Source organism: Isoptericola halotolerans (assembly GCF_013149785.1).
GTDB lineage: Bacteria > Actinomycetota > Actinomycetes > Actinomycetales > Cellulomonadaceae > Isoptericola > Isoptericola halotolerans.
Genome location: NZ_JABEZU010000003.1, coordinates 1 through 450,698, shown reverse-complemented (window position 1 = coordinate 450,698; position 450,698 = coordinate 1). Strand labels below are relative to the sequence as shown.

The following is a 450,698-nucleotide window of genomic DNA, read 5'->3' as shown; positions in this document are numbered from 1 at the left end:
GACGTGTCCGTCACAGGGTCGAGGTCGCCTTGATGATCTTGCGCCGCAGCCACACCCGGCGTTCGCCGCCCAGGTAGAGGCGGCTGCGGGCCAGCTCCCAGCGCCCGTACTCCGCCTCGTCGGTGAGCATCCGGCGTGCGTCCGGCACGGACGTGCCCCGGTCGATCGTGACCACGCGGTACTCGTACTGCCCGTGCTTGCGCCAGGTCGATGCCATGCCTTCGCCTCCCAGGTGACCGTCCGGCGATTTCGTGTGCCCATTGTGCCCCTCATGGCGCTACCGTCAGAGCATGACCGCAGACCCGCGTGCCGCGTTGGACCGCTTCGTCGCTGCTCTCGAAGGCCACTACCACGCGGTGTCCTCGCGCCGCGGCGACGAGGACCCCGCCGTCGACGACGCCTACGAGGTGCTCGCCGACGCCTTCGAGGTGTACGAGGACGCCCTGGCGCAGGTGTACACCGAGGTCACCCCCTTCTACCTCGACGAGGACGATGACGAGGACGACGACGACGAGAGCGACGACGACGAGAGCGACGACGACGAGAGCGACGACGACGAGGACGACGACGACGGACGCTGAGTCGCTCGGCTACCAGCGTTCGGGGTAGCCGGGTACCAGTGCCGAGACGTCGTCCAGTGCGGCGTGCACCTCGCCCGGCAGGCTCAGGTCGAGCGCTCCGATCGTCCCGGCGATCTGTTCGGGAGTGCGTGCCCCCACCACGGCGGAGGCGACGGTCGGGCGCGCCAGCAGCCATGCCAGGGCGACCTCCAGCGGTGACCGCCCCAGCCCTTCGGCAGCCGTGGCGACGGCCTCGACGACGGCCGCCGCGTCACCGTCCTCCAGGTACTGCCCGACGAACCCGGCGAGGTGGTCCGAGGCGGCCCGAGAGCCGACCGGGACCGCCCGCCGGTACTTGCCGGTCAGCACCCCGCGCCCGAGCGGCGACCAGGCGAGGAGCCCGAGACCCAGCGAGGCGGAGGCGGGGACGGTCTCGCGCTCCACGCCTCGTTGCAGCAGCGAGTACTCCATCTGCAGGGCGGTGAGGCCGATGCCTTCGGCCGCCTCCAGGAGGGTGGCGGCACGTGCCGCCGTCCACGCCGGGACGTTCGACAGGCCGACGTACCGGGTCCGGCCCGAGGTGACCGCGAGGCGCAGCGCCGAGATCGTCTCCTCCAGCGGCGTCGTCGGGTCGGGGCAGGCGACCAGGAAGAGGTCGACGTGGTCGACACCGAGACGCGCCAGCGAGCCGTCGAGGTCTGCGAGCAGACCGCCGCGGGACGCGTCGCGACGTGGTCCGTCGGGCCCGTGCCGCACGCCTCCCTTGGTGCACAGCACGAGCTCGTCGCGCGCCACGGTGCCGGCGAGCTGCTCGCCGAGGAGGCGCTCGGCGTCCCCGTCACCGTAGGAGGCCGCGGTGTCGACCAGCGTCCCGCCCGCGTCGACGAAGGACCGCAGGATGGCCGAGGCGTCGTCGACGGCCGTGTCCCGGCCCCAGGTCATGGTCCCGAGCCCCAGGGAGGAGACGCGCAGCCCCGAGGTGCCCACCTGCCGTCGTTCCATGCGCTGCACCTTACCGGCGCGCCCTGCGACCAGGAGCGTCCCGCGCCGGAACGGTCCTGGGCACGGGTAGTGTTGCCGCCCGTGAGTGCGTGGGAAGCGATCCTCCTCGGCCTGGTGCAGGGCTTCACAGAGTTCCTGCCCGTCTCGTCCAGTGCGCAGCTGCGCATCGTCGGCGAGCTGATCGGTGGCGCCGACCCCGGCGCGGTCTTCACGGCGGTGACGCAGATCGGCACTGAGATCGCCGTGCTGCTCTACTACCGGCGCAAGATCCGGGACATCTGCGTCGCCTGGTGGACGTCGCTGCGGGGCGACCACGGCCCAGACTGGCGTGCGCGCCTGGGAGCGCACGACCTCGACGCCCGGATGGCCTGGTTCATCGCGATCGGCTCGGTGCCGATCGTCGTGGCGGGCGTGCTGTTCGCCGACCACATCGAGACCACGATGCGCAACCTGTGGTTCACCGTCGCGAGCCTGGTCGTCTTCGGTGTCCTGCTGCAGATCGCCGACGCGTACTCCTCGCGTCGGCTCGAGCTCGACGACATGACGCCGCGGCGCGCTGCCGGCTTCGGGTTCTCGCAGGTCCTCGCGCTGATCCCGGGCGTCTCACGGTCGGGTGCCACGATCACCGCCGGCCTGGCGATGGGCTTCTCCCGCAAGTCTGCCGCGGACTACTCGTTCCTCCTCGCCATCCCGGCGGTGATGGGCTCGGGGGCCTACGAGCTGGCCCGTGCTGCCCGCGGGGTGGCCGCCCCGGGTACCGCGGGGGTCGCGATGACGCTCCTGGCCACCGTCATCGCGTTCGTCGTGGGGTACGTGGTGCTGATCGGCTTCCTCAAGATCGTGTCCAACTTCTCGTACAAGCCGTTCGTGTACTACCGCTACGCCCTGGCAGCACTCGTGGTCGTCCTGCTGCTGACCGGGGTGCTCGAACCAAACTCCGGTCACACCGCCTGACGCCGGTAGCCTGGCACCGTGCATCCCTGGCCCTCCCCACAGATCCCCGAGCTGCCCGCGCCGGCCGACGGCCGTCGCCCCGTGGTGCGTGTCCACGACTCGACCTCGGACGTCCTCGTCGACCCGGCTCCGGGCGACACGGCGCGTTCGTTCGTGTGCGGGGTGACGCCGTACGACGCCACCCACCTCGGGCACGCTGCCACCTACGTCGCCTTCGACCTGCTGCACAGGGCGTGGCTGGACGCCGGCAAGCGGGTGACCTACTGCTCGAACGTCACCGACGTCGACGACCCGCTGCTGGAGCGTGCGCAGGCGACGGGCGTCGACTGGCGCGACCTCGCGCGCGAGCAGACGGCGCTCTTCGCCGAGGACATGACGGCGCTCGGTGTCGTCCCGCCGCAGCCGTGGACCGGCGTGGTGGAGTACGTCGGGCCCATCGCCCGTGCGGTCGAGCAGATGCTCGCCGACGGGACCGCGTACCGGGTGCCGTTGGAGCCGGGTGCGGGCGGCGCGTCGCCCGAGCTCGGTGACGTGTACGCCGACCTCGCCGCGGACCCGGCGTTCGGCTCGGTCTCCGGCCTCGGAGCGACCGAGATGGCGGAGCTCTTCGCCGAGCGCGGCGGCGACCCCGGTCGCGAGGGCAAGAGAAGCCCTCTCGACCCGCTCCTGTGGCGCCGCGAGCGCAGCGGCGAGCCGGCGTGGGACGCCGGGGTGCTCGGGACCGGGCGGCCCGGTTGGCACGTCGAGTGCGCGGTCATCGCTCGTGACGGCCTCGGCCTGCCCTTCGACGTCCAGGGCGGGGGATCCGACCTGCTGTTCCCCCATCACGAGATGTCCGTCTCCCACGCCCGGATGCTCGCCGGGCCGCAGGCTGCGCCGACGGCGCACGTGCACGCCGGGCTGGTCGCCTACCAGGGGCACAAGATGAGCAAGTCGCGCGGCAACCTCGTGCTGGTGTCCGCGCTGCGCGCCGACGGCGTCGACCCGATGGCCGTCCGGCTCGGCATCCTCGCGCACCACTACCGCAGCGAGTGGGAGTGGACCGACATCATCCTCAAGGCGGGGTGCGAGCGGCTGGACCGCTGGCGCGCCGCCGTGTCGGGCAACGGCGCTCCGGCGGCGGACGCACTGCTCGCGCAGCTGCGGTCGGCGCTGGCCGACGACCTCGACGCCCCGCGGGCGCTCGCCGCGGTCGACGCGTGGGCGGACCACGCCCTGACACCGGGCCGTGACACCGCGGACGACGACGAGGGCGCGCCCGGGGTCGTGGCCCGTGCCGTGAACGCCCTGCTGGGCGTCCGGCTCTGACGAGGCCGTCCGCGGGTGCTCGCGGACGGGTCCCGGTTCAGCCCTTGTCGGGGCTGCCCCGGCCGGGCCCGTGGTCGCGACGGCGCAGGTATCTCTCGAACTCGCGGGCGATGGCGTCGCCCGACGCCTCGGGGAGCTCGGCGGTGTCCTTGGCCTCTTCGAGCTGCTGGACGTACTCGGAGATCTCCGCGTCCTCGCCGGCCAGCTCGTCGACGCCGTGCTGCCAGGCCTCGGCGTCCTCCGGCAGGTCCCCGAGCGGCACCGCCGCGGCGAGCAGCTCCTCGACCCGCGCCAGGATGGCGAGCGTCGCCTTCGGCGACGGCGGGTTCGCGACGTAGTGGGGGATGGCCGCCCACAGGGAGACGGACTGGAAGTCGCGTGCCGCCGCCTCGTGCTGCAGCACGCCGACGATGCCGGTCGGCCCCTCGTAGGTGCTCGGCTCGACGTCGAGGACCGCTTGCAGGCCGGGGCTCTCGGTGGTGGCGGTCAGAGGGATCGGCCGGGTATGGGGGACGTCGGCGAGCAGCGCTCCGAGCGTGACCACCGTCTGTACCTCGAGCTCCTCGGCGAGGTCCAGCAGCTCACGGCAGTAGGACCTCCAGCGGAACGACGGCTCGATGCCGTGGACCAGGACGACCCGCCGGTCGGGCAGGTCGGCGACGGACACGGTGGTGGTCGGCCAGGTGATGATGCGCCGTCCGTCCGGGGCGGTGGTCATGACCGGGCGGTTCACCTGGAAGTCGTGGTACTCCTCCGGGTCGAGCTCGCGCAGCAGTGACGATCCCCACACCTCCGAGAGGTGCTCGAGGGCGCCCGTCGCGGCACTGCCGGCGTCGTTCCAGCCCTCGAAGGCAGCGATCATGACGGTCTGACGTGCGGTGTGGCGGCCGACCGGCTGCTCCGTGCTCATCTGGCAAGCCTATACAGCCCGCGCGCCCCACCGGGGGCGGTCGCGGTCACCAGGCCGGGGGCTGGGTGGGGTGCCGGGCGACGGCTCCGTACGATGGTGCGGTGCCTGCCTCTGCCTCGCCGACCATGCTGCCCGCCGCCGTCCTGTGGGACATGGACGGCACCCTCGTCGACACCGAGCCGTACTGGATCGCCGCCGAGCACGAGCTCGTCGCCGCGCACGGGGGGACCTGGACGCACGCGCAGGCGCTCCAGCTCGTCGGCAACCCGCTGGAGGTCTCGGCTGCCGTGCTGCGGGACGCCGGGGTCGACCTCCCGGTGGCCGAGATCGTCACGTGGTTGCTGACCAGGGTGACCGCCCAGGTCAACGACGGCGTCCCGTGGCGCCCCGGTGCCCGCGAGCTGCTCGCCGCGCTCGACGAGGCGGGCGTGCCCTGCGCCCTGGTGACCATGAGCTACACCGTCCTGGCCGAGGCGGTGACCGCCCACGTGCCGGGTGCCTTCGCCACGCTCGTCACGGGCGACCAGGTCACGCGGGGCAAGCCCGACCCCGAGCCCTACCTGGTGGCGGCGCGCCGGCTCGGTGTCCGTCCCGAGGACTGTGTCGCCATCGAGGACTCGCCGGCCGGGATCGGCTCCGCGATGGCATCCGGTGCGCGCACCCTCGGGGTCGAGGCGGTGCTGCCGGTCGAGCCGCGCGAGGGGCTCAGCCGCGCCGCGAGCCTCGCCGACGTGGACCTCGTCGTGCTGCGCCGGCTGGCGGCCGGCGAGGTGCTCGAGCTGGTCTGAGGCCGGCCCGGCCGTCAGACGTCGAGGCCGAGCCGGGCGCGGAGCGCTCCCTCCGGGATGGGTGGGGTGGTGCCGCCGAACTCCGGGCAGCGCTCCTGGTGGGCGCACCAGCCGCACAGCTTGCTCGGCCGGGGCACGAACTCGCCGCGTCGCGCGGCGGTCGTGATCGCGTCCCACACGCCGCGGATCTTCGTCTCGGTCACCTCGAGCTCGCGTTCGCTCGGCTCGGCGCGCAGCACCTGGCCGTCACCGAGGTAGACGAGCTGCAGCATCTTGGGCAGCACGCCCCGCTCGCGCCAGACGACCAGTCCGTAGAACCGCATCTGGAACAGTGCCTTGCCCTCGAAGCCGGGGCGTGGCGAGCGGCCCGACTTGTAGTCCACGACCCGGATCGCGCCGTCGGGTGCCACGTCGAGCCGGTCGACGATCCCGCGCAGCAGGGGGCCGTCGTCCAGCTTGCTCTCGACGTACAGCTCGCGCGCCTCGGGCTCCAGCCGGTTCGGGTCCTCGAGCGTGAAGTAGGTGCCGAGCAGGCGTCCCGCCCCGTCCAGCCACGACCCGAGAGGCTGGTCCGCGGCGTCCCCGTCGGGCTGGAACAGCTGCGCGTAGCGCGGCTCGGCCTCGACCAGCCGGTCCCACTCGCCGGGCAGCAGGTCGAGGGCCGCCTCGCGGGTGCGCTCGCCCAGCGGTGCGTCGTAGAGGCGCTCGAGCACCGCGTGCACCAGGGTGCCGCGTGCCGCGGCCGACGACGGCGGCTCCGGCAGCCGGTCCACCGCCCGGAAGCGGAACAGCAGCGGGCACTGCAGGAAGTCCGACGCCCGGGACGGGGACAGCGCCGGAGGGCGCGAGGTGCGCAGCGGCGTCGGCTCGGCAGGGGAGTCCGCGGCGTCGTCGGCGAGGGCCGGGGGGAGAGCCGGGGTGGGGTCCGCCGTCGTGGTCATGCGCGCCACCCTACGGCGGGCCGCCCACACCGCCGTCGCGTCGTCCACAGGTCCGCACCGATAGCCTGGGTCCGTGCCTCCCCGTTCCTCCGGCTGGCGGATCGGCCGTGTCGCCGGCGCCCCCGTGCTGGTGACGCCGTCGTGGTTCCTCGCCGCCGTCGTCCTGACCGTCCTCTTCGCACCGACCGTGCGTGCCTTCGCCCCCGGCATGGACTCCACCGGCGTGATCGTCGTCTCGTTCGCGTTCGTGCTGCTGCTCTTCGCCTCGGTGTTCTGCCACGAGGTCGCGCACGCCCTGGTCGCGCGGTCGCGGGGGCACCGTGTCGACGAGCTCGCGCTGACGCTGTGGGGCGGCCACACCGCGTACTCCGGCGGTGGCGCCCGCCCGCTGGACAGTGCGCTGGTCGCCGTGGTGGGGCCGCTGACCAACCTCGCGCTCGCGGTGGCCTTCTGGATCGGGTTCCAGGCGCAGACCCAGGCGTCGGTCCCGGCGCTGCTGCTGTACGCGGGAGCCTTCTCGAACGCGTTCGTCGGGGCGTTCAACCTGCTCCCGGGGCTGCCGCTGGACGGCGGTCAGGTGCTGGAGTCCGCGGTGTGGGCGGCGACCGGGTCTCGCACCCGGGGCACCCTGGTCGCCGGCTGGGTCGGCCGCGTCGTGGGCGTCGGGGTGGTCGTCGGTGCGCTGGCGTGGCCGCTGGCGACCGGGCGGCAGCCGTCCTGGGTGACCGTCATGTGGGCGGCGCTGATCGGCGCGTTCCTCTGGTCGGGGGCCACGGAGGCGATGCGGGCCGGCCGGCGGCGCGAGCGGCTCGCGGGCGTCACCGTCCGCTCCCTGGCGGTGCCCGCCGCCGTCGTCAAGGACGGTGCACCCGCCGCGCAGGCCGCCCGTGCGGCGGTCGACGCCGAGGGGGACGTCGTCGTGGTGGTCGTCGACGACGCCGGAGCACCGGTCGGCTGGGTCGACCCGCGAGCCGTCGCCGCCATCCCGCCCGCGCAGGCGGCCGCGACGCCCGTCGGTGCGGTGATGGTGCCGTTCGCGCCGGGATCGGCCGTCGGCGCCGACGAGGGCGGACCGGATCTCCTGCGACACCTGGCCGGGACCTCGCAGGGTGCACGGCTGGTGCCGGTGCTCGATGACGGCCGGGTCTCCGGGGTGCTCGACGTCGCCCGGGTGGCGACGGCGGTGCGACCGCCGGGTGATCAGTAGACTCGACCCTCGTGACTTCTCCTGCCGCTACCGGCGCCGACGAACGCCGCGGACCGCTGCGCGTCGGCGACAAGGTCCAGCTCACCGACCCCAAGGGTCGGATGCACACCATCACGCTCGCCGAGGGAGCGACGTTCCACACCCACAAGGGCTACTTCCGTCACGAGGACCTCATCGGCCGGCCGGAAGGCTGGGTGGTGACGAACACCGCCGGGATCGAGTACCTCGCGCTGCGGCCGCTGCTCAGCGACTACGTGCTGTCGATGCCCCGCGGTGCCGCCGTCGTCTACCCCAAGGACGCCGGCCAGATCGTCCAGATGGCCGACATCTTCCCCGGCGCGCGGGTCGTCGAGGCGGGCGTCGGGTCCGGGGCGCTGACGCTGTCCCTGCTGCGTGCGGTCGGAGACACCGGCGAGCTGCACTCGATCGAGCGCCGCGAGGACTTCGCGGCGATCGCCCGAGGGAACGTCGAGTCGTTCTTCGGCACCGAGCACCCCGCCTGGCGCCTGCACGTCGGCGACTTCGCCGACCGCGTGGCCGACGTCGTCGAGCCGGGGACCGTCGACAGGATCGTGCTGGACATGCTCGCGCCATGGGAGAACGTCGACGCGGTCGCACGGACGCTCGCGCCCGGCGGCGTGCTGGTCTGCTACGTGGCGACGGCCACCCAGCTCTCGCGGACGGCGGAGGACCTGCGTGCCGACGGCCGGTTCGCCGAGCCGACGGCGTGGGAGTCGATGGTCCGCGGCTGGCACCTCGAAGGGCTGGCCGTGCGGCCGCAGCACCGGATGATCGGCCACACGGGCTTCCTCGTCACCGCGCGGCGGCTGGCGGACGGCGTCGCCCCGCCCGAGCGCAAGCGGCGCCCCGCGAAGGGCGCCTACCCGGGCACGACCGACGCCGAGTGGACCGAGGACGATCTCGGCGAGCGCCCGGTCTCGGACAAGAAGGTGCGCCGGGTCCGACGGGAGGTCGGTCAGGCGCCGCAGGACTGAGCGACGGCCTGCAGGTCACAAGCCGGTCACGGCGAGGTCTGGATCATGTGAACTCCGCGACCGAAACGTGAAATGACCGACGCGATCGGGGTGTTGACCCTTAGTGTGCTGTGTCTCGGGGGTTCCTCCTCGCCGGTGGAGGATGCCGCCCGGGCCGCACGAGAGGGGACGCGATGACCGACCACCCTGTCCGCCCGGAGCCGGTCCAGACCGCGCCGTCGGGCCGCGAGGCGCAGCTGGCGCTGCTCGCGGCGAAGAACGAGCGGCTCGCCGAGGCGCTGCGCGCCGCGCGGGACCAGATCGTCGAGCTCAAGAAGCAGATCGACGACCTGGCGAAGCCTCCCGGGACGTACGCCACGTTCCTGGCGGCGCACGACGACGGCTCCGTCGACGTGGTCTCGTCCGGTCGCAAGATGCACGTGCAGGCCAGCCCCGGGCTGGACCTCGACGCGCTGGCGCCGGGTCAGGAGGTCAAGCTGAACGAGGCGATGACCGTCGTCGCCGCGGGTGGCTACGAGCGCATCGGTGAGCTGGTGACCATCAAGGAGGTGCTCGACGCCGAGCGTGTCCTGGTCGTCGGTCGCGCGGACGAGGAGCGGGTCGTCCGCCTGGCGGGTTCGGTACTGGGCGCGCCGCTGCGGGTGGGCGACGCGCTGACCGTCGACATGCGCAGCGGGTTCGTGTTCGAGGTGGTGCCCAAGTCCGAGGTGGAGGAGCTCGTCCTCGAGGAGGTCCCGGACATCGCCTACGAGGACATCGGCGGGCTGGGGCCGCAGATCGAGCAGATCCGCGACGCCGTCGAGCTGCCCTTCTCCCACCCCGACCTCTACCGTGAGCACGGGCTGCGCCCGCCCAAGGGGGGTGCTCCTGTACGGGCCGCCGGGCTGCGGCAAGACACTCATCGCCAAGGCGGTGGCGGCGTCGCTGGCGAAGATGGTGGCGGAGAAGCGTGGCGGGGACCCGAGCGCGAAGAGCTTCTTCCTCAACGTCAAGGGGCCCGAGCTGCTGAACAAGTACGTCGGCGAGACCGAACGGCACATCCGGTTGATCTTCGCCCGGGCCCGGGAGAAGGCGACGCAGGGCATGCCGGTCGTGGTGTTCTTCGACGAGATGGAGTCGCTGTTCCGCACGCGCGGGACGGGGCTCTCCTCGGACGTGGAGACCACGATCGTGCCGCAGCTCCTCGCCGAGATCGACGGCGTCGAGCGGCTGGACAACGTCATCGTCATCGGGGCGTCGAACCGGGAGGACATGATCGACCCGGCGATCCTGCGTCCCGGTCGCCTGGACGTGAAGATCAAGATCGAACGGCCGGACGCCGAGGGCGCCACCGAGATCTTCGGCAAGTACCTCACGGCCGACCTGCCGATCAACGACGACGACGTCGCCGAGCACGGCGGCGATCGTGCCGAGGCGGTCCAGGCGATGATCCGCTCGGTCGTGGAGCGGATGTACGCCGAGGACGAGGAGAACCAGTTCCTCGAGGTGACCTACGCCAGCGGGGACAAGGAGACGCTGTACTTCAAGGACTTCAACTCCGGGGCGATGATCGAGAACGTCGTCGACCGCGCGAAGAAGTCGGCGATCAAGGACCTGCTGGCCACGGGCAAGCGCGGCATCCGGGTGGAGCACCTGCTCTCGGCGTGCGTGGACGAGTTCCACGAGAACGAGGACCTGCCCAACACCACGAACCCGGACGACTGGGCGCGCATCAGCGGCAAGAAGGGTGAGCGCATCGTCTTCATCCGCACGATCGTGACCAAGAAGGGCGAGAACGGCACCCCGCGCACGATCGACACGGTGAGCTCGACCGGCCAGTACCTGTAGGACGACGGCCGCGCGGTGCCGTCGCGCACCGCGCGGCGCCGCTCACGGCACCCGGTAGAGCACGAGGGCGACGTCGTCGCGGGCCTCCCCTGCCGGGACGTCGACCAGGAGCCGGTCGGGGATCTCCTGCAGGGTGGCCGTGCCGCAGGCCGCCGCGGCGGCGCGAGCCAGTCTCACCAGACCGGCGCCGAGGGTCTCGTCGCGGCGTTCGACGAGTCCGTCGGTGTAGAGGAGCACGGTGTCCCCGGGCTGCAGCTGCTCGGCATGCTCCGCGCGCCGCTCGCGCGAGACCGCCAGCGGCATGCCGCGTGCCTGGTCCAACCACCGGGTCGACCCGTCTGCCGCGACGACGAGGGCCGGGGGGTGCCCGGCGCTGGAGTACACCAGGACGCGGCGCACGGGGTCCACGACGCCGCAGAAGACGGTGGCGAACTCGGTGCCCGGATTGGTCCGGGCGAAGTCGTCCATCGTCTCCAGCGCCTGGGCGGGCCCTGCTCCGGCGAGCATCACGGCACGGCCCGCGCTGCTGAGTCGGCCCATGCACGCCGCGGCCTCCACCCCGTGGCCGACGCAGTCGCCCACCACCAGCCCGGACGTCCCGCCGGGCTGGTCCACGACGTCGAACCAGTCGCCTCCGACGTCCAGCGTGTCGTCGGCCGGTCGGTAGCGGGTGCACCAGCGGGGCGAGTCAGGTGGAGACGGCACCATGGCGCGCTGGAGCGCGTCGCTGACCGAGCGGGCCTCGGCGACCTCCCGACGGTGCTCCTCGGCCTCGAGGAGCGCCGTACCCGTCGTGCGGGTCAGGAGCTCGAGGAACGAGTGCTGGGCGTCGTCGAGCGGACGACGGCGGTTCCCGACGAGGACGAGCGCTCCGAGCGGGGGACGGCCCCGCCGTGCGCCGAGCGGCGCCACCAGGGTTCCCTCGCGCCAGGATCCCGGACCGCCGCCCAGGACGTCGTCGACGTCCGTGGGGCGGGCCGAGGGTCCGTCGCCGGTGGAGGAGACGAGCTCCGTCCCCAGGTAGAGGTGCGCCTGCTCGACGTCCGCGCTCGCCGCCAGTACCACAGTGGCGGCCTCGGCCACCTCCGCAGGGCTGTCGCGATGTCCGTGCAGCGCGGTCGAGAGCAGGCCGAGGGTGCCCAGGCGTCGCTGGTCGACCACCTGCTGCGTGGTCTCGGTGGCGATGTCCATCACGCCACGCACGACGCCGTCCGCGTCGCGCAGCGGGCTGTAGGAGAACGTGAACCGGGTCTCCTCGACATAGCCCGACCGGTTCATCCACAGCAGCATGTCTTCGTTCCAGGTCGGCTCGCCGCTCGTGAGCACCTCGTCGAACAACGGCCCGACGTCCTCCCATATCTGGCCCCACAGCTCGGCGGCCGGGCACCCCATCGCCCGTGGGTGGAGGTCCGAGCCCAGCATGCGGCGGTAGCCGTCGTTGTAGATCATGACCAGGTCCGGGCCCCAGGTCACCAGCGTCGGGAACAGGGTGCTGAAGCAGAGCTCGACGGCGGAGCGCAGGCCTTCCGGCCAGGCGCGGGGGTGGCCCAGGCTCGTCGAGCCCCAGTCGACGGCGCGCGCGGCCGCACCGCACCCGTCGTGCGGGACGGTGGCCTCGAACCAGTCGTTCACGGGCACAGCCTAGGGGCGACGGCGGGCGGACCCGTGGGTGTCGTCTCTCCCTGCGGGCGGGCGCCGTGCCCGGCACGGCCGGACGCATAGGGTGGCAACGTGACGGTGCGACGCGTGATGGGGATCGAGACGGAGTACGGCGTGCTGGCGCCGGGGCGGCCCACGGCCAACCCGATGCTCATGAGCTCGCAGGTGGTCACCACCTACCGCGCGTCGGTCCAGGGTGGACGGCCCGGGCACCCGCCGGCGCGCTGGGACTACGACGACGAGGACCCGCTGGCCGACGCGCGGGGGTTCCACCTGCAGCGCGCCTCCGCTCACCCGTCGTTGCTCACCGACGACCCCACGTCGCCCGCCCCCTCGGGACCGGTGGTGGACCGGCCCTCGGGCCCCGAACGGATCGAGCGTCCCGAGGCGGAGGAGTACGACGACCCGAGCGCCGCGAACTGCATCCTCACCAACGGGGCGCGGCTCTACGTGGACCACGCGCACCCGGAGTACTCCTCGCCCGAGGTGACGAACCCGCGCGACGGCGTGCTGTGGGACGTGGCCGGGGAGCGGGTGATGCTCGCGGCGACCCGCCGGCTCGCGCAGGTGCCCGGCTCGGAGGTCGTGCTGTACAAGAACAACGCCGACGGCAAGGGGGCCAGCTACGGCACCCACGAGAACTACCTCGTCGACCGGAGGCTCGAGTTCGGCACCATCGTCGAGCTGCTCACCCCGTTCCTGGTCACGCGCCAGGTCTTCACGGGCTCGGGGCGTGTCGGTCTCGGCCCGACGGGGGACGAGGCAGGGTTCCAGCTCTCCCAGCGAGCCGACTACATGGAGGCCGAGGTCGGGCTCGAGACCACGCTGCGCAGGCCGATCGTCAACACGCGCGACGAGCCCCACGCCGACCGGACCCGCTGGCGGCGGCTGCACCTCATCCTCGGCGACGCCAACCACCTCGAGGTGGCGACCTATCTCAAGCTCGGCACCACGTCGTTGGTGCTCTGGGTCGCCGAGCACCTCGGTGACCTCGCCGAGGCCGGGGTCCCGGCGCGCGCGGAGCTCGCGGCGCTCCGGCTCGCCGACCCCGTCGGCGACGTGCGCCGGGTCTCGCGCGACCTCGACCTGTCGGTGCCCCTGGAGCTCGCGGACGGGTCGACGGCGACGGCGCTGGAGATCCAGGCCCGCTACCTCGACGTGGCCGCCCGCTCGCTGGCGGCGCTCGGGACCGACGCCGAGTCCGACGCGGTGGTCGAGCGGTGGCGCTCGGTGATCGGACGCCTGGGCCAGGACCCGTCGTCCTGCGCCCGCGAGGTCGAGTGGGTCGCCAAGCTACGCCTGCTGGACCGGTTGCGTCGTCGTGACGGCCTGGCCTGGGACCATCCGCGGTTGCTCGCGATGGACCTGCAGTGGTCCGACGTCCGGCCCGAGCGTGGCGTCTACCACCGTCTCCTGGCGGCGGGAGCCGTCGAACGACTGGTGTCCGAGGACGACCTCGCCCGAGCGGTCCACCACCCGCCGCACGACACCCGGGCATGGTTCCGGGGGGAGGTCATGGAGCGTTTCCCGGACGAGATCTCCGCGGCGAGCTGGGACTCGGTGATCTTCGACGTCCCGGGCGCTGCGTCGCTGCAACGGGTGCCCATGCTGGACCCGCTGCGCGGTACCGCCGCGCACATCGGCGAGCTGCTGGACGCCAGCCCGGACGCGGCCGCGCTGCTGGCCGGTCTGCGCGGCGACACGTGAGCCGCCCGGCTCGCATCGTCCCCCGCACGGCATAGGCTGACCACACCTCGAAGCAACGACGAAGGAGGCGGACCCCATGGCTGGTCAGGAACGCGTCAACCCGCAGCGCGACGACCGGACGCCCGACGACGACGCGGAGGTGCCGGCACCGGTCGCCCCGCAGGTCTCCGAGTCCGACGCCGAGGTCGACTCGCTGCTGGAGGAGATCGACGAGGTCCTCGAGTCGAACGCCGAGTCGTTCGTGCGCGGCTTCGTGCAGAAGGGCGGGCAGTGAGTGTCGATGAGTCCTGCTGACGCCTCGGGCCGGCTGCCGGACGCGTTCCTGCGTCCGGGGTCGAGCTCCTTCGTGGACTTCCTGACGGCGCACGCACCGGAGCTGTTGCCCGGCAACCGTTCGACACCTGGCACGGCCACCCTTCCGAGCACCGCCGACCTGGCCCCGCACGCCACCACGATCGTCGCCCTGACGTTCGGCACCGACGGAGAGCGTGGCGTGGTGCTGGCCGGTGACCGTCGCGCCACGATGGGCAGCATGATCGCCAGCCGGGAGATCGAGAAGGTGTTCGCGGCGGACGAGTACTCGGCGGTGGGCATCGCCGGGTCGGCCGGCATCGCCGTGGAGCTCGTGAGGCTCTTCCAGCTCGAGCTCGAGCACTACGAGAAGATCGAGGGCTCGCTGCTGTCCCTCGACGGCAAGGCCAACCGGCTCGCGACGATGATCCGCGGCAACCTTCCCATGGCCCTGCAGGGGCTGGCGGTGGTCCCGCTGTTCGGCGGCTACGACCTGGATCGCGGGACGGGCCGGATCTTCAGCTTCGACGTCACCGGCGGGCGGTACGAGGAGCGTGAGCACCACTCGGTGGGCTCCGGCTCGGTCTTCGCCCGCGGTGCGCTGAAGAAGCTGTGGCGAGCCGGGCTGGACTCCGAGGGTGCCGTCTCGGTCGCCGTGGAGGCCCTCTACGACGCGGCCGACGACGACAGCGCGACCGGCGGGCCGGACACCGTGCGCAGGATCTGGCCGGTGGTCGCCACGGTGACGGCCGAGGGCTACCGCCGCGTCGACGACGAGACGCTCGCGGCGGTCGTCGGACGGATCGTCGCCGCACGCAGCGAGGGAGGCCAGCACGCATGAGCATGCCGTTCTACGTCTCGCCCGAGCAGCTGATGAAGGACCGGGCGGACTTCGCACGCAAGGGCATCGGACGCGGGCGGTCCGTCGTCGTGCTCGCCTATGCCGGAGGCATCGCGTTCGCGACCGAGAACCCGTCGCGTGCCCTGCACAAGATCTCCGAGATCTACGACCGCATCGCGTTCGCTGCGGTGGGCAAGTACAACGAGTTCGAGAACCTGCGGGTCGCCGGGGTGCGGTACGCGGACCTGCGCGGCTACTCCTACGACCGCACGGACGTCACGGCCCGCGGGCTGGCGAACGCCTACGCCCAGACGCTCGGCACGGTGTTCACCACCGAGTCCAAGCCGTTGGAGGTGGAGCTCGTCGTGGCCGAGGTCGGTGCCGCACCGGCGCAGGACCAGCTCTACCGGTTGAGCTACGACGGGTCCGTGGCCGACGAGCACGGCTTCGTGGTGATGGGCGGCCAGGCCGACCAGCTCACGGCGCGGGTGCGTGCCGCGTGGTCGGAGGGGATGGACCTGGGGGCCGTGCTCCGTGTCGCGGTGAGCGCGCTCGGCGCGGTGTCCCCGGACGGCACCGTCGCGGCCGAGGGCGCCGAGCGCCCCATCCCGGCGTCCGGTCTGGAGGTCGCGGTGCTCGAGCGCGACCGTCCGCGGCGTACGTTCCGCCGCCTGCACGGCGACGTGCTCGCGGGCCTGCTCGCCGGGAACGACTGAGGGGGAGACCATGGACCGACGGATCTTCGGGCTCGAGACGGAGTACGGCGTCACGTGCGCCGCCGACGACGGCCGCGGCCTGAGTGCCGACGAGGTGGCCCGCTACCTCTTCCGCAAGGTCGTGGCGTGGGGCCGGTCGTCCAACGTGTTCCTGCGCAACGGTTCGCGGCTCTACCTCGACGTCGGGTCGCACCCGGAGTACGCCACGGCCGAGTGCGACGACGTGCGCCAGCTCGTCGCCTACGACCGTGGTGGTGAGCGGATCCTCGAAGGTCTCGTCGCCGACGCCCAGCAACGCCTCGAGCACGAGGGCCTGCCGGGCAAGGTCCACCTGTTCAAGAACAACACCGACTCGGCCGGCAACTCCTACGGCTGCCACGAGAACTACCTGGTCCGGCGGCAGGGGGACTTCTCCCGCCTGAGCGACGTGCTTGTCCCGTTCCTCATCACGCGCCAGGTGCTCACCGGCGCGGGCAAGGTGCTGACGACGCCCCGGGGTGCCACCTACTGCCTGTCGCAGCGTGCGGACCACATCTGGGAGGCCGTCTCCAGCGCGACGACGCGGTCGCGCCCGATCATCAACACGCGTGACGAGCCGCACGCGGACGCCGAGCACTATCGCCGGCTGCACGTGATCGTCGGGGACTCGTCGATGTCGGAGACCACGACGATGCTGAAGGTCGGTGCCACCGACCTGGTGCTCCGCCTGGTCGAGGCGGGTATCCCGGTGCGCGACCTGACGCTGGAGAACCCGATCCGGGCGATCCGGGAGATCAGCCATGACTCGTCCGGGCTGGCTCCGGTCCAGCTGGCGAACGGGCGCACGGCCACGGCGGTCGACCTGCAGGGGGAGTACTACCAACGCGTCCGCGAGCACGTCGAGACCCACCTCGAGCTCACGCCGCAGGTCAAGCAGGTGCTGGACCTGTGGGAGCGAGGGCTCAGGGCCCTGGAGTCGGGCGACCTGACGCTCGTGGAGCGGGAGCTCGACTGGGTCATCAAGAAGCGTCTCATCGAGCGCTACCAGGCCAAGCACGGGCTCACCCTCGACGATGCGCGCGTCGCTCGTCTCGACCTGGCCTACCACGACATCTCGCGGACCGAAGGGCTGTACAACCTGCTCGCTGCACGGGGGATGGTCGATCGCGTCGTGACCGACCTCGAGGTCTTCGAGTCGACCGCGGTCCCGCCGCAGACGACACGCGCCAAGCTCCGCGGCGACTTCGTCCGTGCCGCCCAGGAGGCGCGACGGGACTACACCGTGGACTGGGTGCACCTGAAGCTGAACGACCAGGCGCAGCGCACCGTGCTGTGCAAGGACCCGTTCCGCAACGTCGACGAGAGGGTCGAGCGGCTCATCGAGTCGATGTGACGACTCGTGGCAGACTGTCCCGGTGCTGCCCCGTCGTCCCCGCCTGCTCGCTGCTGCTGTCGCCGGCTGGCTCGCGGTGGCGGCCGTCGGTGGCTGCTCGTCGCCCCTGCTGGAGGAGCTGACTCCGTCGTCGGTGCCGTCCCAGGTGCCGGTCGAGGTGAGCGGTGCCGAGGGTGAGCCGCCCGTGGTCGACTACCCGCAGCCGTACGAGGTCGTCCGGTCCGGTTCCCGCACCGTCCGGCCGGGCGCGGGGGAGCCGATCGAGGACGGCGGCCCGGTGCTGCTGCACATGTACGCGGAGGACGGCCGCGACGGCAGCGTGATCTCGTCGACCTACCTGGACGCCCCCGCCTGGTACACCTTCGAGCCCGAGTCGCTGGGCCAGAACCTGTACGACTCCCTGCGCGGCAAGCGTGTCGGGGCGCGTGTGCTGGTGGTGGAGAAGGACGGCGACGTCCCGGTGGTCCTCGTGGTGGACGTGCTGCCCACCCGGGCGTCGGGGACCACGGTCGAGGCTCCCGAGGGGTTGCCGCGGGTGGTGCGGGACCTGGACGGCTCGCCGTCCGTCCGGCTTCCTGACGCCGAGCCCCCCGACGAGCTGCTGGTGCAGCCGCTGGTGCGTGGTTCCGGGCCGCAGGTGGACATCGGTCAGGTGGTGACGGCCCGGTACGTGCTGGTGCGATGGAGCGACGGCGCGGTGGTCGACTCGAGCTGGGACCCCGACGTCGCCCCGCAGTCCGCGACGATCGGCATCGGCCGGCTCATCGAGGGTTGGGACCAAGGTCTTCTCGAGCAGTCCGTGGGTTCGCAGGTGATGCTCGTCGTGCCGCCGCAGCTCGGCTACGGTGGCACCGGCAGCGAGCTCGCGGACGAGACGCTCGTGTACGTCGTCGACATCCTGGACGCGCGGTACCAGGTCACCGAGGAGGCCTCCGAGGGCGGGGCCGGCGAGGACACGACCGACGAGATCGACGAACCCGTCGAGGAGGCCTCGCGGGCGGCGGCGCCCGACGACCCGACCACTGGAGGATGACCAGCACATGACTGTGGCCGTACGGGTGATCCCGTGCCTGGACGTCGACGCCGGCCGCGTCGTCAAGGGCGTGAACTTCACGAACCTGCGTGACGCGGGTGACCCTGTCGAGCTCGCCGACAGGTACGACACCGAGGGCGCCGACGAGGTGACCTTCCTCGACGTGTCCGCGTCGTCGGGCAACCGCGAGACGATGGTGGACGTCGTCCGACGGACCGCCGACCAGGTCTTCGTCCCGCTCACCGTCGGCGGCGGTGTCCGCACGACGGACGACGTCGACCGCCTGCTCCGTGCGGGGGCGGACAAGGTGGGCGTCAACACCGCGGCCATCGCCCGGCCGGAGCTGATCGCGGAGATCGCCGACCGGTTCGGCAACCAGGTGCTGACGCTGTCGGTGGACGCGCGCCGCGCGACCGGTGGCACGATCACGCCGTCGGGGTACGAGGTCACGACCCACGGCGGGCGGCGCGGCACGGGGATCGACGCCGTGGCGTGGGCCGAGCGTGCGGCCGGGCTGGGTGCGGGAGAGATCCTGCTGAACTCGATGGACGCGGACGGCACGACCGCCGGCTTCGACCTGGAGATGCTGGCTGCGGTGCGCGAGCGGGTGTCGGTGCCTCTCATCGCCTCCGGCGGTGCCGGGACGCCCGAGCACTTCGTCGAGGCCGCCCGGGCCGGCGCGGACGCGGTGCTGGCCGCCAGCGTCTTCCACTTCGGGACGTTGACGATCGGTCAGGTCAAGGACGCGATGCGCGCGGCGGGTGTCGACGTGCGCTGAGCCGTCCTGTCGAGGGGCCACCTGGACGGATGCCCGGGCGAACCAGCGTGCGCCAGGCGCTAGGATCGATTCGATCCCTGACGACTGCGAGGTCTGCTGTGCCCGAACCCGCTCGCCCGGCCGCACTGTCCGGCTCACGACTGCGCCGCGGGACGGTGCTCGTCTGGCGCGGCATGCGGACCGAACCCCGTCTCTACGTCCTCGCCGTCCTCGCCTCGGCCGTCTTCGGCGCCGCCACCGTGGCGGTCAGCCGGGCGGTCGGCTGGGCGACGGACGCCGTCGTCGTCCCCGCGCTCGCCGGCGACGAGGCGGCCCGTGCCGACATCTGGCTCGCCGGCGGGGTGCTGGCCACCGTCGCCCTGACCCTGGCGCTCTCGGTGGCCGGGCGACGCATCTGGGCAGGCTGGGGCGTGGTGGGCATCCAGGCGGACCACCGGCGAGGCGTCACCCGGCAGTACCTGCGCCTTCCCCTGTCGTGGCACCGTGCGCACCCCACCGGTCAGCTGCTGAGCAACGCGAGCGCCGACGTCGAGGCCGCCACCGGTGTGTTCAACCCCCTGCCGTTCGCGCTCGGCGTGGTCGTCATGATCCTGGTGGCCACCGGGATGCTGTTCAGCGTGGACCCGTGGTTGGCCCTGGCGGCGCTGGTCGTGATCCCGGCGGCGATCGCGGCGAACGTCGTGTTCCAGCGGTACATGTCCCCGGCCGTGACCCGGGCGCAGCAGCTGCGCGCCGAGGTGGCCGACGTCGCCCACGAGTCCTTCGAGGCCGCCCTGCTCGTCAAGTCGCTCGGGACGGCCGACCGGGAGGAGGCACGGTTCGCGCGCCGCACGGACGAGCTGCGCGCCGCCAACGTGCGTGCCGGTCGGATCCGGGCGGTCTTCGACCCGGTGATCGAGCTGCTGCCCAACCTCGGCACCCTGCTGGTCCTGGGAGTGGGTACCGTGCGCGCCGCCAGCGGCGCCGTCGAGGTCGGCGACGTCGTGACCGCCGCCTACCTCCTGACGATGATGGCCGTCCCCGTGCGTGCCTTCGGGTGGGTGCTGGGCGAGATCCCGCGGGCGCTGGTCGGGTACGACCGTATCTCGCGGGTGCTGGACGCGCAGGGAGAGATCGAGGTCGGCGACGGGGTCCTGCCTGCCGGCGGGACCGGGATCGGTGTCCGCCTCGAGGACGTCGGGGTGGACGTACCGTCCGCCGGTCGGACGGCGACGCTGCTCGACGGGATCGACGTCGAGGTGGCGCCGGGCGCCACCGTCGCCGTCGTCGGTCCCACCGGCGCCGGCAAGACGACCCTGGTCTCTCTCCTGAGCCGCCTGAGCGACCCCACGCGGGGGCGGGTGCTGCTCGACGGCGTCGACGTCCGGGACCTCGCGGCCGGTCAGGTGCCGGCGCAGGTCGCCTACGTGGCGCAGAACACGTTCGTCTTCGAGGACACGGTCCGGGCGAACGTGACGCTCGCGGACGAGGTCTCCGACGCCGTCGACGAAGGTGTGTGGGAGGCGTTGCGGCTGGCCCGGGTCGACGACGTCGTCCGGGCGCTCCCCGAGGGCCTGGACGCACCCCTGGGCGAGCGCGGCGCCAACCTCTCGGGCGGTCAGCGTCAGCGTCTGGCGATCGCCCGGGCGCTGGTGCGCCGCCCACGCCTGCTCGTGCTCGACGACGCCACCAGCGCCGTGGACCCGCGGGTCGAGCAGGAGATCCTCGCCGGGCTCGCCGCCGACGCGGTCGGTACGGGGCGTCCGGTCACGGTCGTCATGGTCGCCTACCGGATGAGCTCGGTGTCGATGTCTGACGTCGTCGTCCATCTCGAGGGCGGCCGGGTGGTCGACACGGGCCGCCACGACGAGCTGCTCGCGCGCGACGCGGGGTACCGGGACCTGGCGACCGCCTACGAGGTGGAGACCGCACGGCGCGAGCGAGAGCTCGTCGACGAGCGTGCGGCCGGCGAGGACGTCCACGAACCCTGGGACGACGACGAGGAGGGCGCACGATGAGCGACTCGCGCATCGCCACGACGAGCGACCTGGGGGTGCTGGCCACCCTGCGCCGCGGCGTGCAGATCTCGCCGCAGATCGTGCAGGGGCTGTGGCTGACGCTGGCCCTCGCGGTCCTGGCCGCCGCGGGCCGGGTCGTCGTGCCGCTGGCCGTGCAGCAGACGATCGACGAGGGCATCCTGGCCGACGGCGGTCCCGAGCCGACGAGGGTCGCGCTGCTCTCCACCGTGGCCGCCGGGGCGATCATCCTCGCCGGGCTGTGCACGGCCGTGGTGAACGTCCGTCTGTTCCGGTCCACCGAGGCCGGCCTGGCGGCCCTGCGGGTGAAGGCCTTCCGGCACGTGCACGACCTGTCGACGCTGTCGCAGGGCTCGGAGCGTCGAGGAGCCCTGGTCTCCCGGGTGACCAACGACGTCGACACGATCTCGATGTTCGTGCAGTGGGGCGGGATCATGCTCATGGTCTCCACGCTGCAGGTGGGCGTGGCGACGGTGCTCATGGCCGTGTACTCGCCGGCGCTGACGGTCGTGGTGTGGCTGTGCTTCGTCCCGCTGTTCCTCGTCATCCGTCTCGCGCAGCGCGCGGTGGGCCGCCGGTTCACCGTCGTGCGGGAGAAGGTCGGGGCCATGCTGGGCGCTGTCTCCGAGGCGGTGGTCGGCGCCGAGACGGTGCGCGCGTACGGCGTGGCGGACCGGACGGGACGACGCATCGACGGTGCGATCGAGGACACGCGCCGGGCCCAGGGCCGCGCGCAGGTGCTCGTGGGGGTCGTGTTCTCCTCGGGCACGCTGCTGGCCAACCTGGTGCTGGCGGTCGTCGTCGTGGTCGGGTCCTACCTGGGCATCGGCGGCGGGTTGACCGCCGGGCAGCTGGTGGCCTTCCTGTTCCTGGTCCAGCTGTTCACCGGTCCCGTCCAGATGGCCACGGAGATCCTCAACGAGCTGCAGAACGCGGTGGCCGGCTGGCGTCGTGTCATCGCCGTGGTGGACACACCCATCGACGTCGAGGACGCCGACGGGCGCTCGGGCGCCGCCGCCAGTCCTCGGGGAGACGCCCGCGTGACCCTGCGCGGTGTGCACTACTCCTATCCCGGGGGCCCCGAGGTGCTGCACGGCATCGACCTCGAGCTGCCCGCCCGCAAGAAGGTGGCGGTCGTCGGGCAGACGGGCTCGGGGAAGACGACGATCGCCAAGCTGGTGGCACGTCTGATGGACCCGAGCGCCGGGCGGGTGGAGCTGGACGGCGTCGACCTGCGCGACATCCCGCTGCGCCGGCTGCGGGAGCGGGTCGTGCTGGTGCCGCAGGAGGGCTTCCTCTTCGACGGCACCATCGCGTCCAACGTCGCGTACGGCCTGCGCGACCTGCCCGCCGAGGGCGCCGTCGACCACGAGGTGCGGGAGCGGGTGGCGGCGGCGTTCGCGGCGCTCGGCCTCACCGAGTGGGTGGCCGACCTGCCCGACGGGCTGGACACCGACGTCGGGCAGCGCGGTGAGGCGCTGAGCGCGGGGGAGCGCCAGCTCGTCGCGGTGGCGCGCGCCTACCTCGCCGCACCCGACCTGCTCGTCCTCGACGAGGCGACGTCCGCCGTCGACCCTGCCACCGAGGTGCGCATCGCCCGTGCGCTCGACGCGCTCACCTCGGGCCGCTCGACCATCACGATCGCGCACCGGCTGTCGACGGCCGAGGCGAGCGACCTGGTGGTCGTCGTCGACGACGGTCACGTGGTCGAGGCCGGCCCGCACCTCGAGCTCGCCGCGGCCGGCGGGGTGTATGCCCGGATGCACGCGAGCTGGGTGGCCCAGACACGGTGACGTCCCGGGCGTCCTCGATCCGGTCACCGACCCGGCGACCGGCCGGCGCGTGGGAAGATGCCGGGGTGGCTGACCTGAACGGCAACGGGCTGGATCCCGGCACTGCAGACCGTCTCAAGCGCGACGACCACGGCCTGGTCGCCGCCATCGTGCAGCAGCACGACACCGGAGACGTGCTCATGCTGGGCTGGATGGACGACGAGGCGCTGCGACGCACCCTGTCCGAGGGGCGCGTGACGTTCTGGAGCAGGTCGCGCAGCGAGTACTGGCGCAAGGGGGACACCTCCGGGCACTTCCAGTACGTGAAGAGCGTCGCGATCGACTGCGACGGCGACGCCCTGCTCGTGCAGGTCGACCAGGTCGGTGCCGCATGCCACACGGGTGCGCACACCTGTTTCGACGCCGGGGGAGCGCTGCCCGCCGTCGTCGGGTCACGCCCGCCCCAGGGCCCTGCCGAGCACACCGACGAGACCGAGGAGGCCCGGTGACCCCGACCGCCGGCACACCCGCCGCCCAGCCGCCCCAGGCCCCCGCCGTCGCACCGACGGCCGAGGACCTCACCTGGGGTGCGACGTGGCCGCGGCTGAGCACCTTCCGTGAGCTCGCACGCGACCGCCGTGTCATCCCGGTCGTACGACGTGTGCTGGCCGACGACGTCACCCCGGTCGGGCTGTACCGCTCGCTCGCCGGCGGCCGGCCCGGCACCTTCGTGCTGGAGTCCGCCGAGGCCGGACGCTCCTGGTCGCGGTGGTCCTTCGTCGGTGTCGAGGCCCGCGCCACGCTGCTCTCCGACGGCGGACGAGCCGTGTGGACCGGGGACGTCCCCGCCGGCATCCCCGTCGAGGGGGACGTGGTCGAGGTCCTGGAGTCCGCTCTCGAAGCCCTGCGCACCGTGCCCGTGGAGGGGCTTCCGCCGTTGACCGGAGGGTTCGTCGGAGCCATGGGCTGGGACGTCGTGCGCCACTGGGAACCCACCCTCCCGGCGAACGCTCCCGACGAGCTCGACGTGCCGGAGGTCGCACTGACCCTGGCCACCGACCTGGTGGCCGTCGACCACCTGACCGGGTCGGTCTGGCTCATCGCCAACGCGATCAACGCCGACGGGACGGACGACCGCGTCGACGAGGCGCACGCGGACGCCGTCACCCGGCTCGACGCGCTCGCGGACCGGCTCGCGACGTCGCACCGCGCCGAGCGCACCGTGCTGCGTGACGACGTGCCCGAGCCCGCGATCGAGTTCCGATCCACCCGCGCCGAGTACGAGGCCGCGGTCCTGGCGGGGCAGGAGGGTGTGCGTGACGGCGAGGTCTTCCAGGTCGTGCTGTCCCAGCGGCTCGACCTCGACTGCCCCGCCCCGCCGCTGGACGTCTACCGCGCGCTGCGCACGATCAACCCGAGCCAATACATGTACTACTTCCAGCTGGCCGACCATCGCGGACGCGACTTCGCCGTCGTCGGAGCCAGCCCGGAGACGCTGGTGAAGGTCGACGACGGGCACGTCACGACCTACCCCATCGCGGGGTCGCGGCCTCGCGGAGAGAAGGTCGAGGACGACGTCGAGCTCGCCGAGGAGCTGCTCGCCGACCCCAAGGAGCGTGCCGAGCACCTCATGCTGGTCGACCTGTCGCGCAACGACATGGTCAAGGTCTGCGAGCCGACCTCGGTGGAGGTCGTGGAGTACATGACGGTGCGGCGCTTCAGCCACATCATGCACCTGTGCTCGACCGTCGTCGGTCGCCTGAGACCGGGCGCGACGGCGCTGGACACGTTCCGTGCCACGTTCCCGGCAGGCACCCTGTCCGGCGCACCGAAGCCGCGGGCGATCGCCATGATCGACGAGCTCGAACCTGCCTCGCGGGGCATCTACGGGGGCACCTGCGGGTACTTCGACTTCGGTGGGAACATGGACATGGCGATCGCCATCCGCACCGCGTTGCTGCGTGACGGCCGGGCCTCGGTGCAGGCCGGCGGCGGGATCGTCGCCGACTCGGTGCCGGCGCTGGAGTACGAGGAGTCCCGCAACAAGGCGGCCGCGGCGGTCCGGGCCGTGCAGCTCGCGGCACGGTTCTCCGACCTGGGCACGGCGGGGGCGGGGACGGCCCCGTGATCCGTTCCCGGTCCCGCGCCGTCGTCCTGCTGCTGCTGCTCGGCGGTGCGGCGTTCGCCGTCACCGCGCCGGTGTGGCTGCGCACCACGGTGGCCACGGCGCTCGAGCCCGAGGTCGTGATCGAGGTGCCCGGGACGGCGGCGGCCCCGGCGGTGAGCGCGGCGGCGTTCGTCGTGCTGGCCGGTGCGCTCGCAGCCACGCTGGCGGGACGGGTCGCGCGGTGGATCGCGCTGACGGCGACCGGTCTCGCCGGCGCGACCGTGGCGAGCGGTGCCGTCGTGGTGCTCCTCGACGCCCGCGCCCCCGCGGTGTCCGCCGCGGCCGACGCCGCGGGGGTCACGACGCTGACCTCACCGGTGGAGGTGACGCCGTGGCCGTGGGTGACAGTGGCTGTGGGAGCCGCCGTCGTCGTGGTGGCCGTGCTGGCGGCTCTGGGGGTGCGTTCGTGGTCGGGCGGCGACGCGCGGCACGAGCGCGACGGTTCGCCCGGCGTCGCGTCGGACCGCGACGACCCGGACGACGCCGGACCGGACGCCCAGGCCGACTGGGACGCGCTCACGAGGGGCACGGACCCGTCTGCCGACCGGTAGTCTGAGTGCCAGCAGCACGCGACGAAAGGTATGCCTCGCCCATGACCGACAACACCACCGCCGAGCCGATCTACCTGCCCGACGCGGTCCCGCCCACGAACCACGGCCACACCGTCGCGGCCTGGACCGCCATGGTCGGCGTCATGACCGGCGCGCTCGTGTCCGCGGTCGGTTGCCTGCCCGGCGTGCCGTTCGCGATCTTCTGGGCGGGGCTGGTGATCGTCCTGCTCGCCTGCGTGGCAGGGCTCGTCCTGCGCAACATGGGCTACGGCCAGGCGAAGCCGGGAGTAGAGCCCCGTCGCTCGGCGAGCTCGCACTGAGCCCGGTCACCACTCGCGCGTCCCACGGCGCCCGCACCTCACGAGGTGCGGGCGCCGTGGCATGCACGCCCTGGGCGCGTCACGGGGTGATAACGATGTGCTCCGTCGGGTGCTGCGAACGGCGACGTCCCGCCGGGTGGAGCGTCTCGTCCCTCGGGCACTGGTCGGTGCGCCGGTGAGACGGGCCTACCATGGCAGCAAGACGACGAGGGAGGGAAGAGCATGACGGTCCTGGAGGACATCGTCGCAGGGGTCCGCGAGGATCTCGCCGTGCGGCAGGCCCGCACCTCGCTCGACGAGCTGAAGGAACGCTCCGCGAAGACACCGGGCGCGCTCGAGTGCTGCAGCCGTCTGCTGTCCGAGGACAAGGTCGCAGTCATCGCCGAGGTCAAGCGGTCCAGCCCGAGCAGGGGCGCCCTGGCGGAGATCACGGACCCGGCGGCCCTGGCGGTCGAGTACGCGGCAGGTGGGGCGAGCGTGATCTCGGTGCTCACCGAGCAGCGCCGGTTCGGCGGCAGCCTGGCCGACCTCGACGCCGTCCGCTCACGTGTCGACGTGCCGGTCCTGCGCAAGGACTTCGTCGTGACCCCGTACCAGGTGTGGGAGGCGCGGGCGCACGGAGCCGACGTGGTCCTGCTCATCGTCGCCGCGCTCGAGCAGACCGTGCTGACGTCGTTGGTCGAGCGGGTCCATTCCTTGGGCATGACGGCGCTGGTCGAGGCGCACACGGAGGACGAGGTGCGTCGTGCCCTCGACGCCGGGGCGCGGGTGGTGGGCGTCAACGCACGCAACCTCAAGACGCTCGAGGTCGACCGCGACACCTTCTCCCGGCTGGCCCCGTTGATCCCCGACGACGTGGTCAGGGTCGCGGAGTCGGGCGTGCGGGGACCGCACGACGTCATGGACTACGCTCGCGCCGGGGCTCATGCCGTGCTGGTCGGCGAGGCACTGGTGACCGACGGCGAGCCTCGACGGTCCGTCGCGGACCTCGTCGCGGCGGGGCAGCACCCCGCTCTGTGGTCCGTACGACCCGCCGCCCAGCCGTGACTCCCGAGGCGGCCGCCGCCCCGCCGAACTGACCCCCCACGCCATGAAGGAGCGCCCGTGCCCGAGCAGCCTGAGCAGCCCGTGCGAGACGCGCTGACCGAGACCCTGGCTCATCAGGTCGCCGAGAAGCTCGCCGACGTCCAGGGGCCCTACTTCGGGCAGTTCGGCGGTCGCTACGTCCCCGAAGCGCTCATCGCCGCGCTCGACGAGCTCGAGACCGAGTTCCGCAAGGCTCAGGGGGACCCGGCGTTCGCGGCCGAGCTGTCCCGGTTGCACCGCGACTACACGGGCAGGCCGTCACCGGTGACCGAGGTCCCTCGCTTCGCGGCGCACATCGCCGACGCGGACGGGGACGGCACCGCGCCCGTGCGCGTGTTCCTCAAGCGCGAGGACCTCAACCACACCGGCTCGCACAAGATCAACAACGTGCTGGGCCAGGCCCTGCTCGTCAAGCGGATGGGCAAGACGCGGGTCATCGCCGAGACCGGAGCGGGCCAGCACGGCGTGGCGACGGCGACGGCTGCGGCGCTCCTCGGCCTCGAGTGCGTGGTGTACATGGGCGAGGAGGACACTCGCCGGCAGGCACTCAACGTCGCGCGCATGGAACTGCTCGGAGCGACCGTCGTGCCCGTGTCGGTGGGCACCCGCACCCTCAAGGATGCGATCAACGAGGCGTTGCGGGACTGGGTGACGAACGTCGACCACACCCACTACCTGCTCGGCACGGTCACGGGACCGCACCCGTTCCCGGAGATGGTGCGCGAGTTCCACCGCATCATCGGCGAGGAGGCGCGCGAGCAGGTCATGGAGCGCGTCGGTCGTCTGCCCGACGCCGTCATGGCCTGCGTGGGTGGCGGCTCCAACGCGCTGGGACTGTTCAACGCCTTCCTCGACGACGCCGAGGTGTCCCTGTACGGCTTCGAGGCAGGGGGCGAGGGCATCGAGTCCGGGCGGCATGCCGCCCGGTTCTCGGGCGGTGCGCCCGGGGTCCTGCACGGGGCGCGTTCCTACCTCCTGCAGGACGACGACGGGCAGACGCGTCCGAGCCACTCGGTCTCCGCCGGCCTGGACTACCCGAGCGTCGGCCCCGCGCACTCCTGGCTCCACGACATCGGGCGCGCCACCTACGAGCCCGTCACCGACAGCGAGGCGATGGAGGCCTTCCGCCTGCTGTGCCGGACCGAGGGCATCATCCCTGCGATCGAGTCGGCGCACGCGCTGGCCGGTGCGCTGCGGCTGGGACGCCGCATGGTCGACGAGGGTCGCACGGACCAGGTGTTCCTGATCAACCTCTCGGGCCGGGGGGACAAGGACGTCGCGACGGCGGCGCGCTGGTTCGGCCTGCTCGACGAGGACACCACGGAGGGAGACCGGTGAGCGGGACGGTGACGACCTCGAGGACCGCCGCGCGGCTGGACGAGCTGGCTGCGGTCGGCCGCCCGGCGCTCGTGGGCTACCTGCCGGTGGGGTTCCCCGACGTGCCGCGCTCGATCGAGGCGGTGTCGATGATGGTCGACGCGGGCGTGGACGTCGTCGAGGTCGGGGTGCCGTACACCGACCCGGTGATGGACGGGCCCGTCATCCAGCGTGCGGCGGAGGCCGCCCTGGCCGGCGGGGCGCGCGTGCGGGACGTGCTCGCCGTCGTCGAGGCGGTCGCGGACCGTTCGGGCGGGAAGATCCCTGCGCTGGTGATGTCCTACTACAACCCGGTGCTGCGATACGGCGTGGAGGCGTTCGCACGCGACCTGGCCGCTGCCGGGGGAGCGGGGATGATCACCCCCGACCTCATCCCCGACGAGGCGCAGGAGTGGAGTGCTGCTGCCGACGAGCACGCGCTGGACAAGGTCTACCTGGTGGCCCCGAGCTCGACGCCGGACCGGTTGCGCCTCACCGCGCAGGCGTCCCGAGGGTTCGTCTACGCCGCCTCGACCATGGGCGTCACGGGCGCACGCGAGGCCGTCGGGCAGCGCGCCGAGGAGCTGGTCGCGCACACCCGCGCTGCAGGCGCCCGCCACGTGTGCGTCGGTCTGGGTGTCTCGACCGGCGCCCAGGCCGCGGAGGTCGGACGCTTCGCCGACGGCGTCATCGTCGGATCCGCGCTGGTCCGCACCTTGCTGACCGACGACCCGTGGGCCGACCGCCTGGACGCGCTGGGCAGGGTGACCGGCGAGCTCGCGGCCGGTGTCGCGCGCGCCCGCACCACCGGAGGAGACTCGTGACCGTCACCGGCCAGCTCGCAGCGTCGATCCCGAGCCCCGCACAGCACACGTGGTACCTCGGTCCGGTACCGGTCCGGGCCTACGCGCTCGCGATCCTGGCAGGCATCGTCGTCGCCGCGTGGATGACCATGCGGCGGTGGAAGGCCCGGGGCGGGGACCCCGACGACGTGCTCGAGATCGCGTTCTGGGCGGTGCCCTTCGGCATCGTCGGAGGCCGGCTCTACCACGTGTTCTCCACGCCCGAGCCCTACTGGGGCCCGAACGGCGACCCCGTCAGCGCCCTGTACATCTGGGAGGGCGGTCTCGGGATCTGGGGGGCGGTCGCCCTGGGTGCGGTGGGCGCGTGGATCGGGTGCCGCCGGCTCGGCGTGCGCCTGTCGTCCTTCGCGGACGCGCTCGCGCCCGGGCTCCTGGTGGCCCAGGCGATCGGCCGGCTGGGCAACTGGTTCAACCAGGAGCTGTTCGGCGCGCCGACGGACCTGCCCTGGGGGCTGCAGATCGACCCGGCCTACCTTCCGATCGACCCGGCGACGGGACTGCAGTACGCCGAGGGGACGCTGTTCCACCCCACGTTCCTGTACGAGATGCTCTGGAACCTCGCGGCGGCCGCACTTCTCGTGTGGCTCGACCGCCGGTACAGGCTCGGTCATGGGAGGGTATTCTGGGCCTACGTCGCGGTCTACACCCTGGGAAGGGTGTGGATCGAGATGCTCCGCATCGACACCGCCGAGATGGTGCTCGGGCTGCGGCTGAACGTGTGGACCTCGATCGTCGTGGGCCTCGGGGCCCTCGTCGCGTTCGTCGTCATCGGCCGGCTGCGTCCGGGTCGCGAGGACGGCGTCGCGCTGCCGGGTCGTCCCGACGACCCGGGGGTGCAGTCCGAGACCGACGGTGACCCCGACGCCACGGCCGAGGCCGTAGACGCCGAGGGCACCACCGACACGACCGACACGGAAGCGTCAGCCTCCGGACCCGACCAGGGCCCGGCAGCTCGCGCCTGAGGTGTCGCCGACCGGGTCACCACCCGGGAAGGCGGCACCTGACAAGTCCGACGGGCCGACGACGTCCCGAACCACCCTTGAAGCAGAGACGCGCCCGCACGCGGGCGCTCAGGAGGACGGTGTTGATGACCACGCCGCAGCACTGGGTCGCGCCACCCGAGGCGCAGGGCCTCTACGACCCGGCGACGGAGCACGACGCGTGCGGTGTCGCGTTCGTCGCGACCCTGCGTGGGACGCCCGGACGGGACATCGTCGACGCGGGCCTGACCGCGCTGCTCAACCTCGACCACCGCGGTGCGGTCGGTGCAGAGGAGAACAGCGGCGACGGGGCGGGGATCCTCACCCAGATCCCCGACGCGTTCGTCCGTGACGTCGTCGCGGTCGAGCTGCCGCCCGCCGGTCGGTACGCGATCGGCATGGCGTTCCTCCCGCAGGACGCTGCCGAGGCGGACGCCGTCGCGCGTCGCTTCGAGGCGATCGCCGTCGAGGAGAAGCTTGACGTGCTCGCCTGGCGCGAGGTGCCGGTGACCGCGGACCTCGTCGGTCCCACGGCCCGCGCCTCCATGCCTGTCTTCCGACAGGTCATCGTCGCGGACCCGGCACGCGAGCTCGCCGGCATCGACCTCGACCGGCGGGCCTACCGGCTGCGCAAGCGTGCCGAGAACGAGCTCGGGCTGTTCCTGGCCTCGCTGTCGGCTCGTACGCTCACGTACAAGGGCATGCTGACCACGGCCCAGCTCGAGCCGTTCTTCCCCGACCTCTCCGACGCGCGCTACGCGTCGGAGATCGCGCTGGTCCACTCCCGGTTCTCGACCAACACCTTCCCGTCGTGGCCGCTGGCCCAGCCGTTCCGGCTGATCGCCCACAACGGCGAGATCAACACGGTGCGGGGGAACCGCAACTGGATGGCGGCCCGTGAGGGGACCCTCGCCAGCGAGGCGCTCGGAGACCTGGCGCCGCTGCTGCCCGTGTGCACCGCCGGGTCGAGCGACTCGGCGAGCTTCGACGAGGTGCTCGAGCTGCTGCACCTGTCCGGGCGGTCGCTGCCCCACTCGGTGCTCATGATGATCCCGGAGGCCTGGGAGAACCATGCCGAGATGGACCCTGCGCGGCGGGCCTTCTACGAGTACCACGCCAACCTCATCGAACCGTGGGACGGTCCGGCCTGCCTGACCTTCACCGACGGGACGCTCATCGGCGCGGTGCTGGACCGCAACGGTCTGCGTCCGGGCCGCTACTGGGTCACCGAGGACGGGCTCGTCGTCCTCGGGTCCGAGGCCGGGGTGCTCGACCTCGACCCGGCGACCATCGTCCGCAAGGGGCGCCTCGAGCCCGGTCGCATGTTCCTGGTGGACACCGACCAGGGCCGGATCGTCGAGGACGACGAGGTCAAGTCTCAGCTCGCGGCGCAGCGCCCGTACGCGAAGTGGGTCGAGGAGAACTCGATCTCGCTGGAGTCGCTGCCTGAGCGTGAGCACGTCGCGCACTCGCCCGCGTCGGTCCAGCGTCGCCAGCGTGCCTTCGGGTACACCTCGGAAGAGCTCAAGATCATCCTGACCCCGATGGCGAACCAGGCCATGGAGCCCTTGGGCGCCATGGGGTCCGACACGCCCGTGGCGGTGCTCTCGAGCCGTCCCCGTCTGCTGTTCGACTACTTCACGCAGATGTTCGCCCAGGTGACCAACCCGCCGTTGGACGCGATCCGCGAAGAGCTGGTGACGTCGATCGGTGGCGCCATCGGCCCGGAGCCGAACCTGCTCGACGACACCGCCGCTCATGCGCGCAAGCTCCTGCTGCCCTTCCCGGTGCTCGACAACGACGAGCTCGCGAAGATCGTGCGGATCGAGCGAGACGCCCGGCTGGAGGGCGAGTTCCGGGCGGCGATCGTGCGAGGTCTGTACGACGTCTCCGGTGGCGGCCGTGCGCTGCACGCACGCCTGGAGGAGATCTTCGCCGAGATCGACGCGCAGATCGAGGCCGGCGCGACGCACATCGTGCTCTCGGACCGGGACTCGGACGCCGAGAAGGCGCCGATCCCGTCCCTGCTGCTCACCAGCGCGGTGCATCATCACCTGCTGCGCCGGCAGACCCGTACGCGGATCTCGCTGGTCGTGGAGGCCGGCGACGTCCGCGAGGTCCACCACGTCGCGCTCCTGATCGGCTACGGCGCGGCCGCCGTCAACCCGTACCTCGCGATGGAGACCGTCGAGGACCTCGCCGTGCGCGGCTACCTGGACGTCGCTCCCGACGAGGCCGTGCGCAACCTCATCAAGGCGCTCGGCAAGGGGGTGCTCAAGGTGATGTCCAAGATGGGCATCTCCACGATCATGTCCTACCGCGGCGCGCAGGTCTTCGAGGCGGTGGGTCTCTCCCACGAGCTCGTCGACGACTACTTCACCGGGACGACCAGCCGGCTCGCCGGCATCGGCCTCGACGTGATCGCGGCCGAGACGGCGGCACGTCACGCGGAGGCCTACCCGGCCTCGGGCAACCACGCGCCGCACGAACGGCTCACCACCGGGGGGGAGTACCAGTGGCGGCGGGACGGCGAGGAGCACCTCTTCGACCCGGAGACGGTCTTCCGGCTCCAGCACGCCACCCGGACGGGTCGCATGGAGATCTTCCGGCAGTACACCCGCCGTGTCGACGAGCAGTCCCAGCGACTGATGACCCTGCGGGGGCTGCTGCGGTTCGACCCTGACCGTGAGCCGATCCCGATCGACGAGGTCGAGCCCGTCAGCGAGATCGTCAAGCGGTTCAACACCGGTGCGATGTCCTACGGCGCGATCAGCCAGGAGATGCACGAGACGCTCGCCGTGGCGATGAACGAGATCGGGGGCCGCTCGAACTCCGGCGAGGGCGGTGAGGACCCGGAGCGCCTGTACGACCCGCGGCGGCGTTCGCGCGTCAAGCAGATCGCTTCCGGACGTTTCGGCGTCACGAGCGAGTACCTGACCCAGGCCGACGACATCCAGCTCAAGCTCGCGCAGGGTGCCAAGCCCGGCGAGGGCGGTCAGCTTCCTGGTCCCAAGGTGTACCCGTGGGTCGCGAAGACCCGGCACTCGACCCCCGGGGTCGGACTCATCTCGCCGCCGCCGCACCACGACATCTACTCGATCGAGGATCTCGCCCAGCTGATCCACGACGCCAAGAACGCGAACCCGAGCGCTCGGGTCCACGTCAAGCTCGTCTCCGAGTTCGGTGTGGGCACGGTCGCCACGGGGGTGTCCAAGGCGCATGCCGACGTGGTCCTCATCTCGGGCCACGACGGCGGGACGGGCGCCAGCCCGTTGACCTCCCTCAAGCACGCGGGGACGCCGTGGGAGATCGGCCTGGCCGAGACCCAGCAGACGCTCGTGCTCAACAACCTGCGAGACCGGATCACGGTGCAGGTCGACGGTCAGATGAAGACGGGCCGCGACGTCGTGGTGGCCGCGCTGCTGGGGGCCGAGGAGTTCGGCTTCGCGACCGCACCGATGGTGGTCTCGGGCTGCATCATGATGCGGGTCTGCCACCTGGACACGTGCCCGGTCGGCGTCGCGACCCAGAACCCGGAGCTGCGGCGCCGGTTCACCGGCAAGCCCGAGTTCGTGATCAACTTCTTCGAGTTCATCGCCACGGAGGTGCGTGAGCACCTCGCCTCCCTGGGCTTCCGTTCGGTCGAGGAGGCCGTCGGTCAGGTCCAGGCGCTGGACACGCGCAAGGCTGTCGACCACTGGAAGGCCGAGGGGCTCGACCTCGCCCCGGTCCTCGAGCGGGTCGAGCACCCGGCGGGCACCGCGCTCCACCGCACCCGGGACCAGGACCACGGCCTGGACAAGGCCCTCGACCAGCAGCTCATCGCCCAGGCGGCGCCGGCGCTCGAGGACGCCGTCCCGGTGTGCATCGAGGTGCCGGTGCGCAACGTCAACCGCACGGTCGGCACGATGCTCGGTCACGAGGTGACCAAGCGGTACCGCGGCGAGGGGCTTCCTGACGACACGATCGACGTGACCCTGACCGGTTCGGCGGGCCAGTCGTTCGGGGCGTTCGTCCCGCGCGGGGTGACCCTGCGGCTCTTCGGCGACGCGAACGACTACGTCGGCAAGGGCCTGTCGGGTGGCCGGATCGTCGTGCGGCCCGACCGGGCGGCGGTGCTCGACGGTGCCGCCAACGTCATCGCCGGCAACGTCATCGGCTACGGAGCGACGAGCGGCAAGATCCTCCTGCGGGGGCGTGTCGGCGAACGGTTCGCGGTCCGCAACTCGGGCGCGACCCTGGTCGTCGAGGGCGTGGGGGACCACGGCTGCGAGTACATGACCGGTGGTGAGGTCGTCGTGCTCGGACCGACCGGCCGCAACTTCGGCGCCGGGATGTCCGGCGGCGTGGCCTACGTGCTGAACCTGCGCGAGGGCGCGATGAACACGGCGTCGGTGGCGAACGGTGAGCTCGTCGTCGGCCCGCTGGAGGACGACGACTGGGCCCGGGTGCGTGAGCTGCTGGCCGAGCACCAGGAGGAGACCGGGTCGCCGGTCGCGGCCGAGCTGCTCGAGGACGCCGGCACGAGGGCACGGTTCTCCCGTGTCCTGCCTCCTGCCTGGGCGAACGTCCGTACGGCACTGGCCGAGGCGCAGTCCGCTGGTACGCCCTTGGGAGAGGGCGACGACTTCGACCCCTCCCTCTGGGAGCACATCATGGAGGTGGCACGTGGCTGATCCCCGTGGATTCCTGAAGGTACGGGAGCGCGAGCTCCCGCCGAGCCGCCCGGTCGAGGTGCGGCTGCGTGACTGGCGCGACACCCACGAGGTCCGTCAGGAGGGGCAGCCCTTCCTGAAGGAGCAGGCCGGCCGCTGCATGGACTGCGGCATCCCGTTCTGCCACCAAGGCTGCCCGCTCGGGAACCTCATCCCGGAGTGGAACGACCTGGTGCGGACGGGCCAGTGGGCCGACGCCATCGAACGGTTGCACGCCACCAACAACTTCCCCGAGTTCACCGGCCGGGTGTGCCCCGCGCCGTGCGAGACGAGCTGCGTGCTGGGCATCAACCAGCCGGCGGTCACGATCAAGAACATCGAGGTCTCGATCATCGACGAGGCCTTCGAGCGAGGTCTGGTGACGCCCCAGGTGCCTCAGCGCCTCACCGGCTCGACGGTGGCGGTCGTGGGATCGGGCCCCGCCGGGCTCGCGGTGGCGCAACAGCTGACCCGTGCCGGGCACACCGTCGTCGTCTACGAGCGGGACGACGCGATCGGCGGGCTGCTGCGCTACGGCATCCCCGACTTCAAGCTCGAGAAGTCGCACATCGAACGGCGACTGGCGCAGATGGAGGCTGAGGGCACGCGGTTCCGCACGAGCGTGGAGATCGGCAAGGACATCACCTGGGACGCGTTGCGCCGGCGCTTCGACGCCGTCGTGATCGCCACGGGTGCCACCGTCCCGCGCGAGCTCGCCGTCCCGGGCAACGACCTCGAGGGCGTGCACCCGGCGATGGAGTTCCTCACGCCGTCCAACAAGGCGGTGGCGGGCAGGCCGGTCGAGGGTGTGCCGGACGCCGAGGGCAAGCACGTCGTGGTCATCGGCGGTGGCGACACGGGCTCGGACTGCGTGGGCACGTCCCTGCGCCAGGGCGCTGCGAGCGTGACCACCCTCGCCATCGGCAAGAGGCCGCCGACCGAGCGCCCTGAGCACCAGCCGTGGCCCACCGACCCGATCGTCTTCGAGGTGTCGAGCTCTCACGAGGAGGGCGGGGAGCGGACGTTCCTCGCCTCGACGGTAGAGTTCGTCGGCGACGACAGCGGTGCGGTCCGAGCACTGAAGGTCGCCGAGACCGAGTACCTCGACGACGGTCGACGAGTTCCCCGGGCCGGTACCGAGCGAGAGATCCCCGCGGATCTCGTGCTCATCGCGATGGGATTCACAGGACCCGAGACCGAGGAGCTGGTCACCCAGACCGGCGCCGAGACCACCAGCCGCGGCCTGGTGCGCCGCGGCGACGACTACGCGACCACGCTGCCGGGCGTCTTCGTGGCCGGCGACGCCGGCCGCGGTCAGTCCCTCATCGTGTGGGCGATCGCCGAAGGTCGGGCGGCCGCGGCCGCCGTGGACAGGTTCCTCCAGGGCAGCACAGAGCTGCCGGCCCCGGTGGGCCCGCGCACGGTGGCCCTGAGAGGATGAGCACGAACCCGGGCGCCGTGTGGCGTCCGGGACGGCCCCGGTCGGTACCGGGGCAGTACGACGACGAGGCTGGAGACATGCGCAGAGCGAAGATCGTGTGCACCATCGGACCCGCGACAGCATCCCCGGAGAAGCTCCGGGAGCTGGTCGACGCGGGTATGGACGTGGCCCGGATCAACCGGAGCCACGGCGAGCAGTCGGAGCACGAGGCCGTCTATCACGGCGTGCGCACGGCGGCCCAGGAAGCTGGGCGAAACGTCGCCGTCCTGGTGGACCTGCAGGGGCCCAAGATCCGGCTGGGCCGGTTCGGGGGCGACGAGAAGCACCTCCTGCAGGTGGGTGACACCTTCACGATCACCACCGAGGACGTCGTGGGGACGCGTGAGCTGGTCTCCACCACCCACAAGGGTCTGGCACAGGACGCCCGGGTGGGTGACCCCCTGCTCATCGACGACGGCAAGGTGCGCGTGCGTGTCACCGCCGTGGAGGGGCCGCGCGTCGTCACGACCGTCGAGGTGCCCGGCCCGGTGTCGAACAACAAGGGCATCAACCTGCCCGGCGTCGCCGTCTCGGTGCCGGCGCTGAGCGAGAAGGACACGGACGACCTGCGCTGGGCGCTTCGGATGGGGGCGGACCTCATCGCCCTGTCGTTCGTGCGCAACGCCGAGGACTACCAGGACGTGCGGCGGATCATGGACGAGGAGGGGCGCGTCGTCCCGGTCATCGCCAAGATCGAGAAGCCGCAGGCGGTGGAGAACCTCGAGGAGGTCGTGGCGGCCTTTGACGGTTTCATGGTCGCTCGCGGTGACCTCGCGGTGGAGATGCCGCTGGAGCAGGTCCCGCTGGTCCAGAAGCGTATCGTGGAGCTGGCCCGCCAGAACGCGAAGCCGGTCATCGTGGCCACGCAGGTGCTGGAGTCCATGACGACCAGCCCGACGCCGACCCGCGCCGAGGCCTCGGACTGCGCCAACGCCGTGCTGGACGGCGCGGACGCCGTCATGCTCTCGGGCGAGACCAGCGTGGGTGACTACCCGATCATCACCGTGCAGACCATGGCGCGGATCATCGAGGCCACGGAGGAGATGGGCCGGGAGCGGATCGCCCCGCTGGGCTCGTCGCCGCACACCCGTGGCGGCATCATCACCCGGGCCGCGGCCGAGATCGGCAACTCCTTGGGGGTGAAGTACCTCGTCACCTTCACGCAGTCCGGGGACTCGGCCAAACGGATGTCGCGCCTGCGCTCGGGCATCCCGCTGCTCGCCTTCACCCCGGAGGAGTCGGTGCGCAACGTGCTGGCGCTCAGCTGGGGCACGACGACGTACACCGTGCCGGAGGTGGGATCGGTGGACGCCATGGTGGGTCAGGTCGACCAGACGCTGCAGGCCAACGGCCTGGCCGAGGTCGGCGACCGGGTGGTCATCGTCTCCGGTGCGCCGGTCGGCGTGCCGGGCACGACGAACTCGATCCTCGTGCACAAGGTCGGCAGCCACGGCGACGGGGGAGCCCTCGCCGGCTGACCGTCGGGCGCCGGTGAACCTGGCGCACCAGCGCACGAGAGCCCGGGCCGCTGCGGCGGCCCGGGCTCTCGTGCTGCGGTGCCCCGGGCGGGATTCGAACCCGCCCCTGCCAACCACCCATCGCCGCAGGTCAGGCCGCGAAACCGGCCCGATTTCGGACATTGCGGCCCTGGTGATTTGTAGGCGGATTTTCAACGGTTTCGATAGGCCTGATGTAGACACGCCTACACGGATTCGGCCGTCAGTCTCGATCTGGCGCCGCACGGCCTCGCCCAACTCCGGGTCCCGGCCGGGCCGTTCGGGCAGCCGGCCGACGACGGCGCGGTACTCCTCGTCGAGCTGCGCGAGGGCGAGCACGGTCAGCGGGTCCATCGCGCCAGGGTGTCCGACGGCGGGCCGGGGGAGCGGGCGGCGTGCACAGGGCTGTGGAAAAGGCTCCGACGTCTCACCCCTGATCCGTCGCAACCTTTGCTGACGGATCGGGCGCAGGCGTTGCAACGTTAGATCGGCTCGCAGCACTCCTGATCGACCCACGCGGTCCACTCGCCCCACCCGGGGTACTCCGCGGTGAACGCGAGCATGCCCCGTGCACGCGCCGTGACCGCGCCGTCGAGCGTCACGACGTCGCCGCCGTAGGTCCGCGCCGTGCAGCGGGCCGGCCGCGGTTCGTCGTACACCTCGTGCCCGGGCGGCCGGGCCGCCTGGTGCGCGATGAGGTGGCGGTGGTCGGGGATCGGCGGGCGCATGGGGCCAGTGTGCGTCCTGGGTACGACGAAACGGCCCCCGACCACCTCGGAGAGGCAGCCGGGGGCCGTCAGTGCACCTGAGTGCAGGTCAGTCGACGTGCAGTGAGCGGGTGTCGTCGTCGTGCTCGGGGTCGATCAGGCGGGCGGCAGCGTCACCACGTCGATCACGCCGGCGCTGCGGATGAGCACCTCGGGTGCGGCCGCGGCGCGCAGCAGGGCGTAGTGCCGCCCGGAGGCGAGCGCGACGGTGCCGGCGGGGTTGTCGATGGCGTCAGGTCCGGCGATGAGCAGGCTCACGGTCTCGCCGGACCGGTCCATGGTGTGCCAGTCGGTGCCGTCGAAGGTGGCCTCGATGTCGCCCGCGGGGGCGTGGCTGAGGTCCCACGAGACGGTCTCGCGGCCTCTGCGGTCGATGCGCACTGCTACCTCCGGGGGGTCGAGGTGATCAAGGGCCGTCCGGTCGGAGCGCCGGAGGCAAGGCTGGCGCCCGAGGGTGACCCGGCGCGCAGGGGTGCGCCGTACGGCCCGGACGAGAGGGCGAGCTCGCCACCGACGGCGGCCGGGTTGCGGCCTGACCCGGAGGCGGTCACGCGCACCGACGCGACGGACGCCCCGGAGCGACGGGCGACACCGGTGCCGGTCGCGGCCACGCCGATGGTGGCGACCGAGGATCCGCCCCGGGTGTGCACCGGTGAGCCTGAGCCGAGAGCCGTGACGCCGACCGTGGCGACGGACGACCCGCCTGTGGCCTTGGAGCCTGCGCCGGCCGGCGTGGTGGTGATGGTCGCGACGGCCGCCCCGGAGGCCCTGCGGCGGCCGGACCCTGTGGCCGTGACGCCGGCGGCCGCCGTGCTCGCACCGGTGGCCGTCTTCGATCCGGCGCCGGTGGTGCTCACGGATGCGCCGGTGATGCTCGACCCGGCGGCGACCTTGCGCCCGGTGCCCGACGACGTGACGGTCACGACGGCCACCGATGCGCCCGACGGCGCCGAGGACGGGTCGGGCACGGGGGTGTCCATCGCCTCCGCGATCGCCGCGGTGTTCAGTACCGAGTCGTACAGGCGCACGTCGTCCACGGTGCAGGTGCTCGGCACGCTGGGGTGGCCGCCGGCCGAGACGGTGACAGACCCTGCGTCCAGGGTGCCGCTGCCGGGCAGCACCCCGGTCCCGACCAGGGTGCCGTTGGCGTAGCACGACAGGGTGCGCGTGCCCGCGTCGTAGGTCATGGCCAGGTGGTACCAGGTGCCGGCCGACGCCGGGCCGACGCTGGCGGTCTGGATGACGTCGCTCGCCCCGCCGGAGCGGATGAACGCGGACACGTTCGCCGCGGCGGAGAGGTTGATCAGCGCGTAGGCGGTCGCCGAGACCTCGAGCATCACGGGCGTCGGGGCGGCGCCGGTCAGCGTGTCGAAGCGGACCCAGCACATCGCCGTCCAGCTGGGGGCCGACGCCGTGAAGGGCGCCCCGGAAGCGGCCCGGCCCCCGACGACACCGAGGCCGCCACCGGTATGACCGGCGACCCACGTCCCGGCGTCCAGGGTCAGGGGCGGCGCGGCGACCGTGCTGGCCGCGCTCGACCCTGACCCCTCGGAGAAGCCGTAGTCGGCGACGAGCACCGGTCAGTCCGCCGAGACGGTGAACCCGGTGTCGGCGCCGTGGAGGTCGTACTGCCCGGCGCCGGTGTAGGACTCCTCCGTCAGGTCGCTCCCGCCCCACGACGCGCCCGCCGTCGAGGCGTCGTAGGCACGCCATCCGCCGACCGTGGTCGCGGCCGGGACCTGGAAGGTCAGGTCGCCGCCCAGGCGGACGTCGGCGCCGTCGGCCGATGCCGTGGCGGGCAGGCGGGCGTAGTCCCCGCCCGTCAGCTCGGTCCCGGTCTCGTCGACCAGGCCGGCGTGGGTGATCGCCGCGGCCGCGGCCGTGGCCATCAGGTCGAGCAGTGCTGGTGATGCAGCCATCGTGACCTCCAGGTCAGTCGGTGAAGCCGGGACTCTCGTCGATCTCGGCGCACCGGCGTGCAGCCGCGGCCGAGGGGAACGGTGCGGTGCACGACGCGCACCGGTAGACGCCCGGGTCGCGCGCCTCGCAGTCCGCGGCGTCGCACGGGCCGTCGAGGTCGCAGGGCGGGCAGATCACCGGACGGGGTCCTCGAGCTCGTCCGGGGCGTCGTCGAGCCACGGCTCGGGCAGGTCCTCGGTGGTCACCTGCCCGTCGGGGCGGTAGACGACGCCGAGCCCGCCGGCGATCGTGGCCACGATGCCGGACACGGCGCCCGCGACGGCGGCGACCGTCTCGGCATGCTCGGGGGCGACGGCCGCGGTGATGGCCGCGGAGCCGGTGGCGAGCGCGCCGACGACGAGGGCGGTGTAGTAGGCGATCGTGCGGACCTTGGGCGGGATGGTGGGCTGGTAGGTGCTCATCGCTTGAAGCCTCGCTTCGAGTTGGTGACGCGCTGGAGGGATCGGATGGTGGACGACGGGTTCCACAGCTCGCCGTCGATCGCGCCGGAGTAGATCGCGTTGTCACGCAGCCAGCGCTGCAGTGCCTTGAAGGTCTCGGGTCCGACGAGGCCGTCCTGCTTGGCGCCGACGACGCCCTGCAGGGCGCGGATGGTGCGCGAGCCGGTGTAGCCGCGGCGCTTCCACTGCCAGCCGGAGCGCAGGCCGAGGTTCCGGTCGCGCCAGCGCCGGTTCTGGGAGTCGATCTGGCCATCGACGGCGCCCGAGTAGAGCCCGGCCTCCTTGAGGCGCCGCTGCAGGGCGCGGGTGGTGTCCGGGCCCCACTTGCCGTCGGTCGCGATACCCGTGGCGGGCGTGGGTGCGGGCTTGCTCGGCGCGGTGGGGCGCGAGGTGCCACCTCCGCCGAGGAGCGCGCCGCCGGCCGCGATGCGGGCGCGCTGGGCATACACGTACCGGCCCGGGCAGGCGGTGGAGGCGACATCGCGGTGTCCACGCACGGGCGCGGACCGGACCCACCACTTCCCACGGCCCTTGGCCACGATCGCGGCGGCCGTGGCCAGCGCGGCGGCGGTCGGCTCGCGGGTCTCGTAGTTGCCGGCGAAGCAGATCGCACGGGCCGTGCTGTTCCGGCCCCCGGTGTGCGCCCCGCGGCGGTTCCAAGACACGCCCTGGTAGGCACGGCCGGACGGGAAGACGATCGCGTTGTACGAGATGCCGATGCCGTAGCGGCCGAACCGGCGGTAACCGATGTCCTCGATCTTGCGCATCTCGGCCTGCTCCTGCGCCACGGTCGCGTTCGGCGACAGGTGCGTGGTCACGGTGTGATGCAGGAACACCTCGCGGGCGAGCCCTGTGAGCGTGACGTCGCCGTCGGGGCGGCGGGCGCCCCACGATCGGCGCGAGCGGATGGTGACCATGACGGGGTGCCTCCAGGGCATGCGAACGGGCCCACCGGCGGACGCGGGCGGGCTGCAGGTGGGTGGGTCAGAGGGTGAGGGCGCGCACGAGCTGGGCGAGGGGGATCGCGACGCCGACGGCGCCGATGATCGCTCCGACGACCCAGCGGCGGTCCTGCTTGCGGGCCTCGGCGGCCTTGGCGATCTCCGCGGCGCGCTGCTTGCGGTCGGCCTCGAGCTCCTTGAGGACCTGTGCGTCCGCGGCGCGCGCCTCGGCAGCGAAGCGCTCGTGGCGCTTCTCGGCGTCGGACTCGTGGTCGTGCAGGTCGCGGCGCAGGGTGGCGGTCTCGGCGTCGAGGCGTCGCACCTCGGCCTCGTGCTCGCGTCGGGTGACCATGGTGGACAGGTCGGTGCGCAGTGCACGGACGTCGTCGCGGGTCGCGTTGATCGCGTCGAGGGTGGGGTCGGTCATCGGACGGCGCCTACCGGAGCGAGAGGACTTCGTTGATGGAGACGTACCCGGGGTCGTTGTGCGAGATCGTGACCCTGCCGTCGTTGTAGAAGTACGCGTCGGCGCCCAGGGTGAAGCTGTTGACGCCAGCGGGCAGTCGCAGGAACGTGCTGAGGGTGTGGTGGTACCCCTCGGGGAGGGCGAACGCCGGCTGCGCGCCGGTGGACGAGGTGCCGACCGTCGTGAGCCGCGCCTGCACGTGGAGGTTCCCGGCCGAGTCGCGGCGGTACCGGCCGGTGCCGCCCCACCCGTTGGTGTAGGTCAGGTTGTGCCAGGGGTCCTCGGGCTGCCACACGGTCTTCCACGGAGGCGTCCCGACGCCGTCGTAGACCTGCAGCGCGGCAGGAGAGCCGACCCACGCCATCTGCCCGACGGTGGGCGAAGGCAGCTCGGCGTCGCGGGCGGCAGGGGAGGCATACCGGGGGACCGCGCGGTCGCCGAGGAAGTTGAACGCGCCCTGGAGGTGCGTCGGGATGTTCGAGACGTCGCCGTAGTCCGGCAGGCCGGTGAAGCCCTGCCACTGGTCGATGAGCATCAGATCTCCTCGGGGTCGTCGGGGACCTCGGGCTCCGGTTCGGGCTCGGGCTCCGGGTCGTGCTCGGTGGGCGGGTAGTCCGCGGCGATCGCCAGGCGGCCGGTGCGCGTGAGCACGACGGCCTGCACCTGGTCGGGGTCGAAGCCGAGGGCGCGCAAGACGGCGTCGTGGTCGGACACGTCGACCTCCACAGGTGGCTGGGGCGGCTGGGTGGTCTCGGGGGCCTCGTCGGTCACGGCGCTCACTCCCACAGGTCCGTCGGGGCGGTGTAGGTCACGACCAGGCGCGCGTTGAGCGCGAGCGCTGAACCCTCGGGCGAGGAGAAGAACCGGTCGGCCGTGCTCTCGGAGTAGAAGCCGATGCCCTCGATCGCGCTGGACGCGAGCGCTGTCGTCCACGCGGCGGGGAGCACCCAGCGGGCCGTCTGCCCGGACGAGAAGCCCGGCAGGCTCAGCGGCCCGAAGCCCGGCGTCGGCACGGGCTCCTGCCCGACGACAGGGGGGCTGCTCGCCGTGTACTGGTGGCCGTACATCCGCGGCGACGCCTGGACGGGTGTGGCGAGGTCGGTGCGGGTCATGACCAGCTCGACCAGGTGCACGGTGCCGGCGGCTGCCGCGATCGCGTCGAGCGCGGCGAGGTTGTGCAGCAGGATCGTGGCGTAGTCGACTGTCGGCAGGGCTGTCGGGGTGGGGGCGCCGGGCCCGCCCTCCTGGGGGCCCCAGCGGCCCTGCTCGACATACCCGCTGCTGCCGCGGTCGCTCTGGGATTGCCAAGGCGTCGGGGACGCGGACGAGTTCGATTTGTGCCAGTTGTGCTCCAGGAGCAAGTCCACGGTGCGGTAGTCGACGGCGCCGCTCGGGTCAGCGACGGCCCCGGCGTACACCCACCCGCCGTCGGCGGGCAGGATCAGGCAGTGCGACCCGACCGCCGGGAGCGGCAGGTGCGTGAGAACGAGCGGGCGGAAGGTCGCGCCGCCCTCGACGAACCGCACGGTGACGGACATCGGGGTGCCCGAGGTGGCCGCCGTCACGATGGCGATGCGGGGCAGCGGGGTCCGCCCGCGCCGGACCATCTCGAGGACCGCAGCAGGCGAGGTCATGCGGTCACCGCCCGCAGGTCGCGCGTCGTCACAGGGAAGTCGCCTCCAGCGGTCAGGGGGAGCGTGAAGCGGTCGATGACATGGCGGCGGACCGTGTGGGAGTACCCGGACGCCGAGGTCGGCACGACGACGTCGACGACGTCGCGCGCCTCCAGGGCGGCGTGCGGCACGGCGGACAGGTCCAGGCCGGCCGCGGCCCCCGTCCGCTTGGCGAGCTCGGCGCGCGCCACCGTGCGGCACTGCGCCAGGGACGTGAGGTTCGGCTGGGAGATGACGACCGACGCTCGACCCCAGGCGCCGGCGTCCGGGTCGCCCCAGCGCGTCGGCGACGTCGGGTCGTCGTCGATGGCCACGCCCACGATCGGGTCCGGGGCGCCGTCGGGCGTGCTGCCCTGCACCGCGACCCGGTTCACCACGTCGGCACGGGACTCGGCGCGCTGGGCGTCCACGAGCGTGCGGCCACCTCCTGGCGAGTAGCGCCCGCCGGGAGCGAAGGTCCACACCGGCTCGGTGTCGACCGTCGGGGAGTCGGCGATCACGAACTGCCCGAGCGGGTCGGCGTAGACCTGGGCCGCGATGGAGGTCGCCAGCGTGAGGATCAGGCCCCACCGGTCCGAGCCCTCCGTCATCTCTCGCACGGGCGCGTCGTGCGAGGCGACGTTGATCACGACGGCCTGGGGCAGCGACTCGCGGATCAGCTGGCCGATCAGCGCCGCCGCCGACGGGCCCTGCACGGTGCGCGGGCTGATGAAGACGTCGTCGGCCACGTGCGCCTCACGGCTGACTCCGCCCAGCGTCACCTCGGTGCGACCCAGGGCCGACCCGGACAGGTCGTCCACCCGGAACCGCCCGACAGGGATGGTCAGCGGCGTGCCGTCCGAGGTGATCAGCGAGTGCCGGACCCGCAGCTCATGGCCGCGGGTGGCCAGCCGCGGCGCCCCGTCCAGGGGGTCGGGCAGCGCCGGTGCCTGGGAGTAGGCCCCGGTCGGCAGGAACGGCGGCAGCGTCAGGCTGCAGGTGCGCCGGGTCGCGGAGGTGGCGTCCACCGTGATCGACCCCCCGACCACCGGCAGGCCCGAGTAGAGCCGCACCCCGGCCTTGAAGACGTCCACCGTCACGCTCAGGCCGTTGGAGGACCGGACGACGTCGTCGTAGGCCTCGGGGACCGGCCACATCAGAAGTTGCCCGTCGCGAGGTCGAGGTAGGAGACGTCCGCGTCGACGATGTCCTGGTACGTCGCGAACGCATCGGCCACGTCCCCGTAGGTCGCGCCGGACCAGCCGGTCGCCGGGCCCGCGGGAGTCGACACCTCGACCAGCGACAGCCGCGTGCGCCGCAGGGGCTGCAGGTCCGAGCGCATTCCCGCGGGGTTCGTCGTGCTCATCGACTGCACCTGGTAGTAGCCCGAGGGGATCTCCTCGGGCTGGCCGGACTGCAGCAGCACCACCTGACCCGGGGCCTGGCGCACAGCACGCTGCAGGGCCGACAGTTCGGCCGGGGAGTACGTCGTGACCTCCAGGTCCGGGATCATCAGCGCCCCCATGCCGGCGGACTGCGCCAGCGTGGGGCCCGACACTTCCTGGAATCCGGCCTGCGTCACCGCCCCTGTGATCTGCCAGTACCCGCCGAGCGTCTCGCGGGACTGCTCGGGCGCGAGGTTCACCTCGACGCGCGTCGTCAGCTCCGGGCGGCCCGGGACCTTGACCCATAGGCCCCACGCGGCGCCCATCATGGGGACGATCGCCTGGGCCGAGACGTGCGACCCGCCCGAGCTGTAGAAGCCCTCGGCGCGGTACCGAACCTCGACCCCCATCGGCGCCTCGTTGTCCGACCACACCAGCGTCCCGCCCGGCGCCAGCACGCGCTCCGCGCCGCGCACGGGCGTGGCGACCTGCGCCGGCGTCGAGCGCAGAATCGTCATCTCGACCGGCGACTCCGGAAAGAACCAGTTCTCGCCATGGACGACGAGGTTCACGAGGTTCCGCTGCGGGTCGAAGTTGGCCTCCATGACGCCGTCCGAGCTCGTGGGCATCAGCGCACTCCTGTCACGTAGCGGGACGCGTTGTCCTGGGCGGCCGTGGTCCCGGCCACGACACCGGCGGCCGTCCGGGCCTGGGCCGTGACGATGTACTCGCCGAGCTGGCGGATCTGCGCGTCGGACATGTGCGCGACGACGTTCCCGACGTCGACCTTCACCGGGTTGCGGTTGCCGACCGGCGTCGCATACACCGACGGCGAGACCGCCGACGGCAGCGCGACGAGGTTCGCCGCGGCCTTCGACACGCCAGCCTCGGAGTCCCGCAGGCCCAGCACCGCGCCGTCGCCGACGTGGTGCATCAGGTCGCGGAAGACGCGCGACGGGCTGTTGATCCCGAGCGCCCGCTTGAGGGCGTTCTCCATGCCCTTGGCGACCTTCTCGATCTGCGACTCGATCTTCTTCTGGTTCTTCTCCAGGCCCGCCACGAGGCCCTCGGCAGCCGACAGGCCGCCCTTGTAGAAACCCTCGGTCACGACCTGGCCCGAGCGACCCGCCCAGTACTCGATGTCCTTGTAGGCCGCGTTCATCTGCTTCGCGTCCGACTTCGACAGCTGCAGCAGGGCGTCAGCGGCCTCCTGGCCGCCCTCGACGCCCATGGAGGCGACCTCCTGCAGGACGGCGCCGGAGAAGCCCTGCTGCTCGAGCTTGCGCAGCGTCAAGGCGAACTTCTTCGCCCGGCCGGCGTAGGCCTTCGCCTTCGCCAGCATCGACTTCCCGGTCGGGGAGTCGTACCAGACCTCGCCGCGAGCGTTCGTGCGCTGCTGCGGGCTGGCGGCGTCGGCCAGCGAGAAGCCGCCGGTGATCGTGTTCGACACCTGCGAGGAAATCTGGCCCAGCTCCTGGACCCGGTCCCGGGCGTCGGCGAGCCGCTTCTCGATCTTCTCGGCCTGCGCGTAGAGCTTGCGCATCTCGCGCTCGGCCGACCGGGACGCGTCCGCCAGCCGGTTCGACTGCTTCTTCGTCAGGTCACCCGAGCGCGCCAGGCCCATCATGTCGTCGGCGACCGCGTAGGCCCCCGACAGCGACCCCGTGGCCTGGTCCTGGATGGCGCCGCGCCGGACGTCGGTCCGAAGCTCGCGCCGCTCCTCGCGCAGACGACCACGTCGGGCACGCTGGTCCTGCACCGCCTGACGACGCTCGTCCAGACGCTGCTCCGCCGTCGCGGTGCGCTTCTCAGCGTCCCGCACCCGCCGCTCCAGAGTCCGCACCCGCGAGTCCGGGGCGCCACCCTTCTGTGCATCCGACAGCGCCCGCTCGGCGTTGCGCTGTGCGGCACGCGCCGCCTGAGCACGCTCGCGCGCCCGGTCACGACGCTCCTGCGCGCGACCCAAAGCCCGGTCCGCCGACCCGACTGCGCCACCGGCGGCGAACGCCTCCACCTGTCCCAGCACGGCCCGGCGCATCGCCTCGATGGCGCCGTGACCGCCAGCCGCCTGGACCTCCTTGGCGGTCCACACGTGCTCGCCGTTCGACAGCAGCGCCGGGATCGAATCCGAGGTGCCGGTGCCGGGTCCGCGGACCCCGCCGCCGGCCGCCAGCGCCAGGTGCACGTGGTTGTTGTGCGTGCGGCGCGTGACGTCCGCGACGTCGTTGGTCCGTCGGCCGTTGCGGATGAAGCCGCGCGGCGTGTAGTACAACTCCTTCGCCTGCGAACCGAAGGCCTGCGCCAGCAGGTCGAACGTGCGCCCCATGTTCGGCGAGACGATATCGACGGCTCGGCCCATTCCGTGGTAGCTCGGACGGCCGGTCGCCGTGACTGCGCCCGGCCGGTAGCCCGACGTGATCTGCGCGCCCGGATCCAGGCTCTTGACGGCCTGTGTCATCTGGCCCACGCCGCGCGGAGTGGTCCCGGGCCAGCCGTGGCCCTCGCCGTCGCCGAATCCGTTGGCCTTGCCGTTGGCGGCGAAGTCGAAGACGACCTTGCCGTTGACGGTCGTCGTCATCGGCTTGGTGACCTCGGAGCGGAAGAGCTCCAGCGACTTGAGCGCGTTCGACGTGTCCGCGTCGACCTTGACCGACGCGCCCTGGTCGTCGATCCAGTCGGTCAGGCTGACGACGGTCGCCCGACCCTTGTCGTCCTTGCCGAGGATCGTCACGGTGCCGTCGGTCGCGTCGACGTCGGCCACGTAGTCACGCAGCGTCGCGACGGCCTCGCCGTCGGCGCCATAGATCGTGACCGTGCCCTCGGCCTCGTTGACCTCGGCCGTCAGCGAGCGCACCGCCTCGGATGCCCGAATTGTGTCGCCCTCGACTGAGAGGGTGCCCTCGGCCTTGCTGATCTCGTCCAGCAGGAGACCGAGATCCCTCTCAGCGATCGACCCGTCAGCCTCGATCTGGATGACCGGGTTCCGCTCCGACTCGACAGCCTCGACGATGTCGCCGCCGGTGCCGCGCCACGCCTCGACGAGGCGCTCACGCTGCTTCGGGCTCGCGTCGGCGAAGGTCTGCAGCGCCGCGGCGCCCGCAGGGCCCGCCTCGATGAGCTCGTCGACCATCGCGTGCGCGGCGGCCGCCATGTCGGCTGGCATCTGCTCGCGGATGTCACGCGTGACGCTGAGGATGTTGTCGCGCCAGTTCGCCTGCGCCGTGGCCTGCGCCTCCAGCTCGGCGATCCACTCCTTCATGCTGACGGTCGTGCCGTCGTAGAAGTCCTCCCACGACTTCTCGGCGTCGCCGGACGCGACGGCGGCCTCCTCGGCCATCTCGCGGTTCTTGTCGATGACCGACTGGAAGCCGTCCGTCAGGCCGATGAAGGACGCGTCCGCGCCCGCGACCATGTCGCGCCAGTCCTCGAGCGCCTTCTCCGCCGCCTCGAGCGCCTTCTGCTGCTCTTCCATGGCTGCGGTCGCGTCGTAGGCGGAGTCGGACATGCCGTCCTGAGCCGCGCCGAGGTCGTCCGCTGCACTGCCGGCGGCGCGAGCCTCCTCGGCTCCCAGGCCGAGCGACTTGCGCTGCTCGTCGAGCATGTCGGTGACAATCCGGCCGCGGTTGTAGAACTCGGTGTCGTTGACGTTCTTCTGGCTGGCGTCCCACTCCTCAGCAGCACGGGTAACGGCGGCGATGTCCTCCGGGACGCCCTGGATGTAGCCCGCGAGCTGCTCCACCGAGAGGCCGAGGTCGTCCGCGGCGGACTTGATCGAGTAGAAGTCGGCGCCCGCCAGGCGGTCGAGCCAGCCGCGCTGATCCTGCGTCAGGACCTCGGAGAGGCGTGTCATCGAGTCGGCGGTCGTGTTGCCGGCGTCGTCCAGGGTCGCCTTCCACGCCTCGGTCTCTGCGCGCGCCTCAGCGGCACTCGTAGCCCAGATACCGAAGGCCACGGCGGCGGCGCCCAGCACGGCGGGCAGCCCGACGGCGGCCGCCCGGACGCCCTTCACGGCCAGCGCCGCACCCTTGCCGCGCGTCGCGAAGTCGGTCAGGGCGGCGTTGGCTGCCACGATCCGCGGCGTCAGGAGGGCGAACCCGCCCCCGAGGACACCGACGGCGGCCGTGATGACAGCGAGCGCCGTAGCGGTGTTCTGGAGCGGCTCAGGCAGGCGCTCGAACGCTCGCATCATGTCGGCGGCCCAGTTGAGCAGGTCGACGAGCGCGCCGCCGCCTTCAGGGTCGACAAGGGGCTTGGCGAGCTCGGCGCCGAAGTCGCGCCACGCGGCCTTCACTCGATCCACGGCCCCCGCGAAGGTCTCCTTCACGCCGTCGGCCGCGCCCGCGAACTCCTCCTGCATGCCGTTGACGAGCGGGTCCCAGACCTGGGCGGCCGGAATGCCGCCCGGCTTGCTGGCCATGTCGCGGATCTCGGACGCCGTCTTGCCCATCTGGTCACCGATGAGCTGCGCGGCGTCGATGCCGTAGTACCCCAGCCGCTGCAGCGCATCACCGCTGAGGCGCGACTCGGAGTTGATCCGCGCCATGATCTCGGAGATGGCCGCGATCTGTTCGTTCGAGCCACCCATGGCTGCGACGGCGTCCTGAATCGCAGACAGGGCCGGGACGACCTTCTCGGCCTCGACACCGAAGCCGAGCATCTGCTGCTGCGCTTGGATGAAGACAGCCTTCGAGAACGGGCTGTTGCGCGCGAAGTCGTCGAGCCGGTCCATCTGGTCGGCGGCGGCCGAAGCCGAACCCAGCAGTGTCGTCAGCGCGGCGCGGGTCGTCTGCTGCAACTGGTTGTACTCGATGCCCGTCTTGAGCGCGGCCGCGCCGAGCGCTGCCGTCGCAGTGCCGACCGTCAGCAGCACCTTGCCGGTGGCGTCCCACGCCTGGCGGTTCTGCTCGGCCGACTTCACCATCCGCTGGAAGGCGGACTCGGTCTGCTTGCCACTGCGGTTGGCGTACTCGCCAACGGTGACGATGACACCCGACGCCTTGCGCGCCGAGCTCGAGACCTTCTCCGTCGACTCGCCGACCTTCTCGGTCGCCTTCGCGGCCTGGTCCATCGCCTGCTTGTACTGGCCGATCTCGGCCCGCATCACGACGCGGACAGTCCTGTCATCGGCCATCAGGCGACCTCCTCTCGGGCACCCTTGGCGGTGTTGCAGGTGAGGTGCGAGCACTGGGTGTTGGCGCGCGTGTGGGAGCCCCCGCGTGCGATCGGCACGACGCGATCCAGGCTCGGGCTCATCGGGTCAGGCCAGGCGATGCCTCGATCCACGGGCTCATCGCAGATGCCGCAGACCCAGCCGTCTCGCTCGAAGATCTCGACCCGGTCGAAGACCTCGAACTCTGCGCCCAGCACGCGGGCGCGGCGGGCGTCGAGATACTTCGTCACGCGGTCGCGCGGGTTCTTCCTCTTCCACTCCGCCGCGCGACGGTTGCTGCACTCTCGGCAGTACGGGCCTCGCAGCTCGACCACCGGGGTATCGACGCCGCACCTCGGGCACACCTTCCGACCGTCGACGACCTCGCCACGAGCTCGGGCCGTAGGGCTACCGTGGCGATGCCATCGCGTCCAGTGCCTGGTGCACCATCCGCGGGCCTGGACGACTCCCGAGCACCCGTCGATCGAGCACTTGCCGACGCCGACCACCTTGGTTCGCGGGGTGACGTACAGCGGGTCGCCGTGAGTCCGCCAACGCTGGTAGTGCATCCCGCACATGCCTCGGCCGCTTCCCGGCCGGAGGGCCCGGTCGCATCCGTCGATCCCGCAGGAGCGCTCATCAGCCACGAGATCACCCCCCGGTCGGTATGAAGTTCTGAGACGATGGGTCGATGACTGCCCAGGAGACGAAGACGTATGCGCCGTGGTGGAGGTCGGCGCCGATGTTCGTGATCCTCGGCGTCCTCGTGGTCGTGGGAGCGATCTACACGGCCGTCCAGGTGTACGAAGCGCGCGAGCAGGATCGGCGCACTGACGGCTACTACTGCACCTTCGAAGGCGTTGGGCCGCTCGATCGCGCCCCGCAGACGGGCGAGCGCTGCATCGACGTCAAGGAGCAGGGCTGGTGACCGAGGAGGCGCCCGAGGGGGCCAAGAAGGGCGGCAACGGCTGCCTTCTGTGGGGCTGTGCCGTACCGGCAGGGCTGGTGCTGCTGCTGATCGCCTCGTGCACGATCTCGTCGTTCAGCGGCGGCGAGTCCGCAGGAAGCCAGTGTCGGAGCCTTGCGAGTAGCACCTACGGCGGCGACAACCGCTTCACCGAGGTGACGTTCACCGACGGCGACTTCATCAAGGGCACGATCGGCCAGATCGTCGGTGGCGAGGAGCGCCCCTACGCGCACTGGGAGTGCAGCATGGAGTCCGGAGAGCCGGAGATCACCTTCTACTCCCCGGCCAACTGAGACCCCCGCGGCCCCTTGTCCTGCACGGTGATGCGCAGGCCGTGGGTGTCGGCGGTCGGGTTGCTCGCGTACTCGGCCTGCGTATCCTCGACGAGCGCCGCCGCATGGTCCACGACCTCGTCGACGTCGAAGATCCGGTCCGGGTCCTGAGCGACCCACGACGGGATGCCGTGCGCGTTCAGGGACTGCTCGAGGTAGACCAGCCCGCCAGCGAGCACCCGGTCACGGTTCGTCCACGGCCGGTTCGGCTTGCCGAGGCCGAGGTAGGCCTCCGGGCGCACAGACCACTTCTGCGCGACCCGGAGGGCGTGGGTCAGCCCCGGGAGCTCGTGGAGCGCCCGGGCGACGTAGGGACCGGCGGCTCGACCTCGTCCGAGGTCGCCGCGTCCACAGCGGTGTACAGCCGGTCGATCCACTGCTGGCCGTGCGGCTTGGACCGCAGCGCCTTGAGCTGCTCGACGGTCACGGAGCCGGTGGAGCCCGCCGGCGTCTCAATCCCGACGACGGCGTTGGCGACCAGCACGAGGTTGCGGTCCTCGTCGGCCTCGGCCTTCTTGCGGCCGTACTCCTCGACGCGCTCGTGCCACCGGTCCTTGATCGCCTGGGCCACGCCCTCCTTCGGCGGGACCGGCATCTTCGGCGCCGCGACGACGTCGAAGGAGGCCTTGATCTCGTCGTTCGACAGCGCCCGCACGGTCCAGGTCATCTTGGAGGCCTGCAGCCGCTCGAGCCACTGCTCGGCCTCCGCCTCGAGCTCGGCGCGGCGGGTCTCGTCGGACTCGGCGCCCAGGGGCGCGTCCTGCTTGCGGTCGTCGGGGCCGTCGTCGTCGAGCGCGTCGAGCGCGGCCTCGATCTCCTGGCAGCGGCGCGCGGCCTCGTGGTCGGTGTAGATCACGACCTCACGGGTCGCGATGGTGCCGGTCTCCACGAAGGCCAGCAGGTCGAAGTCCTCGGTGACGCCGGCGGCGTCCTTGGTCTGGTCCACAGGTCTCTCCTCACAGGTCCACAGGTCAGGTCACAGGTCAGGGGTGGTGCCCGGCCCGCGCGCACCTGTGAGACGCGCGGGCCGGGGGTCTGTCAGGGGCCAGCGACGATCGCGAACCGGCGCCGGGACTGGATGCCCAGCGGCACGATGTTCTTGACGTAGCCCGAGCGGTCGGAGGGCTCCTGCGGCTCGTCCGTCAGGGCCTCGTAGATCCAGCCCTCGTCGCCCTCGGCGAGCGCGACGGTGGCCTTCGGCCCGATCCGCTCGACGAAGTACGCCATCACGCCCTTCTCGCCGATCGCGGTGAAGAGGGTGTCCTCGGCGGCGTCGACGTGGCCGGTCTCGTCCAGCTCGCGCAGGACCGTGACCGTGCCCTCGTAGTTCGAGTTGCCGAACGTCGTCGCGTTCCCGGACCGGCACAGTGGCTGGTCCGGCACCGTGTCCGACGCGGACGCAGAGAGCCGGTAGTCCGGCTTGTTGATCTGGCACGTGGCGTCGATCAGGGCCGTGAGGTCCGTGAGCGTGAGCTCCAGGGGCTCGGCGAAGTCCCCCTCGTCGTAGCCCTCGGGCATGGTCAGCGTGACGTCGACCCGGGTACGGCCGTCAGCGAGCGTGAGCATGGCTCACTCCTTTCCTTCCCCGGCGACCGGGGTCTCGGTGGACTTGGCCGGCGCCGACGGCGCGGCCTTCTTGCCCGCGGCCTTCGACCGCGGAGTACGGGACAGGTGCGGGCCGACCACCGGGTGACCGATGGCCTTGGCGGGCACCCGGTTCGGGAGCTTCTTGCCGGTGCGGTTGTCGTAGGCGTCGACGAGCACGATGAGCCTCCTGGGGGCATGGCGAGAACCCCGCACGCTGGCGCGACGGGGTCGGGTGGGTAGGGGTCAGGCGGGCTGAGAGTCGAGCGAGTACGTCTCGACGCCGACGCCCGGATGGGTGTTCGAGGCCGGCATGGTCACGTCGCGGTCGACGAAGACGGCCTCGGATCGCTCGTAGTGGACCTGCAGTAGGCGCCCGGGCATTGGGACCGTGGTCCACTCGTGAGCCGGCGACCACAGCGCCCGGACCCGGCGCAGCGTGAGCAGCACGGAGTCCGGGTTCGCCCCGACGGCCTTCACGCGGAAGGTCGTGTGCAGGGAATGCGAGGTGCCACAGACCGGCATGTCGAGCACGCCGCCCCAGCCGGGCGCCTCGAGCACGAGGTACGGCAGGTCGGCCAGCGCGTCGTCCGGCGCGTAGATCCGGTGCACCGGGCGCCCCAGCGTCGCCAGGGACGCCTCCAGCGCCTGCAGGTGCGCGAGCATCAGAAGACGTCCGCCGCTTCGCGCGCCAGGTACTTCATGACCTCCGGCGCCTCGGCGTCCAGCGCGCCCTGCGGGTCCGGCAGCGTGCCGCCACCGCCGTGCACGCCACCGAAGTACGCGACGTGCGCGAGCTTGGCCTGCTCGTGGCGGGCGCGGTTCGGGCCGATCTCCGTGGAGAACGACGTGCCCTCCTCGCGGACCTTCTCGTAGTCGATCGTGTAGCCGAGCTTGAAGTACCGGCGGCTCTTCTCGGCCTCGGAGCGCATCTGGTCGCGGATGTTCTTCGCGCCTCGCCCCAGGATCGCGGGGACCTTCTTGGCGGCACTCTCGGGCGCCGCGGCCAGGTCTGCCGAGAGGGTGCGCAGCTCGGAGGTGTCGAACGAGATGCCGGTCATCACGCCTCCTCGACGGTCGTGAGCTCGTCGACGTAGTGCCGCTGCGCGGTCATCCACGTCTTGTCGAACGGGGCGGTGATGCGGAAGCGGCGGGAGCCGACCGAGACGACGTCACCTACGTGCACCGGGCCCGCGGTGACGGGTAGATGGATCGAGTACCGCTGCACCGTCGGCGAGGACGAGCCGGCCTCCGGGGTCTGCTCGTGTGGGGCGTAGGTCTGGATCTTGCAGGGGCCGGTGTAGACCTCGATCGCCGGCGTGGTCACGACGCCCGTCTCGGGGTCCATGACCGGCTCGCCGGGGCGGCCAACCGTGCAGAGGTCGACCATGAGGGACTCGGCCTGGCGTCGCATCGGACCGATGGCCGCAGCGATCGCGTCGAGCATGCTCATCGCACGACCGGGATCACGTAGGGCGCCAGGGCGCCAGTCCGACCAGCGATGCCCGCCAGCGCCGTCGTGGCGTTCGCGTAGGTCGTGGACGCGTCGTCGACCGACACGGTGCGCACGGACCGGTCGCGGCGCTCGGTGAGGGCAAGTTGCGCGATCAGCGGCAGAAGGTCCGGCGGGGTCTCGTCGTAGCCGTGGGTCATGTCGACCTCGACCGCCTCGTACCCTGCCGGCCAGTAGCCCCCAGTGCGGCGCACGAGCCCGGTCCTGCGCGAGGCCCGGTACCCGCCCGGCTCGATCGTGACCGGGTCGTCGCCTGTCGCGTCGCGGACGTCGGCGATCTCGTCGAGCTTGAGGGTGGGCAGCCGCAGCACCCGCTCCCGCATGCCCACGTCGAGGTAGACGGTCTCGCTAGGGCGCTTGGGGGCGATGTGCCACCCTGCCGTCTTGCGCATGGCGGCCACGGCGGCGTCGACCTCGGTCTCGGAGAACGGGGCGCCGGGTCGGTCGTCGAGGTCCTCAGGGCCGACCATGTCATTCGTCATGAGTCCCCCTTGACGATGTCGATCGAGCAGCGACAGTTGGCCGTTTCCTCGGCAGGGCCGCGGGCGCCGGGCTGGCGCAGCCCGTTGGAGAACGACTCCCGCATGGGCACGGTCTCGCCGGACAGTGCGGCGTGCGACTCGCGCGGGTTCGTCGAGTTGACGCGCCAGACCTTGAACTCGGCGTCGTTGGCCTCGCCGGCATCCTGCGCAGCGAAGCTGATCGAGGCCGTGACCATGTCACCAGCCAGGGCAGGCGCCTGCTTGGAGATGCGCACGACCAGTGCGTCCATCGCCGCGTCGGTCGCCTCGTCGGGGTTCTCGGCGAAGTAGCGCACGAGCCGTGCCCAGTACTCCGTTTCGCCGTCGGCGATGCTCGCGGCCGTCTTGCGCAGCCACGGTTGCATCACCTCGGGGTCCCACTTGCGGGCCCGCTCGTCACCGAGAGCCAGGGCGACGCGCTGGCCGGCCTCGTCCGCGGTGGTCGTCAGCTCGGCGTGGATGACGTCGCGCAGGTCTCGGCGCAGGGCGGCCGGGACGGTGATCCTCGCCCCGGTCGACAGGCGGGCGGCCAGGTCATCCGTGATCGCGTCGACCACCGGCACGAGAGCGGCTGTGGCGTCCCGCTCACGCCGGGCCCGCAGCAGCGGGTAGTGGGTGTCGACGCGGACCACGTCAGTCCTTGGCGGTCTCGGGTGCCTGGCGCTCGGCGGCGTTCTCCTTGGCCGGGGTGCGGCCGCGACCCTTGGGCTTGCGGCCGAGCATGGCGGCAGCCTTCTCGGCGGTCGCGCTGTCGCCCTGACGCTCGGCGCGGGCGAGCAGTCGCTCGGTGGCGGCCTTGCGGTCGGCGTCGTAGTCGCGTGTCGCCGGCGCACCGGCGCGGTTCTTGCTCAGAGCCATGGCTCGTCCTCTCGATGAGCGAGGGGCGCCCGACGTGCTGCCGGGCGCCCCTGCGTGGATCAGGCGTACGGGTCGACGAGCCCGGCGCCGGTGAGCTCCACGACCGACTGCGGGTAGCGGCCGGCGGTGAAGGCGAGGTAGCCGTACACCTGCAGGCGGACCGTGAGGGTGCCCGAGCCGACCGAGGGGTAGACGCGGGTGCGGATGCCGGACTCCCACAGGCGCAGGTCGTCGGCCTTCATCACGAGGATGACGTCCTCGTTGGACTCGGTGCCCAGCGTCGTGGGGATCGAGGCGTCCAGCACGACCGGCAGGCCGAGCAGAGTGCCGACGACACCCTCGGCCCCGAGGGAGCCGAACGACGCGAGCGAGTTCTGCGGGGCCTGCGCGCCCGGCACGACCAGGGGGCGGTCGTTCGAGTCGAGCTGGCCCAGCAGCCACGACCAGCGGCGCGGGTGCATGACGATCACCGTGGCCGGGCGGAACCGGCTCGTGTTGATCTGCGACGTGGCCTGGGCGATGCCTCCGTAGATGGCGGCGACCGTGGCCGCAGCGACCGCGACGGTCCCGATGCCGGCCGTGTTCCGGATGCCGACCACCTGGCCGTTCGACCCGGTTCCGGAGAGGACGCCCTGGTCGAGCTTGGTCGCGTAGTCACCCACCAGGTCACCGAAGATGACCTGGTCGAAGCTGACCGGAGACTGCTCGAGCAGCTGCACCGCGATGTCCTGCTGACCGGCGATGGTGCGCACGGGCGCCGGCACCGAGGTGTCGGTCAGGTCCGTCTCGGAGACGGCCGCGTTGTCCGCGGTCTGGATCGCCGTCGAGGTGCCGGTGGCGACCTTCGGGACGTTGATCGAGTCCGTGCCGGGCGGCAGGGGCTCGCCGGGCACGACGTTCGCCGTCGGGCGGCCGGCACGGGCCAGCTCCACCCACTGCGACATGAGCCACGCCGGCGGGACGAAGAATCCGCCCTCGCCGTCGGTGCGCGTCAGGTCGCGGTACTCGCCCTTGGCCTCCTTGACCTCCTGGGCGTGGCGGTCGAGGCGCTGCCGGGCACCGCCATCGCCGTCCATGTTGAGGCCGACCGAGACGATGTCCCGGAAGTAGGACGCGCGCCCGTCCTGGCGGTACGTGGCCTCCTCGGAGACGACCTCCGCGCGGCGGCGTGCGCGCTGCACGGCGCGAGCCCCGTCGGTGATGTTGGCCTCGCGCTCGGCCTCCTCGGACAGCTCGGAGATCCGCTCGTCGAAGCGGGCGATCTCGCCGTCCTTGTCCTTGATCTTGGCGGTGAGGCCGCGGAACTCCGTGTCCTCCTCCTCGGAGAGGTCCTCGCGGGCCTCGTCCTCAGCCACCTCGACGATGGCCTTGCGCTGGGCGAGCAGCTGCTCGCGCTCCTTCTGGGCTGCCTCGCGCTTGGCGATCAGCCGCTTGAGACGCTCGTCCATGACGGCATCTCCCTTCTCCCGGTGTCCGGGTAGTGGGTTGCGGGGGATCGCTCGGGTGGCACGGCGACGCGGCCCGGGTGCAGTGCTGCTGCGGCGCGGGGGCGTGGGGTGACGGCGCGAACGGGGTGTTGCGGGTGGCCTGAGGTCAGGCCAGGCCCTCGATGACCGCACGGGCGGCGGCGAGGGAAGTCGTGGTGCGTGCACCGCGCTGTGCGCGCAGGTACGCGTTGAGGTGGCGCTGGGCGGCCTCGGCCTCAGCGCGGTCGAGGCTGGAGCGCGCTGCGGCGAGTTCGGACTCGTCGGCCTCGGCCAGAGCGCGCACGGCGTCGACGAGCCCGACGGAGGTGGCCGAGTTCGCGCCGTAGTTCACGATCGAGACGTCACCCTTGTGGATCGACACCTCGGTCAGCCGACGCTCGGCCTTCTCGTCGTCCCACTGCTCGCGGATCGCGTAGAACGCGAAGCTCATCTCGTCCATGTCGCCGCGCTCGAGCTTGACCCCGAGGGACTGCACCTCGGGGTCGCGCCGGTCGAGCTCGGCACGCATCTTGAGGCCGTGCTTGTCGGTCGAGAGCTGCAGCGTGCCCGACTTGGTGCGCGCCAGAGGCATGCCGCCGTGGTTGAGCAGCAGGGGGACGTCCGCGTTCGACTTGAGCGTCTTGTCGAAGGCACGACGATCGATGATCTCGGTGAAACCGCCCTTGTCGGGTCCTCCCCAGATGTCGTAGGGCGACTCGAAGACGCTCGCGTACCCCTCGACGACGAGCGTGTCGTCGCCATCGGCGCGCACCTGCATGGGTGCGGTCATCAGGCGACGCTCACGCGTGCCGAGCAGGTCACTCCTGCGGTCCATCGGAACCTCCCTGGTCGCCGCCCTTGTCTGCGAGCGGGTCGGACCCGAGAGGGCCCATGTTGAGCGGCTGCAGGTACTCGTCGCCGCCCTCGACGGGGGCACGGTCCTCCAGCTCGCGGATCTCGTTGACGTTCAGCCAACCGGCATTGCGCGCCGAGACGTAGGCGTCGTAGCGGGCCTTGGTGTCGCCGCGCAGCAGCGCCTCGACGTTGAAGCGGACGAACTGCCCCCGGGGGAGCAGGTCAGAGATCGCCTGCTCGATGACGGTCAGCCACGGGCGCAGGTTGAACCGCACGAATCCGATGGACTGCTGTTCGATCCCGGAGCCCCATGACGTTGACCGCTCGGTGTCGCCGATCATGTGCGGCGGCACGCCGAAGAGTCGGGCGATCTCGCCGGTCTGGAAGCGGCGCGTCTCGAGGAACTGCGACTCCTCGGGCGTGATGGAGATGCGCCGGTACGTCAGGCCGCCGGACAGCATCGCGGGGTGGCGCTTGCCGCCGTGCGAGTCGATCCAGGCCTCCATGTTGCGGTCGGCCTGCTCCTGGGTCAGGTCGTCGGCCGACTCGAGCACCGATGACGGGTCCGCGGACTCGCCGAACCACTTCGCACCGTACTTGCGCGCTGCGAGGTCCAGGCCGATCGACTGCGCCGCCTCGCCGATGGGAGAGATGCCCAGCGCGGCGCCCGGGGCGCGCAGTCGCGGGATGTGCACCATGTCGGCGGCCGGGATGACCTCCCCACCGAAGCGGTACGTCACGGCGTAGGTGCGCTCGTCGATCTCGATCTGCACGTCGTCTGGATGGACCGGCAGCAGGCTCGATGGGTACTCCAGGGCGTCGCGCGCCTGGACGATCAGGTAGGCGTTGCCGCGCAGGGCGAGTGACGTCACGACCTGGCTGTAGAAGTCCACGTTGGTCATCGACGGGTTCGGGCGCCGGACGAGCGCTGGCGTTCGCGGCACCTCCTGGCGGATGCCGTCGACCTTGCGCAGGCAGTCCATCGGCAGCGTCGCGATGTTGTCGGCGAGCAGCTTCACGCAGGCGTACACGGCGACCGACCGCATGGCCGTGCGCTCGGATACGTGCTCGCCGGCGCTCGACAGGCCGGACTCGAAGTTGGTCGGCACCGACGGGGTGAACTCGCGGCGCTCGGGCGGCGCGGCCGTCGGAGGGGTCGGGATCAGCGCGGAGAGGCGAGACAGGAAGCCCACGGGCTCACCTCCCAGCGGTAGCAGGCCAGCGATGCACGGTCGGGGTCTTCGTCTTGAGCGGATGCAGTGCGTCCCAGGTAGCGAGGGTTGCGGCCTCCAGCAGACTGATATCGCCGGCGGACTTCCGGCGCCCCCATGCCCAGCGATCCTGGACCGGGCGCTTGACGGCGACGCGCACCGCGTCGTTGAGTTCGGCGTAGTCGGCATGTCGTAGCCGCTGGGTCATCACGAGCTGGTGGAACTCCGCGCAGGCGTCGAGGAACTCGGACGTCTTGAGGGTTCGCAGCGGCACGCCGGCGGCGTTCAGGTCTGGCACCAGCGAGGCGGCCGGGCCGCCACCGTCGACGACGACCGGCGTTCCGAGCTCGCGGGCAAGCTCGGCCGCAGCCTCGACGAGCCACCCCGTGCCGCGCTCGTAGCGCAGCGGGCGAACGTGCACAATCCCGTCCTCGTCGACCGCCGAGGCGAGGATCGCGCCCTGGGACTGGTCGGGGTCGCATGCGACCGCCAGGCGCACCGGCGGGACCGTCGGCGGCTCGCCCTTGCAGCGGGGCCAGGCGCCGGCGAACACGTCGAGCACGTCCTCGTCCCAGATGCCTAGCCGCTCCCGGGCGAACTGCTCGGGCGAGTACGTCTCGTACTCGCCTTGCACCACGTCGTGGTTGATCCGGCTGTTCCACGCTGGGTTCGCCTTCGCGCGCGTCTCCTCGAGCGCCGGGTCGTCGGCAGGGTCGGCGGACCACTCCAGATACGCCGACCGAGTGCTCGACCCGTCCATCGCCGAGTCGCGAGCGCGGGCGAATACGTCGCCGTCGTCCTCGGGGGTGGGCGGTGTGCCCAGGAGCCACACCTGCGGGTTCGGGCGGGCCGACATCGTCGAGTTGATCGACGCCCACGCTCGGGCGCTGAGGATCTGCGCTTCGTCGAGGAATAGCGCGTCGCACGAGAAGCCGCGACCACCGGGTGCCGACCGGGCCTTGAACTTGACGACCGAGCCGTTGGCGAACTTGATCTGTTCACGGTTGAACGCGTTCATGATGCCCGTGCGGATGCTGCCGCCGGACAGGCGAGCCTCGAGCGCAGGGTTGGCCTCGATCAGCTCCATGAATTTCATGAAGGTCTCGCGCGCCGTGTCCTGCTGGTGCGCCGACACGATGACCGTCTTCTCGCCGAACAACAGCGAGCCGGCCAGGGCGCGGGACACGATGAGCTGAGACTTCCCGTTCTGCCGCGGCACGGACAGGCCGACGCGGCTCGCAGTCCAGCGGCCGTCGGCACGCTCAGCCATCGCGCACTGCAGCACCAGCTCCTGCCACGGGTCGAGCGTCAGCCCGAACGCCGTCGACAGGTCAGCGACGTCCTCCCAGGAGTTAGCGCGACCCCCGGGCGGGGCGATCTTCACCCGAGGCGGTGCCTGCTCCACGAGCAGACCTGCGCTTGGCGAGCTCGTCAATCGGGTCACCCGCCTTCGCGTCCTGGTCGAGCGCTTCGATGTCCGCGAGGGTTGCCCGGAACTGGGCCGCGAGCGGGCCGCGCTTCTCCGGGTCCGCCTGGGCTATCGAGTCCTCGAGGGTGTCGGCCAGCGCCTTGAGGCGGTCGAGTCGATCGCTCACCCCGGACCCCCTCGCCGAACCTGAGAGCTCTGTGTGTGAAAGTCCATGCGCCCGGGGGTCGAGGCGGCCGGCCGGCCCAACTTCGGACCCACCCCTACCCCTTATGTCCTATTTCGCGAGCCGTCAGTCGAACCAGCCGCGTCGGACCATCTGCTGACGCTCCCGAGCGACTCGGTTGCCGTTGCGGCCGCCTGCTGAGCGGTTGCAGGAAGGGTGCTCGGGTCCGGTCCAGCCAGTGCGGTCGTCGGTGTGCCCGAGGTCCCACTGCTCACCGGGCAAGATCGGGCCGTGGCAGCGTGCGCAGCTCGCGAGGCCCTGGTCGACGGTGCGTTGCCACCTCGCGCGCTCTCGGCGGTGCGCTGCGCCGTAGCCTCGGGCCGCGGCGGTGCGCCTCACGGTGCGGACGGGCGGAGCGGGCGGCAGTGCGGCGGGCCCGAGCTGGTCCCATCCGGGGAAAGCCTGCACGCGGTCGTCGGTGTCGTGGGTTGCGTACCAGCGCAGCACGCCCTGGCACTCCCTCCTCCACCCGTCCCGCCCACGCCCCTTGACCCGGTGCATGGCCTCGGCCCGCCCGGGGTCCACCAGGTAGGTGTGGGTGGCGCCGATCAGGGCGGCAGCCTTGCGGCGGGCGGAGGTGGTGGCACCCGACCGGATGACCACGGCCCGTGCCCCCGGGTTGGTGCGTAGCAGGGCGATGGTGCGGGTGAAGTGGGACTCGGACTCCCATCGCGGGTCGTCCCGGTCGTACACCTCGAGGTCGGACTGGCGGGCAAGCGTGGTCTTGCCGGCGCCGGGTGGCCCGCACAGGAGGACGACGGTGCGCACGATGCACACCTCCCCGGGTACGCCGAAGGCCCCCCGCCTACGTGAGGTGGAGGGCCTTCGGGGCGCACTGGTTGCGCTGACAGTTGTCAGCATAGCCCGCGCCTATCGGTTGCGCTACTGACGCGCCGTGCGCCTATGGATGCTGGTCACAGCCTCCACGCCTCGTCGTAGTCCGGGTGGTCGGCATGGGGTAGCGCGAGCAGGCGGAGCGTGTCACAGTCGGGCCCGTCGCCGTGGCGCTCGTTCGCGTCCTGCGACCAGCTGCACCACGCCGCGTCGCCGCTGTGCAGCGCCACGATCCGCCGCTTCGCCTCGACCTCGATCAGCACACGCTGAGGCAGGTTGTACGCCATGAACCTCAGGCCTTCCGGGGTGCGAGGTAGCGGGACGCCCGCACCCATCAACTCACCAGCGAGCGGCGACCCGATGAGTGCTCGCGCCACCGCCTCGTCCTCGTCCAGGCGTGCGGTCAGGAACTCGACGATCGTCATGCGCCCACCCGCTCGATGCCCGGGCCGCGGTAGCCGTGGCCGGTCTGCTCGAACGTGAACCTCTGGCCGCCGATGGTGAGCCTGACGGTCGTCGCACCGGCGACGTAGCGAGGCGTGGCCTCGCAGGCCACCGAGTCCTCGACGGCTCCCGTGTCCCACTCGACGTGCGTCAGCGGGCCCTCGACCGCGCCGAGCCGGTGCGTGACACGGAACGCCTTGCCGATGTCCGCCGGCCCGATGTTCTCCAGGTCGATCATGCGCTCATCCTTCCACTCGTCTCCCCGCGGACGTCTTCCGCGTGGTACCTCACGTGTCGCCCGTCGCCCTGCCGCCGCCACTTCCCGCGCTTGGCACGCTGCCACACGGCCTGCTTGGTCGTGACGCCGAGGATGGTCATGGCCCGCTCGACGGTGATCCACTCGGACCTCGAGCCCCACCGCTCCCACACGTCCTTCTCGACGCGCATGCCGCAGCGGTCGCAGACGATGTAGCCGTCCACCTCCGGGCCGTCGATGGTCGCCACGAACTGGCCCGTGCACGCCACGTCCATGCACGCGCTCTCGGTGCGCACCTTCCGCGTCCCCCGCCGCGACAGCCGCCGCATCGTGACCAGGTGCTCGCGGGCGTCCTGCTGCAGCGCGTACCGCAGCATGATGTCCGGGTGGTTCTCGACGACCGTGGACCAGGTCGCGGCGAACCGCAGGCGTCCGGGCGTCGAGTCCGGCACGGGGCCGGCGAGCCCCTCGTCGAGCAGGACGTGGCCGACGAACTCGGCCCACTCGTCGAGCTCGTGGACGGCCCGCTCGTGCTCGTCGACGTCCAGCGTCTCGCTCATCCCGGGCGGCAGCTTCGATCCGGGCTTGCCGGTGCTGGCCCCGCCGATGCGCTCGACGACGGCAGGCAGGCTGGCCACGGTCTCGTAGGTGCTGGCGAGCTCGTCGAGCACCGTCCCCAGTGGCAGTTCGTCCAGGGTCATGACTTCTCCCATCGGGCGAGGTTGGCGAGGAAGACGAGCGCAGTCGCAGTGGCGGCGATCCACCGGGGGCACTGCTCGTCACGGGCGTCCTCGAGCGCGGACACACGTCGCTCGACGTCGTCTGTCGCCCGCTGCCAGGCGATGTGCGGGCTCATGGCTCCTCCGTCTCGATGGCGTTCCAGCGGGCGTGCCGTTCGGCGGCGTCCAGGTGCCACTCCTCGGCCTCCTCGACCGGCTCGACGCCGATCCCCGCGAGCGGGTCGAGGGCCTTGTCGACGCGCTCCAGCAGCGCCACCTCCTCCTCGGTCAGCTCGACGAAGGTGCTCTCGGCGTCGCAGTTGCACGAAGGCACCGTGACGACGTACCGCTTGCGGTCGCTCCCGGCGATCTGAGCCCCGTTCCCGCCCCCCGCGCCCTCGGCCCCGTCCGACCCGCTCCCCGCGTCCTGGGCGGGCGCGTGCGGCTCCTGCGGGTGCAGTGCGGCGCGGAGGTCCCGGACGCTCAGGGTCTCGTCGTCGGTGGGGCCGCCGTCCTCCAGCGGGAACACCAGCGCCTCCACCCGCTCCACGACGCCCTCAAGCATGTAGGCGTAGTCCCGGTCCGCTGCCGCCAGCGTGACGACCCGGTCCTGCTCCTCGGTCAGCTGCCGCACCTCGGCCAACACTCCGGTGGACTTCGGCTGCCCGAGCTGTCCCGGCCTGCCCAGCGATTCCCAGACGCTCTCCCAGCCGGACAGCACCTCGAGCGCTTCGGCCTTCCACTGCGTGAGGCGCCGCACCTCGGCAACGAGGGCGTCGGTGTCGATCGCTCCGCACAGGCGGCAGGCGTAGGTCTCGTCTGGCTCGTGGTCGCTGTACTCGCCGTGTCGGCTGATGCACGCGCTCATGTCGTGCTCCTCTCGATCTCGCCCTCGACCAGCGCGAGCAGGCACTCGGTGTGGAAGTCGTAGTGCCGCTTCTCCCACTCCTCCGCGCGGAGCGTCGTCTTGCCCACGTAGAAGTACCCGTAGCCCTTCTGGTCATGTCCGGCGGACCACTCCCAGCAGAAGCCGGTGATCTGCACCCTGGGCCAGAAGCGCTCCCCAATGCGCTCGGGCGTCGTCTCGATGCCGGGCGTCTCGGTCATCGGGTGCTCCGTCCATGGGTGCGGTCCTTGATTCCCGCGTGTTCCAGCGCGGCGAGGTCGGCATCGGTGATGCACCCCTGGGCCGCGATCCGGCACAGGACGTAGACGAGCTCGGGTTCGTGCAGCGCGCCGGAGGCTGCGAGCTTCGTCGTGGCGTCGAGAGCCTGGCGCTTCTCGTCGTCGGTCAGGCCGAGCACGTCGAGCTGCGAGAGCGCCTTGTCGAGGCGGTTCTGGCGGTCCACCAGGCTCGGTGCGATGGCGCACGCGAGCGCCTCTCGGAAGTCGGTCATCGGTCAGTCCTCCACGGCCTCGTAGGTGGCGGCGAAGATGTCGGGCTTGCAGGGGTAGAACTCGCCCTGCACGCCGCGGATGATCCAGTCGCCAGGCAGGGCGGTCATGGTTCCCTCGAGCGTCTCGATCTCGTAGAAGTCGTTCCGGTCGCTGTAGGTCCAGCCGTCCTGTTCCTCACCGATCCACTCGGCGACCTGCTGGGCGTTGGTGCCGTCGAACCGGACGGCCTCGATCTCGACGGGGAGCTTGCGGTACTTCGTGGGCTGGGTCATGAGTCCTCCAGGTCGTTCCCCGCGGCTCGGGCGGCGTCGGGGGTGGGTGCGGGGGTGGCGCAGTCGGGGCAGTCGGCCTGCGGGCGGCCGGTGTGGTCGCCGGCCTTGTGGTCGGCGGCATGCATGGGGCACGGGAGCCTGTGGTGGTGGGTGGCGCAGCGGGCTCGGTGGTCGGTGCTCATGCGGTCTTGCCTCCCTCGATGAGTCGCAGTGCCGGGATGAGTCCGTGGGTCTCGATGAGCTGCCGGTTGTGCCGCTCGGTTCGTTCGGCGTCGGTCAGGGTGGAATCGGGGTCTGCGTCGTCGTCCACAGCGGCAGGTGAGACGGGAACCTTGCTGGAGATATCTCCTCCCCGTGATTCCTGGTCTCTTCCTCCGTGGTTCCTAGGGGTCGCGTTTGTGGGACCCTTCCGGTCCGAACCTTCGGACCCTTCCGTCTCAAGGTTGGGACCCTTCCCGGTCCCAAGGTTCGGACGCTTCGCCTCGACCTCTTCGGCGGTCAGGACGAGCTTGTACACAGCCCGGTGACGGTTCCGGCCGGCGTCAATGACCTCGACCGCGCCCGCCTCGCGGAGCAGCGACAGTGCTCGGTAGGTGGCCGATCGAGAGCGCCCCGAGTACTCGCAGAGCGTGTCCTCGCCGCCGAAGAACACTCGCGCCGGCCGACCCTTGTCGCTCGGGTTGTCCAGTGCCACCAGGGCCATGCCGAGCAGCAGCACCTTCGGGGCGGGCGGCAGATCGGGCCAGAGCGTGAACACGGCCGAGACGTTGCGGGCGCCCATCACGAACCGCCCCAGCTGGGATCGCCAGGGAGGGGTCCCATGAACGCCTTCTCCCAGCCCTCCGGGCAGTAGCCGAGTTCGAGAAGATCGCCGAGCGTCTTGCGGATGAAGTGCGACGCGGCGGCGTCGCGCCCCAGCGGGACGAGGGGGTATGAGTTGGGGTCGAGGGCGCGACCGGCGGCCACATCCATGGCGACGCCGACCGTCGCCCAGATCGCCATGACGGCGGCCTCGGCGTCGGACTGGCCCTCGAAGCGCGGAACAGCCATCACCCCTCCTCTCGTGGTGGTGGGCAGCCGTGGACCTGCAGGTGCCACATCCGGGCCCAGACGGTCGTGCCGACGTAGCGGCGGCAGCGCGGGCAGGGCGTCACGAGGTCTTCACCCGCTCTCGGGTTGACGGTGTAGGTACACATGGTGTTAGGGTGTGGGTACACGCACCGCAGGGACCACCGAGGGAGTCACCATGAGCACCGTCACCAGCACCCAGGCAGGCCGCATCTCCGCCCGCACCGCCCAGGTCGTCGCCAACATGCGCGCCGAGGCTGACGCTCTCGAGGCGGCGGGCGCTCCCGACGACGTGATCTCGTTCGGCATGACGCGCGCCGAGGTCGTCCGCTCCCAGCGCGAGACCGCCGACTCCCGCGAGCGTGCGGGCGGTCGGGCCACGGTCGGCGCGCGCATCGGTCGGGCCTGACGTGGCGCGAGGAACCACGCTCCGCAACGTGCGCGTCTCGGACGAGGTGTGGACGGCGGCGCGCGAGCAGGCAGAGAAGAACGGCGAGACGGTGTCCGACGTCGTGCGGCGGGCTCTCGTCGAGTACGTCACGACGTCACCGCCTCAAGAGAGCGAACGGTGAGCATGTGCCCCAGTGCGGCCTCGGCCTGCTGGGGCACCACGCCGTTCCCGAGCGCCTTGAGCTGCTCGCTGCGGGAGAGCCCGACGTCGGTGACCCAGCCGTCGGGGAGGCCCATCATCCACTCGACGAACCGGGGGCTCAGGCGGTGCACTCCACCTTTTCCGGTGGGCTCGGTGGGCGCGGGGGCAGGACGTCCGACGACAGGCTCCCAGCGGGCGATGGCGTCGGCGTACTGGCCGAACGTCCGCTTGTCGACGAGGTCCGGGAGGGAGTCCGAGGACCCGTACTCCACCCGGGCACGCTCCGAGGTCTTGGCCCAGTGAGTCGCACGCGGCGTCGGCATGAGCCGGACTGCGCTCGGGAGCATGAGGTCGCCCGAGCTGCCGCGCTGGTTCGGTCCGCCCTTCGTGCCGTCTGTCGCGCGGGGCGTCGGCAGTAGCGCGCCCGGGAGGCACGTGTCGTCGCCCCGCTGGTTGCGCCCCTTGCCGTCGCGAGTTGTTGGCGTGGGCAGCAGGGTCACGTCGGGAGCAGGTGCTCCACCTCGTCGGCCAGCGTCGGCCCGTGACCGCCCGCCTTCCGCTTGTCCGGGTGCTGCGAGCCCCCGTTCACCGCGAGTTGCGCCGTAGGGGTCCGCAGCAGCGCCATGGTCTCGGTCGCCGAGCCCCCTCGGGTCGCTCTCGGCGTCGGCAGGCCAGGCGAGGACGAAGACCCGGAAGCGTCCGTGCGGGGCTCCCACGTCGGCAGCGCGTAGGCCACACCACGCCGCGTCGTACCCGAGCTCGGCCAGGTCTCCGAGAACACGTCCGAGTGCCCGCAGAGTGACACCGCTTCCGTCTCCCACACAGATCGGGCAGGGTTCCACCGCGCTATCGGCTCCGGCACTGAGTGCTCCTCTCACGTTCTCCCACACCACGAAGCGCGGGCGGATCGTTTCGATGGCGTCGCACATGGACGCCCACAGGCCGGACCGGGTGCCAGCCTTCATGCCCGCGCGCTTCCCGGCGTGGCTGAGGTCCTGGCAGGGTGAGCCGCCGGTGATGATGTCGACGGGCTCGACGGCGGACCAGTCGACCTTGGTGACGTCCCCGAGGTTCGGCGCGTCGGGGAACCGGTGCGCGAGGATGCGCGACGGTGCGGCGTCAAACTCGGACACCCACGCAGTGCGGGCGTCGAACACGCGCTCGGTGGCGATGTCGAGGCCGCCGTACCCGGCGAACAGAGCGCCGATCAGCACGGGACCACCTCCGGCCACTCGACCTTGGCCATGGCCGCCAGGTGCGCGGCGGGCAGGTCGTCGAGGACGTGGCGCCAGTTCTTGCGCTTCACGACCAAGGTGATCGCCTGGCGGGTCACTCGGTAGTCGGCGGCGATCGCTCGGTGCGCCTCGCCAGCCGCGGCTCGTCGGCGGATGTCGCGGACGCCGGCCTCGGTGAGCTTCGCCTGGCGAAGGCTCTCGCCATGGGCACGACGGTCGCGCTCGATGCAGTCGGCGACGTTCTCACGGACGGTGCCGAGCTGGAGGTGCGCCGGGTTGCAGCAGGGAGGGTTGTCGCAGCGATGGCGGACCACCATTCCGGGCGGCGGCCAGGAGCCATTCGCCAGGAGCCAGGCGACGCGGTGCACGCGGGTGGTCTTCCCGTTCACCTTGATGAACCCGTAGCCCTTGGCGTCGAGGCGACCCTCCCAAGGCCAGCAGGCATCTGGTGCGCCGGGGATGACCATGACGGCCCAGCGTCCCCAGAATCGTTGGGACAGGGCGCGAACGTCGGGCGTCATGCGTCGCTCCTTTCGGGCCACTGGACCTTGGTCATGGCGTCCAGATGGGACTTCGGAAGGTCGTCGATCGGGTGGCCCAGCCACCGCGCACCCATCGCGGCGAGGATGAGGCTGTCCGCCTCGTCGTTGCCGGTGACCTCGACGTCCGGGTAGCGCCGCACGACGGCGGCGAGCACGGCGTCCTTCGCCGCGTTGCCGGTGCCGGTGGCGTACTTCGCGCGCGAGGTCGGCGGGACCTCGGCGACCGGGTAGCCGTTCGCGATGAGGCGGTGGACGACGAGCCACCAGAGCCCGGCGCGCTCGGCGGCCTTGCCGCTCGTGGACGAGTAGGCGAGGCCTTCGATGACGACGAGGTCGGCCCCGTCGTGGACCCAGCCATGGACGGCGTCGACGATGATGGCGAGGCGCCGGTTACGGGCTTCGAGGGTGCTGCCGGACGGCTTGCTGGTGATGCGGTCGACGAAGGCGTAGGGGGCCGGGACCGTGTCGTCGTCGCAGATCGCAGCGACGCCGGTGCTGGTCAGGGAGAGGTCGAGTCCGACGATCTTCATGCGACCACCTGCAGCGTCTGGCCGTCCCGCACTGTCTGGGCGACGTCGTCGGCCGCCTGGCGCAGCGCCAGCAGCTCGACGCGCTCCTCGGGCGTGTAGCCGCCGTAGACGCCGTAGCGGCCCGTGGTGACGTCGCCCTCGACCCGCATCGCAGCCTCCAGGCACAGGCCGGCCACGGGGCACTCGGCGCACACGGCCTTGGCGCGCTGCTCGCGCATCCGCCGCATCGGGCCGCGCTCCTGCTCGGGGTGGAAGAACGGGTCCGCGTCCTCGTCCTGCGGGCCGATGGCGCGGCACCTCGCCTTGAGCGCCCAGTCGGTCGGGTAGGTGCGGGTGGCCCCGCCGTCCTGGACCAGTGGGCGGCCGACTGCCTTACCGGCCCGTCGCCCCCCGTCGGCAGCCCTGCGCCCTCGTCCGCCGGCGCCGTTGGGCGACAGGCCGAGTCGGCCGCGGACGTTGTAGACACCCTTGCCGGAGCAGCCCATCCGCTCGGCGATCTCCCGGTCGACGAGGCCCTCGGCGTGCAGCCGGGCGACCTCGGCGGGATCGATGCGGGTCCTCACGCCTGCTCACCCGCCTCAGAGGTCGCGGCGACCTCGGCGGCGTACTCAGCGTTCGCCTTCGCGGTGTCGATCAGCTGCGAGACCTCGGCCGCGGTCAGGTCCTTGCTCGTGGCGACCTCGCGGCCGACATGGTTGCTCATCCAGCGCAGCCGCTCGTCGCGGTCCTCGCTGATCCCGGCCTCGTTGAGCGTGGCCCACAGCGCCTTGACGGCCTGGGCCGATGGCGCGTCGGCGGATGGCTCCGGCTCTGCTGGTCGGTCGGCCTCGCTGGTTCCGAGCACGTCGGCGGCGGACTGGCGGCGGGCGCGCTGCGGCGGCGGGCTGTCCGCGTGCTGCAGCTCGTCGTCGGAGTACACCCCGGCGAGGTCCTGCGGGAAGGCCATGCGCCAGGCGGCAGCCTCGGCGCACTTCGCGATCTGGCCGGCGGGGCGCTGGGCCCACATCTGGGTCAGGCCGCCGTCGCGCTTCGTCTGCTTGTACTCGTCGAACATGGCCACGGCGGTGAACGGGTCGCCGTCGCGGGTGATGGTGACGCGGGCGGCGAGCGGGGTGCCCCACTCGCCGGACCAGACGTCGAGCCACTTCCCGTCGCGGGTGCACCACTGCGGCGCGGCGACCGAGACGCTGTCGCCGCTGCGGGCGGACGCCCGGCGGCCGATGAGACGGAAGCCGTCGATGCCGGTCTGGATCGTCTGCTTCGTCGTCCACTCGCCGGTGCGCTGGTCCTTCGTCTTGCGCCCGATCATGTAGATCTGGCGGGCGAACGGGTCCAGGCCGGTGCGCTGCACGACGTGGAAGAACACGGCCAGGTCGCCGGGAGAGGCGTCCTGCACGCCGATGTGCTGCAGCGCGGAGACCTGCATGTCGGTGAAGCCGGACTGCTGCGGGTCGATGGTGAGCGCGGTGGCTCCGGTGGTCGTCAGGTCGGTGTTCACTTGGCCATCTCCTTGCGGACACGCGCGATGAAGTCGACGACCTCGTCGTGCTTCACGTACTGGGTGTACTGCTCCTGCTGGCGCTCGTGGAGGTAGCGGCGCAGGGCGTCGATCGAGCCGGTCGAGAGGTCGTCGCGGCCGACGGACTCAAACGGCGAGGGGCAGGAGCACCCGGCGTCGTCGGCCCAGAACAGCGCGGTGCCGTCGGTCCAGACGACGCTCAGGTCGAACTCGTAGGAACCGGACGAGAAGTCCAGCTCGCCGAGGGTGCGCAGCCCGAACTTCTCGGGGTCGTAGTAGACGTTGCTCATGCGATCTCCAGTGCTCGTGCGCGCTTCGCGTAGTTCGGTGGCGCGATGGTGTGGATGCCTGCGGGGTAGGCCGGCCAGTCGTCGGTGGCCAGGCAGTGGGCGTAGGCGTCGGTGGCGAGGCGGACGTCGGCCGCGCCGTCGGCGAGGTACTCGTCATCGAGCTCGACGACGGACACGAAGTGCGGGGCGTCAACCTCGAGCACGACGTGGATGAAGCGGGGGCGCTCGCCCATGGCCCACTCGACGCCGGCCATGTAGTGCGCAGCCTGCTGGTGCCAGCCAAGGTCGTAGGAGAGGCGGTCGATGCGGCGCGGGTCCGCGGTGCGGCCGGTGGACTTGAGGTCGACGACGACGCCGGAGCAGTGCCAGTAGTCCAGGCGGCCCTTGCAGCGGACTCCGGTCTCCGGGTCGTCCCAGAACAGCGAGACCTCCGGTTCGCCCCCGGTCAGCAGCGGCCCGGCGTCGGGGTGCTCGCGCACCGCGGCGGCCATGACCTCGACCTGCTCCCACTCGTGGCGCAGGATCGGCGCGTGGCCCTCGGCCCGGGCCTCGTCGCGCTCCTCGCGGGCGGCCTTGGTCCGGTAGTCGGGGTGGTCGATCACGGCGACGTCGAGCCCGGCGCCGAGAATGACGGCGTGGACCACGTGGCCGAGGTCGAAGGCGCGCTTGTCGGTGCGGTGCGTCTGCTCCCACTGGTACCGGGCGGGGGAGTCCAGCAGGTGCTTGACCCCGGTGGACGACAGGCCGGGCGCCTGGCGGTACTCGGCATCGGGGAGGTCCAGGACGATCCCCTGCAGCTCGGTCGTGGCGGTCACAGGTCATCACCCGCCTCGTCGACGAGCTCGCAGTACGGGCGCAGTCGGTGGCCGATCTGCTCGACCGTGCGGACGGCGGCGACCCGGCGTGAGGCGTCGTGGACGAGCCCGCGCCACCCGCCGGCACCGGTGCTGTCGCTGGCGACGACCTGGCCCTGGGAGTCGGTGACCTCGTAGGCGTAGGACCAGCCATCTCGCCGGTAACTCCGACCGACGCCGCCGCGGGCGGGGAAGGATTCGACGACGACCCTCCGGCGGCCGACGATCTTCGCGCGGCTCACAGGTCCTCACCCCTCTGGATGCGCTCGGCGCGGTCGTAGAGGGTCCAGGAGTCCCCCTGGTCGTTGACGACCAAGGCTGCATCCCGCAGCGCCTCGGCCTTCACCCGGCTCTCCCATGCCGTGAGGTCGTACACCTCGCCGTCCTCGACGACGCCCTCGATCCGCTCCGTGGGGACCAGGCCCTCGCGGTGCAGCCAGTCGCACGCGTCCTGCAGGGTCAGCTCGGGCGTCGCGGGCTGGGATCGGCGGTCGGCCTCGGCGTGCTGGTGGGTGTCGTGGGCGGTCATGCGGCACCTCCGAAGTCGAGGACGCCCTGGGATCGCAGCGACTCGTCGTTGGCGAGCAGCGGCGCCACGAGGTCGTCGCGGCCGTGGCGGGTCAAGAACCGGCGCAGCACCGTCGGCGCCATGCCGACGCACGCGGCCAGACCGCGCATGCCTACGCCATGTTTCGCCGCGTCGTGCGCGTCGCCGAGCACCTGGTCGATGCGCTGGGGGTGGTCGTTGCGGGTCATGCGATCACCTCGACCGACAGCAGGCAGTAGCCCTCGGTGAGGCCGTCCGCCTGGGCGGCGGGCAGTACGTGGGTCACGCGGACATCGATCGGCGGCACCTCGACGTGCTGGTTCACGAACCGGCCGCGCTCGTCGCGCTCGACGAACCGGTAGGTCGGGTTGCCGTAGGAGCCGACCCGGACCAGCCGGAGCGCGTCGCCCACCTGGAAGTCGCGGTCGTGCTTGCGGACCTCCGCCCGCTTCTCGCCAGCGGCGACCCGGTCGAACCAGGTCTCGCGGATCTTGAGCTCGTGGATCATGGCTGCACCTCCGCCGCGATCGCGTCGCGGATGTTGCCGAGCAGCGCGGCGTAGGCCGGGTCGGTCTGGACGGCCATGCCCTCGAACCGCGCGACGATCCGCAGCGCGGCCGTCAGTCCGTCGCGGTGGCCCTGGGCGTGCCCGTCGTCGTAGGCGGCGAGCACGGGGCGGTCGGCGTGCTCCTCGGCACCCTCGCGGGCCTGGGCGAGCGCGCGGTCGAAGCCAGCGAGGTCGATCCCGGCGCCGGCCATGAGGTCGCGGGCGGCCTGCGGGGTCTCGACGAGCGGGATGTGCGCGGCGAGCCCACCCTGGGACGACGACGGCACCTCGGCGGGGTCCGGGCGGCGCGACCCCGCGGGCTGGCGGACCAGCGCGCCCGGGACGACGTCGATCACCTCGCCGACCGGGCGGTCCGGGTCGTCGGGGAGGCTGGCGGGGTCCGGCAGCCCGGACTCGGCCCGCAGCGCGTCGACGTAGGACGGGCCGGTGATCTGGACCATGCCACCGGTGCGCTCCGCCTCGACGAGTGCGGCGTGCAGGGAGGCCTGGGGTGCGCCCGGCCGGTCGAAGGTGTGGACGTCGTCGTGACGCGAGGTGGGGTTCATCGGGAAGTCTCCTCGGCGGTGAGGTAGGCGGTCGCCTCGAGGGCGAGCACGTCGGGGATGTGGGTGCCGGACTTGGCGGAGACGAGCAGCAGGTCGTGGTGCGCGATCTCCATGCCCTCGGCGTCGGCCTGCAGGGCGTGGATCTCGGCGAGCTCGTGCGCGAGTCGGCGGTGCACGCCGAGCGGCGTGGTGTCGGCCCAGGCGGGTCCGCGCTGGGTCATGACGCCCGTGGCGATCGCGACCCGCTCGACGTCGGACAGCGGGGCGGACGAGGTGCGGACCGCGCGCGGCGGGTGGTCGGGGCGGCCCTCCTCGACCAGGGCGGCGGCGAGGCGGCGCAGGAGGCGGCGGAGGATCATGCCGTCACCGCCTCGACGGCCGCGAACGCGGCCCGCTCGCGCTCACGGAGCGGCTCGAAGTCCTCGACGCCGAGCAGCGTGTGGGCCGTGGCCTCGTCGATCTCGAAGTTGTCGTCGATCGTGAACTGGTCGACCGGGTCGAGGACGTCGACGATGTAGCAGCGGCGGACGGTCGGGTCCTCGCAGTCGTGCTCCAGGCGCGGGATGCTGTCGATCGCGACCTGGCGGTCGTGCGCGCTGTCCCATCCGGCGCCGCCGAGCGTGAAGAACTGGTCCTCGTCGTGGTTCGCCTCGGTGATCTGGAGGCAGTAGGTCGCGCTCATGCCGTCACCGCCGTCGGGTCACCGAGCTGCGCCACGACGGCGTCCCACTCGGGCGTCGGCTCGGCGGCGACCTGGTCGGGGGAGACGCCCTCGGTCGCGGGGTCGGGGACGACGAGGGGCGGGAGATCCGAGTCAGCGGTGACGCGGGAGAGGGTGGTCATCGGGACTCACCCACGCTCGGGTCGATCATCTGGTCCAGCAGGTCGAGCGCGGACGCCTGCAACGTCTCCACGGTCGGGCGGACAGCGGCCCTGGCAGCGGCCCCGGCAGCGTCCCAGGCAGCGGCCCCGGCAGCGTCCCAGGCAGCGGCCCAGGCAGCGGCCCAGGCAGCGGCCCAGGCAGCGGCCCAGGCAGCGGCCCAGGCAGCGGCCCAGGCAGCGGCCCCGGCAGCGTCCCAGGCAGCGGCCCCGGCAGCGTCCCTGGCAGCGGCTGCCTTCTCTCGGCCCGCTCGCACGACCGGACCAGCCGCCTCCGCGGCCGTCAGGTCCGCGATGCGGCGCAGGTCCCGCAGTGCCGTCGCCTCCTCGGTCAGCCCGGCGAGGTCCAGCCACGCGGGGGTGTAGGTGCGGACCAGCCAGTCGAGCGCGAGGTAGGAGCGCGCTTCGTCCTGTCCGTCACCTGCGGTGCCGACCATGCGGGGCAGGAACGGGCGGAGCTTCTGCCGCTGCTCGGTGCCCCACTGGTCGTTCAGGCCGATGGTGAAGGCGCGCAGGACGGGTGATGCGCAGTCGGGGGCGTCGGTGTGCCCCTGGCCGGCGAGGTAGCTGACCCACTCCATCGCGCAGGCGCCCGACTCGAACGAGGCGTGCGACCCCTTCGCGAGGACTCCGCCGTCGAGCAGCTCCTGCACTCGGGACTCAATGATCTGAGCAGTCATCTGTCATGCCTCCGTAGCGGCGATGTCGTACCCGTCGCCCGCGCCTCGGAGCGCTTCGGCGTGGTCGAGGCCGCCGCGGTACGAGCCGCCCAGCTCGCCCCATGACGTGACCTGGTCGGTCTCGGGGTCGCCCGGGAAGATGTAGGTCTCGGGGCCGGAGAAGATGACCGCCGTGGCCGAGACGATCACGTGCTCGTACTCGACCGGCTCGTCGGTCGCGTAGTCGGTCGTGCGCAGGGGCGGGTCGAGCCGGTAGAGAGCGGCGTGGCCCGCGAAGTTCTTGCTGACGTCGCGGATGAGGGTTGCGGTTCCCATGAGGGATACTCCTTGTGTCGGTGCCCCGTGGTCTGCTTTCCGGTTGAGCCACGGGGCGCTGTGCTGTCAGGACGTGGTGCGGCGCGCGCGGGTGCGTGCCCACGGGTCGGCGTTCATCGCCTTGCGCGCCTGGCGGAACTTCTCGTAGTCCTCCGGTGCCACGCGCCACGGGCCTCGGGTGCCCTGTGTGCGGTAGCCGTCGAGCTCGTGGCGCTGGAGCCAGCCGCGCACGGTCTGCGTGGAGGTCTGCTCACGCTCCGCGACGTCGCGGACAGTGAGGGCGTTCATCGCGGACCTCCGGTTGGGTAGGTTGCGGGGATGGATGTCGCCGCCTTCGTGGTCTCTGTCGTCGCACTCGGAGTTGCCGCCTTTGCGCTGCGATATGCGCACGTGGAAGCCGATGCCGCGCGACGATCGGTGGAGCTCCAAGAGGAGGCCGCGGCCAGATATCGGGCACCTTGGGCTCTTCGCCTCCTGGCGGACGAGTCGTACGAGCTGGTCAACGACGGCGACGAGTCCGTGTTCGATGTCGAGATCACCCCGCCAGCGAGAGCTGTGGTGCACGGCCAGCGGACAGTCGACCGGCTCGCCCCTGGCTCGTCGATGTCGTTCTTCGTGGCGACATCGTTGGCGACTGACGGGCGCGTCATCTCGGCCACCTGGTCCCGTCGGCCCGGGGGCGATACGCACGAGTGGCAGCGGCAGCTTCCGACTGGATCCTGAGCTCCTCGACCTTCCGACGGAGCCTCGACGCCTCCCGCACAAGGCGGATCGACATGAGCGACACCACGATCGCGAGCGACGACAGGACGATGGCGAGGGTGTTCACGCCGCCACCTCCGCGCCGACGTACCGGTTGATGAAGTACGTCTGGCCCTTGCCGGTGACCTTCGGCGTCTTCGAGATGGTCACGTGGCCGTCGGAGTGGGTGACCGCGGTCTCCTTCACCCGGAACAGGCCGAGCTCCATGGAGCGCTGCGTGGGCATGTTCCGGTCGGTGCCCCGGCGCTTGATGAGGTAGCCGTCGCGGCGGAGCCACTCGAACAGCCGCGTGCCGCCGACCTCGACGCCGTTGCCCTTGAGGATCTTGGCGAGGTCGCCGACGAGGATGTCGGTGCGCGACGTGGCGACCGCGTCGGCGAAGATGACCTTCGGGGCGTCCTGCTCGACCTTCGCCTCGAGCTGCCTCACCTTGGCCGTCGTGATCTGCAGCGCCTGGGCGACGATCTGGTCCTCGGTGAGCGCCGGGGCGGCGCCGTACTGGCCGGTGCGGCGGATCGTCGGGAGCACCTCGTGGGTGACCCAGCGGCGGACCGGCTCGGCGGCGGGGGAGTCGCTGCGGAGGATGACCGTCCACATGCCGGCCTCGGTCACCATCGTGAGGTTCTGGGGGCCGCCGGGGGTGTCCGCCAGGCGTACACCCTTCTCGTCGTCGGCGAGCCGCTCGGCAACGGCGGCTGCTCGTCGGGTGAGGCCGAGGATCTTGCAGAGGTCGGTGAGCACGAACCACGGCTCGCCGTGCTCGTCGGTGATGACCCGGACGGCGGTGCCGTCGAAGTCGAATGGCTGGAGCTGGGTCATGCGATCCTTCTTCCTGTAGAGGAGCCCTCGCGTGTTGCCCTGGCCGGGACTGCGGGGGCTTCTTGCTGCCTTCGCCTGATGAAGGTGCTCGGCAGGGGTGATGTGTGACCGGCCCGCGCGGAACTGGGTCGGCCCGATCCGGTCAAGCAGCCACGAGACGCTTCGCGTTCCGCCGTGAATCGCTGGACGACCTGGACATGAAAAGGTCGTCCGTGCCCACCTGCAGGTACATCGCGATGCGCACGGCGGGCTCAAGGTCGAGCGTGTTGACCTCGCCTCGCAGCAGGCGGCCGAGGTACGAGTGCGACTTCCAGCCGGCAGCCTTCGCCAGCTCTCGCTGCGACACGTCCTGGATCACCATCAGCTTGGCGAGCTTCTTGCGGTCGGTGAGGACCATCCAGATTGCTCCCATCGGTGTCGGTGTTGGTGTCCTCACTGTATCCATCCCCTTGTCGTTGTGTCCAGCGTTCTGCGACAAACATACATACCCGGTGCCCACCCCGCAAGGCCCTGCCATGCCCGCAGGAGCCGCAGAAGTGCGCCGTTGGTACGCTGACCTGTGGCTGCGGCGCGCGTGATTTGGTGTCCAGACGTCCCGTGCGCCCGGTGCCCACCCCGCTGGACGGGATGCCCTGTCGGCCTGAACTGTGGTGCCCGTGAAGGAGGAACCGTGACTACGAGCAAGCTCTGGGCGCTGATCGAGGAGTGGCGCGACGCGCAGCTCTTCCCCGTGTCGCAGGCGGCGCTGGCGTCGAAGATCGGCGTCTCGCGCAGCGCGATGTCGCAGTGGAAGGCCGGGCAGGCGAAGCCCTCGCCGGAGAAGCTGCGGCAGATCGCCAGCGTGACCCGGATCCCGTACGAGCGGCTCCTCGAGGCTGTGGTCCACGACATGGGCTACCTGGGTAACGAGGAGGTGGTGGGCAATGCTGAGCATCCCGCCCCCATCAAGACGGCCGGCCACGAGCCGGCGCACGACCGCTACACACTCGACGGCGAGCGGATCGACCCCGACGACCACGTGCTCGCCGCGCGTGACGACGACGCCGACGACGAGGCCGAGGCGCAGCAGGAGGAGGCGTGACACGGCTCACGGATCGTGTGCATGGCTCACGGATTGCGCTACCGTCGAGACATGTCACGCCACACCCTCACACGCCGACCCTCGGTCGAGCGCGTTCTGGTGGGCCCGGATCGCGTCGGCAACGACGGGCTGACCGATCGCGAGCGCGCCCGGCTGGCGCGCGAGTACCGCGAGACGGCGATGCGCCCGCTGGCGGGCCAGGAGCGGCAGGACGTGGCCGCCTGGCTCCAGGCGAAGCGTGAGTCTCGCCTGGCGTGACGCCGGCAGGCGTGATCGGCGTGAACTGCAGTCGTTCATCTGCGCCGATCCGCCGGGCTACACCTACGACCCGCATCGCGGACGGCATCACCCCCAGCTCTACGCGCTCAGGGCTCAGGGTCTCGTTCGTGACCTGCGCCCTCCTGTCGACGACCCGGACGCCATCCTTGTCGGACACGATGACGACGGCCTCGCGGCGGTCGTAGCGTTCGGCTTCGACCCCAGCGACGAGCAGTTCGTCATCCAGGCGGTGGCGCGTGCCCAGCGGTGCACCCGCCGCGGGTACGGCCGCGCCGCGATCGAGCAGGCGCTAACCGTCCTCGCCGCACACAAGCTGCTCTACAGCCTTGACTGCGGCGTCTTCACGCGCATCCATCCAGACAACGCAGAGAGCAAGGCTGCATTCGGGTCGCTTCTGTTCGAGCCGCTCGGCGTGTACGAGGGGATGGAGACATGGGTCCGCGACATCTAGGACCCGCGGCACGCCGCCGTGCACTCGTCGCCTCGGGCATGTAGACCTGGACTGGTGACGCTCGAGGACCTGATCGCCGCTGCTGAGGAGCTCGGCGTCCACGTGAAGTGGATGGACCTCGGCCGGCGCGCGGGGGAGCTGCGGCGCTCCGGGCTCGTACTGCTCAACCACCGCAAGTCCGTCCTGACGCAGCGGTGCACCCTCGCCCACGAGATGGGCCACTGGACGCTCGGGCACGACTGGACGCTCTACCACGACGTCGAGCGCGACGAGCGGGAGGCTGACGCCTACGCGGCCCAGCTGCTCATCTCGCCTGTGGACTACGCGCTGGCCGAGCGCACGCACGGAGAGCACCCGGGAGCGATCGCCCGCGAGCTCGAGGTCACCCGGCGGCTCGTCGAGGTCTGGCAGACCGACGTGTGGCGCGGCGCGACGACACCGCCGGGCCGCTGGCGGTTGCGCGCGGTCTAGGCCTCAGCCTGGATCAGCGGTGATCAAGGCCCGAATGCCGGGGAATCCTGACCATCCCGGAGGTCGCCGGGATTTCCTGACGTCACCCCGCGATCTGCGGCACCACGGCCACGGGCAGCACGGCGCCCATCGCCAGTGCAACGGCGTCGGCGTCACCCTGCTGTGCGTCGGGGAGCAGGTGCCCGTAGGTCCCGATCGTCGTCGTGATCGACTCGTGACCGAGCCGCGCCTGGATGTACGGCAGCGGGCGCCCGGCGCCGATGAGCCACGAGGCGTGCGCGTGGCGCAAGTCGTGCACGCGGGGGCGCTTCCCGATGGGGGAGAGGCCAGCCTCCGCGCACCGCGCCGCGTCGTTGGCCCGGTCGAGCGCGCCCGACCACGCGTCGTACAGCGCGCCGGAGCGCACCCGCTCACCCTTGGTGTTGGTGAACACGAGCCGGTCGCCGCGGCCGGGCTTGCCGAGCTGAGCAACGAGGGAGTCCGGGACGGAGATCGTCCGCTCGCCGGCCTCGGTCTTCGGTGGGCCGAGGAACTCGCCGCCGCCCTTGGGCGGCTTCTGCCACGCCTTGGTCACGTGCGCGAGCATCGGGCGGGCGTCGCGGTCGATGTCGCCCCACGTGAGGGCCGTCGCCTCGCCGAAGCGCATGCCGGTCCCGGCCAGCCACATGATCAGCGGCCGGCGCGACGGCGTCAGGAAGTGCAGCAGCACTGCGAACTCCGACTGCGTCAGGATCACCATCCCGTCCTTGCGGCGGCGCGTGAACTTCGCGCCCCGGGCGGGGTTGCCCTTGCGCAGGCCTCGGGCCTCGGCGACGGCGAGCGCGCCGGACAGCAGCCCGTGCCGGTTCTTGATGGTCTTCGTCGCGACGTGACCGCCGTCCTTGCCGGACTGGTCCTCCATCCACGCGACCCACTTCGTGACGTCCTCGACGTCGAGGGAGTCGAGCGGGATCTCGCCGAGGCGGGGGGTGATCCACTCGGCGGCGATGCGCTGGTACTCGCTGCGGGTGCCGGGGGAGACCTTGAGCGCCCCGCTGGCCGGGTCGAGATACTTCGTCATCCACCCGGCGACGGTCATCGCTCCTCGAGCAGCTGCACCGGTGCGCTCGGTGCGGATCCGGGACGCCTCGGTGATGCCGACGCGGTCCACCAGCCGGGCGAAGTCGCGGGCCGCGCGCTCCACGGCCAGGGCGTCGTCGCCGTAGAACGTCTCCTGGCGCATCGTGCCGTGGCGGTCACGTGCCTGGACCCGCCAGGCGTAACCCCGCGCTCGCTTCGAGGGCGTCACAGATGCCATGTGGAACCTCACCACCGGTTGTCGTCGGGCGGTAGGCGCGACTGGTACTCGCCTACGATCTGACCATTGTAGGCAGGTTCCTGTAGGCGAGTGCTAGATATGCGGTTGGTGAGGCTGTGACCTGCGGGAATGCCGTGCCCCGGGCGGGATTCGAACCCGCACTGGATCGGGTTTGAGCCGATTGCCTCTGCCAGTTGGGCTACCGGGGCGCTGTCGGCAGCGGCCTTATCGAACCACACCGGGGGCCGTGGTGCGCAACCGCCCCACACCGAGGAACGGGGTGCGCACGGTCACACCGGCGCGCTGCGCCCAGGAGCACGCGACCGGTGCTCGCGGGGTCTACGATGGTCCCTGTGACCGACGAGAAGCTGCCGCTCGACCTGCCCCCGCTGATCGACGCCGACCCCGAGCCGGCGCCGCCCGCGACCTCTGCGAAGCCTGCCCGCCGCGCCGTGGTGGCGGAGGACGAGGCCCTCATCCGCATGGATGTCGTCGAGACGCTGCGCGAGGCAGGGTTCGACGTCGTCGGCGAGGCGGGCGACGGCGAGACGGCGGTCGCCCTGGCCACGGACCTCAAGCCGGACGTCGTGGTGATGGACGTCAAGATGCCCGAGCTGGACGGCATCTCCGCCGCCGAGCGGATCGGCAAGGCGCACGCCGCGCCGGTCGTGCTGCTCACCGCGTTCTCCCAGACCGAGCTGGTCGAGCGAGCACGGGACGCCGGGGCCATGGCGTACGTCGTCAAGCCCTTCACCCCTGCCGACCTGCTGCCGGCGGTCGAGATCGCGATCTCGCGCTACCAGCAGATCGGGGCGCTCGAGTCCGAGGTGGCCGACCTCCAGGAGCGCTTCGAGACTCGCAAGCGCGTCGACCGCGCCAAGGGTCTCCTCATGACGAAGATGGGTCTGAGCGAGCCGGAGTCCTTCCGTTGGATCCAGAAGACGTCGATGGACCGGCGACTGACCATGCGCGAGGTGGCTGACGCGGTCATCGATCAGGTGGGCGCCTGAGACACGTTGTGCGACTCCCTGGTGACGGCTATGGTCACCAGGGAGTCGTGATCTTTTCGTGACCTTCTGTGGTGAGGTCATCTGAAGCGTCGGAGGGAGTGTCGATGCGTGCAGCGGTCGTAGTGCGTTCCGCGAACCAGGACGACCTGTTCGAGGTCGCCGAGATGGCAGCGAAGTTCGCTCCGGACGGCTCGACGACGGCCGCCTCCGACCCCGGACGCCTGTGCGAGCACCTGAGCGTGCTCGTCGCAGCCGGGGGTGAGCTCCTGGTCGCCGTCGAGGAGGACGCGGTCGTGGGCTTCCTGCTGGCCCGGGTGCTCGAACCTCACTTCTACTCGTTGGTGCCGAGCCTCTACGTCGACGCGATCCTCGTGGCGCCCGCCGCACGACGCCACGGGGTCGGTCGGGCGCTCCTGGGCTCGGCGCTGGGGCTCGCGAGCGCCTCCGGCGCCGAGGCCGTCTACTGCGCGCCCGCGCCCGGTGCCCGTGAGATGCACCGGTTCCTGGCCCGGCTCGGCTTTGCGCCGGCGGCCGGGCACCGTGTCGTGGCGGTGCCGGTCCTGGAGCGGCGTCTCGCCCAGGACGGCGCGACGGGCGGGACCGTGGTGCGGCGACGTGACGGTGGACGTCGGCGACGGGACGCCACCCGAGCAGCCATCGAGGACCTGGTCGCCCGGCGCCGTCGGGCACGTGAGGCCGGTCTGCCCACCGGGCCGGTCGACCTGCGAGCCTTCCAGGCGGAGCACGCCGCCGAGGCGGAGCTTCGCGCGGAGCAGGCCACCAACGCTTCCTGACGCCGGCCGGGTACGTCAGCGTCCCGCGAGCACCATGCACGTCAGTCGGGCGGTGGCGACCCGCCGGTCGGCGTCGTCCGTTACGGTGATCTCGTAGGTGGCGGTGGAGCGACCGAGGTGGAGCGCCGTCGCGACCCCGTGGACCTGTCCCGATCGCACCCCGCGATGGTGCGTCACGTTCAGCTCGATCCCCACGGCCGCCCGTCCGGGGCCGGCGTGCTGCTGCGCGGCCACGGAGCCCAGTGTCTCGGCCAGCACCGCCGTCGCCCCGCCGTGCAGGAGACCTGCGGGCTGCGTGTTGCCGGCCACGGGCATGCGGCCTCGGGTGGTGCGCGCGCCCACCTCGGTCAGGACGATCCCGGTGCGTTCGATGAGGGTGCCGGTCGCGGCCTGCTCCCAACCGGCGGTGTCCTGCGGGAAGGCGTCGGTGTCGGTCATGGGAGATAGGTTGGCACCCGTGACGACCTCAGCGCGAACCGACGGCACCAGCAGTCCCGGCAGCACCGCCGCCGGCACCCGACCCCGACTGCTGCTCATCGACGGCCACTCGATGGCGTACCGGGCGTTCTTCGCCCTGCCCGACACCCTGGTGACCTCCTCGGGTCAGGTGACGAACGCGGTCTACGGCTTCTTCTCCATGCTCACCAACCTGCTCCGCGACGAGCAGCCCACGCACCTCGCCGTGGCGTTCGACGCGGGTCGGGTGACGTTCCGGACGGAACGGTTCGCCGCGTACAAGGGCAACCGCGACGCCACCCCCGAGGTCTTCCGTGGCCAGGTCCCGCTGATCAAGGAGGTGCTCGAGGCGCTGCGTGTCCCGGCGCTGCAGCGCGACGGCATCGAGGCCGACGACATCCTCGCCACCCTTGCCCGCCAGGGCACCGAGGCGGGCATGGACGTGCTGGTGTGCTCCGGCGACCGGGACTCCCTCCAGCTCGTCAACGACGACGTCACGGTCCTGTACCCGAAGAAGGGGGTCTCCGAGCTGGCGCGGATGACTCCCGAGGCGGTCGAGGCGAAGTACAAGGTCCGCCCCGAGCGCTACCCGGACCTCGCCGCGCTGGTGGGGGAGACGAGCGACAACCTGCCCGGGGTGCCGGGCGTCGGCCCGGGGGTGGCCGCCAAGTGGATCACCCAGTTCGGGGACCTGGACAGCCTGCTCGAGCGTCGGGCCGAGGTGACGGGCAAACGGGGCGAGGCCCTGCGCGAGCACGTCGACCAGGTGCGGCTCAACCGCGAGCTCAACGCTCTGCTCACGGACGTCGAGCTGCCTCTGGGGGTGCAGGACCTCGCTCTCGTCGGCTTCGACCGCGAGGCGGTGCACACCGTCTCCGACACGCTGCAGTTCGGTGCGCTCCGTGACCGGTTGCTCGCCGTCGACCCCGCGGCCTCCGACGCCGAGGAGGACGTGGTGAGCGCAGGGGTCGCGCTCGCGCTGCACCAGGGTGCGCTCGCCGACTTCTTCGCCGAGCACGCGGGACGGGTGCTCGGCCTGGACGTCTCCGGGACGGGCGGCCCCGGGCGGGCGGACGCCTGGCAGGTCGCCGTGGCGACCGACAGCGCCGACGGGTCGGCGAGCGCGGTGGTGGTCGACCTGACGACGGTCGCCACCGACGACGAGCGTGCCCTGGCGTCCTGGCTGGCCGACGACGCGTCGTCCAAGGTGGTGCACGGTGCGAAGGTCGCCTGGCACCTGCTCGCGGCCCGCGGGCTCGACCTGGACCTGGGCGGCGTCGTCTGCGACACGGGCCTGGCGGCATACCTGTGCTACCCCGACCAGCGTGGCTACGATCTTGCCGACCTGGTCGTGCGGCACCTGCACCGTGAGCTGACGGTCCAGGAAGCGTCCGCGCAGGGGTCGCTGGACCTCGAGCTCGCCGAGGGTCCGCCTGCCGGCACCGAGGCGGCCCACCGCGCGGTCGCGGTCGCCGATCTCGCCGAGGCTCTGGCCGGACGCCTCGACGACAGGGGCGCTCGTGGTCTGCTCGACGACGTCGAGATGCCGCTGGCCGGTGTGCTGGTGCGCATGGAGGACGCCGGGATCGCCGCGGACACGGGGTTCCTGACCGAGCTGGAGCGTGGTTTTGCCGACGCCGTGGCGGATTCGGCCGCCGAGGCCTACGCCGTCATCGGTCGCGAGGTCAACCTCGGTAGCCCCAAGCAGCTCCAGGAGGTGCTGTTCGAGCAGCTGGGGATGCCGAAGACCAAGAAGATCAAGACGGGGTACACCACCGACGCCGCCTCGCTGCAGGACCTGTTCACCAAGACCCAGCACCCGTTCCTGGCGCACCTGCTCGCGCACCGCGACGCCGCCAAGCTCCGCACGACCGTCGAGGGCCTGCTCAAGGCCGTCCAGCCCGACGGTCGCATCCACACGACCTTCCAGCAGACGATCGCCGCGACGGGTCGGCTCAGCTCGACCGACCCGAACCTGCAGAACATCCCGATCCGGACCGAGTCCGGCCGACGGATCCGGCGGGCCTTCCGCGTCGGTGCAGGGAACGAGACGCTGCTGACCGCCGACTACAGCCAGATCGAGATGCGCATCATGGCGCACCTGTCGGGCGACGAGGGCTTGATCGCCGCGTTCCGGTCGGGCGAGGACCTGCACCGCTACGTGGGCTCGCGGGTCTTCGACGTGGAGCCCGCCGAGGTCACCGCCGAGATGCGGGCCAAGGTCAAGGCGATGAGCTACGGGCTCGCGTACGGACTCAGCGCCTTCGGCCTGTCCCAGCAGCTCGGGATCGCCACGGGCGAGGCACAGGGACTGATGGACGACTACTTCACCCGGTTCGGTGGGGTGCGCGACTACCTCGCCGGCGTGGTCGAGGAGGCCCGGGCCACGGGGTACACCGCCACGATCCTGGGGCGCCGCCGGTACCTGCCCGACCTGACGAGCGACAACCGACAACGTCGCCAGATGGCGGAGCGGATGGCGCTCAACGCGCCGATCCAGGGCAGCGCGGCCGACATCATCAAGCTCGCCATGCTCGGGGTGCAGCGCGAGCTCGACGAGCGCGGGCTGGCATCGCGGCTGCTGCTGCAGGTCCACGACGAGCTCGTGGTCGAGGTCGCGCCGGGCGAGCGCGAGGCCGCCGAGGAGGTCCTGCGCACGAAGATGGGTGCGGCCTACGCGCTCGAGGTGCCGCTCGACGTCTCGGTCGGTGCGGGCGAGACCTGGCACGACGCCGGCCACTGAGCCCCCGGGCGGCGCGGCCGTCAGTCCTTGGTGGTGACGAAGACCGCCGTGCCGGGCAGGTACGCGCCGCGCACCGGACCCCAGCCACCCCAGGTCTGGGTGTTCCAGGACGGCCACTCGGGCTCGACGACGTCGCGCAGGCGGAGCCCGGCCGTCACGATGTCGCGCACGTGGTCGCCGACGGTCCGGTGGTGCTCGGCGTAGACGACGCGTCCCGACGCGTCCGCCTCGACGTAGGGGCGGCGGTCGAAGTACGAGCGGTGCGCCGTCAGCCCCTGCGTGGTGGGGTCGTCGGGAAAGGACCAGCGCACGGGGTGCGTCACGGAGAAGACCCAGCGCCCGCCGTCACGCAGGACCCGTGCCGCCTCGGCGTGCACGCGGTCCGCGTCGGGCACGAAGGGCACCGCCCCGAACGAGGTGAAGACGACGTCGAAGCTCCCCTCCTCGAAGGGCAGGGCGCGGGCGTCGGCCTCGACGAGGGGAACGGTGAGCCCGGTCCGTGCGTCGAGGCGTGCGGCGGCGTCGAGCATCGCGGGCGCGACGTCGGTGGCGACGACGGCCGCGCCGCGTGCGGCCAGCCACCGCGAGCAGTGCGCCGCACCGGCACCCACCTCGAGCACCCGGGCCCCTCGCACGTCGCCGAGCAGCCCCGCCTCGGCCTCCGTGAGGCCTTCGGGGCCCCACCGGAACCCGGCGTCCCCGAGGAAGTCGCCGTGGTCGGCGAGATACTCCTCGGCGTGGGCGTCCCACCAGCGGCGCGCGGCGCCGTCGTCGTCGGGTGTCTCGCGGTAGCCGAACCAGGTCGCAGTCACCGCCACATCGTGACACCCGACACCTGACGGACACATCCGCGCGGTAGCCTCCGGGTGCCTCATCACCGAGCTGGCTGGAGGAGCATCGTGCGTGTCGGGCTGTTGACCGGGGGTGGCGACGTCCCGGGACTGAACGCCGCCATCCGCGCCGTCGTGAAGCGGGGCGAGGGGGAGCACGGGCACTCGATGGTCGGCTTCCGGAACGGCTGGCGAGGTCTCGCCGACGGTGACGTGATGCCGCTGACCCGGTCCCACATCCGCAACGTGCTGCCCACCGGTGGCACCCTGCTCGGCACCGCCCGCTACCACCCCCACGCCGAGGACGGCGGCATGGACGCCGTGCTCGCCACTCTGGAGGCCGAACGGATCGAGGCTCTGATCTGCATCGGCGGTGACGGGACGCTGCACGCGGCGAGCAAGGTCGCCGAGGCGGGCGTCCGCATCGTCGCGATCCCGAAGACGATCGACAACGACGTGTGGGGAACCGACCGGTCGATCGGCTTCGACACGGCGGTGACCATCGCGACCGAGGCGGTCGACCGCATCCACACGACGGCCGAGAGCCACAACCGCGTGATGATCGTCGAGGTCATGGGGCGGCACGCGGGCTGGATCGCGGCGACGTCGGGCATCGCGGGAGGGGCGGAGCTGGTGCTCGCCCCCGAGGAGCCGTTCGACATCGACCGGGTGGTGAAGTTCCTGCGGCACCGGCACCGGGCGCACGCGAGCTTCTCGATCATCGTCGTCGCCGAGGGCGCCGTCCCGGCCGAGGGCACCTCGATGGACTACGAGACACGGCTCGGTCCGTTCGGCGAGATCGTCGCCGGCGCGATCGGGGAACGTCTCGGTGCTGAGCTCTCGGAACGCACGGGGTTCGACACCCGGGTGACCGTGCTCGGACACGTCCAGCGTGGCGGGACGCCCACGCCGTCGGACCGGATCCTCGGCTCGCGCTTCGGGGTGGCCGCCGTCGACGCGGTGACCGCCGGCTCCTCGGCGGTGATGACGGCTCTGCACGGGGACGATGTCGTGCTCGTCGACCTGGCGGAGGTCGCCGGGAAGATCAAGCAGGTCCCCGCGGACCTTCTCGGGGTGGCCGCGGCGCTCGCGTGACCGGGGTCTCAGGGCCGGCGTCGGCCGGAGGCGTCGGTGGCGTTGACCCCTCCAAACCGCACGGATAGGATGGTCCGCGGTGCAGTGCGCTTGCGCACCGGTTGTCCTGCGTACGCACGCACGAGACGCACGTTCGAGACACACGCACCACGACCCTGTCCGTACTATGCCCTGTCCGCATCGGAGCAACTACTCAATGACCATCTCCACCACGAAGTCCGCCCCGCAGGTCGCCGTCAACGACATCGGCACCGAGGAAGACTTCCTTGCCGCCGTCGACGCCACCATCAAGTACTTCAACGATGGTGACATCGTGGAAGGCACGATCGTCAAGGTCGACCGCGACGAGGTCCTCCTCGACATCGGTTACAAGACGGAGGGCGTGATCCCGTCCCGGGAGCTCTCCATCAAGCACGACGTGGACCCGGGCGAGGTCGTCACCGTCGGTGACGCCGTCGAGGCTCTCGTCCTCCAGAAGGAGGACAAGGAGGGCCGTCTGATCCTGTCCAAGAAGCGCGCACAGTACGAGCGCGCCTGGGGCACGATCGAGAAGATCAAGGAAGAGGACGGCGTCGTCACCGGCACCGTCATCGAGGTCGTCAAGGGCGGCCTCATCCTCGACATCGGCCTGCGCGGCTTCCTGCCCGCCTCCCTGGTGGAGATGCGTCGTGTCCGCGACCTCGCGCCGTACGTCGGCAAGGAGATCGAGGCCAAGATCATCGAGCTCGACAAGAACCGCAACAACGTGGTCCTGTCGCGCCGTGCCTGGCTCGAGCAGACGCAGTCCGAGGTCCGCTCCACCTTCCTGCAGACCCTGCAGAAGGGCCAGGTCCGCCCCGGTGTCGTGTCCTCGATCGTCAACTTCGGTGCGTTCGTCGACCTGGGCGGCGTGGACGGCCTCGTGCACGTCTCCGAGCTCTCCTGGAAGCACATCGACCACCCGTCCGAGGTCGTCGAGGTCGGTCAGGAGGTCACCGTCGAGGTTCTCGACGTCGACTTCGACCGCGAGCGCGTCTCCCTGTCGCTGAAGGCGACGCAGGAGGACCCGTGGCAGACCTTCGCCCGGACGCACGCCATCGGTCAGGTCGTGCCCGGCAAGGTCACCAAGCTGGTGCCGTTCGGTGCGTTCGTCCGTGTCGAGGACGGCATCGAGGGCCTCGTGCACATCTCGGAGCTGGCCGTGCGCCACGTCGAGCTGCCCGAGCAGGTCGTCCAGGTGGGTGCCGAGGTCTTCGTCAAGGTCATCGACATCGACCTCGAGCGTCGTCGGATCTCGCTGTCGCTCAAGCAGGCCAACGAGGGCATGGACCCGGAGTCCGAGGACTTCGACCCGGCGCTCTACGGCATGGCGGCCGACTACGACGAGAACGGCGAGTACAAGTACCCCGAGGGCTTCGACCCCGAGACCAACGAGTGGCTCGAGGGCTTCGAGACGCAGCGTGAGGCCTGGGAGGCGGAGTACGCCAAGGCGCACGCGCGTTGGGAGTCGCACCGCGAGCAGGTCCGTGCCGCGCTGTCGGCCGACGCCGACGCTGCGGCCGGGGACGTCGTCTCCAGCGGCTCGAGCAGCAGCGGTTCGTCGACTGCTTCCTCCTCGTCGTCCTACTCCTCGGCTGCCCCGGTGCAGCAGGAGGAGACCGGCGGCACCCTGGCTTCCGACGAGGCGCTCGCCGCGCTCCGTGAGAAGCTGACCGGCAACTGAGCCGACAGTCGACGGCCGTGAGCGGCCGCTGACGCGACGACGGCCCGTCACCCTTCGGGGTGGCGGGCCGTCGTCGTGCTACGAGGACGAGCTGTCGTCCAGGTCGAACTGCGTGCGGTAGAGCTCGGCGTAGAGGCCGCTCGAGGCCAGCAGCTCGGCGTGCGTACCCTGCTCGACGACCTCCCCGTCGTCGAGCACCACGATCGAGTCGGCCGCGCGCACGGTCGAGAGCCGGTGCGCGATGACCAGCGAGGTCCGCCCGCTGAGGGCCTCGTCGAGAGCGGCCTGCACTGCTGCCTCCGACTCGGAGTCCAGGTGGGCGGTGGCCTCGTCGAGGACGACGACGTCGGGCGCCTTGAGCAGGAGCCTGGCGATCGCCAGACGCTGGCGCTCGCCACCGGAGAGGCGGTAGCCACGGTCGCCGACGACGGTGTCGAGACCCTCAGGCATCCGTGCGACGAGGTCAGCGATCCGGGCCTGCCCCAGGGCGCGGTGCAGCTCTGCGTCCGTGGCGTCGGGTCGGGCGTACCGCAGGTTCTCCGCCACGGTGTCGTGGAAGAGGTGCGCCTCCTGGGACACGACGCCCACGGTCGCCCGCAGGGAGTCGGCGGTGACGTCGCGCAGGTCCTGGCCGGCGATGCGGACGGCGCCGGAGGTCGGGTCGTACAGGCGGACCACGAGCTGGGAGATGGTCGTCTTCCCGGCTCCGGACGGACCGACCAGGGCCACCATCGACCCTGCCGGCACGGAGAACGTGACGTCGCGCAGGGTGGTCGACGACGGATCCTCGCGGACCGTGGCGACCGATTCCAGCGAGGCCAGCGAGACCTCGTCGGCCCGTGGGTAGCGGAACGTCACGTGGTCGAGCTCGACGCCGGCGCCACGGTTCGTCACCGCGGCGCGCAGGTCGAGGGCGCCGGGCTTCTCGGCCACCGTCGGCTCGAGGTCGAGCACCTCCAGGACACGCTCGAAGCTGACGAGCGCGGTCATGATGTCGACCTGGACGTTCGACATCGCCGTCAGCGGGCCGTACAGGCGGCCCAGGTAGGCCGTCAGGGCCACGAGCGTGCCGACGGTGAGCTGGTCCGAGATCACCTGCAGTCCGCCGAGACCGTACACCAGAGCGATGGCGACCGACGCCAGCGTGGTCAGCCCGATGCGGAACCAGGTGGAGTACATGGCCCGCGAGACGCCGACGTCGCGCAGCGCGTGGGCCTGCTCCGCGTACCGGGCCGCCTCGCGGTCGGGGTCACCGAAGACCTTGGCGAGATGGGCGCCGGCGACGTTGAAGCGCTCGTTCATCAGCTGGCCGGCGTCGGCGTCCAGCTCGTAGCCGCGACGGGTCAGGGCCGCGATCCGCCGCCCGAACCAGCGAGCCGGCAGGACGAAGGCCGGGAGCAGCACCAGCGAGAGCAGCGTGAGGCTCCACGACATGGCGAACATCGCCCCGAGCGTGAAGACCACCGTCAGACCGTTCGAGACGACGGTCTGCAGCGTCGACGTGAAGGCCTGCTGCGCGCCCAGCACGTCGCCGTTGAGCCGCTGGACCAGCGCACCGGTGCGGGCCCGGGCGAAGAAGGCCAGCGGCATGCGCTGCACGTGGTCGAAGACGCTGGTGCGCAGGTCGACGATGAGCCCTTCGCCGACGACCGCCGACATCCAGCGCTCGGCGAGGGAGAGCAGGGCCGTCAGCAGCGCGATCCCGGCCGCGCATCCTGCCATGAGCAGGACGATGCCTCGGTCCCCGCCGCCGATGCCCTCGTCGATGAGCCGGCGGAACAGCAGGGGCACCGCCGCGCCGGCGGCGGCGCTGACCAGCAGGAGCCCCACGAACACGACGAGCTTGCCGCGGTAGGGCCGCGCGAAGGCCAGGATGCGGCGCAGCGTCTGGCGAGGCAGGCGGCGGCTGCGCACCGACCTGTCCTGGAGGTAGGAACGCATCGGTCCGCCCATCGCACCACCGACCGGTCGCCCACCCGATGCCTGCCCGCTCATGCTCATGGCGTGCAGCCTACGGCCGGGGCAGGATGGACCCATGTTCCGCATAGGTCTGACCGGTGGTATCGCAGCAGGCAAGTCCGCGGTGGCGCGGCGTCTCGGCGAGCGCGGTGCGGTCGTGATCGATCACGACGTGCTGGCCCGCGAGGCGGTGGCGCCCGGGTCGGTCGGGTTGGTCGAGGTGGCCGAGGAGTTCGGGCACGGGGTCCTGGCCGTCGACGGCTCGCTGGACCGTGCCGCCCTGGGACGGCTCGTCTTCGGCGACGGGGCCGCGCGGTCGCGGCTCGAGGACATCGTGCACCCGCAGGTGCGACGTCTGGCGGCGGAGCGTGAGGCGATGGCCGGCGCGGCGGACCCCCGGGCGGTCGTCGTGCACGACATCCCCCTGCTGGTGGAGACCGGCCAGGCGGACCGGTTCCACCTGCTCGTGGTCGTCCACGCCCCCGCCGAGCAGCGGGTGGAGCGGCTCGTCGCGGGACGTGCTCTGACCCCGGCCGAGGCGCGCTCGCGGGTCGAGGCCCAGGCGGACGACGCCGAACGACTGGCGCTCGCCGACGTCGTGCTGGACGGTACCGGGACGCTGCAGCAGCTGCAGGGTCAGGTCGACGAGCTCTGGGAGCGCGTGTCCGGCGAGGTCGCCGAGGAGCTGGACGCCGAGGACCTGGTGTGAGGGTCCTGGTCACCGGGTTCGAGCCGTTCGGCGGGGCGACGGTCAACGAGTCCTGGGAGGCGGTCCGGCTGGTGGCGGACGCGTGGGGCGCCGCGGGAGGCGACCACGAGCTCGTCACCGCCCGCCTGCCCGTGACGTTCGCAGGCGCTGCCCTGGCGGTGCGGCGCCTGCTCGTCGAGCACGAACCGGAGGTCGTGGTAAGTGTGGGCCTGGCGGCCGGCACGGGCACCGTGCGTCTCGAGCGGGTGGCGATCAACGTCGCGGACGCCCGTATCGCCGACAACGACGGTCGTCGCCCGATCGACGAACCGGTCGTGGTCGGTGGTCCGGCGGCCTATCTCACCTCGTTGCCGATCAAGGCGGCGCTGCGCGCGGTCGAGGAGCTGGGTGTGCCGGTCGGTGTGAGCAACAGCGCGGGGACGTACGTCTGCAACGCCACCTTCTACGCCCTGGCGCACGCGGTCGTCGGCAGGCCGGTCCGGGTGGGGTTCGTGCACGTGCCCTCCGGCGACGTCGTCCCTCCGGCCACGGCGGCCCGGGCGTTGTCCGCGGTGGTCCGGACCGCAGTCCGGCACCAGGTCGCGGGGACCGGCGACCTGCTGGTCGCGGCGGGCGCCGAGCACTGACCCGGGCACTGACCCGAGCATCGGTCCCGGCACTCGACCTCGGCACCTGCCTTCGTCCCGTGGGCCGGATGTCGGTGTCACGGCCTACCGTGGTGCCATGCGACCCGTGACCGACCTGCAGCGCACCGTGGCACCCTTCGAGGTGATCTCGGAGTTCGAACCGAGCGGTGACCAACCGGCCGCGATCGGCGACCTGGCGGGGAGGATCCAGGCAGGGGAGAAGGACGTCGTCCTGCTGGGGGCGACCGGCACGGGCAAGAGCGCGACGACGGCCTGGCTGATCGAGAAGCTGCAGCGTCCCACCCTGATCATGGCCCCGAACAAGACGCTCGCCGCGCAGCTCGCCACGGAGTTCCGCGAGCTCCTGCCGAACAACGCCGTCGAGTACTTCGTCTCCTACTACGACTACTACCAGCCCGAGGCGTACATCGCCCAGACGGACACCTACATCGAGAAGGACTCCTCGATCAACGACGAGGTCGAGCGGTTGCGACACTCGGCGACGTCGAACCTGTTGACGCGGCGCGACACCGTCGTGGTGGCGTCGGTGTCGTGCATCTACGGTCTCGGCACGCCGCAGGAGTACGTCGACCGGATGGTGCGTCTGGAGGTGGGCGACGTCGTCGACCGCGACGAGATGCTCCGCAGGTTCGTGCAGATGCAGTACACCCGCAACGACATGGCGTTCACCCGTGGGACGTTCCGGGTGCGCGGCGACACCGTGGAGATCATCCCGGTCTACGAGGAGCTCGCCGTCCGGATCGAGCTCTTCGGCGACGAGATCGAGTCGATCCAGACCCTGCACCCGTTGACCGGTGACGTGATCCGCAACGAGAGCAGCGTGTACCTGTTCCCGGCGACGCACTACGTCGCGGGGCCCGAGCGCATGGAGCGCGCGATCGGCGGCATCGAGGCCGAGCTCGAGGCGCGGCTGGCCGACCTGGAGAAGCAGGACAAGCTCCTCGAGGCACAGAGGCTGCGCATGCGGACCACCTACGACATCGAGATGATGCGCTCGATCGGCACCTGCAACGGCATCGAGAACTACTCGCGCCACATCGACGGCCGCGAGGGGGGCACGCCACCGAACACGTTGCTCGACTACTTCCCCGAGGACTTCCTGCTCGTCATCGACGAGTCGCACGTGACGGTGCCGCAGATCGGCGCCATGTTCGAAGGTGACATGTCCCGCAAGCGGGCGCTCGTGGACCACGGCTTCCGGCTCCCGAGCGCGATGGACAACCGGCCGCTGCGCTGGGAGGAGTTCGTCGAGAGGATCGGCCAGACGGTCTACCTGTCGGCCACGCCCGGCGACTACGAGCTGGCGATGTCCGACGGTGTCGTCGAGCAGATCATCCGGCCGACGGGCCTCGTCGACCCGGAGGTCGTGGTCAAGCCGACGACAGGCCAGATCGACGACCTCCTCGGCGAGATCCGCGACCGGGTGGACCGCAACGAGCGCGTCCTGGTGACGACGCTCACCAAGAAGATGGCCGAGGACCTCACCGACTACCTGCTCGGCAAGGACGTCCGGGTGCGCTACCTGCACTCCGAGGTGGACACGCTGCGGCGGGTCGAGCTGTTGCGCGAGCTGAGGATGGGCGAGTACGACGTGCTCGTGGGGATCAACCTGCTGCGCGAGGGCCTCGACCTGCCGGAGGTCTCGCTCGTGGCGATCCTCGACGCGGACAAGGAGGGCTTCCTGCGGTCGGAGCGCTCGTTGATCCAGACCATCGGACGAGCGGCGCGCAACGTCACGGGTCAGGTGCACATGTACGCCGACAAGGTGACCCCGGCGATGCGGTTCGCCCTGGACGAGACGAGCCGGCGACGGGAGAAGCAGCAGGCCTACAACGCGGAGCGAGGGATCGACCCGCAACCGCTGCGCAAGCGCATCGCGGACGTCACCGACATGCTCGCGCGCGAGGACATCGACACCGCAGAGCTGCTGGCCGGCGGTTACCGCAAGACGCCGGGCGACGGTCGCCCGAGGGCAGCCGTGCCCGGCACGCCGAAGGAGGCCGCGACGTCGGGCAACCGCCTGGCAGGGCTGGCCGCGGACGAGCTCGCCGAGCTCATCCAGGAGCTGAGCGACCAGATGCACGCCGCTGCTGCCGAGCTGCAGTTCGAGGTCGCCGCGAGGCTGCGGGACGAGATCGGGGGCCTGAAGAAGGAGCTGCGCCAGATGCGTGACGCGACCGGGTGACCCTCGCGGTGCCGTATGCTGACTGCTCGACGAGGGGGAGTACTCCACAACGTGCAGGGCCGTCATCACGTCGGGCGTCGTCGCCGGACCGGCCCTGTCGACCTGCTGGCGCGACCACAGGTGGAGGAGACCTTCGGTACTGACTCTGTGTACCGAAGGAGTACCCCATGGACGTGCCTGTCTGGGTATGGATCGCCACCGTCGGCGCGATCCTCGCCATGCTCGCCATCGACTACGTCGGCCACGTGCGCACGCCGCACGCCCCGACCCTGAAGGAGTCGACCTGGTGGTCACTGGCCTACGTCGCCGTCGCACTCCTCTTCGGGGTCGTCGTCCTCGTCGTCTGGGGGCCCACCTACGGTGGTGAGTACTTCGCCGGCTACGTCACCGAGAAGTCGCTGAGCGTCGACAACCTCTTCGTGTTCGTCCTGATCATGACGAGCTTCAGGGTGCCCCGAGAGCACCAGCAGCGGGTGCTGCTGATCGGGATCACCATCGCCCTGGTGCTGCGGACGATCTTCATCTTCACCGGTGCCGCGCTCATCGCGAACTTCGCGTGGATCTTCTACGTCTTCGGTGCGTTCCTCATCTGGACCGCCGTCGCTCAGGCCCGTGCCGGGACCGACCACGACGAGGAGTTCAGCGAGAACGCCGTGCTGCGGCTGACGCGGCGGGTCCTTCCGACCACCGACACCTACGTCGAGCACCGCCTGACGACGAGGATCGACGGCAGGCGGTACGTCACCCCGATGCTCATCGTGATGATCGCCATCGGCAGCGCCGACCTGCTCTTCGCCGTCGACTCGATCCCGGCGATCTTCGGCCTGACCCAGGAGACGTTCCTCGTCTTCACCGCCAACGCGTTCTCGCTGCTGGGACTGCGGCAGCTCTACTTCCTCGTGGACGGGTTGCTCGACCGGTTGGTCTTCCTCAACTACGGTCTCGCCGCGATCCTGGGGTTCATCGGCGTCAAGCTGGTCATCCACGCGCTGCACACCAACGAGCTGCCGTTCGTCAACGGTGGCGAGCCCGTGCACGCGATCCCGGAGATCCCGACGGCGGTCTCGTTGAGCTTCATCGTCGTCGTGCTGGCGATCACCACGATCTTCTCGCTGCTCGCCTCGCGCCGCCGCCAGAAGGTCCTGACGCGCGACAGCGCGGCGTAGCCGACCACGCGCGGGTCGGCCTCAGGTCGAGAAGCCGCCGATGACCGGCACCCACTCGCGCACCGTCAGCCGGTCCACGAGGCCCTCGAGACGGAAGGGGTCGCCGTCGAGCAGGGTCGTCGCGGCCTGCTCCGACGGGGCCGTCACCACGATCAGGGCGCCGTCGGGGTGCTCGTCGGTCGCAGGCAAGGGGCCCGACACGAGGACGGACCCTGCGGTGCGCAGTGTCCCGAGGAGCTCACGGTGGGCGGGACGCACCCGGTCGCGGGCGGCGGCGCTGCCGGGGGCGTAGTCATAGGTGACGGCGTAGGTCTTCATGTCGCCATCCAAGCATCTTCGACCCACCGGCGGTGCGATGCTCCGCCCTGCAGGAGTGCCGGGCGGTGACATGGAACACCTGTACGAATGCGGGTGGGTCGCCGTAGGATGCTGCGGTGAGCAATCGTCTCGTCGTCTCCGGTGCCCGTGAGCACAACCTGCGCAACGTCGACCTCGACCTGCCGCGGGACTCGCTCATCGTCTTCACCGGCCTGAGCGGTTCCGGCAAGTCCTCGCTGGCTTTCGACACGATCTTCGCCGAGGGACAGCGGCGCTACGTCGAGTCGCTGTCCGCCTACGCCCGGCAGTTCCTCGGCCAGATGGACAAGCCTGACGTCGACTTCATCGAAGGGCTGAGCCCGGCCGTCTCGATCGACCAGAAGTCGACCAACCGCAACCCCCGGTCGACCGTCGGGACCATCACCGAGGTGTACGACTACCTGCGGCTGCTGTTCTCCCGGGCCGGGACCCAGCACTGCCCGGTGTGCGACGAGCCGGTCCGGGCGCAGACGCCGCAGCAGATCGTCGACAAGATCCTCGAGCTGCCGGAGGGCACGCGGTACCAGGTCCTCGCGCCGGTCGTGCGCGGCCGCAAGGGGGAGTATCTCGACCTCTTCGCCGAGCTGCAGGCGCAGGGTTTCGCGCGGGCACGGGTCGACGGCGAGACCGTGCAGCTCAGCAGCCCGCCGGCGCTGGAGAAGAAGGTCAAGCACGACATCGAGGTCGTCGTGGACCGCCTGGTCGCTCGCGACGGCGTGCGACGGCGGCTCACCGACTCCGTCGAGACGGCCCTCGGGCTCGCCGGCGGCCTGGTCGTCGTCGACCTGGTCGACTCCTCGGGTGGCACAGGGGCAGACGCCGACGCTCCGCGCCAGCTCAAGTACTCCGAGAAGCGGGCGTGCCCCAACGACCATCCGCTGAGCCTCGACGAGATCGAGCCGCGGACCTTCTCGTTCAACGCCCCCTACGGAGCCTGCCCCGAGTGCACGGGGATCGGCTTCCGGCTGGAGGTCGACCCGGAGCTGGTCGTGCCCGACCACGAGCGCACGTTGCGCGAAGGGGCGGTCGCGCCCTGGGCGCAGACCTCCTCGGAGTACTTCGAACGTGTCCTGACGGCGCTCGCGGAGGAGATGAAGTTCTCCATGGACGTGCCGTGGCGTGCGCTGCCGCAGCGCGCCCGCGACGCCGTCCTGCACGGGCGCAACCACGAGGTGCACGTGAAGTACCGCAACCGGTGGGGGCGCGAGCGGCAGTACTCGACGGGCTTCGAGGGCGCCGTGACGTTCATCGAGCGTCGGCACACCGAGACGGAGTCGGACTGGTCCAAGGAGCGGTACGAGGCCTTCATGCGAGAGGTCCCGTGCCCGGAGTGCCGCGGCGCTCGCCTCAAGCCGGAGGTCCTCGCGGTCAAGGTCGGCTCGAAGTCCATCTGGGACGTGTGCCGGCTACCGATCGGCGACGCGAAGGAGTACCTCGACGCGCTCGAGCTCGGCACCCGGGAAGCGGCGATCGCCGGTGAGGTGCTCAAGGAGATCCACGCCCGCCTCGGCTTCCTGCTCGACGTCGGGCTGCACTACCTGACCCTGGAACGGGCGGCCGGGACCCTCTCGGGCGGTGAGGCGCAGCGCATCAGGTTGGCGACGCAGATCGGCTCCGGACTCGTCGGGGTGCTGTACGTGCTGGACGAGCCGAGCATCGGGTTGCACCAGCGGGACAACAGGCGTCTCATCGAGACGCTGACCCGGCTGCGCGACCTGGGCAACACCCTGATCGTGGTGGAGCACGACGAGGACACGGTCCGGGCGGCGGACTGGATCGTCGACGTGGGTCCCGGGGCGGGGGAGCACGGCGGCGCCGTGGTTCACTCGGGCGACCTCGCGGGGCTGCTCGAGGCCGAGGGGTCGATGACGGGCGCCTACCTGTCGGGTCGGCGCAGCATCGCGCTCCCGGCGACCCGCCGGGGCGTCGACCCGGAGCGTCGGGTCACCGTCGTGGGTGCCCGGGAGAACAACCTGCGTGACATCGACGTGTCGTTCCCCCTGGGAGTCCTCACCGCCGTCACCGGTGTCTCCGGGTCCGGGAAGTCGACGCTCGTGAACTCGATCCTGCACACGGTCCTGGCGAACGAGCTGAACGGCGCCCGGCAGGTGCCGGGCCGGCACACACGGGTGACCGGCATCGAGCACCTCGACAAGGTCGTGCACGTCGACCAGGGCCCCATCGGGCGCACACCGCGGTCGAACCCGGCCACCTACACGGGTGTCTGGGACCGCGTCCGCAAGATCTTCGCCGAGACGGAGGAGGCCAAGGTCCGCGGCTACGGTCCGGGCCGGTTCTCCTTCAACGTCAAGGGAGGGCGGTGCGAGGCCTGCTCGGGCGACGGGACGCTCAAGATCGAGATGAACTTCCTGCCTGACGTGTACGTCCCGTGCGAGGTCTGTCACGGGGCGCGCTACAACCGCGAGACCCTGGAGGTGCACTTCAAGGGCAAGACGGTCGCGGACGTGCTGGCGATGCCGATCGAGGAGGCTGCGGAGTTCTTCGCAGCGTTCCCCGCCATCTCGCGGCACCTCAGCACGCTCGTGGACGTCGGACTGGGCTACGTGCGGCTCGGGCAGCCGGCGCCGACCCTCTCCGGTGGTGAGGCGCAGCGGGTCAAGCTGGCCGCCGAGCTGCAGAAGCGCTCGACCGGCCGCACGGTCTACGTCCTCGACGAGCCGACGACCGGCCTGCACTTCGAGGACATCCGCAAGCTGCTGGGGGTCCTGCAGTCCTTGGCGGACAAGGGCAACACCGTGCTGGTCATCGAGCACAACCTGGACGTCGTCAAGAGCGCCGACTGGGTCGTGGACATGGGGCCGGAGGGCGGCTCGGGCGGCGGGACGGTCGTCGCCGAGGGGACGCCCGAGCAGGTCGCTGCGGTCGAGGCGAGCCACACGGGCCGCTACCTCGCCGAGACGCTCGCGACGCACGCGGACGTCCCGGTCGCCCCGGTCCGGCGTCCGACGACGCCGGAGGCGCCGGCACGGCGTCGCAGCGCGAAGAAGGCGCGGGCCACCAAGCGCGACGCCGCCTGAGCCTCTACGGTGTGGCCATGGGAGCCCACCACGAGTACTCGGTCGCCGTCACCTGGCCCGCCTCGGGCGTCGACCCGGGCAGCCCGGAGGCCGTGACGTCGTCGTACGTCGCCTACTCTCGCGACCACGACGTCGCCCTGCCCGGCCGTCCGGGGATCCCGGGTTCGGCGGACCCGGCCTTTCGTGGTGACCCCGCCCGGTACAGCCCCGAGGACCTGTTCGTGGCCAGCCTGTCGCAGTGCCACATGCTGTGGTTCCTGCACCTCTCCGCGGAGACCGGCCTGGCGGTGCGGCAGTACGTCGACGACGCGTCGGGCACGATGAGGGTCGAGTCGCGGGGCGAGGGGCAGTTCACGGACGTCACGCTGCGCCCGCGTGTGGTGGTGGAACCGGGTGAGCAGGCCACGGACGAGCACGTCGCGGGCCTGCACCGCCGTGCGCACGCGATGTGCTTCCTCGCGCGGAGCGTCAACTTCTCGGTCGTCGTCGAGCCTGCCCCGCTGCACCTGGCTGACGCGGCCGCCTGACGGTTTCCCGCCGTGTCGGTGTCCTGACCTAACCTGGGGCTCATGGCCGACCCTGCGACCTATCGTCCACGACCGGGGGAGATCCCCACCTCGCCGGGTGTCTACCGGTTCCGCGAGGCCCACGGTCGGGTGATCTACGTCGGCAAGGCGAAGAACCTGCGTCAACGGCTCTCGAGCTACTTCCAGGACGTCGCGAACCTCCACCACCGGACCCAGCAGATGGTGACGACGGCGGCGTCCGTCGAGTGGACCGTCGTCGGGACCGAGGTGGAGGCGCTGTCCCTGGAGTACTCCTGGATCAAGGAGTACGACCCGCGGTTCAACGTCAAGTACCGCGACGACAAGTCCTACCCCTACCTCGCGGTGACGATGGGGGACGAGATCCCCCGTGCGCAGGTGATGCGCGGGGTCAAGCGTCCGGGGACGCGCTACTTCGGTCCGTACGGGCACGCGTGGGCGATCCGCGAGACGCTCGACCTCCTGCTCCGCGTGTTCCCCGTGCGGACCTGCTCGGCCGGGGTGTACCGGCGTGCGGAGCAGTCCGGCCGGCCCTGCCTGCTCGGCTACATCGACAAGTGCGCGGCGCCGTGCGTCGGCAGGGTCAGCCCTGCCGATCACCGTGCCCTGGCGAGCGACCTGTGCGACTTCATGGCGGGCGACACCGGGCGGTTCGTCCGGCGGCTGGAGCAGGAGATGGCGGACGCGGCCGCGCACCAGGAGTACGAGCGCGCCGCCCGGGTGCGTGACGACCTGGCGGCGCTGCGGCGTGTGACGGAGAAGAACGCCGTCGTGCTCTCCGACGCGACCGATGCCGACGTCTTCGCCCTGGCAGGCGACGACCTGGAGGCTGCCGTCCAGGTGTTCCACGTGCGGGGCGGCCGGATCCGGGGCCAGCGCGGCTGGGTGGTCGAGAAGGTCGAGGACGTCACAGACGCCGAGCTCGTCGAGCACCTGCTGCAGCAGGTCTACGGGGCCGTCGCCGACGCCCGCGACCCGGCGGCGACCGACCGTGAGGCCCGTGCCGTCGCGCGGGACGCGGTGCCGCGCGAGGTCCTGGTGCCCGTCCTGCCGACCGACCTGGAGCAGGTCACCGCCTGGCTGACGGGGCTGCGCGGCGCACGGGTCGACGTTCGGGTCCCGCAGCGGGGGGACAAGCGGGAGCTGGCCGCGACCGTCCACGCGAACGCCGAGCAGGCTCTCGCGCTGCACCGCACGCGGCGCGCCGGGGACCTCACGACCCGCAGCCAGGCCCTCGCCGAGCTGCAGGAGGCGCTGGGCCTGGACGAGGCGCCTCTGCGGATCGAGTGCTACGACGTCTCGCACACCCAGGGCTCGTACCAGTCGGCGTCGATGGTCGTCTTCGAGGACGGCCTGCCGCGCAAGAGCGAGTACCGCTCCTTCTCGGTGCGCGGTCCGGACGGGGACGGTGCGGCCGACGACACCGCCGCGATGCACGAGGTGATCACCCGCCGGTTCCGCCGCTACCTGGACGACCGGCACGCGTCCGGAGAGCTGGGGACCACCGGTGAGGTCGGTCCTGACGCGGAGGAGGGGGACAGGCGACGGTTCGCCTATCCGCCGCAGCTCGTCGTCGTCGACGGCGGCCCTCCGCAGGTGGCCGCGGCCGCTCGTGCGCTGGCCGAGCTGGGGGTGACCGACGTCGCACTGTGCGGGCTGGCCAAGCGGCTGGAGGAGGTCTGGGTGCCCGGCGACGACTACCCCGTGATCCTGCAACGGGCGTCCCAGGGCCTGTACCTGCTGCAGCGCGTGCGCGACGAGGCGCACCGCTTCGCCATCGCCCAGCACCGTCGTCGGCGGAGCAAGGGCATGGTGTCCTCCGTCCTGGACGGCGTGCCGGGGCTGGGGCCGGCCCGCCAGCAGGCGTTGCTGGCGCGCTTCGGTTCGGTGAAGCGCCTGCGCGCGGCGAGCGTCGAGGAGGTCGCCGAGGTCAAGGGCGTGGGCGCCCGCACGGCGAGGGCGGTCGTCGACGCGCTGGCCGGCACCGGCGTGTCGGGCACGGCGAGCGCGGACGACGGCGACCGGACTGGCATGCTGGGCCCATGAGCGAACCGTCGCCCATCACCGTTCCCCAGGGCATCGCCGAGATCGAGGCCGCGACCCCGGCGCCACCGCGCTCCGACCCGGAGGTGCTGATCATCACCGGCATGTCCGGGGCGGGGCGTTCCCGCGCCGCCGGCGTGCTGGAGGACCTCGACTGGTTCGTGGTCGACAACCTCCCGCCGCTGATGATCGTGCCGCTCGTCGACCTGATGACCAGAGCGGGATCGTCGGTCGACCAGCTCGCCGTGGTGGTCGACGTCCGCGGTCGTGAGTACTTCCCGGAGCTGGCCGAGGCGCTCGGCCACCTGCGCGCCGGTGGCATCACCTACCGGATCCTGTTCCTGGACGCCTCGGACGAGGTGCTGGTGCGACGCTTCGAGAGCGTGCGGCGCCCGCACCCGCTGCAGGGTGACGGCCGGATCCTGGACGGCATCGCGGCGGAGCGGCGGGTGCTGGCGTCGATCGCCGAGCGGGCCGACGTCGTCGTCGACACCTCGGACCTCTCCGTGCACGACCTCGCCAAGGAGGTCCGGGACGCCGTGGCCGCCGGTGCCGTCGACGCGCTGCGCATCAACGTGCTGGCCTTCGGCTTCAAGTACGGCCTGCCCCTGGACGCGGATCACGTCGTGGACGTGCGCTTCCTCGCCAACCCCTACTGGATCTCGGAGCTGCGTCACCTGACCGGGCAGGACGACGCCGTGCGCCGCTACGTGCTCGAGCGCCCGGGTGCGACCGAGTTCGTCGAACGGTACGTCGCGGCCCTGGAGCCCGTGCTGGCCGGGTACCTCGCCGAGGAGAAGCGCTACGCCACGATCGCCGTGGGCTGCACCGGCGGGAAGCACCGATCGGTCGCGATCGCGGGGGAGATCGCCGACCGGCTGCGGGCCGCCGGGCAGAACGTGACCGTCACGGCCCGCGACCTCGGGAAGGAATAGCGCCCTGAACGCCACGCCATCCCGTGCCGACGCGGCACGGAGCGTTCCGGAGCCCCGCGACCTCGGCCGTCCGGAGGGGCCGACGACCGTGGCGCTCGGCGGAGGACACGGCCTGTCGGCGAGCCTGGGGGCGTTGCGGCTGCTGACCGAACGGCTCACGGCCGTCGTCACGGTGGCCGACGACGGTGGCTCGTCCGGCCGACTGCGCGACGAGCTCGACGTCCTGCCGCCGGGTGACCTGCGCATGGCGCTGGCGGCGCTGTGCGACGACACGGAGTGGGGGCGCACCTGGAGCGATCTGCTGCAGCACCGGTTCGCCACGGGCGGTGAGCTGGACGGGCACGCCATGGGCAACCTCCTCATCGTGTCTCTGTGGGAGCGGCTCGGCGACACCGTGGAGGGCCTGGACTGGGTGGGCCGGCTCCTGGGCGCGCGGGGCCGCGTGCTGCCGATGGCCTCGGTGCCCCTCGTCGTCGAGGCCGACGTCATGGACGGAGGGAAGGCCGGCACGGTGGTCGGACAGAGCAGCGTCGCGCGGTGCGGAGGACGGATCGACCAGCTGCGTCTTCGCCCTGCCGATCCACCGGCGTGCCCCGAGGCCGTGCGGGCCGTGCTCGACGCCGACTGGGTGGTCCTGGGTCCGGGGTCCTGGTACTCCTCGGTGCTCGTGCACCTCCTCGTCCCGGATCTGGCAGCGGCGCTGCACGCCACCTCGGCGCGGCGCTGCGTGACCTTGAACCTGAGCGCGGAACCGGGCGAGACGCACGGTCTGACGGCGGCGGAACATCTCGCCGCGCTGCACCGGCACGCACCCCGTCTCGCGATCGACGTGGTTCTCGCGGACCGGTCGGCCGCCGGTGACCTCGACGAGCTGAGCAGTGCCGCCGAGGCGCTCGGTGCGCGGCTCGTCCTGGCGCCTGTGGCGCGCGGCGACGGCACGCCCCGTCACGACCCGCTGCGCCTCGCCGCCGCCTACCGTGACGTCTTCGAGGGCACACCGGCCGGGTGAGGCCCCACGCCTGCCTCGACGGCGCAGGTCATGGGCGCGTGGCAGGATGACGCCATGGCGCTGACGGTAGAGGTGAAGGACGAGCTGGCACGGCACGTGGTGACTCGGACGTCGTGCCGCAAGGCCGAGGTGTCGGCGATGCTGCGGTTCTCGGGTGGTCTGCACATCATCTCGGGCCGCGTGGTGATCGAGGCCGAGCTCGACACGGAGTCCGCGGCCGGACGGCTGCGGCGGGCGATCTCCGATCTGTACGGGCACGCCAGCGAGCTGATCGTCGTCCGTGCCGGGGGGCTGCGCAAGAACGACCGGTACGTGGTCCGGGTCGTGCGCGACGGCGAGTCGCTGGCTCGCCAGACCGGCCTGCTGGACTCGCGAGGGCGACCGGTGCGGGGGCTGGCACCGGAGGTCGTCTCCGGTGGCGTGGACGCGGCAGAAGCGGCGTGGCGAGGGGCGTTCCTCGCGCACGGCTCGTTGACCGAGCCGGGCAGGTCCATGTCCCTGGAGGTCACCTGCCCCGGACCCGAGGCGGCGCTGGCACTGGTGGGAGCCGCGAGGCGCATCGGAGTCCAGGCGAAGTCGCGTGAGGTCCGCGGCATCGACCGGGTGGTGGTGCGTGACGGTGACGCCATCAGCGAGGCGCTGCGCCGGATGGGCGCAGTCACCACCCGTGCGACGTGGGAGGAGCGGCGGGCGCGGCGTGAGGTGCGCGGCACCGCGAACCGGTTGGCGAACTTCGACGACGCGAACCTCCGTCGCTCGGCGCGGGCGGCGGTCGCGGCCGGCGCCCGGGTTCAGCGCGCCTTCGAGATCCTCGGCGACGAGGTGCCGGAGCACCTGCGCGAGGCCGGGGAGCTGCGTCTGGCCCACAAGCAGGCCTCGTTGGAGGAGCTCGGCCAGCTCGCGTCCCCGCCGTTGTCGAAGGACGCGGTGGCGGGCCGGATCCGCAGGCTGCTCTCGACGGCGGACAAGCGGGCGATGGACCTGGGCATCCCCGACACCGAGGCGGGGCTCTCGCCCGACCTGCTGGACCTCTGAGAGCGCCGCCGACCACTGGTCGGACCACCTGTCTCACGGGCGACCGGAGTCAGCACCCGGCAACGGATGGGTATAGGCTCCGAGGTGTCAGGTGACGACGGTGTGACCCTGGGTTCGATGTCCCGGCCATGCGTCACGGGACCTCCGGGGTGGCTCCGTGTCTACCAGCGCGCCGAGTGCGCGCGAGAGTTGGCATCAACCGTGTGCGCCGGTTCGGATCCGGCGCGCCCTGAGGAGGGCTATCGTGACCATCCGCGTCGGCATCAACGGCTTCGGCCGCATCGGACGTAACTTCTACCGGGCTCTTGTCGAGTCGGGTGCGGACATCGAGGTCGTGGGCGTGAACGACCTGACCGACAACAAGACGCTCGCGCACCTGCTGAAGTACGACACCACCCTGGGTCGTTTCGGCAAGACCGTCGAGTTCGACGAGGACAACATCATCGTCGACGGCACCAAGATCCGTGCGCTCGCCGAGCGCGACCCGGCGAACCTGCCCTGGGGCGAGCTCGGTGCGGACATCGTCATCGAGTCCACCGGCTTCTTCACCGACGCCACGAAGGCGAAGGCGCACATCGACGCAGGCGCCAAGAAGGTCATCATCTCCGCTCCGGCGAAGAACGAGGACGCGACCTTCGTCATGGGTGTGAACAGCGACCAGTACGACTCGGCCGCGCACCACATCATCTCGAACGCCTCGTGCACCACGAACTGCCTCGCGCCGCTGGCCAAGGCGCTCAACGACTCGATCGGCATCGAGCGTGGCCTCATGACCACGATCCACGCCTACACGGGTGACCAGAACCTGCAGGACGGCCCGCACGGCGACCTGCGCCGTGCCCGCGCCGCCGCGCAGAACATCGTCCCGACGACGACCGGTGCCGCCAAGGCCGTTGCCCTGGTCCTGCCCGAGCTCAAGGGCAAGCTCGACGGCTACGCCCTGCGCGTGCCGGTGATCACCGGTTCGGCCACCGACCTGACGTTCGAGGCCTCCAAGGAGGTCACGGTCGAGGAGGTCAACGCCGCGGTCAAGGCTGCCGCCGAGGGGCCGCTGAAGGGTGTGCTGTCGTACGTCGAGGACGAGATCGTCTCCTCGGACATCGTGACCGACCCGCACCAGAGCATCTTCGACGCGAAGCTCACCAAGGTGATCGGCAACCAGGTCAAGGTCGTCTCCTGGTACGACAACGAGTGGGGCTACTCCAACTCCCTCGTGTCGCTCACGGAGCTCGTCGGCGCGAAGCTCTGACGAGCTGCCCGACCCGAGAGTGACCACGACGTCCGCGGGTGCGCGGGCCGCCCGTCCGTGCGACGAGCCGACCGCCGCACCCGCGGACGTCGTCGTGTCACCGGCACCTGCCACCCACCGACCTTTCTGCACGAGGTGAGCTCATGAAGACGATCGACACACTCGGAGACCTGCGCGGCAAGCGCGTGCTCGTCCGCTCCGACTTCAACGTGCCGCTGGACGGCACCACCATCACCGACGACGGCCGCATCCGTGCCGCCCTGCCCACCCTGCAGCGGCTGTCCGACGCCGGCGCGCGTGTCGTGGTGATGGCCCACCTGGGCCGGCCGAAGGGCTCACCGGACGCGAAGTACTCGCTCGCACCCGTCGCAGCACGTCTCGGCGAGCTGCTCGGGCAGGACGTACGGCTCGCGTCGGACCTCGTGGGGCCCTCCGCCCGCGCCGCCGTCGAGGGCCTGGCCGACGGCCAGGTGGCCCTGCTGGAGAACGTCCGCTTCGATGCCCGGGAGACCTCCAAGGTCGACGCCGAGCGCGCCGAGCTGGCGGCCGAGCTGGCCCGGCTGGCAGACGCGTTCGTGTCCGACGGCTTCGGTGTCGTGCACCGCAAGCAGGCGTCGGTCTACGACGTCGCGCAGATCCTGCCGGCCGGTGCGGGCGACCTCGTGCTCAAGGAGGTCGAGTCGCTCTCGCGGGCGACGACCGATCCGCAGCGCCCCTACGCGGTCGTGCTCGGCGGTTCCAAGGTGTCGGACAAGCTGGGCGTCATCGCCAACCTGCTGACCAAGGCCGACCGGCTGCTCATCGGTGGCGGGATGGTCTTCACGTTCCTGGCCGCCAAGGGCCACTCGGTCGGGGCCTCGCTGCTGGAGGCCGACCAGGTCGACACGGTGAAGGGCTACCTGGCGCAGGCCGAGGCCAACGGGGTCGAGATCGTGCTGCCGACCGACATCGTCGCGGCGGACTCGTTCGCGGCCGACGCGCCGCACACGACGGTCGCGGCCGACGCGATCCCTGACGGCAAGATGGGCCTGGACATCGGCCCCGACTCCGCGCGGCTCTTCGCCGCCAAGCTGGCCGACGCGCGCACCATCGCCTGGAACGGCCCGATGGGTGTGTTCGAGTTCGACGCCTTCGCCGGCGGCACCTGCGCCGTCGCCCAGGGCATCATCGAGGCGACCTCGGCCGGTGCGTTCTCCATCGTCGGGGGCGGCGACTCCGCCGCCGCCGTCCGCATCCTCGGGTTCGACGAGGAGGGCTTCAGCCACATCTCGACCGGTGGGGGAGCGAGCCTGGAGCTGCTCGAGGGCAAGGAGCTGCCAGGGCTGACCGTCCTGGCAGACTGACCTTCGCCTGCTCACGCGACCAACCATCCACGACACGAAGGACGAAGAAGTGGCTACGAAGCGCACGCCCCTCATGGCGGGCAACTGGAAGATGAACCTGGACCACGCCGAGGCGATCGCCGCGGTGCAGAAGCTGGCGTGGACCCTCAAGGACGCCGGGCACGACTACTCCGCGGTCGAGGTCGCGATCCTCGCCCCGTTCACCGACCTGCGGTCGGTCCAGACCCTGGTCGACGCGGACAAGCTCGAGGTCCGCTACGGCGCGCAGGACGTCTCGCAGCACGAGTCCGGTGCCTACACCGGTGAGGTCTCGGGCGCCATGATCGCCCGCCTGGGCTGCAGCTACGTCGCGGTCGGGCACTCCGAGCGCCGGGAGTACCACGCCGAGAGCGACGCCGTCGTCAACGCCAAGGTGAAGGCGGCGTTCTCGAAGGACGTGACGCCGATCCTGTGCGTGGGCGAAGGTCTCGACGTCCGCAAGGCGGGGGACCAGGTCTCCTACACGCTGGCTCAGCTCGACGGTGCGCTCGAGGGCGTCCCCGCCGAGCAGGCGAAGAGCATCGTCGTGGCCTACGAGCCGGTGTGGGCGATCGGGACGGGCGAGGTCGCCACGCCGGAGGACGCCCAGGAGGTCTGCGGGGCGGTGCGTGCTCGGCTCGCGGAGCTGTACGACGCCGAGCTGGCCGCCGGGGTGCGGGTCCTGTACGGCGGCTCGGTCAAGTCGGGCAACGTCGCCGAGATCATGGCGCAGCCCGACGTCGACGGCGCGCTGGTGGGCGGCGCCAGCCTCGACCCGGTGGAGTTCGCGAAGATCGTGCGGTACCAGTCGCACGTGGCCTGACGAGCCGGGACGAGGCGCGCCCGCGTGCCCGTCCGTCCAGGACGCCTCTTGTGGCGGTCAGCCCTTGGTCATGCCAGGGGTTCGCCACAAGAGGCGTTCGTCACCTACTCTTGAGCCCGCCGGGCAATCCCGGCGCCGTCAGCCCGCCGTGAGGCGGCCGAGAACCGAGGACACTCATGTTCGCCGCGTTGACCATCTTCCTGAACGTCGTGCTGGTGCTCACCAGCGCGTTCCTGATCCTGCTCATCCTGATGCACAAGGGCAAGGGCGGGGGCATGTCCGACATGTTCGGGGGCGGTATGTCCAGTGCGGCGGGCAGCTCTGGCGTGGCAGAGCGCAACCTCAACCGCATCACCGTGGGTATCGCCCTGGTGTGGGTCGTGGTCGTCGTCCTCCTCGGGCTCGCCACGAAGGTGAGCTGACGTTCCAACGAGCCGCACCGGGGGGCGCGGCGTCGGACGGCACGGGGGCGCGCCGTCGGGCACGAGGATCGTCCGTGGGCAACGCCCACTGAGTCGAAGGTGAGGACGACACGTGGCATCTGCTGGACACGCTATCCGTGGCTCGCGGGTCGGGGCCGGACCGATGGGAGAGCAGGAACGCGGCGAGGTCGCACCGCGGACCGTGGTCTCGTACTGGTGTCTCAACGGTCACGAGACGAGACCGAGCTTCGCCGTGGTGGAGGCGTTCGAGCCCCCTGAGCACTGGGACTGCCCGCGGTGCGGTTTTCCCGCGGGTCGGGACCGCGCGAACCCTCCGGCACCGCTGCGGAACGAGCCCTACAAGACTCATCTCGCGTACGTCAAGGAACGTCGGTCCGAGGCCGACGGCGCGGCCCTGCTGGACGAGGCGCTCGCCATGCTGCGCGACCGTCGTTCCGGAGGTGTGGCCGCCTCGCGCTGAGAACGACGTCGTCAGGGGGGCGATCCTGCCGCAGGATCGCCCCCCTCACGACGTTCGGCGTCGGCGGTGGCTGCTTGGCCGCGGGACGCGCTCAGCCACGCCCGGAGGCCGCAGCGGCATCCAGCAGCCACAGGGTCCGGTCGTGTCCGACAGCACGCACCGCGGGGACCTCGGTGACAGGTCCGTCCGACAGTGCGGCGGCGGCCTTCGCCGCCTTCTCCGCACCGGCCGCGACGACCCACACCTCCCGCGCGCTGCCGATGGCCGCGAACGTCAGGGACACCCGCTCCGCCGGCGGCTTGGGCGAGCCGTGCACGCCCACCACCGCGCCGACCGCGGCGAGCGCCGCGTGGTCCGGGAAGAGTGACGCGACATGTCCGTCGGGCCCCATACCGAGCAGCAGCACGTCGAACGACGGTACCTGACCGCCGGGCGACGCGAAGGCCGACAGCTCGGCGGCGTAGGCGGCCGCGGCCTCCTCCGGCGTCGCCGCCTCCCCGGGACCTTCCCCGGAGGGCGCCACCGCGTGGACGTTCGCCGTGGGGAGCCCCGAGGACCGCACGAGGTCGTCGACGAGCGCCGCGCGTGCCTGCGTCTCGTTGCGCTCCGGGTCGCCGGAGGGCAGGAACCTCTCGTCGCCCCACCACAGGTGGACGCCGGACCAGTCGACGGCGTCGCGCAACGGGCTCGCGGCCACGGCTGCGAGCGTCTTGATCCCGACGGTTCCGCCCGTGAGCACCAGGTGTACCGGGCTGCGGAGCGACTGGACGTCCAGGACGCGCGTCAGGAGCCGCGCGGCGGCCGCCTCGGCGAGGACGGTGGCGTCCGGGTGGACGACGACCAGGCGGGTGCTCACGAGGCATCCTCGACGGTCGCGATCCGGCCCAGGCCCTTGCCCAGCACCTGTCCGTAGATCTCGTCGGGGTCGAGCCGCCGCAGCTCTTCGATGAGCGCTTCCGACAGCGACCGGATCGGTAGCGACATGCGACGTTCGGGCTTGCCGGGCTGGTTGATCGTCACGACGCGGCCGTCCGGCCGGTCCAGGACGATGGGCCCGCTCTTGCGTTCGAGGGTGACACGGGTGATGGCGTCCGAGCCGGGCGTACGGACCACCGTCGCCGCACACTTCAGCTTCAGGCCCAGCCAGGCGGCGAGCAGGTCGAGCGAGGTGTGCTCCGCCTGTCCCTCGACACGGACGGAGGTCACCGGCTCGTAGGGTGGCTGGTCGATCGCAGCGGCGATCAGCCCGCGCCACAGGGTGACCCGAGCCCAGGCGAGGTCGGTGTCGCCCTCGGTGAACGACCTGGCGAGGCTTCCCAGCTTGGCGACGGGGTCGTCCGCGGTCGTCGTGTCGGTGATGCGGCGCTGCGCCATGGCGCCCAGGGGGTCGGCCGTCGGGTCGTCGGGGCCACCGGTGGGCCACCACACCACGATCGGCGCGTCGGACAGCAGCAACGGCATCACCAGGGTGTCGGGGTGGTCACCCAGGGGCTCGGCGCACCGCAGGACGATGACCTCCGAGGCGCCGGCGTCACCGCCGACGCGGATCTGGGCGTCCAGCCGTCCGGTCGCGGCGTGCGTGGCCAGCGGCGCGACGACCACGACCCGGCAGGGATGTTCGTGGCTGGCCTCGTTCGCGGCCGACACCGCCGCCTCGATGTCGACCTCGGCGGCGACCACGACGAGCGTCAGCACGCGGCCGAGGGCCACGGCACCACCCTCGTCGCGCAGTTGGTCGAGACGCTTGCTGACCGCGTTCGTCGTGGTGTCCGGCATGTCGATGATCATGGGAGTGCTCCTTGGTCGTGCCGGCGGATCAGGGACGGCGCCAGGTGCGTCCGTCGCGAGCCATCATGGCGTCGGCCGACGGGGGACCCCACGACCCGGCGGGGTAGGTCTCCGGACGGCCCCGTTGGGCCCAGTGCGCGATGACGGGGTCGAGGATCTTCCAGGACAGCTCGACCTCTTCGCGGGTGGGGAACAGCGGCGGGTCGCCGAGCAGCACGTCGAGGATGAGCCGCTCGTAGGCCTCGGGGGAGGACTCCGTGAAGGAGTGCCCGTACCCGAAGTCCATCGTCACGTCGCGGACCTCCATGGCCGTGCCGGGGACCTTGGCCCCGAACCGCAACGTGACGCCCTCGTCCGGCTGGACGCGGATCACCAGGGCGTTGCTGCCCAGGTCGGAGGTCAGCGAGCTCTCGAACGGGAGGTGCGGCGCCGTCTTGAAGACGACCGCGACTTCGGTCACCCGACGTCCGAGACGCTTGCCGCTGCGCAGGTAGAACGGGACGCCGGCCCACCGCCGGTTGTCGATGTCGAGACGCACGGCAGCGTAGGTCTCGGTGGTGGACTCCGGGTTGAAGCCCTCCTCCTCGAGGAAACCGACGACCTTCTCGCCGCCCTGCCACGCGGAGGCGTACTGTCCCCGGGCGGTGTGCCGGGAGAGGTCCCGGGGCAGCCGGACCGAGGACAACGCCTTGATCTTCTCGGCGCGCAGCGCGTCCGCGTCGAAGTTGACGGGCTCCTCCATCGCCACGAGCGCCAGCAGCTGCAGCAGGTGGTTCTGGATCACGTCCCGTGCCGCGCCGACCCCGTCGTAGTACCCCGCACGCCCACCGATGCCGATGTCCTCGGCCATCGTGATCTGGACGTGGTCGACGTAGTTGCTGTTCCACAGCGGCTCGAACATCTGGTTGGCGAAGCGCAGCGCCAGGATGTTCTGCACCGTCTCCTTGCCGAGGTAGTGGTCGATGCGGAACACCGACTCGGGCTCGAAGACCTTCGACACCACGGCGTCGAGCTCCTGGGCGGAGGCCAGGTCGTGCCCGAAGGGCTTCTCGATGACCACCCGGCGCCAGGCGTCCTCGGCGGACTCGGACAGGCCCGAGCGGGCGAGCTGCTCGCACACCAGGGGGAAGGCGCTCGGCGGCACCGACAGGTAGAAGGCGTGGTTGCCTCCGGTACCACGCTCGGCGTCCAGGTCCTCGACGGTCCTGCGCAGGCGCTCGAAGGCCTCGGGGTCGTCGAACGAACCCTGCACGAAACGGATGCCCTCGCTGAGCTGCTGCCAGGTCGCCTCGCGGAACGGGGTGCGCGCGTGCTCCTTGACCGCGTCGTGGACGATCTGCGCGAAGTCCTCGTCCTCCCAGTCGCGGCGGGCGAACCCGGTGAGGGCGAAGCCCGGCGGCAGCAGGCCACGGTTGGCGAGGTCGTAGACGGCCGGCATCAGCTTTTTGCGGGAAAGGTCGCCGGTGACACCGAAGATGACCAGTCCGGACGGACCGGCGATCCGGGGCAGGCGGAGGTCGAGCGGGTCGCGCAGCGGGTTCTGCTCAGCAGTGATCTTGGCCGGTCTCACGGTGCCCCGTCTCTGTCGTGGTGCGGTCGTCGGTGAAGCGTTCTGGCGTCGCGCGCTCAGGCGCCGGTGGCGTCGAGGCCGGTCTGGGTGGTGGCGAGCAGCTCGTCCCAGCTCTTCTCGAACTTGGACACGCCCTCGTCCTCGAGGCGCGCGGTCACCTCGTCCATCGAGATGCCGTGCGCCTCGACGGCGTGCAGCGTCGCGGTCGCCTCCTCGGCGGTGCCGGAGACCGTGTCGCCGGTGATCTCGCCGTGGTCCGCGACGGCGTCGAGCGTGGCCTGGGGCATGGTGTTGACCACGCCCGGCGCGACCAGCTCGGTGACGTACAGGGTGTCGGGGTAGGCGGGGTCCTTGACGCCCGTCGAGGCCCAGAGGGGACGCTGGGGGTGCGCCCCGGCGGACGCCAACGAGTGCCACCGCTCGGAGGAGAACACGTCCTCGTAGGCGGCGTACGCGAGCCGGGCGTTGGCGATCGCTGCCCGGCCCCGCAGGGCCAGGGCGGTGTCGGTGCCGACGTCGTTCAGCGCCGAGTCCACGGCAGCGTCGACCCGTGAGACGAAGAAGGAGGCCACCGACCCGATGGGGGCCAGGTCGTGCCCGTTGGCCCGTGCACGCTCCAGACCGGTCAGGAAGGCGTCCATCACGGCGCGGTAGCGGTCGATGGAGAAGATCAGGGTGACGTTGACGCTGATCCCGGCGGCGATGGTCTCCGTGATGGCGGGGAGGCCCTCGACCGTGGCCGGGATCTTGATCATGATGTTGGGACGGTCGACCGTGTGCCACAGCCGCCGCGCTGTCGCGACGGTGGCAGCGGTGTCCCGAGCGAGGCGCGGGTCGACCTCGATGGACACGCGGCCGTCGACGCCGTCGGTGGCGTCGTAGACGCCGCGCAGCACGTCGGCGGCCGCACGGACGTCGTCCGTGGTGATGGTCTCGACCGCGGCCTCGACGTCGGTCCCCGCCAGCTCGGTGAGCGCGCCGTCGTAGGCGTTGCCCGCCGCGAGCGCGCCGGCGAAGATCGTCGGGTTGGTGGTGACGCCGACGACGTCGTGGGACTCGATCAGGTCCGCGAGGTTTCCGGTGTCGAGCCGTTCGCGCGACAGGTCGTCCAGCCAGATGGACACGCCTGCCTCGGAGAGGTGCCGGGTGGGTCGGTTCGTCTCGGTCATGTCAGGTCTCCTGCCTCGCCGGCGGTGGCCGCACCACCGCGTCCGTCACATGGTGGACGACGACGGCGGCCGACGCTCGCCGGCCGCCGTCGTCGGTGCTACTCGCCGCGAACCGCCGCGAGGGACTCGCGGGCGGCGGTGGCCACGGCCTCGGCCGTGATGCCGAACTCGCGGTACAGCGTCTGGTGGTCGGCCGAGGCGCCGTAGTGCTCCAGCGACACGCTCCGGCCGGCGTCGCCGACGATGTCGCGCCAGCCCTGGGCCACGCCCGCCTCGACCGAGACCCGGGCCCTGACCGACGACGGCAGCACCGACTCGCGGTACTCGGCGTCCTGGCGGTCGAACCACTCCCGGCTCGGCAGGGACACCACACGCGCAGCCACGCCGTCGGCGGCGAGGAGCTCGCGCGCCTCCACCGCGAGCTGGACCTCGGAGCCGGTGCCGACCAGGATGACGTCCGGCGTGCCCTCGGTGTCCAGGAGCGTGTAGCCGCCACGAAGGGTGCCCTCGGCGCCCGCGAAGCCCTCCGTGCCGCGCGGGAACGTGGGCACCCCCTGGCGGGTCAGCACGAGACCGGCCGGGTGGTGGCGCTCCTCGAGGATGCCGCGCCAGGCCCAGGCGGTCTCGTTGGCGTCCGCGGGACGGACGATGTCCAGACCCGGGATGGCACGCAGCGCGGCCAGGTGCTCGACGGGCTGGTGCGTCGGACCGTCCTCGCCGAGCCCGATCGAGTCGTGCGTCCACACGAAGGTGGACGGGATCCCCATCAGCGCGGCGAGTCGCACGGACGCCCGCATGTAGTCGGAGAACTGCAGGAACGTGCCGCCGTACGGCCGGGTGAGGCCGTGCAGCACGATGCCGTTGAGGATCGATCCCATCGCGTGCTCGCGGATGCCGAAGTGCAGCGTGCGCCCGTACGGGTTGCCGGGGAACTTCTTGGTGGCGTGCTCCACCGGGACGAACGAGGCCGCGCCGTCCATCGTCGTGTTGTTGGATCCGGCCAGGTCGGCCGAGCCGCCCCAGAGCTCGGGAAGGGTGTCGGCGAGCGCCGAGAGAACCTTGCCCGAGGCCGCGCGGGTCGCGATGCCCTTCTCGGACGCCTCGAAGGTCGGCAGGGAGTCGACCCATCCCTCGGGCAGCTCGCCCGCGGTGAGTCGCTCCAGCAGCGCAGCCTTCTCGGGGCTCGCGGTCTTCCACGCCGCGAAGGCGGTGTCCCAGGCGGTGCGCTGCTCGGCCTGGCGCTCGGCGACGGCGCGGGTGTGCGTGAGCACCTCGTCGTCGATGTCGAAGGACTTCTCGGGATCGAGCCCGAGGACCGTCTTCATGCCCGCGATCTCGTCGGCGCCCATGGCCGAGCCGTGGATCCCGCCGGTGTTCTGCTTGGTGGGGGCGGGCCAGCCGATGATGGTGCGCAGCGCGATGATGGACGGCTTGCCGGTCTCGGCCTTGGCGGCGGCGAGCGCTGCGCCGAGCGCGTCGGTGTCCTCGGTGTAGCCGGTGCCGCCCTGGGTGAAGTCGACCCGCTGGGTGTGCCAGCCGTACGCCTCGTAGCGGGCCAGCACGTCCTCGGTGAACGCGATCTCGGTGTCGTCCTCGATGGAGATCTTGTTGTCGTCCCAGATCACGACGAGGTTGCCGAGCTGCTGGGTGCCGGCCAAGGAGGAGGCCTCGGAGGTGACGCCCTCCTGCAGGTCGCCGTCGGAGGCGATGACGTACACGTGGTGGTCGAACGGCGAGGTGCCGGGTGCGGCGTCGGGGTCCAGCAGGCCCCGCTCGCGACGCGACGCGTAGGCCATGCCGACGGCGGAGGCGAGCCCCTGGCCCAGCGGACCGGTGGTGATCTCGACGCCGGGGGTGTGGCCGTACTCCGGGTGGCCCGGCGTCTGGGAGTCCCAGGTGCGCAGCGCGGCGATGTCGTCCATCTCCATGCCGTACCCGGCCAGGAAGAGCTGGAGGTACAGCGTCAGGGACGAGTGCCCGGCCGACAGCACGAACCGGTCGCGGCCCACCCATGCCGGGTCGCTCGGGTCGTGCCGCATCGCCTTCTGGAAGAGCAGGTACGCGGCCGGCGCGAGCGAGATCGCCGTCCCGGGGTGGCCGGAGCCGCACTTCTCGACGGCGTCGGCGGCGAGCGCCTTGATGGACTTGACCGCGCGCGCGTCGAGTTCGTTCCACTCGAGCGGCGACAGTGCGGGGTCGAACGCGTTCACGTATGCCTCTTTCCTGCCCGAGGCGGTGCCCCGGGTGCTCTGCTGCGGTGGCCGGGCGCGGCAGGCCTCGCCGTGGCGGCGAGGACGGTCGCCGGACGCAGCGGACGAACCGGTGCGCACGACGGCACCAGTGCCCTGCGGTGTGCGTCTCCACACTAGCGGTGACGGCGGGCGGACGCGTCAACGCCTCGGAACCGTCCCACCATGTGGTCGCGGCCGGCGGTCCGGGCCGCTGATGTTTCTCACACCGCACTCCCGCCGTGCTGGTGCGAGACGTCGCGCACCCCGGCGTACGATGGACCCGCCCTGCCCGACCCCCTCGCGAACGGAAGCACCACGCGCGTGAGCACCCCGAGCCGCACGACGCCCGACCCGTCGACCTCGACCCGCGCCGCCGTGCGCCGCGACGTCGACGGCCGGAGCACCGGCTGGCGCAGCAGGGTGGGTGCCTACGTGGCTCTCACCAAGCCGCGCATCATCGAGCTGCTCCTGGTCACCACCGTCCCGACGATGATCCTGGCGCAGGGCGGGCTGCCCGACCTGTGGCTGGTGGTCAAGACGCTCGTCGGTGGTGCGCTCGCGGCCGGCTCCGCGAACGCCTTCAACTGCTACCTCGACCGCGACATCGACGAGGTGATGAACCGCACGAAGCGTCGGCCGCTGGTGACGGGCGAGATCGTGCCGCGTCACGCGCTGATCTTCGCCACGGCGCTCGGCGTGGTCTCGCTGCTGTGGTTCGCGTGGCTGGTCAACGTCCCCGCGGCGTGGCTGACCTTCGGGGCCATCGCGATCTACGTCGTCGGCTACACGATGATCCTCAAGCGCCGCACCTCCCAGAACATCGTCTGGGGCGGTATCGCCGGCTGCATGCCCGTCTTCATCGGCTGGGCGGCCGTCACCGAGTCGTTGAGCTGGGCCGCGCTGGCCCTCTTCGGCGTCATCTTCTTCTGGACGCCGCCGCACTACTGGCCCCTGTCGGTGAAGTTCAAGAAGGACTACGCCAACGCCGGCGTGCCGATGCTGCCCGTGGTCGCCTCCGACCGCCGGGTCGCGGCAGAGATGGTCGGGCACACCGTCGCGATGATCGCCTGCTCCCTGGCCCTGGTTCCCCTGGCCGGCATGACCTGGGTGTACACGGTCGTCGCCGCGGCCCTCGGCGGGTGGTTCCTGTGGCTGACCGTGGCGATGCTGCGCAAGGCGCACGGCCGGTCGCAGGGCCGGGAACGCAGCGGGCCCGGCGCCATGAAGGTGTTCCACGCCTCCATCACGTACCTGACGCTGCTGTTCGTCGCCGTCGCGGTGGACGTCTTCCTGCCGTGGTGACCTCCGGCCGACGCCGACGCGGCATGATGGGCGCGTGAGCGCACCGGCCGAACTGCTGCAACCCGCCCTCGAGAGGGCGCTGCGCGACTACCTCGCCCACCTGCGGGTCGAGCGAGGGCTGTCGGAGAACACCGTCGCGGCCTACCGGCGGGACCTGGGCCGCTACGCCGCCCACCTGTCCGGGGCCGGTCGCACCGGGCTGGACCAGGTCGACGAGCGTGACGTCACCGCCTTCCTGACGGCCGTGCGCGAGGGCGCCGACGGTGGTCGCCCGTTGTCCGCGTCGTCGTCGGCCCGAGCGCTCGCCGCGGTCCGTGGGTGGCACCGCTTCGCCCGGGCCGAGGGCTGGACGGCCGACGACCCGGCGGCCGAGGTGGCCGCACCCACCCAGACGCGCAGGCTCCCGCACGCCCTGAGCGTCGACGACGTCGCCCGCCTGCTCGGCGCGGCCTCGTCGGGAGACACTCCCGCAGGGCTCCGCGACCGGGCACTGCTGGAGCTGCTGTACTCCACCGGGGGGCGGATCAGCGAGGTGGTCGGACTCGACGTCGACGACGTCGGGGCCGAGGCGATGGTCCGGCTGTTCGGCAAGGGGAGCAAGGAACGTGTGGTCCCCGTCGGGTCGTACGCCCGGGACGCCGTGGACGCCTACCTCGTCCGGGGCCGGCCGGCGCTCGCGGTGGCCGGGTCGGCCCGGGCTCGCAGCACCCCCGCCCTCTTCCTGAACACGCGAGGCGCCCGGCTCTCGCGCCAGAGCGCCTGGGCGGTGCTGCAGGGCGCGGCCACGCGGGCGGGTCTGACCGAGCACGTCTCCCCGCACACGTTGCGGCACTCCTTCGCCACCCATCTGCTGGCCGGCGGGGCCGACGTCCGGGTGGTCCAGGAGCTGCTCGGGCACGCCTCGGTGACGACCACGCAGATCTACACCATGGTCACCCCGGAAGCCTTGCGAGAGGTCTACGCGGCCACGCATCCCCGTGCGCTCTAGGCTCCCGCCCGGCAGCGCCCGGCACCGGGCCGTCGATGTCCGCCGCGCCGCGCGCCGGACCGGTGCCCCGGACACCGCCGGTGTAGCGTGACGGGCGTGAGCGACGCACCCGGGGGGAGCGACACGATGACGCAGCCTGCGACGGCCGAGAGCACCTTGCCCGGGATCCCGGGCCACCAGACGACGGAGGACGACGCGCCCACCGACGTCGTCGGACGACCGATGCCCGATTTCGCGGTACCGCCCCCGCGCACCACCCACGGACCCGCCCGCATCGTGGCGATGTGCAACCAGAAGGGCGGGGTCGGCAAGACCACCACGACGATCAACCTCGGGGCGGCCCTGGCGGAGTACGGCCGCAGGGTGCTGCTCGTGGACTTCGACCCGCAGGGCGCCGCGTCGGTCGGGGTGGGGGTCAGTCCGCACGAGCTCGAGCTGAGCGTCTACAACCTGATCATGGACCGCGACGTCGAGCTGTCCGACGTGGTGCGACCCACCGCGATCGAGAACCTCGACGTGGTCCCGGCCAACATCGACCTGTCGGCCGCGGAGGTGCAGCTCGTCGGCGAGGTCGCGCGTGAGTCGATCCTGGCGCGCGCCCTGCGGCCCGCGCTGGCCGACTACGACGTGATCCTCGTCGACTGCCAGCCGTCCCTCGGCCTGCTCACGGTGAACGCCCTGACGGCGGCCCACGGCGTCCTGATCCCGCTGGAGTGCGAGTTCTTCGCGCTGCGCGGCGTCGCCCTGCTGGTCGAGACGATCGACAAGGTCAAGGACCGGCTCAACCCCGACCTCGAGGTCGACGGCATCCTGCCGACCATGTTCGACTCCAGGACCCTGCACTCGCGCGAGGTCGTCCAGCGCGTGCACGAGGCCTTCGGGGACACCCTGCTGCACACCGTCATCGGACGGACCGTCAAGTTCCCCGACGCCTCCGTGGCCGCTGAGCCGATCACCGCCTACGCGCCGTCGCACCGCGGCGCGGCGGCCTACCGCCAGCTCGCCCGCGAGCTCGTCGCCCGTGGCCGCACCGCCTGAGACCGGCCGTCGGGGGGAACCGGCACGGGCGGGCGCGTTCACCGTCCACCTCGACAACTTCGACGGACCGTTCGACCTGCTGCTGTCGCTCATCACCGGGCGGAAGCTGGACGTCACGGAGGTCGCGCTGGCCGCCGTGACCGACGACTTCGTGGCGCACATCCGGGCGGCCGAGACGGCCTCCCGGGAGGCCGCAGGACGCGGCGAGACGCACCCCTCCTGGGACCTGGGCGTGGCGAGCGAGTTCGTGGTGGTCGCCGCGACCCTGCTCGACCTGAAGGCTGCGAGGCTGCTGCCGGGGATCGTGGAGGAGGACGCGGAGGACCTCGAGCTGCTCGAGGCGCGCGACCTGCTCTTCGCCCGGCTGCTCCAGTACCGCGCCTACAAGGAGGTCTCGACGGTCCTGGCCGAGAGGTGGGCGACCGAGGGGCGCCGGGTCCCGCGCTCGGTGCCGATGGAGCACGAGGTGGCCGCTCTGCTGCCCGAGCTCGTCTGGACCCTGGACGCCGGGCGGATCGCCGAGCTGGCGGCGAAGGCGCTCGAGCCGCGACAACCACCGGTCGTCGGTCTGAGCCACCTGCACGCACCGGCGGTGAGCGTGCGCGAGCAGGCCACCGTCGTGGCGCGACGACTGCGACGCGACCACGTGGCGACCTTCCGCACACTCACGGCCGGCGAGGAACGGATCGTCGTGGTGGCGCGCTTCCTGGCTCTGCTGGAGCTCTTCCGGGCCGGTCAGGTGGCGTTCGACCAGGTCGCGCCGCTCGGCGAGCTCACGGTGCGGTGGACAGGTGACGACGGTGACGACGGTGACGAGATCGGCACGGAGATCGAGGAGTTCGAGGGCGCCGTGGAGGGAGCCGCATGACGCAGGACACGACCGCACGGGACGGCTCCGACCCGTCGGCCAGCGCGTCCGACGACCCGGCGCTCGACGTCGACGAGCTGCCCGGCGGGCTCGCCGCGGCGCTCGAGTCGATCCTCATGGTCGCCGAGACGCCGGTGCGGACCGAACGGCTCGCCGCGGCCGTGGCGCGCCCGACCGCCGAGGTCGCCGAGCTGCTCGCGACGCTGGCCGCGGAGTACCGCGGTGAGACGGGCGGGCGCCCACGGGGCTTCGAGCTGCGAGAGGGCGCGGAGGGCTGGCGCGTCTACTCCTCGCGCGAGCACGCCGACGTGGTGAGCCGGTTCGTGCTCGAGGGCCAGTCGTCGCGGCTCAGCCAGGCCGCCCTCGAGACGCTCGCGGTGGTGGCCTACCGCCAGCCGGTCACCCGCGGGCAGATCTCTGCGGTACGCGGTGTCAACGTCGACGGCGTGGTGCGCACCCTGCTCGCCCGCGGGCTGGTCGCCGAGGTCGGCCAGGACCCGCTGTCGGGGGCGGTGCTGTTCGGCACCACGGGGGAGTTCCTCGACCGGATGGGGTGGTCGTCGCTCGACGAGCTGCCACCGCTCGCGCCGCACCTGCCGGGCATCGAGGCCGTCGGCGACCTCACCGACCGAGTCCTGCGACAATAGGGCCATGCCCACCTCACGCCGCGGCGGCCGTCGTCGCCCTCAGCAGTCGCAGAACACCCAGACGCCAACGGTCGACGTGCACGTCGCCGACGGCGTGCGCCTGCAGAAGGTGCTCGCCCAGGCGGGCCTCGGGTCCCGTCGCAAGTGCGAGGAGCTCATCTCCGAGGCCCGGGTCGAGGTCGACGGACAGATCGTGACCGAGCTGGGTGTCCGGGTGGACCCGGGCAAGGCGGTCGTCCGGGTGGACGGCATGCGCGTGCAGCTCGACCCGTCGAAGATCACGGTCGCGGTCAACAAGCCGTTGGACATGATCTCGGCGATGAGCGACCCGGACGGGCGTCCGACCGTGGCAGAGCTCGTCAAGGACCGCCCGGAGCGGCTGTTCCACGTCGGTCGGCTCGACGCGGACTCCGAGGGGCTGCTGCTGCTCACCAACGACGGGGAGCTGGGCAACCGGCTCGCGCACCCGCGCTACGAGATCCCCAAGACCTACCTGGTCACCGTCGAGGGCGGCGAGGTCTATCCCCGGGTCATCAAGCAGCTCACCTCCGGCGTGGATCTCGACGACGGCACCGCGCGGATGGACAAGGTCCGTGTCGTGGACGCGGTCCCCGGTCGGACGATGCTCGAGGTCGTGCTGCACGAGGGTCGCAACCGCATCGTGCGCCGCATGTTCGACGCGGTGGGGTTCCCCGTCGCGCGCCTGGTCCGGACCCGCATCGGCCCGATCGTGCTCGGCGACCTCAAGACGGGTCGCACGCGTGTGCTGGGTCGCACGGAGCTCGGCACCCTCATGCGCGCGGTCGACCTGTAGATTTTCCCCCGCGCCCCACCCTTCAGCGAACGAGAGCGAGCACCTGTGGTCACCATCGCCGTCGACGGCCCGTCCGGGTCCGGCAAGTCCAGCGTCAGCAAGGCGGTCGCCGCCCGGCTCGGCCTGGCCTACCTCGACACCGGGGCGATGTACCGGGCCGCGACGCTGTGGTGCGTGCGCACGGGCGTCCCGCTCGAGGACGCCGCCGCGGTCGCGGCTGCCGTGAGGTCGATGCCGCTGGTGATGGGAGTGGACCCCGCCGCACCCGGGGTCACCCTGGACGGTGAGGACGTCGCCGCGGCGATCAGGACCACCGACGTGACCGCGGCGGTCTCGCAGGTCGCGACGAACCTCGAGGTGCGCGACGAGCTCCGGCGGCGTCAGCGCGAGATCATCGCGGGGGAGGGCGACAGCGGGTTCTCCGGCGGTCGCGGGATCGTCGCCGAGGGTCGGGACATCACGACGGTCGTCGCTCCGGACGCCGACGCCCGGGTGCTGCTCACGGCGAGCGAGGAGGCCCGCCTGCGTCGGCGCTCGCTCGAGGTGCACGGCACCGCCGACGCGACCTCGGTCGAGGCGACCCGCGACCAGGTGCTGCGCCGTGACCGCGACGACTCGACGGTCAGCACCTTCCACGTGGCGGCCGACGGCGTGGTGACCGTCGACTCCAGCGAGCTGGACCTGGAGCAGACGGTCGCCGCCGTGCTGACCGTCGTGGAGCGCGCGGCCGTCTGACGGTGCCCTGCCACCGCTCGGTGCGGGCGTGACGCGTGTCTCGTCGCCTCGTGGGGCCCGACGTGGTGCCCTCGTGCCGGCACCTGGGAGAATGACTGCCATGACCTCCCACGCCGACGGCCCCGAGAACACTCCCGCCGACGTCATCGACGGCCCGTTCGAGCCCGAGCCTGCGGCCGTCGACGAGTCCGTCGCCACCGAACCCGTCGCCCTCGACTCCCTCGACGACTTCGAGGACGACGAGGCGCGCGAGCGCGCCCTGCGCGCCGGCCTGGAGGACTTCGAGCTCGACGAGTCCGACCGGCAGCTGCTGTCCGACGAGTGGGACGACGAGGGCCTGAGCCCGGCCGAGCGTGCCCTGCCGGTACTCGCTGTCATCGGCCGTCCGAACGTGGGCAAGTCGACCCTCGTGAACCGGATACTGGGCCGTCGCGAGGCCGTCGTGGAGGACAAGCCGGGGGTGACGCGCGACCGGGTCAGCTACCCCGCGGAGTGGTCCGGCACGCACTTCACCCTGGTCGACACCGGCGGCTGGGAGGTCGACGTCGCCGGGATCGAGTCGAAGGTGGCCGAGCAGGCCGAGGTCGCGGTCTCGCTCGCGGATGCGGTCGTCTTCGTGGTGGACGCCCAGGTGGGGGCGACCGCGAGCGACGAGCGGGTCGTCGAGATGCTGCGGCGCTCGGGCAAGCCCGTGATCCTGTGCGCCAACAAGGTCGACGGGCCGGCAGGAGAGGCGGACGCCTCCTACCTGTGGGCGCTCGGGCTCGGCGAGCCGCGGCCGGTCTCGGCGCTGCACGGCCGGGGGACGGGCGACCTGCTCGACGCGGTCGTGGCCGCCCTGCCCGAGCACTCCGAGCACGGCACGCTGCGCCCCGAGGGGCCGCGTCGCGTCGCCCTGGTCGGACGGCCCAACGTCGGCAAGTCGTCGCTGCTGAACAAGATCGCCGGCGCCGAGCGGGTGGTGGTCGACGAGACCGCCGGCACGACGCGCGACCCCGTCGACGAGCTCGTGGAGATCAAGGGCATCCCGTACTGGTTCGTCGACACCGCCGGCATCCGGCGGCGTGTGCACCAGACCAGCGGCGCCGACTTCTACGCCTCGCTGCGGACGCAGGCCGCCATCGAGAAGGCGGAGGTCGCTGTCGTCCTGGTGGACGCGTCGGTGCCGCTCACCGAGCAGGACACCCGCGTCATCTCTCAGGCGGTGGACGCCGGCCGTGCCGTGGTCATCGCCTACAACAAGTGGGACCTCATGGACGAGGACCGCCGGCCCTTCCTGGAGCGCGAGATCGAGCGCGATCTCGTCCAGGTCACCTGGGCGCCGCGGGTCAACGTCTCGGCCCGGACGGGCTGGCACACGGACAAGCTGGTCAGGGCTCTGGAGACCGCCCTGGACTCGTGGGACACCCGCATCCCGACGGGCCGGCTCAACGGCTTCCTCGGTGAGCTGGTGGCCGCCCACCCGCACCCGGTACGCGGCGGGAAGCAGCCGCGCATCCTGTTCGCCACGCAGGCCTCCACCCGCCCGCCGCGGTTCGTGCTGTTCGCCACGGGGTTCATCGAGGCCGGCTACCGCCGGTTCATCGAGCGCCGTCTGCGCGAGGCCTTCGGGTTCGAGGGCTCGCCCATCTCGATCAGCGTGCGCGTGCGGGAGAAGCGCCGACGCCGCTGAGCCGTCGTGTGACGGGCCTCGCACCGCTGGCCCCGCGTGGTGCGGTATCGTCGCAGGACGAACGAGCAACAGCTCGCGTGCTCTGGGGTCGGTGAAAATCCGAGCCGGCGGTAACAGTCCGCGACCCGGTCACAGCCAGTGACCGGTTGACCAGGTGAAACTCCTGGACCGACGGTCAAAGTCCGGATGGGAAGACGCACGCGACGGTTTCGCCCGCTCACCGCCGGCGTGGAGTCCTCCACGTCGCGGAGCCCTCGGCTCCGAGCCCGGTGCGCGGCGACGACTCCGTGCACGCCCCAGCGGTCCGCGACCGGACGACAGGGGCAGCACATGACTTCCGCCACCACGGCGGCCGTGACACCGGCCGAGCACGAGGCGCTGCGCCGCGCGCTCGTGCTCGCCGCGACCGAGGGGTTCGACCTCGGGCCCAACCCCCGCGTCGGCTGCGTCCTGCTCGACGCCGACGGCGCCACGATCGCCGAGGGTCTCCACCGCGGCGCCGGGACGCCCCATGCCGAGGCCGCAGCCCTGGCGAACGCGCGTGACGCGGTCGGTCCGGACGCGCTGCGCGGTGCCACCGCCGTCGTCACCCTCGAGCCGTGCGCCCACACCGGTCGCACCGGTCCGTGCGCACAGGCGCTGCTCGACGCCGGGATCGCCCGCGTGGTGTACGCCCAGAGCGACCCCAACCCGGTAGCCACCGGCGGTGGTGAGCTGCTCCGCGCCGCAGGGGTCGACGTCGTCGGCGGGGTCCTCGTCGACGAGGCGCTCGCGCTGAACCCGGTCTGGTCGGCGGCGATGGAGCTCGGCAGGCCGTTCGTGACCTGGAAGTTCGCCGCGACGCTCGACGGGCGGACCGCCGCAGCCGACGGCACCTCACGATGGATCACCTCGACGGCGTCCCGCGCGGACGTGCACCGGCTGCGTGCCGAGGTCGACACCGTCCTGGTGGGTACCGGCACGGTGGCCGCCGACGACCCGTCGCTCACGGTCCGCGATGCACCGCTGCGCGGGCCCCAGCCGCTGCGTGCCGTGATGGGGCTGCGGGACGTCCCGACCGGGGCCCGGCTCGCGACGACCGGACCCGACGGCGCCGCCTCCCTGCACCTGCGCACCCGCGACCCTCGTGCGGCGCTGGCGACCCTGTGGGAGCACGACCGGCGCCACGTCCTGCTCGAGGGCGGTGCCACGCTCGCCGCCGCCTTCTGGCGCGCGGGCCTCGTCGACGAGGTCGTCGCCTATGTCGCACCCGTGCTCCTCGGTGCCGGCCCGGCCGTCGTCGGCGACCTCGGCGTCGACACCATCACCGGGGCGGTGCGCCTCGAGGTCGTCGACGTCACCGTCCTCACCCCTGACCCTGTCGACGGACCGGGTGACCCCGGGCCCGGCGAGACGAACGTGCGGCTGACTCTGCGGCCGCGGAAGGAGACCTGATGTTCACCGGAATCGTCACCGAGCTGGGCGCCGTACAAGCGCTGGAGTCCACCACCGACGCCGCTCGGCTGACCGTCGCGGCCACCGACGTGCTCGACGGCGTGCGGCTGGGCGACTCGATCGCCGTCAACGGCTGCTGCCTGACCGTCGCGGCCTTCGACGGCGACTCGTGGACCGCCGACCTCATGGCCGAGACGCTGAAGCGCACCTCGCTCGGCGCGCTCGTCGCCGGTGACCCCGTGAACCTCGAGCCCGCCCTGCCCGTCACCGGGCGCCTCGGAGGGCACATCGTGCAGGGGCACGTCGACGGCGTCGGCACCGTGCTGTCGCGCACCCCGGGCGAGCGGTGGGAGGTCGTGGAGATCTCTCTTCCTGCGGAGCTCGCCCGCTATGTCGTCACCAAGGGGTCGATCGCGGTGGACGGCGTGTCGCTCACCGTCGTCGACGCCGGGGCCGACCGTTTCGCCGTGAGCCTCATCCCGGAGACGCTCGCCCGGACCACCCTGGGGGCCCGGGCGGTGGGCGACCAGGTCAACCTGGAGACCGACGTGCTGGCCCGGCACGTCGAACGGCTGCTGGCGACGTCCGGAGCGACGTCATGAAGGGCGCCATGAACGGCGTCGTGCGCGGGACGGGTGCCGACGTCGACCTGGTGGAGCGGGTCGAGCGCGCCCTGGCCGCCGTGGCCGCCGGGCGGGCCGTCGTCGTGGTCGACGACGAGCACCGGGAGAACGAGGGCGACCTGATCTTCGCCGCCGAGGCCGCGACCCCCGAGCTCATGGGGTTCACCGTGCGGCACACCAGCGGCCTGATCTGTGTCGCCGCGGACGGCGCCACGCTCGACCGGCTCGCGCTGCCGCTCATGGTGACCGACAACCGCGACGCCTTCCGCACCGCGTACACGGTCACCGTCGACGCCGCCGAGGGCGTCTCGACCGGCATCTCGGGTGCGGACCGGGCGCGGACCGCGCGGGTCCTCGCCGACCCGACAGCGTCCCCCTCCGCACTGACGCGGCCCGGTCACGTGCTGCCGCTGCGCGCGCACGACGGCGGGGTGCTGGTGCGTCGCGGGCACACCGAGTCCGCCGTCGACCTGGCTCGCCTGGCGGGCCGGGGGAGCGCCGGGGTCCTGGCGGAGCTCACCCACGACGACGGCACCATGATGCGCAGGCCCGCCCTGCGCGACTTCGCGGCCGAGCACGGCCTCGAGCTGATCAGCGTCGCCGACCTGGCCGCCTACCGGCGGGCCACGGAGTCGCTCGTGGACCGCCTCGCGGTGACCCGGCTGCCCACCCGGCACGGCGAGCTCACGGCGGTCGGGTACCGCGACCGCGTCACCGGTGACGAGCACGTCGCGCTCGTGGCCGGGTCGCTCGCCGACCTGGACGCCGGGGACCCGGTGCTGACCCGGGTGCACTCGGAGTGCCTCACCGGCGACGCCTTCGGCTCGCTGCGCTGCGACTGCGGGCCCCAGCTCGACGCCTCGCTGCGGGCGGTCCAGGAGGCCGGTCGCGGCGTGGTGGTCTACCTGCGCGGGCACGAGGGCCGAGGGATCGGTCTGGTGGCCAAGCTCACCGCCTACAGCCTCCAGGACGGCGGGCACGACACCATCGACGCGAACCTCGCCCAGGGACTGCCCGTGGACTCGCGCGAGTACACCGCCGCCGCGCACGTGCTGCGTGATCTCGGCGTGTCCGACGTGCGGCTGCTGACCAACAACCCGGCCAAGGTCGACGGCCTGCGCGCCGGGGGAGTGGCGGTGACCGAGAGGGTCCCGCTGGCGATCCACCCCGTGCCGGACAATGTCGCGTACCTGCGCACCAAGCGTGACCGCATGGGGCACGACCTGCCCGACCTTGACCCTCAGGTCGAGCCTTCGATGCGGGCCGACCTTCACCCTCGAGTCCAACCTGAAGGAGAAGCCATGAACGAGATGACGACGGCATGCGAGGGTGCGCGATGAGCGGGGCGGGAGCACCGGCCACGCACGCCGTGGACAGCTCGGACCTGCGGGTGGCCGTGATCGCCGCCTCCTGGCACGAGACCGTGATGGACGGGCTGCTCGACGGCGCCCGGCGGGCCTGCGCGGACCACTCGGTCGAGCCCGAGGTGCTGCGGGTGCCGGGGTCGTTCGAGCTGCCCGTGGCCGCCCAGGCCGCGGCGGCGGCCGGCTTCGACGCCGTCGTGGCGCTCGGCGTCGTGATCCGTGGCGGCACGCCCCACTTCGAGTACGTCTGCGCCGCTGCCACCGACGGGCTGAACCGCGTGGCGCTCGACCACACGGTCCCCGTGGGGTTCGGTCTGCTCACGTGCGACGACGAGGCGCAGGCGCTGGACCGTGCAGGGCTGGCCGGGTCGCACGAGGACAAGGGCTACGAGGCGACGGCGGCGGCGCTCGCGACGGCGCACGTCGTGAGGTCGCTGCGCCCGGTCGCTGCGCGCCGAGCGACCTGAGCGGGCCCCGGCACGCGCCAGGTAGACGCTCCGCACGCAGGGGCCCGCGTGTCCCGCGCCAACGCTGCTCCGGTGGTGGTGCGGCACGGGCGGAGCGGCATCGTTCTCGGCCGCTCCGCCCGTGCGCTGGTCGGTGCAGAAGGTCTACTGACCCAGTTCGTTCTGCAGGTCGTTCTGTGCCTGATCGAGAGCGTCCTGCGCCGGCGTACCGCTCTCGTACACCTCGTTCAGGGTGACTGTGCGGAACCAGTTGTCGACCGCGGGCAGGTCCTCGTTGGCGAACGACTCGAAGTGGCCGATCCCGCCCTGCACCGAGTTCAGCACGTCGAACAGGTTCGTCTGGAAGTACTCGTTGAACTTGTTGTCCGGGTTGTGCGTGATCGCCTCGTCCTCCCACACCGTCATGTTCACCGGGTCGAAGCCGAGCACCTCCCACACCGCGATGTTGGCGTCGAGCGAGAGCTTGGCGTAGGCGAGGTAGTCGGTGGCCAGCTCTTCGTGCTCCGAGCCGACCGGGACCGAGGTGCCGGTGCCGCCGCCGCCGATCGTCAGGGTGGGCGAGCCCTCGGTCTGCGGTGCGGGGGCGATGGCGATCTTGCCGGCCAGGTCAGGCATGTAGTCGACGAAGCGGGAGGTGTACCACGCCGGGTAGACGATGGCCGCGTAGTCACCGTTGTTGATGGCGCCGAACGCCTCCTCGGAGTCGGGGCTTCCTCCGGGGATCGTGGAGAGCGCGCCGGCGTCCTTCATGTCCTGGAACATCTGCATCGCGGCCACGGTCTCGGGGTTGTTCACGTCGACGCCGCCGAGGCCACCGTCGTCGAAGAGCTGGCCACCGCGCTGGGCGATCGCCAGCGGCTCCGTGAAGAACACGCTGGTGCTCGCGACACTGAAGGCGTTGCCCGTCTCCTCGCTGTAGGTGGATCCGGCCGCGGCGAAGTCGTCCCACGTCTCGATCGTCGTGTAGTCGATCCCGGCGCCTTCCAGGAGCTCGGTGTTGTAGAACGCCACGAAGGCGCCGACGTGCGTCGGGTAGCCGTAGATCTGCCCGTCACGGCTGTAGAGATCGAGCCGTGCCGGCACGATGTCGTCGACGTACGGCTGCGCTGCCGCAGTCAGGTCGACGAGCGGCGGGTTGTCACCCTTGACGAAGCTGGAGAACTTGTTGACCTCGATGTCGACCAGGTCCGGCACGCCCTGTCCCGAGTTCACGGCGAGCAGGAGCTTGTCGTGCATGTCCTGGTAGGGGTAGACGGTGATGTTGAGGTCGATCGGTCGGTCAGGGTTGTCCTCGTTCCACCGGACTGCCATGTCGTCGTACACGGCGGCGTGAAGCTCGGCGAACACCCACATGTCGAGCGGGGTGGCGCCTTCGGGGGCTTCGGCACCCTCGATGACCTCGCCGTCCGACGTGCTGCTGCCACCGTCACCGTTGCTGCCGCAAGCGGCCAGCGCGGTGGCGGCCAGGCCCGCCACCATCGTGGTGGCCAAGGTCTTTCGGATGTGCATCGTCTTGCTCCTGTCTTGAGAGGTTCAGCGGTCAGGTCCACCAGGGAGCGGTCGTGTCAGCCCTTCACGGCGCCGGCGGTCATGCCGTCGATGAAGAACCGCTGGAACGCCAGGAAGAGGATCAGGATGGGGATCAGCGAGAAGAACGCGCCGATGATCAGCAGCTCGTAGTTGTTGCCGTGCGGCGTCAGGAGGGTGTTGAGACCGATCGGCAGGACGAACTTCTCGGGTGAGCGCAGCACCAGCAGCGGCCACAGGAAGTTGTTCCAGGTGATCATGCCGTTGAGGATCGCCATGGCGGCGAACGCAGGTTTGGCGATCGGCACCACGAGTCGGAAGAAGATGCCGAACTCGGTGACACCGTCCACACGACCTGCCTCGAGGACTTCCTTCGGCACGCCGAGGAAGTACTGCCGGAAGAAGAAGATCGTCACGGCCTGGGCCAGGAACGGCAGCACCACGATCCAGTACTGGTCCGCCGCACCGAAGTTGTTGACCTGGACGTAGAGCGGCAGCATCAGCATCTCGAACGGCACCGTCATGAGGATGAGCACCAGGATGAAGCCGAGCCTCTTCCCCTTGAACTCGTACATCGCGAACCCGTAGGCGACGAAAGAGCTCACGAGCAGGGTGCCGACCACCTGGACGATGGTGATGATCAGGCTGTTCCAGAACCACCGGAAGTACAGCCCTGAGTCCGTGAACAGCATCACGTAGTTGTCGAGGCTCAGCTCCGAGAAGTCGACCGAGAACGAGATCCCGTTGCGGATGATCACGTTGCCGTCCTGGAACGTGCCCAGGAATATCGCCAGGAGGGGAATCAGTGCGACGGCCGCGATCAGCACGAGGAAGGCAGCCTGGATCAGGGAGGCGCGCCGATGGGTCAGGCGGGGTTCTTCCGTGCGTCGGCCCTGCGTCGCGTCGGGTGGTGTGGTCGTCCGGAGTGTCATCGCACCGACTCCTTCTTGAAGGTTCCCGTCGCGGTCAGCTGCGTGAGGTTGATGGCCAGGATCAGCACGAGGAGCACCACACCGACGGCGGAGGCGAACCCGAGGTCGTTCTCCTGGATGCCCTTGCGATACAGGTAGCCGACGATCGTCAGGCCCTGGTTGTTGGGCGAGTTGTTGCCGGCGTACAGCATGAAGCTCTCGAGGAACATGGCCAGGCCGCCGTACACGCTGATCGTCGTGACGTACACCATGGTCGGCTTGAGGTTGGGCAGGGTGACGTGGAAGAACTGCTGGACCTTGCTCGCGCCGTCGAGCGATGCCGCCTCGTAGTAGTCGTGGGGGATGGCCTGCATCCCGGCGAGGAAGTACATCATGTTGACGCCGGCCCACCGCCAGACAGCGAGGGCGAGGAGTGCCACCAGGCCGGTGAGGTCTTCGCGCAGCCACCGCACGGGTCCGAACCCGAAGAATCCGACGACCTCGTTCATCAGTCCGGAGGGCGTCTCGGAGAACATGAGCCGGAACACGATGCCGGCGACGACGACCGAGGTCAGCGCCGGGACGAACAGGGACGCCTTGAAGATGTTCTTCAGGCGGCTGCTGCCCAATTTGGAGTTGACGATCGCCGCGAGCACCATCGGGATGGGGATCAGGAGGAGCAGCGTGAGCAGCATGTAGCGCATGCTGTTGTACACCGCTTTCCAGAAGATCGGGTCACGCCCCAGCCGCTCATAGTTGGCGGTCCCGATGAAGGTCGTCTGGCCGTACAGCACCTCCTGAAAGCTCATGACCACTGATCGGCCGACCGGAACGAGCCAGAAGACGAGCAAGGTCAGGACGAACGGGAGGATGAAGAAGTAGGGCGCGAGACGCTGGGAGTAGAGAACCTTCTTCATACGATGCTGATCCTTCGTGAGGGGAGGTGCTCGGTACGTGGACGGACCCGCTGCCGCTGACGACCGTGATGCCGGCCGATGAGTCGGTCCGATCTCTCGACGCGGGCTGTGGTCACCCGTCCGCACGTTCGGATGACGGAGCGGGCATCATGGTCGACGTGGTGACGATGAGCGATGTGGCCCGCGAGGCCGGAGTGTCCAAGATGACGGTCTCGAACGTCATCAACGGACGCCCTGGCGCCAGCGAGGAGACCCGCTCCCGGGTGATGGCCGCGGTGCAGCGGCTCGACTACCGCCTCAACGCAGCCGCCCGGCACTTCCGGGCCGGACGCAGCGGAGCGATCGGTCTGCTGGTCCCACATCTCGACGGCCCGTACTACTCGCACCTGGCGGTGCGGCTCGACACGATGGCCAGGGCTCGGGGGTACCACGTGATCGTCGAGCGCACGGGTGCCAGCCGCGAGGGTGAGCTGTTGGCGATCGCGTCCGATCGCGTGCGACCCTACGACGGCATCGTCTTCAGCCCGGTGCAGCTCGATACGTCCGACGTGCTGGCCGCCGGCATCGGCGTCCCGGTGGTCCTGCTGGGAGAGCGGCGGCTGGCGGGGCCGTTCGACCACGTCATGATGGACAACGTCGGCGGTGCGGAGCTGGCGGTCACCCACCTGATCCAGGGCGGGGCACGCAGGATCGCGCTGGTCGGCGGTCGCCCGGACCGCGGTGTCGACAGCATGGCCACGCTGCGTACCCGCGGCTACCACCAGGCGCATGCTCGCGCTGGTCTCGCCGTCGACGACCGACTCGTGATCGACGCCGCCCCGTTCACCACGGCCGACGGGTATGAGGCCGTGATGCGGCTGCACGGCCAAGGTGTGCCGTTCGACGGTGTCCTGGTCCTCACGGACGCCGCGGCCATGGGAGTGCTCCGGGCGCTCGCCGACCTGGGCCGACGCGTCCCGGACGAGGTGCAGGTGGTGGGCTTCGACAACGACGTCGAGGGCGAGTACCTGGTGCCTCGCCTGACCACCATCGATCCGGGCAACGAGTCGATGGCGGCGCACATCATGGAGCGGCTGCTGGGTCGGATCGAGGACGCGGTGTCCGGTGAGGACGCCGTCGAGGTGGTGACGACCGCTCGCCTCGTCGTGAGGGAGTCGACGCGTCGGGTTGACCACGCCTAGCTCTCGATCGGTCACAGTCGCTCATCCTTGAGTCGCTCCACAGCCCGGCGCTGTGTATCGGTAAAGTAAGGGTGGCCGGTCGAGGTTGTCAACGACTCCGCGCGCATCCGCGCCACCTGAGGGTGGGATGCCTGCCCGGGTGGGCTATGCCTGCCGGCGCCCGCATGAGTGAGGTCGAGCAGGTGCGCTGCGCGACGACGTCCGGTACTCCCGGGCCGCATGGCTCAGACCTGCGGCAGAAGTCGGTCATCGACCTCCTGCCCAGGCGCTTCACCGAGGGCACGGGCGCCTCGCCGCTCGCGACCGGGACCGACGGCGGGCTCGCCTCCGACCGGCTGGCCATCGGTCTCGGTGACCCCCGCCACACCCGTCGGACCGGGTGGACGAAGGCCGCCCGGTCTGGGGTAGTATTTCGGTCGGCCCTCCGGGGCCGGACCGGTCTGGATCCTGACGCCTCGGCGTGAGGGAGCGGGCCGGACGGGCTGTGGCGCAGCTTGGTAGCGCACTTGACTGGGGGTCAAGGGGTCGCAGGTTCAAATCCTGTCAGCCCGACAGTGTGACCAGGGCTCGAAGCCCAGGTCAGCAGGCCGAACGGCCCGCATCGAACACCCTTCGATGCGGGCCGTTCGTCTACCGTCGAGGACGGCCTCCGGGCGGGACGGGTCCGTGGCGCATCTTGCTCCATCCCCAGAGGAAGAACACGCCGGCAGCGAGGTTCAGCACGACCCCGAACCAGCGGGCGTGGTTGACCTGGCCGTCGTAGTAGCCGCCGAGCAAGGCCGCGAGCAGCCCGACCGAGGACGCGAGGCAGATCACCGCCATCAGGAGCACCCACCGCGTCTTGGCCGGGGCGGTGCGCAAGAGCTCCTGGTAGCGACGTTCCTCGTCGGACGGCGGCGTCGGTGGGTTCACCGTTCCCTGCCCAACGGGTCGGTGCGTGCGGGCGGGACAGGACCGTGGCGCATCTTGCTCCATCCCCACAGGAAGTACGCACCGGCCACGAGAAGCAGCACCACCCCGTACCAGCGGGCGTGGTTGACCTGGCCGTCGTAGTAGCCGCCGAGAAGGGCCGCGAGCGTGACGATCGAGAACCCGAGGCAGAGCACCGCCATCAGGAGCACCCACCGCGTCTTGGCCGGGGCGGTGCGCAAGAGCTCCTGGTAGCGACGTTCCTCGTGGGACAGCGGCGTCGGTGGGTCCATCGCGTCCTGCCCAGCGGGGTGGACGGCGCGGCGGCTCCGTCGTGGACGGCGGCCACGGGCATCGGCACGTGCGGGCTTCACGATCACTCCTGGGTCGATGGTGGACGGCGCGGAGTCGCCGGGCTACCGGGGGCGGCCGTCGGTCGCGTGCGGTCCGGTCCTGGTGTGCCGGGCCGCGGCCGATCGCCAGCGCTCGGGGAGGCGCAGATGATCGGCGCCCGCGGGCGTGGCGGTCAGGCGCCGGGCGGGCAGCGCGTGCGCCAGGACCTGCTCGACGTCGGCCACGTGCGCATCGTCCAGCGCGGCGGCCAGGGCGCGGACGACGGTCTCCTGACGGCGGGCGGAGCGTGCGGAGAACACCCACAGGTCGGCGCCGACGTCCTGTGATGTCGGGGCGTCGAGGGGGGCTTCGGCGAAGCGTCGGGCGGCGACCGTCGACGGACCGACGAACGTCACCGCCCGCCGCGACCACAGCACGGTGCGGCTCGACCGGGAGACACCACGGTCCGCCAGGAGCGCCCCGATCGCGCGGGTGCTGCCGACGACGGCGCGGACACTGGTGGCCTCGACGCAGGAGAACGGCACGACGAACGGGCGCAGGAACGGTGCGAAGGAGCCGACGACGACGCCCCGGTCGAGGACGAGCAGCTTCTCCGAGCCGAGGAACCACAGCACCAGGCCTGCGATGGCCACCCACACCGGCAGGAGCCACAGAGCCTCGGCCACCGAGGCGTTGCCGAGCAGCGGTCCGACGCTGAAGAGCAGCACGAGGGCCGCCGTCGTGGCCCAGGCGGGCGCGTTCGGCGTGGCCGCCTCGACATGGCGCAGGTTGCCGAGCGCCGCGCGGTGCTGTGCCGCGACCGCGCGCACCTTGCGCGTCGCGCGGTCCCCGGTGGGAGCCGCGGCGGCCTGGCTCGCCGCGTTCTCGTCGTGATGAAGGTGCACGGGGCATATCCTGCCCTACCGCGGCGGGATGAACCGCGCGGTGGTGGGACGATGCTCGGGTGACGACGCAGCGCCTCCGCCCCACGCTCCTGGACGTCGCCCGTGCCGCCGATGTCTCCCGCGCGACGGCGTCGCGCGTGCTCGCCGGTGCCGAGACCGTCCGCCCTGACCTCGCTCGGCGGGTGCTGGAGTCGGCGGAGGCGCTGGGCTACCGGACGAACACGGCGGCGCGCGCGCTGCGGAGCGGGTCGACAGGCTCGGTCGCGCTCGTGGCCCCGAGCAGCGAGCTGGACGGAGGCAGCGGGCCCTTCGTGGGCGCCCCCTTGCGCGGAGCGTCGTCGGTGCTCTTCGGGCGCTCGCTGCAGCCCGTGCTCCTCCTGGACGACGAGCGTGACCGGCAGCCGCTGGTGCGCTACCTGAGCGCCGGCCACGTCGACGCCGCCGTCGTCGTCCTGCAGCGCGAGTCCCTCCCCCTGTTCCGCGAGCTGGCCGAGCTCGATCTGCCGATGGTCTTCGTGGGACGGCCGACGACGGCGATGGACGCCGGGCTCAGCGTCGTCGACTGCGACAACTACGGCGGTGGTCGGCAGGCTGCCCGCGTCCTGCTCGAGGCCGGGCGACGCCGGCTGGCGACGATCACGGGGCCGGCCGGCTACGCACCGTCCGACGACCGCCTCCGGGGCTTCCAGGACGAGCTGGAGGACCGAGAGATCCGGCCGGCACTCGTGGTGGGTGGTGACTTCTCGTTGGAGTCAGGATCCGTGGCGGCGAGGGACGTCATGGCCCGGCGACCGGACCTCGACGGGCTCTTCGCGGGCTCCGACCTCATGGCCCTCGGTGCGATGCGGGTGCTGCACGACACCGGGCTGCGGGTGGCGCACGACGTCTCCGTGGTCGGTTTCGACGACACGGTGGTGGCCGAGTCGGCCTCTCCGCCGCTGACCACCGTGCGCCAGCCGCTGCGAGAGATGGGGGAGCGCGCCGCCGGGCTCGTGCTGGAGATGCTCGGCGCGCCGGGCTCTCCACCACGGCAAGAGTTCCTCCCGACGTCGGTCACGCGGCGACGGTCGGTCTGAACGCACGGCGGGTGGCGGGTTGCTGCCCGACGGCGCGGAAGGCTAGCCTGACCGCCGAGAGATCGATCTCTCGGCATCACGACTCGCTCAAGGAGGCGCACGTGGGACAGGTGCTCGTCGTCCGTGGCGGATGGGACGGCCATGCGCCCGTCGCCACCACGGACCTGTTCATCCCCGGCCTGGAGGCCGCGGGCCACACCGTCCGGGTGGAGGACACGCCGGAGGTGTACGCCCAGGACCGGATGTCCGACGTCGACCTCGTGGTGCAGTGCTTCACGATGGGGGAGATCTCCGGCGACGCCGTCGCAGGCCTTCGCCGGGCCGTCGCCGCCGGCACCGGTCTGGTCGGCTGGCACGGAGGGATCGCCGACTCGTTCCGCAGCAACGCGGAGTACCTCCAGCTCGTCGGTGGGCAGTTCGCCGCGCACCCCGGCAAGCACCCGGACGAGCGGGTCGGTGAGGCGGCCGACAACTACGTCCCGCACACGATCGACATCCTGCCCGGCGCGGCGGACCACCCCGTCGTCGCCGGCCTCGACTCCTTCGAGCTGACGACCGAGCAGTACTGGGTCCTGACCGACGACCTGTGCGACGTGCTCGCCACCACCACCGTGCCCGCGCCCTCCTGGGAGCCGTGGTCACGCCCCCTGGTCCGCCCCGCGGTCTGGACGCGCACGTGGGGCCAGGGGCGCGTCTGCGTGGTCACGCCCGGGCACGACGTCGAGACGGTCTCCCACCCGTCCGTGCGGACGATCATCGAGAGGGGCATGGCATGGGCGACCCGTTGAGGATCGGCGTCGTGGGCTGCGGCGTCATCAGCTCCACGTATCTCGAGACGGCCGGGCGGGTCCCCGACCTCGAGGTCGTGGCGGTCGCCGACGCGGACCCGGCCCGTGCGCGGCGTGCCGCCGAGACCCACGGGGTGCGTGCGGCGAGCCTGGACGACCTGTGGGCCGACGACGAGATCGAGTGGGTCCTCGACCTCACGACGCCCGGCGCCCACGCCGAGGTCGCCCTGACGGCGCTCGAGAACGGCTTCTCCGTCTACAACGAGAAGCCGCTGTGCGCCACGACGGCTGAGGCGCGCCAGGTCCTCGAGGCAGCCGCCGAGGCCGGACTGGCCGTCGGCAGCGCGCCGGACACCGTCCTGGGCACGGGGATCCAGACGGCGCGTGCCGCTGTCGAGGCGGGTGCGATCGGCCGACCCGTCTCGGCGACGGCGACCATGGCGTGCGCCGGCCACGAGCTCTGGCACCCGCAGCCCGACTTCTACTACGCCCCCGGTGGTGGCCCGCTCTTCGACATGGGTCCGTACTACCTCACCGCGCTCGTGCACCTGCTCGGGCCGGTCGAGTCCGTGCAGGCCGTGGCGCGCCGGCCGCGGGAGGTTCGGACCATCGCCAGCGGCCCGCGCGCCGGCGAGCAGGTCCCGGTCGCGGTGGCGACGCACGTCACCGCCCTCGCCGAGCACGCTTCAGGCGCCGTCTCCACCCTGGTCATGAGCTTCGACGCACCGGCTACCCGGGCCATGCCGATCGAGGTGCACGGCGACGAGGGATCCATGGTGGTGCCGGACCCGAACACGTTCGACGGTGCCGCTGAGGTTCGAGGGACGAGCGGAGACTGGGCGAGGCTGCCGGACGGTGCCGGGTACCGGGGTGCCGCCCGTGGGTTCGGTCTCGTGGACGTCTCCCGGAGCGCCGACCGGCGTACCGGCCGGGCCTCGGCCGAGGTGGCGCTGCACGTGCTGGACGTCATGGAGTCCGTGATCCGCGCCGCGGACGAGCAGCGGCGCGTCCCGGTGAGCAGCACCTGCGTCGTGCCACCCCTGGTCCCGCTGACCGGCTGAGCCGCAACGCGACTCCCTGGCTCAGCCCTTCAGGACGAGGGCGGCGACCGTCCTGTGCCCGATGCTCGCGTCCGGGACCACGCCCAGCCAGCGCTGGATCTGCTTCCAGCGCCTCAGGAAGACGGGCCCCGCCCGGCCGTCCACGTCCTGTCCGCGCAGGCCGGCGATCCGTTGAGCGATCTTCACGCGGGCACCCGTGCCCTGGTACCGCGCCCCCTGGACCGCCCGGTACCAGGTGCGCGGGCCGACCACGGCGTCGTCGTGCAGGCCGGCCCGCCGTTGCCACCGCCGGGTGGCGTCGGCGAGCGCCTCGCCGAAGACCGGTCCGGGGCGGCCACCGAAGTCACCCTCCGCCGTGAGGAACTCCTTCCACAACCGTGTCCAGGAGGACCGGGGGCAGCCCGGGCGGATCGTCGGCGGCCGTCGGGGTGCCCGCGTCCTGCGGGCGGTCGGCGCACGTCGGCGAGCCCCGACATCGGAGGTCGGGCTGTAGACCAGGTGCCACGGTTCCCTGACGCGACGGCCCTCCGTGTCCGTCCATCCGTGCCGCTGAAGGATCGGGAAGGCCCGGACGCGGCGGGCGTTTCCGAACTCGCCGACACCGCCGAAGTCGTTGACGTCGACCGCGAGGGCCCAGCCGTGGTTCGAGTAGCCCGGGACGGCTGCCGCCGCACCGCGCACCCGGCCGTAGGTGGATCCTCCGTACCGCCGGTAGTCACCGAAAGGGCTGTGCGCTCCCGGCCGGTAGCGTTCGAGGAAGAACCGTCGCTGCTCCGCGAGCGAGCGGTTCCACCCGCGAACGGTCAGGTCGAGGCCGGTACCGGACCGGACCTCGGCGACGGCGCGGTTCCAGGACGCTGCTGCGTCCCGGCGCAGATAGGCCCGCGACGTCCTGCTGACGCCGTGACGTCCGGAGGGAAGGACCTCGGCCAGCACGGCGGAGGGCACGCTGCCGTTGCTGTAGCTCTTCCCGGCGAACCTCATCCTGCTCATCGCTGCTCACCAGCCCGCGCCGACGGGAGCCGCTGCGGGGGCGGCACCGGGATCGCCACGGTGGGGTCGCCCAGGATGACCGTGCTCGCACGGTCGAGCGCGGTGACCCGGCTGTACACCATCATGTCGAGGCTGGGTGCGGCAGCCGCACCGAAGGTGCTCTGGTACTCCCGTCGCGCGGCGTGGTACCCCTGGAGAAGCCCGCCGACAGGCCGGTAGAAGGGCTCCATGGCGTACCCCACGGGCAGGCCCAGGAAGAGTCGTTCGTAGAGCGCCGTGCGGAGCTGGGAGGTGAGCTCCTGGGCGTTCGGTGGGAACTCGAGCGTCCAGTTGAACGTCGGCTCGACGTGTCCGACGAAGGCCCGCAGGGGCTTGTCGGCACCGAGCAGCGCACGCGGCAGCGGCGAGGTGACGGGGCCGAGGCGTGCGACGCCGTCGAGCGTCGCTGCCAGGTCGCCGTCGAAGAGTCCTTCGTAGGCCGACCGGCCGTCCGCCCCGGCGGAGCAGCAGGCCTGCGCGAACCAGATCGCCCCGTCGGGCTGCCAGGACCGCAACAGCTCCTGCGGGTCGAGCAGCGCGTGGTCGTGGTCGACGAGCTTGCCGAGGTCGGCGCGCATGGCCGCGAGGTCGTCGAGCGGGCCGGTCTGGCCATGGCTGCTGGTGACGACGACGGCGGGCCGGCCGGTGGCCAGGGCGTCCGTGAGAGAAGCCACCGTCGCGTCGGTGGACCGGCCGTCGACGAAGGTGGGCCGTAGCTCGTCGTCCTGCTGCATGTCGCCGTGCAGAGGTGCGGCGACGACGTCGCGCATGAGCGTCGTGATCTCGCCCGCCCGGTGGTCCACCGCCCACACGACCGGGGCCGACCACCGGGCGGCTGACTCGCTCCACTCGCCGAGCAGGGCGTCGACGTAGCGGGTCAACGCCACGCCCTCGAGGTCGAGCCGGCCGACGTGGCGCACGGGGTTGAGCATGAGCTGCACGCTCCAGGGCACCTGCGCCGGGTTGCCGTAGACGAGCAGGAACGCGGGGAGCGAGCCGGCCCCCGTCCCGGCCGGGACGGCCGGCAGGAACGGCTGGGCGTCGCCCTCGTGGTCGACGAGCGTCCACTGCGAGTACGTGCGTCCGGGCTGGTACCGGAACACCCTGCCGCCGCGCGCCGTCACCAGGCGCCGGATGTCCTCAGGGAGGTCGGCCATCGCCACGAGCTCGTCGCGGCCCGCCCCCTCGGGCTGGCGGGCGACAAGGCCCCAGCCGACGTCCGGGTGCCTCCAGTCCCAGGGGTCGGCGGGCGCTGGGCGTGCCGTCCGTTCGGCCGTGCTGAACTCACCGGCGAGCCAGGCCGACAGGTCCGGTGCGAAGGTGCCGGTGACCGGCTCCGTCCCGGACCACGCGTCGGTCATGACAGGGAAGGCCGGGTCGACCGCCGGGCCGCGCCTCATGGTTCCTCCGCGAGCTCTTCGGGGGTGACCCCGAGCAGCTCGGCGAGCTCCGCGACCCGCTCGACGGCCGCAGCCCGGAACGCCGTACCCTGCCCGGGCGGCAACGAGGTCAGCACGCTCTGCAGCGCGGCGACCTCCAGCCGCCACGCACGCTCGGCCCCCGGCTCGGAGGTCCCCGTGGTCACCTGGAGCTGGAACTCCTCCCAGCGCACGTAGAGGGCCGGCAGCGTCCACTCGCGGCTCTGGTCCTGGGCCTGCGTCGTGGTCAGCGTCGAGCCGCGGGCGACGTTGAACTCGGAGACGAGCCGGTGCCGTGCCGCGACGGCGAGAGCCGCCCAGTCCAGGGGGGTGGAGGTCGAGGTGGCTCGAGCGGTCCTCGAGGACAGCTCCTGGCGCAGGGCGCCGTACAGGCCCTGGGTCACCGCGTGCGCGACGGCACCGGTGATCGGCTCGCGCATCCCGATCACGGCCGGCGCCACCCCGGAGCTGACCAGGTCGCGTGCCAGGGACGTCAGACCCTCGCGTGACGGGGCGGCACCCTCGCAGCAGTTCAGCACGACGAGCCACGGGCCGCCGTCGGCGTCCCAGCGGAACTTCGCGAACTGCTCCCTCTGCAGAGCGAGTCCGATGCCCGGTTCGGCGGCGGACCAGTCCTGCTTCAGCGCGAGCCGCACGTGCGGGGCGGAGTCGGCCGAGCCGTGGCAGAACAGGTGCAGCACGTGCGGCCGGAACGCGTTGACGAGCTCGACGAGGTCGTGGTGGTCCGGGGGTACCAGGTGGACGCCGGCCACTCCCGGGGCCCGTCCGGCGTCGATGTCGTCCTGCAGGGCCGCCGCGAGGTCGGCCTCGCCGAGGACCACGAGCAGCTCGAACATCCCGTCGGACTCCTGCACGACGGCACGGAGCCGGGCGAGCTCACCGGCGGCGGTCAGTCCCAGGCACGACAGCAGCGCGACGACCCGCAGGGGCGGGACGAGCTGGTAGAGGGGGTGCGGAGGCGCCGTCGCGCGGACCACCCGGGCGAGGGCGTACTTGGGCTCCAGGGCGAGGTACGGCCCGTCCCCGGGGAACCTGAGGGTCTCCCAGGGCAGGGTGTCCGCACCGCTGCGCGGCAGGATCTCGGCGCACACCGCGAACCTCTCGTCGGTGCTGACCCGTGCCGCCCCCAGGTGGTCCAGCAGCGAGCGGTGCGTGGCGAGCGCCTGGTACAGCCGGTCGCCCGCCTGCGTGTTGACGTCTGCGCCCCGGGCGGTGACGGCGGGGCAGTCGAACTCCTCGTCGACCGCGTCGTCGTCGACCGGTTCGACGAGCCGCACGATGGGTCGCGTGGACCGTCGCTCCTGGTCACCCAGGGCCGAGAGCTGGAAGACCACGCGGCTCATCGGGGACCTCCCCCTGCCGCGCCGCCCGGGTCGTCGGGATAGGCGAGGTGTGCGTGCTGTTCGAGAAGGCCCGCCACGCGGTCCAGGGCCTCGACCGCGGCGCGGTCGACGGGCAGGTCGAGCGAGGGCGGCAGCCACGCCATCTGGAGCTGCTCGATGCTGCGCGACGCGGACGCCACCCACGACTCGGAGTCGACCTCTGCGGCGGACCGGCGCGTCGCGGGCTGCAGGAAGGACGACCGTCCGTCCTCGTCGAGCAGGAGCGTCGAGGTGAGCTCGCGCAGGGGACCGGCGACGTCGTCCGCGTAGGCCTCGAGGCCCCCGCGCCCCACGAACAGCGGATGCACCCAGGCAGCCATCGCCGGCAGCGGCGGGTGCTGGTCCTGCGAGGGTGCGAACACCATGCGCAGGGCGGCGCCGAGCTGGCGAGCCTCGGGGTCGTCGGCCAGGTCGTGCACGGCGGCGACACCCGGTCGGACGCGGGCGACGTCGTCGGCGAGCTCGCGCAGGCCGGCCGCGCTGCGGTTGCCCGGCGGCGAGGACAGGGCCAGCCCGAGAGCCCCCACACGGGTGAGCAGCTCGACGAGCTCGACAGCCTCGACGAACCTCGCGGGGGTCGTCCCGGGCTCGGTCCGGGGCGTCGTGGCGAGTGCCACCGAGCCGCGGCCCGACGACATCGATCCGTGCGCGACCAGGTGGACGACGTCGAGCCTGCCGCCGTCCACCCCGTCGCTGAGCCAGGTCAGCCACGGGTTGGTGATCGCGTGCGACCCGTGGGAGGACGACGGGTGGCGGGGCCGCCCCGGCGGCTCGTGCACGATCGGCGGCTCGAACGCCCCGAGGGTGTGGTCGTAGGACAGCATCGACTCCACCGCGGCCCGGGTCGCGGCGTGGTGGGCGGCGTCCGTGAACAGGTGCACGGTGACGTCTCGACCTGCGTGGCGCAGGTACTGCGCACTGAGGTGGGCGAGCACCTCGGCGGGGTCGAAGGCGGTGGTGCGGAACGGTGAGCTGGCGCAGATCGCGACGTCGAGCCGGGGGCCGGGCTTCTGGGGCCGCACCGGGTGGTAGGGCAGACGGAACAGCGGCCGCTCCAGCGACGCGAGGAGCCGCTCCCAGGGCAGGACGTGGACCAGGCCGCGCGGCGCCGGGAACTCCAGCCACAGTGCCTGGGCCGGGGGGAGGGGAGAGGTGCCGAGCTCGCGGGCGGCGCGATCCAGGCGCGCGACGACCTCCGCCGGGACGGTGAGTGCGGCGTCGGCCACCGGACCGTCGACCGAGCTCGGCAGCCCCAGGTCCCGCAGCGGGCACCGTGCCACCTCCTGCGGGCGTGCACGGTCGTGCGCCGTCGCGAAGACGGCGTCGGCCCTCGCGAGGTCCACGCTGATCCGCAGCGTGGGAAGCGCGATCTCGGTGCGCAGGTTCTTGGCCATCGTCGGGGTCTCAACCGGGGGCTCGCCCTGCGGCACGCACAAGACTCGCCAGCGCCCACGCGGTGGGGGCGGTCTCGACACCCCCGTGGCTGGGGATGCACCAGGTGCCGTCGACCGCCACGAGCCTCGGGGGCGCACCGGAGGCATGCTGGTCGAGGGGGTAGGGGTCGCCGACGTCCGGCATGCGAGCGAGCGAGAGGGTCTCGGCGTCGGCCCCCTGGGGACCGTAGCCACCGAGCGCCGCGAAGCGTGAGGTCGGCCCGCCCGCGATCTCGGCCTCACCGAGGTCGACCCGCCGTCGCAGGGCGAGGTGGAACACCCTGGTGAGCGGCAGGTCGTTCGCCGACCGCGTCGTGACGATCGGGCTGCGCACGCGGTCGAACGCGACGCGGTAGCCGCCGGGGCGACCTCCGACGTCCTCGGCGAAGGCGTACGCGGAGACCGCTGCCTGCAGGAGCAGGACCGAGTCCACGGGCCGGCTCGGGGCGGGACCGTGGCACAGTGCGGACAGGACGACCCGTGCCCCGTAGGAGTGCCCGACCAGGTGCAGCCTCGCAGGCGTCCGGGCGGCGATCGTGCGCAGCGCGGCGGCGACGCCGGAGCCTCCGACGCGACCGGCCCGGTCCTTCATCTGGCGGACCGTCGCCAGGCGCACCGCACCCCGGAGCATCCCCCACGGGTCGAGACCCGCCATCTGCGGGGTCGCAGGTCGGTCGTCGGCGATGATCCCCCCGGGCCGCGTCGGCCGGGAGCCGAGCCGCGAGAGCGTGTCCTGCCACACCGCGGCCAGGGCCGCACCGTCCTCCGCCGGGACCAGGGTGTGCGTCTCGTCCTCGCCCGCCGCCGGCAGGGCCGCGAGGAGGTCGGCCAGCCGGGCGAGTCCCTGCCGCCCCGCGTCCTGGTCGGTCAGGATGCTCTGCAGCCGTCCGGCGTGCTCCGAGCCGAGGTCTTCCTCCAGCACCGCCAGCTCCGCGGACAGCTGCTGGTCGAGCCCCGCACCGGGCCCGGCGATGTCCGGCCCGCGCTCGGAGGGCATGACCAGGGCAGCGCTCGGCCAGAACACACCGGCGTACACGGGTCGGTAGGGCCGACGGCCCGGACGCGACGACGCCACCTGCTCGAGATGGTCGAAGAACCTGCCGTAGCGTGATGTGGCCGCCTGCCAGTCGTTGTTCCAGCCGTGGGAGATCATCACGACGTCCGTCGCGTCACGCGCCGCCTCGACCAGGGCCGTGAGCGATCGAGGTGAGGTCAGGGTGCCGTGCCGGTCGAACTGCAGGATGAAGAGCGGGACCGGTCCCGTCCGGGTGTCCCGGACGCTCCAGGGGATGTTCGTGGACATGGCACCCTCGGTTCTCCGTGGTCGGCGGTGCACGTGTGCCGGTGTCCGGCCGGCGTCCGAGCTCGGTAGCCCGTCTATCTGTTCGGAGGGCGCGCGGTGCGGATCTGATACGACGGGCGCGTCTGCGCTGGTGGCGTAACCTCGTGGCCGTGCGACAAGGTGTCAGCGACCCCCGAGCCCGGACGCCGTGAGCCGCCTCCTGCGGGGCGCCGGATGGTGGGCGGCGGACTACGCCTACGCCGTCCGGCGGCAGCTCGCGGGACTGATGTCCCGCACGAGACCCGAGACCTACTCCCGCCTGCCCGCCGCGAGGCAGCCACCGGTGCTGCTCGTGCCCGGCGTCTACGAGAGCTGGAGATTCCTGGAGCCGTTGGCGCGCGCACTGCACGGTCGTGGCTACGCCGTCCACGTCGTGGCGCCGCTGGGACTGAACCGGGGCAGCATCCCGGACATGACCGACCTGGTGGCCGCCGCACTGGTCGAGGAGGACCTCACCGCCGCGGTGGTGGTCGCCCACAGCAAGGGCGGGCTGATCGGCAAGAGCCTGATGGGCCGCGCGGACGTCGGCCACCGCATCTCGGGGATGGTGGCCGTGAACACGCCGTTCGCCGGGTCGCCGTACGCCAGGTGCCTGCCGTTGCGCAGCGTCCGGGACTTCCTGCCCCACGACGAGGTGATCACCGCGCTCGACGCGCAGCGCGCCGACAACGCGCGCATCGTGTCCGCGGCCACGTTCTTCGACCCGCACGTCCCCACGGGCAGTCGGCTGCCCGGCGCGACCAACGTCCGGCTCGCCACCCCCGGGCACTTCCGGGCGCTGGCCGACCCCGAGCTCCTGCCGCTGCTGGTCCGGGAGCTGGAACGGTTCGCCGTGGCGCGGCCCGACCCGGGGCCTGCCCGCTGACGCCCCGGTCGAGGGCGATCGCGTGGGCGCCGTCGTGTGACGATGTCGGCAGGTGCAGGGAGACACGACGACGCCCCAGGAGGTAGGTCATGGCGGGACACCGCATCTTCACCACGAGCTTCGCGAGCATCTACGAGCTCTACGTCGCCAAGGTGGAGCGCAAGGGCCACACCCGGGCGGAGGTGGACCAGGTCGTCCGGTGGCTCACCGGCCATGACGACGCAGGCCTGCGACAGGCGCTGGACGAGGAGATCGACATGGAGATCTTCTTCGCCAGGGCGCCACGGATGCACCCGAACGCGTCGCTGATCACCGGCGTCGTCTGCGGCCACCGGGTCGAGGAGATCTCGGACCCGCTGATGCAGAAGATCCGCTACCTGGACAAGCTGGTCGACGAGGTGGCGGGCGGCAAGAAGATGACGTCGATCCTGCGCGAGCCGGCCGCCCGCGCCTCCTGACCGATGGTTGATCGATGGTGCGCCGAGCGCTAGCCGCAGCTGTCGCAGGTCCCCGTGGCCGGCAGCGCCATGAAGCACGTCGGGCACACCGGAGTCGGCTTCTCCGGTTCCTGCGCCCGGCGCGTCCTCGGGGCCGCTGCCGCCCGCTGCGGGGCGCGTCGCGACGGGGCAGTCGTGTCGAAACCTCCGATGATCTCGAAGCCGCGCTTGCGCAGCAGCGCCCCGACGGCGACCTTCCCGTCGGCCATCTCCTCGGGCAGCGCGGCGCGGCCGGTGGCGTACCGGTGCGCGACGGCGAGGATGGCCGTCGCGTCGTACGTGGTGCCGCTGTAGGTGAGGGTGACCCCGGGGGTCGGGGTGAAGCCGTAGAGCTTGAGGAACGCCACGGGTCCGCGGTCGTCGTGCTCGGCGAGCGCCGAGAGGACGTGCGGGCGCGTGACCGAGGAGAAGGTGGCCATGTGTCGAGCGTAGGTCACCGGCCTGGACGGTCGGGACGTTCCGCGCGACATCGTGGTCACCACCACAGCGGCGCCGGCCTGCCGAGAGTCGGTGGCGACGGCAGCGGGACGGTGCCGCCGTGAACCGCGTCTCGGCCGCCGTCGTCCTCGGGTTGCTCGCGGCCAGCGCCACGCTCGTCGCCTTCGCGCCGCTGGTCGTCCAGGACTCCTACGACGTGGTCCGGCACTCGGTCGCGCACGCCGCGGGCCAGGGGGTGCCCGGAGCGTGGGTCGCCCGGTCGGGGTTCGTCCTGGTGGGGCTCGCCGTCCTGCTCGAGGCGGCGCGGTCGGCGCAGGCCTGGGGTGCGTGGGGCCGTGGCGCGCACGGCGTCTACGGCCTCGGCATGATCTGCCTGGCCGTGGTCTCGCACCGCCCCTGGTACAGCAGCCGCTGGGACCCGGTCGAGGACTCCCTGCACACCGTGGCCGCGACCACCGTGGTCGCCGCGTTCGTCGTCGGGGTGCTCGCCGTGGCGATCCGCCGCGGGCCCCGTCCGGGGCCGATCCGCGTCGCGGACGTCGTCGCCGTCGGTGCAGCCGTCCTGCTCACCGCGGTCGCGCTGACCATGCCGGCGCTCGAGGGTGCGGCGCAACGGCTGCTCTTCGCCGTCGGCTACGCCTGGTACGGCATCGAGGCCGTGCGGCTGGCCGCACCGGATGCGCCCGGCAAGTACAGAGAGATCTGAGGTCACGGCTCCGCTGCGGCTCGCGTGACCTCAGTAGCCGGTCCCGGGGTCCACCAGGCCGACCAGGGTGTGGCCCGCGACGGACCGCCGCTGGTTGTCGGTGACGTCGAGGGCCGTGGCCCCGAGCCGGCCCGACGTGAGGGAGGCGACCAGCGCGTCGGTGTCGACGAGCGCACCACGGGCGACGTTGACGAGCGTGGCACCAGGCTTCATCGCCGCCAGCCCCGGTGCGCCGATCAGGGCGAGGGTCCGGTCCGTCAGGGCCGCGGCCAGGACGACGACGTCGGCGTCGTCCAACGGCAGCCCGGCCGCCAGCGCCTCGCCGAGGCCGTCCGCCCCGAGCGGTCCGAACCACGACAGCCCTCGGTCTCGGGGCCGAGCGGCACGAACCGGGCGCCGGCGTCGTGCACGGCGGTGGTGACCCACGCCGGGAGGTCCGGGGCGCCGCTGACGGCGGGCGGTGCCGGGGTGCCGGTCGAGGGGGTGGCGCTCATGCCCGACAGGCGACGGCCGGTCCGAGATGTCGAGCACCGAGGCGCTGAGGGTCGCGGCGGCGGGCGAGCCACGACGAGGCCGTCAGGACGTCGCCGAGCCTGGCTCCCGCAGGGTGCGTCGTCACGCGAGGCCCTCGCCTCGAGGGTCGACGGACTCGCCGGCCCGCAACCGTGTCAGGAACTCGAGCAGGGTGTCCCGCGACGGCTTGTCCGCCTCGCGTGCGATCGTCATCAGCCATGCGGCGAGCTGCCTCAGTGGCGTGTTGGTGTCGTTCGACAGGCGCTTGAGGATCTGGAAGGCGCCGTCGTCGTCCACCCCGAGGACCATGATGAGCACGCCCTTGGCCTGCTCGATGTCACGGCGGCTGCGGGCCGCGGCCTGGATCGAGGCGTCGGCCTCCTGCGAGGCGAGGTCCCGCACGCTGTGGGACAGGTCGAGCATGTATCCCGTGAGCTCGGTGACCCGGTCCTGGTCGTCACACCGGCCCTTGCCGAGGGTGGCGACGACGTGCCCCGTGCCGTGGGCGTCGACGATCCGGTGGATCATCGCGAAGGGCTGGTCGCTGCACAGCGCCTCGTCGAGCACGTCCTGCGTGTGCTCCCGGTCCTCGGGATGGCTGTGCGCGAGCAGGAGCTCGGCGGTGGGCACGACCTCACCGGGCTCGAACCCGTGGATCCGGAACATGGCGTCCGACCACGACCACCGGCCGGTGGTGATGTCCACGTGGTACTCGCCGACCATGGCGTCGTCCCCGCGGGACAGGAACTTCTCGAGAGCTTCGTCCGGGGGGACCGTCGTCATCATGCCTCCAGGAACAGGGACGGCAGCGCCGCGTGCGCGTGGCCTCGACGCTACGCCGCGGCCGGTCGCGCGACAACAGCTCGGCGAGGGGTCCGGCGCGGTCGCACTTCTCCCGCAAAGGGGCTAACGTGACGAAAGAGGTCAAGCAGCGGCTTCGGACTACGTAGGATGGAGCCCGAGCCATGACTCAGACGACTGAACCCCTGTCGACTCCCACCGAGCCCTTCGTCGCGGCGGAGCCGCAGGAGCCGAGGTCTCTCGGCGCCGAGGAGCTGGCTGCGGCGCTCGCGGTCGGTACCGGCCTGCTCGTGGGGCGGTACTCGGCAGACCTGCAGAGCGGCCGCTGGTGGTGGTCCGACGAGGTCTCGACCATCCACGGGTATGCCCCCGGTGAGGTCGAGCCCAGCCTCGAGGTGCTGCGCCGCCACCAGCACGCCGACGACAGGGAGCGGCTCGTCAAGGAGTCTCTCGCCGCCCTGCGCAGCGGCCGGACGTTCGCCTGCTCGCACCGCATCGTGGACGCCCACGGGCGCAACCGAGACCTGCTGATCACCGGTCAGGCACGGCGGGGCCGCACCACGGGCGTCGACCAGATCGTCGGCTACGTCGTCGACGTGACCCCCGTGCGCCGTCAGGCGGTCGAGCAGCAGGTGAAGCGGGCCATCGACGCCGCCTACGTCTCGGCGGCCTCGATCGAGCGTGCCAAGGGTGTGCTGATGGCGGTGCACGGCATCGACGAGGACGCCGCCGAGTCCCTCCTCGTCCAGCGGTCCGGCGAGACCGGCGCCGGGCTGCGGCAGACGGCTGCCCAGGTGATGGCGGCCCTGGCCTCGGCACCAGGCCTGGGTGAGCATGCCGCAGAGCAGGTCGAGGAGGTCTTCGGCGCCGTCGTGCCCGACCGGCGCCCGCACATGCGGGACGCCCAGCTCGCGCGCCGCCGGTCGAACTGACGCACGGCGGTCTCGGGCCGTCGGGGCTCACCTCGCCGCAGGGCGCGGTTCCTGCCGCGGTTCTCGAGCACTCCTCCCACCGGCGGGTCGACCGTCCGTGCTCGCCGGTCGGTGCTCGAGCAGGGCGTCGAGGCGTGCCCGCCGCTCGGCGTGCTGCTCCGCCGTGAGATCGACGACGGTCGCTGCGATCTCGCGGAGCGGGGTGTTGCGGCGGTTCGAGCTGGTGCGCATCAGGTCGAACGCCGCCTCGGGAGCGATCCGGTAGACCGCAGCGAGAGCGCCCTTGGCCCGTTCGATGGTGCCACGGGTGCGCGAGGACGCCTCGATCTGGCGGGTCGCGACGCTGCTCGCCCGGCGTCGGACCGGGTCGCTCACGTCGGTGGCGTAGCCGTGCAGGGTCGCTCCGTCCTGAGGGTCGGAGCCGACCAGGTCGACGCGCCCGACGACCACGACCGACCTCTCGTGGCCACCGGCGTCGACGACCCGGTGCAGGGCGCCGAAGGGCTCCTGCGCAGGGCGGGCCGTGGCCAGGAAGTCGGCGAGCCGGTCGCGGTCCTGGGGGTGATGGTGCGCTAGGACGAGATCCGTCGTCGGCACCACCTCGCCCGGGGCGAACCCGTGCAGGGCGTAGATGCCGTCGGACCACCACCACTCGTGGGTCGAGAGGTCGAGCCGGTACTGCCCGGTCGGTCGTAGGCCACGGGCGGCAGGGTCGTCGAAAGACACGACGTGCTCCAGTCTGCGTCTCACCAAGGAGCCGCTTCCTGACTCACCAGGGAAGAAAGTACAGACTGCGGGTCAGAAACGCACGTTCGACCTCGTCGTCGCCGGGGCCGGGCCCTCCGGGTCAGCCGCGCTGCGCCTCGTGCAGCGTGTCGTAGCGTCGGCCATGTCTGCTCGACCGTCACCCCACCAGCGAGCTCGTCGTCGTGCAGCGACTCGGGCTGGGCGATCATGAGCGTGCGCATGTCGGCGAACCGGCGTCGCTGCTGCCGAGTCCCACCACGACGCTCCGCCGTCCTGGGTCGAACCGGGCGAGCGGGAGGGCGACGCCGGCCGCCACGAATCGATACGATCGTCGGCATGCGCAGGAAAGCCCTTACCCACCCGTCGGACCTGGACCGGGTCGACGGCGCCCATCCGGTCCGCTCCATCCTGCGGCTGCTTCGTACCCGGCCCCGCCGCCTGGCCGTGGCGCTGTACGCCTTCACCGTCAAGGAGGTCCCGCTGTGGTTCCTGCCGGTCATCACCGGCGCCGTGATCGACATCGTGGCCGAGGGCGGCAGCGTCACCTCGGTGCTGCTGTGGTTCGCCCTCGCGGCGGTGCTCCTCGCCCAGAACTACCCGCACCACATCGTCTACACGCGGAACTTCATGACCGTCGTGCGTGGCACGGGTGCCCGGCTGCGCAACGCGCTCGTCGAGCATCTCCAAGGGCTCTCGATCGGCTACTACGCCCGCTCGAGCGCAGCCCTGGTGCAGTCCAAGGTCGTCCGCGACGTGGAGAACGTCGAGATGATGCTCCAGCAGGTGACCCATCCGCTGCTGTCCGCGCTGATGGTGCTGGTCGGCGCGGTGACGATGACGGCGATCAAGGTGCCGGAGTTCCTGCCCGTGTACGCGCTGGCCATCCCGACGGCGCTGCTGATCCGCCGCGCGATGGCCCGGCGCTCGCGGACCCGCAACGAGCTCTTCCGCCGGGAGATGGAGAGCTTCGCCACGCAGGTGGGGGAGATGGCCTCGCTCATCCCGGTGACCCGGGCGCACGGCCTGGAGCGCACCGCGACCACCCGGGTGGCTTCCGGCGCCGACGACGTGCGCCGGGCCGCGTTCTCGCTCGACATGCTCAACGGGCGGGTGGCGTCGGTCTCGTGGGTGGCGATGCAGTTCCTGGGCGTGTGCTGCCTGGTGCTGGCCGCCGTCGTCTCGCTCACGGGGCTGGTGGCGATCACCCCCGGCGAGGTGGTGCTGCTCTCGACCTACTTCGGGCTGCTGACCCAGGGCCTGACGAGCGTGCTCAACCTCGTGCCGGTCACTGCCCGAGGTGTGGAGTCGATGCGCTCGATCGCCGAGGTGCTGGCCGAGCCCGACCTCGAGGACAACGCCGGCAAGCGCCCGGCCGACACGGTCGAGGGCCGCCTGCGCCTCGAGCGTGTCTCGCACCGCTACCCCGACGCGGAGTCCGACGCCCTGCACGAGGTCGACCTGGAGGTGCGGCCGGGGGAGACGGTCGCCTTCGTCGGGTCCTCCGGCTCGGGCAAGTCCACGCTGCTGAACCTCGTGCTGGGGTTCGTCCGGCCGACCGCGGGCCGGATCCTGCTCGACGGTCAGGACATGGCCGAGCTCGACCTGCGCACCGTGCGCCAGGCGGTGTCCGTGGTGCCGCAGGAGTCGGTGCTGTTCGAGGGCACCATCCGGGACAACGTCGCGTACGGCCTGGAGGACCTGTCCGACGAGCGGGTCGCGGCCGCGCTGCGCGACGCCAACGCCTCCGACTTCGTCGACGCGCTGCCCGACGGCTGGCACACGGTGGTCGGTCAGCGCGGCGCCCGGCTCTCGGGCGGCCAGCGTCAGCGCCTCGCGATCGCGAGGGCGCTGGTGCGCGACCCGCGGATGCTCTTCCTGGACGAGGCCACGAGCGCACTGGATCCCGAGGCGGAGGCGACCGTGCGCGACGCGCTGAACCGACTGATGCAGGGGCGCACCACGCTGGTGGTCGCGCACCGGCTGTCCACGATCCGGCAGGCCGACCGCATCGTGGTGCTCGATCACGGCCGCGTCGTCGAGGTCGGGAGCCACGTCGAGCTGCTTGCCCGCGACGGCCGGTACGCGACGCTGCACGCGGCCCAGGAGGGTGACCTGAACCCCTAGGTGCAGCGCTCTCGCCCCGCCGTGCCGGTGGCACGGACCGCTGCATCCGGTTTCATATTGTGCACAATCTCATGGTGTGCAATCATCGCTGGCATGCCGGACGCCGGAGGATCCTCCGCCCTCGACCCGATGCTCTGCTTCGCCGTGTACTCCCTGGAGCGTCGGATCGGGCGCGTCTACGCCGAGCTGCTCGCACCGTGGGGCCTGACCTACACCCAGTACCTGGTGCTGACCGTGCTCGGGGCCAACCAGGACGTGCCGCTCACCATCGGTGAGCTCGGGCGGCTGCTGGACCTCGATTCGGGAACGCTGTCACCGCTGGTCAAACGGCTGGAGGCGCGCGGCCTGGTCGCGCGGCACCGCGCCACGGACGACGAGCGGGTCGTCATGGTCTCGCTCACCGACGACGGCCACGGCCTGCGCACCGAGCTGGCCGACCTGCAGCGGTGCCTCGCCGAACGGATGCCCGGCGACCCGGACGAGGCCCAGGACCTCCTGAGGCGTCTGCACGCCGCGACCGCCCGGCTGCCCCGCCTCGCCGGCTCCTGAGCCGCACCACCGACGTCGAGAGGAACTCCACCATGCCCACCTCCATCACCTACACCGCCGAGGCCCTGTCCACCGGAGCGGGCCGCGACGGCCACGTCCGTTCGGACGACGGCCGCGTCGACCTCGAGATGGCCGTCCCGAAGCCGATGGGCGGCTCGGGCGACGGTGCCAACCCCGAGCAGCTCTTCGCCGCCGGCTACGCGGCGTGCTTCCACTCCGCGCTCCAGGCCGTGGCGCGGGCCCAGAAGGTCCGCCTGCACGACACCTCCGTGGGGGCACGTGTCCATGTCGGACCGGACGGCCGGGGTGGCTTCGGGCTGGCCGTCGAGCTGGAGGTCGTCGTCCCCGGGCTGCCGGCCGACCAGGCGCAGGCGCTCGCGGACGCCGCCGAGCGGGTCTGCCCGTACTCGAACGCCACGCGCGGGAACATCGACGTGCGCGTCTCCGTCGTCGACGGCTGAACCCCTGGTGCGCGGCCGCGTAGAGTACTGGGCGTGATCGAACGAGAAGCAGGCATCGGCGTGGCCGCGCACAGCACCGACCAGCTCGCCCAGGGGCGCGTGCAGCTCCGGTCCGACGACCGGTGGATCCCGGACGGGATGGGTGAGACCTGCCGCCGGGCCGCCGCCGAGGGCATCGTGCTGCTGAAGAACGACGGCGGTCTGCTGCCTGTCGCTGGGAGCGCTACCATCGCCGTCTTCGGCCGCGTCCAGCAGGACTACTTCACCGTCGGCTACGGCTCCGGCGGGGACGTGCGCCCGCCCTACCGGTGGAACCTCCTGGACGCGCTGCGCGTCAGCGACGTCGTCGAGGTCGACGCCCCGCTCGCCGAGCGCTACACCGCCTGGTGCGCGGAGAACCCCGTGGAGGCCGAGCCGGAGTGGGGCACCTGGCCGCGCTCGCACCCCGAGATGCCGCTGTCGGCCGACGAGGTCACCGCGGTCGCCGCCCGCACGCCCCTCGCCCTGGTCGTCATCGGCCGCTCCGCCGGCGAGGCACGCGAGCAGGCCCTCGAGCCGGGCAGCTTCCACCTCACCGACGACGAGCGCACCCTCCTGGAGCGCGTGACCGCCGCGTTCGAGCACACGATCGCCGTGGTCGACACCGGCAACGTCATCGACCTCGCCTGGACCCAGGAGTACGACCTCGACGCCGTGCTGCTCGCCTGGCAGGGCGGCATGGAGTCCGGGCGCGCCGTCGTCGACGTGCTCACCGGCGCCGTGCCCGCCGGCGGCAAGCTCACCGCGACCATCGCCGAGCGCTACGAGCACTACCCGACCGCCGGGCACTTCGGCGGGCACGAGCACAACGAGTACGTCGAGGACGTCTACGTCGGATACCGCTACTTCGAGACGTTCGCCCCCGAGCGGGTGCTCTACCCGTTCGGCTTCGGCCTGAGCTACACGAGCTTCGACCTGCGTGCGCCGGGCGCCACGCACGACGCCGGCCGCGTGGTCGTGCCGGTCGAGGTCACCAACACCGGGGCGCGGTCCGGCACCGAGGTCGTCCAGGTGTACGTGCGCGCACCGCACGGCCTGCTCGGCCGACCGGCCCGGCACCTCGCCGCGTTCGCCAAGACGCGGTCGCTCGCGCCGGGGGAGTCCCAGACGCTCGAGCTCGCCTTCGACCTGGACGACGTCGCCGCTTACGACGACGCCGGGGTCACCGGGCACCGGTCCGCCTTCGTCCTCGAGGCCGGAGGCTACGAGGTGCTCGTGGGCACGGACGTGCGCTCGGCACGTGCCTGCGGCACGGTCGAGGTGCCAGAGCTGCGGGTCGTGCGCCGCCTCAGCGAGGTCGCGGCCGTGCGTCCCGAGCACGTCTTCGACCGTCTCGTGGCCCGGGCCGGCGACGACGGCACCCTCGCCGAGCACCGCCCCGTGCCGGTCGCCACGGTCTCCCGGCGCGACCGTGTGACGGCGAACCTGCCGAAGCCTCTGGACCGCACCGGCGACCTCGGCATCACGCTCGACGACGTCGCCGGCGGTCACGCGAACCTGGACACCTTCCTCGCCCAGCTCGACGACGACGAGCTCGAGGCCCTCAGCCGAGGCGACTACGTCATGGACTCCGCCCTGGGCGCGCCGGGCAACGCCGGCGCTCTGGGTGGCACCGTGGCCTCGCTGCGCGCCAAGGGCGTGCGCGCGCTGACCACCACCGACGGCCCGGCCGGCATCCGGCTGGCGACCCACACCTCGCTCCTGCCCTGCGGGACCGCGCTCGCCTCCACCTGGAACCCGGACCTGGTCGAACGGCTGAACACGCTGCTCGCCCAGGAGATGGAGGCCAAGGGCTCGGACGTCCTGCTCGCGCCCGGGATGAACATCCAGCGCGACCCCCTGTGCGGTCGCAACTTCGAGTACTTCTCCGAGGACCCGCTGCTCACCGGCCGGATGGGTGCGGCCACCGTGCGCGGCATCCAGCACGCCGGTCTCGCGGCGTGCCCCAAGCACTTCGCGGCCAACAACCAGGAGACCAACCGCGAGCACCACGACTCGCGCGTCTCCGAGCGTGCCCTGCGAGAGATCTACCTGCGCGGTTTCGAGATCTGCGTCACCGAGGCCGCTCCTCGGACGATCATGACCTCGTACAACAAGATCAACGGCACCTGGGGCCACTACCACCACGACCTGGTGACGACGGTGCTGCGCGGCGAGTGGGGGTTCACCGGAGCGGTGATGACCGACTGGTGGCTGCGCGAGGCCACCGACCCCGACTTCCCTGCCCTGCGCAACGACGCCTACCGCGTGCGTGCCCAGGTCGACGTCAACATGCCCGGAGCCTGGGACCGTGACGTCCAGAGCGGTGACGGGTCCCTGCTGGAGTCGTTCGCCCGCCCGGACGGCATCACGCTGGGCGAGCTGCAGCGCACCGCCCGCAACGTGCTGCGGCTCGTGCTGTCGAACCCGCGGCCCGCCTGACCGGCGTCGGATATCATCCTGCCCAGACCAACTCGCTGGGAGGCGTGGAACAACTCGTGAGCACAACTGCGGCATCCGCAGACAGTGATGATAGGCCGGGTACCGTCGGCCCCGTGGTGAACGGCGGTACCCGTTGCTGATCACCGTGGGAACCCTGTTGCTGGGGTTCGTCGTCATCGCCATCGTCATCGCGGCCAACGGTTACTTCGTGGCCCAGGAGTTCGCCTACATGTCGGTGGACCGCTCCCGGCTGGGAGCCGCCGCCAAGGCCGGCGACGTCACCGCGGGGCGGGCGCTCGCGGTCACCCGGCGCACTTCGTTCATGCTCTCCGGGGCACAGCTCGGGATCACGGTGACCGGCCTGCTCGTCGGCTACGTCGCCGAACCCCTCGTGGGGGTGAGCCTCGGGGAGATCCTCGGGGTCGTGGGCGTCCCGGTCGGCGTGAGCGTCGCCGTCGGCACCGTCCTGGCCCTCGCCGCCTCGACCGTGCTGCAGATGATCTTCGGTGAGCTGTACCCGAAGAACCTCGCCATCGCCGATCCGGAGCCGTTGGCTCGACGGCTCGCCCGGTCGACGCAGATCTATCTCGCCGCGTTCGGCTGGTTGATCACCGTCTTCGACCACGCGGCCAACGCGCTGCTACGGCTGGTGCGCATCGAGCCGGTGCACGACGTCGACTCCAGCGCGACCGCCGCAGACCTCGGGCACATCGTGGCCGACTCGCGCGAGAGCGGCGACCTGCCCGCAGACCTGTCGATGATGCTCGACCGGATCCTCGACTTCCCTCAGCGCGACGTCGAGCACGCGATGGTGCCGCGCTCGCGCGTCGACACCGTGGACGTCGACGACTCGATCCGGGAGGTCCGCGGACGCATGGCCACGGCCCACACGCGGTACCCGGTGACCTCCGAGGAGGACCAGCCGGTCGGGGTGGTGCACCTGGCCGACGTCCTGTCCAGCACGGACGACGACCGGCCCGTGTCGCAGATCATGCGGACGGCCACCGTCGTGCCCACGCTCATGATGCTGCCGGACGCGTTGGCGGAGCTCTCGGCCGTCCACGACGAGCTGGCGTGCGTCATCGACGAGTACGGCGGGTTCGCCGGCATCCTCACCCTGGAGGACCTCGCCGAGGAAGTGGTCGGCGAGCTGTCCGACGAGCACGACCTCGACGAGGACGAGGTCGTGGAGGCCGAGGGCCCGGGGGCCTGGCGCATGGACGGCGACGTCCACCTCGACGAGGTGGCGCGGGCCATCGGCCACGACCTGCCGCGCGGCGACTACGAGACCCTGGCAGGTCTGGTCATCGCGACCTGCGGTGGTCTGCCCGAGGTCGGGGAGAGCGTCGACATCGAGCTGCCCGTGGACCCTGCGGACCTCGCGCTGGAGGAACCCGTGCGGCGGATGCTGCACGCCGAGGTGCTCGAGGTCGAACGCCGGGTCCCCGCCACGGTGCGGGTGACGCTCGACGAGCCGGCCGGCGATGCCGCGACCTCGTGGTCCGGCCAGGACGAGGGAGGACTGCGATGAGCAACCCCTGGGTGGTGACCGCGGTCACCGCGGGTCTGATCGCGCTGAGCGCGTTCTTCGTCGTCATCGAGTTCGCGCTGCTCGGTGCGCGTCGTCATCGCCTCGAGGAGAGTGCGACGACCAGCCGCGGGGCACGGGCGGCGCTGCGGGGTGTCAACGAGCTGACCGTGATGCTCGCGGGCGCACAGCTCGGCATCACGGCCTGCACGTTCGCGCTCGGGGCGGTGACCAAGCCCGCGGTGGACCACTGGCTGACACCGGTGCTGGAGTCGTGGGGCCTGCCGTACTGGCTGGCCGATGTCGCGTCGTTCGGGCTGTCGTTGCTGCTGGTCACCTTCCTGCACCTGGTCGTGGGGGAGATGGCACCCAAGTCCTGGGCGATCGCCCACCCGGAACGTTCGGCGATCCTCGTCTCGCCCCCGGCGCGCGCCTTCATCTGGGTGTTCCGCCCTCTGCTGCTGTGGATCAACGGGGTGGCCAACCGGCTCGTCGCCGCCTCCGGCGTCGAGCCGGTGGACCGCGCCGCCGTCGGCGGTCAGGACGCCGCCACGATCCGGCACCTGGTGGAGCACTCTGCCGAGGTGGGCGCGATCGACGCCTCGATCAGGACGCCGTTGTCCGGCGCGCTGGACCTGACGACCCAGCAGGTGTCGTCCCTCGTGGCGGGCCGGTCACGCCCGACGGCGGTGCCGACGACGGCGACCGTCGCCGACGTCCAGGAGGCGTCACGGCGGTCGGGGCACCTGAGGATCCTCGTCGAGAGCGACGAGGGTGCTCCGCGGGTGCTGCACGTGCGCGACACGCTTCTCGAGCCGCCCGAGCGGCCGGCTCGCGAGCTGGCACGGCCGGCCTTCGTCCTGCGTCCTGAGCAAGCCGTGCACGAGGCGTTGTCGGGGATGCGGCGCGCCAGCGAACAGCTGGCGGTCGTGATGGACGCCGGGAGGCTGACCGGTGTGGTCACGCTCGGTGACACGGTGCGTCGGGTGATCCCTGGCGCCTGACGCCAGGCCGTCAGCGCGGCTGGCCGTCGTGCTGACGCCGCGTGCGTCGGTGGGCGGCCAGGGCGAGCGTCAGGTCGACGAGGTCGGCGGGCCTGTCGACGCGCCGCCCGGTCAGCCGTTCGAGCCGGTGCAGGCGGTTGGTCACGGTGTTGCGGTGGCAGTCGAGACGCCGTGCCGCCTCCCGGGTCGAACCGTCCGAGTCCACCCATGCCGCGAACGTGTCGAGCAGGAGGGTGTGGTCCGGTCCTGCGGTCGCCAGCGGGCCGAGGACCTGTGTGCGGAGCCGGTCGGCAAGTGCCGGGTCGGCGTCGAGCACGGCGGCCGGCAGGTGCGCGGACAGGTCGACGTACCCTCCCTGCGGAGGGCACAGGTGCAGCGCGCTGACCGCCTGACGTCGCGCGTCGGTCAGGGCGGCGAGGCCCTCGACGGGCATGCTGACGCCGATGCGGACGCCCGCCGGAAGCGCTGCGACCTGGTGCTCGTCGACGAGGTCCGGCCGGTCCGGGTCGCCGAGCAGGACGATCGCGTGCTCGACGGGCCGCGAACCGTGCCAGTGGACGTGGCCGTGGGCGGTGCCGAGAGCGGCCCGTCCGGCGGCACGACGAGCCTGCCCGGAAGCGTGCAGGGCCACCACCCGGTAGGACCCGACGAGCGGCATCCCCAGGGCGACGGCAGCGCGGCGCAGGTCGGCCAGCGGGCAGGAGCCGTCGAGCAGCGAGGCGACGAGCCGGTGGCGGGACCAGGGCGGGTCACGACGGTCCCGGCTCGCCTCCTGGCGGACGGACGGGGCGGCCACGGCCGTGTCGGGCATGACTCCTCCTCCCGGACGACCACGTCGTCGTCCCGTCGCCCCAGGATGGCATACCGGCCGGTCGGTCTCTAGGGGGCGTCCGGAGCGGTCGGTACCCGGCGGGCCAGCTCGACGCGTGAGCGCACTCCGAGGGCGGCGAAGATGTTGCGCAGGTGGCAGTCGACGGTGCGGACGCTGACCGCCAGCCGGGCGGCGATCTCGCGGTTCGTCTCGCCCGTGGCCACGCACCGGGCGATCCGTGCCTGATGGGGTGTCAGGCCGGCCAGTCCGTCGGGCGCCGACCCGTCCGGCTCCGGCGCGCGCGGGGCGGCGCCGGCTGCACGGAGCTCGGCACGGGCCGGCCCCGCCCAGAGCTCGGCGCCGCAGCGTTCGAGGAGCTGGAGGGCAGCCCCCAACCGTCCGCGTGCCTCGCCGGGTCGTCGCTGCCGACGCAGCCACATCCCGTGCAGCAGCAAGGTACGGGCACGCTCGAAGTCACCGGCGGCCTCGAGGTGCGCGAGGTGAGCACGGGCATAGAGGTCGTCGACCTGCCCGGGCTCGGGCGCGAGCAGCGCCCGGCATCGCAGCCGCAACGCCGGGGCGAGCGGGTCGGCGGCCGAACGGCCCCAGGACTCGAGCTCGGGGAGCACCGCCCGTGCCCGCGCGGGGTCCCCGGCCGCGACGGCCGCCTCCACGAGCGTGGGCAGGACGAGACCACGCAGGGCGAAGTGGGCCCCGCCGTCCACCGGCGCGACGAGCGAGCCGAGCCGCGTCGCGGCGTCGGCGGGGCGTCCGTCGGCGAGCTCTGCACGAGCCAGGGCCCACTCGGCGAGGGTCACCGGTGGCGCGAGCCCGTGCTGCCGTGCGGTGCGCGACGCGGCGGCCGCGTGGTCGGCGACCTCGGACGAGGGGCCCTGCACCGAGGCCACCAGGGCCAGGACGGCCCGGAGGTGCGCGGCGGTGTTCACGCGCCCCGACCGGACCGCGGCCTGCCAGCCGGTCTCGGCGTGCTCGCGAGCCTGCGCATGGCGCCCGGCCCTCAGCTCGGCATAGGCGAGGTGCTCGGTGGCGCGGGCGACGAGGGAGACGTCGTCGGTCGAGCGAGCACGGGCCAGGGCCTGCGCCCCGGCGCGGCACGCTGCCACGAGGTCACCGGTCAACAGGGCCGCCGATGCCCCCCGCAGCAGCGTCTCTCCGTCGTGTCTGTCCCGGGACCGCCGCACGACGCGCTGCAGCGCCGCGGACCCCTCGCGCCCCTCGAGCAGCGCGAGGAGCCCCGTCAGGTAGTCGTGCGCCGTGCCATGAGCGTGCCGCAGCGCTGCGAGGCCTTCCCGCACGGTCTCGACGCAGACCGGGAGGTCTCCGGCCGCCCAGGCGGCGTCGACGGCGCACAGCGCCGCGGTGGCCGCCGACTGCGAGGGTGCCGAACCCGGGCGGGCGGTGAGCCCGGCGCGAGCGAGGGCGAGGCTGGCGCAGGCGTCGGAAGCCGGCCCCTGCGCGTGCAGGCGCAGGCCGCGGGCCAGCTCGACCCGTCCGCGGGTCGCCGAGGTCGTCTCCATGGCCAGAGGCTAGGGGCGCGAGGCGCGAGCGCCATCGGGGCTTGTGCCGCTGCACAGGTCGGTGGGTGGCCGAGCCGCGGCTCGGCCACCCACCGACCGGGTGCGGTCCGGCGATCAGAACGGGCAGGAGCTCTCGTACTTCTCGACCGGCGAGAACAGCCCGGTCGAGGGTCCGGGGCACAGGAACTGGGTGTACCGGCTGTCGTCGTCCACGAACCTCTTGAGCCACGAGATCGAGTACTTCGCGATCGTGGTGTTCGAGAAGTTGGGCGCGAAGTGGCTGGCCCCGTCGAGCTCGAGGTACGCCTTGGGCAGGTCGTCGCTGAACGAGTTGTAGAACGGTTCGGCATGGGTCTCGTGCCGTGCCACCGAGTCGTTCTCCGCGGCGAAGACCAGGGTCGGCGTCGTGACCGTCGACCAGTTCTTCTTGGTGTGCCACGGAGTCATGGGGATGGCGGCCTTGATGTCCGGGTTGTCGTCCACGGCGCGCAGCGTGCCCCCGCCGCCCATGGAGTGACCCATGAGCGCCAGGCGGTCGTCGTCGATCCGGTCGGCGACAGGGCTCGACCCCGTGAGGTAGTCGAGGGCGGCCTGGAGCTGGCGTGCCCGCGAGTCGGGCTGGTCGTAGATCGTGTTCGTGGCCATCGTCAGCACGACGAAGCCCTGGGACGCGAGGCGGGGCCCGAGCCAGTCGATGCTGCTCTCGGTACCCGTGTAGCCCGGCGAGACCACGACGGCACCGAAGGTCCCGTCGCTGGTGGTCGTGGGGTAGTAGATCGTGCCGCCGCCGAACCCGGAGACGAAGCGCGAGACGTTGCGCTCGGAGACGGCGTAGTGGCCGCGGGTGGCCTCGATGCTCGACTCGCTCGGTGCCGGACCGCGCTCGTACGGGTTGTCCGCCGCCTGGGCCACGGAGCCGGAGGCGGCGCCGAGGCCCACCGCGACCGTGAGGGAGGCCAGCGCGGCGGTGACACGTCGGGCGGCCCTGGACCTGATCGATGAGTGCTGCATGGTTCGTCCTCTCTGACGGATGACTGCCCCGACAGGCTCCGCCCGGACGCCGTGGCGGGGCATCGGCAATCTCGCCGGTGACGCGCACGGGCGCGTTCGGTGAGACACCGTCTCGCGGACGGGCGCTACGGTGTCCTCACGACACGGGGTGCGCCCACCGGGAGCTGAGATCACACCCGTCGAACCTGATGCAGTCCGCACTGACGAAGGGATGTCGCCCATGCCGTCGACGCTGCCCACCGTCTCGTCGCCCGAGCAGGTGCCCAGGGTCCTGTCCGTCGCCGGGTCCGACCCCGGCGGGGGAGCGGGGATCCAGGCCGACCTGAAGTCCGTGGCCGCCGCCGGCGGGTACGGCATGGCCGTCGTGACGGCGCTCACCGCCCAGAGCACGACGGGGGTGAGCGCCGTGCACGTGCCGCCGGCGTCGTTCCTCGCCGAACAGCTTGAGACGCTGTGCGCCGACGTCACCCTCGACGGGGTCAAGATCGGCATGCTGGCGACGGCCGAGGTGGTGCAGGTCGTCGACGACTGGCTGGGCGGGCTCGGCGGCGCCGGGCGCCCACCGGTGGTCGTGGACCCTGTCATGGTCGCCACGTCGGGTGACCGCCTCCTGGACGCCGCCGGCGAGGAGGCGCTGCGCCGGCTGCTCGCGCGGGCCGACGTGGTCACCCCCAACACGCCCGAGCTGGCCGTCCTGCTCGGCGAGCCCGTCGCCACCCGGTGGGAGCGGGTGCTGGACCAGGCGGCACTGCTCGCCGAACGCCACCAGGTCCTCGTCGTGGCCAAGGGTGGGCACCTGGACGGTGACCTCGTCCCGGACGCGCTCGTCGGGGCCCACGGCCCGGTTCTCGAGGTCTCGGGCGAACGGCTGACGACCTCCAGCACCCACGGCACGGGATGCTCGCTGTCCAGCGGTCTGGTCACCCGGTACGTGCGCAGCGGCGACTGGGGGGACGCGCTGCGGGAGACCAAGTCGTGGCTCGCCGGGGCGATCGCTGCCGGTGACGCTCTGCACGTCGGCCGCGGCCGTGGTCCCGTCGACCACTTCTGGGTGCTGCGCGGGCAGCTCGCGGCAGCCGCGCCGACGGTGCGGTAAGCCGTCAGTCGAACAGGTCGCCGAGCGACGCCTCGGCCGCACGGCACCGCTCGATGATGCGGGCCGACCACTGCCGCTGCTCGGCCTCGGTGTCCGGCGCGTGGTGGTGCAGGAGCTGGTCGACCGCGGAGTACTGCACCCGTCACCGCACCCACCAGCAGCCCGCCGTCCAGGGCGGGCATCGTACGGGCAGCCCCTCGTGCACCGGGCGGTGTGCCCGGGCAAGCATGTCGGTGGTCGGTGGGAAGATGTGAGCGATGCCACCCCCTCCTTCCCCGTCGCCGGCCCGGTCCGCGCCCGCGGGCTCCCAGCTCGGCACCGTCGCGTCGGTGCTGCGGCTGCTGCCCTACGTCCGCCCCGCGCTCCCTCGACTGATCGCCGGGCTCGCGGCCTCGCTGGGTGCCTCGTTGGCAGCCCTCGCGATCCCCCGCGTGCTGCAGAGCCTCGTCGAGGGACCGCTCGCCACGGGCCTGTCCGCCGACGACCGCACCGCCCTGCTCTGGCCGACGCTGGCGGTGCTCGGGCTCGGGGTCGCCGAGGCCGGGTTGATCCTGCTGCGGCGCAACCTCGTGATGTACCCCGGCACCCGGGTCGAGGCGGTGCTGCGCACCGTGCTCTTCCGCCACCTGCTCCAGCTGCCGCCGGCCTTCCACGACCGGTGGTCCGGCGGCCAGCTGCTCAGCCGGTCCATGGCCGACCTCGGGCTGCTGCGCCGGTGGCTCGTCTTCGGCCTGCTGCAGCTCGTGGTCAGCCTGGTCACGATCGTCGTGGGCGTGGGGATCCTGCTCGCCACTGCCGGCTGGCTCGGCGTGGTGTATCTCGCCGGCGCGGTCCCGGTGACCGTGATCGCCTACCGCTTCTCGCGACGCTACCGTGTGATCGCCCGCCTCTCGCAGGACCAGTCCGGCGATCTCGCCAACACCGTCGAGGAGTCGGTCCACGGCATCCGGGTGCTCAAGGCGTTCGGACGAGGCGACGCCGCCCTGGAGTCCTTCTCCGACCAGGCCGAAGAGCTGCGGCGTACCGAGATCCGCAAGGCCGGCAACCAGGCGACCGTCACGACGTCGTTGCAGCTCATCCCCGAGCTGACGCTCGCCGTGTGCCTGATCCTGGGCGTGTGGCTGGCCGCGGACGGGCAGATCTCGGTCGGAGCGCTGGTCGCGTTCTTCCTCACCGCCGCGGTGATCAACGGCCCGGTCGTCGACCTCGGTATGACGTTGTCCATGACTCTCAACGCCCGCACCGCCGTCGACCGGTTCTTCGAGGTCGTCGAGACCCCCAACCCGGTGACCGACCCGGCTCCTGCCGACGCGGAGGCCCTGGGACCGGGCGACGGGCGGCTCGTGCTACGGGGTGTGGCCTTCCGGTACGAGGACGCGCCCGAGCCCGTGCTCGACGGCGTCGACCTCGAGCTGCCGGCGGGGACCACGACGGCGCTCGTCGGTCTCACCGGCTCCGGCAAGTCGACGCTGGCGATGCTGCTGCCCCGCCTCGCCGACGTCACGGCAGGTTCTGTGGAGATCGACGGCCACGACGTGCGCGCGCTGAGCCGCCACGACCTGCGCCGGGCGGTCGCCGTCGCGTTCGAGGACCCCACGCTGTTCTCGGCGTCCGTGCGCGAGAACGTGCTGCTCGGCGTCGACGACAGCCTCCCGGACACGGTGCGGGACCGGCTGCTGCACGAGGCCGTCGAGGTCGCCCAGGCCACGTTCGTGCACGACCTGCCCCAGGGCCTCGAGACACGCATCGGGGAGGAAGGGCTCTCGCTGTCCGGAGGCCAGCGGCAGCGCCTCGCCCTCGCCAGGGCCGTCGCGGCGCGACCTCGGGTGCTCGTCCTGGACGATCCGCTCTCGGCGCTCGACGTCGCCACCGAGGAGGCGGTGACGGCGAGGCTGCGGCAGGTGCTCGCGGGGACGACGACGCTGGTCATCGCGCACCGGCCCTCCACGGTGGCGCTCGCCGACCGCGTCGCGGTGCTCAGCCAGGGGCGGGTCAGCGCCGTCGGGACGCATCGCGAGCTGCTCGACACCGACGACCACTACCGGTCCATCATCAGCTCGCTCGAGCAGGACTGGGACGCGACCGCGCACGACACGACGGACCCGCACGGCGCACGGCACACGGAGGACACCCAGTGACCACGAGCTCCCGGGCCGATCGCGGTGGCTGGGCGGGTGACGCTCACTCGGACGACACGTCGCTGCTGGACCGGGCGACGTCCACGGCGGTGCGACGACGCTCGCTACGGCTGCTCGGAGAGCTCTTGCGCCCCCGGTGGCGACCCTTGGCATGGGCCGGCGCGCTCATCGTGGTCGGCACTCTCGGGCAGGTCGCCGGACCGCTGTTGGTCCAGGCAGGTGTCGACTCGGCGCTGCCCGCCCTGCGGGACGGCGACCCCGGCCCGCTCGTGGCCGTCGGTGGTACCTACCTGGTGGCAGCGGTGCTGGGCGGGGTCTGCGCAGGTGCCTATGTCCGGGCGGCGGCGAGAGTCGCTCAGAGCGTGCTGCTGGAGCTGCGCCGTCGGGTGTTCCGCCACACGCAACGACTCTCTCTGGAGTTCCACGAGTCCTACACCTCGGGCCGCGTGATCAGCCGGCAGACCTCCGACCTGGAGGCGCTGCGCGAGCTCTTCGACGGCGGGCTGACAGGCGTCGTGTCGTCACTGATGCTGATGCTCTTCACCGGTGTCGCGCTGTTCGTCGTGGACTGGCGCTCCGGTCTGGTGCTGGTCGGGGCACTGGTGCCGGCATGGTGGCTGACGCGCTGGTTCCAGCGGCGCTCGCAGCTGCTCTACCGCGAGCAACGCACCGCCTCGGCGCGGCTGATCGTGAAGTTCGTCGAGACGATGACCGGGATGCGTGCCGTGCAGGCCTTCCGTCGTGAACCGGCCGTCGACGCCGCGTACTCCGTGCTGGGAGAGGAGTACCGGGACGCCAACCTGCGGATCTTCGGGGTGAACGGGCGCTACCAGCCGGGTCTGGTGCTCATCGGCAACGTGACGGTGGCGGCCGCGCTCGCCTACGGCGGCTGGCGCGTGTACGACGGCGGGCTCGAGCTGGGTGCGCTCGTGGCCGTGCTGCTGTACGTCAAGCGGTTCTTCCAGCCCATCCAGCAGCTCGGGATGTTCTACAACGCGCTGCAGTCCGCCGTGGCGGCCCTGGAGAAGGTCTCCGGGCTGCTCGCCGAGGAGCCGACGGTCGTCGAACCTCGGCACCCGACCCCCTTGCCGCGCGCCCGCGGAGAGGTGCGGCTGGACGACGTCACCTTCGGCTACGGACGCGGCCCGGTCGTGCTCCCCGCGCTGGACCTGACGATCCCGGCCGGGCAGACCGTCGCCCTGGTGGGCTCGACCGGCGCGGGCAAGTCGACGCTCGCCAAGCTCGTGACACGCTTCTACGACGCGCGCGAGGGCCGTGTGCTGCTGGACGGGGTGGACGTCCGGGACCTGTCGTCCGCCGACCTGCGACGTGCCGTGGTGATGGTGACGCAGGAGGCGTACCTCTTCAGCGGGACGGTGCGGGAGAACATCGCGCTGGGGCGGCCGGAGGCCACCGACGCCGAGGTCGAGGCGGCCGCCCGGGCCGTCGGCGTGCACGACTTCGTCCAGAGCCTGTCCCAGGGGTACGACACCGAGGTGAACAAGCGTGGTGGCCGGGTCTCGTCCGGGCAGCGGCAGCTGATCAGCTTTGCCCGTGCCTTCCTCGCCGACCCCGCCGTGCTCGTGCTGGACGAGGCCACGAGCTCGCTCGACCTGCCGGGGGAGCGGCTGGTGCAGCGTGGGCTCCAGACGCTGCTCGCCGACCGGACCGCGCTGATCATCGCCCATCGGTTGTCCACGGTCGAGATCGCCGACCGGGTCCTCGTCATGGAGCACGGCACGGTGGTGGAGGACGGGACCCCGGGCGAGCTCGTCGCCCGGCGCGGACGGTTCGCCGCGCTGCACAGGGCGTGGCAGGACTCGCTCGTCTGACCTGCGCACTGGCGGCCGACCGACCAGACGGTATGCTGGCCGGACGTGCTCAGAGAAAGCAGGTGCGACATCGTGGTCGAGAACCAGACGCTCCGAGGTGGCCGGGGCCGCGTCATCACGTACCCGGTCGCACTTCGCGCTGCGCGCCGACAGTTCGTCGCCTCCGGCGGGCTGGCGATGGACCAGCTGACCGAGGACCTGTGGGTCAGCCGGGCGACGCTCTACCGGGTGGTCGGGAGCCGGGACCGGCTGCTCGGCGACGTGTTGTGGCAGCTGGCGGCGCGCACGTTGGAGCTCGCCCGGGACGGCGCTGACGCGGCGGGCTTGCGCGGTGTCGAGCGGCTGCTGACCGTCGCGCGACGCTTCGACGACGAGGTCGGCACGCACGAACCTCTGCAGAAGTACCTCGCCGTCGACCCCGTGGACGCGACCCGGGTGCTGTTCGGCGCGACCGCCCGGGTGCACGTGCGCAACGTCGAGGCCTGGGCGACGCTGATCCGCCGCGAGCTCGACGCGGGCGCGCTGGCGCCGCTGCAGTTCTCGGTCGCCGAGACGGCCTTCGCGTTCGTCCGCATCGGTGAGTCCGTCCTCTTCGGGTCGATGCTCGCCGGCATCGACCCGGACCCGCGCCTCGGCGAGCACCTGCGTCGTACGGTGCTGCCCGGCTGACGCCGAGCCCTTCGTCAGGCGCCGCCGCTGGCCACCAGCAGCTCCACCAGGGCGCGGGCCGGGGGAGTCGGCGCGCCGACCGTGAGCGCCAGGACCCGGCGGGTCGCGCCGGGCAGCGCGAGGACGGCCACGTCCGGGTTCCGGTGCGCTCGCAGCGCCAGCCCGGGGAGCAGGCTCACGCCGGCACCGGCCGCGACGAGCGCCTGGACCGCGACGTAGTCGTCGGTCTCGAAGGCGAGCCGGGGAGCGAAGCCGGCCGTGGAGCACCGCGCGAGGAGATCCGCACGGCACCGCTCGCAGCCGGCGATCCACGTGTCGGTCGCGTGCGAGCGCAGGATCGTCATGGCATCGCCCGGGTGCGGCGGTGCATCCGCCGAGGTGACCAGGTACACCGCGTCGTCGAGCACCGCGGTGGTCTCGAACCGTGACAGGTCGTCGACGGCGCGGCCCCCGTCGACGTCGGTGTGCTCGAAGACGAGCGCCACGTCGACCTCGCCGGCCCGCAGCGCGCCGACCGCCTCGGGCGGCTCCGCCTCGACCAGGCCCACGCCGAGACCCGGGTGCCGGTCACGCAGGCGCGTGACGGCGTCCGGCACGATCGTCGCGAGCGCAGAGGGGAAGGCCGCCAACCGCGCCCTGCCCGCACGGAGGCCGGCCAGCGCGTCGAGCTCGCGCTGCGCGCCCTCGACCCGCGCGATGATCTCCTCGGCACGGTCGGCGAGCAGCTCGCCCGCCTCGGTGAGCCGAACCCCCCGTCCGGCGCGCTGCAGCAACGGGATGCCCGCCTCGGTCTCCAGGCGGGCCAGGTGGTGGCTCACCGACGGCTGCGCGTAGTGCAGCTCGCGCGCCGCTGCGGTGACGGAGCCGGTCCGTGCGACGGCGGCCAGGACCCGGAGCCGGGTCAGGTCGAGCTGAGCGGCGGGAGGCGGCACGTCGGTCATCGGCTCAGCATACGAGCGACCTATCGAAGCAGACGATGACTGAGGTCACGATGTGGCATTGGACCGATGTTTCACGACGACCGATCCTGGATCCATGGACCTGACACCTCCGACCCTGACCGACGTGCTGGCGGCCCGCCGGCGCATCGACGGACTGGTCGTGCGGACGCCCGCGATGAGCTACCACGCCCTGGACCGACTGGTGCAGGAGGCGGGCGCCGGAGGATCGCAGGTCGTCGTCAAGCACGAGAACCTGCAGCGCACGGGCGCCTTCAAGATCCGGGGCGCGCTGAACCTTATTCACCAGCTCTCGTCCGACGCCCGGCTCCGGGGGATCGTGGGGTACTCCACCGGCAACCACGCCCAGGCGCTCGCCGACGCGGCGCGCGAGGTCGGCGCACCGTGCACGATCGTCATGCCGTCGGCACCGAACCCGATCAAGGAGCGCGCCGTGCGGGCGCTCGGCGCACGGGTCGTCCTGCACGGTGAGAGCCTGGACGACGCCCGCCGGCTCGCCACCGCGACCGCCCACGACCGGGGGGCTCGCCTCGTCAGCGCCGCGGACGAGCCGGAGCTCGTGGCCGGGGTCGCGACCGCGACGCTGGAGCTGCTCGAGCAGGCGCCGGACCTGGACGTCCTCGTGGTCCCGGTCGGTGGCGGCTCGGGTGCTGCGGCAGCCTGCCTCGTGACGGCGGCGCTCGCCCCCCACGTGCGTGTCGTCGGTGTCCAGTCCGCCGCCTCGCCCGCCGCGCACGACTCCTGGCGTGCGGGGGAGCTGCTCGGCCGACGGAACGGCACCCGGGCCGAAGGTCTCGCCGTGGGCCGTGGGTTCGCCCTCACGCAGGGGATCCTGCGCTCGCACCTGGCGGAGTTCCTGCTGGTCGACGACGACAGCATCTCCCACGCGCAGCGTGCCCTGCTCACGACGACGCGCACCGTGGCCGAAGGAGCCGGTGCGGCCGCGCTCGCGGGGGTCCTCGCGCACACCGAGCAGTTCGTCGGCGCCCGGGTGGGCGTGGTGTGCAGCGGCGGCAACGCGAGCGAGGCGGAGCTGCGCCGCGCGCTCACCGGTCCCGAGCGCTGACCTGCGCCGTCGAGCGGTTCGCGGCGTAGCCTGGCCGCATGGCACGTCTCGTGGACATCCATCCGGTCGACCCGCAGCCGCGCGCGGTCCGTCAGGTCGTCGACGCGCTCGAGGCCGGCGCGCTCATCGCCTACCCGACGGACTCCGGCTACGCGCTCGGCTGCCGCGTCGGACAGCACGACGGCACGGAGCGGATCCGACGGATCCGGCGCCTCGACGCCAAGCACCACTTCACGCTCGTGTGTTGCGACTTCGCCCAGCTCGGTCAGCTCGTGCGGCTGGACAACTCGGCGTTCCGCGCCATCAAGGCCTCGACACCCGGCCCGTACACCTTCATCCTGCCCGCGACGTCAGAGGTTCCGCGCCGGCTCGCTCACCCGAAGAAGAAGACGGTCGGTGTCCGCATCCCGGACTCGCGAGTGGTGCAGTCCCTGCTGCGCGAGCTGGGCGAACCGTTGCTCAGCTCGACGCTCGTGCTGCCGGGGCAGCACGAGTCGATGACGCAGGCCTGGCAGGTCGCGGACGAGCTGGACCGCCAGGTCGACCTCGTCGTCGACTCCGGTGACGTGGAGGCGGCACCGACGACCGTCGTGGACTACTCCCGTGGGTACCCGGAGGTCGTGCGGGCCGGGGCCGGCGATCCGGAGCCCTTCCGGTAGAAGCCCCGTCGGGCAGCTCGGCGCGGACCGTTCGCACCGCCGGCACCTGCTCGGGCTAGGGTGCTGGCCATGAGCGATCGTGGACTCGAGCTTGCCCGAGACAAGATGAGGACGGCGGGGGTCGCGCCCGCCGCCGTCGACGTGTTCAGCCGCTTCTACCGGCTGCTGGAGGAGGGCGCGAGCGGGTTCGTCCGGGAGGCCGACGTGGAGCCTCTCTCCGGGATCACCCGGCACGCCGACCTGGAGATCGACGACGCGCAGGCTTCCGCCGCGCTCGCCCGCACCGCCATCATCAAGCTCAACGGCGGGCTGGGAACCTCGATGGGCATGGACCGCGCCAAGTCGCTGCTGGAGGTGCGCCGGACCGACGACGGGCGGCGGCTGTCGTTCCTCGACGTGATCGTCGGCCAGGTCCGTGCTGCCCGGCAGGCCACCGGTGCCCCCCTCCCGCTGGTGCTCATGAACTCTTTCCGGACCCAGGACGACACCCGCGCCGCCCTGGCGGGCCACGAGGGCCTGGCGGTCGACGGGGTGCCGCTGGACTTCCTGCAGAACCGCGAGCCCAAGCTGCGCGCGGACACGCTCGAGCCCGTCGAGTGGCCCGACGACCCGACGCTCGAGTGGTGCCCGCCGGGTCACGGCGACCTGTACCCCGCGCTGCACGCGAACGGGGTGGTGCGGGCCCTGCTGGACGCCGGGTTCCGCTACGCCTGCGTCTCCAACTCCGACAACCTCGGTGCCGCGCCCGACGGTGAGATCGCTGCCTGGTTCGCAGGTTCCGGCGCACCCTACGCGGCCGAGATGTGCCTCAAGACGCCCGCTGACGTCAAGGGGGGCCAGCTCGTGGTCCGCCGCTCGGACGGCCGCATCATCCAGCGGGAGACGGCGCAGACCCACCCCGACGACCTGGACGTCTCCCTCGACCCGGAGCGGCACCGCTACTTCCACACGAACAACCTGTGGTTCGACCTCGAGGTCCTGGCCGCGGAGCTGGACCGTACCGGCGGTGTGCTCGAGCTGCCCCTGATCCGCAACGCCAAGACGGTCGACCCGACCGACTCGTCGTCGCCGGAGGTCGTCCAGATCGAGTCGGCCATGGGTGCGGCCGTGGCGGTCTTCGAGGGAGCCACGGCGATCGAGGTCGGCCGGGAGCGGTTCCTGCCGGTCAAGACGACGAACGACCTGCTGCTGCTGCGCTCGGACGCCTACGAGCTCACCGAGGACTACCGTCTCGTCGCGCAGGTGGAGGCGCCGCTGGTGCGCCTGTCGTCGGCGTACAAGACGATCGGGGCGTTCGACGAGCGGTTCGCTGCCGGGCCCCCGTCGCTGCGCAGGTCGACGGCGTTGACCGTCGAGGGCGACTGGACCTTCGGAGCGGGCGTCCGCGTCGAGGGCGCCGGTGCGCTCCCGGCCCCGGAGGCCGACCGGGGTACCGTGCCCAGCGGGTCGACGATCACCGCTGCCGGCATCGTCTGAGTCCTACCGGGGGACGTCGACGACCTGTTCGTCGCCGACGTGGGGGACGACCGAGCCTGCGGTGGCTGACGCGACGTCGTGGTGCAGCCTGTCGAGCTCGGTGCGGGGCACGAGGAGCGTGAGCCGAGCGCTGTCCGCATAGCGGGTGGGCCTGGTGACCGCCCCGTGGGCGGCGGCCCACTCGCGGAGCCTGTGCTCGAGCCGGCCGGCGTCGGTGTGCGGGGCGTCGACGGTGACCTCGACGAGAGCCTGACGGCGAAGCACCGCTCGGGCGTCGACCGCCGCGTCGAGCGCGGAGGCCACGGCGCCGGAGTAGGCGCGGACGAGCCCTCCGGCTCCGAGCAGCACGCCACCGAAGTAGCGCGTGACGACGGCGACGACGTCGGTCATCTCGCGGTGCCGCAGGACCTCGAGCATCGGGACGCCGGCGGTGCCGGCGGGCTCGCCGTCGTCGGACGACCGCCGCGTCTCCCCGTGGGGCCCCAGGACGGACGCGACGCAGTGGTGGCGGGCGTCCCGGTACAGGGCGCGTCGGTCGCGGACGGCCTCTTGCACCGCGGCCTCCGTCGTGGCGGGGGAGAGGTAGGTGAGGAACCGCGACCTCTTGACGACGAGCTCGTGCTCGACACCGGAGGCGAGCGTGCTGGGCGGGCGCGACGACATCTGCCCGAGCCTATGTCCCTTCGTCGGCGCGTCGGCAAGAAAAGTGTGCCAAGCCTGCCATCATGACGTCATGGACAAGTCCGCGGACCACACCGCAGCCCGCTACCCACGGCCCCCCGTCACCCTCGACGAGGCGGAGTGGGTCTGGCGCGAGCTCGCTGTCGAGGCGATGCGTCCGGACGGCAAGCCGGAGGTCGTCCGGCTCGCGGTGGTCGCAGGGCTCACCCGTGCCACCGGTGCTCGGTACGGGGACCTCCTGCGTGTCCGTGCCGAGGACCTCGACCTGGCTGACGGGACGCACGGGCGCTCGGAAGGTCGGCGGGGTGCGGGGGAGGGGAGCGTCGTGGTGCGTCACGGCAAGCACCGGACCGTCCGCCGACACCGGTTGTCCCCCGAGGTCGTCGTGCTGCTGCGGCACTGGATGACCGTCCGGACCGAGCTGGCGGCCGAGCTGGAGGGCTCGGTCCCACGGGCGCTGCTCCTGACGGTGCACCACACGCACGACAACGGCACCACGGTCTCCAGCGGGCTGCCGATCACCCGGCAGGGGCTGGTGCTGTCGTGGCGACGTTTCGTCCATCGCACCAACGCGCGGTACGGCGCGACCCGCCCGCCGCTGCCGACACGGTTCGAGCAGGTGCGCCGGGCGTGGACGGAAGCCGGTCTGGTCGACCCGGGCGTCAAGCTCGTCGAGAATAAATAGTGTGCCAAGCACCGACCAGCAACATAGTGGCACCACCCGCGCACGACAAGACAGGGCCCGGAAGAGGGGGCGTCAGCCCGTGGCGATCCCCAGGAAGCTCACGCCGGGGACCGGCGTCGGCAGCTCGCGGAAGCCCAGCCGGTCGTAGAAGGCCCGGGCCGCCGTGTTCGACGGGTCGTAGCCGAGGTGGACGCCGGAGGCACCCTGGCGGGCGAGCGCCGTACGCAACGTGTCGACGAGCCGGCGCCCGAGACCGCGTCCCTGCGCCTCGGGCACCAGGTCGATGTGCAGGTGGGCAGGGAACTCGGCGAGCTGGTTCGCGCTGAGGTGGGCCACCATGCGTTCGGGGTGCGCACCGTCGTGCAGCAGGGCCGACTCGCTGTAGCCGGGTTCGGCGCCCGTCGGAGGGCCGGGGGCCGGGTGTCGCCGGACGAACCCGGGCGTCCACTCGCGTTCCCACCAGTCGACGAACGCCCGGGTGTCGGCGACACCGATGACATAGCCCAGCAGGCGTCCGTCGTCCACGGCCAGGAGGTCCCCCGCGGCAGCGGGGGTGTGGTCGACGACCATGAACGCGAGGCCCGGCGAGTGGTCCACGTACGGCAGCGCGTACACCTCCGCCATGAGCGAGTCGTCGGAGTAGACGCCCCGCGCGTCCGCACCCGCGGCGGCCGTGCGCACACAGACCTCGGCCACGGCCGAGCGGTCGGTGGAGCGGTACGGTCGGATCTCGAGCGGTGTCATCGGGTCATCGTGGCAGCAGTGACCACGCCAGCGCGAGCAGCGCGGCACCTCCGATCACCACGAGCCCGCCGACGGGCACCCCGGCGACCAGCCAGGCGCCCCCACCGACGACGAGGCTCGCCGCGACCACCGCGAGGTCCCGGCCGCCGCTGCGGCGCAGGACGGCCAGCTCCACGCGTGACCGCAGCCCGCTCCTGCCTGCCCACCAGCACAGTCGCACGGCCAGGTAGCCGCACGGTGCGATCCAGAACACTGCCGGGTCGACGGGGGACACGCTGGAGCCCAGCAGCATCAGGCCTGCGAGCAGGACGGCGAGGTGGGCCGAGAGGCCGCCCGGCCGCCACACGGCCCACGCGGCGAGCAGGACCGCGAGCACCACGACCGGCTCCAGGACAAGGCCGGAGCGCCGTCCCGAGGCCAGGACGAGGGCGGCGACGGCGGCACCTGCCGCTGTCCGGAGCACCCACACCGGCACGGTCCGGCCGTGCTCGACGCGAACCCTGGGCAGCGGACGCTCCGTCCGGCGACGGCGCAGCTCGGCGACCTCGGCGGCGAGGTTCATCGGGTCGCCCCCGAGGCCAGGCCCGCCGGTGCCGGTCCGCGGTGCCGTTCCGACGCCCGCACCAACGCCTCGAGGTGAGCGCCCGCCTGGGCACGGGAGTCGCCCGCCCAGGCGATGACCGGGACTCCCTCCGCCGCCATCTGGCGCAGCCGGTCGTCCCGCTCCATGCGGGTCACGCGCCACGCCAGGCGCAGATGGACCTCGTGGACGGGATGGATGGCCGGCAGGGTGTCGATGACGACCACCCGGTGCCCCTGGTCGTGCCAGGTACGGACCATGCGCAACGACTCGTCGTCGAGCGCCGTCGTGAAGAGGTAGACGATGGCGTCCGCCGGCAGTCGCGGAGGGCGCAGGCGGCGCGCCGGTGCGCCGAGCGGGCTGCACGTCGCGAGCCCGTGGAGAACCCGGCGAAGGTGACGTCGTCCGGCCGCCGGCGGCAGGGGCCGGCGGCGCCGTCCGAGGTCGTCGAGACCGACCCGGTCCCCGGCGGTCACCACCGCGCTCGCCACGGAAGCGGCCGCATGACGCGCCAGGTCGAGCGACGTCGGCTCGTCGATGCGCAGCGGTCCGTTGCCCCGCCACGTCCGCAGGTCGGGGCCGACGTCGTCACGCGAGTCGACGACCAGGACCGTGGTCGCCTCCGCCGTGGCATACGTACGCCGCACGTACAGCTCCTCCAGCGCAGGTGACCTGCGTGCTGTCGTCCGCCAGTCGATCCGGCGCAGCCGGTCGCCCGGGGTGAAGAGGTGGACGTCGCGCAGCTCGCCGCCGTCGCCCAGCCGCCGGGAGACGTGCGGGCCCGTCAACCCGCGCAGCCGAGCCGGCAGCGGCACCCGACCCAGCGGCATCGCGGCGGGCAGCACGAGGCGCTCCGGGGCTGCGGTGCGCTCGGCGTCCTCGGCCACCGCACCGCCGGCACCGACGCCTCGCACGTCCGCGACGAAGGTCGGTTGCGGTCCGGTCCGTACGGTCGCCAACCCGAGCTCGAGCATGCGTGGGCCGGGCGCCAGGAGCACCTCTGCCGTGCGATGCCCCGGCGCGGCGACGCGCAGGTGCACGACCTCCACGCCGGGCGACGGTTCCAGGGTCAGCACGGCCGCCAGCTCACCAGGTGCGGCGGGTCGGTCCGCGGCCGTGAGCGCATGATGTGTCGCGCGGTCCGGGGCCGCCTCCGTCAGCGCACCGGGTCGTCCGGTCCAGGCCACACCGAGCAGCACGGGGACCCCGACCAGCGCCACGTCCGGGCGCCCGGCCAGCAGCCCGACGGTCAGCAGCACCAGGCCTACCACCGTCCCGGCCACGGCGTGCGGCGTTCGACGCCACACAGGGTCGCCCGGTCCGCGCAGTCCTCGTTCGCGAGCGTCCTCTCGCTCGCCGGCACCGAAGCTCACCGATCGGACCCGACCGTCGCCGGACCCGGCACCGTGGCGAGCAGATCCTGGACGACGTCCTCCGGGCGGACCGCAGCGGCCCAGGCGGTGGGGGTGAGCGTGAGGCGGTGGGCGAGCACCGGCACGGCGACCCGCTTGACGTCCTCGGGCAGCGCGTGGTCGCGGCCGTCCAGCACCGCGACCGCCCGCGCGAGGAGCAGCAGGTTCTGCGAACCACGCGGAGAGGCACCGACCTCGAGCGCGGTGTGTCCTCGCGTGGCGGCGGCCAGGTCCACGCAGTAGGCGGCGACGTCGGGGTCGACCTCGGTGGCCTCGACACCGGCCTGCATCGCCAGCACGGTCTCCGCGTCGACGACCTGCCGCACGGGAGCAGCCTCCTGGCGCCGTGCGACGCGCCGCAGGAGGACGTCGCGCTCCTGATCCCGGTCCGGGTACCCGACGGCGAGACGCACCATGAAGCGGTCGAGCTGCGCCTCGGGCAGCGGGTAGGTGCCCTCGTACTCGACCGGGTTGGACGTGGCGACGACGTGGAACGGCCGAGGCAGCGGACGGGTCGTGCCCTCGGCGGACACCTGCCGTTCGGCCATGGCCTCGAGCAGTGCCGACTGGGTCTTGGGAGCGGTGCGGTTGATCTCGTCGGCGAGGAAGAGGCCCGTGAAGACGGGGCCCGGGCGGAAGACGAACTCACGGGTCGCCGGGTCGAAGATGCTCGAGCCGGTGACGTCGCTGGGCAGCAGGTCGGGGGTGCACTGCAGGCGGGCGAAGTCCAGGCCGATCGCCGTGGCCAGGGAACGGGCCGCCAGCGTCTTGCCCAGGCCCGGCACGTCCTCGAACAGCACGTGCCCGCCGGCCAGCACCGCCGCGAGCGCCAGCTCGAGGGAGTCGCGCATGCCGACGACGGCGGTGCCGATCTCGTCGAGGACGGCGCGAGCGTGCGCGGCGACGTCGGCGACCGGGAGGACGGGGGTCTGGTGGGTCATCGGGGGTGCCTTCCGGGTCGGGTCGGGGTGGGCGGGATGCGTTCGAGGGCGTCGAGCCAGCGGTGCAGGGTGCGTGGTGTGGGTGGGCGCCGGGAGCGGATCTGGTCGATGACGTCGGGTCCGAGGAGTGCGGCGGCGGCGTCGCGGTGCGTGGGGTCGGCGAGGTCGATGCCGTGGGGTGCCAGCCGGTGGGCGGCGATGGCCGTGACGCGCCGGGTGACGCGGGCGGACACGCGGCCGTCGCGGGTCAGGGCGGCCCAGCCGAGGTCGGTGACGTCGTGGCGTGCGCCGTGGCGCTGCTCGGAGGGGGCGGGCGCCCAGCCGGACTCGGTGCCGGTGCCCAGGGCGTGCCAGGCGTGCCACATCACGAGCGCTCCGGCGGGCAGGGTCAGCGCGTGGACGGTGTCGAGGGTGCCGGTGGTGGCGAGCAGGGTCGCGGTGAGCAGGGCGAGGGCTGCCGGAACGTGGCGGCGGGTCATGGTGCGTCGGGGGTGTCGAGGCTGCGGGCGATGTGGACGAGCGCGTCGCGGGCGGAGGCGACGTCCTCGGGAGCGGTGGGGCGGGTGGTGAAGCGTGCGCGTTGGTAGAGGTGGCGCAGGGCGGTGACGTGGTCGGGCGGCGCGGCTGTGGCGGCGAGCACCTGGGCGGTGAACTCGGTGGGGGTCTGGGCAGGGTCGCGTGCGGTGCCGTGCTCGGCGGCGGCGTCCTCGAGAGCCACCCAGGCTGCGACGACGGCGTCGCGGGGTCCGTCGGCGGCGTCGAGGAGGGCGAGGGCCCGGGTGACCGCGTCGACGAGCTCCGGCAGGGGCATCGTGGGTTCCGCGTCGGTCGCGAGGTCCGTCCCGGGGTCGAGCGTGTCGGGCTCGGGCGGGGCGGGTGCTGGTGTCGTGCTGCGGAGCGCTGCGAGCACCTTGCGGGCGGCGACCCAGAGCAGGAGCACCAGGGCGACGACGCCCAGGACGGCCAGGACGGTGAGGAGCGTGTCGTCCGGGTCGCGTGCCGTCGGGTCGTCAGGTGGCCCGGGCGGGGGTGGGGGCGGTACGACGGGCTCGGGTGCCTCGCCGAGCGCGATCTCGAGCAGGGGAGCGGGCAACGTCAGGCGCCAGGGCGTGGCCGTGGCGGCGCCGAGCAGGACCGTGGCGGTCAGGACGACCAGGGTCGCCGGGTGGGTGCCGAGGTCACGCGGTCTCATACGGGCAGGTCGTAGGCGTGCTGGCCGGAGACGGCGGCGGTGACGAAGGCCGCGGGGTCCGCATCGAGGCCGCGACCCATGGTGGAGAGACGCACGGGGCAGCGGTGCAGGACGTCGAGCAGCTGCACGGTGGCTGCTCGTTCGACGAGGCGGTGGCGTGCGGAGAGCGTGTCGGCCTGGTCGTGGATGCGCTGGGTGAGCCCGGCGCCCCAGGCGGGGTGGGCCTGCAGCTCCGGGTCGGGGCGGGGTACGACGACGTCGGCGGCGGCGAGCGCCACCCGGCCGTAGGCGGTCAGGGAGTGGTGGGAGACCCCGAGGTGTCGGTCGCGCCGGTCCGCCCCGGAGACGCGCAGGGACGCGACGGCCCGGCCGCCGAGGGTGGCCGCGGCGTTGACGACCTCGCCGGCCGTCACGCCGGAGAACCCCCACCGGGTGCCGGTGCCGAGGTTGCCGGGTCCTTGGGCGACGACGACGAGGTCGGCGCCCACGACGTGGTGGGCGGCCAGCAGACCGCTGTGCACGGAGACGGCCTCGTGGTCGCCCCCGAACGCCTGGCCGACGGTGATCGTCGAGGCCAGCCAGCCGCTCTCGCGCAGCGCCGCGACGGTCCGCGAGAAGGCGGCAGGGAGCGCACCGCCGTCCGTCATCACGTACGCGACCCGCGGCGGGGCCGCTCCGGCGGACTCGGCGGCGTACCGGGCTCCGGCGACGATCGCGGGCACCGCGGAGTGCAGGTCGGCGACGACCACGGGCAGCCCGGCCAGGTCGTCGGCGTCCTGCAGCACGCCGTGGTGGTCGGACTCCTGCTCGTCGACGCCGAGCACCAGCGCCTGCAAGGGTGTGTAGCGCGCCTTGACGAGGTGCCCCGGGCCGGCAGGCGGGTCCGGGGGGACCGCACGGGGGTCGGCAGGTGCCACGACCAACGCGTACCCGCCGGTGCCGAGACCACGGGCCAGCGCCGAGACGTTCAGCGCCAGCAGGTCTCCGACCTCGGGGTCGCCCACCAGGGCCGTGTAGGCGAGGGCCCGCACCTCACGGGTGCCGGTGGCGTCGTCGGGCGAGGGCAGCGGCTCGGTCAGCTGCACCGCGAGCTCGCGGGCGCCCGGCCACGAACGGTGGCGTGCGGTCACGGTCCCGGTTCGCCAGGTCACGTGGTCGGCGGCAGTTCGTCGGTGGGTCGGGCCTGTCGTCACCCGTGAGAGCGTACCTGGGGCTACCGTGGTGGCCGATGGCAGGTGACCACGCGGCGGGCGAACCGCCGACCCGACCGGACGAGCGACTGCTGAACCTCGTCATCGCGCTGGTGAACACCTCGGCGGCGATGACGAAGCAGCAGGTGCGCTCCGGCGTGCACGGGTACGGGGCGGCACCCTCCACCGAGGCCTTCGAGCGGATGTTCGAACGGGACAAGGACACGTTGCGCGCGCTCGGCGTGCCGATCGTGACCGTCGAGGGCTCGGGGCACAGCGACGAGGTCGGCTACCGCATCGACAACGACGCGTACGCGCTGCCGCCGGTGGACCTGACGCCCGCCGAGCTGGGGGTGGTGGCGTTGGCCGCCCAGCTGTGGTCGGACAAGACGCTGCGCACCGACATGTCCCGGGCCATGACGAAGCTCGCGGCCGCCGGTGCGGCGGACGCTGCCGGGGACGCCGTCGCCGGGCTGACGCCGCGCCTGCGGGCCGCCGGGGACGCCTACGGCCCGTTGCTCGAGGCCGTCTCGGAGCGACGGGTGGTCACGTTCCGCTACCGCGCGGCCAACACCGGCGAGGTGCGCACCCGCACCGTCGAACCGTGGCGCATCGCCGCACGCGGTGGCGGGTGGTACGTGGTCGGGCACGACCGCGAGCGCGAGGCGACGCGGGTGTTCCGGCTCTCGCGCATCGACGGGCGGGTGCGGGTGGGCGCCGAGGCGGGGGCGTACACGATCCCGGACCGCGTCGACGTCGACGCCGCCCTCGGCGCCCGTGTCGGCGCTGAGCGCACGGCTCTCCTCGCGGTGGCCCCCGAGAGGGCACCGGTCCTGCGGGCACGCGCTGTCGGGCCGGGGCCGGGGGTGCCGCGAGCGCCGCGGGGCCGCGATGTCGTGGCGGTGCCTTTCCGGTCGATGACGGCCATCGCGGACGAGGTGGCGGGGTACGGCGCAGCGGTGCTGGTGGTCGAGCCGGCCGAGCTGCGCTCCGAGGTGCGCCGCCGGCTGGCGGCTGCGGCGCGGCTGGACGGCGGGGCGGGCGAGACGGGGGAGCGGCATGGTTGAGCGGGCTGACGACCGTCTGGTGCGGTTGCTGGGGATCGTCGCCTACCTGGACGACGCGGGCCCGGTCGGGGTGGACGAGCTCGCCCGCCAGTTCGGGGTCAGCACCGAGCGCATCCGGCAGGACATCGACGCGCTGTGGGTCTCGGGGACGCCGGGGTACATGCCGGACGACCTCATCGACTTCGACGCGTTCTCGTTGGAAGAGGGGCTCGTGACGCTCACGCAGAGCCGGGGGCTGACCCGCCCCCTGCGGCTCGGGACCCGCGAGGCGGTGGCGCTGGTGGCCGCGCTGCGAGCGATGCACACCACTCCGGCGGTGCAGGCCGACGCCGAGCGCACGGCCGTGGTGGGTTCGGCGCTGGCCAAGCTCACGGCGGCCACGGGCGAGGCGGCGCACGCCGTGGACGTGCGGCTCGGCGGTGAGGGGGACAGCCGGGTCCTCGGTGTGCTGACGCGGGCGGTCGCGGCGGGTCGGCGGGTGCGTCTGCGGTACGTCGACGCGGCGGACGCCGTCAGCGAGCGCGACGTCGACCCGGTGCGCCTGGTGACCCAGGACGACGCGACCTACCTGGTGGGCTGGTGCTACCGGGCGGCAGGTCGTCGCACCTTCCGGGTGGACCGGGTGCTGGAGGCGGTGGCCACCGACCTCGACGTGGCCGAGCACGACCTGGATCCCGACGTGGACGTGTTCGCGCAGGTGGCCGCCGACGTGGGTCAGTCGCCCCGGGTGGCCACGCTACGACTCGCGTCGCCGGCACGCTGGGTCGCCGAGGAGGTTCCCGTCGAGGGCGTCAGGGACCTCCCCGACGGGTCGTTCGAGGTCAGGCTGCGGGTGACGAACCCGGCCTGGCTGCGCCGCCTGCTGCTGACCAACGCCCCCGACGTCCTGGCGGTGGAACCCCCGGACGTGGCCGCCGACGTGGCCGCCGCGGCGCGGGCCGCGCTGGCGGCCGATGCCGATGAGGGCACCGACAGCACGCCGTTAGGCTGACCGCATGTGGGTGTGGGTGTGGTCGCTGCTGGTCGTCGCCGCGCTGGCGGTGCTCGGCTGGGTCGCCTGGGGCGTGGTGCGGGCGGGTCTTCGCCTGCTGCGCGAGGCCGGTGCGGCCGGGCGCACGGTGGGCGAGGTCTCCGAACGGCTCGACCAGGCTCTCCGGCGTGCCGAGGAGCAGCGGGCCGACACCTCCGCGACGATGTTCGACCCGCCCGAGGTGCTGCGCGGACGGGTGGCCGAGCGACGTCGGCAGCGGCTCCGGCGACGAGCCCTGCGTCGGCAGCGCCAGGCGGCCACGTGGCGCTCCTGGACCACGAGCACCTGGTGGGAGCGCCGCCGCCACGAGCGGTATTCCACCCGGTGACGACGTGTGCCTAGACTGGAGCTGCGCCGGGACATGGCGCGCGCCGAACACCTTGGGAGTGGGACTTCGTGAGAAACCCGTACGTCATCGTCGTGCTCGTCCTGCTGATCGTCCTGCTCTTCGGCTACCGGCGGCTGCCTGACCTGGCACGCAGCATCGGGTCGTCCCTGAAGGTGTTCAAGAAGGAGGTCTCGGAGCTCACCGACGACGCCGACGCCCCGCGCTCGACCGATCAGGGCACCTCCACGACGAGCCCCGCCTCCACCACCGCGCCCGCCACCCCCGAGACGTCGCAGCCGTCGCAGACCTCGCACCAGGCCAAGGGTCCGCACGACCCGCAGAACACCTGAGCGCACCATGCCTCGCACCCCCCGAGACCCGGAGGGGCGCATGCCGCTGCGCGACCACCTCGTCGAGGTGCGCAAGCGCGTCGTGCGCATCGCCCTGGGTCTCCTCGCCGGCGCGGTCCTGGGCTGGATCCTGTACGACCCCCTGCTGAGCGCGCTCGTGCAGCCCCTGCAGGACGCCGCCGAGCGCCGTGGCGCGCTGATCGGGCTGAACTTCGACGGTGTGGCCACGGCCATCGACATGCAGGTCAAGGTCGCGCTGTTCCTCGGGGTCATCGTCTCCAGCCCGTGGTGGCTGTACCAGGTGTTCGCGTTCATCAACCCCGGACTGACCCGGACCGAGCGTCGCTACGTCTACGGCTTCCTCGTGGCGGCGGTGCCGATGTTCCTTGCCGGCGCCTCCCTCGCCTGGTTCGTCCTGCCGCTGATCGTCGAGGTCCTCAACGAGTTCGTCCCCGAGGGAAGCTCCAACCTGGTCGGCGCCCAGATCTACCTCTCCTTCGTGATGCGCCTCATCCTGGCCTGCGGCATCGCGTTCCTGGTCCCGGTGTTCATGGTGGTGCTCAACCTCATGGGGACGGTGCGGGCACGCACCTGGATGGCCGGGTGGCGGTGGGCCATCCTCATCTCGTTCCTGTTCGCCGCGATCGCCACCCCCACGATGGACGTGCTGAGCATGTTCGGTATCGCCCTGCCGATCTGCGCCCTGTACTTCATCGCGACGGGCATCTGCTTCCTGCACGACCGCCGCGTCGAGCGCCGACGGGTCGCCCCCACGGGGTGAACGGCTCTCGCGCCGCCGGCGGGTCACGGCTGGGCGTCGTGGTCAACCCCACCGCCGGGTCCGGACGAGGCACCCGCGCCGGCCGGTACCTGACGGCCCGCCTGCGCGCCGACGGCCACCAGGTCGTCGACCTGTCCGCGCCGACGGCCACCGAGACCGCCGCCCGGGCCCGGGCGGCGGTCGAGGCCCGGGCCGTGGACGCCCTCGTCGTCGGCGGCGACGGGATGGTCCACCTCGGTGCCCAGGCGGTCGCCGGGACGAGCACCGCCCTCGGGATCGTGGCCGTCGGCAGCGGCGACGACTTCGCCGCCTGCCTGGGGATGCCCCGGGGCGACGTGCCGGCCTGCGTCGACCATCTGCGCGCCGCCGTCGACGCCCGCTCGGTGCGCCAGGTCGACGCCATCAGGGTCTCCGGCCCGGACCGCGCCGACCGCTGGGTCGCCGGCGCCGTGTCGGCAGGGCTGGACGCCGCCGTCAACGCCCGCGCCGAGATGATGCGCTCCCGCGGGCGGTACACCCGGGCCGCCCTGGCCGAGATCGCCACCTTCCGGGCCTGGCCGTACTCCTTGCGGCTGCACGGGCTCACCGACGACGGCGGCCTGCCGCTGGAGCCCTCCCAGGACGGGTGGGCGTGGCACGGGCGGGCCGCGATGGTGACCGCCGCCAACACCGACCGCATCGGCGGGGGCATCCGCGTCACCCCCCGGGCCGTGGTCGACGACGGCCTGCTCGACGTGCTCGTGGCCCCCGTGCTGACCCGTGCCGCCGCCGCCCGGATCTTCCCCCTGATGTTCTCCGGACGCCACGTGCACCGCCCCGACGTGCACGTGCTGCGCGCCCGGGCGGTGACCATCGCCCCCGGCTCGCCCGACCCGACGGCGGCACCCCTGCCCGACGCTCACGGCGACGGCGAACGGCTCGGCCCGCTGCCCCTGACCGCCACCGCCGTGCCCGGGGCGCTGCGCATCCTGGTCGCGCTGCGGCTCTGAGCCGCCGCCACGGCGCCGAGCGGGAACCTGTCCGGGTCCGCCGTAGGCTGGCGACCATGACGGCCGATCTCACCCCAGCGGAGCGGTACGCCGCCGCCCGGTCCCGCTCCGCCCGCGACAAGGCCGACGCCCTCGGCGAGCTCGGACGGTTCCGCAAGGAGCTCGACTTCGAGCTCGACCCCTTCCAGGCCGACGCCTGCGCCGCGCTGGAGGCAGGTCGCGGCGTCCTGGTCGCCGCACCCACCGGGGCGGGCAAGACCGTCGTGGGCGAGTTCGCCGTCCACCTGGCGCTCGCCTCGGGGACCAAGGCGTTCTACACCACGCCCATCAAGGCGCTGAGCAACCAGAAGTTCCACGACCTGGCGCGGCGCCACGGGGCCGCGAACGTCGGGCTGCTCACCGGGGACACGTCGATCAACGCCGACGCACCGGTGGTGGTCATGACCACCGAGGTGCTGCGCAACATGCTCTACGCGGGCTCCACGGCGCTCGAAGGGCTGGCCTACGTGGTCATGGACGAGGTGCACTACCTCGCCGACCGGTTCCGCGGACCGGTGTGGGAAGAGGTGATCATCCACCTTCCCGACCACGTCCAGCTCGTGTCCCTGTCCGCGACGGTGTCCAACGCCGAGGAGTTCGGTGACTGGCTCGCCACCGTCCGCGGCGACACCGCCGTCGTCGTCAGCGAGCGCCGGCCCGTGCCGCTGTGGCAGCACGTCATCACCGCACCCACCGAACCGCGCGGGGTGCCGCGGTTGTTCGACCTGTACGCCGGGCACGTCGACCCGACCGACCCGGGGACGAACCCGCCGATCGACCCTGACCTGGCCCGGCTGTTCCGGACGCACGGGCGCTCCGACGCCGGTCCGGCTCGCGGCCGACGGGGTCGCGGGGACCGCGGATACCGTGGCCGCGGCGGTGCCCGGCCCGCCGGGGGGGCGGTGCCGCAGCGGCGCACACCGCGGCGCTTCGGCGTCGTGGAGGCCCTGGACGCCGACGCCCTGCTGCCGGCGATCTACTTCATCTTCTCGCGCGCCGGCTGCGAGGGCGCGGTCGAGCAGTGCCTCGGCGCGGGCCTGCGGCTGACCGACGCCGAGGAGGAGGCGGAGATCCGCCGCGTCGTCGACGAGCGCACCGTGACGATCCCGCCCGAGGACCTCGACGTGCTCGGCTTCTGGTCGTGGCAGCACGCGCTGTGCCGGGGCATCGCCGCCCACCACGCCGGGCTGCTGCCGATCTTCAAGGAGACGGTGGAGGAGCTGTTCGCCCGCGGCCTGGTCAAGGTGGTGTTCGCCACCGAGACGCTGGCGCTGGGCATCAACATGCCGGCCCGCTCGGTGGTGATGGAGAAGCTGGTCAAGTGGGACGGCACCGCGCACCAGCCGGTGACCCCCGGGGAGTACACCCAGCTCACCGGGCGTGCCGGGCGACGCGGCATCGACGTCGAGGGGCACGCCGTCGTCGTCGACCACCAGGGTCTGGACCCCGTGGCGCTGGCGGGCCTGGCCTCGCGCCGTCTGTACCCGCTGCGCTCCAGCTTCCGCCCGACCTACAACATGGCGGTCAACCTGGTCGGCCAGGTCGGCGCGGACCGGGCCCGGGACGTCCTGGAGACGAGCTTCGCCCAGTTCCAGGCCGACCGGGGCGTGGTGGGCCTGGCCAAGCAGGCGCAGGCCCACGCCGAGGCCCTGGAGGGCTACACCGAGGCGATGTCGTGCGACCGCGGCGACTTCGGGCAGTACATGTCGATCCGGGAGGCGTTGAGCGACCGGGAGAAGGAGCTCTCGCGCGCCGACCAGGGCGCCCGGCGTGCCGACGCGGTGTCGTCCTTGGAGAAGCTGCGGCGCGGCGACGTCGTCGAGGTCCCCACGGGGCGGCGGCGCGGCTACGTGGTGGTCCTGGACCCGGGGCAGGCCGAGGGCGGGTTCGACGGGCCACGACCCACGGTGCTCACCCAGGAGAAGCAGGTCAAGAAGCTCACCCTGGCCGACGTGCCCGGCGGGGTGCGCACCGTCACGCGGGTGAAGATCCCCTCCGGGTTCAACCCGCGTCGGCCCGAGTCCCGCCGTGACCTCGCCTCCTCGATGCGCAACGCGCTGGGCGCCTTCGCCGACGACGGCGGCAACGGACGCGCCCCCGGTGGCCGCCGACCCGGGCGTCGCAGCGACGCCTCGACGGACGAGCAGGTCCAGCGCCTGCGCGCCGAGCTGCGCGCGCACCCGTGCCACTCCTGCCCCGAGCGGGACGACCATGCCCGGTGGGCGACGCGAGCCACGACGCTGCGCCGCGAGCACGCCACGCTCGTGCGTCGCATCGAGGGGCGCACCGGTTCGGTCGCGCGCACCTTCGACCGCACCTGCGCGGTCCTGCGGACGCTGGGCTACCTCGGGACCGACGGCGGCGGCAAGGTCGTGGTCACGGAGTCCGGGCTCTGGCTGCGCCGGCTGTACGCCGAGGACGACCTGCTGCTGGCCGAGTGCCTGCGCCAGGGCACCTGGGACAGGTTGCACCCGGCCGAGCTCGCCGCAGCGGTCTCCGCCGTCGTCTACTCCGGCCGGCGGGAGGAGACGAGCGACCCGTATGTCCCCGGCGGCCCCGAGGGACGGCTGGCGACGGCGCTCGACGCCACCGCCGAGGTCTGGTCGCAGGTGGTCGCCCTGGAGGCCTCCCACCATCTGGACACCACGGGGCCGCTGGACCTCGGGCTCGCCGGTGCCGTGCACCGGTGGGCGTCCGGCAAGAGCCTCGACGCGGTGCTGCGCGGCACCGACGTCGCCGCCGGCGACTTCGTCCGCTGGTGCAAGCAGGTCGTCGACGTCCTCGACCAGCTCGCGGTCGCCGCGCCCCGGCCGGCCCTGCGGGCCGCGGCCCGCAGGGCCCAGGACGCGGTGCTGCGCGGGGTGGTGGCCTACTCGAGCCTGTGATCGTGACAGCATCGTGAGGAGGTCGACGGCGACCCTGACGCGTGGTGCTCTAGGCTTTCGGCCGTGACCTCCACCCTGTACCGCAACGGTGTCGTCCACTCCTCCGCGGACCCGTTCGCCGAGGCGATCCTCGTCGACGACGGGGTCGTGGCCTGGCTGGGTGCCGAGGACACCGCGGCCGGGCTGGCCGCACGGGCCGACGAGGTGGTCGACCTCGACGGGGCGCTGGTGACTCCCGGGTTCGTCGACGCCCACGTGCGCACGCTGGACACGGGCCTCGCGCTGGAGGCCGTCGACCTCACGCCGCGCGCCACGCCGGACCTGGCGGCCGCGCTGGACGCCCTGGCGGCCGGAGCCCGCGCGCTCGACGCCTCCGACCCGGGAGGCCGTGAGGTCCTCCTGGCCTACGGCTGGGACGAGCACGCCTGGCCGGCGAAGCGTGCCCCGCACCTCGCAGAGCTGGACGCCGCCACCGGCGGACGCCCCACCCTGGCGGTGCGGGTCGACGGGCAGGCCGCCCTGGTGTCGTCCTCCTTCGCGGCATCCACCGGCATCGACCACGAGCACTCCTGGGACGGCAGCGGGCTGGTGTGGGGCCCCGCGTACGTCAAGGCCCGCACGGCCGCCCGCGACATCGACCCGGCACGCCGGTCCCGCGCCTATCGTCAGGCGCTGCGCCAGGCCGCGTCGCGCGGCGTGGTGGGCGTGCACGAGATGAGTGCCCCGCACGTCGACACCCGCGCCGGCCTGACCGAGCTGATGGCCCTGGCCGCCGACCCCGACGAGCTGCTGCCGCACGTGGTCGCCTACCGCGGCGAGCTGTGTGCGTCGGCCGACGACGCGCGTCAGCTGCGCGCCGAGCTGCCCTTCCTGACCGGTGCCGGCGGCGACCTGACGGTCGACGGCACGATCGGGTCCCGCACGGCCGCGATGCGGGCGCCGTATGCCGACCTGCCCTACCCCAGCGCCCCCGGCACCTCGCCCAACGGAGTCCTCCACCTGTCCGCCGACCAGATCGCCGCCCATCTGGTCGCCTGCTCGCAGGCCGGGCTGCAGGGAGGGTTCCACGTCATCGGCGACCGGGCGATGGACGAGCTGATGCACGGGCTCGAGACCGCGGCCGGGCTGGCCGACGCCTCCGTGGTGCGCAGCGGCCACCACCGCGTGGAGCACGCCATGCTGGTCGACGCCGCGGCCCTGTCGGCGCTGCTGCTGTACGGCGTCGCCCTGTCGATCCAGCCCGCCTTCGACGCCACCTGGGGCGGCCCGCACGGGATGTACGCCACGCGACTGGGAGGGCCCCGTGCCTCGAGCCTGTCGCCCTTCGCCGACCTCGCCGGTGCCGGGGTCCCTCTGGCGTTCGGGTCGGACTCCCCGGTGACCCCGTCGGACCCGTGGCAGGCGGTGCGCGGCGCCATCAGCCATGCCGACTCCTCCCAGCGGATCAGCGCACGGGCGGCCTTCCGCGCCCACTCGCGCGGCGGGTGGCGACTGGCAGGCCTCGACCACACCGGCGCGGGCGAGCTGCGGGTCGGGGCCCCCGCTCACCTGGCCGTCTGGCGGGCGGACCAGCTCGCCGTCCAGTCCGCCCCGGGGCGGCTGTCCCAGTGGAACCCCGAGGCCCGTTCGGGGCAGCCGCTGCTGCCCGACCTGTCACCCGGCGCACCCGCACCGCAGTGCCTGCGTACCGTCCGCGACGGCGTCGTGCTGTACGACGCCCTCGACGCCTGACCGATGACCGCTACCGTGCCTCCCCGCACCGAGGGCCCAGCCGCCGACCCGCCGGTGCCCGGCGACGTCCCGCACGCGGACCTGTGGACCTCCCGCCCCGTCACGCTGCTGCTCGCCGTCGCCTCGGGCGTCTGCCTGTGGGCGGCCTTCCCCGACGTCGGGGCCTGGCCGCTGGCCCTCGTCTCCGTCGCCCTGCTCCTCGCGGCGCTGCGCCGTGACACCGGGCGCGCCGCCGGCTGGAACGCGCTCGTCGGGTTCGTCGCGATGCTGACCTTCTGGTTGCCGCACATCTGGTGGGCGAACTTCGCCACCGACACCGTCCCGTGGCTGGCCCTGGCCGGGCTGCAGGCCTCCTTCGGCGCACTGCTGGGGGCGGCCTGGACAGCTGCGCGCCGCCTTCCCGGTCTCCGCACGCCCGGGTCCGGGACCGGGTGGGCCGTCGCCCGTGCCGGGGCCTTCGCCCTCGTGCTCGTCGCGGTCGAACAGCTGCGCTCGGAAGCCCCTTTCGGGGGGTTCCCCTGGGGTCGGCTGGCCTGGACCGTGGTCGACGCCCCGACCGGCCGGTCGGCCTGGCTCGGGGGATCGGTGCTCGCCTCGCTGCTGGTGGCTTTCGCCGGTGCGCTGGGCGCCCTCGCCGTCGGACGGGTCGTCCTCGCCCGGCGCTCCCGCCGCATCCCGGGCGCGGCAGCCCGGGCGACGACGTCGGCGGGGATCCTGGTCGTCGCGGCGGCGGCGGTCGTGGTGGCGCCCGCGCTGCTCCCGCTGCCGTCGGACCCGCGGGCCACCCCGGTCGCCACCGCCGAGCTGGACTCCACGGTGGTCGATGCCGGGACCGCCACCCACGAGGCCGACGGACCCGTCCTGGTCGCCGGAGCCGTCCAGGGCAACGTCACCGAGCCCGGGCTGGGGTCCTTCGCCAACCGCGCCGAGGTGCTGAACAACCACCTGGACGGCACCGCGGTGCTGGCCTCCCGCCCCGAGGACCTCGACGTCGTGCTGTGGCCCGAGAACGGCTCCGACCTCGACCCGCAGGAGGCGCCGGAGGTGGCTGCCGCGCTCGACGACGCGGCCGAGGCGGTCGGCGCGCCGATCCTCGTCGGGGCCCAGGAGTTCCCTGAGACCGGCGGGCGCTACAACGTCTCATTGCTGTGGCGGGCGGGTCAGGGCGTCACCGACCGGTACGCCAAGCAGCACCCGGCACCGTTCGGCGAGTACATCCCGCTGCGCGGCTTCGTGCGGATCTTCTCCGACCAGGTCGACCGGGTGTCCACCGACATGCTGCCCGGCGTCGAGCCCGCGGTGGTGGACCTGCCTCGCGACGACGGGTCGGTGGTCCCGCTCGCCACGGTGATCTGCTTCGAGGTCGCCTACGACGAGATCGTCCGCGACGCCGTCGCCCGCGGTGCCCAGGTCCTGGTGGTGCCCACCAACAACGCGTCGTTCGGGTACACGGCCGAGTCCACCCAGCAGCTCGCGATGACCCGCATGCAGGCCATCGCGACGGGACGTGCCGCGGTACAGATCTCCACGGTCGGAGTCTCGGGGATCGTCGCGCCGGACGGCACCCTGCTGGCCGGCACCGGGCTGTTCACCGCCGACCAGATGGTCGCCGCGCTGCCGCTGCGCACCACGCTCACCCCGGCGGTGCAGGCGGGCTACTGGCCCGGCTGGATCATCAGCACTCTGGGGGCGGGCCTGACCCTGGCCGGGCTGGTGACCGCCGTCCGCGAGCGCCGCACGCGCCGGGGTGAGCGATGAGGACGCTGGTGATCGTGCCCACCTACGACGAGCGCGAGTCGTTGCCCGGGCTGCTCGACCGCTTGCGCGCCGAGGCGCCGCAGGTCGACGTGCTCGTGGTCGACGACGCCTCGCCGGACGGGACCGGGGACCTGGCCGCGGCGAGAGCGGCCGACGACGAACGGCTGCACGTGCTGCACCGGGCGGGCAAGGGCGGCCTCGGCGCGGCCTACGTGGCCGGCTTCGGCTGGGGGCTGGAGCGGGGGTACGACGTGCTGTGCGAGATGGATGCCGACGGCTCGCACCGCCCGGAGGAGCTGGACCGGCTGCTCGGGCGGCTGGTGGCCGACGACGCTCCCGACCTGGTCATCGGCTCACGCTGGGTACCGGGAGGGCGGGTGGTGAACTGGCCGTGGTACCGGTCGGTGCTCTCGCGCGGGGGGAACACCTACGTGCGTGGGGCCCTCGGTATCGGGGTGCGCGACGCGACGGGCGGCTTCCGGGCGTTCCGGGCCGCTGCGCTCCGCGCGGTGGACCTGCGGTCGGTGGAGTCGCACGGGTACTGCTTCCAGGTCGACATGACGTGGCGGGTGCTGCAGGGCGGGGGAGCGGTCGCCGAGGTGCCGATCACCTTCGTCGAGCGTGCGGCCGGGAGCTCGAAGATGTCGCGCTCGATCGTCGTCGAGGCGCTGACGAAGGTCACGCTGTGGGGTGTGCGGCACCGGTGGGCACAGCTGCGTGCGGCGTCGGCCGGGCGCGGGAGGCGCCCCTGACGCTCGCCGAGCGTCGCGGGAACGAAAGATGCGGTCCTCCGTCGAGGGAGGACCGCATTCTTCATCTCTGTACCGGGTGCCGACCCCGAGGTGGGCGGTGTGTCAGGCGGAGCGGCGCAGCTTGCCGGCGCGCAGCAGCTCGAGACGCTCGTCGAGCAGCTCTTCGAGCTCGGAGACCGAGCGGCGCTCGAGCAGCATGTCCCAGTGGGTGCGCTGGGGCTTGGTCGGCTTGGCCTCGGGGCGCTCTGCGTCACGCAGCAGCGCCTCACCGCCACACTGGCACTCCCACAGCGGGGGGACCTCGGCCTCGGTGGAGAACGGCAGGATGATGGTGTGGCCGTTGGGGCAGTCGTAGTGGGCCTGGAACCGCGGGGCGAAGTCCACGCCCTCGTCGGACTCCATGCTCTTGCTGCCGATGCTCATGCCGCGCAGGGAGCGGTCGGGCATGTCGTCCTCCACAGGTCGATGGGTTAGGGGCCTTGTTCTCCAACGCGCGCCCGGCGGGGGTTGTTCCGCGCGGGCGTGAAGAACCGGTGAAGCGTACCGGCTCTTCCGGGTGGGGGCCGGTGCAGGTCAAGGCTGGCGAGCGCGAGCCCGCCACGCAAGTCGAGAACCGCTGCAGGGCGCCGTTGTGGGTGACGTCACCCCGTCGCGCACTGGTGTGAGCCCGACGACCGGGAACAATCGGGAGGAAGCGCGGGTTGAGCCCGTCGATACATGCAAACGCATGGATCCGTGAGCGATCCTGGGAGTCATCGTGCAGTTCGGCATCTTCTCCGTCTCCGACGTCACGCCCGACCCGACCACAGGGCGGGCACCGGACGACAGCGAGCGTGTGCGCAGCATGCTCACCATCGCCCAGCACGCCGACGCCGCGGGCCTGGACGTCTTCGCCACCGGCGAGCACCACAACCCCCCGTTCGTCGCCTCCAGCCCCACCACGATGCTCGGCTACCTCGCCGGCGTGACCAAAGACATCACGCTGTCCACGGCGACCACGCTGATCACCACCAACGACCCGGTGCGGCTCGCCGAGGAGTACGCGATGCTCCAGGTGATCTCCGACGGCCGCATGGACCTGATGATGGGTCGCGGCAACACCGGTCCCGTCTACCCGTGGTTCGGCCAGGACATCCGCAACGGCATCCCGCTGGCCGTGGAGAACTACGCCCTGCTGCGTCGGCTGTGGACCGAGGACGTCGTCGACTGGGAGGGGAAGTTCCGGACCCCGCTCCAGGGCTTCACCGCCACCCCGCGACCGCTCGACGGCGTCCCGCCCTTCGTGTGGCACGGCTCGATCCGCTCCCCGGAGATCGCCGAGCAGGCCGCCTACTACGGCGACGGGTTCCTGCACAACAACATCTTCTGGCCCATGCACCACACCCGCCAGATGGTGCGCTTCTACCGCCAGCGCTACGAGCACCACGGCCACGGACGTGCCGACCAGGCGATCGTCGGCCTGGGGGGCCAGGTGTTCCTGCACCGCAACAGCCAGGAGGCCGTGCGGCAGTTCCGCCCCTACTTCGACGTCGCCCCGGTCTACGGCCACGGACCGTCGCTGGAGGACTTCTCCGCCCAGACGCCGCTGACCGTCGGCTCCCCGCAGCAGGTCATCGACCGGTACGCGTCCTTCGTCGACGACGTCGGCTACTACCAGCGCCAGATGTTCCTCATCGACCACGCCGGGCTGCCGCTGAAGACCGTGCTGGAGCAGATCGACCTGCTCGCCGGCGAGGTGGTGCCCGAGCTGCGCAAGATCGTCGAGGCCAAGCGCCCCGCCGACGACGTGCCGCTGAACCCGCCCACCCACGCCGAGCGCGTCGCCGCCGCACGCGCCGCCGGCCGGACCGCCGCGACCCACGTGGGCGACGGCGTCGACGCCGTCACGGGCGCCCGAGCCGAGGAGTCCGTCCGATGAGCACCCACCGCACTCTCGCCGTCGTCTCCGCCGGACTGTCCCAGCCGTCCTCGACGCGCCTGCTGGCCGACCGGCTCGCAGGTGCCACCGCCGACGAGCTGCGTGCCGCCGGGCTGGAGGTCGACGTCGAGGTCGTCGAGCTGCGCGAGCACGCCCACGCGATCATGGACGCCATGCTCACCGGGTTCCCCTCCGGCGGGCTCGCCGAGGCGTTGCAGACCGTGGCCGAGGCGGACGCACTGATCCTGGTCAGCCCGCTGTTCACCACGACCTACTCGGGGCTGTTCAAGTCGTTCGTCGATATCATCGACCCCGACGCGCTGACCGGGAAGCCCGTGCTGCTCGGCGCCACCGGCGGCACGCCACGGCACTCCCTGGCGCTCGACTACTCGATGCGGCCGCTGCTGACCTACCTGCGCACCCAGGTGATGCCCACCGTCGTGTTCGCCGCGACGGACGACTGGGCGGGTCAGGACGAGTCCGCCCTGCCGCGGCGCATCGCCCGGGCCGGGCGTGAGCTCGCCGACGCGGTCGCCGCCCGGCCTGCCGGGGGCGGCGTCGACGACCCCTTCGGCGACACGCCCGACTTCGCCGACCTGCTCGGCCGTTGACGGACCTGCGGCGTCCATGGGCACCTCCCGGGCAGACACCGTCACCCGGGTAGGCTCGGCGGCATGCGCGTCCTCGTCTCCGGCGGTGCCGGCTACATCGGTTCTCACACGGTCCTCTCCCTGATCGCCTCCGGGCACGACGTGGTCGTCGTCGACGACTTCTCCAACGCCAAGCCGACCGTGATCGGGCGCCTGGAGTCCCTCTCCGGGACCCACGTGCCGGTCCACGCGATCGACCTGACGGACGCCGAGAAGACCGAGCTGCTGTTCGCCCACGAGTCCTTCGACGCGGTCATCCACTTCGCCGGCCTCAAGGCGGTGGGGGAGTCGGTGGCCAAGCCGCTGGAGTACTACCGCAACAACCTCGACTCCACCCTGTCGCTGCTCGAGGCGATGCGCCGCCACGACGTGCCACGCCTCGTCTTCTCCTCCTCGGCCACCGTCTACGGAGAGCACGCCCCGGTGCCCTACCAGGAGGACTACGAGCACCTGTCCTCGTCCTCGCCGTACGGGCAGACGAAGGTCATGATCGAGCGCATCATGTCCGACGTCGCGGCCGCCACCGACGGGCTGCGTGTGGCGCTGCTGCGGTACTTCAACCCGGTGGGTGCCCATCCGTCCGGCGAGATCGGCGAGGACCCCCAGGGCATCCCGAACAACCTCATGCCGTTCATCGCGCAGGTCGCCGTCGGGCGCCGCGAGAAGCTCACGGTGTTCGGCGACGACTACCCGACCGCCGACGGCACCTGCGAGCGCGACTACCTGCACGTCGAGGACCTCGCCGCCGGGCACGTCGCCGCCCTGGAGCACCTGGACTCGATGGCCACCCCGGTGCGGGCCTTCAACCTCGGCACGGGGACCGGCACCTCGGTGCTGGCGATGCTCAAGGCCTTCGAGCGGGCGGTGGGACGCGAGCTGCCCTACGAGGTCGGACCTCGTCGAGCCGGAGACCTCCCGGCCTTCTGGGCCGACCCGACCCGGGCGAACACCGAGCTCGGCTGGCACGCACGCAAGACCATCGACGACATGTGCGCCGACACCTGGCGCTGGCAGTCCGCCAACCCGCAGGGCTTCCCCGACTCCTGAGGGCGTCGACCGCTTGCGCGCCGTCGACCCCGGGCGCAAGGATGGGGACATGACCGACGACGGCGGCACCCGACCTGACCAGCGATGGAACCCGGGCGCCAGGTATCGAGGTCCGATGGTGGCCCGCCGGCAGGTGGCCGCGGCCGTCGAACCTCTGGCCGGGCGACTGCGTCGCGGTCCTGCCCGTCGGACAGCCGTCTTCGACCGTGACGTGTGGCGCCCCGAGACGGCCGGCGTGCGCCCGCACGTCGCCGAGGCCCTCACCGTGGCGGCCGAGCGCTACCGCCGTGGTGCCGTGAGCACCAGCGGCCTGGTGCGCGCCGTCGGGCACGCCCTGGCGTCCTGACGTCGCGACCGTCTCCCGGGCGACGCCCCCACCGGTGGGGGCGTCACAGGACCTCGTCGACGGGAACCTGCTCGAGGCCGTGCGCCTCGGCGACGCCGGCCTGGGTGACGGCCCCGTCGTGGGTGTTGAGGCCGTGGGTGAGCGTCGCGTCGGCCCGCAACGCGCCACGCCAGCCGTGGTCGGCCAGCGCGCCCACGTAGGGGAGGGTGACGTTGGTCAGGGCGTAGGTCGAGGTCCGGGGGACGGCGCCGGGCATGTTGGCGACGCAGTAGAAGATGCAGTCGTGCACGGGATAGGTGGGCTGCTCGTGCGTGGTGGGACGTGAGCCCTCGAAGCAGCCGCCCTGGTCGATGGCGATGTCGACGAGCACGGAGCCGGGACGCATGCGGGACACCAGGTCGTCGGGCACGAGGACGGGCGCCTTGGCGCCCGCGACCAGGACGGCTCCGACGACGAGGTCGGCCTCCAGCACGGCGTGGGCGAGCGTGAGGCGGTTCGAGGCGAGCGTCTGCACCCGACCGCCGAGCTCGCGGTCCGCGGCACGCAGGACGTCGGCGTCGGTGTCCAGCACGGTGACCCTCGCCCCCATCCCGACGGCGATGCGGGCGGCGTTCATCCCGGCCACGCCGGCACCGATGACGACGACGTGCCCGGAAGCAACCCCGGGGACCCCGCCGAGCAGCACCCCGCTGCCCCCGGCCGCCTTGAGCAACGTGGCGGCGCCGACCTGGGTGGCCAACCGGCCGGCCACCTCGGACATCGGGGCGAGCAGGGGCAGGGCACCGGAGGTCGTCTGGACCGTCTCGTACGCGATCGCCGTGACGCGGCGGGCCAGGAGCTCGTCGGTGAGCGCCTTGTCCGCCGCCAGGTGCAGGTAGGTGAACAGCACCTGGTCGGACCGCAGACGGTGGTACTCCTCGGCCACGGGCTCCTTGACCTTGAGCACCATCTCCCCGGCGGCCCAGGTGGCGTCGGCGTCGGCGGTGATCACTGCGCCCGCGGCCTCGTACTCCTCGTCGGTCACACCGGCGCCGAGCCCCGCGCCCGACTGCACGTGCACGCGATGGCGGTGCGCCGTGAGCTCGTGCACCCCGGCCGGGGTGATCGCCACCCGGTACTCGTGGTTCTTGACTTCCCTGGGGACCGCGATGTCCATGGTGTGCCGCCTTTGCTCGGGCTCGGGTACGAGCTGCCGTGGGCGCGTCAGGGTGTGACGGCGCTCACCACCAGTGTGATGCTTCCGTTCGGCGCCGTGCACGCACTCCGATGATTATTCGGTAGATTGGCGCTATGTTGCCTGCTTCTTCAGGACGAGGCGTGGAGAAGGCGCCGCGCTCGAACGATCTTCGGACTCGCGTGGGCGGCCAGTCGGGCCTGGAACGCCGACCGTTGGTGCACGTGCGGCTCGACGACGTCGACCACCGACTGCTCGCGGCGCTGGCCGAGGACGCCCGACTGGCGAACAACGCCCTGGCCCAGAAGGTCGGGATCGCGCCGTCGACCTGCCTGGCCCGGGTGCGGCGCCTGCGTGACGAGGGCGTCCTGCGAGGCTTCCACGCGGACGTCGACCCCGCGCTGGCGGGCCGACCCCTGCAGGCGATCGTCGCGGTGCGGATGCACGGCGCCGCCCGCTCCCGGCTCAAGGCGTTCCTGCGCGAGCTCGCCGAGCTGCCGGGCGTGATGAACGTCTACCTGCTCGGCGGCGCGCACGACTTCTTCGTCCATGTCGCGGCTCCGGACTCGGACGGGCTGAACGACTTCGTCATCGAGAACCTGTCGGCGAACCCGGGGGTCGCCCTGACCGAGACGAACCTGATCTTCGAGCACGTGCGGGCGAGCTGGTACTGAGCCGTCAGCGGCAGGTCAGCGCGCGGCCTCGACGCGCGTCAGCCACCGGTGCAGCTCGGTGGCCAGCGCGACGGGCGCGTCGAGCTGGATCAGGTGACCGGCGTCGGGCACGAGCGTGACACTGGTGCCGCCGAGCGCGGCGGCCAGCCGATCGGCCCGGTCCGCGGGGATCCAGGTGTCCTCCTCGCCCCAGACGACGTGCGTGGGCACGGTGATCTCACCGAGGAGCGGTTCGAGCTCGGCGGTGAAGCGCTCGTCTGCCTGGGCGATCTGCCGGTAGAACGCGGCCTGCCCGGCGGTGTCGCGCCACGGGTCGACGAGCGCCGCGGTCTCCTCGGGACGCAGCCCGCGGTGGCTGGCGCCGGCGACGTACGCCTCGAGCGCGCCGAGGTGCACGGGCGCCGGCAGCCGGCCGAAGGTGTCGGCGTGCTCGGCCACGAGGGAGAAGTACGGCGAGCCCCACGGGCGCAGGGCGACCACGTCGACCAGGCACAGCGACGCGTACGGCCGTCCGTGCAGGAGGTGGGCGCGCAGGGACACCGCGCCGCCGTAGTCATGGGCGACGACGTGGGGCGAGTCGAGGGCCCAGTGGTCGAGGAGTGCGGCGAACGCCAGTCCCTGGGTGCCGAGGTCGACGTCGTGCTCGGGCGCCTTGGACGAGGCGCCGTACCCCGGCATGTCCCACAGGTGGACGGTGAACTCGGTGGACAGGGCACGGGCGTAGGGCGCCCACAGCCACGACGACCACGGTGTCCCGTGGCAGAACACCAGGGGCGGACCGGAACCGAACGCCGTCCAGGCGATCTCCCGCCCTCGCCAGATGAACCGCCGGTCGAGCTGCGGGCCGCCGGCCTGCGCGGCGGCCATCAGTCCCGGCCCGGGGCGTCGGCGGGCCGGGACTCGAGCACCTGGCGCAGCCCCGCCGCCTCGCCCTCGGCCTGGGCGCGGGCTGCCGCCTCGGTGGCGCGCTCACGCTCCGCCCGCGCGGCCTGCTCCCGCGCGGCCTGCAGCTCACCCCGCAGCGCGGCGGTCTCGCCCTCCAGCCGCGCGACGGCTGCCAGCGCCGCGGCGCGCTCGGCGTCGGCCTGAGCCCGGTCCTCCTGAGCACGCAGGCTGGCGGCGCGGGCATGCTCCAGCGTGGCCCGCGCCTCGACCAGCGCCTCGCGGGTGCCCTCGGCCGCACCCTGTGCCTGGGCGCGGGCCTCGGCCTGTGCGGCGCGGTCCCGCTCCGCCTCGGTGAGGCGGGCGCGCAGGTCGGCGATCTCCGTGCGGGCCTGGTCATGCTGCGCGTCCGACGCCGCGGCCCGCCCGACGGCCTGGGCGGCCTCGGCCCGGGCCTCGTCGCGCGCGGTGCTCGCCGCCTCCAGCCGCGCAGCGAGGTTCTCGGCGTCGGCGCGGGTGGCCGCCAGGTCGGTGCGGACCGTCGCCTGCTCGGCCTCTGCGCCGTCCAGCAGAGCGGCGAGGCGGCCGGCGTCGTCGCGAGCGGTGGCCAGCTGCTCGCGAGCGGTGGCCAGCTCGGCGGTGTGCTCGGTGCGGGCCGACCGGACCGCCTCGGCCCAGAGTGCCGTGACCCCTCGCTCGACGAGCAGCCCGACGCCGCGGGGGAGCGCAGGCAGCCGCGACGCCTCCGCCTCGGCAGCGGCCCGGTCCTCGCGCCAGCGGCGCAGGTAGGTGGTCGCGACGGCGTTGGAGCAGCCGGCGCGCTCGCGCACGGTCGTGACGGTGACCGCGGCGTCCTCCGCCACGAGGGCTTCGGCGGCGGCGTACACCCGGTCACGCGCGGTGACCGGCACCTGCTGCGTCTCGGGCTCTGGGGGACCAGCTGCTGGCTCTGCCGGTTCTGTGGCCCCGGTCGTCTCGATCGTCTCGGTCACTGTCACGCCCGCCGCTAGGAGGAAGAGGAGAAGTCTGCACAAACTACTCCTACTCTCCTGGTTGTTCTACCGTCACCCGCTTTTCCAAAGCGGGTGCGTCAAGAAACCACTGAAGGGTCGGTGGATGCTGTGTGCGCAGGTCAGCGCGCTACGATGCGCGGAAGATCGATCACGCCAGGCGTCGGTACCTGGCTCGGGGTGAGCGTCTGGTGAGCATCGGCTGCAAAGTCCTGCGCCGTGAACTGCGCGGACATCGCCTCGCCCAACCGGTCGAGATCGTCCTCGAAGAGGCCGGCGTAGGTGCGCAGCGTCAGCACCGGCGACTCGTGGCCGAGCATGCGCTGGACGGCCTTGACGCTCGCGCCGCCGGCGATGGCCAGCGAGGCAGCCGTGTGACGCAGGTCGTGCAGGGTCAGCGGCTCGAAGTCCTCCGCCCCGGCGCCCAGGGTGAGCCGGGACGCGACGTCCAGCCGGTGTGTCCGGGCGATCTTCGCAGCGCGGGTCAGGGCGTCGCGACGTCGCCGGTCCTCGACGGCCAGCACCTCCCAGGTGCCGGGATCGACCACGCCGGTGTCCGCCAGCCCGGCCTGACCCTGGACACGACGCACCGCGTCCAGGGTCGCCGCGTCCACGACCCGCGTCAGGCGAACCCCGAGCAGCTCCTGCAACGTCGTGACCGCACCGCCCGCGGCTCGCACCGCGGGACGGAAGGCGCTGCGGTCGAAGCTCTCGCGGCGCAGCGGTCCGCCGTCCCGCCCCACGAACAGCAGGCCGGCACCTCGGGCAGCCAGCAGCACGGACAGGTCGGCGGCGAGCGCCCCGGGCACCGGCACCTCCCGGCGGGCGTGCGTCTTGGTGTCCCCGAGCAGCAGCGTGCCGTCGTCGAGCCGGGTGTAGGCCCGTTCGACCGTGATGCGCCGGCGCAGCAGGTCGACGTCGCCGGTGCGCAGCGCGGACAGCTCGCCCCAGCGCAGCCCGGTCAGCCCGGCCAGGAGGATCAGGGTGCGTCCCTGGTGGCTCCGCGCGGCGTCGGCGACCCGGCGCAGCTGCTCGTGGCTGAGGTAGCGGTGCGCCTTGGTCCTCGGCGCCCGGGGGAGCCCGGGGACCCGGCCCGAGGGCGTGCGGGCAGGGTTCGCGGTGAGTCGGCGCGCGTCGACGGCGGCGTCGAGCAGGGCCACGAGCAGCCGGACGGCGTCGCGTCGCCGGGCCGGGGAGGCCACCTCGCCGGTGCGGGGTGCCCGCATCCCGGCGGCCCAGCGCGTGACGTCCTCGTGCGTGATGCGTCGCAGCGCCGAGTCACCGAACGTGGGTGCCACCAGGGAGCGGAACCGCTCACGCTCCGACTCCAGGGTGCGCGGCGCACGATCGGCCCGGCCCTTCTGCCACTGATCGAACCAAGCGGTCAGGGCGATCGCCGACCCGCGCGGGTCCACCCAGGTGCCGAGCTTTCCCGCCTCCTCGGCGCGACGTGCCTCGGCCAGTGCGTCGCGCCGGGACCGGAAGGCGCGGGTGCTGCGCAGCCGGCCGTCCACGCGGAAGCGCCCGACGTAGGAGGTCGTCCCGCCCCGCGTGCCGCGCTTCTCGGTGTAGGCCATGGGCCGACCCTAGCGCTCGGAGCAAGCCGCTGACCTGCAAGGTCGTTCAGCGTTCGGCCGTCCGCGCCCGGCCGTGCCCCGGGGCGGCACCCGCGGCGGGGGCGACCGGGCACAGCGTCATGAACACGCTGTGCGGGTCGGTGACGTAGTCGGCGAACGGGCCGCACTCGACGAACCCGTGGCGGGCGTAGAGCCGCCGCGCCGGGGCGAAGTACTCCTCGGTCCCGGTCTCCAGGCTGACCCGGGCATACCGGCGCTCGGCGGCCAGGCCGAGCAGCCGCTCGAGCACCGCCGTGGCGACCCCGCGTCCGCGGGCCGCGTGCGCGGTGCGCATGGACTTCAGCTCCCCGTGCCCCGGTGCACCCGGGGCCGTGGCCGTCAGCTCGCTGAGCGCACCGCAGCCGAGCAGCTGCCCGTCGTGGGCGCGGGCGGTCAGGAACGTGACGTGGGCGGCGGTCAGGGCGGTCAGGTCCAGGGCGTGCACCGACTCCGGGGGAGAGGTGGCGAACATGTCGGACAGGTGCTCGTCGAGCAGGGCGCGGACGTCCGGGGCGGCGGGTGACTCCTGGGTGATGTGCACCGCGCCATCCTGCCCGACGGCACCGTGCTGGTGCAGCGGCCACCCCGCCCCCGTGCGCGGGGCGCCGGGCGGCCACTAGGGTGTGCGCGTGAGTCCTGGCGCACTCCACAACGTGCATGTCGTCGGCCCGCCCGACGGCACCCCCCTGGTGCTCGCACACGGCCTGGGCTGTGACCAGACGATGTGGCACCGCGTGGTCGACGCGTTCGCCGTGGACCACCGGGTCGTGCTGTTCGACCACGCCGGGGCGGGCGGTGCCCACCCGAGCACCTTCGACCCTGACCGGCACGCCTCCCTGGAGGGGTACGCCGACGACATGGTTGCCCTGCTCGAGGACCTCCGGCTCGGCCCTGCGGTGCTGGTCGGGCACTCCGTCAGCGCCACGGTCGTGCTGCTGGTGGCCGACCGGCGCCCGGACCTGGTGGAGCGGCTGGTGCTCGTGGGGCCCAGCCCTCGCTACCTGGACGACGACGGCTACCGCGGGGGGTTCAGCGCCGCGGAGATCGACGAGCTGCTCGAGACCCTCGAGTCGAACTACCTGGCCTGGTCGGACGCGATGGCCCCGGTGATCGTCGGCAACCCGGACCGCCCCGAACTGGGCGCCGAGCTGACCGACTCCTTCCGCCGTACCGACCCGCAGGTGGCCCGCGCGTTCGCTCGCGCGACGTTCCTGTCGGACAACCGGGCCGACCTGGCACGGGTGCACGTCCCGAGCCTGGTCGTGCAGTGCCGCGAGGACGTCATCGCGCCGGTGGAGGTGGGCCGCTACGTCCACGAGCACCTGGCCGGCTCGCAGTTCGTCCTGATCGACGCCGTGGGTCACTGCCCACAGCTCAGCGCGCCCGAGGTGCTCACGGCGGCCGTGCTGGACTACCTGGGCGGCCCGCCCGGCCCGCACCCGCCAAGATGAGCACCGACGCCTGGTCGACGGCGCCGCTGGGCCTGCTGCACCTGGACACGGACGGCCACGTGCTGCGGGCGAACGACACGTTCGTCGCCTGGGCAGCGGGGCCGGACGGCGCTGCCCACGAGGTGACCGGACGCAGGATCGGCGACCTGCTCACCGTGGGCGGACGCATCTACTGGGACACGCACGTGACGCCCACCCTGACGCTGACCGGTCGCGTCGAGGCCGTGCGCATCGAGGTGCGCACCCCCGACGGACCCCTGCCGGCACTGCTCACGGCGGCGGTCACGCCGAGCGGGATCGACGTCGCGGTGCTGGCGGTGCGTCGTCGGGCGGAGTTCGAGCAGCAGCTGGTGCGCGCCCGGGAGACGGCCGAGCGGTCGGCCGAGCGTCTGCGCTGGGTGCAGCAGGCCACGGCCGCGCTGTCGCACGCCGCCGGGGGTGACCAGGTCCGTGCCGCGCTGCTGGCGGCCGTCGGTTCGCACCCGGGGGTGGCCGACGTGGCCCTCGAACGGCCGGTGGCCGCCGCCGGTGGGGTGCGCCGCGGGCCGCAAGGGGACCTGACGGTCGCGGTCGTCGGTGCCGCCGGCTCGCACGGTGACCTGGTCGTGGGCGTGCGGGGCCGTCCCGCCGACCCGCCGCTGGACATCGACGCCCTGGCCACGATCGCTCAGCAGGGCGGGGTGGCGCTGGACCGTGCGCTGCTGCACGAGCGGAGCATGTCGGTGGCCCACGAGCTGCAGCACGCCATGCTCACGGTCGACCTCCCGCGCCGTCACGACGTCGTCGTCTCGGCGCAGTACGTCCCCGCCGACAGCGGCATGGAGGTCGGCGGCGACTGGTACGACGCGTTCTGGGTCGACCCGACCACCCTGGCCGTCGTCGTGGGCGACGTGGTCGGCAGCGGTCTGGCGGCCGCGACCACGATGGGCCAGCTGCGCACGGCGACCCGGGCGCTGGCAGGCCCCGACCTCGGTCCGGCTCAGGTGCTCGACCTGGTCGACCGGTTCGTCGTGGACCGGCAGGTGGGTTTCGGCTCGACCCTCGTCTACGCCGAGCTCGACACCGGCAGCGGTGTGCTCTCCTACGCCTGTGCCGGCCACCTGCCGCCGCTGCGGGTCGGTCGCGACGCCGTCGAGTACCTGTGGGACGGTCGATCGACCCCGCTCGGGGCGCACCCGGGGCAGGTCGGTCCACCCCGCGGGCAGGGCCAGGTACGGCTCGCACCGGGCGACGCGGTCCTGCTGTACACCGACGGGGTGGTCGAGCGGCGCGACCAGGCGTTGCCCGACGGGCTGGCGCACCTGGCGCGCACCGTGCGCCGGCCTCCGGCCGGTGAGGCCCTGCGGGCACAGGTCACCGCCACCGGGTCGACGCGCCGTGACGACGCCTGCGTGCTCGCCGTGACGTGGTTCGCCGCCCAGGACCGCGACCGGTCCTGAACGGCCGGGCGCGAGCGCCGTACCGGACACCGGGCGTGGTGCCAGCGGCGCCGCTGTGCCAGGATCGCGCCCATGTCGTCGTTCGAGCTCGCCCAGGTCAACGTCGCCCGCCTGCTGGCCCCGCTGGACAGCGAGGCGCTCGCCGGCTTCGTCGACCTGCTGGCACCGGTGAACCACCTCGCCGAGAGCTCACCGGGCTACGTGTGGCGCCTGCAGAGCGAAGGGGGCGACGCGACGGACATCGAGGGTTTCCGGTTCGACGTCGACGACTCGCCGGGCGTGATCGTCAACATGTCGGTGTGGCAGGACCTCGCCGCGTTGTCGACGTTCGTCTACGGCGGCCTGCACCGTGCCGTGCTGCAGCGCCGGCGCGAGTGGTTCTCGCGGATGACCGAGGCCTACACCGCGTGCTGGTGGGTGACCGCAGGCCATCGCCCCACCGTCGCCGAGGCCGAGGAGCGCGTGCTGCACCTGCGTGCCCACGGCCCGACGGCGTGGGCCTTCACGCTGCAGCGATCCTTCGACCCGTCCGGGGAGCCGACGTCGGCCACCCCACGTGCCCGGGAAGGCTGCCCGGCCTGAGGTCTCAGGGGGCGTGCACGGTCGGGTCGTCGCGCAGCACGTCGAGCAGCAGCGCCCGCACCGCGTCGGGGCGTTCGAGCGCCGGCAGGTGACCGGCCCAGTCCAGCTCGACGAGCTCCGCGCCGCCGATGTGCTCGGCGGCGTACGCCGCGAGGTGGCGGAAGTGGTCCATGTCGTGCGCGCCGGTGACCACCACCGTGGGCACGACGACGGCCTCCAGGTCCACCGCCGCCCGGCGCGGCTCGGGAGGGTCGTCGCTGGCGTCGGCGGCGAGCTGGATGTCGAACGCTCGGCGCTGCATGGCCGCGAGCGCCTCGCGCACCGACAGGTCTGCGTCGGGGCCGAGCCAGGTGGCGACGTTGAGGCGCACGGCGCCCTCGAGGTCGTCGGCTTCCAGCAGCCGGTCCTCCGCGGCGTCGAAGGCCTCGGCGGTCTCGGTCGGTGCGACGCCGTCCAGGTCCGGGTTGAGCAGGACGAGCTCGCGCACCCGACCGGGATGGGTGGCGGCCAGCTCGAGCGCGACGCGCCCGCCGAACGAGGAGCCGACGACGACGGCGTCGGCCACGTCCAGGTGGTCCAGGAGCGTGGCGAGGTCGTCGGCGTCGGCGTACTCGCCGCCCGGCAACGGTGTGTCACCGAACCCGCGCAGGTCGGGGCGGACCACGCGGAAGGCGTGGCTCAACGCGGGGACGAGGGGTTCCCACATGCGGCGGTCGGCGACGCCGGCGTGCACGAGCAGGACGGGCGTGCCGGCACCGGCGTCGTCGTGGGCGAGGATCATGGGCCCGCACCTCGAGCAGTCTGCGCTCCGGCCCCCGGGACCCCGAAGCGTGCGCGCAGTCGTCGGTGCCGGTGGGCGAAGAGGGCCGACACCGTCGCGCGGACCGCGCGGGCGGCGCCCGGGACGCTGCGGGGCACCGCCCGCAGGTCGAAGGAGACGACGTCACGCACCCGGCACGCGCCCGGTTCGACGTCCTCCAGCGCCCGCTCGTGCTCCCAGCGCGCCATGGTCAGGGTCTGCGACCGTTCGACGAACCGACGGCCGGGTTCCACCTGGGCGACCACCACGTCGTCGTACTCGACCGGGAACCAGCCTCCCAGCAGGAGCACGCTGCGTCCCAGCGGGCCGCCCGTCGTCATCGGCGCGCCGCCGGCCGGTCCACGCATCGCCGGCGGGGTGGTCATCGCGACCCACGGCCACAGCTCGGCCCGGATCCCGGCGAACGACGTCGCGTGGCGCCACAGCACCGCTCGCGGGACGGCGAGCACGCTGGTCGTCACCACCGGGTCCCTGGGCACGTGCTCGACACTATGGCCCGGGCGGCTGGACGTCGACCCGGCCGGGAATGCCGCCCGCAGGCACGCGTTGACGCCGGTATGAAGCACATCGGGTTCCTGTCCTTCGGTCACTGGACCGACCACCCGTCCTCGGCGACTCGCAGCGCCGCGGACGTGCTGACGCAGTCGATCGAGCTCGCCGAGGCCGTCGAGGAGCTCGGGGCCGACGGTGCGTACTTCCGGGTGCACCACTTCGCCCGTCAGCTGGCCAGCCCGTTCCCGCTGCTGGCCGCGGTCGGGGCGCGCACGAGCCGCATCGAGATCGGCACGGGCGTGATCGACATGCGCTACGAGAACCCCGCCTACATGGCCGAGGACGCCGGAGCGGCGGACCTCATCTCCGGCGGGCGGCTCCAGCTCGGCATCTCGCGGGGATCACCCGAGCAGGTCATCGAGGGCTACCGGCACTTCGACCACGTCCCGGCCACGGGGGAGGACGACGCCGCCATGGCCCGCCGGCACACCGCACGGTTCCTCGAGCTGCTGGACGGCGAGGGGTTCGCGGAGCCGAGCCCGCGACCGATGTTCCCCAACCCGCCCGGCCTGCTGCGCCTTGAACCGCACTCGCCGGGCCTGCGACGGCGCATCTGGTGGGGGGCGGGCTCGCGCGCGACCGCCGAGTGGACCGCCGCCCAGGGGATGAACCTCATGAGCTCGACGCTGCTCACCGAGGACACCGGGGTGCCGTTCCACGCGTTGCAGGCCGAGCAGATCCAGCGGTTCCGCGACGCCTGGTCCGCCGCGGGTCACCCCTGGGAGCCGCGCGTGTCGGTGTCCCGGTCGATCTTCCCGATCACCGACGACCGCGACCGCGCCTACTTCGGGCTCGAGACCCGCTCGACCGACCAGGTCGGCATCCTCGACGGCGTCCGGGCCCGGTTCGGCAAGACCTACGCCGGCGAGATCGACGAGATCGTGGCCGACCTGGAGGGCGACACCGCGATCGCCGCGGCCGACACGCTGCTGCTGACGGTGCCCAACCAGCTCGGGGTGGAGTACAACGCGCACGTCGTGGAGAACGTCGTGCAGCACGTCGCCCCGGCGCTCGGGTGGCGCTGAGGTTCGACGCCGGCCGGTGCGTCAGCCGCCGTCCCTGAGCGCCGCGTCGATCAGGCGGTGACCGTGCGCCTCGAACCTGGTGTCACCGACCCGACAGGCCCACACCGCCGTCCCGATCGCCTCGCGCACCAGGGTGCGCCGCCAGGCGGACCCCGTGCGCGGGTCACCGCCGTAGCCGGCCACGAACGCCGCAGCGAGATCCTCGCGACCGGCCAGCTGCTGACGGTCCAGGCGGGCCAGGTCCGTGCACGGCGCGCGCCAGTCCGCCCGCCCGAAGTCGATGAGGCGTACCACGCCGTCGTCGACGACCCAGTTGCGCGGGTGGAAGTCGCCGTGGGTGGGCACCACCCGCACCGGCGGGTGCGCGTGCGCCGCCACCACCGCACGCAGCCGCTCCTCGCGACGGGCGTCGATGCGGTGCGGCGCGTCCAGCCACTGCATCGCGCGCGCGTCCTGCGCCGCCTCCCAGTCGCCGTCCACGTGCGTACCCAGCGCGTGCAGGCTCGCCAGCAGCTCGCCCGCCTGGCGGTAGGTGTCCGGGTCGTTCTCGGCCGCACCTCCCTCGACGAGGTCGCCCGGCAGCCACGCGGTGGCCAGCAGGTGGCGCTCGCGGTCGGCGTGCAGCAGCCGCGGCACCCGCCCACCGGACACCAGCGGCGCCAGCAGCGTCTGGTGGGCGACGATCTCGCGATCCAGGTGGTGGTCGGCGGGCCCGGAGGCCTTCACCGCGACGTGCGTGCCGTCCTCGGCCCGCAGGCGGAGCACCGCGGTGTCGGTGAGGCCCCAGGAGTGGTCGGCCACGAGCGCCGTCTCACCCAACCAGGACCGCACGAGCGCACGCTGGGCGTCGTCGAGGCCGGGAAGGTCGCTGGTCACCCACGGCAACCTACCGGCACACCGGTGGCCGCCCCCCGTCCGCGCTCGCGGCACCCGGGTGCGCGAGCGCCCGACATGCCTGGAGCCGCCGTCTCGATACCGTGGGACGGTGCGCCCGATCAGGCAGGCGGCGGCACGCACGCCGGCGTCACGACGCCGTGACCTCGACCTGCTGCGCGCCGCCGCGATCTGCGCCGTCGTCGTGGGGCACTGGCTCCTGATGACCGTGGGACGCACGCACGACGGCCACCTGACCGGCTTCACCGCCCTGCCGCAGCTGGCCTGGGCCCACGGGCTGACCTGGTTGTTCCAGGTCATGCCGGTGTTCTTCCTCGTCGGCGGTGCCGTCAGCGCGATCTCGTGGACCCACCAGCGCGACCGCGGCGAGACCGCCACGGCCTGGCTGCTCGACCGCAGCGCCCGGTTGTTCCCGCCGCTGACCGTCTTCCTGCTCGTCGTGGCCGCCGGGGCCGGCGTCGCCCGGCTGGCACACGCCCCGCCCGACGTCGTCGAGCAGGCCGTCGCGCTCGTGATCCTGCCGCTGTGGTTCCTCGTGGTCTACCTCGGCGTGACCGCGCTGACACCCCTGACCTACCGGCTGCACGAACGCTACGGCCTCGCCGTGCCCGTCGTCCTGGTCGCCGGCGTCGCCGCCGGCGACCTGCTGCGGTTCACCACCGGCCACGAGCTCGCCGGGGCCGGCAGCTTCGTCTTCGGCTGGCTCGCCGTCCACCACGCCGGCTACGCCTGGCACGACGGCACCCTGGCGCTCGGCCCCCGACGCGCCGCACTGATCGTCGTCGCCGGCATGGCCGCGCTCGTGCTGCTCACCGTGCCCGGACCCTACCCCGTGAGCATGGTGACCGTGCCCGGGGCCGCGATGCAGAACCCCGCACCACCCACCCTGGCGCTCCTGGCGCTCGCCACCACCCAGCTCGGCGTCGTCGCCCTCCTCTCACGGCCCGCCCGGCAGTGGCTGGCCCGCCCGGGCCCCTGGACCGCGGTGGTCGCCGTCAACACCGTCGTGCTCACCGTCTACCTGTGGCACCTGGTCGCCGCCCTGCTCGGCGCGCTCGCCCTCGACACGCTCGGGTGGCTGCCCCCCAGCGACCCGAGCACCACCGCGTGGTGGTCCGGGCGCGTCCCCTGGCTCGCGGCGCTCGCCGTGGTCCTGGCCGTGCTCGTGATGCTGCTCGCCCCGATCGAGAACCGTGCCTCCGCACGTCGCCGCCCGGGCGTACCCACCGACGGCCACCGCACCCGGCGTGCGGCCGCCGCGGCCCGCCTGGCACGCACCGGGCCGGTCGTCGGCGCGTACGCGGCCACCGTCGGTGGCCTGCTGTGGCTCACGGTCGCCGGGACCGGCCGCCACGGCCCTCTCGTCCTTCCCACCGGCGCCCTCGTCATGGTCCTGGCAGGTGCCACCGTGCTGCACCTCGCACGCGCCGCAGGGTGCCGGTCGACTGCGCAGTGACCGGCGCCGGCCTGTGCCGGCCGGCAGGTCAGGTCCGGTAGGTTGGGCGCCGGCAACGTCGCCGTCTCGAAGGGAACCGCCGTGGCACTGCCCAGCCCTGGCTACACCATCACCCTGCGCGTGCAGGTCCCCGCCTCCCAGCGTGCCACCAGCACCGTGGTGGCCGCCGTCGCCGACGCCGGCGCCGCGGTCACCGGCGTCGACATCGCCCACTCCACCCCCGACGGACTCGTGGTGGACGTCACCTGCGACACCGTCGACACCCAGCACAGCGAGCAGGTCGTGGCCACCCTCGAGGCGCTGGCGGGGGTGCACGTGCTCAAGTGGTCCGACTCGACCTTCCTGCTGCACCTCGGCGGCAAGATCGAGGTGGCGCTCAAGACACCCATCAAGACACGCCGCGACCTGTCACGCGCCTACACCCCCGGCGTCGCCCGCGTGTGCACCGCCATCGCCGAGAACCCCGACGACGCCCGCCGCCTCACCATCAAGCGCAACACCGTGGCCGTGGTCACCGACGGCACCGCGGTGCTCGGCCTCGGCGACATCGGCCCCGCCGCCGCCCTGCCCGTCATGGAGGGCAAGGCAGCGCTGTTCAAGCAGTTCGGCGGCGTCGACGCCTGGCCCGTGTGCCTGGACACCACCGACACCGAGGAGATCATCTCGATCGTCAAGGCCCTCGCACCCGTGTACGGGGGAGTCAACCTCGAGGACATCTCCGCACCGCGCTGCTTCGAGATCGAGGCGCGGCTCCGCGCCGAGCTCGACATCCCCGTCTTCCACGACGACCAGCACGGCACCGCCATCGTCGTGCTCGCCGCCCTGGTCAACGCCCTCAAGGTCGTCGGCAAGGAGCTGTCCGAGGTGCGGATCGCCGTCTCCGGCGTCGGCGCGGCGGGCAACGCCATCATCCGCCTGCTCAAGGCCCAAGGAGCCGCGCACATCGTCGCCTTCGGGCGCGAGGGCGCCCTGCACCCCGGCCTGACCAACGGCGACCCCCACCGCCGCTGGATCTCCGAGAACACCAACACCGACCGGTTCACCGGCACCCTGCGCGAAGGCCTGGCCGGCGCGGACGTCTTCATCGGTGTCTCCGCCGGCAACATCCTCACCGGGGCCGACATCGCCACCATGAACGACGACGCGATCGTGTTCGCCCTGGCCAACCCCACCCCCGAGGTCGACCCCATCGCCGCGGCCGAGCACGCCGCCGTCGTGGCCACCGGCCGCAGCGACCACCCCAACCAGATCAACAACGTCCTCGCCTTCCCCGGGCTCTTCCGCGGCCTGCTCGACGTCGGCGCCACCGAGATCACCGACGACCTGCTGCGCGTCGCCGCCCTGGCGATCGCCGACGTCGTCGACGACGACGAGCTCAACAGCGCCTTCGTCATCCCCGGGGTGTTCGACCACCGCGTCGCCGAGGCCGTCGCCGAAGCGGTGCGCTCGGTCTCGACCTCCTGAGACCACTCGCCGGCCATCACGGGGCACTAGCCTGTGCGGGTGAGGAGCACACACCTGACCTGGCCTCCCGTCGCCCTGGCCGCCGCCGTGGTGGCGACGGCGCTCGCGGCCTGCGGGACCACCGGCGCCCAGGACGTGGCCGGGCGAACCTTCGTCGCGGTCGAGGTGACCGGGCACGAGCTCGCCGCCGGCTCGCAGGTCGTGGTGGCGTTCACCGAGGACTCGGTCGGGCTGCAGCCTGGCTGCAACAGCATGTCCGCACCGGCCACCTGGGAGGACGGCACGCTGCGGCTGACCGGCGAGATGCGGTCGACGATGATGGCGTGCAGCGACGAGCTCATGGCCCAGGACCAGTGGTTCAGCGACCTCGTCGCATCCGGCCCGGCCCTTGCGTTCGACGGGGACAACCTCAGGCTCACCGGGCAGGATGTGACCGTCGTGCTCGTCGAGCACGACTGACCGCCACGCCCCCGAGACGGAGTCCCGATGGCCCTCGGCCCCTGGAGCACCGCCGACCCGCAGCGTCCGCTGCTGCTCTTCGCCGTCACCCCGCCACGACGCACGACCACGGCAGAGGACGCCCAGCGCATCGCGGACCGCACCTGCGAGCGCCTGCGCGACCTCGACCTGGACGCCCTGGTGCTGTACGACATCGACGACGAGACGGACCGCAACCCGGACGAGCGGCCGTTCCCCTACCTGCCGACGCTCGACCCGGGGGAGTTCCGCACGCGTCATCTCACCGGCTGGGACGGCCCCGTGGTCGTCTACCGCAGCACCGGGAAGTACACCACCGGGGAGCTGGCAGGGTGGTTCGGCGCCCAGGACCCGCAGCAGGTGAGCACGGTGCTGGTGGGCGCGTCGTCCAGCGGCAGCGCCGTGCGTACCACGCTGAGCGAGGCGCAGGACCTGCGCCGCCGGCACGCGCCGGAGCTCGAGCTCGGGGGAGTGGCGATCCCCGAGCGGCACGAGGCACGCGGGGACGAGCACGAGCGGATGCGGCGCAAGCAGGCGGCCGGCGTGGGCTTCTTCGTCACCCAGGTCGTCTACGACGTCGGTGCCGCGAAGTCGATGGTCTCCGACTACCGCTACGACTGCGCCGCGCAGGGGCGCGATCCCGCACCGGTGGTCTTCACGCTGTCGGTGTGCGGGTCGCGCAAGACCCTCGAGTTCCTCGAGTGGCTCGGCGTGCACGTGCCGCGCTGGATGCGCAACGACCTGCGCCATGCACCGGACCCGCTCGCGACCTCCTTCGACCAGTGCGTGTCGATCGCCGAGGACCTGGCGCAGTTCTGCACCCGGCACGACATCCCCTTCGGCTTCAACGTCGAGTCCGTCTCGATCCGACGCGCAGAGATCGACGCCTCGGTGCGCCTGGCCGCGCGACTCGGTGACCTGCTGGGGCGGGGGCCGTCCCCCGTCGGACCGGGACCGCACCGCCGTGCAGGCCGTCCCTGACGGGCGACCGACCCGGCCGGACGTGACCCCGTGGCGTCTTGGCCGGTCGCGAGGTCCGACCGGCCCGGGAGGTCCGACGGCGACGCACCGGCGGCAGGGGCGTCTCGGCCGCGTCGTCGACCTGGACCCCCACCGGCACAGCACGCGCGACGGGCGCGACGGGGCCGGCCATCCGGGCGCGCTCTCGGAACCAGGCCACGGCGACCGGCACCAGTCCGCCGACCCATGCCAGGGGCGCGGCCAGGCACACCCCGAGGAACCCGAGCTCGCGCACCAGGACGATCCCGGCCACCGCCCGCAGCACGAGCTCGGCGAACCCCGAGACGGTCGGTGACCCCGCACGTCCCAGGCCTTGCACGGCGTTGCGGTAGACGAACAGCAGGGCGAGGAACCCGTACAGCACGCCGCTGACGACGAGGTACTGACGCGCCATGGCGACCACGGCGTCGTCGTCGCCGACGAACAGCCGTACGAGCGGGACACCGGCGGTGATCACGACGCCGCCGAGCGCGACGGCGCAACCGAGCGCCAGCCAGGTGGTGCGCAGCACGCCCGCCCGCACGCGCCGCCAGCTGCCCGCGCCGCGGTTCTGCGCCACGTAGGTCGCCAGGGCCAGACCCAGCGAGTTGAGCGGCGTGACGGCGAGCATGTCGACGCGAGCCGCCGCGGTGAAGGCGGCCACGGCAGAGGCTCCGAGGGAGTTGACCGCGTACTGCAGCACCACCGCACCGACCGCGATGACGGACATCTGCAGCCCCATGGACAGCCCGACCCGCACCGGTTCGTCGAGGTCCGACCAGCGCAGCCGCCAGTCCTCGCCCCGGGGGGCGAGCTCGGGCATCCGCCGCCGGACGAGCTCGAGGCACGCGGCCACCGACAGCACCTGCGCGACGACCGTGGCCAGCGCTGCTCCGGCCACGCCCATCCCGAGACCGCCGACGAGGGCCACCACGAGCACCGCGTTGATCAGGCACGAGAGCACCAGGAACACCAGCGGCGTGCGGCTGTCGCCGAGGGCGCGGATGATCGCCGACAGGTAGTTGAACGCCACCATCGCCGAGGCGCCCCAGAAGGTCACCTCGAGGTAGGCCACGGCGTCGTCGACGAGCTCGGGCGGGGTCTCCAGCAGCTCCAGCAGCGGGCGTGCGGTCACGACGCCGACGACGGTGATGAAGACCGCCAGCCCGGCGGAGATCGCGGTGCCGGCGGCGACCGTGCGGCCCAGGGCCTGACGGTCGCCGGCCCCGTAGGCCCGCGCGACCGGGATGGCCAGACCGGTGGAGGACCCCCACGACAATCCGATGAGCAGGAAGATCACTGCGCCGGTGGCCCCCACGGACGCCAGGGCGTCCACACTGATCAGGCGCCCGACGACGACTGCGTCGGTGAACTGGTAGAGCTGCTGGAAGATGTTCCCCACCAGCAGCGGGAGCGCGAAGAGCACGATCAGCCGGGTGGGGGGCCCGCTCGTGAGGTTCTTGGTCATCGAGCAGAAGCGTAGGGCGGTACCGCGGCGAACTCGAATCGTTTCGACCGTGGCGTGCGCCACATGTGCCCCCACGCCCCCGACCACCGCCGCGTCCGGCGGCGGCCAGGGCCACGACGTCGCAGAATGGCGGTCGTGACCAGCTTTTCGAGCGACTCCCGGCGGCTCCGCGACCTGGCGCTGCTACGACGCGTGCGTGACCGGATCGACCGTGAGTTCGCCCAGCCGCTCGACGTCGAGGCCCTGGCGCGGGGCGTGCACGTGTCCGGGGGCCATCTGAGCCGACAGTTCAAGGCGGCCTTCGGGGAGTCGCCGTACAGCTATCTCATGACCCGTCGGATCGAGCGTGCGATGGCACTGCTGCGGCGCGGCGACCGCAGCGTGACCGATGCGTGCTTCGAGGTGGGCTTCTCCTCGCTGGGCACGTTCTCCACCCGGTTCACCGAGCTGGTGGGCATGCCCCCGAGCGAGTACCGCCGTCGGGCCTGCGAGACGCCGGCGGCCGAGCTGCCCTCCTGCGTGACCAAGCAGGTCGCCCGACCGATCAGGAATCGAGAAGCGCCGCCCTCGCCACGTGTCTAGCGTGGCGGGCATGGACATCGTCATCCACACCACCTTCCTGCCGCACACCGACCCCGATGCCTCGCTGGCGTTCTACCGGGACCTGCTCGGTTTCGAGCTGACCCAGGACGTCGGCCAGGGCACCATGCGTTGGCTCACGCTCGTCTCTCCGGCCCAGCGCGACGTGCGCCTGGTCCTGACCCCGCCCGCGGCCGACCCCGGCGTCACCGAGGACGAACGCCGGACCATCGCCGAGCTGATGGCCAAGGGCAGCTACCAGTCCATCATCCTGGGCACCCACGACCTCGAAGGCGTCTTCGACCGGCTGCAGGCCGCCGACGCCGAGGTCGTCTCCGAACCGACCGAGCAGCCGTGGGGCGTGCGCGACTGCGCCTTCCGCGACCCGGCGGGCAACATGGTGCGCATCGACGAGGTCGGCCGATCATGACGACCACCTCCACCGCGCCGCGGCGCCCGGGCCGCTTCTCCCGATGGCTGCAGCACACGGCCAACGCCCGCACCGTCGCCAGGCTCCGCCGCCGCGGTGGCCGGCAGATGGGCATGGACCTGCTGGTGCTGCACACCGTGGGTCGGCGCAGCGGCGCGCCCCGGCAGAACCCGCTGGCGTTCGTCGACGACGGCCACCCCGGCTGGATCGTCGTGGCCTCCGGCGGCGGCGAGCGCCATCCGGACTGGTTCGACAACCTGATGGCGGACACGGACCGGTGCGCCGTCGAGGTCCACGGCAGCGAGCCGGTGCCGGTCACGGCCCACGTCCTGGAGGGAGACGAGAGGCAGGCTGCTTGGCAGCATCTGTCGGAGGCGATCCGGAGCCTGGCGAAGTACCAGGCCAAGAGCACCAGGGTCTACCCGGTCGTCCGTCTCACCCCCCGGCGGTCGATCGCGCAGCGGTGACGACCCCTGCGCCACCGATCTCGTACGGCGTATGCTAATCTGTGCCGCGCTCGTTTCAGTACGCCGTACGAAACTGGCTTCGACGAAGGAGAACCCCGGCTCATGGCCCCCCGAACCCCCCAGAACGCCCCGCACCCCGCCGACACCCACGGCGTCATCCGTGTCGAAGGTGCCCGCGAGAACAACCTGCGCAACGTCTCCGTCGAGCTGCCCAAGCGTCGCCTGACCGTGTTCACGGGAGTGTCCGGCTCGGGCAAGAGCTCACTGGTGTTCGCCACGATCGCCGCCGAGTCACGCCGGCTGCTGGACGAGACGTACTCGACCTTCATCCAAGGGTTCATGCCGTCGCTGCCTCGCCCCGACGTCGACCACCTCGACGGCATCACCACCGCGATCCTCGTCGACCAGGAGCGCATGGGCGCCAACGTGCGCTCCACCGTCGGGACCGTCACCGACGCCCATGCCATGCTGCGCAACCTGTTCAGCCGCGTCGGCGACCCGTACGTCGGACCGCCGACAGCGTTCTCCTTCAACGTGCCCACCTCCAAGGCGAGCGGCGTCTTCGCCACCGACAAGGCGGGCGGCGAGACCGAGAAGAAGATCGTGCGCGACCAGGTCTACCTCGGCGGCATGTGCCCGGAGTGCGAGGGCCGGGGCACCGTCTCCGACCTCGACCTGTCCGTCATCGTCGACGAGTCCCTGTCCCTCAACGCGGGAGCCATCCTCGTGCCCGGCTACAAGGCCGACGGGTGGATGGTCAAGGGGTTCGCCGAGTCCGGGTTCGTCGACGGCGACAAGCCGATCCGCGACTACACGGACACCGAGCGTCACGACCTGCTCCACCGGGACAAGACCAAGATCAAGGCCCTCGGCATGAACATGACCTATCAAGGCCTCATCCCGAAGCTGCGCGAGTCGATGTTCTCCAAGGATCCCGAACAGCTGCAGCCGCACGTGCGCAGGTTCGTCGAGCGCGCCGCGGTGTTCGGCCCGTGCCCGGCGTGCGAGGGGACCCGTCTCAACGCGTCCGCGCGATCCGCGAAGGTCGCGGGCCGCACCATCGCCGAGGTCTGCTCCATGCAGATCACCGACGCCGCGACCTGGGCACGCGGCATCGACCAGCCCGGAGTGGCACCCCTGGTCAAGGCGCTGCTGCACCTGTTCGACTCGTTCGTCGCCATCGGTCTGGGATACCTCTCGCTGGAACGCCCCGCCGGCACCCTGTCCGGGGGAGAGGCCCAGCGGGTCAAGATGATCCGACACCTCGGCTCCGCGCTGACCGACGTCACCTACGTGTTCGACGAACCCACCATCGGCCTGCACCCGCACGACATCGCCCGCATGAACGAGCTCCTGGTCGACCTGCGCGACAAGGGCAACACCGTGCTCGTCGTCGAGCACAAGCCCGAGGCGATCGCGATCGCCGACCACGTCGTCGACCTCGGCCCGGGCGCAGGCTCCGACGGCGGCACCATCTGCTACGAGGGCAGCGTCGACGGCCTCCGGGACAGCGACACCCTCACCGGCAAGCACCTGGACCTGCGCGTGGGAGTCAAGGACGCCGTGCGACCGGCCACCGGCACGCTCGAGATCCGCGGCGCGTCGCAGAACAACCTGCGCGACGTCGACGTCGACGTCCCCACCGGCGTGCTGACCGTCGTCACCGGCGTGGCCGGCTCCGGCAAGAGCTCGCTCGTCCACGGCAACCTTGCCGGCCGGGAAGGCGTCGTCGTGGTCGACCAGGGGGCCATCAAGGGCTCGCGCCGATCCAACCCCGCCACCTACACCGGGCTCCTCGAACCCGTGCGCAAGGCCTTCGCCAAGGCCAACGGCGTCAAGCCGGCCCTGTTCAGCGCCAACTCCGAAGGCGCGTGCCCCACCTGCAAGGGCAACGGACGCATCTACACCGAGCTCGGGTTCATGGAGACCGTCGAGAGCCCCTGCGAGGACTGCGGCGGCAAGCGGTTCATGGCCGAGGTGCTCGACTACACCCTCGCCGGCAAGAACATCGCCGAGGTGCTCGACCTGTCCATCTCCCAGGCCCACGACTTCTTCTCCGACGGCGAGGCGAGGATCCCCGCCGTGCACAAGATCCTGGGACACCTGCGCGACGTCGGCCTCGGGTACCTGCACCTCGGCCAGCCGCTGAACACACTGTCCGGCGGAGAGCGACAGCGCCTCAAGCTGGCCATGCACATGGGGGAGCAGGGTGGGGTGTACCTCCTCGACGAACCCACCACCGGCCTGCACCTGGCCGACGTCGAGAACCTGCTCGCGCTGCTCGACCGACTCGTGGACGCCGGCAGGACCGTCGTCGTCATCGAGCACCACCAGGCCGTCATGGCGCATGCCGACCACATCATCGACGTCGGCCCCGGCGCCGGGCACGACGGCGGCACCATCGTCTTCCAGGGCACACCGGCCCGACTCGTGGCAGACCGGTCGACACTGACAGGCCAGCACCTGGCGGACTACGTCGGCGCCTGACCGACGCGCCGCCACGGCGAGGGCTCGTCCCGCGGGAGAGCCCGGCCCGGCATAGGTTCAGCATGTGGCACGACGTCGCAGGCACACGGTGCGCCGATGGGTGGTCGCCGGCGCGCTCACGGGCACGCTCCTCCTGTCCCTCGTCACGTGGGACCGGTACTCCGGAGCGCCCACGACAGCACGCGAGTGCACGGCCGAGACCCGCACCATCGCCTTCGACGCCACGCACGGGCTGCGCCCCACGGACCATGCGCCGCCCGAGGCCCCCGGATTCCTGACGCAGGTCGGCGGCGTGGTCAACGACGCGAGCTGCCTCAACGAGGTCGCGGTCCACGGCGTCGCCGGTCCCCGCTCCGAGGCCGACGTCGTCACGGCGCTCGCGTACGCCCGTGAGCGGGAGCTCGTCGTCAGCCCCAGCGGGACCCGGCACGCGATGGGTGGGCAGGCGTCGTTCCCCGGCGGTCTCGTCCTCGACATGCGCCGGCTGGACCACGTGCACCTGGACACCGCGGCCGGCACCGTCCGGGTCGGAGCCGGGGCGACGTGGCGAAGCGTGCTCGAGGCCCTGCACCCGCACGGGCGAGCGGTGGCGGCCATGCCGAGCATCGACATCCTCAGCGTCGGCGGTACCGTCTCCGCCAACGCGCACGGCGTCGACTTCCGCCGAGGTTCTCTGGCAGGGACCGTGCGATCGCTGCGGCTCGTCACCGCCGACGGCCAGGTACGTGCCATCGACCGCGAGAGCGACCCCGAGCTGTTCGGTGCGGTGATCGGGGGGTACGGCCTGCTCGGCGTGATCACCGAGATCGAGCTGGAGACGGTGCCGAACACGGTGTACCGGCTGGACCAGAGGGTCGTGCCCGCCGCCGACCTCGCAGACATCTACTCCGCCGAGATCGTCCCGGACGACTCGGTGCGGATGATGTACGCACACCTGTCGACGGCGCCGTCGTCGTACCTCGGCGAGGCGATCCTGTACACCTACACGGAGCACGGGGAGTGGGCCGAACCGATCCCACCGCTGGTCGAGGTCCAGGACTCCCGCCCCGGGCGGTTCGTCCTCAACCTGGCACGGCACGGCGGACCCCTTCAGGAGGTGCGCTGGAAGGTGCAGAAGGACGTGCTTCCCCGTCACCGGCCGTGCGCCACGTCACGCAACGAGGCCCTCCGGGAGGCCGAGGCGTGCTTCGTGCCGCGGACGCAGGCGATGTACAACGACCTGGGGATCCTCCGCCACAAGCTGTCGAGGACGGACATCCTCCAGGAGTACTTCCTGCCGGGGGAGCGGCTGGAGGAGTTCCTCGCAGCGGTGGCACCCGTGCTGCGCGAGCACGACGCCGAGCTGCTCAGCGCCTCGGTGCGGGCCGTCCACGACGACGACACGCTGCTGAGGTACGCACCGGACGACCGTCTGGCAGTCGTGCTCTACCTCAGTCAGCAGGTGTCGGACGAAGCCAACGCGGACATGGCAGACCTGACCGAGCAGCTGGTGCAGCTCGCGCTGGACCACGCCGGAACGTTCTACCTGCCGTACCAGCAGCACTACACGCGGGCGCAGGTCGCCCAGGCATACCCGATGCTCGACGAGTTCTTCTCCGTCAAGCGTCGGCACGACCCGGCAGGGATGTTCCGCAACGCGTTCTCCGAACGGTTCGCCTGAGCGGCGCCGCGTGGGCCTCACGCACGCAGGGCGCGTGCCGCCTGACGTCGTCGGTGCAGGACGCGGGCGGTGGTGATCAGGGCGAGGCCTGCGACCAGGAGCGTCCAGGCGGCGACGACGTGGAAGGCGGCGGCCACGCCGGTGGCAGCGAGGACGGGGGCGGTCTGGGCGACGGTGGACTGGTACATGACAAGCTCCTTCAGTGGTGGGTCGTGCGATGGGTCCGGGCGCGACAGGGCGCACCCAGGAGGTGGGCGTGCAGGGGAGTGGTGCTGCGGTGGGCCGCTGCGTGCGGCTCAGGCCGCGACGGTCACGTGGTTCCAGGTGGTCTGGCGCCGGGTGACGAACAGGGCGAGGGCGTGGACGAATGCGCGCTGGAGCGCGAGGTCGTAGACCAGCTCGGGCAGGACGAACGCCGCGAGCAGACGGGCGCGGCCGCCCGCGCTCCACACGGTCACGAGCCGCTCCACGGCGAAGAGCAGGCCCACGCACGCCCACACCGGTGACAGCACGAACGTTCCGGTCGCCACGGTCAGCGCGGTGAGCAGGAGGAAGGCCGACATCATGAGCGTGCCGACGACCAGCATCAGTTGCTGACCGACGTACCGGGCCGTCGTGCGGGTCAGGCCGTAGGTGGCCAGGTTGTCGAGCATGCCCTTGTACCAGCGCACACGCTGGCGGTGCAGGTCACCGGTGGTGGGCATCAGCTCGGTGGTGCAGCTCATGGTGACGGGGGAGCGCAGCTCGTGGCCCAGGGTCCGCAGCGCGAGCGTCAGCTCGGAGTCCTCGGTGATGGCCGCCCGGTCGTAGACGTCCCCGGGGCGGCCGGGAAGACGCGTGCCGCGCGCGGCGGCGACCTCGTCCATCGCGGCGCGACGCACCAGGGCAGCAGTTCCCGTCAGGACCGCGGTCCGGCCGGTCACGTCCACCTGGACGCCGTACCGGGTGTACTCGTTGGCCTGGCAGCGCTGCAGGTAGCCGACGGGAGGGCGGCCGCGGAAGACGCCGCCCACCGCCGCGACCGTCGGGTCGGCGGCGAGGACCGCCAGGCCCTCGGCGATGAAGGTGGTGGCGACGGTGGTGTCGGCGTCGAGCACCATGACGACGTCCTCGCTCACCGTGGCGATGGCCTGGTTCAGCGCACCCGCCTTGCGCGAGGAGTTGCCCACCGTCTCCATGGCCTCGGCTCCGGCGGCGCGGGCCACCGAGACGGTCTCGTCGGTGCTGTTGTCGGAGACGACCAGCACCCGGTCGGGGCGACGCGTCTGGGCGGAGAGCGAGGCGATGGTGTCCGCCAGGGCGTCCTGCTCGTCGTGCGCGGGGATGATCACGACGACGCGCGGCGCCGTCCCGGTCGGGACGGGCTGCTGGCGTGTCGGGCGGTTCGACGAGGCGTTCACCGGAGGCTCCCATGTCGACGAGTGCGGTCGACACCAAGCCTCCGGCGGTGTCCTCAAGCAATCGTCGTCGCCGGCGAAGCACCCGACCAGCGTTCGCACCGGATCGGCGCGGTTCCCTCAGGCGCTCAAGGTGCACGGCGCGGGGGCTCCACGGGGCCTCAGGAGCGGCTCAGGCACACCTCAGTAGAAGGCCGATAATGTGCATTATGTCATTACGGCGCAGAAGGAGCGGCTCGACCAGTCCCCTCGACGACCCCGGTGGCCCCGCGGCACCGGCTCAGTGGGTCGTGGCCTTCAGCCCGGCCACGCAGCCCACGATCCCGAGGATCAGCACGATCCGCAGGACGGTCACCGGCTCCGCGCCGGTGGCCATCGCGTAGCCCGCGGTCAACGAGGCGCCGATACCGACCCAGACGGCGTAGGCCGTGCCGACCGGCAGCTCACGCAGCGCGTACGCCAGCCCGCCCATGCTGGCGACGAGCGCGACGGCGAACACGATGCTGGGCACGAGCCGCGAGAATCCCTCGGAGCGACCCAGAGCCGTCGCCCAGACGGCCTCCAGCACACCGGACGCGACCAGGATGATCCATGCCATGACAGAACACTCCCCGATGCCGTCTTGTCGCGCTCCGGGTACGGCACCCCTCGTCCGGGAGCCCTGTCGGGCCCTGCCCTCGATGATCGCACGGGCCTGACGCCTGCGACGGGCGCGACCCGGTGTTCTCGGACACCATCTCGGTCGCGTCCCGCCGGTCGGTCCGCTAGGCTAAAACGGACAGACAGGTCAAACCATTGTGTTTGGCGCAACACAGTCGTGTGGGCGAGCTCAGGACGACAGCGCCGCTCGCACGGCGACGTCACGGAGGACCGTCATGCGCCGCGCGTGCGCGAGCCTGCCCAGCCCGTAGGACGCGGCCTGCAGCCGCTGGGTCACAGGGCGCCGCGTGGCGTCGTACCGCGCCAGGGCGCGCCCGACGTCGACCGCCTCGCCCCTCTCCCCCTTCGCGCGACCACCGGACAGACAGCGGCTCAGCGTCACTGCGTCGACGAGCGCCTCGCAGGCACCGCGCCCGAGGTCCGGCGTCATGCCGCGCGCGGCATCCCCCACCATCACCGCGTGGCCGGCGGCGTAGGTGGGCAGCCGGGGGTGGACGTCATAGAGGTCGTGGCGCGAGACGTCGTGGTCGTCCAGCTCGCCCAGGACCTCGCCGATCGGCTCGTGCCACCCGGCGAAGCAGCCTCGCAACCACTCAGCCTCCCCGGGACGCCCACGGGCCGGAGCCTGATCGACAGAGGCGTACCAGTTGGTGGTCCCGTCGCGATACGGCGACAGGCCGACGCGTCGGCCGGCACCCCACGTCTCGCTCACCTCGTGCGTCATGACCGCGACCCGGCCGCGGAACGCGGTCTGTCCTGTGCGCCGCGCCTGGAACCGGTCGCCGAGCAGCAGGCTCCGGTTGGCGCTGAACACGCCGTCGGCGACGACCACGACGTCGGACGCCCGCGACTCGCGCCCGTCCGCGCGCACCGGCGACCCGTACCGTACGGCGCCCGCCGGCAGGGCCGCGTCGAGGATCGCCGCGAGGTCACGGCGGGCGACCAGGTGGACGACGTCACCCGCCCGTCTGCTGACCCGGTCGGCGTCGATGGTCGCGATCCGGCTCCCGTCGGGCCGGCGCAGAACGCCCGACCCCTGCGGCGTGGCAACCGACCGCACCTGCTCCCCCAGGCCCAGCTCGTCGAGGGCCGTCAGGGCAGTCGGCCAGATGCCGAGCGCGGCGCCGCTGGTCTCGAGCCGATCAGCCCGCTCGTGCACCGTCACGTGCCAGCCGGCGCGGGCGAGCCCGACGGCGCTCGCCGCGCCGGAGATCCCGCCGCCGATGATCGTCGCAGTCTGCATGCTCGCGACGCTACTACAGGTGTAGTCGTTTGACTACACCTGTAGTGTCACCGTATGGCAGCTGACCCGTCCCGGGTGAACCGGGTCCTCGACGCAGGGATCGAGGTGATCGGCACGGAGGGCCTGCGAGCACTCACGCACCGAGCCGTCGACGCGGCCGCCGGGCTCCCGAACGGCTCGACGTCGAACCTGTTCCGCACCCGCGAGGCACTCCTCCAGGCGATGACGGCACGACTCGTCGAGGTTGAGCTGGTCGGCTGGGAACGGCGTGCGGCCCGGGACCGCCCCGCCTCCCCCGACATGCTGGCGACCACGCTCGCCGCGACCGTCCAACAGCTCACCGGCCCGCTGCGCACCCTCAGCGTCGCGCGGTATGCGCTCTTCACGGAGGCAGCCCGCGACCCGGCGCTGCGTCGCGAGGTCGAACGGGCCGGCCGACGGGTCGCGGCGATCGGTCAGAGCTGGCTGGCTGCGATCGGGTCGTCCCGGCCGGCGGAGCACACCGCGATCGTCATGGCGCACCTCGATGGCGTCGTGCTGCGGCGACTCGCGTTTCCCGGCGTGCCCGGGGCCGACGACGTCGCGGCAGGCCTGCGCCTGCTGCTGCGGTCGCTCGTCGAGCCGGTTCACGACGGCTGATCAGGCCGACGCCCACGACACGGGCGGACGCTCAGGCTGACCCGCCGACAGCAGCCCGGGCCCGCCATCGCAGCCGCAGGTCACAGGCCATTTGTGCGTGCCGGTCGCCCCCGTGGCAGTGTCGGGGGTCCCGCCTAGAGTGCGGACCATGGTTGCTCCCCCGCGCCTCGAACGCATCACCGTGGCCGAGGCCGCCGACCGCTACCTGGCCTCCGTCCGCGTCGAGGCGGTCCGCGGTGTGCTGTCACCCGCCACCTGCCGCAGCTACGAGCGGGACATCACCGAGCTCTGCGGCCTGCTCGGCCCGCAGCGCGTGCTCGACGACGTCACCGGCGACGACGTCGATGACGCGCTCGTGCGCTACCAGGCCAGCCCCGACGGCCGGTACGTCGACCCGGCACGCAAGGGAGCACCCGGCCGCTCGACGGCCACGGTCAACCGGTTCCGCCAGTCCGTCACGCGGTTCTTCACCCACGCGGCGCGCGAGTGCTGGGTGCAGGCCGACCCGATGCAGTGGGCGTCACCCCCCGCCAGGGCACGGGGCGGCCTACGGGTCGCTCGCACGGCGCTGTCGGCGTCGGCCGCGCAGGCGCTGATGGTCTCGACGGGCTCGACCACCGGAAGCGACCGTCCCCGGCGCGACCAGGCGCTGGCACCACGCGACCGGCTCGTCGTCGCCCTGCTGCTCGTGCTCGGCCCCCGTGTCTCCGAGCTGGCCCGCGCCGACGTCGCCGACTTCGTCCGTGAGCCCCAGGAGACCAGGTGGCGGATCGTGGGCAAGGGCGGCACGCACCGCTCCGTGACCCTCAGCCCTCCCCTGGCGACGGCGCTCGAGCTCTACCTGGGCGAGCTGCGTCCACGTCTCGCGGCCCGACGCCCCGACGACCCCGACGCCCAGCGCGCCCTGCTCCTGTCCTGGCGCGGGCGCCGTCTCGACACCCAGGCCATCCGGGCGCTGCTCGCCCGTGCGGTGGCCCGCATGCCCGAGCCGTACCGCCGCCCGGCCACCCCGCACGCGCTGCGGCACACCACGGCGACGCTCCTCGTCGCCGACGGGTGGGACGTCAAGGTCGTCGCCGAGCTGCTCGGCCACTCGTCCATCGCGACCACCGGCGTCTACCTCGACCGGATCGACGGAGAGCTTGCCGCCGCCATCCGCACGCACCCGCTCTCCGGCGCGCTGGGGGCAGACTCACCCGGACTCGCGGCCGAATCACCAGGCGCGACGCAGCCGTCGCCGCTAGCGTGAGACCGTGCCCCGCTCCCTCGACCCCCGCCCCACGTCCCCGGTCCGGATCCAGGCCGACTGGCGGCGCATCGGCAGGGCCGCCCGACGTGTCGCGCTGATCGCCGGCGCCGTGCCGCTCGTGGCCGGCGCGGCGGTCATGGTGACCGACAAGATCCGTGGCCAGCGGTACCCCCTCGACAGCAAGTTCCCGACGGCACCACCGACGTCGACGGACATCGACGGGACCACCGCGACCCTGTACACCTACGGCGCCGACCTCTACGACGCGATGCTCGAGGCGATCGACCACGCGCAGCACACCGTCTTCCTCGAGTCGTACATCTGGAAGGGCGACCAGACCGGCGAACGCTTCAAGCAGGCCATCGCGGACGCCGTCGCACGAGGGGTGGAGGTCTACGTCATCTACGACGCCTTCGCCAACCTCGTCGTGCCGCGGTCCTTCTTCCACTTCCCGCCGCAGGTCCACGTGCTGCGGTTCCCCGCTCTGCGCGCAGGGCTGCTCACCCTGAACGTGCGTCGTTCCGGTCGGGACCACCGCAAGATCCTCGTCGTGGACGAGGAGACCGCCTTCGTCGGCGGCTACAACATCGGTGAGGAGTACGCGACCAAGTGGCGCGACACCCACCTGCGGCTGCAGGGCCGTGCGGCGTGGGAGCTGCAGAACGCCTTCGTCGACTTCTGGAACCGGTGGCGCTCGGCCAAGCACCCCGTGCTGCAGGACAAGGGCGCGGCGCACTGGCAGCCCAGCCTGCGCGCCGCCCGCAACGCGCCCAGCGACCTCGTCTTCCCGATCCGTGGGCTGTACCTGGACGCCATCGACCGCGCGACGAGCCACGTCTACATCACGCAGGCCTACTTCATCCCCGACCGCGACATCCTCCAGGCCCTGCTCGCGGCCGCCGCGCGCGGCGTCGACGTGCGGGTGCTGGTGCCCGAACGCTCGAACCACTCGCTGGCCGACTGGCTCGCCCGTGGGCGGTACACCAAGCTGTTGCGCGGCGGGGTGCGCATCATGCTCTACGAAGGCGCCATGGTGCACGCCAAGACGGCGACGATCGACGGTCGTTGGTCCACCGTGGGCACCGCGAACATCGACCGCCTGAGCCTGACGGGCAACTACGAGATCAATCTCGAGATCGTCGACAACGGGCTGGCGAGCACGCTCGAGGAGGTGTTCCGGATGGACGAGTCCAACTCCCGCGAGCTGACCTACGACGAGTGGACCGAGCGCTCGCCGCTGACCAAGATCGCCGAACGGATCCTCGAGCCGCTCGAGCCCCTGCTCTGACCGGCAGGCGTGCCGTCAGACCTCGAGGGACTCCCCCACGTCGAGCGGGCGGTACGCGTACTCGCCTCCGAGCCGGGCGGTGTCGAGCCACCTGCGCACGAGCTCATGGCCGACCTCGCTGAGCAGCGCGTCGTGCACCGGCACCACCGTGCGGGCGCTCGCGGCCTGCGCGGCGTCCATGGCCTCGGCGAGGCGGAGCCAGGGGCCGGACACCGGCAGGCACAGCACGTCGATGCCTCCTGCGGGCAGGTCGAAGGAGTCGCCGGGGTGGTGGGCGGTCCTGTCGCCCATGCCGACGGTGAACGAGCGGTTCTCGACCTGCGGCACGCGGGGGTGGATGGGTGCGTGGTCACCGCCGCCGACGGCGACCCGTGCGTCGCCGAACCGGAGCTCCTGGCCGGGTGTGACCTCGTGGAGCCTGGTCGGCGGCGCGCCGGCGGCAGCCAGCATCGACAGCACGCCTGCCGTGCCGTGGGCCGTGAGGAGTTCGTCGGCGCGCATCGCCCCGACCGCTGACTCCACGTCGAGGTGGTCGGGGTGCTCGTGCGTGACCAGGATCGCGGTGGCGCCCACCAACGCGCTCACGCTGTCGGCCAAAGTACCGGGGTCGATGACCAGACGGGCACCACCGCCGTCGAGCGCGACGCAGGCGTGCCCGTGGAACGTCAGGAGCATCAGCCCACGTGGCGTGCCCGACGGCGGGCTGCGAGCTCGTCCTCACCGTACGGCCCGCCCTCGTCGTCGAGAGACTCGGTGGGCATCTGGGACAGTGTCCCCTCGACCTCGCGCCACACGCGCCCGACGGCGATGCCGAAGACCCCTTGACCTCCTTGGACGAGGTCGACGACCTCGTCGGGGGACGTGCACTCGTAGACGGAGGCGCCGTCGCTCATCAACGTGATCTGGGCCAGGTCGTCGACCCCTCGCATGCGCAGCTGGGTCACGGCGGCGCGGATCTGCTGCAGGGACACCCCGGTGTCGAGGAGCCGCTTGACCACCTTGAGCACCAGCACGTCACGGAAGCTGTAGAGACGGTGCGTGCCGGAACCGCTCGCCGACCGGATCGACGGCTCGACCAGCCCGGTGCGAGCCCAGTAGTCGAGCTGCCGGTACGTGATGCCCGCGACACGGCATGCCGTGGTGCCGCGGTAGCCGGTGCCGCTGTCCTGCTCCGTGAGGTCCTCACCGAAGAGAAGTCCTTGGGCGCCGGCCGGCACCGCGCCGGCCTCGACGCTCACCTCACCGCTGCTGTTCACTGTGCCTCCAAGATGTCGGTTCCACGCTAGGACCGCCCACCAGGGGCGTCAAAGACGTCGTGCGCGAGCGGGTCGGCGTGTCGCGGACCGATGCGATCCCGTGACCTGCCGTGCTGACCGTGAACCACCGGTCGAGGGTTCGCCTCCACCATAGCCCGCCAACCTTCATCCGGGACTTGAAGGTCATGGTGGCGTGTCGTCCCCGAGCTCGGGAGGCCCCCCGGGCGTCGTGAAGTCCTCGGCGGTGACGTGGTCCAGGAAGTCACGGAACTTCTCGACCTCCTTCTGCTGGTCGAGGTCGACGACCTCGACCCCTGCCGCGGCGACCACCTCGGCCGAGCACAGCACCGGGCTCTCGGTGCGGACGGCGAGCGCGATCGCGTCGGAAGCGCGCGAGTCGAGCCGTACGCCGGTGGAGAGCACCAGCTCGGCGAAGAAGATGCCGCCGTCGAGCGAGACGATCTCGACACGGTCCAGGCTGACACCTACGGCACCGAGCAGGTCGCGCAGCAGGTCATGGGTCATGGGTCGTGGGGTCGCGACCCCGGCCTGGGCCATCGCGATCGCGGATGCCTCCCGCGCTCCGATCACGATCGGTACGGCGAGCTCGGCGGCGGTGTCGAACAGCAGGACCACGATCTCCTGATCGGCCTGCTGCTGCCGTACCCCGAGCACCTCGACCGGCACCATCGGCGCTTCGGCCTCGTCGTCGCTCTCCACACCGTCCACGGTATGCCGCCGGGAGCCTGCCCGCGCTGCGGAGCCGGGATGCTCGTGCCCGGCTACCCCAGCTGGGCGGTCCCCTCGCGGACCCATGCCCCGTGCAGGCGCGACACCAGGTCGCCGAGCTCCTCGGCGAGCTCCGCGGCGTGCGCGCGACCATCGGTCGTCTGCTGGCTGCGGTAGGGGGCGACCACCTGGTCCACCAGGCCCACGTGCCGGTCGGCCGACGAGCGCAACGGCCGCAGGTGCCGCGGTTCGATGCCGTGCTCGGCAAGGCGACCGGCGATCCGTACGACGTCCGGTGCCGAGGTGTCCAGGTAGCCGGACGAGGTGCGCAGCACACCGGCGGTGACGAGCGCGCGGACGAAGTCCTCCGGCATGTCGCTCGCCTCGCTGACCGACTCCACGGTCCAGCGGCGACGCGAGGGACCCGCCGGGTCCTCGACCGGGGAGGCGAGTCGCGGCGCGGGGCCGGGTGCGGGCTCCCCGGCGTCCATGGCAGACAGCCGCTCCTTGATGACCTTCAGCGGGAGGTAGGAGTCGCGCTGCTCGGCCAGGACGAAGCGCAGCCTCTCGACGTCCGCCGCACTGTACTGCCGGTAGCCCGCCGGGGTGCGCACCGGGGTGATGAGCCCCTGCTCCTCCAGGAACCTCAGCTTGGAGTGCGAGACCGCGGGGAAGTCGCCACGGAGCTGGCCGAGCACCTCGGAGATCCGCATCGAGGCGTGGCGAGAGATCCCACGAGGCCACGGCTCGGGGGCGTCGTCAGGCTCCAGGACCTGGTCGGCCCCGGCGCCTGACGTCACGAGACCGGCGCCTGGTCGTCCCGAGGCGCCTGCGGGCTCGCGTGGAAGGACATCCGGAACTTGCCGATCTGTACCTCGTCGCCGGTCGCGAGCGTCGCCGCGTCGATGCGGTCCCGGTTGACGTAGGTGCCGTTCAGCGAACCGATGTCGCGGACGACGAACCGCTCCGACTCCCTGACGAACTCGGCATGCTTGCGTGAGACGGTGACGTCGTCGAGGAAGATGTCGGCGTTCTCGCTGCGCCCGGCGACCGTACGGTCGGAGTCCAGCAGGAAGCGCTCGCCGACGGCGCCGGATCCGTACTGCACGACGAGCAACGCCGAGTGCCGGGGCAGTGCGGCCACGGCCGCGCTCTCCTCCGCCGTCAGAGGGATACGGGGGAACTGCTCCTCAGCGGGCGCGCCGAGCCTGCCGAGGTGAGCCGTCGTGTCGACGCCCGTCTCGTGCGGGAGTGCGCGGGGGTCCGTCATCAGTCCTCCTGGCCGGGTCGGGCGGTCCGACGTGCGCCGTCGTCCGACAAACCTACCCCGTCTCCCGTCCTGGCGGAAAGCAGCACGAGCCGTCCGCGTCAGCTCTCCGGACGTCGGGGGGTCGCATACTGCGGCTCGGTGGGCTCCCGCACCGCGGTGACCTCGACCTCGTCGTGGGAGAACGTCGTCGCCTCGGCGCCCGCCGTGCGCACCGTGGCCAGCGCACCGCCGGGGATCTCGAGGGCAGGGCTGAGCGTCGCCGGGTCACCGATGACGGTCCATCGGTACGGCGGTTCGAGGGGCTGGTCGTCGACGACGACCCCCTCGTCGGTGTCCCGGAACCACGTGGAGGTCACCAGGCGGACGTCGTTGAGCTCCACCACCTCGGCGCCGGCGTTGCGCAGCTCCTCGAGCACGTTGAACAGGGCCGAGGCCTCCAGCGCCCCCTGACGGTCCCGGATGACGATCTCCAGCCCCGGCCCGACCGCCGGCAACCGCCCCGACAGGATGCCCTCGGCGCCGGCACGCTCCTCGGCCAGGTCGACGGCGGCCTGCGCCTGCCCCGAGCCGGACTGCAGCTCGTCGCGCGTGGCCGACAGCTCGGCGACCTGCTCGGCAAGCCGCTCAGAGCGCTGGGTGACCTCGTCGAGCAACCGCACCAGGTCGTCCTGGCGAGCGGACGACAGGGGGTCCTGCGCGGACTGCTGGACCTGCACGACCAGCGCGAAGCCCAGGGCCGCGCACAGCACCGCGGCCAGGAGCTGCGAGCGGTTCGCCCGCGGTCGCATCGCCCGGACCAAGGCACGCCAGCCGCCGGAGGACACCGGGGCGCCCTCCCGGACCTGCTGCGGCACCACGCGCGGCACCGCGCCGGTGCCCGGACCGGGCCACGTCGCCGGTCGCGGAGCCGCACCGGTGGCGCTCGCGGCACCGGACGGGCTCCCGCCGCCGCGAAGGTCGTCGCCCTCGCCGCTCTCGAGACCCGTCGGCAGGTCGGGGTCGGCCGGCGACGTGCTCCCCTCGGGGTCCGTCGTCGCGCCCGCGGGATCCTGCGGGATGTCGTCGTCGCGCTCGTCGCTCATGCTCATGCCTTGAACAGGTGCCGGCGGATCGCCGCGGCGTTGGAGAAGATCCGGATCCCGAGCACCACCACCACCGCGGTCGAGAGCTGCGAGCCCACACCCAGCTGGTCGCCGAGGAAGACGATGAACGCCGCCACCAGCACGTTCGACAGGAACGACACGACGAAGACCTTGTCGTCGAACAGGCCGTCCAGCTTGGCCCGCAGCCCCCCGAAGAGTGCGTCCAACGCCGCGACCACGGCGATCGGCAGGTACGGCTGCAGCGCGACCGGCACGGTGGGGTGCAGGACCAGTCCTGCCAGCACACCGATCACGAGACCGACGACGGCGATCATGGGTTCTCCTCCTGAGTCTCGTCCGGGGCCGGCGCCACCGGCTCCGCGTACCGCAGGCCCTGGCCGCCCACGCTGGGAAGATCGATGGCCTCCACGGTGCTCATCGTCGACTCGATCCCCCACTCCGACGCCAACAGCTGGGTGTAGGCCGGCGCGCCCGTCCGAGCGTACGCGGCCTGCATGGCCTCCGGGTCCCCGATGGCCTGCACCACGTACGTGGGACCGGGCAGCGGCACCAGGTCCACCAGGATCGCCTCGCCCGCATGCCGGATCGCCGACAACGACGTCAGTCGTTGGCCGCCCACGCTCACCGCCTCCGCACCGGAGGCCCACAACGCGTTGACGACCGTCTGCAGGTCGACCGCCTGGACCCGCAGGTCCGAGGGCGCCACGTCCGGGCCTGGGTCGCCCGTGTCGTCGCTGAGAGTGATCTCCAGCCCGGGACCCGAGACGGCGGTGGAGCCCGTGACCACCCCGTCCAGCCGGAGCTGGTCCAGCAGCCCCTGGTCCGACTCCGACAGGGCGGCGGACTGCAGCTGCTCGATCTCGCCGTTCAGCGCCACCGTCTGCTCGCGCAGAGCGTCGCCCGCAGCCTGACGGTCGGTGATCTCCTGCTCGAGGAGCTCTCGCGCCGAGGGTCCTTCCGACGGCGTGCGCAGCTCCTGCGCCGCCGTGACCGTCATCAGCCCCAGCAGCACCGCGACCAGCAGGAGCAGCAGCGGACCCGCCCCCCGCGACGACGGCTCCCCCGCGGCCCGCCGTCGTGCCGCCTCCGCGTACCCCGGGTCGAGCGGCTTCTCCATCACCTCGACCAGCAGCGTCATCGACTCGTCCGGTCGGCGCCCGCGGGACGACGCCGTCACGCCGTTCCCTCCCGGCGCTCGCGGTCCTGGTGGACCAGACGACGCGTCTGGACGAGGTAGTGCCAGCCGGCGAGCCAGTACAGCCCGATCCCCCACCAGGCGAACGCCCAGCCCACCGCGTGCGACACGGTGCCCACCGGCCCGGGGTCCTCCGCGAGCAGCAGCAGCGGGAACGCGTACAGCAGCGCGAACGTGCCGGCCTTGCCGACCACGGTCACCGCCAGGGGTCCGTACCCGTGGCGTGCCAGGACCGGCGCCAGGCACGCCAGCAGCACGTCACGGAGCACCACCAGCGCGAGCACCCACCACGGCACGACGCCACGCCAGAGCAGGCCGACGAGCGTGACCAGGATGAACAACCGGTCTGCCGCAGGGTCCAGGACCTGCCCGAGCTTGGTGACCTGGTTCAGCCGACGCGCGAGGTAGCCGTCGAGCCAGTCGCTGGCTCCCGAGACGGCGAGCACGATCAGGGCCCACACGTCCTCGCCGGAGACGATGAGCACGGCGAAGACCGGGACGAGCGCCAGGCGCAGCATGCTCACCACGTTCGGCACCGTCCACACCGCCGAACTACCCTGCCCTGCCTGCACGATCACCGCCCGTGTCCCTCGAGTCCCCTGCCGGGCACATCCTACGCAGCAGCAGGCAGGACGCCGCGCAGTGGGCAAACTCACCGCGCCGACCCCTGCCATCGGACGACCAGGACCCGTACGATGAGGACAATCCATTCGGAGTTCGTCGTCTTCCCGCGTGTTCGTAGGCCCTGGCCCCAGCAGTACAGATCAAGCCAGGTGCAGGTGTGTGTCCGGGACCGAGCGACCGCCGCGCCCCAGGGCGTGGCAGGACTCCCCCCGCACCCGACGAACGGTCACCTTGCCATGAGCACCCCTGACTCCACCCTGCCCACCGAGCCCGAGACCACCTTCGCCGACCTGAACCTTCCCGCAGCGCTGCAGAAGGCCGTCGACGACCTGGGCTTCACCACCCCCTCCCCCATCCAGGCAGAGGCGATCCCCGCCCTGCTGTCCGGCCGCGACATCACCGGCGTCGCCCAGACGGGCACCGGCAAGACCGCAGCCTTCGGCCTCCCGCTCCTGGCAGCGGTCGACGCCGCCGCCGACGTCTCCCGCGGTCACGTCCAGGCGCTGGTCCTGGCCCCCACCCGTGAGCTCGCGATGCAGGTCGCCGACGCCGTCGAGAGCTTCGCCACCCACCTGCCCGGCCTGCGCGTCCTGCCCGTCTACGGCGGTGCCCCCTACGTGCCCCAGCAGCGCGCGCTGCGCGACGGCGTCCACGTCGTCGTCGGCACCCCGGGCCGCGTCATGGACCACCTCGAGCGCGGCTCGCTCCACCTCGACACCGTCAAGTTCCTCGTCCTCGACGAGGCCGACGAGATGCTCCGCATGGGCTTCGCCGAGGACGTCGAGAAGATCTTCGGCCAGGCAGCCACCGAGCGCCAGGTCGCCCTGTTCTCCGCGACCATGCCGCCGGCCATCCGCGCCGTCGCCGACACCCACCTGAACAACCCGGTCCAGGTCGCCGTCTCCCGGCAGTCCAGCACCGTCACCGCCGTCGAGCAGACCTACGCCGTCGTGCCGTTCCGCCACAAGGTCGGCTCGCTGGTGCGCGTGCTGGCCACGTCCGAGGCGGACGCCACCATCGTGTTCACCCGCACGCGCGCCGCCGCCGAGGAGGTCGGGGTCGCGCTCGTCGAGCGCGGTGTCTCGGCCGCCACCATCTCCGGCGACGTCGCCCAGAAGGAGCGCGAGAAGATCGTCGAGCGGCTGCGCAACGGCTCCCTCGACGTCCTCGTGGCCACGGACGTCGCCGCCCGCGGTCTCGACGTCGACCGCATCGGCCTCGTCGTCAACTTCGACATCCCCCGCGAGGCCGAGGCCTACGTCCACCGCATCGGCCGCACCGGCCGCGCCGGACGCACCGGCAAGGCCCTGTCGTTCGTCACCCCGCACGAGCGCGGCAAGCTCAAGCACATCGAGCGCACCATCCGCGCCAAGCTCACCGAGGCGGAGATCCCCTCGCCCCGCGACGTCTCCGCGCACCGCGCCCGCACCATCCTGGGCACCGTGCCCGCCCGCCTCGAGTCCGGACGCCTCGACCTGTACACCGAGCTCCTGAGCGAGCACCTCGCCCCCCGCGAGGACGGCACCGCACCCGACGCCGCTCAGGTCGCCGCGGCGCTCCTGGCGCTCGCGGTCGGCGACGACGGCCCCGCGCACAGCGCCGCTCAGGCGGAGCACGAGAAGGAGCGCGCCGAGGTCAAGGGCGGCCGGACGCGCGAGACCCACCGCGCCGAGCGCACCGACCGCGACGGTGACCGGACCCGCCGTCACCCCCGGGCCGACCGCGCCGAGGGCGCGCGCGGCATCCGCCGCCCGGCCGACGGCACGCGCTACCGCATCGCCGTCGGGCACACCCACGGCGCGCAGCCGCGCGGGATCGTCGGTGCGCTGACGAACGAAGGCGGTCTGCGCGGTGGCGACATCGGCAAGATCGACATCTTCGGCAACTTCTCGCTGGTCGACATCACCAAGCCGCTCGACGACGCGACGATGAACCGCATCGGCCGCGCCAACGTGGCCGGCCGCCAGCTGCGGATCTCCGTCGACAAGGGCGCCCCGGAGCGGCGCGCCCCGCGCACGGAGCGCCGCCCGGCGCACGCCGCCCACTGAACGAACGGAGCCTCAGGGCTCCTCGGAGGCCTCGCCGAGCTGCCGGACCAGGTCCTGCAGCCGGCGGGCCTCCGCCATCCCCCGCTCGCCGTCGGCACGTTGGATGCCCATGACGGCGAGCGTGCTCCCGTCTGACAGGTCCAGCACCACCCACGGGTCGTTCATGGTCAGCCGGACACCGACGATCTCCTCCCAGGCGACGCGCCGCGACCTGGCCACGTTGCGCACGGTCAGGCCGTGCTGGTCCGGCCGTGCGTGGACGCCACCGAGCCTCCACAGCAGCCACGCCGCCCCCACGGCGAACGCCACGAAGGTCAGCCGTGTGCCGGGCCCCAGGAGCACGCCCTGCTCCGAGAGGAGCCCGACGAGCAGGCTGCCTCCCACGGCCACGAGGCCCGTCACGGCCACGGCGACGCGCGCCCACCACGGACGGAAGGTCCGGAAGCGGGTGCGCGCGTCGTCGTCGGACATGGCTCTACAGGCGGCTGGCGTGGATCAGGGTCACGAGGATCCCGCGGGCACCGACGTCGTACAGCGCGTCCATGACCTGGTTGGTCTCGGAGCGCCGGACCATCGACCGCACGGCCGCGGACTGCCCGTTGTGCAGCGGGGACACGGTGGGCGACTCGAAGCCCGGGGTGACGGCGACGGCCGCGTCCAGCAGCTCCATCGGCACGTCGTAGTCGAGCAGCACGTACTCGCGTGCGGTGATCACGCCCTGCAGCCGACGGGTGAGGATGTCCAGGCCGTCGGGGACGCCCTCCCCGGACCGCCGGATGAGCACGGCCTCGGAACGCAGGATCGGCTCCCCGAAGACGTCCAGACCGGCAGCCTTCAGCGTGGTACCGGTCTCGACGACGTCGGCGATGACGTCCGCGACGCCGAGCCGCACCGAGCTCTCCACGGCACCGTCGAGGTGCACGATCGCAGCGGGCTCGACGCCGCGCTCCGCCAGGTGTGCGCGGACCAGCGTGGTGTACGACGACGCCACCCGCTTCCCCGCGATCTGCTCGACCGTCTCGACGGTGCCGGCCGGCGCCGCGAAACGGAACGTGGACCCCGCGAAACCGAGCGGCAGGTGCTCGATCGCGCCGGCGTCGGAGTCCAGGAGCAGGTCACGCCCGGTGATCCCGACGTCGACCGTGCCCGAACCGACGTACACGGCGACGTCACGGGGGCGCAGGAAGAAGAACTCGACGTCGTTGTCGGCGTCGGCGAGGACGAGCTCGCGGGTGTCGCGGCGTTGGCGGTAGCCGGCCTCCCGCAGCATCTCGGCGGCGGGCGTGGACAGCGACCCCTTGTTGGGGACGGCGATGCGGAGCAACGGATTACCTCGTTCGGATCGGGCGGGACGACGACGGTGGTGCGGTCAGGAGCACGCGCTGCGGCGGGGTCGGGGCGCCGACGGCCCGCCGGGCGCTCACAGATGCGCGTACACGTCTTCCAGGGTGAGTCCCTTGGCCACCATGAGCACCTGCAGGTGATACAGCAGCTGCGAGATCTCCTCGGCGGCGGCCTCGTCGGACTCGTGCTCGGCCGCCATCCACACCTCGGCAGCCTCCTCGACGATCTTCTTGCCGATCGCGTGCACGCCGGCGTCCAGCTGGGCGACCGTCCCGGACCCGGCAGGTCGGGATCGGGCCTTCTCGGACAGCTCGGCGAACAGGGAGTCGAAGGTCTTCACGTCGCCAGCCTAGACGCCGACCCCCTGTCGTCCGTGCGGGGTTTCGTCCTACGGGACGGAGGTCACAGTGTCAGGATGCGCTTGGCACACTATTTATCTCGAAGCCTCCCGCACCGGATCGGATAGCCTGACCCCCGATCGCGCCGTCATCACCTGCGCGGCGAACCACCCCGGACGGAGGCCTCCCGTGACGACCCGCGAGGACGACTTCATCACCTCCGTCGAGGACGACCTGGCCGAAGGTCGGCTCACGGCCGCGAGCAGGACGCTCGCCGGCCTCTCCCCCGTCGACGTCATCGACGTCCTCGAGCGGCTCGGTCGCCGCGACCGCGCCGTCCTCTACCGGCTCCTGCCCAAGGACGTGGCCCTCGAGGTCTTCGAGGGCCTCGACCCGGTCCTGCAGGGAGAGCTCGTGCACGCCCTGCAGGACGACGAGGTCGCACGGCTCTTCATGGACCTGGACCCGGACGATCGCGTCCCCCTCCTGGACGAGCTGCCCGCCAAGGTGGCCCACCGCCTGCTGCGCGGGCTCCCCCAGCACGAGCGCGACATGACGTCGGCCGTGCTCGGTTACCCGCAGCGGTCCATCGGCCGGCGCATGAGCCCCGAGTACGCCACCACCTCACCCGGCACGACCGTCGGCGACACCCTGCAGCGGATCCGGCTCCGGCTCGACGACGCCGAGACGATCTACACCGTGCCGGTGGTGGACCACAGCCGGCGGCTGGTCGGCGTCGTGAGCCTGCGTGACGTGCTGCGGGCATCCCCGGGCGACACGATCGAGTCCGTCATGAACGAGCCGTTCGCGGTCCTGGCCACGGCCGACGCCGAGCTCGCGGCCCGTGAGTGCGCAGACCGCAAGCTGCTCGCCCTGCCCGTGACGGACAACGAGTCGCGTCTCGTCGGCATCCTGACGGTCGACGACGCGCTGTCGATCCTCGAGGAGGCCGAGTCGGAGGACGCCGCACGCTCCGGTGGTGCCGAACCGCTGCGTCGGCCCTACCTGGCGACGCCGATCACCGCCGTCGTGCGCGCTCGGGTGGTCTGGCTGCTCGCCCTGGCCGTCGGTGCCTCGCTGACCGTCCAGGTGCTCGGCGTCTTCGAGGAGACGCTCGAGCGGATGGTCGTCCTGAGCCTGTTCGTCCCGCTGCTGATCGGCACGGGCGGGAACACCGGCAACCAGGCAGCCACGACGATCACGCGGGCCCTGGCGCTCGACGACGTCCGCCCTCGCGACGTGCTGCGCGTGCTGGGCCGGGAGGTCCGGGTCGGGCTGCTGCTGGGCACCCTGCTCGGCGCGCTCGGGCTCGCGGTCGTCGGACTGCTCTACGGGACCGACATCGGCCTGGTGGTCGGCCTGACCCTCGTCGCCGTGTGCACGCTCGCCGCCTCGGTCGGGGGCGTGATGCCGATCGTGGCGCGCAAGCTCCGGGTCGACCCCGCGGTCTTCTCCAACCCGTTCATCACGACGTTCATCGACGCGACGGGGCTCATCGTCTACTTCCTCATCGCCCGAGCCGTGCTGGGCATCTAGGTCCCGTCACGGACGGCGGTGGTCCGACGGCCACCGCGCGGGCAGGTCCCCGCCGGGCCCGACGGCAACGACGCCGTCGAACGGCGTGACCGTCCGGAACCCGAGCTCGGCGTCGTCGTGCAGGAGGACGACGACCTCACCGTCGACGTCGAGGGGGTCACCCACCGGGTAGGGGCCGCGCCCGCCGTTGCAGGTCTCCGGCGAGGACAGCACCGTGACCTGCTGACCTGCCTCGACGCCCTCGCCGGCGAGCACCTCGTCGACGGCGACGTCCCACCGCGCCGCGCGCACGCCCCAGGCCGCGCCCTCCCCCGCCGCACCGACGACGGCGCCGCGGACCACCAGGGCGTCTTGCGCGGCCTGCACCGGGGTGTCGTGCACCGCCCAGTCGAAGCACGTCTCGTCACCGTCACCGGCACCACATGCGGCGATGGTGAGGGCTGCGACGGCGGCGAGTCCTGCTCCGCCCGGGATGTGCGCGTCCTTCGTCCTCATACCCAGGAAGATGTCGCGAAAGCCGTCGTCCTTGCGTCAGTTCGTGTGCCGGCTCGCCAGGTCGCGGAGCGCCCCGATCTCTGCCGGGACGTTCTCCGCACCGAACACCGCCGAGCCTGCGACGAAGACGTTGGCGCCGGCGTCGGCGGCGCGCTCGATCGTGTCCCGGGAGACTCCCCCGTCGACCTGGATGTGCACGTCCAGGCCGGACTCGCTGACGGCCTGCCGGGCACGCCGGATCTTGGGCAACGTGCCCTCGATGAACGACTGCCCCCCGAACCCTGGCTCGACGGTCATGACGAGGATCATGTCGACCTCTGCCAGCAGGTCCAGGAAGGGCTCCACCGGTGTCGCGGGCCGCAGCGCCACCCCCGCCCGCGCGCCCAGGCGGCGCAGCTCACGGGCGAGCCGGACCGGTGCCTGCGCCGCCTCGGCGTGGAACGTGACCGACGCCGCGCCCGCCTCGGCGAACGCTGGAGCCCACCGGTCGGGGTCCTCGATCATGAGGTGGCCGTCGAGCGGCACCGGCGACACCTGCGCCAGCCGCTCGAACACGGGCAGGCCGAGCGTCAGGTTGGGCACGAAGTGGTTGTCCATGACATCGACGTGCGCGTAGTCCGCGCCGGCGATGAGCTGCAGGTCCCGCTCCAGGTTGGCGAAGTCGGCCGACAGGATGCTCGGGTTGATCAAGGCTGCCATGATGCCCAGCGTAGGGCCGGTCGCCTTCTGGTAAGTGCGCGAGCGAAGGAGCATCGCATGGTTCCCGACATCAACTACTGGGCCGTCGTGGTGGCCACGGTCTCCACCATGGTCGTCGGCTCGATCTGGTACACGCCGAAGGTCTTCGGGAACAGGTGGATGCGCCTCGCGCACGTCGACCCGGACAAGCAGGGAAGCGCCGTCGGCCCGATCCTCGTCACCGTGATCGTCAGCTTCGTGTCCGCCTGGGTACTGGCCGGCGCGACCTACATCGCCTGGGAGTTCTACGGCGGGGGCTTCCTCGCCGCCGCCCTCGCGACGGCGGGCTTCCTCTGGGCGGGGTTCACCGCGGCGCGGTTCGTCACCCACGACGCCTTCGAGGGACGCCCGCGCGGACTGACCATCCTGAACGTCGCCCACGAGCTGGTGACGTTCGCCGTCATGGCCGTGATCATCGGATCATGGCCGCCCGCCGGCGTCTGACACCACCGAGCACCACGCTCACGCACGCTCGACGTGGAGCCGAGCCGCCTGACGGGTCAGGTGGTCACGTTCGGCCGCGCTCGTCGCCGTCCCGGCGGCCTGCGCGTACAGGCGCGCTGCGGTCGCGCGGTCGCCGTCGCGCTCGTGCAGGTAGGCTGCCGCTGCCGTGAACCGCGGCAGGCCGGGGTCGAGCTCGGACAGCGCGGCCATCCCGGCCCGCGCCCCGTCCGCCTCGCCGACGGCGACGGCACGGTTGAGCCGTGCCACCGGGTTCTCGGTGAGGCGCACCAGCTCGTCGTACCACTCGACGATCTGCACCCAGTCGGTCTCCGCGACCGTCCGCGCGTCGGCGTGCAGCGCCGCGACGGCTGCCTGTGCCTGGTACTCGCCCAGCCGGTCACGCACGAGCGCCGCCTGGAGGACCTCGACCCCCTCGGCGATCAGCTCCGTGTCCCACTGTCCGCGGTCCTGCTCGGCGAGGGGCACGAGGCTCCCGTCGGCCCGGGTCCGTGCCGGGCGTCGGGCGTGGTGCAGGAGCATCAGGGCGAGCAGGCCCGAGACCTCCGGGGCGTCGACCATCGCCCGCAGCTCACGGGTGAGCCGGATCGCCTCGGCCGCGAGGTCCACGTCACCGGTGTACCCCTCGTTGAAGACGAGGTAGAGCACGCGCAGCACGGTGGTGACGTCGCCGGGTCGGTCGAGACGGACGCCCGACACGGCGCGCTTCGCCCGGCTGATCCGCTGCGCCATCGTCGCCTCGGGGACCAGGTAGGCCTGGGCGATCTGACGCGTGCTGAGGCCACCGACCGCACGCAGCGTCAGCGCGACGGCCGACGAGGGCGTCAGGGTCGGGTGGGTGCACAGGAAGTACAGGCGGAGGGTGTCGTCGGACGCCGCACCCGGCCCGTGCGGGGGCTCGGCCTCGACCTGCTCCTCGCGCCGTCGTCGCGACATGTCCGCGCGGACGGCGTCGAGGAACTTGCGCCAGGCGACGGTGACGAGCCAGCCCTGCGGGTCGCGCGGCGGGTCGTGGGGCCACCGTCGCACGGCCTCCAGGAGAGCCTCCTGCACGGCGTCCTCTGCCGTCGCGAAGTCGGCTCCGCGACGGCAGAGGACGCCGATCACCCTGGGCGTGAGGGTTCTCAGCAGGGTGTCGTCCACGGCCTCACTCCGTGATGGTCGGCGGTGCGGTCAGGAACGGGCGCACCTCGAGCCACTCATGGATCGGCTCGCCGCCGGCGCCGGGAGCAGCCGACAGCTCGCCGGCCAGCTCGACGGCACGGTCGTGGTCCTCGACGTCGATGACCATCCATCCCGCGATGAGGTCCTTGGTCTCCGGGAACGGCCCGTCGGTGACCGGGGGCCGCCCCTCGCCGTCGTACCGGACGAACATGCCCTCCGGCGAGAGGGCCTGGCCGTCCACGTACTCGCCCGTGGCCTCGAGCCGCGCGGCGAAGTCGTTCATGTACTGGATGTGGGCGGACACCTCGTCCGGCGTCCACCGGTCCATCGGGACGTCGTTCACGGCCGTCGGTGCGCCGCGGTAGTGCTTGAGCAGCAGGTACTTGGTCATCGCGCTCTCCTTCGTCGGGACGGCTCTCGTAGCCGCTCTCACCACGGGGACGCAGCCCGGTCCGCGTTCTCGACATCCGGTCAGGACCTCTCCTGGTCGGGTCCCATCCTGGTCGAGTCCGGGTCGCGGCGCTCGCACGGCGCCGATCAACCTCTGCATCCGTCACCGGCGCACTACGCTCGCGCCGTGAACACCTCAGCACGCCCTGCCTCCCCGGACACCCGGCCCGTCGTCCGCGCCGCGAGGCGGGACGACCTGCCCGCCGTCGCCGCCGTCCTCGAGCCGTACGTGCTCGGCACCGCCGTGACGTTCGACGAGGAACCGCCCGGGGCGGAGATCTGGCAGGCCCGCCTCGACGACCTGGCCGGCCGCGGGCTGCCGTTCCTCGTCGCGGAGGTCGACGGCGCCGTCGTGGGGTACGCCTACGCCGCCCCGTGGCGCCCGAAGGCCGCCTACCGTCACACCGCCGAGACGACGATCTACCTCTCCCCCGCCGCCCAGGGTCGCGGGACGGGCACCCGGCTCCTCTCGGCGCTGATCGACGCCTGCTCGCTGGCCGGCGTGCGGCAGCTCATCGCCGTCGTCGCCGACGACCCCGCGGCCGCCGGGTCGCTGCCGCTGCACCGGCGCCTGGGCTTCGAGGTGGTCGGCACCCTGCACGACGTCGGAGTCAAGCACGGCCGGAGCGTCAGCACGATGCTGCTCCAGCGATCGCTGCACTGATCAGTCGACCGCACGGCGCAGCGTGTCCGTGCGGTCGACCACCGTGCGCCATGCCTCGACCGGGACACCCGGGTGCATGTCCCGGTCGATCTCGCCCAGCGCCGCCCTGAGGTCGTCGAGGGTCCGCGTCACGACGCGTGCCGCCCGTCGGCGGGGCAGGCCCCACGCGACGCCCTCGGCGACGAGGTGCGCCCCCGTGATCGCATCCATGTCCCGCTCGCCGGCGACGTCCATCGCGAAGACGCGCGAGGCGTGGGAGTGGTGCAGGTGCATCGAGACGTCGTAGGCGGGGGCGAGAGCCACGGTGCCGTCCTGGCGACGCAGCATCGAGATGTTCTTCGCGTGGGCGTCGGTGTTCCCGACGGCGAGGTTCAGCGCGGTCAGCGCCAGGAGCGGGTCCGGCCGCGCCCCGTCGTCGCGCAGCACCTGGGCGATCCGGGCCAACGAGGGCAGCGCCCGTCCGTGCTGGAACTTGCGCTCCGGGTCGCGGGTGTTGATCCCGAGCGCCTGGGCGGCGTCCTCCTGGTGGATGCGACGCAGCCCGCCGGGCGCGTCGGCATCGGGCACGCGGTCGTAGCGGGAGACCACGATGCACCGCATGTCGTCGAACGTCTCGACGCGGGCGTCGATCGTGGTCAGGCCGATGCGCCGGGCGAGGTCGAGCGCCGCCGCCTCGGTGTCGACGAGGTCGGCTGTGGGCGAGTCAGCGGCGCGTGCGACCTTGAGGATGTGCGTGGTCGGCTGGTCGGGCGACGCCCGGGACCACGTGCCGTCGGCGTGGACGAGCCCGATCTTGGGTTCCATGCCGGGCAGCGAGCTGGTCAGGTGCTGGCTGCGGCCCTGCCCACCGGCGCGAGCCAGCGTCTCGCGCAGCAGTGCGCCGACCCCGTCGTCGTCGAGCAGGACCGGCTCCTGCGGGTGACGCCGCGGGCTGAAGTCCGCCGCCACGAACTCCAACGCACCGACCGTGTCGCCGCCGTACGCGCCGAAGAAGCCGACGGCGTCCTCGGGATCGACCCCCGCCTCCATCGCCATGTTGTCGCGCACACGCCCCTCGGGCATGAGGCCGTCGAGCCAGGCGCTGGCGCGTGCGGGCGAGGGTGGCGAGTCCTGCTCGATCGGCAGCAGGTGGGACAGGATCCGCGATCCGTAGCCCCAGCGGTCGGCCGCGCCCGGGTCCCAGACGAGATCGGCCCGAGGCACACTGTTCGCCGTCCGGCGAGAGGTGAAGCGGGCGATCCGGCTGCCGTAGAGCCAGGCGTCAATCTCCGTCGCTGCCATCCCTGGTCCTTTCGGCGAGGCGCACGTCGATGCCGAGCTCGTCGAACATCTCGAACAGCCGGGTGATGTAGAGATTCCCGGCGCCGGACTCGACCTCGGACACATACTGCCGGGTCAGTCCAAGCTCATCCGCGAGCGCCGCCTGGCTGGTGCCGCGACGTCGGCGGGCCTGCTGGACGAACCGGCCGATGTCACGAGAACTGCGTGCGTGCGTCCAGCGTGCGCTCTCGGGCATGACAGCACCTCTCCTGTGACAGGTTTTCGCGGCAACGTCCAGGGTGGTCAGGTTATCCCGACACTGGCCGAGGTGGCAAGGAAAACCTGACGGGGTGTGTGAGCCGTTGCAGCAGACCCTCACCATCGCCCCCGCCACGGTCGCAGGGTTCGTCCGTCGCCGCGGAGACCCGGTCGACGACCGCGTCGTCGCGGCGAGGGTCTGCTCAGGCCGTCCGGCGCAGCAGCGTCAGGTGCATCGCGTCGGTGCCGTGCACGTGCGGCCAGAGCTGGACGTCCAGGCCACCCGCTCCGCCGTCGTCGGCCCCGAGGTCGATCTCGGCGCCCGGGACGAGCACGTCGCGCACCACGGCGCGCGCGTCCAGGCGCTCGACGTCCTCGCGGCGGCGCAGCACGTCGTCGACCACCAGGCGCGTCTCGGCGAGGTGCGGCGAGCAGGTCACGTACGCCACCACTCCCCCGGGCCGCACGGCGTCCAGCGCAGAACCGAGGAGCTCGGACTGCAGACCCGTCAGCGTGCCGAGGTCGGCCGGCGTGCGGCGCCATCGGGACTCGGGACGACGGCGCAGCGCGCCCAGGCCGGTGCAGGGGGCGTCGACGAGGACGCGGTCGTAGGCACCGGGCTCCTCGGTACCGACCTCGCGCCCGTCCCCGGTCCGGACCGCCTCCACGGCGTCGTCGGGCACGGCGCGCATCCCCTGGCGCACGAGCCGGGTGCGGTGCGGCTGGACCTCGTTGGCCACGAGGCGCGCGCCCCGCCCGGCTGCGAGCGCGCCGAGGAGCGCCGCCTTGCCGCCCGGGCCGGCGCACAGGTCCAGCCAGCGCTCGTCGCGGCCTCCCAGCGGTGCGGCGGCCAGGGCCAGGGTGACGAGCTGGGAGCCCTCGTCCTGGACGCCGGCGCGTCCGTCGCCCACGGCCTGCAGGGCGGCAGGGTCGGTGCCGGAGGCAAGCACGTGGGCCGTCGGCGCCCACCGACCCGGGCTCAGGCGGGCCTCCCGGTCGCCGGCGGTCAGCTCATCGGCCTCGACGAGGCCGGGGCGCGCGACGAGCGTGACGCGCGGGGCGGTGTTGTCGGCCTCGAGCAGGTCGGCGAGCTCGTCGGTGGAGCGTCCGGTGCCGTGCAGGGCCTCGCGCAGGGCGCGGGTGATCCACACCGGGTGCGAGCCGGTGAGCGCGAGCGCCGTGGTCTCGTCCGGGGCCTCCGCGCGGATCCGGTCGAGCCAGTCGGACAGGCTCGTGCGTCCCACCGCCCGCAGGACGGCGTTGACCATCTGGGCCGGACCGGCCCCCACCCGGTCGCGGCACAGCCCGACGGTCTCGGAGACCGCAGCATGGGCGGGCACCCGCATGCCGAGGAGCTGGTGGGCCCCGAGGCGCAGCACGTCGAGGACCTCGGGGTCGAGCTGGTCCAGGGGTCTGCTGACGCAGCGGGACAGGATCGCGTCGTAGCGCCCGCGCAGGCGCAGGGTGCCGTAGGCGAGCTCGGTGGCGAAGGCGGCGTCGCGCCCGGCGATGCCGCGCTCACGCAGCAGCGGCGGCAGCACCAGGTTGGCGTAGGCGTCCGAGGCGTCGACCTCGCGCAGCACGTCGTAGGCGGCGGTGCGGGCCGGGTCGGTGGCCCGGCGCCGCTGCGAGGGCGCCTGGGAGGTGCGGTGGCCCTGCCCGCGGGAGCGGGCGGCGCCACGCTGGCGTCCCCGAGCATCACGACGGTCGTCACGGCGGTCGTCGGTCATCGCGCACCTCCCAGGACACCGGCGTCGACGACGGCACGGCCGGCACCACGGGCCCAGTCCGCGGCGGCCATGGCCTTCTTGCCGACGGGCTGGACCTGGCCGAGCGCGACGGCGCAGGTTCCGGTGCCGACGAGCACCTCCGCCTTGGTGGCGCGCACCTGTCCCGGCGCGAGGCCGGTGACCTCGGGCCGTGGGGTGACCGGACCGAGGTTGAGGCGCACGCCGGGCGCTGCGCCGTCGCTGGGACCGCCGTCGACGGGCAGGGTGGTCCACGCCCCGGGGGCGGGGGTGACCGCCCTGATGCGCCGGTCGACCGCGAGCGCCGGGTCCGCCCAGCGCACCAGTGCGTCCTCGCGCGTGATCTTGGGGGCGAGCGAGGCCCCGTCGGCGGGCTGCGTCTGCGGGGAGAGCTCACCGGCCTCCAGGGCGTCCAGGGTGGCCACGAGCAGCTGCGCTCCGGAGGTCGCCAGGCGGCCGAGCAGGTCGCCGGAGGTGTCGCGGGGCCGGATCGTCTCGGTGGTGGTACCGAGGACCGGCCCGGTGTCCATGCCCTCGTCGAGCAGGAACGTGGTCGCACCGGTCACCTCGTCCCCCGCCAGGACGGCGTGCTGGACGGGGGCGGCACCGCGCCAGGCGGGCAGCACCGAGAAGTGCAGGTTCACCCAGCCGTGGCGAGGCACGGCCAGCACGTCGGGGCGCAGGAGGTGCCCGTAGGCGACCACGGGGGCGGCGTCGACCTCCAGGCCGCGCAGGCGCTCGACGAACTCATCGCCGCGGGGAGCGTCCGTGATCACCGGGATCCCGGCCTCCTCAGCGGCGCCGCGCACAGGGCTCGGCACCAGGCGGCGCCCCCTCCCGGCGCGAGCGTCGGCACGCGTCAGCACGGCGACGACCTCGTGGGAGGAGTCGATCAGCGCACGCAGCGCAGGGACAGCAGGTTCCGGGGTTCCGGCGAAGAGCAGACGCACCGTGCAAGTCTAGGGCCGCGTCGTCACGGGCAGACCGAGACCGGCCAGCGCCACCCGCAGCGCGGCGGTGTCCGTGAAGTGCACGGCGTGCAGCCCGACGGCGCGGGCGGCCTCGACGTTGTGCAGCGTGTCGTCGACGAACACCGTGCGGGCCGCCTCCACGCCGAACCGGTCCAGCGCGAGGCGGAAGATCGCGGGGTCGGGCTTGGCCAGTCCCACCCGTCCGGAGACCACGACGTCGCGCAGCAGGTCGATGGCGGGCGCGGCCGGGGCGGCGTGGTGGAAGGTGTCGGCAGCCCAGTTGGTCAGGCCGTACAGACGCACCCCGGCGGCGGCCAGCTCGGCGACCAGCTCGGCCGACCCCGCCACCGGCCCGGTCAGCGTGCCGGCGTACTCCCGGGCGTACCGGGCGGCCATCGGGGCCAGACGAGGCTGGTGGGCCTCCAGATGGGCGACGGCCTCGGCCCACGTGCGGCCGGCGTCCTGGGCAAGGTTGAACGCCCCGAAGTCGACGTCCGTCATCCAGGCGTCGACGCCGGCCCGGTCCAGCCCGTCGAAGGCTCCGTAGGGGTCCCAGCCGACCAGGACGTTGCCGAAGTCGTAGATCACGGCGTCGATGTCACGCTGGGCGCGCTCGCGGGAAGAAGGCCCGGGGGCCGGGTGGTTCGTCATCAGAGCATCTCCGCAGGGTCGAGCTGGACACGGACGGCGCCCCCCTCACGCCGGGCGGCCCGGACCGCGAGGGAGGCGCGTAGCTGTCGGGCGAGGTCGACGCCCCGGGCCAGGGGAACCCGCACGACCACACGCACCGCGGCCTCGAGCCGCGCGCCGTCGTCGGGCAGGTCGACGGGCCCGAGCACCGCCGCGCCGTCGGCGAGCTCGACACGGCCCACGAGGGCGTCGACGGCCGCCTGGTCACCGGTGACGGCGGCGACCCGCACCGCAGGCGGCAGATCGAGCTCGCGGCGCTCGTCGAGCTCTCGCTCGGCCAGGCCCGGGGCGTCGAACCGCACCAGGGCGCTGGTCGGGGCCGGCGCCGCGTCCCCCACCAGCAGCACCTGGCCTCGCGGCGCCGGGCGCACGAGCCCGGCCGCGGCGAGCCACCTGTGCGCCGCCTCGGTGGCGGTGGCGAGCCCGGTCCCGGCGGTGGCCACCGCGGCGTCCAGCAGCAACGCGGCCGCATACCCGTCGTCGGGCACCGGTTCGGCACCGGGTGTGGCGACCACGATCGCGGGCGTCGCCTCCAGCCGGTCGAGGATGCCGCCCGGCGCGGAGGAGGCCGACACGCGCACCGGCACGCCGGGGAAGGCCCTGCCGAGCTCCTCGGCGGTGCGCTCCGAGCCGACCCGCACGGCGCGCACCCGGTCGTGGCCGCACTCGGCGCACCGCCAGGCACCGGCCAGGCGGCCGCACCACGTGCACTGCGGTGCCGCGGTCGCCCCGCGCATGCCGAGCGGTCCGTGGCAGTGGCCGCACCGGGCGGCCGTGCGGCAGCGGGCGCACGCCACGACCGGCAGGTATCCGGTGCGGGGCACCTGGACGAGCACCGGCCCCTCGGCCAGCGCCTCACGGGCGGTACGCCAGGCCGCGCTCGGCAGCCGGGCCGCCGCCCCCGCGCCCTCGCGCGCCAGCTCCACCGACGTCAACGCGCGCACCCGAGGTGCGCGGGCACGCAGCACGTCGCGCGGGGTGGCGATCTCCTGCGCCCAGCCGGCCGCCAGCATGGCCTGCGCCTGCACGGTCCGGCCGGGCGAGCCGAGCAGGAACGCAGCACCCTGCAGCTCGCTGCGCACCGCGAGCACGTCCCGGGCATGCGGGTACGGGGCGTGCGGCTCGCCCAGCGTCTCCTCGCCGTCGCCCCACAGCACGACCAGACCGAGCTGCGGGACCGGGGCGAACATCGCCGCACGCGTGCCGACCACGACCGAGGCCAGACCGTGCCGCGCGTGCAGGAACGCCCGGTAGCGCGGCGCCGGACCGTCGGTGGCCTGCAGGCGCACCACGTCGGCCACCCCGGCGACGGCCAGCGCGGCGCAGACCCGCTCGACGTCGCGCGCGTCGGGGACGACCACGAGCGCCCGGCGGCCCCCGGACAGTGCCGCCCGCACGGCCTGCGCGACGGCCGCGGTCCAGTGCGGGGTCTGCGCCGGCCGGTCACCGTGGCGCTCCAGGCCCGGCAGGGGCGTCCACACGGCCCGCGGGGACTGCCCGGCCAGGACCCGGCGGCAGAAGGCCTCACCGCCGCGGTACGGCGCCCAGACGGCCGTCCAGCCGTCTCCCGTGGGTGCGGAGGGTGCGGGCGGCGCGGACAGGGTGGTGTCACCCGCGTCGCTGCCGACCCCCTCGGCCGCCAGCAGGTCACGCACCTCGGCCTCCACGCGGGCGTGCCGCGGCGGCACCGCCAGCCGCAGCACGTCGGAGAGCGTGCCCGCGTACCGCTCGGCGACACGCCGGGCGAGCTCCAGGACCTCGGGTGCCAGGACCGGGTCCGGCGAGACGACACGTCGCAGCGCGACCAGCCGGCCGTCGTGGTCCGACGTCGCGGCACGGGCCACGAGGAACCCGCCGACCTCCTGGGCACCGAAGCGGGCGCGCACCCGCACCCCCGGCCGCGCGTCGTCGGCCAGCGGGGCGGGCACGAGGTAGTCGAACTCACGGTCCAGGTGGGCCGGTGCGAGGTCGAGCACCACCCTCGCCACCGGGTCGACGTCGGCGGGCCCCGCAGGTGCCTTCGTGCGGGCCCGGCGGCGCCCCGTCCGGGCGGCCGGGACGTCGTCGAGCCCGAGCAGCGCGGGCTGCTCGGGCTCGTCAGAGGTCGTCACGAGGACATGGAACCACGGGTCACCGACTCACCTCACACCGCGGCGCGCAGGGCGTCCACGCGGTCGGCGCGCTCCCAGGTGAACCCCTCCAGCTCTCGGCCGAAGTGACCGTACGCGGCGGTCGGGCCGTAGACCGGGCGCAGCAGGTCCAGGTCGCGCACGATCGCGGCCGGCCGCAGGTCGAAGACCTCCCGGATGGCGGCGCTGATCCGGGCCGGCGCGACCGTCTCGGTGCCGAACGTCTCGATGTAGAGCCCCACGGGGTGGGCCTTGCCGATCGCGTAGGCCACCTGCACCTCGCAGCGCCGGGCCAGCCCGGCCGCCACGACGTTCTTGGCGACCCACCGCATGGCGTACGCCGCCGAGCGGTCCACCTTGGACGGGTCCTTGCCGGAGAACGCCCCACCACCGTGGCGCGCCATCCCGCCGTAGGTGTCCACGATGATCTTCCGGCCGGTCAGCCCGGCGTCGCCCTGCGGACCTCCCACGACGAACTTGCCCGTCGGGTTGACGATCAGGCGCACGTCCCCGATCTCCAGCCCCACCGACGCCGCGACGGCGTCCACCACCGGGTCGACCACGTGGTCGGCGACCTCACGGTAGAGCTTGTCCTGCTCGATGTCGGCGTCGTGCTGGGTCGACAGCACCACGGTGTCGAGGCTGACCGGGCGATCGCCGTCGTACCCGACGGTGACCTGGGTCTTGCCGTCGGGGCGCAGACCGGCGACCTCACCAGACTTGCGGACCTCGGCCAGTCGTTCCGAGAGCCGGTGCGCCAGGAAGATCGGCAGCGGCATCAGGGAGGGGGTCTCGTCGGTCGCGTACCCGAACATCAGCCCCTGGTCGCCGGCGCCCTGGGCGTCGAGGGGGTCCACGTCGTCCGCGTCGGTGCGCCGCTCGAGGGCGGTGTCGACGCCCTGCGCGATGTCCGGCGACTGCTGCCCGATGGACACCGACACCCCGCAGGAGTCACCGTCGAACCCGATGGCCGAGGACGTGTACCCGATCCCGCGCACCACCTCGCGCACGATCTGCGGGATCTCGACATAGGCCTCGGTGGTGACCTCCCCGGCCACGTGCACCAGCCCGGTGGTCACCATCGTCTCCACGGCCACCCGCGACCGGGGGTCCTGGGCGATCAGGGCGTCCAGGATCGCGTCGGAGATCTGGTCGCACACCTTGTCCGGGTGTCCCTCGGTCACGGACTCGGACGTGAAGAGGCGCAGCGCATCGGTCATGCGCTCAGCCTACGTCCACCGACCCGCCGATCCCGGCACGACGAGGGCGAAATATCCCACGATCCGAGATCGTCTCACATGCTGGTCAAGTACTTCGCGATCGCGTCCCACAGGCCGTCGGCCACCTCGCGCTTCGACCCGGCGACGGAGGTCACCGTCTCGCCACGGGAGTCGAGCACGGTGACGTCGTTGATCTCCGCGCCGAACCCCAGGCCCTCCCCCACCGCGTTGACCGCCAGCAGGTCCGCGCCCTTGCGCAGGGCCTTCGCCCGCCCGTGCTCCAGCACCGAGCCGGCGTCGTCACCCGTCTCGGCGGCGAAACCGACGACGACCTGCCCCGCACGCAGGCGGTCGGCCGCCAGCTCCGCGAGCACGTCGGGGTTCTCCACCAGCTCGATCGGTGCGGGAGGCGCCCCGGCGACCTTCTTGATCTTGGCCGTCGGGGTGCGTGCCGGCCGGAAGTCCGCCACCGCCGCCGCCATGACCACGACGTCGGCACCCGGTGCGGCACCGCGCACCGCCTGGCGCAGCTCGGCCGTCGACGACACACCCACGACCGTCGCGCCGGCCGCGGTCAGAGGGTGGGTGAGGGACTCCGGCAGGTTCGCCGCCACCAGTGTCACCTCGGCACCACGGGCGCAGGCCGCCTCGGCCAGCGCCACCCCCTGACGGCCGCTGGACCGGTTGCCGATGAAGCGCACCGGGTCGATCGCCTCGCGCGTCCCACCCGCAGAGATCACCACACGGCGGCCGGCCAGGTCCTGCGACGCGACACCCGCCGTGTGCCGATCCTCGACCGCGGCCAGGGCGAAGCGTGCGATCTCCTCGGGCTCCGGCAATCGCCCCGGACCCGTGTCCGCGCCCGTGAGGCGCCCGCTGGCCGGCTCCAGCACGTGCACCCCCCGCTCGCGCAGGGTCGCCACGTTCGCCCGGGTCGCCGGGTGCGCCCACATCTCGGTGTGCATCGCCGGCGCCATCACCACCGGGCAGCGCACGGTGAGCAACGTGGAGGTCAGCAGGTCGTCCGCGCGGCCCGCCGCGGCGCGCGCCAGGAGATCGGCGGTCGCCGGCGCCACGACCACCAGGTCCGCACCGTGCCCGAGGGCCACGTGCTGGACGCCGGGGACGTCGTCGAACACCTCGGTGCTCACCGGCTCACCCGAGAGCGCCTCGAAGGTCGGGGCGCCGACGAAACGGAGCGCAGCCGCCGTCGGGATCACCCGGACGGCATGGCCCTGCTCACGCAGCAGCCGCAGCAGCAGGACCGACTTGTAGGCGGCGATTCCGCCGCTGACCCCCAGCAGGATCCTCATGGCTCGCGGCGCAGCCTCAGACGATCTCGTCGCCGGCGGCGTGCTCCGACTCGACGACCTCGACACCCTGCGCGAGCGGAGCCGTCGCCGGCTCCTCCGGAGCGGGCTCGGCAGGCTCCGACGTCAGCAGACCCTCGTTGATCTCTCGCATGGCGATCGACAACGGCTTCTCCTGCACGCGGGTGTCGACCAGGGGACCGACGTTCTCCAGCAGGCCCTCGTTGAGCTGCGCGTAGTAGGCGTTGATCTGGCGCGCACGCTTCGAGGCGTACAGCACGAGGCCGTACTTCGACTCGCTGTGCGTGAGCAGGTCGTCGATCGGCGGGTCGGTGATGCCGATCGGCTCGGGAACGGTTCCGGCCATGAGTGTCACTCCAAGCAGACGAACGGGCCGGTGGCGGCGGCCACCGGAGGGGTGATTCCAGAAGGGGAAGGGCAGGACAGAAGCCTGCTGACAAGTCTACCCGCCGGGATCAAGCCGGTTGCGAGGCCGCCGGGGCCGCGCCCTCGGCCCGAGCTCCCAGCAGGTGTGCCAGCTCGTCCGTGGCCCGTGTGACGTCGTCGTTGACGATCGTGACGTCGAACTCCGGCTCGGCAGCCATCTCGACCTCGGCCGTCGCCAGCCGGCGTTCGCGTTCCGCGGCGTCCTCGGTGCCGCGACCCACCAGGCGCCGCACCAGCTCCTCGCGGCTGGGCGGCGCGAGGAAGACGAACTGGGCGTCGAGACCAGCCGACCGCACGGCGTCGCGCACCTGGCGCGCGCCCTGCAGGTCGATCTCCAGCAGCGTCGGTCGCCCCCCGGACAGGTGCTCGACCACCGGTCCTCGTGGGGTCCCGTAGCGGTGCCGCCCGTGGACCACGGCCCACTCGAGCATCTCGCCGTCGGAGACCATGCGGTCGAACTCCTGCGGGCTCACGAAGAGGTAGTGCACTCCGTGCACCTCGCCGGGCCTCGGCGGCCGGGTCGTCGCCGACACCGACAGCCAGACCTGGGGGTACCGAGCACGGATGTCGGCCGACACCGTGCCCTTGCCGACAGCCGTCGGCCCGGCCAGCACGGTCAGGCGTGCCGGTCCTCGCACGACGTCGTCCTGGGCGTCATGGGGTGCCGGCACGCCGGCGCGTGGTGCGGAAATCTCAGCCAAACCTCTCGATGAGCGCCTGCGCCTGGTGCGGCCCGAGGCCACGGACGCGGCGGGTCTCGGCGATCCCGATCTCTTCCATGATCGCCCGGGCCTTCACCTTACCGACTCCCGGGAGCGACTCGAGCAGCGAGACGACCTTGAGCTTGCCCACGACGTCGTCCGCTTGGCCCTGCTCGATCACCTCCCGCAACGAACCCTGGGAGTACTTCAGGCGGTTCTTGATCTCTGCCCGGATGCGCCGTGCCTCGGCGGCCTTCTCGAGGGCCGCCGCACGCTGTTCCGGGGTGAGTGGAGGAAGGGCCACGCAAGTCACCTACTCAATCGATCCGACAGGAGGTCGTGCTGGACGTCGTGCTCCCTCGAAAGTAGCCACGACCTGCGGCGGCGGCAATCGCTGGCCCGATCGCGCCGCACCCGGCGAGTCGATTGAGCGTGAAATAGGCGCTCAAAGGGCCCGAACCGGACGGCCCGGGGGTGAAGTGCTGTGACACTTCCGACACCCCGACGCGCGCCCGTGCGCAGGTCAGCGCCCGGCCCGCAGCGCCGACCGCACCTCGTCGGCCGACCGCCGTGCGGCCGCGAGCAGCGCCGACCCGTCGGGCCCTGCGGCGAGCACACCACGGGACGACGAGGCCAGCACGTTGCCCCGCGCACCGCCGAACACGTCCGCCAGCTCGCGCTGGCCCGCGCCCTGGGCGCCCACCCCCGGTGCCAGCAGGGGTCCGTTGACGGCCTCCAGCTCGGTCCCCGTGGCTCGTGCCGCGTCGCCGATCGTCGCTCCGACCACGAGCCCGACCGACCCCAGCGGCGACGCGCCGGCGTTGTGCCGTGCCGCCTGTGCCGCCACGGAGGCCGCGATGCTGCGGCCGTCCGAGCCGACGGCGTGCTGGACCGCCGCGCCCTCGGGGTTCGAGGTCAGGCACAGCACGAACAGGCCGCGCCCGGTCGCCTCCGCCAGCTCGAGGGCCGGTGACAGCGAGCCGAAACCGAGGTACGGCGAGACGGTGACCGCGTCGCCGGCAAGTGTCGAGCCGTCGGAGAGGAAGGCGTCGGCGTAGGCCGACATCGTCGACCCGATGTCCCCCCGCTTGGCGTCGACGACGGTCAGCGTGCCCGCCGCGCGTGCTGCGGCCAGGACCTCCTCCAGGGCGGCGATCCCCCGCGACCCGTGCCGCTCGAAGAAGGCCACCTGGGGCTTGAGCGCCGCCACCCGGCCGCCGAGGGCGTCCACGACCCGCAGGCCGAGCTCCCGGACGCCTGCGGCGTCGTCCGGCAGGCCCCAGTCGCGCAGCAGCGGACCGTGCGGGTCGATGCCGACGCACAACGGACCGTGCTCGTCCATCGCGGCCGCGAGGCGCGCGCCGAACGGGACCCGGGTCCCCGGCGCGCTCATGCGCCGACCGCCGCCGCCTGCGCGTCCTCCCGGCGAGCCCGGGTCGCCGCGTCGTGCTCCTGCAGGCTCGCCACCTCGAACGGCCCGCCGCGCACCGCCTCGATGGCCTGGACCGCCGCGGCGAGCTGGTCCACGGTGGTCACCATCGGCTTGTCCGCGGCAGTGGTGGCCGCCCGGATCTCGTAGCCGTCGGCGCGGGCACCCTGGCCCGACGGGGAGTTGACCACGAGGTCCACCCGTCCCTCGGTGATGAGGTCCACCACGGTGGGCTCACCGTCCGGGCCGGCGCCGTCGGAGTACTTGCGCACCGCGGTGGCCGTGATGCCGTTGCGCGCCAGCACCTGGGCCGTGCCCGAGGTCGCCAGGATCTCGAAGCCGATGTCCGCCAGCCGCTTGACCGGGAAGACGATCGAGCGCTTGTCGCGGTCCGCGACGGAGACGAACACCGTGCCCGAGGTCGGCAGCCCGCCGAACGCCGCGGCCTGCGACTTCGCGAAAGCGTGCGGGAAGTCCTTGTCGAAGCCCATGACCTCTCCGGTCGACCGCATCTCCGGGCCGAGGACCGTGTCCACCACGTTCCCCTCGGCGGTACGGAACCGCTTGAACGGCAGCACCGCCTCCTTGACGGCGAGCGGGGCCCCGAGGTCCAGCGTGCCGCCGTCGCCCTCGGCGGGCAGGATCCCCTCGGCACGCAGGTCGGCGATGGACTCGCCGACCATGACGCGGGCCGCGGCCTTCGCCAGCGAGGCCCCCGTGGCCTTCGACACGAAGGGCACCGTGCGCGACGCGCGCGGGTTGGCCTCCAGGACGTACAGCACGTCCGAGACGAGCGCGTACTGGACGTTGAGCAGACCGCGGACGCCGACGCCGCGGGCGATGGCCTCGGTGGAGCGGCGGATCCGCTCCACCTCGGCCTGGCTCAGCGAGACCGGGGGAAGCACGCACGCGGAGTCGCCGGAGTGGATCCCGGCCTCCTCGATGTGCTCCATCACACCGCCCAGGAACAGCTCGGTGCCGTCGAACAGCGCATCGACGTCGATCTCCATCGCGTCGTCGAGGAAGCGGTCGATGAGCAGCGGCGCGGGCAAGGTGCCCGGCGCCCGCGACACCAGCGCGGCGGTCGCCGCGGCGTCGAGGGCCCGCTCGACGTACCCCGTGAGCTGGTCGGCGGAGTACACGATCTCCATGCCGCGCCCCCCGAGCACGTACGACGGCCTCACGAGGACGGGGTACCCGATCCGCTCGGCGATCTCCTGGGCCTGTCCCAACGACCGGGCGGTGCCGAACGCCGGGGCGGGGAGGCCTGCGTCGGCCAGGACCTGGCCGAAGAGGCCGCGGTCCTCGGCGGCGTCGATCGCCTCGGGCGTCGTGCCGAGGATCGGCAGCCCGGCGTCGGCCAGCTGCTGCGCCAGCGCCAGCGGGGTCTGCCCGCCGAGCTGGACGATGATCCCCTTGACGGGGCCCGCGGCGAGCTCGGCCTCGTAGACCTCCAGGACGTCCTCGAGCGTCAGCGGCTCGAAGTAGAGACGGTCGGACGTGTCGTAGTCCGTCGAGACCGTCTCGGGGTTGCAGTTGATCATGACGGTCTCGAACCGGTCCTTGAGCGTCAGGGCCGCGTGCACGCACGAGTAGTCGAACTCGATGCCCTGACCGATGCGGTTCGGACCCGAGCCGAGGATGATGACCGCCTCGCGCTCGCGCGGCGCGACCTCGGTCTCGATGTCGTAGGACGAGTAGTGGTACGGCGTGGTCGCCGCGAACTCCGCGGCACAGGTGTCCACCGTCTTGTAGACGGGACGCACACCCAGCGCGTGCCGCGCCTCGCGCACCGCCGCCGTCCCGCCGGGTCCCATGCCGCGCAGCTGCGCCACCTGGGCGTCCGACAACCCGTGCCGCTTGGCACGCCGCAGCACGTCAGCGGTCAGCGTCGACGACGACGCCGTGGCCTCGGCGACCTCGTTCATGAGCAGGACCTGGTCGAGGAACCACGGGTCGATCTTCGTGGCCTCGAAGACCTGCTCCAGCGTCGCGTGCCCGGCGTGGACGGCGCGCAGCGCCTGCTGCACCCCGACGAGCCGACCCTCGGTGGGACGCCGGATCTCGGTGAGGAGCTCCTCCAGCGCGGGACCCGACGGTGCCTCACCGTGCCAGTGGAAGTCGACGCCGCCCTTGTCGATGCTGCGCAGCGCCTTGCCGAGCGCCTCGGTGAAGTTGCGGCCGAGGGCCATCGCCTCGCCCACCGACTTCATGGTGGTGGTCAGCGTGTCGTCCGCCGCCGGGAACTTCTCGAACGCGAACCGCGGCACCTTGACCACGACGTAGTCCAGCGTCGGCTCGAAGCTCGCCGGGGTCACGCCGGTGATGTCGTTCGGGATCTCGTCGAGCGTGTAGCCGACGGCGAGCTTCGCCGCGATCTTCGCGATCGGGAAGCCGGTGGCCTTCGAGGCCAGCGCCGACGAGCGCGAGACCCGCGGGTTCATCTCGATGACGACGACGCGACCGGTGTCGGACTCCACGGCGAACTGGATGTTGCACCCGCCGGTGTCCACGCCGACCTCGCGGATGACCGCGATGCCGATGTCCCGCAGCTTCTGGTACTCACGGTCTGTCAGGGTCATGGCCGGTGCCACGGTCACGGAGTCGCCGGTGTGCACACCGACCGGGTCGACGTTCTCGATCGAGCAGACGACCACGACGTTGTCGTCCTTGTCGCGCATCAGCTCGAGCTCGTACTCCTTCCAGCCGAGGATCGACTCCTCCAGGAGCACCTCGGTGGTCGGCGAGTAGTGCAGGCCCTGGCCGACGATCCGGCGCAGGTCCGCCTCGTCGTAGGCCAGGCCGGAGCCCAGGCCGCCCATCGTGAAGGACGGACGCACGACCATCGGGTAGCCGAGCACGGCGGACGCCTCGACCGCTTCGTCGATCGTGTGGATGATCAGCGAGCGGGCGGACTCACCGCCGCACACCTCGACGACGTCCTTGAACTGCTGACGGTCCTCGCCCTTCTGGATGGCGGGGATGTTGGCGCCGATGAGCTCGACGCCGTACTCGTCCAGCACGCCGGCGTCGTGCAGCTCGATGGCGGCGTTCAGCGCCGTCTGCCCGCCGAGGGTGGGCAGCAGCGCGTCGGGGCGCTCCTTGGCGATGATCGAGGTGAGCACCTCACGGGTGATCGGCTCGACGTAGGTGGCGTCGGCGAACTCGGGGTCGGTCATGATCGTGGCCGGGTTGGAGTTCACCAGGACGACGCGCAGGCCCTCCTCCTTGAGCACCCGGCAGGCCTGCGTGCCGGAGTAGTCGAACTCGCAGGCCTGGCCGATGACGATCGGGCCGGACCCGATGACCAGGACGGAGGAGAGGTCGGAACGGCGGGGCATCAGTTCTCCTTCTCGCCGGTGGTGCCGCCGGCCAGCGCCGCGAGGGCGGCGGGCGGGACGGTCACGGGCTCGCGGGTGGTCATGAGGTCGACGAAGCGGTCGAACAGGTACGCGCTGTCGTGGGGGCCGGCAGCGGCCTCGGGGTGGTACTGGACGGAGAAGGCCGGCAGGTCGAGGGCGGTCAGGCCCTCGACCACCTGGTCGTTGAGCCCCACGTGGGAGACGATGACGCGGCCGTACCGCGCTCCGTCGACACCCTGGTCGTCACGCACGGTGTCGAGCGGGGCGGTGCTCACGGCGTCCAGCGGCGCGTCGACGGCGAACCCGTGGTTCTGTGCGGTGACCTCGACCTTGCCGGTGGTGCGGTCCTTCACCGGCTGGTTGATGCCGCGGTGGCCGTAGCCGAGCTTGTAGGTGCCGTAGCCGAGCGCCCGGCCGAACAGCTGGTTGCCGAAGCAGATGCCGAAGAACGGGATCCGTCGGTCCAGCACCTGGCGGAGCAGGTCGATCTCGGCGGTCGCGGCCGAGGGGTCGCCGGGACCGTTGGAGAAGAACACCCCGCCCGGAGCGCCCGCGGGCAGCAGCGCCTCGACCTCGGCGAAGGTGGTCGACTGGGGCACCACGTGCACGCGCACGCCCCGCTCGGCCAGGCGCACCGGCGTCATCGACTTGATGCCCAGGTCGACCGCGACGACGGTCGCGACGGGGTCGGCGCCGTCCTCGAGGCCGCGCGGCTCGACGGTGTAGGCCTCGGCGGTGGTGACCTCGCGGGCGAGGTCCGCGCCGGCCATCAGGGGGGCTCCGCGCACCTCCTGGACGAGGTCGTCGACGCCGCGCTCGACGCCGTCGCGCACCAGGTCGTCGCCGGAGAAGATGCCGGCCCGCATGACGCCGAGCTCACGCAGGTGCCGCGTGAGGAAGCGGGTGTCGACCTCGGCGATCCCGACGACGCCCTGCTCGGCGAGCTCGTCGGCCAGGTCGCCCCGGGAACGCCAGCTCGAGGCGCGGCGCGCCGGGTCGCGCAGGACGTAGCCGGCGACCCAGATCTTGCGGGACTCCGGGTCGTCGTCGTTCACGCCCGTGTTACCCACGTGCGGGGCGGTCATGACGACGATCTGGCGGTGGTACGAGGGATCGGTGAGCGTCTCCTGGTAGCCGGTCATCCCGGTGGAGAAGACGATCTCGCCGAGGGTGGTGCCGCGGGCGCCGTAGGCGACGCCGCGCGCGACGGTGCCGTCCTCGAGGACGAGGACCGCCGGGTCGGTGCTGGTGCTGGAGGTCACTTCGTGTCCTTCGGGCTCGGGGTGGACGGGTCGAGGAGGGAGCGCACGGCCTCGACGAGGCGCGGCTTGTCGGCCCTGTAGCGGGTGCGCAGGCCGGTGTCGAGCAGGGCCGCGTCGGTCTCGCCGTCGGCGGGCACCTGCCAGGTGAGCACCACCAGGCCGTCCCGGCCGACGTACTTGCCCGCCATGCCCGCCGCGGTACCGACGTCGTGCAGGGAGGCGGTGGGCACGAGCAGCGGTGCGCTGCCCTCCCGGTCGACGACGACGCCGCCGTCGAGCACGGTCACCTGCGCGGCGCTGCGGTCCCCGAGCTCGTGAGCGCCCACCCGGGCCAGCCAGTCGCCGGACAGCGTGCTGGAGACGTACGTCGCCTCGATCGGCCCGAGGCGCAGCGCTCCGAGCGAGCCTTCCTCCGCGGGCGGGGCCGGGGGCGACGGCACGAGGTGGCTGGTGCGGGCTGCGATGCGTCGGCGCCCGGTGAGCACGAGCAGGAGCAGCAGCACGCCGATCACGACCCAGATCCCGACGGCGACGGGCATCGGCAGGTTCATCGCGCACCTCCCACGCCGGGGTGCACGGGTACCGGGACGCCGTCGAGCACGGTCGCGCGTCCGCGCAGGAACGTGGCCACGACCTGGCCCGGCAGCTCGTGGTCCCGGAACGGGGTGTTCGCGCTGGCGGTGGCCTGGGAGGTACCGTCGACGACACGTCGTGCGGAGGGGTCGACCAGGGTGAGGTTGGCGGGCTCGCCGACGGCGATCGGTCGTCCCTGGACCGCCTCGACGCGGCCGATGCGTGCGGGGGTCGTGGACAGCACGCGGGCGACGTCGGCCCAGGTCAGCCGGCCGGTGTCGACCATGGTCTGCTGGACGACGCTCAGGGCCGTCTCCAGCCCGGTCATGCCGAAGGCTGCCGCTCCCCACTCGCAGTCCTTGTCCTCGCGGGTGTGCGGCGCGTGGTCGGTGGCGACGATGTCGATGGTGCCGTCGGCCAGCCCGTCGCGCACCGCCTCGACGTCGGCGGCGGTGCGCAGCGGCGGGTTGACCTTGTAGGTGGCGTCGTAGGTGCGGGCCAGCTCGTCGGTGAGGATCAGGTGGTGCGGGGTGACCTCGGCGGTGACGTCGATGCCGCGCGACTTCGCCCAGCGGATGATCTCGACCGAACCCGCGGTGGACAGGTGGCACACGTGCAGGCGCGAGCCGACGTGCTCGGCGAGCAGCACGTCGCGGGCGATGATCGCCTCCTCGGCCACGGCGGGCCAGCCGGCCAGGCCGACCTGGGCCGAGACGACGCCCTCGTTCATCTGCGCACCGTCGGTCAGGCGCGGCTCCTGCGCGTGCTGCGCCACCACGCCGTCGAACGCCTTGACGTACTCCAGCGCACGCCGCATGAGGACCGGGTCGTGCACGCACTTGCCGTCGTCGGAGAAGACTCGCACGCGCGCGGCGGAGTCCGCCATCGCGCCCAGCTCGGCCAGACGTTCCCCGTCCAGGCCGACGGTCACGGCGCCCACCGGGAAGACGTCGGCCCAACCGGCCTGCTCGCCGAGGCGGTGCACCTGCTCCACGACGCCGGCGGTGTCGGCGACCGGCGAGGTGTTGGCCATGGCGTGGACGGCGGTGAAGCCGCCGACCGCGGCGGCCCGGGTGCCCGACGCCACGGTCTCGGCGTCCTCGCGGCCCGGTTCGCGCAGGTGGGTGTGCAGGTCGACGAGCCCTGGCAGCAGGACGTGGTCGGCGGCCTCGATCACCGTGGCGCCGTCGGCCGAGGCGGCCCCGACGGCGGTGATCTCCGCGACGGTCCCGGCGTCGAGCACCACGTCGACGGCGTCGCCGCCGAGGGGGCGCACCCCTCGCAGCACGTAGGTGGTCGGTCCAGCGGTCAGTTCGGTCACAGGTCGTTCCCTTCCGCCGAGCGGTCCCCGGCCATCAGCAGATAGAGGGCCGCCATGCGCACGGCGATGCCGTTGGCGACCTGCTCGACGATCACGGCGCGGTCGGAGTCCGCCGCCTCGGCCGAGATCTCCAGACCGCGGTTCATCGGTCCGGGGTGCATGACGATCGCGTGCTCGGGCAGCGTCGCGAGCCGCCTGGCGTCCAGGCCGTAGTAGCGGGCGTACTCCAGCGGGCTGGGGAAGAACGCCCCCGCCCCGCCGGACATGCGTTCGCGCTGCACCCGCAGCATCATCACGGCGTCCGGCTGCCAGTCGACCAGCGTGGCGTCGAGGTCGTACGACGTGCGGCAGGGCCACGCCTCGACCCCGACGGGCACGAGCGTCGGGGGCGCGACGAGCGTCACCTCGGCGCCGAGGGTGTGCAGCAGGGCCACGTTGGCGCGCGCGACCCGCGAGTGCAGCACGTCGCCCACGATCGCCACCCGCAGGCCGGTGAGGTCGGCGCCGACGCCGTCGTCGTGGGGCGACCGCAGTCCCTGCGCCCGCCCGGCGAGGTGCCGGCGCATCGTGTACGCGTCGAGCAGCGCCTGGGTCGGGTGCATGTGCGTCCCGTCGCCGGCGTTGAGGACGGCGGCGTCGAGCCACCCGGCGTGCGCGAGCTGGTACGGCGCCCCGGAGGCCCAGTGCCGGACCACGACCGCGTCGGCGCCCATCGCGTGCAGGGTCAAGGCGGTGTCCTTGAGCGACTCGCCCTTGGAGACGCTCGATCCCTTGGCGGAGAAGTTGATGACGTCCGCGCTGAGACGCTTGGCCGCCGTCTCGAACGAGATGCGCGTCCGGGTCGAGTCCTCGAAGAAGAGGTTGACCACCGTACGGCCGCGCAGCGTGGGCAGCTTCTTGATCTCGCGGGACTGCGTGGCGGCCATCCGTGCCGCGGTGTCGAGCAGCCCGACGGCCTCGTCGCGGGAGAGGTCCGCGGTCGACAGCAGGTGCTTCATCGCGCGCTCCCGTCGCCCTCGGCACGACCGGCGATCTCGACGGAGTCGGCGACGCCGTCGACCTCCTCCAGGCGCACGCGCACGCGCTCGCTCTGGGCGGTCGGCAGGTTCTTGCCCACGAAGTCGGGACGGATCGGGACCTCACGGTGGCCTCGGTCGACGAGGCAGGCGAGACGGACGGCACGGGGGCGTCCGATGTCGCCGAGCGCGTCGAGCGCGGCGCGGATCGTCCGTCCCGAGAACAGCACGTCGTCGACGAGCACGACGGTCCGGTTCTCGATGCCGACGGCCGGCAGACGGGTGACGCCCACGGCGCGGGTCGGCTGCCGGCGCAGGTCGTCGCGGTACATGGTGACGTCCAGCTCGCCCACGCAGGCCTCGGCGTCGAACGCCGGGTCGATCTGGGCAAGCCGTGCGGCCAGTCGGTGGGCGAGGGTCACCCCGCGCGTCGGGATGCCGAGGAGGACGAGGTCGTCGACCCCGCGGGCGCGCTCGACGATCTCGTGGGCGATGCGGGTCAGTGCGCGGGCGACGTCGCTCGCGGACAGGACGGTCGTGCCGTCCGGGTCGTCTTCGGGCAGGGCGGGACCAGGGCTCAACGGGACTCCTTCTCCGCCTCACTGGACGGGATTAAAGGGGGTCGGTCGGCGTCAGCGTAACCCGGTACGGCGGAGACGACGCAGCCGACGACCACCATGTGGTCGTCGGCTGCGTCACACCTCGGGCGAGCGCTCGGCGCGTCAGGCCAGCAGCGTCGGCTTGATCTCGAGCAACCGGCCGAGGAGCCCGTTGACGAAGGCCGGCGAGTCGTCGGTGGAGAACTCGCGGGCGAGGTCCACCGCCTCGTCCACGGCCACGACGTCGGGCACGTCGTCGTTGAAGATCAGCTCGAACGTCCCCACGCGCAGCAGCGCGCGGTCGACCGCCGGCATCCGGGCGATCGTCCAGCCGCGCGAGTAGGTCTCCAGCAGCTCGTCGATCCGCTCGCGGTGCGCCACCACACCCTCGACCAGCTCCACCGTGTACTGCGGCACGGAGGCCTCGGCGTGCGGCTCGATGACGCGGTCCTGCAGCAGCACGAGGGGGTCGACGCCGCGGGCCTCCGACTCGAAGAGGATGTCGGCCGCGCGCTTGCGCGCCTTGGTCCGAGAGCCCACGTCAGTCGGTCACTCGGCCGAGGTACGACCCGTCGCGGGTGTCGACCTTGACCTTCGTGCCCTGCTCGAGGAACAGCGGCACCTGGATCTCGGCGCCGGTCTCGAGCGTCGCAGGCTTGGTGCCACCGGTGGAGCGGTCGCCCTGCAGACCGGGCTCGGTGTAGGTGATCTCGAGCACGACCGACGACGGCAGCTCGACGTACAGCGGCTGACCGTCGTTGGAGGCGATCATGATGCTCATGCCCTCGAGCATGTAGTCCTTGGCGTCCCCCACGGTGGCGGCCGGCACCATGATCTGGTCATAGGTGTCGGTGTCCATGAAGACGTAGTCGGCGCCGTCCATGTACAGGTACTGGAAGTCGCGGCGGTCGACGTTGGCCGTCTCCACCTTGGTACCCGCGTTGAAGGTCTTGTCGACGACCTTGCCCGAGAGCACGTTCTTCATCTTCGTCCGGACGAACGCGCCACCCTTGCCCGGCTTGACGTGCTGGAACTCGAGGATCGACCACAGCTGCCCGTCGATGCGCAGCACGGTGCCGTTCTTGATGTCGTTGGAGGTAGCCACGTTCTTGTTCGTCCTCGGCGGGTCTCGGGGTCAGGCACGGGGCCTGTCGGGAAGCGTTCGGCGCCCACAGAGGGCCCGGAACATACTACAGCGCGTCGAGGACGGCGTGCCCCGCCAGGCCGGCGGCGGCGGCCCACACCAGCGAGGCGAGGGTCCCGACGACGAACCGTTCCCCGGCGACCGGGTGCTCCCGCAGCTCGGGCAGCCGGCCGAGCGCCTTGACCGCCACGACCACCGCGACCCCCTCGGGGTGGCCGACGAGGATCGTCCCGGTGATGGCCAGCCGTTCGAGCAGACCGATCCAGGTGCCGTTGCCGAGCACCGCCAGCGCCTCCGCCCGGGCGCCGGGGCCGGACTCGGCGTGGCGCAGCAGGAGCGGTATCAACCATGCGCCGAGACCGACGCTCAGGGCGAGCGCCGCCACCGACACACCGGTCACCGCCAGGACATCCGCCACGGTCTCACTCCTCGTCGTCGTTCTCGCCGGCCCGGCCGTCGTCGGCCGTCGCGGCCGCGTCCGCGGCCCGCAGCAGGCGTGCGGCGAGCGGCCGGGCTGCCACCTCCTCCGCCCACAGCGCCGTCCGCAGACGTTGGCTCACGGCCTGCTCGCTGATCGCGAGACGTGCCGCGGTCGCGCGTTGCGGGGCGTCGACCCCACCGTGCTCGCCGAGGGTATCGATCGCCTCCCATCCCGCGGCGGAACGCCGCGCCGCGAGTGCGCCCAGGAGCCGGAGCAGTGCCTGGGCGTCGCCGGCGATCGTCGCCGCCGGCTCATCCGGTGGGCCGACGACGGCGAGGGGCACCGCGCTGCCTCGGCCCTTCGCCTCCTCGACGGCCGCCCGCGCCCTGACGAACGCGGGCCCGGCCGCGGCGCGTGAGGTGGCGGGCAACGGTTCGTCCACGCCGCCGACTCCCACCCCGACCGACCATCCGCCGTCGCGCAGGACGTCGCCGATCAGCTGGACCGCCAGGCGTGCACCGTCGTCGTCGGCCGCCAGGACGCCCTGGACCTCGTCGCCGACGGTGCGTTCGAAGGGGCGCACGAGTCCCCGCGCCGCGTCGCCTGTCGCGCCCCGGGCCTGGAGGCGCCCGAGCAGCGCGGGCACGAGATCCCCGCGCGTCGTGCTCGACTTCTGGTCAATCGTCAAGACGATCATGGATCAAGCCTAGAGTATTGATGACAATTGGACAAGGCCCAGGCATTGATCGTGCGCCATCTAGCCCAGGAGCTTGTTCGAGATCGCCTCCAGGGCGAGTCGGTAGGAATCGAAGCCGAACCCCGCGACGGTACCCGTGGCGATGCCGGCGACGACGGAGTAGTGCCGGAACGCCTCGCGCGCCGCCGGGTTCGACAGGTGCACCTCCACCAGCAGGAGCTGCGAGGTCACCACCTGGGCGGCGGCGTCGCGCAGCGCGTAGCTGTAGTGGGTGAAGGCTGCAGGGTTGAGCACCACGTGCGAGCGGGTGTCGACCGCCTCGTGCAGCCAGCCGACGAGGGTCGACTCGTCGTCGGTCTGGCGCACCTGGACGGCGAGGCCCAGGTCGTTCCCCCAGCGAACGCCCTCCCGCTCGAGGTCGGCCATGGAGGCGTGGCCGTAGATCTCCGGCTCCCGGACGCCGAGGCGCCCGAGGTTGGGACCGTTGAGGATCAGCACACGTGCGGCGTCGTCGACTGTCATGGCCGTGAGCGTACCCACCCCTCTGCGGCGTCCGACCGGCGGACACACCCGGAGGCAATCCCTTGACCTCAACCCTGCTCGAAGTCCGATGCTGGTGGTCGCGCACGTCCCGCACCCCACCGCTCTGCCCACGGAGGCCCCGATGACCAGCACCCTGTCGCCGTCCGCCCTGCGTGCCGCCCTCCACGGCACCTCCCTCGTCCTGACACCGCTGGACGAGGGATTCGTCGCTGCGCACCAGATCCGGCCCGGCGGCGTCGACGCCGTACCGGACGCCGTCGTCCGTCCCACCGACGCCGCCGGGGTGGCCCGCGCGGTCCGCTTCGCTGCCGACCACGGGCTCGAGCTCGCGGTCCGCTCCGGGGGCCACTCTGCCCTCGGCCGCGGCCGGCGGCCCGGGGCGCTCGTGCTCGACGTCCGCGGGCTCGATGACGTCCAGGTCGATCGCGCCGCCCGGAGGGCGACCGCCGGGGGCGGCGTCACAGCCGGCGCCTACACCGCCGCGACGACGCAGCACGGCCTCATCACGCCCTTCGGCGACGCCGGCACGGTGGGCGTCGCGGGGATCACCCTCGGGGGCGGGGTCGGGTTCCTGTCCCGCCGGCTCGGCATGACGATCGACTCGTTGCACTCGGCCCGGGTCGTCACTGCCGACGGACAGGTGCGGACCGCCTCCGCTCAGGAGCACCCCGACCTGTTCTGGGCGTTGCGCGGGGGCGGGGGAAACTTTGGTGTCGTCACGGAGCTGACGTTCGACACCCACGAGATCGGGACGGTCGTCGGTGGCCCGCTCATCCTGCCGGCGACACCGACCACCGTCGCGGGTGTGGTCGCGACGCTTCGCCAGGCCCCTCGCGAGCTCACGGCCATCGTCATGGTCATGGTGGCCCCGCCGGTGCCGTTCCTCCCCGAGGAGGCACACGGTCGCCTCGTCGTCATGGTCAACCTCTGTTGGTCCGGCGGCGTCGACGACGCCGACGCCGCGCTCGCACCGCTGCGCGCGCTCGGCGAGCAGGCCGGAGGCATCATCGCCGACCTGGTCGCCCCCGGTCCGTACATCGGGCTCCTCGAAGGCCCCGACGGCCCCCCGATGGCGATGCACAACAGGTCGTTCTACGCCGACGACGTCGACGAGGCCGCCGCAGCCGACATCCTGGACGCCCTGGGGTCGAGCACCGCCATGATGCGGGTGGTGCAGCTGCGTGTCCTCGGCGGTGCCGTCGCCGACGTCCCGACCGGAGCCACCGCCTACGCCCACCGCGACGCGCCGATCACCGGCGTCGTCGCCGCGGCCGAACCGACGGCGGAGGCGGTCGCCGAGCACGTCGACTGGGTGGCGGACGTCGCCGACCGCGTGCGCCGGGGCCGGCACGGGGCCTACGCCAACTTCGTCATGGACGGTGACCCCACCCTGCTCGCGCAGGCCTACCCGGGGGACACCGGTCGGCGGCTGGCCGAGGCCAAGGCGACCTACGACCCGACGAACCTCTTCCGCAGCAACCTCAACGTCCTGCCGGCCGGACACGACTGAGGGGCGGTTCGAGCACCCCGAGCGCGTCGTCGACCGCGACGACGTCAGCCATCGTGACGCATCGCCCCGGCGCGGCGGACACCACACGTTCGGCGGCCAGGGCGGTGAGCAGACCGGTGGCACGGGACTGACCGGACCCGGTGGCCGCGAGCCGTTGTGCTGTGCGCCGCACGGTCGCCTGCAGGCTCCACTCCTCGGAGCCGACGAGCGGAGCGCCGCTGATCAGCCGGCGGCCCTTCCCGAGCCGGCCGACCAGCGCCAGGGCCGCCGTCGCCGGCCCGTTGGAGAGCGTGAGCCACGACCGCACGACGAGGTCGTCCAGGAGCACGTGGTCGGCGAAGTCGGTCCGCAGGTACGTCCGTCGCCGCCCGTCCGGCCCGACCACGCGGCGCCGGGTCCGCAGGTTGCGGACCCGGACGCCCTCGGGCGGGGCATGCACGTCGGTGCCGACCAGCTTCTCGGTCCACGACACGGCAGCCGCCCCGTGCTTCTCCCCCGAGCCGAGCATCACTGCCACGTCGACCTCGTCGCCCGGCCGTGTCTCGAGCGCACCGACCAGCACGGTGGACAGGCCGGGCACGAGGCCCGCTCCCAGCACGACGGAGGTGCTCGGCGCAGCGCAGGCACGCAGCGCGACCAGGTAGGCGCTGCTCGCGCTGATGTCCACCAGCGCCGCCCCGCCGAGCTCGCCCGCGATCCAGGGCTCCTCCACGCCGGAGGCGTTGATCACGACGGCCTGCCCGGCAGCGGCCTCGCGCAGCCGGACGGCGCCGTCCGGGGCGGACAGGTCGACGCGCACCCCACCGTCGGACCCGGACCTTCCCGCCGGGGTGACGTCGTGCCCGTGGCCGCGCAGCGCGGCCACGACATGCTGTCCGACGGCGCCCCGCGCGCCCAGGACCAGTGCCTTCATCGAGTTCTCCACACGTTCGGTCGGTGGTCGGACCCTATGCCAACCGAACGGTTGGCGTCTAGGGTGACCACATGCCCAGGGACACCACGAGTACCCGCGAGCGCCTGCTCGACGCCGGCGGCCGGCAGTTCGCCGCCACCGGGTTCGCCGGGACCTCCGTCGATGCCGTCAGCCGCGACGCCGGGGTCAACAAGGAGCGGATCTACGCCTACTTCGGCAGCAAGCGGCGGTTCTTCGACCACGTGCTGACCCACCGCCTCGACGGGTTGCTGGACGGCCTCGATCTGGACGGTCACGGCGAAGATGCCCTCGGCCGGTGGGCGGGACGCCTGTGGGACCGGTACGCGGCCGACCCGGACGTCGCCCGTCTGCTCGCCTGGGAGAGCCTCGAGCTGGACGAACCCGCGGCAGCCGTGCAACGGGTGTCGTCGTGCTCGGAGGTCGCCTCGCACCTGCGCGACGCCCTGGCCGTGCCCGACGACGCCTCCGCGCGACAGCTCCTGCTGTCCGTGGTCATGCTCGTCACCAGCGCCTGGACGCTCACCGCGCTCACCGCGCTCGTCGCTCCGGGCACGGCCGCGGCTGCTCGTCGCACGGCCGTCGTCGAGCACGCGACGGCGCTCGCCCGCGCGACTCTCCTGGTCAGTCCTCGACCGGGTCGGTGACGACCAGCATGAGCACCAGGCCCGCGAGGATGACGGCCACGATGCCCAGCACGCCCCAGATCGTCGCACCGGTCAGGGCGATGACCACACCCCACAGCAGCGGGGTCAGGAACGACACGGCGCGGCCCGTGGTGGCGTACAGACCGAAGATCTCCGACTCCTGACCGGCCGGCGTCATCCGGGCCAGGTACGACCGGGACGCCGTCTGGGCCGGACCGACGAAGCAGGTCAGCGCGAGGCCCGCGACCCAGAACACCACGGTGCCCGACGAGTGCAGCGCGACGACGACCAGCCCGCAGACCACCAGCCCCACCAGCGACCACACGATGACGCGACGGGCCCCCAGCCGGTCGTCGAGGCGACCGGCGAGGATCGTGCTCACCCCTGCCAGGAGGTTCGCAGCGATGCCGAACGCGATCACCTCGTCCGGCGAGAAGCGGAAGGACACGGCCGCCACGATCGCACCGAAGGTGAAGACCCCGGCCAGCCCGTCCCGGTACACGGCGCTGGCCAGCAGGAACCAGAACGTGGTGCGCGACGTGCGGAAGAGCTCACGGATGTCGTGCCACAGCTCGACGTACCCGGCGAAGAACCCGACCCGGGGACGGTCCGAGGCAGCAGGCGCCTCCGGGACGTTCCGGAAGAGCGGCCACGCGAACGCCACCGCCCAGAGCCCACAACCCACGGCGATCACCCGGTAGGCCAGCCCGTCGTCGGTGGGCATCCCCCACCAGTCGAAGGTCTGGGCCACGACGACGGCCACCAGCGCGACGATCCCGCCGACGTAGCCGAGCCCCCAGCCGAGGCCCGAGACCTTGCCGATGGTCCGAGGTGTCGAGACCTGGGTGAGCATCGCGTTGTAGTTGACGCCGGCAATCTCGCTGGCGACGCTGCCCAGCGAGATCAGCGCCGCCCCGAGCACGAAGTAGCCGGGGTCGGCCCGGACGAACCCGAGGCCGAACATGCAGACCACCAGCAGGATCGTGCCGGCACCCAGCCAGGCCTTGCGCCGGCCGGTGACGTCGGCCCGCCGACCCAGCACCGGAGCCAGGATCGCGACCAGCACACCGCCGGCCGCGATCCACCCACCCAGGGCACTCGTCAGGCCTGCGAGCGCCCGGGTGTACGCAGGATCGTCCTCCCCCAGGGCGACGACCGCCGGGTCGAGGAACGACTCCCCGGTCAGGTACAGGGCCGTGAAGACGAAGGTGAGCACCACGGTGTTGAACGGCTGGGTGGCCCAGTCCCACAGCGCCCACGACCGGACCCGTCGACGCTGCTCGGTCGCCGGGAGCGCGTCGAAGGGGTGACCGGAGTCGTGTTCCGACGGCTTCGTCGGCGTGGCGTCGCTCATGGGCGCCGAGTCTGCCGCATCCGGGTGAACGGTGGGTAGCGCCGCGCAGAAGGACGGTCGCAGGGCGCGCGCATCCCCTTCGGCGTACGGTACCCACGTGCCAGCGTCGCCGACCGCCCCACTGCCCGACGAGCTCGTCTGGGAACCCGACCCGCTGCTCGACGGCTTCCAGTCCGCTCCCCTGGGTCCCGCGACGCTCGTGCGACGTACCGGCCGCCCTGACGCCCCACGGGGGGCTGTGCTCCACGTCCACGGGTACAACGACTACTTCTTCCAGGACCACCTCGCCCACGCGCTCACGGACGCCGGGTACTGCTTCTACGCGGTCGACCTACGACGGGCGGGGCGCTCGCTGCTGCGGCCGCCGGTCGACGTCGCCGCCGAGGCGGGCCTGCCACCGCACTTCACCACCTCCCTGCGGGAGTTCGGCGCGGACCTCGACGCCGCGCTGTCGAGCGTGCGCGCCCTCGAACCCGGCTCGCCGCTCGCCGTGCACGCCCACTCCACGGGCGGGCTGACCACGGTGGTGTGGGCACACGCGCACGGTGCCACGGGCCCGGACGCGCTGGTGCTCGACTCGCCCTTCCTCGACCTGGCCGGATCGTGGCTGTCCCGCCAGGTCAACACGAGTCTGCTGGGGGTGCTGGGCAGGGTGCGACCGCTGGCGGTGGTGAGCACCCACCCGTCGGTCTACGCGACGTACCAGCACGTCGACAACGGCGGTCGGTGGTCGTTCGACACCCGGTTGAAGAAGCCGGACGGGCAGCCCGCCCGGGCCGCGTGGCTCCTGGCCGTGCGGCGCGCGCAGCTGCGTCTGGCGCGCGGTCTGGACGTCCCGGTCCCCGTGCTGGCGGCACGCGCGGGCGCCTCGGGGCCGGACAGCCCGGACAACCCCCTCCTCGACGCCCAGGACACGGTCCTGGACACCCGCCAGCTCGCGCGGTTGTTCCCCCGCCTGGGCACCGACGTCACCGAGCTCGTCGTCGACGGGGCCGTGCACGACCTCAGCCTGTCCGCGGACGCACCACGCCAGGAGTACCTCGATGCGGTCGTGCGCTTCCTGGGCGACCGGTTGCCGGGAGGTGCGGCATGACGCGCGTGCCACGGCCCCAGCATCCCTACTTCGGCGGCGGAGCGGGCGACACCGGTCGCGGGGCCTTCGCGGCGCTGGCGCACCGCGGGTTCTCGCACGGCCGGGCCAACCTGGAGAACTCGATGGCGGCGTTCGCGGCGGCCGTCGACCTCGGCTACCGGTACGTCGAGACCGATGCGCACGGCACGCGCGACGGGGTCGCCGTCGCCCTGCACGACGAGTCGCTGGACCGCACCACCGACGGCAGCGGCCTCGTGGCGGAGCTGCCCTGGGACGTGGTGCGCCGTGCCCGCATCGGCGGCACCGAACCGGTGCCGCTGCTGACCGACGTGCTCGGCACCTGGCCCGACCTGCGGGTGAACATCGACGTCAAGGCGGACTCGGGCATCGCCCCGACGGCGGCGGCGATCGAGTCCACGGCGAGCCACGACCGCGTCTGCGTCACGTCGTTCTCGCCGCGGCGGCGTCGTGCCACCGTGGCGCGGCTGTCACGGCCGGTCGCCACGAGCGCCGGCCGCAGCGAGGTGATCGGGTTCCTCGTGGGTACCCGCCTCCGGATCCCGTCGGTGGTCCGGGCCGCCCTGCGTCGGGTCGACGCGCTGCAGGTGCCGGGGGCCGACGACGGCGTGACGGTGGTCGACGCCCGGACGGTCGCGGCCGCGCACCGCGCAGGGAGGTTCGTCCACGTGTGGACGATCAACGACCCCACCGAGATGCGGCGGTTGATCGACCTCGGCGTCGACGGGATCGTCACCGACCGTGCCGACCTGCTCCGCGACGTCCTGGTCGAACGCGGGCTGTGGGTGTGACAGCGCTCAGGGGATGAGCTGGACCGGCACCCCGGGGCCTCCGGTGGGCGGCTCCTTCGAGATCTCGGCGTACGCGGCCGCCAGCAGCGTGGGGTCCGGCCCCTCGAGGCGCACCGGCTTGGCGACGTCGTCCAGGACGACGAACCGCAGCAGGTCCCCGCGAGCCTTCTTGTCCCGGCGCATCGCGGCCACCAGCTGGTCCCACCGGTCCCCGCGGTACGTCGTCGGCAGACCGAGCGCGGTGAGGATCTCCCGGTGCCGCGCCACGACGGCGTCGTCGAGCTTGCCGCCGAGCCGGCCGAGCTCGGCCGCGAAGACCATGCCGACGGCGACAGCGGCCCCGTGCCGCAGCTGGTAGCGCTCGACCAGCTCGATCGCGTGGCCCAGGGTGTGGCCGTAGTTGAGGATCTCGCGCAGCCCCTGCTCGGTGAGGTCCTCCCCCACCACCCGGGCCTTGACGCGCACCGAACGCTCGATGAGCTCGGTCAGCACCGCCCACGTCTCCTCGGTGGCGCCGGCGCCCGCCCACTCGCGCAGGGCGTCGGCGTGCTCCTCGGCGAGCTCGAGGATGCGCTCGTCGGCGATGAACCCGGTCTTGACGACCTCGGCCATCCCGGCCACCAGGTCCCATCGGTCGAGGGACTCCAGCGCGGCGAGGTCGCAGAGCACCCCGGCCGGCGGGTGGAAGGCGCCGACGAGGTTCTTGCCCTCGGCGGTGTTGATGCCGGTCTTGCCTCCGACGGCGGCATCCACCATCGCGAGCAACGTGGTCGGCACGTGCACGACCTTGATGCCGCGCAACCAGGTGGCCGCGACGAACCCGGCGAGGTCCGTCGTCGCGCCGCCGCCGACCGCCACGATCGCGTCCGAGCGGGTGAAGTCGGCCTGTCCCATCACCTGCCAGCAGAACGCCGCCACCTGGGCGGTCTTCTGCTCCTCGGCGTCGGGCAGCTCCGCGGCGAAGGCCTGGTACCCCTGGGCGACCAGGTCCTCGCGGACCGCCTCGCCCGTGGCCTCCAGCGACGCGGGGTGCATCACGAGCACCCGCCGCACGTCCGGGCCGAGCAGCCCCGGCAGCTCGCCGAGCAGATGGCGTCCCACGACGACGTCGTAGGGCTGGTCACCGTTCACGGTCACGCGGACGGTCATGGCTGTACCTCCTGCTGGATCTGGCCGGCGACCTGGGCTGCCGTGCGCCCGTCCGAGACGACGTGCACCGTCGCGAGCCGTTCGTAGGTGGGTCGGCGCGCCTCCATCAGCTCGGCCCAGCGGGCCCGCGGGTTGCCGACCAGCAGCGGGCGAGCCTGGTTGAAGCCGACGCGCGGTGCCGCGTGGGCCAGGGAGACGTCGAGGAAGACGACGACGCCGCCGCCGGCCGCGTAGGCCGCCAGCGCATTCTGGGTGTGGGCGTCGAGCACCGCGCCGCCCCCGAGGGCGAGCACCCCGCTGTGCGTCGCGAGCGCCGTCGTGACGGCCTCACGCTCCAGCTCACGGAAGCGCGGTTCGCCGTCGTCGACGAAGATGTCCGCCACCGTCTTGCCGGCCGCCTCCTCGACGTCGCTGTCGGTGTCGCGGAAGCCCGCCGACAGCTTCTTGGCGAGGATCGTCCCGACCGTCGTCTTGCCGCTGCCGGGCGGGCCGATGAGCACCACCCGCGGCTGCGCGTCGCTCATCGCAGCAGCTCGGGGATGGACGCCAGGTAGGCCTCGGCGTTGCGGCGCACCTCGGCCACCGAGTCGCCGCCGAACTTCTCCAGCGCGGCCTGCGCCAGCTCCAGGGCCACCATCGCCTCGGCGACGACGGCGGCGGGCGGCACCGCGCAGACGTCCGAGCGCTGGTGGTGGGCCGTCACGGCCTCGCCGGTCGCGACGTCCACCGTGGCCAGGGCACGCGGCACCGTCGAGATCGGCTTCATCGCGGCGGAGACCCGGACGACCTCACCGTTGGACATGCCGCCCTCGATGCCACCGGCACGGTTGGAACGCCGCCGGATCCGCCCCTCGCCGTCCCGCTCGATCTCGTCGTGCGCGGCCGAGCCGCGGCGCTGCGCGGTGCGGAACCCGTCGCCGACGGCCACGCCCTTGATCGCCTGGATGCCCATGAGGGTGGCCGCCAGGCGCGCGTCGAGCCGCCGGTCGGAGTGCGCGTACGTGCCGAGCCCGGTGGGCACGCCGTAGGCGAGCACCTCGACCACACCGCCCAGGGTGTCCCCGTCCTTGCGACAGGCGTCGATCTCGGCGACCATCGCCTCGCTCGTGGCGGCGTCGAAGCAGCGCACCGGGTCCGCGTCCAGCGCGGCGACGTCGTCGGGGGTGGGCAGGTCGGCGTCCTCGGGGACCTCCACCGGACCGATCGAGGTCACGTGGCTGACGAGCCGGACACCGAGCGCCTGCTCGAGGAACTTCGCGGCGGCGACCCCCAGCGCGACGCGGGTGGCCGTCTCGCGCGCGCTGGCGCGCTCGAGGACGGGCCGCGCGTCGTCGAACCCGTACTTGCGCATCCCCACCAGGTCGGCGTGGCCGGGGCGAGGCCGGGTGAGCGGACGGTTGCGCGCGATCTCGCGCTCGTCGCCCGTGCCGGCGTCGACCTTCAGCGCCTCTGGCGGCACCGGGTCCGCCGACATGACGTCGACCCACTTGGGCCACTCGGTGTTGCCCACCTCGATCGCCAGCGGGCCGCCCTGCGTCACACCGTGACGCAGACCGCCCAGGACGCGCACGGTGTCCTGCTCGAACTTCATCCGTGCGCCGCGGCCGTAGCCGAGGCGGCGGCGGGCCAGGGCGTCCTGGATGTCGGACGTGACGAGCTCCACCCCGGCGGGCAGACCTTCCATCACCCCGACCAGGGCCTGACCGTGCGACTCTCCCGAGGTCAACCAGCGCAGCATGGTGGCGATTCTTTCACGCTCGTCCCGACCCACGGGACGCCCGATCGGATGCCGGACGTCGCGGCGGGCCCCCGGTCGCGGTCAGACGACCTCGGCGGCCAGGACGCCCTGCAGGGCGGCGTCCATCGCCGCTACCGGGCCGGGGCGGCCGGTCATGAGCCGGACCTGCTCGACGGCCTGGTGCAGGAGCATGCGCTCACCGCCGACGACGGTCCCGCCGTTCGTCGCCCACGCCCGGGACAGCGCGGTGGGTCGCGGGTCGTAGACCACGTCGAGCAGCACGCCGCCCGGCCGGTCACCCTGCTGCTGCAGGGCGTGGGCCACCGGGTCGGCGGCGTGGGCGGGCATCGTCGACACCACGGCGTCCGCGCGAGCGAGGACCCGCGAGGCCGCGGCGGGCTCGAGCACCTCGAAGCGGGGCGTGACGCCCATGCGCGCGGCGGCTTCCTGCAGCCCGGTGGTCCGCGCGAGGCTGCGCACGAGCACCAGCGGGCTTGTGCGGCCGAGCTCGCCGAGCGCCGCGAGGGCGGAGGCCGCGGTCGCTCCCCCGCCCAGGACGACGGCGTCCTGCACCGGTGCCCGCCGAGTGCCGTGACGCTCCGCCAGTCCTTCGCGGATCGCCTCGACGAGACCGTAGACGTCGGTGTTGGTGCCGGTCAGTGTCACCCCGCACTGCGCGGGGGCCACCAGGACGGTGTTCACCGCTCCGACGGCCTGTGCCAGCGGGTCGACGTGGTCGACCAGCTCCATCACGGCATGCTTGAGCGGCATCGTCACGCTCAGCCCGGCCCAGCCCAGGTCGAGTCCCCGGACGAGACCCGGGAGCTGCTCGACCGTGGTGTCGACAGCCGTGTACTCCCAGCCGTCCAGGCCCAGCGCGTCGTAGGCCGCCGTGTGCAGCACCGGTGACAGCGAGTGGCCGACAGGGTGGCCGAGGACGGCGGCGCGCCGTGTCGCGGTCATCGGTGGCCGTTCTCCCTCTGCCAGGCCCGCAGCTCCGCCTGGTTGACGAGGTGCGCTTCGTGCGACTCCTCGAACTTGGTCTCCCCCGTGTCGAGGTTCACGGTGCACCAGAACTTCCAGGGCCCGTCTGCGGGGTTCACCACGGCCTCGATGGAGGCCGCACCCGGGTTCGCGATCGGGCCCGGCGGGAGACCCGCGTGTGCATAGGTCGAGTACTCGTTGCTCGCATCGTTGTTGTCCGCGTGCGTCAGCTCGGTGCCGGACTTCTCGATGCCGTAGGCCGTCGTGGCATCGATCTGCAGAGCCATGTCGGTCGCCAACCGGTTCTCGATCGCCCGCGCCATCTTTGGGCGGTCCTCGTCGTGCTTGGCCTCGCGCTCGACCAGCGAGGCCTTGATGAGCACGTCCTGCCGGTCGGCGTTGTCCACCCCGGCAGCGTTCAGCTCGGCCTTGGTCTGACCGACCATCGTGGACAGCAGGTCGACGACCGTGTCGTCCGGCTGCACGGAGTAGGTCTTGGGGAACAACCAGCCCTCGGCGTTGCCACCGGCGGACTTGGGCAGGCCGATGGACTCGGGGTCAGCGAGGGCCTCCTCGACGTCCTCGCGCGAGAACTCGGTCACGGAGGCGATCCGGTCGATGACCTGCTCGACGACGTACCCCTCGGGGATCGTGACCCTCGTCTCGATCTTCTCGTTCGTCAGGAGGGACTCGATCGCCTCCGCAGCGCTCATCTGCGTGTAGAGCTCGTACGTGCCCGGCTGGATGCTCGCGGCCGCCGGCGAGCTCTCGAACGCCTGGGTGAACGCTCCCACGCTCGCCACGACGTCGGCCTCGGCGAGCACGGTGCCCATCATCGTGCCCGTGGCACCGGCGGGGATCACCACCTGCACGGGGTCCACGCCCGGACCGGAGTAGTCCTCGGAGGCGCTGTTGAACCCGAACGACAGGTCGAGGCCACCCAGCGCGCTGCTCATCCGGTCCCAGAAGACGTAGGCGCCGCCACCGAGCAGGCCCAGCACGAGCACGAGCACGATCGCCGTGCGCTGCTGCCGCCGACGTCGACGCTTGCGTGCCGCGCGCTTGCTCGCCGCGGAGCGGCCCCGCGACGGAAGAGGCGCAGGGCGTTCCGCCGTCGATGGCTCGAAGAGGTCCGTCACGCCGAGATCATCCTTCGGGTCGGTCGTCCAGTGGTCATCAGGCCGTCACGGCTCGACGTGCTCGCCGGCACGACCGGCCGTCGCACGCTCCACGTCGAGTGCGTGTTGCAGAATGATAACGGCTGCTGCCTGATCAATCACGGGTCTATGCTGGGAGGTTTTCCTACCGGCCGCGCGCAGCTGCGCGTGAGCCGCCACCGTCGTCATTCTCTCATCCACCAGATGCACCGGGACAGGCGCGATCTCGCGGGCGAGGCGGGTCGCGAACCCCCGGGCGTCCGCCGTCGCCGCCCCCTCGTGGCCCGACAGGTGGCGCGGCAGGCCGACGTAGACCACCGCCGCGAACCTCTCGACCACCTCAGCCGCGATGCGCGCGACGTCGGCGGTGACGGCCGGGTCGCCCTCCGCCGTCGTCGGCACGGCCGATACGCGGGCCACCGTCTCGACCGGCGTGGCGACCAGGCCGTCCGGGTCCGACCCGGCCAGCCCGATCCGCGCCTTGCCGACGTCCACGCCGAGCCGGGCCCCCCGCGGCAGGTCAGGCACCGGCGACCTCGCCGACCGCCGCCCGCACGCCCTCGAGGGCTGCGGGGACCGCGGACGCGTCCTGGCCGCCACCCTGCGCGAGATCCGGCTTGCCGCCACCGCCGCCACCCAGCGTCTTCGCCGCGGCCTTGACGAAGTCACCGGCGCGCAGGCCGGCGTCGCGGGCCCCGGCGTTGGTGGCGACCACCACGAGCGGGCGGTCGTTCGCCACCCCCGCCACCGCCACGACGGCGGGAGCAGAGTCGCCCAGCCGGCCGCGCACGTCCAGGGCGAGCGCCCGCAGGTCGTCCGCCCCACCGACCGTCCCGGCGTCGTGCGCGACGACGCGGACGTCGCCCACACGCGGCGCGTCGGCCGCGAGCGTCCCGGCCGCGGCCAGGAGCTGCCCCTGCCGCAGGGAAGCCAGCTCCTTCTCCGTCTCCTTCAGGCGCGTCATCAGGGATCCGACACGCTCCGTCAGCTCGTCCGGACGCGCGTTCAGCAGGCCCGTCAGCTGGCCGACCAGGGCGTGCTCCGTGGCGTGGAACCCGTACGCACCGTCACCCACCAGGGCGTCGACCCGGCGCACGCCGGAACCGATCGACGACTCGCCCAGCAGCGCCACCCGGCCGAGCTCGCCGGTCGCCCGGACGTGCGTGCCACCGCACAGCTCACGCGACCAGTCACCGCCGATCGAGACCACCCGGACGTTGTCGCCGTACTTCTCGCCGAACAGCGCCATCGCACCGAGCTCGCGGGCGGCGGACAGCGACATCGTGGCGTCCGTCACCTCGAGGTTCTCGGTGAGGCGGGTGTTGACCCGCTCCTCGATCTCGCTCAGGGCCGACGCCGGCACGGCGGCCGGGGACCGGAAGTCGAAGCGGATCCTGCTCGGGGCGTTCTCCGAACCGGCCTGCGTGCGGTCCGGGCCGACCAGCTCGTGCAGCGCCTTGTGGATCATGTGCGTGGCCGAGTGGGCGCGGCTGATCGCCACGCGCCGCCCCGTGTCGATCGTCGCCGTGCCCGGGTCCCCCAGAGTCACGGTGCCCTCGACGAGCCGCCCCCGGTGCACGGACAGCCCGGCGACCGGGCGCTGGACGTCGTCCACCTCGACGATGGCACCGCTGTCGAGCGCGATCGTGCCCTGGTCGGCGAGCTGACCGCCGGCCTCGGCGTAGAACGGCGTGCGGTCGAGCACGACCTCCACGTCGGCCGGGGCCGTGGCCGTGGGCTGCGGGACACCGTCCACCAGCAGGCCCTCGACCTGCACCGCGGCCTGCCGGTCGGTGTACCCCAGGAACTCCACCGGGGACGTGAGCGCCTTCTGGAGCGACTCGTAGGCACGCAGGTCGGCGTGACCCGTCTTCTTCGCCAGCGCGTCCGCACGGGCCCGCTGCTTCTGCTCGGCCATGAGGGACCGGAACGCCTTCTCGTCGACCTGGACGCCCTGCTCGGCAGCCATCTCGAGCGTCAGGTCGATCGGGAAGCCGTAGGTGTCGTGCAGGCGGAACGCCTCGTCACCGCCGAGGACCGCCGGCCCGCCGTCGGACGTCTTCTTCGCGCGCGAGACCGCGGTGTCCAGGATCGTGGTGCCCGAGGTCAGGGTGCGACGGAAGGCGTCCTCCTCGCCGTAGGCGACCTGGCTGATCCGGCCGAAGTCGGCCTCGAGCTCCGGGTACGAGGCCTTCATCGCGTCCTTGGACACGGGCAGCAGCGCGGGCAGCGCCTCGTCCTCGACGCCGAGCAGCCGCACCGAGCGCACGGCACGCCGGATGAGTCGGCGCAGCACGTAGCCCCGGCCCTCGTTCGACGGGCTGACGCCGTCGCCGATGACCATGAGCGCCGAGCGGACGTGGTCGGCCACGACGCGCATGCGCACGTCGTCCTCACCGTCCGCGCCGTACCGCTTGCCGGACATCTCCTCCACCGTCGCGATGACGGGGTAGACCTCGTCGATCTCGTAGAGGTTCTCCTTGCCCTGCAGCAGGTACGCGATCCGCTCCAGGCCGGCACCGGTGTCGATGCTCTTGTGCTCGAGCTCGCCCAGCAGCGGGTAGTCCTTGCCCTGCCCCTCACCACGGACGAACTGGTCGAACACGAGGTTCCAGATCTCGAGGTACCGGTCCCCGCCCGGGTCCACCGTGCCGCCCTCGGCCTCCGGCCCGTAGGCCGGGCCGCGGTCGTAGTGCCACTCGGCGCAGGGGCCCGCCGGGCCGGGCTGCCCGGTGTCCCAGAAGTTCTCCTCGCGCGGCAGCCGCACGATGTGCTTCGGGTCGAGCCCGACGCCCTGGGTCAGCGCGTCGTAGGCCTCGTCGTCCTTCTCCCAGATCGTCACCCACAGGCGGTCCCCGTCGAGACCGTAGCCGCCGGCCGCCTGGTCGGAGGTGAGCAGGTCCCAGGCGAAGTCGACGGCCTCGCGCTTGAAGTAGTCGCCGAAGGAGAAGTTGCCGTTCATCTGGAAGAACGTGCCGTGCCGCGTCGTGCGGCCCACGTTCTCGATGTCGTTCGTGCGGATGCACTTCTGCACGCTGGCGGCACGGGGCCACGGCGCCTTCTCGGTACCGAGGATGTACGGGATGAAGGGCACCATGCCCGCGATCGTGAACAGGATCGTGGGGTCCGGCGAGACCAGGGGGACGCTCGGCACGATCGTGTGCCCCTTGGACTCGAAGTAGTCGAGCCAACGCTGACGGATCTCGGCGGTACGCATGGTGTCCTTCGTGACGTGATCGATGGTGCCCGACGGCGGTCGGGCAGACCTGCCCAGGATTATCCCCCGAGGCAGGTCCGGTTCAGAACGAGTACCCGAGCTCGTCCTCGTCGGCCCGGATCCGGGCCTCGGGGTCAGCGGTCGCGGCGGCGGCGGCCGACGACGAGGCGCCGCGGGCGGCGTGGCGGCCACGGTCCGCGCGGGCGGCACGCACCTCGTCGGGGTGCGGCTGGCCCTCCGCCAGCAGCGCGGCCACCAGCTCGGCCTCTCGCGCGTCCCGTGCCGCCGTGAACTCGCCACGGAACGAGGACAGGAACGTGCCGGTGCGGCGTGATGCCGTGCGCCCCAGCTCGGAAGCGCGCTCAGTGACGGCCTCGGGGGTGTAGCGGGCCACGACACGCCGACCCTGGCGGATCACCACCACGGTGATCGTCACGCCGACACCCACCCAGAACAGGCGGCGGATCACCGGGGGTCACCGCCGTCGTCGGCGGCCTGCTTGCGCCAGGACGCACCGAACGCCTGGCGCACCCCGTAGGAGAACGCCGCGACCTTGACCAGGGGACGACCCAGCGTGGAGGCGTAGAGACCGGTGAGTGCCGAGACGTTCTCGCTGACCTGGGCAGCGGACGTGGTGATCGTGTCGACCTTGACGAGCTGGTCGTTCGTGGAGGCCACGGTGGTGGCCGCCTCGTCCAGGATCGGCACGGAGTGCTCGGTCAGCTCACGGATGGACCGGGTCGTCTCGTCGAAAGCCCTGCCGAGCTTGACCAGCGGCACGGCGAGAAAGCCGACGAGCAGCACGAACGCGAAGGCGGCGACCAGGCCCGCCACGTCCCCAACGGACATCTGTCATCTCCTCGATCGGGTGCTCGGCCACCCTATACGCCGGACGCCCCGCTCCCTGAGAGGGGCGGGGCGTCCGGTGTGCCGTCGTGCAGCAGGGTCAGCGGGCGTAGTACTCGACGACCAGCTGGACCTCGCAGGTGACAGGGACCTCGGCGCGCTTCGGGGCGCGCGTGAGGGTGGCCGACAGCTTCTCCAGGCTGACGTCCAGGTAGCCCGGGAGCTCCGGCAGGACGTCACGGTGGGCGCCGGCGGCGGCGACCTGGAACGGCGTCGTGGTCTGCGACTTGGGCTTGACCTGGAGCGTCTGACCCGGCTTCACGCGGAAGGAGGGGCGGTCCACGATCTTGCCGTCGACGAGGATGTGACGGTGCGTGACCGCCTGGCGAGCCTGCAGGATCGTGCGGGCGAAGCCGCTGCGCAGCACGAGCGCGTCCAGGCGGGTCTCGAGGTCCTCGACCATGACCTCACCGGTCAGGCCGGGGTGCTTGCGGGCGTCCTCGTAGACCTTGAGGAGCTGCTTCTCGCGCAGCGCGTACTGGGCGCGCAGACGCTGCTTCTCGCGCAGACGCACCGCGTAGTCCGACTCGGTGCGACGACGGGCGCGGCCGTGCTCACCCGGGGGGTAAGGGCGCTTCTCGAAGTGCTTGACGGCCTTGGGCGTCAGCGGGATGCCGAGCTTACGGCTGAGGCGCACCTGGCGGCGCGACTTGGTGACAGCAGTCACGGTTGCTTCCTGTCCTGTCGTGGGATGGTGAGGTCACACCCGAGGCACACCGGCCACGAGGGCCGAGGGTGTCGGGTGCGGGACCAGCCGACGGAGCGAGATGCTCGCGGGGCCGAGGTCCCAGGCGGTCGCCTCGAGGGCAACCGGACCATCTTAACGCATCTGCGCTCGTGCCGTTCGCGCATGCCACGCCAGGAGCTGCGTGGCCACCACGCGCAGCGTGTCGTCGGCGACGGAGCGTGCCGGCAGCAGCACGCTCGCGGCAGCCTGGGCACCGGAGTCCAGCGATCGCAGAGCGCGCCCGGCAAGGGCGGCCAGATGGTGCGCTCCCACCGCTCGCGAGGACTGGCGGAGGGTCGACAGCGTCGTCCGGGCAGCGGGCTCGTCGCCCGCCGCCAGCGCGTAGCCGACCGCCGTCAGGCGTTCCTCCAGATGCTCGCTCCAGGCGAGCACGAACCGTTCCACGGCCTCGCGGTCGCCGTCGAGCTCCTCCTCGAGCGACGCCCAGGCTCGCGCCAGGTCGGTGCCGGCGGTGGTCATCGGCTGCGGGATGCACTCGTGCGGAGGCTCATGGTCCGATCGTGGGACGCTCGGCGCGAGAGTTGCTCCGGACCGTGGCAAGGCTGCCTCAGGATTCCGTCAGGACACTGCCAGGGGGTCGCGGACCACGGTGCTCAGGCCGGGCCCGACCCGGCGAGCAGAGCGCGGACGCGCTCCAGCCGTTCGGCGACCTGCCGCTCGTACCCACGGTCCGTCGGCTCGTAGTAGCGGCGCCCGACGAGCTCGTCCGGGAGGTACTGCTGGGCCGCCACGCCGTGCGGCTGGTCGTGGGAGTAGACGTAGCCCTTGCCGTGTCCCACCTTCTCGGCACCTGCGTAGTGCGCGTCGCGCAGGTGGGCGGGCACGACGCCGGCACGACCGGACCGCACGTCCTCGAGCGCGGCGCCGATCCCGGCGTACGCACGGTTCGACTTCGGTGCCGTCGCCAGGTGGACCACGGCCTCGGCCAGCACGATCCGACCCTCGGGCATGCCGATGAGCTGGACCGCCTGCGCCGCGGCCACGGCGGTCTGCAGGGCGGAGGGATCGGCCATGCCGACGTCCTCCGCCGCGGAGATCACCAGACGTCGAGCGATGAACCGCGGGTCCTCGCCCGCGGCGATCATCCGGGCCAGGTAGTGCAGGGCGGCGTCCACGTCCGACCCACGGATCGACTTGATGAACGCGGAGATCACGTCGTAGTGCTGGTCACCGTCCCGGTCGTACCGCACCGCGGCGACGTCGACGGCACGCTCGACGGCCTCCAGGTCGACCGTCACCAGCGCGCCCGGGCCCGCAGCCCCCGCTTCCCCGCCGTCCCGTGCGTCGCTCAGCACCGCCCCTGCTGCCGCTTCCAGGACGGTCAACGCCTTGCGGGCGTCCCCACCGGCAATGCGCACGAGCTGGTCCTCGGCGTCGTCCCCGAGCACGACCGCTCCTGCGAGCCCCCGCTCGTCGGCGACGGCACGTCGCACCAGGGCCCGGACGTCCTCGGACGTGAGCGGCTTCAGCGTGAGCAGCAGCGAGCGGCTCAGCAACGGGGAGTTGACGGAGAACGACGGGTTCTCCGTGGTCGCCGCCACGAGGGTGACCCAGCGGTTCTCGACGCTGGGCAGCAGCGCGTCCTGCTGCGCCTTGGAGAACCGGTGGACCTCGTCGATGAAGAGGACCGTCTCCTCGCCCCCCGTGGCCAGACGACGGCGAGCGTCCTCGATGACCTGCCGGACGTCCTTGACGCCCGCCGTCACGGCGGAGAGCTCCACGAAGCGGCGACCGGAGCCGGTGGCGACGAGGTAGGCCAGCGTCGTCTTGCCCACGCCGGGCGGACCCCAGAGGATCACCGACCCGGGCGCGGCCCGGGTCGCCGACCCGTCGGACGGGCCGACGAGCCGACGCAGCGGCGAGCCGGGGACCAGCAGGTGCTCCTGACCCGCGACCTCGTCGAGGGTCGCCGGACGCATGCGCACGGCCAAGGGAGCGCCCGATCCGGACCGCGTGGTCACCGGCGTGCCGTGCTTGCCGGTCACCGCGGCGTCGAACAGATCCATGCGGCCAGCCTACGGAGAGATACCGACACGCCCCGCCCGGCGTCGAACATGCCGTGGCGGCCCGTCAGCTTCGACTGACGGGCCGCCACGGCATGTTCGGCGGTCGCCAGGGCATGTTCGGCCGTGGTGCTCAGGCCTGGTCCGCGTCCTCGTCCGCCACGGTGTCCACACCGGCCTCCTTGCGCTGCTCGGCCGAGATCGGCGCGGGAGCATGCGTCAGCGGGTCGTAGCCGCCGCCCGACTTCGGGAAGGCGATCACGTCGCGGATCGACGGCGAGCCCGTCAGCAGCGCCACGATGCGGTCCCAGCCGAAGGCGATGCCGCCGTGCGGCGGAGCCCCGAACTTGAACGCGTCGAGCAGGAACCCGAACTTCTCCTGCGCCTCGTCCGGGCCGATGCCCATGACGTCGAAGACTCGCTCCTGCACGTCGCGGCGGTGGATACGGATCGAGCCACCACCGATCTCGTTGCCGTTGCAGACGATGTCGTAGGCGTACGCCAGCGCGTTGCCCGGGTCCGACTCGAAACGGTCGAGCCACTCCGGGTGCGGCGAGGTGAAGGCATGGTGCACGGCCGTCCAGGCAGACGTGCCCAGGGCCACGTCACCCTCCTCGGCGGCCTCGCCGGCAGACTTGAACAGGGGGGCGTCGACGACCCACACGAACGACCAGGCGTCGGCGTCGATCATGCCGGTCCGCTCGGCGATCTCCACCCGCGCGGCGCCGAGCAGGGCCCGCGACTCCGACGTCTTGCCCGCGGCGAAGAACACCGCGTCGCCCGGCTCTGCCCCGGTCGCGGCGGCGAGACCGTCGCGCTCGGCGTCCGACAGGTTCTTGGCGACCGGGCCACCGAGCGTGCCGTCGGCGGCGAACGTCACGTACGCGAGGCCGCGAGCGCCGCGCTGCTTGGCCCACTCCTGCCAGGCGTCGAACTGGCGACGCGGCTGCGAGGCACCGCCAGGCATGACGACGGCACCGACGTACTCGTTCTGAAACACCCGGAACGGGGTGTCCTTGAAGTAGTCCGTGAGCTCGACCAGCGGGTTGGCGAAGCGCAGGTCGGGCTTGTCGGTGCCGTACAGGCGCATGGCGTCGGCGTAGGTGATCCGCTCGATCGGGCGGGGCACCTCGACGTCGACGAGCGACCAGATCTCGGCGAGCAGGTCCTCGGTGAGCGCGATGACATCGTCCTGCTCGACGAAGCTCATCTCGACGTCGAGCTGGGTGAACTCGGGCTGACGGTCGGCCCGGAAGTCCTCGTCGCGGTAGCAGCGAGCGATCTGGTAGTAGCGCTCCAGGCCGCCGACCATGAGCAGCTGCTTGAACAGCTGGGGCGACTGCGGCAGGGCGTACCACGAGCCGGGCGCCAGACGGGCCGGGACGAGGAAGTCACGAGCACCCTCCGGCGTCGAGCGAGTCAGCGTCGGGGTCTCGACCTCGACGAAGTCACGGGCGTCGAGCACCCGTCGGGCCGCCGAGCTGACCTTGGCCCGAAGCCGCAGGGCGTGCGCCTGCGCGGGCCGACGCATGTCGAGGTAGCGGTGCTTGAGGCGCGCCTCCTCGCCGATGACCTCCGTGTCCGCGAGCGCCGTGGACACCTGGAAGGGCAGCGCCTCGGAGGTGTTCAGCACGACGACGTCGGTGGCGATGACCTCGACCTCCCCGGTGGCGAGGTTGGGGTTGGCGTTGCCGTCGGGACGGCGGGAGACCTCGCCGCTGACCTGCAGCACGAACTCCGAGCGCAGCGGGTGCGCGGTGTCCTCGTCACGGATGACGACCTGCGCGATGCCGGAGGCGTCGCGCAGGTCGATGAAGGCCACTCCCCCGTGATCCCGGCGGCGATCGACCCAGCCCGTGAGGGTGACGGTCTGGCCGATGTGCTCGGCCCGCAGTGAGCCGGCCGTGTGGGTGCGGAGCACGAAGGGGTCCTTTCGAACGAGATGGTTGCGTCCGCCGGAGCCTCACGGCGTCCGGCGTGGGGCGCGCGCGACGCCCGTGCCATCCTACTGGGGCACCGCACCGCCACCGCGAGGAGAACACCATGGCCCGCCAGATCGCGACCAGCACGACCGTGTCTCGCGAGGAGCTCGTCGAGTTCCTGCGGTCACGCCGCAACGGGGTGCTCGTGACGACCCGTGGCGACGGTCGCCCCCAGCTCAGCCCGGTCACCTACGGGATCGACGAGGCCGGACGCGTCGTGGTCTCGACCTACCCGGAACGCGCGAAGGCGGCGAACCTGCGCCGGCGACCGCAGGCGTCGTTCATGTCCCAGGGCGAGGACTTCGGCGACGCGTGGGTGCAGGTGGACGGCACGGCCGAGGTCCTCGACCTGCCGGAGTCGGTCGAGCCGCTGGTCGAGTACTACCGCGCCGCGGCCGGCCAGGATCACCCCGACTGGGACGAGTACCGCGCCGCGATGGTCGCGCAGGGCAAGTCGGTGGTGCGGATCACCATCGAGCGGTGGGGCCCGATCGCGACCGGCGGCTTCCCGGCTCGGTTGGGCGCCGACGGCTGACGTCCTCGACACCACCCGGTTCACGGCCGTCGTCCTGTGTCGTAGCCTCGAGTCATGCGGTCGATCCCCGATCCGACCTGGCCGGTGCTGGTGCTGGCTCTGGTCACGGCCGTCGACGCCGTCCTCTGCATCAAGCCCGTGCCCTTCATCGCGCAGTGCTTCCGCGACGTGAACTTCCCCGAGCGGTGGTGGTGGGTCACCCCGTGGGTCAAGGCCGCGGCGGCACTCGGGTTGGTCGCCGGCCTCGGGATCCCGGTGCTCGGCGCCGTCACGTCGGCCTCTCTGGTGGCCTACTTCGTCGTGGCCATGACCTTCCATGTCCGGGCCCGCGACCTGGGGCGGAACTTCTTCGTCAACGCGACCGGGATGCTGGCCCTCTGCCTGTTCGTCCTGTGGTTCTCGTTCGTCCGGTGACCCCTCCGGACGTCCGGGGCGGTCGGGTCATGGCCCACGCCGGGAGCCCACGGTCACCGGGACGGATCCATGCGAGACGTACCAGCGGCCTCAGAAGAGTGCCTGGTCTGTCTGGGCACCGGCAACCTCGACACCCCCACCGTGCCGCGGCATGCCCGCCACGGCCCCTCCGGCGGAGCTCTCGACCATGGAGCCGACCGGGTAGTCGCCCTCGCCGTGCGGACGGAGCTCGCCACGCCGGCCGGTGGCGCCGGACCCTGACCTGTGCCCGGACCGTCCGAACCCGTGCTCGTCGAGCAGGGGTCGCACCCGCTCCCACAACCACTCGCGGTAGGCCTTCAGGGCGTAGGTCCCGCCCGCGAAGACGCGGTCGTACCCGGCCACGAGGTGCGGGTGGTCCTGCTGGAGCCACTGGAGGTACCACTCGCGCGTGCCCGGCTTGAGGTGCAGCGGGACCACCGTGACCCCTGTCGCACCGGCCTCACCGACGGCGTCCAGCAGTCGTCTCAGGTGGTCGGTGGAGTCGGTGAGCCACGGCAGGACGGGCGCCACCATCACACCGCAGGGCAGACCGGCGTCGCGCACCGCCCGGACGAGGTCGAGCCGCGCACGGGGCGTCGGTGTGCCCGGTTCGACCTGCTGCTGCAGCTTCTCGTCGACGAACGCCAAGGACACCCCGAGGCCCACCTCGACGCGTTCGGCGGCCTCGGCGATGAGGGGCAGGTCGCGTCGCAGCAGCGTGCCCTTGGTGAGGATCGAGAACGGGGTGCCCGAGTCCGCGAGCGCGGTGATGATGCCCGGCATCAACCGGTAGCGTCCCTCGGCACGCTGGTACGGGTCGGTGTTGGTCCCCAGGGCGACGGCCTCGCGCCGCCAGGACGGCCTCGCCAGCTCGGCGCGCAGCACGTCGTCGACGTTCGTCTTGACCACGACCTCCGAGTCGAAGTCCTTGCCGGCGTCCAGGTCGAGGTACTCGTGCGTCGGACGGGCGAAACAGTAGCGGCAGGCATGGCTGCAGCCCCGGTACGGGTTGACCGTCCAGCCGAACGGCATGCGGGACGCGGCCGGCACCTTGGACAGCGCGCTCTTCGCCAGCACCTCGTGGAACGTGATCCCGGCGAACTCCGGCGTGCGCACCGTGCGTACCAGGCCTGCGCGGGCCAGGCCGGTCCGGTCGAGCCCGGGCAGTGCCCCGTCGTCCGCGGTGATCGACTGCGCGTCCCATCTCATGGCTCATTCGAACACATGTTCGCACCGGAGTTCAACCGAGGGCCGGGTGCGACGAGACGGGGTGCTGCCAGGACACGCAGGTGTCACCGCTCAGTTCTTCCGGTGACGTCGGTCCACCCTTTGCACGCCGGAGACCGGCCCCGCCACGAAGGAGACCACCATGCTCACCGTCCACCGCGCGTTCAGCGGATTCTCCGTCGACGACCTCGACGCCGCCGAGAACTTCTACCGGGACGTCCTCGGGCTCACCGTCCGCCGCAACCCCATGGGGCTGGAGCTCGACGTGACGGGCGGTTCGGCGGTGTTCGTCTACCCCAAGGGCGACGCGCACGAGCCGGCATCGTTCACCGTCCTCAACCTGGAGGTGCCCGACGTCGCCGCAGCGGCCGCCGACCTCGCCGAGCGAGGTGCGGAGCTGCTGCGCTACCCCGGCTTCCCGCACGACGACGACGGGATCGTCCGGAGCACGGACCCGGCCGAGGGTCCCACGATCGCCTGGTTCGCCGACCCGGCCGGCAACGTGCTCTCGCTCCTCGAGGCCTGACGGCCGCGGGTCAGACGGCGGGCACGACCCTCGGGTGCAGGTCCTCGGCCGGAGGTGCCCACACAGCGGGGTCGGCGGCCACCTGGTCACCCGTGCGGATGTCCTTGACCTGGTGCTCCTCGCCGGGGAACCACACGAACGGGATGCCACGCCGGTCGGCGAACTTGATCTGCTTGCCGAACTTCGCCGCCGTCGGCGCGACGTCCGCCGGGATGCCGCGGGCACGCAGCGCGGCAGCCACGGCGTCGGACGTCGCGCGGGACTCCTCGTCCGAGACCGCCACGAGCACGGACGTCGGGACACCACGCGTGGCCGCCAGCAGGCCGGCGGACAGCAACCGCGAGACCAGCCGCGAGACGCCGACCGACAGCCCGACGCCCGGGTAGGTGTTCTTGCCGTCCGAGGCGAGGGTGTCGTACCGGCCACCCGAGCAGATCGAACCGAGGTCCTCGTGGCCGACCAGCACCGTCTCGTAGACCGAGCCGGTGTAGTAGTCGAGGCCGCGGGCGATCTTCAGGTCCGCCACGACGACGCCCGGCGCGCGGGCCGCCGCTGCCTCGATCAGCGCGGCGAGCTCGCCCAGGCCCTCGTCGAGCAGCTCGGTGCCGGCGCCGTGCTCGTCGGCGAGCGCCCGGACGCGTGAGACCACGGTGGCGTCGCTGCCGCTGATGGCCGCCAGGTCGAGGCAGGCCCCGGCCTGCTGCGCCGTCGCACCCTGCTCGGACACCAGCAGTGCGGCGACCTGCTCGGCGCCGATCTTGTCCAGCTTGTCGATCTGCCGCAGCACGCCCTCGACGTCCTCGATACCCAGCCCCCGGTAGAAGCCCTCGGCGACCTTGCGGTTGTTGACCAGCACGCGCACCGCGGGCACGCCCACGTCACGCAGGGCCCCGAGCGCCTCGGCCATGACCAGCGGCAGCTCGACCTCGTAGTGGTACGGCAGCTCGCCGGCACCCACGACGTCGATGTCCGCCTGGGTGAACTCCCGGAACCGGCCGTCCTGGGGCCGCTCGCCCCGCCAGACCTTCTGGATCTGGTAGCGCTTGAAGGGGAACGCCAGCCGACCGGCGTTCTCGAGCACGTAGCGCGCGAACGGGACGGTCAGGTCGAAGTGCAGGCCGAGCTGCTTCTCGGACCGCGGCGCCGTGGCGTCCTCCTCGTCCTCGGCCTGGAGGCGGTGGAGCACGTAGACCTCCTTGGAGGTCTCGCCCTTGCGCAGCAGCTGGTCCAGCGGCTCGACCGCCCGGGTCTCGATCCCGGCGAACCCGTGCAGCTCGAACGTCCGGCGCAGGACGTCCAGCACGTGCTGCTCGACGACGCGACCGTCGGGGAGCCATTCGGGGAACCCGGAGAGGGGGGTGATGCGAGCCATGCGCCGATCTTCCCAGATCCGCGCCGGTGCTGCGGACGCGTCCGTCGGTCAGCCGCCGAGGAAGGGGTTGGTCGCCAGCTCGTGGCCCACCGTCGTCGTCGGGCCGTGCCCCGGGACGACGCCGAGCGCCGGGTCCAGGCTCGCGACCACCCCGCGCAGCGTGGCGAGCATCGCGTCGACGTCGGCTCCCGGCAGGTCCGTGCGCCCGACGCCCCCGGCGAACAGCACGTCGCCACTGAGGACGACGCCGCGCCGCGCACCGCCGTCGACGAGGAAGAGCGTCGAGCCCTCCGTGTGCCCGGGCGCGTGCAGCGCACGCAGGTGCACGTCGCCGGCGACCACCTGCGGCGCAGTGCCGTCGAACGGCTCGATCCACGCAGGCGCCCGGTAGTCGCGCGGTGTGCACCCGAAGTCGGTCAGCGCCTGGGTCAGCGCCTCGCTCACCGCGGCCACCGGCCCCTCGTCGCTGCCGAGCCCGATCGTGCCGAAGGGATCGGCGACCCGGTAGGCGTCGGCCTCGTGCAGCCTCAACGGCACACCGAACGTCTCGCACACGGCCGCAGCGTCCCACGTGTGGTCGACGTGGCCGTGGGTGGCGAGCACCGCCTGGGGGACGAGGTCGTGCTCCTCGACGAGGCGCAGCACGCCGCCGACGGTGCCCGCGCCCGCGTCGACCACCACGCAGTCACGCCGCCCGTCCGGCCGCTCGGCGTCGGCGGTGACGACACAGCAGTTCGTCCCGAACACCGGTGCAACGACCACGCGCACGTCCATGACGCCACCGTAGCGGTCTGGTCCAGCGTCGTCCGAGCGCCCCGCCCGAGGCCGCGGCCAGCGCTCTCGGGCGGTTGAGGGGCGCCGCGCGCCCTAGACTGTCGCACGCGCACGATCCCGTGCGAGCACGGACGAAGAGGGGACGAACGACGGTGGCGCCCAGCAAGCGCGAGCGCGAGTACGCCCGCAAGCGGCAGGCGAAGTGGGACGAACGGCAGCGCCTCAAGCGAGAACGCCGACGTCGCGTCGCCGTGATCGTGGCGATCCTCGCCGTCTTCGCCCTGGTCGCCGGTGGTGCGGTGGTCCTCGCCGGGCTGCCCACGTCGTCCACGGCGTCCCCCGACGCCGCGGGCTCGGAGCCGCCCACGTCGTCCGACGGGTGCAGCCCGGTCTCGACGGACCCGCGCGAGGGTGGCGAGCTGCCCGACCCGTCGGTCGCCGAGGACCGCACGTGGACGGTGTCGATCGACCTGTGCGTCGACGGCACGACCGAGGTGATCGACCTCGAGCTCGACGGGCAGGAGGCGCCCCAGGCGGTCGCCAGCTTCGTCTCCCTCGCACAGCAGGGCTACTTCGACGCCACCGCGTGCCACCGTCTGGTGACCGAGGGCATCCACGTCCTGCAGTGCGGCGACCCGACGGCCAGCGGCACCGGCGGACCCGGCTACTCCTACGGCCCCGTCGAGAACGCACCGGCCGCGGACACCTACCCGGCCGGCACGCTGGCGATGGCACGCCGCGGCGGCGACGGCGCCTCGATGGGTTCACAGTTCTTCCTCGTCTACGAGGATTCCACCATCCCGTCCGACGCCGCAGGCGGGTACACGGTGTTCGGCACCGTGACGTCCGGTCTGGACACCGTCCAGGCAGTCGCTGACGCGGGCACGACCGACGGGGCCGCTGACGGCTCCCCGGCCAGCCCCGTCATCATCGAAGGAGTTGAGACCCAGTGAGCGAGAGCATCCCCGGCTCGAACGGCCCCGACCACGTCGAGGGTCCCGCCGAGCAGGCGACGGCCGAGACTCCTCCCACCGAGGCTTCCGAGCAGGACGCCGCGTCGGCGAAGCCCGCGGCGCCGCGACCCGGCCCACCCAAGCCCGGTGCGCCCAAGCCGTCCGCCCTGCGTCGGCCCCAGCCCGCCTCCTCCCCCGCGGCGGCCGCACCGCCCGCCCCGGTCGCCCCCGTCGTCCACGACGCGGCCGAGGAAGCGGCGGCCACAGGGTTCGGCCGGGTCGACGACGACGGCACGGTGTACGTGCGCGAGGCCACCGGCGAGCGCAGCGTCGGCCAGTACCCCGGGGTCTCCACCGAGGAGGCCCTGAGCCTCTACGTCCGGCGCTACCTCGACCTGGCGGCGAAGGTGACCCTGTTCGAGACGCGTCTGGACAGCGCGGACCTGTCGGTGCGCGAGATCGACCAGACCCTGTCCAAGCTCGCGGAGGAGACGGCCGAGCCCGCGGCCGTCGGCGACCTGGACGCGCTGCGCGGCCGGGTCGAGGCGCTGCGCGGTCGGGCCGCCGAGCGACGCAAGCAGCTCGAGGCGGAGCGCGCGGCGGCCAAGGACCGCGCGATCGAGGCCCGGACCGCCATCGTCGAGGCCGCCGAGAAGATCGCCGGCACGGAGCCGTCGAAGATGCAGTGGCGCCCGGCCGGCGAGGAGCTGCGTGCGCTGCTGGACTCGTGGAAGGACGCGCAACGGCACGGCCCGCGCATCGACCGCCCGACCGAAGAGGCGCTCTGGAAGCGGTTCAGCCACGCACGCACCGCGTTCGACCGCGAGCGTCGCCACTTCTTCGCCGAGCTCGAGCAGCGCAACACGGCGGCGAAGGCCACCAAGGAACGGCTCGTGGTCGAGGCGGAGTCGCTGCAGCACTCGACCGACTGGGGCGCGACGGCCGCCGCCTACCGCGACCTCATGGCCCAGTGGAAGGCCGCCGGACGGGCCAACCGCCGGGACGACGACGTCCTCTGGGGACGGTTCAGGGCTGCCCAGGACACCTTCTTCGGTGCCCGGGACGAGGCGAACGCCGCCATCGACGCCGAGTACGGGGAGAACCTCAAGGTCAAGGAACAGCTCCTCACCGAGGCCGAGGCGCTGCTGCCGGTCTCGGACCTGGCAGCGGCGAAGTCCGCGCTGCGCGACATCCAGGACCGGTGGGAGGAGGCCGGCAAGGTTCCTCGCGGCGACATCCAGCGGGTCGAGGGACGCCTGCGCGCCGTCGAGAGCGCCGTGCGCGAGGCCGAGGACGCCCGCTGGCGGCGCACCAACCCGGAGACCCAGGCCCGTGCCGAGGGTGCCGCCGCCCAGCTCGAGGACGCCATCGCCTCGCTCGAGACGGACCTCGCGGCGGCCCAGGAAGCGGGTGACCGCCGCACGGCCGAGGAGCTGGAGGCCGCGATCACCGCACGCCGATCCTGGCTCGAGCAGGTCGTCCAGGCGGCAGAGGACTCCCGAGGCTGACGACGGCTGTGGACGACGACGTCGTCCACAGCCGGCCCGTGCCGGCCGACCGACGGTGGCTGTGGTGCGTTACGTTCGCACCGCAGCCACCGTCGTCGTCCCGGAGGTTCTCGTGCCCGCCGCCCGCACCGACCCTGCCACCCGCTCCCTCGGCGACCTGCTCACCCCGGTACGAGCGACGCGCGTCGTCCTCGGGCCGTCCGATGTCGGAGGTCCCGTGGCATGGCAGACGCTGGTGCGTGACGGGGACGTGCAGCTGCTGCGCCCGGACGCCGCTTGTCCTGCCGGAACTGCCGTCGGGCCCGACGAGCGTGCCGGCCTGCTGGCCCGGCAGGTCCCGTCGGGCGCCGTCGTGACGGGGCGCACCGCGGCATGGGTGCACACCGGGTACGACGACGGCGGCGTCCTGCACCTCACCTACCGCGCCGGGCGGCATCAACCGGACCGACCACCCGGGTCCCGGTTGTGGCAGAGCCCGCTCCTGCGCGGCGACACCACCCTGTTGGACGGCGTGCCGGTCACGGTCCCGCACCGCACCGTCGTGGAGCTGGTGCTCCACGACCCCGACCCGGTGCCGGTCGTGCTCGACCTGGTCCACCGGGCGGGAGCCGACCTGCGGCGGGCGCGACGATCGCTGGAGCTGCGGACCCGCGCGGTCGGCAGACCTCGCGCACGTCGGTTGCTCGATGCCGCCGAGGCGTCCCTCGCGGACAGGTCAGGACCGGCGGCAGGGGCCGGCTCGGCGTAGCGTGGCGTCATGGCTCCCTCGAACGCGGTCGAGCTCGACGTCGGCGGCCGCACCGTGCGCATCTCCAGCCCTGACCGGGTCGTCTTCGCCGAGGCGGGACTGACCAAGCTCGACGTCGCGGAGTACTTCCTCGCCGTCGGCGACGGGATCCTCGGTGCGCTGCTGCACCGCCCGACCACCCTGGAGCGGTGGCCCAAGGGCTACTTCGAGGGCGCGGTGATGGCGACCCGGTCCGACAGCCATGGCGACGCGTTCTACCAGAAGCGCGTGCCCAAGGGCGCTCCGTCGTGGCTGGAGACCGCCCGGATCGCCTTCCCGAGCGGTCGCACCGCGGACGAGGTCGCCCCGCACGAGCTGGCCGTGGTCGCCTGGGCCGCGCAGATGGGCACGCTGACGTTCCACCCCTGGCCCGTCCGGCGCGACGACGTCGAGGCCGTCGACCAGCTGCGCATCGACCTCGACCCCCAGCCCGGCACGACGTTCGACGACGCGGCCGCGGTCGCGCCGCACCTGCGCGACCTGCTCGAGGAGCTCGACCTGGTCGGCTACCCGAAGACCTCGGGGGGCCGGGGAGTCCACGTCTTCGTCCCGTTGTCACCGCGGTGGTCGTTCACGCAGGCCCGGCGCGCCACCATCGCGATCGGCCGCGAGCTGGAGCGTCGGCTGCCCGAACAGGTCACCACACGGTGGTGGAAGGAGGAGCGGGGCGAGAAGATCTTCGTCGACTACAACCAGATGGCTCGCGACCGCACGATCGCCTCGGCGTACTCGATCCGGCCCAACCCCCGCGCCACCGTCTCGACCCCGCTGACGTGGGACGAGCTCGGCCAGGCCCGCCCCGACGACTTCACGGTGGCGACCGTGCCGGCACGGTTCGCGGAGGGCGGAGACCTGTTCGCACCGCTGCGCGCCGATCGCGACACGGCGACGGACTGCTCGCTGGACGCCGCGCTCGAGCTGGCCCGGCGCGACGAGACCGACCACGGCCTCGGCGACCTGCCGTACCCGCCCGAGTACCCCAAGATGCCGGGCGAGCCGAAGCGGGTGCAGCCGAGCCGCGCCAAGGGACGCGAGCAGTCCGGCGGCTGACCGCACCGGATCGGGCCCTCAGGCCCGGGGACGCCCGTACGACAGGTAGACCGCGCCGTCGCTGAACGCCCGGCTCTCCTTCAGCTCGAGCATCGCCTCCATCCCGTCCGGCAGGGCACGCCTGCCCGCGCCGACGACCCGTGGCAGGACGAAGACGTCGATCTCGTCGACCCGGCCGGACCGCAGCGCGTCGGCAGCGGTCGTGGGTCCGGAGACCTCGACGACGCCGTCGGTCTCCGCGACGATCCGGTCCAGGCGGTCCAGGGTCAACCTCGGCTCGACCGTGGTGCGCGGCGCGCCCACCGGCCCGAGCGTGTCCGAGCAGACGATCTTCTCCGTCCGGGCCCACAGCGCCGCGAACTCGTCCTCGACCTCCCGGCCCGGTGGCCAGTCGTCCCACACACGGAGCATCTCGTACATCTCTCGGCCCATCACGAACACGCTCACGTCACCCACCCGTTGGTTGATGAACGCGTGCCGGTCGTCGCTGGGCGCCGTCCACCCGATCTCTCCGTCACGATCGTTGACGTAACCGTCCAGCGAGCAGCTGATCATCCCGAATCTCACCGTTCCCATGCGCTACCGACCCTCGTGGCGTCCGGGAATCATCGGTCCCCCGTGCCCGGAGCACCGGGCAGCAGGCTGGCCAGGTCGTAGCCGACCGGCTCGACGAGCTGGTCGTAGGTGCAGCTCGCCGGCTCACGGTCAGGACGCCACCGCTTGAACTGGGCCGTGTGCCGGAACCGCGCACCCTCCATGTGGTCGTAGCCGACCTCGAGGACGCGCTCGGCACGCAGCGGGGTGAAGGACAGGTCCTTGCCGGCGCTCCACCGCGACTGCGCGCCGGGGCGCCGTCGCCCCGCCGTGCCGTCGGCGACCGCCGGGTCCTGCCAGTCGGCCCACGGGTGCCGGCCCGCCTCGGAGGACCCCGGCTCGAGCATCAACGGGGCCAGCTCGTCGTACAGGGCTGCACGACGGGCGGCAGGGAAGGACGCCGCCACCCCGACGAACTGCAGCGTCGTGCGGCCGTCCGTGCTGTCGTCGGTGCGGTCCTGGTAGAGGCCCAGGAGCAGCGAGCCCACGAGCGGACGCTCCGGCGTCGAGGTCTTGTGCTCGCGCAGGCCGGCCAGCACGACGTCGGCGGTGCGGGCGTGCTTGATCTTGAGCCAGCCCCGCTTGTTCGGCTCGTACGAGCTGTCGGAGGGCTTCGCGATCACGCCGTCCAGCCCCGCCCCCTCGAACGTCTCCAGCCATCCACGGGCGACGGCGGCGTCGCCCGTGCGCGGCGTGGCGTGCACCTGCGGTCCGTGCAGTGCGAACCCGTCGAGACGCTCCAGCCGTTCGGACAGCGGCCGGTCGCTCAGGTCCTCGTCGCCCTCGGCGAGCACGTCGAAGACCACCAGGCTGGCCGGCACCGTCGACGCGAGCAGCCGGACGCGTGACTCCGCCGGATGGATCCGCTGACTGAGCGTGTCGAAGTCGAGGCGCGCGACGTCACCGGGCCTCTCCGGAGGGCGGGCGACGACGATCTCGCCGTCCACGACGCACCGCGGCGGAAGCTCGGCACGCACGGCCTCGACGACCTCGGGGAAGTACCGCTGCATGGGCTTGGTGTTGCGGGAGTCGAGACGGACGTCGTCGCCGTCGCGGTAGACGATCGCCCGGAAGCCGTCCCACTTCGGTTCGTACACCCAGTCGGCCCGGCCGTCGGGCTGATCAGGCACAGCAGCGACCGCGCGGGCTAGCATCGGTCGGATCGGGGCTTCCAGAGGAAGGTCCATGGGGGTGAACCTACGCCGTGACGCCAGGGGGCGCTCGGTGTCAGGCGAGCCGTGTCGGGCGGACCGGTCGTCAGGCGTCCGCCGGCGCCTCCGGGGCGACGCTGCCGACGTCGGCGGCCTTCGTCCCGGTGATCCGGTAGACGTCGAAGACCCCGTCGATCTTGCGGGCTGCGGCCAGCACCTGCTGCAGATGGGCCGGCTCGGCCATCTCGAACACGAACCGGGAGATCGCGATCCGATCGGTCGAGGTCGACACCGTCGCGGACAGGATGTTGACGTGGTGGTCGGACAGCACCCGTGTCACGTCGGACAGCAGCCGCGACCTGTCGAGAGCCTCGACCTGGATCTGCACGAGGAACATCGTGTTCGCCCCCGTGGTCCACTCGACGTCGACCATCCGCTCGGGCTGGGAGCGCAGCTGGACGATGTTCGCGCAGTCGGCGCGGTGCACGCTCACCCCGGCACCACGGGTCACGAAGCCGACGATCTCGTCACCCGGTACCGGCGTGCAGCACTTGGCGAGCTTGACCCAGATGTCCTCGACACCCTTGACCGCCACCCCCGGGTCACCGGTCGACCGGGACCGGCGTGTGGCCTGACCAGGACGCGCGGCCTCGGCCGTGTCCTCCGCCGTGCCGTCCTCGCCGCCGAGCGACTTCACCAGCGACTCGACCACGTGCTGCGCCGAGACGTTGTTCTCGCCGACCGCGGCGTACAACGCCGTCACGTCCGCATAGCGCAGCTCGTTCGCCAGGCCCACCAGCGTCTCGTGGCTCAGCAACCGCTGGATCGGCAGGTTCTGCTTGCGCATCGCCTTCGTGATGGCGTCCTTGCCCCGCTCGACGGCCTCCTCGCGCCGTTCCTTGGTGAACCACTGGCGGATCTTGTTGCGGGCCCGGCCGGACTTCACGAACGCCAGCCAGTCCTGAGAGGGCCCCGCGGTGTCGGCCTTCGACGTGAGCACCTCGACCACGTCGCCGTTCTGCAGCGGAGAGTCGAGCGGCACGAGACGGCCGTTCACGCGGGCACCCATGGTGCGGTGACCGACCTCGGTGTGGACCGAGTACGCGAAGTCGACCGGGGTCGCTCCGGCGGGCAACGCCATGACCTCGCCCTTGGGGGTGAAGACGTACACCTCGGCCGCGCCGATCTCGTAGCGCAGCGAGTCGAGGAACTCCCCCGGGTCGGCCGTCTCGCGCTGCCAGTCGACGAGCTGGCGCAGCCAGGCCATGTCGTTCGCGCGCGGGTCCTTCGAACCGTCCTTCGCGGCCCGGGCGGACTCCTTGTACTTCCAGTGCGCCGCGACCCCGAACTCCGCGCGCCGGTGCATGTCGTGCGTGCGGATCTGGATCTCCACCGGCTTGCCGCCCGGCCCCACCACCGTCGTGTGCAACGACTGGTACATGTTGAACTTCGGCATCGCGATGTAGTCCTTGAACCGCCCCGGTACCGGGTTCCACCGGGCGTGCAGCGCGCCGAGCGCCGCGTAGCAGTCGCGGACCGAGTCGACGAGCACCCTCGTGCCGACGAGGTCGTAGATCTCGGCGAAGTCGTGCCCCCGCACGATCATCTTCTGGTAGATCGAGTAGTAGTGCTTCGGCCGGCCGGTGACCGTGGCCCGGATCTTGGCACCACGCAGGTCCGCCGAGATCTGCTCACGCACCACCCCGAGGTACTCCTCACGGGCCGGAGCACGCTCGGCGACGAGGTGCACGATCTCGTCGTACACCTTGGGGTACAGAGTCTGGAAGGAGAGGTCCTCCAGCTCCCACTTGATGGTGTTCATCCCGAGGCGGTGGGCCAGGGGCGCGTAGATCTCGAGCGTCTCGCGAGCCTTGCGGGACGCCGACGAGCCCGACACGTACTTCCAGGTCCGTGCGTTGTGCAGACGGTCGGCGAGCTTGATGACCAGCACGCGGATGTCCTTGGCCATCGCGACGACCATCTTGCGCACGGTCTCGGCCTGCGCAGCATCGCCGTAGGTGACCTTGTCGAGCTTGGTGACACCGTCGACGAGCATCGCGATCTCGGCGCCGAACTCCCGGGTGAGATCGTCCAGCGAGTAGTCGGTGTCCTCGACGGTGTCGTGCAGCAGTGCCGCCGCCAACGTCGCCCCGTCGAAACCGAGCTCTGCGAGGATCGTGGAGACCGCCACAGGATGCGTGATGTACGGGTCCCCGGACTTGCGCTGCTGTCCACGGTGGGCCTTCTCCGCGGTGGCGTAGGCCCGCTCCAGGACGCTCAGGTCGCTCTTCGGGTGGTTGGTGCGCACGGCCTGCAGCAGCGGCTCCAGCGCCGGGGTGTTCGCCGGGGCACCGCGGACACCCAGACGCACGAGCCGGTTCCGGACACGGTTCCCCGTGCCGGGGCGAGGGGCCTCGGCGGCGCGCTTGACCTGCGTCTCGTCAGCCACGGGCACCTCCTTCCACCAACGCCGGTCGGGCGACGTGCGGGACGGCAAGTCTACGACTCCGCTCGCAACAGGGTGTCGACCGTCCTCCCGGCGAGCCGTTCACGACCGCCCAGCCCGGCGAGCTCGAGCAGGAACGCCAGGCCGGCGACGACGGCGCCGCACCGCTCCACCAGGGTGGCTGCGGCCCGAGCGGTCCCGCCGGTGGCCAGCACGTCGTCCACCAGGAGAACACGGGAACCCGGTCGGAGTGTTCCGGTGCGCAGCTCGATCGACGCCGAACCGTACTCGAGCTCGTAGTCCACGCGTTCCACCGGGGGCGGCAGCTTGCCGGCCTTGCGCAGCGGCACGAAACCGACTCCCAGCCGGGTGGCGAGCGGCGCGCCCAGGAGGAAACCTCGTGCTTCCATGCCGGCGACGACGTCGATGCCGCCGTGCGCCTCGGCCAGGTCGGCGAACGCCTCGATCACGTCCCCGAAGGCCCCGCCGTCCGCCAGGAGCGGGGTGATGTCGCGGAAGACCACGGGCGGGTGCGGGTAGTCCGGGACGTCCCGGACGAGCGCCCGCACCTCGGCCGCCCTGTCCGGGCCGAGCCCGGACAGGGCGACGAGCGAGATGTCGTCCGTCATGCCGGTGGTGTCACCGTGCACGCTTGCGCCTCGGCTGCGCAGCGTTCCCCTGGTGGTGGCCCGGGATGAGCTGCGAGCGACCGGCGGCAGCGGCGGCGAGCTCGGCCTCCTCGCCCCCCGACGCGGCGAGCTCCTGTCGCAGCGCCAGGACGCGCTCCGTGTGCTCCCGGTACTTGGGGTCCCGCTCCCGGAGGGCCACGTCGAGCGGCGTCGCCAGGAAGATGGAGGACGTCGCCCCCACCAGGATCCCCACGAAGAGCGACAGCGACAGGTCCCGCAGCGTGCCCGCACCCAACCACAGCGCGCCGATGAACAGGATGCCCGCCACGGGCAGCAGCGACAGGACGGACGTGTTGATGGAGCGCACCATCGTCTGGTTCACACCCAGGTTGGCGCGTTCGGCATACGTGTTGCGCGTCTGGTCCAGGACGCCGGCGGTGTTCTCCCGCACCTTGTCGAAGACGACCATCTTGTCGTACAGCGAGAAGCCGAGGATCGTCAGGAAGCCGATGACGGTCGAGGGTGTGACCTCCCAGCCGACCAGCGCGTAGACGCCCGCAGAGATCAGCAGGTCGGAGAGCATCGCGAGGATACCCGCGACCGACATCTGCCAGGCGCGGAAGTAGATCGCCATGAAGACCGCAGCGGCGAGCACGAAGACGATGGTCGCCCACAGGGCCCGCTCCGAGACGCGCTCTCCCCAGGTCGGTCCGACGAACGACGCATCGACCGCCTGCGGGTCGACGCCGTAGGCGTCTGCCAACGCCTCGACGACGGCCTGCTCCTCGGCACCCTCGACCAGGGTGGTCTGGACACGGACGGCGCTCCCGCCCAGGACCGCGACCCGGGGCTCCTCCTCGGGGAGGATCTCCTGGACCGCCTCGATGCCCACCGACTGCTCGGTGGTCTGGGCCTGGGTGACGGTGAACTGCGAGCCGCCCCGGAAGTCGATCCCGAGCGTGAGGCCCTTGATGCCGAGGACGAGGATCGCGGCCACGCCGAAGGCGGCGACGATCGAGAACCACAGGCGCCGCTTCTGGACGATCGGGTACGAGCGCTGACCCGTGTACAGGTCGTTGCCCCACCGGGCGAAGTTGAGCTTGCCGGCCATCAGCGGTTCTCCTCGTTCGTGCCGGAATCAGTGGGGGCGTCCTCGCCCGTGACACCGGGGTCGTCGCCGATCCCGTCGCGCTCGGCGCGGCGAGCCGCGGCCCGGCGCTCGGCGATCGTCATCCGACCGCCCGCAGCGGCCGCCGCACCCTTCGCACCGCTACCGGCCAGGACCGGCTGCCGTTCCTGCGGGTCGTCCGGCGAGCTGGTGGAGGGCGCACCCGCCGGCGCGGAGAAGCGCCCGGCCCCCACGTACCGGGGACCCTTGCTGCCCCGGAGCCGGTCCGGGGACAGGCCGGACAGGGGGTGCCCGTCCCGGAAGAACGGAATCTTGGTCATCACCTGCATCATCGGGTGCGTGAAGCAGAACACGACCAGGATGTCGACCAGGGTCGTCAGACCCAGTGTGAAGGCGAAGCCCTGGACCCCTCCCACGGAGATGAAGTACAGGATCACCGCCGACATGAGGTTCACCGTCTTGGCGGCCAGCACGGTACGCCGGGCCCGCTTCCAGCCGCGTTCGACAGCCATCGCCAAGGAGCGTCCGTCCCGCAGCTCGTCACGGACGCGTTCGAAGTAGACGACGAACGAGTCCACCACGAAGCCGATCGCCACGATCAGGCCGGCCACACCCGCGAGCGACAGCCGGTAGCCCATGGTCCACGACAGCAGGTCGATCGCCACGAAGGTGATAGCGCCTGCGACCAGCAGCGAGACCACGGTCAGCAGGCCCAGCGCCCGGTACTGGAACATCGAGTAGACGACGACGAGCACCATGCCGACGAGACCCGCGATCAGGCCGTTGCGCAGCTGCTCCGAGCCGAGGGTCGCCGAGATGGTCTCCTGGCTCTGGACCTCGTAGGCGATCGGCAAGGACCCGAAGCTCAGCTGGTTGGCCAACGTGGCCGCCGAGTCCCGGGTGAAGTTGCCGGAGATCTGCGGGCGGCCGTCGGAGATGATCACGCCAGGCGCCAGCGACGGTGCGGAGATGACCAGCCCGTCGAGGACGATGCCGAACTGGTTGCGGGGCTCCTCGAGGCCCTGCAGGCGCTGCGTGGTGTCGCGGAAGTCGGCCGTGCCCTCGGCGTCCATCTCCATGAAGACGCCCCACTCGTTGGTGACCGAGCCGTTCGGCCCCGGCACCAGGCCGGAGCTGGCCGTCGTCACGTGCGTCCCGTCGACCTCCATCGGTCCCAGGATGTACTTCATGAAGCTGCCGTCGTTGGCGCAGGTGACCAGCACCAGGTCCGGGTCGTCACCGCCGCCGCCGATCAGGTTCTCCGGGTCGGTGCAGTCCAGCGCGTCGAACTTCTCCTGCACGGCCGGCGTGATCTGCGCCAGGTCGGAGAGGTCGGTGGGGTCGACCTCGGTGGCCTCCTCCGCGATGCGTGCGTCGACGTCGGCGGCGGAGCCCTCCTCGGCCGCCTCGTCGGAGCCTTCCTCGGCCCCGTCGTCAGCGCCGTCCTGGGCCCCGTCGTCAGCGGCATCCTCGGCCCCGTCGTCAGCGCCGTCCTCCGTCGCGGGCTCGTCCTCTGCGGCTTCGTCGGCGGGCAGGCCCATCGTGTACGTGAGCACCGGGCGGAACCGCATCTGCGCGGGCTGCGAGACCAGGTCGATCGTCGCCTGGTCCACCTCGCCCGGGATGCCGACCACGATGTTGCCGCCACCCTGGTTGGCGATCTCGGCCTCGGCGACACCCGAGGAGTCGATGCGCTGCCGGATGACGTTGATCGACTCGTCGATCGCCTCCTCGGTGATCTCCGAGCCGTCGGTGGAGATCGGCGTCAGGATGATCTGGGTGCCACCCTGCAGGTCGAGGGCGAGCCCCGGCGTCGGGGTCGCACCGTCAGGGTTGTCGTCCGACTTCGGATCGAAGTAGATCCCGGCGAGCAACGCCGCGAACGGCACCACCATGGACAGGATCGCGAAGACCACGAGCGTGCGTACCGGACGCGATCGCTTCGTGCTGGAGTTGGCCACTTGGTTCTCTTCCCGTGTGCGCGCGGCCGCCGTGGCCGACGCGTGATGGCGCCGACCGGGCGGACCCGGCCGGCGCGGAGGTCACTTGTCCTCGGTCTCGCCGTTCTCCCGGCGCTTGCTCTCCTTGTACTCCCGCTGCGCGGTGTCCAGCCCGGAGAGGTCGTCAGGAACGTCGACGTTACCGTCTGCGGGGGCGATGCTACCCGCATCGTCGGTCGCCTCGGCCTCGGCCGGCTCCTCCGCCTCGTCGACCGGCCCGGAGGTGTCCGTCCGCTTGGCGATCGCGGCCCGCAGCCAGCGCGTCTGCGTGCCCGGGGTGGACTCGATCGTGATGGTGTCGGACTCGTCGTCGATCTCGACGATCGTGCCCACCATCCCGGACCCGGTCATGACCTCCTGACCCGGTGCGAGCGCAGAGCGGAACTCCGCCTGCTGCTTCTGCTGCTTGCGCGTGCGCGAGCTCATGAAGAACATGAGCGCCGCCAGCACGACGAAGAGGATGATGATCGAGGGGTCCACGTAGCGTCAGTCCTTCGGCCGGGTGCGGGTGTCTGCTCAGTCTAGAGGTCGCCGCAACGGCCTCAGACCTCGTCGAACAACGTCCGCGACCGCCCGGTGGTTCCCGGTTCCACCGTCCCGCTCCCGGAGGCCCACGTGCCCGGGGGCGGCTCCAGCCCGAGGTGGTGCCACGCCTCGGCCGTCGCGACCCGACCGCGCGGCGTGCGGGCCACGAGACCCTCGCGCACCAGGTAGGGCTCGGCGACCGTCTCGACCGTCTCGGGCTCCTCACCGACCGTCATCGCCATCGTCGTCAGTCCGACCGGCCCGCCGCCGAACCGCCGGCACAACGCATCGAGGACCGCACGGTCGAGCCGGTCCAGACCGATGGGATCGACCTCGTAGACCTCGAGCGCCGCCCGCGCCGCGCGCAGGTCGAGCACCCCGTCGCCGCGCACCTGGGCCCAGTCGCGCACCCGTCGCAGCAGACGGTTAGCGATCCGAGGAGTCCCCCGGGACCGGCCGGCGATCTCGTGCGCCGCCTCGTGGCGGATGTCGACGCCGAGCAGCCGGGACGAGCGCAGGATGACCTTCTCGAGCTCACCGGCGCCGTAGAAGTCGAGGTGCCCGGTGAACCCGAACCGGTCGCGCAGAGGTGCCGGCAGCAGCCCGGACCGGGTGGTCGCGCCCACCACGGTGAACGGCGGCAGCGCCAAGGGGATCGCGCTGGCCCCCGCACCCTTGCCGACGACGACGTCGACCCGGAAGTCCTCCATCGCGACGTAGAGCAGCTCCTCGGCGGGCCGGGCGAGGCGGTGGATCTCGTCGATGAAGAGGACCTCGCCCTCCTCCAGCGAGGACAGGACCGCGGCGAGGTCACCCGCGTGCTGGATCGCCGGTCCGCTCGTCACGCGCAGGGACGTCCCGAGCTCCGCGGCGATGATCATCGCCAGGGTCGTCTTGCCGAGCCCGGGCGGTCCGGAGAGCAGGACGTGGTCCGGCGCGGTGTCGCGGGCGAGAGAGGCCTGCAGCACGAGCGAGAGCTGGTCGCGCACGACCCGCTGGCCGACGAACTCGTCGAGAGTCTTCGGCCGGAGCGCGGCCTCGGCGGCTCGCTCGACCTCGTCCGCGCCGGACCCGACCAGGCGTTCGCCGAGCGAGCCGGGGTCGATCTCGCCGTCAGCCACGGGGACCCAGCCGTCGCAGCGCGGCCCGCAGGGTGCCCGGGACCTGCGCCTCGTCGACGACGTCGGCGCCCTCGTCCGCGAGGACCTTGGCCACGGCGTCCTCCGCCACCTTGGACGACCAGCCGAGACCGGTCAGCGCCTCCACGACCTGAGCGCGGGCGTCCGCCGGCGCGACGACGCGCAACGCGCCGTCGTCGCCCGGAGCCCCGAGCTTGCCCGTCAGCTCCAGCACGATCCGCTGGGCGCTCTTGGCCCCGATGCCCGGTACCCGACGCAGGGTCGCCGTGTCCTCGGCGGCGATCGCCCGCCGCAGCGCGTCCGGGGTCAGGACGGCCAGCATCGCCAGGGCGATGCGAGGGCCGACACCCGAGACGGACTGCGCCGTCTCGAAGACCTCACGCTCGTCGGCATCGGCGAAGCCGTAGAGGGTCATCGACTCCTCGCGGACCACGAGAGTGGTCTGGAGCCGGGCAGGCTCCCCGGGACGGAGCCCGGCGAGGGTCGCGGGCGTCGCGTGGACCAGGTATCCCACGCCCTGGACGTCGAGCACGGCACGGTCCAGCGACACCTGCGCGACGGTGCCTGCCAGCGAAGCGATCACCGGGCACCCTCCTTCCCTCGAACACTCGTACGATACCGTGCCGGGGCCCTGGAGCGGCGTTCCGCCGCCGCCCACGCGCGTTGCGCCGCCGTCGCCTCGTGCCGGTCACCGCCCTGGAGCGCGCCGGCGGGGCGCCACAGGTGCGTGATCGCGAGCGCCAGCGCGTCCGCGGCGTCGGCCGGCTGCGGCGCCGCCCGCAGGCTCAGGATGCTCACGACCATGCGCTGCACCTGCTCCTTGCCGGCGCGGCCGGATCCCGTGACGGCGGCCTTGACCTCGCTGGGCGTGTGCAGCGCGACCGGCACGCCGCGCCGGGCGGCGGCGACCATGGCCAGACCGGCCACCTGGGCCGTCTCCATCACCGTGCCCCGGTTGCTCTGCGCAAAGACCCGTTCGACGGCGACGACGTCCGGCGTGTGCTCGTCCAACCAGCCGTCCAGGCCGTCCGCGATCTCGAGGAGCCGCAGGTCGGTGCTCGTCTCCGGCGCCGAGCGCAGCACCCCGACACCGACGAGGTCCGCACGCCGCCCGGGCCGGGAGTCCACGACCCCGACACCGCACCGGGTCAGACCCGGGTCCACTCCCAGCACTCGCACGGCGTCACTGTCTCACGCAGCACCGACAGTTCCGAGGAGCGTGGCCGGGCGGCGTGCTCCGTGTCGGTCCTCAGTCCTCCGAGTCGAGGGCCGCCATGACCTCGTCGGAGGCGTCGAAGTTCGCGTAGACGTTCTGCACGTCGTCGCTGTCCTCGAGGGCGTCGATGAGGCGCATGATCTTGCGAGCGCCCTCGACGTCCACCTCGACCTGCATCGACGGGTGCCAGACCGAGTCCGCGGAGTCGTACTCGAGCCCGGCGTCGACGATGGCGGACCGGACGGCCACCAGGTCGGTCGCCTCGGAGAGCACCTCGATGTAGTCGCCCTGGTCCGTGACCTCCTCCGCGCCGGCGTCGAGCGCCGCGAGCATGACGTCGTCCTCGGTGACGCCGTCGGCCTTGGGCACGACGACGAGGCCCTTGCGGGAGAAGAGGTACGACACCGAGCCCGGGTCGGCGAGGTTGCCGCCGTTGCGGGAGAAGGCGGTCCGCACCTCGGCGGCGGCGCGGTTCTTGTTGTCGGTGAGGCACTCGACGAGCACCGCGATGCCGTTGGTGCCGTAGCCCTCGTACATGATCGTCTGGTAGTCGACGGCGTCGGCGCCCTCGCCGGACCCGCGCTTGACCGCGCGGTCGATGTTGTCGTTCGGGACCGAGGACTTCTTCGCCTTCTGGACGGCGTCGAACAGCGTCGGGTTGCCCGCCAGGTCGCCACCACCCGTGCGCGCAGCGACCTCGATGTTCTTGATCAGCTTCGCGAAGAGCTTGCCCCGCTTGGCGTCGATCGCGGCCTTCTTGTGCTTGGTCGTGGCCCACTTCGAGTGACCTGACATGCCTCTCCCTGACTCCCTACGTTCCCGATGGCACTTTCACTGGCGTCGAACGGTAGCGGGGAACCTGCTCAGCCGCCCGCGACCATGCTGACGAACAGCCGGTGCACGCGCGTGTCCCCCGTGATCTCCGGGTGGAACGCGGTGGCGAGCAGCGGACCCTGCCGTGCTGCGACGATTCTACCGGCGGCCGCCACGGCACGGCCCTGGGTATCCACGGCCGGGATCCGCGACAGCACCTCGACGTCGCGCCCGGCCTCCTCGATCCAGGGAGCGCGGATGAACGCGGTGCGCACCGCACCCCCGTCGGAGACTCCCACGACGTCGAGGTCGGTCTCGAACGAGTCGACCTGCCGGCCGAACGCGTTGCGCCGCACGACGACGTCCATCCCGCCGATGGTCTGCTGGTCGGCCGTGCCGTCGAGGATCCGGTCCGCGAGCAGGATCATCCCGGCGCACGAGCCGTACACCGGAAGACTTTCCTTGATCCGGGCCCGCAGCGGGTCCCGCAGCTCGAAGATGCGCAGCAGCTTGTCGATGGTCGTCGACTCCCCGCCGGGGAGCACGAGCCCGTCGACGAGGGCCAGCTCGTCCGGTCGCCGCACGGTCACGGCGCGGGCGCCCACGGAGGCGAGGGCGGTCAGGTGCTCACGGACGTCGCCCTGCAGGGCCAGGACGCCGATGGTCGGAGTACTCACAACCGTCCATCCTACGACCGGCCGCGGGGCCGGACGCCGCGCGGTCGGACAGCCGGAACGACCCGGAGCTCGTGCGGAGGGTGTGCGCCACCTCACAGCCCCGAGGCTTGAGCCGGACGCGACGTCAGGGTCTGGACTTGCTCAGGCAAGCACCCATCACCCGATCACGGCAGAAGAGGACGAGACAGCGTGCGTTCCCACGGAGACCAGAAGGCCCTGGCCAGCGGGCCTGACCGGGCACCAGTTCCACCAGCATCAGTTCCGCCCGGGGTGGAGTACCACCGGGTCCTGGCGGGAGACGAGCGTCGCATCGGTCGCGGCCTCCTGGCCATCACACTTCTCATCGGCGGCATGTTCGCCTTCATCCTCGTCTTCTACTACCTCGGTAGCTGGGTCGACGGGCTGCTCTCGCCGGGCGCGCCGGGCGACGAGGGTCGGGTCCTCACCCCGGTGGCGCACAGCGCCAGCCTGATCGCCACCGCGCTGCTCGTGCCCTGGAGCATGGTCCTCCAGCGCTGGCTCTACGGAGTGCCTGGCGCATCGCTGACCTCGGTGGTCTCTCGCTTCCGCTTCGGCCTGTTCGGGAGAGCGCTGCTGGCGATCGGCCCCGCACTGCTGATCACCTTGGCCGTCGCGGAGCACATGACGCCCTACCGGACCACCGAGTGGCTGCAGAGCGACGTGATCTGGCTGCTCGTCGTGAGCCTCGTGCTGCTGCCGCTGCAGGCCGCGGGAGAGGAGTACGGCCTGCGCGGGCTCGTCTTCCGCATCGCGGCGAGCTGGGGGCGCGGTCGGACGACGTCGCTGATCCTGGGGATCGGCGTGTCCTCCCTGATCTTCTCCGTGATCCACACCACGGGGAACCCGATGTGGAACGCGTTCTACGTCATCTTCTCCGTGACCGCGGCGTTCATCACCTGGCGCACCGGCGGGCTCGAGATCGCGATCGTGCTGCACGCCGTCGTGAACACGCTCACGTTCGTCTTCTGGATCGCGCTGAACGCCGATCTCGCCGAACGGCTCGACCGTTCCGCGCCCGTGAGCCTCAGCCTGGTGATCTTGAACAGCCTCGTGTTCGTGGGTGCGGCGGTGGTGGTGTGGCTGCGCACCCGGCGCTCGGGTCCGGTGCTGACGCCGTCCGGCCCGATCGAGCAGTAGCCCCGGAAGGAGGCCGGCCCGCTCAGCTCCCGGACGCCGTCAGCCGCACAGCGACACCACGGCGACCGTGTAGCTGCGCGTGTTGGACGGCACGGAGGTCCACGTCGTCTGGCCGAAGTTGCGCTGCGCCCGCACCCAGGCGGTACCGCCGTTGATCGCCGTGACGATCGTCCGGCTCGTCCCGGTCTGGGTGGCGGTCTGCGAGCCGCCTGCCCCGAAGTTGACGAGGTACGACGTCGCCCCGGTCACCGCTGTCCAGTTGAACGTCACCGAGAGCACACCCAGCGGTCCGCAGCTCAGGACCGGCGCGGCAACGACCCCCGCGCTCACCGCCCCGCTCGTGATCGTGCCCTGGTCGGTCCAGGACGTCCCCGGCAGCGTGGCCGTCAGGGTGGTCGTCACCCCGCCCGACTGCCCCTGCGTCGCCGTCGGTGCGGTCGCGGACAGCCCGACCGCCAGGCACAGCGACGCGGTCCCGCCGGCCGCGATCGTGGTGGTCGCCCCGGAGCCACCGCTGCACGAGGGCCCGGTGTCGGTCCCGCCGAACGTCGCCAGGGTCGTGAAGGCCGTGGTGAGGCTGCCCGTCCGGGTCATCGTCGCGGTGACGGTCACGGACCGGCTGCTCGCGTTGCGGACGGTGACGATCTCCGAGTCCCCGCTGCCGGGGAACGCGCCGGTCAGGCTCAGCGCCGGGAACGCCACCGTGCCACCGGGACCGACGAGCTCGTTGCCCAGGCCGGCGACCTGCACGTCGACCGTCCCCGCGGCGACCGGGTCCGGCGCGTCCGTCTGTGCGTCCACCACCCACCACGCCCAGGCCGGTCCGGCCGAGCCGATCAGGACGAGCGCGAGCAGCACGGCGAGGACGACGCCGGGAGCCCTCCTGCGCGGGTCACGCACGGGCGCCTCCCCGGTCCCTGCGGATCGATCGCAGCACCGCCCCGCCGACGAGCGCTGCCACGGCGAGCGCGAGCAGCCGGGCGGTGTCGCCACCAGTGCGCGGCAGCGGCCCGCGCGACGTGACAGCGTCCGGGGGGCCGGCATCGGGCGAGCTGCCGCTCGCCTCTCGACCGGACACCCCGCCGGGGTCTGCCCCGCCGGCCGCTCCGTCGGGCGCTTCGTCCCCGGGCGGCGGCTCCTCGTCGTCGACGACCGGGTCCCCCTCCAGGACGACGGAGACGCCCAGGTGCGCCGTCGTCCCCTGCGTCGCGTTCCCGCTGTCGGGGTCGAAGGCCACCTCCAGCTCGATGGGCTGCACCGCACCGCGGCCCAGGGCGAGCGGCGCGGACCCGCCGTCGTGCCGGCGCCCACCGTCGGTCCGCAACCGGACCTCGAGGGCCTGCACGAGCTCGGGGTCACCGTCGAGCGTGACGGAGACGTTCCCGCGCGCCCGGCTCGGCCCGTCGTTGCGTACGAGCAACGACGCCCGCTCGACGTCGCCCGGCACCCACACCCGCTCGGCGTCGAGCAGTGGCACACCGAGGCTGCGGGACCACTGCTGACCGTCCACGCTCAGGGCGACCGCGGGCCGCTCGTCGGCGACGGCGACGGCGGCCTGTGCCGGGAGGACCGCTCCCGCCGGGCCCGCCACGGCCAGCGCCACCGCACCCGTCAGACCGGAGCCGACGACGGCCGCTGCGCACCGTGCCGCCCGGCCGCGACGCGGCCGCGCGCTCACGTGCCGGCCCTCGCGCGTCGCGCCCTGATCTCGCCGGCCAGGAGCCAGCCCGCGTAGCCGAACAGCCCGACGGCCACGATCCCGCCCAGAGCCTGTCGCTGCTGGCCGGACGCGAGGCTGGACACGTGGCCGAGCCACGGGACGGCGTACCAGAGGGTGCCGCGGACCTGGACGGCCCGGACGGGCGTGACGTCAGCCACCTCGTTGGCGTCCCCGCGCGTGACGAAGGTCCGCTCCCCGCCCGCGGTGGTGCCGAGACCCACCACCCGGTGCGTCACGACGGTGGGCTCACCGGAGCGCAGCTGGTACGTCAGGACGTCGCCCGTCGCCACGGCAGCGGTGTCCACGGGCCTGACCACCGCAAGCGTCCCGGGGCCGAGCGTTGGTTCCATCGACCCGGTCGCCACCGTGTACGGCGTCGCTCCCGCCACGCGGGGCACCAGGACGCCGAGGAGCAACGCGACGCCCGCCACCACCAGGACGGCGGCGGCGAGGCCGCGTCCGGCGAGTCGGAGCACGGCGCGCATCGCGAGCCCCGCGTCAGGGCACGAGGTGCGCCTGGGTGACCTGGACGGTGACGTCGTCCAGCGCCGCCGTCAGCGCCTGGGTGTCGTTGCCCGCCGCGGTGTCGAACACCGCCTCGACGCTCACGACCAGGTCCTGCGTGCCGGAGAAGGGTGCGGGCTCCGCCAGCGGGAGGTCGAGCTCCGCGCCCCCGAGGGTGGCGCCGGCGAGCGAGACGTCGAGCGAGGCGGTCAGCGCGTTGGCCTCGGCCCACGTGGGATCGGAGACGGTGATCTCGCCGAGCGCCAGATGGTCGCCCGTGCCGCCCACCGTGAGGGTGCACGTCGTGGTGAGGGTGTCACCGGGCACGATGCCCTCGGCGACCGGCACACCGGTCTCGAGCAGCCAGTCCCCGCACGCTCCGTCGGTCATGGTGAGCGTCCCCGCGGTCACGTCGGTGCCCGTGGCCGTCCCGTCGGCCGTCCAGTAAGCGAGCGTCTGCGCGCCGCCCAGCAGCAGCAGTGCGCCGGCGCCCGTGGCCAGCGCGGCTTTCGTCAGCCGTCTCATCCTGAGTCCCCCACTCGGTTCGCGTGCGACGCCCTCGTCGGCACGGTCGGTATCAGCCAGTTGCCACGGTAGACGAACCCGGGGTGGCCTGCAGGGTCAGGCGGTCTCGTCGTCGTGCTCGGTCCCGAGGTGACGGACGACGCCGTCCCAGCCGTCCGCGAGCGCGGCGACGACGTCGGGCAGCACGGTCGGGAACACCTCGATCCGCTGGGCACGGAGCTCGGCGACGCTCAGCCAGCGCATCTCGTCGAGCACATCGCGCTCCTGGGGGGTCCATCCGGCGTCGGACGGCTCGTGACGCGAGACGCGGGCGACGAAGAAGACCTCGTCCTGACGACAGGTCTCGGCGAAGAAGTGGAAGATCCCGGCCCGGGTCATCACGGGGCCCTCGAGGTCGTCCTCGGCCAGCTCCAGGCCGGCCTCCTCGTGGGCCTCGCGGACCGCCGCGGCGACCTCGGACTCCCCCGGCTCGATCCCCCCGCCGACGGTGAACCACCACGACCGACCGGGTTGGTCCGCGTCGTGGCCGCGCACCAGCAGCGCGCGTCCCGCTTCGTCGAGGACGATCACGCGGGCCGCGCGCCGGTGGCGCAGCCCGTCCTCACCCAGGACCCAGTCCGGCCCCAGCGACGACGAGACGGACGCCGCCGCAGGTTCCGACGACGTCACCGACGGCGCTCCGCCGTCGCCCGAGCAGGCCTGCGCGCGGACGGCGCGCTCGATCGGTTCGGCATGCCGTTCAGCATAGGTGCCCCGCACCGACGTAGCGTTCCCCACGATGATCCACACGTTTCACCTCGCCGAGATGCCGGCCACCGTGACGGCACGCGCGCTGCTGCGACCGCCGTCGGGCAACACCACGCCCGGGCTCGACCACGCCGAGTGCCTGGCCCTCATGCGCCTGGGGGCGCCCGTCGTCTCGCCGGACCGGCTGCAGCTGCGACGGATCGCCGTCTTCGCGCAGTGGCGCGACGAGGATGCCGTCGACCAGTTCCTGACGCACGACGCCCTCGGCCGCCACGTGGCGGCCGGCTGGCACGTGCGGCTGGAGTACCTGCGCCGCTGGTCCCGGCTGGCGGCCTTGCCCGGCCTGCCGCCCCGAGCAGGCGCCTGGGACCAGGACGAACCCGTCGTGGCGGTGACCGTCGCACGGATGCGGCTGCCCGAGGTGCCACGGTTCCTGCGATGGGGCAGGCCCGTCGAACGTCAGGTGCGCGACCACCCCGGCACCACGCTCGCCCTGGCCGCCATCCGGCCGCCTCGCACGATCTCCACGTTCTCCGTGTGGCGCTCGGTCCGTGAGATGGAGCAGATGGTGCACGGTCGTGCCGACGTCCCCGCCGACCGACGCCACGCGGACGCGATGGTCGAACGTCGCCGCCGCGACTTCCACCACGAGTTCGCGACCTTCCGCTTCCGTCCGCTCTCGGAGCACGGCTCCTGGCAGGGGCGCACCGGCATCGTGCCCGGGAGCTGAGCGGGGCTGCCGGGACGGACGAGGGGCCCGCGGACACGAGATGTCCGCGGGCCCCTCGCTCCGATGCTCTACCAGCCGCGCGTGGCGAGCCGGACGGGCTCCGGCTCCTCCTCGACGTTGATGCCGACCATCGCCTCGCCCAGGCCACGAGAGACCTTCGCGACGACGTCGGGGTCGTCGTGGAAGGTGGTGGCCTGCACGATCGCCTTGGCGCGGGCCGCCGGGTCGCCGGACTTGAAGATGCCGGAGCCGACGAACACGCCCTCGGCGCCGAGCTGCATCATCATCGCGGCGTCCGCGGGGGTGGCGATGCCACCGGCGGTGAAGAGCACCACGGGGAGCTTGCCCGTGCGGGCGACCTCCGCCACGAGCTCGTACGGCGCCTGCAGCTCCTTCGCGGCGACGAACAGCTCGTCGGTGGGCAGCGAGGTCAGGTTCCGGATCTGCTGGCGGATCTGGCGCATGTGCGTCGTGGCGTTCGAGACGTCACCCGTGCCGGCCTCACCCTTCGACCGGATCATGGCAGCGCCCTCGGTGATGCGGCGCAGCGCCTCGCCCAGGTTGGTCGCACCGCACACGAACGGGACGGTGAAAGCCCACTTGTCGATGTGGTGGGTGTAGTCGGCCGGGGTGAGCACCTCGGACTCGTCGACGTAGTCGACGCCGAGGGACTGCAGGACCTGCGCCTCGACGAAGTGGCCGATCCGCGCCTTCGCCATGACCGGGATCGACACCGCCTCGACGATGCCCTCGATCATGTCGGGGTCGGACATGCGCGCCACGCCGCCCTGGGCGCGGATGTCGGCGGGCACCCGCTCGAGCGCCATGACGGCGACCGCACCGGCGTCCTCGGCCACCTTGGCCTGCTCGGGGGTCACCACGTCCATGATGACGCCGCCCTTGAGCATCTCGGCCATGCCCCGCTTGACGCGGGCCGTGCCCACCTCGCCGACGCCCGTCGTGCCGGCCGGGGTCCCGGTGGTCTCGCTCAACGCAACCTCACAGTGTTCTTGCGAGCACGTCCCGGCGTCGTGCCGGCCGTGCCGACGTGGTCCACGTCGTACACCCATCCTACGGGGGCCTCAGACGCCGTCGATCCCGTCCGGCATCTGGTCGTCCAGCTCCACCGTCTGCGGCCACGGGGCCCGTCCGGCCAGGCGCAGCCACCGGGCCCGGCGCGGTCGCCGCGCCCGCTGCGCCTGCGCGACCGCCTCGTTGTGGAACCGCCGGGCCAGCTGGGCGCGGTACCAGGACGCGGCGAGGTCGTCGACGAGCTCGTCACCGGGCACGGAGGCACGCAGCCCCGACACCGCCTCGGCGTCCTCCAGCACCGAGCGCAGCGTCACCGACAGCGCGGACTCGGCGCGCTCACGCTCCACCGGCAGGCCAGTGAGGGCGAAGGCCTCGGCCGGCGACGGGACACCGTCGACCGTCTCGGCAGGACCGTCCTGCTCGCCGGACCGCTCGACGGTCGCGGTCACCGCGAAGGCCGCGTCCGCGACCAGCACCGAGCTGGCCGGGTCGAGCAGGCCGGACGACGCCAGGTCGAGCGAGGTGCGCACGCGGCGGTCGAGCTGTGCCTGCAGGGCCAGGCGCGACGCGACGACCTTGTGGTGCAGGCGGTCCAGCCGCGACGCCGCGACCCACACCCACCACAGGGCGAGCCCCAGCAGGACCACCGTCAGCAGCGCGGCCTCCGACCAGCTCATCGCTCACCTGCCACGTCGGCACGCGAGCGGAGCCCGAGGAACCACGAACGCTCCGCACGCAGGTCGTGCCGCACGGTCCCGGTCCCCAGCGCCTCCGTCGCGGCCACGGCCATCTCGTAGACGGCCAGCACCTGGTCCGTCACCGTCGACCAGTCGAAACGCCGGACGAAGGCGCTCGCACGAGCCGCCCGGGCGGCGGTGTCGGCCCGGTCGGCCAGGGCGGCGACCACCGAGGCCGCGAGGTCCTGCGGGTCCCCGGTGCGGAACAGCCTGCCCGCCGTGCCGTCGTCGAGGACCCGTCGGAACGCGCCGAGGTCGCTCGCCACGACCCCGGTCCCGGCGCTCATCGCCTCGACCAGGACGATGCCGAAGCTCTCGCCGCCGGTCTGGGGGGCGACGTACAGGTCCGCCGAGCGCAGCAGGGCGGCCTTGTCCTCGTCGCTGACACCGCCGAGCCAGGTGAACGAGCCACCGTGCTCCCCCAGCACCGACTGCGCCGCGGACCGTCCGGCGTCGCCCTTGCCCGCGACGAGGAACCTCGTGCCCGGGTGCGCGGCGAGGATCGCCGGTGCCGCCTCCGCGAGGACCTGCAGGCCCTTGCGGGGCTCGTCGAGTCGTCCCAGGAACGCCACGGTGGGCGCTTCAGGGGTGCCTCGCCACGACTCTGCGGGCGCTGCGTCCGCGAACCGGTCCACGTACACGCCGTTCGGGATCACGACGGCGTCACCGCCCAGATGGTCGACGAGCGTGCGCCGCGCGTCCTCGGAGACGGCGATCCGGGCCGAGATCTTCTCCAGCGACTGCCTGAGCAGCGGCTGTGCGACCTGCAGCGCCCGCGACCGCACCTGCGACGTGTGGAACGTGGCGACCACGGGCCCCTCGGCGACCCACAGGGCGAGCATCGACAGCGACGGGGTCATCGGCTCGTGCAGGTGCAGGACGTCGAACTCCCCGGCGTCGATCCAGCGTCGGACCTTGGTGGCGGCGCGAGGACCGAAGGACAGCCTGGCGACCGAGCCGTTGTAGCGCACCGGGACCGCGCGACCCGCCGGCGTGACGACGTCGGGCACCTCGGTGTCGTCGTCCGCCGGTGCCAGCACCGAGACCTCGTGGCCGGCGGCCCGCAACGCCTGGGCGAGGTCGCGCACGTGGAACTGCACCCCGCCGGGTGCGTCGAACGAGTAGGGGCAGACGATGCCGACGCGCAAGGGCCTCATCGTCCCTCCCCTGCCGCGGCACGGGTGCGTGCGTACCGCTCGGGATCGAGATCGGCGACGAACACGCTCTGCAGCATGTGCCAGTCCGCGGTGTGCCGGGCGATGTACTCGCCGAGGACGTCCACCCAGGCCTGCGTGAGCTGTTCGACCTGCGCCCTGCGGCTGCCGTCGTCGGGAGGCCCGACCGGCGGGAAGAAGCGGATCACGATGCCCCAGGGTGTGCCCGCCCGTCGCCGTCGCTCACCGGTCAGACGCTCGTGCCGGATCCCTACGGGCAGCAGGGGCACCTTGGCCGCGACCGCCAGCGCGGCCGGACCGCCCGCCACCCGCGCGCGGTGCCCGCGCAGGTCGACCTCCACCCCCTGGGCCGTGAGGTCGCGGTCGGACAGCAGCGGCAGGATCCGGGGCCCGTGCTCGGCGCCGCGCACCAGGTTCCGGAAGACGCCGTCGTCACCCAGGGGCAGGACGTCGATCCCGAGCGATCCGCGGAACTCGACGAACTGCTCGAACAGCTCGGGTGGCTTCAGCCGTTCAGCGACGGTCAGCACCGGCGCCAGCCTGGGCGACGCCCACGCACCCGCGAGGTCCCAGTTGCCGAGGTGCGCGAGCGCGAGCGACGCCGACCCCCCGTCGTCGGTGATCGCGATGACGTGCTCCAGCCCTTCGACCCGCACCCGGGCGTCCAGCTGCTCCGGGGTGGCACCCTGCAGGGTGAACGCCTCGCGGAAGTACCGCAGGTAGCGGCGCATGCCCTCCCGGGCGAGGCGCCGCACCGCCCGGTCGTCGAGGTCCGGGCGCACCCGCGCGTAGTTCGCCTCCAGGCGGCGCACCCCCGCTCCACGTCGCAGCCACGCGACGTCCGCCGCCAGGTCGAACACGGCGCGCAGGACGGGCTCGGGAACCTTCGGGGCGTGGCGCCAGGCGAAGGTGTACGCCGCGGCCAGGTCGACCATCAGGCCTCCTCGGGAGTCGTCAGGAGCTGTGTGCGCACGGTGACGACCCGCTGCGCCGCCGTGACCAGGCTGGCGATCGCCAGCAGACCGAGCATCACGACCAGGACGGGCACCGGCAGGCCGAGCTGGACGAACGCGGTGGGCACCAGGGCCACGACGAGACGGTCGGAACGCTCGGCGATGCCGACGGCGGCCGTCGCGCCCACCGACTCGGCCCGGGCGCGCGCATAGGGCACGACAGATCCGAGGACCAGGCAGGCCAGGGCCGCCACGGTTCCCCCGGTCGCCCAGGTCTCGTCGGGGTGCAGCACGAACCACAGCGTGATCCCCGCGAACACCGCGCCGTCCGACACCCGGTCGAGCGTGGAGTCCAGGAAGGCTCCCCACGGCCCGCTGCGGCCGCTCGCCCGCGCCATGACACCGTCGAGCGAGTCGGTCAGGACGAAGAGACCGATGAGCAGTGCACCGAGAGTCAGGTGACCCGTGGGCAGCAGCGTCAGCGCGAGGACGGTGACGACCACGGTGCCGGCGATCGTCACGGCGTCGGGCGACACCCCGTGGCGGAGCAGCAGGTTCGCCAAGGGCGTGAACAGGCGCTGCATCGTGGCCCGCAGGCGGCCGAACATGGGTGCTCCTCGTCTCGTGATGCCGGCAGACCGGCGTCGTCAGGCTAGCGGCCGGCGTCGTTCACCGGGCGGGCCACGCCGCGGCGAGCCGTGCGCGGGTGTCCGCGAGCAGCTCGGGCAGGGCCTTGGTCCGCCCGACGACCGGCAGGAAGTTCGCGTCCCCGAGCCAACGCGGCACGACGTGCTGGTGCAGGTGCGCGGCGATGCCCGCACCGGCGACCTCTCCCTGGTTCATCCCGAGGTTGAAGCCGGCCGGCGCGTAGACCGTGCGCAGGACCCGCATCGCCTCCTGCGTCATGGCGGCGAGCTCGGTCGTCTCGGCCCCGGTCAGGTCGGTGTAGTCCGAGACGTGGCGGTACGGCAGCACCATGAGGTGCCCGCCGTTGTACGGGTACAGGTTCAGCAGCGCGAAGCAGTCCGCTCCCCGGGCGACGACCAGTCCGTCGGCGTCCTCGCCCGTGGGGATGCGGCAGAAGGGGCACTGCTGCGGCGTCGAGTCGGCGGGCTTGTCCTGCCCGCCGATGTAGACCATGCGGTGCGGGGTCCACAGGCGCGCGATGTCGTCCTCCGGCGGCCCGAACCGATCGGCCGCGACCTGATCCGGCCCGTCGCCCGGCCCGGTCATCGTCAGACCTGCTCGCGATCGCGCACGGCCGCCACGACCCGCTCGACGGCGTCCGCCACCGGCACGCCGTTCTCCTGGGTGCCGTCACGGAAGCGGAACGAGACCGCCCCGGCCTCGGCGTCCTCACCGCCGGCGATCAGCACGAACGGCACCTTCTCCTTGGCGGCGTTGCGGATCTTCTTGCCGAACCGGTCGTCGGAGGTGTCCAGCTCGGCCCGGATGCCCCGTGCACGGAGCTGGGCGACGACGTCGCCCAGGTAGTCGTCGAACGCGTCCGCCACGGGGACGGCCAGCACCTGCACGGGCGCGAGCCAGGCCGGGAAGGCGCCGGCGTAGTGCTCGAGCAGCACCGCGAAGAACCTCTCGATGGACCCGAACAGCGCCCGGTGGATCATGACCGGTCGCTGCCGGGTGCCGTCCGCGGCGGTGTACTGCAGGTCGAACTTCTCCGGCAGGTTGAAGTCGAGCTGGATGGTCGACATCTGCCAGGTGCGGCCGATGGCGTCCCTCGCCTGGACGGAGATCTTCGGGCCGTAGAACGCGGCACCGCCCGGGTCCGGCACGAGCTCGAGCCCCGAGGCGGTCGCGACCTCCTCGAGGGTGCGGGTCGCCTCCTCCCAGCTGTCCTCGTCACCGACGGACTTCTCCGGGTCGCGGGTCGACAGCTCGAGGTAGAAGTCGTCCAGCCCGTAGTCGCGCAGGAGGTCCAGCACGAAGGTCAGCAGGGAGGTGAGCTCGTCGCGCATCTGGTCGCGGGTGCAGTAGATGTGCGCGTCGTCCTGGGTGAATCCGCGAGCGCGCGTCAGACCGTGCACGACGCCGGACTTCTCGTACCGGTACACCGTCCCGAACTCGAACAGGCGCAGCGGCAGCTCGCGGTAGGAGCGGCCGCGCGCGTCGAAGATCAGGTTGTGCATCGGGCAGTTCATGGGCTTGAGGTAGTAGTCCTGCCCCGGCTTGCGCACGTTGCCCTCGTCGTCGAGCTCCGCGTCCAGGTGCATCGGCGGGTACATGCCGTCGGCGTACCAGTCGAGGTGCCCGGAGGTCTCGAACAGCTTCGACTTGGTGATGTGCGGGCTGTTGACGAACGAGTACCCGGACTCGACGTGCCGCTTGCGCGAGTACTCCTCCATCTCCATGCGCACCATCGCGCCCTTGGGGTGGAACACCGCCAGCCCGGAGCCGATCTCGTCGGGGAAGCTGAACAGGTCGAGCTCGCTGCCGAGCCGTCGGTGGTCACGACGCTCCGCCTCGGCCAGCCGCTCGAGGTGCGCCTTGAGCTCGTCCTTGGACGGCCACGCGGTGCCGTAGATGCGCTGCAGCTGGGGGTTCTTCTCGCTGCCGCGCCAGTACGCCGCCGCCGATCGCATGAGCTGCACCCCGTTGCCGATGAGCTTCGTGCTGGGCAGGTGCGGCCCCCGGCACAGGTCCGACCAGACGACCGTCTCGCTCTCGCGGCCGGCCCCACGGACGTTGTCGTAGATGGTGAGCTCACCGGCGCCGACCTCGACGGAGACACCTGCGTCGTCACCCCCGGCGGGCGCTGCGCCGCCCTTGAGCCCGATCAGCTCCAGCTTGTAGGGCTCGGCGGCGAGCTCGGCACGCGCCTCGTCCTCGGTGACGACGCGCCGACGGAAGGTCTGCCCCTCCTTGATGATGCGGACCATGGCCTTGTCGAGCTTCTTGAGGTCGTCGGGCGTGAAGGGCTCGGCGACGTCGAAGTCGTAGTAGAAGCCGTCCTTGACGGGCGGGCCGATGCCCAGCCGCGCCTCGGGGTTCACCTGCTGCACCGCCTGCGCCAGGACGTGCGCCGCGCTGTGACGCAGCACGGCCAGACCGTCCGGCGAGTCGATCGTGACCGGTTCGACGACGTCGCCCGTCCGGAGCGGACGCGACAGGTCGAGCAGCTCGCCGTCCACGCGCATCACCACGACCTCGCGGCGCCCTGCGAAGAGCTCGGCGCCCGTCGTCGGCTCGGTCACCGTCACCGTGGTGGGCCCCTCGTCGGGTGCGGGCGATGACAGCGGCGCGGCGGCGTCGGACACGACAGTGCTCCTCAGGTTCGTTCGTGGCTCAGCGGGCGCACGGCACCGCCGGGGGGCGTCACCGTGACGGCGACGCCCCCCCGATCGTACCGACCTGCCGGCTCAGGACTTGTCGTTGAGACTCTTGACCTTGTCCGCAGCGGCATCGATCGTGCCGTCGGCCGAGTCCGGTGAGATCTTCTTCGCGACGTCCGCGGCCTTGTCGACGTTCTCGTCGCTGGCCAGCTTCCTGGCCTTGTCGAGGTTCGCCTCGTTGACCAGACCCTTGGCCTTGTCCAGGAATCCCATCGGAGTACCCCCACTGGTCGGGCGGCGAGTCGGCTCGCCCGGCCCGGCTCGCAGACCAACCTACGCCCGCACAGGACTCGCGACGACTCCTGGCAGCGGCGACCATGGCGGGGTGAACCGGGTACCCGACGACGACGCCTACCCGGCCACCGCCGGGGCCGCAGACAGCCTCGAGGCGCTCGACCACCACGTCGTCACCTGCCGCGCGTGCCCTCGCCTGGTGGCCTGGCGCGAGCAGGTCGCGGCGGATCGACGCGCCGCGTTCCGCGACCAGACCTACTGGGCCCGACCGGTCCCCGGGTTCGGGGACGACCGTGCCGCCGTCGTCGTCGTCGGGCTGGCACCGGCCGCGCACGGCGCCAACCGCACCGGGCGTCTGTTCACCGGCGACCCGAGCGGGGACTTCCTGTTCGCCGGGCTGCACCGCACCGGCTTCGCGAACCAGCCCGAGGCCACGGGGCGCGACGACGGGATGCGGCTGGACGGTCTGCGCCTCGTGGCACCCGTGCGCTGCGCTCCTCCGCAGAACCGTCCCACCCCCGCCGAGCGGCACCGGTGCTCGCCCTACCTGGCGCGCGAGCTCGAGCTGCTCTCGCCCACGCTGCGGGTCGCCGTCGCCCTCGGGGCCCTCGGGTGGGGCGCACTGCTGGCGTCCCTCGACGAGCAGGGCTGGGCCGTCCCTCGCCCCCGGCCCCGGTTCGCCCACGGGACGGAGGTCAGCCTGCGCCGGTCGGAGGACGGCTCCGGACCGGACCTGACGGTGCTGGGTTGCTACCACGTGTCGCCCCACAACACCTCCACCGGGCGGCTCACCGCCACCATGCTCGACGACGTGCTCGAGCGCGCCGCCGTGCTCGCCGGGCGGCGGGTCTAGAGTGCTGCCGTGACCACCGGACCGACCCGCGTCGAACCACCGCTGCGCGGCGACGAGACCACCACCCTGCGGTCCTTCCTCGACTACCACCGAGACACGCTGCGGCGGAAGACGGCCGGGCTCAGCGCTGAGCAGCTCCGCACCCCGCTGGCCCCGTCGACGATGACGCTGGCCGGGCTGCTCAAGCACCTGGCCTATGTCGAGTCGCAGTGGTTCCGCGTCGTGCTGGCCGGCGAGGACCCGCTGCCCCCGTTCGACGCCGTCGACTGGAGCGACGACCCGGACTGGGAGTGGCACTCCGCGCTCGGCGACCCCGCCGAGGTGCTGCGGGGGCTCTTCGACACGGCGGTCGCCTCGTCCGACGAGGTGCTCGAGGCCACACTCGCCACGGGCGGGCCCGACGCGCTCTCCGCGCGGGAGAGCCACCACGGTGACGGCCGGTTCTCGGTGCGCTGGATCCTCGTGCACATGATCGAGGAGTACGCCCGCCACAACGGTCACGCGGACCTGCTGCGCGAGGCGCTCGACGGCGAGACCGGCGAGTGAGGTCGCCGACCACCTGACCGGGTGGGCCCTGTTCACCCGGCCCGACGCTGCGTGAGCACCATCTGCTCGACGACGAACGCGACGACCACCGCGATGAGCACGACGGGGGCCATCGCCGCCCCGTTCGGGCCCAGCAGCAGGATCACGAGCACCGCGGACGAGACCGGCAGCGGCAGGGTCGTCGCGGTGGCTGCGGCCATCCCTGCCGCCACCGCCGGGACGACGCCAAAGCCCGGCAACCCGGAGGCCAGGACGCCCAGGGCCGCGCCGAGCAGCAGCGCCGGGAAGATCGGGCCGCCACGCAGCGCGCCGAGCGAGACCCCGTAGGCGAGCGCCTTGAACACCACGAGCGCCACCAGGGCGAGCAGCGGCCAGGAGGGCGCGTCGGACACGAGCGGCTCGAGCATGCTCTGCCCGGAGAGCACGACCTCCTCGGGCGACCGTCCGGTCAGCAGCGAGTACGCGCTCGCGCAGAGCCCGACGGTGACGGCCGCGGCGACGGCGGTCCGTGCCGGCCGCCCCGCGGCGATCCGCGCCACCCGGTGGCCGATCTGGTGCACCTGACGCACCCCGAAGGCGATGAGCACGGCGAAGGGGACCGTCCACAGCACGTCGCCCAGGTCCGGACGCTGAGGTCCGTCGATCTCCGGCAGGGAGAGCGAGGCGATCTCCAGCCCGGTCCACGACCCCATGCCGGTGAAGACCAGCGCGCCGACGCCGGAGGCGAGCAGGCACGGCAGGATCACCCGCGCGAGCCTGGGTCCGGCCAGGCCCACGGCCTCGAGGACGAACACGGCCGCCACCAGCGGGCTGCCGAAGATGGCGGCCAGTGCTGCCGAAGCGCCCGCGACCGTCAGGAGCGCCTGGGCCGTCGGTGCGGAGGTCTTGCCGATCGGGCGGACGAGCAGCAGCGCGACGGCAGACCCCAGGGCGAGCAGGGGCCCCTCGGGCCCGAGCACAGCACCGAGCGGCAGGCCGCCGAGCGCCGCGAGAAGGATCCCCGGCACGGAGGCGGCCGGGACAGGCCCGAGAGCCAACCCGTCGACCGGGACGTGGCCGCCACGACCGGGCAGCCACCGGACCGCCACGCCGACGAGGACCCCGGCGAGGAGGATCCAGGGCATCGCCCACCACCACGGTGGCGTCTCGAACCCGGCAGCCTCGGGCAGGGACTCCCACACGGCGTGCTCGAGCGCGTGCAGGAGCGCCAGGAACCCGAAGGCCGCCAAGGAGACCGGGATGCCGATCGCCGCGGCCAGCAGGAGCAGGCCGACGTACCCCCGCGTGCGGACGGCGTCCTCGGGCCCCTCGACGTGCTCGTGGCCGGGTACTTCGTCGACGGGTGCGGACACGGCGGACTCAGCCGAGGATCGTGGCCTTGGCGGCCGCGAGCTCCGCGTCCGGCAGCGGGCCCGCGGACCTCATCTCACCCGAACTCTGGAGCCGGGTGAGCGTGTCGTAGGCCTGAGCGCCGGCGTGCTGGTCCGCGCGCGCGTCGGCCCGGTTGTCCAGGGCCCGGCTGGTGGCGGACGCCGTCCCGGTGTTGACGGCGGTCCGTGCCATCGTCCCGACCAGTCCGGGGCGTCCCCTTCTCCTGGGCATGCGTCAGTCCTCCTCGTCGATGGTGCCGGCCAGCTCTTCGAGCGCGGCGTGCGGCACGGCTGTGCTGCGCCGGCAGGCGGTACAGGACGGCGCACGGGACGCCCGAAGATGCTGGTCACCCGCCACGATCATCGATCCGACCAGACTGCACCGCAACAGGAGGCCGCACCGTGCCTCCGTTGCTCGGGGACGTCGTGTGAGGTGACTGTGAAGGTGGCCGCGTCGGGTCGAGCCGAGGGGCCACCGCTCGCACAATGGCCAGGTGCGTACGACCGACACCCCCATCTTCGACGACCTGGCGCGCGAGTTCGAGAACCAGCGCCCCCTGCTCCACGTGGCCTCGGCCCTGGGCGCCGACCCCCTGGGTGACCCGCTGACGCGCACCCACGCCACCACGGTGTCCTACCCCGCCACGTGGGCACGGGGCGACGGACCGCTGCCGCGCCGCCGTGCCCACGCGGACGGCTCGCCCTCCTGACGACGGGTCTGCGGACCGCCGGCCGGAAGAAGTTCTGCCGCGGTGCATCCGTCGAGGCCCCTGTGCACGAATCCCTGGTGACCGACACATGCAGTCCTCGTCCCCTCGCGGACGAGGCTCGACACCAGGAGGACTCATGCGCACCACCCGACTCACGGCGACGCTCGGCGTCGCGGCCCTCGCCGCCGCCGGTACCGCCTTCGCCCTGCCCGCGGCGGCAGCCGACGGCGACGCGATGCTCTCCGTGCTGCACGGCGTGCCCGACACCACCGTGGACGTCTACGTCAACGGCGACCTCACGCTCGACGACTTCGAGCCCGGCGACCTCGCCGGGCCGCTGGAGCTGGCGCCCGACACCTACACGGTGGCGATCACCGCAGCCGACGCCGAGGACGACTCCGACCCGGTCATCGGTCCCATCGACCTGCCCCTGGAGGGCGGCATGAGCTACACCGCCGCCGCGCACCTGGACGCCGAGGGCTCGCCGACGGCCACCCTCTTCACGAACGACACCTCGGAGATCGCCGCGGGCGAGGGCCGCCTGACGGTCCGGCACGTGGCCGCGGCGCCCGCCGTGGACGTGCTGGCCGGCGACGACCCGGTCATCGAGGGCCTGGAGAACCCCGACGAGGAGGTGCTCGACCTGCCCGCCGGGACCGTGCCCGCTGCGGTCGCCGCCGCCGGGACCACCGACCCCGTGGTCGGCCCGACGGACGTCGACGTCGCCGAAGGCGTCAACACGATCGTCTACGCCTGGGGCTCGCTCGACGAGGACTCCCTCGCACTGGCGGTCCAGACGGTCGACGGCATGCACTCCAGCCCCGACGGCGTCCCCTCCGGGACGACCGGGGCGGCCGCCGAGCAGCACCACGGCTGGTTCAGCCCGATGGCGGCCGGGATCCTCATGGCGCTCGTCGCCGGGCTCGCCATCACCGTGGGCGTCAAGAACGCGGTCCGGGTGGGCCGCGAGCGCAAGTGACTGCCGACCGCCGCCGTGCGGCGTTCCGGGCCTCGCGCCCGGTGCGCCGCACGGCGGCGGCCGTGCTCCTGGCCGGTGCGGTCGCCGGCGGGGCCGCCCTGGTGACAGGGACGGACGACGGCGACGTGGTGGGATCGCAGGTCCCCCGCACCGAGAGCCCGACAGCTTCCGCTCCGGATCAGGTCCCCGTCCCCGACGAGGTCTCCGCGCCGGAGCCGACCGCCCCACCCACCGGGCTGCCCGAGGTGCCCGTCGTCCGCGCCGACCCTGTCGAGGGGTCGGCGGCCGCGGACCCGCAGCGGCTGCGCATCTCGGGGCTGCTGGACGTCCCGGTCAGCCCGGTCGGCGTCGAGGCCGACGGCACGATGGAGCTGCCCGGCGCGGGGGACGTCGCCGGCTGGTACCGCTTCGGACCTGCCCCCGGCGACGACGTCGGCACGGTCGTCCTCGCCTCGCACGTCGACACGATCGACGGGGTCGGCGCGTTCGCCGGCCTGACGTCCGTGTCGACCGGCGACGTGGTGGTCGTCACGGACGAGGACGGCGAACGCCACCGGTACACGGTGAGCACGGTGGAGCGCTTCTCGAAGGAGGTGGTGCCGCTGGACGAGATCTTCGACCGGACCGGCGAACGCCGGCTCGCCCTGGTCACCTGCGGGGGGCGCTGGGACGCGCAGGCGGGGCACTACGAGGACAACCTGGTGGTCACGGCGGTGGCATGATGACGCCGTCCGCACAGCACGCTAGGTTGTCCGCTACGGGCATCGTCGACCGGCGACGCCACGTTGGACCACGGAGGATCTGTGACGACTGGGGCCGAGGGTGCTGCACCCCCGACCACCGACGACGACGTGGCGGCCCTGTTCGCCACCGGTGCGGAGGAAGGGCTCGCCGCGGCATACCGCCGGTGGTCCCCGCTGGTCCATACGGTCGCTCTGCGCTCGTTGGGCGAGCAGTCCGACGCCGAGGACGTCACGCAGCAGGTCTTCGTCGCCGCCTGGCGTTCCCGGAGCAGCTACGACCCCTCCCGGGCGCGGTTGTCGACCTGGCTGCTGGGGATCGCCCGGCACAAGATCGCCGACGTCCATGCGTCGCGCGAGCGGATCCGGCGCCAGCAGCAAGCCGCCGAGGCGTTCGCTCCGAACCCTCGGGGAGAGCCGGACCCGGTCGGTCCAGGAGTCGTGGACCGGGCGGTCGTGGCCGACGAGCTCGCCCGGCTCGGCGACCCGGCGGGGACGATCCTGCGGCTCGCGTTCTATCAGGACATGACGCACACGCAGATCGCCCAGGAGCTCGCCCTGCCGCTCGGTACCGTCAAGAGTCATATCCGACGGAGCCTGTCCAGGCTGCGCACACGATGGGAGGTGGATGGTGCAGCACGTTGACCCAGAGGTTCTCGCGCTCCTCGCTCTCGGCGAGGACGACGCCGCCTCCCCCGCGGACCACGCCCACCTGGCCTCCTGCGCCGGGTGCCGGGCGGAGGTCGACTCCTTCGCTCAGGTCACGGGCGTGGCGCGCTCCGAGGAGGTCGGTCTCGTCACCCCTCCCGCAGAGGTCTGGGACCGGGTGCGCGACGAGCTCGGACTCGCGCCGGACGACGCCGAGCCGGCGCCCGTCGTCGAGCTCGCCTCGCGCCGTCGGCCCCCGATGCTCTGGGCCGCCGCGGCGGCCGGCGTCGCGCTCGTCGCCGGTGTCGGCGGCGGCATCGCCTGGGAGAGGTCCCAGGTCGAGGAGCCCCCCGTGGTGGCACCACCCGTGACGGTCGCGGAGGCAGAGCTGGAGCCGCTGCCGCAGTGGCCGTCGGCGTCCGGCCGTGCCGTCGTCGAGGAGAACCCCGACGGTGACCTCGAGGTCTCCGTCACGGTGCTCGGCACCGAGCAGGGCGACGGCTACCGCGAGGTGTGGTTGCTGGCCGACGACCTGAGCGGGATGGTGAGCCTCGGCGTGCTGCGCGGCGACTCGGGAACCTTCCCGCTGCCTGCCGGTCTGGACCTCGAGACCTACTCGCTCGTGGACGTCTCCGAGGAGCCCTTCGACGGCGACCCCACCCACTCGGGGGACTCCGTCGTGCGCGGTGGCCTCACCGGTGCCTGAGCACCGCTGACCTGCGGCGACCGCACCCTGCGGGCCGTCCGAGGGAATCTCTCACCGGCCCGGAACGTTGGAAAGAACAGCACATCGTCCGCGTCCCGGAGCGGGCCTCAGGCCCCCGGGACCCCGCGAAGGGGGCACACCATGCCACGCATCCGCATGCCCAAGCGCATCGAGTTCGAGAACGACGCCGGAGAGACCGTCCGCTACGTGCGCCACGGCGACGGCGGCTACGTCTCTCCCCAGGCCGACGTCGCACCGGACGTCGTCGTGGGGCGCGGGACGTACGTCGAGAGCGGCGCCCGTGTCGAGGCCGGGGCCAGGCTGGGCGAGGTCACGTGGGTCGACCACGGCGCTTTCGTCGGGCGAGGTGCACGCGTCGGCAACCGCGTGCACCTGGGCCCCCGTTCCATCGTGGGCGCGGACGCGGTCGTCGCCGATCACGTCCACCTCGGCTGTGACGTCCGGGTGGAACCGGCCGCCCGTGTCGAGGCCGAGGCGTGGGTGCCGGACGGGAAGGTCGTCCGGCACCGCTACGCCCAGGCCGCCTGAGCGAACCGCGCCTACGGCGACCGACGGCGTAGGCGCACGAGCGCGTAGCCGGTGCCGATGAGCATCAGTGCCGCCAGCCAGGCCCAGGTCAGGTCCGCGCCCGTCCTCGGCAGGGAACCCGCCCCGGGGACGCCCGTCCCGGGGGTGGTCGAGCCCGGCGTGGCGTCCCAGCTGTTGGTGACGCCCACGTCCACCGCCGATCCCTCGCCCACCGGGACGACGAACTCCTGCGACGTCGGCACCTGCTCCGCCGGGTCCGCCGTGGTCGTCTCGCCGGCCACCGTGACCGACACCGACCGGGCGTCACCGGCGTCGGTCTCGGCCAGCGTGCACGTCGCACCCTGCGGCAGGTCTTCGTAGACGGCTGACCAGTCACCCGCCGCGCTCAGCTCGCGCTCCGCGCCGCCCGGGACGTCGATCTCGACCTGCTCGCCGTCGATGTCCCGGGTGCAGGCCAGCTCGACCGTCAGCACGTCGCCGGTGTGCTCGGCCGCGCCCTTCCCGGCGAGCGTCTTGGTGACGACGACCTGACCGACGCCGAAGGTGTTCGTCACGACCACCGTCGGCAGGTCGGCGTCGGGTCCGGGGACCACCACCGCACCCGGTTCACCGCCGTCGGTGACCGCGGCGACCGCCGTGGACGTCGCGCCACCGGTCCCGGTCTCGGTCACGACGCACTGCGCGTCGACCGGCAGCCCGTCGTAGACGACGGTGTCGCCGGGCTCGAGGTCGCGCGCTTCCCCTCCCGGGACCTCGATCGCCTCGCCCTGGAAGGTGCAGGCCAGCGACACCTCGAACGGCCCGGTGCCCCACAGCTCGGCTCCCTCGCCGTCGACCACCTTCTCGACCTCCAGTGAGCCCGCTGCGAAGGTGTTGGTCACCGTCACGACGGCCTCGCCGTCGATGCCCGGGACCACGACCTCGCCCGGGTCGCCGCCGTCCACGGTGGTGGACACCGTCGAGGCGGCGGCGCCGGCGTCGTCGGTCTCGGTGACCACGCACTCGGCGCCGATCGGCAGACCGTCGTAGGTGGCCGGTTCGTCCGGTGTCACCGTGCGGGTCGCGCCGCCCGGTACCTCGATCGCCTGTCCCTCGAAGGTGCAGTCGAGCGACACCTCGAAGGGTGCGGTGACGAACTCGGCCGCCGGACCGTCCACGACCTTCTCGACCTCGATCGACCCGAGGTCGTAGCTGTTGGTCACCACGACCTCGACGGGGTCCAGGACGGTCGCACCGCCGTCGATCGCCACGGGGTCCGGGGCGATGCTCACCGAGATCGCACCGCCGGTCACCGTCTCGGTGACCGTGCAGGTGGCCCCGTCCGGCAGGCCGAAGTACAGCCCGGGGAACCCGGGACCGAAGGCGCGCACGCCGCCGCCCGGGATCGGGACCTCCTCCCCCAAGGAGGTCGTGCACTCGACGGTCACCTCGTACGGGAACTCGTCGAACGGCACCTCGCTCAGGTACTGCGCCACGAGCTCCAGCAGCTCGGCGAGCGTGTCGGCGTCGATCGGCCCATCCGGGAGCTCCGGCAGGGGCGGCAGGTCGGGCATCGGCGGGGCGAACTCCGCACCGTCGCCGTCGACCGCCTTGCGCACCACCAGCGGCGCCGTGGCGAAGGTGTTGGTCATCGTGACGGTCACCGCGGTGGGGTCGCCACCGTCCGCGGGCGGCACCACCACGTCGACGCTGGTGCCGTCCACCGGTTCGCCGCCGTCGACGCTCACCGTGGTCGAGGAGGCACCGAAGTCGTCGGTCTCGGTGACGGTGCACTCCGCCCCGACGGGGAGCCCGTCGAAGGTCACGGGCTCCCCCGGCAGGAGCTCGCGCGCCGCGCCGCCGGGGACCGGGATGTCGACACCCTCGTACGTGCACGCCACGGTGACCTCGAACGGTCCGGGGCCGTAGAGGGCTCCGAGACCTTCGAGCTCCTTGTCGACCTCGATCACCCCGACGTCGAACGTGTTGGTGATGATCACCTCGGCCGTCTCGCCGGCACCCACCGTGACCGTCCCGGGCAGGACGACCGCACCGGTCGCGCCGCCGTCGTCGATCTCGGTGATCGTGCACTCCGCTCCGGCGGGCAGGTTCGCGATCTGGGCGTCCAGCGGGCCCGCCGCGCCGAGGACGACCTCACCGTCGTAGACGGTCCGCGGGCCGCCCGGACCGTCGCCGTCGTCGTCGTAGGTGCACACCACGGCGATCGTGAACGGCCCGGCGCCGTACTGCTCCGCACCCTCGCCGTCGACGACCTTGAGCAGGTCGATCGCGCCGACGTCGTAGGTGTTGGTGAGCGTGACGTCGTTGGTGCTTTCACCCAGGACGTCGGGCTCCAGGGTGAGGTCCGCGGACGGGCCGTCGGTGACGACGGGGTCCTGACCGGCCTGCGCCACCGTGATCGTCACCGACGAGGCGTTGCCGGTCCCGGTCTCCGTCACCGTGCACTCCGAGTTCACGGGGAGGCCCGTCAGCTCGACCGTCTCGCCGTCCTCGATGGTGACCACCATGGGTGCGTCCGGGCCGTAACCCTCCGCGTACACGGGGTCGCCGAGGAACGTGCACTCCACGGTGGCCTCGAAGGGGCCGAACGGCACGGGGTTGCCGTCCTGGTCGACCGCGTCGGTGACGACCTCCTTGGAGATCTCGATGCTGGACAGCTGGTAGACGTTGACGGCGGTGATGCCGGCGATATCGGGCTCCTGACCGATGGTGACCGTCCCGACGACCAGCTCCGTCTCGCCGTTCGAGCCGTCCTCGACGATCGTGCACTCGGCCCCGTAGGGCAGGTTCGGCACCGTCACCGCCCCTCCGAGGGGCACGGTGATCGGTATCGGCTCGAGCTCCGTCTCCACCCAGGTACCGACGGCCGAGGTGCACTGCACGAAGAGCTGAAACTCCTCCGGCGCGTACTGCGACCCGTCGCCGAAGGCGAACTTCACGACGTTCAACGACCCGGTGGCCGTCGCGACGCCGACCTTGGTGCCCTCGGTAGGCAGCAGGTTGGTCTGGTTCCCGCTCGGCAGGATGGCCACACCGGACGCGGCAGCCGAGTTCCAGGCGATCGACCGGTCGCCGGCCTCCGGCGCCTCCGGCGGCGTGGTCGACGTCGCCTCGAGGGCGATGAACTGACCCGGCTGGAAGAACTCGCCCTCCGGGAAGGTCACGACGTTCTTGATCGCCGTGATGTCCTGCAGGACGCTGTCGGCCAGGTCGGTGGTCAGCGGTGCCCAGCCGGTCTCCGGGTCGTCCGGGCAGATCGGCTCGTTGAGCGGGTCGTTGATGTCGTCCATGCAGTAGTCGTCGACGGTCGTGTAGAAGTACTCGACCGTGGAGTCGCCCGGGGCGTTGACGACCCGCGGGAGCGGGTCGTCGGTGAAGTACGGACCCCAGGCCGAGCCGCGTTCCGAGTCCGCGAACGAACCGGTGTCGCCGATCGCCGGGAACCGGTCGTAGAAGACGACCTTGCTCAGGGGCAGGTTGCCGACATTGTCCACCCGGATCCGCCACGTCTGGCTCTCGCCCGGCGGGATGACCGGGGTGCACGGATAGGCGTAGAAGCCGGCGGCGTTGGGCACGCAGTCCTCGGGCTGGACGTCTCCGGGCTGGTCAGGGTCGACGATGAGGCCCAGGGGGTACTCGTCGTTCGTCGCCTTGACCAGCTTGGACTGGCTGAGCGCCGCCGAGGGCACGGTCGTGACGTCGGCGTCGGCCTCGCAGGCGCCCGTCCCGTCGTCCAGGCGCGTGACGCACTCGTCCCACGGGCGGTCCCCGATCACGCCGGCGGTGTTCTCGAGCGTGGTCCCGGCCGCCAGGGTGACGCGGAACTGCACCTGGACGGTGATCGTGTACGTCTGGCCGACCTCGAGCACGGTCCCCTCGGGGAACGTGAACTCCAGCGAGTCGATGTCGCCGGACTGGGCGACCGTCACGTCACCGGGATCGGTCGGCATGGGTGCGCCGTTGACGGGGTCGGGGGTGGCACCGTCCAGCGTGTAGGAGAACGGCTGGTCGACATCGGCGAGCCGGAGCTGTGCCCCATCGTCGTCGGTCGGCATCGGGTCGTCGATGATCACCGGGTCGACGATCGGCCGGTCACCGGTGTTCGTGACCGTGATGTTCATGGGCACGACGGCGTCCGGTGGTTCGGTCCCGCCGGACACCACACCGCGGAAGTCCTTGACGATCTCCACGGCGTTCGTGGCGTGCTGGTACAGGATCGACGCCGCGGCGTCGTCGTCCGCACTGACAGGCACCGTGTCACCGGTGTCGGGGTCGACCACCAGGTCGGCGCCGGTGGTGGAGCCCTGGACCGTGTTGCTCGCCACGCCCGGCGCGTCCTCGCCCGGGGCCGGAGGGTTGGCCTCGAGGTCCGGCAGCACCTCGCCCCCGGAGCGCAGGTCGTCGCGGCGCAGGATCTGGATCGGCACCGGCTGCGTCGGGGTGGCCGGGTTCTCCCAGACCGCCCCGTCGGTGCGGGTGAACGTGAACCGCAGTCCCTGCACGTCCTCCGGCGCTACACCGGCGGGCAGGTCGAAGGTGCCGGAGACGTCGTCGTCGAGGACCCAGTCGCCCCCGGCGCGCGTCACGGGGTCCGGGGAGCCGGGGTTGCCGGAGAACACGCCGCCGACGAACGCGTCGACCTGGACCTGCTGGATCGGGGTGACCAGCGAGGCGCTCGGGTCGAACCCGACGAAGTCGTACTGGTTCCAGAACTGTGGGTCGTCGTCGACGAGCACCATCTCGACGCTGCGCGACGGGCCGAGCGGCTGGCCCGTGAGGGTCATGACCACCGGGTCATCGGACTGGTTCGCACCGCGGAAGGGTTCGATCACCGTGTCCGGGTCGAACGACTTACCGACCTCGAGCTCGATCGACGCCGTCTGCAGCGTCATGTCCGCGTCGTCGTAGGCCTGACGGACGTCGTCGTCGGTGCCGCCCGGGTCGTTGATCGTCGCGGCCGCCCCGTTCGGCACGGGGTTCTGGGTGACGATCGTGCCTTCGCCGTCGAGCAGCGTCTCACCGGTGTACCGGTCCGTCCCACGGAGCCGCAGCGTGAGGTCCATCGATCCCGTGGCACCCGGCTCCACGAGACCGTCGTAGGAGACCTCGATCCCGACGACGTCCGCCAGGTCGGCGGCGGTGAGCGCCTCGGCCCCGGCCTCGTCGAGCTGCTCGGTGGTGCCGTCGTCGTCCGTCAGCGTCACCGTGGTGGACGTCGCCCCGTCGGGTGGGGTCAGCTCGATCACCGTCAGGTCGAACACGTCGAAGGGCGGTGTGCCGTCGGCCGTCTGCAGGGCGCCGGAGTCGGGGGCTCCCGGTTCGACCAGACGGAGCTGGTCCACCTTGGCGGCCGAGGCGTTGGTGCCCGCGATCGTCACCGTCGTCGACGGGTAGAACTGTTCGGGGGTGCCGGGCGGCGGCACCGAGATCGGCCCGCCGGTCCAGTCCTTGGCGACGGTCACGTTCAGGGGCTGGTCGATGATGAGGACGTCGGCGTCGTCGGTGTCCGTGTACTCGTCGCCGTCGAAGGTCGCCGTACCGCGGGCGGTGTCGTTCACGAGGCCAGGGTCGGCCGTGTTGTAGATCGTGCCGTTCGTCGAGCCGAGGGCCGGTGACCCGTCCGACCGCTTGACGTCCCGCACCTCGAACGTCAGGTCCAGGTGGCGGCCGTCAGCCTGCGTGGACCGGGCGACACCGTCGCCGGCGGCGGGCGCCGTCGGGTCGGCGGGCGTGACGCTGCGCGACGGGGACTCGGTGTAGACCACGCGCGCCGAGACGGTCGACTCCTGCTCGGCGGTCGTGAGGTCCACCGCCGGCATGCCGCCGTCGCACGGAGTACTGACCGTGCAGGTGGAGTCGGTCGCCTGGACCCAGGTCGTCCCGTCGTACAGCTCGACGCCGATGATGGCGTCGAACCCGATCAGGGGGTCGACGGACGCGTCGATCGCCTCGATCCGCACCAGGTCGAAGGCGTCGTAGAACGAGTCGGCGATCGCGGTGGTCTCCGGGTCGGCGATGTCGGAGATGACCATCGGGTCCACACCGGAGAAGCCGTTGGTCGACCAGGTGATCTGCGCGGTCACCTGGTCGTCCGAGCGGGCCAGCACGCTGACGGGTTGCTCACCGAGGAAGTCCTTGGCGATGAAGTCCAGTCCGGGGCCCGGGTCCACCGGGAACGGGTCCACGGTGGCGCAGCCGATCGCCGGCTCGGTGGGTGCCACGGTGCCGGACGACCCGCTGGAGGAACCGCAGTTCTCGATCGGGTCGTCACGGTCCGTCGGGCCGGTGTACTCCGCGACGAAGTTGGGCTGGAAGCTTGTGCCGGGCGGGAAGCCGTCGCCCGTGGAGTCGTAGACGAACTGCACGCCCTGCGCGTCGGCCGGCAGGTCGCAGCTCACCGTGTCGGGCCCGGCGTAGGGACCGCAGTCGGGCGCCGGGACCCACTCCGCGCCGTTCCAGTAGTTGACGGTCAGCGTGGAGTTGGCCGGCACGTCCGTGGACCGGACCGCCGTCGGGACGAAGTTCTCGGAGAAGTCGTCCGGGTTCGCGGGGTCGATCGGGTCCTGGACGACGACCTGGTCGGCGTTGGTGGTGGAGCCCTCCGGGCCGAACGGCAGGAGCTGCGTCGGGAGCTGGACGATGACCGCCTGGCCGGGCACGGCGGGGAAGGTCGACGGCGAGATGAGCTTGTCCGTGTCCGTCGCCAGCCGGTCGGTCAGGGTCACGAGGTCCGCCGAGGCCGTGTCGTCGGCGTTGGGGACGTTCGCCGCGATCTCGTTGGTGTGCGTGACGTCCTCGGCGTCCTGGTCGGGGTCGGTGTCCGCCGTGAAGGGGATGGTGGCCTGCCCCCCGGTGACGATGTCGCCGGTGAAGGTGACCGAGAAGCCGACGACCTCGCACCCGACCGGCGGGTCGGGCAGCGTGTCAGGGGCCGTCGCGTCGATCGGGTCGGTCGTGGTGCCGTCCGCACACGTGAAGGTCACGGACGCGGCGTCGGCGTCGGCGGGCCAGGCCACCCCGGCGCCGGCACCGTCGGTACCCCACCCCGTGAAGGTGATCGGGTCGTCCCCCTCGAACGGGCTGGGGGTCCCCGGTGCCGGCTCGGTGATGGTCAGGGTGTCGACCGGGGTGCCCGTGTTGGTCCCGCCGATGGTCACGGTCGTCGGGTCACCGGCGCTCACCGTCGCCGGGTCGAAGCTCTTGAAGGCCTCGACGCTGTTGTCCGGGGGCGTGATGACGTAGTCGTCGCTCGCCGTCGTCGGGTCCGACTCGCCGTCGGGGTGCGTCACGTACGACGACGTGTCGTTGGTGACGGTGGTGGTCTCGGCGAGGTCGGTGACCGCGTCGCTCTGCTGGACGTCGACCGGCAGGGTGGCGGTCGCGCCCTGCTCGATCTCGCCGCTGAACACCACGGTGAAGCCCTCGACGACGCAACCGGCCGGCGGCTCGGGCAGGGTGTCCGCGGTGGTGGTGCTCTCCGTCGGGCTCGACCCGTCGGCACAGGTGTAGGTCACGTCGGCCGACGTAGCCCCGGCGGGCCAGGTCACGTCGCCCCATCCCACGAACTCCAGGTAGGTGAACGGGTTCGGGTCGGCGGCGGGGTCGACCGGGTCCTGGATGACGAGCGTGTCGACGGCGTCGTTCGACGTGTTGGTCCCGCCGATCGTCATGGTCGCCGAGGTGCCGGGTACGGCGAGAGCGCCGTCGGGCTCGATCGTCTTGGTGGTCTCCGAGTCGACGATCAGCGGCACCACGATGTCGATGTCGTCGGTCGCCTGCGCCTCGTCCGCGTTGTCCGAGACGACCGACGCGGTGTTCGTGAGGCTCGTCGTCCCGTAGGGGATGTCCGCGTCGACCTCTGCCGTGACGAGGATCTGCACCTGCCCGCCGTTGGGCACGCTGTCCGCCGTGTACGTGACAGTGTCGGTGTCTGTATCGGCGACGAGGTCGGGGCCTGTCGCGCCACCCCCGCTCTGGATCGAGGCGCTGACCAGGCTCAGCCCGTCCGGCAGGGGGTCCGTCAGGGTCGTGGGGACGCAGGGGTCGGCGTTCGGGTCGGAGCACGAGATCGACAGGGACCACTGGACCTGCTCCCCCGGTTCGTACGGACCGGACGACAGCTCCTGCTTCTGGATACCCCACGTCGCCGCCGACGCCGTCGTCGCCGGGACAACGACCATGGGCAGCGCGAGGGCCAGGACGCCCAGCACCGACCACCCCCGCCGCCCTCTCGGCCGCCGACCCGTCGCGGTCCCCCGTCGCGTCATGCCGCGCCGATCGCTCATCAAGGCCTCCACCTGGTGCCAGCCCGGCACACAGCCCTGTGCCGTTCGTCACCCTGACGGTGCCAAACATTCACGAGGTGCGCGCGTCGGAACCACCCATTTTGGGCATGGACGCCGGTGACCGGGCGTGCTGTCATGGGACCGGGGAGGGCGCTCGCATGACGAACTACGCGATGCTGTACCGGCTCGGCCTCACTCCGTGGGAGAGGTACCGGGGTGGGACCGCCGGGCTGGGGCCGTTGCTCGACCGCGAGGAGGCAGAGCGGCGCCCACCGTTCGGCCGGGCGCTCGACCTCGGGTGCGGACGCGGCCAGCACACGTCCACGCTCGCACGACGAGGATGGGAAGCCGTCGGGATCGACCTCGTCCCGCGCGCGATCGACGCGGCGAGACGGACGGCACCGGCGCGGGCCACCTACGTGGTGGGCGACGTGACGAACCTCGAGTCCGCCGGCGTCGGGACCTTCGACCTCTTCCTCGACGTCGGGTGCCTCCAAGGCCTGACTGCGGAGCAGCGGACCGACGTCGGGCGTGGGGTGACCGCGCTCGCCGCACCGGGGGCGACCCTGCTGCTGCTGGCCTTCGGGCCCCGGCTGCGCTGGATGACCGAGGGCGTCGCACCCCACGAGGTCGAGGCGGCGTTCGCCCGCTGGGAGCTGCTCTCCGTCGAGCCTGCCGACACCTCGGGGCTGGGCTTCCCGATGAACCGGACCGCACCACGGTGGTACCGGATGCGACGCCGCGGCACCATGAACGCTAAAGGCCCCTGACCTGCGCTACGGCGGGTCAGGGGCTCTTCTGCTCGGTGGGCGATACTGGGTTCGAACCAGTGACCTCTTCGGTGTGAACGAAGCGCGCTACCACTGCGCCAATCGCCCGAGTGCGAGGTCGATAGTAGTCACAGATCGGGCGCGGGACCAAACCGGGCCGCTGCGGCGTGGACCACAGCGCGACGGGCGTCCGCCCAGGTGAGGCCTCAGGGGTCGAGGCGCTCGCGACAGCGCACCTCGAACAGGTCGCGCACCTCGCGCGAGACCTCGCCCACGGCGACGTCGACGCCGTCGAGCCAGGTCACGGGCTGGACGTTGCGGCCCGAGGACGTGAGCACCAGACCCGCCCGCCCGGCGCTGACCTCGTCGAGCACGTCGAACGGCAGCTCGCCCTCGCGCGCCTCGCGGACGGGCAGGCCGGCCTCGGCACCCCACTCGAGCACGAGCTCGCGGGTGATGCCCGCGAGCGCCCCGGTGTCGAGCCGGGGGGTGACAAGCTCGCCGGCCCGCTCGACGAAGACGTTCGAGCCCGTCCCCTCGCACAGGTCGCCGACCGTGTTGGGCAGGATCGTCTCGTCGGCGCCCTGGTCCTTCGCGTGGGCGAGGGCCACGACGTTCTCGGCGTACGACGTCGTCTTGAGGCCGGCGATGGCCGACCGCTCGTTGCGCGGCCACGGGGAGCGCACCGAGCGTGAGGTGGGAGCCATGACGGAGTCCTGGGCGGCCACCACGACCGTCTGGGCCCCCTCCACGCGCCCGGAGCCGAGCGGGCCGACGCCGGCGGTCACGGTGATGCGCAGCCGGCCGTCGAACGGGCCCACCGTCGCAGCCATCTCTTCCACGACTGCCGCGACGCCCTCGCGCACCCTGCTCTCGTCCGGGGCCTGCAGGCCCAGGCCCTTGGCCGACCGTGCGAGGCGCGCCAGGTGACGGGTGAGCGCGAAGACGTGCCCGTCGAAGACCGTGCACGTCTCGAAGACGCCGTCGCCCACGGTGATGCCGTGGTCGACCGCACTCATCGCGGCCTCCCCTGCTGCGACCAACCGGCCCTCGGCCCAGATGACAAGACTCATGGGGTCAGTCTGCCCGACGCCGGTAGGTCAGGTGCGTCACCTCGGGCGTGTGCCGCACGTCGGTCGCCTCGAGCCCGATGCGGCCCACGCCGTCGAAGAGCCGCACCCCGCCCGGGATGTCGAGCACCACCGGCGAGACGTGCAGGCGCAGCTCGTCGATCAGCCCCGCAGCCAGGCAGGCGTTCACCGTCGTGACGCCACCGGCCACGGCGACGTCCCGCGTCCCGGCGGCGTCGCGGGCGCGCGCCACCGCCTCGCGCAGGCCTCCGGTGACGAAGTGGAAGGTGGTGCCGCCCTCCATGGGCAACGGGTCACGCTCGTGATGCGTGAGGACGAACACCGGCGCGTGGTACGGCGGGTCCTCGCCCCACCAGCCGCGCCAGCCGAGGTCCCAGGGCCCGCTGTCCGGGCCGAACATCCGCCGACCCATCACGAAGGCGCCGGCGTCGACGATCCGGGCGATCTCGTCCGCGTGGTCCGGAGCGTGGTCGAACATCCAGCCGTGCAGCACCTCACCGGTGCCCACGACGTCCCCGAAGGGGCGTTCACGCGTCGGGCGAGGGCCGGCGGCGTAGCCGTCGAGGGAGACTGACAGGTCACAGGTCACGAGGGTCATGCCCTGACGACCCGGCCGGGGCCGCGAACTCATCGGCTGGTCGTCGAGGCCAGCCCGACCAGGCGCGCTGCCTTGAGCTCCGTCTCGCGCCACTCCGCGGCGGGGTCCGAACCCCAGGTGATCCCTGCCCCGGTCCCGAACCGCAGCACGCCGTCGTCGTGCGGGCCGCGTTCCCACCAGAAGGTCCGGATGCCGACGGCGAGCTCGGCCCGGCCGCCGTCCACCCAGCCCACCGCGCCGCAGTACGGCCCGCGGGGGGCTGTCTCGAGCTCCTCGATGATCCGCAGCGCCGACGACTTGGGCGCCCCGGAGACGGAGCCCGGCGGGAACGTGGCACGCAGCACGCTCCCCCAACGATCGGCGGACGTGGCGACGGTCTCCGACAGCGCGCCGTGGACGCGGGAGACGAGGTGCACGAGGCCTGGGTGCTCCTCCACGGCCAGGAGGTCGGTGACGGCGACCGTCCCCGGTCGGCACACCCGGTGCAGGTCGTTGCGCACCAGGTCGGTGATCATGACGTTCTCGGCCCGGTCCTTCGCCGTGAGCCCGGCCGGCGTGCGCGCGGTGCCCTTGATCGGGCCCGACCCCAGGTCCCCGCCGTCCAGGGACAGGTACAGCTCCGGTGACGCCGAGACGACCCAGACCGGGTCGACGCCGGAGCCTGCGGGCACGTGCACGGCGGCCGCGTACGGTGCCGGGTTCCCGACGGCGAGGCGTCCGGCGAGGGCCGCGGCGTCCGGCTCGCCGGTGACGCGGTCGCCCCTGGCCGGCAACGGTGCCTGCAGCACCCGGCAGACGTTGACCTGGTAGACGGTGCCCTCGCGGACGTGCTCGCGCACCCGGCGCACGGCGGCCTCGTAGGTCGCGCGGTCCATCGAGCTGTGCCAGTCCCCCGGCTCAGGGCCCTGCCAGGCGCTGCCTGACGGCGACGTCCCGCCGGGTGGGCCACCGTCGGACACGCGGGCGAAGCGCCAGGCACGGGCCCGCCCGCCCCGGCCGAAGGACTCGAAGTCGACGACGACGAACCACGGCCCCGGCTCGGCGAGCCGGTGCGCGTCGTGCTCCAGATCGACGCACTCCACGACGTCGACGGCGAGTCGGCCGGCGAAGGAGGCCCAGGAGGTCGGTTCGTCCACGCAGCGAACGGTATGTCAGGCCGCGCCCTCGCCACACCGCCTGCGGCGATTGGACGTATTCGGGATGGGTCAACTAGTGTTTCCCTCGCGCCGGAACGACGGGGGTCACCCTCGATGCCCGGTCGCGCGGATGTAGCTCAGTTGGTAGAGCACCACCTTGCCAAGGTGGATGTCGCGGGTTCGAGTCCCGTCATCCGCTCGGAGGCCCCCTCCCTGCGGTCTCGGAGACGAGGAAGCGGGAGAGCACGTCTTCTCCTGGTGGGTTGGCCGAGAGGCGAGGCAGCGGCCTGCAAAGCCGTATACACGGGTTCGAATCCCGTACCCACCTCGGGCGATTGGCGCAGCGGTAGCGCGCTTCCCTGACACGGAAGAGGTCACTGGTTCGATCCCAGTATCGCCCACCACCACGAGAGCCCCGGACCGATCGGTCCGGGGCTCTCGTGCATGGCCCACCCGCCAGGCGTAGCGTCGTGGCCATGTGCCGGAACATCACCACGCTGCGCGGCCTCGAGCCGCCGGCCACCCCCGAGGAGATCGAGGCGGCCGCCGCCCAGTTCGTCCGCAAGGTCACCGGGGTCGCGTCGAACGCGGCCGCCGCGTCGCGCGAGCCGTGCGAGACCGCGGCGGCCGAGATCGCCGCGATCGTGACGCGGCTGCTGGGCGAGCTTCCTGCCCGGAAGCAGCCCCCGCCGTCCGTCCCTCCTCTGCGCCGCCCGGAGGTCCAGGCCCGCCTCGCCGCCCGGCAGTCCGCCTGACGGCGGCCCTCCTCGCGCGGTCGAGGTGCAGGTCACACCCGGCGCGATTGGACCAGCACGCGGTACGTCCAGTAATGTTCCACAGGCGCCGGATCGCCGGGGATTTCTCCTCGGGCCTGTCCGGCCGTGCGGATGTAGCTCAGTTGGTAGAGCACCACCTTGCCAAGGTGGATGTCGCGGGTCCGAGTCCCGTCATCCGCTCCACGGGCGATTGGCGCAGCGGTAGCGCGCTTCCCTGACACGGAAGAGGTCACTGGTTCGATCCCAGTATCGCCCACCACCGCGAGAGCCCCGGACCGATCGGTCCGGGGCTCTCGTCGTCCCAGCGACGCTGCTCGTCGCGGTCGACCAGGTCCGCCAGGATGCGGACGAACCTCACGAAGGAGACATCCGTGTCGCGACCGCCCTCGACCACCGGCCCGCGGGGCCGCCGACGGCTGCTCATGCTGCTGGTCGCCGTCCTCCTCGCCGGTGGTGTCGTCCTGGTCGACGACCTCGCCTCCGGCACCGACGGGCCGTTCGCCACCCTGACGACCGGGGCAGGGACGACTGCGTCACCAGGAACCGCCCTGGCCGGCGTCGACCAGCTCGAGGTCAAGGGGCGCGCGCCGAAGACGGGGTACGACCGGGACGAGTTCGGTCCCGCCTGGGCCGACGTCGACCGCAACGGGTGCGACACCCGCAACGACATCCTGGCCCGCGACCTGACCGAGGTGACCTACCAGGACGGCACCGAGGAGTGCGTGGTCCTCACCGGCACCCTGGCCGAGCCGTTCACCGGCACGGTGATCGAGTTCCAGCGCGGGCAGACCACGTCGACCGCCGTGCAGATCGATCACGTGGTCGCCCTGTCGGACGCCTGGCAGAAGGGTGCCCAGCAGCTCGACACCGAGACCCGCCGGGAGTTCGCCAACGACCCGCTCAACCTCCTGGCCGTCGACGGTCCCGCCAACGGCGCCAAGGGAGACGGCGACGCCGCCACCTGGCTGCCCCCGCACACGCCGTACCGCTGCGAGTACGTCGCCCGGCAGGTCGCCGTGAAGGTGCGCTACGAGCTGTGGGTCACCGAGGCGGAACGGGACGCCATGGTGCGGGTCCTGTCCACCTGCCCCGACGAGCCTCTGCCGACGGAGGGATGACGGGCACGACGGGTAGGCTCGCCGACGTGGAACCCGCCCGCAGCGCCGAGAGCCCTCCGGCCGTCTCCGCCGTGATGCATCGCGCCAAGGTGCGGGCTCGCGCCTCGCACGTCACCGTCGGGCAGGCCCGCCACCACGACGACGGCAGCGTGGAGATCGACTGCTCGTGCGGCATGGTCCTGCGCAACGGGCCGCAGTGGTCGCTGGACGAGCACATCCGGCTTCACCGGGCCGAGGCGCGCTACCTCGCCGTGAGCGAGGTGGCGCCCGCGGGCATGCCGCGGCTGATCGAGGTGGGAGCGGACCGCCGACCGCGCTGATGGCTCCCCGGAGCTGTCAGAGCTCGTCGGGGTCGTCCCAGGAGTGCCCGCTCGACGCTCCGTCGTGCGCCTGTCGTTCCGGCTGCGACAGCGAGGTCGGCGCCTTGGTCGCGTCCCCGCCTCGCCGCGGGTCGCCGTGCGGTTCCGTGAGCGACCGGCGGCGCGGCGCGATCCGGGCCTGCGACGCGATCGACTCGTCGAGGAGATGCCGGCCCGGTGCGGGGCTGCCCTCCCCCTGGTCTGTGCTCATGCTCCAGGTCTACCAGTGCAGGCCTCTGCTCGCTCCCGCTTGGCACACTTTTTTATCAGGACCTCGAATCGATACCATCGCGTCACGCCACGTCACCCCGCCGCCCCCGTCCGTGGCCGCACCGCAGTGCGGACCTTCGCGCCGCCGACGCCCGGACAGGACTATGGTGTCGGGCGTGACCGCAGCCGATCCTCCCGACGAGGCAGCGTTCGCCCCCGGCACCCGTGCACCGCAACCCCGGGCCAAGGAACGCTGGCCCGGACGCCAACCGTTCGTCTGGGCGCCGCGTGCACGCTCCGTCGAGGTCGTGCTGCCCCGTGCGACCGGCACGCCCGTCCGGCGGACCATGCGCCTCGTCGGTGCGCACGAACCGGGATACTGGCGCGCCGACGACCGTCTCCCGCCCGGCACCGACTACGCGTTCTCGATCGACGGCGGCCCTCCCCTGCCCGACCCCTGCAGCACCCTCCTGCCGCACGGCATCCACGGCCCCAGCCGGGTCCTCGACGAGGACTTCACCTGGCACGACTCGACCTGGCGCGGCGTGGACCTGACCCGAGGCGTCCTGCTGCACCTCGACGTCACCACCGCCACCCCCGACGGAACCCTCGATGCCGCAGGCCGGTTGCTGCCCGCCGTCGCGGCGCTGGGCGTGGACGGCGTCGAGCTCTCGCCGCTCTCCGCCTTCGACCCCGTCGCTGGACCCGAGGCCGGGGTACGGCTCTTCGCCGTGCACGACCGCTACGGCGGCCCGGCGGCCCTGCAGCGCTTCGTCGACCGTGCGCACCAGGCGGGACTCGCCGTCGTCCTGGACCTCCCGCACCGTTGGGCCGTGGCCGACGCCCTGGGTCTGCACGCGTTCGGCCCCTACGCGAGCGGCTCACGGATCGGACCGCGCTCCGGCACGGCGCAGCGGCGCGACAGCCCGCGGATCAACCTCGACGGGTCGGGCAACCGGGGAGCCCGCGACTTCCTCGTCGCCGACGCGCGGCGCTGGCTCGAGGACTACCACGTCGACGGGCTCCTGCTGGACGTCGAGGTCCTCGTGGACCGTTCCGGCATGCCCTTCCTCAGCGAGCTCGCCGAGGCCGTCCAGGCCGTCGCGGCTGGTACCGGCCGGCTGCGCACCCTCCTCATGGACGGACCGGGCCGCAGCGACCGGCTCACGTCCGTCGTCGGCCGCATCCTCACCGACGACGGACCGGAGCCCACGCACGACCTCCTGGAGATCGCCGACGCGGCGTTCCCGCCAGGTGGCGTGCACGCCCGCGCCCCCGCCACCCTGCGACGTGCGCACCGGGCGGCCGCCCGGTCGGCACCGGTGCTCGTCGACGACCTCACCCGGCTCCCCGCCGCCGCGCACGCGACACCCTGGTCCGAGAGCGCCCGCTCCGGTACCGCGGCACCCGCGCCGCGAACGGTCGTCGACGCCCGCGCCGCGCTGCTCGCGTTCGCGACGCTCGCAGGGACCCCGCTGGTGCTCGACACCGAGCACGTGCCGGTGGCCATGCCCGACCTGGCCTCGCGACGCCTCGTGGCCTGGGCACGTCAGCTCCTGACGCTGCGCCCGTCGTCGCTCGCCGACCTCGCCCGCCGTGTCGAGTCGAGCACCGGGCCCGGCGTGCTGGTCCTGCGCCGCGGTGACAGCGCCCTGGCGACCGTGACGCAGCCCCACGGCGTCGAGATCGACCTGTCCGAGCACCTGCCCGCGCCCGTCGGGTCCTGGCGGGTCGCCGCCTCCTGGGGGCAGCAGGCGACGCACCTGGTCGCGGGCCGGCTCCGGCTGCCCGCCCGCGCGATCGTCGTGCTGCGCCGCGACGTCGCCGCCGAGCAGACCTGACCCGTCCGGGTCAGTCGGTGGCCAGGCGCCGGCCCTCCTGGGCCAGGGAACCGAGGCGGGAGAGCGCCCGGAAGTACTTCTTGCGATAGCCACCGCGGAGCATCTCGTCGGTGAACAGCGCCCGCTGCGCCGCCGCGTCCACGTCGGCGAGCAGCACCGGGACGTCGCGGTCGTAGAGCCGGTCGATCAGCACGACCAGCCGCAGCGCGACCTCCTGACGGGTCACCGGGCGCACCCCGGTCAGCGCGACCATCTCGACGTCGTCGAGCAGGGCGCCGTACCGGCTCGGGTGCACCGTGGACAGGTGGGCGAGGAGATCGGCGAAGTCGTCCAGCGCCGCTCGTGGCCGGGCCTCGACCGCCGCCCGGACCGACTCCAGCGGCAACGGCTCGGCATCGGTCACGACGGCTCGGTGACGGTAGTCCTCGCCGTCGACGCGGAGCACCTCGAAGCGCTCGGCGAGCGCCTGGATCTCGCGCAGGAAGTCCTCGGCGGCGAACCGCCCCTCCCCCAGGGCGTCGGGCAGGGTGTTGGACGTCGCGGCGAGCGCGACGCCGCGGTCGGCGAGCTCACGCAGGAGTCGCGACATCAGCACGGTGTCGCCCGGGTCGTCCAGCTCGAACTCGTCGATGCAGACCAGCTGGCGGCCGGCGAGGGCGTCCACGGTGGGCAGGAAGCCCAGCGCACCCACGAGGTTCGTGTACTCCACGAAGGTGCCGTAGGCGGCGCTCCCCTCGCCCGAGGCCTCGGTGACGGCGTGCGCGAGCGAGGTGAGCAGGTGCGTCTTGCCGACGCCGAACCCGCCGTCCATGTACACCGCCGGCGCCGGCCGACGGCGGCCCAGCAGCGCCCGCAGACCGGAGGGCGCCGGGGCGACGATCTCGGCCGCCACCTCCTCGAGGCGCGACAGGACGCGAGCCTGGCTCGGGTGCTCCGGGTTGGCCCGGTACGTCGAGAACCGGGCGTCGTCGAAGTGCGGCGGCGGGACGAGGTCGTCCAGCAGCCGTCGGGACGACACGGCGGGCCGGACCGACACCAGGGACCTGGGGGTGAGGTCGTCGGGGCCCGGGATCGCGCGGGAGGTGGAGGACTGGACGGCGGTCACGATCCTCCAGCCTACGTCCGAGCCGTACGCTGGCCGTTGTGAGTTCGACCACCCCGCCGCTGCGGCTGCTGCTCCCGGAACCGGAGGACGTCCCCGCCGACCCGGCGGAACGGAGACTGGCCTCGCTGTACGCCCTGCCCGCGCGCCGGCACGTGCGCGCGAACATGATCGTCAGCGTGGACGGGGGCGCCTGGGGCGACGACGGCCGGTCGGGCTCGATCAACGACACCGCCGACTGGCGGGTGTTCCGCGTCCTGCGCGCCCTCGCCGACGTCGTGCTCGTGGGCGCCGGGACCGCCCGCGACGAGGGATACACGTCCCTGACCCGTCCCCGTGGGCTGGGGCACCTCGCCGAGCGGCCTCTGGAGCTGGCACTGGTCACGCGCAGCGGACGGCTCCCGGGCAGCGTCCTGGACGGCGCGCGACCGCCCTGGGTCGTCACCGGTGCGGCCGGTGAGACCTCCGCGTCCGCGCAGGTCGGCGCCGACCGGGTGATCGTGGCGGGCGACGGCGACACGATCGATCTCGCGGCCGGCACCGCCGCGCTCGCCGAGCGGGGGATGTCCCGGGTGCTGTGCGAGGGCGGTCCGCGCCTGCTGGCCTCGATGCTGTCCGCGGACCTGGTGGACGAGCTGTGCCTGACGACCGCTCCCCTGCTCGTGGGACCGGGTCCCGGCCGGATCGTGGCCGCCGCTCGCGAGGCCGCCACCGCCCGCGTGCGTGCGGCACGGCTCGCCCACCTGCTCGCCGCGCCGTCGGGCACCCAGCTGGCCCGCTGGGACCTGCGCGGTCACCCGGAGGCTCACCGGGCACCGGCGGCGACGGTGCCGTAGGTTGCTGCCATGCCGGACGCACCTCGGACCGTCGTGGTCCTCACCGAAGACGCACTGACCTCGGCCGACGTCGAGCACATCACGTCGCTGCACCCCGACGACGACGTCACCTACCGGGTGCTCGTCCCCGCGGACACGGAGCACAACGTCGTGGCGTCGGTGCTCGACCACCTCGGCATGCTGGAGCTGCGCGCGGCCTGGGAGGACCTCGTCGGGCGCGAGCCGGACCCGGCGGAGGCGACAGCGACCGCCGCCGAGCAGGTCGCCGAGTCGGTGGGGCTCCTGCGAGCTGCCGGCTCCGTGGCCTCCGGCGAGGTCACCGAGGACGACCCGCTGCCCACCCTGCGACGTGCCGTGTCCGACGGTGGCGACGAGGTCGTCGTGGTGACCTACCCGCACGCCGTGGAGGACACGTTCCACACGGACTGGGCCTCCCGTGCCCGTGAGGTGCTGCACGTGCCGGTGCTCCACCTCTACGCGGGCACGTCGGAGCTCGGCTGAGCGCACCCCTGCGCGGGGGGCCGCAGAGCCAGGGCCGCGGACCCGTTCAGCGGACGCGGTGACCGGCGCGGGTGATGGTCGCGCGGACGAGCTCGTCCATCGAGTCGAGGAAGGGCGGCTCGTCGAGCAGCCCGTGATCGACGGCGGCGACCGACAGCTCGGTGCAGCCCAGCACGACGACGCCGGCGCCCTGCTCGACCAGTCGCCCGGCCACGGCACGCAGGATCTCGACGTCGGCGGGGAGCCCCGCCTTGACCTGGTCGTAGATCACGGTGCTGACCAGCGCCTGGTCGGCCTCGTCGGGCGTCACCGCCTCGATGCCGTGGGCGCCGAACGCGTCGGCGTAGACCCCCGAGGCCACGGTCCCCGCGGTGGCCAGCAGGCCGACCTTCGTCAGCGACGGGTCACGGCGCCGGGCAGCCTCCACGGTCACGTCGACGATCGACACGAACGGCACGGTGATCGCGTCGAGCACCTGCTGGGTGAAGTAGTGCGCCGTGTTGCACGGCATCACCAGGAAGCGGACCCCGAAGTCCTCCAGCCGCCGTGCGTCGCGGGCGAGCACCGGTCCCGGGTCCAGCGTCGAGCGGCCGACGACGAAGTCCGTCCGGTCCGGCACCGTGGCGTGGTTCAGCACGACCATGTCGACGTGCTCCTGGTCCCGGTCGGCCTCCGTCAGCTGGACGACACGCTGCAGGAAGTACGCCGTCGCGAGGGGGCCGACGCCGCCGATCACCCCGACCGGCGGCGTCGGTGCACCCGCGAGGGGCTCGGGCTCGCTCACGCCGTTCCCGTCGCCGGCCCGTGCCAGGCCAGCCGGCGCGCCTCGGCCAGCGGGTAGTGGCGCGCGTACTTGCGCCACTGGTTGAGCTGCGCGACGCAGAGGTAGGCGATGCGGCGCGGGTCCGTCTCGGCCCGGTACCACAACGGGTTGGTGGACCGTCCGCGACGTGCGAGCCGGCGCGCCTCGGCGCGGACGTCGCCGTCGAGCACGTAGCGGCGCAGCAGCGGACCCGGCAGCACCGTGTAGAGGCTGCGGGCCTCGAGCTCGCCGGTGGCGGACACCGGCACGTCGGCACCGAGCACCGCACGAGGGTCCGGGTCGAGCCCGTGCAGGTGCTCGTGCACCGAGAACTTCACCGCGTGGGCCCCCGCCGCCGCGATGTAGAAGTTCGAGCGCCCCAGCCGCGGGTTGAGCTCGAAGAACACGTAGCGACCGTCGCGCGGGTCGTACTTCAGGTCGAAGTTCGCGAAACCCGTCCAGCCGACGTGCTCCAGCAGGCGAGTCGCCTGCTCGACGACGTCGGGCTGCACCTGCGTGATGATGCCGGCGGGGTTGCCGAGGGCGCCGGGGGTGTGCTCCTCGAGGAGCACGTGGCCGAACGCCGAGAAGCGCACCTTGCCGTTCGCGTCCGAGTAGCAGGTGAGGATCCGCATCCCCGAGTCGTCGCCGGGGATGTAGTCCTGGATGACGAACGAGCCCGCGTACCCGGCGTCGCGGACCCGACCCAGCAGCCCCTCGAGCTCCTCGCGCGTGTCGACGAGGAAGACCTTCTTCTTCCCCGCGAACTCGACGTCGTGATAGGCGGCGGTGCTCGCCGCCTTGGCGATGACGGGGAACGTCAGACCGGAGGTGTCCGGCCGGCCCCCGGCCGCGACGTCGTGCACGACCGTCGTGGGGTGCGCGATCCCGAGCTCGGCGCACAGGTCGCCGAAGCCCTCCTTGTCGGTCAGCCGCAGGAGCAGCTCCTCGCCGACGTACGGGATCGTGTAGAGGTCCTCCAGGCGGTCGCGGTTCTCCACCAGGGTGCGCACGAGCCAGTCCGCCGACCCCATGACGATCAGGTCGGCGTCGGTGTGCTCGGCGGCCACCGCACGCAGCCGGGCCACGATCGCGTCGGGGTCGTCGATGCGCGGCTCGGCGACGTGGTGCAGGATCCGCGAGTGTCGCACCAGGCCGGTGGACATCCCGGAGACGACCACCGGCTTGACGCCGTACGCCTCGTGGAAGGTGCGCGCCAGGGAGTACGCACCGATGTCGCCGCCGAGGACGACCGGTTGCAGCCGCCGGTTCATCGGCTCCCCCGTCCCGCCGAGGGCCGGGCGGCCGACGCGGCCTGCGCAGCGTCGTAGTTGGCCCGCAGCGCACTGGTCGGGTAGTAGCGCCGGTACTTGCGCACGTGGTTGACCAGGGCGGTCAGCACGTAGAGACGACGGCGCGGGCTCGCGTCGGCGGGGTACCGCAGCGGGTGCACCGACCGCCCGGTGCGCATCAGCCCGACCACACGGGCGCGCAGCCCCTGGTCCAGCACGTAGCGGCGCAGCAGCGCGTGCGGCACCACGGAGTACAGGACCTCGCGCCGGGCGGTGACGAGCTCGCGACGCTCGCCGCGGATCACGTCGTCCACGAGCACCTCGGTCGGGTTCTGCCCACCTGCGGTGAGGTAGTAGTTGTTCCGGCCGATGCGGGGGTTCTGCTCGAAGAACTTGTAGACGCCGTCGCGCGGGTCCAGCTTGACGTCGAAGTTCGCGAACCCGCGCCACCCGGTGCGCTCGCAGATCCGCTGCGCGGCGTCGAGGATCTCCTTGACCGGCTCGACGATCATCGCCGAGGGGTTCCCCCGGGCGGCCGGGGTGCGCTCCTCGAGGAGCACCCGGGCGGAGCACCGCAGGGTGACCCGGCCCGAGGTGTCGGAGTAGGTGGTCACCGAACGCATCTGGGTGTCGTCGCCCGGGATCATCTCTTGCACCAGGAACCGGCCACGGAAGCCGGCGCCACGCAAGGACGACCAGAGCCGGTCGAGCTCGTCGGGCGTGGCGATCTCGTAGATCTTCTTCTTCCCCGTGAACCGCACGTCGTGGTAGTCGGCGCTGGAGGCCGGCTTGGCGATCACCGGGTAGTCGAAGGCCACGGGTTCCGGCTTCCACTGCTCGTCCGCGGCGGCGGCGAAGTCCTGGATGACGGTGTCCGGTGTGGGGATGCCGAGCTCGGCGCACACGGCCGAGAACTCGGCCTTGTCGCAGATCCGGTCGATGAGCTCGACGTCCGCGTACGGCAGCACGTAGCCCGCCGTCTCGAGCACGGCGCGGTGGTGGGCGAGGATCCGCACCACCCAGTCCATGTTCGACTGCAGCAGCAAGGGCTCGCGGTGGCCCGCCGCACGCCGCTCGGTGGCCACCCGCTCCAGCGTCGCGACGATCTCGGCGGGCGCCGTGCCGGACAGCACGGTGTCGATGAGCTGGGAGTGCGCGATGGGGCCGGGCTCGGCGAACGCGACCACGGTGGTCCGCAGGCCGTACTGCTCGTGGAAGGAACGCGTCAGGCCGTACACGCCGATGTCCGACCCGACGATCACGGGGTGGAACCCGGGGCCCGCGGCCCCGGACTCCGCAGGTGAGCTGCTCACGAGGGTTCTCAGGCCTCCTGCTCGGTACGGTCGGCGGACCACTGGGTGTGGAACGTCCCCTCGCGGTCGGTCCGGCGGTAGGTGTGCGCACCGAAGAAGTCGCGCTGCGCCTGGATCAGCGCCGCCGGGAGGCGCTCGGCGCGCACACCGTCGTAGTACGCGAGCGAGGAGCTGAAGGCGGGCGTCGGGACGCCGTTCTGCGCCGCGGCGGCCACGACCCGGCGCCACGCCGCGAGACCGTTGCCGACCGCGTTCGTGAAGTACTCGTCGGCGAGCAGCAGCGGGAGGTTGGCGTCCCGCTCGTACGCCTCGGTGATCCGGTTGAGGAAGCGGGCGCGGATGATGCACCCACCGCGCCAGATGCGGGCCATCGCGCCACGGTCGATGTCCCAGCCGTTCTCGGCGGACGCCGCGGCGATCTGGTCGAAGCCCTGGGAGTAGGCGACGACCTTCGACGCGTACAGGGCCAGCCGGACGTCCTCCACGAAACGGGCGCGGGAGTCGTCGTCCGCCCCGATCTCCCACTCCTGGGTGTGCGCGGGCAGCGCCGCGTGGCCCGCCTCGCGCTGCGGGACGGAGCCGGACAGCGCGCGGGCGAAGGTCGCCTCGGCGATGCCGGTGATGGGCACGCCCAGGTCGAGGCCGTTCTGCACCGTCCAGCGGCCGGTGCCCTTCTGCTCGGCCTGGTCCAGGACGATGTCGACGAAGGCGGACCCGGTCTCGGCGTCGACGTGCTGCAGCACGTCGGCCGTGATCTCGATGAGGAAGGACTCGAGGTCGCCGGAGTTCCACTCGGCGAAGATCTGGCCGATCTCCGCCGCCGAGGCACCGAGTCCCTGCTTGAGCAGGTCGTAGGCCTCGGCGATGAGCTGCATGTCGGCGTACTCGATGCCGTTGTGCACCATCTTCACGAAGTGCCCGGCACCGTTCGGGCCGACGTAGGTGCAGCACGGCGTGCCGTCGACCTTCGCGGAGATCGCCTCGAGGATGGGCCCGAGCGACTCGTAGGACTCGCGGGTGCCACCGGGCATGATCGACGGGCCGAGCAGCGCGCCCTCCTCACCGCCGGACACGCCGGTGCCCACGAAGTGAAGGCCGCGGGCGCTCAGCGCCTCCTCGCGGCGGATGGTGTCCGGGAAGTGCGCGTTGCCGGCGTCGACGACGATGTCGCCCTCCTCGAGCAGCGGCAGCAGCTCGTCGATGACGGCGTCGGTCGCGGCACCCGCCTTGACCATGATGACGACCTTGCGCGGTCGTTCCAGCGAGGCCACGAAGTCGGCCATCGACTCGGACGGCACGAAGTCGCCCTCGTGGCCGGCCTCCTCGACCAGGGACTGCGTCTTGGCGTAGCTGCGGTTGTGCACGGCCACGGTGTAGCCGTGGCGGGCGAAGTTGCGCGCGAGGTTGCGACCCATCACCGCGAGTCCGGTGACACCGATCTGGGCACGTGCTGTCATCGATTCCTGCTTCCTCGTGAAGAGCGTGTCCGGGCGCCTGCTGACGGCGTGCCCGGGAGGCCGCGACCAGCCTAGTCGTCCGCGTGGGGCGACACGCCCACGCGCCGGGATCCGGACACCGGCCCGCGTCGTACGGTGGTGCGGTGAGCGGAACCCAGCGTGACGTGCCGGAACGGTTCGCGGCCGCCCTGGCCTCGCTGCGCGGGCGTCGCCTGCGCCCGGAGGTCCGGCTGGTCGAGGTTCCGGGGCCCCGGCGGGTGGCCCCGTTCTCGCTGGCCCTGGAGGGCGAGGTCTTCCTCGACGAGGACGAGATCGCCACCGGGAGGTTCGTGGGTCTGCACGACCCGGACGGCCAGGAGGCGTGGCGTGGTGACTTCCGGGTCGTGACGCTGGTGCGCACGCGGCTGGAGGCGGAGCTGGCCGCCGAGGAGATGCTCGGCGACGTCGCCTGGACGTGGGTCACGGAGAACCTCGGGGCGGCCGGGGTCGGCGCGATCGCCGCCGGCGGGACGGTCACGCGGGTGCTCTCCCAGAGCTACGGGGAGCTGGAGGCCACGCCCGCGGCCGTCGACCTGGAGATCCGTGCCTCCTGGACGCCGACCGGCACCGACCTCGGCGCGCACCTGGAGGTCTGGGCGGACCTGATGTCGACGGCGGGCGGGCTGCCACCGCTGCCGGACGGGGTGACCGCGCTGGACGTGCGGCGCCGTACGGTAGGTCCATGAGCTCAGCCCTGCCTGCCGACGCCACCGACGACGTCGAGATCGCCCCGCTGACCGAGCCCGCCGACGGCGTCGGGCGGGTCGTGGACACCCCGCAGGCGCTCGCACGGGTGGTCGAGGCCTTCGCGGCGGGTTCGGGACCGGTCGCCGCGGACGCGGAACGCGCCTCGGGATACCGGTACGGCCAGTCGACGTACCTGGTCCAGGTCCGTCGGGAGGGTGCCGGCACGGCGCTGATCGACCCCGTGCCGCTGCCTGACCTGTCCGCGCTGGGCGAGGCCGTCGGGGACGCCGAGTGGGTGCTGCACGCCGCCTCCCAGGACCTGCCCGGCTTCACCGAGCACGGGCTGCGGCCGGCGAGCCTGTTCGACACCGAGCTGGCCGCCCGCCTGCTGGGGATGCCGCGGGTCGGCCTCGCCGCCGTCGTGGCCGACACCCTGGGGCTCGGGCTGGCCAAGGAGCACTCGGCGGTCGACTGGTCGACGCGTCCGCTGCCCGAGGACTGGTTGCGGTACGCCGCGCTGGACGTCGAGGTGCTCGTGGCCGTGCGGGACGTGCTCGCCGAACGCCTGGCCGCGGCGGGCAAGAGCGAGTGGGCGGCCCAGGAGTTCGAGCACGTGCGGACGTTGCCGCCCGCGCCGCCGCGGGTGGAGCCCTGGCGCCGCACCTCCGGCAGCCACACGGTCACGGGGCAGCGACGCCTCGCCGTCGTCCGCAGCCTGTGGGAGGCGCGAGAGGCGAACGCCCGCCAGCGGGACGTCTCGCCCGGCCGCGTCCTGCCCGATCGCGCGATCGTCGCAGCGGCCAAGGCCCTGCCGCGCACCGTGCCGCAGCTCGTCGCGCTGCCGGAGTTCGCGACCAAGGGTGCCCGACGGCGTGCGCCGGTGTGGCAGCAGGCGATCGACGCGGCGCTCGCCCTCGACGAGGATGCGCTGCCCTCGACGCGCGGGCCCCGGACGGACGCCCCTCCCGCACCCCGCGCCTGGGCGGACCGAGACCCGGTCGCAGCGCGTCGCCTCGACGCGGCCCGCGAGATCGTGTCGCAGCTCTCGCAGGAGCACAGCGTGCCGTCCGAGAACCTCCTGCAGCCGGATGCCCTGCGCCGGGTGTGCTGGACGCCTCCTCGGCCCGCGGGGGCTCCGGAGATCGCCGACTTCCTGCGCGGCCGACAGGCGCGCGAGTGGCAGATCGGCCTGCTCGCCGAACGGTTGGCGACCGCCTTCGCCGAGGTGTGACCAGCCGCCGACAAGCTCCTGATACTCGGTCTCAGATGGTCTATGCTGTTTCCGGTACGCGCGGTAGCGTGTACCTGAGCCCCGGGTGATCCTCCGGAGGCTCCGAGCGACGATGCTCCCGGCACCGTCGGAACCGAACCACCGCAACGGACGGAGCTGCCATGACCGTGGCCCCCCAGGCCCCCGGCACGACCCGCGACCCGGCCCCCCGCGCACTGCGCGACGTGGTCTTCGTCGAGGGGGTGCGCACCCCCTTCGGCAAGGCCAAGGCCGACGGGCTCCTCGCCGAGACGCGGGCCGACGACCTCGTCGTCAAGGCCCTGCGCGAGCTGCTGCGCCGCCACCCCGGACTCCCCCTCGACCGGATCGACGAGGTCGCGATCGCCGCGACCACCCAGCAGGGCGACCAGGGGCTCACCCTCGGCCGCACGGTCGGCCTCCTGGCGGGACTGCCGCACTCCGTGCCCGGCTACGCGATCGACCGCATGTGCGCCGGCGCCATGACCGCGGTGACCACCACGGCCTCCAGCATCGCCGTCGGCGCGTCCGACGTCGTCGTCGCCGGTGGGGTGGAGCACATGGGGCGCCACCCCATGGGCCTGGACGCCGACCCCAACCCGCGGTTCCTCGCCGAGAAGCTGGTCGACCCGGCCGCGCTCAACATGGGCGTGACAGCCGAGAACCTGCACGACAAGTTCCCGCACCTGACCAAGGAGCGGGCCGACGCGTACGCGGTCGACACCCAGGCCAAGTACGCCAAGGCCGTCGCCAACGGCGACATCGGCCCGGAGATCGTGCCCGTCGCCGTCCGCTCGACCGAGCAGGGGTGGGGCCTGGCCACCGCCGACGAGCTCCCCCGGCCCAGCACCACCGTCGAGGGCATCGCCGGTCTCAAGACGCCGTTCCGGCCCGGGGGCCGCGTCACGGCCGGCAACGCCTCGCCGCTCACCGACGGCGCCACCGTGTCGCTGCTCGCGGCGGGCGAGACCGCCGACGAGCTCGGCCTGCCGGCCGCCATGCGGATGGTCTCCTACGCCTTCGCCGGCGTCCCGGCGGAGATCATGGGCTACGGGCCCGTACCGGCCACCGACAAGGCGCTCGCGAAGGCAGGGCTGAGCATCGACGACATCGGCCTGTTCGAGATCAACGAAGCCTTCGCCGTGCAGGTGCTCAGCTTCCTGGACCACTACGGCATCGCCGACGACGACGAGCGCGTCAACCGCTACGGCGGCGCGATCGCCGTCGGCCACCCGCTGGCCAGCTCGGGCGTGCGTCTCATGACGCAGCTCGCCCGCCAGTTCGCCCAGCATCCCGAGGTCCGCTACGGCATCACGACCATGTGCGTCGGGCTCGGACAGGGCGGCACCGTGATCTGGGAGAACCCGCACCACGCCGACTACTCGGGCCACGTCCCGGCAACCACGGAGGGCTGAACTGACCATGGCGGAGACCACCCAGACCTCGCAGGGGCGCACCGAGCGCGTCACCCACTCGCTCGTGCGCGACGTCGCCCTGCCCGACGGCGGCGGCACCCTCGCGCTCGTCACCCTCGACAACGGGCTCGACCACACCAAGCCGAGCACCCTCGGCCCCGAGGGCCTCGCCGAGCTCACCGCGGCACTGAGGGCACTGCAGCAGCGGGCCGCCGCCGGTGAGATCGTCGGCGTCGGCGTCACCGGCAAGCCCTACTTCCTCGCCGCGGGCGCCGATCTCCTCGGCGTCGGGGCGGTGACCTCACGCGAGCAGGCGCTCGAGCTCGGCCGCTCGGGCCACACCGCCTACGAGCTGCTGCACACCATGGGCGTGCCGACGTTCGCGTTCGTCAACGGCCTGGCGCTCGGTGGCGGCCTCGAGGTCGCGCTGAACTGCGACTACCGCTCCGTGGCGTCCGACGCCGCAGCGCTCGGACTGCCCGAGACCGGTCTCGGGCTCGTGCCGGGCTGGGGCGGCGCCTACCTCGTCCCGCGCCTGGTCGGCATCGAGAAGGCCGTCGACGTGCTCCTCACCCGGCCGGCGGCGAACAAGCCGTTCAAGCCCGCCGAGGCCCTCGAGATCGGCCTGGTCGACGAGCTGTTCGAGGCCGCGGACTTCCTCGAGCGGTCGGTCGACTGGGCCGCCCGCGTGCTGCGCGGTGAGGTCACCCCGGCGCGGCGGGAGCTCGACCCGCAGCCCGTGTGGGACGCCGTCGTGCACGCCACCCGCGAGCGCCTCGACGCGGTGATCCACGGCTCCCGGCCGGCCCCCTACCGCGCGCTGGACCTGCTGGCGGGTGCCCGCACCGCCTCGCGCGAGGAGGCGTTCGCCGCCGAGGACGAGGCGCTGGCCGACCTCATCATGTCCGACGAGATGCGGGCGAGCGTCTACGCGTTCCAGCTCACGTCGTCGGGCAAGAAGCCGAAGGGCGCGCCGGACAAGAGGCTCGCCAGGCCGGTGACGCGCGTCGGCATCGTGGGTGCCGGGCTGATGGCCGCCCAGATCGCGCTGCTGGTCTCGCAGCGTCTGGGCGTCCCGGTCGTCATGCGCGACCTGGACACCGAGCGCGTCGAGAAGGGCCTGGGCTTCGTCCGCAGCACCGTGGACAAGCTGGTCGCTCGCGGCCGGATGAAGCCGGAGGTCGGTGACCGCATCGTCGCCAGCGTCTCGGGCACCACCGAGATCACCGACCTCGCCTCCTGCGACGTCGTGATCGAGGCGGTCACCGAGGTCATGGGCCTGAAGAAGAAGGTCTTCGCCGAGCTCGAGGAGATCGTCGGCGAGGACACGGTCCTGGCGACCAACACCTCGGCGCTGTCGATCACCGAGATGGCCGCGGACCTGCGCCACCCCGAGCGCGTGGTCGGGATCCACTTCTTCAACCCGGTGGCCCAGATGCCGCTGGTGGAGGTCGTCAACGCCGAGCACACCTCGGACGAGGCCCTGGCCACCGCGTTCGCGATCACGAAGAGCCTGCGCAAGACGGCGGTGCTCGTGGCCGACCGTCCCGGCTTCGTCGTGAACCGGCTGCTGGTGCTCGTCATGGGCAAGGTCGTCGAGGCGGTCGAGAACGGCACCTCGGTGGAGGTCGCGGACACCGCCCTGGCGCCGCTGGGCTTCCCGATGCCCACCTTCGAGCTGTTCGACCTGGTCGGTCCCGCCGTCGGGCTGCACGTGCTGACCTCGCTGCGCGAGGACCTCGGCGACCGGTTCCCCCGCTCGGCCGGGCTGGAGAAGATCGTCGCCGACGGCACGCGAGTCGTGCTCGACGCACCGGGCCGCGGGCTGCCGAAGCCGGTGGACCCGGCGATCCAGGGCGTGTTCGGCGAGGCGCTGCCGGCGGGCACCGAGGGTCGCGCCGGCACCCCGGTGCTGGACGCCGCGGGCGTGCTGGACTCGGTGCTCACCGCGCTGACGGTCGAGATCGGGCACATGCTCGACGAGCAGGTCGTGTCCGACCCGTCCCAGATCGACCTGTGCATGATCCTCGGCGCCGGGTGGGGCTTCCACACCGGTGGGATCACGCCGTACCTGGACCGCACCGGGTACAGCGAGCGGGTGCTCGGCCGCAGGCTCCTGCCCGACGGTGTCGCGAACGTCCCCGGGGGCTCCGCCTGAGCCGAGGTCACCTGACGATGCCCTCCCCGGGTGACACCACCGGTGGCCCGGTCCCGACGTCGGGACCGGGCCGCCGGTGCGTCCGGTGCCGAGCAAGGCACCGCTGAAGGACGAGGTCCCACGGCACCGTCCTCGACCGACGTCGCGGAAGCTCACCCGTCGGCCGCTGATGCGTGAGGTTCCGCCACGCCGCGCCCCGGCAGCACTCAGCGACCGTGCGCCGGCGAGGCCGCGAGCGCCACGACGTCGCGAGTGCTTGCGGCGACGACGTCGGGCCGCGCGCCGCCCGACCACTCCCGCCCGTGGGACACCCACCCGGTGCGGGTGCCGGCCGCCCGGCCGACCGCGACGTCGGCGTGGGCGGCGTCGCCGATCATCCAGACGTCGCGCCGGTCGGCGTCCGCCGCACCCAGCCGTTCGAGGGCGGTCTCGACGAGGCGCGGGTCCGGCTTCTCGACGCCCTCCTCCCCCGACACGACGATCGCGTCGACGTGGCGCTCGACGTCGCAGCGGGCGATCTTGCCGCGCTGCTGGGCCGGGTCGCCGTTGGTCACGACACCGACGAGGTGGCCGGCGCCACGCAGCACGTCGAGGGTGTCGAGCACCCCCGGGTAGGCCTCGACGTGCTCGCGGATCCCGGCACGGAAGAGCTCGATGGTCGCCGGGACGTCGTCCGGCAGCCCGAGTCGGTCGATGATCACCCGGGCGAGGTCGGCCTTGCGGGAGAAGCCGCCGTCGTCGGCCGCCACGATCGCCGCGAGGTCTGCGTCGGTACGCCCGTGGTCGGCGACCGCCTTGCCCGCCCAGGCGGCGAACGCGGCGTCGCGGTTCACGAGCGTGTTGTCGAGGTCGAACAGCCAGATCACCCCAGCACGCTACCGGCACGAGCCCTGGCAGGGCGTGACGGTCCGGAGTATGGTCGGGATCGGGCGGTGCGTCCCGCCCCACCCTCGGACCGGTGCTCGCGCCACCGGGACCACCGGGCAGTCGCCCGGAGGTGAGGGCAAAGGGGACCTCGAGTGCTCGACGCGTCGCGCAGGACATCCGTGTTCCGGTGCGGCACCGGTGGGCGCGAGCCGCAGGTGGCGCGCCAGCGAGCACAGGAGTCCCCATGACCACCCAGGAGTCGTTCAAGCGCCGCGTCCGCGAGCGCATGGTCCGCACCGGCGAGCGCTACGCCGCCGCCCGACGCCACCTGTTGTCCGCACCCGCCACCGGCGCCGGCGGCTGGGTCAGCGAACCAGAGCTGTCCGACCAGCGTGTCCGCGAGGCGACCGGCCTCGGCTGGGACGAGTGGGTCGCAGACATCGACGCGGGACCCGGCCGGTCCGCCTCGCACCCCGAGATCGTCGCGTGGGTGACCGAGCGTGCCACCTTCTCCGGCTGGTGGGTGCAGACGGTGGTGGTGGGCTACGAGCGCATCACCGGCATCCGGCTGCCGGGCCAGATGCCGGACGGCACCTTCACGATCAGCCGGTCCAGGCTGCTCGACGCGGACCGGCAGACGGTCCGCGCCCGGCTGCTGGACGACGGCGGACCGGACACGCTCGTGCCGGGCCTGACGCTCGTGCCGCGGTCCCGGCCCGGGGTGAAGCGGCCACGCTTCACCCTTACCGAGAGCGGCCCCGACGGGGACGTCGACCAGGGGGTCCTCATGCTGTCGACGGACGCCGTCGGTGACCGGTGCCGGCTGACGGCCACGCACGAGTCGATCCCCACCGCGGCCGAGGCCGACCAGTGGAAGAAGTTCTGGGCGGAGTGGCTCACCGCGCTCGCCGAGGCGGACGACCAGGATCGCTAGGCCCGCGAGCGTCAGCCGCGACGTCGGCCCCCGGCGCGACCTCGACGTCCGCCGCGGGGCCGACGCCGCGTCCCGGCGAGGGGGTCGGGGGCGCCGTGGCCCGGTGGCAGCTCGTCACGCTCGCCGAGCGCGACCAGCACCGAGGGCACCAGCGCCTTGGCCGTGCGGCGGTACCCCAGCGCGCTCGGGTGGAAACGGTCCAGGCTGAAGGCCTCCTCCGGGGACGAGACGAAGAACGGCCCGACGACGTCGGCCAGCGACACGGTGTGCGCCCCGGCCCGGCGGGCGGCGACCGACTGGACCGCGGCCAGCTGCCGCGAGGCCCGCGAACCGAGCGTGCGCAGGGGTTGGGGCACGGCGCGCAGCGCGCCGAGGTCCGGGCAGGTGCCGACCACGACGGCGCTCCCCCGCACCTGGAGCCGTTCGATCGCCTCGACGAGATGGCGGGCGGACACCGTCGGGGGGACCCGGTGGGTCACGTCGTTGCCGCCCACGACGATCAGCGCCACGTCGGGCCGGTAGCCGGTGTCCAGCGTGTCGATCTGGGCGGCCAGGGCCGAGGACTCCGAGCCGACGACGGCGGCGCACCGCAGCCGCACGGGGCGCTGCAGCCTCGTGCCCACCCCGCGGGCGACGCGCGCCCCGAGCGTGTCCTTGCGCCGCTCCGCACCGAGCCCCGCGGCGACGGAGTCACCGATCACGAGCAGCTCGAGCGGTTCTCCCGCGTAGCGCCGGCGCCACACGCGGTCGGCGTCCAGGGCGACCTCGCCGAGCGCCTTGCCGATCCGGCGTCGGGCGAGCGCCGCCTGGCGCCTCAGCACCACGACGATCGCGGCCGCTGCCGTCGCAGCCACCAGCGGGATGCCCAGCGCGGCCACGACGGTGCGAGTACGACCCATGGTCGATTTCAAGCAGACGCGCGTGAACGGCGGGTGTCCGCGCCCTGACGTGTCGGCGGCAGCGTGTCGACGCGCGACCAGCGGGACCTGGCCCCATGATGCCGACATGACGAAGCCGCGCACCATGGGGGTCGAGGAAGAGTTCCTGCTGGTCGGGCCCGACGGCTCGCCCGTCGCCCAGGCCGCCGAGGCCCTGGAGGCGTCCGGTCACCCGGCCAAGGGCGGCGGCACGGGCGCGCTGGAGCCGGAGTTCATGGAGGAGCAGCTCGAGACCGCCACGCATCCGCACGCCTCCCTGACGGACCTCGCCGCGGAGATCCGGGCCGGCCGCGCCAGGGCCCAGGACGCCGCGGACCGTGTCGAGGCACGCGCGGTCGCTCTGGCCACGTCCCCGATCGCTTTCACGGGCACCACGGTGTCGCGGCTGCGCTACCAGCGGGCCCGGCACGTCTTCGGCATGACGGCCCGCGAGCAGCTCACCTGCGGGTGCCACGTGCACGTCGCCGTCGAGGACGACGCCGAGGGCGTCGCCGTCGTCGACCGGATCGGACCGTGGCTGGCCACCATCATGGCCCTGAGCAGCAACTCACCCTTCTGGCAGGGCGAGGACACCGACTACGCGAGCTTCCGGTCCCAGGTATGGATGCGGTGGCCGACCGCCGGCCCCACCCGGCACTTCGGCACGCCGGAGGCCTACCACGCCGCCGTCGACGCCCTCGTGGCGACCGAGACCGTCCTGGACCGGAACATGGTGTTCTTCGACGCGCGACTCTCGCCCCGCTACCCGACGGTCGAGGTGCGCGTCATGGACGTGTGTCTCGACCCGGACACCACGACGCTGGTCGCCGCTCTGGTGCGCGGCCTCGTCGAGACGGCGGCCCGCGAGGCCGCCGACGGACGCCCGGCCGCCGACCCCGGTGTCGAGCTGGAACGCACGGCGGCCTGGCGCGCAGGGCGGTCCGGGCTCTCCGAGAACCTCGTGTCACCCCTGACCTGGAAGCCTGCGCCCGCCCACGATGTCGTCGGGCAGCTCGTCCAGCACGTGCGGGACGCCCTCGTGGACACCGGCGACCTGGACGTCGTCACCGAGCTGCTCGGGCGCCTCTGGTCGACCGGCGGCGGGGCGGCGCAGCAGCGCGCCTGGTTCGCCGAGTCGGGCGACCTGCACGGCGTCGTCGAGCGGGCGGTGAAGGTCACCCACTCCTGAGAGGTCGTCGGCCGCCGGCTCAGTCCTGCGCGAGCGCGGCCAGCGCGTCCCGGACGGCGTCCTCGGCCCGGAGCCTCTGCTCGGTGACGATCTGATCGCGTGAGGCGTGGTCGAGGAACTCGACCGGCAGGCCGCGGTGCACGAAGGCGGTGCGCACGCCCTGTTCGGCGGCGCGCTGGGCGAGCATCGCCCCGACGCCGCCGTCGACCACACCGTCCTCGAGGGTGACCACCAGGTCGTGCTCACCGGTCAGCTTGACCAGGCGCTCCGGGACCGGCAGCACCCAGGTCGGGGAGACCACGTCGACCTCGAGACCGTGCACGGCCAGCGACTCCCCGGTGACGAGCGCCGCGCCCGCCATCGAGCCGACCCCGACCACGAGCACGCGACGGCCCGCGGGGGCCGTAGCGGCGGGCGCGTGGCGCGCGACGACGTCGACGCCCTCGAGCTCCTCGATCGCCTCGATCGGGTCGCCGAGCGCGCCCTTGGGGTAGCGGACCACGGTGGGGGCGTCGTCGACGTCGACGGCGGTGCGCAGCGCCGAGCGCAGCGTCACCTCGTCGCGCGGGGCGGCCAGGCGCAGGCCGGGCACGATGCGCAGCATCGCCATGTCCCACATGCCGTTGTGGCTCGCGCCGTCGTCGCCGGTGATGCCCGCCCGGTCCAGCACGAACGTCACCCCGGCCTTGTGCAGCGCCACGTCCATGAGGACCTGGTCGAACGCACGGTTGAGGAAGGTGGCGTAGACGGCGACGACGGGGTGCAGCCCGGCGAACGCCATGCCGGCGGCCGAGGTGACGGCGTGCTGCTCGGCGATGCCGACGTCGAAGGTCCGCTCGGGGAACTCCTGCGCGAACGGGGCGAGGCCCACGGGGTGCAGCATCGCCGCGGTGATCGCGACGACGTCGCTGCGCCGTCGGCCGATCTCGACGATCTCGTCGGCGAACACCTGGGTCCAGCCGAAGCGTGACGGCGCCACCGGAAGCCCGGTCTCGGGGTGGATCTTGCCGACGGCGTGGAACCGGTCGGCGACGTCCTCCTCGGCCGGGGTGTAGCCGCGGCCCTTCTCGGTGATGACGTGCACGATCACCGGACCGCCGAACGCCTTGGCGCGACGGAGCGCCGCCTCGGTGGCCTCGGTGTCGTGGCCGTCGACGGGCCCGATGTACTTCAGCCCGAGGTCCTCGAACATGCCCTGCGGGGCGACGACGTCCTTGAGGCCCTTCTTCAGGCCGTGCAGCCAGTCGTAGGCGAACCGTCCCGGCGCGCCGGTGCGGTGCAGCGTGCGCTTGCCCCAGCCGAGGAACGCCTCGTAGCCGCGGGTGACCCGCAGCGTGTCCAGGTGGTTGGCGACGCCGCCGATCGTCGGCGAGTAGGAGCGACCGTTGTCGTTGACGACGATGACGAGGCGGCGGTCGGCGTCCGCGGCGATGTTGTTGATCGCCTCCCAGGCCATGCCGCCGGTGAGGGCCCCGTCACCGATGACGGCCACCACGTGCCGGTCGTCCCGCCCTTGGACGGTGTTGGCCTTGGCGATGCCGTCGGCCCACGACAGCGCCGTCGAGGCGTGCGAGTTCTCCACGACGTCGTGCTCGGACTCCGCCCGGCTCGGATAGCCGGACAGCCCGTCGCGCTTGCGCAGCGCCGAGAAGTCCTGGCGGCCGGTCAGGAGCTTGTGGACGTAGCACTGGTGGCCGGTGTCGAAGACGAACGTGTCACGCGGCGAGGCGAAGGCGCGGTGCATCGCGATCGTCAGCTCGACGACGCCGAGGTTCGGCCCGAGGTGCCCGCCGGTGCGCGAGACGTTCTCGACCAGGAAGTCGCGGATCTCGGTCGCGAGCTGCCGCGTCCGCGCAGGGCTCAGCCGTCGCACGTCCGCGGGCGTCTCGATCGTGCTCAGCAGCCCCATGCGTTCCTCCCACTGGTCATCCGACAACTCTAAGCCGTGTTCGCCACGTGGCTGTGCGGTCCCCGTGGGGACGGCGCGACGACCGTGGGGACGTCGGGGGCACCGCCGACCGCCGACCGCCGTCGCACGATAGGTTCGACAGTGGCCGGCGGGAAGACCTGACCGTCGGCGAGCGTTCGAGGGTCGGAAGGATCCTCCCTCGACACAACCCTCAAAGAGGCACCCGTGCGCTTCCTCGACGGCCAGCGGCCGACCACCGACCTGACCTACGGCGACGTCTTCATGGTGCCGTCGCGCTCCGACGTGACGAGCCGGTTCGACGTCGACCTGTCGACCGACGACGGCACCGGGACCACCATCCCCGTCGTGGTCGCCAACATGACGGCCGTCTCGGGACGCCGCATGACCGAGACGATCGCCCGGCGCGGCGGGATCGCGATCCTGCCGCAGGACGTGCCCGTCGACGTGGTGGCCGACGTCGTGGCCGACGTGAAGTCCAAGGACCCCGTCATCGAGACCCCCGTGACGGTCACCCCCACCGAGACGGTGGCGACGGTCCTGACGCTGCTGGGCAAGCGGTCGCACGGGGCGGCCGTGGTGGTCGACGACGGCCGGCCGGTCGGCGTGGTCACCGAGGCGGACTGCCTGTCGGTGGACCGCTTCGCCCGCGTGGGGACGATCATGTCGGCCGACCTGGTGACCCTGGACGCCGCGCAGGTGGAGACCGACGGGATGGCCGCGACCTTCGAGCTGCTGCACGCGGCCAAGGTCCAGCTCGCGCCGGTGGTGCGCGACGGCGTCCTGGTCGGGGTGCTGACGCGCAAGGGTGCCGTGCGCTCCACCGTCTACTCCCCCGCCCTCGACGGGCAGGGGCGCCTGCGGGTGGGTGCCGCCGTCGGGATCAACGGCGACGTCGCCGCCAAGACGCGCGAGGTGCTCGCCGCGGGCGTCGACGTGCTCGTGGTCGACACCGCGCACGGCCACCAGGACAAGATGCTCGCGGCCCTGCGCGAGATCAGCTCGGTGCGCTCGGACTTCCCGCACGTCCCGGTCGTCGCGGGCAACGTCGTCACGGCCGACGGCGTGCGCGACCTCGTCGCCGCGGGTGCCGACATCCTCAAGGTGGGCGTGGGCCCCGGCGCGATGTGCACCACCCGCATGCAGACCGCCGTCGGGCGTCCGCAGTTCTCCGCGGTCCTGGAGTGCGCCGCGGCGGCGCGCGAGCTCGGCAAGCACGTCTGGGCCGACGGCGGGGTCCGCCACCCGCGCGACGTCGCCCTCGCGCTCGCCGCAGGAGCCTCGCAGGTGATGATCGGCTCCTGGTTCGCCGGGACGTACGAGTCGCCGGGAGACCTGCACGACGACGGCTCGGGGCGGCAGTACAAGGAGTCCTTCGGCATGGCGTCCGCACGAGCCGTCGCGGCCCGCACCGCCGGCGCCGGCACCGCGTTCGACCGCGCCCGCAAGGCTCTCTACGAGGAGGGCATCTCGACGGGGAAGATGTACCTCGACCCGGCCCGTCCGGGTGTGGAGGACCTGCTCGACGAGATCACCTCGGGGCTGCGCTCGAGCTGCACGTACGCGGGCGCACGCACGCTGCCCGAGTTCGCCGAACGTGCCGTCGTCGGCGTGCAGTCCGCCGCCGGGTACGCCGAGGGCATGCCGCTGGCCACCTCCTGGTGACGTCGTGAACGGGCCCACCGCACGCGACCAGCTCGCCGCGCTGGCCGACGACGGTGCCTTCACGGGGCCCTGGCGCCATGCCCGCGGCGAGATCGACCTCTCGGCGGCCCGCCCCGCCGCCGTGCTGGTCCTGTTCGGCGTCCTGGACTCGCTCGCCGCGGAGCACGACGCCCAGGCGCTGGCCGTGCACCGCGACCTGGACGTCCTGCTGCTGGCGCGCGCTGCCACGCTGCGCTCCCACGCGGGACAGGTGGCGTTCCCCGGCGGGCGCGTGGAGCCGGACGAGGGTGTCGTGGAGGCGGCGCTGCGCGAGGCCACCGAGGAGACCGGGGTGGACACCGCGGGCGTGGAGGTTCTCGGCATCCTGGAGTCGTTGCCGATGCCCGTCAGCAACCATGTCGTCACGCCGGTGCTCGGCTGGTGGGCCCGGCAGTCCGCCGTGGGCGTCGTCGACCCGGCCGAGTCCGCGCACGTCTTCCGCGCGCCGGTGGCCGATCTGCTGCACCCCTCGAACCGCGTGACCACCGTCCTGCGCCGGGGCGGGCAGGTCTGGAGCGGTCCCGGCTTCCTCGTGGACGACGGCGGCACGCAGCACCTGGTCTGGGGCTTCACCGGGGGCATCCTCGACGCGATGTTCGACCACCTGGGCTGGACCGAGGACTGGGACCGGGCCCACGAGCTGGAGCTCGACCTGTGAGCACCATCTCGTGAAGGCCGACCTGGACGTCACCGTCGCCCTGGTGCGCGCGCTCCTCGCCGAGCAGCATCCCGACCTGGCCGCGCTCCCCCTGCGCCCCGTGGCCGAGGGCTGGGACAACGTCATGCTGCGTCTCGGCGACGACCTGGCCGTCCGGGTGCCGCGCCGCGAGATCGCCGCACACCTGGTGGAGCACGAGCAGCAGTGGCTGCCGGTCCTGGCCGCGCGGTTGCCGGTCGCCGTGCCCGTCGCGGTGCGGGTCGGCCGTCCGAGTCCGGCCCTGGGGTATCCGTGGTCATGGTCGGTGGTGCCGTGGATCGCCGGCCTCCGCGCCGCGGACGTCCCGGTGGAGCAGCGGCGCACGGCCGCCGGACCCTTGGCTGCCTTCCACCGGGCGCTGCACGTACCGGCACCACCGGACGCCCCGGTCAACCCCTTCCGCAGCGCGGCACTGCCCACGCGGGGTGCGGCGGTGCACGGGCGCGTCGAGCGCGGCATCGTGCCCGACGGCGACCGCGTGCTCGCCCTGTGGTCCCGGCTCGTCGATGCTCCCGCCTGGGACGGGCCGCCGCTGTGGATCCACGGCGACCCGCACCCCGGCAACCTCGTGCTCGACGACGGCGCGAGCGCGGAGCCGCACGGGCTGGCCGCCGTCGTCGACTTCGGGGACATGACCTCCGGCGACCCGGCGACGGACCTGGCGGCCGCGTGGCTCGTGCTCGACGCCACGGGTCGCACGGTCTACGGGGAGGCACTCTCGGACCGCTACCCGCACGACGACCCGGTCTGGCTCCGCGCCCGCGGCTGGGCCCTGACGATGTCGACGTCGATGCTCGAGTCCGGTCCCGAGCACGAGTGGGTGCGCCGCATGGGCGCGGAGGCCCTGGCCCGGGTGCTCGCCGACACCTGAGGTGCGCGGCTGACCGGACGGCCGGTCCTGAACCGCTCCGGCGCTTGCCATACCTAGAACTGCGAGGGTTTAATACCTAGCAGATCGAGGGATGGAGACCCGTGCACATCGAAAAGGACCTGGTCGCAGCCTCCGCGACACCCCTCGTGCTCGGCATCCTCGCCGAGGGCGAGTCGTACGGCTACGCCATCGCCAGACGCGTTGCCGAGCTGTCCGACGGCCACATGGAGTGGACCGACGGGATGCTGTACCCGCTGCTGCACCGCCTGGAGCGCCACGGGCTCGTCGAGGCGAGCTGGGGCCGGTCGGAGTCGGGACGGCGCCGCAAGCACTACGCGATCACCGCGGCCGGCCGGGAGACGCTCGCCGAGCGCCAGGCGCAGTGGCACGTCGTGAGCAAGACGTTGAACCAGGCCTGGGAGGCCGTCTCGAGGCCGCTGCCGGGCGGCCCCGCCACCGCAGGAGGGTTCGCATGACGGACTCCACGACGAGCCTGGAGACCCAGGTCGCCCGGTGGCGCGACTACGTCCACCGGCACCGCGCCATCGCTCCTGCCGACGTGGACGAGATGGAGGATCACCTGCGCGAACGGGTGGCCGACCTGACCGCCACCGGGCTCGACGACGACGAGGCCTTCCTCGTCGCCGTCAAGCGCCTCGGTCGCCTGGACGCGATCTCGCGCGAGTTCGCCCGCGAGCACTCGGAGCGACTGTGGAAGCAGCTCGTGCTCGTGCCCGACGCCGACGACGCCGGCTCGTCGGAGGCACGCCGGGAGCTCACCGTCGTTCTCACGCTCGCCCTCGGTGCGGGCCTGGCCGTCAAGCTCGGCACCACCTTCTGGGACGAGAGCACCCTGCTGCGCAACGCCGGCTTGCTCGTCGCACCGTTCCTGGCCGGGTACCTGGCGTGGAAGCGGCGGCTGACCTGGCGCACGCTGGGCATGCTGGGCGCAGCGTTCGCCGTCCTCGGCGTGGTGCTGAACGCCTACCCCTTCGACCCCTCCGGCTCGACCGTCGTCCTGGCCGCCGTCCACGCACCGGTCGTGCCCTGGGCGCTCGTCGGCCTGGCATACGTGGGGGGCCGGTGGCGATCGTCCGACCGTCGCATGGACTTCGTCCGCTTCACCGGTGAGCTGGCGATCTACGTCGCGCTCATCACCCTGGGCAGCGGTGTGCTCGTCGGCCTCACCTTCGGGCTGCTGGGCCTGGTCGACGTCGACCTCGAGCCCGCTCTCGAACAGTGGTTGATCCCGTTCGGCGTGCCGGGCGCCCTGATCGTCGCGGCCTGGCTGGTCGAGGCCAAGCAGCAGGTCGTCGAGAACATGGCTCCCGTGCTGACACGCGTCTTCACGCCGCTCACGACCGTGATGCTGGCCGTGTCGTTCACCGTGCTCGTCGCGGTCGGCGGACTGACCACCGTCGACCGCGGGCTGCTCCTCCTGCTCGACGCGGTGCTGATCCTGGTGCTCGCGCTGCTGCTCTACTCGATCTCGGCGCGCGACCCGCTCGCACGACCCGGCCTGTTCGACGTCCTCCAGCTCGCGATGGTGGTCGCCGCCCTCGCGGTCGACACCGTCGCCCTGACGGCGATGCTCACACGCATCGCGGAGTTCGGCGCCAGCCCCAACAAGGTCGCGGCGCTCGGGCTGAACCTCCTGCTGCTGGTCCACCTGGTGCGCACCGGATGGCTGCTGGCGGGATTCTGTCGCCGACGGCGAGGGTTCGGTGCGCTGGAGACGTGGCAGACGGCCTACCTGCCGGTCTACGCCGCCTGGGCGACGCTGGTCGTGGTGGCCTTTCCCGTGGTCTTCGGCTTCGCCTGAACCCGGCCCTGCCGTCGAGCCCTCCCCCTCACGCGAGCAGGGTGGGGTCGGCGCCCCTCGCGAGCAACGCCGCCCGGATCGCGCGGCTCGCCCGGGCGTAGACGCCGTCGTCGGCGAACAGCAGCGAGCGGTCGTTCGCAGCGCCCAGCAGGGCGTTGATCTCGAAGGCGACCTGGACGGCGTCGGTCTCCGCCTCGAGCTGTCCCGCGGCGGCCGCCAGGTCGGCATGGTGGGTCAGGTAGCCGTCCCACTGCTCCTGGGTCTCCACCACGGCGTCGCGCACCGGTCCCGGTGCGCGACCGTCGAGCTCGACCTCCGCCGCTCGGAAGAAGCAGCCACCGGCGAACACCCGGGAACGGGAGTAGACGGTCCAGGAACCGACGAGGGCCCACAGCCGCGGGAGGCCCGGCTCGGCGGAACGAGCAGGGACCACCACCTCGTCGACGAACGTGCCACGGGCATGGTCCACGACGGCGAGCTGGAGCCCCTCCTTGGAGCCGAAAAGCCCGGCGATCGCGCTCTTGTTCACGGGCGCGGCGGCTGCCAGCGTGCCGAAGGTCAGCCCGCCGAGCCCGTCGACGGAGGCGACCTGCACCGCGTGGTCGAGAACGACCCGGCGGGTGCGGTCGCCTCTCGCTCGGCGACCGTCGGTCGGGGCAGGCTCCGGGATCGGCGTCATGGAGTGATAGTACGACCGTTCGTTCAGTGTTACTGTGCGAACGGTCGTACACCTACTTGGTCCTCCGGAGGTCCCCGTGCCGTTCGTCCCCGCTCCCGTCCGCACCGGCTTCCGTGTGCTGGGCACCCTCGCCCCGCCGCTCGCCGTGGGGCTCGGCGTCCGCGCCATGCGCCGCGTCGGTCCGCCCTCCCGCATCCGGCCCGTCGACCAGCCGGTGCACGACGCCGCACGCCGTCGCCTCGTCCGGGTCGGTGACGAGCGGGTGGCCACCTACGCCTGGGGAGATCCCGACGCTCCCCCGGTGCTGCTCGTCCACGGCTGGCAGCTGCGTGCCTCGCGGTTCGCCCGGCTCGTCGAGGCGTTCGAGTCCGCGGGCCTGCAGCCCGTCGCCTTCGACGGCGTCGCGCACGGCGACTCCTCCGGCCGCTCCACCCAGGCCGTCCAGCACGCTGCCACGCTCCGAGCGGTCCAGGAACAGGTCGGCCCTGCGGCAGCCGTCGTCGGGCACTCCCTCGGGGCCATGGCCGCCGGTCTCGCCCTGCGGGACGGGCTCGCCGCGGAGCGCTTCGTGTCGATCGCGGCGCCCACCGGGTTCGAGTCCGTCATCGGCTCGTTCGTCCGCCAGTCCGGGCTCCCGCCGCGATTGCACGACCGGCTCGCCGACCGTGCCGCGCGCGTCATGTTCCCCGCGGTCGACGCGCCACGTACCGAGCTCGACCTGACCCACCACCCGGTCCCGGCCCACGTCCCGACCCTGTTCGTCCAGAGCACCACCGACTCGATGAACGACCCCGCCGACGCTCGCCGGCTCCACACCGCGCACCCGGGCAGCGAGCTGCTCCTCGTCGAGGGGCTCGGCCACAACCGCGTGCTGGACGACCCCGCGGTCGCGCGGGCCGTCGTCGACCACGTCACCCGGGTGCCCGCCTGAGCGGGCAGACGGCCGACGCCCCGCCGCTCCACCAGGGAGCGACGGGGCGTCGGACGGTGTGCGTCGGACGCGTCAGGCGACGAGCGAGCGCAGCACGTACTGCAGGATGCCGCCGTTGCGGTAGTAGTCCGCCTCGCCCGGGGTGTCGATGCGCACCACGGCGTCGAACTCGACGGTCGAGCCGTCGGCCTTCGTGGCCTTCACCGCGACGGTCTCCGGCGTCGTGCCGTCGTTGAGCGCCGTGACGCCCGCGATGTCGAAGGTCTCGGTGCCGTCCAGGCCGAGCGACTCCACCGACTCACCAGCGGGGAACTGCAGCGGCAGCACGCCCATGCCGATGAGGTTCGAGCGGTGGATGCGCTCGAACGACTCGGTGATGACGGCCTTGACGCCGAGCAGCGCGGTGCCCTTGGCCGCCCAGTCGCGAGACGAGCCGGAGCCGTACTCCTTGCCGCCGAGCACCACGAGCGGGGTGCCCTGCGCCGCGTAGTCCTGCGCCGCGTCGTAGATCGTGTCCTGCTCGCCCTTGACGAAGTTGTACGTGAACCCGCCCTCGACGCCGTCGAGGAGCTGGTTCTTCAGGCGGATGTTCGCGAAGGTGCCACGGATCATGACCTCGTGGTTCCCTCGGCGCGAGCCGTAGGAGTTGAAGTCACGGCGTCCCACGCCGTGCTCGGCCAGGTACTTGCCCGCGGGGCTGTCCGGCTTGATCGCGCCGGCCGGGGAGATGTGGTCGGTCGTGACCGAGTCGCCGAGCTTGGCGAGCACCCGCGCACCGGAGATGTCCTGGACCGGCGACGGCTCGGCTCCCATGCCCTCGAAGTACGGGGGCTTGCGCACGTAGGTGGACTCGGTGTCCCAGGCGAACGTGTCGCCCTCGGGGGTGTCGAGCGCACGCCAGCGGTCGTCACCGGCGAAGACGTCCGCGTAGTCCTTGGTGAACATGTCGCGGCTGATGGACGTCGCGATGGTCTTCTCGACCTCGTCCGCGGTGGGCCAGATGTCCCGCAGGAAGATCGGCTTGCCGTTCTCGTCGCGACCCAGGGGGTCGGCGTCGAAGTCGAACTCCATGGTGCCGGCCAGGGCGTAGGCGATGACCAGCGGCGGCGATGCCAGGTAGTTCATCTTGACGTCGGGGTTGATCCGGCCCTCGAAGTTGCGGTTGCCGGACAGCACGGAGACGACGGCGAGGTCGTGCTCCTGGACGGCCTCGGAGATCTTCTCGTCCAGCGGGCCCGAGTTGCCGATGCAGGTGGCGCAGCCGTAACCGACCAGGTGGAAGCCGAGCTTCTCCAGGTACGGCCACATGCCGGCCTTCTCGTAGTAGTTCGTCACGACCTGCGAGCCCGGGGCCATGGACGTCTTGACCCACGGCTTGGCCTCGAGGCCCGCCTCCACGGCCTTCTTGGCGAGCAGCGCGGCGGCGAGCATGACCGACGGGTTCGAGGTGTTGGTGCAGCTCGTGATCGAGGCGATCGCGACGGCCCCGTGGAAGAGCTCGAACTCCTTGCCCTCGGAGTCCGTGACCGGCACGGTGCGGCGGACCTGCTCGTGCGTCGAGGGCGAGTCGGAGGCCGGGAAGGACTCCTTCTCCGCCTGGTCGACGGCGTCGATGACGTCGGCGGCGTAGTTCGGCAGGTCGCGGGAGAACGCGGCCTTGGCGTTCGACAGCTCGATGCGGTCCTGCGGGCGCTTCGGGCCGGCGATCGAGGGCACGACCGTGGACAGGTCGAGCTCCATGTACTCCGAGAACGTCGGCTCGACGTAGTCCGGCGACGACGGGTCCAGCCAGAGGCCCTGCTCCTTGGCGTAGGCCTCGACGAGCGCGAGCTGCTCCTCGGACCGGCCGGTCAGGCGCAGGTAGTCGACCGTGACGCCGTCGATCGGGAAGATCGCCGCGGTGGAGCCGAACTCCGGCGACATGTTGCCGATCGTGGCGCGGTTCGCCAGCGGCACCTGGCCGACGCCCTCGCCGTAGAACTCGACGAACTTGCCGACCACACCGTGCTGGCGCAGCATCTGGGTGATGGTCAGCACCACGTCGGTGGCGGTGACGCCCGCCGGGATCTCGCCGGTCAGCTTGAAGCCGACGACGCGCGGGATCAGCATCGACACGGGCTGGCCGAGCATGGCGGCCTCGGCCTCGATGCCGCCGACGCCCCAGCCGAGCACACCGAGGCCGTTGACCATCGTGGTGTGCGAGTCGGTGCCGACGCACGTGTCCGGGTAGGCGCGGAGGACGCCGTCGACCTCGCGGGTCATGACGGTGCGCGCCAGGTACTCGATGTTGACCTGGTGGACGATGCCGGTGCCCGGGGGGACGACCTTGAAGTCGTCGAACGCCGTCTGGCCCCAGCGCAGGAACTGGTAGCGCTCGTGGTTGCGCTGGTACTCGAACTCGACGTTGCGCTCGAACGCGTCGGCGCGGCCGGCGACGTCGATCTGCACGGAGTGGTCGATGACCATCTCGGCCGGTGCCAGCGGGTTGATGCGGGTCGGGTCGCCACCGAGCTCGGCGACGGCCTCACGCATCGTCGCCAGGTCGACGACGCAGGGCACACCGGTGAAGTCCTGCATGATCACGCGGGCCGGCGTGAACTGGATCTCCGTGCTCGGCTGAGCGTCGGGGTCCCAGGCGGCCAGGGCGCGCACGTGGTCGGCGGTGGTGTTGGCACCGTCCTCCGTGCGCAGCAGGTTCTCGGCGAGGATCTTGAGCGCGTACGGCAGGCGCTCGAGCCCTTCGACGGCCGACAGCCGGAAGATCTCGTACGAGTTCCCTGCGACGTCCAGGGTTCCCTTCGATCCGAAAGTGTCCACGCTGCTCACTGCGGCTCCTTCTACGGGGGCTTTCCGGCGCGGGCACCGATCGGGAGATGGTTCCGACGCCGAGGTTTCCGGGGGCTCCGCCCAGCGTACGCACAGGCCGCCGGGCTGGCCCCAGCATAACCCATATATCTTGACGTCAAGATACTTAGGGGTGCCTCACCGTGACCCGACACGGTCGGGAACACCGTCGGGCCGCCAGGCGTTGCACCCTGGCCGCTCCCCCCACGGAAGGACCCCGCGTGCCCGCACCCCTGCCCTCCCTCGCCACCCAGGCCGCCCACCTGGTCGAGCTCGGCCTGCTGACCGACCACGGAACCCTCGACCCCGCAGCCCTGCACTCGGCCGCCGCAGAGCTCGCCCGACGCGCGCCCGAGGGCTCCCTGCTCGTGGTGCACCCCCGGCACCTGCCGCCGTCGTCCCTCGCGCCGCACCTGCGCCGCCAGGTCCGCACCCGCAGCGGCACGGACGAGCGTCCCGGGTTCGTCGTCGTCGACATGCCCGACGTCGACGCCTTCGCCCCCACGGGCGTCGACGAGCCCACCAGCGACGTCTACGCCGTCGTCGGCCCGGACCGGGGCGACGACCTGGCGAACTGGTCCCCCGCCGAGGCGTCGCCCGAGATCGCCGGGCGCGGCCGCAGCCCGCTGACCCTGGCCGAGGGCCTGCACTGGGTGCTGCAGGACCCCACGGCGCTGGAACGCAACCGGTGCTTCATGACGATCGGCTCCCGGCTGCGCAAGCCGGACGGCTCGTTCGACACGCGCACGCCGGCGGTGTGGATCTCCAACGGCACCGGCCGGGGCGGCATCGAGCGCCGCGGCGCTGCCAAGGTCGGCTGGTGCTGGTGGGGCAACCGGCACACCTGGCTCGGCTTCGCCTCGGCCGCGGCGCGGCTCGCCTGAGACGTCCGGCGGTCCCGGGTCACCCCGGGGCGACCAGCTCCAGCTCCACCTCGAGCGACTGCGGGTCGACCCCCGCCGGGAGGGCCACGACGTGCGTGGTGTAGACCATGTCCGCCGTGCACATGCCGTCGTCGACCTCGAGACGGACCGAGACCAGGTCGCCCTCGGCGGTGACCGACGTCGGCGTCCACGGGCAGGACGAGCTGCCCGCCGCGTAGACGGCCAGCCGCCCGTCCTGCCCGAGGACCCAGCCCGGCTCCATGCCCTCCGTGGCTTCCGCACCGGCCGGTGCGCCCCGGTAGCTGTTGAGGACCAGGTCCGGATCCTCTTGCCGCACGAGCAGCGCGACCACGAGACCGGCCAGCGCCACCACCGCGACCACCGCCAGTCGCAGCGGCAGCCAGCGGCGCACCGGCCCTCGTCCGTCCGTGGTTCCCCCGTCCATGACCCCGACCGTACCGGGAGGGTCAGCGGTCCAGGACCGCCACGCACTCCACGTGGTGGGTGTGCGGGAACAGGTCGAACGCCCGCAGGCTCGTCAGGCCGTAGCCGTGCCCGGCGAGCAGGCCGATGTCGCGTGCCAGCGCCGCCGGGTCGCACGCCACGTAGACGATCCGACCCGGCGCCCGGCCCGCGATCGCGTCGACGACGGTGCGCCCGGCGCCCGCACGCGGCGGGTCCAGCACCACGACGTCGGCCGGACCGACGTCGCCCTGGGCGTCACCTGCGCTGCCGGCGAGCACCCGGTCCACCGCGCCCAGGCGCAGGTCGACCTGGTCCAGGCCGTGCACGTTGCGTCGGGCGTCCTTCACGGCCTGCTCGTCGCCCTCGACCGCGACGACACGCCCCTGCTCCCCGACGGCGGCCGCGAGCGGGAGCGTGAACAGCCCGGCCCCCGAGTACAGGTCGAGGACGGTCCGCCCGGTGACGTCACCGACGGCGTCCAGCACCGCGCCGGCCAGCACGGCCGGCGCCTCGCGGTGCACCTGCCAGAACCCGTCCGCAGCGACCCGGTAGCGGTGCTCGGTGCCGCCCACCGTCACCGTCTCGCTCACCGAGCGGCGGGCGTTGGGACGGAAGTCCGGCCGGCCCCGTCGCCACGGCGTGCCGTCGACGAGCACCATCGGCGTCTCGCCACCGGCCGGCGCCACGAGCTCGATGCGCTGGCCCGGGCGCCAACGGTGGGTGAACACGCTCTCGCTCTCTGCGAGCGCCGCCACCTCCGGGGTCCCCAGCGGCATCGCGTCGAGCGTGACGACGTCGTGCGAACGGAAGCGCCGCATGCCCGCGCGCCCCCCGCCGTCGGTCACGAGCTCGACGCGGGTGCGGTACCCCAACCCGTGGTTCTCGTCGTCGCCCGGTGCGGCCTCGACGGTGACATCGAGCTCCAGGCCGGCGAGCCGCTGCAGCTGTTCCGCCACGACGGCCGCCTTCCACCGGCGCTGGGCGGGCAGGGAGACGTGCGAGAGCTCGCCGCCCCCCGCGCCACCGGGGCCGGCGGCCGGCCAGGCCGGTTCGACCCGGTCCGCGGACGACTCCAGGACCTCGACGGCATCCGCGCGCCAGAACTTCTTGCCGCCTTCCGTCACGCGTGCACGGACGGTCTCACCGGGCAGCGTGTGCCGCACGAAGACGACACGGCCCTCGTGCCGCGCGACGCAGTGGCCGCCGTGGGCGACGGGACCGACCTCGAGCACGAGCTCGAGGCCGACGTTCGGGTCGACGGGGCGGGGGCGGGGGGACGATCGGCGGGGTCGGGTCACCGACCCATTGTCCCTTGCTCAGAGCGGTCGGCGGCCCTCGACCTCGTCACTCTCGAGTCCCGTGTACCCCGCGGACGAGGAGAGCTGCCACGGGACGGAGGCGACGACCACGCCCGGGGTGAACAGCAGCCGGCCCTTGAGCCGCAGCGCCGACTGGTTGTGCAGCAGGTGCTCCCACCACCGGCCCACGACGTACTCGGGGATGTACACCACGACGAGGTCGCGCGGGGACTCGCTGCGCAGCGACCGCACGTAGTGCAGGACCGGGCGGGTGATCTCGCGGTAGGGCGAGTCCAGCACCCGCAACGGCACCGGCAGGTCCAGCGCCTCCCACCGCTGGCGCAGGTCGGCGATCTCGTCGGCGTCCACACCCACCGTCACGGCTTCCAGCGAGGAAGGTCGGGACGCCCGCGCGTAGGCGAGCGCACGCATCGTCGGCTTGTGGACCCGCGAGACGAGCACCACGGCGTGCACGCGGCTGGGCAGCGCGCGCGCCCGGGACAGGTCGTCGAGCGCGAGCTCGGACCGCACCCGGTCGTAGTGCTTGCGGATGGCGCGCATGAGCACGAAGAGCACGGCCATCGCGACCACCGTGATCCAGGCGCCATGGGTGAACTTCGTGACCAGGACGATCACCAGGACGGCCGAGGTCAGGCCGAAACCCAGGCCGTTGAGCGCCCTCGACCACTTCATCCGGGCCCGGACGGCGCGCGAGGGCTCCTTGCGCAGCTCGCGCGTCCAGTGCCGCAGCATCCCGAGCTGGGAGAGGGTGAACGAGACGAAGACCCCCACGATGTAGAGCTGGATGAGGGTCGTGACCTCGGCGTTGAAGACGAGCACCAGCACGCCGGCCGCGATCGCGAGCGTGACGATGCCGTTGGAGAACGCCATGCGGTCACCGCGGGTGTGCAGCTGACGGGGCAGGTACCCGTCCTTGGCGAGCAGCGACCCCAGGACCGGGAACCCGTGGAAGGCCGTGTTGGCGGCGAGCAGCAGCACCAGCGCGGTGACGCCGATCGTGATCGCGGCGACCACGGACAACCCGCCGAACACCGTCTCGGCCAGCTGGGCGAGGACGGGATGCTGCTCGTAGTCGTCGCCGACGGGCACCCCGTCCCGGGTGAGCTGCGTGGCGGGGTCCTCGACGAACTTCACGCCCGTCGCCTGCGCGAGGAACAGGATCGTCATGAGCATCGCGGCCGAGATCGCGCCCAGCAGCGCGAGCGTGGTGGCGGCGTTGCGCCTCTTCGGCCGGCGGAAGGCCGGCACGTCGCTGGTGATGGACTCGACGCCGGTCAGCGCGACGGCGCCCGAGGCGAAGGCACGCGCGACGAGGAACGCGCCGGCGATGCCGAGCAGCCCTTGCTCGTACCCGGCCGCGGGGACCAGCTCCAGGTCGGCGCTGGGCGCCTGCGGCATGTCACCGGACCAGAACCGCACCGCGCCGACGACGGCGAGCACCCCGAGCGCGGCCATGAAGCAGTAGATCACCACGACGAAGACCCAGGCGGACTCGCGCACGCCGCGCAGGTTCACCACCGTCAGCGCGGCGACCAGCGCGGCGGCCACGAGCGGTTCGTGGCCGCGAGCCGACGGGACGAGCACCGCGAGGTACTGCGACGCCGCGGACAACGACACCGCCACGGTGAGCACGTAGTCGAGCATGAGCGCCGAGGCGACCCCGATGCCCGCCGTCGGGCCCAGGTTGGTCGTCGCGACCTCGTAGTCGCCACCACCGGAGGGGTACGCGCGCACGATCTGGCGGTAGGAGGCGACCACCACCAGCAGGACGACCACGACGACGAGCCCGACCCACGGGGAGAACGCGGTGGCCGCGATGCCCGCGAGCGCGAGCATCAGCAGGATCTCGTCCGGGGCGTACGCCATCGACGACAGCGCGTCCGAGGCGAACACCGGCAGCGCGACGCGCTTGGGCAGGAGAGAGCGCTTCGAGCTCTCGCTGCGCAAGGGGCGCCCTAGGAGCAGCCGCTTCGCGGCGTCTGCGATGTCCGACACGGTGACTCATGCTATGCCCGACGGGGCGTCCCGGCGCGGGTCGGCACACCGGCTGCCAGGGGTATAGCGTTCCGTGGTGTGCACTTCGTGATCATGGGATGCGGCCGCGTGGGCTCCTCGCTCGCGCAGGAGATCGAGGCGCGCGGCCACTCGGTCGCGGTCATCGACCAGAACCCCGACGCCTTCCGCCGGCTCGGCCCCGACTTCGCCGGCCACAAGGTGACCGGCGTCGGCTTCGACCGCGAGACGCTCGTGCAGGCCGGGATCGAGGACACCTACGGGTTCGCCGCGGTCTCCGACGGCGACAACTCCAACGTGCTCGCCGCACGGGTCGCCCGGGAGACCTACGGTGTCGACCACGTCGTCGCACGGATCTACGACCCGCACCGGGCCGAGATCTACCAGCGCCTCGGCATCCCGACCGTCGCGACGGTCCGCTGGACCGCGGACCAGGTCATGCGGCGCATGCTCCCGCTCGGGGCGACCGACGAGTACCGCGACCCCACCGGTGTCGTCCGGCTCGCGCAGGTCGACTACCACCCCGACTGGCTCGGCAAGTCCGTGCGCCGCATCGAGGCGACCACCGGCGCACGGGTCGCGTTCCTCACACGGTACGCCGAGGCGCGGCTCGTGGCGCCGGACACCCTGCTGCAGGAGAACGACGAGCTGCACGTGCTCATGCACGCCGACGACGCCGCCCGGGTCGAGAGGCTGATCACCCACACCCCCGGGCCCGAGGAGGACCAGGACTGATGCGTGTCGTCATCGCCGGTGCCGGGTCGGTCGGCCGGTCCATCGCCTCCGAGCTCCTCGCCAACGACCACGACGTCGTCCTGGTGGACAAGAACCCGTCGGCCATGCGGGTCTCCCAGGTCCCCGACGCCGACTGGGTCCTGGCCGACGCCTGCGAGACGTCCTCCCTCGACGGGGCGGACGTGTCCTCGGCGGACGTCGTGGTGGGGGCCACCGGGGACGACAAGGTCAACCTCGTGTTCTCCCTGCTCAGCAAGACGGAATTCGCCGTGCCCCGCACGGTCGCCCGGGTCAACAACCCGCGCAACGAGTGGATGTTCGACGAGTCGTGGGGCGTCGACGTCGCGGTCTCGACGCCGCGCATCATGACCGCCATGGTCGAGGAGGCCGTGTCGGTCGGCGACCTGGTGCGGATCTTCACCTTCCACCAGTCGGGCGCCGACATCCTCGAGGTGACCCTGCCCGAGGAGTCCCCGCTGGTGGGCCTGCGGGTCAGCGACGTGGTCTGGCCGCCGGACGTCGTCCTGGCCTGCGTGGTGCGCGGCATCCGGCCCTTCAGCCCGACCCCGGACGACGCGCTGGAGGCCGGCGACGAGCTGATGCTCGTCACCGGCCAGGAGTCCGACCCTGACATGTTGCAGCGACTCGTCGTCGACGGGCCCGAGCTCGGCTGAGGGCGGCTCGCCAACCTCAGGTCGCGGCAGGCTCCCGGCCACGGGAGTGAGCGCCGCGCACCACGACCCAGGTGAGCCACAGCACGAGACCCCACAGCGGGACGCCGAGGATCAGGTGCATGGTGCCGAGCCACCCGACGTCGCCGTTCAGGTAGAGCGGGACCTTGACCACCAGGCGCACGGCGAAGAGGCCCACCCAGAACCAGCTGGCGATGGTGTAGCGGCGCACGAGCCCGGCGTCGGACCGCCAGGCCGCCAACGCGGCGAACGGGCTCTCCTGCCCGTCCTCGGCAGGCTCCGTGTCGCTGTCGGCCCCGGCGCGACGGGTCGACGGGTCGGAGAATCCGGCCCGGATCCCCTCGACGACGAGGCCCACCAGGGGCCAGCGCACCAGGATGGAGATCACGAAGGCGAGCAGGTAGGCGGCGTTGGTCCACAGCCCGACGACGTAGAAGTCCTGGGCCTCGCCCGACCGCCACGCCCACACGACACCGACGGCGATCCCGAGCACGCCGCCGAGAGCCTGGGTGACAGGGGTGCGCTGGACCAGGCGTGCCACGACGGCCACCAGCGCGGCCCCCACCGCTGACAGCAACGACGGCGGGAGGTCCTGCGTGACGACGTAGACGACGACGAAGACGAGTCCCGGCAGGATCGCCTCGACGACGCCCCGTACCCCGCCGACCGCCTCGGTGAACGAGAAGGAGTCGGCGGTCACGGCGCGCATCCCGCGACGTGGCCCCTCGCCGGAGGACGTCGGGTCGCCGGTCGTCGCCTCGGGAGCGTGGCGCTGGTCGTTCACGTGGTCCTCGTGCTCCTCGTCCTGCCGGCTCATTCGCCGGCCCGCGCGCGCAGCTCGTACCGGGGGTTGAACATCGTGCGCCGGCCGTCGCGGACCGTCACCATGCCCTCGACGCGCAGCCGCCGCCCTGGCTCGATGCCGGCGATCTCCCGGCGCCCGAGCCAGACCAGGTGCAACGTCCCCGACCCGTCGTACAGCTCGGCCTCCACGCTGGGGACGTTCTGTCGTGGACGCAGCACGACCGAGCGCAGGACGCCGGAAGCAACGCCGCGATGACGCGGCTCGAGCTCCTCGAGCGGGCGACAGCCCGTCACCAGCGCCGCGGCCGTGCGCTCCTCGTCGGCGGCGACCTCGTCGGTGGAGGCGAGAGCCGTGCGGACCATGCTGCGCAGGGACACCGGGGGCCTCAGCGGATCTCGGTGATCTCCGGCCCGCGCGTGAGCGGGTCGAAGGACGGGGCCTGCGGCGTCGTGTCGGGGAGCCCGTCCGTGGTGTCGGCCCCCGCACCGTCCTTGCGGGCCTGCCGCGGCAACGTGAGCGTGAGCAGGTCCCGGGGCGGGCGAGGGTTCGAGTCGCGGACGACGACGATGTTCGCGAAGACCGACTCCAGCGGCTTGGCGGCCTCGGTGTCGACGGCGGCGCGCCCGGACAGCACGCCGCGCAGGAACCAGCGCGGGCCGTCGTGGCCGATGAACCGCGCCGGCCGTACCGCCGGCTTGCCCTCGGCCGTCTTCGCCGGGATGCGCGCCACGAGCTCGCGGCCGAACGCGCCGGGGACGTCGTCGACCGTCCCGCCCTGCTTGGTCAGGGACGCTGCGATCTCCTCGCGCACCTCGTCCCAGATGCCACCTGTCTTGGGCGCGGCAAAGGCCTGCACCTGCAGCACGGAGCCCTGCAGCGAGGCCGCCACTCCGGTGACCTTCTGCGACTTCTTGTCGACCTCCATGCGCAGCTGCAGCCCGGGCAGCACCGGCAGCCAGACCGCTCCGAGGTCCACGCGCGGCCCCATGGCCGTCACCTGCGAGGAGTCGTACGGTCCGCGCCCCGCGGGCGCCGCCGTCGGCTCCGCGCCCCCGGGCTCTCCGCCCGGAGCGGCAGCGGTCTCGTCCGCAGCGGCGGACTCGGTCGCCTTCGTCGACGCCTTGCGCCGGAACAGACCCACCAGGGATCTCCTTGTCTCGTCGATTCCGACGGCGCGCACGCCGTCCTGTATCCAGGTTAGACCGATCGTGGCACCGGTCTAAACGCGCAGGTCAGGCGGGCGTGATCCCACCGCTCGACCCGAACCCGCCGTCGCCGCGGTGCGACCCGGGCAGACGGTCCGCCACCAGGAAGCGGGCGTGCTCGACGCGCTGGACCACGAGCTGGGCGATGCGGTCACCACGGCTCAGCCGGACGGTCTCGGTGGCGTCGGTGTTGGCCAGCACGACCTTGATCTCGCCCCGGTACCCGGCGTCGATGGTGCCGGGGGCGTTGACGACGGTGACGCCGTGCTTCGCCGCGAGGCCGGAACGGGGGTGGACGAAGGCCGCGAAGCCCTCCGGCAGCGCGATCGCCACACCGGTCGGCACGACGTCGCGCGTGCCGGGGGCGAGCTCGACGTCGCGCGTCGTGACCAGGTCCGCACCGGCGTCGCCCGGATGGGCGTAGGCGGGCACGGGAACGCCGTCGTCCAGGATCGTGACGAGCACGTCGAGCGTGCTCGGGTCGGTCACCGGCGGGCTCGCATTCTCAGGCACCGGGGCAGCCTATCGGACACCTGGGGCCTGCGATGATGTACGCATGAACGACGCGTCCACGCGATCATCCGACACCACCGGCTCGGCGCCGACACCGCTGTTCCGCGAGCGCCTGCTGCCGGGACCGGGCGCGTGGGTCGCCGCGGTGGGGCTCGGGGTGATCGTGGCCGTGGTGGTCCTGCCCGTCGCCCCGCTGGTCGCGCCGGGCGCAGGGATCCTGGCCGCGGCGGGCGTGATCGCCGCCCTGGTCGCCACCGCCCCGGTGGTCGAGGTAGCCGACGGCGAGCTGCGCGCCGGGACCGCCCACGTCCCCGTCGGCCTGCTGGGGCCCGTCACCCCCGTGTTCAGCGCGGAGGAGATGCGGGTACAGCTCGGGCCGGAGCTCGACGCCCGCGCGTACGTCTGCCTGCGCAGCTGGGCCCGCACGGGGCTCAAGGCGGAGCTGGTGGACCCGCTGGACCCGACGCCGTACTGGTTGATCTCCACGCGCCGTCCGGACGACCTGGCCGCGGCGATCGAGGAGGCGGCGGCCCGCTGAGCGCTCCGGCGCCGTCGGCCCGCACGGTCCGGGGACGACGAAGGCCGTCACGTCGAGGACATGACGGCCCGGGTGTCGGGGACTGGACTGGTGCCAGGCTCGAACGTCAGGCGGCGCACTCCGTGCAGATCATCTGGCCCTTCTTCTCGTAGGCCAGCTGGCTGCGGTGGTGCACGAGGAAGCAGCTCGAGCACGTGAACTCGTCAGCCTGGCGGGGAAGGACGCGCACCGCGAGCTCCTCGCCGGACAGGTCGGCGCCCGGGAGCTCGAACCCTTCCGCGGCTTCCGTCTCGTCCTCGTCGACGACACCCGACGACTTGTCGGAACGACGGGCCTGGAGCTCCTGGATGGAGTCCTGCTCGTTGTCCTCTTCGTTCTTGCGGGGTGCGTCGTAGTCGGTTGCCATCTGTGGTGTCACACTCCGTGGGGGTCGGTGGCGGTACGCGCTGGTAATGCTCGGCGGACTGGTTTTGTTCCCGGTCGGCCCCCGGATTCTGCACTATTCGTGGCGGGTACGCGACACGACGCCGTGTCGCGCCGGTCACACCCGGGTTGACCAGCGCAAACAGTAGCTGATCTCAGCCTCGCGCCGGGTCACTCGAGCCCGTCGGCGTCAGCGGCCTCCAGCAGGGCCACCAGCTCCGTCTGCCGCGCCGGCGCCCCGGCGACGGTCATGAGCTGCGTCGCGGGCGCTCCCCGCAGCCCGGACAGCGCGGCACCGGCCTCGACGGCCACCAGGCCTCCGGCGGCGACGTCCCACGGGTTGAGACCACGCTCGTAGTAGAGGTCGAGGGAGCCCTCGGCGAGGAGGCACAGGTCGATGGCCGCCGCACCGAGACGGCGGATGTCGCGCACCCGGGGCAGCACCTGCCCCAGCACGCGGGCCTGGTGCGCCCGTCGCGTCGCGTCGTACCCGAAGCCGGTGCCGACCAGGCAGGTCGCGAGCGAGGTCGCCTCGCGCACCCGCAGCTCCCGACCGTCCTTCTCAGCACCCTGACCGCGGGCCGCCGTCCAGGTCACGCCGTCCACCACGGAGTGCACGGCCCCGGCCAGCGGCGTCCAGGTGGCCGGGTCGGTCCCGCCCGCCACCACGGCCACGGAGACGGCGTAGGAGGCGATGCCGTACAGGTAGTTGACGGTCCCGTCGATCGGATCCACGACCCACGTCAGACCGCTCGTGCCGGGGACGTCGTCGCCCTCCTCACCGAGGATCGCGTCCTGCGGACGGCGAGCGGCCAGACGCCGGCGCAGCAGGGCCTCCGAGGCGCGGTCCATCTCGGTCACCGGATCGACGTCGGTGGACTTCGTGGCCGCGACCACGACCCGGTCGGGGCGGCCACCACGCACCATCGCCCCGGCCTCGAGCGCGAGCGATCGGGCCAGGGAGCGCAGGTCGGCGATCTCGGGTGCGGACGGGAGGGCAGGCTGTGAGGTCACCCGTCCATCCTGCCCGATTCCCGGCCCCACCGGCCGGTCCAGCCGCCGCCGACGTGCGGCACGACCCAGCCGAGCGCGAGGGACAGCAGCCGGAAGCCCAGCACGAAGGCCACGACGCACAGCGCGGACCACCACGCCCACCACCCCGTCTCCCACAGCACGACGACGGCGCCCGCGCCGAGGATCGCCGGGACGGCGTAGAGCTGCCGGTCGGCGAAGATCAGGGGCGTCTCGCCCACGAGCATGTCGCGCAGGACACCACCCCCGACGCCCGTGAGGACACCGACGACGAGCGAGGCGAGCAGCCCGGCGTCGAGCTCCAACGACTTGGTCGTGCCCTGGACGACGAACAACGACAGCGCGGCGGCGTCGAGCACGACCACGGAGCGGCGCAGCCGGGCCAGCCCCGGGTGCAGCACGAACGTGACCAGTCCCGCCGCGAGCGCCGCGACGACCAGCCGCCAGCTCGAGATGCCCACCGGCGGGGTGTCGCCGATGAGCAGGTCGCGCAGGATGCCGCCGCCGAGCCCGCACACCCAGGCCAGCACCAGCACGCCGAACAGGTCGAACCGCTTGCGCACGGCGGCCAGCGCCCCGGAGACCGCCGCGACGAAGACGGCTGCCGTCTCGAGGACGCTGACTCCGGCCATCAGGTTCTCCACGGGGTCATCCTGTCCAGCGCCCGGGCCACGAGCAACCGAGGATTCGCGGCACACCGACGCGCCTGCACGCGGCGGGCCGTCACGGGTGGCACCCTCGAACGAGCGGGCCCGCCGTGCGGGCGGGCGTGAGGAGGAACCATGGCAGAGCTCGAGCTCGTGACGTTGCACGAGGACGCCGAGCGCCTGGTCCTGCGCGGCCCGGACGGCGTCGAGCACACCTTGACGATCACCGAGGCGCTGCGGGCCGCGGTCCGTCGCGACAGGCCGCGGACCGAGGCGCTGCAGGCCGAGTCCGCGGCGACGCTGCGTCCCCGCGAGGTGCAGGCACGACTGCGCGCCGGGGCGACGGCCGAGGACCTGGCCGAGACCTCCGGGCTTCCCCTGGAGCACGTGCGCCGCTACGAGTGGCCGGTCATCACCGAACGCGACCACGTCGTCAACCAGGTGCGCACCCACCACGTCGACCCCGAGGGGAAGACCGACCTGGGTGAGCTGGCGGACAGCCGTCTGGCCGCGCGGGGCGTCCGCGAGGGCGAGGCCACGTGGACCGCCCGGCGCGAGGGCAACGCCCCGTGGCACGTGGAGGTCCGCTTCACCGCCGGGGAGCGCGAGCGCACCGCCCGCTGGTCGTTCGACCCCAAGGGCCGCGTCGTGGTCGCGCTGGACGACGAGGCGCGCTGGCTCGGGCAGCCCGACGACCCGGTCTCCCCCGAGGTGCTGGGCGTGCCCGGCGTGGTCGACCGGCGACGCCCCGCACCACCCGATCCGGCGGGCGACGCCACGGCACGGCTGCTCGACGACCTGGCAGGTCGGCGCGGTCAGCGTCCGGCGCAACGGCCCCGACGCAGCGACGCCGGCCCGCAGGACCAGGAGCTGCCCCTCGATCTGACACCCCCACCCGTGCCCGACGACGGCGCGAGCGTGGTCGACCTCGGTGCGCGGCGCGACGCGCAGCGTGCCTCGCGCAGCGCCGGCTCGGCCGACTCGCCGGGCGCAGCGCCCGCCGAGCAGGCCACGGACGAGGACCCTGCGCCGGAGACCGGCTCCGCGCGTGGCAGCGGGTCACCGGCCACCGAGCCGGAGACCGACCGGGGAGCCGCGAGCGGCCCGGAAGGTTCACCGTCGACGCCAGGTACGGACGGTCCCGGACCGACGGCGACCGACCCGGTGGTTGCGGAGCCCGTGACCTCGGACCCCGTGGCGACCGAACCGGTGGTGCCGGGCACTGCGGCGCCCGTGCCGTCGGCGGTCCTGGGCGACGTCCCCGCCCCGCCCAAGCCGGGCAAGTCCGGTCGGCGCTCCCCGCGCAAGGGGCGCGCGCAGGTGCCGAGCTGGGACGAGATCGTGTTCGGCGGTGCGCGCCCCTCGTCCTGAGGCCGGTCGCACCGCTCAGTGCATGTCGAGCAGCGTGTCCGTCGACGGCGCGAGCCGCCGGGCGGTGTCTTGGGTCATCCGTCGCATGTGGTGCCGGCGGCACAGCACCTCGTAGGCGACCTCCGCCCCGGAGGCGACGTCCCCGACGACGACCTGGTCGCCCTCGACGACCATGACCCCGCCGACGGTCCGGGCGTTGTGGGTGGCCCGCGCCCCGCACCAGCACAGGGACTGCACCTGCAGCACCTCCATGCGGTCGGCGAGCTCCACGAGACGTGCCGAGCCGGGGAACAACCGGGTGCGGAAGTCGGCGGTGATGCCGAACGCGAAGACGTCCATCTCGATCTCGTCGACCAGGCGCGCGAGCTGCTCGACCTGCGCGGGCGAGTAGAACTGCGCCTCGTCGCACACCAGGTAGTCCACGACGTGGCCGTGCTGCCGCTCGGCGGTGATGACCTGCCAGAAGTCGGTGTCCTCGGTGACCTCGCGCGCGTCGACCTCGAGGCCGAGCCGCGACGACAGCCGGGCCGCGCCGGCGCGGTCGTTGCGCGTGAAGATGATGCCGTGGCGTCCGCGGGCGCGGTGGTTGTGGTCCGTCTGCAGGGCCAGCGTCGACTTGCCGCTGTCCATGGTCCCGGAGAAGAAGACGAGCTCGGCCATGCTCAGATCCTGTCAGACGGCGGTGTTCAGAAGGCGACGAGCAGCGGGACGACCATCTCGGTGGGCGTCAGCGACCCGTGGACGCCCGGCATGCGCCGGGCGTTGGCGGAGTGCAGCCGGGAGTCGACGACGGTGGCCCTCCCCCGCGCGGCGACGAGCACGTCACCCACCGCGGGCAGCACGTGGTCGGCCACGGGCCCGAGCCAGCCGGCGTCGGTCGCGGCGTCGCGCGGCACGACGACGGCGTCCTCACCCAGCGTGGCGGCCCACCGCTGCGCGATCCCCGCGGGGTCCGCGCCGGGGGCGGCGTAGACGTGGGTCATGCGCGGCTCGCCACCGAGCAGGGCGACGTCCTGGTCGAGGGCGGGGACGGCGGCGACGTCGTGCTGGCGGGCGGGGTCGGTCGTGACCTGGCCGTGGTCGGCGGTGACGAGGATCAGGGTGCCGGCCGGGACGCTCGCGGCGAGGCGGCGCAGCTCGGCGTCGGTGGCCTCCAGCGCGTCGCCCCACTGCCACGAGTCCGGTCCGTGCTGGTGCCCGACCGCGTCGACCTCGCCCTGGTAGAGGTAGACGAGCCCGTCGTCGCGCAGGGCCCGCAGCGTCGCGTCGACGCGCTCGGCGAACGTCTCGGCCACCACGTAGCGCGGTCCGCGCAGGGCGGCGCGCGTCATGCCGGACCCGGCGAACTTGGCAGGACCGGGGGCCACGACACTGACCCCGGCGCCGAGCGCCTCGAAGACCGTGGGCTCGCGCTGCAGGTCGGCCGGGTCGGTGCCCAGCGGCGCAGAGGTCTTGGGCTCGGGCCGGTACGGGTCGGACTGCTCCTGCCAGGACACCATGGTGGCCAGCCCGCCGGTGGCGGGGTTGCGCTGGGTGTACCCCAGCATGCCGGTCAGGCCCGGTGCGGTGCCGGTGCCGAAGGTGGCGAGCGCGGCCGCCGTCGTCGACGGGAAGCTGGTCACCAACGAGTGCGCTTCGGGCAGCAGGCGGCGCAGGAACGGTGCGTGCCCGCCGCGCTCGGCGAGGTTGTGCAGGCCGAGGCCGTCCACCATGACGACGACGACGCGCCGCGCGGCCGGCAGACCCAGCGCGGCCGCGCAGGCGGTCGACCGCAGGCCGGTGCTGGTGGTGACGTCCACGCCGAGGCAGCCGGCGGCTGCCGGGAGGACCGCGGCCAGGGAGTCGGTGCCGTAGGACGGCGCGACGAGGTCGTCGGGCAGCGGGATCGCGGTCATCGGGTGGGGCGCCCGCCCACCCCGGTGGCGGCCGAGAGCTCGCGGGCGAACGCGGCGGCACGGCGCACGGCGTCGCGCCCCTCGGCGGCGTCGGAGACCCGCACGACGATGTCGTCGGGTGTGATCTGCCCGGTGTACCCGTGGTCGGCCTCGCAGTTCGGGTCCGGGCACGTCGCGGGCTCGAGGTCGAGGCGGGAGACCGCGCCCCAGCCGACCGCGAGCGTCAGCTCGGCGGCGCTGTCCCCGGGCCGGTGGTCGGCGGGCTCGGCCACGACGTGCGTGAGCGCGACGGACCGCACCTCGCCGAGGGGTACGGCCTCGGTGGTGGCCGCGGCGGACGACGGGTTGGCGGCGTCGCCCTCGTGGTCGTCGACGTGCGCGGCGACCAGGCGCGTCGGGGTCAGCACGAGGACGGTCAGGTGACGGCGCACCTGGCTGTCGAACGTGGTCTCCGCCTGGACGAGGTGCGCGAGGACGGGCTCGTCGGCGAGCGCGACGTCGATCACGTCGTTGACCAGGTCCGGGTAGTACCCGGCCCGGAACACGTGGGCGGTCAGGTCGTCGCGAAGGTTCTTGCGGGCGGTCGCAGAAGGCACCCGCCCATCTTCCCACTCCTGGCAACGCCGTGTGACCTGCTGTGGACAGAGCAGTCGCACGCCGCCGTCAGCCCGGCAGGGCGCGGCGCAGGGAGTCGGCGCGGCGGCCCGCGGGGCGCAGCCGCACGGTGGCGTGCAGCACCGAGGCGCCCTGCTCGGCCACCGTCACGGGGTACAGCTCCAGGGAGGCGAGCTCGGGCAGGTCGTCGGCCATGACGGAGACACGGGCGAGGACGTCCTCGAGCGCGTCGACGTCCGCGGGCGGCGCTCCCCCGTAGCCGTACAGCCGCGGCGCGGCGCGCACGGTGCTCACCAGGGCCGAGACGTCCACGTCGGTCAGGGGCGGGATGCCGTGCGCGACGTCGTCGAGCAGGTCGACGGCGTCGCCGGCCAGCCCGAAGGACACCATCGGGCCGAACAGCGGGTCCTCGGCGCAGCGGATCACGCAGGAGACCCCCACCGGCGCCATGGACTGGACCTCGAAGACCGCGTCCTGCACGCCGAGCACCGTGGCGGCGTTCTCCCGCATCCGGGCGACGTCGGCGCGCAGCTCGGCGGCGTCGGCGATGTCGAGCCGCACTCCCCCGAGGTCGCTGCGGTGCCGCAGCGCGGGCGAGGCGCTCTTCAGCGCGACGGGCCAGCCGAGCTCGTCCGCGACGGCGACCGCCTCCTCGGGCGTGCTGACCTGCCGGGACGGCCACAGGCGCAGGCCGTAGCAGGCGAGCAGCTCGGCGGCCTCGTCGGCGTCGAGGTCGCACGCGTCACGCCCGGCGAGCCAGCCGGTGACGAGGCGGCGCGCCCGGCGCGCGTCCACGCCGTCGGGCATCACGTAGTGGCCGCGCTCCTCGGCCCGGGAGCCGGCGTGCTCGACCACCTTGCCGAGCGCGACGACGGCGTCCTCGGGCGTGGAGAACGCCGGGATGCGGACGATGCGGCCGTCGGGCGCCTCGGCGGTGAGCTCGTCCGGCATGCCGTGCAGCCCGAGCATGGAGGCGACGGTGGTGCGCCCGGTGCGGGCGGCGGCCTCGGCCACCGCCCGGGCGATCGCCCCGGTACGCGGCTGGACGACGGGCACGTCCACGACGACGACAGCGTCGCACGCGCCGGGTGCGTAGAGCGCGTCGACGGTCTGGGCGATCTGCTCCTCGCGGGCGTGCGGGCGCAGGAAGTCGCTGGAGGCGGCCACGGTCAGGCCGGCTGACGCCGCGGCCTCCGCGACGAGGGCAGCGAGCGCCGCCGAGGACGCGAGGATCCCCACGCGGCCCCCGGCCGGGAGCGGCTGGTGGGCGAGGACCTGGGCGATGTCCATGAGCTGGTGGGTGTTGGCGGCCTGGATGACGCCGGACTGGCGCAGCAGCTCGTCCAGCAGCCGTCGCGGGGCGTGCGTGGCGCGCACGGCGTGCCCGGGCGGGACCACCTGGCCGGACCGGCCCGCGGTGGCCACCACCACCGGCTTGACGGCGGACAGCCGCCGCGCGATGCGGGAGAACTTGCGCGGGTTGCCGATGGACTCCAGGTACAGGCACACGACCTCGGTGGCGTCGTCGTCCTGCCAGTACTGCATGAGGTCGTTGCCGGAGACGTCGGCGCGGTGGCCCGCAGAGACCATCGACGAGACACCGAGTCCGCGCCGTTCCAACGTCGCGGCCAGGGTGACGGCGGCCGCCGCCGACTGGCAGAAGAGGCCGACGACGCCGGGCCGCGGCGGGTGCAGGGCGAGGCTGGCGCGCAGGGCGGCACCCGGCGTGGTGGTGAGCACCCCGTAGGAGACCGGCCCCACGACGCGCATCCCGGCGGCGTGCGCGGTGCGCAGCAGCTCGCGGCGGCGTTCCAGGCCGTCGGTGCCGGCCTCGGCGTACCCGCCGGACAGCACGACGACGCCGCGCGCCCCGGTGGCGGCGATCCGCCGGACGGTGTCCACGGCGTCGTCGGGCTCCACGGCCAGCAGGGCGAGATCGACCTGCCCGACGGCGTCCCACCCGGCCGCGTGCTCCACGCCGTCGGGCACGTCGCCGGGCGGGTCGAGGACGACGAGCTCGGTGTCGCCGGGGTCGTTGACCTGGGCGTCCAGGACGCGACGGGCGAGCAGCGCCTCGGGGGTGCCGTCGTCGTGCCCCTGCTCCCCCCGGCCGGGCCCGACCAGCAGGACGCGGCGCGCCGACAGCAGGCCCGCCATCGAGCGCGCCTCGGCGCGGTGCTCCCGGTCGGCCATGACGGCGCGAGAGCGCTCGGTGGGGTCGAGGTCGATGCCGACGGAGACGATGCCGTCGTCCAGGTGCTGGCTGATCTCGTAGCCCGCGTCGCGGAAGACCCCGAGCATCGAGGAGTTCTGCGGCAGGACCTCCGCCGTGAAGCGCCGCACCCCGCGCTCGCGCGCGGCCGCCGCGACGTGCTCCAGGAGCACGGAGGCCAGACCCTTGCCCTGCACGGAGTCGGCGATGTTGAACGCGACCTCCGCCTCGCCGTCGGTGATGACGTCGAACCGGGCGACGCCGAGGACGTCGTCGCGCTCGGCGCCGTCGTCGTCCGTCCCGGGGCGGACCGCGACCAGGGCGACGCGGTCCTGGTGGTCGAGGGTGACGAGGCGCGAGAGCTCACGGTCCGTGAGCCGCTTGATGGGCGCGAAGAACCGGAAGTACGCGGACCGCTCCGACTGGCCCTCCTGGAACCGCTGGATCGCATCGGCGTCGTCGGGCCGGATCGGGCGCACGTGCATCGTGGTGCCGTCGCGCAGCACGACGTCGGCCTCCCACTCGACCGGGTAGGGGGCGGGGCGCAGATCCTCCATCCGAGCAGGCTATCCGCTGCGCGCACCGGGCACTCGGGTGTCCCCTCCGAGTCCCGGGCATGGGAGCGGACTACCGGAGTAGCATCAAGGGTATGAAAGTCAGTGTGAGCCTGCGGGAGCAAGATCTGCGCTACCTGGATGCCTACGCCGAGCGCGTGGGACTGTCCTCACGCTCGGCGACGATCCATGCCGCGATCAAGGCGTTGCAGGCCCGTGACCTGGAGGCCGAGTACGCCGAGGCGATCGAGGAGTGGGCGGACTCGGACGATGCCGACGCCTGGGATGCGACCGTCGGCGACGGACTGGACGCCGATGCACCGCGGTGAGATCTGGCTCGCGGACCTCGACCCCTCGCGAGGTTCCAAGTCCGACAAGGTCCGGCCGGTCGTCATCGTGTCCCACGACGCGCACAACAGGGTGGCGCGACGCCTCGGACGCGGCGTCCTCACGGTCGTGCCACTGACGAGCAGCACTCGCCGGGTGCTGACGTTCCAGGTGCTGATCGACCAGGAGTCCTCCGGACTGCCACGCGACTCCAAGGCGCAGGCAGAGCAGGTTCGGGCGTTGGACGTCTCACGACTGGTCGAACGTGCGGGCCGCCTGACACGTGAACAACTCGCGGCCGTCGAGGACGCGCTGAGGCTGCACCTCGACCTGGACTGACCTCGGGGTGTCAGCGACGTCGCCCGAGCAGAAACCAGGGCGGCGAGGTGGTGCTCATCGGCCGGTGCACCGGGTCGAACCGTCGCGCCAGAGCTCAGGTGCGCAGGTGGGAGGCGCCGTTGAGGTCGAGAATCGCGCCTGAGGCCCAGACCGCCCCCGGGGAGGTCAGGTACAGCACCGCGTGCGCGACCTCTTCCGGCGTCCCTACCCGCCCGAACGGGCTCTCCGACCGCACGGCGTCGCCCGTCGGGCTCGCCAGCTTGGCCGCCTGCCTCTCGGAGCTGACGAACCCCGGAGCGACCGACGCGACCGCGATGTCGTGCGGGGCGAGGGCGACGGCCATCGACTGCCCGAAGGCGTGCAGCGCGGCCTTGGCCGCTCCGTACGCGGGAAACTCCGGCTCACCGCGAAACGCTCCCCGGGAGCCGATGTTCACGATGGTCCCACCGGTACCGCGGGCGATGATCTGCCGCGCGACGAGATACGTCATGTTCGCCGCAGCGATGAGGTCGACGTCGATCATCTCCCGCCAGATCCGCTGCCAGTCCGCGTAGTCCACGGTCTCGATCGGATGATGACGGCGTGCGCTGGGCGCGATCGCCGCGTTGTTGACGAGGACGTCGACTCCCCCGAGCGCCCCTGTCGCCGCCGTGACGATGCTCTCGGCGCCCTCCGGCCGGCCCAGGTCCCCGCCCACCACCGTGTGCCCCGCGCCGGCCAGCAGTCCGAGCGTCTCCTCGGCCGCCTCCCGGTCGGAGCCGTAGTGGACAGCGACCCGGTCACCACGGCCGGCAAGAGCCACCGCGATCGCACGACCGATCCCCCGGGACGCACCCGTCACCAGAACGTTGGCCATCAGGATTACCCTCCGCAATCTCGCCGCGATGCTCCTCGAACAAGTGAACCATCTTCGAGACGGCGCCCTGTCGAGCACGCATCGGCCCGTCTGCACCGCCCTGCCGCGCACTGGCGCTACGCTTCCCTCGAACGTCCGTACGGGGCCGATATGCCGCCGTCGGGCACCACCTCGCAGCCGAGAACGATCCAGGGAGCCGCACCGCATGGCGCGCAAGAAGGCCGCAGCCGTCGCCGACGAGCCGTTCGACGAGAAGATCGTCGACATCGACGTCGCCGCGGAGATGGAGACGTCGTTCCTCGAGTACGCGTACTCCGTCATCTACTCGCGGGCGCTCCCCGACGCGCGCGACGGGCTCAAGCCCGTGCAGCGCCGGATCCTGTACATGATGTCGGACATGGGGCTGCGCCCCGACCGCGCGTACGTCAAGTCCTCGCGCGTGGTGGGCGAGGTCATGGGCAAGCTGCACCCGCACGGTGACACCGCCATCTACGACGCGCTCGTACGCCTGGCGCAGAGCTTCTCGCTGCGGTTGCCGCTGGTGGACGGCCACGGCAACTTCGGCTCGCTCGACGACGGCCCGGCCGCCCCGCGGTACACCGAGGCCCGCCTCGCGGCCCCGTCGATGGCGATGACCGCCGGCCTGGACGAGGACGTCGTCGACTTCGTCCCGAACTACGACAACAAGCTCACCCAGCCCGAGGTGCTGCCCTCGGCCGTGCCGAACCTGCTGGTCAACGGCGCCTCCGGCATCGCGGTGGGCATGGCGACGAACATGCCGCCGCACAACCTCGTCGAGGTGGTCGCCGCCGGTCAGCACCTGCTGAAGAACCCCGGCGCCACCCTCGAGGACGTCATGCGCTACGTCCCCGGCCCGGACCTGCCCACCGGCGGCAAGATCGTCGGGCTCGACGGCGTGCGCGACGCCTACCGCACCGGCCGCGGCTCCTTCCGCACCCGCGCCACCGCCCGCATCGAGAACGTGACGCCGCGCCGCAAGGGCATCGTCGTCACCGAGCTGCCGTACACGGTGGGCCCGGAGAAGGTGATCGAGAAGATCGCCGACGGGGTGAAGAACAAGAAGATCCAGGGCGTCACGAACGTCCAGGACCTCACCGACCGCTCGCACGGGATGCGGCTGGTCATCGAGGTCAAGACCGGGTTCGACCCGGAGGCCGTGCTGGAGCAGCTCTACCGGACGACGCCGCTCGAGGACTCGTTCGGCATCAACAACGTCTCCCTCGTGGACGGCCAGCCGCGCACCCTCGGCCTCCTGGACCTGCTGCGCGTGTGGGTCGACCACCGTGTGGACGTGGTCCGCCGCCGCTCGACCTTCCGTCTCGCCAAGCGCAAGGACCGCCTGCACCTGGTAGAGGGTCTGCTCGTCGCGATCCTCGACATCGACGAGGTCATCCAGGTCATCCGGACCTCCGACGACGCCGCCACCGCTCGCGAACGGCTGCAGTCGGTCTTCGACCTGTCCGAGCCGCAGGCCACGTACATCCTCGACCTGCAGCTGCGCCGGCTCACCAAGTTCTCCCGCATCGAGCTCGAGACCGAGAAGTCGGAGCTGGAGAAGGAGATCGCGGCCCTGGAGGAGATCCTCGGCGACGAGGCGAAGCTGCACGCCGTCGTCTCGGACGAGATGGGCGAGGTCGCCGCCACCTACGGCACCCCGCGCCGGACCGTGCTGCTGGACTCCGCCGGGGGGACGGCGTCGTCGGCTGCGGCCGCCCCAGCGCGCGGCCGCAAGGCTCCCGCGATCGACCTGGAGATCAAGGACGCCCCCACCCGGGTGCTGCTGTCCGCGACAGGTCTGCTCGCGCGCACCTCGGGAGAGGGCGCGGACGCCCCGGTCGAGCGGGCCGGGCGACGACACGCTCATGACGCGCTGCGCAGCGACGTCGCGGCGACGACGCGCGCCGAGATCGGTCTGGTCACCACCACCGGTCGGCTGCACAAGATCTCCGTGCTCGAGCTGCCGTCCATGCCGTCCACGGACGGCCCGCCGTCGCTGTCCGGCGGGGTGCCGGTGCGCGAGATGGTGACGCTGGACCCGGGCGAGGAAGCGCTGGCCGTGGTCTCGCTGGCCGAGGACGCGCCGACGCTCGCCCTCGGGACACGCAACGGCGTCGTCAAGCGACTCGCCGCGGGCGATGCCCCGCGCAACGGGGACGTGTGGGACGTCATCTCGCTCAAGGACGGCGACGCCGTCGTGGGGGCCGCACCGGCGGCCGACGACGACGAGCTCGTCTTCATGTCCTCTGACGCGAACCTGCTGCACTTCGACGCCTCGGCCGTGCGACCGCAGGGTCGGTCCGCGGCCGGCATGGCGGGCATCCGCCTCGGTGCGGACCAGCGCGTGGTGTTCTTCGGCGTCGTGCGAGCAGCGACGCGTGACCTGTACACCGTGGTGACGATCGCCGGCGCGTCCGGGGCCTTGCCGGGCACCGGCGCGGCGTCGGCCAAGGTGACGCTTTACGAGCTGTACCCCGGCAAGGGCCGGGCCACGGGCGGCGTGCGGGCGCACCGCTTCCTCAAGGGCGAGGACTCCCTCGTCCTGGCCTGGGTCGGCGAGGGGCCGGCGCGGGCCGTCGGCTCGGGCGGTCAGCCCGCCGAGCTGCCGGAGGAGAGCCCGCGCCGCGACGGCTCGGGGACGCCGCTGGCCGGGCCCGTGGCGGCGATCGGCTGACCACGCCGAGGCTCGACATGGCGAGGGTCAGACAGGGCGCGAGTCTCGGAGTCCTTGGCCACCGCACATCGGTCCGCGGGCGCCAGCCGCCCGTCAGCGCGAGACGGCGGCGGCGATCGCCTCCCCCAGCTCGACCGGACGGGTGAACATCGGCCAGTGGCCCGTGGGCAGGTCGACGATCTCGTAGTCGTGCATCGCTGCCAGCTCCGCCGTGTACGGCGAGCCCGCACCCATGAAGTGCCGGTACATCGAGCTCGGGCTGTCGAAGCCCTCGAACGCCTCGCAGGCGATGACCGTGGTCGGCACCTCGTAGCGCCGCTCGTCGCTCAGGACGACGGGATCGGACGCCACGCGGGCCGGCGTCGGGACCGCGGCCGCGCGGAACCGCGCCCGCAGGTCGTCGTCGAGGCCCACCAGGTCGGGCTCGTCGAAGACCGACCAGTCGGGCAGCGGGATCTCGTCGCCCACGACGGGCAGCTCGTCGTTGATGACGCTGCCGTGCCCCATCGGCACCGAGTCGACGTAGACGTTGCGGACGACCCGCCCGGGACGGCGATCCGCGACCATGTGGATGACCGCCGCGCCACCGGAATGTCCCACCAGGACCACCTGCGCGTCGTCCAGCGCGTCGACCGCCGCCACCACGGCACCGACGTGGTCCTCCAGGGTGATGCCGGACCGGTCGTCGTCGACCGAGCCCATCCCCGGCAGCGTGAACGGGTGGACGGTGTGGCCCGCGGCCACGAGCGGCGGGGTGACGGCGTCCCAGGCAGACGCGCTCAACCAGAATCCGGGTACCAGGATGATGTCCATGCCCCGAGCGTAGGTGTGACCACCGACACTCACGCCGGTAGCGTGAGCAGATGCGCCCGGGCACGCTGGACCAGCGCAAGAGCACCTTCGGCGCCGACTACCTGGACGCCGCGCTCCTCCGCCGCGAGGAGACCGTCGCATCGTGAGAGCCGTGCGCCCCACCCGGCGCCCGCATGCTTGGATCGCCCCGTGACCGACGAGTTCTCTGCCGACCCGGCCCGCCTCGACCACGCCCGCGTGCACCAGCTGCTGAGCGAGCACGCCTACTGGGCCGCCGGCCGCACCCGAGCCACCCAGGACGCCGCGATCGCCGCCTCGCGCAACTACGGGATCTACACGGCCACCGGCGAGCAGATCGCCTACGCCCGCGCGGTGACCGACGGCGTCACCTTCGCCTGGTTGGCGGACGTGATCGTCGACCCGGCGCACCGTGGGCGAGGGCTCGGCACGCGGCTCGTGGACGGCGCGCTGGCCGACCTGGACACCCTCGGCCTCAAGAGGGTCCTGCTCAAGGCCGCCCCCGAGGCCCGCGGAGTGTACCTGCGCGCCGGGTTCACCGGCCTGGACGAACCGGAGGCGTGGCTCCAGCGCACGTCTCAGCCGCGCTGACGCGCCACCACCCCGGCGACGATCAACACCTGACCCAGCACGTAGGACGCCATGATCCAGAACTCGGACAGGGGCGGCACGGCGTCGGCGAACAGGCCGAGCGCGATCATCGCGTCGGAGAAGAGGAACAGCAGGCCGCCGATCGCGGCGAGCCCGTGCACGCCCGTGGCCAGCACCGCCATGGAGGTCAGGCACACCGCGTAGACGACGACGGCGACCCCCAGCACGCCGGGCGCGCCCGGCAGCGACGTGGCCACCAGCATGACGGCCAGGAACACGTACACCGCGGAGGCCGCCGGGTGACGCACCAGCACCGACTCGCGCCGGTGGGGCCAGAACGCCACCACGTACATCACCTGGGCGCAGAGGAACGCACCGACCATCGCCAGGTAGGCCGCGTCGCCGGAGAACCCGTCGGGCAGGGTGTCGCCCACCCAGGAGAAGCCGAGCGCGACGAGGGTCAGGCGCACCAGGCGCGACCGGGGCGACGTCGTCGTGCACCAGAGGGTGGCCGCGAGCGCCGGCATGAGGAACCACTGGGTGGCATCGGCCACCGGAGTGAGGTCGAGGAGCTGCGCCACCAGGTGCACGACGGCGAGCGCGGCGAGGACGCCGGCCGCGACGCGGGCGGCGCGCGAGCTCAGCAACGGGCGGTCGGCAGGGGCGGCAGTCACCCGTGGGAGCGTAGCGCCTACAGCTCGATCGAGAGCATCCGCGAGGAGTGCGTGACCTCGAAGCCGAGGGCCGCGTACATGCCGTGCGCGCCCGAGGGGTTGGCGGTGTCGACGTCCAGGCCCGCGTACTCCATGCCGTCGGCGGCGAAGGCACGCATGCCGGCCGCGAGCGCCGCCAGGCCCGCCTTGCGGCCCCGGTAGGCGCGGCGCGTCCCGAGCAGCTCGGTGTACCCGAAGGTGTATCCCTTGACCTCGAAGTCCTCGTCGAACCGGGCGGCCATCTCGTAGGCCACGACCAGCGGCTCTCCGGCGCGCAGCGCGGCGGCGGTCTCGGCGTCGGTGTCCGGGTCGGCGACGAGCGCCTCGACGTCGGGGGCGTCGTCCACGACGAGGTAGGACCACTGCGGCACGAAGGCCGTGCGTCCTCGGCTCCACTGCTCGGGGGTCTGCGGCTCGCTGCCCCAGTGGTCGCGGAACGCGTCGTTGTGCGCCAGGCGCGCGGCGTCGTCGTACTCGTCGCTGAACGGCACGAGGCGCAGCGAGCCCGCGAGCTCGACCTCGGGCAGCGGGGCGCCCGCCAGGTCGCGCAGGTCGCGTCGCATCTCGGTGTAGAAGCGGCGGGGCGCGAGCCCCGCGCGCTCGTAGAGGTGCAGCTTGGCGACCGGGCCGTCGTCCTCGGCGAAGACGCCGAGGCGGGCGGGCAGGTCCTTGCCGGAGGCCGCCAGCACCTGCCGTCCGCGGGCGAGCTGCCACGCGAACAGCTCACGGCCGATGCCCTCGCCCCGGCGGTCCGGGTGCACGCCGCCGAAGAGGAAGGCGCGGACCGTGCGGGTGTCCCCCGGCATGGTCTCCACGAACCCGTAGGCCCGCAGGGTGCCCTCGGCGTCGACGCCCAGCAGGGAGTCGGTGTCGAAGCGGCGCCACGGGGCGTCGAACAGGTCGGTGATCTCCTCGAGCGTCTCGCGGTACGGCTCGGCGTCGGCCTCGGCGATGGTGTTGCGCAGGTCGAGCAGCGCCGGCGCGTCGTCGGCGACCGCGGGCCGCCAGGTCAGGTCCCCCGCGGTGATCGAGGGAAGGGACGCCGGGGCGTCCGCCCGTTCGGCGATCGGGGCGAGATGGGTCGAGGTCTGCGTGGCGGCCATGCCCCGAGGGTAGGTCTCATGAGGCAGTCACCGCATCGGGATATGTGGCGTCGCGACTACTCTGGGCCGGTGACCTCGACGCTCGATCTCTCCGCTGCCGACGCCCGCTCCGCCGCCCTGCGGGAGGCGCTGCACACCCGCGTGGTGGTGGCCGACGGCGCGATGGGCACGATGATCCAGGCGGCCGACCCCTCGATGGACGACTACGAGCAGCACGAGGGCTGCAACGAGGTCCTCAACGTCACCCGGCCCGACCTCATCGGCAGCCTGCACGACGAGTTCCTCGCCGTCGGCGTCGACGCGATCGAGAGCAACACCTTCGGTGCGAACTGGTCCAACCTGTCGGACTACGGCATCGACCACCGCATCCGCGAGCTGGCCCGCGCCGGTGCAGCGATCGCCCGCGAGCGCGCCGACGCCTTCGCCACGCCCGACTACCCGCGCTGGGTGCTGGGCTCGATGGGTCCGGGCACCAAGCTGCCGTCGCTGGGTCACACCACGTACGCGAACCTGCGCGAGACGTTCGCCGAGCAGGCCGCCGGGCTCCTGGAGGGCGGCGCGGACGCCCTGCTGGTCGAGACGAGCCAGGACCTGCTGCAGACCAAGGCGGCGGTCACGGCGTGCCACGACGCGATGCGTCCGGTCGCCGAGGGCGGCGTCGGCCGCTCGGTGCCCGTCATCGCCTCGGTGACGGTCGAGACCACCGGCACCATGCTCATGGGCTCCGAGATCGGCGCGGCCCTGACCACCCTGCAGGCCGTGGGCGTGGACGCGATCGGCCTGAACTGTGCCACCGGACCCGACCAGATGAGCGAGCACCTGCGCCACCTGGCCCGGCACTCCGAGGTGCCGGTGACGTGCATGCCGAACGCCGGGCTGCCGGAGCTCGGCCCGGACGGCGCCGTCTACCCCCTCTCGCCCGAGGAGCTGGCCGCGGCGCACACGCAGTTCGTCAGCGAGTTCTCCCTCGGCATGGTGGGCGGCTGCTGCGGCACGACGCCGGAGCACCTGCGCCAGGTGGTCGAGGCCGTGCGCGGGCGCGAGCTGCCCCCGCGCGAGGTGGAGCGTGAGAACGGCGTCGCCTCCCTGTACTCGCACACCGACCTGAGCCAGGACGCCTCGTACCTGGCGATCGGCGAGCGCACCAACGCCAACGGGTCCAAGGCGTTCCGCGAGGCGATGCTGGAGTCCCGTTGGGACGACGTCGTCGACATCGCCCGCGCCCAGACCCGCGACGGCGCGCACCTGCTGGACGTCTGCGTCGACTACGTGGGGCGCGACGGCGTCCAGGACGTCCGTGAGGTCGTCTCCCGGCTGGCCTCGGCGTCGACCCTGCCGCTGGTGATCGACTCCACGGAGCCGGAAGTGATCCGCGCCGGGCTGGAGCTCGTGGGTGGGCGCGCGGTGGTGAACTCGGTGAACTTCGAGGACGGCGACGGGCCGGGCTCCCGGTTCCAGCGGATCATGCCCGCGGTCAAGGAGCACGGGGCCGCCGTCATCGCCCTGACCATCGACGAGGAGGGCCAGGCCCGCACCGCCGAGACCAAGGTGGCCATCGCCTCGCGACTCATCGACACGCTGGTGGACGACTGGGGCATGCGGGTGGACGACATCATCGTCGACACCCTCACGTTCCCCATCGCGACCGGCCAGGAGGAGACGCGCCGCGACGCCATCGAGACGATCGAGGCGATCCGCGAGCTCACCCGCCGCTACCCCGAGGTGCACACCACGCTGGGCGTCTCGAACGTGTCGTTCGGGCTCAACCCGGCGGCCCGCACCGTGCTCAACTCGGTGTTCCTGCACCACTGCGTGCAGGCCGGGCTGGACTCCGCCATCGTGCACGCCGCGAAGATCCTGCCCCGCACCGCCATCCCGGACGAGCAGTGGGAGGCCGCGGACAACCTCGTGTGGGACCGGCGCGTCTACGACGACGAGGGCAACCTCACGCACGACCCGCTGTCCCACCTGCTGGAGACGTTCTCCGGCGTGGACTCCGCGGCGCTGCGCGACCAGCGCGCCGCCGAGCTCGAGGCGCTGCCCGTGGGCGAGCGGCTGGAGCGCCGCATCATCGACGGCGCCCGCAAGGGTCTGGAGGGCGACCTCGAGACGGCGCTGGCCGACGGGATGAAGGCGCTCGACATCGTCAACACCCACCTGCTGGGCGGCATGAAGGTGGTCGGCGAGCTGTTCGGTTCCGGGCAGATGCAGCTGCCGTTCGTGCTGCAGTCCGCCGAGGTGATGAAGGCTGCCGTCGCGATCCTCGAACCGCACATGGAGAAGGTCGAAGGGGCCGAGGAGCAGTCCAAGGGCGTCATCGTGCTCGCCACCGTGCGCGGCGACGTGCACGACATCGGCAAGAACCTCGTGGACATCATCCTGACCAACAACGGCTACACCGTGATCAACATCGGCATCAAGCAGCCGATCTCCGCGATGATCGAGGCCGCCGAGGAGCACGACGCCGACGTCATCGGCATGTCCGGGCTGCTGGTGAAGTCGACCGTGGTGATGAAGGAGAACCTCGCGGAGCTGGAGTCGCGGGGGCTCGCGAAGAAGTGGCCGATCCTGCTCGGCGGCGCGGCGCTGACGCGGACGTTCGTCGAGGACGACCTCGCGTCGCAGTTCCCCGGCGTCGTGCGCTACGCCCGCGACGCGTTCGAGGGTCTGCGGCTCATGGAGCCGCTGGTCGCGGTGGCGCGCGGCGCCTCACCCGACGACGTCGGGCTGCCCGCGCTGCGCAAGCGCCGGCACAACGTCGTCAAGGTCACCGAGACCGCGCCGGAGGACCTGCCGACGCGCTCCGACGTCGCCGCCGACAACCCCGTCCCCGCTCCCCCGTTCTGGGGCACCCGCGTGGTCAAGGGCATCCAGCTTGCCGACTACGCGGCATTCCTCGACGAGCGCGCGACCTTCATGGGCCAGTGGGGCCTCAAGCCGGGGCGCGGGGACGACGGCGCCTCGTACGAGGAGCTGGTGGAGACCGAGGGGCGTCCACGTCTGGCCGAGTGGCTGGCGACGATCCGCCGGGACCAGGTCATGGACCCGACCGTGGTGTACGGGTACTTCCCCGTGTGGTCAGAAGGTGACGACATCGTCGTCGCGCACCACGGGCCCGGCATGACGGGGCCGTCCGGCGAGATCGGGGCGCCCGACGGCGGCTCCGGCGGTCAGCCGGGGACGGAGCGGCTGCGCTTCACCTTCCCCCGCCAGAAGCGCGACCGGCACCTGTGCCTGGCCGACTTCATCCGGCCGAAGCCGTGGGTCGAGGAGACAGGGCAGTTCGACGTGCTGCCCATCCAGCTCGCCACTGTGGGTGAGCCGGTGTCCGCGTACACGGCGAAGCTGTTCGAGGCGAACAAGTACCGCGAGTACATGGAGCTGCACGGGCTGTCCGTGCAGCTCACCGAGGCGCTGGCCGAGTTCTGGCATGCGCGCGTGCGCTCCGAGCTCGGGTTCGCCGACGAGGACCCGGAGAACGTCGAGGGCATGTTCAAGCTGGAGTACCGCGGTGCGCGGATGTCGCTCGGGTACCCCGCGTGCCCCGACATGGAGGACCGCCGGAAGGTCGTCGAGCTGCTCAGGCCCGAACGTGTCGGTGTGACGCTGAGCGACGAGCTGCAGCTGCACCCGGAGCAGTCGACGGACGCGTTCGTGCTGCATCATCCTGAGTGCAAGTACTTCTCCGTGTGAAGTACAGGCGACCTGGCCGGCGTCGTCGAGATCACCGTGACTGGCGCGACATCCGGAAGGGGCACGAATCCAGCCATCTCTGGAAGCGTGTCAGCGTACCTAGTTCGTGCGCAAAGCGAGTCGCTGCAGATGCCTCGGCGGCTTCTACGCCCCAACCAGTGAAGAGGATCGGGGGCGCCCGCGAGCCGGCCCGGGGCGTGAACCTCCGCCTGCGGGAGAGCCAGCGACGACAGGACCTCGCGCTCCTGTACGCCCTACCGATCGCCTCGACGGCCGAGAGATGACCCTGCTGGGTGAATTCTGTCTCCGAGACTCGTTGGGCAGCGGCTCTGGGTCTCACCCCTGACATTCACTCGCTAATCTACGCAGATGCCCAGCGATGAGGACCAGGTCACCGGCAGTGATCGTGACGACGCTCGACGCGGCCTAGAGAGGGCTGCGGCCAGCCGGGACGGATTCGTCTACTTCCGCATGGCTGGTGGACGGTTCGACACGGGGCTGGGCATGCCCACGGCCGCTGCCGCGGAGCTTCAACGCTACAGCGAACTCCTCTACGAGGTAGCACGCCTAGAGTGGCTTAAGGAGCACCCTGAACGGCGCTACGTCCGTGGGCTAAGGGACGCGTTCGACCTCCGGCTGATCGGCATCAAGGAAGGCAGCGCCCGGCCGGTCTTGCAGCTGGTCACCCGCCCAGCCGACCGCGACGATGACCAGGAGGACCCAGGGCCACTGTTCGTCCGCGCACGCGACATAGTCAACGAGACGATCGCCGCAGTCGCGGTCGACCGCAGGCTGCCAGCGTTGTTCCCGCGCGCCGCTCTGCCCCAGCTTCAAAGGGTGGGCAAGACTCTTCAGCCGAACGAATCTATTGCCTTCGCCAAGCCACGCTCGGACGCGGAACTCTATGAGCCAGAGACGGACGCGGTGCTCACGGCCACCGTTCGCGCCACGGTTGCGCTCATCGACGAGGTCCTGGCGGAGCCAGACTGGCACGTGGCTGAAGGCGTCATATCCGAGTTCGACGGGTCGAAGGGCACCTTCCGCCTGGACCTGACCGCAGGCGGCAGCCTCACCTGCCACCTTGGCGCCCAGGAGCGCAATGTCGCCGAGACCGTCAAGGATGTGCTTGCAGCCGACGGTGTGACCGCACCTGACGTTACGGTGGGCGGCACGGCAGTGTTCAACTCCCGAGGCGAGGTCAGGAGCCTCCACGACGTCAACCAGGTGACCATCGTCCGAACCGCGACAGAGAAGGCACTCATGGCTCGGCTGAGCGAGCTGGGCAACCTCCAGCCCGGCTGGTGGGGTCCGAGTACGCGCGCGCCCGGGGGTGCCGCCCTGCGCCACGCCGAAGAGCTGGTGACACGTCTAGCGCTCGCTAAGCATCACGTCGCGATCGGTGCCGACGGTGACGGCTCGATCGTCCTTGAATGGCTGCTTGAGTGGACCGCCTGCACGGCCGAACTCCTCGCTGACGGCGACATGTACTTGCTCGCCGTCTTTAAGGAAACCGGCGCTCACCAGGAACTAGAAGGACCATTCGATGCCGACATCGTGATTAGGTTCGTGGAAACGGGGATGCTGGCATGAACGAGGGAAGCATGATCGGTGACATCGACGAGGTGCTCAATCGGCAGGTCCCCCCAGGCCTCTACGACACTGCCGCAGGCCAGCCCATGTGGACCGCCTTCCGATCGCAGAGTGCAGACAAGGGCCTGATGTCCACACTGCGCGGTCGGGTCGCCCCTCAAGAGGCTCATCGCCGCCACACCGAAGACCACGGTCGCAGTTCCGTCGGTACCTGGGGCGTCAAGGTGGGCGATGCGAATGAGCACGGACTGGCATGCGTGGATGATGGCGCAGCGGCCGAAAACCCACACGACCATGCGTCAGTGGACTTCAACGGCCTCACCAAAGCCGAAGCCCGGATCGCCGGCATGGCCCTGCACGAAACCGCGTGCCAGCACGGTCCGCTGTACGTCCCCGGCCAGGGTGTCTCCTAGGCCGAATGCAGTGCAGCAGGTCGCCCCGCCAGCCCTTTTTTGCACACCCTGCACGCGTGACGTTGTTGATGTAAGGGTCCGCGTCGTCCGCTCGTATGACCCAATCGGTGAGTGACGGCCGCGGGCCCGTCTTGAAGCTGATCGATCCGCGCTCGTGCGATGTGGGCGCGGTCGGAGCCTAACCGAGGACGTGCTTGCTGTCGGCGGCGCCGCATATGGTTGACACACCGTCGCCAGCACATCAGCGTACGAAGGGAGGGCGGAAGGCAATGCGCAGAAAGACCACGGCAGAGTTTATCGCCGAGGCCACCGCCCTCCACAACGGACGGTGGGACTACGGCTTGACCGAGTACGTCAATGCCAAGACCAAGCTCACCATAGGCTGCCCGGAGCACGGCGCTTTCGCGCAGACGCCGGACGCACACCTGAGCCAGGGTCAGGGATGCCCCCGTTGCGCTGGAAACGTTCAGCTCACGACGGCGGACTTCATTGAGAAGTCGCTCGCTAAGCACGGTGATCGCTGGGACTACTCCCGCGCCAACTACACCCGCTGGGACGGCGAGGTGACCCTCGGATGCTCAGAGCACGGCTGGTTCACGCAGCGCGCCGGCACGCACCTGTCTGGCAAAGGTTGCAGGGAGTGCCGCACCGACAAGGCCCGCACCCGTGGCCGCACCCAGGCTGCCGAGGCCGCCGAGCTGTTCGTGTCGCGCGTTCACGCCAAGCGCAGCACCGTCTACGAGTTCCCCCACATCGATCGCGAGTACCAGAACGCGCATTCAAAGGTCACTGCCATCTGCCCTGAGCATGGAATGTGGAAGGCGGAGGCAAACAACCACCTACAGGGCCACGGGTGCCCAGAGTGCGCAAATGACGACAGGCGCGCTCGAGGACTGGACGTGATCGCAGCTGCCGCTGCGGGCTTCGCCGCCAAGGCGCAAGCCATCCACGGAATCACCTACGGCTACGCGCACGTCGACTATAGCCGCGCGAACCGCCATGTGCTCATCACGTGCTACGTCCATGGCGACTTCCCAATGACCCCGAACAAGCACCTAAGCGGCCAGGGGTGTCCGCTCTGCAACAGTGTCCCGACATCCAAACCGGAGCAGGCCCTTCGCGAACTGCTGCGAGCCGTACTCGACGGCGTGAACTCAGACCACACCATCCGCGTGGACGTGCCCGGCTACATCGCGCCGAAGAACGCCCGACCGGGAATCCAGGTTGACGCATTCGGTACGATTCCTGACGACGATCGCCGCGTCGCCGTCGAGTATGACGGTGCATGGTTCCACGGCGAGTGGGGCCCGAGCGGGCCGAAACAGGTCCGGAGGGATGTTCGGCAAACGCACGCCATGCTCGACGCGGGATGGCTTGTCGTGCGCGTGCGGGAGCAAAGCGGCAGGCTCCACCTCCCGTTTGTTGACGTCGAGCACCCGAACCTCCTGCAATTCCACCACGAGTGGGGCGCGAGCCTCGTCCCGGTGGTCGCGGAGATTGCGGCGTGGCTGGCAGACCAGCGCTGCCAGGGTTGCGGGTACCGCGTCAATGCCCTCGGCCACCAGCGCAAGTGCGACTACGGTGAATCGTCCTGGGTCTGATGGAGGCTCTGGTCTTTTAAGGTCCCGGTTCCGAGGCCGCAGCCTCACGGTCCGAGTAGGGCCGCAGAGACGACGGCGATGCCGTCCCGACGCATGTAGGCGTCGCTCCCTGCGGTCACGACGACTCCCCCGAGACACCTCTCCCCGAGCTGGTCCCGGAACCAGTTCAGATGGCGGACGTCGCGGTCGGTCGGGTGGGTTGCGAGCTTGATCTCGATCGCGAGGACCGCACCGTCTCGACGCTCGACGACGAGGTCCACCTCACGACGAGCGTCTCGCGTCCGCAGATGGAAGACCTTGGCGCGTGCCGCCTCCGCGTAGGTCCGGATGCTCATCGTCACCAGGTGCTCGAACAGCAGACCGAGCAGCTGCGCATCGCTGCCCTGGAGCAGCGACTCCTTCGTCGCACCGAGCAGCCTGGCCGCCAGTGCCGGATCGGCCAGCTGGTGTTTCGGCGCCATCGCGAGCCGCTGAAAGTTGTTGTTGCCCAGCGTCCACGGTTCGACCGGGTCAAGGAGCCAGAGCCCCGACAGGGCATCTCGGTAGGTGATCGTCGTCGTCTTCGCCGGCTTGTCACTTTGTCCGGGAGTGGCTGCGGCGAGGATGGCGTTGTACGCGGTCGTCGTGGAGGTCGCGGCGGCATAGGCGGCCAGCCACGCCTTGAGGGTCTCCGGTCTGCGGACCGGATAGCCCTGCTCGGGGAACTCTCGCTGGATGATGTTGTCAACGTAGGCGTCGAGCAGTTCCTCGCGCACGTCCTCGGGCTCGTCACGGATGCCGGGGAACCCGCTGGCGACGATCTCCTCGACATAGTCGGGCAACGCCAGGTCCGTCGAGCCCGAGACGTCCACCACGCCACGGAGCAGATTCGCGACGCTGACCGTCGGCACCTCGAGTGATCGTTCAGCAAGGCTGAGGGGGCGCAGCCGGAACGGCACGATGCGCCCAGCACCCGAGTGCACGGTCGCGCCACGCGGCGCCGAGCTTCCCGCCAGGATCAGGCGCCCGCGTGGCACGCCCTCGTCGACCGCGTGGCGCACGACATCCCACGATTCCGGCCAGCGCTGCCACTCGTCGATGAGGATCGGTCCGTCGGCCTCCGCCAGCATCCGGTCGGGCGCGGCGGCGAAGCGGGTCCGCGTCGCATCGCGGTCGAGGGAGATGATCGTCGCCGCGCGCTGGGAAGCCGTCGCGGTCTTCCCCACCCCCTTGGGGCCGTGGATCGAGATCGCACGGAGCTGGGGCTGCAGCTCGTCGAGACGGTCGTCGATGATCCGTCGCTGATACTCCGCCATCCACGCACGCTACCGCATTCCCGGTCGCTACGCTACCGTTTGCACACTCTCTGGACTACCTCTTGCACAGTTGATGTCCCACCGGCGGACGCCAGGTTCCCGCGGCTGACATCCACCGTTCACCTCCTCATGACTTTTCCGTTCACGCGGGCTCCCTACGGTGAACGCATCGTCCATGACATGAGGAGCCCGCGTGACCCCGACCATCCTGTTCGACTTCGACGGCACCCTCGCCGTCGGTGACGGCCCCGTGCTCGCGTTCGCCCGGCAGGTCGCCGAGCATGCCGGTCCCGGGTACTTCGAGCGGGTCATGGCCACGTTGCGCGACCACGACGCCGGCACGGCCACACAGTTCCGCGACGGGTACGACGTCGTCGGCACGCTGGCCCGCCAGGACGGCGTCGACCCTGCCGCCCTGCAGCAGGCCTACCTCGCCAGCCGTGACCTCCTCGGCACCCCCGAGGCACCCGTCGACGCGGCCCCTGGCCTCGCGCAGCTCCTCGCCGCACTCCCCCAGACAACCACCGTCGTCCTCGCCACGAACGCCCCCGGCGTCGGCGTCGAACGCCTACTGACGGTGTGGGGCGTCCGCGAGCGCTTCACCGACCTGCACTACGAGGTCGGCAAGCCCACCGGCCTGACCCCCATCGTCGAGGCCGCGCTCACAGAAGGACCGGTGCTCGCCGTCGGGGACATCGTGGAGAACGACCTGGCGCCCGCCGCGGCGCTCGGTGCCGCCACGGCGCTCGTCGGCCCTGCCGCGGCTGCCGCGGCTGCCGCGGCCACGCCGCCCGCCGACGTGACCATGCACGCGCGGACGCTCGACGCCCTCGCCGCCGGCATCACGGCGTGGGCCCACGCTGCCGCCACCGCAGCGACCACAGCCCTCCCCCCGGAACCCGTGCCGTCCGGCACGGCCGACTCCCTCGAAAGGTAGCCCTCCCATGCGCAAGTCCCTGCTCGCTCCCGGCGCCGCCGCGGCGCTCGTCCTCGCGCTCGCCGGTTGCGCCGGTACCGATGCCGCCGGCAGTGCCGACGACGGCGGCACCGAGTGGCCCGAGTCCATCACCATGTCGCTGGTGCCGTCGGTCGAGGGTGAGAACCTCGCCGAGGCGCTCGACCCGCTGACCACGTACCTCTCGGACGGCCTCGGCATCGAGGTGGAGGGTGTCGTCGCGAACAACTACACCGCCACGGTCGAGGCGCTCGGCGCCGACCAGTCGCAGGTCATCATCACCGACGCCGGGTCGCTCTACCAGGCGACCGAGCGCTACGGCGCGGAGCTGATCCTGCGCGACGTCCGGTTCGGGGCGACGTCCTACGCCTCGGTGGCCTACACGAACGACCCCGACACCTACTGCGAGGACGAGCCCGTGCTCGCCACCTACGAGGCGAGCGACATCGAGCTCTCCTACTGCAACGGCATCGAGGAGGCCGGCGCCGCGGCGACCGGTCAGGGCCCGGCCGCCGCCGAGGTCTTCGGCGACCTGGCCGGTGCGAACGTCGCGCTGCAGGCCGCCACCTCCCCCGCGGGCTACCAGTACCCCGTGGTCCTCATGCGGGAGGCCGGCCTGGACACCGACGCCGACATCACCCAGGTGCCGGTCGAGGGCAACAACAACGCCGTGCTCGCCGTCGCGAACGGTGACGCTGAGGTCGGCTTCGCCTACTGGGACGCCCGGACCACCGTGGTCGAGGAGGTCCCCGACATCGCCGACAAGGCCGTGGCCTTCGCCTACACCGAGATGATCCCCAACGGTGGCGTCGCCGTCACCGACACCCTGCCCGACGACCTCGTCGCCGAGCTCACCCAGCTCATGGACGACTACGCGGACTCCTCCCCCGAGGCCGCCGACGTCATGTTCGAGCTGGTCGGTCTGTCCGACTGGACGGCCGAGACCGCCGACGACGAGATCGCCCGCTACGGCGAGGTCCTCGAGCAGTTCGCCGGCTGACCAGGAGCACCCTCTTCCATGACTCTCGACACCCGTGCGGAGGCCGGGGCCGCCCCGGCCTCCGCGTGGCCGATCCGCCTCGACGGCGTCTCGGTCACCTACCCCAACGGCACCGCAGCCCTGCGCGACGTCTCCCTGACCATCGACGCCGGCGAGATGGTGTCAGTCGTCGGCCTGTCCGGCTCCGGCAAGTCGACCCTGATCCGCGCCGTCAACGGCCTCGTGCCCGTCACGAGCGGCACCGTGACCGTCGGCCCGTACACGGTCTCCGGTCTGAGCGGACGCCGCCTGCGGCAGGTGCGCGGGCACATCGGCATGATCTTCCAGGGCTTCAACCTCGCCACGCGCATCGACGTCTACCGCAACACGCTGGTCGGGCGCTTCGCGCAGGCCGGTGCGCTGCGCGGGCTCCTCGGCGTCCCGACCGCCCACGACCGCGAGGTCGCCCTGTCGGCCCTGCACACCGTCGGCATGCTCGACAAGGTCTGGACGCGGGCGGGCTCCCTCTCCGGTGGCCAGCAGCAGCGCGTCGCCATCGCCCGGGCGCTGTCGCAGGAGCCGAGCATCATGCTCGCCGACGAGCCCGTCGCCAGCCTCGACCCACCCACCGCGCACGCGGTCATGTCCGAGCTGGAACGCATCAACACCGAGCGCTACCTCACGGTGCTGGTCAACCTGCACCTCATGGACCTCGCCCGGCAGTACACGCGGCGCATGATCGGGCTGCGCGCCGGCGAGGTCGTCTACGACGGCCCGGCGGCCGAGGCCACCGAGGCCGACTTCGAGCAGATCTACGGCCGTCGCATCCGCCCGCAGGACCGCCTCGGGGACCGCACATGAGCGGCACGACGGCGGAGCCCGCCGCGCGCTTCGAGGTCCCACCCCGGCCGCGCACCTGGCCGCGCCGCGCGCTGATCGTCTCCGCCCTCGCGGCGTTCACCGTGGCGACCTGCCTGCCCGCGATCGGCGGCGTCGAGATCGACCTCGGCGCGATCGCTCGCAACTGGCGCCACGGCGCCGCCAACCTGTCCGCGCTGCTGCAGCCGAACTGGGCGTTCTTCCCGCGCACCGTCCAGCCGATGCTGGAGACGCTGCAGATGGCGTTCGTCGGCGCCGCGATCGCCGCCGCGCTGTCGGTGCCGCTCACCCTCTGGGCGGCACGCCCCACCAACCCGAACATCCTGACCCGTTCCGCCGTGCGGGCGGTGGTCAACGTGTTCCGCGCGGTCCCCGACCTCGTCTGGGCGACCATCCTCGTCGCCATGGTGGGCGTCGGAGCGCTGCCCGGCCTGCTCGCCCTCGTGCTGTTCAACGTCGGGATCGTCGTCAAGCTGGTCTCCGAGGCGATCGACTCCGCCGAGCACCCGTACCTCGAGGCGGCCCGCGCCGGCGGCGCCACCCAGCATCAGATCAACCGCACCCTCGCCCTGCCGCAGAACCTCCCGCTGTTCCTCAACCAGTGGCTCTACGCCCTGGAGCTGAACGTCCGCATCTCCGCCATCCTCGGCATCGTCGGCGCGGGCGGCATCGGTCGGCTCCTCGACGAGCGGTTCGGGTTCTTCGCCTACGGCGACGTCTCGGTCATCATCCTCGAGATCCTCGTCGTGGTGCTCGTCATCGAGGCCGCCTCGAACATCCTGCGCCGGAGGCTCGCGTGAGCAGCACCGTGGAAGCCCGGACACGAACCACCGCCACCCGCCCCGGCGTCGCCCTGCCCCCGCGCCCGTCGCGCCGCGGACAGACCGCCGCCACCGCCGTCGTCGGCGTCGTGCTCCTCGTCGCCACCGCCACCCTGGACGTCGAGTGGGCCGACCTGCGCGACCTGCCCGCCGCCGTCCGGGACTACGGGACCCTGATGTTCGCCGACCCCGACTGGTCGCGCCTGCCGCGCGCCCTGTTCGAGATGTGGCGCTCGATCTCCATGGCCTGGCTCGGCGCGATGCTCTGCGTGGTCGTGTCGATCCCGCTCGGGATGCTCGCCGCCCACGGCGTCGGGCCGGCCTGGCTGCGCCTCGCGCTGCGCGGCCTCTTCGCCGTCATCCGGGCCGTGCCCGAGGTCATCATCGCGCTCGTCCTGCTCACCGTCACCGGGCTGACGCCCTTCACGGGCGCGCTCGCGCTGGGGATCGCCGGGATCGGCACACAGGGCAAGTGGACCTACGAGACGATCGAGACGCTGCGCGACGGTGCCGCGGACGCCGTGCGAGCCGCCGGCGGAGGCCGGACCGCCGTCATCCGCTGGGCGCTGTGGCCGGCGGCCCTGCCGACGCTGCTGTCCTTCGCTCTCTACCGCTTCGAGATCAACATCCGCATGTCCGCCGTGCTCGGCCTCGTCGGCGCCGGCGGGATCGGGAGCATGCTGGCGAACTACACGAACTATCGTGCGTGGGACACGGTCGGCATGCTGCTGATCGTGGTCGTCGCCACCACGATGGCGGTCGACGCCGTCTCGGGCGCACTGCGCCGCCGCATCATGGAAGGGACCTGACATGGCCTGGTCCGGATCCGTCGAGGCGCCCCCGACGGCGCGCATCGTCACCCTCCTGCCCTCGATGCACCCCGGCGAGCGCCGCGTCGCCGAGGCCCTCGCCGCCGACCTCGGTGCCGCCGTCGAACGCTCCGCCCAGCAGGTCGCCGACGACGTCGGCGTGGGCCGGGCGACCGTCGTGCGCGCCGCGCAGACCCTCGGGTACGAGGGCTACCCGCAGCTGCGTGTCGCCGCCGCCCGCGAGCTCGCGCTGCGCACCACGGCGGACAACCCCGCCGACGGCACGATGCTGGGCGGGCTGCGCGAGTCCGTCGCGCGGTTCGCCGCGCGCCTCGGCCACACGATCTCGGGCCTCACGGAGGAGGTCCTGCAGGAGTTCGTCCAGCGCCTCGACGACGCCGGGCGCGTGCTCGTCGTCGCCAACGGACTCTCCTCGCCCCTCGGGCTCGACCTCGTGCTGCGCCTGACGTCGGCCGGCCGGCCCGCCGAGCTGCTCCAGGACGCGCTCGCGCAACGGATCGCCGCCCGTCAGCTCGGACCTGACGCCGTCTGTCTCGTCGTCTCGGGGTCCGGCACGAACGACGCGACGCTCGCGGTGATGCGCGCCGCGCACGACGGCGGCACCCCGGTCCTGGCGATCACCTCGTTCGCGCAGTCCCCCGTGGCGCAGAGCGCCGACACCGTGCTGGTCGTCCCGCCGGTCAACGAGTCGTTCCAGGACGAGCTGATCCACACGTCCCGCGCCGCGCTGATGCTGGTGACGGAAGCGCTCGTCGAGGCGCTCGTCACCCGGCGCGGCGACCGCGGGCGCGACGCCCGGGCGGCCGTGCTGCACGAGCTCGGTTCGACGATCCAGGAGTAGGGGCCTCCGCGCCTGGCTGAGTTCGCGAACGTCTGCTCAGCCCGAGCCCGCACTTGCCGCGGCAGACTGCTCGCTCTGCTTGACGTAGTCGATCGCGAGCACGATGCCGACGGTGAGCAGCTCGTCCTCGGGACGCTCGACCTCGATGACGTACTTGTCGCGGAAGGCCCACTTCTTGTCGACGCGGCCCACCACGACGCCGTCCTTCTGGATCTCGAAGCTCATGTCCCAGAAGTCACCGCTCACCGTCAGACCCGGGCCGTGGATCTCATACCGGGGCCGAAAGAACGTGAACTGCTTCTCGATGGTCGCCACCTCCACGCCGTCGACCTCGACGAAGAATCGCGGCTGCCACGACACCGGCTTCTTCCAGACCCGCGCGCGCTCACGTCCGGAGGGGTCGGCGATCGTGAACTGTTTGGGGATCTGGAACAAGCTGCCCTCGACGGTGTAGACGACACCGTCGTCCTCGTTGCTGACGTCGAAGCGTCCACGCATCGACCAGAGCTTCTGACCGACCAGGAGACGATGCATGCGAGATTCCTCTCTCGGTGACGCGCTGGTGCCTCACCCACCCAGCGACCGGCTGACCGCCTCACGGCCGATCGTACTCACGTCCGAACCACCGTGGCGCGGACCGTCAGGAGCTGCGCGCGTCGTAGTCCTGGCGCTGGGCGAGGACCTCGTCCATGTGCGTCTGCGCCCAGCTCCTGAGCCCGCGCGTCATCTCGCGGAGCGAGAGGCCGAGGTCGGTCAGCTCGTAGGAGACGGTCACCGGGACGGTCGGCGTCACGGTCCGGGTGATCAGGCCGTCGCGCTCCAGCGACCGGAGCGTCTGGGTCAGCATCTTCTGGCTGACCCCGGCCAGGCGACGGGCGATCTCCGAGTAGCGCATCGCCGTCGGAGCGCCGTCGTCGCCCAGTGCGCACAGGACCAGCACGACCCACTTGTCGGAGATGCGGTCGAGCAGCTGCCGGCTCGGGCAGCCCGCCAGGAACGCGTCGTACTCCACCTTGGCCTGAGCCCGCTTCTGGGCCGCCGTCTTCGTCATGGGTCGCACCTCTCACCGATGGGTGGGTTACGCACTCTCAAGTGCCTACTTCCTGACAGGAAGTAACTCTCCCATGCTGGGGCAGGCAAGCGACAGACACCACCCGAGCACACGAGAGGCGACACGATGAGCACCACCTCCCTGACACTCCCCGGCGGCACCTGGACGCTGGGCGACCTGACCGTCACCCGGTTCGGCTACGGCGCCATGCAGCTGACCGGCCCGTGGGTCATGGGACCGCCTGCCGATCGCGAGGCAGCACTCGACGTGCTGCGGACCGCGGTCGACCTGGGCATCACCCACCTCGACACCAGCGACGCGTACGGGCCGCGCGTGACCAACGAGCTGATCCGCGAGGCGCTGCACCCCTATCCCGGGCCGCTGCGCATCGCGACCAAGGTGGGTGCGACGCGCGACGACCAGGGCGGCTGGCCCCCCGCCCGGCGACCCGACGACATCCGCCGCCAGGTCGACGACAACCTCACGTCCCTGGGGCTCGACACCCTCGACCTGGTCAACCTCCGGCTCGGGGACGCGGAAGGCCCCCGGCCCGGCTCGCTCGCCGAGGCGTTCGAGACGCTCGCCGAGCTCCAGCAGGAGGGTCTGATCCGCCACCTCGGGGTCAGCAACGCGACCGAGCAGCAGATCACCGAGGCGCAGACCATCGCGCCGATCGTGTGCGTGCAGAACATGTACAACCTCGCCCACCGCCACGACGACGGGCTCATCGACAAGCTCGACGCCGACGGCGTCGCGTACGTGCCGTTCTTCCCTCTCGGCGGCTTCACCCCGTTGCAGTCCTCGGCGCTCTCGGCGGTCGCCGCTCGCCGGACGACCACGCCGAAGGCCGTCGCCCTGGCGTGGTTGCTGCAGCGGTCGCCGAACATCCTGCTCATCCCGGGCACGTCGTCGGCGACGCACCTGCGCGAGAACCTCGCCGGCGCAGGCATGGTCCTCTCTGCCGAGGACGTGGCCGAGCTGGACGGCATCGAACATACCGGGTGACCGCGGGCTCGGAGCACGGCACCATGGGGACATGCCCTCGCCGATCCGCTCCGGACTCGTCGTCAGCCCTGCGCTGACGATCCCCCGGGCGGAGCTGACCGAGCGGTTCTCACGGTCCTCCGGGCCGGGCGGGCAGGGAGTGAACACCACCGACTCCCGAGTGGAGCTGTCCTGGGACGTCGGAGGCTCGGCGGTGCTCAGCGACGTCCAGCGGGACCGTCTCCTCGCCGGACTGGGTCATCGCCTGGTCGACGGCGTCCTCACGGTCGCGGCCTCCGAGCACCGCGAGCAGCGGCGGAACCGGGAGGCCGCTGCGCACCGCCTGGCGGCACTGGTCGCCGAGGCCGTCGCTCCTCCCGGGCCCGCGCGCCGCGCCACCCGGCGCACGCGCGGGTCCCAGGAGCGGCGGCTGACCACCAAGAAGCAGCGGTCGACGACGAAGCGGTTGCGTTCGTCGCGGCCGTCCCGGGACGACTGACCGTCAACGAGCGACGTCGTCGTCCCTGCGCGCCGGCTCTTCGGCATCCGGGACCGCGCACACGCCCGTGACCGGGTCGCACGCCGCGGCGTCGTCGACCGCGAGGAACGTCAACGGCAGGGCCTCAGGCATCGACGTGCTCCCAGGCCTGGTCGATCGCCTGGCGGTAGCTCTCGACCGGGACGGCGCCAGGGATCCCGAGCCGCCTTCCGAGCACCGTGAACGGCACGCCGCGAGCGCCCAGCGCGATCGCCTCCTCGTGCTCGGCGCGGACGGCGTCGGCGTAGCGGTCGCTCGCGAGGACGTCGCGCACCTCGGCCTCGGGGATGCCCAGGTCCGCACCGAGGCGGACCAGGGTCTCGGGGACGAAAGCCTCGGGGTCCCCGCTGAACAGGGCCGTCTGCATCGCCGTCATGTACTGCCAGCCCACCCCGTGGTCGTTGCCGAGGTGCACCAGGCGCAGCATGTCCAGCGTGTTCTGGACGAGGTGGTTCGGCTCGTACGCGAGCCCCTCGGCCCTGGCGAGCTCGGCGACCTGGGCCTCCATCTGCTCGGCCTGCTCGACCGGCAGGCCCTTCTTGGCTGCGAGGTAGTCGACGACGGGCGTCGGCACGGCGGGGAACTCGGGGTCCAGCTGGAAGGTGCGGATCCGGATGTCGATGCGGTCGGCCTGCGGGGAGTCCTTGATGGCGGCCTCGAGGCGTGCGTCGCCGATGTAGCACCAGGGGCACAGGACATCGGACCAGACCTCGATCTGGAGGCGGGTGTCGAGAGAAGTCACGGTCGGTACAACTCCTGTGTCGACAGATCATTCCGTGCGACGAGTGACGGGCTACAGTACGCAGACCAGGAGGGGGAGGTCAGCGGTGGGTTCGACGATCCGCGACGTCGCGAGCGCCGCTGGAGTCTCGCTCAAGACGGTCTCCAACGTGCTGCACGACCACCCGCACGTGCGCCCCGCCACGCGAGAGCGCGTGCTGCAGGCGATCGAGGAGGTCGGGTACCGCCCGAACCTCTCAGCACGAGGGCTGCGTTCCGGACGCACAGGAGTGATCGGTCTTGCCGTGCCGGCCCTGCGCGAGAACTACTTCGCCGAGCTCGCCGACGCGGTGATCCGAGCAGCCGCAGCGCGCGGCGTCAGCGTCCTCGTCGAGCAGACCGGCGGCGAGCGCGAGGCAGAGCTGCTCGCCGTCGCAGGCACGTCCAGGCCACACTTCATCGACGGGCTGCTGTTCAACCCGATCAGCCTCGGGCAGTCGGACGCGGCCGCGCTCGACGCGAACATCCCCGTGGTGCTGCTCGGCGAACGCATCTTCGGCGGGCCGACGGATCACGTCACGATGCACAACGTCAGCTCGGCTCGCGCAGCCGTGGACCACCTCATCGACAGCGGGCGGCGCCGGATCGCCGTCGTCGGAGCCGATCCTGAGGCCGAGCGAGCCGGCGACCTCAGCTCTGCGACCCTGCGCACCCGTGGTTACCGCGAAGCGTTGAAGAACGCCGGCCTGTCCGTCGACCCGCAGCTGATCCGACCGGCGGAGCACTGGAGCCGGGCGGCGGGCGCGGCCGCCACGAGGGCGCTCCTCGACGAGCGCATCGCGTTCGACGCCGTCTTCGCCCTGAACGACACGCTCGGCCTCGGGGCCATCCGCACGCTCAGCGCGTCCGGGGTGTCCATACCGCAGGACGTCGCCGTGATCGGCTTCGACAACATCGAGGAGTCGCAGTACTCCACGCCGTCGATGACGACGGTCGACGCCGGACGGGAACAGATCGCGGACCAGGCGGTCGCGCTTCTCCTCGAGCGCATCGGCCCGAACCGGAGCACCGCGCCACCGCGAACGGTCAAGCCCGAGTTCCGGGTCGTCCGCCGGGAGTCCACGGGGTTCTCGGCGCCGGCCTGACCCCTGCCACCACGCACGGTGCGGCCGGCGGGAGACTCCCACCGGCCGCACCGTCCGTGTGCCGTCAGTCCTGCGCGTCCACGTCCTCCGTGAACAGGCGCGGCAAGAGGTCGATGACCGACTTCTGCCAGACGTCCCAGCTGTGCGGCCCGGGGATGACGGGGGCGAACTCGTGGTTCACACCACGGTTCTCCATCGCGGACACGAGCTGCAGCGTCGCACCATAGGTGAAGTCCTGGACGTCACCGGTGTACACCCGCAGCAGCTTCGTCCCCTCGTTGATGGCCTCGACGTCCGCGCCGGCGGGCGGGCCGCCGAACGCCGACATGGCCCCGATGTAGCCGAACTCGCCCGGGTGCGCCCACAGGGTGCTGAGCGTGTGGCCCGAGCCCATCGACAGTCCCGCGAGCGCACGCCTGTCGCCCTCGGGGCTGACGTTGTACTGCTCCTCGGCGGCCGGCGCGATCCGCGTCGTGATCTCCGTGGGGAAGTCCACACCGTTGCCGTTGGCCATGACGACCACCATCGGCTCGATGGTGCCCTGCCGGTGGTGGTTGTCGAGGATGCGATCGATGTAGCCCACCTCGAGCCAGTCGGTCCAGGTCTGTCCGCCGCCGTGCTGCAGGTAGAGCACCGGCCAGGGCTCGGCGCGGGCGGGGTCGTGGCCCGGGGGCGTCCAGACGTACGCCGAACGCTCCTGGCCACCACCTGCGGTGCTCGGGTAGCTCATGACGTCGACCTCACCGCGCGCCTCGGCCGGGACCTCGGCCGTGTACCGGCCGCGCAGGGTGTCGCCCTCGACGGCGAAGGTGCTCCACGCCGGCTCGGAGAACACGCTCGTCGGGTTGCCCCCGTCCTTGTGGTCGACCCCGTCGACCACGAACTTGTAGTAGTACGAGCCGCCCTCGAGGGCCAACGACAGGCGCCAGGACCCGTCGTCCTGTCGCTCCATGGGGGTGCGCGGCCAGCTCCCGGACCGCCCGAAGTTGCCCCAGACGGTGACGTTGTTCGCGTCGGCGAACTCGGGCCCCACCTCGAAGGTGACGACGCCGTTGGTGTCGATCCACGGTGTCGGCGTCGTCCCCGGTGCCGGCAGCTCGTGCTGGACGAACGGTAGGTGACCCTCGCTCGGGCCCTCGTCCGCGACGTCCCGGAAGAGGCGCTGGGCGAAGTCGCGCAGGTTCTTCTGTCCCGTGTCCCACGTGCCACCGGTCGCTGGGTCCGACCCGTCGGACTGGAAGTCGACTCCCGCACCCGTCAGGGTCTCGGCCAGGGCTACCGTGGCGTCGTACCCGGGGTCGGTGACGTTGCCCGCGTAGAGGCGGACCATGTCGGTCGACTCGTTGATCTGCTTGACCTTGCCCCGGGGAATCCGCTTGTCGAGGCCGCCCGAGAACGAGCCGACGTGGGCGAAGTCGCGCGGCTTGTGGACGAGCGCCTCCAGCGCCCGCTGCGCACCACGGCCGACTCCGGCGATCGCGCGTGCCTCCCCGTCCTTCGAGACGTTGAGGCCGCGCTCCGCCGCGTGGAACAGCTCCCGGCCCGCACCGCCGGGCCCGACGGAGTCTGCGTCCCCCATGACGACGACCATCGGCTCGGCGTCGCCGGCGAGCGTGAGGTTGTCCATGATCTGGCCCAGGCGGCCGAGCTCGACCCATTCGCGGTGGCTCTGCGCCTCGTCGGCGAGCAGGTACAGCACCGGGTAGGGATCGGCGCGGTCCTCGTCATAGCCCGGCGGCGTCCACACCAGGGCCTCGCCGGACCGCTTCGGACCCTTTCCGTAGTCGAGCGGCGTGAGCTCACCGCCGTCGGCGACGTCCGCGAGCCACTCCGCTCCTGGTCCGGGGACGAACAGCGTGCTGTACGTGGGCTCCGACGTCACCTCCTGCGGGGCGTCAGGGTTGCGGAAGGCGACCGCGTCCTGGTCCGCCGCGGGACGCACGACGTACTGGTAGTAGTACAGGCCGGGCTCGAGCGGCCCGTACGTGGCGGTCAGGTTCGATCCGCTGGTCCCCATGTTGAGGTCGGTCCACGCCTTGCCCGGGCCGAAGTTCCCCTGCACGGCGACGAGCCCGTCCTGGATCCCGGTCGTCTCGGTCACGGCCTCCGACGGCACCGTGAACCGGTAGACGTCGGAGACCGGGTTGTCCGGTACCTCACCGACCCAGGGGTCCTGGCTCACGGGGTCCGCAGACGCTGGTTGCGCGGCGACCAGCGCCGACGCACCGACGCCGGCGGCAGCCACGATCGCCAGGACTCTTCGCCCTCGCCGCTTCGGCGGGGCCGCGACCCTCGCCTGAGATTCCATCACCATCGACGTGCCTCTCGTTCGCAGTTCGATTCCGTCGAGCACGAGGACCGATGTCGGTGCCCGGCCGAGGGACCACGACGGGACCATCTGTTACAACGTCGTAACCCCTGCACTACCCAGAATGGTGTCCTGCCCCAGGCGTGTCAACAGGTGGCGCGGTCGTCATGACAACGTAGGAATTCCCCGGGCTCACCACACCCGTGTCCGGCGGGCGCCGGTGGGCATCTCCGCCAGCGGTCCCGCCGGGTACGCCTGCCCGGGCTGCCGGGCGACGCCGAGGAGGTCCGCGTCGATGACGAGCGGCGATCCGTCAGGCTCCTCGAAGTCGGCGTCGACGATCCTCGCCCGCGGCAGGTCGGAGCTCGTCACCGGCCCGCTCCAGCCGGTGGCCACCGGCTCGGGGAGATCGCACTCGAGGTAGACCGCCTCCCCCTCGTCGACGACGGCGAAGGTCACCGGGACATCGAGGACGACGGCGCCCCTCTCCGCCTCGTAGGAGCGAGCACCGTTGGCATACACGTTGTGCTGGATGTACGCGGCCTGGCGGACGCCATAGAACCGCCGGTGGTCGCCCACCGTCTCGTTCACCCTGGCCAGGTAGGCCTCGAAGTCGGGCGGGCAGCCGTCGTACCCCGCCGTGCCGTGTGAGCTCGGACCGTAGCCAGGGCTCCCCGGCAGGTAGGCCGGCCGCGCATCACCACCGACGAAGATGTTGCCGAGGTAGCGATCGTCCCCGCCGTCGACGACGGCGAACCCGGCGACCTGGGTGCTGTGCGGCCGGTGGTACGGCGTGGCGCGGTCGAGGACGGCCTCGAGTCGCACGGCACCGGCGACGAGGTTGTTGACGAACGCGCCACCCTGGCTGAAGACCTCCAGGGCGATGCCCGACGCCAGGATGTTGTTGTCCACCACGTAGGGGCCGTGGCTGACCTCCACGAACAGGTCGCGCGTGTTCGCGGAGAAGACGTTGCGGGACACGCGCGCCCCCTGGGTCTGCCAGTCGAGCCAGGTGCCCATGGTGCAGTCATGGATGCGGTTGTGGACGATCTGCACGTCGATCGCGGCGTGCAGCTTGATGCCGCCGATCTCGTACCCGTAGAACTCCCGCTTGGTCCCGATGTGGTGGATGTGGTTGTCCTCGATCCGCGAGAACACCGCACCGAGGTGACCGACGACGCCGTTCTGCCCACAGTCGAAGATCGTGTTCCGGCGTACCAGGTGGGAGCCGATGTGCTCACGGTCCCACCCGATCCGGCGAGCGGAGAAGACGGACTCGAGCTGGTACTGGTAGCCCGGCTTGTCACCGCGGTGGAACGAGAAGTTGTGCCCGGTCGAGGCCTCCTTGCCCAGCGAGATCGCCGAGCACTTGGCGTCGTGGATGACGTTGTCCTCGATGATCCAGCCCTTGGCCCAGTTGGGTCCGATCAGCCCTGGCTGGTCGGCGGTCGGCGGCGCCCACGGCGTCGCCGCCTGGGCCAGCTCGAACCCCCGTACGGTGATGAAGTCGAGGTGATGCTCGGTCGGGTAGAACACCGACCGGCGCACGTTGACCTCGACCAGGCGTGCGCGAGGGTCGGCTCCCTGGAAGTTCGCCCACAGGGTGGTCACCTCCGGACCGACCTCCGCGTACCAGACGTACCGCGTCCGCTCCGGGTCGTCGATGGCCTGGGGAGCTCCGGTCCAGTCGTCGACGTCCTCGGTCCGCAGCGGCGGGTCGGCCACCGCGGCGAGCTCGTGCACCTCGTAGAGGCTGCGCCCGTCGAGGTACACCTCACCGAGGTGCGGCACCCCACCGCCGGCCGGTGGTACGAACCAGTCGCCCTCCACCGCCTGGTCGAACGGGTTGAAGTCGCCGAAGACCGCGTTCGGGATCTCGGCACGCCAGACGTCGCCGTCCTCCCGGCTCCAGTCCGTGACCGGCTCCGAGCCCTTGATCACCACGTGCTCGCCCTCGGCAGCCTCGTAGGTGATGCGACGGGAGTCGCTGAGCCCGCCGCGAGCGGGCTTGACCCACTCGCGGTACTCACCGGCGTGCACACGGACGGTGTCTCCCGGTCGAGCCAGCGCGGCCGCGCGGTTGACGGTGCGCAGCGGAGCGGTCGCGCTCCCCGCCGCGGAGTCCGATCCGGTGATGGCGACATGCAAGACAGTCATGGGGCTCCCCTTCAGGCGACGACGCCAGAGGTCGGATGACGAGAGCGAAACTTTGCGCTCAACGTTTCGGCTTGCGACAGGCTAGACATCCGAGGCTGGCCGCGGCAACCCTTGACAGGGCCTCCTCCGATTCCTACGCTGCCACCAGAAAATCTTCGGTCTCGCAACCGAAACATTTCTTCGACGAAGGAGTCCAAGACTTGACCACGCTCCGCAGCAGCGAGTGGTACGGGGGCGACGACCGCAACGCCTACCTGCACCGTGCCTGGATGCGCCGCGGCGTACCCTCCAGCGCGTTCGAGGGCCGGCCGCAGATCGCCATCGCCAACACCGCCTCCGACCTCACGCCCTGCAACGCACACCTCGACGAGGTCGCGCAGTCCGTGAAGAACGGTGTCTACGAGGCCGGCGGCATCCCCCTGGACCTTCCCGTCATGTCCCTCGGCGAGACCCTCGTGCGACCCACGGCCATGCTCTGGCGCAACCTGGCCGCCATGTCCATGGAGGAGATGTTCCGAGCCAACCCCGTCGACGGCCTCGTGCTGCTGGGCGGGTGCGACAAGACCATCCCCGCGCTGCTCATGGCCGCCGCCTCGGTGGACCTGCCCGCCGTCGTCGTTCCGGGCGGGCCCATGCTCAACGGCACCTTCCGCGGCTCGCCCCTCGGGTGCGGGACCGGGGTGTGGAAGCTGAGCGAGGAGGTCCGGGCGGGCCGCCTCGACCAGGCCACGTTCCTGCGCTCCGAGTCCTCGATGATCCGCAGCCGCGGGCACTGCAACACCATGGGCACCGCCTCCACGATGGCTGTGATGGCCGAGGCCCTGGGCACGACGATCCCCGGGCTGGCCGGCACACCCGCCGCGGACAGCCGCCTGCTGGAGGCGGCGCACGCCTCCGGCCGTCTCGCCGTCGAGCAGGTGGCGGCCGGACGCACGATCAGCCAGGTCGTCACGCGCGGCTCGTTCACCAACGCGATCGTGGCCCTGGCCGCCGTCGGCGGCTCGACCAACGCCGTCGTGCACCTCCTGGCGATCGCCGGTCGGCTCGGCATCGAGCTCACGCTCGAGGACTTCGACCGGATCGGTGCCGACGTGCCCCTCCTGGTGAACCTGCAGCCCGCGGGCGCGCACCTCATGGAGGACCTGTTCCGCGCCGGCGGCCTGCTCGCCGTCCTCGACCAGGTGGCCGACCTGCTCGACGACGACCCGATCACCGTCACCGGTCGCCCGCTGGCGTCCTACCTCGGGACCAACCCCGTGTGGGACGAGGACGTCATCGCGCCGCGGTCCCGACCCCTCGCCCCCGACGCGGGCATCGCCGTCCTGCACGGCAACCTGGCCAGGGACGGCGCCGTCATCAAGCCCGCCGCCGCCAGCCCGGAGCTGCTCGTCCACCGCGGCCGCGCGGTCGTGTTCGACTCGGTCGAGGACTTCGCCGCACGCATCGACGACCCGGACCTCGACGTCGACGCGACGTCCGTCCTGGTGCTGCGCGGATGCGGGCCGAAGGGCTACCCGGGGATGCCCGAGGTGGCCAACCTCCCGCTGCCCCCGAAGATCCTCGCCCAGGGCGTCCGCGACATGGTGCGCATCTGCGACGGTCGGATGAGCGGGACCGCGTACGGCACCGTGGTCCTGCACGTCGCCCCGGAGGCCGCGGCCGGAGGGACCCTCGCACTCGTCCGGGACGGTGACGAGATCCTCCTCGACGTCCCGGCACGGCGGCTCAAGCTCCTCGTGCCCGAGGACGAGCTGAGCTCACGCCGCGTCCCGGCGGCGACGGCCGACGGGTTCGCGGCACCTGATCGCGGATGGGAGAAGCTGTACGTGGACCACGTGCAGCAGGCGAACACCGGCGCGGACCTCGACTTCCTCGTCGGCTCGAGCGGTGCGGAGGTAGCACGTGAGTCACACTGAGCAGTCATCGATGCAGGCCGGGACCCCGGGGGCCATCGTCCGGGTCCAGTCCCCCGACGGGCCCCGGTGGGCCGTCCGGGCCGACGACGGCGGGATGCGGAGCCTGGGCACGACGCTCGGCGCGCTGCTCGCCCTGCCGCTCGACGCGGCCCGCCGGGCGGTGGACACCGCACGGGCCGAAGGCTCCGTGATCGACCCCGGCGCCGGCCTGCTGCCACCCGTCGACGAGCAGGAGGTCTGGGCCGCCGGGGTGACCTACCGACGCAGCCGGGACGGCCGCACCGAGGAGTCGACCGAGCCCTCGATCTACGACCGCGTCTACACCGCGGAGCGGCCCGAGCTGTTCTTCAAGTCGACGGCCGCCCGGGTGGTCACCGACGGCGAGGACGTCGGCATCCGGGCCGACTCCGGCTGGGACGTCCCGGAACCCGAGCTGGGTCTCGTCGTGAACCGGGCCGGGGCCGTGTTCGGCTACGTCGTCGGCAACGACATGAGCAGCCGATCCATCGAGGGCGACAACCCGCTGTACCTCCCGCAGGCCAAGGTCTACACCCGCTCGTGCGCGCTCGGGACGCAGATCGTCCCGGTCTGGGCGGCGCCGGAGGGCCCCTGGGCCGTCCGGCTCACCGTCGAGCGCGACGACGAGGAGGTGTTCACCGGATCCACGACGACGGCCGAGCTCGCCCGCGACCTCGACGCCCTCGCCGGGTGGCTCGTGCTCGCGCTCGACCTCCCGGCCGGCGCCGTGCTGCTCACCGGGACCGGCATCGTCCCCGGTGCGGACTTCACCCTCGCCGCGGGCGACGTCGTGCGGATCGAGGTCGACGGGATCGGATCCTTGACCAACCGCGTCGTCGTGGTCGGACGACGCCCCGAGACGCAGGAGACACGATGAACGAGCCGACCGTACCGACGTCCGACGCCGAGCTCGAGCAGACCGTCGCCGCTGCCGCGGCTGCCGCCGAGCAGGCGGCTACCGCCACACCGGCCGCCCGGGCCGGGTGGCTCGCTTCCGTCGCCGAGGCGCTCACGACCGCCGCCGACGCGCTCGTCCAGGTCGCGCAGGAGGAGACCCACCTTCCCGAACCGCGGCTGCGCGGCGAGCTGGTGCGCACGACGTTCCAGCTCGGGTTGTTCGCGGACGTCCTGCGCGAGGGCTCCTACCTCGGCGTCCGGATCGACCACGCCGACCCGGAATGGGGCATGGGACCGCGGCCCGACCTGCGGCGCATGCTGCGCCCGCTCGGCCCGGTCGCCGTCTGGTCCGCCGGCAACTTCCCGTTCGCGTTCTCGGTGGCCGGCGGAGACACCGCGTCGGCGCTGGCTGCCGGGTGCCCCGTCGTCGTCAAGGCGCACCCGGGTCACCTCCGGCTCTCGCGTCTCACGTCGCAGGTCGTGACCGACGCCCTGCGTGCGGCCGGGGCGCCCGACGGACTGTTCGGCCTCGTCGTCGGGACCGAGAACGGCCGTCGGCTCGTCTCGGACCCTCGGATCAAGGCAGGCGCCTTCACCGGGTCGCTGGCCGGTGGCCGCGCCCTGTTCGACCTCGCGGCCGCCCGCCCCGACCCGATCCCGTTCTTCGGCGAGCTCGGCAGCGTGAACCCCGTCTTCGTGACCCCCGGCGCCGCCGAGCACCGTGCCCGGGAGATCGCCGACGGGTTCGTCGGGTCCGCGACGCTCGGCGTAGGGCAGTTCTGCACCAAACCGGGACTCGTCTTCGTCCCCTCCGGGTCAGGGCTCACCGAGCGCCTCGCCGAGGCCGCGACCGGGCTGCCGGGCGCGCCCATGCTGAACGAACGCACCCATGAGGGTTTCGCCACCGCCGTCGGCGAGCTCGCCGCACGGCCCGAGGTCGCGGTGCTCGCGGGCAGCCCCGACGTGGCGGCCGAACCCGCCCTCACGCTCTTCGCGACGACCTACGACCAGCACGCCCGGGCACGCGAACAGCTCGAGGTGGAGTGCTTCGGCCCGGCCGCGCTGATCGTCTCCTACGACGACCCCGGCCAGCTCGTCGAGGCCGCGGCGGCGATCGACGGCCAGCTCACGGCGACCGTCCAGGGGACGGAGACGGAGACCGGTCTCGTCGGTTCGCTGCTCGACGTCCTCGCCGACCGGGCGGGGCGTGTGCTGTGGAACGGCTGGCCGACAGGAGTCTCGGTGACCCACGCGATGGAGCACGGCGGCCCCTACCCGGCGACCACGGCCGCGTCGACGACGTCCGTCGGGACAGCCGCCGTCGAACGGTTCCTGCGGCCGGTCAGCTTTCAGTCGGTGCCCGACGGGCTGCTGCCTCCTCCGCTGCGGGAAGCGAACCCGTGGGATGTTCCGCGACGCGTGGACGGCATCCTGGAGCATTCCTGAGGCACGGTCGCCGTCAGCCGGCGTACGCGTGCTGCGTCGCGCCCACGACGCCGGTGTCGACGGCGAAGACCGCACCTGCCAAGGGCTCTGCGGCGTCGTCGACGCCCAGGCGGGACGTCGTGACGAACAGCGTCCGCCCGTCCGGCCCGCCGAACGTGCACGCCGTCGTCCGGCTCGCCGCCACCTCGACGACCTCGGTCAGGATGCCCCCGGCGTCGTACCGGTGCACCCGGCCGCCCTCCCACAGGGCGATCCAGACGCCGCCCTCGGCATCGACGGCCATGCCGTCCGGCTTCCCGGCGTCGTCGGGGACGACGGCGAACGGCCGACGGCCGGAGAACTCGCCGGTGTCGGGGTCGACGTCGAACACGTCGACCCGCCCGGTCGGTGTGTCGTTGTAGTAGGCCAGGGAGCCGTCGACGCTCCACTGCAACCCGTTCGAGATCGTCACGCCGTCCAGGACGGTGGTGACCGTCCGGTCGGTGTCCAAGCGGTACAGGCGACCGGCACCCGGGGTCACGTCGTACGCCATGGTGCCGCAGTAGAACCGCCCCTGGGGGTCGCAGCCGCCGTCGTTCATCCGCACCGCCGAACCCTCGAGCACGGCGATCTCTTCCGTGACCGACAGCTCGGCGTCGGCCAGCGCGAACCCACGCTCGAGGGCGAGGACGTACCCGCCGCCGCGGCGCGCACGCACGACCGCCGCCACGTCCCCGACATGGCGGCGGGTCGGAACGCCCGCGCCGTCGAACCGGACGACGTCCCCCGCGAGCATGTCGACGACGAGCAGCTCGTCCCTGACGCCGTCCCAGAAGGGACCCTCACCGTGGAAGGTGCACGGCGCACCGATCGGCTCTGCCCGCATCGTCAGCCCCCCGCCGGCGGAGCGGCGGTGCTGGACCGCACGACCATGCGGGTGGCCAGCTCGATCCGCTCGGGCGTGGCCTCCCGGCGCATCCGCAGGACGAGTCGTGCCGCGGTCTCGGCCATCTCCGTGAGCTGGGCACGCACCGTCGTCAGCGGAGGCCCCGCCCACGCGGCGGGGCGGATGTCGTCGAACCCGACGACGGACAGCTCGTCCGGGATCCCGACACCGCGCTCCCTGGCCGCCTCGTAGACGCCGAGCGCCTGCAGGTCGCTGCCGGCGAAGATCGCCGTGGGGCGCCGTGCCCTGTCGAGCAGCTCGCCTCCCCGCTCCAGACCGTCCTCATGATGGAAGTCCCCCGAGACGACGAACCCGGCAGGGACGCTCAGCCCGGCGGCGTCCATCGCAGCCCGGTAGCCCGACAGCCGAGCCGTCGAGCACAGCATGTCGTCGGGACCCGTGATGATGGCGATCTCGGTGTGCCCGAGCTCGATGAGGTGCCGGGTGGCCATGAACCCGCCCGACCAGTTCGCGGTGCCGACCGACGCCACGTCGGGCGGTGGGTCGCCGGCCGGATCGATGACGACGAACGGGATGTCTCGCGTGCGCAGCATCCGGCGGTCCTCGCGGGACAGGTCCGAGAACATCAGGATCACCCCCGCGGGCTGACGGGCCAGCACCCCCGACACCCACTCCGGGCCCGGCGAGTGCCGGTCACCGGACTCGGTCAGCAGGACGCTCATGCCGGACTCGCGGGCCACCTTCTCGGCACCGATGATCATCTCCAGAGCCCAGCTGTTGTCGATGCGACTGAAGACCAGCTCGATGAACCGGGCCGACGGCTGCACCTGGTTGCGCCGGCTGTAGCCGTGCTCCCGGAGCGCCTTCTCCACTCGCTCACGCGTCGCCGACGACACACCGGCCCGGCCGTTGAGCACCTTCGAGACCGTCGAGACGGACACGTCGGTCTCCGCGGCCACGCGGGCGAGCGTAGGGCGCGGGACGCCGTCGGCACGGAGGTTCGGCATGGCCCCAGCGTAGCGAGTCGCAGCGCAAAGTTTCGCGATCTCGCCGCGCGGTCCCTGCGCACCGCCGATGATTCCTGCGCCGGGTACCGGTCTGATCCTCGACCACCCGCACCGCTGGAGGACACCATGGGAACTCTCGGGATCGAGCTCTTCGCCACGCTGGACCTCGTCGGCCAGGCCCCCGGCGGGCCCGACGAGGACACCGAGGGCGGATTCAGGTTCGGCGGCTGGCAGGCGCCGCTGTTCGACGACGTCACCGGAGACCAGGTCTCTGCCGCCCTGGAGGGCACGGACGCCCTGCTGCTCGGGCGGCGCACCTATGACATCTTCGCTGCTCACTGGCCCCATCAAGGTGGCGGCCCGGACGACGACATCGCCACGCTGTTCAACCGCATCCCCAAGTACGTCGCCTCCCGCGGGGCGCCGGAGCTGGCATGGGCCGGTTCCACCCAGCTCGGCCCCGACCTGCCCCGGGCCATCGACGAGGTCCGCGACCGGCACGAGGACGTCAAGGTCATCGGGAGTCTCGACCTCGTCCAGACGCTGCTGCACGAGCGCTTGTTCGACCGGCTCGACCTGTGGCTCTATCCCGTCGTGCTCGGCGGCGGCAAGAAGGTGTTCGACGGCGGCGAGATCCCCGCCAACCTCACGCTGCTGGACCCGCCGACGGCGAGCCCCCGCGGCGTCGTGCACCTGCACTACGGACTGGTCGACGGCACCCCGGGGACCGGAGACCTGACCGCTCCGGAGCGCCGTTGAGCAGGGACGCGGCTATCCGCCCTCGGTGGGCGTCACGCGCGGCCGGGCGCGGTCCCGAGCACGTGCGCGTGCTCGAGCCGCTCGACCAGCGCGACGACGGCGGCCGCGACCGGCAGCAGCACCAGGTTGCCCAGCAGCATCGGACGCAGGAACGGCAGGCCGGCCACATAGCTGGCCAGCAGGCCGTCGAAGCCGGCCGGGTAGAACGTGCCACGGCCCTGCAGCCAGACGCCGAAGTTGGTCCAGAGGTAGAAGCCGATCGAGCTCCCGGCGCCGAACATCACCGCGGCCAGGAAGCGCCGTCCACCGGAGGCACCACGGGTCCACCACGCCACGACACCGATCGCGGCCCAGGCCGACCACGTGAACAGCAGGATCGCCGAGTTGGTGAGGAAGACGTCGCTGACGGCCACGACCACCAGCGGGGCGAGCATCGCGAGCCGGTGCCGCAGGAGGCCCGCCGCGGCGAAGGCGGCGAACGTCGACAGCTCGAGGTTCGGCGGGGCGCCGAGGTCGTCCTTGACGAGCCGCCACACGACCGCCGCCACGACGAGCAGGACGGCGACGGCAGGGCGCCACCAGCGCTCCGCCAGGTCGCGCGCGCTCAGGTCGGGCAGCCGCTCGGGCGTGGCGGCGGGGCTCACTCGATCTCCTCGAGCTTCCACTGGATCTGCTGGCCGTCCTCGGTCTCGAACGAGCCGGCGCCGACCTGCGCCATCTCACCGTCGACGTAGAAGGCCCAGAACTCCGCACCGTCCTCGGCAGCGTGGCCCTTGATCGCGGTGACGAAGGCCATCTCGCCCTCGCCGCTCACCTCGGCCTCGGGGTCGTGCACGAGCAGCAGATCGAGGGCGGTCTGTCCGTCCTCGCCCGCGTAGGACAGCTCGGTGACGTCCTGCGCCGGCGCCTCGTCCCCGGCGTCAGCCTCCGTCGAGGCCTCGACGCTCGCCTCCGGGGCCGGGTCGTCCTCGCCGGTGCAGCCGGCCAGCAGGCCGATGCTGAGCACTCCGGCCGCGGTCGCGGTCAGCAGGCGGGACGACGTCTTGCGCATCATGGTCTTCACGGGGACGAGCCTAGCCGCCGACGAGAACCGTTGAGGTCCAGCGCCGCCATGCGGACGCTGCTCCGGCTCCACGCTCCCCCGGCCGTCAGGCGTCGATCTGCGACCGGTCCAGCGCGTGCGCCCCCGCGACGATGAACTCCTTGCGCGGGGCGACGTCGGAGCCCATGAGCAGCTCGAAGACACGCTCGGCGGCCTCGGCGTGCTCCACCGTCACCCGGCGCAACGTGCGGTGACGAGGGTCCATCGTGGTCTCGGCGAGCTGGTCGGCGTCCATCTCCCCCAGGCCCTTGTACCGCTGGATGTCGTCCTTGTAGCGGCGCCCCGCCTTGTCGAGCTTGCGCAGGGTGGCGTTGAGCTCGGCCTCGGAGTACGTGTACAGGTACTCCCCCTTGCGCCGTCCGGAGCCCACCACCTCGATGCGGTGCAGCGGCGGGACGGCGGCGAAGACGCGCCCGTCGGCCAGCAGCGGACGCATGTACCGGTAGAACAGCGTCAGCAGCAGGGTGCGGATGTGGGCGCCGTCGACGTCGGCGTCGGTCATGAGCACGATCTTGCCGTAGCGCGCGGCGTCCAGGTCGAAGGACCGTCCCGAGCCGGCACCGATCACCTGGATGATCGCCGCGCACTCGACGTTGCGCAGCATGTCGCTGATCGACGCCTTCTGGACGTTGAGGATCTTGCCGCGGATGGGCAGCAGCGCCTGGAAGTCGCTCGACCGCGCCAGCTTGGCCGTCCCGAGGGCGCTGTCACCCTCGACGATGAACAGCTCGGACCGCTGGACGTCGTCGCTGCGGCAGTCGGCGAGCTTGGCGGGCAGCGAGGAGGACTCCAGGGCGTTCTTGCGCCGAGAGATCTCCTTCTGCTTGCGGGCGGTGATGCGCGCTCGCATCTCGGCGACGACCTTCTCCATCAGCAGCGACGACTGGGCCTTCTCGTCGCGCTTGGTGGAGGTCATCAGCGCCTTGAGCTCGTTCTCCACCACCCGGGAGACGATCTGGCGCACCGGCGCGGTGCCGAGGACCTCCTTGGTCTGGCCCTCGAACTGCGGCTCGGCGAGCCGCACGGTCACCACGGCGGTGAGGCCGGCGAGCACGTCGTCCTTCTCGATCCGCTCCGAGGTGTCCCGCGTCGAGACCTTCAGCCGGCGCGCGTTCGCCTCGACCTGCTTGCGCACGGTCTTGAGCAGGCCCTGCTCGAACCCGGTGCGGTGCGACCCGCCCTTGGGCGTGGCAATGATGTTGACGAACGTGCGCAGCTCGGTCTCGTACCCGGAACCCCACCGCAGCGCGATGTCGACCTCGCAGTCGCGCCGCACCTCCTGGGGCGACATGTGGCCCTTGGCGTCCAGCACCGGCACCGTCTCGGTGAAGGTCCCCGAGCCCTGGAGCTGCCAGGTCGCGGTGACGGGAGTGTCCGGGGCGAGGAACTCCACGAAGTCCACCGCACCGCCGGAGTGCTGGAAGACCTCCTCGTGCGGACCGTTCTCCCCGGGCGTGCCGGGCAGCCCGCGCTCGTCGCGCACCGTGATCTCCAGGCCGGGCACCAGGAAGGTCGTCTGGCGGGCGCGGGTCACGAGCTCGTCGTAGGCGAACACGGCCGACTTCGGGAAGATCTGGCGGTCCGCCCAGTAGCGCACCCGGGTCCCGGTCACCTTGCGCGGCGCCTTGCCGACGACGGGCAGCTCGCTGTGGTCGACGAACGGCTCGAAGGGGGCGTCCGGCGTCGGCCCCGTGGCCGGGTCGTCGAACAGGCCGGGCTCGCCGCGGTGGAACGTCATGCGGTACGTCTTGCCGGAACGGTCCACCTCGACGTCGAGACGGGCCGAGAGCGCGTTGACGACCGACGCTCCCACGCCGTGCAGACCACCCGAGGCCGTGTACGAGCCGCCGCCGAACTTCCCACCGGCGTGCAGCTTGGTGAACACCACCTCGACGCCGGACAGCCCGGTCTTGCTCTCTCGGTCCACCGGGATGCCGCGGCCGTCGTCCTCGACGGTCACCGAGGAGTCGGCGTGCAGCACCACGCGGATCTTCGTGGCGTGGCCACCGAGCGCCTCGTCCACGGAGTTGTCGATGATCTCCCACAGGCAGTGCATGAGGCCGCGGGAGTCGGTCGACCCGATGTACATGCCGGGTCGCTTGCGGACGGCCTCGAGACCCTCGAGGACGGAGAGGTGGCGCGCGGTGTAACCGGACTCGGAGGTGGCTGTCACGCCCCCGAGGGTAGTCGAGTTCCCGCCGCGACCGGGGCAGGCGCTCCGCCCTCGCGGCCCGGGTGTGACCCACGCCGTGATCGCCCGCAGCGAACCAGACCCCCCGGGCGGGAACAACGGCACCGCCAGATGGTTTGATGGTGTCGTGAGCACAACGACCGAAGAGACGACCGAGCCGCTGACCGCCGCCGACCGCTGCGACCGCTGCGGCGCCCAGGCCTACGTGCGCGTCGTGCTGCCCGTCGGAGAGCTCCTCTTCTGCGGGCACCACGCACGGGCGCACGCCGACGCCTACCAGTCCGTCGCCCAGCACGTCCAGGACGAGACCGACCGTCTGCACGCCGAGCACGGCGCGCGCTGACACCACGCGTCCACGGTCGAGAGACGCCCCGAGCACGACGAAGGCCCCGCACCCATGGGTGCGGGGCCTTCGTGCGTGACGAGCTCGGTCGCTTCCGGCTCAGTCGAGGTAGTCGCGCAGCACCTGCGAGCGCGACGGGTGCCGCAGCTTCGACATCGTCTTGGACTCGATCTGGCGGATCCGCTCACGCGTCACGCCGTAGACCTTGCCGATCTCGTCGAGCGTCTTGGGCTGCCCGTCCTGGAGACCGAACCGCATCGAGACCACGCCGGCCTCCCGCTCGGACAGCGTGTCCAGCACCTGGTGCAGCTGCTCCTGCAGGAGCGTGAACGACACCGCGTCGGAGGGGACCACGGCCTCGGAGTCCTCGATGAGGTCACCGAACTCGCTGTCGCCGTCCTCGCCGAGGGGGGTGTGCAGGGAGATGGGCTCACGACCGTACTTCTGGACCTCGACGACCTTCTCGGGGGTCATGTCGAGCTCCTTGGCCAGCTCCTCCGGCAGGGGCTCGCGGCCCAGGTCCTGGAGCATCTGGCGCTGCACACGAGCGAGCTTGTTGATGACCTCGACCATGTGCACGGGGATACGGATCGTGCGGGCCTGGTCGGCCATCGCCCGCGTGATCGCCTGGCGGATCCACCACGTGGCGTACGTCGAGAACTTGTAGCCCTTGGTGTAGTCGAACTTCTCCACCGCACGGATCAGACCGAGGTTGCCCTCCTGGATGAGGTCCAGGAACAGCATGCCGCGGCCCGTGTAGCGCTTGGCCAGGGAGACCACGAGGCGCAGGTTGGCCTCGAGCAGGTGGTTCTTGGCCCGGCGGCCGTCGTGGGCGATCCACTTCAGGTCTCGCCACATGCGCCGTTCCTCGGCGTTGGCCTTGGTGCGGTCGAAGTCCGGGAAGTCGTTGTTCAGGCGCTCCTCGGCGAAGAGACCGGCCTCGATCCGCTTGGCGAGGTCGACCTCCTGCTCGGCGTTCAGCAGCGCGACCTTGCCGATCTGCTTCAGGTAGTCCTTGACCGGGTCGGCCGTGGCGCCGGCGGTGACGACCTGCTGGGCCGGCTGGTCGTCGTCGTCGGTGTCGGAGACGACGAAGCCGCCGCGCTCGTCCTCCTTCTTGCGGCCGTTGCGCGGCAGGGCGGTGATCCGCTCGGGCACCTGCTCCGGCTCGTCGTCGTCCTCCACGGGCACGCCGTCCGGCTCGGGCGCCGGCTTGTGCGCCTTGGCTGCGGCCTTGCGCGTGGTCTTCACCGCAGGAGCCGCCTTCTTGGCGGCAGCCTTCGCGGGAGCCTTCTTGGCCGGGGCCTTCTTCTCCGCGGCGGAGTCCTCCGGAGCGTCCTGCGCCGAGGAGGCGGACGTCTCCGTGGTGGACCGTGAGCTCGTCGACTTCTTCGCCGACGACGTCGCAGCCTTCTTCGCGGCGGGAGCCTTGGCCCGCGCCTCCGTCTTCGTCGCGGCGCTGCTGGTCGACGCCGCGGCCACCTTGGTGGCGACCGGCACACCGATCTCGACGCCTGCCGTGGCGAACGCGCGCAGCACCGCCTTCAGGCGCTTGGGGTCACCCACCGCGGCGGTCTCGCACGCGGTGCGGAAGCTCTCCGCGTCGACGCGACCGTCGGCGGTCCCCCGAGCGAGCAGCTCGGAGAGGGCAGAGTTGTCGAACTCGCGGGGCAGCGGGGGGTTCTGCGCAGTGGACGCCACAAACCGACCTTTCGGCATTCGAGGGGGCGGTGAACCGCCGTGTCAGCCGGGGACGGGGACCTCTCGGCTCGAGCGGATACCTCTATTGTACCGGCGACATCTACCAGCCGGTGGAGCACACGGCGTCCGCACCGTGTCCTGGACCACGATCCCGGGTGGGGACGCGTGTGATATCGAGGTGAACACCGGGTTGCCAGCCCCCTATTCCCTGGACGGCGACGGCATCCGGGGGCGGTCAGGGCTTGACGGCGAGGACGGGGCAGGGCGCCTCGAGCAGGATGCGCTGGGCGCCGGACCCGAGGATGAGCTTGCCCACCGGGCTGCGTCGTCGCAGGCCGATGACGATGAGCTCGCCGTGCTCGTCGGAGGCGGTCCGGACCAGGTCGTCGGCGAGGTCACCGGTGCCCGGGACGACGCGATGCTCGACGCCGGCGTCGGCGAGACGGCCGGCGAGGGCCTCGAGCTCCTCGGGGGCCGGGTTCGACCCCGAGCTCACCACGAGGAGAGCCTTCTCACGTTGCCGCGCCTCGGAGACCGCGGCCACGAGCGCTTCCCTGCCCTCGGGCGTTCCCAGATGTCCCACGACGATCGCCATGGGTGGCACGCTACCGGACGTCGCCCGTGGGCCGCGTCCTGCTCGGGGCCGGGTGTCTCGCCCTGCCGGCTCGTGCGCGGATCCAGCCGGGCGGCAGGGCCGAGGACACGACGCAGTGCACCAGTCGCGCGAGACGGTACGACTCGTCGACGTCGAGCGCCTCGGCCACCCGGTAGGACGCCCGGGGGCCGTCACCGGCCCACCACGCCAGGAAGGCGAGCAACGTGAGCCCGGCAGCACGCAGCCTCTGCGGCACGTGCGCGTCCACCTGCTCCAGGACGGCACGCGCCCGCGCGATGACCTCGACGTCGGGTGCGACGCCTCGCGCCGGGTCGACCACCCGGCCCAACGCCTGGCCGGTCTCCTCGTCGACGGTCGCACGGTCGCCGGCGCCCGTCGTGGCGCGCGCCGCCTCCTCCCCGCCGGGCAGCAGGGTCAGCAGCACCGCGTCCCGGACGGCACGGTCCGCGAGGCCGGCCGCGACCCTGCCGAGCAGAGCGGGACCCAGGCCACCGTCACCGCCGTCCGGACCCTGCCCGACCTCGACGGTGCGCAGCGCCTCACGCCACGCATCCAGGGCATCCCCGCGCCAACGGAGGCGTCCGGCATCGTCGCCCGCGGTGCGCCCACGGGCGATCTCGCTGCGCCGCGCGGCGCGACCGGCGAGGTTGCGGGCGGCGTCGGACGCCCGGGCGATCGCGAACGCCGCCTGCGCGGAGTCCGCCGCCACGTGCCCCGCGAGGACGTACGCGGCACCGATCTCGCTGCTGTCGAGCGCTCCGAGCGGGTGCCCCGGCTCGGGACAGCAGGTGGGGTCCTCGCAGCCGAGCCCCCGGTAGCCGTCGGGCGTGACGAGCCAGGGGTCCACGGGGACGACCGCTTCGACGGCGTCCAGGACGGCCTCGAGCGCGTCGGCCGCGGCGCTGACGTCGTGGGAGGTGTACAGCGCGAGCAGACAACGCTCGGGGCGTGTGCCGGCGACGGCGCGGGCGAGCGCCGCCAGCCCGGCGTCGGCTCCTGGTGACCGCAGGTCCTCGAGCCCCACCCGGGCGACGAGACCGGGCTCGTCCTGCGCGGTCGTGCAGGCGAGCACGATGCTCTCGGTCGGCCGGAAGCCGAGGCGGTAGGGCACGGCGGCGAGCACGTCGTGCGGAGACCGCAGCGGGATGGTCGTCGGGTCGGGAAGGTCCAGGCTGGTGGTCATGCCTCTGATCAGAGCGCAGCCACCATCGGCCCGGACACGGCCGGGAACCTTGTTGGGGACGGTGTCCGCTGGGGGTGGGGACCCGCTACCGTGAGGCCGTGCCCCCGACCTCTCGCCGTCGCGCCACGCGTGGCGCCCTGTGCGCCTCCCTGGCGCTCGGCCTGGCGGCGACGAGCGGCTGCCACGCGCAGCCCGTGGACGACACTCCCCCGCCCGGCCCCGGTGCCGAGCTCGAGGCGCCCTCCCCGACCGCCCTGCCGTCGTTCGACCCCGCGACGGCGGTCGGCGGGTACGCCCCGGACTTCCCGACCGACCTCCTCGGCGCACCGGAGGACTCGGCCGTCCTGGCCAGCTCCGCCGTCCCCGCGCAGGACGACCTGCTCGAGATCTCCTTGAACCTGTCCACCGGGCTGAGCACGCAGGAGGTCGTCGACCGGTACGCCGAGCGCCTCGACGAGGCGGGGTTCGAGGAGTCCGAGACGGTCGACGCGTCCGCCCTGACCGTCCAGACGGCGTACACCCGCACCAAGGGCAAGAAGAAGCCGCGGGTGGAGACCGTCCTGCTGGGAGTGCTCGACGACGGGGACCGCCGCCTCGTGTCGTTGTCCGGCAGCGTCCTCGACGTCACCGCCGAGGCCGGGTAGACCGAGCTGCACAGCTCCCCGCCCCACTAGGCTGTGGACCATGTCTGCCGCCTCCGACCTGGTCGAGACCGAGAACCTGCGCCACGACGTCGACGCCGCCCTGGAGCGGCACCTGGCCGGCCTGGTCGACGAGGTCGCAGCCACCGGCCCCGGCACGACGGCGATGACCGACCAGGTCTCGAGCCTCCTGGAGGGTGGGAAGCGCCTGCGCGCCGCGTTCTGCTACTGGTCCTTCCGCGCGCACGGCGGAGCGTCCCACGGGGCCGCCCGCGACGCCGTCGTCCGGGTCGGTGCCGCGCTCGAGCTGTTCCAGGCCGCCGCCCTGCTGCACGACGACGTCATGGACGCCTCGGACACCCGCCGCGGCCGGCCGACGGCGCACCGGGTGTTCGAGGCACGGCACGTGGCGCAGCGCTGGACGGGCGAGGCCGAGCGGTTCGGCACGGCCGCGGCGATCCTGCTCGGCGACCTGTGCCTGGTCGCCTGCCACCGGGAGGCGGCCTCGGCCCTCGACGCCCTGGACGCCCCCGTCTCCCGCGCCGCGCGGGACCTCTTCGACGCGATGACCAGCGAGGTCGTCGTCGGGCAGTACCTCGACATGCTCGTCCAGGCGGAGCCGTGGGGCGAGGACCCCGCCGCCGACGAGGAGCGCGCTCGGCTCGTGCTGCGGGCCAAGTCCGCCCGCTACTCCGTCGAGCGGCCGCTCATGCTGGGAGCGGTCCTGGCCGGGGCGACGTCGGACCGCGTCGACGCGATCGGCGCGGCCGGGCTGCCGCTCGGCGAGGCCTTCCAGCTCCGCGACGACCTGCTCGGCGTCTTCGGCGACCCGGCGGTCACCGGCAAGCCCGCCGGCGACGACCTGCGCGAGGGCAAGCGCACGGTGCTCATCGCCCGGACGCTCGCCCACGGCGACGACGACGCACGCCGCCTCGTCACCAAGCACCTGGGCGACCCGCGGCTGACCGACGACGACGTCGCCACGCTCCGTGCCGCGATCGTCGCGTCGGGAGCCGTGGCCGGTGTGGAGACCCTCATCGACGACCTCGCGGCGGCCGGGATGTCCGCCCTCGCCGCCGCCGATCTCGACCCGCGGGGGCGGGAGGTCCTCCAGGGCCTCGCCCGTGCCGCCGTCGTCCGGGCCGCCTGAGGGCCAGGGAGGCCTCGGCCGTCAGGCCAGGGACTGAGCGGCCCGGCGGACCGGGGCGCGTCGGCCGGAGCGCAACGCCTCGATCGGCGTGGCCCCCAGCGTCTCCTCCGGCGTGAACAGCCACCGCAGCGCCTCGACGTCGGACACCCCGAGGTCCGAGAGCAGGATGATGGTGCCACGCAGCGTCTCGAGCACCTCCGGGTCGCCGTGCGGGCCGGTGACGACGAACGCCGCCGGGACCTGCAGGGTGTTGCGCTCGCCGCGCTTGACCCCGATGACGTGGCGGGAGGCCACCAGACCCCGGGCCCGGCCCGGTGCCACACCGAGGGCGTCGGCGAGATCGGGCAGCGTCAGCCATTCACCGACGAGATCGTCGAGGTCGTCCAGGGGCAGGTCCTGCGGTGCGTCGTTCACGGCCCCAGCCTATGCCGCCGCGCCTGCAGGCCGTGCCGCGCCGCTGCTCCTACACTCGCTGACGTGGCCATCACGACGACCGATCCTCTCCTCGGCCGCCTGGTCGACGGGCGGTACGAGATCGTCGCGCGCGTGGCCCGCGGAGGGATGGCGACCGTCTACCGGGCGCAGGACCGCCGCCTGGGGCGCGAGGTCGCCGTCAAGGTGATGCACCCCCACCTCGCCGAGGGCGTCGAGGGAGCGAGCTTCGTCTCCCGGTTCCGTCGCGAGGCCCGCGCCTCGGCCCGGCTGTCCCACCCCGGCGTCGTCGCCGTGTACGACCAGGGGGTCGACGGAGCCACCAGCTACCTGACCATGGAGTACGTGCCGGGCACCAACCTGCGCGGCGAGCTGCAGGCCGGCCCGCTGACCGTGGACCGCGCGCTGGACGTGGCCGAGCAGGTGCTCGCCGCCCTGTCGGCGGCGCACCGGGTCGGGCTGGTCCACCGGGACGTCAAGCCGGAGAACGTCCTCATCGACGACGACGGCCAGGTCAAGGTGGCCGACTTCGGGCTCGCCCGCGCCGTCACCGAGGTGACCTCGACCGCCACCGGCACCATCCTCGGCACCGTCGCGTACCTGGCCCCGGAGGTCATCACGTCCGGGGGCTGCACCCCCGCCACCGACGTCTACGCCGTCGGGGTGCTGCTGCACGAGATGCTCACCGGCTCGCTGCCGTACCCGGGCGAGCCGCCGATCCAGGTGGCCTTCCACCACGTCCACGAGGACTTCCCGCCGCCGTCCCAGCGGGTGGACTGGCTCGGCGCCGACGTGGACGAGCTCGTCTCCGCCTTCACCGCGCGGGACGCGAGCCGCCGCCCGGCGCACGCGGGTGCCGCGCTGGCCGCCGTCGTCGGGCTGCGCGCCGTGCTCGACGACGCGGTCCTCGCCCGTGCCGCCGACCCACCGGAGCCCCCGGCCCCGGCGCCGGAGGCCACCGACTCGTCGCCCGAGGGGATCGAGACCGTCGAGCCTGCGCAGGACGCCGCCGTCGACGAGATCCCGGCCGGGTTCTTCGCCGAGGTCTCGGTCCGGGCCCACGACACCGAGCATCTCGTCACCTCCCCGGCCCGGACGCTGGAGCACGACAGCGCCGACGCCGCCGACTCCCCCGGCCGTCCTCGCGGTCGACGCCGGCTCGTGGTGTGGCTCACCGTCCTGACGGTGCTCCTCGGGGCGGGGGCGTACGGCACCTGGTGGTGGTTCGCCGACGGACCCGGGGCGTGGACGACCGTCCCGGCCGAGCTCGCCGGCGCGACGCAGGACGACGCGCTGGCGGCGCTCACCGCCGAAGGCCTCGAGGCCGACACCGTCGAGGCCCACGACGACGACGTCCCCGCCGGGCACGTCGTGACCACCGACCCCGTGCCCGGCGACCCCGTGCGCGTCGACGGGACCGTCACCCTGAGCGTCTCGCTCGGCGTGCTCATGCTGACGGTCCCCGACGGCCTGGTCGGTGCCGAGCAGGACGCGGCGAGCGCGGCGCTGCGCGAGGCCGGCTTCGCCGTCGACGAGGCCCGCACGGCCTACGACGACGACGCCCCGGCCGGCGAGGTGCTCGAGGTCTCGGTCCCGGAGGGTTCCGAGCAGCCGCACGACACGGCCGTCCGGCTCACCGTCTCGGACGGGCCGGCACCGGTCCGCGTGCCCCAGGTGGTCGGCCTCGGCAAGGACGGCGCCGAGAGCGACCTGTCGGACGCCGGACTGGCGGTGGAGTACTCCGACCCGGAGCACTCCACCGACGTCGACGAGGGGCGAGTGCTCAGCCAGGACCCGGAGCAGGGCGCCACGGCTCGCCGCACCGACACCGTCACCCTGACCCTCTCCGCCGGCCCGCCCGACGCCGAGGTGCCGGACGTCGTCGGCATGTCGAGCGAGGAGGCCGTCGGCGCGCTGGAGGACGCCGGGTTCGACGTCGACGTCAACCGCTACCTGGGCGGGCTGCTCGACACGGTGCGGTTCCAGGACGTGGACGGCACGGCAGCGGTCGGCACGACCGTGACCCTCACCGTCTGGTGAGCATCTCCGCGACCTGGAACGCAGTCTCCAGCGACTGCTGGTGGTTGAGGCGCGGGTCCACGAGCGTCTCGTAGCGCTCGGCCAGGCCGGCGTCGGAGATCTCCTCGCTGCCGCCCAGCACCTCGGTGACGTCGTCGCCGGTCAGCTCCATGTGCAGGCCGCCCGGCACGGTGCCCAGGGCGCGGTGCACCTCGAAGAAGCCGGTGACCTCGTCCAGGACGTCCGTGAACCTGCGCGTCTTGTAGCCGGACTCGGAGGTGATGGTGTTGCCGTGCATCGGGTCGGTGACCCAGGTGACCGCGACGCCCGCCGCCGTCACCTTCTCCACGACGTCCGGGAGCACGTCGCGCACGCGGCCGGCACCCATGCGGGTGATGAAGGTCAGCCGCCCCTCGCGGTTCTCGGGGTTCAGGCGCCGCGCCAGCGCGATCGCGTCACCGGGGCTCGTCGTCGGTCCCAGCTTGACGCCGATCGGGTTGGCCACGTGCGAGAGGAACTCGACGTGGGCGCCGTCGAGCTGCCGCGTCCGCTCCCCGATCCACAGGAAGTGCGCGCTGGACGCGTAGGGCTTGCCCGTGCGGGCGTCGATGCGGGTCAGCGCGCGCTCGTAGTCGAGGATGAGCGCCTCGTGGCTGAGGAAGAACTCGACGGTGCGCAGCGCGTCGAAGTCGGCCCCGCAGGCGTCCATGAAGCGGATCGCGCGGTCGATCTCCGTCGCGGTGCGCTCGTAGCGGGCGTAGGCAGGATTCTCCATGAACCCCCGGTTCCACTCGTGCACCCGCCGCAGGTCGGCGTAGCCGCCCTGGGTGAAGGCGCGCACGACGTTCGCCGTGGCCGTCGAGATCCGGTAGGCCTGCTCCAGCCGTGCCGGGTCCGGGGTACGCGAGCCGGACGTGAACGCGTGCCCGTTGACCATGTCGCCGCGATAGCACGGCAACGTCACCCCGTCACGGGTCTCCTCGTCGGACGACCGTGGCTTGGCGTACTGCCCGGCGAGCCGGCCCATCTTGACCACGGGCGTGCTGGCACCGTGGGTCAGCACGACGGCCATCTGCAGGATGGTGCGGACCTTGTTGCGGATGCGGGTGGCGTTCGCGTCGGCGAAGGTCTCCGCGCAGTCGCCGCCCTGCAGCAGGAAGGCCTCGCCCCGGCCTGCCGCCGCGAGGCGGTCGGTGAGGGTGTCGGCCTCGGCGGGCACCACGAGCGGCGCCGCGACCGACAGCCTCGCCACGACCGCGGCGAGGCTGTCGGCGTCGGGCCAGACCGGCTGCTGCCGCGCCTCGAGGCCGCGGAACCGGTCCAGGCCGTCCGGGTCGGTCCCCGGCGCGACGGAGTCGACGGCGCTGCTCATGGTGCCCGTCCGCCTCAGTGCTCGGCCGGCTGCGCCGGGACGAGGGACTGGCCGATGCCGGCCAGCAGCTCGCCGAACCACTCGGTGTGCACGTCGAACGCCTTGCCACCGGCGATGCGCGGGAACGCGATCGCCTTGAGACGGTCACCGTCCTCCTCGTCGTGGCCGATCACGCCGGCCTCGCCGCGCAGGGCGCACTCGACGGCGAGGTCGGTCATCGACTTGATGAGGCGCAGGTCCTCGGCGTTCGCGGCCGCGGCGCGCGAGTAGTAGCCGGACTTCTGGACCATGACCTTCTCGGCGCCCAGCTTCTCGGCGAACTGCTTCGCGAACCACTGGCCCGGGTTGATCGTGTCGAGCTTGACGTGCCCGAACGGGTCGCGCTGGACCTCCTCGCCCGCGGCCTCGAGCTGCGCGACGATCTCGTGCATGCCCGCACCCTCGGACAGGAAGATGTTGACGTTGCCCTCGGTGTCCATGATCGCCTTGAGACGCTCGGCCTCGGCATCGATGTCGAGCGCGAGCTCCGGCAGGAACACCGCGTGCACGTCCCAGCGCTCACGGGTGAGGCCGAGCGCCGGGGCGAACTCCTGGGCGTCGAGCCACTTGCGGTACTCCGCGGCGGCGGCCGCCGTCAGCCAGCCGCAGTGCCGGCCCATGACCTCGTGCACGATCAGCATGCGCGGGCCCGAGCGGTGCTCGCCGATGACGTTCGCCGCGAACCCGGCGGCCTCCTCGGCGGCGGTCCACGCCCCGAGCGACTGGCGGATCGGCACCACGTCGTTGTCGATGGTCTTCGGCAGGCCGACCACGGTGAGGTCGTAGTCGTTCTCCGCGAGGTAGGCCGCGAGGTCCGCCGCGGTGGTGTTCGTGTCGTCGCCGCCGATGGTGTGCAGCACGTCCACGCCGTCGGCCTTGAGCTGCTCCGCGGCGACGTGCAGGGGGTCCTGCCCCTCGCGGACGAGCCCACGCCTGACGCAGTCGGCGGCGTTGGTGAGCTTGACGCGCGAGTTGCCGATGGGCGAGCCGCCGAACCGGTGCAGGACGCCCGCCTGACGGCGGCCCTCCTCGTCGATCTCGATCTTCGTGCCGGTCAGCAGGCCGTGGTAGCCGTACTGGTAGGCGATGATCTCGATCGACGGGTCGAGCTCGGTGTACCGCTCGATGAGACCTCCGACGGCGGAGGACAGGCACGGTGCGAAACCACCGGCGGTCAGCAGGGCGACACGACGGACCGACATGAGGGGCTACCTCTCGTTGGGGATGGACAGCGGTGCCCATCCTAGTGAGGTCCCGCGCGTGCGCGTGACCTCGTCTCAGCCGGCGGGGTCCTGCGCGGGGGGCTCCGCGGCCGGGGGCTCCGGCGCCGCCGGCCGCGCCGCGCCGGGCGGGGCGTCCACCGGCAGTCCCTGCGCGAGCCGCACCTTCGCGGTGGCGGCGTACACGTCGACGTACTCCTGCTCGCTGAGCCGCAGGACGGCGTACATGATCTCGTCGGCGACGGCTCGCAGCACGAACCGGTCGGTCTCCATCCCCCGGTAGCGGCTGAAGTCCAGGGGCTCACCGAAGACGACACCGATCGGCCGAGGCTTGGGGATCACCCGTCCCAGCGGCTGCGCGACGTCGGTGCCCACCATCGCCACGGGGACCACCGGCGCGCCGGACTCCAGCGCCAGACGGGCGACTCCCGTCTTGCCCCGGTACAGGCGCCCGTCGGGACTCCGCGTCCCCTCCGGGTAGATGCCGAAGAGGTCGCCCTCGTCCAGCACGCGCATCCCGGTACGCAGCGCGGCCTCGCTGGCCTTGCCGCCGGAGCGGTCCACCGGGATCGTGCCGACACCACGCATGAAGCCGGCCACGAGCCTGCCCTTGAGCCCACGGCCGGTGAAGTAGTCGGACTTGCCGAGGAACTTCACCTGACGTTCCAGCACGATGGGCAGCACGAACGAGTCGATCACGGCCAGGTGGTTGCTCGCCAGGATCGCACCACCGGAGTCCGGCACGTGCTCGACGCCCCTGGTCCAGGGACGGAAGGCGAGCCGGAGCCACGGCCCGACCAGCACGTGCTTCATGATCCAGTAGAACAACGGTCCTCCTCGCGGCCTCGCCGACGACAATAGAGTGGTCCCATGGCCTCACCGAACCGGGACGCGGAACCGGACGACCTTCCGGACGCCGACGTCGACGCCCGTTGGTCCGACATCGTCGCACGTCTGGGTGACGTGGAGCAGTCCCGGTTCGTCGTCGAGGACGCCGGGACGACCACCGAACCCACCGGGCGCCCGGAACCCGCAGAACCCGCCGACGCCTCCCGGCCACCCGGCGAGACGCCCGCACCCGTGCAGCCTGCCGGCCCCCGCGACTGGGCGACGACGCCCGAGGTCGAGGCGCTCGAGGAGGCCGAGGACCACTTCGTCCCCCCGGACCCCGACCTCGTCGCGCACCGCGAACCCTTGCTCGCTCTCGCCTGGACGGTCGCCGTGGCCGTCCCGGTGCTCACGGTCGTGGCGGTGATCCTGCGGGCCATGCTGCCGGAGCTCGAGGTGCCGGGGTGGGTCGGACCGGCCGGTGGCGGGTCGTTCCTCGCCGCGATCGCGGTCCTCGTCTGGCGGATGCCCCACCGGCGTGACCCGGAGGACCACGACCCCGGTGCCGTCGTCTGAGGCGGTGGCGGAGTCAGCGGCGCGCCAGGTCGGCGGCGCCGATGATGCCGGCCTCGTTGCCCTGCTGCGCCAGCTCGATCTGCGCGACGGGACGGTGGCCCAGGGCGGAGAGCTCGGACTCGTACGCCTTGCGCACCGGCGTCAGCAGCAGGTCGCCCGCCGCCCCGACCCCTCCCCCGAGGACGATGAGCTCGGGGTCCAGCAGGGCCGCGACCGAGGCCGCGCCCTCGCCGATCCACCGGCCGAGGGTGGCGAGCAGCTCGATCGACAGCGCGTCGCCGGCCTGCGCGGCCTGCGTGATCTGCGGTCCGGTGATGTCGGCCGCGTCGCCGCCCGCGAGCTCCACGAGTCGGCGGGCTCGGTCCGGGTAGGCCGTCGCCGCCTGGCGGGCGTCGCGCACCAGCGCGGTGCCTGAGGCGTACTGCTCCCAGCAGCCCTCGTGACCGCACCCGCAGTAGTGCCCGCCCGGCACCACGCGCATGTGCCCGACCTCGGCCGCCACCCCCCACTTGCCCCGCACGAGCTCACGGTCGACCACGACGGCGCCGCCCAGCCCGGTGCCGATGGTCAGCAGCAGCATGTCGGTCGCCGAGCGCGCGGCACCGAACCGGAACTCCGCCCACCCGGCGGCGTTCGCGTCGTTCTCGACGACGACCGGCACGTCCAGGCCCACCAGGTCGCGGACCTTCTGCGCGAGCGGGTACTCGCGCCAGGCGATGTTGGGCGCGAACAGCACGGAGGTGCGGTCCGGGCTGACGAAGCCCGCCGCGGCCAGGCCGATGGCACCGACCTCGTGCTCCTTGGCCAGCTCGACGCAGGCGTCCGCGATCGCGCGGTCGATGCTCGCGACGTCGTCGGCGGCGGTGTCCCGCCGGACCTTGGCCAGGATGCGACCGGCCTCGTCCACGACGCCGACGGCGATCTTCGTTCCGCCGATGTCGACTCCGATGGCGTGCATGCGTCAAGTCCTCACGTTCGATCTCGGGGACGTCGGGCCGACGGGGCAGTCGCACCGACACGTCGGCGCGCCCGGGCGCGCCGGTGCACCAGACTACCGACCCGCGACCACCGCGGACGCACCGTCCACCAGTTGATGCGAGCCCGTGACCGCGGCGCCCGTGCGACCCGGTATCGTGACCGCCACGGACGAGCCCTGCCACTGGAGTCAGCATGGACGAGATCACCACACCGCAGCTCGTGGAGCTGCCCCCGACGTCGAACCTCAACGACCTGCTCACCGATCGCGTCACGAAGGATCCCGACGCGCCCATCATCGAACGACCGGCCGGTGACGGCTGGGAGAGCCTGAGCAACGCCGCCTTCGACGCCGAGGTCGTGGCCGTGGCCAAGGGGCTCGTCGCCAAGGGCGTCCAGCCCGGCGACCCCGTCGGGATCATGTCGCACACGCGCTACGAGTGGACCCTGCTCGACTTCGCCGCGTGGGCGGCCGGAGCGGTGCCGGTCCCGGTCTACGAGACGTCGTCGCCCGAGCAGGTCGAGTGGATCGTCACCGACGCCGGTGTCACCGTCCTGGTGGTGGAGGACGCCGAGCTCGCCGCCGTCGTCGGACAGGTCGCCGACGACGCACCGACGCTGCGCGAGGTGCTGTCCATCGACGACGGCGCGATCGCCGACCTCGTCGCGGCGGGCGCCGACGTCGACGACGCCGAGATCGTCCGCCGCCGAGCCCTCGCCGGTCTGGACGACGTCGCGACCATCATCTACACGTCGGGCACGACGGGTCGGCCCAAGGGCGCCGAGCTGACCCACGGCAACTTCGCCTCGCTCGCCACCAACGCCGTCGCCGCGGTGCCGGAGGTCTTCGCCTCCGGGGGCCGCACGCTGCTCTTCCTGCCCCTGGCCCACGTGTTCGCACGGTTCATCGAGGTGCTCGCCATCGCCGGTGGCAGCGTGCTGGGGCACTGGGCGGACGTCAAGACGGTCACCCAGGGCCTGGGCACGTTCAAGCCGACCTTCGTCCTCGCCGTGCCGCGAGTGTTCGAGAAGGTCTACAACTCGGCCGAGCAGAAGGCTGCGGCCGGCGGCAAGCTGAAGATCTTCCAGTGGGCCACGGCGACCGCGATCGCGTGGTCCCGTGCCCAGGACACCGGTGGTCCGTCGTTCTGGTTGAACGTCCAGCACAAGGTCGCGGGCAGGCTGGTCTACGGCAAGCTGCTGGCCGCCCTGGGCGGGCAGGCCCGCTACGCCGTCTCCGGCGGAGGACCGCTGGGAGAGCGTCTCGGCCACTTCTTCCGCGGGATCGGCCTGACGATCCTGGAGGGGTACGGCCTCACCGAGACCACCGCCCCCACGAGCGTCAACCGTCCGGCGGCGAACCGCATCGGCTCGGTCGGCACCCAGCTGCCCGGCTGCGGGGTCAAGATCGCCGCGGACGGCGAGATCCTGCTCAAGGGCGTGCACGTCTTCCGGGGATACCACAACAACGCCGAGGCCACGGCCGAGTCGTTCGACGGCGAGTGGTTCCGCACGGGCGACCTCGGCACGCTGGACGACGAGGGCTTCCTGTCGATCACCGGCCGCAAGAAGGAGATCATCGTGACGGCCGGTGGCAAGAACGTCGCCCCGGCCGCCCTGGAGGACCGCATCAGGGCTCACGCCCTGGTGAGCCAGTGCGTCGTCGTCGGCGACAACCGGCCGTTCATCGGTGCCCTGATCACCATCGACCCGGAGGGTCTTCCGGGCTGGCTGAAGATGCACGACAAGCCCGAGATGACCGTCGAGCAGGCCCGGACGGACACCGATGTCCTGGCCGCGCTGGACGCGGCCGTGGCCCGGGCCAACAAGGCTGTCTCGCGCGCGGAGTCCATCCGCAAGTTCTCGATCCTCGCCGAGGACCTCACCGTCGAGAACGACTACCTCACGCCGTCCCTCAAGGTGAAGCGCTCGGTCGTGCTCAAGGACTTCGCGGACGACGTCGAGGCGCTCTACCTCGACACCCGCGAGCAGTCCCCGGACTGACCTGCTGTCGGTGGCGGGGACTACGGTCCCCGCCATGTCGATCGCACGAGCTCCGCAGGCCGCGACGGCGGCGGTCCAGCCGTCCTTCGCGGACATCGGGACACCGCTGCAGGACGTGACCTTCGTCGTCGTGGACCTGGAGACCACCGGCAGCCGGGCGAGCGACGCCGGCATCACCGAGATCGGTGCGGTCAAGGTCCGCGGCGGCGAGGTCCTCGGCGAGTTCCAGTCCCTGGTGAACCCGGGGCGGCCGGTGCCGGCCTTCGTCGCGAGGCTCACGGGCATCACCACGTCGATGGTCGCGACGGCACCGGACGTGGCGCTCGTGCTGCCGGGCTTCCTCGAGTTCGCCCGCGGCTGCGTGCTGGTGGCCCACAACGCCCCGTTCGACGTCGGTTTCCTGCGCGCCGCCTGCGCCGACCTGGACTACACGTGGCCCGGCTTCACCGTCGTGGACACCCTGCCGCTGGCCCGTCGCGTCGTGCTGCGTGACGAGGCACCGAACCACAAGCTCGCCACGCTGGCACGGCTCTTCCGGGCCCGGACGTCGCCCGACCACCGAGCGCTCGCCGACGCCCGTGCCACGGTCGACGTCCTGCACGCCCTGCTGGAGCGCCTCGCCCCGCTCGGCGTCACGCACCTCGAGGACCTCGCCACCGCTGCCGACCCGGTCCCCGCCGACGTCCGGTGCAAGGCGACGCTGGCGGACGGGTTGCCCAGCGCCCCCGGCGTCTACCAGTTCCGGGGACCGGACGGCGAGGTGCTCTACGTCGGCACCTCCACGGACATCCGGCGGCGTGTGCGGTCCTACTTCACCGCGGCCGAGAAGCGGCGCCGGATCACCGAGATGGTCCGCATCGCGCACGCGGTCACACCGGTCGTCTGCGCGACACCGCTGGAGGCGCAGGTCCGCGAGCTGCGCCTGATCACGGAGCACGCCCCGCGGTACAACCGCCGGTCCAAGCACCCCGAGCGTCAGACGTGGGTCCGACTGACGGACGAGGCGTACCCGCGGCTGTCGGTGGTGCCGGAGGTGCGCGGCGACGTCCCGCACATCGGTCCCTTCTCGTCGCGACGGGCCGCCACCGCCGCCGTCGAGGCGCTCCACGACGCGATCGCGCTGCGCCGGTGCACCCCACGGCTGCCCCCGGTCTCGCGGGTCCGCCGCAGCCCCTGCGCGCTGGCCGGGCTGGGACGCTGCTCGGCACCGTGCGTCGCGACGACGGAACCGGACCACGACTACGCGGCCGTCGTGGAGGAAGCACGGACCGCCCTGACCGGTGACCCCGGTGCCGTGGTCCGTCTCCTCGCCGAGCGCGTGGCCCGGCTGGCCGGTCAGGAGCGGTTCGAGGAGGCCGGACAGGTGACCCATCGACTCCGGTCCTTCGTCGCGGCCGCCGCCCGGGCGCAGCGCCTCGACCCGTTGAGCCGTTGCGCCGAGCTCGTGGCCGCCCGGCCGACGGCCGCGGGCGGCTGGGAGCTGGTCGTCGTGCGTCATGCCCGGTTCTCCGGGACGGCGGTGACGGGCCCGGGTGAAGACCCCCTGCCGGTGGTGGACGCGCTGCGTGCGACGGCGGAGGCGGTCGAGCCCCCGTCCCCTCCGGCGCCGGCCTGCCATCCGGAGGAGGCCGCGCTGGTGCTGGACTGGCTCGATCAGCCGGGCGTCCGCCTGGTGCACACCTCGGACCCGTGGACCTGCCCGGTGCGCTCGGCCGTCGCGCACGCCGATCTCGAGGACGTGTCGGCCTCGGTCGCGCTCGCGCTGCGCGGCCCCGATACGATGACGGCATGCTGACCGCGATCGTCCTCATCGACACCGTGCCGGACCGGATCCCCGAGGTCGCCACGCAGGTCACGAACCTGCGTGGGGTGAGCGAGGTCTACTCCGTCACCGGCAAGGCCGACCTCGTGGCGATGGTCCGGGTCGGCGAGCACGACGAGCTGTCGTCGGTGATCGCCGACGGCATCAGCAAGGTGCCCGGCGTGCTGCGCACCGAGACGCTCATCGCCTTCCGGGCGTACTCCCACCACGATCTGGAGCAGGCTTTCGCCCTGGGGCTCGACGACTGAGCCGCTCGGACCCGGAAGCCCGGAACACCCGCTGGTGAGACCGCGTCTCAGATCTGCGTGGCCGCCACCCACTGTTCGACGACCGTCGCCGCGCCGCCGTCGTCGATGCTGCGCGCCGCGTGGTCCAGCCCTGCGGCCAGGCGGTCGCGCAGCGAACCCTCGGCCGTGCCCGGCAGCGACCGGTCCGCCACGAGCGCAGCCGCGGCGTTGAGCAGCACCGTCTGCCGGACGGGGCCTTCGTCGGAACCGGTGAACACCTCGCGGGCGACCTGAGCGTTGTGCGCCGCGTCAGCACCACGCAGGTCCGCGATCCCGATGCTGTCGAGACCGAGGTCCGCCGCCGCGTCGAGACGCTGCTCGACGACCCGCCCGCCGCGCACCTCCCACACCGTCGCCTTCCCGGTGGCGGCCAGCTCGTCCAGGCCGTCGTCGCCACGGAACACGAGCGCATCCGTCCCGCGCGAGGCGAGCACGCCCGCCATGAGCGGCGCCATCCGGGCGTCCGCGCACCCGACGGCCGTCGCCCCGGGCTGAGCAGGGTTGGTCAGCGGGCCGAGGAAGTTGAACGCCGTCGCGACGCCGAGGTCACGACGCGCCGTGGCCGCGTGCCGCATCGACGGGTGGAACAGGCCCGCGAAGCAGAACGTGATACCGACCTCGTGCGCGATCTCGGCGACCCGCTCGGCCGGCTGGTCGAGCCGCACCCCCAGCGCCTCCAGCACGTCGGCCGAGCCGGACGACGACGACGCCGCCCGGTTGCCGTGCTTGACGACCCGCACCCCGGCGCCGGCCACGACGACCGCCGCCATCGTCGAGACGTTGACCGTGTGGTGCCGGTCGCCGCCCGTGCCGACCAGGTCGACCGTCGGGCCGGCCACCTCGATGCGGACCGCGTGGGCGAGCATGGCGTCAGCCAGCCCTGCCAGCTCCTCCGCCGTCTCCCCCTTCGCGCGGAGCGCGACGAGGAAGCCCGCCAGACGCGTCGCCGGCACCTCGCCGGACATCACCTGATCCATCGCCCAGGAGGTCTGCTCCGCCGTCAGGTCGCCGCCGGCGATGAGCTCGGTGAGCACACCGGGCCAGGTGTGGTCGGTCAGGGCACTCGGGGTCACGGCAGTCACTTCCAGCAGGGGTTCGGGACGGGCAGACGGCGGACGCCGTGGCTCAGGCTGCCGGCGACAGGGTCTCCGCCACCGCTCGCTGCACCACCAGCGCGTCGAGCGGCCGCGGCACCACGGCGTCGGCGAGCGACCATGATGCCAGCCAGGCGTCCTGCGGCCGTCCCGTGAGCACGACGACGGGCGGGCAGGAGTAGACCTCGTTCTTCAGCTGACGGCACAGACCCATGCCACCCGCCTTGTCAGCCTCTCCGTCCAGGACCAGCAGGTCGAACCGGCCGCTCTCGGCCGTCGCGACGAGCTGCTGCGCCGTCGCTACCTCCGTCCAGGCGATCTCGGCCGACCCCGCCCTCAGGCGTGGGCCGACAGCGAGGCGCACCTGTTCACGCACGGTGCTGTCGTCGCTGTAGAGCAGGACACGGGGGCCTGTCGTCATCGAGCATCCCTTCGCAGATCTTTGATGGCATCGTGGCACAGGTCCGTCACCTCGGTCACCGACGTGACGTGGTCTTTTCGTGGCAGTCTTCCTCGATCCGTCACGAACACCTCGCTCGACCGCACGTTTCTGCAGATTCGGTGAGCCGGATCTCCACGAAGTGCACCCCCCGGGTCCTCGAACCCGCCTCACGTCCGCCATAATGGCTGATGTGTCGACTGCAACGGCTGCTGCCCCCCACGCCCATCAGCACGTGACCGTCAACAGACCGAACCCTGTCTCGGTCGGGACGATCGTGTGGCTCGCCAGCGAGCTCATGTTCTTCGCGGGCCTGTTCGCCATGTACTTCACCGTCCGTTCGGTCATGCCCGAAGAGGAATGGGCGGCCGAGGCGGGACAGGTCAGCCTGATCTTCCCGCTGATCAACACCTGCATCCTGGTCGCCTCGTCGATCACGTGCCAGGCCGGCGTCCTGGCCGCGGAGCGGTTCCAGCCGCTGCGCACCGGCTCCCTGCTCCAGGTGAACCGCTGGGGCATGACGGAGTGGATGACGCTGACCTATCTCATGGGGGCGATCTTCGTCGCCGGTCAGATCTTCGAGTACGCCGAGCTCGTCGAGCACGGTCTGACGATCTCCTCCAGCGCCTACGGTTCGGTCTTCTACCTGGCGACCGGCTTCCACGGTCTGCACGTGGCCGGCGGACTCATCGCCTTCCTGTTCCTGCTGGGCCGGTCCTTCCGGGCCAAGCGCTTCACGCACCACGAGGTCACCACCGGACTGGTGGTGTCCTACTACTGGCACTTCGTCGACGTCGTGTGGATCGCCCTGTTCCTGGTGATCTACGTCCTGAAGTAGTCCGGGGCCGGCGCAGTCGCCGACCCCTCCGACCCTGCACCATCCACCTGCGAGACGAGGACATTTTCGTGAAGGCACTCGCCGCCCGCCGGCACCACCGGGCCGCCCCGGTCGTGCTGCTGCTGCTGGCGCTGCTGGTCACGGGCGGCTTGTACGCCGTCCTGGCACCCAGTCCGGCCACTGCCGAGACCGCCAGCACAGCGACCGACGTGGAGGAAGGGAAGCGTCTCTTCCAGGCCAACTGCGCCACGTGCCACGGCCCCAACGCCGAGGGCTCCCCCGAGGCGCCCTCGCTGGTCGGGGTGGGAGCCGCGTCGGTCGACTTCCAGGTCTCGACCGGCCGCATGCCCATGCAGATGACCGGGCCGCAGGCTGCCGAGAAGCCGCCGCAGATGGACCCGGAGCAGACTGCCCAGCTCGCGGCCTACGTCGCGTCGCTCGGAGCCGGTCCTGCCATCCCGACCGACGAGCAGGTGGACGCCGCGCTCGGTGACTCCGCGAACGGCGCGCTGCTGTTCCGCACCAACTGCGCGATGTGCCACAACGCCGTCGGCGCCGGTGGCGCGCTCTCCGAGGGCAAGTGGGCCCCGCCCCTGTACGACGTCTCGGAGCGGAACATCTACCAGGCGATGCTGACCGGCCCGCAGTCGATGCCGGTCTTCAACGACGCCAACCTCAACCCCGAGGAGAAGCGCGACATCATCACCTATCTCGTCGAGCAGCGCGAAGGATCCGCAGGTGGCCTCTCGCTGGGCTCTCTCGGGCCCGTCAGCGAGGGTCTGTGGGCCTGGGTCGTCGGGCTCGGTCTGATGATCGGCGCAGCAGTGTGGATCGGAGCGAAGTCCTCGTGAGCGCGAACCAGAACCCCCACCCCGGTCAGGAGGTCACGGCGACGTCCTCCACCTCTCCGGAGCGTTTCGAGGACCCCGGCGTCCCGGCGCACAAGCCGCGGTTGACCGACACCGACCCGCAGGCCGCACGGCGCAACGAACGCATCGTCACGATCATCTTCGCCATCTCGTGCCTCGGCGCGATCGCCAGCCTCGTGGCGTACTTCGCGGTGCGTCCGGACGGTACGACCGAGGGCACCCGCCTGTCGACCGCCCTGCTGGGCGTCACCATGGCGATCTCGCTGCTCGGCATCGGTGTCGGGGCGATCCACTGGGCGAAGTCCCTCATGAGCGACCACGAGCACGTGGACGAGCGCCACGAGCTCGCCAGCCCGCCCGAGGTGCGCGCGGTCGCCGTCCAGCACCTCGCCGACGGCGCCGAGGACTCCGGCATCGCCCGTCGAGGCGTGCTCAAGGGAGCGGCTGTCTCCGCTCTCGCCCTGTTCCCCCTGACGTTCGCCGTCCCGCTGATCTCCAGCGTCGGTGGTGACTGGGACGTCTCCAAGTTCCGTCACACGATCTGGGAGCGCAACAGGCGTCTCGCCTACGACCCCTCCGGGCGTCTCATCAAGGCCTCCGACCTGACGGTCGGCTCGGTCGCGCACGTCATCCCGGAGGCATCGCAGGAAGAGATGCGGTCACACGAGTGGATCACGGAGAAGGCCAAGGCCGTCGTGCTCCTCGTCAGGCTGAATCCCGAGGACCTTCGTTCCGACCAGTCCCCCGAGGGTGAGACCTGGTCCTACGACGGGATCGTCGCCTACTCGAAGATCTGCACCCATGTGGGTTGCCCGGTGGCTCTCTACGAGCAGCAGACGCACCACCTGTTGTGCCCGTGCCACCAGTCCACGTTCGACATGGCTGACGGCGCCAAGGTCGTCTTCGGCCCCGCGAACCGGCCGCTGCCGCAGCTGCCGATCACGGTCGACGACGAGGGCTACCTCATGGCGCAGGACGACTTCGCCGAGCCTGTCGGCCCGAGCTACTGGGAGCGTCTGAAGTGAGTACCGACACCAGCCCTTCCTCCACCGTCGAGCCCCCCACGACCCCGGCCGGCAAGGCAGCCGACTACCTCGACCAGCGCACCGGAGTGGGCGTCGCGGTCAAGGAGTTCGCGCGCAAGGTCTTCCCGGACCACTGGTCCTTCATGCTCGGCGAGATGGCACTGTTCTCCTTCGTCGTGCTGCTCCTGACGGGCGTCTTCCTGACGATGTTCTTCGACCCGTCGATGGCGCTCATCGAGTACCACGGGGCTGGCCCCGAATCGATGCAGGGCCAGCTCATGTCGGTGGCCTTCGCCTCGACGTTGGACCTGTCGTTCGAGGTTCGCGGCGGCCTGCTGATGCGCCAGATCCATCACTGGGCGGCGCTGGTCTTCATGGCCTCCATCGTCGTGCACATGATGCGCGTCTTCTTCACCGGTGCCTTCCGCAAGCCGCGTGAGATCAACTGGCTCGTCGGAACCGTGCTGATGATCCTCGGCCTCGCCGCCGGGTTCTCCGGCTACTCGTTGCCGGACGACGTGCTGTCCGGCAACGGCCTGCGCATCACCGACGGTGTCGTGAAGTCGATCCCGGTGATCGGCTCGTACACGTCGTACTTCCTCTTCGGCGGCGAGTTCCCGGGCGAGCACATCATCCCGAGGCTCTTCACCGTGCACATCCTGCTCGTGCCGGCTCTGATCCTCGTGCTCATCGGCGTCCACCTGTTCCTCATGGTGCTGCACAAGCACACGCAGTACCCGGGCGGCGGCCGCACGGACAAGAACGTGGTCGGCTACCCGCTCTTCCCGGTGTACATCGCGAAGATGGGCGGGAACTTCTTCATCGTCTTCGGCATCCTCGCCCTGATGGGCGCGACGATGAGCATCAACAACGTGTGGAACTACGGTCCGTACGATCCCTCTCCGGTCGGGGCCGGTGCACAGCCCGACTGGTACATGCTGTTCCTCGAGGGATCGCTGCGCCTCATGCCGGGCTATGCCACCGAATGGGTGATCTTCGGCTACACACTGTCGCTGAACGTGCTGATCCCTGCGGTGGTCATCCCCGGTCTGCTGTTCACGTTCCTCTTCGTCTATCCGTTCATCGAGGCGCGGGTGACCGGCGACAAGCGCGAGCACCACGTGCTGGACCGCCCGCGCAACGTCCCGGCACGCACGGGTCTGGGCGTCGCGTTCCTGACGGCGTTCATCATCCTCGCGCTCGCCGGCTCGAACGACCTCATCGCGACGCACTTCGGGATGTCGCTCAACCAGATCACCTGGGCGTTCCGGATCCTGTTCTTCGCAGGCCCCGTGTTCGCCTACTGGGTCACCAAGCGCATCTGCCTCGGTCTGCAGCGCAAGGATCGTGAGCTCGTCCTGCACGGCCACGAGACAGGCCGCATCGTGCGGTTCGCCAACGGTGAGTACATCGAGGTGCACCGCCCGCTCGACGACCAGGAGCGCTGGCTGCGCGTCAACTACGACGCCCATCGACCGCTCGAGATCGAGCCGGCGACGGACGCCCGTGGTGTCAAGCGTCCGGGGTACCAGAAGGACAAGCAGTGGCAGAAGCTGTCCCGGTTCTTCTTCGAGGATCGTGTCGAGCCGGTCACCCCGGCCGAGCTCGCTGCCGCGCACGCGCACGGCGAGCACGACGAGATCGAGGCCGCCCCCCGCTCCCCCGAGCTCGTCTCGGGGACAGAGAACGCCGATCGGGAGCAGTGAGTCTCCTGAGCGGATAGGTCACAGAGACCCGCGCATCCCCCGTCACGACGGGAGGTGCGCGGGTTTCTTGTTCTGTCCGCGCGGGTGGTTCCCCCACCTGCTCGGCGCTGACCACCCCGGCACCCTGCGGTGCCCGACGACGGAAGGTAGATGAGCATGGCTGTCTACACGTTGCCTGACCTGCCCTACGACTACAGCGCCCTGGAGCCGCACATCAGCGGCAAGATCATGGAGCTGCACCACGACAAGCACCACGC

At 72.3% G+C, this 450,698-nt stretch carries 461 protein-coding genes, 8 tRNA genes, 3 pseudogenes and 3 riboswitches; of the genes and pseudogenes, 210 read left to right on the top strand and 262 right to left on the bottom strand.

From position 1 onward, the window contains the following. Positions 1-10 precede the first annotated feature (10 nt). Positions 11-217, bottom strand: coding sequence for a DUF5703 family protein (locus HDG69_RS14250; RefSeq protein ID WP_171784475.1), 207 nt, complete (start codon positions 215-217; stop codon positions 11-13). A 73-nt stretch (positions 218-290) separates the two neighbouring features. Here HDG69_RS14250 and HDG69_RS14245 point away from each other — a divergent pair, with 73 nt between their 5' ends. Next, positions 291-581: a primosomal protein gene (locus HDG69_RS14245; protein ID WP_171784474.1), complete on the top strand. Its 291-nt coding sequence runs from the start codon at positions 291-293 to the stop codon at positions 579-581. A gap of 9 nt (positions 582-590) precedes the next feature. Here HDG69_RS14245 and HDG69_RS14240 read toward each other — a convergent pair whose 3' ends face one another. Beyond that, positions 591-1,562, bottom strand: a complete 972-nt coding sequence (locus tag HDG69_RS14240) for an aldo/keto reductase (RefSeq protein WP_171784473.1) — start codon at positions 1,560-1,562, stop codon at positions 591-593. An 81-nt stretch (positions 1,563-1,643) separates the two neighbouring features. Between HDG69_RS14240 and HDG69_RS14235 the strand changes: the two genes are divergently transcribed. Then, on the top strand, positions 1,644-2,516 hold the full coding sequence (locus HDG69_RS14235; RefSeq protein WP_171784472.1) for an undecaprenyl-diphosphate phosphatase: 873 nt from the start codon (positions 1,644-1,646) through the stop codon (positions 2,514-2,516). An 18-nt stretch (positions 2,517-2,534) separates the two neighbouring features. Then, complete coding sequence (mshC, locus tag HDG69_RS14230) at positions 2,535-3,824, top strand: cysteine--1-D-myo-inosityl 2-amino-2-deoxy-alpha-D-glucopyranoside ligase (protein ID WP_171784471.1); 1,290 nt, start codon at positions 2,535-2,537, stop codon at positions 3,822-3,824. Positions 3,825-3,861: 37 nt separating this feature from the next. Here mshC and HDG69_RS14225 read toward each other — a convergent pair whose 3' ends face one another. Continuing rightward, on the bottom strand, positions 3,862-4,734 hold the full coding sequence (locus HDG69_RS14225) for a PAC2 family protein (RefSeq protein WP_171784470.1): 873 nt from the start codon (positions 4,732-4,734) through the stop codon (positions 3,862-3,864). A 125-nt stretch (positions 4,735-4,859) separates the two neighbouring features. On the opposite strand from HDG69_RS14225, the gene HDG69_RS14220 reads away from it, so the two are divergent. After that, positions 4,860-5,522: an HAD family hydrolase gene (locus HDG69_RS14220; protein ID WP_171784603.1), complete on the top strand. Its 663-nt coding sequence runs from the start codon at positions 4,860-4,862 to the stop codon at positions 5,520-5,522. Positions 5,523-5,536: 14 nt separating this feature from the next. Here HDG69_RS14220 and HDG69_RS14215 read toward each other — a convergent pair whose 3' ends face one another. Beyond that, a complete protein-coding gene (locus HDG69_RS14215; RefSeq protein WP_171784469.1) occupies positions 5,537-6,463 on the bottom strand; it encodes a RecB family exonuclease in 927 nt (308 codons plus the stop codon). Between the two features lie 73 nt (positions 6,464-6,536). Here HDG69_RS14215 and HDG69_RS14210 point away from each other — a divergent pair, with 73 nt between their 5' ends. The 3 genes and pseudogenes from HDG69_RS14210 (at position 6,537) to arc (ending at position 10,492) form a co-directional block, all read left to right on the top strand. Further along, positions 6,537-7,670: a site-2 protease family protein gene (locus HDG69_RS14210; RefSeq protein WP_171784468.1), complete on the top strand. Its 1,134-nt coding sequence runs from the start codon at positions 6,537-6,539 to the stop codon at positions 7,668-7,670. An 11-nt stretch (positions 7,671-7,681) separates the two neighbouring features. Continuing rightward, on the top strand, positions 7,682-8,665 hold the full coding sequence (locus HDG69_RS14205) for a class I SAM-dependent methyltransferase (RefSeq protein ID WP_171784467.1): 984 nt from the start codon (positions 7,682-7,684) through the stop codon (positions 8,663-8,665). A 173-nt stretch (positions 8,666-8,838) separates the two neighbouring features. Then, positions 8,839-10,492: pseudogene (gene arc, locus HDG69_RS14200) on the top strand (proteasome ATPase). Positions 10,493-10,534: 42 nt separating this feature from the next. Here arc and HDG69_RS14195 read toward each other — a convergent pair. Next, positions 10,535-12,124, bottom strand: a complete 1,590-nt coding sequence (locus HDG69_RS14195) for a SpoIIE family protein phosphatase (RefSeq protein WP_171784466.1) — start codon at positions 12,122-12,124, stop codon at positions 10,535-10,537. A 117-nt stretch (positions 12,125-12,241) separates the two neighbouring features. Between HDG69_RS14195 and dop the strand changes: the two genes are divergently transcribed. The 20 genes from dop (at position 12,242) to pyk (ending at position 37,651) form a co-directional block, all read left to right on the top strand. Then, positions 12,242-13,858, top strand: a complete 1,617-nt coding sequence (dop, locus tag HDG69_RS14190) for a depupylase/deamidase Dop (RefSeq protein ID WP_216645728.1) — start codon at positions 12,242-12,244, stop codon at positions 13,856-13,858. 76 nt (positions 13,859-13,934) lie between these two features. After that, a complete protein-coding gene (locus HDG69_RS14185) occupies positions 13,935-14,132 on the top strand; it encodes a ubiquitin-like protein Pup (RefSeq protein ID WP_171784465.1) in 198 nt (65 codons plus the stop codon). A gap of 6 nt (positions 14,133-14,138) precedes the next feature. Beyond that, positions 14,139-14,990 (top strand): proteasome subunit beta, encoded by an 852-nt coding sequence (gene prcB / locus HDG69_RS14180; RefSeq protein WP_171784464.1) that lies wholly within the window; start codon positions 14,139-14,141, stop codon positions 14,988-14,990. Then, on the top strand, positions 14,987-15,706 hold the full coding sequence (prcA, locus tag HDG69_RS14175; RefSeq protein ID WP_171784463.1) for a proteasome subunit alpha: 720 nt from the start codon (positions 14,987-14,989) through the stop codon (positions 15,704-15,706). Before prcB ends, prcA begins: the two co-directional genes overlap by 4 nt. A gap of 10 nt (positions 15,707-15,716) precedes the next feature. Then, complete coding sequence (pafA, locus tag HDG69_RS14170; protein ID WP_171784462.1) at positions 15,717-17,078, top strand: Pup--protein ligase; 1,362 nt, start codon at positions 15,717-15,719, stop codon at positions 17,076-17,078. Between the two features lie 22 nt (positions 17,079-17,100). Continuing rightward, a complete protein-coding gene (locus HDG69_RS14165; protein ID WP_343036449.1) occupies positions 17,101-18,111 on the top strand; it encodes an FKBP-type peptidyl-prolyl cis-trans isomerase in 1,011 nt (336 codons plus the stop codon). Between the two features lie 7 nt (positions 18,112-18,118). Then, positions 18,119-18,889 carry an imidazole glycerol phosphate synthase subunit HisF gene (gene hisF, locus HDG69_RS14160; RefSeq protein ID WP_171784461.1) on the top strand — a complete coding sequence of 257 codons (771 nt, stop codon included), beginning with the start codon at positions 18,119-18,121 and terminating at the stop codon, positions 18,887-18,889. A 173-nt stretch (positions 18,890-19,062) separates the two neighbouring features. Then, positions 19,063-20,886, top strand: a complete 1,824-nt coding sequence (locus HDG69_RS14155) for an ABC transporter ATP-binding protein (RefSeq protein WP_246256680.1) — start codon at positions 19,063-19,065, stop codon at positions 20,884-20,886. Further along, entirely contained in the window at positions 20,883-22,697 is a 1,815-nt protein-coding gene (locus HDG69_RS14150) for an ABC transporter ATP-binding protein (protein ID WP_171784459.1), read from the top strand. The genes HDG69_RS14155 and HDG69_RS14150 overlap by 4 nt, the downstream gene beginning before the upstream one ends. A 65-nt stretch (positions 22,698-22,762) precedes the next feature. Next, the gene (hisI, locus tag HDG69_RS14145; protein WP_171784458.1) at positions 22,763-23,185 is read left to right on the top strand and encodes a phosphoribosyl-AMP cyclohydrolase; all 423 of its coding nucleotides are present in this window, start codon (positions 22,763-22,765) and stop codon (positions 23,183-23,185) included. Further along, complete coding sequence (locus HDG69_RS14140; RefSeq protein WP_171784457.1) at positions 23,182-24,804, top strand: anthranilate synthase component I; 1,623 nt, start codon at positions 23,182-23,184, stop codon at positions 24,802-24,804. Before hisI ends, HDG69_RS14140 begins: the two co-directional genes overlap by 4 nt. Then, positions 24,801-25,394, top strand: coding sequence for a Trp biosynthesis-associated membrane protein (locus tag HDG69_RS14135; protein ID WP_171784456.1), 594 nt, complete (start codon positions 24,801-24,803; stop codon positions 25,392-25,394). Before HDG69_RS14140 ends, HDG69_RS14135 begins: the two co-directional genes overlap by 4 nt. Positions 25,395-25,435: 41 nt before the next feature. Next, a complete protein-coding gene (locus HDG69_RS14130; RefSeq protein WP_171784455.1) occupies positions 25,436-25,714 on the top strand; it encodes an HGxxPAAW family protein in 279 nt (92 codons plus the stop codon). 222 nt (positions 25,715-25,936) lie between these two features. Then, positions 25,937-26,761, top strand: coding sequence for an indole-3-glycerol phosphate synthase TrpC (gene trpC, locus HDG69_RS14125; protein WP_171784454.1), 825 nt, complete (start codon positions 25,937-25,939; stop codon positions 26,759-26,761). 81 nt (positions 26,762-26,842) lie between these two features. After that, positions 26,843-28,138, top strand: a complete 1,296-nt coding sequence (gene trpB, locus HDG69_RS14120; protein ID WP_171784600.1) for a tryptophan synthase subunit beta — start codon at positions 26,843-26,845, stop codon at positions 28,136-28,138. Further along, positions 28,135-28,980: a tryptophan synthase subunit alpha gene (trpA, locus tag HDG69_RS14115; protein WP_171784453.1), complete on the top strand. Its 846-nt coding sequence runs from the start codon at positions 28,135-28,137 to the stop codon at positions 28,978-28,980. Before trpB ends, trpA begins: the two co-directional genes overlap by 4 nt. Next, the gene (gene lgt, locus HDG69_RS14110; RefSeq protein ID WP_171784452.1) at positions 28,977-29,981 is read left to right on the top strand and encodes a prolipoprotein diacylglyceryl transferase; all 1,005 of its coding nucleotides are present in this window, start codon (positions 28,977-28,979) and stop codon (positions 29,979-29,981) included. The genes trpA and lgt overlap by 4 nt, the downstream gene beginning before the upstream one ends. 125 nt (positions 29,982-30,106) lie before the next feature. Further along, positions 30,107-34,675: a glutamate synthase large subunit gene (gene gltB / locus HDG69_RS14105; RefSeq protein WP_171784451.1), complete on the top strand. Its 4,569-nt coding sequence runs from the start codon at positions 30,107-30,109 to the stop codon at positions 34,673-34,675. Further along, the gene (locus HDG69_RS14100) at positions 34,668-36,134 is read left to right on the top strand and encodes a glutamate synthase small subunit (protein WP_171784450.1); all 1,467 of its coding nucleotides are present in this window, start codon (positions 34,668-34,670) and stop codon (positions 36,132-36,134) included. Before gltB ends, HDG69_RS14100 begins: the two co-directional genes overlap by 8 nt. Before the next feature lie 77 nt (positions 36,135-36,211). After that, a complete protein-coding gene (pyk, locus tag HDG69_RS14095) occupies positions 36,212-37,651 on the top strand; it encodes a pyruvate kinase (RefSeq protein ID WP_171784449.1) in 1,440 nt (479 codons plus the stop codon). Between the two features lie 500 nt (positions 37,652-38,151). Here pyk and HDG69_RS14090 read toward each other — a convergent pair whose 3' ends face one another. From HDG69_RS14090 to HDG69_RS19630, 15 genes are all read right to left on the bottom strand, one after another. After that, entirely contained in the window at positions 38,152-38,397 is a 246-nt protein-coding gene (locus HDG69_RS14090) for a hypothetical protein (protein ID WP_171784448.1), read from the bottom strand. A 135-nt stretch (positions 38,398-38,532) separates the two neighbouring features. Continuing rightward, positions 38,533-38,817 carry a hypothetical protein gene (locus HDG69_RS14085; RefSeq protein WP_171784447.1) on the bottom strand — a complete coding sequence of 95 codons (285 nt, stop codon included), beginning with the start codon at positions 38,815-38,817 and terminating at the stop codon, positions 38,533-38,535. A 2-nt stretch (positions 38,818-38,819) separates the two neighbouring features. After that, positions 38,820-40,013, bottom strand: coding sequence for a LamG-like jellyroll fold domain-containing protein (locus HDG69_RS14080; protein ID WP_171784446.1), 1,194 nt, complete (start codon positions 40,011-40,013; stop codon positions 38,820-38,822). Between the two features lie 3 nt (positions 40,014-40,016). After that, a complete protein-coding gene (locus tag HDG69_RS14075) occupies positions 40,017-40,355 on the bottom strand; it encodes a hypothetical protein (protein ID WP_171784445.1) in 339 nt (112 codons plus the stop codon). 13 nt (positions 40,356-40,368) lie between these two features. Then, complete coding sequence (locus tag HDG69_RS14070; protein WP_171784444.1) at positions 40,369-40,533, bottom strand: hypothetical protein; 165 nt, start codon at positions 40,531-40,533, stop codon at positions 40,369-40,371. Then, a complete protein-coding gene (locus HDG69_RS14065; protein WP_171784443.1) occupies positions 40,530-40,817 on the bottom strand; it encodes a hypothetical protein in 288 nt (95 codons plus the stop codon). Before HDG69_RS14065 ends, HDG69_RS14070 begins: the two co-directional genes overlap by 4 nt. Beyond that, positions 40,814-41,773 (bottom strand): peptidoglycan recognition protein family protein, encoded by a 960-nt coding sequence (locus HDG69_RS14060; protein ID WP_171784442.1) that lies wholly within the window; start codon positions 41,771-41,773, stop codon positions 40,814-40,816. Before HDG69_RS14060 ends, HDG69_RS14065 begins: the two co-directional genes overlap by 4 nt. Before the next feature lie 67 nt (positions 41,774-41,840). Continuing rightward, positions 41,841-42,224 (bottom strand): hypothetical protein, encoded by a 384-nt coding sequence (locus HDG69_RS14055; protein ID WP_171784441.1) that lies wholly within the window; start codon positions 42,222-42,224, stop codon positions 41,841-41,843. A 10-nt stretch (positions 42,225-42,234) separates the two neighbouring features. Continuing rightward, on the bottom strand, positions 42,235-42,798 hold the full coding sequence (locus HDG69_RS14050; protein WP_171784440.1) for a hypothetical protein: 564 nt from the start codon (positions 42,796-42,798) through the stop codon (positions 42,235-42,237). After that, on the bottom strand, positions 42,798-43,043 hold the full coding sequence (locus HDG69_RS14045) for a hypothetical protein (RefSeq protein WP_171784439.1): 246 nt from the start codon (positions 43,041-43,043) through the stop codon (positions 42,798-42,800). Before HDG69_RS14045 ends, HDG69_RS14050 begins: the two co-directional genes overlap by 1 nt. Next, positions 43,040-43,897 carry a hypothetical protein gene (locus HDG69_RS14040; protein ID WP_171784438.1) on the bottom strand — a complete coding sequence of 286 codons (858 nt, stop codon included), beginning with the start codon at positions 43,895-43,897 and terminating at the stop codon, positions 43,040-43,042. Before HDG69_RS14040 ends, HDG69_RS14045 begins: the two co-directional genes overlap by 4 nt. Next, a complete protein-coding gene (locus HDG69_RS14035; protein WP_171784437.1) occupies positions 43,894-45,072 on the bottom strand; it encodes a DUF5047 domain-containing protein in 1,179 nt (392 codons plus the stop codon). The genes HDG69_RS14040 and HDG69_RS14035 overlap by 4 nt, the downstream gene beginning before the upstream one ends. After that, complete coding sequence (locus tag HDG69_RS14030; RefSeq protein ID WP_171784436.1) at positions 45,072-45,929, bottom strand: hypothetical protein; 858 nt, start codon at positions 45,927-45,929, stop codon at positions 45,072-45,074. The genes HDG69_RS14035 and HDG69_RS14030 overlap by 1 nt, the downstream gene beginning before the upstream one ends. Then, complete coding sequence (locus HDG69_RS14025) at positions 45,929-50,431, bottom strand: tape measure protein (RefSeq protein WP_171784435.1); 4,503 nt, start codon at positions 50,429-50,431, stop codon at positions 45,929-45,931. Before HDG69_RS14025 ends, HDG69_RS14030 begins: the two co-directional genes overlap by 1 nt. Continuing rightward, positions 50,431-50,700: an HNH endonuclease gene (locus HDG69_RS19630; protein WP_171784434.1), complete on the bottom strand. Its 270-nt coding sequence runs from the start codon at positions 50,698-50,700 to the stop codon at positions 50,431-50,433. Before HDG69_RS19630 ends, HDG69_RS14025 begins: the two co-directional genes overlap by 1 nt. 440 nt (positions 50,701-51,140) lie before the next feature. On the opposite strand from HDG69_RS19630, the gene HDG69_RS14015 reads away from it, so the two are divergent. Both HDG69_RS14015 and HDG69_RS14010 read left to right on the top strand, forming a co-directional pair. Next, complete coding sequence (locus HDG69_RS14015; RefSeq protein WP_171784433.1) at positions 51,141-51,377, top strand: hypothetical protein; 237 nt, start codon at positions 51,141-51,143, stop codon at positions 51,375-51,377. Beyond that, positions 51,374-51,709 (top strand): hypothetical protein, encoded by a 336-nt coding sequence (locus HDG69_RS14010; protein WP_171784432.1) that lies wholly within the window; start codon positions 51,374-51,376, stop codon positions 51,707-51,709. The genes HDG69_RS14015 and HDG69_RS14010 overlap by 4 nt, the downstream gene beginning before the upstream one ends. Here the strand turns inward: HDG69_RS14010 and HDG69_RS14005 are convergent. From HDG69_RS14005 to HDG69_RS13875, 27 genes are all read right to left on the bottom strand, one after another. Beyond that, positions 51,691-51,990, bottom strand: coding sequence for a hypothetical protein (locus HDG69_RS14005; RefSeq protein WP_171784431.1), 300 nt, complete (start codon positions 51,988-51,990; stop codon positions 51,691-51,693). The genes HDG69_RS14010 and HDG69_RS14005 overlap by 19 nt on opposite strands. Before the next feature lie 32 nt (positions 51,991-52,022). Next, positions 52,023-52,694 (bottom strand): hypothetical protein, encoded by a 672-nt coding sequence (locus HDG69_RS14000; RefSeq protein WP_171784430.1) that lies wholly within the window; start codon positions 52,692-52,694, stop codon positions 52,023-52,025. Positions 52,695-52,786: 92 nt separating this feature from the next. Next, a complete protein-coding gene (locus tag HDG69_RS13995) occupies positions 52,787-53,314 on the bottom strand; it encodes a phage tail tube protein (protein ID WP_171784429.1) in 528 nt (175 codons plus the stop codon). 3 nt (positions 53,315-53,317) lie between these two features. Then, entirely contained in the window at positions 53,318-53,512 is a 195-nt protein-coding gene (locus HDG69_RS13990; protein WP_171784428.1) for a hypothetical protein, read from the bottom strand. A 66-nt stretch (positions 53,513-53,578) separates the two neighbouring features. After that, positions 53,579-53,998: a hypothetical protein gene (locus tag HDG69_RS13985; RefSeq protein WP_171784427.1), complete on the bottom strand. Its 420-nt coding sequence runs from the start codon at positions 53,996-53,998 to the stop codon at positions 53,579-53,581. Next, on the bottom strand, positions 53,998-54,393 hold the full coding sequence (locus HDG69_RS13980) for a hypothetical protein (RefSeq protein WP_171784426.1): 396 nt from the start codon (positions 54,391-54,393) through the stop codon (positions 53,998-54,000). The genes HDG69_RS13985 and HDG69_RS13980 overlap by 1 nt, the downstream gene beginning before the upstream one ends. Then, positions 54,393-54,785, bottom strand: a complete 393-nt coding sequence (locus HDG69_RS13975) for a DUF6093 family protein (RefSeq protein ID WP_171784425.1) — start codon at positions 54,783-54,785, stop codon at positions 54,393-54,395. The genes HDG69_RS13980 and HDG69_RS13975 overlap by 1 nt, the downstream gene beginning before the upstream one ends. Further along, on the bottom strand, positions 54,782-55,327 hold the full coding sequence (locus HDG69_RS13970; RefSeq protein ID WP_171784424.1) for a hypothetical protein: 546 nt from the start codon (positions 55,325-55,327) through the stop codon (positions 54,782-54,784). Before HDG69_RS13970 ends, HDG69_RS13975 begins: the two co-directional genes overlap by 4 nt. Next, positions 55,324-55,998, bottom strand: a complete 675-nt coding sequence (locus HDG69_RS13965) for a hypothetical protein (protein WP_171784423.1) — start codon at positions 55,996-55,998, stop codon at positions 55,324-55,326. The genes HDG69_RS13970 and HDG69_RS13965 overlap by 4 nt, the downstream gene beginning before the upstream one ends. Position 55,999: 1 nt before the next feature. Further along, the gene (locus HDG69_RS13960) at positions 56,000-56,224 is read right to left on the bottom strand and encodes a hypothetical protein (protein WP_171784422.1); all 225 of its coding nucleotides are present in this window, start codon (positions 56,222-56,224) and stop codon (positions 56,000-56,002) included. 59 nt (positions 56,225-56,283) lie between these two features. Beyond that, positions 56,284-57,672 carry a phage major capsid protein gene (locus tag HDG69_RS13955; RefSeq protein WP_171784421.1) on the bottom strand — a complete coding sequence of 463 codons (1,389 nt, stop codon included), beginning with the start codon at positions 57,670-57,672 and terminating at the stop codon, positions 56,284-56,286. A 145-nt stretch (positions 57,673-57,817) separates the two neighbouring features. Further along, positions 57,818-58,525 (bottom strand): HK97 family phage prohead protease, encoded by a 708-nt coding sequence (locus HDG69_RS13950; RefSeq protein WP_171784420.1) that lies wholly within the window; start codon positions 58,523-58,525, stop codon positions 57,818-57,820. After that, a complete protein-coding gene (locus HDG69_RS13945; RefSeq protein WP_171784419.1) occupies positions 58,509-59,738 on the bottom strand; it encodes a phage portal protein in 1,230 nt (409 codons plus the stop codon). Before HDG69_RS13945 ends, HDG69_RS13950 begins: the two co-directional genes overlap by 17 nt. Positions 59,739-59,742: 4 nt before the next feature. Further along, complete coding sequence (locus HDG69_RS13940; RefSeq protein ID WP_171784418.1) at positions 59,743-61,140, bottom strand: hypothetical protein; 1,398 nt, start codon at positions 61,138-61,140, stop codon at positions 59,743-59,745. After that, positions 61,109-61,351: a hypothetical protein gene (locus tag HDG69_RS13935; RefSeq protein WP_171784417.1), complete on the bottom strand. Its 243-nt coding sequence runs from the start codon at positions 61,349-61,351 to the stop codon at positions 61,109-61,111. The genes HDG69_RS13940 and HDG69_RS13935 overlap by 32 nt, the downstream gene beginning before the upstream one ends. Positions 61,352-61,474: 123 nt before the next feature. Further along, entirely contained in the window at positions 61,475-62,176 is a 702-nt protein-coding gene (locus tag HDG69_RS19120; protein ID WP_246256620.1) for a hypothetical protein, read from the bottom strand. 146 nt (positions 62,177-62,322) lie between these two features. Beyond that, positions 62,323-62,667: a DUF6221 family protein gene (locus HDG69_RS13925; RefSeq protein ID WP_171784416.1), complete on the bottom strand. Its 345-nt coding sequence runs from the start codon at positions 62,665-62,667 to the stop codon at positions 62,323-62,325. Beyond that, complete coding sequence (locus tag HDG69_RS13920; protein ID WP_171784415.1) at positions 62,664-62,924, bottom strand: hypothetical protein; 261 nt, start codon at positions 62,922-62,924, stop codon at positions 62,664-62,666. Before HDG69_RS13920 ends, HDG69_RS13925 begins: the two co-directional genes overlap by 4 nt. Beyond that, entirely contained in the window at positions 62,921-63,643 is a 723-nt protein-coding gene (locus tag HDG69_RS13915; protein WP_171784414.1) for a hypothetical protein, read from the bottom strand. The genes HDG69_RS13920 and HDG69_RS13915 overlap by 4 nt, the downstream gene beginning before the upstream one ends. Beyond that, entirely contained in the window at positions 63,640-63,798 is a 159-nt protein-coding gene (locus tag HDG69_RS13910; RefSeq protein ID WP_171784413.1) for a hypothetical protein, read from the bottom strand. Before HDG69_RS13910 ends, HDG69_RS13915 begins: the two co-directional genes overlap by 4 nt. Then, positions 63,795-64,529: a hypothetical protein gene (locus HDG69_RS13905; protein WP_171784412.1), complete on the bottom strand. Its 735-nt coding sequence runs from the start codon at positions 64,527-64,529 to the stop codon at positions 63,795-63,797. Before HDG69_RS13905 ends, HDG69_RS13910 begins: the two co-directional genes overlap by 4 nt. Then, the gene (locus tag HDG69_RS13900; protein ID WP_171784411.1) at positions 64,526-64,768 is read right to left on the bottom strand and encodes a hypothetical protein; all 243 of its coding nucleotides are present in this window, start codon (positions 64,766-64,768) and stop codon (positions 64,526-64,528) included. The genes HDG69_RS13905 and HDG69_RS13900 overlap by 4 nt, the downstream gene beginning before the upstream one ends. Beyond that, positions 64,765-65,058 (bottom strand): hypothetical protein, encoded by a 294-nt coding sequence (locus HDG69_RS13895; RefSeq protein WP_171784410.1) that lies wholly within the window; start codon positions 65,056-65,058, stop codon positions 64,765-64,767. Before HDG69_RS13895 ends, HDG69_RS13900 begins: the two co-directional genes overlap by 4 nt. Before the next feature lie 3 nt (positions 65,059-65,061). After that, positions 65,062-65,331: a hypothetical protein gene (locus HDG69_RS13890; protein ID WP_171784409.1), complete on the bottom strand. Its 270-nt coding sequence runs from the start codon at positions 65,329-65,331 to the stop codon at positions 65,062-65,064. Beyond that, complete coding sequence (locus HDG69_RS13885; RefSeq protein WP_171784408.1) at positions 65,328-65,513, bottom strand: hypothetical protein; 186 nt, start codon at positions 65,511-65,513, stop codon at positions 65,328-65,330. The genes HDG69_RS13890 and HDG69_RS13885 overlap by 4 nt, the downstream gene beginning before the upstream one ends. Then, on the bottom strand, positions 65,510-66,088 hold the full coding sequence (locus HDG69_RS13880; protein WP_171784407.1) for a helix-turn-helix domain-containing protein: 579 nt from the start codon (positions 66,086-66,088) through the stop codon (positions 65,510-65,512). The genes HDG69_RS13885 and HDG69_RS13880 overlap by 4 nt, the downstream gene beginning before the upstream one ends. A gap of 23 nt (positions 66,089-66,111) precedes the next feature. Beyond that, the gene (locus HDG69_RS13875) at positions 66,112-66,381 is read right to left on the bottom strand and encodes a hypothetical protein (RefSeq protein ID WP_171784406.1); all 270 of its coding nucleotides are present in this window, start codon (positions 66,379-66,381) and stop codon (positions 66,112-66,114) included. A 196-nt stretch (positions 66,382-66,577) separates the two neighbouring features. On the opposite strand from HDG69_RS13875, the gene HDG69_RS13870 reads away from it, so the two are divergent. Both HDG69_RS13870 and HDG69_RS19420 read left to right on the top strand, forming a co-directional pair. Then, positions 66,578-66,808 (top strand): hypothetical protein, encoded by a 231-nt coding sequence (locus HDG69_RS13870; protein ID WP_171784405.1) that lies wholly within the window; start codon positions 66,578-66,580, stop codon positions 66,806-66,808. Positions 66,809-66,836: 28 nt separating this feature from the next. Then, complete coding sequence (locus HDG69_RS19420; protein WP_281360204.1) at positions 66,837-66,971, top strand: hypothetical protein; 135 nt, start codon at positions 66,837-66,839, stop codon at positions 66,969-66,971. Here HDG69_RS19420 and HDG69_RS19115 read toward each other — a convergent pair. From HDG69_RS19115 to HDG69_RS13780, 19 genes and pseudogenes are all read right to left on the bottom strand, one after another. Then, positions 66,937-67,491, bottom strand: a complete 555-nt coding sequence (locus HDG69_RS19115) for a DNA cytosine methyltransferase (protein WP_246256697.1) — start codon at positions 67,489-67,491, stop codon at positions 66,937-66,939. The genes HDG69_RS19420 and HDG69_RS19115 overlap by 35 nt on opposite strands. Before the next feature lie 168 nt (positions 67,492-67,659). Further along, positions 67,660-68,205, bottom strand: a pseudogene (locus tag HDG69_RS19110) (DNA cytosine methyltransferase); the annotation flags it as partial. Continuing rightward, the gene (locus HDG69_RS13860) at positions 68,199-68,747 is read right to left on the bottom strand and encodes an HNH endonuclease (RefSeq protein WP_171784403.1); all 549 of its coding nucleotides are present in this window, start codon (positions 68,745-68,747) and stop codon (positions 68,199-68,201) included. The gene HDG69_RS13860 and the pseudogene HDG69_RS19110, both read right to left, overlap by 7 nt. Continuing rightward, entirely contained in the window at positions 68,744-69,298 is a 555-nt protein-coding gene (locus HDG69_RS13855) for a RuvC family protein (protein ID WP_171784402.1), read from the bottom strand. Before HDG69_RS13855 ends, HDG69_RS13860 begins: the two co-directional genes overlap by 4 nt. After that, positions 69,295-69,861: a WhiB family transcriptional regulator gene (locus tag HDG69_RS13850; protein ID WP_343036448.1), complete on the bottom strand. Its 567-nt coding sequence runs from the start codon at positions 69,859-69,861 to the stop codon at positions 69,295-69,297. The genes HDG69_RS13855 and HDG69_RS13850 overlap by 4 nt, the downstream gene beginning before the upstream one ends. Further along, positions 69,858-70,796, bottom strand: coding sequence for a recombinase RecT (locus HDG69_RS13845; protein WP_171784401.1), 939 nt, complete (start codon positions 70,794-70,796; stop codon positions 69,858-69,860). The genes HDG69_RS13850 and HDG69_RS13845 overlap by 4 nt, the downstream gene beginning before the upstream one ends. Beyond that, positions 70,793-71,107 (bottom strand): DUF7574 domain-containing protein, encoded by a 315-nt coding sequence (locus tag HDG69_RS13840; protein WP_171784400.1) that lies wholly within the window; start codon positions 71,105-71,107, stop codon positions 70,793-70,795. Before HDG69_RS13840 ends, HDG69_RS13845 begins: the two co-directional genes overlap by 4 nt. Further along, the gene (locus HDG69_RS13835) at positions 71,104-71,922 is read right to left on the bottom strand and encodes a PD-(D/E)XK nuclease-like domain-containing protein (protein ID WP_171784399.1); all 819 of its coding nucleotides are present in this window, start codon (positions 71,920-71,922) and stop codon (positions 71,104-71,106) included. The genes HDG69_RS13840 and HDG69_RS13835 overlap by 4 nt, the downstream gene beginning before the upstream one ends. Further along, positions 71,919-72,203: a hypothetical protein gene (locus tag HDG69_RS13830; protein ID WP_171784398.1), complete on the bottom strand. Its 285-nt coding sequence runs from the start codon at positions 72,201-72,203 to the stop codon at positions 71,919-71,921. Before HDG69_RS13830 ends, HDG69_RS13835 begins: the two co-directional genes overlap by 4 nt. Further along, positions 72,200-72,490 carry a hypothetical protein gene (locus tag HDG69_RS13825; protein ID WP_171784397.1) on the bottom strand — a complete coding sequence of 97 codons (291 nt, stop codon included), beginning with the start codon at positions 72,488-72,490 and terminating at the stop codon, positions 72,200-72,202. The genes HDG69_RS13830 and HDG69_RS13825 overlap by 4 nt, the downstream gene beginning before the upstream one ends. Next, positions 72,487-72,717, bottom strand: coding sequence for a hypothetical protein (locus HDG69_RS13820; RefSeq protein ID WP_171784396.1), 231 nt, complete (start codon positions 72,715-72,717; stop codon positions 72,487-72,489). The genes HDG69_RS13825 and HDG69_RS13820 overlap by 4 nt, the downstream gene beginning before the upstream one ends. After that, positions 72,714-73,016 (bottom strand): DUF3850 domain-containing protein, encoded by a 303-nt coding sequence (locus HDG69_RS13815; RefSeq protein WP_171784395.1) that lies wholly within the window; start codon positions 73,014-73,016, stop codon positions 72,714-72,716. The genes HDG69_RS13820 and HDG69_RS13815 overlap by 4 nt, the downstream gene beginning before the upstream one ends. Further along, on the bottom strand, positions 73,013-73,621 hold the full coding sequence (locus HDG69_RS13810) for a hypothetical protein (RefSeq protein WP_171784394.1): 609 nt from the start codon (positions 73,619-73,621) through the stop codon (positions 73,013-73,015). The genes HDG69_RS13815 and HDG69_RS13810 overlap by 4 nt, the downstream gene beginning before the upstream one ends. Next, positions 73,618-73,980 (bottom strand): hypothetical protein, encoded by a 363-nt coding sequence (locus tag HDG69_RS13805; RefSeq protein ID WP_171784393.1) that lies wholly within the window; start codon positions 73,978-73,980, stop codon positions 73,618-73,620. The genes HDG69_RS13810 and HDG69_RS13805 overlap by 4 nt, the downstream gene beginning before the upstream one ends. Beyond that, positions 73,977-74,303, bottom strand: coding sequence for a hypothetical protein (locus HDG69_RS13800; RefSeq protein WP_171784392.1), 327 nt, complete (start codon positions 74,301-74,303; stop codon positions 73,977-73,979). The genes HDG69_RS13805 and HDG69_RS13800 overlap by 4 nt, the downstream gene beginning before the upstream one ends. Then, positions 74,300-74,464, bottom strand: a complete 165-nt coding sequence (locus tag HDG69_RS13795) for a hypothetical protein (RefSeq protein ID WP_171784391.1) — start codon at positions 74,462-74,464, stop codon at positions 74,300-74,302. The genes HDG69_RS13800 and HDG69_RS13795 overlap by 4 nt, the downstream gene beginning before the upstream one ends. Continuing rightward, positions 74,461-75,180, bottom strand: a complete 720-nt coding sequence (locus tag HDG69_RS13790) for a hypothetical protein (protein WP_171784390.1) — start codon at positions 75,178-75,180, stop codon at positions 74,461-74,463. Before HDG69_RS13790 ends, HDG69_RS13795 begins: the two co-directional genes overlap by 4 nt. 3 nt (positions 75,181-75,183) lie before the next feature. Next, positions 75,184-75,495: a hypothetical protein gene (locus HDG69_RS13785; protein WP_171784389.1), complete on the bottom strand. Its 312-nt coding sequence runs from the start codon at positions 75,493-75,495 to the stop codon at positions 75,184-75,186. A 66-nt stretch (positions 75,496-75,561) separates the two neighbouring features. Then, on the bottom strand, positions 75,562-75,783 hold the full coding sequence (locus HDG69_RS13780) for a MerR family transcriptional regulator (protein ID WP_171784388.1): 222 nt from the start codon (positions 75,781-75,783) through the stop codon (positions 75,562-75,564). 30 nt (positions 75,784-75,813) lie between these two features. Here HDG69_RS13780 and HDG69_RS13775 point away from each other — a divergent pair, with 30 nt between their 5' ends. Next, the gene (locus HDG69_RS13775; RefSeq protein ID WP_171784387.1) at positions 75,814-76,218 is read left to right on the top strand and encodes a hypothetical protein; all 405 of its coding nucleotides are present in this window, start codon (positions 75,814-75,816) and stop codon (positions 76,216-76,218) included. Positions 76,219-76,320: 102 nt separating this feature from the next. Here the strand turns inward: HDG69_RS13775 and HDG69_RS13770 are convergent, their stop codons facing one another. Then, positions 76,321-77,076: a phage antirepressor gene (locus tag HDG69_RS13770; RefSeq protein WP_171784386.1), complete on the bottom strand. Its 756-nt coding sequence runs from the start codon at positions 77,074-77,076 to the stop codon at positions 76,321-76,323. 142 nt (positions 77,077-77,218) lie between these two features. After that, on the bottom strand, positions 77,219-77,488 hold the full coding sequence (locus HDG69_RS13765) for a helix-turn-helix domain-containing protein (protein ID WP_216645603.1): 270 nt from the start codon (positions 77,486-77,488) through the stop codon (positions 77,219-77,221). A gap of 258 nt (positions 77,489-77,746) precedes the next feature. Between HDG69_RS13765 and HDG69_RS13760 the strand changes: the two genes are divergently transcribed. From HDG69_RS13760 to HDG69_RS13745, 4 genes are read left to right on the top strand one after another with little or no spacing between them, the layout of a single operon-like run. Continuing rightward, positions 77,747-78,157, top strand: coding sequence for a helix-turn-helix domain-containing protein (locus tag HDG69_RS13760; RefSeq protein WP_171784384.1), 411 nt, complete (start codon positions 77,747-77,749; stop codon positions 78,155-78,157). Positions 78,158-78,208: 51 nt separating this feature from the next. Beyond that, the gene (locus HDG69_RS13755; protein WP_171784383.1) at positions 78,209-78,415 is read left to right on the top strand and encodes a hypothetical protein; all 207 of its coding nucleotides are present in this window, start codon (positions 78,209-78,211) and stop codon (positions 78,413-78,415) included. Then, a complete protein-coding gene (locus HDG69_RS13750) occupies positions 78,396-78,887 on the top strand; it encodes a hypothetical protein (protein ID WP_171784382.1) in 492 nt (163 codons plus the stop codon). Before HDG69_RS13755 ends, HDG69_RS13750 begins: the two co-directional genes overlap by 20 nt. A 54-nt stretch (positions 78,888-78,941) precedes the next feature. Continuing rightward, complete coding sequence (locus tag HDG69_RS13745; protein ID WP_171784381.1) at positions 78,942-79,358, top strand: ImmA/IrrE family metallo-endopeptidase; 417 nt, start codon at positions 78,942-78,944, stop codon at positions 79,356-79,358. 82 nt (positions 79,359-79,440) lie between these two features. On the opposite strand, the gene HDG69_RS13740 is transcribed toward HDG69_RS13745, so the two are convergent. Together HDG69_RS13740 and HDG69_RS13735 are read right to left on the bottom strand one after the other, a co-directional pair. Further along, a complete protein-coding gene (locus HDG69_RS13740; protein WP_171784380.1) occupies positions 79,441-80,655 on the bottom strand; it encodes a tyrosine-type recombinase/integrase in 1,215 nt (404 codons plus the stop codon). A 135-nt stretch (positions 80,656-80,790) separates the two neighbouring features. After that, positions 80,791-80,864 (bottom strand) — tRNA-Leu (locus HDG69_RS13735). A gap of 135 nt (positions 80,865-80,999) precedes the next feature. On the opposite strand from HDG69_RS13735, the gene HDG69_RS13730 reads away from it, so the two are divergent. Both HDG69_RS13730 and HDG69_RS13725 read left to right on the top strand, forming a co-directional pair. Continuing rightward, positions 81,000-81,665, top strand: coding sequence for an ANTAR domain-containing response regulator (locus tag HDG69_RS13730; RefSeq protein ID WP_171784379.1), 666 nt, complete (start codon positions 81,000-81,002; stop codon positions 81,663-81,665). A 104-nt stretch (positions 81,666-81,769) separates the two neighbouring features. After that, positions 81,770-82,459 carry a GNAT family N-acetyltransferase gene (locus HDG69_RS13725; protein WP_171784378.1) on the top strand — a complete coding sequence of 230 codons (690 nt, stop codon included), beginning with the start codon at positions 81,770-81,772 and terminating at the stop codon, positions 82,457-82,459. 15 nt (positions 82,460-82,474) lie between these two features. Here HDG69_RS13725 and HDG69_RS13720 read toward each other — a convergent pair whose 3' ends face one another. Beyond that, a complete protein-coding gene (locus tag HDG69_RS13720) occupies positions 82,475-82,897 on the bottom strand; it encodes a hotdog fold thioesterase (protein WP_171784377.1) in 423 nt (140 codons plus the stop codon). A gap of 112 nt (positions 82,898-83,009) precedes the next feature. Here HDG69_RS13720 and polA point away from each other — a divergent pair, with 112 nt between their 5' ends. Then, positions 83,010-85,658 (top strand): DNA polymerase I, encoded by a 2,649-nt coding sequence (gene polA, locus HDG69_RS13715; protein WP_246256668.1) that lies wholly within the window; start codon positions 83,010-83,012, stop codon positions 85,656-85,658. A gap of 20 nt (positions 85,659-85,678) precedes the next feature. Here the strand turns inward: polA and HDG69_RS13710 are convergent, their stop codons facing one another. After that, positions 85,679-86,506: a class I SAM-dependent methyltransferase gene (locus HDG69_RS13710; protein WP_171784375.1), complete on the bottom strand. Its 828-nt coding sequence runs from the start codon at positions 86,504-86,506 to the stop codon at positions 85,679-85,681. Positions 86,507-86,557: 51 nt separating this feature from the next. Between HDG69_RS13710 and HDG69_RS13705 the strand changes: the two genes are divergently transcribed. Both HDG69_RS13705 and rpsA read left to right on the top strand, forming a co-directional pair. After that, positions 86,558-87,583 (top strand): ATP-dependent 6-phosphofructokinase, encoded by a 1,026-nt coding sequence (locus HDG69_RS13705; RefSeq protein WP_171784374.1) that lies wholly within the window; start codon positions 86,558-86,560, stop codon positions 87,581-87,583. A 196-nt stretch (positions 87,584-87,779) separates the two neighbouring features. Next, entirely contained in the window at positions 87,780-89,285 is a 1,506-nt protein-coding gene (gene rpsA, locus HDG69_RS13700; RefSeq protein WP_171784373.1) for a 30S ribosomal protein S1, read from the top strand. Between the two features lie 78 nt (positions 89,286-89,363). Here the strand turns inward: rpsA and HDG69_RS13695 are convergent, their stop codons facing one another. Continuing rightward, positions 89,364-91,286 (bottom strand): ABC transporter ATP-binding protein, encoded by a 1,923-nt coding sequence (locus HDG69_RS13695; RefSeq protein ID WP_171784372.1) that lies wholly within the window; start codon positions 91,284-91,286, stop codon positions 89,364-89,366. Between the two features lie 34 nt (positions 91,287-91,320). Between HDG69_RS13695 and coaE the strand changes: the two genes are divergently transcribed. From coaE to HDG69_RS13675, 4 genes are all read left to right on the top strand, one after another. Beyond that, positions 91,321-91,953, top strand: coding sequence for a dephospho-CoA kinase (gene coaE / locus HDG69_RS13690; RefSeq protein ID WP_171784371.1), 633 nt, complete (start codon positions 91,321-91,323; stop codon positions 91,951-91,953). Then, positions 91,950-92,579, top strand: coding sequence for a pyroglutamyl-peptidase I family protein (locus tag HDG69_RS13685; RefSeq protein ID WP_171784370.1), 630 nt, complete (start codon positions 91,950-91,952; stop codon positions 92,577-92,579). Before coaE ends, HDG69_RS13685 begins: the two co-directional genes overlap by 4 nt. Before the next feature lie 97 nt (positions 92,580-92,676). After that, entirely contained in the window at positions 92,677-94,785 is a 2,109-nt protein-coding gene (uvrB, locus tag HDG69_RS13680) for an excinuclease ABC subunit UvrB (protein ID WP_171784369.1), read from the top strand. Positions 94,786-94,952: 167 nt separating this feature from the next. Then, positions 94,953-95,951 (top strand): TerC family protein, encoded by a 999-nt coding sequence (locus HDG69_RS13675; RefSeq protein ID WP_171784368.1) that lies wholly within the window; start codon positions 94,953-94,955, stop codon positions 95,949-95,951. Positions 95,952-95,972: 21 nt separating this feature from the next. On the opposite strand, the gene HDG69_RS13670 is transcribed toward HDG69_RS13675, so the two are convergent. Further along, positions 95,973-96,269, bottom strand: a complete 297-nt coding sequence (locus HDG69_RS13670) for a YciI family protein (protein ID WP_171784367.1) — start codon at positions 96,267-96,269, stop codon at positions 95,973-95,975. 116 nt (positions 96,270-96,385) lie between these two features. Between HDG69_RS13670 and uvrA the strand changes: the two genes are divergently transcribed. The 11 genes from uvrA to HDG69_RS13615 all read left to right on the top strand — a co-directional run bounded on the left by uvrA (position 96,386) and on the right by HDG69_RS13615 (position 109,249). Further along, positions 96,386-99,346 carry an excinuclease ABC subunit UvrA gene (gene uvrA / locus HDG69_RS13665; RefSeq protein ID WP_171784366.1) on the top strand — a complete coding sequence of 987 codons (2,961 nt, stop codon included), beginning with the start codon at positions 96,386-96,388 and terminating at the stop codon, positions 99,344-99,346. Positions 99,347-99,363: 17 nt separating this feature from the next. Next, positions 99,364-99,873 carry an OsmC family protein gene (locus HDG69_RS13660; RefSeq protein WP_171784365.1) on the top strand — a complete coding sequence of 170 codons (510 nt, stop codon included), beginning with the start codon at positions 99,364-99,366 and terminating at the stop codon, positions 99,871-99,873. A gap of 42 nt (positions 99,874-99,915) precedes the next feature. Then, positions 99,916-101,937: an excinuclease ABC subunit UvrC gene (gene uvrC, locus HDG69_RS13655; RefSeq protein WP_171784364.1), complete on the top strand. Its 2,022-nt coding sequence runs from the start codon at positions 99,916-99,918 to the stop codon at positions 101,935-101,937. Beyond that, positions 101,934-102,869: an RNase adapter RapZ gene (gene rapZ, locus HDG69_RS13650; protein WP_171784363.1), complete on the top strand. Its 936-nt coding sequence runs from the start codon at positions 101,934-101,936 to the stop codon at positions 102,867-102,869. Before uvrC ends, rapZ begins: the two co-directional genes overlap by 4 nt. Positions 102,870-102,993: 124 nt before the next feature. Further along, complete coding sequence (locus tag HDG69_RS13645; protein ID WP_425484040.1) at positions 102,994-103,878, top strand: gluconeogenesis factor YvcK family protein; 885 nt, start codon at positions 102,994-102,996, stop codon at positions 103,876-103,878. 54 nt (positions 103,879-103,932) lie between these two features. Beyond that, positions 103,933-104,913: a DNA-binding protein WhiA gene (gene whiA / locus HDG69_RS13640; protein WP_171784362.1), complete on the top strand. Its 981-nt coding sequence runs from the start codon at positions 103,933-103,935 to the stop codon at positions 104,911-104,913. Between the two features lie 244 nt (positions 104,914-105,157). Further along, complete coding sequence (gap, locus tag HDG69_RS13635; RefSeq protein ID WP_171784361.1) at positions 105,158-106,162, top strand: type I glyceraldehyde-3-phosphate dehydrogenase; 1,005 nt, start codon at positions 105,158-105,160, stop codon at positions 106,160-106,162. A gap of 143 nt (positions 106,163-106,305) precedes the next feature. After that, entirely contained in the window at positions 106,306-107,505 is a 1,200-nt protein-coding gene (locus tag HDG69_RS13630; RefSeq protein WP_171784360.1) for a phosphoglycerate kinase, read from the top strand. Between the two features lie 73 nt (positions 107,506-107,578). Next, positions 107,579-108,346 (top strand): triose-phosphate isomerase, encoded by a 768-nt coding sequence (tpiA, locus tag HDG69_RS13625; RefSeq protein ID WP_216645708.1) that lies wholly within the window; start codon positions 107,579-107,581, stop codon positions 108,344-108,346. 176 nt (positions 108,347-108,522) lie between these two features. After that, positions 108,523-108,768, top strand: a complete 246-nt coding sequence (gene secG, locus HDG69_RS13620) for a preprotein translocase subunit SecG (protein ID WP_171784358.1) — start codon at positions 108,523-108,525, stop codon at positions 108,766-108,768. A gap of 112 nt (positions 108,769-108,880) precedes the next feature. Further along, on the top strand, positions 108,881-109,249 hold the full coding sequence (locus HDG69_RS13615) for an RNA polymerase-binding protein RbpA (protein WP_171784357.1): 369 nt from the start codon (positions 108,881-108,883) through the stop codon (positions 109,247-109,249). A 91-nt stretch (positions 109,250-109,340) separates the two neighbouring features. On the opposite strand, the gene pgl is transcribed toward HDG69_RS13615, so the two are convergent. From pgl to tkt, 5 genes are all read right to left on the bottom strand, one after another. After that, positions 109,341-110,105: a 6-phosphogluconolactonase gene (pgl, locus tag HDG69_RS13610; protein ID WP_171784356.1), complete on the bottom strand. Its 765-nt coding sequence runs from the start codon at positions 110,103-110,105 to the stop codon at positions 109,341-109,343. After that, entirely contained in the window at positions 110,102-111,037 is a 936-nt protein-coding gene (locus tag HDG69_RS13605; protein WP_171784355.1) for a glucose-6-phosphate dehydrogenase assembly protein OpcA, read from the bottom strand. Before HDG69_RS13605 ends, pgl begins: the two co-directional genes overlap by 4 nt. Before the next feature lie 28 nt (positions 111,038-111,065). After that, positions 111,066-112,607, bottom strand: a complete 1,542-nt coding sequence (zwf, locus tag HDG69_RS13600; RefSeq protein WP_171784354.1) for a glucose-6-phosphate dehydrogenase — start codon at positions 112,605-112,607, stop codon at positions 111,066-111,068. A 56-nt stretch (positions 112,608-112,663) separates the two neighbouring features. Continuing rightward, on the bottom strand, positions 112,664-113,776 hold the full coding sequence (gene tal / locus HDG69_RS13595) for a transaldolase (RefSeq protein ID WP_171784353.1): 1,113 nt from the start codon (positions 113,774-113,776) through the stop codon (positions 112,664-112,666). 98 nt (positions 113,777-113,874) lie between these two features. Beyond that, complete coding sequence (gene tkt / locus HDG69_RS13590) at positions 113,875-115,986, bottom strand: transketolase (RefSeq protein ID WP_171784352.1); 2,112 nt, start codon at positions 115,984-115,986, stop codon at positions 113,875-113,877. A gap of 342 nt (positions 115,987-116,328) precedes the next feature. On the opposite strand from tkt, the gene HDG69_RS13585 reads away from it, so the two are divergent. The 12 genes from HDG69_RS13585 to ribH all read left to right on the top strand — a co-directional run bounded on the left by HDG69_RS13585 (position 116,329) and on the right by ribH (position 127,959). Further along, a complete protein-coding gene (locus HDG69_RS13585; RefSeq protein ID WP_425484035.1) occupies positions 116,329-117,309 on the top strand; it encodes a heme o synthase in 981 nt (326 codons plus the stop codon). A 34-nt stretch (positions 117,310-117,343) separates the two neighbouring features. Then, the gene (xerD, locus tag HDG69_RS13580; protein WP_171784351.1) at positions 117,344-118,297 is read left to right on the top strand and encodes a site-specific tyrosine recombinase XerD; all 954 of its coding nucleotides are present in this window, start codon (positions 117,344-117,346) and stop codon (positions 118,295-118,297) included. Between the two features lie 222 nt (positions 118,298-118,519). Further along, on the top strand, positions 118,520-119,335 hold the full coding sequence (locus HDG69_RS13575) for a ParA family protein (protein ID WP_246256664.1): 816 nt from the start codon (positions 118,520-118,522) through the stop codon (positions 119,333-119,335). Continuing rightward, positions 119,319-120,203, top strand: coding sequence for a segregation/condensation protein A (locus HDG69_RS13570; RefSeq protein ID WP_171784350.1), 885 nt, complete (start codon positions 119,319-119,321; stop codon positions 120,201-120,203). Before HDG69_RS13575 ends, HDG69_RS13570 begins: the two co-directional genes overlap by 17 nt. Next, positions 120,200-120,850, top strand: coding sequence for an SMC-Scp complex subunit ScpB (gene scpB / locus HDG69_RS13565; protein WP_171784349.1), 651 nt, complete (start codon positions 120,200-120,202; stop codon positions 120,848-120,850). Before HDG69_RS13570 ends, scpB begins: the two co-directional genes overlap by 4 nt. Positions 120,851-120,854: 4 nt before the next feature. Continuing rightward, complete coding sequence (locus HDG69_RS13560) at positions 120,855-121,664, top strand: pseudouridine synthase (protein WP_171784348.1); 810 nt, start codon at positions 120,855-120,857, stop codon at positions 121,662-121,664. A 45-nt stretch (positions 121,665-121,709) separates the two neighbouring features. Further along, positions 121,710-122,399: a (d)CMP kinase gene (gene cmk, locus HDG69_RS13555; protein WP_171784347.1), complete on the top strand. Its 690-nt coding sequence runs from the start codon at positions 121,710-121,712 to the stop codon at positions 122,397-122,399. 100 nt (positions 122,400-122,499) lie between these two features. Further along, positions 122,500-124,071, top strand: a complete 1,572-nt coding sequence (der, locus tag HDG69_RS13550; protein WP_171784346.1) for a ribosome biogenesis GTPase Der — start codon at positions 122,500-122,502, stop codon at positions 124,069-124,071. Between the two features lie 73 nt (positions 124,072-124,144). Beyond that, positions 124,145-124,275: riboswitch (FMN riboswitch) on the top strand. A gap of 126 nt (positions 124,276-124,401) precedes the next feature. Next, a complete protein-coding gene (ribD, locus tag HDG69_RS13545) occupies positions 124,402-125,505 on the top strand; it encodes a bifunctional diaminohydroxyphosphoribosylaminopyrimidine deaminase/5-amino-6-(5-phosphoribosylamino)uracil reductase RibD (protein ID WP_171784345.1) in 1,104 nt (367 codons plus the stop codon). After that, a complete protein-coding gene (locus tag HDG69_RS13540) occupies positions 125,505-126,107 on the top strand; it encodes a riboflavin synthase (RefSeq protein ID WP_171784344.1) in 603 nt (200 codons plus the stop codon). The genes ribD and HDG69_RS13540 overlap by 1 nt, the downstream gene beginning before the upstream one ends. An 8-nt stretch (positions 126,108-126,115) precedes the next feature. Further along, a complete protein-coding gene (locus tag HDG69_RS13535; RefSeq protein ID WP_171784343.1) occupies positions 126,116-127,468 on the top strand; it encodes a bifunctional 3,4-dihydroxy-2-butanone-4-phosphate synthase/GTP cyclohydrolase II in 1,353 nt (450 codons plus the stop codon). Beyond that, positions 127,465-127,959: a 6,7-dimethyl-8-ribityllumazine synthase gene (gene ribH / locus HDG69_RS13530; protein WP_171784342.1), complete on the top strand. Its 495-nt coding sequence runs from the start codon at positions 127,465-127,467 to the stop codon at positions 127,957-127,959. The genes HDG69_RS13535 and ribH overlap by 4 nt, the downstream gene beginning before the upstream one ends. Before the next feature lie 144 nt (positions 127,960-128,103). Here ribH and HDG69_RS13525 read toward each other — a convergent pair whose 3' ends face one another. The 3 genes from HDG69_RS13525 to HDG69_RS13515 are packed head-to-tail and all read right to left on the bottom strand — an operon-like array spanning position 128,104 to position 131,314. Then, positions 128,104-129,468 carry an ABC transporter substrate-binding protein gene (locus tag HDG69_RS13525; protein ID WP_171784341.1) on the bottom strand — a complete coding sequence of 455 codons (1,365 nt, stop codon included), beginning with the start codon at positions 129,466-129,468 and terminating at the stop codon, positions 128,104-128,106. Positions 129,469-129,524: 56 nt separating this feature from the next. After that, positions 129,525-130,418: a carbohydrate ABC transporter permease gene (locus HDG69_RS13520; protein WP_171784340.1), complete on the bottom strand. Its 894-nt coding sequence runs from the start codon at positions 130,416-130,418 to the stop codon at positions 129,525-129,527. Then, positions 130,415-131,314, bottom strand: coding sequence for a carbohydrate ABC transporter permease (locus HDG69_RS13515; protein WP_171784339.1), 900 nt, complete (start codon positions 131,312-131,314; stop codon positions 130,415-130,417). Before HDG69_RS13515 ends, HDG69_RS13520 begins: the two co-directional genes overlap by 4 nt. A gap of 167 nt (positions 131,315-131,481) precedes the next feature. Between HDG69_RS13515 and HDG69_RS13510 the strand changes: the two genes are divergently transcribed. The 3 genes from HDG69_RS13510 (at position 131,482) to HDG69_RS13500 (ending at position 133,047) form a co-directional block, all read left to right on the top strand. Further along, on the top strand, positions 131,482-132,495 hold the full coding sequence (locus HDG69_RS13510) for a LacI family DNA-binding transcriptional regulator (protein WP_171784338.1): 1,014 nt from the start codon (positions 131,482-131,484) through the stop codon (positions 132,493-132,495). Between the two features lie 164 nt (positions 132,496-132,659). Beyond that, positions 132,660-132,959, top strand: a complete 300-nt coding sequence (locus HDG69_RS13505) for a hypothetical protein (protein WP_171784337.1) — start codon at positions 132,660-132,662, stop codon at positions 132,957-132,959. A 14-nt stretch (positions 132,960-132,973) separates the two neighbouring features. Beyond that, a tRNA-Pro gene (locus tag HDG69_RS13500) sits at positions 132,974-133,047 on the top strand. Positions 133,048-133,125: 78 nt separating this feature from the next. On the opposite strand, the gene HDG69_RS13495 is transcribed toward HDG69_RS13500, so the two are convergent. From HDG69_RS13495 to HDG69_RS13485, 3 genes are all read right to left on the bottom strand, one after another. After that, positions 133,126-133,407, bottom strand: a complete 282-nt coding sequence (locus HDG69_RS13495; protein ID WP_171784336.1) for a hypothetical protein — start codon at positions 133,405-133,407, stop codon at positions 133,126-133,128. Further along, positions 133,404-133,697 carry a phage holin family protein gene (locus HDG69_RS13490; protein ID WP_171784335.1) on the bottom strand — a complete coding sequence of 98 codons (294 nt, stop codon included), beginning with the start codon at positions 133,695-133,697 and terminating at the stop codon, positions 133,404-133,406. The genes HDG69_RS13495 and HDG69_RS13490 overlap by 4 nt, the downstream gene beginning before the upstream one ends. A gap of 123 nt (positions 133,698-133,820) precedes the next feature. Continuing rightward, the gene (locus tag HDG69_RS13485) at positions 133,821-134,642 is read right to left on the bottom strand and encodes a hypothetical protein (protein ID WP_171784334.1); all 822 of its coding nucleotides are present in this window, start codon (positions 134,640-134,642) and stop codon (positions 133,821-133,823) included. Positions 134,643-134,701: 59 nt separating this feature from the next. On the opposite strand from HDG69_RS13485, the gene HDG69_RS13480 reads away from it, so the two are divergent. The 3 genes from HDG69_RS13480 to HDG69_RS13470 all read left to right on the top strand — a co-directional run bounded on the left by HDG69_RS13480 (position 134,702) and on the right by HDG69_RS13470 (position 137,567). After that, complete coding sequence (locus tag HDG69_RS13480; protein ID WP_171784333.1) at positions 134,702-135,718, top strand: substrate-binding domain-containing protein; 1,017 nt, start codon at positions 134,702-134,704, stop codon at positions 135,716-135,718. A 101-nt stretch (positions 135,719-135,819) separates the two neighbouring features. Further along, positions 135,820-136,506: a ThuA domain-containing protein gene (locus HDG69_RS13475; RefSeq protein ID WP_171784332.1), complete on the top strand. Its 687-nt coding sequence runs from the start codon at positions 135,820-135,822 to the stop codon at positions 136,504-136,506. Continuing rightward, positions 136,491-137,567 (top strand): Gfo/Idh/MocA family protein, encoded by a 1,077-nt coding sequence (locus HDG69_RS13470; RefSeq protein ID WP_171784331.1) that lies wholly within the window; start codon positions 136,491-136,493, stop codon positions 137,565-137,567. Before HDG69_RS13475 ends, HDG69_RS13470 begins: the two co-directional genes overlap by 16 nt. A 21-nt stretch (positions 137,568-137,588) precedes the next feature. Here HDG69_RS13470 and HDG69_RS13465 read toward each other — a convergent pair whose 3' ends face one another. The 5 genes from HDG69_RS13465 to HDG69_RS13445 are packed head-to-tail and all read right to left on the bottom strand — an operon-like array spanning position 137,589 to position 144,156. Then, the gene (locus tag HDG69_RS13465) at positions 137,589-138,560 is read right to left on the bottom strand and encodes a peptidoglycan-binding protein (RefSeq protein WP_171784330.1); all 972 of its coding nucleotides are present in this window, start codon (positions 138,558-138,560) and stop codon (positions 137,589-137,591) included. Continuing rightward, a complete protein-coding gene (locus HDG69_RS13460; protein WP_171784329.1) occupies positions 138,557-139,999 on the bottom strand; it encodes a hypothetical protein in 1,443 nt (480 codons plus the stop codon). The genes HDG69_RS13465 and HDG69_RS13460 overlap by 4 nt, the downstream gene beginning before the upstream one ends. Next, entirely contained in the window at positions 139,996-141,381 is a 1,386-nt protein-coding gene (locus HDG69_RS13455) for a CHAT domain-containing protein (protein WP_171784328.1), read from the bottom strand. The genes HDG69_RS13460 and HDG69_RS13455 overlap by 4 nt, the downstream gene beginning before the upstream one ends. Further along, positions 141,378-142,814: a hypothetical protein gene (locus HDG69_RS13450; protein WP_171784327.1), complete on the bottom strand. Its 1,437-nt coding sequence runs from the start codon at positions 142,812-142,814 to the stop codon at positions 141,378-141,380. The genes HDG69_RS13455 and HDG69_RS13450 overlap by 4 nt, the downstream gene beginning before the upstream one ends. Positions 142,815-142,824: 10 nt before the next feature. Then, positions 142,825-144,156 carry an alpha/beta hydrolase gene (locus HDG69_RS13445; RefSeq protein ID WP_171784326.1) on the bottom strand — a complete coding sequence of 444 codons (1,332 nt, stop codon included), beginning with the start codon at positions 144,154-144,156 and terminating at the stop codon, positions 142,825-142,827. Positions 144,157-144,343: 187 nt separating this feature from the next. On the opposite strand from HDG69_RS13445, the gene HDG69_RS13440 reads away from it, so the two are divergent. Both HDG69_RS13440 and HDG69_RS13435 read left to right on the top strand, forming a co-directional pair. Then, complete coding sequence (locus HDG69_RS13440; protein WP_171784325.1) at positions 144,344-145,060, top strand: lipase family protein; 717 nt, start codon at positions 144,344-144,346, stop codon at positions 145,058-145,060. An 89-nt stretch (positions 145,061-145,149) separates the two neighbouring features. After that, a complete protein-coding gene (locus HDG69_RS13435) occupies positions 145,150-145,518 on the top strand; it encodes a DUF2200 domain-containing protein (RefSeq protein WP_171784324.1) in 369 nt (122 codons plus the stop codon). A 29-nt stretch (positions 145,519-145,547) separates the two neighbouring features. On the opposite strand, the gene HDG69_RS13430 is transcribed toward HDG69_RS13435, so the two are convergent. Further along, positions 145,548-145,976: a ScoMcrA-related endonuclease gene (locus HDG69_RS13430; protein WP_171784323.1), complete on the bottom strand. Its 429-nt coding sequence runs from the start codon at positions 145,974-145,976 to the stop codon at positions 145,548-145,550. Positions 145,977-146,095: 119 nt separating this feature from the next. On the opposite strand from HDG69_RS13430, the gene HDG69_RS13425 reads away from it, so the two are divergent. Next, the gene (locus tag HDG69_RS13425; protein ID WP_171784322.1) at positions 146,096-146,701 is read left to right on the top strand and encodes a DUF998 domain-containing protein; all 606 of its coding nucleotides are present in this window, start codon (positions 146,096-146,098) and stop codon (positions 146,699-146,701) included. Between the two features lie 30 nt (positions 146,702-146,731). Here HDG69_RS13425 and HDG69_RS19625 read toward each other — a convergent pair whose 3' ends face one another. Beyond that, complete coding sequence (locus HDG69_RS19625) at positions 146,732-147,127, bottom strand: NAD(P)-dependent oxidoreductase (protein ID WP_343036445.1); 396 nt, start codon at positions 147,125-147,127, stop codon at positions 146,732-146,734. A 189-nt stretch (positions 147,128-147,316) separates the two neighbouring features. Beyond that, positions 147,317-147,997 carry a PAS and ANTAR domain-containing protein gene (locus tag HDG69_RS13415; protein ID WP_171784320.1) on the bottom strand — a complete coding sequence of 227 codons (681 nt, stop codon included), beginning with the start codon at positions 147,995-147,997 and terminating at the stop codon, positions 147,317-147,319. 182 nt (positions 147,998-148,179) lie between these two features. Between HDG69_RS13415 and HDG69_RS13410 the strand changes: the two genes are divergently transcribed. Continuing rightward, positions 148,180-148,947, top strand: a complete 768-nt coding sequence (locus tag HDG69_RS13410) for a PAS and ANTAR domain-containing protein (protein WP_171784319.1) — start codon at positions 148,180-148,182, stop codon at positions 148,945-148,947. A gap of 27 nt (positions 148,948-148,974) precedes the next feature. Here HDG69_RS13410 and HDG69_RS13405 read toward each other — a convergent pair whose 3' ends face one another. Continuing rightward, entirely contained in the window at positions 148,975-149,697 is a 723-nt protein-coding gene (locus tag HDG69_RS13405; protein ID WP_171784318.1) for an ANTAR domain-containing protein, read from the bottom strand. 333 nt (positions 149,698-150,030) lie between these two features. Here HDG69_RS13405 and HDG69_RS13400 point away from each other — a divergent pair, with 333 nt between their 5' ends. The 6 genes from HDG69_RS13400 (at position 150,031) to HDG69_RS13375 (ending at position 157,820) form a co-directional block, all read left to right on the top strand. Then, entirely contained in the window at positions 150,031-151,818 is a 1,788-nt protein-coding gene (locus HDG69_RS13400; RefSeq protein ID WP_171784317.1) for an ABC transporter ATP-binding protein, read from the top strand. A gap of 93 nt (positions 151,819-151,911) precedes the next feature. Then, complete coding sequence (locus HDG69_RS13395) at positions 151,912-152,367, top strand: MarR family winged helix-turn-helix transcriptional regulator (protein WP_171784316.1); 456 nt, start codon at positions 151,912-151,914, stop codon at positions 152,365-152,367. A 32-nt stretch (positions 152,368-152,399) separates the two neighbouring features. Beyond that, entirely contained in the window at positions 152,400-152,828 is a 429-nt protein-coding gene (locus HDG69_RS13390) for an organic hydroperoxide resistance protein (RefSeq protein WP_171784315.1), read from the top strand. A 33-nt stretch (positions 152,829-152,861) separates the two neighbouring features. After that, positions 152,862-155,288, top strand: coding sequence for a beta-glucosidase (locus HDG69_RS13385; protein ID WP_343036444.1), 2,427 nt, complete (start codon positions 152,862-152,864; stop codon positions 155,286-155,288). A 133-nt stretch (positions 155,289-155,421) separates the two neighbouring features. Next, the gene (locus HDG69_RS13380; protein ID WP_171784314.1) at positions 155,422-156,819 is read left to right on the top strand and encodes a hemolysin family protein; all 1,398 of its coding nucleotides are present in this window, start codon (positions 155,422-155,424) and stop codon (positions 156,817-156,819) included. After that, positions 156,816-157,820: a hemolysin family protein gene (locus HDG69_RS13375; protein WP_171784313.1), complete on the top strand. Its 1,005-nt coding sequence runs from the start codon at positions 156,816-156,818 to the stop codon at positions 157,818-157,820. Before HDG69_RS13380 ends, HDG69_RS13375 begins: the two co-directional genes overlap by 4 nt. 10 nt (positions 157,821-157,830) lie before the next feature. Here HDG69_RS13375 and HDG69_RS13370 read toward each other — a convergent pair whose 3' ends face one another. The 3 genes from HDG69_RS13370 to HDG69_RS13360 all read right to left on the bottom strand — a co-directional run bounded on the left by HDG69_RS13370 (position 157,831) and on the right by HDG69_RS13360 (position 161,180). Beyond that, positions 157,831-158,631, bottom strand: coding sequence for a PucR family transcriptional regulator (locus HDG69_RS13370; protein WP_171784312.1), 801 nt, complete (start codon positions 158,629-158,631; stop codon positions 157,831-157,833). Between the two features lie 68 nt (positions 158,632-158,699). Next, positions 158,700-160,169, bottom strand: coding sequence for a LuxR family transcriptional regulator (locus tag HDG69_RS19100; RefSeq protein WP_171784311.1), 1,470 nt, complete (start codon positions 160,167-160,169; stop codon positions 158,700-158,702). A gap of 114 nt (positions 160,170-160,283) precedes the next feature. Beyond that, positions 160,284-161,180 (bottom strand): alpha/beta hydrolase family protein, encoded by an 897-nt coding sequence (locus HDG69_RS13360; RefSeq protein WP_171784310.1) that lies wholly within the window; start codon positions 161,178-161,180, stop codon positions 160,284-160,286. Between the two features lie 134 nt (positions 161,181-161,314). After that, positions 161,315-161,409: riboswitch (TPP riboswitch) on the top strand. On the opposite strand from HDG69_RS13360, the gene thiD reads away from it, so the two are divergent. Next, on the top strand, positions 161,401-162,276 hold the full coding sequence (thiD, locus tag HDG69_RS13355; RefSeq protein ID WP_343036443.1) for a bifunctional hydroxymethylpyrimidine kinase/phosphomethylpyrimidine kinase: 876 nt from the start codon (positions 161,401-161,403) through the stop codon (positions 162,274-162,276). It overlaps the preceding riboswitch by 9 nt. 4 nt (positions 162,277-162,280) lie before the next feature. On the opposite strand, the gene HDG69_RS19415 is transcribed toward thiD, so the two are convergent. Further along, the gene (locus HDG69_RS19415; RefSeq protein WP_281360201.1) at positions 162,281-162,415 is read right to left on the bottom strand and encodes a hypothetical protein; all 135 of its coding nucleotides are present in this window, start codon (positions 162,413-162,415) and stop codon (positions 162,281-162,283) included. A gap of 118 nt (positions 162,416-162,533) precedes the next feature. On the opposite strand from HDG69_RS19415, the gene HDG69_RS13350 reads away from it, so the two are divergent. The 3 genes from HDG69_RS13350 (at position 162,534) to HDG69_RS13340 (ending at position 166,915) form a co-directional block, all read left to right on the top strand. After that, a complete protein-coding gene (locus tag HDG69_RS13350) occupies positions 162,534-164,414 on the top strand; it encodes an ABC transporter ATP-binding protein (protein ID WP_171784308.1) in 1,881 nt (626 codons plus the stop codon). Next, positions 164,411-166,246 carry an ABC transporter ATP-binding protein gene (locus HDG69_RS13345; RefSeq protein ID WP_171784307.1) on the top strand — a complete coding sequence of 612 codons (1,836 nt, stop codon included), beginning with the start codon at positions 164,411-164,413 and terminating at the stop codon, positions 166,244-166,246. Before HDG69_RS13350 ends, HDG69_RS13345 begins: the two co-directional genes overlap by 4 nt. A 72-nt stretch (positions 166,247-166,318) precedes the next feature. Further along, positions 166,319-166,915 carry a QsdR family transcriptional regulator gene (locus tag HDG69_RS13340; protein ID WP_171784306.1) on the top strand — a complete coding sequence of 199 codons (597 nt, stop codon included), beginning with the start codon at positions 166,319-166,321 and terminating at the stop codon, positions 166,913-166,915. A gap of 14 nt (positions 166,916-166,929) precedes the next feature. On the opposite strand, the gene HDG69_RS13335 is transcribed toward HDG69_RS13340, so the two are convergent. Further along, positions 166,930-167,856, bottom strand: a complete 927-nt coding sequence (locus HDG69_RS13335; protein ID WP_171784305.1) for a LysR family transcriptional regulator — start codon at positions 167,854-167,856, stop codon at positions 166,930-166,932. Positions 167,857-167,950: 94 nt separating this feature from the next. Between HDG69_RS13335 and HDG69_RS13330 the strand changes: the two genes are divergently transcribed. From HDG69_RS13330 to HDG69_RS13320, 3 genes are all read left to right on the top strand, one after another. Continuing rightward, the gene (locus HDG69_RS13330; RefSeq protein WP_171784304.1) at positions 167,951-168,940 is read left to right on the top strand and encodes a threonine ammonia-lyase; all 990 of its coding nucleotides are present in this window, start codon (positions 167,951-167,953) and stop codon (positions 168,938-168,940) included. A gap of 38 nt (positions 168,941-168,978) precedes the next feature. Next, on the top strand, positions 168,979-169,599 hold the full coding sequence (locus HDG69_RS13325) for an L-threonylcarbamoyladenylate synthase (RefSeq protein WP_171784303.1): 621 nt from the start codon (positions 168,979-168,981) through the stop codon (positions 169,597-169,599). Between the two features lie 69 nt (positions 169,600-169,668). Then, positions 169,669-171,075, top strand: a complete 1,407-nt coding sequence (locus tag HDG69_RS13320) for a UTP--glucose-1-phosphate uridylyltransferase (protein ID WP_171784302.1) — start codon at positions 169,669-169,671, stop codon at positions 171,073-171,075. 3 nt (positions 171,076-171,078) lie between these two features. Here the strand turns inward: HDG69_RS13320 and HDG69_RS13315 are convergent, their stop codons facing one another. After that, positions 171,079-171,738 carry an IMPACT family protein gene (locus HDG69_RS13315; RefSeq protein ID WP_171784301.1) on the bottom strand — a complete coding sequence of 220 codons (660 nt, stop codon included), beginning with the start codon at positions 171,736-171,738 and terminating at the stop codon, positions 171,079-171,081. A 70-nt stretch (positions 171,739-171,808) separates the two neighbouring features. On the opposite strand from HDG69_RS13315, the gene HDG69_RS13310 reads away from it, so the two are divergent. Next, the gene (locus HDG69_RS13310) at positions 171,809-172,441 is read left to right on the top strand and encodes a site-specific integrase (RefSeq protein ID WP_171784300.1); all 633 of its coding nucleotides are present in this window, start codon (positions 171,809-171,811) and stop codon (positions 172,439-172,441) included. Between the two features lie 72 nt (positions 172,442-172,513). Here the strand turns inward: HDG69_RS13310 and HDG69_RS13305 are convergent, their stop codons facing one another. Genes HDG69_RS13305 through HDG69_RS13275 form a run of 7 tightly spaced genes read right to left on the bottom strand, consistent with a single transcriptional unit; the run spans position 172,514 to position 178,440 of the window. Beyond that, the gene (locus tag HDG69_RS13305) at positions 172,514-173,185 is read right to left on the bottom strand and encodes a GNAT family N-acetyltransferase (RefSeq protein WP_171784299.1); all 672 of its coding nucleotides are present in this window, start codon (positions 173,183-173,185) and stop codon (positions 172,514-172,516) included. Between the two features lie 4 nt (positions 173,186-173,189). Further along, on the bottom strand, positions 173,190-173,747 hold the full coding sequence (locus HDG69_RS13300; protein ID WP_171784298.1) for a hypothetical protein: 558 nt from the start codon (positions 173,745-173,747) through the stop codon (positions 173,190-173,192). Continuing rightward, positions 173,744-175,138 (bottom strand): DUF58 domain-containing protein, encoded by a 1,395-nt coding sequence (locus HDG69_RS13295; protein WP_343036442.1) that lies wholly within the window; start codon positions 175,136-175,138, stop codon positions 173,744-173,746. The genes HDG69_RS13300 and HDG69_RS13295 overlap by 4 nt, the downstream gene beginning before the upstream one ends. Next, on the bottom strand, positions 175,135-176,118 hold the full coding sequence (locus HDG69_RS13290) for an AAA family ATPase (RefSeq protein WP_171784297.1): 984 nt from the start codon (positions 176,116-176,118) through the stop codon (positions 175,135-175,137). Before HDG69_RS13290 ends, HDG69_RS13295 begins: the two co-directional genes overlap by 4 nt. Next, on the bottom strand, positions 176,115-176,597 hold the full coding sequence (locus HDG69_RS13285; protein ID WP_171784296.1) for a hypothetical protein: 483 nt from the start codon (positions 176,595-176,597) through the stop codon (positions 176,115-176,117). Before HDG69_RS13285 ends, HDG69_RS13290 begins: the two co-directional genes overlap by 4 nt. Further along, on the bottom strand, positions 176,594-177,310 hold the full coding sequence (locus tag HDG69_RS13280) for a DUF4129 domain-containing protein (protein WP_171784295.1): 717 nt from the start codon (positions 177,308-177,310) through the stop codon (positions 176,594-176,596). The genes HDG69_RS13285 and HDG69_RS13280 overlap by 4 nt, the downstream gene beginning before the upstream one ends. After that, the gene (locus HDG69_RS13275; RefSeq protein WP_343036441.1) at positions 177,307-178,440 is read right to left on the bottom strand and encodes a DUF3866 family protein; all 1,134 of its coding nucleotides are present in this window, start codon (positions 178,438-178,440) and stop codon (positions 177,307-177,309) included. The genes HDG69_RS13280 and HDG69_RS13275 overlap by 4 nt, the downstream gene beginning before the upstream one ends. 98 nt (positions 178,441-178,538) lie before the next feature. On the opposite strand from HDG69_RS13275, the gene HDG69_RS13270 reads away from it, so the two are divergent. From HDG69_RS13270 to HDG69_RS13225, 10 genes are all read left to right on the top strand, one after another. Further along, positions 178,539-179,567, top strand: coding sequence for a helix-turn-helix transcriptional regulator (locus tag HDG69_RS13270; protein WP_171784294.1), 1,029 nt, complete (start codon positions 178,539-178,541; stop codon positions 179,565-179,567). Beyond that, a complete protein-coding gene (locus tag HDG69_RS13265) occupies positions 179,560-180,558 on the top strand; it encodes a helix-turn-helix transcriptional regulator (RefSeq protein ID WP_171784293.1) in 999 nt (332 codons plus the stop codon). The genes HDG69_RS13270 and HDG69_RS13265 overlap by 8 nt, the downstream gene beginning before the upstream one ends. A 4-nt stretch (positions 180,559-180,562) precedes the next feature. Further along, entirely contained in the window at positions 180,563-180,925 is a 363-nt protein-coding gene (locus HDG69_RS13260; protein ID WP_171784292.1) for a hypothetical protein, read from the top strand. A 68-nt stretch (positions 180,926-180,993) separates the two neighbouring features. Next, on the top strand, positions 180,994-181,275 hold the full coding sequence (locus HDG69_RS13255; RefSeq protein WP_171784291.1) for a twin-arginine translocase TatA/TatE family subunit: 282 nt from the start codon (positions 180,994-180,996) through the stop codon (positions 181,273-181,275). 7 nt (positions 181,276-181,282) lie between these two features. Then, positions 181,283-182,056: a twin-arginine translocase subunit TatC gene (tatC, locus tag HDG69_RS13250; protein ID WP_343036440.1), complete on the top strand. Its 774-nt coding sequence runs from the start codon at positions 181,283-181,285 to the stop codon at positions 182,054-182,056. Then, positions 182,053-183,045, top strand: a complete 993-nt coding sequence (locus tag HDG69_RS13245) for a diacylglycerol kinase family protein (protein WP_171784290.1) — start codon at positions 182,053-182,055, stop codon at positions 183,043-183,045. The genes tatC and HDG69_RS13245 overlap by 4 nt, the downstream gene beginning before the upstream one ends. A gap of 56 nt (positions 183,046-183,101) precedes the next feature. After that, positions 183,102-185,969: a DEAD/DEAH box helicase gene (locus HDG69_RS13240; protein WP_171784289.1), complete on the top strand. Its 2,868-nt coding sequence runs from the start codon at positions 183,102-183,104 to the stop codon at positions 185,967-185,969. Between the two features lie 63 nt (positions 185,970-186,032). Next, positions 186,033-187,700: an amidohydrolase family protein gene (locus tag HDG69_RS13235; RefSeq protein ID WP_171784288.1), complete on the top strand. Its 1,668-nt coding sequence runs from the start codon at positions 186,033-186,035 to the stop codon at positions 187,698-187,700. 3 nt (positions 187,701-187,703) lie between these two features. Then, the gene (gene lnt, locus HDG69_RS13230; protein ID WP_171784287.1) at positions 187,704-189,458 is read left to right on the top strand and encodes an apolipoprotein N-acyltransferase; all 1,755 of its coding nucleotides are present in this window, start codon (positions 187,704-187,706) and stop codon (positions 189,456-189,458) included. Next, a complete protein-coding gene (locus HDG69_RS13225; protein ID WP_171784286.1) occupies positions 189,455-190,210 on the top strand; it encodes a polyprenol monophosphomannose synthase in 756 nt (251 codons plus the stop codon). The genes lnt and HDG69_RS13225 overlap by 4 nt, the downstream gene beginning before the upstream one ends. 102 nt (positions 190,211-190,312) lie before the next feature. Here HDG69_RS13225 and HDG69_RS13220 read toward each other — a convergent pair whose 3' ends face one another. Further along, positions 190,313-190,657, bottom strand: a complete 345-nt coding sequence (locus HDG69_RS13220) for an RNA polymerase-binding protein RbpA (protein WP_106269305.1) — start codon at positions 190,655-190,657, stop codon at positions 190,313-190,315. A gap of 310 nt (positions 190,658-190,967) precedes the next feature. Here HDG69_RS13220 and HDG69_RS13215 point away from each other — a divergent pair, with 310 nt between their 5' ends. From HDG69_RS13215 to HDG69_RS13200, 4 genes are all read left to right on the top strand, one after another. Beyond that, positions 190,968-192,128 carry a CE1758 family FMN-dependent luciferase-like monooxygenase gene (locus HDG69_RS13215; RefSeq protein WP_171784285.1) on the top strand — a complete coding sequence of 387 codons (1,161 nt, stop codon included), beginning with the start codon at positions 190,968-190,970 and terminating at the stop codon, positions 192,126-192,128. Beyond that, positions 192,125-192,739 (top strand): FMN reductase, encoded by a 615-nt coding sequence (locus HDG69_RS13210; RefSeq protein WP_171784284.1) that lies wholly within the window; start codon positions 192,125-192,127, stop codon positions 192,737-192,739. Before HDG69_RS13215 ends, HDG69_RS13210 begins: the two co-directional genes overlap by 4 nt. A 63-nt stretch (positions 192,740-192,802) precedes the next feature. Continuing rightward, positions 192,803-193,825 carry a UDP-glucose 4-epimerase GalE gene (gene galE / locus HDG69_RS13205; protein WP_171784283.1) on the top strand — a complete coding sequence of 341 codons (1,023 nt, stop codon included), beginning with the start codon at positions 192,803-192,805 and terminating at the stop codon, positions 193,823-193,825. Positions 193,826-193,874: 49 nt separating this feature from the next. Next, positions 193,875-194,171: a hypothetical protein gene (locus HDG69_RS13200; RefSeq protein ID WP_171784282.1), complete on the top strand. Its 297-nt coding sequence runs from the start codon at positions 193,875-193,877 to the stop codon at positions 194,169-194,171. Positions 194,172-194,214: 43 nt separating this feature from the next. Here HDG69_RS13200 and ald read toward each other — a convergent pair whose 3' ends face one another. After that, entirely contained in the window at positions 194,215-195,327 is a 1,113-nt protein-coding gene (gene ald / locus HDG69_RS13195; RefSeq protein WP_171784281.1) for an alanine dehydrogenase, read from the bottom strand. Between the two features lie 200 nt (positions 195,328-195,527). Here ald and HDG69_RS13190 point away from each other — a divergent pair, with 200 nt between their 5' ends. After that, on the top strand, positions 195,528-196,019 hold the full coding sequence (locus HDG69_RS13190) for an Lrp/AsnC family transcriptional regulator (RefSeq protein ID WP_343036439.1): 492 nt from the start codon (positions 195,528-195,530) through the stop codon (positions 196,017-196,019). 15 nt (positions 196,020-196,034) lie between these two features. On the opposite strand, the gene HDG69_RS13185 is transcribed toward HDG69_RS13190, so the two are convergent. From HDG69_RS13185 to HDG69_RS13170, 4 genes are all read right to left on the bottom strand, one after another. Next, positions 196,035-196,886 carry an alpha/beta fold hydrolase gene (locus HDG69_RS13185; RefSeq protein ID WP_171784279.1) on the bottom strand — a complete coding sequence of 284 codons (852 nt, stop codon included), beginning with the start codon at positions 196,884-196,886 and terminating at the stop codon, positions 196,035-196,037. After that, entirely contained in the window at positions 196,886-197,812 is a 927-nt protein-coding gene (locus HDG69_RS13180; RefSeq protein WP_171784278.1) for a DNA-binding protein, read from the bottom strand. Before HDG69_RS13180 ends, HDG69_RS13185 begins: the two co-directional genes overlap by 1 nt. Positions 197,813-198,033: 221 nt before the next feature. Continuing rightward, entirely contained in the window at positions 198,034-199,488 is a 1,455-nt protein-coding gene (locus HDG69_RS13175; protein ID WP_171784277.1) for a tyrosine-type recombinase/integrase, read from the bottom strand. Positions 199,489-199,534: 46 nt separating this feature from the next. Beyond that, positions 199,535-200,068, bottom strand: a complete 534-nt coding sequence (locus HDG69_RS13170; protein WP_343036438.1) for a GNAT family N-acetyltransferase — start codon at positions 200,066-200,068, stop codon at positions 199,535-199,537. An 88-nt stretch (positions 200,069-200,156) separates the two neighbouring features. Here HDG69_RS13170 and HDG69_RS13165 point away from each other — a divergent pair, with 88 nt between their 5' ends. From HDG69_RS13165 to HDG69_RS13155, 3 genes are all read left to right on the top strand, one after another. After that, a complete protein-coding gene (locus tag HDG69_RS13165) occupies positions 200,157-200,978 on the top strand; it encodes an alpha/beta fold hydrolase (RefSeq protein ID WP_171784276.1) in 822 nt (273 codons plus the stop codon). Further along, positions 200,975-202,417: a PP2C family protein-serine/threonine phosphatase gene (locus tag HDG69_RS13160; protein ID WP_171784275.1), complete on the top strand. Its 1,443-nt coding sequence runs from the start codon at positions 200,975-200,977 to the stop codon at positions 202,415-202,417. Before HDG69_RS13165 ends, HDG69_RS13160 begins: the two co-directional genes overlap by 4 nt. A gap of 72 nt (positions 202,418-202,489) precedes the next feature. Next, complete coding sequence (locus HDG69_RS13155) at positions 202,490-202,999, top strand: DUF3291 domain-containing protein (protein WP_171784274.1); 510 nt, start codon at positions 202,490-202,492, stop codon at positions 202,997-202,999. 4 nt (positions 203,000-203,003) lie between these two features. On the opposite strand, the gene HDG69_RS13150 is transcribed toward HDG69_RS13155, so the two are convergent. Then, positions 203,004-203,780 carry an alpha/beta fold hydrolase gene (locus tag HDG69_RS13150; protein ID WP_171784273.1) on the bottom strand — a complete coding sequence of 259 codons (777 nt, stop codon included), beginning with the start codon at positions 203,778-203,780 and terminating at the stop codon, positions 203,004-203,006. Continuing rightward, positions 203,777-204,298, bottom strand: coding sequence for a hypothetical protein (locus tag HDG69_RS13145; RefSeq protein WP_171784272.1), 522 nt, complete (start codon positions 204,296-204,298; stop codon positions 203,777-203,779). The genes HDG69_RS13150 and HDG69_RS13145 overlap by 4 nt, the downstream gene beginning before the upstream one ends. 78 nt (positions 204,299-204,376) lie before the next feature. Between HDG69_RS13145 and HDG69_RS13140 the strand changes: the two genes are divergently transcribed. Beyond that, complete coding sequence (locus tag HDG69_RS13140; RefSeq protein ID WP_171784271.1) at positions 204,377-205,396, top strand: LLM class flavin-dependent oxidoreductase; 1,020 nt, start codon at positions 204,377-204,379, stop codon at positions 205,394-205,396. Positions 205,397-205,417: 21 nt separating this feature from the next. Here HDG69_RS13140 and HDG69_RS13135 read toward each other — a convergent pair whose 3' ends face one another. Beyond that, positions 205,418-206,272 (bottom strand): phosphotransferase, encoded by an 855-nt coding sequence (locus tag HDG69_RS13135; RefSeq protein ID WP_171784270.1) that lies wholly within the window; start codon positions 206,270-206,272, stop codon positions 205,418-205,420. A gap of 109 nt (positions 206,273-206,381) precedes the next feature. Between HDG69_RS13135 and HDG69_RS13130 the strand changes: the two genes are divergently transcribed. The 3 genes from HDG69_RS13130 (at position 206,382) to HDG69_RS13120 (ending at position 209,669) form a co-directional block, all read left to right on the top strand. Beyond that, positions 206,382-207,746 (top strand): acyltransferase family protein, encoded by a 1,365-nt coding sequence (locus tag HDG69_RS13130; protein ID WP_171784269.1) that lies wholly within the window; start codon positions 206,382-206,384, stop codon positions 207,744-207,746. An 81-nt stretch (positions 207,747-207,827) separates the two neighbouring features. After that, the gene (locus HDG69_RS13125) at positions 207,828-209,210 is read left to right on the top strand and encodes an NAD-dependent malic enzyme (RefSeq protein WP_171784268.1); all 1,383 of its coding nucleotides are present in this window, start codon (positions 207,828-207,830) and stop codon (positions 209,208-209,210) included. 39 nt (positions 209,211-209,249) lie between these two features. Further along, entirely contained in the window at positions 209,250-209,669 is a 420-nt protein-coding gene (locus tag HDG69_RS13120; protein ID WP_171784267.1) for an META domain-containing protein, read from the top strand. Between the two features lie 862 nt (positions 209,670-210,531). Here HDG69_RS13120 and HDG69_RS13115 read toward each other — a convergent pair. Then, positions 210,532-212,154 (bottom strand): MATE family efflux transporter, encoded by a 1,623-nt coding sequence (locus HDG69_RS13115; protein ID WP_171784266.1) that lies wholly within the window; start codon positions 212,152-212,154, stop codon positions 210,532-210,534. Between the two features lie 126 nt (positions 212,155-212,280). On the opposite strand from HDG69_RS13115, the gene HDG69_RS13110 reads away from it, so the two are divergent. From HDG69_RS13110 to HDG69_RS13090, 5 genes are all read left to right on the top strand, one after another. Next, entirely contained in the window at positions 212,281-212,736 is a 456-nt protein-coding gene (locus HDG69_RS13110) for a helix-turn-helix transcriptional regulator (protein WP_216645600.1), read from the top strand. A gap of 10 nt (positions 212,737-212,746) precedes the next feature. Further along, the gene (locus HDG69_RS13105; protein ID WP_171784264.1) at positions 212,747-213,163 is read left to right on the top strand and encodes a VOC family protein; all 417 of its coding nucleotides are present in this window, start codon (positions 212,747-212,749) and stop codon (positions 213,161-213,163) included. Continuing rightward, positions 213,160-213,630, top strand: coding sequence for a nitroreductase family deazaflavin-dependent oxidoreductase (locus tag HDG69_RS13100; protein WP_171784263.1), 471 nt, complete (start codon positions 213,160-213,162; stop codon positions 213,628-213,630). The genes HDG69_RS13105 and HDG69_RS13100 overlap by 4 nt, the downstream gene beginning before the upstream one ends. Positions 213,631-213,732: 102 nt before the next feature. Beyond that, positions 213,733-216,117 (top strand): ATP-binding cassette domain-containing protein, encoded by a 2,385-nt coding sequence (locus HDG69_RS13095; protein WP_171784262.1) that lies wholly within the window; start codon positions 213,733-213,735, stop codon positions 216,115-216,117. A gap of 64 nt (positions 216,118-216,181) precedes the next feature. Continuing rightward, positions 216,182-217,777 (top strand): FAD-binding protein, encoded by a 1,596-nt coding sequence (locus tag HDG69_RS13090; RefSeq protein ID WP_171784261.1) that lies wholly within the window; start codon positions 216,182-216,184, stop codon positions 217,775-217,777. A gap of 17 nt (positions 217,778-217,794) precedes the next feature. On the opposite strand, the gene HDG69_RS13085 is transcribed toward HDG69_RS13090, so the two are convergent. From HDG69_RS13085 to HDG69_RS13070, 4 genes are all read right to left on the bottom strand, one after another. Further along, a complete protein-coding gene (locus HDG69_RS13085) occupies positions 217,795-217,965 on the bottom strand; it encodes a hypothetical protein (protein ID WP_171784260.1) in 171 nt (56 codons plus the stop codon). Positions 217,966-218,073: 108 nt separating this feature from the next. Continuing rightward, a complete protein-coding gene (locus HDG69_RS13080) occupies positions 218,074-219,177 on the bottom strand; it encodes a glycosyltransferase (protein WP_171784259.1) in 1,104 nt (367 codons plus the stop codon). Between the two features lie 277 nt (positions 219,178-219,454). After that, complete coding sequence (locus tag HDG69_RS13075) at positions 219,455-219,772, bottom strand: DMT family transporter (RefSeq protein ID WP_171784258.1); 318 nt, start codon at positions 219,770-219,772, stop codon at positions 219,455-219,457. Between the two features lie 13 nt (positions 219,773-219,785). Next, positions 219,786-219,849: riboswitch (guanidine-III (ykkC-III) riboswitch) on the bottom strand. A 154-nt stretch (positions 219,850-220,003) separates the two neighbouring features. Next, entirely contained in the window at positions 220,004-221,077 is a 1,074-nt protein-coding gene (locus HDG69_RS13070) for an FAD-dependent oxidoreductase (RefSeq protein ID WP_171784257.1), read from the bottom strand. 54 nt (positions 221,078-221,131) lie between these two features. On the opposite strand from HDG69_RS13070, the gene HDG69_RS13065 reads away from it, so the two are divergent. The 3 genes from HDG69_RS13065 (at position 221,132) to HDG69_RS13055 (ending at position 224,253) form a co-directional block, all read left to right on the top strand. Then, positions 221,132-221,716 (top strand): TetR/AcrR family transcriptional regulator, encoded by a 585-nt coding sequence (locus tag HDG69_RS13065; protein ID WP_171784256.1) that lies wholly within the window; start codon positions 221,132-221,134, stop codon positions 221,714-221,716. 148 nt (positions 221,717-221,864) lie between these two features. Then, on the top strand, positions 221,865-222,965 hold the full coding sequence (locus HDG69_RS13060) for a tyrosine-type recombinase/integrase (RefSeq protein WP_171784255.1): 1,101 nt from the start codon (positions 221,865-221,867) through the stop codon (positions 222,963-222,965). A 4-nt stretch (positions 222,966-222,969) separates the two neighbouring features. After that, entirely contained in the window at positions 222,970-224,253 is a 1,284-nt protein-coding gene (locus tag HDG69_RS13055; protein ID WP_343036436.1) for a phospholipase D-like domain-containing protein, read from the top strand. A gap of 15 nt (positions 224,254-224,268) precedes the next feature. On the opposite strand, the gene HDG69_RS13050 is transcribed toward HDG69_RS13055, so the two are convergent. The 9 genes from HDG69_RS13050 to clsA form a co-directional block, all read right to left on the bottom strand. Further along, positions 224,269-224,928, bottom strand: a complete 660-nt coding sequence (locus tag HDG69_RS13050; protein WP_171784254.1) for an MBL fold metallo-hydrolase — start codon at positions 224,926-224,928, stop codon at positions 224,269-224,271. Further along, positions 224,928-225,509 carry a MerR family transcriptional regulator gene (locus HDG69_RS13045; RefSeq protein WP_171784253.1) on the bottom strand — a complete coding sequence of 194 codons (582 nt, stop codon included), beginning with the start codon at positions 225,507-225,509 and terminating at the stop codon, positions 224,928-224,930. Before HDG69_RS13045 ends, HDG69_RS13050 begins: the two co-directional genes overlap by 1 nt. Before the next feature lie 183 nt (positions 225,510-225,692). Next, entirely contained in the window at positions 225,693-226,199 is a 507-nt protein-coding gene (locus HDG69_RS13040) for a bifunctional nuclease family protein (protein ID WP_171784588.1), read from the bottom strand. A 92-nt stretch (positions 226,200-226,291) separates the two neighbouring features. Then, positions 226,292-227,038, bottom strand: a complete 747-nt coding sequence (gene ftsR / locus HDG69_RS13035; RefSeq protein WP_343036435.1) for a transcriptional regulator FtsR — start codon at positions 227,036-227,038, stop codon at positions 226,292-226,294. After that, on the bottom strand, positions 227,035-227,508 hold the full coding sequence (locus HDG69_RS13030) for an FHA domain-containing protein (RefSeq protein ID WP_171784252.1): 474 nt from the start codon (positions 227,506-227,508) through the stop codon (positions 227,035-227,037). Before HDG69_RS13030 ends, ftsR begins: the two co-directional genes overlap by 4 nt. A 98-nt stretch (positions 227,509-227,606) precedes the next feature. Beyond that, a complete protein-coding gene (locus HDG69_RS13025; RefSeq protein WP_171784251.1) occupies positions 227,607-228,596 on the bottom strand; it encodes a DUF881 domain-containing protein in 990 nt (329 codons plus the stop codon). Continuing rightward, positions 228,593-228,925 carry a small basic family protein gene (locus HDG69_RS13020; RefSeq protein WP_171784250.1) on the bottom strand — a complete coding sequence of 111 codons (333 nt, stop codon included), beginning with the start codon at positions 228,923-228,925 and terminating at the stop codon, positions 228,593-228,595. The genes HDG69_RS13025 and HDG69_RS13020 overlap by 4 nt, the downstream gene beginning before the upstream one ends. Continuing rightward, positions 228,922-229,788, bottom strand: coding sequence for a DUF881 domain-containing protein (locus tag HDG69_RS13015; RefSeq protein ID WP_343036434.1), 867 nt, complete (start codon positions 229,786-229,788; stop codon positions 228,922-228,924). The genes HDG69_RS13020 and HDG69_RS13015 overlap by 4 nt, the downstream gene beginning before the upstream one ends. After that, a complete protein-coding gene (clsA, locus tag HDG69_RS13010) occupies positions 229,785-230,378 on the bottom strand; it encodes a cardiolipin synthase ClsA (protein WP_343036456.1) in 594 nt (197 codons plus the stop codon). The genes HDG69_RS13015 and clsA overlap by 4 nt, the downstream gene beginning before the upstream one ends. Before the next feature lie 288 nt (positions 230,379-230,666). Between clsA and HDG69_RS13005 the strand changes: the two genes are divergently transcribed. Next, on the top strand, positions 230,667-232,478 hold the full coding sequence (locus HDG69_RS13005) for a DEAD/DEAH box helicase (RefSeq protein ID WP_171784248.1): 1,812 nt from the start codon (positions 230,667-230,669) through the stop codon (positions 232,476-232,478). 12 nt (positions 232,479-232,490) lie between these two features. Here HDG69_RS13005 and HDG69_RS13000 read toward each other — a convergent pair whose 3' ends face one another. The 3 genes from HDG69_RS13000 to HDG69_RS12990 all read right to left on the bottom strand — a co-directional run bounded on the left by HDG69_RS13000 (position 232,491) and on the right by HDG69_RS12990 (position 234,162). Beyond that, positions 232,491-232,949, bottom strand: a complete 459-nt coding sequence (locus HDG69_RS13000; RefSeq protein WP_171784247.1) for a PH domain-containing protein — start codon at positions 232,947-232,949, stop codon at positions 232,491-232,493. 4 nt (positions 232,950-232,953) lie between these two features. Next, entirely contained in the window at positions 232,954-233,802 is an 849-nt protein-coding gene (gene hisG / locus HDG69_RS12995) for an ATP phosphoribosyltransferase (protein ID WP_171784246.1), read from the bottom strand. A 96-nt stretch (positions 233,803-233,898) separates the two neighbouring features. After that, positions 233,899-234,162, bottom strand: a complete 264-nt coding sequence (locus tag HDG69_RS12990) for a phosphoribosyl-ATP diphosphatase (protein WP_171784245.1) — start codon at positions 234,160-234,162, stop codon at positions 233,899-233,901. A gap of 187 nt (positions 234,163-234,349) precedes the next feature. Between HDG69_RS12990 and mgtE the strand changes: the two genes are divergently transcribed. Beyond that, positions 234,350-235,696 carry a magnesium transporter gene (gene mgtE, locus HDG69_RS12985; RefSeq protein WP_171784244.1) on the top strand — a complete coding sequence of 449 codons (1,347 nt, stop codon included), beginning with the start codon at positions 234,350-234,352 and terminating at the stop codon, positions 235,694-235,696. A 6-nt stretch (positions 235,697-235,702) separates the two neighbouring features. On the opposite strand, the gene HDG69_RS12980 is transcribed toward mgtE, so the two are convergent. Both HDG69_RS12980 and rpe read right to left on the bottom strand, forming a co-directional pair. Continuing rightward, a complete protein-coding gene (locus HDG69_RS12980) occupies positions 235,703-236,191 on the bottom strand; it encodes a hypothetical protein (RefSeq protein ID WP_171784243.1) in 489 nt (162 codons plus the stop codon). 36 nt (positions 236,192-236,227) lie between these two features. Further along, complete coding sequence (gene rpe, locus HDG69_RS12975; protein ID WP_171784242.1) at positions 236,228-236,890, bottom strand: ribulose-phosphate 3-epimerase; 663 nt, start codon at positions 236,888-236,890, stop codon at positions 236,228-236,230. A 57-nt stretch (positions 236,891-236,947) separates the two neighbouring features. On the opposite strand from rpe, the gene HDG69_RS12970 reads away from it, so the two are divergent. Further along, entirely contained in the window at positions 236,948-237,373 is a 426-nt protein-coding gene (locus HDG69_RS12970; RefSeq protein WP_171784241.1) for a DUF1761 domain-containing protein, read from the top strand. Between the two features lie 18 nt (positions 237,374-237,391). On the opposite strand, the gene HDG69_RS12965 is transcribed toward HDG69_RS12970, so the two are convergent. After that, on the bottom strand, positions 237,392-238,534 hold the full coding sequence (locus HDG69_RS12965; RefSeq protein WP_171784240.1) for a DUF6596 domain-containing protein: 1,143 nt from the start codon (positions 238,532-238,534) through the stop codon (positions 237,392-237,394). 4 nt (positions 238,535-238,538) lie between these two features. After that, entirely contained in the window at positions 238,539-238,946 is a 408-nt protein-coding gene (locus HDG69_RS12960; protein ID WP_171784239.1) for a YciI family protein, read from the bottom strand. A gap of 186 nt (positions 238,947-239,132) precedes the next feature. On the opposite strand from HDG69_RS12960, the gene HDG69_RS19615 reads away from it, so the two are divergent. Continuing rightward, entirely contained in the window at positions 239,133-239,669 is a 537-nt protein-coding gene (locus HDG69_RS19615) for a GNAT family N-acetyltransferase (RefSeq protein WP_171784238.1), read from the top strand. Here the strand turns inward: HDG69_RS19615 and HDG69_RS12950 are convergent, their stop codons facing one another. The 23 genes from HDG69_RS12950 to HDG69_RS12840 all read right to left on the bottom strand — a co-directional run bounded on the left by HDG69_RS12950 (position 239,670) and on the right by HDG69_RS12840 (position 262,749). Next, positions 239,670-240,950 carry a HipA domain-containing protein gene (locus HDG69_RS12950; RefSeq protein WP_171784237.1) on the bottom strand — a complete coding sequence of 427 codons (1,281 nt, stop codon included), beginning with the start codon at positions 240,948-240,950 and terminating at the stop codon, positions 239,670-239,672. Continuing rightward, positions 240,931-241,185, bottom strand: a complete 255-nt coding sequence (locus HDG69_RS12945) for a helix-turn-helix domain-containing protein (protein ID WP_171784236.1) — start codon at positions 241,183-241,185, stop codon at positions 240,931-240,933. Before HDG69_RS12945 ends, HDG69_RS12950 begins: the two co-directional genes overlap by 20 nt. Before the next feature lie 205 nt (positions 241,186-241,390). Next, the gene (locus tag HDG69_RS12940) at positions 241,391-242,917 is read right to left on the bottom strand and encodes an RsmB/NOP family class I SAM-dependent RNA methyltransferase (protein ID WP_171784235.1); all 1,527 of its coding nucleotides are present in this window, start codon (positions 242,915-242,917) and stop codon (positions 241,391-241,393) included. Next, positions 242,914-243,885 (bottom strand): methionyl-tRNA formyltransferase, encoded by a 972-nt coding sequence (gene fmt, locus HDG69_RS12935; protein WP_171784234.1) that lies wholly within the window; start codon positions 243,883-243,885, stop codon positions 242,914-242,916. Before fmt ends, HDG69_RS12940 begins: the two co-directional genes overlap by 4 nt. A gap of 9 nt (positions 243,886-243,894) precedes the next feature. Next, positions 243,895-244,557, bottom strand: a complete 663-nt coding sequence (locus HDG69_RS12930) for an HAD family hydrolase (RefSeq protein WP_171784233.1) — start codon at positions 244,555-244,557, stop codon at positions 243,895-243,897. After that, on the bottom strand, positions 244,557-246,707 hold the full coding sequence (locus tag HDG69_RS12925; RefSeq protein WP_171784232.1) for a primosomal protein N' family DNA-binding protein: 2,151 nt from the start codon (positions 246,705-246,707) through the stop codon (positions 244,557-244,559). Before HDG69_RS12925 ends, HDG69_RS12930 begins: the two co-directional genes overlap by 1 nt. A 32-nt stretch (positions 246,708-246,739) precedes the next feature. Continuing rightward, entirely contained in the window at positions 246,740-247,945 is a 1,206-nt protein-coding gene (metK, locus tag HDG69_RS12920; RefSeq protein WP_171784231.1) for a methionine adenosyltransferase, read from the bottom strand. A gap of 74 nt (positions 247,946-248,019) precedes the next feature. Next, positions 248,020-249,258, bottom strand: a complete 1,239-nt coding sequence (gene coaBC / locus HDG69_RS12915; protein WP_171784230.1) for a bifunctional phosphopantothenoylcysteine decarboxylase/phosphopantothenate--cysteine ligase CoaBC — start codon at positions 249,256-249,258, stop codon at positions 248,020-248,022. A gap of 16 nt (positions 249,259-249,274) precedes the next feature. Continuing rightward, entirely contained in the window at positions 249,275-249,622 is a 348-nt protein-coding gene (gene rpoZ, locus HDG69_RS12910; RefSeq protein ID WP_171784229.1) for a DNA-directed RNA polymerase subunit omega, read from the bottom strand. A 109-nt stretch (positions 249,623-249,731) separates the two neighbouring features. Beyond that, positions 249,732-250,373, bottom strand: a complete 642-nt coding sequence (gene gmk / locus HDG69_RS12905; protein WP_343036432.1) for a guanylate kinase — start codon at positions 250,371-250,373, stop codon at positions 249,732-249,734. A gap of 22 nt (positions 250,374-250,395) precedes the next feature. Further along, positions 250,396-250,707, bottom strand: coding sequence for an integration host factor, actinobacterial type (gene mihF, locus HDG69_RS12900; RefSeq protein WP_106269214.1), 312 nt, complete (start codon positions 250,705-250,707; stop codon positions 250,396-250,398). Between the two features lie 219 nt (positions 250,708-250,926). Then, positions 250,927-251,796 (bottom strand): orotidine-5'-phosphate decarboxylase, encoded by an 870-nt coding sequence (gene pyrF / locus HDG69_RS12895; protein ID WP_171784227.1) that lies wholly within the window; start codon positions 251,794-251,796, stop codon positions 250,927-250,929. Continuing rightward, positions 251,793-255,173 (bottom strand): carbamoyl-phosphate synthase large subunit, encoded by a 3,381-nt coding sequence (gene carB, locus HDG69_RS12890; RefSeq protein WP_171784226.1) that lies wholly within the window; start codon positions 255,171-255,173, stop codon positions 251,793-251,795. Before carB ends, pyrF begins: the two co-directional genes overlap by 4 nt. Then, positions 255,173-256,456 (bottom strand): glutamine-hydrolyzing carbamoyl-phosphate synthase small subunit, encoded by a 1,284-nt coding sequence (gene carA / locus HDG69_RS12885; protein WP_171784225.1) that lies wholly within the window; start codon positions 256,454-256,456, stop codon positions 255,173-255,175. Before carA ends, carB begins: the two co-directional genes overlap by 1 nt. Continuing rightward, positions 256,453-257,007 (bottom strand): PH-like domain-containing protein, encoded by a 555-nt coding sequence (locus HDG69_RS12880; RefSeq protein ID WP_246256616.1) that lies wholly within the window; start codon positions 257,005-257,007, stop codon positions 256,453-256,455. The genes carA and HDG69_RS12880 overlap by 4 nt, the downstream gene beginning before the upstream one ends. Further along, positions 257,004-258,350: a dihydroorotase gene (locus HDG69_RS12875; protein WP_343036430.1), complete on the bottom strand. Its 1,347-nt coding sequence runs from the start codon at positions 258,348-258,350 to the stop codon at positions 257,004-257,006. Before HDG69_RS12875 ends, HDG69_RS12880 begins: the two co-directional genes overlap by 4 nt. Next, positions 258,347-259,348 carry an aspartate carbamoyltransferase catalytic subunit gene (locus tag HDG69_RS12870; RefSeq protein ID WP_171784224.1) on the bottom strand — a complete coding sequence of 334 codons (1,002 nt, stop codon included), beginning with the start codon at positions 259,346-259,348 and terminating at the stop codon, positions 258,347-258,349. The genes HDG69_RS12875 and HDG69_RS12870 overlap by 4 nt, the downstream gene beginning before the upstream one ends. After that, positions 259,345-259,947, bottom strand: a complete 603-nt coding sequence (pyrR, locus tag HDG69_RS12865) for a bifunctional pyr operon transcriptional regulator/uracil phosphoribosyltransferase PyrR (RefSeq protein WP_281360199.1) — start codon at positions 259,945-259,947, stop codon at positions 259,345-259,347. The genes HDG69_RS12870 and pyrR overlap by 4 nt, the downstream gene beginning before the upstream one ends. A gap of 141 nt (positions 259,948-260,088) precedes the next feature. Continuing rightward, positions 260,089-260,505 (bottom strand): transcription antitermination factor NusB, encoded by a 417-nt coding sequence (gene nusB, locus HDG69_RS12860; protein ID WP_171784223.1) that lies wholly within the window; start codon positions 260,503-260,505, stop codon positions 260,089-260,091. Position 260,506: 1 nt separating this feature from the next. Continuing rightward, the gene (efp, locus tag HDG69_RS12855; RefSeq protein WP_171784222.1) at positions 260,507-261,070 is read right to left on the bottom strand and encodes an elongation factor P; all 564 of its coding nucleotides are present in this window, start codon (positions 261,068-261,070) and stop codon (positions 260,507-260,509) included. An 85-nt stretch (positions 261,071-261,155) separates the two neighbouring features. Next, positions 261,156-261,527: a hypothetical protein gene (locus HDG69_RS12850; RefSeq protein ID WP_171784221.1), complete on the bottom strand. Its 372-nt coding sequence runs from the start codon at positions 261,525-261,527 to the stop codon at positions 261,156-261,158. A 4-nt stretch (positions 261,528-261,531) separates the two neighbouring features. Continuing rightward, positions 261,532-262,227 (bottom strand): hypothetical protein, encoded by a 696-nt coding sequence (locus HDG69_RS12845; RefSeq protein ID WP_171784220.1) that lies wholly within the window; start codon positions 262,225-262,227, stop codon positions 261,532-261,534. Positions 262,228-262,287: 60 nt separating this feature from the next. Beyond that, positions 262,288-262,749, bottom strand: coding sequence for a type II 3-dehydroquinate dehydratase (locus tag HDG69_RS12840; RefSeq protein ID WP_171784219.1), 462 nt, complete (start codon positions 262,747-262,749; stop codon positions 262,288-262,290). Positions 262,750-262,891: 142 nt separating this feature from the next. Here HDG69_RS12840 and HDG69_RS12835 point away from each other — a divergent pair, with 142 nt between their 5' ends. Continuing rightward, positions 262,892-264,280, top strand: a complete 1,389-nt coding sequence (locus HDG69_RS12835; protein ID WP_171784218.1) for an FAD-binding oxidoreductase — start codon at positions 262,892-262,894, stop codon at positions 264,278-264,280. On the opposite strand, the gene HDG69_RS12830 is transcribed toward HDG69_RS12835, so the two are convergent. Continuing rightward, complete coding sequence (locus HDG69_RS12830; RefSeq protein WP_171784217.1) at positions 264,252-265,193, bottom strand: NAD-dependent epimerase/dehydratase family protein; 942 nt, start codon at positions 265,191-265,193, stop codon at positions 264,252-264,254. The two genes, HDG69_RS12835 and HDG69_RS12830, sit on opposite strands and share 29 nt — an antisense overlap. A gap of 71 nt (positions 265,194-265,264) precedes the next feature. On the opposite strand from HDG69_RS12830, the gene HDG69_RS12825 reads away from it, so the two are divergent. Continuing rightward, positions 265,265-265,858 carry a TetR/AcrR family transcriptional regulator gene (locus HDG69_RS12825; protein ID WP_171784216.1) on the top strand — a complete coding sequence of 198 codons (594 nt, stop codon included), beginning with the start codon at positions 265,265-265,267 and terminating at the stop codon, positions 265,856-265,858. Here the strand turns inward: HDG69_RS12825 and HDG69_RS12820 are convergent. Then, positions 265,836-267,212 carry an MFS transporter gene (locus tag HDG69_RS12820; RefSeq protein WP_171784215.1) on the bottom strand — a complete coding sequence of 459 codons (1,377 nt, stop codon included), beginning with the start codon at positions 267,210-267,212 and terminating at the stop codon, positions 265,836-265,838. The genes HDG69_RS12825 and HDG69_RS12820 overlap by 23 nt on opposite strands. Positions 267,213-267,309: 97 nt before the next feature. Between HDG69_RS12820 and HDG69_RS12815 the strand changes: the two genes are divergently transcribed. Further along, a complete protein-coding gene (locus HDG69_RS12815) occupies positions 267,310-268,305 on the top strand; it encodes an alpha/beta hydrolase (protein ID WP_343036429.1) in 996 nt (331 codons plus the stop codon). Then, positions 268,302-269,114, top strand: coding sequence for a glycerophosphodiester phosphodiesterase family protein (locus HDG69_RS12810; RefSeq protein WP_171784214.1), 813 nt, complete (start codon positions 268,302-268,304; stop codon positions 269,112-269,114). The genes HDG69_RS12815 and HDG69_RS12810 overlap by 4 nt, the downstream gene beginning before the upstream one ends. 6 nt (positions 269,115-269,120) lie before the next feature. Here HDG69_RS12810 and aroB read toward each other — a convergent pair whose 3' ends face one another. The 13 genes from aroB to aspS all read right to left on the bottom strand — a co-directional run bounded on the left by aroB (position 269,121) and on the right by aspS (position 282,937). After that, the gene (gene aroB, locus HDG69_RS12805) at positions 269,121-270,263 is read right to left on the bottom strand and encodes a 3-dehydroquinate synthase (protein ID WP_171784213.1); all 1,143 of its coding nucleotides are present in this window, start codon (positions 270,261-270,263) and stop codon (positions 269,121-269,123) included. Further along, positions 270,260-270,787 (bottom strand): shikimate kinase, encoded by a 528-nt coding sequence (locus HDG69_RS12800; protein WP_171784212.1) that lies wholly within the window; start codon positions 270,785-270,787, stop codon positions 270,260-270,262. The genes aroB and HDG69_RS12800 overlap by 4 nt, the downstream gene beginning before the upstream one ends. Then, positions 270,784-272,001, bottom strand: coding sequence for a chorismate synthase (gene aroC / locus HDG69_RS12795; RefSeq protein WP_171784211.1), 1,218 nt, complete (start codon positions 271,999-272,001; stop codon positions 270,784-270,786). The genes HDG69_RS12800 and aroC overlap by 4 nt, the downstream gene beginning before the upstream one ends. A gap of 81 nt (positions 272,002-272,082) precedes the next feature. Continuing rightward, a complete protein-coding gene (locus HDG69_RS12790) occupies positions 272,083-272,964 on the bottom strand; it encodes a shikimate dehydrogenase (RefSeq protein WP_171784210.1) in 882 nt (293 codons plus the stop codon). Next, on the bottom strand, positions 272,961-274,124 hold the full coding sequence (gene mltG, locus HDG69_RS12785; RefSeq protein ID WP_171784209.1) for an endolytic transglycosylase MltG: 1,164 nt from the start codon (positions 274,122-274,124) through the stop codon (positions 272,961-272,963). Before mltG ends, HDG69_RS12790 begins: the two co-directional genes overlap by 4 nt. Before the next feature lie 45 nt (positions 274,125-274,169). Then, entirely contained in the window at positions 274,170-274,670 is a 501-nt protein-coding gene (ruvX, locus tag HDG69_RS12780; protein ID WP_171784208.1) for a Holliday junction resolvase RuvX, read from the bottom strand. Next, positions 274,663-277,359, bottom strand: a complete 2,697-nt coding sequence (gene alaS / locus HDG69_RS12775) for an alanine--tRNA ligase (RefSeq protein WP_171784207.1) — start codon at positions 277,357-277,359, stop codon at positions 274,663-274,665. Before alaS ends, ruvX begins: the two co-directional genes overlap by 8 nt. Before the next feature lie 82 nt (positions 277,360-277,441). Next, positions 277,442-277,828: a hypothetical protein gene (locus tag HDG69_RS12770; protein ID WP_343036428.1), complete on the bottom strand. Its 387-nt coding sequence runs from the start codon at positions 277,826-277,828 to the stop codon at positions 277,442-277,444. Beyond that, complete coding sequence (locus HDG69_RS12765; protein ID WP_171784206.1) at positions 277,825-278,208, bottom strand: DUF948 domain-containing protein; 384 nt, start codon at positions 278,206-278,208, stop codon at positions 277,825-277,827. Before HDG69_RS12765 ends, HDG69_RS12770 begins: the two co-directional genes overlap by 4 nt. 97 nt (positions 278,209-278,305) lie before the next feature. Further along, positions 278,306-278,932 carry a 30S ribosomal protein S4 gene (gene rpsD / locus HDG69_RS12760; RefSeq protein WP_171784205.1) on the bottom strand — a complete coding sequence of 209 codons (627 nt, stop codon included), beginning with the start codon at positions 278,930-278,932 and terminating at the stop codon, positions 278,306-278,308. Between the two features lie 153 nt (positions 278,933-279,085). Then, entirely contained in the window at positions 279,086-279,472 is a 387-nt protein-coding gene (locus tag HDG69_RS12755) for a hypothetical protein (protein WP_171784204.1), read from the bottom strand. Between the two features lie 134 nt (positions 279,473-279,606). Next, positions 279,607-281,019 carry a replication-associated recombination protein A gene (locus HDG69_RS12750; RefSeq protein ID WP_171784203.1) on the bottom strand — a complete coding sequence of 471 codons (1,413 nt, stop codon included), beginning with the start codon at positions 281,017-281,019 and terminating at the stop codon, positions 279,607-279,609. 130 nt (positions 281,020-281,149) lie between these two features. Further along, positions 281,150-282,937: an aspartate--tRNA ligase gene (gene aspS / locus HDG69_RS12745; protein ID WP_171784202.1), complete on the bottom strand. Its 1,788-nt coding sequence runs from the start codon at positions 282,935-282,937 to the stop codon at positions 281,150-281,152. A 122-nt stretch (positions 282,938-283,059) separates the two neighbouring features. Between aspS and HDG69_RS12740 the strand changes: the two genes are divergently transcribed. Both HDG69_RS12740 and HDG69_RS12735 read left to right on the top strand, forming a co-directional pair. Then, entirely contained in the window at positions 283,060-283,533 is a 474-nt protein-coding gene (locus tag HDG69_RS12740; protein ID WP_171784201.1) for a PPOX class F420-dependent oxidoreductase, read from the top strand. Positions 283,534-283,587: 54 nt separating this feature from the next. After that, the gene (locus HDG69_RS12735) at positions 283,588-283,947 is read left to right on the top strand and encodes a DoxX family protein (RefSeq protein WP_171784200.1); all 360 of its coding nucleotides are present in this window, start codon (positions 283,588-283,590) and stop codon (positions 283,945-283,947) included. A gap of 90 nt (positions 283,948-284,037) precedes the next feature. Here the strand turns inward: HDG69_RS12735 and HDG69_RS12730 are convergent, their stop codons facing one another. Beyond that, the gene (locus HDG69_RS12730; protein ID WP_171784199.1) at positions 284,038-285,177 is read right to left on the bottom strand and encodes an Rv2578c family radical SAM protein; all 1,140 of its coding nucleotides are present in this window, start codon (positions 285,175-285,177) and stop codon (positions 284,038-284,040) included. A gap of 160 nt (positions 285,178-285,337) precedes the next feature. Between HDG69_RS12730 and HDG69_RS12725 the strand changes: the two genes are divergently transcribed. Continuing rightward, a complete protein-coding gene (locus HDG69_RS12725) occupies positions 285,338-285,721 on the top strand; it encodes a VOC family protein (protein ID WP_171784198.1) in 384 nt (127 codons plus the stop codon). Between the two features lie 10 nt (positions 285,722-285,731). Here HDG69_RS12725 and hisS read toward each other — a convergent pair whose 3' ends face one another. Then, on the bottom strand, positions 285,732-287,093 hold the full coding sequence (gene hisS / locus HDG69_RS12720; protein ID WP_171784197.1) for a histidine--tRNA ligase: 1,362 nt from the start codon (positions 287,091-287,093) through the stop codon (positions 285,732-285,734). 48 nt (positions 287,094-287,141) lie between these two features. Beyond that, positions 287,142-287,867, bottom strand: coding sequence for an MBL fold metallo-hydrolase (locus HDG69_RS12715; RefSeq protein ID WP_171784196.1), 726 nt, complete (start codon positions 287,865-287,867; stop codon positions 287,142-287,144). 152 nt (positions 287,868-288,019) lie between these two features. On the opposite strand from HDG69_RS12715, the gene HDG69_RS12710 reads away from it, so the two are divergent. The 4 genes from HDG69_RS12710 to ligD all read left to right on the top strand — a co-directional run bounded on the left by HDG69_RS12710 (position 288,020) and on the right by ligD (position 292,165). Next, a complete protein-coding gene (locus HDG69_RS12710) occupies positions 288,020-288,820 on the top strand; it encodes a peptidylprolyl isomerase (RefSeq protein WP_171784195.1) in 801 nt (266 codons plus the stop codon). Further along, positions 288,817-290,328, top strand: a complete 1,512-nt coding sequence (locus HDG69_RS12705; protein WP_171784194.1) for a DUF349 domain-containing protein — start codon at positions 288,817-288,819, stop codon at positions 290,326-290,328. The genes HDG69_RS12710 and HDG69_RS12705 overlap by 4 nt, the downstream gene beginning before the upstream one ends. A gap of 64 nt (positions 290,329-290,392) precedes the next feature. Continuing rightward, positions 290,393-291,076, top strand: a complete 684-nt coding sequence (locus HDG69_RS12700; RefSeq protein ID WP_171784193.1) for a hypothetical protein — start codon at positions 290,393-290,395, stop codon at positions 291,074-291,076. Between the two features lie 9 nt (positions 291,077-291,085). Then, entirely contained in the window at positions 291,086-292,165 is a 1,080-nt protein-coding gene (ligD, locus tag HDG69_RS12695) for a non-homologous end-joining DNA ligase (RefSeq protein ID WP_171784192.1), read from the top strand. A gap of 18 nt (positions 292,166-292,183) precedes the next feature. Here ligD and HDG69_RS12690 read toward each other — a convergent pair whose 3' ends face one another. The 12 genes from HDG69_RS12690 to pdxT all read right to left on the bottom strand — a co-directional run bounded on the left by HDG69_RS12690 (position 292,184) and on the right by pdxT (position 304,484). Beyond that, positions 292,184-292,741: a dihydrofolate reductase family protein gene (locus HDG69_RS12690; protein WP_171784191.1), complete on the bottom strand. Its 558-nt coding sequence runs from the start codon at positions 292,739-292,741 to the stop codon at positions 292,184-292,186. A gap of 29 nt (positions 292,742-292,770) precedes the next feature. Beyond that, positions 292,771-293,946 (bottom strand): ATP-dependent DNA ligase, encoded by a 1,176-nt coding sequence (locus HDG69_RS12685; RefSeq protein WP_171784190.1) that lies wholly within the window; start codon positions 293,944-293,946, stop codon positions 292,771-292,773. A gap of 70 nt (positions 293,947-294,016) precedes the next feature. After that, positions 294,017-296,359, bottom strand: coding sequence for a RelA/SpoT family protein (locus tag HDG69_RS12680; RefSeq protein ID WP_171784189.1), 2,343 nt, complete (start codon positions 296,357-296,359; stop codon positions 294,017-294,019). 50 nt (positions 296,360-296,409) lie between these two features. Continuing rightward, positions 296,410-296,985, bottom strand: a complete 576-nt coding sequence (locus HDG69_RS12675) for an adenine phosphoribosyltransferase (RefSeq protein WP_171784188.1) — start codon at positions 296,983-296,985, stop codon at positions 296,410-296,412. Between the two features lie 10 nt (positions 296,986-296,995). Continuing rightward, entirely contained in the window at positions 296,996-298,096 is a 1,101-nt protein-coding gene (secF, locus tag HDG69_RS12670) for a protein translocase subunit SecF (protein ID WP_171784187.1), read from the bottom strand. Continuing rightward, a complete protein-coding gene (gene secD / locus HDG69_RS12665; RefSeq protein ID WP_343036427.1) occupies positions 298,096-300,075 on the bottom strand; it encodes a protein translocase subunit SecD in 1,980 nt (659 codons plus the stop codon). The genes secF and secD overlap by 1 nt, the downstream gene beginning before the upstream one ends. An 81-nt stretch (positions 300,076-300,156) precedes the next feature. Continuing rightward, positions 300,157-300,594, bottom strand: coding sequence for a preprotein translocase subunit YajC (gene yajC, locus HDG69_RS12660; RefSeq protein ID WP_343036426.1), 438 nt, complete (start codon positions 300,592-300,594; stop codon positions 300,157-300,159). 62 nt (positions 300,595-300,656) lie between these two features. Further along, positions 300,657-301,760, bottom strand: a complete 1,104-nt coding sequence (ruvB, locus tag HDG69_RS12655) for a Holliday junction branch migration DNA helicase RuvB (protein WP_343036425.1) — start codon at positions 301,758-301,760, stop codon at positions 300,657-300,659. Continuing rightward, positions 301,753-302,361: a Holliday junction branch migration protein RuvA gene (gene ruvA, locus HDG69_RS12650; protein ID WP_171784186.1), complete on the bottom strand. Its 609-nt coding sequence runs from the start codon at positions 302,359-302,361 to the stop codon at positions 301,753-301,755. The genes ruvB and ruvA overlap by 8 nt, the downstream gene beginning before the upstream one ends. After that, on the bottom strand, positions 302,358-302,957 hold the full coding sequence (gene ruvC / locus HDG69_RS12645; RefSeq protein WP_171784185.1) for a crossover junction endodeoxyribonuclease RuvC: 600 nt from the start codon (positions 302,955-302,957) through the stop codon (positions 302,358-302,360). The genes ruvA and ruvC overlap by 4 nt, the downstream gene beginning before the upstream one ends. Positions 302,958-303,027: 70 nt before the next feature. Then, complete coding sequence (locus tag HDG69_RS12640) at positions 303,028-303,789, bottom strand: YebC/PmpR family DNA-binding transcriptional regulator (protein ID WP_171784184.1); 762 nt, start codon at positions 303,787-303,789, stop codon at positions 303,028-303,030. Between the two features lie 68 nt (positions 303,790-303,857). Continuing rightward, on the bottom strand, positions 303,858-304,484 hold the full coding sequence (pdxT, locus tag HDG69_RS12635) for a pyridoxal 5'-phosphate synthase glutaminase subunit PdxT (RefSeq protein WP_171784183.1): 627 nt from the start codon (positions 304,482-304,484) through the stop codon (positions 303,858-303,860). A gap of 351 nt (positions 304,485-304,835) precedes the next feature. Between pdxT and HDG69_RS12630 the strand changes: the two genes are divergently transcribed. After that, positions 304,836-305,642, top strand: coding sequence for a CPBP family intramembrane glutamic endopeptidase (locus HDG69_RS12630; protein ID WP_216645596.1), 807 nt, complete (start codon positions 304,836-304,838; stop codon positions 305,640-305,642). Positions 305,643-305,681: 39 nt separating this feature from the next. Here the strand turns inward: HDG69_RS12630 and HDG69_RS12625 are convergent, their stop codons facing one another. The 5 genes from HDG69_RS12625 to HDG69_RS12605 all read right to left on the bottom strand — a co-directional run bounded on the left by HDG69_RS12625 (position 305,682) and on the right by HDG69_RS12605 (position 309,180). Beyond that, the gene (locus HDG69_RS12625; RefSeq protein WP_171784181.1) at positions 305,682-306,542 is read right to left on the bottom strand and encodes a hypothetical protein; all 861 of its coding nucleotides are present in this window, start codon (positions 306,540-306,542) and stop codon (positions 305,682-305,684) included. After that, positions 306,535-307,320: a hypothetical protein gene (locus tag HDG69_RS12620; protein WP_171784180.1), complete on the bottom strand. Its 786-nt coding sequence runs from the start codon at positions 307,318-307,320 to the stop codon at positions 306,535-306,537. Before HDG69_RS12620 ends, HDG69_RS12625 begins: the two co-directional genes overlap by 8 nt. Then, positions 307,317-307,838: a signal peptidase I gene (locus HDG69_RS12615; protein WP_216645594.1), complete on the bottom strand. Its 522-nt coding sequence runs from the start codon at positions 307,836-307,838 to the stop codon at positions 307,317-307,319. Before HDG69_RS12615 ends, HDG69_RS12620 begins: the two co-directional genes overlap by 4 nt. Positions 307,839-307,860: 22 nt before the next feature. After that, positions 307,861-308,391 (bottom strand): alternate-type signal peptide domain-containing protein, encoded by a 531-nt coding sequence (locus tag HDG69_RS12610; protein WP_171784178.1) that lies wholly within the window; start codon positions 308,389-308,391, stop codon positions 307,861-307,863. A gap of 96 nt (positions 308,392-308,487) precedes the next feature. Further along, entirely contained in the window at positions 308,488-309,180 is a 693-nt protein-coding gene (locus HDG69_RS12605; protein WP_343036424.1) for an NUDIX hydrolase, read from the bottom strand. Here HDG69_RS12605 and HDG69_RS12600 point away from each other — a divergent pair. Next, entirely contained in the window at positions 309,170-309,868 is a 699-nt protein-coding gene (locus tag HDG69_RS12600) for a hypothetical protein (RefSeq protein ID WP_171784177.1), read from the top strand. The genes HDG69_RS12605 and HDG69_RS12600 overlap by 11 nt on opposite strands. A 68-nt stretch (positions 309,869-309,936) precedes the next feature. On the opposite strand, the gene pdxS is transcribed toward HDG69_RS12600, so the two are convergent. The 8 genes from pdxS to HDG69_RS12560 all read right to left on the bottom strand — a co-directional run bounded on the left by pdxS (position 309,937) and on the right by HDG69_RS12560 (position 317,331). After that, complete coding sequence (gene pdxS, locus HDG69_RS12595) at positions 309,937-310,860, bottom strand: pyridoxal 5'-phosphate synthase lyase subunit PdxS (RefSeq protein ID WP_171784176.1); 924 nt, start codon at positions 310,858-310,860, stop codon at positions 309,937-309,939. A gap of 90 nt (positions 310,861-310,950) precedes the next feature. Continuing rightward, positions 310,951-311,577 carry a hypothetical protein gene (locus tag HDG69_RS12590; RefSeq protein WP_171784175.1) on the bottom strand — a complete coding sequence of 209 codons (627 nt, stop codon included), beginning with the start codon at positions 311,575-311,577 and terminating at the stop codon, positions 310,951-310,953. After that, positions 311,574-312,785, bottom strand: coding sequence for a glycosyltransferase family 4 protein (locus HDG69_RS12585; RefSeq protein ID WP_171784576.1), 1,212 nt, complete (start codon positions 312,783-312,785; stop codon positions 311,574-311,576). Before HDG69_RS12585 ends, HDG69_RS12590 begins: the two co-directional genes overlap by 4 nt. A 5-nt stretch (positions 312,786-312,790) precedes the next feature. Then, positions 312,791-313,750 (bottom strand): phosphatidylinositol mannoside acyltransferase, encoded by a 960-nt coding sequence (locus tag HDG69_RS12580; RefSeq protein WP_425484039.1) that lies wholly within the window; start codon positions 313,748-313,750, stop codon positions 312,791-312,793. Further along, positions 313,747-314,373: a phosphatidylinositol phosphate synthase gene (gene pgsA, locus HDG69_RS12575; protein WP_171784173.1), complete on the bottom strand. Its 627-nt coding sequence runs from the start codon at positions 314,371-314,373 to the stop codon at positions 313,747-313,749. The genes HDG69_RS12580 and pgsA overlap by 4 nt, the downstream gene beginning before the upstream one ends. Before the next feature lie 61 nt (positions 314,374-314,434). Further along, positions 314,435-314,998 carry an HIT family protein gene (locus HDG69_RS12570; protein WP_171784172.1) on the bottom strand — a complete coding sequence of 188 codons (564 nt, stop codon included), beginning with the start codon at positions 314,996-314,998 and terminating at the stop codon, positions 314,435-314,437. A gap of 2 nt (positions 314,999-315,000) precedes the next feature. Beyond that, complete coding sequence (gene thrS / locus HDG69_RS12565; protein WP_171784171.1) at positions 315,001-317,043, bottom strand: threonine--tRNA ligase; 2,043 nt, start codon at positions 317,041-317,043, stop codon at positions 315,001-315,003. A 102-nt stretch (positions 317,044-317,145) separates the two neighbouring features. Beyond that, positions 317,146-317,331: a hypothetical protein gene (locus tag HDG69_RS12560; RefSeq protein WP_171784170.1), complete on the bottom strand. Its 186-nt coding sequence runs from the start codon at positions 317,329-317,331 to the stop codon at positions 317,146-317,148. A gap of 112 nt (positions 317,332-317,443) precedes the next feature. On the opposite strand from HDG69_RS12560, the gene HDG69_RS12555 reads away from it, so the two are divergent. Further along, positions 317,444-318,205 carry a uracil-DNA glycosylase family protein gene (locus HDG69_RS12555; protein WP_171784169.1) on the top strand — a complete coding sequence of 254 codons (762 nt, stop codon included), beginning with the start codon at positions 317,444-317,446 and terminating at the stop codon, positions 318,203-318,205. A gap of 9 nt (positions 318,206-318,214) precedes the next feature. Next, complete coding sequence (locus HDG69_RS12550; RefSeq protein WP_171784168.1) at positions 318,215-318,751, top strand: DinB family protein; 537 nt, start codon at positions 318,215-318,217, stop codon at positions 318,749-318,751. 32 nt (positions 318,752-318,783) lie between these two features. Here the strand turns inward: HDG69_RS12550 and HDG69_RS12545 are convergent, their stop codons facing one another. Beyond that, entirely contained in the window at positions 318,784-320,103 is a 1,320-nt protein-coding gene (locus HDG69_RS12545) for a chloride channel protein (protein ID WP_171784167.1), read from the bottom strand. A 7-nt stretch (positions 320,104-320,110) separates the two neighbouring features. After that, positions 320,111-320,353, bottom strand: coding sequence for an SHOCT domain-containing protein (locus HDG69_RS12540; protein ID WP_171784166.1), 243 nt, complete (start codon positions 320,351-320,353; stop codon positions 320,111-320,113). A 262-nt stretch (positions 320,354-320,615) separates the two neighbouring features. Between HDG69_RS12540 and HDG69_RS12535 the strand changes: the two genes are divergently transcribed. The 6 genes from HDG69_RS12535 to HDG69_RS12510 all read left to right on the top strand — a co-directional run bounded on the left by HDG69_RS12535 (position 320,616) and on the right by HDG69_RS12510 (position 324,453). Beyond that, complete coding sequence (locus HDG69_RS12535) at positions 320,616-320,831, top strand: hypothetical protein (protein WP_171784165.1); 216 nt, start codon at positions 320,616-320,618, stop codon at positions 320,829-320,831. Positions 320,832-320,967: 136 nt separating this feature from the next. After that, complete coding sequence (locus HDG69_RS12530) at positions 320,968-321,810, top strand: DUF4397 domain-containing protein (RefSeq protein WP_171784164.1); 843 nt, start codon at positions 320,968-320,970, stop codon at positions 321,808-321,810. Next, positions 321,807-322,532 (top strand): class F sortase, encoded by a 726-nt coding sequence (locus tag HDG69_RS19610; protein ID WP_171784163.1) that lies wholly within the window; start codon positions 321,807-321,809, stop codon positions 322,530-322,532. Before HDG69_RS12530 ends, HDG69_RS19610 begins: the two co-directional genes overlap by 4 nt. 81 nt (positions 322,533-322,613) lie before the next feature. Continuing rightward, positions 322,614-323,195, top strand: a complete 582-nt coding sequence (locus HDG69_RS12520; protein WP_171784162.1) for a sigma-70 family RNA polymerase sigma factor — start codon at positions 322,614-322,616, stop codon at positions 323,193-323,195. After that, positions 323,179-323,904 carry an anti-sigma factor domain-containing protein gene (locus HDG69_RS12515; RefSeq protein ID WP_171784161.1) on the top strand — a complete coding sequence of 242 codons (726 nt, stop codon included), beginning with the start codon at positions 323,179-323,181 and terminating at the stop codon, positions 323,902-323,904. The genes HDG69_RS12520 and HDG69_RS12515 overlap by 17 nt, the downstream gene beginning before the upstream one ends. 141 nt (positions 323,905-324,045) lie before the next feature. Then, positions 324,046-324,453, top strand: a complete 408-nt coding sequence (locus HDG69_RS12510) for a transferase (RefSeq protein ID WP_171784160.1) — start codon at positions 324,046-324,048, stop codon at positions 324,451-324,453. A gap of 11 nt (positions 324,454-324,464) precedes the next feature. Here the strand turns inward: HDG69_RS12510 and HDG69_RS12505 are convergent, their stop codons facing one another. Continuing rightward, positions 324,465-332,738 carry a DUF5979 domain-containing protein gene (locus tag HDG69_RS12505; protein WP_171784159.1) on the bottom strand — a complete coding sequence of 2,758 codons (8,274 nt, stop codon included), beginning with the start codon at positions 332,736-332,738 and terminating at the stop codon, positions 324,465-324,467. Positions 332,739-332,896: 158 nt separating this feature from the next. On the opposite strand from HDG69_RS12505, the gene HDG69_RS12500 reads away from it, so the two are divergent. Continuing rightward, positions 332,897-333,508 (top strand): class I SAM-dependent methyltransferase, encoded by a 612-nt coding sequence (locus HDG69_RS12500; protein WP_171784158.1) that lies wholly within the window; start codon positions 332,897-332,899, stop codon positions 333,506-333,508. 36 nt (positions 333,509-333,544) lie between these two features. On the opposite strand, the gene HDG69_RS12495 is transcribed toward HDG69_RS12500, so the two are convergent. The 4 genes from HDG69_RS12495 to HDG69_RS12480 all read right to left on the bottom strand — a co-directional run bounded on the left by HDG69_RS12495 (position 333,545) and on the right by HDG69_RS12480 (position 336,333). Then, positions 333,545-333,616 (bottom strand) — tRNA-Val (locus HDG69_RS12495). 98 nt (positions 333,617-333,714) lie between these two features. Beyond that, positions 333,715-334,581: an aminotransferase class IV gene (locus HDG69_RS12490; RefSeq protein WP_171784157.1), complete on the bottom strand. Its 867-nt coding sequence runs from the start codon at positions 334,579-334,581 to the stop codon at positions 333,715-333,717. A 4-nt stretch (positions 334,582-334,585) separates the two neighbouring features. After that, positions 334,586-335,197 (bottom strand): dihydrofolate reductase family protein, encoded by a 612-nt coding sequence (locus HDG69_RS12485; RefSeq protein ID WP_171784156.1) that lies wholly within the window; start codon positions 335,195-335,197, stop codon positions 334,586-334,588. A gap of 29 nt (positions 335,198-335,226) precedes the next feature. Next, the gene (locus tag HDG69_RS12480; protein ID WP_171784155.1) at positions 335,227-336,333 is read right to left on the bottom strand and encodes a chorismate-binding protein; all 1,107 of its coding nucleotides are present in this window, start codon (positions 336,331-336,333) and stop codon (positions 335,227-335,229) included. 126 nt (positions 336,334-336,459) lie between these two features. Here HDG69_RS12480 and HDG69_RS12475 point away from each other — a divergent pair. The 6 genes from HDG69_RS12475 to HDG69_RS12450 all read left to right on the top strand — a co-directional run bounded on the left by HDG69_RS12475 (position 336,460) and on the right by HDG69_RS12450 (position 337,368). Further along, positions 336,460-336,532 (top strand) — tRNA-Gly (locus tag HDG69_RS12475). A gap of 58 nt (positions 336,533-336,590) precedes the next feature. Next, a tRNA-Cys gene (locus HDG69_RS12470) sits at positions 336,591-336,661 on the top strand. 1 nt (position 336,662) lies between these two features. Next, a tRNA-Val gene (locus HDG69_RS12465) sits at positions 336,663-336,737 on the top strand. Between the two features lie 72 nt (positions 336,738-336,809). Then, positions 336,810-337,088, top strand: coding sequence for a DUF2277 domain-containing protein (locus tag HDG69_RS12460; RefSeq protein ID WP_171784154.1), 279 nt, complete (start codon positions 336,810-336,812; stop codon positions 337,086-337,088). Between the two features lie 128 nt (positions 337,089-337,216). Continuing rightward, positions 337,217-337,292 (top strand) — tRNA-Gly (locus HDG69_RS12455). A gap of 1 nt (position 337,293) precedes the next feature. After that, a tRNA-Val gene (locus HDG69_RS12450) sits at positions 337,294-337,368 on the top strand. Here HDG69_RS12450 and HDG69_RS19405 read toward each other — a convergent pair. Then, entirely contained in the window at positions 337,339-337,467 is a 129-nt protein-coding gene (locus tag HDG69_RS19405; protein ID WP_281360198.1) for a hypothetical protein, read from the bottom strand. The genes HDG69_RS12450 and HDG69_RS19405 overlap by 30 nt on opposite strands. Positions 337,468-337,480: 13 nt before the next feature. Here HDG69_RS19405 and HDG69_RS12445 point away from each other — a divergent pair, with 13 nt between their 5' ends. Both HDG69_RS12445 and HDG69_RS12440 read left to right on the top strand, forming a co-directional pair. Further along, complete coding sequence (locus HDG69_RS12445) at positions 337,481-338,227, top strand: HNH endonuclease family protein (RefSeq protein WP_343036423.1); 747 nt, start codon at positions 337,481-337,483, stop codon at positions 338,225-338,227. Positions 338,228-338,253: 26 nt separating this feature from the next. Then, positions 338,254-338,547, top strand: coding sequence for a hypothetical protein (locus HDG69_RS12440; RefSeq protein ID WP_343036422.1), 294 nt, complete (start codon positions 338,254-338,256; stop codon positions 338,545-338,547). 16 nt (positions 338,548-338,563) lie between these two features. Here HDG69_RS12440 and HDG69_RS12435 read toward each other — a convergent pair whose 3' ends face one another. Continuing rightward, positions 338,564-338,797, bottom strand: coding sequence for a hypothetical protein (locus HDG69_RS12435; RefSeq protein ID WP_171784152.1), 234 nt, complete (start codon positions 338,795-338,797; stop codon positions 338,564-338,566). Between the two features lie 175 nt (positions 338,798-338,972). On the opposite strand from HDG69_RS12435, the gene HDG69_RS12430 reads away from it, so the two are divergent. Further along, the gene (locus HDG69_RS12430; RefSeq protein ID WP_171784151.1) at positions 338,973-340,637 is read left to right on the top strand and encodes an alpha-amylase family protein; all 1,665 of its coding nucleotides are present in this window, start codon (positions 338,973-338,975) and stop codon (positions 340,635-340,637) included. A gap of 10 nt (positions 340,638-340,647) precedes the next feature. Here HDG69_RS12430 and zapE read toward each other — a convergent pair whose 3' ends face one another. Next, positions 340,648-341,742, bottom strand: coding sequence for a cell division protein ZapE (gene zapE / locus HDG69_RS12425; RefSeq protein ID WP_425484031.1), 1,095 nt, complete (start codon positions 341,740-341,742; stop codon positions 340,648-340,650). Positions 341,743-341,780: 38 nt separating this feature from the next. Between zapE and HDG69_RS12420 the strand changes: the two genes are divergently transcribed. Beyond that, a complete protein-coding gene (locus tag HDG69_RS12420) occupies positions 341,781-342,575 on the top strand; it encodes a dihydrofolate reductase family protein (protein ID WP_343036421.1) in 795 nt (264 codons plus the stop codon). Between the two features lie 9 nt (positions 342,576-342,584). Beyond that, positions 342,585-343,076, top strand: coding sequence for a hypothetical protein (locus tag HDG69_RS12415; protein WP_171784150.1), 492 nt, complete (start codon positions 342,585-342,587; stop codon positions 343,074-343,076). Positions 343,077-343,122: 46 nt separating this feature from the next. Here HDG69_RS12415 and cuyB read toward each other — a convergent pair whose 3' ends face one another. The 4 genes from cuyB to gndA are packed head-to-tail and all read right to left on the bottom strand — an operon-like array spanning position 343,123 to position 347,940. After that, positions 343,123-343,860 carry a cysteate racemase gene (cuyB, locus tag HDG69_RS12410; RefSeq protein WP_171784149.1) on the bottom strand — a complete coding sequence of 246 codons (738 nt, stop codon included), beginning with the start codon at positions 343,858-343,860 and terminating at the stop codon, positions 343,123-343,125. Beyond that, positions 343,857-345,152, bottom strand: a complete 1,296-nt coding sequence (locus tag HDG69_RS12405; protein WP_171784148.1) for a carboxylate--amine ligase — start codon at positions 345,150-345,152, stop codon at positions 343,857-343,859. The genes cuyB and HDG69_RS12405 overlap by 4 nt, the downstream gene beginning before the upstream one ends. Next, entirely contained in the window at positions 345,149-346,483 is a 1,335-nt protein-coding gene (locus tag HDG69_RS12400) for a carboxylate--amine ligase (RefSeq protein WP_171784147.1), read from the bottom strand. Before HDG69_RS12400 ends, HDG69_RS12405 begins: the two co-directional genes overlap by 4 nt. A gap of 8 nt (positions 346,484-346,491) precedes the next feature. Beyond that, positions 346,492-347,940, bottom strand: a complete 1,449-nt coding sequence (gene gndA / locus HDG69_RS12395) for an NADP-dependent phosphogluconate dehydrogenase (RefSeq protein WP_171784146.1) — start codon at positions 347,938-347,940, stop codon at positions 346,492-346,494. Positions 347,941-348,083: 143 nt separating this feature from the next. On the opposite strand from gndA, the gene HDG69_RS12390 reads away from it, so the two are divergent. From HDG69_RS12390 to HDG69_RS12375, 4 genes are all read left to right on the top strand, one after another. Further along, positions 348,084-348,665, top strand: a complete 582-nt coding sequence (locus HDG69_RS12390) for a DUF3000 family protein (RefSeq protein WP_171784145.1) — start codon at positions 348,084-348,086, stop codon at positions 348,663-348,665. After that, the gene (locus HDG69_RS12385; protein ID WP_171784144.1) at positions 348,662-349,897 is read left to right on the top strand and encodes an HRDC domain-containing protein; all 1,236 of its coding nucleotides are present in this window, start codon (positions 348,662-348,664) and stop codon (positions 349,895-349,897) included. The genes HDG69_RS12390 and HDG69_RS12385 overlap by 4 nt, the downstream gene beginning before the upstream one ends. A 161-nt stretch (positions 349,898-350,058) precedes the next feature. After that, positions 350,059-351,330, top strand: coding sequence for a thiolase family protein (locus tag HDG69_RS12380; RefSeq protein WP_171784143.1), 1,272 nt, complete (start codon positions 350,059-350,061; stop codon positions 351,328-351,330). A gap of 7 nt (positions 351,331-351,337) precedes the next feature. Further along, on the top strand, positions 351,338-353,488 hold the full coding sequence (locus HDG69_RS12375) for a 3-hydroxyacyl-CoA dehydrogenase NAD-binding domain-containing protein (protein WP_171784142.1): 2,151 nt from the start codon (positions 351,338-351,340) through the stop codon (positions 353,486-353,488). Positions 353,489-353,694: 206 nt separating this feature from the next. Here HDG69_RS12375 and HDG69_RS12370 read toward each other — a convergent pair whose 3' ends face one another. Then, on the bottom strand, positions 353,695-354,354 hold the full coding sequence (locus tag HDG69_RS12370) for an HAD family hydrolase (protein WP_171784141.1): 660 nt from the start codon (positions 354,352-354,354) through the stop codon (positions 353,695-353,697). Positions 354,355-354,599: 245 nt separating this feature from the next. On the opposite strand from HDG69_RS12370, the gene HDG69_RS12365 reads away from it, so the two are divergent. Next, positions 354,600-355,289 (top strand): hypothetical protein, encoded by a 690-nt coding sequence (locus HDG69_RS12365; RefSeq protein WP_171784140.1) that lies wholly within the window; start codon positions 354,600-354,602, stop codon positions 355,287-355,289. 11 nt (positions 355,290-355,300) lie between these two features. Here HDG69_RS12365 and HDG69_RS12360 read toward each other — a convergent pair whose 3' ends face one another. Next, positions 355,301-356,188: an SGNH/GDSL hydrolase family protein gene (locus tag HDG69_RS12360; RefSeq protein ID WP_171784139.1), complete on the bottom strand. Its 888-nt coding sequence runs from the start codon at positions 356,186-356,188 to the stop codon at positions 355,301-355,303. Positions 356,189-356,294: 106 nt separating this feature from the next. Between HDG69_RS12360 and HDG69_RS12355 the strand changes: the two genes are divergently transcribed. Further along, complete coding sequence (locus tag HDG69_RS12355) at positions 356,295-357,395, top strand: carboxylate-amine ligase (protein ID WP_246256615.1); 1,101 nt, start codon at positions 356,295-356,297, stop codon at positions 357,393-357,395. 19 nt (positions 357,396-357,414) lie between these two features. Here HDG69_RS12355 and dxs read toward each other — a convergent pair whose 3' ends face one another. Beyond that, positions 357,415-359,304, bottom strand: coding sequence for a 1-deoxy-D-xylulose-5-phosphate synthase (gene dxs, locus HDG69_RS12350; protein WP_171784138.1), 1,890 nt, complete (start codon positions 359,302-359,304; stop codon positions 357,415-357,417). A 225-nt stretch (positions 359,305-359,529) separates the two neighbouring features. Here dxs and guaB1 point away from each other — a divergent pair, with 225 nt between their 5' ends. The 5 genes from guaB1 to HDG69_RS12325 all read left to right on the top strand — a co-directional run bounded on the left by guaB1 (position 359,530) and on the right by HDG69_RS12325 (position 364,416). Next, a complete protein-coding gene (guaB1, locus tag HDG69_RS12345) occupies positions 359,530-360,987 on the top strand; it encodes a GMP reductase (RefSeq protein WP_171784137.1) in 1,458 nt (485 codons plus the stop codon). A gap of 4 nt (positions 360,988-360,991) precedes the next feature. Next, the gene (locus HDG69_RS12340; protein ID WP_171784136.1) at positions 360,992-361,684 is read left to right on the top strand and encodes an NUDIX domain-containing protein; all 693 of its coding nucleotides are present in this window, start codon (positions 360,992-360,994) and stop codon (positions 361,682-361,684) included. A 10-nt stretch (positions 361,685-361,694) separates the two neighbouring features. Continuing rightward, positions 361,695-362,594 (top strand): phosphotransferase, encoded by a 900-nt coding sequence (locus HDG69_RS12335; RefSeq protein ID WP_171784135.1) that lies wholly within the window; start codon positions 361,695-361,697, stop codon positions 362,592-362,594. 101 nt (positions 362,595-362,695) lie between these two features. Further along, a complete protein-coding gene (locus HDG69_RS12330) occupies positions 362,696-363,070 on the top strand; it encodes a helix-turn-helix transcriptional regulator (RefSeq protein ID WP_171784134.1) in 375 nt (124 codons plus the stop codon). After that, a complete protein-coding gene (locus HDG69_RS12325) occupies positions 363,067-364,416 on the top strand; it encodes a permease prefix domain 1-containing protein (RefSeq protein ID WP_171784133.1) in 1,350 nt (449 codons plus the stop codon). The genes HDG69_RS12330 and HDG69_RS12325 overlap by 4 nt, the downstream gene beginning before the upstream one ends. A gap of 28 nt (positions 364,417-364,444) precedes the next feature. Here the strand turns inward: HDG69_RS12325 and HDG69_RS12320 are convergent, their stop codons facing one another. Next, positions 364,445-365,095, bottom strand: a complete 651-nt coding sequence (locus HDG69_RS12320) for a TetR/AcrR family transcriptional regulator (RefSeq protein WP_171784132.1) — start codon at positions 365,093-365,095, stop codon at positions 364,445-364,447. A 76-nt stretch (positions 365,096-365,171) separates the two neighbouring features. Between HDG69_RS12320 and HDG69_RS12315 the strand changes: the two genes are divergently transcribed. Then, complete coding sequence (locus HDG69_RS12315) at positions 365,172-366,026, top strand: alpha/beta fold hydrolase (protein ID WP_171784131.1); 855 nt, start codon at positions 365,172-365,174, stop codon at positions 366,024-366,026. Positions 366,027-366,098: 72 nt separating this feature from the next. Here the strand turns inward: HDG69_RS12315 and acnA are convergent, their stop codons facing one another. Beyond that, the gene (gene acnA, locus HDG69_RS12310; protein WP_171784130.1) at positions 366,099-368,852 is read right to left on the bottom strand and encodes an aconitate hydratase AcnA; all 2,754 of its coding nucleotides are present in this window, start codon (positions 368,850-368,852) and stop codon (positions 366,099-366,101) included. Positions 368,853-369,091: 239 nt separating this feature from the next. Here acnA and HDG69_RS12305 point away from each other — a divergent pair, with 239 nt between their 5' ends. Then, on the top strand, positions 369,092-369,754 hold the full coding sequence (locus HDG69_RS12305; protein WP_171784129.1) for a DUF5701 family protein: 663 nt from the start codon (positions 369,092-369,094) through the stop codon (positions 369,752-369,754). A gap of 19 nt (positions 369,755-369,773) precedes the next feature. On the opposite strand, the gene HDG69_RS12300 is transcribed toward HDG69_RS12305, so the two are convergent. From HDG69_RS12300 to HDG69_RS12290, 3 genes are read right to left on the bottom strand one after another with little or no spacing between them, the layout of a single operon-like run. After that, positions 369,774-370,199 (bottom strand): hypothetical protein, encoded by a 426-nt coding sequence (locus tag HDG69_RS12300; protein ID WP_171784128.1) that lies wholly within the window; start codon positions 370,197-370,199, stop codon positions 369,774-369,776. Positions 370,200-370,221: 22 nt separating this feature from the next. After that, positions 370,222-371,517, bottom strand: coding sequence for a TRAM domain-containing protein (locus tag HDG69_RS12295; protein ID WP_171784127.1), 1,296 nt, complete (start codon positions 371,515-371,517; stop codon positions 370,222-370,224). An 18-nt stretch (positions 371,518-371,535) separates the two neighbouring features. After that, on the bottom strand, positions 371,536-373,533 hold the full coding sequence (locus HDG69_RS12290; protein WP_171784126.1) for an amino acid permease: 1,998 nt from the start codon (positions 373,531-373,533) through the stop codon (positions 371,536-371,538). Positions 373,534-373,626: 93 nt separating this feature from the next. On the opposite strand from HDG69_RS12290, the gene HDG69_RS12285 reads away from it, so the two are divergent. Continuing rightward, positions 373,627-374,286: a potassium channel family protein gene (locus HDG69_RS12285; protein WP_171784571.1), complete on the top strand. Its 660-nt coding sequence runs from the start codon at positions 373,627-373,629 to the stop codon at positions 374,284-374,286. After that, a complete protein-coding gene (locus HDG69_RS12280; protein WP_171784125.1) occupies positions 374,286-374,960 on the top strand; it encodes a potassium channel family protein in 675 nt (224 codons plus the stop codon). The genes HDG69_RS12285 and HDG69_RS12280 overlap by 1 nt, the downstream gene beginning before the upstream one ends. A 16-nt stretch (positions 374,961-374,976) precedes the next feature. On the opposite strand, the gene HDG69_RS12275 is transcribed toward HDG69_RS12280, so the two are convergent. The 4 genes from HDG69_RS12275 to dut all read right to left on the bottom strand — a co-directional run bounded on the left by HDG69_RS12275 (position 374,977) and on the right by dut (position 377,501). Next, positions 374,977-375,795: a DUF3159 domain-containing protein gene (locus HDG69_RS12275; RefSeq protein WP_246256614.1), complete on the bottom strand. Its 819-nt coding sequence runs from the start codon at positions 375,793-375,795 to the stop codon at positions 374,977-374,979. Then, positions 375,792-376,160 carry an OB-fold nucleic acid binding domain-containing protein gene (locus tag HDG69_RS12270; RefSeq protein ID WP_171784124.1) on the bottom strand — a complete coding sequence of 123 codons (369 nt, stop codon included), beginning with the start codon at positions 376,158-376,160 and terminating at the stop codon, positions 375,792-375,794. The genes HDG69_RS12275 and HDG69_RS12270 overlap by 4 nt, the downstream gene beginning before the upstream one ends. 8 nt (positions 376,161-376,168) lie before the next feature. After that, entirely contained in the window at positions 376,169-376,924 is a 756-nt protein-coding gene (locus HDG69_RS12265) for a DUF3710 domain-containing protein (protein WP_171784123.1), read from the bottom strand. Positions 376,925-377,015: 91 nt separating this feature from the next. Beyond that, positions 377,016-377,501: a dUTP diphosphatase gene (dut, locus tag HDG69_RS12260; RefSeq protein WP_343036420.1), complete on the bottom strand. Its 486-nt coding sequence runs from the start codon at positions 377,499-377,501 to the stop codon at positions 377,016-377,018. Between the two features lie 43 nt (positions 377,502-377,544). On the opposite strand from dut, the gene HDG69_RS12255 reads away from it, so the two are divergent. Further along, a complete protein-coding gene (locus HDG69_RS12255; RefSeq protein ID WP_171784122.1) occupies positions 377,545-378,039 on the top strand; it encodes a DUF3093 domain-containing protein in 495 nt (164 codons plus the stop codon). A 106-nt stretch (positions 378,040-378,145) separates the two neighbouring features. Here HDG69_RS12255 and HDG69_RS12250 read toward each other — a convergent pair whose 3' ends face one another. From HDG69_RS12250 to HDG69_RS12240, 3 genes are all read right to left on the bottom strand, one after another. After that, positions 378,146-378,445 carry a DUF4193 domain-containing protein gene (locus tag HDG69_RS12250; RefSeq protein ID WP_171784121.1) on the bottom strand — a complete coding sequence of 100 codons (300 nt, stop codon included), beginning with the start codon at positions 378,443-378,445 and terminating at the stop codon, positions 378,146-378,148. A 188-nt stretch (positions 378,446-378,633) separates the two neighbouring features. Then, positions 378,634-379,476, bottom strand: a complete 843-nt coding sequence (locus tag HDG69_RS12245; RefSeq protein WP_343036419.1) for an inositol monophosphatase family protein — start codon at positions 379,474-379,476, stop codon at positions 378,634-378,636. Further along, on the bottom strand, positions 379,473-380,138 hold the full coding sequence (locus HDG69_RS12240; protein WP_343036418.1) for a trimeric intracellular cation channel family protein: 666 nt from the start codon (positions 380,136-380,138) through the stop codon (positions 379,473-379,475). Before HDG69_RS12240 ends, HDG69_RS12245 begins: the two co-directional genes overlap by 4 nt. 138 nt (positions 380,139-380,276) lie before the next feature. Between HDG69_RS12240 and sepH the strand changes: the two genes are divergently transcribed. Continuing rightward, positions 380,277-381,512: a septation protein SepH gene (gene sepH / locus HDG69_RS12235; protein ID WP_171784120.1), complete on the top strand. Its 1,236-nt coding sequence runs from the start codon at positions 380,277-380,279 to the stop codon at positions 381,510-381,512. A 15-nt stretch (positions 381,513-381,527) separates the two neighbouring features. Here sepH and HDG69_RS12230 read toward each other — a convergent pair whose 3' ends face one another. From HDG69_RS12230 to HDG69_RS12215, 4 genes are all read right to left on the bottom strand, one after another. Beyond that, positions 381,528-382,172 carry a thymidine kinase gene (locus HDG69_RS12230; RefSeq protein WP_171784119.1) on the bottom strand — a complete coding sequence of 215 codons (645 nt, stop codon included), beginning with the start codon at positions 382,170-382,172 and terminating at the stop codon, positions 381,528-381,530. 26 nt (positions 382,173-382,198) lie between these two features. Then, on the bottom strand, positions 382,199-383,407 hold the full coding sequence (locus HDG69_RS12225; RefSeq protein ID WP_171784118.1) for an alkaline phosphatase family protein: 1,209 nt from the start codon (positions 383,405-383,407) through the stop codon (positions 382,199-382,201). Beyond that, on the bottom strand, positions 383,404-384,003 hold the full coding sequence (locus HDG69_RS12220) for a DUF5998 family protein (RefSeq protein WP_171784117.1): 600 nt from the start codon (positions 384,001-384,003) through the stop codon (positions 383,404-383,406). The genes HDG69_RS12225 and HDG69_RS12220 overlap by 4 nt, the downstream gene beginning before the upstream one ends. 67 nt (positions 384,004-384,070) lie before the next feature. Next, on the bottom strand, positions 384,071-386,791 hold the full coding sequence (locus HDG69_RS12215) for a GNAT family N-acetyltransferase (protein ID WP_171784116.1): 2,721 nt from the start codon (positions 386,789-386,791) through the stop codon (positions 384,071-384,073). Between the two features lie 92 nt (positions 386,792-386,883). On the opposite strand from HDG69_RS12215, the gene HDG69_RS12210 reads away from it, so the two are divergent. Both HDG69_RS12210 and HDG69_RS12205 read left to right on the top strand, forming a co-directional pair. Beyond that, positions 386,884-387,117 (top strand): ribbon-helix-helix domain-containing protein, encoded by a 234-nt coding sequence (locus HDG69_RS12210; protein ID WP_171784115.1) that lies wholly within the window; start codon positions 386,884-386,886, stop codon positions 387,115-387,117. Further along, on the top strand, positions 387,104-387,454 hold the full coding sequence (locus HDG69_RS12205) for a type II toxin-antitoxin system PemK/MazF family toxin (protein WP_171784114.1): 351 nt from the start codon (positions 387,104-387,106) through the stop codon (positions 387,452-387,454). The genes HDG69_RS12210 and HDG69_RS12205 overlap by 14 nt, the downstream gene beginning before the upstream one ends. 94 nt (positions 387,455-387,548) lie before the next feature. Here the strand turns inward: HDG69_RS12205 and HDG69_RS12200 are convergent, their stop codons facing one another. Then, positions 387,549-388,310 (bottom strand): SDR family NAD(P)-dependent oxidoreductase, encoded by a 762-nt coding sequence (locus HDG69_RS12200; RefSeq protein ID WP_171784113.1) that lies wholly within the window; start codon positions 388,308-388,310, stop codon positions 387,549-387,551. Positions 388,311-388,515: 205 nt separating this feature from the next. Here HDG69_RS12200 and HDG69_RS12195 point away from each other — a divergent pair, with 205 nt between their 5' ends. Beyond that, the gene (locus HDG69_RS12195) at positions 388,516-391,002 is read left to right on the top strand and encodes a DNA gyrase/topoisomerase IV subunit A (RefSeq protein WP_171784112.1); all 2,487 of its coding nucleotides are present in this window, start codon (positions 388,516-388,518) and stop codon (positions 391,000-391,002) included. A gap of 93 nt (positions 391,003-391,095) precedes the next feature. Here the strand turns inward: HDG69_RS12195 and HDG69_RS12190 are convergent, their stop codons facing one another. Next, entirely contained in the window at positions 391,096-391,815 is a 720-nt protein-coding gene (locus tag HDG69_RS12190) for an alpha/beta fold hydrolase (RefSeq protein ID WP_171784111.1), read from the bottom strand. 189 nt (positions 391,816-392,004) lie between these two features. Between HDG69_RS12190 and HDG69_RS12185 the strand changes: the two genes are divergently transcribed. After that, positions 392,005-392,424: a GNAT family N-acetyltransferase gene (locus HDG69_RS12185; protein ID WP_171784110.1), complete on the top strand. Its 420-nt coding sequence runs from the start codon at positions 392,005-392,007 to the stop codon at positions 392,422-392,424. Here HDG69_RS12185 and HDG69_RS12180 read toward each other — a convergent pair. Together HDG69_RS12180 and HDG69_RS12175 are read right to left on the bottom strand one after the other, a co-directional pair. Beyond that, positions 392,412-393,098: a lysoplasmalogenase family protein gene (locus HDG69_RS12180; RefSeq protein WP_171784109.1), complete on the bottom strand. Its 687-nt coding sequence runs from the start codon at positions 393,096-393,098 to the stop codon at positions 392,412-392,414. The two genes, HDG69_RS12185 and HDG69_RS12180, sit on opposite strands and share 13 nt — an antisense overlap. Before the next feature lie 17 nt (positions 393,099-393,115). Continuing rightward, positions 393,116-394,240, bottom strand: coding sequence for a GNAT family N-acetyltransferase (locus HDG69_RS12175; protein ID WP_171784108.1), 1,125 nt, complete (start codon positions 394,238-394,240; stop codon positions 393,116-393,118). A 69-nt stretch (positions 394,241-394,309) separates the two neighbouring features. Here HDG69_RS12175 and metH point away from each other — a divergent pair, with 69 nt between their 5' ends. The 4 genes from metH to HDG69_RS12155 all read left to right on the top strand — a co-directional run bounded on the left by metH (position 394,310) and on the right by HDG69_RS12155 (position 401,537). Beyond that, positions 394,310-397,933 (top strand): methionine synthase, encoded by a 3,624-nt coding sequence (gene metH, locus HDG69_RS12170; RefSeq protein ID WP_343036417.1) that lies wholly within the window; start codon positions 394,310-394,312, stop codon positions 397,931-397,933. A gap of 369 nt (positions 397,934-398,302) precedes the next feature. Continuing rightward, complete coding sequence (locus HDG69_RS12165) at positions 398,303-399,523, top strand: hypothetical protein (protein WP_171784106.1); 1,221 nt, start codon at positions 398,303-398,305, stop codon at positions 399,521-399,523. Positions 399,524-399,534: 11 nt separating this feature from the next. Next, positions 399,535-399,936: a hypothetical protein gene (locus HDG69_RS12160; protein WP_171784105.1), complete on the top strand. Its 402-nt coding sequence runs from the start codon at positions 399,535-399,537 to the stop codon at positions 399,934-399,936. Positions 399,937-400,205: 269 nt separating this feature from the next. Continuing rightward, the gene (locus HDG69_RS12155) at positions 400,206-401,537 is read left to right on the top strand and encodes a hypothetical protein (protein WP_171784104.1); all 1,332 of its coding nucleotides are present in this window, start codon (positions 400,206-400,208) and stop codon (positions 401,535-401,537) included. Positions 401,538-401,581: 44 nt separating this feature from the next. On the opposite strand, the gene HDG69_RS12150 is transcribed toward HDG69_RS12155, so the two are convergent. Next, on the bottom strand, positions 401,582-402,832 hold the full coding sequence (locus HDG69_RS12150) for an ATP-binding protein (protein WP_171784103.1): 1,251 nt from the start codon (positions 402,830-402,832) through the stop codon (positions 401,582-401,584). Positions 402,833-403,025: 193 nt separating this feature from the next. Between HDG69_RS12150 and HDG69_RS12145 the strand changes: the two genes are divergently transcribed. Genes HDG69_RS12145 through HDG69_RS12120 form a run of 6 tightly spaced genes read left to right on the top strand, consistent with a single transcriptional unit; the run spans position 403,026 to position 408,137 of the window. Then, positions 403,026-403,769: an HAD family hydrolase gene (locus tag HDG69_RS12145; protein ID WP_171784102.1), complete on the top strand. Its 744-nt coding sequence runs from the start codon at positions 403,026-403,028 to the stop codon at positions 403,767-403,769. Between the two features lie 7 nt (positions 403,770-403,776). Further along, positions 403,777-404,787: a phosphate/phosphite/phosphonate ABC transporter substrate-binding protein gene (phnD, locus tag HDG69_RS12140; RefSeq protein WP_171784101.1), complete on the top strand. Its 1,011-nt coding sequence runs from the start codon at positions 403,777-403,779 to the stop codon at positions 404,785-404,787. 18 nt (positions 404,788-404,805) lie between these two features. Next, entirely contained in the window at positions 404,806-405,627 is an 822-nt protein-coding gene (gene phnC, locus HDG69_RS12135) for a phosphonate ABC transporter ATP-binding protein (protein ID WP_171784100.1), read from the top strand. Beyond that, complete coding sequence (gene phnE, locus HDG69_RS12130) at positions 405,624-406,445, top strand: phosphonate ABC transporter, permease protein PhnE (RefSeq protein WP_171784099.1); 822 nt, start codon at positions 405,624-405,626, stop codon at positions 406,443-406,445. The genes phnC and phnE (HDG69_RS12130) overlap by 4 nt, the downstream gene beginning before the upstream one ends. Then, a complete protein-coding gene (gene phnE / locus HDG69_RS12125; RefSeq protein WP_343036416.1) occupies positions 406,442-407,275 on the top strand; it encodes a phosphonate ABC transporter, permease protein PhnE in 834 nt (277 codons plus the stop codon). The genes phnE (HDG69_RS12130) and phnE (HDG69_RS12125) overlap by 4 nt, the downstream gene beginning before the upstream one ends. 1 nt (position 407,276) lies before the next feature. Then, positions 407,277-408,137 carry a MurR/RpiR family transcriptional regulator gene (locus HDG69_RS12120; RefSeq protein ID WP_171784098.1) on the top strand — a complete coding sequence of 287 codons (861 nt, stop codon included), beginning with the start codon at positions 407,277-407,279 and terminating at the stop codon, positions 408,135-408,137. A gap of 36 nt (positions 408,138-408,173) precedes the next feature. Here HDG69_RS12120 and HDG69_RS12115 read toward each other — a convergent pair whose 3' ends face one another. Both HDG69_RS12115 and HDG69_RS12110 read right to left on the bottom strand, forming a co-directional pair. Continuing rightward, positions 408,174-408,671, bottom strand: a complete 498-nt coding sequence (locus tag HDG69_RS12115; RefSeq protein ID WP_171784097.1) for an LURP-one-related/scramblase family protein — start codon at positions 408,669-408,671, stop codon at positions 408,174-408,176. Positions 408,672-408,777: 106 nt separating this feature from the next. Beyond that, positions 408,778-409,188, bottom strand: a complete 411-nt coding sequence (locus HDG69_RS12110; RefSeq protein WP_171784096.1) for a winged helix-turn-helix transcriptional regulator — start codon at positions 409,186-409,188, stop codon at positions 408,778-408,780. A gap of 126 nt (positions 409,189-409,314) precedes the next feature. Between HDG69_RS12110 and HDG69_RS12105 the strand changes: the two genes are divergently transcribed. Both HDG69_RS12105 and arfB read left to right on the top strand, forming a co-directional pair. Further along, positions 409,315-410,193: an aldo/keto reductase family oxidoreductase gene (locus HDG69_RS12105; RefSeq protein WP_171784095.1), complete on the top strand. Its 879-nt coding sequence runs from the start codon at positions 409,315-409,317 to the stop codon at positions 410,191-410,193. Positions 410,194-410,224: 31 nt separating this feature from the next. Then, positions 410,225-410,671, top strand: a complete 447-nt coding sequence (gene arfB / locus HDG69_RS12100; protein WP_171784094.1) for an alternative ribosome rescue aminoacyl-tRNA hydrolase ArfB — start codon at positions 410,225-410,227, stop codon at positions 410,669-410,671. Between the two features lie 3 nt (positions 410,672-410,674). On the opposite strand, the gene HDG69_RS19400 is transcribed toward arfB, so the two are convergent. Together HDG69_RS19400 and HDG69_RS12095 are read right to left on the bottom strand one after the other, a co-directional pair. After that, positions 410,675-410,803 carry a hypothetical protein gene (locus tag HDG69_RS19400; RefSeq protein WP_281360197.1) on the bottom strand — a complete coding sequence of 43 codons (129 nt, stop codon included), beginning with the start codon at positions 410,801-410,803 and terminating at the stop codon, positions 410,675-410,677. After that, on the bottom strand, positions 410,796-411,452 hold the full coding sequence (locus HDG69_RS12095) for a DsbA family oxidoreductase (protein ID WP_171784093.1): 657 nt from the start codon (positions 411,450-411,452) through the stop codon (positions 410,796-410,798). The genes HDG69_RS19400 and HDG69_RS12095 overlap by 8 nt, the downstream gene beginning before the upstream one ends. Positions 411,453-411,537: 85 nt before the next feature. Here HDG69_RS12095 and HDG69_RS12090 point away from each other — a divergent pair, with 85 nt between their 5' ends. Further along, entirely contained in the window at positions 411,538-412,575 is a 1,038-nt protein-coding gene (locus tag HDG69_RS12090; RefSeq protein WP_171784092.1) for a substrate-binding domain-containing protein, read from the top strand. Positions 412,576-412,639: 64 nt separating this feature from the next. Here the strand turns inward: HDG69_RS12090 and HDG69_RS19605 are convergent, their stop codons facing one another. Together HDG69_RS19605 and HDG69_RS12080 are read right to left on the bottom strand one after the other, a co-directional pair. Continuing rightward, positions 412,640-414,820, bottom strand: coding sequence for an alpha/beta hydrolase-fold protein (locus HDG69_RS19605; protein WP_171784091.1), 2,181 nt, complete (start codon positions 414,818-414,820; stop codon positions 412,640-412,642). Positions 414,821-415,075: 255 nt separating this feature from the next. Further along, positions 415,076-417,040: a right-handed parallel beta-helix repeat-containing protein gene (locus tag HDG69_RS12080; protein ID WP_171784090.1), complete on the bottom strand. Its 1,965-nt coding sequence runs from the start codon at positions 417,038-417,040 to the stop codon at positions 415,076-415,078. A 200-nt stretch (positions 417,041-417,240) separates the two neighbouring features. Between HDG69_RS12080 and HDG69_RS12075 the strand changes: the two genes are divergently transcribed. The 3 genes from HDG69_RS12075 to HDG69_RS12065 are packed head-to-tail and all read left to right on the top strand — an operon-like array spanning position 417,241 to position 421,317. Beyond that, on the top strand, positions 417,241-418,956 hold the full coding sequence (locus HDG69_RS12075; protein WP_246256613.1) for an IlvD/Edd family dehydratase: 1,716 nt from the start codon (positions 417,241-417,243) through the stop codon (positions 418,954-418,956). A gap of 10 nt (positions 418,957-418,966) precedes the next feature. After that, complete coding sequence (locus tag HDG69_RS12070) at positions 418,967-419,851, top strand: fumarylacetoacetate hydrolase family protein (RefSeq protein ID WP_171784088.1); 885 nt, start codon at positions 418,967-418,969, stop codon at positions 419,849-419,851. Next, positions 419,848-421,317 (top strand): aldehyde dehydrogenase (NADP(+)), encoded by a 1,470-nt coding sequence (locus tag HDG69_RS12065; RefSeq protein WP_171784087.1) that lies wholly within the window; start codon positions 419,848-419,850, stop codon positions 421,315-421,317. Before HDG69_RS12070 ends, HDG69_RS12065 begins: the two co-directional genes overlap by 4 nt. 13 nt (positions 421,318-421,330) lie before the next feature. On the opposite strand, the gene HDG69_RS12060 is transcribed toward HDG69_RS12065, so the two are convergent. Beyond that, positions 421,331-422,182 (bottom strand): SMP-30/gluconolactonase/LRE family protein, encoded by an 852-nt coding sequence (locus HDG69_RS12060; RefSeq protein ID WP_171784086.1) that lies wholly within the window; start codon positions 422,180-422,182, stop codon positions 421,331-421,333. A 2-nt stretch (positions 422,183-422,184) separates the two neighbouring features. Beyond that, on the bottom strand, positions 422,185-423,210 hold the full coding sequence (locus HDG69_RS12055) for a LacI family DNA-binding transcriptional regulator (protein WP_171784085.1): 1,026 nt from the start codon (positions 423,208-423,210) through the stop codon (positions 422,185-422,187). 126 nt (positions 423,211-423,336) lie between these two features. On the opposite strand from HDG69_RS12055, the gene HDG69_RS12050 reads away from it, so the two are divergent. Next, the gene (locus HDG69_RS12050; protein ID WP_171784084.1) at positions 423,337-423,969 is read left to right on the top strand and encodes a dihydrofolate reductase family protein; all 633 of its coding nucleotides are present in this window, start codon (positions 423,337-423,339) and stop codon (positions 423,967-423,969) included. A gap of 32 nt (positions 423,970-424,001) precedes the next feature. Here the strand turns inward: HDG69_RS12050 and HDG69_RS12045 are convergent, their stop codons facing one another. The 3 genes from HDG69_RS12045 to HDG69_RS12035 all read right to left on the bottom strand — a co-directional run bounded on the left by HDG69_RS12045 (position 424,002) and on the right by HDG69_RS12035 (position 427,244). After that, positions 424,002-424,613, bottom strand: coding sequence for a DUF6580 family putative transport protein (locus HDG69_RS12045; RefSeq protein ID WP_343036415.1), 612 nt, complete (start codon positions 424,611-424,613; stop codon positions 424,002-424,004). Next, positions 424,610-425,023, bottom strand: a complete 414-nt coding sequence (locus HDG69_RS12040; RefSeq protein WP_246256625.1) for a DUF4430 domain-containing protein — start codon at positions 425,021-425,023, stop codon at positions 424,610-424,612. The genes HDG69_RS12045 and HDG69_RS12040 overlap by 4 nt, the downstream gene beginning before the upstream one ends. Positions 425,024-425,117: 94 nt before the next feature. Further along, positions 425,118-427,244: a DNA gyrase subunit B gene (locus tag HDG69_RS12035; protein ID WP_171784082.1), complete on the bottom strand. Its 2,127-nt coding sequence runs from the start codon at positions 427,242-427,244 to the stop codon at positions 425,118-425,120. 145 nt (positions 427,245-427,389) lie between these two features. On the opposite strand from HDG69_RS12035, the gene HDG69_RS12030 reads away from it, so the two are divergent. Next, a complete protein-coding gene (locus tag HDG69_RS12030) occupies positions 427,390-427,605 on the top strand; it encodes a DUF7455 domain-containing protein (protein WP_171784081.1) in 216 nt (71 codons plus the stop codon). 99 nt (positions 427,606-427,704) lie between these two features. Here the strand turns inward: HDG69_RS12030 and HDG69_RS19085 are convergent, their stop codons facing one another. From HDG69_RS19085 to HDG69_RS12015, 3 genes are all read right to left on the bottom strand, one after another. After that, on the bottom strand, positions 427,705-429,306 hold the full coding sequence (locus tag HDG69_RS19085; RefSeq protein WP_343036413.1) for an RNA polymerase sigma factor: 1,602 nt from the start codon (positions 429,304-429,306) through the stop codon (positions 427,705-427,707). Between the two features lie 235 nt (positions 429,307-429,541). Continuing rightward, positions 429,542-429,901: a universal stress protein gene (locus tag HDG69_RS12020; protein WP_171784080.1), complete on the bottom strand. Its 360-nt coding sequence runs from the start codon at positions 429,899-429,901 to the stop codon at positions 429,542-429,544. Between the two features lie 10 nt (positions 429,902-429,911). Continuing rightward, complete coding sequence (locus tag HDG69_RS12015) at positions 429,912-431,105, bottom strand: DUF4192 domain-containing protein (protein WP_171784079.1); 1,194 nt, start codon at positions 431,103-431,105, stop codon at positions 429,912-429,914. 98 nt (positions 431,106-431,203) lie between these two features. On the opposite strand from HDG69_RS12015, the gene HDG69_RS12010 reads away from it, so the two are divergent. Then, complete coding sequence (locus HDG69_RS12010; protein WP_171784078.1) at positions 431,204-431,749, top strand: hypothetical protein; 546 nt, start codon at positions 431,204-431,206, stop codon at positions 431,747-431,749. A gap of 40 nt (positions 431,750-431,789) precedes the next feature. Beyond that, positions 431,790-432,896 (top strand): polyprenyl synthetase family protein, encoded by a 1,107-nt coding sequence (locus tag HDG69_RS12005; protein WP_171784077.1) that lies wholly within the window; start codon positions 431,790-431,792, stop codon positions 432,894-432,896. Between the two features lie 21 nt (positions 432,897-432,917). On the opposite strand, the gene HDG69_RS12000 is transcribed toward HDG69_RS12005, so the two are convergent. Beyond that, on the bottom strand, positions 432,918-433,310 hold the full coding sequence (locus HDG69_RS12000; protein ID WP_171784076.1) for an Rv2175c family DNA-binding protein: 393 nt from the start codon (positions 433,308-433,310) through the stop codon (positions 432,918-432,920). Between the two features lie 63 nt (positions 433,311-433,373). Between HDG69_RS12000 and pknB the strand changes: the two genes are divergently transcribed. After that, the gene (gene pknB / locus HDG69_RS11995; protein ID WP_171784075.1) at positions 433,374-435,368 is read left to right on the top strand and encodes a Stk1 family PASTA domain-containing Ser/Thr kinase; all 1,995 of its coding nucleotides are present in this window, start codon (positions 433,374-433,376) and stop codon (positions 435,366-435,368) included. Here pknB and HDG69_RS11990 read toward each other — a convergent pair. The 3 genes from HDG69_RS11990 to HDG69_RS11980 all read right to left on the bottom strand — a co-directional run bounded on the left by HDG69_RS11990 (position 435,355) and on the right by HDG69_RS11980 (position 438,806). After that, entirely contained in the window at positions 435,355-436,719 is a 1,365-nt protein-coding gene (locus HDG69_RS11990) for a class II 3-deoxy-7-phosphoheptulonate synthase (RefSeq protein ID WP_171784074.1), read from the bottom strand. The two genes, pknB and HDG69_RS11990, sit on opposite strands and share 14 nt — an antisense overlap. Positions 436,720-436,733: 14 nt before the next feature. Beyond that, positions 436,734-437,960 (bottom strand): pyrophosphate--fructose-6-phosphate 1-phosphotransferase, encoded by a 1,227-nt coding sequence (locus tag HDG69_RS11985; protein ID WP_171784073.1) that lies wholly within the window; start codon positions 437,958-437,960, stop codon positions 436,734-436,736. Between the two features lie 75 nt (positions 437,961-438,035). Further along, entirely contained in the window at positions 438,036-438,806 is a 771-nt protein-coding gene (locus tag HDG69_RS11980; protein WP_216645588.1) for a lysophospholipid acyltransferase family protein, read from the bottom strand. Positions 438,807-438,848: 42 nt separating this feature from the next. On the opposite strand from HDG69_RS11980, the gene HDG69_RS11975 reads away from it, so the two are divergent. Then, positions 438,849-439,382: a hypothetical protein gene (locus HDG69_RS11975; protein ID WP_171784072.1), complete on the top strand. Its 534-nt coding sequence runs from the start codon at positions 438,849-438,851 to the stop codon at positions 439,380-439,382. 13 nt (positions 439,383-439,395) lie between these two features. Here HDG69_RS11975 and HDG69_RS11970 read toward each other — a convergent pair whose 3' ends face one another. Continuing rightward, positions 439,396-440,340: an ROK family glucokinase gene (locus HDG69_RS11970; protein WP_171784071.1), complete on the bottom strand. Its 945-nt coding sequence runs from the start codon at positions 440,338-440,340 to the stop codon at positions 439,396-439,398. Between the two features lie 212 nt (positions 440,341-440,552). On the opposite strand from HDG69_RS11970, the gene HDG69_RS11965 reads away from it, so the two are divergent. Genes HDG69_RS11965 through HDG69_RS11955 form a run of 3 tightly spaced genes read left to right on the top strand, consistent with a single transcriptional unit; the run spans position 440,553 to position 444,431 of the window. Then, positions 440,553-442,361: an AMP-dependent synthetase/ligase gene (locus HDG69_RS11965; RefSeq protein ID WP_171784070.1), complete on the top strand. Its 1,809-nt coding sequence runs from the start codon at positions 440,553-440,555 to the stop codon at positions 442,359-442,361. A gap of 34 nt (positions 442,362-442,395) precedes the next feature. Beyond that, positions 442,396-444,156: a DEDD exonuclease domain-containing protein gene (locus HDG69_RS11960; RefSeq protein WP_171784069.1), complete on the top strand. Its 1,761-nt coding sequence runs from the start codon at positions 442,396-442,398 to the stop codon at positions 444,154-444,156. Then, the gene (locus tag HDG69_RS11955; RefSeq protein WP_171784068.1) at positions 444,150-444,431 is read left to right on the top strand and encodes an Lrp/AsnC family transcriptional regulator; all 282 of its coding nucleotides are present in this window, start codon (positions 444,150-444,152) and stop codon (positions 444,429-444,431) included. The genes HDG69_RS11960 and HDG69_RS11955 overlap by 7 nt, the downstream gene beginning before the upstream one ends. A gap of 47 nt (positions 444,432-444,478) precedes the next feature. On the opposite strand, the gene trpD is transcribed toward HDG69_RS11955, so the two are convergent. Together trpD and HDG69_RS11945 are read right to left on the bottom strand one after the other, a co-directional pair. Continuing rightward, positions 444,479-445,552: an anthranilate phosphoribosyltransferase gene (gene trpD / locus HDG69_RS11950; RefSeq protein ID WP_425484030.1), complete on the bottom strand. Its 1,074-nt coding sequence runs from the start codon at positions 445,550-445,552 to the stop codon at positions 444,479-444,481. Positions 445,553-445,595: 43 nt separating this feature from the next. Next, entirely contained in the window at positions 445,596-445,985 is a 390-nt protein-coding gene (locus HDG69_RS11945; RefSeq protein WP_171784066.1) for a response regulator, read from the bottom strand. Between the two features lie 202 nt (positions 445,986-446,187). On the opposite strand from HDG69_RS11945, the gene ctaE reads away from it, so the two are divergent. From ctaE to HDG69_RS11920, 5 genes and pseudogenes are all read left to right on the top strand, one after another. Beyond that, a complete protein-coding gene (ctaE, locus tag HDG69_RS11940; protein WP_171784065.1) occupies positions 446,188-446,841 on the top strand; it encodes an aa3-type cytochrome oxidase subunit III in 654 nt (217 codons plus the stop codon). Positions 446,842-446,909: 68 nt separating this feature from the next. Continuing rightward, positions 446,910-447,692, top strand: coding sequence for a cytochrome bc1 complex diheme cytochrome c subunit (qcrC, locus tag HDG69_RS11935; RefSeq protein WP_171784064.1), 783 nt, complete (start codon positions 446,910-446,912; stop codon positions 447,690-447,692). Beyond that, positions 447,689-448,735, top strand: coding sequence for a cytochrome bc1 complex Rieske iron-sulfur subunit (gene qcrA, locus HDG69_RS11930; RefSeq protein ID WP_171784063.1), 1,047 nt, complete (start codon positions 447,689-447,691; stop codon positions 448,733-448,735). The genes qcrC and qcrA overlap by 4 nt, the downstream gene beginning before the upstream one ends. Then, on the top strand, positions 448,732-450,441 hold the full coding sequence (gene qcrB / locus HDG69_RS11925) for a cytochrome bc1 complex cytochrome b subunit (protein WP_171784062.1): 1,710 nt from the start codon (positions 448,732-448,734) through the stop codon (positions 450,439-450,441). Before qcrA ends, qcrB begins: the two co-directional genes overlap by 4 nt. A 156-nt stretch (positions 450,442-450,597) precedes the next feature. After that, a pseudogene (locus tag HDG69_RS11920) lies at positions 450,598-450,698 on the top strand (superoxide dismutase); the annotation flags it as partial.

Coding starts and splice junctions, on each gene's coding strand:
- HDG69_RS13150 (WP_171784273.1), bottom strand. CDS start 203,780: ATGATCCTCGCCCACGACGACGCCGGTGCCGGCACGCCCGTCCTGCTC.
- HDG69_RS13335 (WP_171784305.1), bottom strand. CDS start 167,856: ATGACCGACGTGCCGCCTCCCGCCGCTCAGCTCGACCTGACCCGGCTC.
- HDG69_RS12600 (WP_171784177.1), top strand. CDS start 309,170: ATGATCCACACGTTTCACCTCGCCGAGATGCCGGCCACCGTGACGGCA.
- HDG69_RS13995 (WP_171784429.1), bottom strand. CDS start 53,314: ATGCTCACGCTCGCTGACGGCCGTACCCGGGTCGACGTCACGCTGACC.
- rapZ (WP_171784363.1), top strand. CDS start 101,934: ATGAGCGAACCGTCGCCCATCACCGTTCCCCAGGGCATCGCCGAGATC.
- whiA (WP_171784362.1), top strand. CDS start 103,933: ATGGCGCTGACGGTAGAGGTGAAGGACGAGCTGGCACGGCACGTGGTG.
- HDG69_RS14240 (WP_171784473.1), bottom strand. CDS start 1,562: ATGGAACGACGGCAGGTGGGCACCTCGGGGCTGCGCGTCTCCTCCCTG.
- HDG69_RS13050 (WP_171784254.1), bottom strand. CDS start 224,928: ATGCTCCTGACGTTCCACGGGCACGCCTGCGTCGCGCTCGACGGCGGT.
- rpe (WP_171784242.1), bottom strand. CDS start 236,890: ATGGCAGCCTTGATCAACCCGAGCATCCTGTCGGCCGACTTCGCCAAC.
- HDG69_RS12375 (WP_171784142.1), top strand. CDS start 351,338: ATGGCGGAGACCACCCAGACCTCGCAGGGGCGCACCGAGCGCGTCACC.
- HDG69_RS12500 (WP_171784158.1), top strand. CDS start 332,897: ATGACGAACTACGCGATGCTGTACCGGCTCGGCCTCACTCCGTGGGAG.
- ald (WP_171784281.1), bottom strand. CDS start 195,327: ATGGACATCGCGGTCCCCAGGGAAGTCAAGAACCACGAGTACCGGGTG.
- HDG69_RS13575 (WP_246256664.1), top strand. CDS start 118,520: ATGCCCGATTTCGCGGTACCGCCCCCGCGCACCACCCACGGACCCGCC.
- HDG69_RS14220 (WP_171784603.1), top strand. CDS start 4,860: ATGCTGCCCGCCGCCGTCCTGTGGGACATGGACGGCACCCTCGTCGAC.
- gltB (WP_171784451.1), top strand. CDS start 30,107: ATGACCACGCCGCAGCACTGGGTCGCGCCACCCGAGGCGCAGGGCCTC.
- HDG69_RS13100 (WP_171784263.1), top strand. CDS start 213,160: ATGACGACCACCTCCACCGCGCCGCGGCGCCCGGGCCGCTTCTCCCGA.
- HDG69_RS14060 (WP_171784442.1), bottom strand. CDS start 41,773: ATGGTCACCATCCGCTCGCGCCGATCGTGGGGCGCCCGCCGCCCCGAC.
- HDG69_RS12280 (WP_171784125.1), top strand. CDS start 374,286: ATGCGTGTCGTCATCGCCGGTGCCGGGTCGGTCGGCCGGTCCATCGCC.
- HDG69_RS14055 (WP_171784441.1), bottom strand. CDS start 42,224: ATGACCGACCCCACCCTCGACGCGATCAACGCGACCCGCGACGACGTC.
- HDG69_RS11960 (WP_171784069.1), top strand. CDS start 442,396: ATGTCGATCGCACGAGCTCCGCAGGCCGCGACGGCGGCGGTCCAGCCG.
- prcA (WP_171784463.1), top strand. CDS start 14,987: ATGAGCATGCCGTTCTACGTCTCGCCCGAGCAGCTGATGAAGGACCGG.
- HDG69_RS12105 (WP_171784095.1), top strand. CDS start 409,315: ATGAGCACCACCTCCCTGACACTCCCCGGCGGCACCTGGACGCTGGGC.
- HDG69_RS12485 (WP_171784156.1), bottom strand. CDS start 335,197: ATGACCCTCGTGACCTGTGACCTGTCAGTCTCCCTCGACGGCTACGCC.
- HDG69_RS13445 (WP_171784326.1), bottom strand. CDS start 144,156: ATGTCCACGAACATCCCCTGGAGCGTCCGGGACACCCGGACGGGACCG.
- HDG69_RS13540 (WP_171784344.1), top strand. CDS start 125,505: ATGTTCACCGGAATCGTCACCGAGCTGGGCGCCGTACAAGCGCTGGAG.
- HDG69_RS13305 (WP_171784299.1), bottom strand. CDS start 173,185: ATGACACCGCTCGAGATCCGACCGTACCGCTCCACCGACCGCTCGGCC.
- lnt (WP_171784287.1), top strand. CDS start 187,704: ATGACCGCTACCGTGCCTCCCCGCACCGAGGGCCCAGCCGCCGACCCG.
- HDG69_RS12200 (WP_171784113.1), bottom strand. CDS start 388,310: ATGGCCAACGTTCTGGTGACGGGTGCGTCCCGGGGGATCGGTCGTGCG.
- rpsA (WP_171784373.1), top strand. CDS start 87,780: ATGACCATCTCCACCACGAAGTCCGCCCCGCAGGTCGCCGTCAACGAC.
- HDG69_RS13870 (WP_171784405.1), top strand. CDS start 66,578: ATGAGCACCGTCACCAGCACCCAGGCAGGCCGCATCTCCGCCCGCACC.
- HDG69_RS13005 (WP_171784248.1), top strand. CDS start 230,667: ATGAGCACCCCTGACTCCACCCTGCCCACCGAGCCCGAGACCACCTTC.
- pyk (WP_171784449.1), top strand. CDS start 36,212: ATGCGCAGAGCGAAGATCGTGTGCACCATCGGACCCGCGACAGCATCC.
- HDG69_RS12685 (WP_171784190.1), bottom strand. CDS start 293,946: ATGGACCTTCCTCTGGAAGCCCCGATCCGACCGATGCTAGCCCGCGCG.
- HDG69_RS13465 (WP_171784330.1), bottom strand. CDS start 138,560: ATGAGCAGGATGAGGTTCGCCGGGAAGAGCTACAGCAACGGCAGCGTG.
- HDG69_RS12165 (WP_171784106.1), top strand. CDS start 398,303: ATGCCCAGCGATGAGGACCAGGTCACCGGCAGTGATCGTGACGACGCT.
- HDG69_RS13315 (WP_171784301.1), bottom strand. CDS start 171,738: ATGTCGTCGCGCCCGCCCAGCACGCTCGCCTCCGGTGTCGAGCACGAG.
- HDG69_RS13795 (WP_171784391.1), bottom strand. CDS start 74,464: ATGACCACCCTCTCCCGCGTCACCGCTGACTCGGATCTCCCGCCCCTC.
- HDG69_RS14035 (WP_171784437.1), bottom strand. CDS start 45,072: ATGTGGCCGGTCCCCGAGGCCTACGACGACGTCGTCCGGTCCTCCAAC.
- HDG69_RS12320 (WP_171784132.1), bottom strand. CDS start 365,095: ATGACGCCGATCCCGGAGCCTGCCCCGACCGACGGTCGCCGAGCGAGA.
- polA (WP_246256668.1), top strand. CDS start 83,010: ATGGCGTACCGGGCGTTCTTCGCCCTGCCCGACACCCTGGTGACCTCC.
- HDG69_RS12740 (WP_171784201.1), top strand. CDS start 283,060: ATGGCCCGCCAGATCGCGACCAGCACGACCGTGTCTCGCGAGGAGCTC.
- HDG69_RS13240 (WP_171784289.1), top strand. CDS start 183,102: ATGACGGCCGATCTCACCCCAGCGGAGCGGTACGCCGCCGCCCGGTCC.
- HDG69_RS11985 (WP_171784073.1), bottom strand. CDS start 437,960: ATGTCGGTCCGTCGTGTCGCCCTGCTGACCGCCGGTGGTTTCGCACCG.
- HDG69_RS13395 (WP_171784316.1), top strand. CDS start 151,912: ATGCCGGACGCCGGAGGATCCTCCGCCCTCGACCCGATGCTCTGCTTC.
- HDG69_RS13815 (WP_171784395.1), bottom strand. CDS start 73,016: ATGATCCACGAGCTCAAGATCCGCGAGACCTGGTTCGACCGGGTCGCC.
- HDG69_RS12255 (WP_171784122.1), top strand. CDS start 377,545: ATGAACGACGCGTCCACGCGATCATCCGACACCACCGGCTCGGCGCCG.
- gndA (WP_171784146.1), bottom strand. CDS start 347,940: ATGACAGCACGTGCCCAGATCGGTGTCACCGGACTCGCGGTGATGGGT.
- HDG69_RS13825 (WP_171784397.1), bottom strand. CDS start 72,490: ATGACCGCCCACGACACCCACCAGCACGCCGAGGCCGACCGCCGATCC.
- HDG69_RS14245 (WP_171784474.1), top strand. CDS start 291: ATGACCGCAGACCCGCGTGCCGCGTTGGACCGCTTCGTCGCTGCTCTC.
- HDG69_RS12880 (WP_246256616.1), bottom strand. CDS start 257,007: ATGAACCTGCCGATGCCCGTCGCCGTCGGGATCTGGGTCGTGATCGGC.
- HDG69_RS13695 (WP_171784372.1), bottom strand. CDS start 91,286: ATGAGCATGAGCGGGCAGGCATCGGGTGGGCGACCGGTCGGTGGTGCG.
- HDG69_RS12355 (WP_246256615.1), top strand. CDS start 356,295: ATGACGAAGCCGCGCACCATGGGGGTCGAGGAAGAGTTCCTGCTGGTC.
- HDG69_RS13290 (WP_171784297.1), bottom strand. CDS start 176,118: ATGACCCACCAGACCCCCGTCCTCCCGGTCGCCGACGTCGCCGCGCAC.
- HDG69_RS13740 (WP_171784380.1), bottom strand. CDS start 80,655: ATGGCATCTGTGACGCCCTCGAAGCGAGCGCGGGGTTACGCCTGGCGG.
- HDG69_RS14150 (WP_171784459.1), top strand. CDS start 20,883: ATGAGCGACTCGCGCATCGCCACGACGAGCGACCTGGGGGTGCTGGCC.
- HDG69_RS11945 (WP_171784066.1), bottom strand. CDS start 445,985: ATGACGACAGGCCCCCGTGTCCTGCTCTACAGCGACGACAGCACCGTG.
- HDG69_RS13855 (WP_171784402.1), bottom strand. CDS start 69,298: ATGAAGATCGTCGGACTCGACCTCTCCCTGACCAGCACCGGCGTCGCT.
- HDG69_RS12380 (WP_171784143.1), top strand. CDS start 350,059: ATGACCGTGGCCCCCCAGGCCCCCGGCACGACCCGCGACCCGGCCCCC.
- HDG69_RS12250 (WP_171784121.1), bottom strand. CDS start 378,445: ATGGCAACCGACTACGACGCACCCCGCAAGAACGAAGAGGACAACGAG.
- phnC (WP_171784100.1), top strand. CDS start 404,806: ATGACTCTCGACACCCGTGCGGAGGCCGGGGCCGCCCCGGCCTCCGCG.
- uvrB (WP_171784369.1), top strand. CDS start 92,677: ATGCGACCCGTGACCGACCTGCAGCGCACCGTGGCACCCTTCGAGGTG.
- ligD (WP_171784192.1), top strand. CDS start 291,086: ATGGCTCCCTCGAACGCGGTCGAGCTCGACGTCGGCGGCCGCACCGTG.
- HDG69_RS13070 (WP_171784257.1), bottom strand. CDS start 221,077: ATGCAGACTGCGACGATCATCGGCGGCGGGATCTCCGGCGCGGCGAGC.
- HDG69_RS12675 (WP_171784188.1), bottom strand. CDS start 296,985: ATGACGGACGACATCTCGCTCGTCGCCCTGTCCGGGCTCGGCCCGGAC.
- HDG69_RS13885 (WP_171784408.1), bottom strand. CDS start 65,513: ATGAGCACCGACCACCGAGCCCGCTGCGCCACCCACCACCACAGGCTC.
- HDG69_RS11965 (WP_171784070.1), top strand. CDS start 440,553: ATGGACGAGATCACCACACCGCAGCTCGTGGAGCTGCCCCCGACGTCG.
- tatC (WP_343036440.1), top strand. CDS start 181,283: ATGCCTCGCACCCCCCGAGACCCGGAGGGGCGCATGCCGCTGCGCGAC.
- HDG69_RS13925 (WP_171784416.1), bottom strand. CDS start 62,667: ATGACGATCGTCGAGTTCCTGACCGCACGCCTGGACGAGGACGAGGCG.
- HDG69_RS14155 (WP_246256680.1), top strand. CDS start 19,063: ATGCGGACCGAACCCCGTCTCTACGTCCTCGCCGTCCTCGCCTCGGCC.
- HDG69_RS12755 (WP_171784204.1), bottom strand. CDS start 279,472: ATGACCACCGCCGGCACCGACCTGGCGCGAGCCTGGGCGTCGCTCGAG.
- secG (WP_171784358.1), top strand. CDS start 108,523: ATGTTCGCCGCGTTGACCATCTTCCTGAACGTCGTGCTGGTGCTCACC.
- HDG69_RS13300 (WP_171784298.1), bottom strand. CDS start 173,747: ATGAACCTCGCCGCCGAGGTCGCCGAGCTGCGCCGTCGCCGGACGGAG.
- HDG69_RS12435 (WP_171784152.1), bottom strand. CDS start 338,797: ATGAGCACAGACCAGGGGGAGGGCAGCCCCGCACCGGGCCGGCATCTC.
- HDG69_RS13910 (WP_171784413.1), bottom strand. CDS start 63,798: ATGAGCCCGCACATCGCCTGGCAGCGGGCGACAGACGACGTCGAGCGA.
- HDG69_RS12800 (WP_171784212.1), bottom strand. CDS start 270,787: ATGAGCGACGCGCAGCCGCGGGTGGTGCTCATCGGCCCGCCCGGCAGC.
- HDG69_RS12005 (WP_171784077.1), top strand. CDS start 431,790: ATGTCTGCCGCCTCCGACCTGGTCGAGACCGAGAACCTGCGCCACGAC.
- HDG69_RS13490 (WP_171784335.1), bottom strand. CDS start 133,697: ATGGACCCACCGACGCCGCTGTCCCACGAGGAACGTCGCTACCAGGAG.
- HDG69_RS12225 (WP_171784118.1), bottom strand. CDS start 383,407: ATGACCGCGATCCCGCTGCCCGACGACCTCGTCGCGCCGTCCTACGGC.
- HDG69_RS12690 (WP_171784191.1), bottom strand. CDS start 292,741: ATGGGAACGGTGAGATTCGGGATGATCAGCTGCTCGCTGGACGGTTAC.
- HDG69_RS13260 (WP_171784292.1), top strand. CDS start 180,563: ATGTGGGTGTGGGTGTGGTCGCTGCTGGTCGTCGCCGCGCTGGCGGTG.
- HDG69_RS13840 (WP_171784400.1), bottom strand. CDS start 71,107: ATGAGCAACGTCTACTACGACCCCGAGAAGTTCGGGCTGCGCACCCTC.
- HDG69_RS12505 (WP_171784159.1), bottom strand. CDS start 332,738: ATGAGCGATCGGCGCGGCATGACGCGACGGGGGACCGCGACGGGTCGG.
- HDG69_RS12115 (WP_171784097.1), bottom strand. CDS start 408,671: ATGCATCGTCTCCTGGTCGGTCAGAAGCTCTGGTCGATGCGTGGACGC.
- HDG69_RS12870 (WP_171784224.1), bottom strand. CDS start 259,348: ATGAAGCACCTGCTGTCGACCGCGGACCTCTCCCGCGACGAGGCCGTC.
- HDG69_RS12110 (WP_171784096.1), bottom strand. CDS start 409,188: ATGACGAAGACGGCGGCCCAGAAGCGGGCTCAGGCCAAGGTGGAGTAC.
- HDG69_RS13710 (WP_171784375.1), bottom strand. CDS start 86,506: ATGTGTCCGTCAGGTGTCGGGTGTCACGATGTGGCGGTGACTGCGACC.
- HDG69_RS19400 (WP_281360197.1), bottom strand. CDS start 410,803: ATGCCTGAGGCCCTGCCGTTGACGTTCCTCGCGGTCGACGACGCCGCG.
- HDG69_RS14015 (WP_171784433.1), top strand. CDS start 51,141: ATGACTGCCCAGGAGACGAAGACGTATGCGCCGTGGTGGAGGTCGGCG.
- HDG69_RS13780 (WP_171784388.1), bottom strand. CDS start 75,783: ATGAACGCCCTCACTGTCCGCGACGTCGCGGAGCGTGAGCAGACCTCC.
- carB (WP_171784226.1), bottom strand. CDS start 255,173: ATGCCCCGCCGTTCCGACCTCTCCTCCGTCCTGGTCATCGGGTCCGGC.
- HDG69_RS12385 (WP_171784144.1), top strand. CDS start 348,662: ATGAGCTCAGCCCTGCCTGCCGACGCCACCGACGACGTCGAGATCGCC.
- HDG69_RS12325 (WP_171784133.1), top strand. CDS start 363,067: ATGACGGACTCCACGACGAGCCTGGAGACCCAGGTCGCCCGGTGGCGC.
- HDG69_RS12275 (WP_246256614.1), bottom strand. CDS start 375,795: ATGAGCCGGCAGGACGAGGAGCACGAGGACCACGTGAACGACCAGCGC.
- HDG69_RS12930 (WP_171784233.1), bottom strand. CDS start 244,557: ATGACGAACCACCCGGCCCCCGGGCCTTCTTCCCGCGAGCGCGCCCAG.
- HDG69_RS13265 (WP_171784293.1), top strand. CDS start 179,560: ATGGTTGAGCGGGCTGACGACCGTCTGGTGCGGTTGCTGGGGATCGTC.
- HDG69_RS13330 (WP_171784304.1), top strand. CDS start 167,951: ATGGACCTGACACCTCCGACCCTGACCGACGTGCTGGCGGCCCGCCGG.
- HDG69_RS12065 (WP_171784087.1), top strand. CDS start 419,848: ATGAACGAGCCGACCGTACCGACGTCCGACGCCGAGCTCGAGCAGACC.
- thiD (WP_343036443.1), top strand. CDS start 161,401: ATGCCGTCGACGCTGCCCACCGTCTCGTCGCCCGAGCAGGTGCCCAGG.
- HDG69_RS13985 (WP_171784427.1), bottom strand. CDS start 53,998: ATGCTCGCGCACCTGCAGGCGCTGGAGGCGTCCCTGGCGACGCTGGGG.
- prcB (WP_171784464.1), top strand. CDS start 14,139: ATGAGTCCTGCTGACGCCTCGGGCCGGCTGCCGGACGCGTTCCTGCGT.
- HDG69_RS12530 (WP_171784164.1), top strand. CDS start 320,968: ATGCGCACCACCCGACTCACGGCGACGCTCGGCGTCGCGGCCCTCGCC.
- HDG69_RS13140 (WP_171784271.1), top strand. CDS start 204,377: ATGAAGCACATCGGGTTCCTGTCCTTCGGTCACTGGACCGACCACCCG.
- HDG69_RS13360 (WP_171784310.1), bottom strand. CDS start 161,180: ATGCAGCACTCATCGATCAGGTCCAGGGCCGCCCGACGTGTCACCGCC.
- HDG69_RS13675 (WP_171784368.1), top strand. CDS start 94,953: ATGGACGTGCCTGTCTGGGTATGGATCGCCACCGTCGGCGCGATCCTC.
- HDG69_RS13960 (WP_171784422.1), bottom strand. CDS start 56,224: ATGGCTCTGAGCAAGAACCGCGCCGGTGCGCCGGCGACACGCGACTAC.
- aroB (WP_171784213.1), bottom strand. CDS start 270,263: ATGACCGTCCGCGTGACCGTGAACGGTGACCAGCCCTACGACGTCGTC.
- HDG69_RS12285 (WP_171784571.1), top strand. CDS start 373,627: ATGGGATGCGGCCGCGTGGGCTCCTCGCTCGCGCAGGAGATCGAGGCG.
- HDG69_RS13860 (WP_171784403.1), bottom strand. CDS start 68,747: ATGACGCCCGACGTTCGCGCCCTGTCCCAACGATTCTGGGGACGCTGG.
- HDG69_RS12845 (WP_171784220.1), bottom strand. CDS start 262,227: ATGATCGTCTTGACGATTGACCAGAAGTCGAGCACGACGCGCGGGGAT.
- HDG69_RS13515 (WP_171784339.1), bottom strand. CDS start 131,314: ATGAAGAAGGTTCTCTACTCCCAGCGTCTCGCGCCCTACTTCTTCATC.
- HDG69_RS13535 (WP_171784343.1), top strand. CDS start 126,116: ATGAACGGCGTCGTGCGCGGGACGGGTGCCGACGTCGACCTGGTGGAG.
- HDG69_RS12050 (WP_171784084.1), top strand. CDS start 423,337: ATGGGAACTCTCGGGATCGAGCTCTTCGCCACGCTGGACCTCGTCGGC.
- HDG69_RS12040 (WP_246256625.1), bottom strand. CDS start 425,023: ATGATGCGCAAGACGTCGTCCCGCCTGCTGACCGCGACCGCGGCCGGA.
- HDG69_RS13280 (WP_171784295.1), bottom strand. CDS start 177,310: ATGAGACCGCGTGACCTCGGCACCCACCCGGCGACCCTGGTCGTCCTG.
- ctaE (WP_171784065.1), top strand. CDS start 446,188: ATGGCTGATGTGTCGACTGCAACGGCTGCTGCCCCCCACGCCCATCAG.
- HDG69_RS11970 (WP_171784071.1), bottom strand. CDS start 440,340: ATGCACGCCATCGGAGTCGACATCGGCGGAACGAAGATCGCCGTCGGC.
- HDG69_RS12960 (WP_171784239.1), bottom strand. CDS start 238,946: ATGACCAAGTACCTGCTGCTCAAGCACTACCGCGGCGCACCGACGGCC.
- der (WP_171784346.1), top strand. CDS start 122,500: ATGACCTCCCACGCCGACGGCCCCGAGAACACTCCCGCCGACGTCATC.
- HDG69_RS13730 (WP_171784379.1), top strand. CDS start 81,000: ATGGTCCCTGTGACCGACGAGAAGCTGCCGCTCGACCTGCCCCCGCTG.
- HDG69_RS13430 (WP_171784323.1), bottom strand. CDS start 145,976: ATGGCCACCTTCTCCTCGGTCACGCGCCCGCACGTCCTCTCGGCGCTC.
- HDG69_RS13415 (WP_171784320.1), bottom strand. CDS start 147,997: ATGACGACGGTCCCCCCGGACGAAGCTCTCGAGAAGTTCCTGTCCCGC.
- HDG69_RS12970 (WP_171784241.1), top strand. CDS start 236,948: ATGGTTCCCGACATCAACTACTGGGCCGTCGTGGTGGCCACGGTCTCC.
- HDG69_RS13325 (WP_171784303.1), top strand. CDS start 168,979: ATGGCACGTCTCGTGGACATCCATCCGGTCGACCCGCAGCCGCGCGCG.
- sepH (WP_171784120.1), top strand. CDS start 380,277: ATGGCAGAGCTCGAGCTCGTGACGTTGCACGAGGACGCCGAGCGCCTG.
- HDG69_RS13975 (WP_171784425.1), bottom strand. CDS start 54,785: ATGAGCATGCTCGACGCGATCGCTGCGGCCATCGGTCCGATGCGACGC.
- HDG69_RS14030 (WP_171784436.1), bottom strand. CDS start 45,929: ATGCCCACGAGCTCGGACGGCGTCATGGAGGCCAACTTCGACCCGCAG.
- HDG69_RS13890 (WP_171784409.1), bottom strand. CDS start 65,331: ATGACCCAGCCCACGAAGTACCGCAAGCTCCCCGTCGAGATCGAGGCC.
- HDG69_RS12055 (WP_171784085.1), bottom strand. CDS start 423,210: ATGCCGAACCTCCGTGCCGACGGCGTCCCGCGCCCTACGCTCGCCCGC.
- HDG69_RS14215 (WP_171784469.1), bottom strand. CDS start 6,463: ATGACCACGACGGCGGACCCCACCCCGGCTCTCCCCCCGGCCCTCGCC.
- HDG69_RS13670 (WP_171784367.1), bottom strand. CDS start 96,269: ATGAAGACCTACGCCGTCACCTATGACTACGCCCCCGGCAGCGCCGCC.
- HDG69_RS13605 (WP_171784355.1), bottom strand. CDS start 111,037: ATGATCATCGACATGCCGGACACCACGACGAACGCGGTCAGCAAGCGT.
- HDG69_RS12725 (WP_171784198.1), top strand. CDS start 285,338: ATGCTCACCGTCCACCGCGCGTTCAGCGGATTCTCCGTCGACGACCTC.
- HDG69_RS14225 (WP_171784470.1), bottom strand. CDS start 4,734: ATGAGCACGGAGCAGCCGGTCGGCCGCCACACCGCACGTCAGACCGTC.
- HDG69_RS11990 (WP_171784074.1), bottom strand. CDS start 436,719: ATGAGCAGCGCCGTCGACTCCGTCGCGCCGGGGACCGACCCGGACGGC.
- HDG69_RS14185 (WP_171784465.1), top strand. CDS start 13,935: ATGGCTGGTCAGGAACGCGTCAACCCGCAGCGCGACGACCGGACGCCC.
- HDG69_RS13225 (WP_171784286.1), top strand. CDS start 189,455: ATGAGGACGCTGGTGATCGTGCCCACCTACGACGAGCGCGAGTCGTTG.
- secF (WP_171784187.1), bottom strand. CDS start 298,096: ATGGCCGGCAAGCTCAACTTCGCCCGGTGGGGCAACGACCTGTACACG.
- HDG69_RS13970 (WP_171784424.1), bottom strand. CDS start 55,327: ATGACGAATGACATGGTCGGCCCTGAGGACCTCGACGACCGACCCGGC.
- HDG69_RS13060 (WP_171784255.1), top strand. CDS start 221,865: ATGGTTGCTCCCCCGCGCCTCGAACGCATCACCGTGGCCGAGGCCGCC.
- HDG69_RS13085 (WP_171784260.1), bottom strand. CDS start 217,965: ATGTACCAGTCCACCGTCGCCCAGACCGCCCCCGTCCTCGCTGCCACC.
- HDG69_RS13320 (WP_171784302.1), top strand. CDS start 169,669: ATGAGCGATCGTGGACTCGAGCTTGCCCGAGACAAGATGAGGACGGCG.
- galE (WP_171784283.1), top strand. CDS start 192,803: ATGCGCGTCCTCGTCTCCGGCGGTGCCGGCTACATCGGTTCTCACACG.
- dxs (WP_171784138.1), bottom strand. CDS start 359,304: ATGGGGCTGCTGAGCACGATCGAGACGCCCGCGGACGTGCGACGGCTG.
- HDG69_RS13505 (WP_171784337.1), top strand. CDS start 132,660: ATGAGTGAGGTCGAGCAGGTGCGCTGCGCGACGACGTCCGGTACTCCC.
- HDG69_RS12015 (WP_171784079.1), bottom strand. CDS start 431,105: ATGACCACCAGCCTGGACCTTCCCGACCCGACGACCATCCCGCTGCGG.
- HDG69_RS12460 (WP_171784154.1), top strand. CDS start 336,810: ATGTGCCGGAACATCACCACGCTGCGCGGCCTCGAGCCGCCGGCCACC.
- HDG69_RS12980 (WP_171784243.1), bottom strand. CDS start 236,191: ATGAGGACGAAGGACGCGCACATCCCGGGCGGAGCAGGACTCGCCGCC.
- alaS (WP_171784207.1), bottom strand. CDS start 277,359: ATGCGTACCGCCGAGATCCGTCAGCGTTGGCTCGACTACTTCGAGTCC.
- HDG69_RS13980 (WP_171784426.1), bottom strand. CDS start 54,393: ATGACCGGCATCTCGTTCGACACCTCCGAGCTGCGCACCCTCTCGGCA.
- HDG69_RS12840 (WP_171784219.1), bottom strand. CDS start 262,749: ATGACAGTCGACGACGCCGCACGTGTGCTGATCCTCAACGGTCCCAAC.
- HDG69_RS13660 (WP_171784365.1), top strand. CDS start 99,364: ATGGGAGCCCACCACGAGTACTCGGTCGCCGTCACCTGGCCCGCCTCG.
- HDG69_RS13525 (WP_171784341.1), bottom strand. CDS start 129,468: ATGCACATCCGAAAGACCTTGGCCACCACGATGGTGGCGGGCCTGGCC.
- HDG69_RS11975 (WP_171784072.1), top strand. CDS start 438,849: ATGGCCTCACCGAACCGGGACGCGGAACCGGACGACCTTCCGGACGCC.
- HDG69_RS12590 (WP_171784175.1), bottom strand. CDS start 311,577: ATGAGCTGGTCGGAGGCCGCGCTGCTGACGGTGGTCCTGCTGGGGCTC.
- HDG69_RS12300 (WP_171784128.1), bottom strand. CDS start 370,199: ATGGACGGGGGAACCACGGACGGACGAGGGCCGGTGCGCCGCTGGCTG.
- pgsA (WP_171784173.1), bottom strand. CDS start 314,373: ATGTTCGGCCGCCTGCGGGCCACGATGCAGCGCCTGTTCACGCCCTTG.
- phnE (WP_171784099.1), top strand. CDS start 405,624: ATGAGCGGCACGACGGCGGAGCCCGCCGCGCGCTTCGAGGTCCCACCC.
- HDG69_RS12415 (WP_171784150.1), top strand. CDS start 342,585: ATGCCGGACGCACCTCGGACCGTCGTGGTCCTCACCGAAGACGCACTG.
- HDG69_RS13725 (WP_171784378.1), top strand. CDS start 81,770: ATGCGTGCAGCGGTCGTAGTGCGTTCCGCGAACCAGGACGACCTGTTC.
- HDG69_RS13770 (WP_171784386.1), bottom strand. CDS start 77,076: ATGACCCAGCTCCAGCCATTCGACTTCGACGGCACCGCCGTCCGGGTC.
- uvrC (WP_171784364.1), top strand. CDS start 99,916: ATGGCCGACCCTGCGACCTATCGTCCACGACCGGGGGAGATCCCCACC.
- HDG69_RS12940 (WP_171784235.1), bottom strand. CDS start 242,917: ATGACCGACGACCGCCGTGACGACCGTCGTGATGCTCGGGGACGCCAG.
- HDG69_RS13350 (WP_171784308.1), top strand. CDS start 162,534: ATGCCACCCCCTCCTTCCCCGTCGCCGGCCCGGTCCGCGCCCGCGGGC.
- HDG69_RS13955 (WP_171784421.1), bottom strand. CDS start 57,672: ATGGACGAGCGTCTCAAGCGGCTGATCGCCAAGCGCGAGGCAGCCCAG.
- HDG69_RS13460 (WP_171784329.1), bottom strand. CDS start 139,999: ATGAGGCGCGGCCCGGCGGTCGACCCGGCCTTCCCTGTCATGACCGAC.
- hisF (WP_171784461.1), top strand. CDS start 18,119: ATGACTGTGGCCGTACGGGTGATCCCGTGCCTGGACGTCGACGCCGGC.
- HDG69_RS12490 (WP_171784157.1), bottom strand. CDS start 334,581: ATGAGTCTTGTCATCTGGGCCGAGGGCCGGTTGGTCGCAGCAGGGGAG.
- HDG69_RS12215 (WP_171784116.1), bottom strand. CDS start 386,791: ATGGAGGATCTGCGCCCCGCCCCCTACCCGGTCGAGTGGGAGGCCGAC.
- HDG69_RS12540 (WP_171784166.1), bottom strand. CDS start 320,353: ATGCCCAGGAGAAGGGGACGCCCCGGACTGGTCGGGACGATGGCACGG.
- HDG69_RS13915 (WP_171784414.1), bottom strand. CDS start 63,643: ATGACCCTGGACGAACTGCCACTGGGGACGGTGCTCGACGAGCTCGCC.
- HDG69_RS12810 (WP_171784214.1), top strand. CDS start 268,302: ATGACGCGCGTGCCACGGCCCCAGCATCCCTACTTCGGCGGCGGAGCG.
- tpiA (WP_216645708.1), top strand. CDS start 107,579: ATGGCGGGCAACTGGAAGATGAACCTGGACCACGCCGAGGCGATCGCC.
- HDG69_RS13905 (WP_171784412.1), bottom strand. CDS start 64,529: ATGAGCGCGTGCATCAGCCGACACGGCGAGTACAGCGACCACGAGCCA.
- HDG69_RS13450 (WP_171784327.1), bottom strand. CDS start 142,814: ATGGCCAAGAACCTGCGCACCGAGATCGCGCTTCCCACGCTGCGGATC.
- HDG69_RS13000 (WP_171784247.1), bottom strand. CDS start 232,949: ATGTCCGACGACGACGCGCGCACCCGCTTCCGGACCTTCCGTCCGTGG.
- HDG69_RS13900 (WP_171784411.1), bottom strand. CDS start 64,768: ATGACCGAGACGCCCGGCATCGAGACGACGCCCGAGCGCATTGGGGAG.
- HDG69_RS13920 (WP_171784415.1), bottom strand. CDS start 62,924: ATGATCGACCTGGAGAACATCGGGCCGGCGGACATCGGCAAGGCGTTC.
- HDG69_RS12515 (WP_171784161.1), top strand. CDS start 323,179: ATGGTGCAGCACGTTGACCCAGAGGTTCTCGCGCTCCTCGCTCTCGGC.
- HDG69_RS12610 (WP_171784178.1), bottom strand. CDS start 308,391: ATGAGACGGCTGACGAAAGCCGCGCTGGCCACGGGCGCCGGCGCACTG.
- HDG69_RS12175 (WP_171784108.1), bottom strand. CDS start 394,240: ATGGCCGCCACGCAGACCTCGACCCATCTCGCCCCGATCGCCGAACGG.
- HDG69_RS12825 (WP_171784216.1), top strand. CDS start 265,265: ATGCCCAGGGACACCACGAGTACCCGCGAGCGCCTGCTCGACGCCGGC.
- HDG69_RS12205 (WP_171784114.1), top strand. CDS start 387,104: ATGCACCGCGGTGAGATCTGGCTCGCGGACCTCGACCCCTCGCGAGGT.
- HDG69_RS13185 (WP_171784279.1), bottom strand. CDS start 196,886: ATGGCCGCCGCGCAGGCCGGCGGCCCGCAGCTCGACCGGCGGTTCATC.
- HDG69_RS13895 (WP_171784410.1), bottom strand. CDS start 65,058: ATGACCGACTTCCGAGAGGCGCTCGCGTGCGCCATCGCACCGAGCCTG.
- HDG69_RS13020 (WP_171784250.1), bottom strand. CDS start 228,925: ATGATCGCCGTCGTCGGTCTCGTGATCGGTGTGCTGGCAGGACTGGTC.
- HDG69_RS13800 (WP_171784392.1), bottom strand. CDS start 74,303: ATGAGCGCGACCTACTGCCTCCAGATCACCGAGGCGAACCACGACGAG.
- HDG69_RS12020 (WP_171784080.1), bottom strand. CDS start 429,901: ATGGCGATCGTCGTGGGACATCTGGGAACGCCCGAGGGCAGGGAAGCG.
- rpoZ (WP_171784229.1), bottom strand. CDS start 249,622: ATGGCCGGAACCGTTCCCGAGCCGATCGGCATCACCGACCCGCCGATC.
- HDG69_RS13470 (WP_171784331.1), top strand. CDS start 136,491: ATGGGCGACCCGTTGAGGATCGGCGTCGTGGGCTGCGGCGTCATCAGC.
- HDG69_RS14040 (WP_171784438.1), bottom strand. CDS start 43,897: ATGACCTCGCCTGCTGCGGTCCTCGAGATGGTCCGGCGCGGGCGGACC.
- metK (WP_171784231.1), bottom strand. CDS start 247,945: ATGACCGATGCGCTGCGCCTCTTCACGTCCGAGTCCGTGACCGAGGGA.
- HDG69_RS13270 (WP_171784294.1), top strand. CDS start 178,539: ATGGCAGGTGACCACGCGGCGGGCGAACCGCCGACCCGACCGGACGAG.
- HDG69_RS13200 (WP_171784282.1), top strand. CDS start 193,875: ATGACCGACGACGGCGGCACCCGACCTGACCAGCGATGGAACCCGGGC.
- pafA (WP_171784462.1), top strand. CDS start 15,717: ATGGACCGACGGATCTTCGGGCTCGAGACGGAGTACGGCGTCACGTGC.
- HDG69_RS12790 (WP_171784210.1), bottom strand. CDS start 272,964: ATGACCGCGACACGGCGCGCCGCCGTCCTCGGCCACCCTGTCGGCCAC.
- HDG69_RS13095 (WP_171784262.1), top strand. CDS start 213,733: ATGGCCCCCCGAACCCCCCAGAACGCCCCGCACCCCGCCGACACCCAC.
- HDG69_RS12830 (WP_171784217.1), bottom strand. CDS start 265,193: ATGAAGGCACTGGTCCTGGGCGCGCGGGGCGCCGTCGGACAGCATGTC.
- HDG69_RS12765 (WP_171784206.1), bottom strand. CDS start 278,208: ATGTCCGTTGGGGACGTGGCGGGCCTGGTCGCCGCCTTCGCGTTCGTG.
- HDG69_RS13455 (WP_171784328.1), bottom strand. CDS start 141,381: ATGAGCCGCGTGGTCTTCCAGCTCTCGGCCCTGGGTGACCAGGAGCGA.
- HDG69_RS13390 (WP_171784315.1), top strand. CDS start 152,400: ATGCCCACCTCCATCACCTACACCGCCGAGGCCCTGTCCACCGGAGCG.
- aroC (WP_171784211.1), bottom strand. CDS start 272,001: ATGCTGCGCTGGTTGACCTCGGGAGAGTCGCACGGTCAGGCCCTGGTC.
- HDG69_RS13785 (WP_171784389.1), bottom strand. CDS start 75,495: ATGGGAACCGCAACCCTCATCCGCGACGTCAGCAAGAACTTCGCGGGC.
- HDG69_RS12210 (WP_171784115.1), top strand. CDS start 386,884: ATGAAAGTCAGTGTGAGCCTGCGGGAGCAAGATCTGCGCTACCTGGAT.
- scpB (WP_171784349.1), top strand. CDS start 120,200: ATGACGCAGGACACGACCGCACGGGACGGCTCCGACCCGTCGGCCAGC.
- HDG69_RS12160 (WP_171784105.1), top strand. CDS start 399,535: ATGATCGGTGACATCGACGAGGTGCTCAATCGGCAGGTCCCCCCAGGC.
- HDG69_RS13875 (WP_171784406.1), bottom strand. CDS start 66,381: ATGGCTGTTCCGCGCTTCGAGGGCCAGTCCGACGCCGAGGCCGCCGTC.
- HDG69_RS13630 (WP_171784360.1), top strand. CDS start 106,306: ATGAAGACGATCGACACACTCGGAGACCTGCGCGGCAAGCGCGTGCTC.
- pyrF (WP_171784227.1), bottom strand. CDS start 251,796: ATGAGCGCGCCGGGGACCCGGGTCCCGTTCGGCGCGCGCCTCGCGGCC.
- trpC (WP_171784454.1), top strand. CDS start 25,937: ATGACGGTCCTGGAGGACATCGTCGCAGGGGTCCGCGAGGATCTCGCC.
- HDG69_RS13065 (WP_171784256.1), top strand. CDS start 221,132: ATGGCAGCTGACCCGTCCCGGGTGAACCGGGTCCTCGACGCAGGGATC.
- HDG69_RS12730 (WP_171784199.1), bottom strand. CDS start 285,177: ATGAGATGGGACGCGCAGTCGATCACCGCGGACGACGGGGCACTGCCC.
- HDG69_RS13075 (WP_171784258.1), bottom strand. CDS start 219,772: ATGGCATGGATCATCCTGGTCGCGTCCGGTGTGCTGGAGGCCGTCTGG.
- HDG69_RS12155 (WP_171784104.1), top strand. CDS start 400,206: ATGCGCAGAAAGACCACGGCAGAGTTTATCGCCGAGGCCACCGCCCTC.
- HDG69_RS13210 (WP_171784284.1), top strand. CDS start 192,125: ATGAGCACCCACCGCACTCTCGCCGTCGTCTCCGCCGGACTGTCCCAG.
- HDG69_RS13720 (WP_171784377.1), bottom strand. CDS start 82,897: ATGACCGACACCGACGCCTTCCCGCAGGACACCGCCGGTTGGGAGCAG.
- HDG69_RS12570 (WP_171784172.1), bottom strand. CDS start 314,998: ATGACCGGGCCGGGCGACGGGCCGGATCAGGTCGCGGCCGATCGGTTC.
- HDG69_RS13950 (WP_171784420.1), bottom strand. CDS start 58,525: ATGGACCGCAGGAGTGACCTGCTCGGCACGCGTGAGCGTCGCCTGATG.
- HDG69_RS12405 (WP_171784148.1), bottom strand. CDS start 345,152: ATGAACCGGCGGCTGCAACCGGTCGTCCTCGGCGGCGACATCGGTGCG.
- HDG69_RS12735 (WP_171784200.1), top strand. CDS start 283,588: ATGCGGTCGATCCCCGATCCGACCTGGCCGGTGCTGGTGCTGGCTCTG.
- ribD (WP_171784345.1), top strand. CDS start 124,402: ATGACTTCCGCCACCACGGCGGCCGTGACACCGGCCGAGCACGAGGCG.
- coaBC (WP_171784230.1), bottom strand. CDS start 249,258: ATGAGGATCCTGCTGGGGGTCAGCGGCGGAATCGCCGCCTACAAGTCG.
- HDG69_RS13520 (WP_171784340.1), bottom strand. CDS start 130,418: ATGACACTCCGGACGACCACACCACCCGACGCGACGCAGGGCCGACGC.
- HDG69_RS12945 (WP_171784236.1), bottom strand. CDS start 241,185: ATGCCCGAGAGCGCACGCTGGACGCACGCACGCAGTTCTCGTGACATC.
- coaE (WP_171784371.1), top strand. CDS start 91,321: ATGTTCCGCATAGGTCTGACCGGTGGTATCGCAGCAGGCAAGTCCGCG.
- hisS (WP_171784197.1), bottom strand. CDS start 287,093: ATGGCTCGCATCACCCCCCTCTCCGGGTTCCCCGAATGGCTCCCCGAC.
- HDG69_RS12750 (WP_171784203.1), bottom strand. CDS start 281,019: ATGGATCTGTTCGACGCCGCGGTGACCGGCAAGCACGGCACGCCGGTG.
- HDG69_RS13025 (WP_171784251.1), bottom strand. CDS start 228,596: ATGAGCATGAGCGACGAGCGCGACGACGACATCCCGCAGGATCCCGCG.
- HDG69_RS12715 (WP_171784196.1), bottom strand. CDS start 287,867: ATGGACGTGCGCGTGGTCGTTGCACCGGTGTTCGGGACGAACTGCTGT.
- HDG69_RS14065 (WP_171784443.1), bottom strand. CDS start 40,817: ATGAGCACCTACCAGCCCACCATCCCGCCCAAGGTCCGCACGATCGCC.
- HDG69_RS14090 (WP_171784448.1), bottom strand. CDS start 38,397: ATGCGCCCGCCGATCCCCGACCACCGCCACCTCATCGCGCACCAGGCG.
- HDG69_RS13400 (WP_171784317.1), top strand. CDS start 150,031: ATGCGCAGGAAAGCCCTTACCCACCCGTCGGACCTGGACCGGGTCGAC.
- HDG69_RS14050 (WP_171784440.1), bottom strand. CDS start 42,798: ATGCTCATCGACCAGTGGCAGGGCTTCACCGGCCTGCCGGACTACGGC.
- HDG69_RS13110 (WP_216645600.1), top strand. CDS start 212,281: ATGGCGGTCGTGACCAGCTTTTCGAGCGACTCCCGGCGGCTCCGCGAC.
- HDG69_RS14075 (WP_171784445.1), bottom strand. CDS start 40,355: ATGGCTGCATCACCAGCACTGCTCGACCTGATGGCCACGGCCGCGGCC.
- HDG69_RS13030 (WP_171784252.1), bottom strand. CDS start 227,508: ATGACGGACCCCCGCGCACTCCCGCACGAGACGGGCGTCGACACGACG.
- HDG69_RS11955 (WP_171784068.1), top strand. CDS start 444,150: ATGCTGACCGCGATCGTCCTCATCGACACCGTGCCGGACCGGATCCCC.
- HDG69_RS12060 (WP_171784086.1), bottom strand. CDS start 422,182: ATGCGGGCAGAGCCGATCGGTGCGCCGTGCACCTTCCACGGTGAGGGT.
- HDG69_RS13560 (WP_171784348.1), top strand. CDS start 120,855: ATGCCCACCTCACGCCGCGGCGGCCGTCGTCGCCCTCAGCAGTCGCAG.
- HDG69_RS13370 (WP_171784312.1), bottom strand. CDS start 158,631: ATGCCCGACACGGCCGTGGCCGCCCCGTCCGTCCGCCAGGAGGCGAGC.
- ribH (WP_171784342.1), top strand. CDS start 127,465: ATGAGCGGGGCGGGAGCACCGGCCACGCACGCCGTGGACAGCTCGGAC.
- HDG69_RS13175 (WP_171784277.1), bottom strand. CDS start 199,488: ATGGCCTACACCGAGAAGCGCGGCACGCGGGGCGGGACGACCTCCTAC.
- HDG69_RS12950 (WP_171784237.1), bottom strand. CDS start 240,950: ATGGCAGCGACGGAGATTGACGCCTGGCTCTACGGCAGCCGGATCGCC.
- HDG69_RS12360 (WP_171784139.1), bottom strand. CDS start 356,188: ATGGGTCGTACTCGCACCGTCGTGGCCGCGCTGGGCATCCCGCTGGTG.
- HDG69_RS12820 (WP_171784215.1), bottom strand. CDS start 267,212: ATGAGCGACGCCACGCCGACGAAGCCGTCGGAACACGACTCCGGTCAC.
- HDG69_RS13040 (WP_171784588.1), bottom strand. CDS start 226,199: ATGGTGCCGGTCGAGGTGCTCGGGGTACGGCAGCAGCAGGCCGATCAG.
- dop (WP_216645728.1), top strand. CDS start 12,242: ATGGGGATCGAGACGGAGTACGGCGTGCTGGCGCCGGGGCGGCCCACG.
- HDG69_RS13510 (WP_171784338.1), top strand. CDS start 131,482: ATGAGCGATGTGGCCCGCGAGGCCGGAGTGTCCAAGATGACGGTCTCG.
- HDG69_RS14025 (WP_171784435.1), bottom strand. CDS start 50,431: ATGGCCGATGACAGGACTGTCCGCGTCGTGATGCGGGCCGAGATCGGC.
- HDG69_RS13435 (WP_171784324.1), top strand. CDS start 145,150: ATGGCGGGACACCGCATCTTCACCACGAGCTTCGCGAGCATCTACGAG.
- HDG69_RS12070 (WP_171784088.1), top strand. CDS start 418,967: ATGCAGGCCGGGACCCCGGGGGCCATCGTCCGGGTCCAGTCCCCCGAC.
- HDG69_RS12080 (WP_171784090.1), bottom strand. CDS start 417,040: ATGACTGTCTTGCATGTCGCCATCACCGGATCGGACTCCGCGGCGGGG.
- phnD (WP_171784101.1), top strand. CDS start 403,777: ATGCGCAAGTCCCTGCTCGCTCCCGGCGCCGCCGCGGCGCTCGTCCTC.
- HDG69_RS12230 (WP_171784119.1), bottom strand. CDS start 382,172: ATGGCCGAGCTCGTCTTCTTCTCCGGGACCATGGACAGCGGCAAGTCG.
- HDG69_RS12835 (WP_171784218.1), top strand. CDS start 262,892: ATGACCAGCACCCTGTCGCCGTCCGCCCTGCGTGCCGCCCTCCACGGC.
- HDG69_RS13160 (WP_171784275.1), top strand. CDS start 200,975: ATGAGCACCGACGCCTGGTCGACGGCGCCGCTGGGCCTGCTGCACCTG.
- HDG69_RS13155 (WP_171784274.1), top strand. CDS start 202,490: ATGTCGTCGTTCGAGCTCGCCCAGGTCAACGTCGCCCGCCTGCTGGCC.
- HDG69_RS14130 (WP_171784455.1), top strand. CDS start 25,436: ATGACCGACAACACCACCGCCGAGCCGATCTACCTGCCCGACGCGGTC.
- HDG69_RS13115 (WP_171784266.1), bottom strand. CDS start 212,154: ATGACCAAGAACCTCACGAGCGGGCCCCCCACCCGGCTGATCGTGCTC.
- HDG69_RS13805 (WP_171784393.1), bottom strand. CDS start 73,980: ATGATCCTCCGCCGCCTCCTGCGCCGCCTCGCCGCCGCCCTGGTCGAG.
- tal (WP_171784353.1), bottom strand. CDS start 113,776: ATGACCGAGACGAACCGACCCACCCGGCACCTCTCCGAGGCAGGCGTG.
- HDG69_RS13310 (WP_171784300.1), top strand. CDS start 171,809: ATGGACAAGTCCGCGGACCACACCGCAGCCCGCTACCCACGGCCCCCC.
- HDG69_RS12120 (WP_171784098.1), top strand. CDS start 407,277: ATGGCCTGGTCCGGATCCGTCGAGGCGCCCCCGACGGCGCGCATCGTC.
- HDG69_RS13790 (WP_171784390.1), bottom strand. CDS start 75,180: ATGACTGCTCAGATCATTGAGTCCCGAGTGCAGGAGCTGCTCGACGGC.
- HDG69_RS12560 (WP_171784170.1), bottom strand. CDS start 317,331: ATGGGATTCCTGGACAAGGCCAAGGGTCTGGTCAACGAGGCGAACCTC.
- HDG69_RS13765 (WP_216645603.1), bottom strand. CDS start 77,488: ATGGGAGCAATCTGGATGGTCCTCACCGACCGCAAGAAGCTCGCCAAG.
- HDG69_RS13755 (WP_171784383.1), top strand. CDS start 78,209: ATGTCACGCCACACCCTCACACGCCGACCCTCGGTCGAGCGCGTTCTG.
- HDG69_RS12510 (WP_171784160.1), top strand. CDS start 324,046: ATGCCACGCATCCGCATGCCCAAGCGCATCGAGTTCGAGAACGACGCC.
- HDG69_RS13820 (WP_171784396.1), bottom strand. CDS start 72,717: ATGACCCGCAACGACCACCCCCAGCGCATCGACCAGGTGCTCGGCGAC.
- HDG69_RS13105 (WP_171784264.1), top strand. CDS start 212,747: ATGGACATCGTCATCCACACCACCTTCCTGCCGCACACCGACCCCGAT.
- arfB (WP_171784094.1), top strand. CDS start 410,225: ATGCCCTCGCCGATCCGCTCCGGACTCGTCGTCAGCCCTGCGCTGACG.
- HDG69_RS12190 (WP_171784111.1), bottom strand. CDS start 391,815: ATGGACATCATCCTGGTACCCGGATTCTGGTTGAGCGCGTCTGCCTGG.
- HDG69_RS14250 (WP_171784475.1), bottom strand. CDS start 217: ATGGCATCGACCTGGCGCAAGCACGGGCAGTACGAGTACCGCGTGGTC.
- HDG69_RS12150 (WP_171784103.1), bottom strand. CDS start 402,832: ATGGCGGAGTATCAGCGACGGATCATCGACGACCGTCTCGACGAGCTG.
- HDG69_RS13220 (WP_106269305.1), bottom strand. CDS start 190,657: ATGCCCGACCGCTCCCTGCGCGGCATGAGCATCGGCAGCAAGAGCATG.
- HDG69_RS13810 (WP_171784394.1), bottom strand. CDS start 73,621: ATGAACCCCACCTCGCGTCACGACGACGTCCACACCTTCGACCGGCCG.
- HDG69_RS12365 (WP_171784140.1), top strand. CDS start 354,600: ATGACCACCCAGGAGTCGTTCAAGCGCCGCGTCCGCGAGCGCATGGTC.
- HDG69_RS13285 (WP_171784296.1), bottom strand. CDS start 176,597: ATGACCCGCCGCCACGTTCCGGCAGCCCTCGCCCTGCTCACCGCGACC.
- HDG69_RS13775 (WP_171784387.1), top strand. CDS start 75,814: ATGGATGTCGCCGCCTTCGTGGTCTCTGTCGTCGCACTCGGAGTTGCC.
- HDG69_RS19100 (WP_171784311.1), bottom strand. CDS start 160,169: ATGGAGACGACCTCGGCGACCCGCGGACGGGTCGAGCTGGCCCGCGGC.
- HDG69_RS12195 (WP_171784112.1), top strand. CDS start 388,516: ATGGCGCGCAAGAAGGCCGCAGCCGTCGCCGACGAGCCGTTCGACGAG.
- HDG69_RS13410 (WP_171784319.1), top strand. CDS start 148,180: ATGACTCAGACGACTGAACCCCTGTCGACTCCCACCGAGCCCTTCGTC.
- HDG69_RS12640 (WP_171784184.1), bottom strand. CDS start 303,789: ATGTCAGGTCACTCGAAGTGGGCCACGACCAAGCACAAGAAGGCCGCG.
- HDG69_RS12630 (WP_216645596.1), top strand. CDS start 304,836: ATGTTCGCCTTCATCCTCGTCTTCTACTACCTCGGTAGCTGGGTCGAC.
- HDG69_RS13375 (WP_171784313.1), top strand. CDS start 156,816: ATGAGCAACCCCTGGGTGGTGACCGCGGTCACCGCGGGTCTGATCGCG.